Here is a 458,752-nt window from a genome sequence, read left to right on the forward strand (position 1 = left end):
GAAACTGAGCAGTCTCATAAGCCGCTTTTGAATTAATGCCAGCAGCCTTGAGCCCTGAGTTTGCTAACGCAAGAATCTCTGGATAGCTCAGATTCATGAGTGCTCACCGCGAATAAGGCTGCTCAAAAGCAGGGTTTTCAGGGCTTGACTAGATCTAGCTTTAGGGAACAAAATAACTGACATATCTGAATCATATAGATGATTTAGATATCTTGCAATACCCAATTCGTGGTGCAGTGCAGAAGGAGTCTTGAAGTACTGTGGAATGAATGGAGGAGACAGAAGTAATGAATAAGCATATAACTATTAAATAGCAGTTGAGTATATTTTTTTCACAGCGAAATAGCTAAGATATAAAGATCAAATTACCACTGGAGGTCACCGATGTTGAAGATTCAAAAATTGAAGATAAGCAGACGTTTAGTTTTACTTGCAGGAGCACTGACTCTTGCATTCCCTCAATTAGCAATAGCACAATCCTGGCCAACAAAGCCGATCAAATTAATTATTCCTTTTGCAGCTGGTGGCACTACGGATATTCTTGGCCGACTCTTAGCTCAGCAGTTAACAAAAGATTTAGGACAAAACGTCATTGTTGAAAATAAAGGTGGCGCTGGTGGCAATATTGCCGCTGAATTTGTAGCGCAAGCACCAGCAGATGGCTATACCATCATGCTCGCCTCCGGCAGTATGCTTACCGTGAATCCTAGTTTATATAAAAGATTGCCAGTAAATTACAGCAAAGATTTTGTGAATATTACTAATGTTGCTAGCGGCCCCATGTTGCTATCTGTCAGCAGCAAAATCCCTGTTAAGAACTTAAATGAATTTATTACCTATGCAAAAACTAAGGATCTGAATTTTGGCTCTGCAGGCATTGGAAGCCAAGTTCATATGGCTGCTGAAAACTTAACTTATTCCGCCAATATCCCAGCGACCCATGTGCCTTATAAGGGTGAATCTGCTGCTATCAATGATTTAGTATCGGGACAAATAGACTTTATGGTTGGCAATCTTACTGCAGCAACAGGTTTTGCAAAAGCCGGTCAAATTAAGCCAATTGCCGTAACTAGCGCTAAACGTGTCAAGCAACTTCCCGATGTTCCTACAGTTGCCGAAAGTGGCATACCTGGTTTTGAGAGTACTGGTTGGTTTGGTTTAGTGGCACCGGCCAACACACCTAAGGTCATTACGGACAAAATCTATGACGCCACTGTTAAGGCAGTGAAGTCTGAAGCTATGCAAAAGAGCTTGGATTTGAATGGCTTAACTGCAATAGCGAATACTCAGAAAGAATTTGATGCTCAGATCAAAGCTGAATCAGCTAACTGGGAAAAAGTAATTAAGGGTCGCAACATTAGCACCCAGTAAAAATTACTAGCGGAATATAAAAAGCGAGGATTAATCCTCGCTTTTTATTTGCCCTGGAAATATTTTACGTGATCTGTCTAAACAATAACATTGAACCCGCAAATACTAATATTGACCCATAGGCTATACGCATAGAAGTATTGCTTAGCTTAGTGTGAACATGGGAGCCCACCCAAATACCCAAGAAAGTTACTGGCATTAGGCAAACTGCAAGGCCGATTACCTCCCAACTTAAGATGAGTCCTGTTACCAGCATTAAGGTAAGACGCAAAAATGTCAGCATAAAAATAGCAAATGCCATGGTTGCGCGCAGCACCTTTGGATTAGTAATCCGCAAACCAAGATAGGAAACGTATAGTGGGCCTCCGGTAGCAAATAGTGCAGTAAATACACCCCCGAAAAAACCAGAAGGTATCGCCCACCACCTGCTAATCGGATCGAAAGTTTCTACATTTCTCATCACTAATACACGTATGCCATTGATGGCTGCAAATATCCCGAGAATTAGCAGTAAAGGTTCGCTTGGCGCCTTTACTAACAAGAAGATTCCCAAGATCATCCCGACTATGCTGAAAGGAAATAGCCATTTTAATTCTTGGATATTTGCATCGCCAGATGACTTTCTGCCGATATAAAGTGAGGCGCAGATATCAATGATGACCATCATTGGAACTACAACTTTAAGAGGGTACATTTGCACCAGCAAGGGGACAGCCACTATTGACGAGCCGAATCCAGAAACTCCAAAGATGAAGAATCCACAAAGAACTACTAGAGCTGCAAGCGCAAATGAAACCGGCTCAATCAATTCAAAGATATTAAGCCTCTACTAAAATAGTCTCGCCCGGTTTGACCATCGTAAATTGAACGGGTCTGTTTTCAATTTCTAAACCTCGAGATTGCAGATAGACTGCCGTGAAATAGGACTCTTCCAAAGATCCTGCATCAGGAAAATCCTCACGATAGTGTGCCCCTCTTGAGTTTTCACGAGAAAGAGCGGCCTCCGTGACAGACTTGCTCACCAAAATGAGATTATTTAGATTCATCCAATCCTGCCATGTAATGCTGTACTGCCTTTGGATATCACCCACTCCCATTTGGTCTAACTGCTGACCTAACTGATCTAACTTAGTACGAGCACGTAACAAACTTTCTCTTGTTCTAGAGATACCCACGTCATCCCACATACATTCTGCCAAGGCATCTCGAATCAATTCAATATCGCCTGCCGGCCTCTCTAATGGAGCCTCATGCGCCTTGATACTAGCGCGCACCACTTCCATATTGCACTCTTGTAAAGTTTGAGACATCACCCAATGTGCCATTTCCTCGCCAGCTATACCGCCATATACAGTGGAGTTAGCTACACCGTTACCACCTAGGCGATTTGCTCCGTGCACCCCGCCAGTATCTTCACCTGCAGCAAATAAGCCTGGTAACTCTGTGCTGCAGTCCGCCTTGAAGATTAATCCACCCATCATGTAATGCGCAGTGGGCACTACCTCTACTAGATCTCCTGCCAAATCAAAGCCGCTGTCTGCACATCGCTCAACCATACCTTTAAATTGCTTGCGCACATTATCAGGACCTAAGTGACTCATCTGAATATAGACACCGCCATTAGGAGTAGATCTACCTGCACGAATTTCAGAATTAATCGATCGCGAAACGATATCCCGAGTAGCACGCTCATTGCGCGGATCGTAGTTACCCATGAAGCGTTCTTTATTGCCGTTGAGCAAATATCCACCTGCGCCACGCAACCCTTCCTCAAGCACGGTTCCCGTCATCCTAGTGCCAGGTCCCGCCAGTAAGCCGGTAGGATGAAATTGCACCATCTCCATATCGCGCAAAGTAAGACCTGCACGAAGTGCCATAGCCAAGCCATCACAACTCTTATCACCCGATGGTGTGTGGTACTTGTACATAGTAGGTCCACCACCTGTGGCTAGCAGAACTGCCTTTGCTCGCACCAGGGTAAATTGACCAGTCGTCATATCGAGCATTAATACACCAGCGAGAGACTTTCCATCAGCACTATGAATTAACTCGACTGCCCTATGCTCCTCAAGTCGATGAATTCCTCTCGCCCATACCTGCTCAGCCAGTCGACTGATAATTTCAATTCCAGTTAAATCGCCCTTGTGAACTGTCCGGTCAAAAGTTTGACCCGCAAATGCTTTTTGATGAACTGTGCCATCTGGATTGCGATCAAAGAAACAGCCGAGCTCATTCTCAAGCTCACGAATACGTTCAACCGACTTATTTACCAATGTCCATGCCAACTCTTGGTCCGACAACCATTTACCACCTTCGATTGTGTCCATAAAATGACGTTCAACAGAGTCGCCCTCTGCTAGCGCCACGTTATAACCACCTTGCACCATACGAGTACAACCACATTTACCCAGCAATCCTTTTACGGCAATGGTGATATGTAGATTTGGGTTAGTTTGATGGGCGTGCAGAGCTGCAAAAAGCCCTGCGCCACCAGAACCTAGAATGAGAATGTCTGTCTCAAGAGTGGTGATATTCATGAGGCAATTCCTAAGCTCTTTAGTACGGCCTCTTTCTTGCGTGCAACGTCACTTTTTACTTCTTGATAAATACTACCGCCGTGACTATCCATCGCTACTAGCAAAGGTCCAAAATCTTTAATCTTGAAACGCCAGAGAGACTCTGGATTGAGATCATCCATATCCACATCTTCAATTTGCTCAATCCACGTTGTCTCTAGCGCTGCTGTGCCTCCGATAATTGCTAGATACACGCCACCAATTTCCTGAAAAGCTGCCGCAGATTCTTCTCGCATACCGCCCTTACCGACAATCATTCGTACGCCATTCTCGGTCATCAGTGGACGCGTAAAACGCTCCATGCGATCTGATGTGGTTGTACCAATACAGATTGCTTGATATCCAGCTGGGAATTCCTCACTCACTACTACCTTGCGCACATTAGGAGCCGTATGAATCACTGCATGACCATGGAGATCAAAGCGAGTTTTTCGACCCTTATCAAACATATGAATTTGCGTAGCATCCCGAATACCAAATAAGGTGTTTTGCAGAGTCACTGTGTCATTAATACGTAGTTTTCGAATATCTGATTCGCTAACAGGGGTTGGAAGCTTGTAATGGGCCATCTTGATCCCTAGAAACCGTAAGTCACGCCATCAGGCGTAAAGGTTGCTCGCGCTCTACGCGCTGAGTGGCACTGCATATTTACGGCTACTGGATTTAAGGTGATATGAGTATGGGCAAGCTCCACATGAACAGCAAACGCTGTGCCGTCACCACCCAGGCCTTGCGGGCCAATACCTAATTTGTTCACAGCAGCAGTTAATTCTTGCTCTAGCTTAGCACCTTCTTCATCACTGCACACACTACCCAATGCTCTTGTAGCAGCACACTTGGCCATCGCAACACATTGCTCAGAGGTGCCACCGATACCAACACCGACGATGGTTGGCGGACAAGTCTTGCCTCCCGCAGAAACAACACTATCAATAACAAAGGCTTTAACACCATTAATTCCATCAGCAGGAATGGCCATCTTCAAAAAAGAATTGTTTTCTGAACCGCTTCCTTTTGGGACCATCTCGATTTCAATCATCTCATCATCATCACAAAAATCGATGCTGATTGCCGGCATATCAATACCGCAGGATGTGTGATTATTCTTGCGCGTGATGGGATGCACTACTGAAGAACGTAATGGGTATTCAGTAGTTGCACGCTCGCAACCTTTACGAATCGCCGCCTTGAGTTCCATGCCATCTAGTTGCACATTACGGCCAATCTTGACTTTATAAATTGGTAAGCCAGTGTCTTGGCAAAGTAAATTATCCTCACGCTCTGCAACAGCAATGTTGGTGATCATAGTTTTGAGAACCACCTGTGCACGCGCATCTGATTCACCTTGATTTAAGCGCTCAATACCGGCTTTAACATCATCTGGAAGCACCTTTAAGGCGCGTATGTAGAGCTCCTTGCAAGCCTCTTCAACTGCTTTCATTTGCAACTGCATAAATTACCCAATCAATTTGCCAAATACAAAAATAAGAGGCCGCAAGCAATACCGAACAAAATAGCCACTTGGGTCCAAGCCTTACGAAGTCCGCGCCATGGACCAAACTCAATCATGATGAGTCGAATTCCGCCCACCAAATGGATCGCTAACAAAATAACCAAAACCCACTCACCGACTTTAAAGACCCAAAAGTCCGTTAAGCCCAGATAGCGCTCAAACCCACTGGCGCCACGCAAAGACTGAGAAAGCATCAAAAAATGTAAGGGGATGAAGCAAGCCAGTAGCAGGCCGGAAAAGCGATGGCATGCATATGCAAAGTAAGAGAGATGAGACTTTGCGCGTAAATCAAGCTTTGGCCTTGGGCTCATAACGCACCGCCGGAATAGACACCAACGACTGCGGTGGTCCCTAGAATGAGTATAAGAACTGCAAGCAGCGAAGATAGAGCTTTAGAAATAAACCCCTTGGAAAACGTTTCTTCAAGAATATTCGCCAATCCAATCGGCGCATGCACAAAGCAGGCCAAAACAAAAATCTCATAAAAAATAGCAAAAGCAATATTGCCTTGGGTGCGCCCCAGAATCTCTTCAGCAGTTAAGCCACCGCGTATTGCATAGAAAATAATGACGAGGTGGATGCTGACGCAAAGACCTAAAACCATAGCGCTGATTCTTTGGGCATACCAAAACTTTGCCTGCATCACGGCTTGACTCATAACTTGCCCCACTTACTTCCTCGTACAGCAGCTCTTGCTACTAACTTTTTCAACCCAGCAATACTGGCTGTAGGCTCAAGTTTCTTAGGACAACGCTCTGTACAGGATCCCTGCGTATGACATGCGTGGCAACCTTCATCACCAGCAACGGCACGTAGGCGATCTAATTGCTGTACATCACGCACATCATTCGTTAAGGTCCAAGCGCGATTTAGGGCAGCTGGGCCGAGATAGTTAGGGCGGCTCTGCACAACTTCACAAGAGGAGTAGCACACTCCACAACCGATACATTCGATACCGGCATTAGCTAATTGACGTTCAGGTGACTGCGGCTCTACTCTTGAAAAATCATCATGACGGGTTTTATCTCCCTTAAAAAAACCAACCGCACCCTTCCACTTATTAAAGAACTCTCGCATATCGGTAGCAAGGTCTTTAATGACTGGTAGATTATTCAGAGGGGCAATCTCTAGAGAATCCCCTTCAACAATTTGGGAAACGTGAGTTCGACAGGTCCAGCGAGCAACGCCGTTGACTGTCATGGCGCAAGAGCCACACATACCCACCCGACAAGCGAATCGGTAGCTAAGAGTTGGATCTAGCTTGCGCTGAATAAAGGTAACGACATCTAGTACCGTTTGATTTGGATTGCGAGGCACCAAATACTCAACAAACTCACCCTCTTGAGCACCGCGCCAAACTTTGACTTTGAGATCTGTATTAGACATGAGCTCATTATATCGATAGATAGTAAAAAATAAATCGAATATAATTTTCTTTGAGATAAATAAATAATTTATATTAAATTCCATGTCCAGCATAAAAGTACTCAAGAATTTTTTAGCCATTTCAAGGCATAAGAGCGTGGCAGCGGCTGCACGTGAAATAGGCCTCACGGCCGCTGCCGCTGGACAGCAATTGCAACAACTAGAAGCGGATATTGGTGTGGAGCTATTTGATAGAACAAAGCGCTCTATGACCCTCAATCATCATGGCAGATCCTTGGTTGAGCCCATTCAAGAAATCATTGCGCGCTACGAGGCCCTAGGATCGGACTTTAAATCTGAACTCAGCGGCACCATTGTTCTGGGCGCACTGGTCTCAACCTTAATGGGCGCCTTTGGAAATACCTTAAATGAGCTCAAGCAGAACTACCCAGAACTTGAAATTAAACTCATTGCAGGCCTATCTAGCAACTTTTTAGAGCAAGTCATTGAAGGCAGCTTAGATGCAGCAATAGTGACTGAGTCACCCTATGCCTTACCCCAAAATGTTCAATGGACGGAGCTATATACAGAGCCCATGATTGTGATCTATCCAGCAATCAAAAATAAGAAAGGATTTACACCAAAGGAGTTGGCGAATCAATTTCCGTTCATCCGTTTTGAGCGAAATACATGGACAGGCCATCTCGTAGATCAAACCATTCGGGCGAATAAGTTAAGCATTAAAGAAGGTATGGAGCTCAATTCTGTAGAGGCAATCATTGAGCTTGTAAGACAAGGGCTTGGATATTCCATTGTTCCCAAGCTAGCCAACGTTTCTTGGGAAAACGACCGCCAATTGAAGATATCTGCATTGCCTGGAAAAACAATTTATCGAAAAGTTGGTTTACTAGAAAAACGCAAACATTCTCGTGAAAATATCACCCAAGAGATTAAGAAATACTTCCTAGATGAAGTTATTGCAAAGAGAAAAACCACCCCATAGGGTGGTTTGAAAAATAAATCTATGGAGGTACTACCTAAGAATGAACAACAACTTCATCGTATTCCATTGAAATTCTCCCCCAATTCAGTTTTGCTTACTTAATGTGCGTAATGCCTCATATTGGTGCAATGGGCGTTGATGCCTAAGCGCCTGCTATTTACAAGGATACTTTGCCTCAAAGAATCGAATCAATGTCTTGGCTGCGCGCTCCTGATTGAATTGGGGATTATTTTGGTTCCAAGCCAAGAACTCCTGAAGAATAACTTCCCTGGTGCCAGCTTCCGATGAGAAACAAATACTCATCTTTTGTTTTGAATTGCGATTAGCAAGATAAGCCTGATAAACACCCTCTCCAAAACCAAAGCAAAAGTTCTGAGCATCCGCATCGTTGAGGTTTTTGCATAGCTCAACCAATGCAGTAGTGGAGGCATCATTTTTAGGCAGGTCGGACTGAGCAAAAGCATTTACCTGCGACAGCAAGACTGCACCAATGACAAGTGGGATTATCCGGAATAGTTTCATAGTGTCTTCTTTAGAGATTAACGCCTAAATCCACCCATACGACCACCGCCAAAACCGCCGCGACCACCGAATCGATCATCATTCATTCGATCAGCACGCGCTTGCTCTCGCATCGCATTTTCTTGGGCAGCCTCACGATAGGTATTTGGATTACTACGATCTTGCTGGTAATCATTTCTTGCCTCTTGATTTAGGCGATCAGCTTGAGCGCGCTCTTGTGGCGTAGCATTTTTCTGAAAGGCGCTATCTGCGCGCTGCCCCGCTGCTCTTGCCGCTTGTCGATCTTGCGGAGTCGCATTATTTTTCCAGTCATTGAGAAGTCGCTGTTGGTTCTGAATGCTACTCGGACCAATCAGCCCCCTATTCGTTCTTCCGGGAGAATTTGTATTATTCACATTAATCGTGCCATCAGACCAACTAGGCGTGGACCAAAATGCACCACCTACTGCCATCCCAAGACCAAATGACATCATTCCCCAGGCGGGGTTATAAGCAGGATATGGCGGGTAGTCTGGATAAGGCCACGCTCCATAAACAACCGTGGGGTTATAGCTCGGCACGTAGACCACTTGAGTATTGGCGGGACCAATTAATACGTTCGAGTTAGCATCAGTACTGACTGTAATTTGCTGATTTGACTTGAGAGTTCCAGCCTGCACGGCGCGTTTACGTAAAATCTGCACCGCCTTCATCGTATCTGCGGGTTGTAGCTTGTAGGCATTACCCAAATTTTGGGTCCACTGCAACTTACTACCCATCATATTGAATGCTTGCGGGAATGCGATCAGTGACTTCACACTATCGTTCCATGATTGTGCTTTGAGAGCATCTTGTAATGCAGCGCCATTTAGACTGGAATTGCTGTTACGCCAGTTATAGGCTTCAGCCACTTCCAGTGGATAAGTTGATGCCAATAGCATCAAAGACAGCAAGGAGTCTGGGTATAAAGCAATCGGAGAGAGTAAGGACTGCAATTGCTCTGATGAAATCAACTGTGGCGAACTGCTATAGCCCCCACTTTGAGTATAGGACTGTGGATAGTCGATATTTTGATAGGGATCACTATTATTTGAGCAAGCACTCAAGAGCGCTGTAAGCCCAATCAAATATCCTGCTTTATTCTGAATATTCATACACTCATTAATCCTCTTGTATTTCTAGAGTGTAATACCGAGCCAGAAATTAATGATTTTCTTTAGCGTGGTTAATGGAGTATTTCGGGATCTCAATGACTAGGTCCTGGCGCGCCACAATAGCCTGACAAGATAAGCGAGACTGAGGATTGAGTCCCCATGCACGGTCTAATAAATCTTCTTCATTCTCATCAGGCTCATTCAGACTCTGATAACCCTCTCTCACAATCACGTGACAAGTAGTACAAGCACAGACCATATCGCAGGCATGCTCAATCGGAATATGGTTTTCTAGCAAGGCTTCACAAACAGAAGTGCCTGGAGTCACTTCAAGCACCGCACCTTCAGGGCAATACTCGCTATGGGGTAGAACGACGATCTGAGTCATTTAGGTAATTTTCTTTTCTTAAATTTCTGCAACATTCTTACCGGCTAACGCCCTCTTAATACTGGCATTCATACGCTTTTGAGCAAACTCGTCGGTAGCCTTGGCAGCATGATCGACTGCTTTTCTGAGAATGGCACTATCAGTTTCTTCTGTAAGCAACTTTTGCAAGACGGCCATTTCTTGATCAACCTCAGCCTGCTCTTGAGAGTTCAATAATCCACGATCAGAATCCAAAGCAGTTTGTACGGCATCTAGTAATCGCTGGGCATTCACTTGCTCTTCACGCAAAGATCTTGAGAGGAGATCTATTTTGGCTGAGGCAAAACCATCTTGCAGCATGCGGGCAATCTCAGCATCAGTCAAACCATATGATGGCTTAATATCTATTGAGGCTTGCACACCTGAACCCTGCTCCGTGGCGCTTACGGAAAGTAATCCATCTGCATCCACTTGATAGGTCACCCGAATACGGGCAGCACCAGCAGCCATTGGCGGAATGCCACGCAATTCAAACTTGCCTAAAGAGCGACAGTCTTGTGCCAACTCTCTCTCACCCTGTACCACCTGAATTGCTAAAGCAGTTTGGCCATCCTTAAAGGTCGTGAAATCCTGAGCACGCGCTACCGGTATAGGTGTGTTCCGAGGAATAATTTTTTCTACCAAGCCACCCATGGTTTCAACGCCAAGAGATAGTGGAATGACATCTAAGAGGAGCCACTCATCATCCTTACTTTGATTGCCTGCAAGCAAGTCAGCTTGCATTGCGGCGCCTAAAGCAACAACCTGATCTGGATTGAGATTGTTTAAGGGCTTGGTGCCGAAGAGCTCGCCCACCGCACGTTGCACCTGAGGCATGCGAGTTGCTCCACCAACCATCACAACACCTTTGACTTCATCAGCCTTAAGGCCTGCATCGCGCAAAGCCTTCTTCACAGCAACTAAAGTCTTATTGATTAAGTTTTGGGTGATTTCAAAAAACTGCGCCTGGCTCACTCCCACATTAATCACAGTGCCATCAGCAAGGATTTCATGAACGCGTGCTAACGGGTTATGACTCAGTTGCTCTTTCGCATGTTTGCAAGAAAGCAAGAGCTTACGGTGATCTTGAATCGACAGTGGTGGAAGCTTAGCTTGCTCTATCACCCAACAATAGAGACGATGGTCAAAATCATCGCCACCCAAAGCAGAATCGCCGCCAGTAGAGAGCACTTCAAATACCCCTCTGCTCATACGCAGAGTGGAGATATCAAAAGTGCCACCACCTAAATCGTAAACCGCATAGATTCCTTCGGAAGCATTATCTAAACCATAGGCAATGGCAGCAGCAGTAGGCTCATTAAGTAGACGTAAAACTTCAATACCAGCCAACTTCGCAGCATCTTTAGTTGCTTGACGCTGAGCATCATCAAAATAAGCAGGCACAGTAATCACTGCACCAACGATGTCGTCATTAACTGAGTCTTCCGCCAACTGGCGCAAGCGTGCCAGAATTTCTGCTGAAACTTCAATGGGACTCTTATCACCCGCCACTGTTTTGATCTTTAACATCCCGGGCTCATCGACAAAGTCGTAAGGAGCGCTTTCAATATTCTCTACATCCACAATACCCCGGCCCATGAAACGTTTCACAGAAACGATCGTATTTTTGGGATCAGAGACAATACTTTCAGAGGCCTCGAAGCCCGCTTGGGTTCTACCATTTGGGAGATAACGCACCACCGAAGGGAGTAATTCGCGCCCCTCTGAATCAGGGAGAACCTGAGGCAAGGCATCCCGCACAATTGCGACCAAGGAGTTAGTGGTACCTAAATCAATACCTACCGCAATCCGACGCTGATGCGGAGCAAGTGATTTACCGGGTTCGGAGATTTGTAATAAGGCCATGGGGTCTAGAGTGTAAAGCTATACCAAAGCTGAGATAGCATCATCTAGCTCTAGCGCAAACTTATCAATAAAAAGCAGACCTCTAAGTAACTCAGCTGCGCGCTCATAGTTCTTAGCTCTATCAATAGCCTGTGTAATTTCTACCAAGATATCTCGCTTGGCTTGATCAACCTCTTCAGCCAGAGCTTCTAGAGCTCCGAGATCCTCATCTTGATCCTCAAGACTTTCACGCCATTCCATTTGCTTCATCAGAAAAGCAGCTGGCATGGCCGTATTAGTCTCTAGACGCGCATCCACTTTGTGGAGTTGGCAAAGATAGAGCCCACGCTGAATGGGATTTTTCAAAGTTTGAAATGCAGTATTTGCTAGGGTAGCCATTTGCATTGCCAGCCTTTGCTCGGTATCGCTACCGCGAGCATGGCGATCGGGATGCACTTCTTTTTGGATCGCCAAATAGGCTTGATCTAGTGCAGACAAATCGAGATTGAATTGCTGCTCTAAACCAAAGAAATTAAAGTAATTGTCAGACGCGGAAGGATTCACCACAACCACACTCATCTTTTACATTCGGGTTTTGGAACTTAAAGCCTTCGTTCAAACCTTCACGTACAAAGTCTAATTCGGTGCCATCTAAGTAGGCCAAGCTCTTGGGATCAATAAAGATGGTGATGCCATTAGATTCAAATTTCGCATCTTCAGGAGCAACCTCATCCACATACTCCAATTGATAGGCTAAGCCCGAGCAACCGGTCGTGCGAACACCCAAGCGTAAGCCGCAACCTTTTCCGCGCTTATCTAAATTGCGCTGAACATGTTTTGCTGCTTTGTCGGTTAAGGTAATTGCCATGATGAAGCCTCTTTATCTTTACAGGGCCGGATGCTTTTCTTTGTAATCAGCCACTGCTGCCTTGATAGCATCTTCAGCCAAGATAGAGCAGTGAATTTTTACTGGTGGCAAAGCCAACTCTTCAGCAATCAAGGAGTTCTTAATCTCCAAAGCTTGATCCAAAGTTTTCCCTTTTACCCACTCAGTAACTAATGAGGAGGATGCGATCGCAGAACCACAACCATAGGTCTTGAACTTGGCATCTTCAATCACGCCCTGATCGTTTACACGAATCTGTAGCTTCATCACGTCACCACACGCAGGTGCGCCGACCATGCCGGTACCTACTTGGTCATCGCCTTTTTCAAAAGAACCCACATTGCGGGGATTTTCATAATGATCAATTACTTTGTCGCTATATGCCATGGTGTTTTCTCGCTATCTCTTTTATCTTTAATCTTGCTTCAATACATTCAATGCTTATTCAATAATTCTTAGTGAGCTGCCCACTGGATGGTGCTGAGGTCAATACCATCCTTAAACATTTCCCATAAAGGTGAAAGTTCACGCAACTTCGCAATCTTCTCTTTAACCAATTTGATCGTGAAATCCACTTCTTCTTCAGTAGTAAAGCGTCCCAAAGTAAAACGAATTGAGCTATGCGCCAATTCATCATTGCGGCCAAGAGCACGCAAAACATAAGAAGGCTCTAAGGATGCCGAAGTACATGCAGAACCAGAAGAGATAGCTAGGTCTTTCAAGGCCATCAACATCGATTCACCCTCAACATAGTTAAAGCTGATGTTGAGGTTATGTGGAACACGATGGTCCATATCTCCGTTAACGTAAACCTCTTCAATATCTTTCAAACCATTGAGCAAGCGATCGCGCAAAGCACGAATACGAGCATTGCCTGAAGCCATCTCAAGACGTGCGATACGGAAAGCTTCGCCCAAACCAACAATTTGGTGCACAGCTAAAGTGCCAGAACGCATACCGCGCTCATGACCGCCACCATGAATCTGCGCCTCAATACGAATACGGGGCTTACGACGCACAAACAAAGCGCCGATACCTTTTGGGCCATAAGACTTATGAGCAGAAAAGCTCATTAAATCTACTTTAGTTTTCTCTAAATCAATTTCAACTTTGCCAGTAGCTTGCGCTGCATCCACATGAAAAATCACACCACGTGAGCGGCATAACTCGCCAATGCCTGGAATATCTTGGATCACGCCAATCTCATTATTGACGTACATCACTGACAACAAAATAGTGCCCGGCTTCATTGCCGCTTCTAGCTGAGCAAAATCAATCAAACCATTTGGAAGAACATCTAAGTATGTAACTTCAAAACCTTCGCGCTCAAGTTCGCGGCAAGTATCTAAAGTAGCCTTGTGCTCTGTCTTCACCGTAATGATGTGATTGCCACGATCTTTATAAAAGTGCGCCGCACCCTTAAGCGCTAAATTAATACTTTCAGTCGCGCCGCTAGTAAATACAATTTCCCTTGGGTCGGCATGCACCAACTGAGCTACTTCTGAACGCGCCCACTCAACCGCTTCCTCTGCAGCCCAACCGTAGGCATGGCTACGAGATGCGGCATTACCAAACTGCTCACGCAAGTAAGGCAACATCTTATCTACCACGCGCGGATCGATCGGAGTGGTAGCCGAATAGTCCATATAAACCGGAAAATGCTTAGGACTAAACATCGGGATTGACTGCTGGGGAATGTCTTGTGGTGCGTTCATTTTTTGCTTATCGATTTATGGGTAAAGAGATGAATCTCTTGGATTAACTTTGCCGAGCCAAATTAAAAACAGAATTCACAAGAGGACGCTTCGGGGCATCTTCTTTCTTTGCTGCGACTGCTGGTGCTAGCTTTTCTGCTTTAACACTGTCAGCCTTGATTTTCTTGGGACGCAAATCATGCAATACGATTCCACGTCCAGACTGCTGGTGCACCAAGTCTCGTAGTGACACGGAACTCAAGTACTCCACCATCTTCGCATTCAAATTCGACCAAAGATCATGGGTCATGCAATGACCTTGACTTTCCTCGTCGCTATGACAATTGCCCTTACCGCCACACTGCGTTGCATCCAGGGGCTCATCAACGGCCACAATGATGTCAGCCACACTAATTTCCTCAGATTTACGGGCCAGGGTGTAACCACCGCCAGGACCACGAGTACTTTCAACGATGTTGAAACGGCGTAACTTGCCAAATAGTTGCTCTAAATAAGAGAGAGAAATCTTCTGTCTTTGGCTAATTCCGGCCAAAGTTACAGGCCCGTGCGTCTCACGCAGGGCTAAATCGATCATTGCGGTTACTGCAAAACGGCCTTTAGTTGTAAGTCTCATATGTCACCTTGGTAATGGATTGTTATGGACAGCTAACAGTCGGGCGGGTAATACCCGACCATTCCACTCAACTTTACCATATACCCCACTAAATTGCTCAGGAATTAACCCCTCAATTTAGATGGCGTCTCGGGAACGTGCGCCAAATGCCATTTCCTTCACCTTAGTCAATCTATCGCGGGTGGAAGCGGCCTTCTCAAACTCCAAATTCTTGGCCTCAGAGTTCATTTGCTTCTCTAAACGCTTGATTTCGCTGGCTAAATCCTTCTCGCCCATATCCTCATAGCGCGCCCGCTCCTGCTCAACTTGCATCTCAGAGCGCTTCTCTTTGACGTCATAGACCCCATCAATAATGTCTTTAATGCGCTTTTTAACGCCACGGGGCTCAATCCCATTAGCCTTATTGAAAGCAATTTGTTTGGTGCGACGACGCTCGGTTTCGCCCATGGCTCGCTTCATGGAATCGGTAATGCGGTCAGCATACAAAATCGCCTTACCTTTGACGTTTCGTGCTGCCCTACCAATGGTTTGAATCAAACTGCGCTCAGAACGCAAGAAGCCCTCTTTATCTGCATCCAAGATTGCAACCAAGGAGACCTCTGGAATATCTAAGCCCTCACGTAATAAATTAATACCTACCAATACGTCAAAGACGCCTAAACGCAAGTCACGCAGAATTTCTACGCGCTCCACCGTATCGATATCGGAGTGCACGTAGCGCACTTTTACTCCGTTATCTGATAGGTAATCAGTAAGTTGTTCAGCCATGCGTTTTGTTAACACCGTTACTAAAACGCGTTCATGGACTTTGACTCGCTCATGAATCTGATTCAGTAAATCATCCACCTGAGTACTTGCTGGCAATACTTCAATTTCTGGATCAACCAATCCGGTGGGTCTAGCTACCTGCTCTACTACTTGGCCGGTATGCGTATTTTCATAATCAGCCGGTGTTGCAGAAACAAAGATGGTTTGACGCATCTTGGTTTCAAACTCAGTAAATTTGAGTGGACGGTTATCCATTGCTGAAGGCAAGCGGAATCCAAACTCCACTAAGGTATGTTTGCGAGACTTGTCGCCGTTGTACATTGCATTGAGCTGACCGATGAGGACATGACTCTCATCTAAAAACATGAGTGCATCATTGGGCAGGTAGTCGACCAAGGTAGGCGGCGCCTCACCAGGCATAGCGCCTGAGAGGTGGCGAGAATAGTTCTCAATGCCTTTGCAGAAGCCTAATTCGTTGAGCATCTCTAGGTCAAAGCGGGTACGCTGCTCTAAACGCTGCGCTTCAACCAGCTTGCCGTCTTTTACAAATTCATCTAAGCGAATGCGTAACTCTGCTTTGATGGTTTCAATTGCTTTGAGAACCGTATCACGCGGCGTGACGTAGTGCGAGCTTGGATAAACGGTAAAGCGTGGAATCTTCTGACGAATTTTTCCAGTGAGTGGATCAAAGAATTGCAAGCTCTCGATAACATCATCGAAGAGCTCAACGCGAACAGCTAATTCATTATGCTCAGCCGGAAAAATATCAATCGTGTCGCCCCGAACTCGGAAAACACCACGCTTAAAATCGGTTTCATTGCGATCGTATTGCATCGCAATTAAGCGCATCAAAATATCGCGCTGACTCATCTTGTCGCCAGGACGTAAAGTCATCACCATGCTGTGATAGTCACCTGGATTACCAATACCGTAAATTGCGGATACGGTTGCTACGATGATGACATCTCGTCGCTCCAATAAACTCTTAGTAGCAGACAGTCGCATTTGCTCGATATGTTCATTGATTGATGAATCCTTTTCAATAAACAAATCACGTGTCGGAACGTAGGCCTCCGGCTGGTAGTAATCGTAGTAACTAACAAAGTACTCCACCGCATTTTTAGGGAAAAATTCCCGAAACTCACTATAGAGCTGGGCAGCTAGGGTCTTGTTTGGGGCAAAAATGATGGCGGGACGACCTGTCCTAGCAATCACATTAGCCATAGTGAAGGTCTTACCCGAGCCAGTCACGCCCAACAGCGTCTGAAAGGTCAAACCATCCTCAATACCAGCCACCAAAGCGTCAATTGCAGCCGGCTGATCACCAGCGGGCGGAAATGGCTGATAGAGCTGAAATGGGGAATCTGGGAAGGAAACGAATTTAGCTGGGTCTAAATCGTGGCCTACCTCGCCCAAAGGATCGACTACAGGGGTTTTCTTGCTTTCGGCAACTGGGGAATTCGAGGAAGTTTTAGGCAACTTGGGGGGCATCTCAGCTATCATTTCAACTGTAAGTTTTAGTTCACAGCGAATTTTGTACAAACATTGATTTTGCCGTTTTTATTTAGAAATAGTTGAATCTAGCCTCAAAAACAGCCACTCAAAGCAAATTTAACTGAAATATTCCCTTATCCACCCTTTCTGACCATCAAATGAACCTTTTTACTTCAGTCCAGCTAGCCCCTAAAGACCCTATTTTTGGCCTCACAGAAGCCTATGTCGCCGATCAACGTGCAGACAAGGTCAACCTAGGTGTTGGCGTGTACTACACCGACGAAGGCAAGGTGCCTCTTTTGAAGGCAGTGATTCAGGCCGAAGAGGCGATTGTTGCAAAGCACTCACCGCGTAGCTACATTCCAATCGAAGGTCCAAATCCTTACAACAGCGCAGTTCAGAACTTATTATTCGGCGCTGACTCATCGCTCATCAAAGATGGTCGCGTGGTTACCGCCGAGTGCCTTGGTGGAACTGGCGCATTGCGAGTTGGCGCTGACTTCATTAAGCGCCTCAACTTAAATGCGCCATGCGCAATTAGTAATCCAACCTGGGAAAATCACCGCGGCATTTTTGAATCTGCTGGCTTTGAGGTAGTTGAGTACACCTACTTCGATGGCAAAACCCGCGGTGTAGATTTTGATGGCATGGTGAAGTCCTTAGAGTCTTTCCCAAAGTACACCACCGTATTGCTACACGCTTGCTGCCACAACCCAACTGGTGCTGACATTACCGAAGCGCAATGGCGTCAAGTGATCGATATCTGTAAAGCGAAAGACCTCATTCCATTTTTAGATATGGCCTACCAAGGCTTTGCTGATGGTATTGAGAAAGATGGCATTGCTGTGCGCTTGTTTGCGGATTCCGGCATGTCTTTCTTTGTATCGAGCTCCTTCTCCAAATCGTTCTCGCTTTATGGTGAACGCGTTGGCGCTTTGTCTATCGTGACGCAAAGCAAAGATGAGTCTACTCGTGTGCTCTCTCAATTGAAGCGCGTGATTCGTACAAATTATTCCAATCCTCCAACTCACGGTGCCGCAATTGCAGCCGCTGTTTTGAATTCACCAGAACTCAGACAGCTTTGGGAAGATGAATTAGCACAGATGCGTGATCGCATAAAAGCAATGCGTCATGGTCTCGTAGAAAAATTGGCTGCTGCTGGCGTGAAGCAAGACTTTGCTTTCATTGAAGCTCAGCGTGGAATGTTTTCTTACTCCGGATTAAGCGCTGAACAAGTAGATCGCCTACAAAAGGAAGATGGTATTTATGCCCTTTCCACGGGTCGTATTTGTGTAGCCGCCCTCAATACCAAAAATATTGACAAGGTAGCTCAAGCAATCGCCCGCGTATTGGCTTAAAAGCAAGTAATCAGCGGTTACACTGGATCATCAGGAGGCATCATGCTTTATCAGTTACACGAATTTCAAAAAGCCTTACTTCAACCAATGAGCTCATGGGCTCGCGCTGCATCTGAAGCATTTATCAATGCTTCCAATCCAGCGTCAAAGGTTCCGGGGTCTGAACGTCTAGCTGCAAGTTATGAACTGCTCCATCGTCTTGGTAAAGACTATAAAAAACCAGAATTTGGTATCCGCTCAGTACAGGCGCATGGTCGCGAAGTAGCGATTCATGAAAGAACGATTGTTGCCAAACCGTTTTGTAATTTAATTCGCTTTAAGCGTTTTTCTGATGATCTTGAAGCCATCAAAAAACTCAAGGGCGACCCAGTGGTCTTAGTAGTAGCTCCCCTGTCTGGTCACCACTCTACATTACTACGTGATACTGTACGCACCCTGTTGCAAGATCATAAGGTTTACATTACCGACTGGATTGATGCTCGCATTGTCCCTGCTGAAGACGGCAGCTTTAGTTTGGATGACTACGTTCACTACATTCAAGATTTCATTCGTGCTATTGGTGCAGATGATTTACACGTGATCTCGGTATGTCAACCAACCGTTCCTACTTTGGGTGCAATCTCATTAATGGCCTCTGCTGGTGAGAAAACGCCCGCTTCAATGATCATGATGGGCGGTCCAATTGATGCGCGCAAATCACCAACTGCGGTTAACAACTTGGCCGATCAAAAGTCCTATGACTGGTTTGAAAGTCATGTGATTTACAAGGTACCGCCAAGCTATCCAGGCGCTGGTCGTAAGGTCTATCCAGGTTTTTTACAGCACACTGGCTTTATTGCCATGAACCCACAAAACCACATGCAGTCACATTGGGATTTCTTCCAAAACTTGGTGCGTGGAGATGAACAAGATGCTGCATCCCATATTCGTTTTTATGATGAATACAATGCAGTGTTGGATATGGATGCTCAGTATTATCTAGATACCATTAAGACGGTTTTCCAAGACTATGCTTTACCGAACGGCACATGGGCGGTATCAGGCGATTTAGTTAAACCACAAGATATTAAGAAAACTGCACTTCTCACTGTTGAAGGCGAGTTGGACGATATCTCCGGTAGCGGACAGACTCGCGCTGCACATGCCTTGTGTGCAGGAATTCCGAAAGCCGATAAGGATCACTACGAAGTTGCTGGCGCTGGCCACTATGGTATTTTCTCTGGTCGCCGTTGGCGCGAGAGGGTGTATCCAAAGATTAAATCGTTTATTCGTGAACACCAAGGCGTACAAAAGAAAACTCGTGCTAGACCTCCGAAACTAGAAGGCTCAAAGTCTGCATAAATCAGCGGCGCGACTTTCGAGTCGCGCTTCTAGTTTTAGGGCTCACCAATTGCAATGAATATGAAGCAGACGAAAGAACTTGCAGATCGTCTCGAGGATATCCTTCCTCAAACCCAATGCACTAAATGCAGCTACCCAGATTGCCGAGCCTATGCACAAGCAATGGCAACTGGCGAGGCTTTGCCTAACCGCTGCCCTCCTGGCGGCGTAGAAGGCATTGTGCGGCTGAGCGCAATTCTGACACCCCTATTTCCTCAAGATGCGTTTGAACTACACCCCAGCATTAATCCTGAATGTGGCTTAGAGCGCCCTAGACCAGTTGCATTCATCGACCCTAAGACTTGTATTGGTTGCACGCTTTGTATTCAAGCTTGCCCTGTAGATGCGATTGTGGGTGCCTCTAAGCAAATGCATGTGGTCTTAAGTGATTGGTGCACTGGTTGTGATCTCTGTATTCCCCCTTGCCCTGTAGACTGCATCACCATGCAAGATGTCACTGACCAAAAGACTGGCTGGGATGCCTGGTCTCCAGAGTTAGCGGATGCGGCGCGCGCAAGATATGCAACTCGTAATGTCCGACTGGATCGCGAGCAACGCGACAATGATGAACGACTAGCAAAGAAAGCTGCCGCCAAACTAGTTGCAGTAAATGCAGAGAATCCCGATTCAGAAGAAGCCCGAAAAGAACAGGAAAGAAAGCGAGCCATCATCGCCGCAGCGATCGCGCGAGCTCAGCAACAAAAATGATGAATCTCGAAAAGCGCCAAGCTTTCTTTGAGCTACTTAGGGAAAACAATCCCCATCCAGAAACCGAATTGGAATATAGCTCTCCGTTTGAACTGCTCATTGCTGTATTGCTATCGGCGCAAGCAACTGATATTTCAGTAAATAAGGGTACGCGTCAGCTATTTAAGATTGCCAACACGCCCCAAGCCCTTCTGGATCTGGGTGAGCAAGGTGTGAAGCCTTTTATCCAACACATTGGCTTATTCAACTCCAAGGGCAAGCATATTCAAGAGACTTGTCGACTACTGCTTGAAAAGCATGGTGGTGAAGTCCCTCAAAATCGCGAAGAGCTAGAGTTGCTCCCAGGCGTTGGCAGAAAGACTGCGAACGTAATTCTCAATACTGCCTTTGGTCAACCCACTATGGCTGTAGATACCCATATCTTTAGAGTCTCAAACCGAACTGGTTTGGCACCCGGTAAAGATGTTCTGAAAGTTGAAGCGCAATTACTCAAGCGCATCCCAAAAGAGTTTTTAATGGATGCACATCATTGGCTTATTCTGCATGGCCGATATACCTGCAAAGCCCGTAATCCGGATTGTGAGCAATGTATTGTTGAGCCTCTCTGCAGCTTTAAACAGAAAACTGGTAAAGGAAAAGTTCGTGGCAATATTTAATCCGACCCGCGAAGAGGTTAGGCGCTTTTTTTGTGACGCCTGGAAGAAGAAAACTGGAGATCAAATTCTGACGCCAATGGAAACGCTTGCTAGCGATTGGATGGCTCAGCACCCGGAATATCATGCTCTCCTAGCTGATCCAGAGGGCGCAATTGCGCAAGATTACACGCCAGAGCGTGGCGAGACTAATCCTTTCTTGCACCTCTCCATGCACTTATCGATTAGCGAACAAACCTCGATCGATCAACCCCCAGGTATTAAGGAAGTTTCTGAAAAGTTAGCAAAGAAACAGGGCTCTACGCATGAAGCTCAGCACGCCATGATGGAATGTCTAGGACAGGTGATGTGGGAAGCGCAACGTGAGGGACAAGCACTCAGCCCCGAGAAATATCTAGAGGCGCTTCAGAAATTGATCTAGTAACTTCGCTTCACGAGCATTCTCTTGCTCAGAATCACGGTAGAGATAACCAAAAAAGCAAAGACCATATTCATTAAGGTGATGCGATCATCCAAGAAAAAACTCGATGCCAACAGCGTACAAAAAGGTTGAATCAATTGCACTTGACTGACCCTTGCAATGCCACCGACAGCAAGACCCTCATACCAAAAGAAAAAGCCCAAGTACATCGGAAATATACTGAGGTAGACAAAGCTTGTCCAAGCAACTACATCAGCACTCCAATACGATGAAGAAAATGTGAAGTAAGTTGCCACGATATTAATAGGCAATGAAACCACTAGCGCCCAAGAAATTACAACACGCGGGTTCATCTTTCGAGATAACTCCCCACCCTCTACATATCCTACACAAGCGCAAATGCCACCCAGTACCAGCAGGATATCTATATAGGTAAAACTTCCAGAATTTTTGAGGAGGGCATACATCATTACCAATGCAGCACCCAAGATGGATACGAGCCAAAAACCGATCGAGGGGCGCTCTTTGAAGCGGATGACTCCGATCACTGTCGTAGCTAAGGGCATCATCCCCAAAATAACGGCACCATGAGAGGATGAGCCCTCCTTCATGGCCAGTGTAGTAAAGATTGGAAAGCCAAAAACTACACCCAGCGCAATCACAGCAAACTTCACTAAGTCAGTTTTACTGGGGAGCGGTACTTGCTTATATGCAAGATAGCTTAAGGCAACTAAACCAGCTAAAGAAGCTCTACCAAAAGCAATGAAGTAAGGATTAAAGCTTTCAACGGTAATCTTACTTACCGGCAAGGTAAGACTAAAAACGAGAATGCCAATAAAGCCAATAAGCATTCCCTTGGTTTCTTTATTCACTGTCAACCTTGGGAGAGAAAAACACTACTGAACTATTTTAGGAAAGTGTAGCAATGGCGGCTTTGATTGCTGCAGGCAATTGACTTGCAAGCTGCTGACGTTCCGATAGCTTACTCAGAGATAGTTCTTGAACTCTTGTTGACCACGCAGATCCCGGAAAGAAAGCATCATCCTTATATCTGGGAATCACATGCCAATGTATGTGGGGAACCATATTGCCTAAGGCTGCAATATTGACCTTATCTGGACACATCATATGCCTTATCGCTTCCTCTACCGCAAAGACTAAGGACATCAGATGTTCGCGCTCACCACGGGTGAGATCAGTCATTTCAGTGACATGATGATTCCAGATGACCCTACAAAAGCCAGGCAGATCAGGATCATTTACCAAGATGATTCTGCAGTCATCCCCACGCCAAATTAATTGACCCTCTTCAGGTCTAAGCTCTTCTTTACAGAGTACGCAATTAGTCATGGGAAGAATGTAAACGAAAACGGCATCTAAGTCACCCTTATGAGGTAATTTAGATGCCACGACAGTAAGGGTAGATTCTTTTACTGTTCTATTACGAACTACTTAGGGATTACTTAGTGAAACTGCTCTTCCTCTGTAGAACCAGTCAACGCAGTGACTGAAGACTTGCCACCTTGAATTACTGTGGTGACATCGTCGAAGTAACCAGTACCTACTTCCTGCTGATGCGATACGAATGTGTAACCGCGATCACGAGCAGCGAATTCTGGCTCTTGTACTTTCTCGATGTAAGCAGTCATGCCGCGCTGCATATAGTCTTGAGCTAAGTCGAACATGTTGTACCACATGGAGTGAATGCCAGCCAAAGTGATGAACTGATACTTGTAACCCATTGCACCTAATTCGCGCTGGAACTTAGCAATCGTTGCATCATCCAAGTTCTTCTTCCAGTTGAAAGAAGGTGAGCAGTTGTATGCCAACATCTTGCCTGGGAACTTCGCACGAATTGCTTCAGCGAACTGACGAGCAAACTCGAGATCAGGAGTGCCTGTTTCGCACCACACCATATCAGCGTAAGCGGCATATGCCAAGCCACGAGAGATCGCTTGATCCAAGCCCTTACGTGTTTTGTAAAAGCCTTCTGGCGTCCGCTCACCAGTCAAGAATGGCTTGTCATTTGCATCGTAATCCGATGTCAACAAATCAGCAGCCTCAGCATCGGTACGAGCCAAGATAATGGTTGAAACACCCATTACGTCAGCAGCCAAACGCGCAGAAATCAATTTCTGTACTGACTCAGCTGTAGGTAACAATACTTTGCCACCCAAGTGACCGCACTTCTTAACAGAAGACAGTTGATCTTCGAAATGAACACCAGCAGCACCCTGCTTGATCAATGCCTTGCTTAATTCAAACGCATTCAATACACCACCAAAACCCGCTTCAGCATCAGCAACGATCGGAGCAAAATACTCGATATAGCCAGCATCGCCCTTATAGATACCTTTAGCAGTTTGGATCTCATCTGCACGTTGAAATGAGTTATTAATGCGCTCAACCATCTTTGGAACTGAGTCAACTGGATACAGAGATTGATCTGGATACATTGCTGCGTAAGAGTTACCGTCAGCAGCAACCTGCCAACCTGACAAGTAGATGGCTTGAACGCCAGCTTTAACTTGTTGCATTGCCTGTCCACCAGTCAAAGCACCTAAACAGTTCACGTAAGCTTCGTTATTCACCAATTCCCAGAGACGCTCTGCGCCATGTTTCGCTAGTGTGTGCTCAATCTTTAATGAGCCACGGAGACGAACAACGTCCTCAGCCGTGTAACCACGTGTAATACCCTTCCAACGTGGATTGGTATCCCAGTCTTTTTGTAATGCTGCGATTTCTGCTTTGCGATCTGCCATGTTTTTCTCCCTAAGTTAAACAAGTACATCCAATATTGAGACACTCAATACAGACTATGAAGTCTTATGTCTTATATAAGAGTTTAAGTATTTAGGAAAAGCATGCAAGAACTATTTCAGCATTAATTTAAATAAATTAGTTCAATAAATTCAATTACTTAAAATTATATTTTTATAATGTGAAATACAAATCCAATCGGCGAAATAATGCCTAGCTTGAAATGTTGCACTGCATTTTGCGTATGGGAATGACTTTTCACATTGTGAAAAGAAAGGGGTCTGTTAGCTAGCTTTAAGCGTACTGATGCTCGCCACCTTAAATCCAGTCAAAATAATCATGAGCTGGAGAAGAGCCACGCCAATAAATAAGAGCTTTGGCAAACCTACATCCAAGAAGATTCCAAAGATCAGCGGACTTAAGGCGGCGCCCAAATCAATGCCTGAATAAACAATGCCGTAGACCCTGCCCGATGAGCCAGAGGGAGTTGCAGAGCGAATCATCAAGTCACGAGATGGTGCCGCTATTCCTAAGCCAAGCCCAATCACAATGAAAGCGATGATGATTAATTCCACAGGCACTAAACCGGTAGCCATTAAAAGACCCATGACAATATTCACTGTGAAGCAGATCGTAATGATGCGCTCGGGTACTTTTAGTTTAGTGGCAAGATAGCCACCCAAAAGCATCCCTCCAGCCCCACCCATAGACATGAGTGTTAAATAGTAATTACCAGAACTCACAGCAATGTCATAGATCTTAAAAAGCGCGGTTGGGGCAAATGATTGCAAGCCTGTAGTAGCAGCCATGCTAAAGAAAAAGAAAATCCAACAAAGCCAAACAACCGGTAGCTTCAGAAAACCAAAGGTACTCATTGGCGCGCCATCAGGATTGCTTTGCGCATGGCTAGCTTGTGATTCTTCTCGCCTTGCATGGACGTCATCAATTAAGCGCGCTCTACCAAGCCAGAGGGTCAATAAGATCAGAGCTTCCAGCAATGCGGCAGATAGAAATGCAATCCGCCAATCAGAAATGCTTGCTACCGCCACCATAAAGGCTGGAGCAGCGGCCCAACCGATATAACCTGTTACCCCATGAATCGAGTAAGCGTAGGGCAAATTTGGTGGTGAAATTTTGTGATTAATCAGGGTGTAATCCACTGGATGGAAAACGCCATTGCCACATCCCGCAATTACTGCACCTAGAACCAACATGGCATAACCATTGCTTTGTGAGTAAATCAGTGCAGCCAATGCTAGCAATGCCACGCCAGCAAACAAGACAGGTCGAGATCCAATACGGTCTACTAAAAATCCAGATGCTGCCTGAACAATGCAAGAGACCACAAAGAAGATGGTCATGAGCAGGCCTAGTTCGGCGTAGTTAAAGCCGAACTCTGCTTTCAGCCATGGGAACATGGGTGGCAGAATTAAATGAAAGAAATGGGAGCTGCCGTGAGCCAGGCTAATAAGACCAACAACCCGGACATCACTGGCGCGCCTCATTTTGAGGGCATCAATCATGTACCGAGTTTACTGGTGCAGGCCTATTCCTGCCAATTTTTGATGAATTACTTACTAAAGCTGAAATCCCCGTTCTGATCAACGCCTACAGGAACCGTGTCCTTAGGGCCAAACTTACCTTCCAAGATCATCTTGGAAACTGGGTTCTCAATATATTGCTGAATCGCACGCTTAAGTGGCCTTGCTCCAAATACAGGATCAAAACCGACTTCTGCAATCTTACCGAGAGCGGCATCACTGACATCCATCTGCATATCAATCTTGGCTAAACGATCTGACAAGTTCTTGAGCAAGATCTTCGCAATATTAGCAATATTGCCTTTATCTAAACCATGAAAGACGACGATCTCGTCAATCCGGTTTAAGAACTCAGGACGGAAATGGCCTTTTAATTCTTCAAATACCGCCTCTTTAATTTCTAACTGCTTCTTACCAACCATCGACTGAATGAGATGTGAGCCAATATTGCTGGTCATCACAATTACAGTATTCTTAAAGTCTATGGTACGACCTTGACCATCCGTTAAGCGGCCATCATCCAATACTTGCAAGAGTACATTGAAGACATCCGGATGCGCTTTTTCAATCTCATCAAACAAGATGACGCTGTATGGATGGCGACGTACTTGTTCAGTTAAGTAACCACCTTCTTCGTAGCCTACATAGCCTGGAGGCGCACCGATTAAACGGGCAACACTATGCTTCTCCATAAACTCACTCATATCAATACGAATGAGGTGCTCTTCACTATCAAATAAGAAACCGGCCAGGGCTTTACAAAGCTCAGTCTTACCAACACCAGTAGGTCCTAAGAATAAGAATGAGCCATAAGGACGATTCTCTTCAGAAAGACCTGCACGGGAACGACGAATAGCATCAGACACCGCACGAATAGCCTCTTCTTGGCCAACTACACGTTGATGCAATAACTCCTCCATCTTGAGTAACTTATCGCGCTCACCCTGCATCATCTTTGATACCGGAATTCCTGTTGCACGAGAAACTACCTCAGCAATTTCTTCTGCACCGACTTGTGTACGTAAGAGCTTGTTCTTTACTACGCCATCTTTATCGCCCTTGGCTTCTGCAGCGGCAGCGGATTTGAGTTTGGCTTCAAGCTCGGGTAATTTGCCATATTGCAATTCTGCAACTTGCTCTAACTTGCCATCGCGTTGTAATCTGGCAATGTCAGCACGGACTTTTTCGATCTCCTCTTTGAGATGAGCGGCGCCTAGTACGGCACCCTTTTCTGCTTTCCAGATTTCCTCTAGATCAGCATACTCAGCACCTAGGCGCTTGATCTCATCTTCAATCAAGCCAAGACGTTTTTGCGAGGCCTCATCTTTTTCCTTCTTAACTGCTTCACGTTCAATCTTGAGCTGAATCAGACGACGCTCCAGCTTATCCATAACCTCTGGCTTGGAATCAATTTCCATGCGAATGCGTGAGCCGGCCTCATCAATCAGGTCAATAGCCTTATCTGGCAAGAAACGATCGGTAATGTAACGATGAGACAGCTCTGCCGCAGCCACGATAGCAGGATCAGTAATCTCAATACCATGGTGAAGCTCATAACGCTCCTGTAAACCGCGCAAGATGGCAATAGTGGCTTCTACGCTAGGCTCCTCCACCATTACTTTTTGGAAGCGGCGCTCAAGTGCGGCATCCTTCTCAATGTACTTGCGGTATTCATCTAGAGTGGTTGCGCCGATGCAATGCAATTCACCACGTGCCAGAGCGGGCTTGAGCATATTACCGGCGTCCATTGCGCCATCACCCTTACCTGCACCTACCATCGTATGTATCTCATCAATAAAGATGATGGTTTGACCTTCGTCCTTAGCAACATCACTTAGAACAGCCTTGAGACGCTCCTCGAATTCACCACGGTATTTAGCACCTGCTAGCAACAAAGCCATATCCAATACTAGGACACGCTTGTTCTTGAGGGTTTCGGGAACCTCACCATTAACGATGCGCTGAGCTAAACCCTCCACAATGGCCGTTTTACCAACACCTGGCTCACCAATAAGGACCGGATTGTTCTTACCGCGACGTTGCAGAATCTGAATGGTGCGACGAATCTCATCGTCACGACCAATCACAGGATCGAGCTTACCCATACGAGCCCGCTCAGTTAAATCAATGGTGTATTTCTTTAAGGCTTCACGCTGACCTTCGGCATCTGCACTATTCACTGAGTCTCCTCCGCGTACTAAATCAATAGCCGCTTCTAACGATTTACGATTTAAACCATTCTCACGAGCAATCTTGCCGAGCTCACCTTTGTCATCGGCCACCACCAATAAAAATAACTCACCAGCAATAAATTGATCATTACGCTTATTGGCTTCTTTTTCACATAAGTTCAGCCAGTTACTTAAATCACGTCCAAGCTGAACTTCCCCACCAGTGCCCTGCACTTCTGGGAGATTGGCAACGAGTTTCTCGGTTGCCTTCTCAAGGCCCAGCACATTAACGCCAGCACGTGTCAACAAACTCTTGGCACCACCATCTGAATCGCGCAGCATTGCTAGCAGCAAATGGGCTGGCTCGATATATTGATTGTCTTTTGCTAAAGCAAGACTTTGCGCCTCACTGAGCGCCTCCTGAAACTTCGTGGTTAATTTATCTATCCTCATTTTTACGTCCTATCTACTCTATCTATTTTTGTGTGTTTATATCTATAGAATATAGGGGCATTCTGCATAATTTCAAGTCTGTTAGACCTCTTTTTAAGCGAATTAATCCCTATTTTGACCTGGCTTGTTTACCTCTTGGAATGCTCTGATGGCAGCTATTACGCTGGCATTACAAACCGCCTAGAACATCGTTTAGCCGCTCATAATTCTGGGGAAGGTGCTCGTTATACGAGGGCTCGCAGACCAGTAACCCTTTTAGCAAGCCAAGAGCACCCAGATCGATCTGAGGCATCTAAAGCCGAGGCTAGATTGAAGAAACTACCTAGATCAGAAAAACTGGGATTTTTTAAAGCCTAGGCTTTTAGTGGATACTTACGCAGCATCTTTGATTGCTAGAGGAATCACCTGACTCTTGAAGCTTCCAGCCAGTGCTTTTTTCAAGATCTTGTAAATATCCAGATCAAACTCAGCCTCACCTGAATCGGCCAACTCATAGAGCTCTTCTTCGTTGATCGCCGTACCTAAATAACGCCAACGATCCACTACGTGCATGTGGCCCGCCTCTTTTACTGCCACCGGCCCAGGATATGGCCAGACTTGAACCTGAAATAACTCCAGAGCAGTTTTGAGTTGAAGATTATGCAAATCGATAGGAGAGCCCCCAATACAGGCGCCGCCACATTGCTTTACTTGATAACCAAAGCAAGCCTTGCCTTCAATCCGCTTCTCTAGACCAAGCAGCGCCTCACAGAGGCGGTATTTTTTTGCAATGGCTTTAAGGTAGGAATTGGCCTCCCGCTTGCTATAAAACAAGCCGAACAAGTTTTCTTGAATGCCGGGATCCAATTCACGATGACCCACTAGATTAGGGGTGAGCACACCACCCTCAGCAAGCTCTAATTTCCAGGCGCAGAGATCCTTTGAGCGGCGTAGTTTGATGTTCATACTGGGCATGCGCTCTTTAATGAGGCGCGACTCTAAAATCAATGCGCCTAACTCTCCGCTAGTCTCAATCCAATCGATATCTCTGACTTGCATCGAGAGCTTCATTTCCTTGCGCTGGGTGAGCGCCCCTTGAAAGTGACCCATCACCCTGCTACGCAGAGAAATGCTTTTACCGATATACAGCGGGATTTGATTCTCACCATAAAAAATGTAGCAGCCCGGCTTTTCTGGAATCGAGTCCACTAGCGCTTTATCAATATTGGGCGGTAAGCTCGGATTACCAATGAGTTGATTGACCGCCTTGAGAAGCGCTTCACGGCCGAGCTTTTCTTCACAAACGCGCCAAAACTGAAGCAACAAATCAGCGTCACCCAATGCACGGTGCCGCGCGCTAATTTTGAGGCGGTGGGCGCTAATGATGGTGTCGAGATTGTGCCTTGCCTGATCAGGAAATAGTAAACGGGAGAGCTTTACAGTACAAAGTACTTTGGGCTTGAAGTCGATGCCCACCCGCTTAAAAGACGCCTTTAAAAAGCCGTAATCAAAACGGGCGTTGTGAGCTATAAAAATCTTCCCCTCGAGCTCGCGAGCAATCTCTGTCGCCAAGCCCTCAAAGGCTGGCTGCTGCCTCACCATCTCAGGGCGAATACCCGTCAAACTTTGAATATTCTGCGGAATAAATGTCTGGGGATTAATGAGGCTTTCCCAAGTCTCCACTTGATCATGAATCAGCGATTTAATACCAACTTCTGTAATGCGATCGCGCTCGAAGTTTGAGCCCGTAGTCTCGATGTCAACAAATGCTAATGGGGGATATTCATAGCCACTTGATGACATGAGAGCTGAAGAATTACTTTTTACCTTGGTACTTGGCGATACTCGCTTTCAGGTCGCTGTACTCTTCGCAACCGAAGAGGCAAGCCTTATCGAGTCTTGCCAACATCGCCTCTGCTCCAGGCAAGTCTTTCTTCATCAAAAGCAACTCACCGTAGTACTCTAAAGCTGATCTATGACTTGGATCAATCTTCAATGCTGCCTGGTAATACTTTTCAGATGAAGCTAAATCTGGTGGTTGCTTTTTGCGCAAACTGTATCCCATCAGATTGTTCCAGTCTGCAGAGTTGACTTCGTTTGCCGACTGTAATTGCTTTAATGCCTGCTCATAATTATTGGATTTGATGCTGGCGCGGGCATCTGTTAGCCAAGCTGGATCAGATTTAGTTGGGGCGCTATCAGCAGCCAAGGAAACCATCCATGGTGCTGTTGCCAGCAAAAGAGATGCTAATAGTTTACTAGCGAAATTCCATTTCATTATCTGCATCATGAAGGTCTTTGTTGTTGTCCTGCTTTTTGTAAGTAGTCACCAAAACTAAAAATCGAATTGGGTCCCAGAGGTACGTCTTCCACCTTCTTAAATGGCGCTTTGATTACTCTTTGCACCTCACCTTTAGAGGGCTTTTCAATTCTAAATTCGGAGTAAACAAAAGCCTGACGCTCAGGAGCAGTTTTCGCTTCGCTAAATCGCGGTACGTAATCTTTAATAGCATCGGAGAGCTTCACATTGGCCATACAGCTGAGCATATAAGTCTCCAAAGATTGATAGAGCTCACTAGCGATATCGCAAGCCTCAACTTTGCGCTTTTTGATGTAGTTCATTGCTAGGACCACATCTTTAATAGTGACCTTACCGGGATCCTGCAACAAGGTGTAACCCCCATTGCGACCTTTTGTACCCTTCACGATTCCAGCTGCACGCAATGCGCTGAGTAATAACTCTATTCTGCTCACCGATAATTTTTGACGCTGCGCGAGTTCCAAGCCAGTGACTGGCTGAACACCATTTGAATGAGATGCAATATCAACCAGGGTATTGAGGGCGGCTTTTACTGCTGTATTAACGTTCATAATGGATTTAGCAAATATGTTGAATTAAGCAAAGTATCGAGTTGAATCCATATTTCTGCAGAGAGCCAAGTTTTAACCCTCTTGAACTCATGGTTGTAGTCAACCCAAGTAAGGCTTGAGCTCAGCAATCAGATTTTTAAACTGTTCTCGCCTGAGAAACTGGCCAACCTCAACCCTCTGACCGGTCTGCTCAACAAAAAATACCTTTTGATGCTCTTCTGGATGCGACAGCCTGACCCAACGGGTATTAAATTCAGTTACCGACTCTTTGTAGGCAATAAATTTCCTGACCAATAAGCGGGTACCGCTGATTTCTATCTCCTCATAATCCAAAGCATGTCGGCAGTAGATCAAAAAGCCCGCAGTGACTGCAGTTAACTCTATTGCAGTAAAGATCAGGATAATTTTTACGCCAGCCAACAAAAAGCCGGTTGCTACGGTTAAGGAAAGACAAACCAAGGCGATATAAAACTTGAGCAATTGACTCGGGGTCAATGCGCAATTGCGCCTCATCTTCCAGATTTTCATTCTTTAATGTCAGCCTCAGTCAGACTTGAAGTCTAGTGCTTGGCAGATTGAGCTTGTTTGGCCTTTTCCAGCTGATCAGCACTACGTTGCTGAAAATCAACCATGGTGTGGTAGCCCATTTGGTAGCAAGGGCAATGTTTACCCAAAATCCAGCGTGCGAGCTTAACCCGTAACTTTTGCATCATGTTTATTCTCCTGTGAGTACTCTATATTTTGGCTGAAATCCAGGATTACTGCTGAGCACGGTGCCATTTCGACCGCTCAGCAAACTAAACGTAAATCCTTTAAATTAAACGCATGACAACACCTTCTCTGACAGCCCGCTGGATTCCGCTTTTCCCTTTGGGGACTACCCTCTTTCCAGGCGGTGTAATTGCCCTCAAAATCTTTGAAGCGCGTTATTTAGATATGATGAAGCGATGCCTGCGCGAAGATACTCCTTTTGGGGTTATCAGCATTCTTGATAACAAACCAATTGAGTCAAATGCCGATGCAGTTGCCAACTTTTCAAATATTGGCACCTTAGCAAAATTAGAAGAATTTGATCCGATTCAGCCAGCGCTGTATATGACCAAGTCTTATGGAACGCAACGCTTTAAAGTGCTCAATATCAAGCAAGAAGCTGATGGCTTATGGATGGGCCAAGTTGAACTCATGGATGCTGACCCAGAAATGCCATTGGCAAAAGAGCATGAAAAGGTAGCCTCGCTGTTGAATGAGATTATTGCTGTTATCAAAAGGGAAGATTTAATGGGGGAAGATGCGTTCAAGATGCCGATGAACCCAGATGATTGTGGTTGGGTATCTAACCGATTGGCTGAGCTCTTGCCGCTCCCCCCAGCTCAGAAGAACCACTTGCTTGCTCAAAGCAATCCCAGAATCCGGCTCGATTTAATATCAGAGATCATTGAGGATGATGGCTTGCGTAATATCGTAATTCATTAGCAACATGATTGATGAACTCATTCGTCGGTCAATTCGAGAAATGGTGGGTGGTGGCGGTCCACCCGTAGCATTTCTGGAGCCCCCTGGTGATAGAGGTCTATTTGGCCCGGAGTCTGTAGCTTGGAAGGTGCATGCGGATTTTATTTCCATGATGATCGGCGGCATTAGCTCGCTGGTATTGCAAGCCCTCCATCCAAAGGCACTCGCTGGTGTATGGGATCACTCCAGCTTCAGGCAAGACCTTAAAGGTAGATTAGGAAGAACGGCATTCTTCATTGCCGCAACTACTTACGGCTCGCATGAGATGGCGGATAAAGCCATCAATCGTGTTAATCAAATTCATCAAAAGGTCACCGGGTTTGATGAATTCAATCAACCCTATAGAGCAGATGATCCAGAACTACTTGCGTGGGTTCACCTGACAGAAACTCGGAGTTTTATGTGCTCATATGAGCCATACCGAAGTGAAGCTTTAATTCCAAAGCAAAAAGATCAGTATTTCGCAGAAATGAAAATGCTCGGGGAGAGATTGGGGGCGATTGATCTACCCGACACCTATGCTGGTACAGAGCAAGCTATCAGGCAATATATCCCCCAACTTCACTACGGGGAGAGGGCTAAAAGTATTATTGGAATGCTCGATCACTTCCCTAGTTCGCTTAGCGCCAAACCTTTCGTAAGTCTGATCAGTCGGGCAGGCTTTCTCAATTTACCTGATTGGGCATATCCGATTATTCAGCGGCCCCAACCAAGTCGGCTAGAGCGACTGGCCGTGCAATCTTCTATTCGACTGATGGCAATTCCTGTGAGGGAAGCACTAAAAGATGGTGTAGCTGCTCACTCGCTCCGTAGAGTTTACGGATCAACTAAATAAGGGGATCCTAGGATTCAGGTTTAGGATTTGTAGACTCAGAATCAGAAGGCTGGCTTTTTGCAGACATAAGGGGCGGCGCGCTCATTTTCTCGCCATCCCACACTTGGCCACACCAGCATTCCCCTGCTTCATTAATAATGCAAACCCCTGAGCCGCAGCATCGTTTATCGGGCGCTTTCATAATCAACCTCTTAGTCCTGAACAATTCATAATGCAGTCTATTCTAGGGTTTTTATTGAAATAACGTGCAACCCTAGATTTATTAGCAAAAAATGCAAAGCCCCTTATTCGAACCCTCAGAATCATCCGACCCAATCTGCCTATTGGAGAGGGATGGTCGGGCTGAGTACTTCAGTCATTTTTATAAAATGCATGAATCTGATCATTTTTTTGAAAGCTTGCTGCATTCTCTTAACTGGCAAGCGGACCAAATCACTATGTTTGGCAAGTTAGTGACAACCGCGAGAAAAGTTGCTTGGGTGGGAGACCCCCAATGCCGTTATACCTACTCGGGCATCGAAAAAATTCCTCAGGACTGGACGGCGGAGTTACTTCAAATCAAGCATCAACTTGAAGATATGACCGGCTATAGCTATAACTCTTGCTTACTCAATCTCTATCACAATGGCGATGAAGGTATGGGTTGGCACAGTGATAATGAAAAAGAGTTGGATAGCACAACTCCGATCGCATCAATCAGCTTGGGTGCTCGCCGTAAATTTGCATTTCGTCATAAGCAGGATAAAACGACTGTGTCAGTATTTCTTGATCACGGTAGCCTTCTCATCATGCATGCCCCTGTTCAAGATCACTGGCATCATAGCCTTCTGAAAACCAAGACTGTGATGAGTCCACGTATCAATCTCACCTTTCGCAAAATACTTCCCAGAATATGAACGGCAGCAAAGCAATCAATCGGGTAGCGGTCATTGGCGCAGGAATGGCAGGCCTCGCTTGTGCAAAGGAATTACAGTCACACGGTATATCGGTAGACGTCTTTGAAAAGAGTCGTGGTCCAAGTGGACGCATGAGTACGCGTCGCGCTCAAGACTGGACTGCTGATCATGGTGCCCAGTACTTTACTGCCAGAGATCCTCGTTTTATCGAAGAAGTAGAAAGTTGGCTTCAGGCCGGTACCGCAGCTATTTGGGAACCGAAACTTAAGGTATACGAATCCAAGACATGGCGTGATAGTCACTCACAAGATATTCGCTATGTTGGTACCCCTCATATGAATTCAACAGGCAAGTATCTTGCTGAAGGACTCTCCATTCAATATGAGAGAACCATTTCTCAGTTGGAGCGTAGGGATGATCAGTGGCATTTACAGTGCAGTGAAGCCGATGAAATTACAGCACTATATGATTTTGTCGTATTGGCCATACCCGCACCTCAGGCAAGCACTCTGCTTAAGGGTCTTGATAGTAGAGCCGCAGATATCGCTGACACGGCACAGATGAAGGCCTGCTGGACCATGATGGCGCACCTTCCGAATCAGCTCAATAGAGATTTTGATGCAGCATTTGTTAATAAAGAAATCATTAGCTGGATTTGTCAAAACGGATCAAAGCCAATGCGTCAGGGAAGCACGTGGACTATCCATGGAAGCCCTGACTGGAGTCAAGAGCATGTTGAGTTAAGTAAAGAGGATGCTCAATACCAAATGGTGCAGTGCCTGACAGCACTAGGCTTTAATTGCGAGGGCGCCGATATCAGCATGCACCGCTGGCGCTATGCCAGTGGGAGCCTAGAAAATGGAATTGGATATTTATTGCTACCTACTATTGGCCTAGGGCTTTGTGGAGACTGGCTCAATGGTGGCAGAGTCGAGGGTGCCTGGCTCAGCGGCTTTAATCTAGCTTTAGCACTCAAGCAGATATAAAGCCAAACTAATTCCAGCGTGCCATTGCAGTATCGTCAGTCACGCGGGCATCCACCCATTTGCTACCTTGTGGTGTTTCTTCTTTTTTCCAAAATGGTGCTGCTGTCTTTAAGTAGTCCATGATGAATTCACAGGCAGCAAATGCTTCACCTCGGTGAGCGCTAGTGACTACTACCAAAACAATTTGATCTTCAGGAAGAAGCGGTCCCACTCGATGGATGACTAGTGTCTTATAAAGATCCCAGCGGCCTCTAGCTTGCATGATGATTTCTTCTAGGGATTTTTCTGTCATACCAGGGTAGTGCTCCAGAGTCATACCTTGAACTTGACTACCATCATTCATATCTCGGACAGTGCCCAAGAAAGTCACCACTGCACCCACTCGGGGATCATCCTTACGCAGGACCTTCACCTCAGTTGTTAGATCAAAGTCAGCTTCTTGAATGCGGATGAAATCATTCTGCATCTTAGCCGCCAGTAACCGGAGGAAAGAAAGCGACTTCGGCACCCTCCACCAAAGGCGTCGAGTCACTCATCATCTCTTGATTTAATGCGCAACGAATCACTTTGCCACTTGCTAACACTTCAGCCCAAGGATCTCCCCGTTGAACAAGGTAGCTTCTTAAGTCGGCAATAGTTTTTACTTCGGGTGGAGTATCAATACTCTCACCAGAAAGTCCGAGACCCTCTCTTAAGGAGGCAAAGAATCGTAATTCAAGTTTCATATCAGAATCGTAATACGACTAGGAAAGAAGTGCACTAAATGGAATGTACTTCACCATATCGCCAGACTTGACTGCTTGGCCAGGTAGACAATCTACTAAGCCATCCCCCCAAGAGGCGCTAGTCAGCACCCCAGAGCTTTGATTGGGGAACAGATCCAAACCGCCCTGCGCATTGATCTTGACCCTCAGAAACTCGTTACGACGATCGGCTTTGAGCCAATCAAAGTCGGCGCGCATGGGGTAAGACTGCGGTAAGCCTGCATCACGCCCCTGTAACTTGAGAATAAATGGGCGTACAAATAATAGAAAAGTCACAAAACTCGATACCGGATTACCAGGCAAACCGATAAACCAAGTTTCAGCTGCAGTTTTCGCTTCGACCGCATTACTTTTTGAACTATCTGATTTTCGGACAGCACCAAAAGCTAAAGGCTTGCCAGGCTTAATAGCAATCTGCCAGAGATCCAGCCTGCCTTCAGCGCTCACTGCAGGCTTAATGTGATCTTCTTCGCCAACGGAGACGCCACCAGACGTAATGATTAAGTCATGATCTTTGCTTGCCTTACGCAGAGTTTCTTTCGTGGCCTCAAGACTATCAGGAACAATTCCGAAATCAGTGGCATCGCAACCTAAGGATTTGATGCACGCTAATAGTGTGTCGCGATTGGAGTTATAGATACCGCCTGGTTTAAGTGGTTCACCTGGCAGGGAAAGTTCGTCACCAGTGAAAAATGCAGCAACCCTCACCTTACGTTTTACAGTTAAATGCGTTAAGCCGGCAGAGGCAGCAACTCCAAGTTCTTGCGGCCGCAGATAAGCGCCTGCAGTAAGAGCTGTTTTGCCTGCAGTCAGATCTTCGCCTCTGCGACGAATCCATTGGCCTGATGTTGGTGCGATATTGACCTGCACTTGGTGGCTTGCTCCTTCAGGAGTCGAGCAGTCTTCTTGCATGACAACGGCATCAGCACCAGGTGGCACAGGGGCACCAGTAAATATTCTGGCAGCAGTGCCAGGCTCGAGCTGAGTTCCCATAGAGCCCGCCGGAATACGTTGCGCAATTGTGAGTGTTTGGCCTGGTGTATGAGTATCCGCTGTTCGCACTGCGTAACCATCCATTGAGGTGTTATCGAGTGGAGGTACATCTACAAGGCTATTTACGCTTTCCGCTAGTACACGACCTAAAGCAGATTGCATCGCAAGTGTTTCAGTTTCGCTCACAGGCTTTGCGTGAGAAAGTAAGTGATCTAAAGCCTGCTGAGCAGTCAACATCGGAGGCTTAGTCATAGCAATGGATTTCTGAGTTAGTTGGTGTGGGTGGTAATGAAGTTTTTAACTTGATTGACATCGGCATCGATATTTTCAACGCGCTGCGGCTTTGACTTGATGTCCTTGAATGCTGGCGGACATTCTGCTGGACGACCCAAAGCTAATTCAATAGTTTCTTCAAACTTAATGGGTAAAGCAGTTTCCAAAACAATCATTGGAATGCCTGCCTGCAGATGTTCGCGCGCAACCTTCACGCCATCCGCTGTATGCGTATCAATCATCACGCCATACTGCGCATCAACATTACGAATCGTTTCTAGACGATTCTCATGGGTACTGCGGCCAGATTGAAATCCATACCGCGCAAGGTCTTTAAAGACAGCATCTTTGGAAATATCAAAGCCACCTGCCTCATCCACCTGCTTAAACATGCCGGCAGTTGCCTTGCCATCCTTACCCATGAAATCAAATACAAAGCGCTCAAAGTTACTCGCCTTAGAAATATCCATAGAGGGGCTAGAGGTATGCAAAGTTTCAGCAGACTTACGTGCACGGTAGACGCCAGTACGGAAAAACTCATCGAGAACATCATTCTCATTGGTAGCGGCAATTAAATGCGCAATTGGCAAACCCATCATGCGGGCAATGTGACCAGCACAGATATTGCCAAAGTTACCTGAAGGCACAGTGAATGACACTTTTTCATCACTCGATTTTGTGGCCAATAAATAACCCTGGAAGTAATACACCACCTGAGCAACTACACGACCCCAGTTAATGGAGTTGACCGTACCAATTTGGTGATTCGCTTTGAAACTATGGTCGTTACTCACTGCCTTAACAATATCTTGGCAATCGTCAAATACACCAGAAACTGCTAAGTTAAAGATATTTGGATCTTGCAGTGAATACATTTGGGCAGACTGGAATGAGCTCATCTTACCGCGTGGTGAAAGCATAAATACTTTGACACCCTCTTTGCCACGCATTGCGTATTCAGCAGCACTTCCAGTATCCCCAGATGTCGCGCCCAAAATATTAAGCTTCTGACCATTCTTCTTTAGGGCGTATTCAAAGAGATTGCCGAGTAACTGCATCGCCATATCTTTAAATGCCAATGTGGGTCCGTTAGACAGGCTGAGCAAACCAATACGTGTGCCCTGCTCTTCGCCCAACCAATGCAATGGCGTAATGTCTTTAGCATTGTCTTCAGGGCGGCCGTTACAGTAGACCTGCTCTGTATAGGTCTTACGCAATAGAGTACGCAGATCCACTTCAGGAATGTCGTCGCAATAAAGACTTAATACTTCATAAGCGAGATCGGCATAAGACATGCCACGCCAAGCATCTAACTGCGCTTTAGTGACTTGCGGATACACTGTCGGCAGATATAGGCCACCATCTGGCGCTAATCCGCCAAGCAGAATTTCTAAAAAGGATTGTTGTGGGCTATTGCCCCGGGTTGATTGGTAACGCATGTATTTGTATTAGGACAGATTTTCTAAACGGATCTTCACTACTTCACCAGCAACAGTTTTCAGATTCTGAATTTCCTGAATTGCTGCGAGCATGTGCTTTTCTTTAGTCTCATGGGTGAGAGCAACTAAGTCGGTTTGACTTTCACCTTCGTCGGCCTCTTTTTGCAAGAGGGCATCAATGGAGATGCTATGAGCCGCCAAGATCTTGGTAATGTCAGCTAATACACCGGCTTGATCGGCTACGCGCAAGCGCAAGTAGTAGCTAGTAGTAATTTCGCCCATGGGCAATACGGTGATATCACGCACTGCATCAGGCTGGAAGGCCAGATAAGGAACACGGCTCCCAGGACTTGCGCCTAACAAACGAGTGATATCCACTAAGTCGGCAATCACAGCAGAAGCGGTCGGCTCTGAGCCCGCACCCTTACCGTAGTAAAGCGTTGTGCCAACAGCATCACCAAATACCTGAACGGCATTCATAGCGCCTTCAACGTTTGCAATCAGACGCTTAGTTGGAATCAATGTTGGGTGTACGCGCAACTCAACACCAGTAGCTGTCTTCTTCGCAATACCAAGTAACTTGATGCGATAACCTAACTGCTCAGCGTACTTAATATCGATGGCATCTAACTTGGTAATACCCTCAACGTGCGCTTTCTCAAATTGCATTGGAATGCCAAATGCAATTGCACTCATGATGGTGGCCTTATGAGCGGCATCTACACCCTCGATATCAAATGTAGGATCTGCCTCTGCATAGCCCAAACGCTGAGCCTCTTTCAAGACGGTCGCAAAGTCTAAGCCTTTATCGCGCATCTCAGAAAGAATGAAATTGGTTGTACCGTTGATGATGCCGGCGATCCACTCAATACGATTCGCAGTTAAACCTTCACGAAGTGCTTTGATGATTGGAATACCACCAGCAACAGCCGCTTCAAACGCAACCATCACGCCCTTTTCGTGGGCGGCTTTAAAAATCTCGTTACCATGAACTGCGATCAAAGCCTTATTCGCCGTGACCACATGCTTACCAGCAGCAATGGCCTCAAGCACTAAATCTTTAGCAATGCCATAACCACCAATCAACTCAACAACGATATCGATTTCAGGATTGTTAATCACAGCACGCGCATCGCTCACCACTTGAGCACGATCTTTTACCAACTCTTTAGCGCGCTCTACATTGAGGTCGGCAACGGTGTTGATACGAATGCCACGACCAGCACGACGGGTAATTTCATCCTGGTTGCGTTCGAGAACAGTAAATACACCACCACCTACAGTGCCAATACCTAATAGACCTACTTGAATCGGTTTCATGATGCCTTTGTTGCTGTTGAATTAGTCGAATTAGTTACCTTGCGACTATGTTTTTGACGATAACGCTCTAGGAAACGTGCCAGACGGCCAATAGCCTCTTTCAGCACATCCTCATGAGGTAAGAACACTACGCGGAAGTGGTCTGACTTAACCCAATTAAAACCCGAGCCTTGTACCAGTAATACTTTTTCTTCCTTAAGAAAATCAGCTACAAATTGCTGGTCATCTTCAATTGGATACATCTCAGAATCAAGTTTTGGAAATAAATACAAAGCAGACTTTGGTTTCACGCAAGTCACACCCGGAATTTCGGTGATGAGCTTCCATGCGAGATCGCGCTGTTTAGCCAAGCGACCGCCTTCAGCAACTAAGTCATTAATGCTTTGATAGCCGCCCAAAGCTGTCTGAATAGCGTACTGCCCCGGCACGTTAGCGCATAGGCGCATTGAGGACAACATATTGAGACCCTCGATGTAATCTCGGATCATCTCTTTATCTCCAGAAACTACCATCCAGCCAGCGCGGTAGCCGCAAGAGCGATAGTTTTTGGATAAACCATTAAAAGTGATCGTAACTACATCCGTGGATAAGGATGCTAAAGAGACATGTTTCTCTTTGTCGTACAGCATCTTGTCGTAGATCTCGTCAGCAAACAGAATCAAACCATGTTCACGTGCGATTGAGCATAGCTCAGTCAATACTTCTTTTGAATAGATTGCACCAGTTGGATTGTTGGGGTTAATCACCACAATTGCCTTGGTACGCGGTGTAATTTTTTTGCGCAAATCTGCTAAGTCAGGAGCCCACTCTTTGGACTCATCACACAAGTAATGCACTGGGGTGCCGCCAGATAGACTCACCGCAGCCGTCCATAAAGGGTAATCTGGGGCTGGCACCAATACCTCATCACCGTTGTTGAGCAATGCATTCATTGCGAGAACGATTAATTCAGAAACCCCATTACCGGTATAGATGTCATCCAAAGTAACGCCTTGAATGCCTTTTTCCTGGCAATATTGCATGATCGCTTTACGAGCCGCGAAAATTCCCTTGGAATCAGAGTACGCTGAGGCATTACCCAAATTACGGATCATGTCCAACTGAATCTCTTCTGGAGGGTCAAAACCAAAAACACCCACATTACCGATGTTCAGTTTGATGATTTTGTGACCCTCTTCCTCCATGCGCTGCGCGAGTTCTAGCACGGGCCCACGAATGTCATAACAGACGTGATTGAGTTTTGCGGACTTTAGGATCGGTTTCACAATAAATTAAAGGGTAAGTTCTTGAAATCTAGGAAAAAACAGCTGGCTATAATCAACACAATTATGACAGAGAGTCCATGTGAAGCTTCAATCTGACCCCCACTCCGGAGCCAATACGATCACCGGTTACGGTGATGGCTACATCGAGATCAATAAGATCCCCTACAGTCATGCCGTTTTACTGAGTTCTGACGGTGAAATCTTGGAATGGGCCGTAAAGTCCTTTGAAGAGCTTAGTTCAGCAGATTTTGCTCAAATGGCTTCCCTGAAGCCTGAATTAATCATTATTGGCACCGGTAAACGCCAACGCTTCCCAAGGCCTGAGCTTTTAAAAACGCTCATTGAGGCTAAGCTGGGCTTTGAGGTCATGGATTCTCAGGCTGCTTGTCGCACCTACAACATTCTTGTCGGCGAAGGCCGTCAAGTCCTCCTCGCCCTTATTGTGGAAGCCGTCTAATGCAGTTTGGCCAAATTCGGCAGTCAAGCACCCTCAACCCAGTAACTATTTTGATTCTGGTTTTGATCTATGCCTTACTGTGGTTTGGCACCTTAAATTACCGTCACCTCATTCCGTCGGATGAAGGGCGTTATGCCGAGATTGCTCGTGAGATGCTTGTCACTGGAGATTGGGTTACTCCTCGCTATAACGGTTACAAGTATTTTGAAAAACCCCCTTTACAAATTTGGGCTACCGCTACAGCCTTTAATCTTTTTGGTATTGGTGATTGGCAAGCGCGCTTATGGACTGCGCTCACTGGATTTCTGACAATTGTGTTTATTGGATTTACTGGCGCTCGCATCTACAGCGCACGAGCAGGCTGGTTAGCTGCAATCGCCTTAGCCTCAAGCCCAATGTGGGTGATTGGTGGGCATATCAATTCACTTGATATGGGATTGTCAGCATTTTTAGTTGCTGCGCTTTGCAGTCTTTTGTTAGCGCAAACCTCTCGGAACTCGAGCGACACCAGAAACTGGATGCTAGCGTGCTGGGCCTTCATGGCATTAGCAACCCTATCCAAAGGTGTTATTGGGATCGCCATCCCTGGCATGGTGTTTATTGTTTATTCGATTACCGCTTGGGACTGGAAGATCTGGAAGCGACTTCACATCATTAAAGGCACGATTTTATTTTTAGCGATTACCGCACCTTGGTTTGTTCTGGTAGCCCAACGCAATCCAGAGTTTCTGGAGTTCTTTTTTATTCATGAACACCTGCAACGTTTTACACAAAAAGCCCATAGTAGGACGGGTCCGATTTATTACTTCATTCCACTACTGCTACTCGGCTTTCTGCCATGGATTGCGAAAACTCCTCAAGCCCTTGTTCAGGCTTGGCGGGAGCGTAATCGAGAATTTTCCAGCGGCTGGTTGCTCACCTGCTGGTTTGCCGTGATCATGGGATTCTTTAGTGTCTCTCAATCAAAATTGCCCGGCTACATCATCCCAGTCTTTCCAGCGCTGGCAATGCTTGTTGGTCATAGCCTAGATCGTAATCTGGGCCCTGGTAATGCACTGGGATTATCTTGGAGATTACAAGCACTCTTCTTTGCAATCTTAGGTGGCATTGGATTTTTCTTTTTAGGCGAAGTTGGTAAACAAGCAAGGCCGGATGAAATTGAGTCCTATGCACAATACATTTACTGGATAGTTGCTGCGTTGATTACCTTAATTGTATTTAGCCTCCTTACAGTCATGCAAAGTAAGCGCAATGGTTTGGGCAGCATTACCAGTTTTGCTTGCGGATTTTTTCTCTGCGCGATCATCGCCGGAACGGGTCATGAAACTCTGGGTCGCGCCGTATCAGGCATTGATTTAGTTGAGAGAGTCAAATCAAGTATTCCAGAGAAAGTGAATTTTTATTCCATCAGAATTCTAGATCACACAGTACCGTTTTATCTTGGTAGAACCATGATCATGGTGGAGTCCCCAGATGAGCTTGAGTTTGGCGTGAAGCAAGAGCCTGAGTTGTGGATCTCTACCTTTGCTGCTTTTATCGAACGCTGGAAAGAAGATCAAACCGCTTATGCCTTGATGGTTCCGGAACAGTATATTGAGCTGCAGAAACTGAATGTACCAATGCAAGAGGTGGGCAGAGATTCTCGGCGCGTTATTGTTAAACACCCGGATTCACAAAGCAACTCCACAAAATAAGTTTTTAAGGTTCGCCATGTCAACTACTGAAAACACTCTTCCCTTTATTCCTTTTACGCGCCCACACTTTAATCAAGAAACAATTGATGCGGTTACCGAGGTTTTGCGTTCCGGTTGGGTTACATCAGGTCCGAAGCTAGCTGAATTCGAGTCCACCTTAAGTGACTATTTCGGTGGTCGCCCTGTACGTTGCTTTGCCAACGGCACAGCCACCATGAAAATCGCTCTCCAAGTTGCTGGCATTGGGTCTGGGGATGAAGTCATCACTACTCCCGTTTCTTGGGTGGCCACTTCGAATGTGATTCTGAGTGTGGGTGCAACACCTGTATTTGTAGATATTGACCCCGTTACACGCAACATTGATTTAAACCAAATAGCTGCAGCCATTACACCAAAGACACGCGCCATCATGCCCGTCTATTTGGCTGGATTACCAGTCAATATGGATCAACTTTATGACTTGGCCAAGCAATACAAGTTGCGTGTAATTGAAGATGCGGCGCAAGCGTTTGGGTCGCAGTGGAGAGGTCAAAAGATTGGCGGCATTGGTGATCTCGTGAGCTTTAGTTTTCAGGCAAATAAAAACTTATCCACTGTTGAAGGCGGTTGTCTTATTCTGAACAATGCTGATGAAGCAAGACTTGCAGAGAAGTTTCGTCTTCAAGGTCTTACACGCCAAGGTATGGATGGCATGGATGTTGATGTACTTGGTGGCAAAGATAATTTGACTGATGTGAATGCAGTAATCGGTCTTCATCAACTAAAGCAGTTGCCAGCATTTCAAGTGCGCAGAACTGCCTTGGCCAGAATGTACTTTGATGCGATTCGAAGTGAAATAACGTCTGCTGGCTTAGACGCCCTTCATCTAGAACTGCCTGTGGAAAACTTCACCGACAGTAACTGGCATATGTTTCAAGTTCTACTCCCGCTGGAGCAATTGAATGTGGATCGCGCGCAGGTGATGTCTGAACTCAAGGATCTGGGCATTGGTACTGGTGTTCACTACCCTTTAATTACTGGATTTACGCTTTACCAAAAGCTAGGCTATCAAACCGAGGCTACTCCAGTAGCAAAGCGTATTGGTCGCTCTATTTTGACCCTCCCCCTTTTTCCAGGCATGGCTGATGAAGATATTGGCCGTATAGCCAAGGGTTTGACTGGAATCCTGAAGAAACATCGTAAAAACTAGGGCCGAGAGCGGAATCAGGCAAAATTGCACAATGACTGCAAATTTAGCTACCCAAGCCTGCAATCCCATACTCAGCGTTGTTATCCCCGTTTATAACGAGGAAGATGGCCTTCAAGCCCTGTTTGATCGTCTATATCCTGCGCTCGATGTCATGGCCAGTAAGCGCAACATTGCTTATGAAGTCATGTTTGTGAATGATGGCAGCAAAGATCGTTCGGCTGGCATTCTAGCTAAGCAAGTTGAATTACGTCCTGACGTTACGCGTGCGGTGTTATTTCATAGTAACTTTGGTCAGCATATGGCGATCATGGCTGGCTTTGAATACTCCCGCGGCGAATACATCATCACCCTTGATGCTGACTTGCAGAACCCTCCTGAAGAAATCGATGCCCTAGTAAATGAATTACTTCAAGGTCATGACTATGTTGGCACTATTCGTGCCGATCGTCGCGATAGCTTCTTCAGAAAATTTGCTTCACGCGCAATGAATCATTTACGCGAGAAAATCACTCGCATCACAATGACTGACCAAGGCTGCATGCTACGTGGCTATAGCCGTCGTATTGTTGATCTCGTTCGTCAGTGCGATGAGAGTAATACTTTTATTCCGGCACTGGCTTATACCTTTGCATCCAATCCAACTGAAATTACCGTCAAACATGAAGAGCGTTTTGCCGGTGAGTCCAAATACAGCCTCTATCAACTCATTCGCCTGAACTTTGATTTAGTGACCGGCTTTTCCGTAATGCCTTTGCAGATTTTCTCGATTCTGGGCATGTTGCTGGCAATGGCTGCGGGCAGTCTGTTTATTTACCTCCTTATTCGCCGCTTTGTACTCGGTGCCGAGGTTGAAGGGGTGTTCACCCTCTTTGCTCTTACCTTCTTCCTAATTGGCGTGATGCTCTTTGGTCTTGGTTTACTCGGTGAGTATATTGGCCGCATTTACCAACAAGTTCGCGAGCGTCCACGCTATGTTGTGCAAACTGTTTTAGAGAAAAAATAATTGCACGCAGTCGTCTTTGCTTATCATGATGTTGGCGTTAACTGCCTCAAGGCATTGCTAGATGCCGGTATTCAGATTGATTTAGTAGTTACCCATCAAGACGATCCCAATGAGAATGTCTGGTTTGGGAGCGTTGCAAAACTGTGTGAAGATCAAAAGATTCCTTACATCACACCAGACGCCAATCAGTTGATGGATCTCGTACCGCAGCTTCAAAAGCTAGCACCTGATTATCTTTTCTCCTTCTACTATCGCCACATGATTCCAGCAGAACTCTTGGCCTGCGCCAGGATTGGGGCCTTAAATATGCACGGCTCACTGCTACCAAAGTTCCGTGGACGGGCACCCGTTAATTGGGCCATTTTGCAGGGTGCAACAGAAACTGGTGCCACATTGCACATGATGGAAGTCAAACCGGATGCGGGTGACATTGTGGGACAGTCAACAGTCTCGATTGGGCCCAACGAGACTGCTACCGACGTCTTTGGCAAGGTCAGCCAGGCAGCTGTCACGGTGATTAACCTGGTCCTACCGGAACTTATTCAAGGTCACATCCCCAGAAAACCCAATAACCTAGCTCAAGGAAGCTATTTTGGGGGTCGCAAGCCTGCAGATGGGCAAATTCTGTGGCATCAAACGGCCCAACAAGTTCATAACCTCGTGAGAGCCGTTGCACCCCCTTATCCCGGTGCTTTTACAGACTGGCAAGGTCAACGCAGGATCGTGGCTCGCACCAGCCTAGAAGGTCCATTTCCGAAGCAGCTAGATCTTCAGGTTCCCGGTATCCAAGTGGTTGATAATCAGGTATTCGGCATTTGTGGGGACCAAAAGGCAGTTTCGATATTGGACTGGTTTCCAGCAAATAGCTAATAAATTACAAGCAGCACTCTTTAGATTAAAAACGAGGCAGTAAAGATGAAAAAAGTACTCATTCTTGGCGTAAATGGCTTTATTGGCCATCACCTTTCAAAGCGCATCCTGGAGACAACCGATTGGCATGTCTACGGCATGGATATGCAAAACGATCGTCTTGGTGATTTAGTAAGCCATCCTCGCATGCACTTTTTTGAAGGTGATATCACCATCAATAAAGAATGGGTTGAATATCACATCCGTAAATGCGACGTCATCCTGCCCTTAGTAGCCATTGCAACACCTGCAACTTATGTACAGCAACCATTGAAAGTATTTGAGCTCGACTTCGAAGCCAATTTACCAATCGTGCGCTCAGCAGTGAAATACAAAAAGCATTTGGTCTTCCCATCCACATCTGAAGTCTATGGTATGTGCGAAGACAGTGAGTTTGATCCCGCTAAATCCAATATGGTTTATGGCCCAATCAATAAGCCACGCTGGATTTATGCGTGCTCTAAGCAATTGATGGATCGTGTAATCTGGGGTTACGGTATGGAAGGTTTGCGTTTCACTCTCTTTCGCCCATTTAACTGGATTGGCCCTGGACTAGATAGTATTTACACACCCAAAGAGGGCTCTTCCCGTGTCGTTACTCAGTTCTTAGGTCATATCGTTCGCGGTGAACCCATCAACGTGGTTGATGGTGGTGCGCAAAAACGTGCCTTTACTTATGTTGATGATGGTATCGACGCCTTAATGCGCATCATCGATAACAAAGATGGTGTTGCTGATGGCAAAATCTACAACATCGGCAATCCAAAAAACAATCACTCTATCCGTGAACTCGCCAATCAGATGCTCGATATCGCTCGAAGTATTCCTGAGTACGCGAAGACGGCAAATGAAGTGAAGATAGTGGAAACCACCTCCGGTGCTTACTACGGCGAAGGCTATCAGGATGTTCAGAATCGCGTTCCCGCAATTGACAATACGATGACTGAATTGGGTTGGAAGCCGACGATCAATATGAGCGATGCGCTGAAGAATATTTTTGAAGCCTACCGCCATGACGTAGAAAATGCACGTCATTTAGTTGATAAAGAATAAGTAAAAGTATATTTAAGGCTTCATGGCTAAGATTGCACTCAAGGTAGATGTTGATACTCTGCGCGGGACCAAAGAAGGCGTCCCTAATCTAGCGCGGACGCTTGAACGCTTTGGCCTGAAAGCCACCTTCCTATTTAGCCTGGGCCCCGACCACACTGGCTGGGCCCTCAAGCGAGTCTTTAGGCCAGGCTTTCTAAAGAAAGTGAGTCGTACTTCTGTTGTTGAACACTACGGGGTTAAGACTTTGCTCTACGGCGTCCTTCTTCCTGGTCCCGATATTGGCAAACAAGCTGCGACTGAAATGCGTGCCATAGATGCAGCTGGTCATGAGACTGGTATCCACACTTGGGATCACGTTGCCTGGCAAGATGCCGTACGCAATCGCGATGCTCGATGGACTAAAGCGCAGATGCAAAAAAGCTGGGATCGCTTTGTAGAGATCTTTGGTCATCCACCCGTTACTTATGGCGCTGCTGGCTGGCAAATGAATGAAGCCGCTTTTGAGCAACTCGATCAATGGGGTATCAAATATTCTTCTGATGGCCGAGCTGAACCTAACTTGATGCCATACCGTTTTGAATTACCTTCCGGTAAAGCAAAGCACGTGCAGTATCCAACTACTCTACCAACTTTTGATGAGTTGATTGGAATAGATGATGCCGACGAATTTGGAGCCGTAAAAAAACTGCTTGAGATTACACAAAGTAATCCGAATGATCAGGTGTTCACTCTGCATGCAGAGCTTGAAGGTCAGAAGCTTCTACCCGCCTTTGAGCAACTACTGGCAGGCTGGCTAAATCAAGGACATGATCTAGTGACCATGGGTGAACTTCATCAATCTTGGGCAGCTACCAAGCAACTGGATAAAATAGCTGTGCAGCCAGTGAGCTGGGGAGAAATACCCAATAGAAGTGGTGAACTCATTTTGCAAACGGCATAAACAAGCTCAGAATACGTAATATATAAAGTTAAATATAAGAGAGTCCTATCATGACAGTAGAAATTGGCAAACCAATGCCCCAATGTGCAATCCCGGCAACATCAGGATTGACCTTCACACCAGACTCAGCCAGAGGCAAAAAACTGGTTGTCTACTTTTATCCAAAAGATATGACTCCAGGCTGCACTGCGGAGTCCGGTGAATTTCGAGACAACATTGAGGCCTTCACTAAAGCCAATACTTTGATCGTTGGTGTATCTCGGGACAGCCTCAAGTCTCACGATAACTTCCGAAGCAAACTGGAGCTACCATTCGAACTCGTTGCCGATACCGAAGAGATCCTATGTCAACTCTTTGGCGTTATGAAAATGAAGAATATGTATGGCAAACAAGTGCGTGGCGTCGAGCGCAGCACCTTCCTCTTTGACTCTTCGGGCATGCTAGTAAAACAGTGGCGTGGTCTTAAGGTTCCCGGACATGTGACAGAGGTATTACAAGCAGCCCAAGAGACTAAATAATTTTTAAATTAATTTAATCTGGGGCACTTGCAAAGCCCAAAATTTGGGGTAAAGTAGTTCTTATGCACCGTAAACGACGGGAAAGTCTCACAATCCGTTTGACTCATCAGCCTGAACACTTAAGCACAGGCTCGGCAAACAACCCCCGCAGTTTTACAGATCTTTTTACACCCAGTTTCGTTATAAACCGTCATTGCAATCCGCTTGACGGTTTTTTCTTTTAGGAGAGTCTACATGCCATTGCCCCCAATCCCAACTCAAATTGCTGGCCAAGTAAAAATTAGTAGCAAGGACACTCCAAATTTAAAAAAGCGTCCTGCGCCAGCAAAAACTGTTGTGATGGATAGTCATGCGTCAGATTGGGCAACAGATGTAGAGGAAGATCTTTCTGCTGCTGAAATAGCACTTGAGAAAATTAAAAGTGATCACAGTGAAGTAGCTGTCCGTAGTAAGCGCAGTGATAACAAGATAGTGAATATTCCAGAAAAACCAAAACGCATTGTTCGTACAGGTCCCCCGAGCCTATTTGTCCTAGACACCAACGTATTAATGCATGATCCAAGCTCTCTATTCCGCTTCTCTGAGCACGATCTCTTCTTACCAATGACTACTCTTGAGGAGTTGGACAACCACAAGAAAGGTATGACTGAGGTTGCTCGTAATGCCCGTTCAGTCAGTCGCTCCTTAGATCAATTGGTAGCTGGTACTAGTGGCACATTAGATGAGGGCATCCCCCTTAACAAACTTGGCAATCAAGATGTATCTGGTCGACTCTTTTTCCAGACAAAGTTGACCACTCAAGCACTACCAGAAGGTTTGCCCGAAGGTAAGGGTGACAACCTTATCTTGGCAGTGGTCAGCGAGCTTCAAAAGACACGTCAAGGCCAAGAAGTTGTTCTGGTATCCAAGGATATCAATATGCGCATTAAGGCGCGCGCGCTTGGTTTGCCTGCTGAAGATTACTTCAACGATCAGGTTTTAGAAGATCGCGACTTAATGTATTCCGGAGTTATGGCACTACCCACAGACTTTTGGCCAAAGCATGGAAAAGATATGGAGAGCTGGGCTGACGGCAAATCTGGAACAATGTTTTATCGTGTAACTGGCCCTTCAGTTCCAAGCATGTTGGTGAATCAGTTTGTCTATCAAGAAAATCCCGATGGATCCACCCCGTTCTATGCTCAAGTTAAAGAGATCAATGGCAAGACTGCCCTCCTCCAAACCTTGAGAGACTTCTCTCATCAGAAAAATAATGTATGGAGCGTAACAGCACGCAATCGCGAGCAGAACTTTGCCATGAATCTACTCATGAACCCGGATGTGGACTTCATCACATTGCTGGGGCAAGCCGGTACTGGTAAAACTTTGCTGGCATTAGCAGCCGGCCTTGAGCAAGTGTTAGATAGTAAGCGTTATAACGAGATCATCATCACTCGAGCCACTGTTCCTGTAGGTGAAGATATTGGCTTTTTGCCAGGCACCGAAGAGGAGAAGATGCAACCTTGGATGGGTGCGTTTGATGACAACCTTGAGGTGCTACAACGTAATGAAGAGGGCAGCGCTGGTGAATGGGGACGTGCCGCTACACAGGAACTGATTCGTTCGCGAATTAAGGTGAAGAGCATGAACTTCATGCGTGGCAGAACTTTTGTGAGTAAGTTTGTGATTATTGATGAAGCGCAGAATTTAACTCCAAAACAAATGAAAACCTTGGTTACTCGCGCGGGTCCTGGAACCAAGATTATTTGTTTAGGTAATATCGCTCAGATCGACACACCTTACTTAACCGAAGGCTCTTCAGGCCTAACTTATGTGGTGGATCGCTTCAAAGGCTGGCGTCATGGTGGACATGTGACCCTGGCTCGCGGTGAGCGTTCCCGTCTTGCGGATCATGCTGCTGACGCACTCTAAGCAAACTTTCTCATGCCGCACTCTGATAGGGTGCGGCATTTTTATTTGCACACTTCTCTTGCTGACAGGGTGTAGCAGCTTTGGCCCAAAGAATAGTGCGGCCAAGGTCAGTCAGTTCAAACAAGACACTAGCGTGGGTACCGAAGATATCTCGATCGCTGCAGTGGGCTTGGTTGGCGTACCTTATCGCTATGGCGGCAATAATCCCAACGCCGGGTTTGATTGCAGTGGATTAATTGCTTATGTCTACAAGAAGTCTGCAAATATCAAGCTACCAAGGACTATTCAGGAGATGAGCATTCGGGGCCAAAGTGTGGATAGTGGCCCACCTGCACCTGGTGACCTCGTTTTCTTCAACACTACTGGTGCAAAGTATTCGCATGCAGGCATCTATGTAGGTCAAGGTAGATTTGTCCATGCCCCAAGCGCCGGAGGAACTGTACGCTTGGAATACATCACTACACCCTACTGGGCGGCTAGATTTACTGAGGCTAGAAGATTGACGCCTTAATTATTAGCCTTTCGGCCGATAGCATTAACACTGTATTCCCAAAATACTGAATATTGTTTACATTTATAAGAAGAACAATTGGTTCTTTAGATTACTCATTTTTGGAGTGGCTCATATGAAGAAAATCATTATCGTTTTAAGTGTTGCATTTAGTTTTGCAATTCCGTCCGTTACTTTTGCAGATCAGGCAGCTTGCGAGGCAAAGGCAGTTAGCAAAGAAGGTAAGCCGCTCTATGGCGCTGCTAAAGACGCATCTATTAAGAAATGTATGGGTGATGCCAAACCCAATGATTGCGAAGCTAAAGCAGTCAGTAAGGATGGCAAGCCGCTTTATGGGGCTGCTAAAGCTGCATCTATTAAGAAGTGTGAAGGCGGAAACTGAATACCTGTCGCATCAAGTTAAAAAGCCTCGCATTGCGAGGCTTTTTTTATTCTGAGTTACTGTTTATATATCGCTACTTATTATTTTTATTTGAATTAGAACGGTTCGTACCCACCAGAGGAGTATCCAACTGATCCCATCGCCAAGTTATCAAACTTGGTATATGGACCCTGCCAGCTTAAACGCACAGTACCAATTGGTCCATTACGTTGCTTACCAATAATGATCTCCGCCATACCTTTATCTTGGGTTGTATCTGGGTGATACACCTCATCACGATAGATGAACATAATTAAGTCAGCGTCTTGTTCGATCGCACCCGACTCACGCAAGTCAGACATGATTGGGCGCTTGTTAGGTCGTTGCTCAAGGCCACGGTTTAACTGTGACAAGGCAACTACTGGGCACTGTAACTCTTTTGCAAGTGATTTAAGAGAGCGTGAGATTTCTGAAATCTCTGTCGCGCGGTTCTCAGAACCAGAGCCACTCATCAACTGCAAGTAATCAATTACAACAAGGCCAAGTGTTCCGCCAAAGTTACGAGCAATACGTCGTGCACGCGCACGTAACTCTAAACTGGAAAGAGCGCCAGTCTCATCAATCAAAATTTGGGTATTGCTCAAGCGGGCAATGGCATCCGTAACACGTGGCCACTCATCATCTTGAAGCTTACCGGTACGCATACGGCCTTGGTCAACGCGCCCCACTGAACCCAGTAAACGGGCAGCCAATTGCTCACCCGACATCTCCATTGAGAAAACAACGACTGGCAAGCCTTCGGCCAACGCGACATTCTCAGCGATATTGAGTGCAAATGCAGTGTTATGAGTCACCACGTATTCATTGGTGACGTAGGTTCTATCTGGATGGCTAACTGAGATGCATTGGGCCGCAGCAACTCTAGATGGCTCAATGCTCTTAAATGAAAGTCTGCGCTGTCGATCCCAGCTCGCTCTGAGCCTTTCTTTCTTTTCAGGCAAAGTAAATGCTTGAAATCCAGGGCCAAAACTCATATTCAAAACATAAGCTAAACGACCCTGCTTTTTTTCACCCTTGTAGGTGTAGCTAGACTGTTTTTCTGCGATTGAACAAAAGCCGCCCAATGATCTAGCCAAAGTGGCAACGTCTTCTGATAATTGCTTGCTTGCAGTACAAAAACGAATGGAGCCCCACTTCTCAATCCAACCATCAGTGTCCATCAAGCCCTGAAATAGGGCGAGACGGGCAGTCTTGTTGGCTTCAAGATAAGTAGCGGGGATGTATTTATCAAAACTTCTACAACCCAAAACACCGAGATCTTGTAAAGCAGAGCGGAAATAATTTGTTGGCACGGACTGACGTTGGCCATTAGCAGCAATTCTAGCTTTAGAAACCAATCTCCAGTCATATGCGTTGGCATGAACTAACTCCATCTCATAGCCAGCTAGAGCATTCATGCGTTCAATAAGCTCGGGAGACTTAGTCGAGAACATCACGCAACCGTGAGATAAAGCCAAAGTCCCATCACCGAGTAATGCGCCCAAAACCCATGGGTTAATTGGTAATATATTTGAATGACCAAAATCACCTGAAACAGGATCTATCCACAGACGATTCTTGTATCGAACACAAGAAAGCATTTCTATTAAACGCGCAGTATTAATGACTTTGGGCGCATCCCAATCGCGATACATGACGCGCCAAAGATGCTCATCGCAGCACTCAGCTTCACGACCATCTGAGAAAGTGACTCTATAAATCTGTTTAATGCCTTGCGGATAGATGCCAGTCACCATAGAGTGCTGACCATCCACAGAGGCTAGGCGATCGCCAAAACGTAAATCGCCCATCAACTTCCATCCATCAACTGTTTTTACTTTAGCATCCAGTGGTTGCGCTTTACCCATGGACGGTCTACCAGCAACTATCACCAAGTCGCCTTTTTGCAGACCACTAGTTTGCTTATCTAAATCAATAAATCCAGTTGCAATACCAGTGATGTCGCTACCACCTTGACGGTTATATAACTCATCAATGCGCGCAACAACGGTTTTCAGTAGTGGTTCGATCTCGAGGTAATCGGCTTTACGACTACCCTCTTCACCAATTTGTAGAATGCGTGACTCTGCTTCATCTAAGAGCGTTCTAACAGAACGACCCTCCGGAACAAATGCAGAGTTAACGATGTTGTCAGATACTTCAATTAGGCGACGCAGAATGCTGCGATCACGAACAATGTCGGCATAGCCTTTGATGTTCGCTGCACTAGGTGTGCTCTGCGCCAATGAATTGAGGTAATCAATACCAACTAAGTCACCACCCTGCTCAGACTTAACAGCCTCATGAACAGTAATGACGTCAGCAGGATGATTGTCGCCAACTAAACGCTGAATGACCTTATAGATCAGAGCATGTTCAGGACGATAGAAATCTTTATCAGTTAACACCCCACCCAGGCGATCCCAGGCTGTGTTGTCAATCAGTAGACCGCCGAGCAAAGATTGCTCGGCTTCTACAGAATGCGGCGGTACTTTTAAAGCCTGCAAGGCTGGATCCCCAGAACCCATCATGCCAGGATTTGACATAAGGGGGCGTGAGCGGGATTCAGCCATGAGGCTAGATTACAGATCTAAAACTTACGCTTGCTCACCAACTACACGGATAGTGATGTCAGCCACTACATCGGTATGAACAGCTACCGCTACAGGGTGATCACCAACCATCTTCAACGGGCCAGTAGGCATACGTACAGAAGCTTTTTCAATTACAAAGCCTTTGGCTTTCAAAGCATCAGCGATGTCATGATTGGTTACAGAACCAAACAAACGACCGTCAACACCCGCTTTTTGACCGATTTCAAGAACCAAGTCTTTGAGCTTTGCGCCAACCGCTTCAGCGGCAGCCAACTTCTCAGCTGCCAACTTCTCCAACTCAGCGCGACGTACTGCAAAGTCAGCGATGGCTGTTTCAGTTGCACGACGAGCTTTGCGTTGTGGGATTAGGAAATTACGAGCGTAACCGTCTTTAACACGAACGATGTCACCGAGGTTGCCCAGGTTAATTACTTTTTCTAAAAGAATGATTTGCATTGAGGGCTCCCAATTATTTCTTGTGTTGATCGGAGAATGGCAACAAAGCCAAGTAACGAGCACGCTTGATAGCAGTGTCTAACTGACGCTGATATTTAGCTTTTGTGCCTGTCAAACGTGCAGGAGTGATCTTGGCGTTCTCGCCAATGAAGTCCTTCAACGTGTCTACATCTTTGTAGTCGATCTGCTCTACGCCAGCAACAGTGAAACGGCAATAACGCTTACGCTTGAACAATGGGTTCTGAGCTGGTTTCTTTTTGAAATCGGGTTTCTTTCCAAACGCCATGATGATTTCCTCTTTAATTTTTCAATTGAATATGGGTGATATGGAAAACCAGTCTTTGATTACGTAGAGTCTTGGGTGCTAAGAATCCTTCAAACACTGCCTTGGCTCCTAAATCCATTTGCTCTAAGCCCTTTTGTATCGGACCAATTGCTATGGCTTCAACACTCATCTGAATTTTCCTAGCCACTCCTACCTCGTTTACTTCGCCGCTATGTTCTAGCTGGCAATGCATCACCGGTATTCCTGCTGGTGTAAATCGAATTGCGTCTTTAGATACCAAGAATGCAGTTAGGGTGAAATGATTCAACGCCGCTCCGTCACTCTGATACGTTTTCTAGTCTGTGTATTCCTCTTCAAATTTCTAACTTAAACCGCTGCTACAGGAGCGTCGGATTGAGCTGATTTGCGCGCTTCTTCACGTTGCACTTCTTTCATCATGATGGAAGGCTCTGTTTCAGCTTTCTTTGTCTTGATGATGAGGTGACGCAAAACAGCATCGTTAAATTTGAATGCGTGCTCGAGCTCGTCCAGAGTTTTCTGGTCGCACTCAATATTCATACAAACGTAATGGGCTTTAGCAAGTTTGTCGATCATGTAAGCCATCTGACGACGACCCCAATCTTCCATGCGGTGAATTTTGCCGCCAGCAGCAGCTAATGTCGCTTTATAGCGATCGATCATCGCAGGCACTTGCTCGCTTTGGTCCGGGTGGACGATAAAAACGATTTCATAATGACGCATCTAACACTCCTTAAGGATAAAGTCACCTGAGCGTCTTGCTAACTTCCGATGGTTTTAAAGTTAGCGTCAGTGTGACAAGGTAGTAACAAATTGTAGGTAAAACTAACTACTCATATTTACAGCTTTTAAGTACTTACTTAATTTCAGGTAAGTCCGCTATTCTAGCAAAAAAATCCTGCCAAGTCAGGGGTTTACCGGCTTTATTTGCCTGCTTTGCAGCATTTAACGCCAATTGAAGTGCAATTCTGGCTCTAGGCGCAGTCAGAGACCCTGAGGCACAGCATCCAGGCTTATCCAACTCAGGAATGTTTCGCAAAGTAGCCCCGGCACCTGTTCTCGTTGTCCTCGCCAATGCAATACCCTGAAGCATCGCCCGGTCCAAAGGCTCGATCCAGCCATCATGAAAGCCACCGTGCCCCGAACCAGCAAGAACAAAGCCTTGGACGGCACTACCAAGCCACTGCGCGATGGTTTCAGGACGAGCACCCGCATGACTTGTTAGGATCTCAACCCAAGGCCACTGTGCTTCCTCCGGAATAGGCAAATCTTCATTCCAAGCTGCCTGTACAGCTTTCACGCCAGATACCCAAGATGGGTTAACCAAACCTACCGAACTGGACGGGGCATTTTGTAATGGCGCATTCAAAGCCGTAGCATGGCGCTTAGCTAAGTCCATTGCCATACATCCACGCCCGTCCATCACTGCGTAAATACCACCAGGAAAGTTATCAATAGGCGTGGAAGCCCATCGCAAGGCGTCCAAAAGATTTGAGGGGCCATCGGCTCCAGGCGCATTACTCGGGAGCATGGCCCCAGTCAAAATGACCCTCTTAGACTGAGTCTGCGCTAACTTGCCACACGTTGCCTGCAAAAATAAGCCTACTTCTTCAATCGTATCAGTGCCGTGGGTAATCACAATTCCCTTTACAGCAGCATCTGATAGGGCCTCCTTTACAGCAAGTCCTAGACTAGTCAGGTGAGCCTCGGTCAGATTACGACTATTAATATTCGCTAACTGACGTGAAACTAGATTGACCCCCGCAGGGACCACCGAATGAATTTGAGCTACTAGAGCGTCAACCCCGACTAGACCGGCTTCATATTGAAGAGGGCTGTCTTTAGGGTTGGGGGCGAGACCTGCAATGGTGCCGCCCATACCTAAAATCAGGATATGGGGTGTATTTGCAGAAATATTAGATGTTGAGCTCATTCATCCATTATCCGCCCTTCAAATTGCTTGAATATTCAAAAAGTGCTGTATACAATCCCAGTATGGACATAAATACAGTCGATTTTCCAGAGGGGCTGACTGCCCTCCCCAAACTCACCTCACGTCAAAGTGAGATTTTGGAATTGATTACCAAGGCCATCGATGAAAGTGGCTCCCCCCCTACTCGCGCTGAAATTGCAACGCAACTCGGTTTTGCATCAGCCAACGCTGCTGAAGAGCACTTACGCGCCTTAGCAAAAAAAGGATATATCGAACTGACACCGGGAACATCTCGCGGCATTCGTATTCCACAACGATTTAATCAAACGCACAATCCTAATAAATATCGTCAGATGTCATTACCCTCTGGCGCTCTTCAGCAACTCACATTGCCACTCATTGGTCGTGTTGCCGCAGGTTCTCCAATCATGGCTGTTGAGCACATTGAAAAACAAGTGCCAATTGATCCAAGCTTGTTTAGCAAAGGTGCTGATTACTTACTGAAGGTAGTTGGTATGAGCATGCGCGATGCTGGCATTCTGGATGGCGACTATCTTGCAGTACGAAAAACTTCCGAGGTTCGTAACGGCGATATTGTGGTTGCGCGTTTAGATGATGAAGTCACAGTAAAACGTTGGAACCAAAAGAAAACTGCGGATGGCATGGTAATTGAATTGCAAGCTGAGAACCCAGACTTCAAAAATATTTTGGTAGATAGACGTCAACCGAACTTTGCGGTTGAAGGTCATGCTGTTGGCCTCATCAGGGCTGGCGGACTATAAGCTCCGCCCCGCTAAGCAAAAGGCCTCGTTTAGAGGCCTTTTTCTATTGCTAAGCGATATAAGTATTTTTATTTCTTAGTTGGCGCAACTACGTTTGCGTTCTTTGGTGATGCAGTGATAGTGATAATTGTCTTTGGACCAGTGAATGGACCTTCATTTAGCTCTACTGTTGAGGTGCGGTCACCCTTAGTGAAAACCAAAATACTGGTTTTTGATTTCACTGCACTCACGGTAGTCCAACCCGCTTTAGGGTATTCAGCTTGGAAGAATGCGTAAATATCCGTTGGGGTTTGCACACCAGATAAAACTACGCGCCCAACCCAGTTATCACCACGACCAATGATTAAAGAATCTGAACCGATGATTTTGGATGCCGCAGGCAATGGCATATCACCTAAGAGTTGTGTCTGAATTTCTTGAACTTCACTGGGCGTACCTGTTGGAGAATCACCAGAAGATGCACATCCACCCAGCAGAGTGGATAAGACTAAGCAAAGCGCACTAAGTTTTAGAGTTTGAAATGTCATTGTTTACCATGATAGCCCAAAGTGATTAACGCATAAGAGCTTACAACATTTGTAAGCTTCTTAGGCTACACGATTCATTCGTCAACTCAAATTCTGGAGGCGCGTGAGGGAATCGAACCCCCGTACGAAGCTTTGCAGGCTCCTGCCTAACCACTCGGCCAACGCGCCATATGCTTGAATCAAAAATGGGAAGCTTTTTTAGGGCTTCCCATCGAACTTGGAGCGGGAAAGGAGGTTCGAACTCCCGACCTATACCTTGGCAAGGTATCGCTCTACCAGCTGAGCTATTCCCGCATAACAGGGCAACAGTTTAGCAAACAATTTGAGGGAACGCATTATTCATGGAGAAGGCTGTCCACTAGCAGGGCTGATGTTTTCGCTAGACCCTTATCGGCAATGGGTTTGTGGATATTACTTAGCTTTCTCAACTATCTGAGGCAAAGCCTTTTTCATGTAATAAAACATGGACCAAAGCGTCAAAAAGGATGCAATCCAAATTAACCAAGTGCCAACTTGCGCGCAATTGAGCCAACCAAAAATGGTGTCGTTTAACAATAAAAATGGAATTGCTACAAGTTGAGCCGTAGTCTTTAGCTTGCCGACCATATGCACAGCAACGCTTTTGCCGGCACCTAAGAGCGCCATCCACTCTCTTAATGCGGAGATGGTAATTTCACGTCCAATGATGATGAGGGCAACCCAAACCTGTACGCGGTCCATGTTCAGGAGAACCAACAATGCAGCAGCAACAATCAACTTGTCTGCTACCGGGTCTAAGAATTGACCAAATGCTGACTCCTGTTTCATTTTGCGAGCTAAGAATCCATCTAACCAATCAGTCACAGCAGCAAAGATAAAAATCACTGTAGCTGTGAGATTTTTTTCAAAGGGAGTAAGCCAGTCATTAGGTAAATAGAACACTGCAACGACAAGCGGAATTGCGGCAACACGCAACCAGGTCAGGGCAATAGGTAAATTAAACGGCATTGTTCAAGCATAAACTAATGTGAGCTTGCTGGGCAATCAATGGAGTTGTCTATAAATTAGCTCTGCCAATGCAGTAGATATCCCCTCTACGCTGGAGAGCTCTTCGATAGTGGCATTAGAAACGCCACGCAAACCTCCAAAACGGGCTAGTAATTTTTGGCGACGTTTTGCTCCGATCCCCTCAATCTCTTCTAGCTGAGAGACTGTTCTGGCTTTTGCTCGTTTAGCACGCATGCCCGTAATGGCAAAGCGATGTGCCTCATCTCGGATTTGCGCAACTAATAACAAAGCTGCGCTATCAATACCGAGTTCAAGCGATTTACGTCCGTCCGCAAAAATAAGCGTCTCGAGACCTACCTTACGGCCTTCCCCTTTAGCAACACCAACAATCAACCCAATATCCATGCCAAATTCAGAAAGAACTTGTCTTGCCATCTCGACCTGACCTTTGCCACCGTCAATCAAAATCACTTGTGGCATCTTCTCAACCGGGAGCTCTTGGAAATTTGCATAACGGCGCTGTAGGACCTGACGCATTGCAGCGTAGTCATCACCCGGTGTAATGTCATTAATATTAAAACGACGATATTCACTAGACTGCATCGCATTTTTGGAATACACCACACAAGAAGCTTGTGTGGCCTCACCAGAAGTATGACTAATGTCAAAACACTCAATACGCAACTGCTCGAGACTTTCCAATTCCAAAGCCAAAACATCAGCTAGCGCTCGCGCTCTTGCTAGTTGTCCACCAGTCTCGACCAAACGCTTTGCAATTGCAATCTTGGCATTACCTTCAGCCATACCCAGCCAATGTCGTCTTTGGCCTTGTGGCTGATGCAGGAAAGTAATGCGCTTACCGGCTTGCGCATTGAGTAAGTCATGCAAGCCTTCTGGAGCTGATTGCTCGGAAATATCCTCTGCACTTTCTTCCGGCGCCGCAATATCATCAACCAACTTTCTTAAAGGATGATTCAGAATCAACACCGGTGGAATTAAATTGGTGGTCGCCTCGCCATCACCTGACTTCTCCTCTAGGTAATGCTGCGCAATAAAGGCTTCTAAAATTTCTGCGGGGGGTGGCAACTCTCCAGAACTTGAACGCAAGCCTTTAGGGAAATAGGCTCGATCACCTAAATGGCGTCCGCCCCGAATCATTGCTAAGTTGACGCAAACCACGCCTTCCATTTGAGCTACAGCTATGACGTCAACATCACCCTCACCATCAGCAACGGTATCCATCGACTGCTGCTGCAAGACGCTAGAAAGATCTGCAATACGATCTCTTAATACCGCAGCCATTTCAAATTCCATAGCATCGCTGTAGGCATGCATCTTTTTTTCAAGCTCAGAAAGCACGCGACTATGATCACCCTCCAAAAAACGGGTTGCTTGAGCTACGTCCTGACCATATTGATCTGCGCTCAGACGACCAACACAAGGTGCACTACAGCGATGAATTTGATGCAGCAAACAAGGACGGCTACGGTTTTTGAACACTGAGTCTTCGCAAGTCCTCAGACGAAAGACTTTTTGCAAAATCTGCACGCTATTACGTACTGCCCATGAATTCGGAAATGGTCCAAAGTAGTGATTGCGCTTATCTGTTTTTCCTCGATAAGAGGCTAGACGTGGAAACTGGTGTCCCGTCAACATCACATAGGGATAGGACTTATCATCTCGGAAGAGAATATTGAATGGAGGGGCTAACTCCTTAATTAAATTATTCTCTAAAATTAAAGCTTCTGTTTCTGAGCGTGTTACTGTAGTTTCGTAGCGGGCAATTTTTCCCACCATCAGCTCTATACGTGGTGAAAGCTGAGTTCGCTGGAAGTAACTAGATACCCGCTTTTTGAGGTTGCGCGCTTTTCCGACATACAGAATATGTCCCGCCTCATCAAAGAAGCGATACACCCCCGGCAATCCGGGTAGCCGTTTAACATCCTGCTGAAGGGTTTCAAAAAGCGAATTGCTCATGCGTTGGGATATTTTCTGTCAAATCGTAGATAACTATGGTGATGCCGGTGTTTGCTGGCGCCTAGCAAGAAGCTTAACAAGTCTTCATGGCCAAGACGTGCGCATTTTCTGTGATGATCTGCCAACCCTTAATTTACTCGCTTCTGGGGTTGACCCAAAAATCCAGCGTCGTATCGACATCCAACCCTGGGAAGCTAGTCATAACAATAGCCGCCATCCAGTTGAAGCCCCCGATATCGTGATAGAGGCATTTGGATGCGAGCTTCCCGATCGCTACCTTGCAGGCCTGCTGATTGCTTCAAAAAAACCCATCATCATCAATCTAGAGTACTTAACTGCAGAGCCTTGGATTGTGGACTTTCATCAGAAAGCATCCCCGCAGGCACATGGTATTCCGAAATATTTTTTCTTTCCTGGATTCCAGACTAATGCCGGTGGCATTTTGATAGATCCAATTCCCCAAGAGTCATCATTAACTGAGCAATTAGTTCCTGAGAGTCTCAGGGCAAGCTGGAAGCTCTTGCGACCTAATGCAAAACGCATCAGTGTTTTTTGCTACCCAGGTGTACCACTCCTGAAATGGTTAGAGGATCTAGCAACATTAGATGGGAACTTTGACATCGTCCTGACGCATGGTCAGCTTGAGCAATTGCAGTTCAGCTCTGGCCATCCTACCAAAGCGCTTATCCTACCCAACTCGATTCAGCTCATCTCAATTCCTTTTGTGTCTCAGGATGAATACGATTGGACGCTCTCTCAATGCGACTTCAATATTGTTCGAGGTGAGGATTCTTTTGTCAGAGCGCAATTAGCGGGCAAACCTTTCATCTGGCATATTTACCCACAAGAAGATCGCGCGCACGAAACCAAGTTGGCTGCATTTTTAGATCTCTATCTTGCAGAGGCATCACAAGAGCTTAAACACGCCGTCACTGCAGCAATGACTTGGGCAATGCCTAACAAGTGGCATCACTCCATTGATGACTGGAACACCCATTCCAAGGCCTGGCGAGCAGATTTATTAGAAAAACAAGCCGATGGTGGCCTAGCTGCCCGTCTAATGAGCTTTGTAGGCTGATCTTGGGCTAAAGATACCTGCGGGCGGTTACAATCTTGTTTTTGATAAAAACCGCAGAAAAACAACTCTGCACCCAGGAATAGCAAGATGAAAACAGCACAAGAACTCCGCGTTGGTAACGTAGTCATGATTGGCACAGATGCCATGGTCGTTTTAAAAGCAGAATACAGCCGCTCAGGCCGCAACTCCTCTGTTGTAAAAATGAAATTCAAGAACTTGTTAACTGGTGCGCCTAACGAAGGCGTATTCAAAGCAGATGACAAGTTTGATGTGGTGATTTTGGACAAGAAAGATTGCACCTACTCTTACTTCGCAGATCCAATGTATGTATTTATGGATACCGAGTACAACCAATATGAAGTAGAAGCCGAATTCATGGGTGATGCATTGCATTACCTAGAAGAAAGCATGCCTTGCGAAGTCGTGTTCTACGAAGGTAAAGCGCTCTCAGTAGCCATGCCAAACTCTTTGGTTCGTGAAATCATTTACACAGAGCCAGCGGTTAAAGGCGACACTAGTTCAGGCAAGGTCTTGAAGACTGCAAAATTAGCCACTGGCTATGAATTACAAGTACCACTGTTCTGCAATACTGGCGATAAGATCGAGATCGACACTCGTACCGGTGAATATCGTAGCCGCGCTAACTAATTAGATCGCTCGTTAAGGAAAAGCCCGGTACGCCGGGCTTTTTTATTGTCTAGGTAATGAGCTTCAGTTGCTGAAGCAAGCCTTTGGCATGTTGGTATTGCGCTTCGCCTTGTAATTCATCCCAGGCAGGAGCTGTGGCAGTCGGCATCAAGCGATTTAATCGAGTTGCGGATTCAGCTTGTTTTGTTTTGGAAACTTTTAGCTGACTCAGCAATTGATCTGCAAGATCAGGGCGATTACAAATCAACACCGCGTCGCATCCTGCCTCCAGCGCCATATCAGCACCCTTCACTACAGAGCCAGCAACACTGGCACCCTCCATAGAAAGGTCATCACTAAAGATCACACCTTGAAATCCTAATTCTTGACGCAAAATAGAATGCAACCAGACCTTAGAAAATCCCGCTGGGTTTTTATCTACTTGCGGGTAAATCACATGAGCCGGCATCACCGCAGTCAAACTCAAATCTAACCACTCGTAAGGCTTAGCATCGTCATTCAGAATTTTCTGCAATGGGCGCTCATCTACCGGAATGGCCACATGAGAATCCGCCTCTGCCCAGCCATGCCCTGGAAAATGCTTTCCGCAGTTGGCCATACCCGCAAGTCGTAAGCCTTCATTCAAACTCTTAGCCAATGCAAAGGTGATTTGTGGATCACGGCTAAATGCACGATCGCCGATTACACCGCTGCGACCGAAGTCCAAATCCAGAACAGGAGTAAAACTAAAGTCTACACCGCAAGCCCTTAACTCAGCAGCTAAGATGTAACCACAGGCAGTTGCTGCTGCCATGGCAATGGCGGCTGATTCAGCGCTATGTTTTGGTTTGTGCGTTGATTTATTTTTTAACCCCCAAAGTTCACCAAGCTTGCGCATGGCAGGCAAATGGGTGAAGCCATCCGTTCTGCAGCGCTGCACCCGTCCACCCTCATGATCAATCGAAATCAATACATCGGAACGGAGTTTTTGAATTTCTGAAGTGAGCTTTGTGAGCTGCTGGCGATTGGCAAAGTTTCTGCCAAACAAAATCACGCCACCGGTAAGGGGATGCAAGATGCGACGACGATCCTCAGTGCTTAACTCGAGACCGACAACATCTAAAGTAACTGGGCCTGGCTTCATGGTCGACTTATTCATGGATTCCTCGAAATTTTTTGGTTTTATATATTTTTGAGAGTTGTATTATTTTTGAACTACGATGACATGGGCTATTGCCATGTCTTGTTCATCACTAACAGTAACCTGGGCTTCCCAGTTTTTATCCTGCATAAATTGCGCCAGTGCGCCCAAATACGATGTCACTGGTTTACCGCTAGGCTCGTTTAGCGTTTGAAGGGAACGCCAAGTCATTGGCATTCTCATACCTAAACCAATCGCTTTGGAGAATGCTTCTTTTGCAGCAAAGCGCGTTGCCAAGAAAGCAATACCTCTCTTGTGATTTCTGGCTAAGCGATGTTTAAAAACCAACATCTCATCTGGACCCAGGATTTTTTCAGCAAGGCGGCCATTGGTGCGATCGTAAGCAGCTTGAAGTCGCTCGATTTGCAAAATGTCCGTACCTATGCCAATGATCATTTGATGTTTAATATTTAAGCGATTGCCCTGCCCTGAACCATCAGAGCTTTCATATCCGTAATTGCTTTTTGCCAACCCTTAAAGAGCGCTTCAGCAACAATGGCATGCCCGATATTGAGCTCGGATAGCTCAGTAATGGCGGCAACCGGTATCACGTTGCCCTCATGTAACCCATGACCTGCATTGACGCGCAAGCCAATGCTTTTCCCAAACTGGGCCGCTTTTCTGATGCGCTCGAGCTCTTGCTTCTGTTGATCACCAGCCAAATCTGCGTAACGACCAGTATGCAATTCAACTACTGTGGCACCCACATCTTTAGCAGCTTGAATTTGCCGCTCTTCGGGATCAATAAAAAGTGAAACCCGTATGCCAGCAGCTTTTAGTTGTGTAGTGGCAGCTTTGACTGCATCAAAATGACCTACGACATCTAAACCACCTTCAGTAGTAACCTCTTCACGCTTTTCAGGAACAAGGCAAACATCCTGCGGCTGAACCCGACAGGCGATGTTAATCATCTCAGGAGTAACGGCGCACTCTAGGTTCATACGCGTCTGAATCAAAGGGCGTAGCGCTATCAAATCTGCATCTTTAATATGACGACGATCCTCACGTAAATGTAAGGTAATTAAATCAGCGCCAGCTTCTTCAGCCAAGCGAGCGGCTTTTAATGGGTCAGGATAGATCGTGCCGCGCGCATTACGCAGGGTAGCGACGTGATCGATATTGATACCAAGCTCAAGGATATTGGGGTTGCTCATGCTTGTAGATTACTAGATTTTCTTGAGATCAATCAAAATCTGACGGGTAGTGAGCACTTGATCTTGAAGGTGAAGGCCCAATAAGAAGCGCATTAACTGCTTGCTCTCAGAAAGCGTTTCTTGATCAGAAAAGTCACCTGCTGCGATGGCTAGGAGGGATTTACCGCTCAAGACTGGCCAATGGCCTGGATCATCCACTTGTACAGGCCTGACACCACGCTCCGGCTGATAGACGTACTGTTCTTGTGAGACTGGAGCGCTGTGGGTTTCAACGCAGCAATCCAATGCTGCTGCATATCCGGTCTCTTGCAAGAGTGTTAACTCAAAGGGACGCAAAATTTCCTCTAAGCCCTTAGATTGAAACTCAAGATTAGATAAGGCAGAGATCGTATCAGTGTAATGGTCGTAGAGTTTTTCATAGTCGTCTTCACGAGCCAGAAACTTGACTAACAACTCATTGAGATAGAAGCCGCAGAGTAATGCATCACCCACTAAAGAGGGTGTTCCACCAACCCACTCTGACTTCGTTAAAGTACGCAACTCAGACTTGCCACTCCAAGAAACCAATAGGGGTTGAAAACGCTGTAAGACTGGACGCAATACCGAATGTGGCCGCTTAGCACCTTTAGCAATCAGTGCCATACGGCCATATTGCCGTGTAAAGACATCCAGAATTAAGCTAGTTTCCTTATAAGGAATGCTGTGCAATACAAAAGCAGGTTCGTCAGCAACACGAATGGAGGCCATGAATAATTACTCTAGTCCCTGCGCCCGTAATTCAGCACGATCATCTGCCCAACCACGCTTGACCTTAACCCAAGTTTCCAAAAAGACCTTGCCGTCAAAGAGTTTTTCCATATCAATACGAGCATCGGTGGAGATCTTCTTCAATCGCTCACCCTTGGCACCAATAATCATTGCCTTGTGGCTATCGCGATCAACCAAAATCGTTGCTGCAATACGGCGCATCTTGCCATCCATCTTGAACTGATCAATGACTACTGTGCTGGTGTAAGGCAACTCCTCACCAGTGAAGCGGAAAACCTTCTCCCGCAGAATCTCAGCAGCCAAGAAGCGCTCACTGCGATCAGTGATGGTATCGCCATCGTAAACTGCTGGCGCTTCAGGTAAATAGCCTTCAAGTACGTCTAATAATCTTTCAATATCCCCAGGACTCTTTGCACTCATCGGTACGATTTCAGCGAACTCACACTTCTGATCTTCATGACCGCCTAATACACACCAAGGCTGACTCATCTCTTTCATAAAATTCAGTAGAGCCTGATCACGCTCTGAGGGAGTCTGGAAGCGGCTATTAAATAGGTCTAATTTGTTTAACACCAAGACAACCGGTAAGTCATCTGGCAGTAACTTCAAAACCTTTTTGTCATCCTCGCCAAAGTAACCAGCCTCAACTACAAAGCAAGCGACATTCACATCTTGCAAAGCCGTAGTTACCGTGCGATTCAATGCCTTATTTAATGTATTGATTAAACGAGTCTGAAAGCCCGGTGTATCAATAAAAATGAATTGCGCTTCTTCGCGATTCTGAATACCTAAAATACGGTGACGCGTGGTTTGTGCCTTACGGGAGGTAATGCTGATCTTCTGACCGACCAAAGCATTTAAGAGGGTCGATTTGCCCATATTAGGACGGCCAACAATGGCGATAGTGCCGCATCTAAACACGATTAGCCCTTCAGCTTAAGATTTAACTGCTCTTCAGTCGCCACTTTTTTGGCTGCCTTCTTTTTGGCTGACCGAGTCTTTTTAGGTTTACCTAGCGCTTGTGGCAAGGCCTTCAGTGCTGAGATGAGTGCTAGCTTTGCTGCAGCTTGCTCTGCTGCACGTCGAGAGGCACCCTCACCCTTCACAACAACCTTGAGATTGGGTATCAAACATTCCACTTCAAACTGCTGATTGTGGGCTGCACCACTAGTGCCAGTAACGTTATAGGTAGGCAGTGGTAACTGATAGCTTTGCAAACATTCCTGCAATAAAGTCTTATCGTCCTTACCCAGGGTCTTAGGGTCAACGTTGGCCAAAATGATGGAATAGAGTTTACGCAAACAGGCCTTAGCAGCATCAAACCCACCATCTAAAAATATGGCGCCAGTCACCGCTTCAAGAGTATCAGCCAGAATAGACGGGCGACGGAAACCACCGCTCTTTAATTCTCCCTCGCCTAAGCGCAGATAGTCTGATAGCGATAGGGTTTGAGCAATTTCATAGAGCGCTTGTTGTTTTACTAAGTTAGCCCGTACGCGAGAAAGATCGCCCTCATCCAAATCTGAATAACGCTCATAAAGCATTTCTGCGACAACGCAATTGAGAATCGAATCACCTAAAAACTCCAGGCGCTCATTATTTTTCTTGCTGTGACTACGATGCGTTAAGGCTTGATTGAGCAGCTCTATTTTTTTAAACGTATAACCTAATTGCGCTTGCAGCGGAGCAGTTTCGATGACGGCGCGGGCGTTCATGATCTTATTCGAAGCCGCCAATACGACCGAGATTTCCGAGATTCAACCAAACAAAGAATGCTCTACCAACAATATTCTGATCTGGCACAAATCCCCAGTAACGAGAATCAGCACTGTTATCGCGGTTATCACCCATTGCAAAGTAATGTCCCGCAGGCACTTTGCAAGTGAGACCAGCATTGATGTATTGGCAGTTTTCAAATCCAGGAAAACGCTCTGCAGGGAACATACCGGCAGGGCGATCAGGATCATTCAAAATCTCATGCTTATTACCGCCTAAGTCTGCAGGGAAAGATTCTGCAAACCGCTTGGCGTAACGCATGTTTTCGGGATCTAGGTAATTCTCACCACCGCTGTATTGCAATGGCTGACCATTTACTGTTATGCGTTTATCTTGATAAGTAATGGTGTCGCCTGGTAAAGCCACGACACGCTTGATGTAGTCAATAGATTCATCTCGGGGATAGCGAAACACCGCAACATCACCACGCTTTGGAGATCCTAAATCGACGACCTTCTGATTAATCACTGGCAAACGAATACCGTAGGTGAATTTATTCACCAGAATAAAGTCGCCAATTTGCAAAGTCGGAATCATGGAGCCTGACGGGATTTTGAATGGCTCCACAATAAATGAGCGCAATACAAACACTGCACAAATTACTGGGAAGAACCCGGCCGTGTATTCCAACCATAATGGCATGCGATCGATACCGACCTTACGTCTTTTCGGAGCAAAGTAATAACGATCGGCAATCCAAGCTATACCAGAGACCACTACCAAGATAAAAAGGATGAGGGCAAAGTTCATTAGTCGTCCACCTGCAAAATGGCCAAGAAGGCTTCTTGTGGAATCTCCACATTACCCACCTGCTTCATGCGTTTCTTACCTTCTTTTTGCTTCTCTAATAATTTACGCTTACGCGAGATGTCACCGCCATAGCATTTGGCTAATACGTTCTTGCGTAAAGCCTTGACGTTTTCACGGGCAACGATGTTGCTACCAATTGCCGCCTGAATAGCCACATCAAACATTTGACGCGGAATAATGCCGCGCATCTTAGCAACCACTTCGCGACCACGATGCTGACTGTTACTGCGGTGGACGATTACCGATAGGGCATCCACTCGCTCACTGTTAATGAGGATGTCAACCTTAACCACATCAGCTGGGCGATATTCCTTGAACTCGTAGTCCATGGATGCATAGCCACGAGAGATGGATTTCATTTTGTCAAAGAAATCCAAAACAATCTCCGCCATCGGTAACTCATAAGTGAGTTTCACTTGACGACCGAGATAATTCATATCCATCTGAATACCGCGCTTACCAACGCATAGAGTAATAATCGCGCCCACATACTCTTGCGGCATGTACAGGTTGACTGTCACGATCGGCTCAAGAATCGTATTGATCTTGCTAGCCTCGGGCATCTTTGATGGATTATCAACCGACAAGATGCTTCCATCGGATTGCTCTACTTGATACACCACTGTTGGTGCAGTAGTAATGAGATTCATGCCGTATTGACGCTCTAAGCGCTCTTGCACGATCTCCATATGGAGCAAGCCCAAGAATCCGCAACGGAATCCAAAACCAAGAGCCTGCGATACCTCTGGCTCATACAAGAGCGAGGCGTCATTTAACTGCAACTTCTCTAAGGACTCGCGCAGTTGATCATATTCACTCGACTCTACTGGGTAAAGCCCAGCAAAAACCTGAGGCTTAACTTCTTTAAAGCCTGGAAGTGGTGCCGTTGCAGGAATGCGGCCTTGCTGCCCTGGGGTGTGCGTAACCGTATCACCTACCTTGGCAGCTTTTAACTCTTTAATGCCAGCAATCACAAAGCCCACCTGACCGGCAGACAATTCTGGGCGATCTACAGACTTTGGACTAAAGACACCAACATGCTCAACTAAATGACTCGAGCCGTTGGACATCAAGGTAATTTTTTCTTTTGGCTTGAGGGTACCGTTAACGACACGCACCAACATCACCACACCAACATAGTTATCAAACCAAGAATCGATAATCAAGGCTTGCAAAGGATCTGCTGCATTGCCTTTTGGCGGAGGTACGCGAGCAATCATTTCTTCAATGACATCCTGCACACCTAATCCCGTTTTAGCCGAACAGGTCACCGCTTCCGATGCATCGATACCAATGACATCTTCAATCTCTTGCTTAGCGCGCTCAGGATCTGCCTGTGGCAAATCAATCTTATTGAGCACTGGCACAACTTCTACACCCAACTCCAGCGCCATGTAGCAGTTAGCAACCGTTTGGGCTTCAACGCCTTGACTGGCATCCACCACTAGTAATGCACCCTCGCATGCTGACAAGGAGCGACTCACCTCATAGGAGAAGTCGACGTGCCCTGGGGTATCAATCAAATTGATGTTGTAAGTTTTACCATCTTTGGATTTATAAGACAGCGCCGCTGTTTGCGCTTTAATCGTGATCCCACGCTCACGCTCGATATCCATCGAGTCCAGAACTTGGGCTTCCATTTCACGATCAGACAGACCGCCACAGAGTTGAATAATGCGATCAGCCAGCGTTGATTTGCCGTGATCGATATGGGCGATGATAGAAAAATTGCGGATTAAATCCATAGCGTCTTGTGTAGTCTTCAAAAAACGCCTTGTCAGAACGCACCACGATGATGCGCTGCAAAAAGTCGTCTTAAAGCAATTGTAATGGGTGGCGCCAAATTAGCGCCAAACCCCCTTATTACACCCAAAAAACAGGGTTTTTGCTTATTTTGGCTTTACAGGAATAATTAGAGTGCTATCAGCCCGACGAACAAAAACCGGAACCGACTTGTTGGAGTCCAAACCCTTAACAAGACCCTCAAACTGCTTCACCCCAGTGACATCGGCATCAGCAATTCGGATAATGACATCTCCAGGACGCACTCCTGAGCGTGCTAAGGGGCCATCCCCTAAACCGGTAACCTCAACACCTCCGCGGATATTAAGCTCCTTTTTCTTACTATCTGAAGGCTCAGAAACCGCAACCCCAAGAGAATTGGCATTGGCACCAGATGAACCTGAGTTATCCGACTTCTTCACAGCAGCTTGACCTGCTTCGGTGTCCACTACAGAAACCATCAAATCCTTAGTAGAGCCTTTACGCCACACCTGTACGTTAGCGCTAGTTCCTGGCTTAGTTTCACCAACAGCTCTGGGTAGATCAGTGGATTTACCAATGTCACGGCCATTAAAGCTCAGAATCACATCCCCAGACTCAATACCACCTGCTGCCGCTGGGCCACCGGGCTCAACATTACGCACCAAGGCGCCACGAGGTCTACCTAGACCTAGGCTCTCTGCGATCTCTTTAGTCATCTCACCCAAAGCGACGCCAATACGGCCACGAGTCATTTTTCCATTGGTACGCAATTGCTCTGCAACACGCATCGCTTCATCAATTGGAATGGCAAAAGAGATACCCATATATCCGCCAGAGCGACTAAAGATTTGCGAGTTAATGCCAATCACTTGTCCAGCAGTGTTCAATAAAGGGCCGCCAGAGTTACCGGGATTCACGGCTACGTCAGTCTGAATGAATGGCAAGTAGTCACCAGTATCACGACTCTTAGCAGACACAATGCCAGCAGTCACAGTGTTCTCTAAACCAAACGGGGAGCCAATGGCCAATACCCACTCACCCACCCTTACTCGAGAAGAATCGCCTAATGGCAACTTAGGCAAATCACGTGCATCGATTTTGACAACCGCCATATCGGTTCGCTTATCCATACCCAATAACTTGGCTTTGTACTCACGCTTGTCCGTCAAGGTGACGTAGATAGTATTTGCACCCTCGACAACGTGGGCATTGGTCAAAATTAAGCCGTTGGATTCGATAATGAAGCCAGAGCCAACGCCGCGATCTGCCTCTTGAGGCTTGCCGGAATTAGGTTGCGCTTGCTTGGGTCCGCCAGGTAATCCCGGAATAGGCACGCCAAAGAAACGACGGAAGAACTCTGCCTGATCCTCAGGCATCCCGGGAATGCCGCCCTGAGCTTGCTGTTGCATGATTTTTTCAGTGGTTCGGATGTTCACCACAGCAGGGCTAGCTCGCTCAACCAAGTCGGCAAAGTCAGGAATAGAAACACGTGGGCTCTGGGCACAGGCCTGGGGAATAAACGCAATTTGCCCCAAGCTAAACATAGCCAAGAACGCAATAAGATACTTTTTCATAGTGCTATAGACCTACTTGGTAAAAACCAATAAATGAAATAAGAAAAGAAGGACCTACTAGAGATATTAGGTCAATTTGCCAAAAATCAAGGTACCGTTAGTACCCCCAAAGCCAAAGTTGTTTTTAATGGCATGGTCAATCTTCACATCGCGAGCAGTATTGGCGCAGTAGTCCAAATCACACTCTGGATCTTGATTGAAGATGTTGATTGTTGGTGGAGACTTCTGGTTGTGTAGCGCCAGAATAGTAAAGACAGACTCTAAGCCGCCAGCACCGCCCAAAAGATGGCCAGTCATCGACTTAGTAGAGTTAATCAAAGCCTTTTTGGCATGGTCACCAAGGGCAGCTTTAATCGCACCGGTTTCATTCTTATCACCTAAAGGTGTAGAAGTGCCGTGTGCATTGATATATTGAATTTGATCTGGATTTAAACCGGCATCGCGCATGGCATTGACCATACAGCGACGTGGGCCATCCATATTTGGGGCGGTCATGTGATACGCGTCACCACTCATACCAAAACCTAAAAGCTCACAGTAGATTTTTGCGCCACGCGCTTTAGCGTGCTCATACTCTTCTAACACCACAACACCAGCACCCTCACCCAATACGAAACCATCACGGTCTTTGTCCCATGGGCGTGAAGCGGTTGCAGGGTCATCGTTGCGGGTGGATAGCGCACGAGCTGAAGCAAAGCCGCCAACACCCAATGCAGAGATAGTAGATTCAGCTCCACCAGCAACCATCACATCAGCATCGCCATACTGAATTAAACGTGCCGCCAAGCCAATGCTGTGCAAGCCGGTAGTACAAGCTGTCACCGCAGCCACGTTTGGACCCTTAAGACCAAACAAGATACTGAGATGCCCAGAAATCATATTAATGATTGAGCCTGGAACAAAGAATGGGGAGATGCGACGAGGACCACGAGCTAGCAATTCAGCGCCAGTCTCTTCAATCATCGGCAAACCACCAATGCCTGAGCCGACCATGACGCCCACGCGCTCCGCGTTCTCTTCAGTTATCTGTAAACCGCTGTCGCGAATTGCTTGCGTACCAGCAGCGATCCCGTAATGGATAAAGGTATCCATGTGGCGCGCCTCTTTGGCAGAAACATATTCTTCGACATTGAAGTCTTTCACCTCGCCAGCAAAATGCACGCTCAGCGGAGTGTGGTCAAACTTGGTGATGGTGGCAATGCCTGATTTACCCGCGAGCAAATTAGACCAAGCTACATCAACCGAGTTACCAACTGGTGAAATCAGGCCTAAGCCGGTAACAACAACCCGGCGGCGGCCATTTGATGCTGACACAGTAATAGCTTTTAACTAGCTAGGGGAATTAACCCTGAGCTTTTGACTGAGCAAAATCGATAGCGAGCTGAACAGTAGTAATTTTTTCAGCTTCTTCATCCGGAATTTCAATCCCGAATTCATCTTCCAAAGCCATTACCAATTCAACAGTGTCAAGAGAGTCTGCGCCTAAGTCGTTCACAAAAGAAGATTCATTCTTGATCTCTGCTTCTGCGACGCCCAATTGCTCAGCGACGATCTTCTTAACGCGTTGTTCGATGTTATCCATTAATTCCCCCAAGGGTTGTAAAAAAACGATGAAAAGGATTTTATCAGCTTGGCAGGCTAAATTAGTAAATCCGCCAAAAAATGATCAATTCCTGCTTTGTTATTAGGCTAAATAGAGGCCGCCATTGACATGCAGCGTGTTTCCTGTGATGTATCCAGCCGCTGGAGAGGCTAAAAATGCCACTGCCTGGGCTATATCTTCTGGACTACCCAGACGCGCTAAAGGAATGTTCGCTTTTAGGGCATTTTGCTGCTCTTCACTCAAAGCACGGGTCATATCTGTGTCGATAAAGCCAGGCGCTACGCAATTCACAGTGATATTGCGACTGCCAATTTCGCGGGCCAAAGCTCGCGTCATGCCTGAAACACCGGATTTAGCAGCAGCGTAGTTAGCCTGCCCAGGGTTACCCATATGACCAACAATCGAAGTGATATTAATAATGCGGCCAGCGCGCGCTTTCATCATAGGGCGCATTACTGCCTGAGATAAACGGAAAACGGCACTTAGATTAGTGTCGATCACATCGGTCCACTCATCTGTTTTCATGCGCATTGCTAGGTTATCGCGAGTAATGCCAGCGTTATTCACCAAGATATTGATACCGCCAAAATCTTTGACGATCAAATCGATAATGGCCTCGCAAGCTTTTGGATCGGTCACATTCAAAACCTCGCCACGGCCACCGCTCGCTTGTAAACGGGTGTTGATTGCTTTGGCGCCGTCCTCAGAAGTTGCAGTGCCAATGACCTTGGCACCACATTTCACCAACTCATCCGCAATGGCTTGGCCAATACCGCGCGATGCGCCGGTCACTAATGCAATTTGTCCGCTTAAGTCGAGATTCATAGTTGTCTTCCGTTCTTTATTTCGTGTTTCTTCTACTGCTAGTTCGAATTTTTACTTTACGGCAGCCAAAGCTTCATTGAGACTGACCTCATCGAAAATAGGCAGTCCAACAACATTTTCATTGATTCGCTTTGTCAGCCCGGCCAATACCTTGCCAGGGCCGCATTCCACTACTTGAGTGATGCCTTGCTGGGCCATCGCATTAATAGTCTCTTGCCAACGCACTGGCTTGGCAGCTTGACGCACTAAGGCATCTTTAATGGCTGCTGGGTCATTCAGTACATTGACATCCACGTTATTAACTACAGAGATAGTCGGGACTTTAAATTCAATATCAGCCAAGTAGTCTTTGAGTTTTTCAGAAGCGGGTTGTAATAATGATGAATGAAATGGCGCTGACACTGGCAATGGCAGAGCGCGCTTTGCGCCAGCTGCTTTAAGCAATTCACAAGCTTTGGTCACCGCATCACTACCGCCAGCAATGACCACTTGCCCTGGTGCATTGAAGTTCACGGCTTCCACAACACCTCCAGAGGCTGTAGCAGCTTGGGCACAAACCGTCTTCACTATTGCATCATCTAAGCCTAAGATTGCGGCCATACCGCCAATGCCTACTGGCACTGCTGTCTGCATGGCCTCAGCACGAAAACGCACCAAGGGCACGGCGTCTTTAAAAGCGATTACGCCTGCAGCAACTAAAGCAGAGTATTCGCCCAGGCTATGGCCAGCCATCATCTTGGGAACGGCACCGCCAGAGGCTAACCAGGCACGGTAAAAAGCAATCGCTGCAGTCAGCATCACGGGCTGTGTATTGGTTGTCAAAGACAATGCTTCTGCGGGGCCTTCGGCAATCAGTTTGGCAACGTCCTCACCTAAGGCCTCTGAGGCTTCTTGCAAAGTCGCACGGACTTCAGGGCGATCAGCAATAGTGTTGAGCATCCCAACAGATTGGGAACCTTGGCCAGGAAATACAAATGCAAATGTCATAGGAATAATCGCTGAATAATCGTTGTGAATATATTTTTAGCTTTAGTACTTTGCTTTAGTACTTAATGACTGCTGCGCCCCAAGCAAAGCCACCGCCAACACCCTCTAGCAAAAGATGTTGGCCACGTTGAATTTGACCCGAGCGAACGCCAACATCCAAGGCGAGCGGTATAGATGCAGCGGAAGTATTGCCATGCTCATGAACAGTCACAATGACATTGTCCATCGACATACCCATCTTGCGAGCCGTACTCTCCATGATACGAATATTGGCTTGGTGTGGCACCAACCAATCGATTTGCTCTGGCTTGAGATTGGCTTTTTCTAAAGCCTCATGGGCAACTTGCTCAAGTACTTTGACAGCCAACTTAAACACTGCAGGTCCATCCATTGTTAAATACGCAGTTCCCTCAACGCCACCCTGCTTAGCGCGCCCTGGCACACAAAGGATATCGCGTTGACTACCGTCCGCATGTAAGGCCGTTGCCAAAATGCCTGGCTCGGTAGAAGCTTCTAATACAACTGCGCCAGCACCATCACCAAACAAAACCGAAGTCGTGCGATCTTGGAAATCCAAAATGCGGGAGAAAGTTTCTGCACCGAGAACTAATACTTTTTTGTATGTACCCGTTCGAATAAATGCATCTGCAATGGCAAGTGCATAAGTAAAGCCAGCACATACCGCCTGAACATCAAATGCCGCGCAATTAGTATGAGCGCCTAGTTTGTCTTGCACTACGCAAGCTGTGCTTGGGAAGCCACCCAAGTGATCTGGTGTGGAGGTAGCCAGAATGATCAAGTCAAGATCTTCAGAGGTGCAGCTTGCTGCCTCTAGTGCTGCTTGTGCTGCTTTGACTGCCAAGTCACTCGTGAGTTGATTTTCTGCGGCAAAGTGGCGAGCAGAAATTCCACTTCTAGTCACAATCCATTCATCGCTTGTTTCAAGACCAATCTTGGCTAAACGCTCAACGAGATCTTGATTGCTCAAACGCTGCTCTGGAAGATAACTTCCAGTTCCGGCTATCCGTGAATAGATGCTCATGATTATTTTGTCTCCGCCGCAAAAGCTTGAGCGATACGCTCCACCATGCGATTTTTTGCTGCTTCATGTGCGCGCTCGAGCGCAAAACCAAATGCAAAGCGATCTGCTGAACCGTGACTCTTAATTACGCAACCGCGTAAACCTAATAATACTGCCCCGTTATAGCGACGATGATCCACACGCTTGCGAACACGCAATAAAGGCACCATGGCACAGATGGCCATGAGCTTAGTCAGCCATGAACGATTGAATTCTTGTTTAATTAAGCCACTCATCATCTTTGCCAAGCCTTCGCTTGCCTTAAGAACAACGTTGCCAACAAAACCGTCGCACACCACGATATCGGTAGTACCCTTAAAAATATCATTACCTTCTACGTTGCCATAAAAGTTAAGGTTGGTTTGACGTAGTAGCTCGCTAGTCTGCTTCACTACCTCATTACCTTTAATCACTTCTTCACCAATATTTAAAAGACCGATGGAAGGATTTTGTATGCCATCGACCACTTGAACCATTACGTTAGCCATTTGAGCAAATTGCACCAAATGCATAGGCTCACAATCTGCATTAGCACCAAGATCCAACATGGTGGTGCCGCGCCCTTTTTCATTGGGAATCGCAGTAGCAATCGCAGGACGGTCAACGCCATCTAAGGTTTTGAGAATGTAGCGGGAGATGGCCATTAAAGCGCCAGTATTGCCAGAGGAAATGATTGCGTCAGCCAGGCCTTCTTTAACTTGCTCGATGGCAACTCGCATGGATGAATCTTTTTTACGACGCAACGCCACCTCAATGGGGTCATCCATCAAGACGACTTCACTAGCGGAAATAATTTGAATGCGCTCCATTGGCGCCTTTGGAAATTGACTCAAGGCTTGCTTGAGGATTTCCGGATTGCCAACCAAGGCAATCTTCACATCAGCATGTTTCTCTAGAAAATCACAACAAGCAGGGACGGTAACAACTGGCCCATGATCTCCGCCCATGGCATCGATAGCAAGTGTGACACTCATAAAATCAAGTATTGCTGCAAGTGGTTTTTTTCAAAGAAAAAAGCGGCTTTTATTGGAGCCGCTTCTATCTTTTAGACTAAGAAATTAGTCGTTTTTGGTTTTAACCACTTTACGACCACGGTAGTAACCGTTTGGTGAAATGTGGTGGCGTAAATGCGCCTCACCAGTTGTGGCTTCAACAGCCGTAGCAGGTGCGGTCAAAAAGTCGTGCGCACGGTGCATGCCACGTTTGGATGGGGATTTTTTATTCTGTTGGACGGCCATATTGAACTCCTAAGCAAGGCGACATTCTAGCATGTAAATTGAGCTAAATGCTTGATAAATTGATAAAGCGGATCTGAAAACCCGCTCTAAGCGGGTGGGACTAAATTAGTTTTTCTTCATATTTTTCAATATGTTAAAGGGATTTTGGGGCTTTTCAGAGGCATCTTGCGCTTCACCCGCCTCACCAAATGAGGAGGCATGCGGCTGGCATGCGCCCTCTGGATGCTTTGGAATTAAAGGCATGGACAGGAGGATCTCATCCTCAATTAGCCCTAGGAGGTCAAAGTGCTGAATTGCTACCAATGGCTCAAGCTGATCATCCTCCATTGGGAAGGCATCCGCCTCCTCCTCAGTGGCTACCAGAACAAACCGACTATCTTGAGTCAAATCTAGACCGAAATCCTGCAAACAGCCCTGACAAACCAGATGGATACGGCCTTTTACGGCCAATTCCAGAATTTGCTGGGGCTCAGAGCCTGGAGAATTCCCAAAATGGGTCTTTACCTCCCAATCAAATCCATCCCCTGGCTCAATGCTAGAAGCCTCTTCAGCCACCCTGGGCAGGGCTGAAATCTCCAGAAATCCAGCGCCTTGATAGGACTGAGGGGCGCAAAAATCAATCCGGCTCAGGGCCTTGGGATCATTGGATAACTCAACTTGAGGTAAAACTTGATTACGATTCATGACATCAGTCTAAATGAAGGCTTTAGCGAAAGTACAAGTAGTGATGAGTAATTCTGCAAAAAAACTAATTCTGGCATCCACCTCGGTCTATCGTCTCGAGCTCTTAGAGCGCCTGCGCATCCCTTTTGATGTGATCTCACCAAAGGTGGATGAAACTCCTCTCCCGGGTGAAAACACTCTGGCCTTAGCTTTGCGCTTAGCCAAAGCAAAAGCTGCTGCAGTTGCGAAAGATCACCCTGCGGCTTGGGTCATTGGTTCAGATCAAGTGGCCGACCTGTGTGGAGCTGCCATTGGTAAGCCTGGAAACTTTGAGCGCGCCATGGCACAACTGCAACTCATGCGAGGAGCTACTGTGACTTTTCAAACAGCGCTATGCCTCATGCATGGCAGTGAGGAAACAACCATCAATGTTCCTACGGAAGTTACCTTTCGCAAACTTGCTGATGATGTTCTAGAGGCATATCTCCATGCCGAAGAACCTTACGACTGCGCTGGAAGTGCCAAGTCTGAAGGCTTAGGAATTTCACTCCTGGAATCCATCAAGAGCGATGATCCCACCGCATTGATAGGTCTACCCTTAATTGCATTGAGCGGCCTCTTGCGTGAAGCTGGCTTTCTCATTCCAAACAAAACATCAATTAACTGAATGAAACAGAATTAAAAAATGAGTTCAACGCTAGGCACCCTCTTTTTGATTCCCAATACCCTGGGTGACGATGCACGTATAGAGCAATTACCTTGGGTTTTACCAAGCGAAACTATTAGCCAAACTGCCAAGCTCGTTCACTGGATTGTGGAGGATGCAAAAACTGCCCGTGCTTTTTTAAAAGCGGTCGACAGTGTTTCACCCTTAGCTTGCACTATTCAAGAAATGCAGATGAGCGAGTGGCGTGGTGTTGCACGCAATGCCAAGTATGGTGATGCTGTCAAACCCATGGATTTACTCAAGCCCCTCATTGCTGGAAAAGACATGGGTCTGATGTCAGAGGCTGGTGTTCCCGGAGTTGCAGACCCCGGTGCAGAGCTTGTACTGGCAGCGCATAAGCTGGGCGCCAAAGTGAAGCCCTTGGTTGGTCCAAGCTCTATTTTGCTGGGCCTGATGGCCAGCGGTTTAAATGGTCAACGCTTTGCATTTCAAGGATATGTTCCGCATGATGCGCAGGACCGTATCGCACGACTGAAACAACTGGAAGTGGAATCAAGGAAATTACAGCAGACGCAAATTTGGATTGAAACACCGTATCGCAATACTGCAATGCTGATGGCTTGTCTTAATACGCTATCTCCGCAATCGATGCTTTGTATTGGAATGGATCTCAGTCTGCCAAGTGAAACCATTACTACGCTCTCGATTACTGACTGGCGTAAGCGCTTTCCAAACGAAGCAGCCTGCGCCTCATTACAAAATAGGCCAGCAGTATTTCTATTGCTGGCCTAAGTGTTTTGTTTGTTACTGTATTGATCTATCGTTTTTTACTTTAGATCAGGTGTCTTGACTAAGGCCTTACCTGCTGCGGCACCCACTTCGGCACCGAAACGTTTAGCAACGCGTTCTGCGAAATTCTCTTTCATGGTGTAGTCCAGAATATCTGGCGCCTTAAAAGTATCACGCGCTACAGTTTCTACTGTTCCATAGCCATCAACTAAACCATTTTTGATGGCTTGCTCGCCATTCCAAACTCGGCCTGAAAACATATCTGAAGTTTCTTTTAAGCGATCGCCACGACCTGCTTTCACTACCGCAATAAATTGCTGGTGAATCTCATCAATCATGGTTTTAATCATTTCGACTTGCTGGGGATTTTCTTTGGAGAACGGATCCATCATGCCCTTATTAGACCCAGCGGTAATCATGCGACGAGTCACGCCTAGCTTATCCATCAGACCAGTAAAACCAAAGCCCTCCATGATCACACCAATAGAACCCACTAAGCTGGCCTTATCCACCAAAATTTGATCACCAGCAACCGCAACGTAATAGCCGCCTGAAGCGCAGATATCTTCCACTACGACATAAAACGGCTTGCTTGGATAGAGTTTGCGTAAGCGATGAATCTCATCATTGATCATGCCGGCCTGAACCGGAGAACCACCGGGACTATTGATGCGCAAGACCACGCCCGCACTATTTTCGTTTTCAAATGCGGCAGTCAGTGATGAATTGATATCCAAAGCATTGGCCATCGAGCTCGAGGAAATCTCTCCTTCTAGCGTAACTAAGGCCGTGTGCTTCTCCGTTCCCATGCCGCGCCCTGGCAGATGAAAATCAAATACCGCCAGTATTACGCCAACAAAGACAAGAAGAGTGAGGATACGAAATACCGCTTTCCAACGACGTGCCTTGCGAGTCTCTTTTAAATTCTCTAGTAGTAAATGCTCAAGCGCTTGGCGCTCCCAATTTTGATTCGCGTTCTCAGATTGATTTTGATCCATCTTTTTAATCCTTTTTAATCCTTTTTACTAACTAGTTTTTAACAGTGAGATTCTGACTGAGCCAAGTTGCCAACTGCGAGACATCGTCTACATGCGTTAGTGAGGGCGCTTCTTTTAAAGCGCTCGGAGGATGCGCGCCATACGTTACCGCTACTGCATCTACTCCTGCATTAGCTGCCATATCTAAATCATGGGTTGTGTCCCCAATCATCAGCATGCGGCGCATCGGTACTTGCATCACATCTGAAAGCTCTAAGAGCATTCCAGGGTGGGGTTTGGAGAAAGATTCATCTGCAGTACGAGTTTCATGGAACATCTGCTCTAGCTGATGATGTTTTAAAGATCGATCTAATCCAACGCGAGATTTACCAGTAGCAACACCTAAGAGATAACCATCCTCACGTAAGCTGTGTAGTAATTCACGAATACCCGGGAATAAATCGAGCTCGTGATCTTTAGCCAGGTAGTGATAACGAAAGCGCTCCGTTAACTTAGGGAAATGCGCCGGCTCAATCCAAGGCACCGCTCTTCTCAGTGAATCCTGAATACCTAAACCGATAACCGAGCTAGCCAAAGTATCGTCAGGCTCTTTAAAACCCAAATCACGGCAAGCTTGCTGAATACAGTCCACGATTGTCGGCGTGGAATCCATAATAGTTCCATCCCAATCCCAGACGATGAGGTCGTAGCGTCTATCGGGTTTTTGTTCTTCAGACATGAGTGGGCGCTTCAAAAGTTTTCATCATTGCTGCAAATTCAGAAGGTAATGGTGATTCGATACGCATTTTCTCGCCAGTACGGGGATGAGTAAAGCCTGCTAAGTGGGCATGCAAATACAGGCGTTTGGATTTCAGAACCTTGTCTTGATCTTCAAAGCCGTATTTATCGTCACCCAAAATCGAGTGCCCTAATTTTTGAAGGTGTACGCGGATTTGATGAGTACGCCCAGTTTTGAGCTGGGCCTCAGCTAGAGTGATCGCCACCTCCCCACGTTTCATCACTTTCGTGACCCGCAAAGCGGTATGACTTGGTAGACCATCTGGGTCAACACGAACGCGACGCTCGCCATTGGCTAATAGGTATTTGTGTAATGCAAACTTCAGTTGCATCGTGCCTGCGCCCTGATCAATTTCCCCATGGGCTAATAAGTAGTAGCGTTTGTCGGTTTGCCCTTCGCGAATCTGGCGATGCAGTTCTACCAAAGCGCTGCGCTTTTTAGCTAAGAGCAACACGCCTGATGTGTCTCGATCCAAACGGTGAACCAATTCTAAGAATTTGAGCTCAGGGCGGGTAATACGCAGGGTTTCAATGACGCCAAGCGCAATTCCTGAACCCCCATGAACTGCCAAACCTGCGGGTTTATTTACTATTAATAGAACCTCATCTTCAAACAAAATCGGCATTTTGTCGGAATACCCCTGCGCCCGAGACTTGGTTTGGGCGGTATTGACTGCTGCCATTTGGGCGGGTTCGGCAATACGAACAGGCGGGACTCTAACCACATCCCCCTCGATCAGACGCGTAGTTGGTTCAGCCCTTTTCTTATTTACCCGGACCTCGCCAGAGCGAATAATCCGATAAACGTGGCTTTTTGGGACCCCTTTTGCCCAACGCAGAAGGTAGTTATCCAGCCGCTGACCAGCCTCTTCCGGACCAATGGTCTGAAAATGAACGGCAGCTGGAGCACTGGTTTTGACCTGCAAGGGCTTGGAAATGGGTTCGGATTTCATGATTTATCTCTCTTGCCACCCCGACGAGGGTCGACAAGGGACTTAACAATACCCCATTGTCGTTCAACTTGTGCCGTATAATCAACGCTCTAGCCAATTTATTGGCCCGAGAATGACCTGGTTTAGGTTTGAATCGTGGAGCTTGGAGTCGCCCTTAATAGACTCCCGGGGTTGCCCCTCCCCCGTTGTAATGAGGCGCAGGGTTGGTGTGCCGTATGCCGCGACCCGCGATTAGAAGACAGTTTTCAGGCGCGCGCCTGCATTGATGACCTAAAGGAGGTCTCTGCGGCGATCGTCAAGTGTGGCACCGGTTTAACAACATTGAACCTGGTGTACCAGGCAGTAAATGCCTGGATTAGTTTGATCCACACTCCAAAGCCGCCAATGGGCTCTGCCCCAAGCGGTATCTAACTTGTCCCTAACGCAGCGCGCAGCGACGCACTCCCAATAGGAGAGTGTTATGAAACGCATGTTATTTAATGCAACTCAACAAGAAGAGTTGCGGGTTGCCATCGTCGATGGTCAAAAACTCATCGATATCGATATCGAAGCTGCCGGTCGTGAACAACGTAAAGGCAATATTTACAAAGGTGTTATTACTCGCATTGAGCCTTCGCTCGAAGCTTGCTTTGTAAATTACGGCGAAGAACGCCATGGCTTTTTGCCATTTAAAGAAGTGGCGCGCACCTACTTTAAAGAGGGTGTTGATGTCCGTAATGCCTCTATCAAAGATGCCTTACGTGAAGGCCAAGAAATTATTGTTCAGGTAGAAAAAGAAGAGCGTGGCCAAAAAGGCGCCGCCCTGACCTCTTTCGTTTCCTTAGCAGGTCGCTATTTAGTATTAATGCCAAACAACCCACGCGGAGGTGGTGTTTCTCGTCGTATTGAAGGCGAAGACCGTCAAGAACTCCGTGAGGCGATGTCTCAATTAGAAGTACCCGATGGCATGAGCATCATTGCTCGTACAGCCGGCATTGGCCGCGACGCTACTGAATTGCAATGGGATTTAAGCTATCTCATGCAGTTGTGGACAGCAATTGATGAAGCCGCTAAAGGCAATTCAGCGCCACTATTAATTTACCTCGAATCAAGCTTAGTGATTCGTGCGATTCGCGATTACTTCCAGCCCGATATTGGCGAGATTCTCATCGATACCGATGACATCTATGAACAAGCTGCGGCATTTATGTCGGTAGTGATGCCGGATAACTTGCCTAGAGTGAAGCGTTACCAGGACGATGTTCCATTGTTCTCTCGCTTCCAAATTGAGCATCAGATTGAAACTGCGTACTCACGTACCGTGCCATTGCCTTCAGGCGGCGCGATTGTGATTGACCATACTGAAGCCTTGGTTTCAGTAGACGTCAACTCCGCACGTGCAACTCGTGGCTCTGATATTGAAGAGACTGCAACCCGTACCAACTTAGAAGCTGCCGATGAAATCGCTCGTCAAGCACGTTTACGTGACTTGGGTGGTTTGATCGTGATCGACTTCATTGATATGGAATCAAGCAAGGCGCAGAAGGATGTGGAGAATCGCTTACGCGACGCTCTGCGTCATGACCGTGCTCGCGTTCAGATGGGCAAGATTTCCAAGTTTGGTTTAATGGAAATGTCCCGTCAGCGTTTACGCCCTGCTCTCTCTGAAGGTAGCCATGTAACCTGCCCACGTTGTAATGGTACAGGCCATATCCGCGACACTGAATCTTCTGCTTTGCAAGTCTTGCGCATCATCCAAGAAGAAGCAATGAAAGAAAATACTGCCGCTATTCATACGCAAGTTCCGGTCGAAGTGGCTGCGTTCTTGCTGAATGAGAAGCGCGCTGAAGTCATCAAGATCGAGTCACGCTTCAAAGTAAACGTCTTGATGGTTCCAAACAAGCATTTAGAAACACCACATTACAAGCTTGAACGTTTACGTCATGATGATCCACGTCTTGACGATCAAAAGGCCAGCTACGTGATGGCTGAAGAAGCTGCGCGTGAACTCGAAACGGATACTGCTGTCAGTCGCAAAGATGCAGACCTTAAAGTTCGCCCGGAAGCTGCTGTCAAAGGTATTACGCCAAATGCACCAGCGCCAGTAAGCCAACCGCGTCCTGCACGTACTGAAAAAGCAGCAGCAGAAACTGCTAGCACCGGTGGATTCTTCGGATTCATTAAGAACCTATTCTCTTCAACACCCAAACCAGAAGCACAGCCTGCTCCTAGCGCACCACGTGGTCGCAACCAAAACAATCGCAATGGCAATAATCGCAATCGCGGTCGTCGTGGCGAGCGTAACGATCGCGCTGAGCGTCCCGTTGAAGGTGCAGTAAGCGCTGAAGGTGCAAATGCACCACGCGAGGCAGGTTCAGGTAGAGGTCGTCAAGATGGTCGCAATCGCAATAACCGTAACCAGAACAATCCAAAACCAGAAAATCAAGCTGCGGTAACTCCAGCTACTGAAGCCGCTCCTGGAACCGATGCGTCTCCTAGTGCAGATGGGGAAGAGCGTCGTGGTCGTGGTCGTAACCGTCGTGGTCGTGGTCGTGGTCAACGTGGCGAGCGCACTGAGTCCACTGGTGATGCAGCAATTGCCTCTGTTGTTGCAGTAGCAACTTCATTCTCAGGCCCACCAGTAGGAATGGCGGGAGCATCTGCTTCAATGCCGATTCAGAATATTGCCCAAAGCTTTGGGAATACGATTGCATCTGCAAGCTCTAACGAAGTAAAAGAACGTGCACCACGCGCGCCAAGAGAGCCGAGAGAGCAACGTGCACCACGTCAAAGCAATCGCACTGATAACACTGCTGCAGCACCCGCCCCACAGGCGCTAGCTAAGCCAGCACCAGTAATTGAAGTGATCGCAAAGCCAATGCCTGAACTGCCTAAGGTTGCCTTCCAGGCACTTGAAGAGACTCCATTGCATAGCGTAGTTCAGTCTGCCGGAATGGTCTGGGTAGCAACAGATTCTGGCAAGCACCAAGAAGCACAATCGCAAATTAAAGCCGAACCAGAAATTTTGCCAACAGGTAGAGCTCCAAAAGCACCTGTTAGTTTGCAAAATGGTCCGATGGTTTTAGTTGAAACCGGCGGCCAAGAAAAAACGGTTTAATCTGATTTCTCCAGACTGCTATTTATCCCACAAAGATATTTGGCAGTTTGGCAGAAACACGGTTTCACAGCCATAATTACGCATGGTTGAAAAAGTAATCCCCATACGTTTAGATGAAGGTAAAGGCCTTACGCCGTCCATACCAGGACAGCTCCTGGCTGCAAGTACCTCAACCAAAGATACTCGCGGACGCCCGCTACGAGATTTACGCATCTCGGTCACTGATCGCTGTAATTTCCGCTGCACTTATTGCATGCCTAAGGAAATCTTCGACAAAGACTATCCCTATCTCTCTCATAATGAATTGCTCAGCTTTGAAGAGATCACTCGTTTAACAACTATCTTTGCATCACTGGGTGTAGAAAAAATTCGCCTTACTGGTGGTGAACCTTTGCTGCGCAAAAATCTCGAAGTACTAATTGAGATGTTAGCCAAGATTCGCACTGCAGCAGATCAACCACTTGATCTCACCTTAACTACTAATGGCAGTATTTTGCGCAAGAAGGCAGTTGCATTAAAAGCGGCAGGCTTGCATCGCCTCACTATTAGCCTTGATGGTTTGAATGATGACATCTTCAAAAAAATGAATGATGTCGACTTTCCAGTTACGGATGTACTCGATGGAATTGCTGCAGCTCAAGAAGTAGGCTTCACTAATCTCAAAGTGAATATGGTGGTCAAGAAGGGTACAAACGACCAAGAGATTATTGCTATGGCCAAGCACTTCAAAGGCAGCGGTGTGACACTGCGCTTTATTGAATTCATGGATGTAGGCAGCTCTAACGGCTGGGATATGTCTCAGGTGCTCCCATCGCAAGAAGTCGCCAATCGCATTCATGCCGTTTTTCCGATAGAACCAATTGAGGCTAATTACCCTGGTGAAGTGGCTCAGCGCTGGCGCTATGTTGATGGCTCCGGTGAAATTGGTTTTATTTCTAGCGTCACACAAACTTTTTGTCACGAATGCACGCGTGCTCGCATCTCTACGGATGGTCAGCTCTATCTCTGCTTATTCGCAAATGAAGGTTTTGATTTCAAAACGCTCTTGCGTTCTAGTAGAAGTGATTTAGAAATTGCTAACGCCATTATGTCTACGTGGTCGGGGCGCAATGATCATTACTCAGAAATTCGAGGATCAAATACAGCAGCAGTAAACACTCGAAAAGTAGAGATGTCTTACATCGGCGGCTAATGATTACCTCAGAACATATCACTGGACTCATTTTGGCAGGGGGCCGCGCCCAACGAATGGGTGGCATTGATAAGGGCTTAATTCCTTTTCATGGCAAGCCTCTCATTGAATCTGCTATCAGTCGACTCAAGCCTCAAGTCAGCACCATTCTGATTAATGCTAACCGTAGTATTACGAAGTATTCTCACTATGGCTATCCCGTTCTCATGGATGAAACTCCAGATTTTTCTGGTCCATTGGCCGGATTCTCAGTTGGACTGAAGCATTGCAAAACGCCTTATTTGCTGACATCGCCTTGCGACTCTCCTTTGTTGCCAACTGACCTTGCCCAAAAAATGGCAGCCGAACTTAAAGATAATGATTTGGAGCTCGTCTTCGCCTCCTCAAAAGAAGAGGGCGGCAAGATTTGGTCGCAACCAGTTTTCTGTTTAATGAAAAGTGATTTACAAGATTCCTTGGATGCCTTTTTAAGCAAAGGGGATTTGAAAATTGATCGCTGGTTTAAAGAGTTACGTTCTGGCACTGTAGTGTTTGAAAACCCGCAAGCATTTGCTAATGTGAACACACTAGAAGAATTAGCCGCCTTAGAAAAAGTATCGTCATGACCGATCCAATCAAGCACTCTCCAAACAGCCCTATTCTTTTGACTGCCTCACTCCATGTAGATGAAGCACGCAAGGCTATCTCAGACCTAGTCAATGAATTACTTTTAGAGTCTCGCAAGCTGAACAATGCGAGTGATATTGAGTTGGTCACTTTGGATCAAGCGATTAATCGCATTTTGGCGGAAGATTTGCTTTCCCCGATTGATGTCCCTGCTGCTGATAACTCTGCCATGGATGGCTTTGCCTTTAATGGCGATTGCTTAGGAAATAGTGAGGCGATAGTCAGCCTGAAGATTATTGGCACGGCCTTTGCTGGCAAACCTTATGGGGGTCTTGTTGACAAAGGTGAATGCCTCAAGATCACGACTGGCGCGCTCATGCCCAATGGCTGCGATACCGTCATTCCTCAAGAATTTACAGAATCTGCAAGTGAGTCAACCGTCAGTTTTAAACAAAATCAAGTGAAGCGTGGGGAAAATCGCCGCTTACGTGGCGAAGATTTACAAAGTGGTAAGGCCGCTATTATTTCTGGTCGCCTATTGAGACCGTCGGACCTTGGTCTAGCTGCATCCTTAGGCATTGCTAGTCTGAAGGTGCATCGCAAGCTCAAGGTAGCTATTCTTTCCTCTGGAGATGAGTTGCGTCCTCTTGGACAACCTCTTGATGTGGGTAGCATTTATGACAGCAACCGCTACAGCCTGACAGGTCTACTCAATCGACTTAATATAGAGATCATTGATTGTGGGATTGTCTGCGATGATCCCTCCTCACTTAAGGCTGCTTTTATAGCTGCCGCTTCAAAAGCAGATGTCCTGATTTCATCTGGCGGAGTCTCTGTTGGTGAAGCAGACTTTACTAAGCAAATCATGCAAGAGTTAGGCGATGTAGGCTTTTGGAAAATCGCTATGCGCCCAGGTCGCCCTATGGCCTTTGGGATGCTCAAGCCAGTGAATGGGTCAAGCCGCAAAACCCTCTTCTTTGGTCTGCCCGGCAATCCCGTTGCAGTGATGGTGACCTTCTATCAATTTGTTCGCTCGGCTTTGTTGCAACTGAATGGCGCAAGTCAGACTGAGCAGCTAATGACTCAAGCTATTGCCGAGGCACCGATCCGGAAAAAACCGGGTCGGACAGAATTTCAACGTGCCATTGTGGGCCGCGGCCCAGACGGAAAGCCAACAGTCAAACTAACCGGTAGCCAAGGTGCTGGAATTTTGCGCTCGATGAGTGAGGCAAATTGCTTTGTCATTCTGCCTCACAACCAAGGAAATGTAGCAGCTGGTGACTGGGTAGATGTGGCGCTTTTCGACGGACTGCTTTAAGATTGCACCTCATGAAACTCACCAAAAAAGAAATTGCCTTCGTAGACCCAATGCATACCGCCAAAACCCTGGTTTTGGTTTATCTCTGCTTCTCCGTACCAATCGTGTTGCTCGCCTTATTTGTAGCCTTTATTCGTGACGGAGCCATTCCTGGATTTACCGTCCTCTCTGCATTAATCCTCAACGCATTGCTGGGCTTTGCTTTGCTATGGATTGCCTGCAAGGTCTACAACTGGGTTGCAGGTAAATTTGGTGGAATTGAACTTGCTCTTCGCGAGCTCCCAGAAGAAATTGAAGCAGATTAAGTTTTTAGCTAGGCTTTAAATACTTCAGTATTAATTAAGCTTGGTGGTTTTTTTCCATCAAGCGCCGCTCGCAAATTCTCCACTGCGAGATCCACCATCGCTCTACGCGTTTTTTCTGTAGCACTAGCAATGTGCGGAGCCAACACAATATTGCTGCACTTGAGCAACTCTGGATGCACTTGAGGCTCGCCTTCAAAAACATCCAATCCTGCCGCAAAGATCTTGCCACTTTGTAATGCTTTTGCTAAAGCCGCATCATCCACAATACCGCCACGGGCAATATTAATCAGGGTTGCAGTAGGTTTCATCATCGCAATTTCTGGGGCGCCAATCGTATGATGATTTTGAGCTGTGTAAGGTAGCACCAACACTACATGGTCAGCGTTTCGCAATAATTCCTCTTTAGAAACATAGGTAGCACCGCAAGATTTTTCATCTTCAGGGGATAAGCGACTGCGATTGTGATAAATCACTTTCATACCAAAACCTAAAGCACGTTTTGCAATGCCTTGGCCAATACGGCCCATACCAATAATGCCAACTGTGCTGTGATACAAGTCCATACCCAATGGGTTGTTCACAATTGACCATTGATCCCACTTGCCCGCTCGTACCCAATGCTCGGATTCTGTAATGCGCCTGGCGGTTGCCATTAATAAAGCAAATCCAAAATCAGCCGTTGTATCCGTAAGAACGTCAGGGGTATTTGTGGCCATGACAGCTGCAGCAGTCATGGCCGGGACGTCAAAGTTGTTATAGCCAACAGAGATATTGGCTACCACCTTTAAATCTTTGGCTTGAGCTAAAGCGGAAGTGTCAATCCGCTCGCTTCCTGCCACTAGGGCACCCTGCACTTCCGAAAGCGCTTTTTGCAACTCTTCTGGGGTCAATATTTTGTCGGACTGGTTGGAGCGAACCTCATAGAACTCCTCTAATTTGGCTAGCGCCTCAGGAAAAATGGCCCTTGCGACCAAAATTTTGGGTTTTGAGATACTTTTGGAGGTGTTTGTTGGAGTGTTCATAACATGACTTTACCTCAAGTAAATTGAGGCTTTTGCCTGAAAAATAAGCTGATTCGGCTAAAATGAGCTTTTATAACTTGGCAGTCCATTCACCCGGACCCTTACCTAAAAACCATCATGACTTACGTTGTTACCGAAGCCTGTATCCGCTGCAAATACACTGATTGCGTTGATGTCTGCCCAGTCGATTGTTTTCGCGAAGGTCCTAACTTTTTAGTGATCGATCCAGATGAATGTATCGATTGCGCTGTCTGCGTACCAGAGTGCCCAGTCAATGCGATTTATGCTGAAGATGATGTGCCAGGAGATCAGCAGTCTTTCATCAAATTGAATGCAGATCTTTCTCCAGGATGGACATCTATCACCAAATCCAAAGCAGCCCTTCCAGACGCGGATGAGTGGAAAGAAGTTAAAAATAAAATAGATCAGCTGGTAAAGTAAATTGCACCCCCCCATTGAAACCGATGCAGTCATTATTGGCGCCGGTCCGGTGGGACTCTTCCAAGTCTTTGAGCTTGGTCTCCTAGAAATTAAAGCGCATGTGATTGACTCACTACCTGAAGTGGGAGGTCAATGTATCGAGCTCTATCCAGATAAACCGATCTATGACATTCCAGCAATTCCGGTTTGCACAGGTCGTGAGTTAGTTAGCAATCTTCTTAAACAAATTGAGCCATTCAAACCACAGTTTCATTTAAATCAAGAGGTCTCCACTCTTGAGAAACAGGCTGATGGCCGCTTTCTGATTCATACATCCCAAGATCAGCAATTTTTGAGTAAAGCTATTTTTGTTGCCGCTGGCGTTGGTGCATTTCAACCACGCACCCTCAATCTGGATGGTATCGAGGCTTTTGTCGATAAACAAGTTTTCTATCGCGTCAGAAATCCTGAGCAATTTAAAGGTAAGCGCATGGTGATTTGTGGTGGCGGAGATTCTGCACTAGATTGGGCATTGCATTTTGTAGATCAAGCGGCAAGCGTGACACTTATACATCGCCGAGATGAATTTAAAGCAGCACCTCAATCTGTTACCAAGATGCGCGCCCTTTGTGCTGCCGGTAAGATGCAACTCATCATTGGGCAAATTACAGGTCTTCAGTCTTCCAATGACAAGCTCACGGAAATTGCCGTCACCAATATCGATGGCGAAGTTCAAAGTATTGCCTTAGATGTGCTCTTATTGTTTTATGGCCTTTCTCCTAAATTAGGGCCAATAGCTGACTGGGGTCTAGACATCGATCGCAAGCAAATTACCGTAGATACCGCCTGCTTTCAGACTAGTACTCCGGGCATATATGCTGTGGGGGATATCAATATTTACCCAGGCAAGAAAAAACTGATCTTGTCAGGCTTTCATGAAGCAGCCATGGCGGCGTTTGCAGCAGCAGCTTACCTAGCCCCTGAAAAGCAGATTCAACTCCAGTACACCACCACCTCTCCAAAGCTTCATAAAGCGCTTGGTGTCAGCCCATCGACATTCGAGTAAGCTCTTAATATCACCGAATTATTTGACTAAATAAACCTATGCGTCAATATCACAATCTCATGAAGGAAGTCCTTGAAAAGGGCGTCCAAAAATCCGATAGAACCGGTACCGGCACGATCTCCATCTTTGGCCATCAGATGCGCTTTAATCTAGCTGAAGGCTTTCCGATGGTGACAACGAAGAAGTTGCATCTGAAGTCCATTATTCTGGAATTACTCTGGTTTCTCAAAGGCAGCACGGATAACAACTGGCTTAAAGAGCGTGGTGTTTCCATTTGGAATGAATGGGCAGCACCAAATGGTGACCTTGGCCCGATTTACGGCTATCAGTGGCGCTCATGGCCAGCACCGAATGGTGAGCATATTGACCAGATCGCTGAAGTTGTAGAAACCCTTAAAAAGAATCCAGACTCTCGTCGCATTATTGTTTCTGCTTGGAATGTGGCTGATATTCCTCGCATGGCTTTGGCGCCTTGCCACGCTTTCTTTCAGTTTTACGTTGCTGATGGCAAGCTATCTTGCCAACTCTATCAACGGAGTGCGGATATCTTCTTGGGTGTACCCTTTAATATTGCCAGTTATGCCCTACTGACCCACATGATGGCGCAGCAGTGCAATTTAGAAGTTGGTGACTTTGTGTGGACTGGCGGTGACTGTCATCTTTATAGCAATCATTTAGAACAAGTTGATCTTCAACTCTCGAGAGACTTCTTCCCGCTACCTAAGCTCAATATTTTGCGTAAGCCTGACTCTATCTTTGATTACGAATTCGAAGATTTTGAAATCGCCGGCTATGAATCCCATCCTGCCATTAAGGCCCCTGTAGCTGTTTAAGAAATTAGATCCTCATGACCGTAGCTAAAAACCCTGCCATCTCCATGATTGTTGCCCGCTCACGTAATTACGTGATTGGCAAAGATAATCAAATGCCTTGGAAGATTTCTGCTGATCTGCAGTTCTTCAAAAAGGTAACGATGGGTCACCCCGTCATCATGGGTCGCAAGACTTGGGAGTCCATTGGTCGCCCTCTTCCGGGACGTCGCAATATTGTGGTGAGTCGCAATGCTGATCTCAAGTTGGCTGGTGCGGAAGTGGTCAACTCCCTTGATGAAGCACTCTCAACCTTGAATGAATTCCCCCGGGTCTTTGTAATTGGTGGAGAGCAGCTCTTTACTCAAGCCTTCTCCAAAGCAGATCGCCTTTTCATTACTGAAATTGATATCGATGTGGACGGTGGGGATACTTTCTTTGAGGTACCCAATCAATCCGAATGGAAAGAAGTGGAACGCACTCCAGCCTCTGAGGGTGAAATTACATTTAATTTTATTACGCTTGAGCGCAAATAAAGATACTGCCTCTCCACCATTAAGCTTTATAAAGATTTTTTAAAAAGGAAGTACCTATGAAATTTTCATCAAAGTTAGTTTCCGCCCTATTGATGGCCCAATGCGCTTTTGTTTTTGCGAAAGGCGATGCGGACGCTATTTTTTATGGTGGTGACATAGTCACCATGAATAAATCACAAGCCACTGCAGAGGCTGTCGCAGTAAAGGATGGAAAAATCATTCAGGTTGGCTCTCTGACTAAGCTCAAGACTTTACAAGGGCAAGGTACGAAGCTGATTAACTTGAATGGTCAGACTTTAATGCCTGGTTTAGTTGAGCCACATGTACATATTATGGGAACGGCATTTTCAGAGGAGATTTTTCTCAATCTCTCCAATTTCACGATGCCCCATGACACCTTAGATAGCTTGGTAGCAAAGCTAACTGCCTATAGTAAAAACTTTAAAGATGGCGAATGGATTAATGCCTTTGGCGTTGACCCATCTAGAACAGAGCCATTTATGTCTGAGTTAACTGCAGACATCTTGGACAAGGTATCGACAACTAAGCCCATCTTTGTGATGAATCAAAGTATGCATATTGCTTACGTGAATCATAAGGCGCTAGAAATGGCAGGGTTAACTGATTCCAGCCCAGATCCCAAGGGCGGTAGGTTACTTAAAGATAGCAAGGGGCGCTTAACTGGTGTAGTTTATGAAGCGCCTGCTTTTTATCTGTTCCTTGATAAGATGCCGCCACCAACTCAAGAGATGGTTGAACAAGCTGTTGCTAAAGTTGGCCAAACACTAGTTAGTAAGGGCGTCACCACTTCAGCAGAAATCACAGTCGGCGGCTATCTTGGCGTTGATAAAGAATATGCCCTGTTCAATGCAATGACCCATAGCGGCAAGCTGCCAGTGCGAGTCAGGGGTTATATGTATTCAAATGCATACCCAACTACGAATAAGAGCTATAAACCAGGGCAAGGTGACGACACCTTTAAATTAATCGGCGTCAAAATTGTGGCAGATGGCTCCAACCAAGGTTTGACAGGTGCCATGAGTAGGCCGTATGACTACCCAGCTGGCACAAGCAATACAGGTACCCTCAACTTCACTGAGCAAGAACTGTACGATCTTGCAAAACCTAGATTTGATGAAGGCTGGCAAATCTCTGTTCACTCAAATGGCGATAGGTCAATTGAGCAGACGTTGAATGTTTTTGCGAAGTTAGTTACAAAACCAGCCGATGCTAAAACCAGATTAAGGATTGAGCACTTTACCGTCCCAACTGAAGCGCAGATTGATAAAGCAGCAAAGCTTGGGGTTGTTCCCGGCTTTACCATTGGGCATACCGACTATTGGGGTGAGGCATTTCATGACCACCTCTTGGGAGCCGAAAGAGCAGATCGAATTGACCCCAGTGCCAGCTTGATTAAAAGGGGTATGCGTTTTGCATACCATAGCGACTCCCCAGTCTCACCGATTCATCCACTCAAGTACGCCTCCGAAGGTGCTGCTCGCTTATGGCAAGTCTCACCCCAAAAGGTACTAAATCCTAGTCAGAAGATTTCCATCAACAATGCCCTAAAAGCCGTCACGATTGATGCCGCTTATCAGCTGAAAATGGATGACAAGATTGGATCGATTCAAGAGGGAAAATACGCTGACTTTGCTATCGTTAATCAGAATCCAATGAAAGTAGATGCCTACAAAATACGAGATATTGAAGTCAATGAAACCTGGGTTAATGGAAAACAGGTGTTTAAGAAGCAGTGAAGATTTTTACATCTCTCCTGATAAGAAAAGCCACCTTGGGGTGGCTTTCTTTATTTGGGGAATCCCGCTCCCAGAGCCCAGAATTTACAGCTTCTTAGCAAAACTGTATTGGGAGAACGCTTGCTCGGCAACATTGAACCACTGAGCTTCCATGTTTCTAAACACACGATAGTCTTCGAAGATTTTTTTGAATTGGGGATTCTTGGCGGACTCTTCTGCATAGGTTTCTTGGCTTGCCTTAAAACAGGCATCCATTACAGTGGTATTGAACTTACGCAATACAGCACCGCCTTGGACTAAGCGCTGTAGTGCTGGTGGATTTAAGGCATCGTACTTAGCGCACATATCCACATGTGCTTCAAAGCACGCCGCTTCCCATGCCGCTTGGTATGAGGGTGGCAGTGAATCCCACTGCTTCTTATTCACTAAGAATGAAAGTCCAGCCGCGCCCTCCCAAAATGCAGGGTAGTAATAGTTTTTAGCCACCTTAGCCAAACCTAACTTCTCATCATCATAGGGTCCAACAAATTCAGCGGCATCAATCGTACCTTTTTCTAGTGCTGAGTAAATTTCACCAGCAGGCAACTGTTGTGGCACCACACCTAACTTCGCAAGCACTTGTCCCGCAAAACCAGCGATACGGAATTTGAGTCCCTTGAGATCTTCTGGAGTTTTAATTTCCTTACGAAACCAACCGCCCATCTGGGTACCAGTTTGTCCACCCAAGAAATTAACAATGTTGTAGCTGGCGTAGAGCTCACGCATCAGCTTCATGCCATTGCCATGCAACATCCAAGCAGTTTGCTGGCGTGCTGTCATACCAAAAGGTGCTGCCGTATCGAAAATAAATGCGCTGTTCTTGCCTAGGTAGTAATAGCTAGCGGTATGGCCACACTCTACTGTACCGTTTTGAACAGCATCTAATACCTGTAGCGCTGGAACTACTTCACCAGCAGCAAATACTTTGACATTGAACTTACCATCTGTTGCTTTGCGCAAAGCGCTAGCAAATACTTCCGGGGTACCAAATAAAGTATCTAAAGATTTAGGAAAGCTAGATACCAAACGCCAATTGAGCGTTGGCAAACTCTGTGCCATCGATGGCGCCGCCAGTGCTGCTGCGCCTGCGCCGATAGTGGCTTTCTTTAAAAAGGAACGTCTTTGCATTGTCTTCTCCTCCAAAATAGTTTTTTCTTATTAATGTTCTCTATATTTTTATGATGTTGATTTACTTTACTTACCACCAATAGTCATTGACCCAATTAGGATGGAACCTGTTTCTTTGGTACCCCGAATCAGCGTGTCACTACCGATCATCTGAATATCCATCAACATATCTCGCAGGTTACTAGCAATCGTAATACCCTCAACCGGATATTGAATCTCGCCATTTTCTACCCAGTAACCAAAGGCACCACGAGAGTAATCACCAGTAACGTAGTTCACGCCCTGCCCCATAAGCTCGGTAACTAGTAGACCCGTACCCATCGCCTCTAACAGCGCTGGTAGTCCTCCCTTTGGCGTCTTGCGACTCTGCAATGTCAGATGATGTGAACCTCCCGCATTACCTGTGGTCTTCATTCCGAGTTTTCTGGCGGAATAAGTGGATAAGAAATAACCTTGCAAAATCCCTTTATCAACCACGGTTCTCGCCGAAGTCTTCACACCTTCTTCATCAAAAGGGACGCTTCCTGTCATTGCCTTGAGGTGAGGGTTTTCAAAAAGGCTGACATGCTTTGGTAATACTTGTTTACCTAAACTATCCAATAGAAAACTAGAACGACGATATAGAGCGCCGCCAGACACCGCTTGCACTAATCCGCCCAATAGGCCAGCAGCCAAGGGGGCTTCGAAAATGACTGGGCAACGGCGAGTACTGAGCGATCTTGCCTTCAGACGTGAAAGTGCACGCTCTGCTGCGTATTTACCAATGGCAGCCGGATCGGCCAACTCCCCCGGAATACGCGAGCTGGAATACCAATCATCACGCTGCATCAGTGACTTTTTACCGCCCTCATTTGCGATAGGTGCACAAGAAATATAGTGGCGTGAGAATGGGTAGCCACCCATAAACCCATGACTAGTTCCCATCATAAAGTGCGCATGATGCGCAGATACCGAAGCACCGTCGCTATTTTGAATTTGCTTACTGACAGCAAAGGCAGCGCCTTCTGCAGTACGCGCAATATCGATTGCTGTTGCTGAATCTAAATCCCACGGATGAAATAAATCTAGATCCAGTGGATGTTTTTCGAGCAGCTCTTTTTCAGCGGGACCAGCGCACAGATCTTCGGCTGTATGTTGGGCAATATGGTACGCAGCCTCGACGGTCGCCTTTAAAGAATCCCTGGAGAAATCACTAGTACTGGCATTGCCTCGACGATGGCCTAAAAAAACTGTTACGCCAACCTGCTTGTCTAAGCTTTGCTCAATCGTCTCGACCTCGCCTTTGCGAACGGTAACCGAGAGACCTTGGCCTTCAGAAACCTCGGCAACAGCATCCGAAGCGCCCCGTCTCTTGGCTTCTGTGAGCATGAAATCGATGATTTCTTGAAACTGATTTGATGAGTGTGTAAACATGCCCTAATAATAGCTAGAATAGAAACATGAAGCATACCGAAGCTTGGAAAAGATCCTCCCCTAACGAAATCAAAATTGGCTTAATTTCGATCTCCGATAGAGCGAGCAAGGGCATTTATACCGATGAGGGCATCCCTGCCCTCCAATTGTGGCTACAAACGGCCATCAGTACCCCCTGCGTCTTTCATGAACGCCTCATTGCGGATGAGCGGGAGGTGATTACCGAAACGATCGTGGAGCTTACCGATGATCTTGGTTGCGATTTAGTCCTCACTACAGGCGGTACAGGACCTTCTCGCAGAGATGTCACCCCTGAGGCCACAATTGATGCTGGAACCCGGGAAATGCCCGGATTTGGCGAGCAAATGCGCCAAATTAGCCTGCGCTTTGTACCGACTGCTATTTTGTCTCGTCAAACTGCCGTTCTTCGAGAAATTGAGGGGCACACTGCCCTAGTCATCAACCTGCCAGGTCAACCCAAATCCATCAAAGAAACCCTTGAAGGTTTAAAGGATGCCGAGGGTAAATCAGTTGCTCCGGGTATCTTTGCTGCAGTCCCCTACTGCATCGACCTGATCGGTGGCCCTTATATCGAGACCGATGAGACCATCGTGAAAGCTTTTAGGCCCAAGAGAGCAATCAAGAAATAAGTTGCCAATCATTTTGGGGAAAGCAAAAGGGTCTATCACTAGACCCTTCTTTCATCACTCATTATTGAATGCAAAATTACTCTGGCAAAGGCACGATAAACTTTTCCCGATAGTACTTAAGCTCTTCAATTGACTCCTCAATATCAGCCAAGGCGGTATGCGCCTGCTTTTTAGTGAAACCCTTCACCAATTCAGGATGCCAACGCTTGCAGAGCTCTTTGAGTGTTGAAACGTCAATATTTCGATAATGAAAGAAGGCCTCTAGTTTTGGCATGTACTTCGCCATAAAGCGTCTATCCTGACCAATCGTATTGCCACACATTGGCGCAATACCGGGCTTAATATATTTTTTCAAAAAGGCAATGCATTCAGCTTCAGCAGTAGCCTCATCCGTAGTTGATGCCTTGACCTTGTCAATTAGGCCAGAGCGGCCGTGAGTGCCCTTATTCCAGGCATCCATCGCATCCAATAAGGCATCCTCCTGGCGGATCACCCAAACAGGAGCAGTGGCAATGGTATTGAGATGCGCATCGGTCACGATCACAGCAATTTCCAAAATGCGCTCTTTTTCAGGATCTAGACCAGACATCTCCATATCCACCCAAATTAAGTGCTCATTGGCTGGCCCAGCCTTTAGCGGTGGTGTACTTGTTTTTTCACTCATATCTATAATCATCTCATGACATTCACAATTGTTTTTCTAATCGCCTTCATCGCCAGCTTTGGTTTACGCCACTGGTTATCCCAACGCCAAATTCGGCACGTCGCTATCAACCGCGATATGGTGCCTACTGAGTTTGCATCTCAGATCTCTTTGACCGAACATCAAAAGGCTGCCGACTATACGATTGCCAAATTGCGCCTAGGTATTTTGGAGAATGGCGTCAGTGCAATTATCTTGATCGGCTTCACGCTCTTAGGTGGATTGCAGATTTTAAATCTATCACTTCTGCAGCTATTAGGCGAAGGCATTGCTCAGCAAATGGCCCTGCTAATATCCATTGTCTTGATCTCCGGAATCCTGGATCTGCCCTTCTCTTGGTACAAACAGTTTTACTTAGAAGAGCGCTTTGGTTTTAATCGCATGAACGGCAAACTCTTTTTTAGCGATATGTTCAAGGGCTTGGGTGTTGGTGGCGCAATTGGCGTTCCACTTCTCTGGGTCATCCTCAGTCTGATGGCTCAAGCAGGTGACTTTTGGTGGCTGTGGGCATGGGGTGTACTCACTGTATTTAGTCTATTAATGCAGTGGATATTTCCGACCTTCATTGCTCCGATCTTTAATAAGTTTCAAGCGCTAGAAGAGGGGCCGCTAAAGACGCAAATCGAAGCCTTATTAAGCCGCTGTGATTTTGCCAGCCAAGGTCTGTTCGTCATGGATGGTAGCAAGCGCAGTGCGCACGGTAATGCATTTTTTGCGGGCATGGGCAAAGCGAAGCGTATTGTCTTTTTTGATACCTTGATTGAGAAGCTCAATCCCGGCGAAGTAGAGGCCGTTCTGGCTCATGAGCTTGGTCACTACAAGTGCAACCATATCCGCAAGCGTTTGCTAGTTTCCTTTGCTATCAGCTTTTTGACATTTGCACTCTTGGGATGGATTAGCACCCAGCCGTGGTTCTATGCCGATCTGGGTGTGATGCCCAACCTCAATGGCTATAACGGTGGCTTGGCTTTAGCACTCTTCATGCTCGTTGCACCAGTGTTTAGCTTCTTCCTGACGCCGCTGTCTAGCTTGGCATCACGTAAACATGAATATGAGGCAGATGGTTTTGCTGCAGATAAATCTTCTGCGAGTGATTTAATTTCTGCCTTAGTGAAGCTCTATCAAGATAATGCGTCAACCCTAACGCCAGATCCGATCTATACCGCTTTTTATAGTTCGCATCCACCAGCTCCATTACGCATTGCCAATCTCAAGCGCTTTAACTAAGCAGTTTGGAATTGTTTAGTTAATGGAACAATTTCATGCGCTACTGACTGCCTCTTATGGAAGGCATTATTTAGCGCAGCGTTTAGTGAAAGATGAGTACGGAAATGAATCTCCTACCGGTGAATTAATTCAAGTCAGCACTCCAGCAAAGCAGCATATTGGCGCCGTGGGTGATCGCATGTTGTTGGAAATGACATCGGTTGATCAAGCCCGAATTATTCGTATCGAACCACGAGAAAATTTACTCTACCGATCTGATGCTTTTAAAAGCAAACTCATTGCTTCCAATGTCGATCAAATATTGGTCGCACTAGCTACGCAACCAGCCTTCTCTCCCGATCTTTTGGGAAGAGCCGTTGTTGCCGCAGAGACCAATCAAATTGATTTGCATATCTTGCTGAACAAATGCGATCTCAAGGATAACTTGGAGCATGCTCGCAAGATTATTGCGCCTTATGCTCGTATGGGCTATCCCGTTACTGAGGTATCAGCCAAATTTGATCAAGCCTCTATCGAAGCATTGCGCCCTGCCATTTGTGGCAAAGTATCTGTGTTCGTGGGCCAATCTGGCATGGGCAAATCTAGCCTACTCAATGCCTGGGTTCCTAATGCAGCAGCGATTACTCAAGAGTATTCAGTTCGCCTAGACACTGGTAAACACACTACAACCGCTTGCCGCTACTTTGAGCTACCAGAGGCTTGGGGGCGTGATGCTAAAGGCAAATTGGGTGCTTTAATCGATTCCCCAGGCTTTCAGGAATTTGGCTTGGCGCACATGTCGGTTAGCGAGCTAGAGCATGCTTTTAGGGAGTTTCATGAGCTACTAGGCAAGTGTCGCTTTCACAACTGTGCGCACCAATCAGAGCCAGATTGTGCAATACGAGAAGCTGTCGACAAAAATGAAATAGCGCCAGAAAGATTGGCGCTATTTAGGCAGTTGCGTTCAGACTCAAAAACTGCCGATACGCAGATTCAGGGGATCAGCCAAGCCAAAGAGCGATGGTCAGCATTAGCAATAAAGCCATCCAAGCGATAACTAAACGCCACACTAAGCCTACGGCAGAACGCATGGTGCGCTCATTTGGCTCCAGACCCACTTCGTAAAAAACAGGCTCTCCAGCTTCAGCCATACGCAAAGCTTCATCGCTATCAGGCTCGCTCATAGGCTCGCCTAAGCGAACACCTAAGGCACCACTTCCGGATGCCAAGATCACAGCTGACAGAGAGTCAGACCATTTGCCAGTTAGGTGACGCCATGCATAGACAGCGCCTTCAAAGTTACCCACAATCGCAAAGCCCATTGCAGTGATGCGTGCAGGTACCCAATCTAATACGTAAAAGAAATGGCGCGCTGACTCACTCAAATTAAAGTCGCCTTTTTGTGACCAGCGCTGAGCAGCAGTATCCGCCAAGCGATACAACACTACGCCTGCAGGACCCATCGGCATTAAGAACCAGAACAGCACACCAAATACATGATGGTGCGAACCAATGATGGCACGCTCTAATGCAAGTGAAATCACTTCAGTTTCAGTGAGATTGGAAGCATCTAATTCAGGGCCATACCACTGCGCCAGTGCTAAACGAGCTGCAGGCAAATCATGGTTTGCAATGGCCTCATGAACTAGCGTGAAAGAGTGGCTAAATTGGCGAAAGCCAAAAAATAGATAGGCAATCAACACATTCCATAGGAATCCCAGAATTGGGAAGGTCACCATGAAGACTACATACAGCACGAAGACTAGGAATGTGGGCAGAATGAACGCCACCAAACAGGCCATGCGCGCACCTACAGGACTTGCACCTTGTTCAGTCTTGCCGCCGAATTCTCCAGCAACCCAATCAAGCCAGCGAGCGCTCATGCGCGCGATCCAATGATTTGACGTTACTGGGCGATATTGCTCAGCAATGAGTGCGAAGAGAATAGAAAAGAAAGTCATACTTTTAATAAATGATAAAGGTTACGCAACATTCCAGCAGTAGCACCCCAGATAAAACGATTTTCATAAGGCATTGAATAAAACCGACGACTACCCTGATCACTCTCCCAGACCCGCACTTGATGATTTGCAGGATCCATTAAAAAATGTAAAGGCACTTCAAAAACATCCGCCACTTCAAATACGTCTAATGCATATTCTGCCTGAGGTTTTACCAAGCCCACAACCGGCGTCACACTATATCCTGAAACCGTTAAATATTGAGGTAAATGACCAATGATCTCCACCCCCTGAGGATTCAAGCCGATTTCCTCTTCACTTTCTCGCAAAGCGGTGTGATTGGGATCGAAATCACTCGGATCCATCCGTCCACCTGGGAAGCTGATCTGACCGGCATGGTCATGTAGATGGTCGGTTCTTTGGGTGAGCAAGACAAACAGTCCATCACTCTTCAGGAGCAAGGGTATTAAGACAGCTGCTCGAGTCACTTTTCCAGCGGCCTGCCGCTTGGAAATAATATCCGCAGCGATGACGTGCCGATTCTCATCAGTAATCTCTGGCCGCCAAACAGGAGGATTCAGAAAGCGTTGCTTTAGGCTGGATGGGTCCAAATGATGAGCAGTCACTTTGGGCTGATCCGAACAAACCTCATGAATTGGAATCGCCTGCGCATCAAAATTCAATGGCGTAGCAATACTCAGTTTTGGCTCTTGGGGTTTGAAATTCTTTGGCATCTGCTTTTATTTTAGGGCAATAAAAAAGGCAGCCTAGGCCGCCTTCTTTTTGGATTAAAGCAAACCTTATTCCGCTGCTGTCTCAGCAACTGCCTTGACTTTGCGAGCAGGAAGCTTCTCTTTAATACGTGCAGACTTACCTGAACGATCACGCAAGTAGTACAACTTCGCGCGACGCACATCACCACGACGTTTCACTTCAATGCTAGCGATCAAGGGTGAGTAAGTTTGGAATGTACGCTCTACACCTTCGCCAGATGAAATCTTGCGAACGATAAAGCTAGAATTCAGTCCGCGATTGCGCTTAGCAATCACAACGCCTTCAAAGGCCTGGGTACGCTTACGTGTACCCTCAACTACGTTTACGCCAACAACTACTGTATCGCCAGGAGCGAAAGCAGGAAGTACTTTGTTAGCACTTAGGCGAGCAATTTCTTCTTGCTCAATTTTTTCGATCAAATTCATTATTAATCCTTAAACATCTTGTCAGCGTTTAATCCCGAGATTTTCATCAACGGACCAGACAGAGGATGCAGTTAAAACCATTTCACTAAATCAAAACACAAACACTTCATTCAAAACCATAATTACTTACAGCGTTCGAAGAAATTGCTCATCTTCTTTACTTAGCAACCCATTAGCTCTTGCCGATTTAATTAAATCAGGTCTGAGCCTTAGCGTCAGCTCTAGAGACTTTTGCCGACGCCAGTCCGCTATTTTAGCGTGATGTCCGCCTAAAAGCACGTCCGGAACGGATAAATTTTCATATATTTCAGGGCGGGTGTAGTGCGGATAGTCCAAAAGACCATTCATGAAGCTATCCTGAATGGCAGAATCCCCATCGCCTAAGGCGCCTGGAATGAGGCGAATAACTGCATCCATCATGGTCATGGCAGGCAATTCACCACCAGAAACCACGAAATCACCCATCGAAAGCTGTAAATCAACGTTTCGATCAATAAAACGCTGGTCAACAGCCTCATAACGACCGCAAATGAAGGTTAAATTACCGTAATTGAGGATATCTTTCGCTATCCTCTGAGAAAAGACCTCTCCTTGAGGGGCAAGGAGGCAAATTGGACCAGAAGCAACATTTTGAGACTGATGAGCCTCTTTAATAGCAAATAAAGTATCTTCCAAAGGTTTTGCCATCATGACCATGCCAGGGCCACCACCATATGCTCGATCATCCACAGTCTTACGGGGATCGGAGCAGTAATCCCGAGGATTCCAAAGATTGATATTGGCCAGACCTTGTTCGTAGGCACGTCCAGTAATACCCCACTGCGTTAAAGCAGAGAACATTTCAGGAAATAAGGTGACTACATCAAAGCGCATATTAGAGATTAATGACTTTTCTGATTACCAGTCGGGCTGCCAGTCTAGGGTAATCAGCCTATTAGGCAAGTCAACATTTTGCACTGCTTCTTTTACAAAAGGTACTAACTGTTTTACTGTTTTGGTTTGTGCATCGCCAAGAGAAATGATTCCATGAGCGCCGTTATCGTTAACTTCAATCACCTCACCCAGACCCTCTCCCTGCAGATTGATTGCCTTACAACCGATCAGGTCAACCCAGTAGTAACTATCACTATCCGTCTTGGGAAACACCTCACGCGCAACTAAGATGCGAGCACCTTTTAAGGCTTCGGCCTGATCGCGATCAGAAATACCATCCAAGGCAATTACTACCGTACCGCTATGCATCTTGGCCTGCTTCACCTTGAAAAGCTTTAATGAAGCCTGCTCATGAGAAACGGCAACACCAGCACTCCGACGAGGAATGAGAGATAACCAAAGTTCTTTGCTAGATAAGAGAGCTACCGGATCGGGAGAATGAGGGCGAACCTTAATCTGACCCTGTAAGCCTTGAGCGTCTTGAACTGCACCGAGCTCAATCAAATCATTTAGGGAAGGTGTATTCATATTGAAATCACCTCCACTCCCCAAATAACACTACTAGTAAATTCTGCTACCAAAGACTTTATCGAGAAGAGAAGGTCTTTGGATTTAAAGGCTTTAAACCGCAGGATTGTTTTTGATTAAACGAACTACAGTTGGAGAAATCTGCGCGCCAACACCAGTCCAATAGGTCAAACGATCTTGAGCAATACGCATTGCTTGCTCTGTCGCTGCTGCCTGTGGATTGAAGTAACCAATACGCTCGATAAAGTTCGAGTCGCGACGATTGCGCTTGTCTGTAGCCACGATGCTATAAAAAGGGCGCTTCTTTGAACCGCCGCGTGCCAGTCGAATGACGACCATACTTATTCCTTAAAATCTAAAATGAAAACAGGTTGATTACAACCCAATGAAATTACTACAAAATCTTGGGCTCCAACTAAAGCGCAAATTAACAAAACAAATGCACGGTATAGCGGAAAACCTCATATTCTAGACGAAAACCCCTACTTGATCCACCTATTTAAGTGAACGCCTCTTTGGCTTCAACAGTAGAATGGTACCCAGTGAAATATAAAATTATTATTAAAAACAATAGCTTACAGAAATTTTGTCATGAGAATAGCCACTTTTAGACCATTCAAAGGCCCTATAGAGCGCTTTTTTCTCATTCTTTCTTGCTGTGGTTTGGGTTTTTTGACGGCCTGCGCCAATGTGATTCCACCCTGCTCCGCCAAAACCAGCCCTCCGAGCAGTGAGTTTCGCAATACCAAATGGGAGCTTGTTCGATGGAATCTCGCACCGAACAGCAAAGGGGAGGTGCGTGCCCGACAAATTCCCCAAGGTGACAATAGCAACCCTATCCAAATCATTTTTGATGCCAATGGTGAGCGTGTGAGCGGATCAACTGGGTGCAATCGCTTTACTGCACGCATCACCGAAGATGCCAAAGGCTTTACGCTAGATCAAATCGCCAGTACAAAAATGGCCTGCGCACCCCAACGCATGGAATTAGAAAATGACTTCCTCTATGAATTAAATGATTACCGCACGATTGTGCGCAACGGCGATCAACTACTCATGATTGGCGCGGATCGAGAAGTCTTAAGTTTTATGCAAAAAAGCAATTCATCAAAATAAAAAATGGCTCACTATTGCATTAGCCCATCACTGAAAGTCTGAATGAAAAAATATAAACTCCTATTCTGCTCACTCGGATTATTTTTTCCCGGAACTGGCTTGAACTGTTTTTATTTACAAGGATTGAAATCCTTTTGGGGTTTGGCACAATTATTTTCTTTTATCGGCGGAATCGCTGGTTGGTTGATTCTCAAAGATACGCACTTTCATTCTGCACCGGGTTGGGTACTCATCACCTTCGGCTTCATTACCCTTGAAGCTAGTTGGTTAACCACCATCACTTATGGCTTACGCGCAGATGAAAAGTGGGATGCCCAATTTAATCCAGGCCTAGACCCTAGCAGAGCTACTCAGTCTGGTTGGCCAGTTGTACTGACGGTGATTTTTTCTTTGGTCCTTGGTGCCGGTGTAATGATGACCTTCTTAGCGATTGCATTCGAACAATTTTTCATCTCCCAACTTCAGGAAGCAAGAAAGCTATCCCAGTAATGCGGATAGCTTTTTCGGTAGATAACTTGTGATAGACAGCGTCAGTTATTTAAATCTTAAAACTGCTCCGCTGTCAGTGCATTAGTGGATTGACCGCTCTCTAAGATCGAAGTTGCCAGAGCTTGAGATTGTGGCAATAGATTTTCCGCAAAGAAGCGTGCCGTAGCAATCTTGGCGTCATAGAAATTTGGGTCTCCTGCACGCAACTCTTGTGCAGCCAGTAAAGCACGTGCCATTTGCCACGCGCCCAATACTAGGCCACATAAACGCAAGTAAGCAAAACTCCCCGCATACACTGCCTTGATGTCTGTTTTAGCATTCGCCACAATGTAAGCCACGGAAGCTTCAAACGCTTCTCGCGCTGGAGTTAACTGCTTCAATACCGCCTTTGCATCTGCGCTGCCGCTACTTGCTAAATCTTTTTCAGTTTGCTGGATTCTGCCTGAGAACAGCTTCGCAGTTGCGCCACCATCACGCACCGTCTTTCTACCAATCAAATCATTCGCCTGTATTGCCGTAGTGCCCTCATAGATCGTCAGAATGCGAGCATCCCGATAGTGTTGCGCTGCGCCCGTCTCCTCAATAAAGCCCATACCACCGTGCACTTGAACACCCAAACTCGCAACGTCGATCGACATCTCAGTTGAAAAGCCTTTGACAATCGGTACCAAGAATTCATATACGGCTTGATTCTGCTTACGCGCTGCTTCATCAGGCGAGGCATGCTGTGCATCGTAAGCAGCTGCCGCGTAATACGCTAGGGCTCTAGAGGCTTCAATGTAGCCGCGCATAGTCATCAACATCCGCTTCACATCAGGCTGATGAATAATGGTTACAGGGCCTGGAGAGCCCTCTAGATCACGACTCTGAACGCGGTCTTTGGCATATTGAACTGCTTTTTGATATGCACGCTCTGCAACTGCAATACCCTGCATACCCACCGCAAAGCGAGCTGCATTCATCATGACGAACATGTATTCCAGGCCACGATTTTCTTCGCCAACCAAGTAAGCGGTAGCGCCACCATGATCGCCAAACTGTAAGACTGCAGTTGGGCTGGCCTTAATGCCCAGCTTGTGCTCAATCGAGACGCAGTGCACATCATTACGCTCACCTAGCGAACCATCGGCGTTTACCAAAAACTTCGGTACTACAAATAAGGAAATGCCCTTCACACCTTCTGGCGCATCTGGTGTTCTAGCTAGTACAAGATGGACGATATTTTTCGCCATGTCGTGCTCACCATAGGTGATATAAATCTTGGTACCAAAAATTTTGTATGTGCCATCCGCTTCAGGAACTGCGCGAGAACGCACCATGGATAGGTCTGAGCCTGCTTGGGGCTCAGTAAGGCACATGGATCCAGTCCAGTCCCCGGAGATCATTTTAGGCACATAGCGCTCTTGTAACTCTGGACTCGCTGCAGTCAATAAAGCCTCAATCGCACCATCCGTCAGCATCGGGCATAAAGCAAAAGACAGGCTTGCCGAGTGGACCATCTCAAAACATGCCGTAGCAATCAGTTTTGGCAAACCTTGACCACCAAACTCTACGGGGTGCACAACACCTTGCCAGCCTGCTGCAGCAAATTGCTCAAAAGCTTCTTTAAAGCCAGGAGAAGTAGTGACGACACCAGCCTTTAGTGAGCTAGGTTTTTGGTCGCTCGGCCAATTGAGAGGTGCTACAACATCTTGATTAAATTTGGCAGACTCTTCCAAAATCACAGGGGCTAAATCTACATCAGCGCCAGCCTCAGCATAAGAAGGATAAGAAACAACTTCAGATAGCCCCGCTAATTCGTTCATCACAAATAGCATGTCTTTTACTGGGGCTACATACGGCATAGATGTTCCTATAGATCGGAGGTAAAGAAAGTTAAAGAGGTCTCTTAAATGCCTTAACCAAGTAAGTTAGTTAATTCTGGAACAGCAGTATTCAAATCGGCAACTAAACCATAATCAGCAACACTAAAGATTGGTGCCTCAGGATCTTTATTAATCGCGACGATCACCTTAGAGTCCTTCATGCCCGCTAAATGCTGGATAGCACCAGAGATGCCAACGGCAACATACAGTTGCGGGGCAACAATCTTGCCGGTCTGACCTACCTGGTAATCATTTGGAACATAACCTGCATCTACTGCAGCTCGTGATGCACCAAGCGCAGCACCGAGCTTGTCAGCTAAAGGCACAACAATCTCTTGATACTTTTCACCAGAACCCAAACCACGACCACCAGAAACAATAATCTTGGCAGCAGTGAGCTCAGGGCGATCAGATTTAGTCAGCTCACGACCCACAAAAGAAGATTGAACTTTACTGTCGGCTAACGCTGCTTTTTCAATGGCGGCAGAACCACCAGTGGCAGCGACCGGATCAAAGCCGGTTGTACGAACGGTAATCACTTTTACTGGATCAGCTGATTGCACAGTAGCAATCGCATTACCCGCATAGATAGGACGCTCAAAGGTATCCGGTGAGACAACCTTAGTGACATCAGATAATTGCGCTACATCTAGTTTGGCAGCAACGCGTGGCAAGACGTTCTTACCGTTGGCAGTTGCTGGTGCCAGGATGTGGCTGTAAGTACTTGCAATTGATAAAATTTGCGCACCCAAAGGCTCAGCTAATTGATCTACCAATGCAGGTGCGTCAATTTGAATCACCTTACGTACACCAGTAATTTTCGCTGCAGCGGCAGCAGCAGCATCCGTCTGATTACCAGCAACCAAAACATCTACCTCAGATGAGCAGTGCAGTGCAGCTGCTACGGCATTGAGCGTTGCAGCCTTTAAGGATTGATTATCGTGTTCAGCAATAACGAGTGCGGCCATTTAAATTACCTTCGCTTCATTTTTAAGTTTATCTACTAAAGCCGCTACATCAGCCACCATTACGCCGGCAGAGCGCTTTGGTGGCTCTTCTACTTTGAGGGTTTTGAGGCGTGGGGCAATATCAACACCTAACTCTTCCGGCTTCATGATTTCCAAGGTCTTCTTTTTGGCTTTCATGATGTTTGGCAAAGTCACATAGCGCGGCTCATTCAAACGCAAGTCAGTAGTGATGACTGCGGGCAAGGTAATCGCAATGGTTTCCAAGCCGCCATCCACCTCACGAGTCACGTTCGCTTTACCATCGGCAACTACCACTTTGGAAGCAAAAGTTGCTTGCGGAATATCCATTAAGCTGGCTAGCATCTGCCCCGTCTGATTACTATCGTCATCAATTGCCTGCTTACCCAAGATGATGATTTGAGCCTGCTCTTTCTCAGAGAGCGCTTTGAGAATTTTTGCCACAGCTAAGGGCTGTAATTCAGCATCGGTCTCTACCAAGATCGCGCGATCTGCGCCAATAGCTAAGGCAGTACGCAAAGTTTCTTGACACTGAGTGGAGCCAGCAGAAACCACAACTATCTCAGTAGCCACACCAGCCTCTTTTAATCGAACCGCCTCTTCTACTGCGATCTCATCAAAAGGATTCATACTCATTTTGACGTTTGCCAGATCGACACCGGAGTTATCTGATTTCACCCGAATTTTGACGTTGTAATCAACAACACGCTTTACTGCCACTAAGATTTTCATGCTTGATCTCTATTTTTGAGTAACTTCTCTATTTTATCCGCCCGGCCTGAGCTGGTGTTAGACATCAATGGCTGAAGCCGAGCCAGCCTGCTTGCGAAGTTCAAACTTCTGAATCTTGCCAGTAGAGGTCTTGGGCAACTCGCAGAACACGATGGCTTTTGGTACCTTAAAACCAGCTAAATGCTGCTTGCAATGGGCAATGATGTCAGCTGGCGTAACCTCCATTCCCGGCTTAATTTCTAGGAAGGCACAAGGAGTTTCCCCCCACTTGGGGTCTGGCTTCGCAACTACTGCAGCAGCCATGACAGCTGGGTGGCGATAAAGGACATCTTCAACCTCCACAGAGGAAATATTTTCGCCGCCAGAGATGATGATGTCTTTACTACGGTCCTTCATCTTCACATAGCCATCGGGGTTCATCACTGCTAAGTCACCAGAATGAAACCAGCCACCCTCAAAAGCCTCTTTACTTGCCTTCTCATTTTTAAGATACCCCTTCATGGCGATATTGCCCTTGAACATAATCTCGCCCATCGTCTCGCCATCGGCAGGGACTGGCATAAGAGTTTCAGGATCAAGAACAGCTATCGCCTGCTGCAGGTGGTAGCGGACACCTTGGCGAGCATTGAGGCGGGCCCTCTCACCAATATCAAGATCATTCCATTCATCTTGTTTGACGCATACCGCTGCTGGTCCGTAGGTCTCCGTTAACCCATAGACATGGGTTAAATCAAACCCCAGCTTTTCCATCCCTTCAATGATGGATGCAGGAGGTGCAGCGCCTGCGATTAAGCCTTTTACACCTACAGGTACCCCTTGCTTTAATTCGTCAGGGGCGTTAACTAATAGGTTGTGCACAATTGGAGCGGCGCAGTAATGGGTTACGCCATGATCTTTAATGGCGGCAAAAATATGCTGTGCATCCACGCGACGTAGACAAACATTAATACCAGCACGTGCTGCGACCGTCCACGGAAAGCACCAGCCATTGCAATGGAACATCGGGAGCGTCCAGAGATAGGTGGGGTGCTTGCTGATATCCCAATCCAAAATATTCGAGATGGCATTGATCGCTGCGCCGCGATGGTGATACACCACTCCCTTTGGATTGCCTGTAGTGCCTGAGGTGTAATTTAAACAAATGGCTTGCCACTCATCCGCAGGCACTTGCCAGTCGAATTGAGGATCGCCTTCAGACAGGAATTTTTCATAAGTGAGTTTGCCGAGCTTTTCACCAGGAACATCAAACTCTGTTTCCTCGACATCAATCACTAAAAACTCACGACCACTTTCTTTCCTGGCTATCTCAAGAGCTTTTTTCATCACCCCCGAAAACTCAGGATCTACGATGACGACTTTTGCTTCGCCATGATTGAGCATAAAAGCGATTGACTCAGGATCAAGGCGTGTATTTAAGGCATTTAATACTGCCCCAGACATCGGAATTCCAAAATGCGCCTCAACCATTGGTGGCGTATTGGGCAACATGACAGCTACCGTATCACCCAAGCCAATGCCCTGCTTTTGCAAGGCGCTAGCTAAGCGACGGCAACGATCATAAGTTTGAGCCCAAGTTTGACGAAGCTTGCCATGAATCACCGCCAAACGATCTGGGTAGACTTGAGCCGAACGCTCCAGAAACAATAACGGGGTAATTGGAGTGAAGTTTGCAGGATTACGCTCTAAGCCCTGCTCAAAAATATTAGCCATGCGCTCCTTAAATATTAATCTTCTTTGTTTCTAAATTTCTAGAATCTGACTTCAATTAAATATCAGCAAGTGCTTTGACGTGCGCCACCACGCTACGACCCAAAGCAGAAAGGTTATAACCACCCTCCAGACAGCTGACGATACGACCCTGAGCGTATTGGTTAGCAACGCCTTTCAACTGCTTAGTAATCCAAGCATAGTCATCTTCCACTAAACCCATCTGACCCAAGTCATCTTCACGATGAGCATCAAAACCCGCAGAAATGATGATCAGCTCAGGCTCAAAATCCCGTAGGCGTGGTAGCCATTGCTCCTCCACTATTGAGCGCACTACATCACCACGCGTAGATGCTGGAAGCGGTACATTCACCATATTACTTGCTCTATCTAAGCCGCTATATGGATAAAACGGATGCTGGAAGAAACTACACATGAGCACATTGGGATCATTAAAAAATGCCGCTTCGGTCCCATTACCATGATGAACATCAAAATCAATGATAGCCACCCGCTCGATACCGTATGCCTCCATCGCATATCGCGCTGCTACAGCAACGTTATCAAAAACACAAAATCCCATTGAGCGAGTTGGCTCTGCGTGATGCCCAGGGGGGCGAATCGCACAAAACACATTTTCAACTTCACCCTTCATGACCGCATCAACACCTGCAATGGCAGCACCAGCTGCACGTAGCGCAGCGCTCCAAGTATGGGGGTTCATGATGGTGTCACCATCGAGCATAAAGTAACCGCTCGCTGGTGAGCGCTCTTTAACAAAGGCAATATGATCTGGGCTATGAACTAACTCTAGTTGCTCTTCAGTTGCTAAGGGGGCATCTAGGTGCTGCAGAAAGCGATCGATGCCACTACGAATTAACTGATCATTGATTGCCTGAATCCGCTCCGGGCACTCAGGATGATGGCTACCCATCTCATGTTTTAGAAAATCTGGATGAGTTATGTATCCTGTTGTCATTACTAGAAATCCTCAATAGCAAAACTGTAGTTTTTTATAATCTAATTAAACCCACCAACTTTTCAAAAACCCATCCTCATATCTATGAATTTTCGCGTCTCTTATCTTGCCTCAACACTACTAGTAGCGCTGCTACTTGGCGCCTGTTCTAGTACCCGTGTTCAGCAAGTTAGCCCTACAGAGACTATCGTAAACCAGTCTGAAGATGTTGCGACAGAAGTCCGTTTTAGCCAAAGCCTCAACCAGCTCTTGACTCAAATTGCTCAAACCCAGGGAATCCCTCAATCAAGCCTTGAATCAGGCTTCTCAGATGCTAAAACGATTCCCTCTATTCGCAAATTGGTGTTACCCCCATCGGGCAGCTTTAAAAAGAATTGGGTGGCCTATCGCAAGCGCTTTATTGAGCCAGTTCGTCTGAAGGCTGGCAAGGCTTTTTGGGAGCAAAACCAAGCATTCCTCAGTAAAGTTGAACAAGAGTCTGGTGTCCCAGCTGAAGTCATTGTGTCCATTATTGGCATTGAAACCATTTATGGTCGTCAAACTGGAAATTTTCGAGTAAAGGATGTACTTTCTACGTTAGCCTTCAGCTATCCAGATACCCCCAATAAAGCAAGTAGAGAACAGTTCTTTAAAGATCAGCTTCAAGAACTCATACTCATGTGCTGGACCGAGGGTGGCGGCAGCATACCAGCAAACAATAGCAATCAAGGTTTGAGCCCGTCTCGCTTTAATAACTGTCTCAATCAAAATAGTTCCTATGCAGGAGCTATTGGCTTACCGCAATTTATGCCTGGCAGCATCCGTAACTTTGCTGTAGATGGTGATGGAGACGGTAGGATTGACCTTAAGCAAAACCCCAAAGATGCCATTGCCAGCGTTGCCAACTTTATGAGAAAGCATGGCTGGCAACCAGGGATGCCGATTTACTTCCCCGTAAAGGAAGCAGCGATCAGCGAAGCAATAGCACTAGCTGATGGTGAGCCTCAGCTCAAATACACTATTGAAGAACTCATTACCAAAGGAATTCTAAGTAAAGAGCAAGGTGATCTACAGCTGGGTGGCGTTGAGCCGCAAAGTAAAGCGCTCATTGTTGACCTTCCCTACCCCGATCAAGATGGTAATGATCAAGTGCGTTATGTAGTTGGCTTGAATAACTTTCTGACCATTGTGCAATACAACCGCAGTTACTTTTATGCACAAAGTGTTGCAGAATTTGCAGAGGCCCTAGGGTACAAGAATCAAAGCGTAGTGCCGGTCAGCAAGCCTAAAACAAAGACAAATGAATCCACTAAAGCCAAATCCAAGAAGACTACCAATAAGAAAAAGCAGAAGCAGACTTAATGCTGAAGCTTGAATGCCTTACGCCGGAAAGACACCAGTAGATAGATAGCGATCACCACGGTCGCAAACGATAAAGACAATCGTAGCGTTTTCTACTTGGCGAGCAATTCGCAAGGCAACTACTAAAGCTCCACCAGCCGAGATGCCACAGAAGATACCCTCTTCAGCCGCAAGTCGGCGAGCCATTTCTTCTGCATCTGCTTGGCTCACATACTCAATACGATCAACCTTATCACCCTGATAAATCTTAGGCAGATATTCTGGAGCCCATTTACGAATACCTGGAATCTGCGACCCTTCCTCTGGTTGCGCGCCAATAATCTGAATATTGGGGTTCATGGTTTTTAAATAAGTGGAAACTCCGGTAATGGTTCCAGTAGTACCCATTGATGAGACAAAGTGCGTCACTTGACCATCGGTATCGCGCCAGATTTCTGGGCCAGTGGTCTCGATATGAGCACGCGGGTTATCCGGATTTGCGAATTGATCCAATAATCTGCCACGACCTTCCTTCTGCAGCTGTGATGCATAGTCACGCGCAAATTCCATGCCACCAGAAGCTGCTGTCAGAATGAGTTCTGCTCCATAGGCAGCCATACTTTGACGACGTTCAATACTTTGATTTTCAGGCATCACCAAAACCATCTTGTAGCCCAACATTGCGGCAGTCATTGCCAAAGCAATACCAGTATTCCCGCTAGTAGCTTCAATCAGGGTGTCGCCAGGTTTAATTTCTCCACGCTCTTGTGCGCGCAGAATCATCGACAGCGCAGGTCGGTCTTTTACCGACCCCGCTGGATTATTGCCCTCTAACTTTCCTAAGATCAGATTATTTTTGGAATCATTTTCAGCGCCGGGGATACGTTGCAAACGAACCAGGGGCGTATTACCCACGGTCTGTGAAATAGTTAAGTAAGAAGGTGTGTTCATGAAACCATTTTAGCCATAAGCTAGGCTAGACGTAAAACGGTTTAATTTCGGCGACTTGGTTCCGAACGATCCGAATGATTGCGCGTACCACTTTGACCGCGTGAGCCACGTCTGCCAGTCTTCGAGCCCTCTTTATTGGTGCGGCCATGCGGTTCACGAAAAGAACTCGGCGCCTCAATAGTTAAGCCGTTATCTACCATCTTTTCCACAGATTTCATACCAATTCCACGAACCCGTTTTTGCAGGTCATTGGCATCCTGAAAGTGTCCACCATCTAAGCGCTCGGAAATAATTGTCTTCGCTTTAGAGGGGCCAATCCCTTTAATGCTCTCGAGCTCAGATTGAGTAGCAGTATTGACATTGATTGGTGACGCGGCAGCCAAACTTGAGGCAGCTATAAATACTGAAAATACTAAAGACTTTAATAATTGATTCATCTAATCTCCATCGGTTAATAAAAAATCCACTCACACAAAGTGCGAGTGGATCAATTACAACGAATGAAAATTACGAATGTTGACGAAATTATGCAGACGACATCTAAATCAGGAGAAACCTACTCAGCCAATAATACCTTTTAAACCGGTGTAAATAGATACCGCAGTAGTTCCAAGTGCCACAATAGTACCGCCGTATTCTTGTAACTTCTTCATGAGGCCATGAAGGCTTGTTGGTGAGATTCGCCCCTCCCCCAAGCCCGTAACAACCGCCTTAAGAAAGGGGTTGATCGCTGCTTTTCGTAAATGCCTTTGTTTAGTCGCATAGGCTACCCCACCGAGGAGCATCCCAGTTAGGAAGCTAAAGGCGATACTTGCGGAATACTCTAGAACTTCCCGCCATTCAAATGTATTTTGAGGCCAAATTGGAGACCCGTCCACTAAGGAAGTCATCCAGCTCATGCCAATAACAGAAGCAATAGCTAAAAAAACTACCCCCATAAACCAAGGAAATAATTTGCGAGTGGTACTTTTAAATAGGAAGTACCCGAAAGGTAAAGGCAGGATCATAGAGATCAGCCTTAGGTACAGTGGCTTAGTATCGTAAACGATCGAGATCAATCCATGTGCAGCCAATAAGAGCGCAAGAGGAATGCCGATGTATAGAATAATATCCAGCATAGATAAAGCAAGGCCTCTTGGCTCAACCTGCTTTTGAACTTGTTCATCTAACAATAATTGCAATTGTGCGATGCGATGCTCATAGGCATCTTGATTTGGAATCTCTTCAAGGCGCTTTTCGAGCTCTGCTACCTTGGCCATCATGGGCTTGAATAAATAGAGATCCCGCGTACAGATCTTGCAGACTGATGCCTCTTCAGCAACTTCAGAGAGACAGTATGGGCAATTCATCATTTAACGACTAAAGTGAAAATAGTATTTGTTTCTCGACCATCAGTATCTTTTGCTGTCACGCGGATTGTGTGAGAGCCTGAAGGTACATCCGCCTTTGAAAAATCAATACCAGATGCGCTAATAGAATTTTTTAATCTTGGTGTTAAATCCACAAAAGGGGATTTCATATAAACAACCTTGATTGAAGATGGATCAATCTTCCCTTCTCCGCGAGCTTCAAAGTTAACCTTGAAGTCAAGTGGGGAGCTGACTGGAGTGTCAGCTTCCGGGGAGACTAGCTTCACAGATGGGCCCCGTGAAATCCCACGGGTAGCTAATGCTCCAGATGCCGCTGGCAAAGCAGCTTCTTTGGCGCTAATTAAAGGTGCCGCACGGACCCATAAAGTTGCGGTCATGAGACTAGTTAAAAGTAAGATTTGAGTAAGCTTCATCATCATTCCAAAATAAGAAAAATAGTTAAAAGTGATTTGATAGATATTAAATCAATCGCCAACCACTACAAAAGGAGCCCAAAACAAGGGGTGTGCATAGGAGTATTTCATCGTATTACCTTCTTTCATGCCGCCTTGATCTACTTGATTTAGCATGGCCTGACGCAATAACTCAGCCTTGCTGGTACCTTGAGCTTTTTGCTGGCTTTTAAATAGATCAGTCATCATGGTTCTAGACGCCGCAGAATCAACTGGCCAGTTAGATACTAAGAGTGCTTTAGCACCAGCAAAAAAGAAGGCTCTACCCAAGCCTGAGACTGCTTCAGAACCAGCACCCTCTCCGGCAGCAGTGTTACATGCGGATAGCACTACCCAATCAGCATCGAGCTTTAAGGTGAGTACCTTATCCATAGTCAGAAGTCCGTCATCTTTATCACCTGTCACATCCGGGGAGGATAGTGCCAATGCGGGCTGAGTAAGACCATTGAGCTCTCCCGGAACTAAACCATGAGTAGCAAACATGACTACCTTGCGATCAGAGAGATCAGTAGACATGACTTGCTTCACAGAAGCTTGGCGATGCAAGAAGATATCGCCATCTCCAGCACCAATCGCCTTACCAATCTCTTCAAGCTCAAGACTGGTATCTGGTAAGCGAGGAAGCAAGGCCAGCTCCGCAGAACTTACACCAGAGGTCTTAGGCGCACTACGCAATGACAGTGGAATACCTCTAGTCGCAAGTTGAGTAGCCTTTACTTGTTTTTGCGCAGACTTTTCTTGTTCGCTACTAAAGTAAGGATCACCAAAACCAATAAAGTTTTTGCGATTTGGATTACCGGCTGGTAATGCACGTAAGGCTGTTAAAGCAGTAACAGAGGGGACCTGCGCAACGGCAATATCCCGCGTTAGCCAAGGAACAGTTTTATATCCACTAAATGGTGTGGCGCCACCTTTGGCAGGTTGAGATGTTGGCTTGGTAACTAACAAGGATAAGGGCAGTTGACCAAGCTCTGCATGCGGCACGGTCAACATCACTTTCTTACCAATAAATGCACTCTGCACTGGGGCAAGAACTTGTTGATAAAGTTGATTTGCTAAAGCCACATCGAATGGCGGAATCTCGTCGATCGTAGCAACGCCTGGATCTAAAGACTTACGTAGTTGCGCTACCTCTTTTGCAATTTGGGCACGACCAACAGCAAGCTGAAAAAACTGCACCGGTTTATCTTTGCTAATTGCCCAAACATAACCCACGCTATCTGTGAAATACCATGAGACCAAAACTTCATCAGGCTTTAACGCTTTTTGAGTTCGTTCTACAGAGGGTGGTTTTGGCTCAACTAGCTCAGCATAGTCCGGAAACTTTTTCTCAATCTCTTTTTTCAGATCCTCACGCTGGGATTTAAAGGTAGCGATGTCAGTACGAATCTTGGCTTGAGCAGCAGGGAGTTGTTGCGCAGTCGGGGCAGATAATAATCCAGTCAAAAGTTCCGTCAAAGTATTGATACGTTGTTGCAAATCTTGTTCACGGCGAGCTAAAGATGCTAGTTGCGGATCGGAAATAGTCGCGCGAGCTGCACTTGAAGTAAGGGCACGCTGTACACCGCTCCCACGAGCAAGATCAGCAATTTGGAAGGCTTCAGCAGCCGCCGCCCCTGATGAATCTGTCTTTGCTTGCTGGGCTAAAGAGGCTAAATACTCCTCTAAAACAAAGATCATCCTTTGGGTTTGCCGTATCGTTATGGTGGAATTTTCTGAATCATTTCGCGCCTGATCAATCAGAATCGGAATGGATTGCTTGAACTCAGATAGTGCTTGAGAACCTTGTCCTGACACTTGAAGCGCAGATGCATTAAATGCTCTGATTGCCGCAAGACGTGGCGAACTCATTTCCATTCGAGCGCCCGCCCTAGAAAGCATATCTGTAGTCATGGCCACAGCCTGGGATGCTTTACCTGTTTTAACTAAAGCAATAGCCCAATCGAGATCGCCGGATTGATAACTTGAGGCAAGCTCAGGATCGCTCTTAATACCATCCAACATTTCATTGAATATTTTATCTGCCTGTACATATTTACCATCCGCAGCCAATGATGTACCTAAGGCTTTTCTTGCTGCCGCAATTAATGGAGATGCAGAATAATTTGTTGATTGCATTGCAACCTTGAGGGCTGCCTGAGATAACATTACCGCCTCAGCCTGACGCCCTTGCTCGCTAATAATTTTTGACAAGGTTAATAATGCAAAACAAGTGCTTGCAGAATTCACCCCCTCGCGATTAATCGCCAGTACAACCGACTCTCTCGCCCAATATTCAGCATCAATTAAACGTCGCTGACCTAGAAAAGCATTTGCTAGTTGGTTATATAAACCAACTCTTTGCCCATAGGCATATCTGGGCGTACTTGAAATATCCTGCAATACTCTGACCTCATTATCCAAGGCATCTTTATTACTATCTTTGACGTTGTCAAGAATAGTTTTATTTAAGCTCAGAGCAGTTCTAAAGCTCCTCTCGGCTTCAATAAATTTACCTTCCGACATAAATACTCTGCCACGAGCCCGCTCGTAACCCAATTGCCAGTTAGTTTTATATATAAAGTTTGGATTTCTAGCTACGCTAATTAGATTAGAGTAGTCATTTTCAAGGGTGGCCAAGGCTTTATTAGCGCATTCAAAATCTCCCATTCGCAAACATATATTGACAATATTTTGCCCAGTACTAATCTTCCAACCGCCAAGATTATTAGGAATCATTGCTTTTGTTTCTTCAGCTATTTTTTTAGCGAGAACTAGGTGGCCCCTTAATGCCTCCTGCTGGGCATACTGCATTCTTTCATCTAACTGCATTGCAATGTCGAAGCTGGGGTGGTCAATTGCAGCTTTTTTAAAATTCTCTAAAGCTTCTTTGGAGTTTTCTAGTGTATTTTCAGCAACAGCACGCTGATAGTAGTAATTATTTAGGTCGCGAGGGTCATTTGTCGATGGCAGAGGTTTAGTAAGTACTTTTTTTGCCTTTTCTATTAGAGCCTGATCCTGTCGAGTCTGACTCAATATCTGCAAAATATCCTTCACATCTCTAGGCGGAGCCTTCACATTCTCAATATCTACTTCATCTTTATTGGGGACAGCAAATGAAAAATTAGACAGCACTGTTATGCTGCAGCATAACAATAGTGATTGAATTAGCGAGTGCTTACGCATAGAAAACTCCTAGTTTTTATAAGCAATATATTAGCCTAAAATATGGTCAGAGTCCCCAGGTAGAGACTCTCTTAAGCCTTCAGAGTTACCAACTCACAAGAGGGTTGGCGCTTGACTTAAAGGGGGTTCGCCAAAAAGCCTGAGTTGGCCTCAAGCCACTCAACATAGCGACTGACACCCTGCTCCACATTGAGGAAGGGTTCTGAATATCCTGCAGCACGCAGTTTGGTTAAATCCGCTTGCGTAAAGCACTGGTACTTACCTTTGAGTACATCTGGGAATGGGATGTACTCAATTGCCTTTTCTTTGACCAACTCTTCTAAGCTAGCAGGATTGGCGTTATCGATTTTGCGCATAGCATTAGCCACCGCATGAGCAACATCATTAAATGGTTGTGCACGACCACTACCGAGATTAAAGATCCCGCTGATTTCTGGATGATCCAAGAAATATAAATTCACTTTCACTACATCTTCTACTGATACAAAGTCACGACTTTGTTCACCAGCAGCATAACCACCATATTCACCAAAAAGCTTTACCTTGCCATTAGCTTTATATTGGTGATATTGGTGAAATGCCACTGAAGCCATACGACCTTTATGCGATTCACGTGGGCCGTATACATTGAAGTAACGGAAACCAACCACTTGTGCAGCATTGGCTTTTTCAGCAAAGCGCTTACGCATTACTTGATCAAATAGGAATTTGGAGTAGCCATAAATATTCAATGGGTTCTCATGCTCGCGACTCTCTATAAATACATCTGAGCCACCATAGGTTGCAGCTGAGGAGGCATAGAGTAATTGCACTTTTTTCTCTGAACAGATATCGAGCAAATCCATGGTGTAACGGAAATTATTTGCCATCATGAAGATGCCATCGGTTTCCATCGTATCGGAGCAAGCCCCTTCATGAAAGACTGCTCTCACTTTGCCAAAACGACCGCTTCTAAATGCCTGCAGAAACTCGTCTTTATCAAGATAATCAATGATGTCTAAATCCGCAAGATTGCGATACTTATCAGCGGGGCGTAAATCATCGACCGCAATAATATTTTTCTCGCCACGGGCATTGAGCGCCTGAACAATATTGGCGCCAATAAAGCCAGCCGCGCCGGTCACGATAATGGTCATTGCAATTCCTCAGAAGTAACGGTAGCTGTACCCAACTTACCAACCACAATACCACCAGCCCGATTGGCCAAAGCCATCGCTCTTTCAAGCGGCCAACCTGCTGCCATTGCCACTGCGAGAGTGCCAATGACCGTATCACCAGCGCCCGATACATCAAATACTTCACGCGCTTGCGCTTTAACGTGACTAACGCCTGCCTCAGTGAATAAGCTCATACCCTCTTCTGAGCGGGTCAGCAATAAGGCTTCAAGGTTCAATGACTTTCTAAGATCTTGCGCTCTCTTGGTTAAGTCTTCTTCGCTAGTCCACTTACCCACGACTTGGCGGAGCTCGCTACGGTTTGGAGTAAGTACTGTGGCGCCACGATATTTAGCGTAATCGTCCCCTTTAGGATCAACGAGAATCATTTTCTTCTGAGCGCGCGCCTGTTCAATCATCAAGGCTACCTGACCTAAGGCGCCTTTACCGTAGTCAGACAAAATCACCACATCAGCATCACCTACGAGCTTTTCATAGCGCTCTAACTTATGGGCAAGTGCTGACTCGCTAGGAGCCTCTTCAAAGTCCAAACGTATCAACTGCTGCTGTCTTGCGATAACTCGTAACTTCACAGTTGTGGGCACTTTGCCATCAACTTCTAATTGACTATCAACGCCACTGGATTTCAAGAGATCTGTAACGTGTCGTCCTGGCTCATCATCGCCAATTACACCCAAGATCGTTGTCTTAGCACCAAGAGCTGCAACGTTACGAGCCACGTTGGCAGCGCCACCTAAACGCTCATCAATCTTGCCTACTTGAACAACGGGTACTGGCGCCTCAGGGGAGATCCGATTCGTATCACCAAACCAATAGCGATCAAGCATGACGTCACCCACTACCAGCAAGCGGGCTTTAGAAAATTGTTCTCGGTTAGCTTTTTCCACGATGTAACTAATCTCTCTAATCTCTCTTATGGATTTCTACACTTACTATTAATTATGACGACCAATACCCTGGTACTCAATGCCTAATTCTTGCATAGCTTGTGGCTCATACAGATTACGGCCATCAAAGATGATAGGGTTCTTCAGTTTGGCTTTGAGAAGGTCAAAGTCAGGGCTACGGAAGGCTTTCCACTCAGTCACGATCACGAGAGCGTCAGCCCCTTGGGTAGCAAGCATCGGATCATCCACCAAAGTGACTTGTTTAAGACCTTCTGGATTACCTTTAAAGTCCACCTCAAGGCAATGCCGAGTTTCCGGCATCGCTACAGGATCATGGGCCACTATTTGGGCGCCGCGTTTAACTAACTCCTGGATGATGACTCGACTAGGGGCTTCGCGCATATCGTCGGTATTTGGTTTAAATGCTAAACCCCACATAGCAAACTTCTTACCCTTAAGGTCAGCACCAAATCGTTTTTCAATCTTCTCTACGAGAATGTACTTTTGAGCTTCGTTTACTGCTTCAACTGCATCTAGAATCTTTAGGTCGCGACCATACTCAATTGCAGTCTTTGATAGGGCAGAAACATCTTTTGGAAAGCAAGAGCCGCCATAGCCAGTACCGGAATACAAAAAGCCATAACCAATACGGGAGTCTGAGCCAATGCCTTGGCGAACTGCTTCAATATCGGCACCAACTAAGTCGGCCAGATTGGCTAACTCGTTCATAAAAGAAATACGAGTGGCCAACATCGCATTGGCTGCATATTTAGTGAGCTCAGCACTCTTCACATCCATGTAATAGGTGCGCTCATGGTGGCGATTAAATGGGGCATAGAGTTTGCGCATTTGCTCTTTAGCACGCAGACCTGCTGGGGTATTTTGCGTGCCGATCACAATGCGATCCGGGCGCATGAAGTCTTCTACCGCGGCGCCCTCTTTGAGGAATTCTGGATTAGAAACTACCGAGCAAAGCTCTGGTGAGAGCCCTCTTTTATTGAGCTCTTCGGTAATCGCTGCGGAAACTTTATCTGCCGTACCTACTGGCACAGTCGACTTATCGACGATCACTTTAGGGGTGGTCATGTGACGACCGATATTACGAGCTGCCGCTACGACATACTGAAGATCAGCGGAACCATCTTCATCTGGCGGAGTACCAACTGCAATAAATTGAATACCACCATGGGTAACCGAGGCGGCAATATCAGTCGAGAATTGCAGGCGGCCCGCAGCGCGATTGCGCTCAATCATCTCCTTTAAGCCTGGCTCGTAAATCGGCACGCCGCCAGAATTGAGAATCTCAATCTTCTTGGGATCTACGTCAACACAAAAAACGTTATTACCCTGCTCTGCTAAGCAAGCGCCGGTAACAAGACCAACATAACCGCTGCCAATAATAGTGACTTTCAAGATAGCTCCAAATAATTCAATATTTAATTAGTAATTGCCGCTTAGATTACATCGAAGGGCCGCTAGGAACAGCTCCCTCACTGCGTCTTGGAGAGTATGCCTCCCAATGATTACAGCCTGGGCACTGCCAGTAAAAACGTCTCGCACGGAAACCGCAGTTACCACAGGTATAGCGAGCCAAACTGGTCGTACGCTGCTTCAATAAACTCAATGTCGCTTGTAAATCAGAAACTCGCTCTGGAGTGCCATTACCCTCAGCTAACGCCAAACGGGTTTGTGCCAATTTTGAGAGGGCACTCAAACTTGGTGAATGCTGCATCACCTCAACTAGCATCACCTCAGTAGCTTGTGCCCCACGAATTTGGGTCATATGTTTTTGTACAATGTCGAGCAACTCACCAGAGGCTTGGGTTTGCAGCAACTCACAAAGCGCACTTAAACCTAAATCAACCTTATCAAGCGCTGTATGCGCAGCCATCCACCGATCTGCTAGCAAATGCATATAAGCAGGATGTGTCTTCGCAATTACAGCCCATACATCGATTGCCTGAGCTGGGCGATCCATAGCTATCAAATAATCGCCTTGCAAAATGAGTGCACGCGCATGATGCGGGACCGCTTGTAATGCCAATTGAACAGATTGCTCCACCTCTGGTAAATCTTTGCGACGCAATGCTTCTTGACCCAGCTCACAATGAAACTGTGCAATCTCGGTGTGATGTGATTTTCCTTGTAAGGCCTCGAGCTCACTAGCAGCAATGATGGCTTTTTTCCAGTCCCGCTCAATTTGATACATCTCGAGCAGACTCTCTTTTGCTGGGGCAGCAAACTTGCCTTCACCCACACGATTTAATGATGCTTCAGCGCGATCTAATAGACCAGCACGTAAAAAATCACGGCCTAATTCATAGGCGGCGTGGTCTCGATCGCGTGGCTTTAAGTCATCGCGATTAGCCAGATGCTGGTGCACTCGAATTGCACGCTCAGTTTCACCACGGCGACGGAATAAATTACCTAAAGCAAAGTGAAGATCGATTGTTTCTGGATCAAGTTGAGCGATCTTAACCAAGGTTTCAATTGCCTGATCAGGCTGCTCATTTAATAAGAGACTTAAGCCTTTAAAGGTTGAACGCTGCTGACGCATCCGCTCACGCTCATCCATGCGATTTTCAAGGCGCAAATCCCAGCGACTAGCCAACCAGCCAATCCCAAACATGACTGGTATTAATAGCAGCCAAGAGGTAGCAATCTGAATCATGCTGTGCAGAACTTAAATAAAAAAATGGTCCGAATGGACCACTGGATATGCGCTATGTGACTAGGCACCAGAACCCTCTTTAGGGCTCACCTGCTTCAGAGGCTTGTAATCAACACGCTCACGTAATTCTTTACCCGGCTTGAAATGGGGAACACGCTTTTCTGGGATCAATACCTTCTCACCAGATTTTGGGTTACGACCTGTGCGTGCAGGACGGTGATGCAAAACAAAACTGCCAACACCACGCAACTCAATCCGCTTGCCCTCGGCCAAAGCGTGAGTCATTGTGTCTAACAAAGTTTTTACTGCCAACTCTACGTCTCTTGGTAGTAGCTGGGGAAACTGCTCCGCCAAACTCTCCACGAGCTCGGAACGGGTAATTGCTTGTTGCTCTTGATCTGACATATCTATCAATAAAAAACCGCCGCTCTCCTAGTGGAAAGCGGCGATATTGATTTAGCCTTGATTGTCCATTTTTGCTTTTAACAAAGCGCCCAAATTGGTTGTGCCGGACTGCGCATCACCTTGGAGCTTGCTCATAGCATCTTGTTGGTCAGAGCTGTCTTTTGCTTTGATTGAAAGATTGATTACACGTGACTTGCGATCAATATTGATGATCATTGCAGTTACGCTATCGCCTTCTTTCAATACATTGCGTGCATCTTCAACGCGATCTGTTGAGATCTCAGAGGCACGTAAGTAAGCTTCAACTTCATCAGCCAAGTGAATAGTTGCACCTTTGGCATCAACAGCCTTCACAGTACCAGTTACAAGGCTACCCTTGTCGCTTACGGATGTGTAGTTGTTGAAAGGGTCACCAGACAACTGCTTGATACCGAGAGAGATACGCTCTTTCTCAACATCAATAGCCAATACAGTAGCTTCAACTTCATCGCCTTTTTTGTATCTCTTAACAGCTTCTTCGCCTGGTTCATTCCAAGAAATGTCTGAAAGGTGAACCAAACCGTCGATACCGCCAGGCAAGCCAATGAACACACCAAAGTCAGTAATAGACTTGATTGCGCCAGTCAACTTGTCGCCTTTTTGTTGGCCACGTGAGAACTCTTCCCATGGATTTGCTTTGCACTGCTTGATGCCCAAGCTAATACGACGCTTGTCTTCATCAATATCCAGAACCATGACTTCCACTTCGGTTCCTAATGCAGTAGCTTTGCTTGGAGCAACGTTCTTATTAGTCCAGTCCATTTCAGAAACGTGTACCAAACCTTCAATACCAGATTCGATTTCTACGAACGCGCCGTAGTCAGTCAGGTTGGTTACCTTACCGAATAAACGGGTATTTGGTGGGTAACGACGAGCGATACCAACCCATGGATCATCACCAAGTTGCTTCACGCCAAGTGAAACACGGTTCTTCTCTTGATCGAACTTCAAAATCTTTGCGGTCACTTCTTGACCAACAGTCAACATCTCGCTTGGGTGACGCACACGACGCCATGCCAAATCGGTAATGTGCAAGAGGCCATCGATACCACCGAGGTCCACGAACGCGCCGTAGTCAGTAATGTTTTTAACGATACCTTGAACAACGCTACCTTCTTTGAGGTTAGACATCAACTTCGCGCGCTCTTCACCTTGGCTAGCTTCAACAACTGCACGACGTGACAACACTACGTTGTTACGCTTGCGGTCAAGCTTGATAACCTTAAACTCCATCGTCTTACCTTCGTAAGGGCTGGTGTCTTTAATTGGGCGTGTATCAACGAGTGATCCAGGCAAGAATGCGCGGATACCGTTAACCATGACAGTCAAGCCGCCTTTAACCTTGCCGGTAACAGTACCGGTAACGATCTCAGCTTGCTCAAGTGCTTTTTCCAAATTCATCCATGATGCCAAGCGTTTTGCTTTGTCACGGGAAAGGATTGTGTCGCCATAGCCGTTTTCAAGAGCGTCAATAGCAACAGAAACGAAATCGCCAGGAGCTACTTCAATCTCGCCAGCGTCGTTATGGAATTCTTCAACAGGAATAAACGCTTCGGACTTCAATCCAGCGTTAACAACGACGAAGTTATGGTCGATGCGAAGTACTTCAGCCGAAATAACTTGGCCGGTCTTCATATTCGATCGGGTTAATGATTCTTCAAATAGTTCTGCAAATGATTCAGACATTTATATATTCACTTTGTGCCGCCAGAAGGCCTGACGGGTTAGGTTAAAAAAGCCCCAAGAAACACGCTAAATTAGATAATCGCGTTGTAGAGTTTCTTAAGACGCCAAAACAACTTCTACTTCTACTTCTACTTCTACTTCTACTTCTGTTAACTGCCCACCAAAAATTAAGCTGCTTTTGATTGATGCCAATCCAAAACCGTCTTAACTGCTTGATCTATCGATAATTCCGATGTTTCCAGCACTTCGGCGCCGTCTGCGACTAACAATGGGGCTGTACCTCGACTACTGTCTCTGGCGTCGCGCTCTTGTAAATCATGCAACAAGTCCTCTAGTTTAGCAGAAATTCCCTTAGCTATCAATTGCTTATACCGACGTTCTGCTCTAGCCTTGGCTGTCGCCGTGAGGAAAATCTTCAGAACAGCATCTGGAAAAATCACACTTGCCATGTCGCGACCATCAGCAACCAAGCCTGGAGCCACCCTAAAACTATGCTGAACACCCACTAAAGCCTGCCTAACCTCTGGATGTACTGCTATTGCGGATGCGCGCAAACCAATGCTTTCGGTACGAATAGCATCTGTCACATCTTCCGAATTGAGCAAAATTTGGCCATTTTTGAACGAAATCACTAGTTTTGTAGCCAAAATGCCCAGTTCTGGGCCATTTTGAGGATCAATGGACGCTTTTTGACTACCCAAGGCAACCAGACGATATAGCGCCCCACTATCCAGATAATGAAAGCCCAACTTTTCAGCCACTAAGGAGGCGACAGTCCCTTTGCCAGAGGCTGTAGGTCCATCAATGGCGATGACTGGCGGCAAATTCATTAAAAAGGGCTTTTAGGAGACGATCTTTGCAAATTCAGCAAAGTAAGTGGGGAAGGTTTTGGCAACGCAATTAGGGTCATTGATCTGGAGAGCATAGGGGCCAAAAGCAGCTAATGAGAAGCACATTGCCATGCGATGGTCATCATAAGTATCGATACCCTGAGCAGGAGACTTCCAGTCGGCGAATGATGTGGGGGCTTGCACCACGATGTAATCGGCGCCCTCCTCGACAATAGCGCCCACCTTCTTTAATTCCTTGGCCATGGCCGCAATACGATCAGTTTCCTTTACGCGCCAGCTCGCAATATTATTTAAGCGAGTGGGGCCTTCAGCAAATAAAGCCGCAACAGCCAAAGTCATCGCCGCATCCGGAATCTCCGTGCAATCGATCGTGATGCCATTGAGCTTGCCGTTAGCATTCTGAACGCCAGCAACTTCAATCCAATCTTCGCCCGACGAAATCTTCGCACCCATTAAAGCGAGCGCATCAGCAAAAGCCACATCACCCTGAATACTTTCACTTCCAACACCTAATACACGCACTGGTCCACCACCAATCGCGCCAAGCGCCAAGAAGTAAGAAGCAGAAGATGCATCACCCTCCACAGAAAGCGCTCCAGGGCTTTGATATACCGCATCAGAAGTCTTAGCAGGAATCACAAACGACTGCGCATCAGGGCAAGCTACTTTGACGCCAAAGCGCGCCATCAGCTTGAGCGTGATATCGATATAAGGACGAGAAATCAATTCGCCAATAACTTCAATCTTGACAGGCTCTTTTGCAACCAAAGGCAAGGCCATCAACAAGGCAGTCAGGAATTGACTAGAGACATCGCCGCGTACCTTCACCACATCTTGAATTGCAATATCCGCAGCAAGAATCTTGATTGGCGGATAGCCTTCTTGCAATTCGTAATCAATCTTTGCACCCACTTGGCGCAGACCATCTACCAAATCTCGAATGGGTCTTTCGTGCATACGGGGTACACCTGATAAACGATAGTTACCACCTTGCATTGCTAGGGCTGCTGTTAGCGGACGAATTGCCGTACCAGCATTACCCATAAAGAGATCTGCGTTTTGCACTGGGAACTTACCACCACAACCTTCAACCACGCAGACATTATCAGCTAGATCAATTATCGATAAACCCAGCTGGCGAAGCGCATTACGCATCACCTGGGTATCGTCAGCATCTAGTAGATTTTTGAGGGTTGTTGTGCCTGAAGATAGGGCGGCTAGTAACAAGGCGCGATTTGAAATACTTTTTGATCCAGGCAAGACAATTGAGCCTTGTGCTCGCTTGAATGGTCCAATTCTGATATTCGGCAAGCCACTCATCAAAGCTCATCCAAATCTTGGCGTGCTTTACTGGCCTTGTTGAATAACTTCTCCAAGCCTACGCCATCATTCTCAGCAATCAATTTACGCATGTGGTTCACGATGAGCAAATATTGATCAAGCTCTTTAAGAACTGCTGTGCGATTGCCCAAACAAATATCTCGCCACATCTCGGGACTCGAGGCAGCGATACGGGTGAAATCCTTGAAGCCTGCGCCCACATGACTGAGTTTTTGATCAGCATCTTCTGAGTTCACAACACTGGCCATTAATGCGTAAGACAAGAGGTGTGGCAAATGAGAGACTGCCGCATAAATCGCATCATGTTGGACACAGGAAATCTTTTTAACAACGGAGCCAGCTGACTGCCAAAAGCCTTCGATTAAATCTATATCTTGTGGGGAGTTTTCTTGTAGCGGACACAAGATGGTTTGCTTGCCCTCAAATAAATCCGCTTTCGCTGCACTGGCACCATGTTGCGCACCACCCGCAATCGGATGAGCCGGTACAAACTGACAGGCTTTTTTGCCCAAGACTTCTTTGGCAGCCAAAATCACGTCACCCTTAGTGCTGCCCGCATCGGTAATCATTGTTCTGGGCTCAAGATGAGGTTCGATGACTTCAAAGGCTGCGCGCATCTGCGCCACTGGCATGCACAATACAATCACGTCGGCTTGCTTAGCCGCCTTAGCTAGGTCAACTACAGAATCTATAGCGCCCATCTTAAGAGCTTGATCTAGATTCGGGGCACTACGGCCAACACCCAAGACCTGATTGACCACTCCCGCTTTTTTTAATGCTAGACCTAAGGAAGCACCAATCAAACCAACACCAACAATCGCGACGGTTCCGTAATTACTGGATGGATTAATGATGGCCATTGGCTTATGAAATTTTTCTAATTGGCCTTGAATTACTGCTGCGCCAAGATATCTTTAAGGGCATCAATAAAGGCTGCATTCTCTTCAGGTAAGCCGATAGAAATACGTAACCATTGTGGCAAACCATAGTTGCCAACTGGGCGAACAATAATGCCGCGCTTGAGTAGTTCTAAATTAATGCGAGCGCCTGCGCCATCATCCACACCCACTCTCACCAATACAAAGTTGCCAGCCGACGGAAGGTAAGTTAAGCCAAGCGCATCAAATGCTTGCGTCAGTTGAGCTAAACCAGCGCGATTTAATTCAAAGCCTTGCTGCAAGAAAGCAGAATCTTGGAACGCGGCGATCGCCGCAGCTTGTGCAAGACTATTCACATTAAATGGCTGACGAATGCGGTTGAGTAAATCAGTCAAAGCAGGCTGCGCTACGCCATAGCCAATCCGTAGACCTGCTAAGCCGTAAGCCTTTGAGAAGCTACGAGACAAAATCATATTAGGGAAACGCTTCACCCATGCAATAGCGTCATAGCGCTGCTCTGGGGTAAGGTACTCGTTGTAAGCCTCATCCAATACGACCACCACATGAGTAGGTACAGCCATTAAGAAATCTTCGATCTCTTTAGCAGTTAAGTAGCTGCCGGTCGGATTATTTGGGTTAGCCACAAACACTAACTTCGCTTTATCACCTGATGCTTTAACTGCTTGCAACATGGCAGGCAGGTCATGACCATACATTGCAGTTGCAGCCACTTCAATCGCCTTAGCGCCAACAGCTTGTGTCGCTAATGGATAAACCGCAAAGGCATGTTTAGAGAAAATCACCTCATCGCCAGCTTGAGCTACTGCGCGTGCAGCTAATTCCAAAATGTCGTTACTGCCATTGCCCAAGGTAATCCAATCCGCTGGAATACCTAAGCGCACTGATAAAACATTCTTTAATTCAAAGCCATTCGAATCTGGATAGCGACCTAAGTCACTCGCAGCCTTGAGCATTGCATCTTGCGCGGACTTTGGCATACCCAATGGGTTCTCATTGGATGCGAGCTTCACAATCTTATTTTCATCAAGGCCGTACTCACGTGCAACCTCACTGATAGGTCGCCCGCCAACATAGGGTGCTATCGCATGGATATGCTTTAAACCAATATTAGATTTTGATGTCATGCTGAATGAGGATATGAGCCAAGGTTTTTATAAAAAGCAGCTGTCGTTTTTAACTCTTCCAATGCTTTAGCTACTTTTGCATCTGCAGCATGTCCCGATACATCGATATAAAAGTGGTACTCCCAAGTGCCTTTGCGAGCGGGGCGAGACTCAAAGCGATTCATGGAAACACCATGTTTAGCTAAGGGTTCCAATAAACGATGCACAGCACCCGGCTGGTTATCCACCGATAGAACTAGAGAGGTTTGATCTTTACCGGTGGGCTGACATTCGTAAGTACCAACCACGACAAAACGTGTGCGGTTATGCGGATCATCTTGAATCTGTGCAGCGACCGCCTGCAATCCATACGCTTCTTGAGCAGGGTCACCAGCAATTGCCGCCAAATTAGGATCGTTGGCAGCCAGACGAGCAGCCTCTGCATTACTGCTAACTGCCTGACGATTTAAGTGGGGTGCATGCAAACTCAACCATTGCTGACATTGCGCCAACGCTTGGGCGTGAGCACAAACCGTAGTTACGCCATCTAAGCTACCGCTCTTCGTTAGAAGATGGTGGCGAATAGGCAGCACTACTTCACCACTAATCCGCATCGGAGAATCTAAAAGCAAATCCAAGGTTCTTGAAATTGCACCCTCACTGGAATTTTCTACAGGCACAACACCAAACTGCGCCGCGCCCTTCTCTACCGCTTTAAATACTTCATCCAAACTGTTACAAGGAAGACCCGCAATCGAGTGGCCAAAATAGGTTTGGGCTGCTTGCTCTGAAAATGTTCCTACGGGTCCAAGATAGGCAATTGTTTGACGAGCCTCTAAGGCACGGCAAGCAGACATTACCTCACGCCAAATTGCTGCAATACCATCAGACAACAACGGGCCCTTGCTGAGCTCTTGTAAGCGCGCAACGACTTGACGCTCACGCTCCGGCCTAAATACTGGTGATGAGAATCCGCCTTTAATGTGGCCAACCTCTTGGGCAGCTTTTGCACGCTGTGATAACAAATCTAAGATCTGTGCATCTAGTGCATCAATCTTGTCGCGGATGGGCGCCAGGCGCTGTTCTTCTGTACTCTGGTCTTTGGAGCTCATTAGGCACGCCTTTCAAAGTCACGCATAAATTCCACTAAGGCCTTGACGCCTTCCAATGGCATTGCGTTGTAAATACTCGCGCGCATACCGCCTGCCGCCTTATGGCCACGCAAGGCAACCAGGCCTGCTGCAGTGGATTGCTCCAGGAACTGGGCGTTTAAATTTTCATCCCTTAGGAAAAAGGTGACGTTCATTCTGGAGCGATATTCTTTGGTAACACGATTGTCATACAAAGTACTCTGATCCACAAAGTGATAAAGCAAGTCTGCTTTTTCTTGATTGCGTTTCTCAATCGCTTTGATACCGCCCTGCTTGAGTAACCACTTAAAACCGAGTCCCGCCATATAAATCGAGAAAGTGGGCGGCGTATTTAACATGGAGTCAGTTGCTGCTTGTTTAGACCAATCCCAAATCGATGGGGTAATTTTCATGCTGTGTCCCATCAAATCTTTGCGAACGATCACAATCGTTACGCCAGATGGGCCAATATTTTTTTGTGCGCCACCAAACCAAACGCCACACTTTGTAATGTCGATTTCTCTGGAAAGGATATTGCTAGAAATATCAGCAACCAAGAGCTTGCCATCGACATCAGGTACATCTGGAAACTCTACGCCACCAATGGTTTCGTTCGCACAGTAATGAACGTAAGCAGCATCATCTGATAGTTGCCAAGTAGATCTCGCAGGAATCGTATTGAATTTTTCAGCCGCAGAAGACGCTGCTAAATGAGCAACACCATACTTGTCTGCCTCTTTATACGACTTTTCCGACCAAACGCCAGTTACTAAAAAATCTGCCTTTGGGCCATTCTTGGCTAAAGGCATCAGGTTCATGGGTATGGCAGCATTCTGACCTAAGCCACCACCTTGAAGCATCAATATTTCATAGGAATCCGGAATGTCCATGAGAATACGTAAGTCTTGCAATACTTCCGCATACAAGGCCATAAACTCTTTGCCCCGATGACTCACTTCCATGACGCTTGCACCCAAGCCCTGCCAATTCAACATCTCTGCAGCAGCCTGCTTCAATACCTCTTCAGGCAAGGTGGCAGGCCCCGCAGCGAAATTGAAAATGCGGCGGTCAAACGTCATGATGAGTTAATTAACCTTAAATGAATGCCAATTAGGCATCACCAGCTTCATCAGGATTGGAATCAAGTGCTGGATCACCGTCTTCACCATCTTCAAGATCACTCTCATCATCAGAATCGCTTTCAGCAATCCGCTGCAAGCCAGACAAACGGGTACCTTCATCCACATTGATCAAAGTAACGCCTTGAGTTGCGCGCCCCATCTCACGAATCTCCGAAACACGAGTGCGCACCAAAATACCGCCAGTAGTAATCAACATAATTTGATCTTCTGGAGATACCAAAGCAGCGGCAACTACTTTTCCGTTTCGCTCAGTTGTTTGAATCGCAATCATGCCTTTGGTGCCACGACCATGACGGGTATATTCACCAATCGGAGTGCGTTTACCAAAACCATTTTCTGTTGCAGTTAATACACTGCTCGGAATTGCGAGACCATTTGGATCAACGACTGCTGCTTCAGCGCCTTCAGCAGCTTCGGCTGGGGCAACCAACATAGCAATTACTTGATGACCTTCACCCAAGTTCATACCGCGCACACCGCGTGCAGTACGACCCATTGGACGCACATCGTTCTCGTCAAAGCGTACTGCTTTGCCAGCGTCGGAGAACAGCATCACATCATGCTGACCATCCGTAATTGCTGCACCAACCAAGAAGTCGTTTTCATTTAAGTCGACAGCAATAATTCCAGCCTTACGTGGATTAGAGAAGTCAGACAAACGCGTCTTCTTCACTGTACCCAAGCTCGTCGCCATGAAGACATAATGATCATCTTGATATCCCTTGATCGGGAGAATCACAGTAATCTTTTCGCCCTCAATCAGAGGGAACATATTCACGATTGGCTTACCGCGTGAATTTCGGCTACCTTGTGGAACTTCCCACACTTTGAGCCAGTACATACGTCCACGATCAGAGAAGCACAGGATGATGTCATGCGTGTTGGCAACGAAGAGTGTCTCAATCCAATCTTCATTCTTGGTAGCTGCAGCTTGTTTGCCACGACCACCTCGTTTTTGCGCACGGTATTCACTCAATGGCTGGCTCTTCATGTAGCCCGTGTTCGAGAGCGTGACCACCATATCTTGCGGAGTGATCAGGTCTTCTGTAAACAACTCGGTTGCATTCATTTCAATAAATGAACGACGGCCAGAGTCACCACCAGCAATACCAAATTCTGCTTGCACTTCTTTCAATTCAGACTCAATGACTTGAGTGACACGCTCCGGCTTAGCAAGTAAGTCGAGCAAATCTGAAATCTCTGCCATGACATCTTTGTACTCATTGACGATCTTGTCTTGCTCAAGGCCAGTCAAGCGCTGCAAACGCATCTGCAAAATTTCTTGTGCTTGACTATCAGACAAACGATAGAGACCAGTAGTTTGCATGCCGTACTCTGGCAACAAACCTTCGGGACGGTAAGCATTGCGACCGCCTGGAGTATCCGTCTCGGCACGCGCCAACATCTCGCGCACCATGGAGGAGTCCCAAGCCTTACTCATCAATTCTTGCTTAGCAACTACAGGGTTTGCAGCAGCTTTAATAATGGCAATAAATTCATCAATGTTTGCTAACGCAACTGCTAAACCTTCTAAGACATGGCCACGCTCACGCGCTTTGCGTAATTCAAAAATCGTACGACGCGTCACTACTTCGCGACGATGTTGCAAGAAGTACTCCAGCATTTGCTTCAGATTCAACAGGCGTGGCTGGTTATCTACCAGGGCCACCATGTTCATACCGAAGTTGTCTTGCAGTTGAGTGCTCTTGTATAAATTATTAAGAACCACTTCAGGTACTTCACCGCGCTTAAGCTCGATGACTACGCGCATACCTGACTTATCAGACTCATCACGCAGATCAGAAATGCCTTCTACTTTTTTCTCATTGACTAACTCGGCAATCCGCTCGAGCAAGTTCTTTTTATTTACCTGGTAAGGCAATTCATCAACGATGATCGCCTGACGGGCACCCTTATCAAGGTCTTCAAAGTGGGTCTTTGCACGCATCACTACACGGCCACGGCCGGTGCGATACCCCTCACGAACCCCTTGAACACCATAAATAATGCCGGCGGTCGGAAAATCAGGAGCAGGAATGATCTCGATTAGCTCATCAATCGTGCATTCTGGGTTGTGCAAGACGTGTAAACAGGCAGTCACCACCTCATCCAAGTTGTGGGGAGGGATATTGGTCGCCATACCCACGGCAATACCTGAGCTGCCGTTAATCAGCAAATTAGGCACTTTTGCAGGAAGAATCAGGGGCTCTTTCTCGCTACCGTCGTAATTTGGCCCAAAATCCACGGTTTCCTTGTCTAAATCGGCCAATAACTCATGGGCGATCTTACGAAGGCGGATCTCGGTATAGCGCATTGCAGCAGCGTTATCACCGTCTACGGAGCCAAAGTTACCCTGCCCGTCAACCAGCATATAGCGCAGAGAGAAGTCCTGGGCCATGCGAACAATGGTGTCATACACCGCAGAATCGCCATGTGGATGGTATTTACCGATCACATCGCCAACTATACGGGCAGATTTTTTGTAAGCACGGTTCCAATCGTTGTTTAATTCATACATCGCGAATAAGACCCGGCGATGAACCGGTTTGAGGCCGTCACGTACGTCTGGCAGGGCTCTGCCGACAATGACGCTCATTGCGTAGTCCAAATAGGACCGCCGCATTTCGTCTTCTAGGGATATTGGTAGTGTTTCTTTAGCGGCTTGTTCCATTTAGAAATAATATCATTTTGATGACTGATAGCCCCTATGCTAATATTCTGTCAGTTTGTACGAAATTGAGATGTGTCGCTTTGCGGTTTTTGCTTCAAAGTAGGGCGAATTACATTTAAGTTTGACTTTAATTAAAAAAGAGATTTTTGAGGACTAAAAATGAACAAAACCCTAAAACTGGTATTTGCTGGCGTTATCACTGTTGCTGCGACTGCTACTTCCGCCCAAAACGTTGACAACTGGGTCAACTCAAGTGGCCTAGCCTGGAAAAACGGCGACGGCACATTATGCTGGCGTGATGCTAGCTGGACACCTGCGACTGCTGCACAGGGTTGCGATGGTTTCTTGGCTCCTAAGCCTGCCGCTGCTAAATCTGGTGTTAGCCAAAGCAAGATCACTTTGCAAGCTGACACACTCTATGACTTCGACAAAGCAACATTGAAGGCAGAAGGTCAAGCAACTTTAGACAAAATCGCTAAAGACTTAAGCAAGATCAAATTAGAAGTAATTATTGCTGTTGGTAACACTGATAGCGTTGGTACTGATGCTTACAACATGGCTCTCGGCCAGCGTCGTGCTCAGTCAGTTAAAGCTTACTTAGTAAGCAAAGGTGTTGACGGTAGCCGTATTTACACAGAATCAAAAGGCAAGAGCAATCCAGTTGCAAGCAATGCAACTGCTGAAGGCCGCGCCAAGAACCGCCGCACCGACATCGAAGTTGTTGGTACAGCTGCAGTTAAGTAATTCTTTTTACTTTTAAAAAAGCCCGGTTCTGCCGGGCTTTTTTTATTTCCGCTATATTCGTAATTCACCTATCTCAACGCGCTTAATGCGCCTTTACTCTTATGAACGTCGATCAATCTGAAATCGCTAAATTTAGCGCCCTAGCTCATCGCTGGTGGGATCCCCAGAGCGAATTCAAGCCCTTGCATGCAATTAACCCCTTGCGCCTCAATTGGATCAAGTCTTTTGTTGATCTCCAAGGCAAGAAAGTGTTAGATGTTGGTTGTGGCGGCGGAATTCTGGCAGAGTCGATTGCGCAGTCAGGTGCCGATACCAGCGGTATCGACCTATCTGAAAAGGCCCTGAAAGTCGCCGAGTTACATGCACTAGAAGTGGGTGCCACCCTCAAATACCGCTCAATTTCAGCTGAAGCACTAGCCGAGGAAGAGCCCGGACAGTATGACGTCGTAACCTGCATGGAGATGCTCGAGCATGTTCCGGACCCAGCCTCTGTGGTTCAAGCTTGTGCAAATCTCTGCAAGCCAGGAGGCACCCTCTTCTTTAGCACCCTGAATCGCAATCCCAAGTCTTACTTATTTGCCATTATTGGCGCTGAATACATCTTGCGACTACTCCCCAAGGGTACCCACGAATACGCCAAATTCATTAAACCCTCCGAATTAGTCGCATTTACCCGTCACGCCGGATTAGAAATGCTCGGCATGAAGGGGATGACATACAACCCCATCACGGAAGTCTATAAATTGGGGGAAGACGTGGACGTGAACTACATGATTGTTGTACGCAAATGAGTGGTGGGTTAGTAAGTCCTTACAATGGCATCTTTTTTGACCTAGATGGCACTCTTGCTGACACGGCTCCTGACCTTGTTGCAGCCGCTAACCAACTCCTCATCGCTCGCAATCTTCCACCCATGCAATATGAGGTATTACGTCCCCGCGCTTCAGCAGGGGCTCGTGGATTGATTAAAGGGGCATTTGGGATCGATACCGATCACCCTGATTTCATTCCACTTCGAGATGAATTCTTCTCAAACTATGAAAAAGCACTGTTGGTCAACAGTGTGATTTTTGATGGGGTTGATCACCTGCTAGATCGATTAGATGGTGCAAAGCTACCCTGGGGGATTGTTACGAATAAAAGCGAGCGTTTCACCAATCCCTTAACTGAATTAATGGGCTTGCGCCAAAGAGCAGTATCAACAGTTTCTGGTGACACCACCCCTCATTCAAAACCCCATCCTGAGCCCATCTTGCACGCAGCAAGACTTGCCAACGTTGACCCGACCAAATCAGTATATGTAGGTGATGACATCAGAGACATCGTAGCCGGTAAAGCAGCGGGCATGCAGACAATCGCAGCAGCCTATGGCTATTGTGGCTGTGAGGAGCCTCCAGAGGCTTGGGGAGCGGATTATCTTGTACACCACCCAAAAGAATTGCTAGCAATCATCTTCCCCACAGTAGGGAGATAAAAAGATAACAAGCAATTTAGGGGTAAGCGCCTTAAAATAGAGTTTCCAATGCATGAACTCCGGGGTCGACATGGTTTCGACGTGGATTACAAAGCATCAAGGGCATACCGAGGACCCGTTATCTCGTAAATCAATGGGAATGTAATAACTGCAAACGACGAACGTTTCGCACTAGCCGCTTAATTGCGGTTGCCCCTGAACTGATTCTCTCTTGGGTCAGCTAGCGCAAGCTAGATCAGGGTCATTTACAAGAGATAAGATCATTTCATGTCACGGGGAATGATTCGAAAACCAAGTGAATCGCCAGCGTGGAACATGTCAGTCTGTGACTAGCTAGCTAAATTAAATGATATGACTAAGTATGTAGAACTTGTTGTAGAGGATTTGCGGACGCGGGTTCGATTCCCGCCGACTCCACCATTTTGAAGTATGTAATAGTCAAACGCCACCCAACAGGGTGGCGTTTTTCTTTGCTTCCATTTTTTATCGCATTGATTGGCTCAACGTTTTGGCGTCTTACCCACCATCTTCACTGCTCTCAAGAAATCAAAGTCAACACCCTTGTCTGCTTGCGTAACTGTATCTAAGAATAGTTTGAGATAACCACGCTCTGCAGTGGGCTCTATTACTGGATTCTCTTTTGCACGCTTAGCTAACTCTTCATCCGAGACCAGCAGACTAATCTCACGATTCTTCACACTCAAGCGGATGCGGTCTCCATTATTTACAAATGCGAGTGGCCCACCTACTGCAGCCTCTGGAGTCACGTGCAACACGATGGTTCCGAACGCAGTACCACTCATGCGCCCATCAGAAATTCGCACAATATCTTTTACACCAGCACGTGCAAGCTTCATCGGAATCGGAATATACCCCGCTTCAGGCATACCAGGCGCGCCTTTAGGGCCAATATTCTTTAGCACCAAAATATCATCTGCTGTTACATCTAAGTCTGGACTATCAATACGATTAGCCAGGTCTTCACTGTTTTCAAAAACAACAGCGCGCCCCTCATGCTCCATGAGTTTTTCATTAGCTGCTGATTGTTTAATTATGGCGCCACCGGGTACTAAATTGCCATGCAAAACTGCAATGCTTCCACGTGGATAAATCGGGTTATCGAACTTGCGCACTACATCTTGCTTAAAGCTTGGTGGAGCTGCATCAATCTCTTCACCTAAGGTACGACCCGTTACTGTCATTGCGTCTAGTTTTAACAAAGGCTTAAGTTCACGTAGCAGCGTAGTCATACCGCCAGCATCATGGAAGTTTTCCATGTAGTGGTCACCAGAGGGCTTCAAATCCACCAACACTGGCGTCTCATCACCCATCTTATCGAGTGCATCCAAGTCAATCTCTAGACCCATGCGACCAGCGATAGCAGCTAGATGTACGATGCCATTAGTCGATCCGCCAATCGCCAATAAAACACGCATCGCGTTTTCAAAAGCATCTGCTGTTAATACCTTATCAATCGTTAAGCCGTCTTTTGCCATTTGCACAGCGCGGGTACCAGTTTCTTCTGCAATCCGAATACGATCGGCAGTGACTGCTGGCGGCGTTGCTCCGCCAGGCACAGTCATACCGAGGGCTTCAGAGATACATGCCATCGTACTAGCAGTACCCATGACTGAGCAGGTGCCTACACTAGCTACCAATTGGTCATTCACTTCATCTTTTTCAGCTTCATCAATTTCGCCAGCGCGGAATTTTCCCCAATAGCGTCGACAGTCAGTACATGCGCCTACACGCTCACTTCGATGGGAGCCTGTCAACATGGAACCAGTAATCAACTGAATTGCTGGAAGACCGGCAGAAGCAGCGCCCATCATTTGCGCGGGTACGGTTTTATCGCAACCACCAATCATCACTACCGCATCCATCGGCTGAGCACGCAACATCTCTTCCGTATCCATTGACATCAGGTTACGCAAATACATGCTGGTAGGAGCGGCAAAGCTTTCATGAATCGAGATTGTTGGAAAATCCATCGGCAAGCCACCAGCCAACATCACGCCACGTTTTACAGCCTCAATTAATTGCGGCATGTTGCCGTGACAGGGGTTATAAGCACTACCAGTATTGATAATGCCAATAACGGGGCGATCCAGAGCGCTGTTGGTATAGCCAGCACCCTTGATAAATGCTTTACGCAAAAACAAGGAGAAGCCTTTATCACCATAACTGGTTAAGCCCTTACGTAAACCACTCTCTGTGGGCTGTTTTTTTTCTTTATTTGTATTACTTGTCATAAATCATTCTTTAACTTAAAAAATAAATGGTTTTTTACTCAGCTTTGATATCGGCTTCTCTAATGACTTTTTCCCAACGCTTTACTTCAGCAGCTAGCAACTCGGCTGATTTCTTAGGCTTAGATGGCGCTGCAGCGTAAACACCCTGCTTTAGGAATGCTTCTTTTACTTCTGGATTGAGTAATAGCTTAGCGATAGCACTATTTAACTGATCAACAATAGGCATAGGGGTGCCGACTGGCGCTAAAACACCAAAGGTAGAGCTCACTTCCAACGTAGGCATACCAGATTCAGCGGTTGTAGGAACATCAGGCAACATTGAAATGCGTTTTGCCGTTGTTACCGCTAAGGGGCGCAATTGCCCAGCATTGATAAACGGTAATGCCGCAGGAACCGTTTCCACCATCATATTGACTTGCCCCGCTACCAAATCTGTCATAGCTGGACCACTACCCTTGTATGGCACGTGCGTGATTTTGATACCCGCTTCTTTTTGGAAAATTTCCGCACCCATTCTTTGCGGCGCACCCGCGCCAGAAGAGGCGTAATTTAATTTGTCTGGATTGGCTTTTGCGTAATCCACTAAACCTTTTAAAGTTCTTACGGGAACATTGGGGTTCACTACTACTACCAAAGGCACAGAACCGACAATCATGACTGGGGTGAAATCCTTCAGAAGGTCGTAACGTAACTTGCCCTTTTCAAGTGTAGCCATAGTGGAGTGCGAGGTGACTGCGCCCATCAATAAGGTGTAGCCATCTGGATTTGCCTTAGCTACCGCTTCTGCGCCAATATTGCCACCAGCTCCACCGCGATTCTCAACCAATACTTGCTGACCCAAAGATTCGCCTAAATTCTTCGCTAGAATTCGCCCAATCACATCGGTAGCCCCACCTGGAGGGTAGGGCACGATGAGTTTGATTGGCCTGTCCGGATAAGCGGCATGCACCAAACCAGAAAAACTCAGGATGAGGGTTGCCTGGGTTATAGAACGGCAAAGCTTACCCAATTTAAAAGTGATCATTCTTGTCTCCGTTAAACAGTTTTTAGTTATGCTCTCAATATACTAAACTTCGTCATTAAATCCATTTAAGCTTGCTGAACTCAATTCCACATCTTGCCAAGGACCGTTATGTCAAATATTCAACCTTTTCATTTAGCTTTTCCTGTAGACAACCTAGAAGCGGCTCGTACTTTTTACGGCAGCACCTTAGGTTGCGCGGAAGGTCGCAGCTCTGATGAATGGATTGATTTTGACTTCTTTGGACACCAATTGGTTGCCCACCTTGCACCTGAAGAATGCAGTCATGTAGCCTCAAATGAGGTTGACGGACATCAAGTTCCCGTAAAACACTTTGGAGTAGTGTTGACGATGCCAGATTGGCATGCGTTGGCGGATAAATTAAGCAGCACTGGTATGAAATTCATTATCGAGCCACAGATTCGCTTTAAAGGAAAAGTAGGCGAGCAAGCCACGATGTTCTTTCTCGATCCTGCTGGCAATGCCTTGGAGTTCAAGGCATTCGAGGACCCCAGTCAGCTATTCGCCAAGTAAAGTGAAGTATTCGTAATACTTACTTGATACCCAAGCGCCAAAGTGAAGTGGTTTCAGCTGCTCTTGCAAAATGAAGGGAGTCTGACTCATCAAACGCCTTAGAATGTTTTGGCTTGGTATCAATACGATCAAGAACAACTAATCCAGCATCTTCAATCCAAGAGAGCAGTTCTTCTCGAGTCCTGAGCTCAAGATGTTCGGCCAAATCAGACAGAATCAACCAGCCCTCGCCTTGGGGCAGTAAATGATCCTTTAATCCCCCCAAATATCCTTTTAGCATCTGACTATCAGGGTCGTATACCGCATGCTCAAGGGTAGAGCTAGGTCTTGCAGGCACCCATGGTGGGTTGCAGATAATTAATGAAGCCTTTCCTGCTGGAAATAAATTGGCTTTCACAATCTCTATTTGAGAACCTAAACCTAATAGTGCAATATTTTCTTTGGCGCACGTAAGCGCTCGATCATCTTGATCAGTGGCAACAATTTTTTGCACATCCCGCATTGCCAAAATAATCGCCAGCACGCCAGTACCAACGCCAATATCAAAAGCTGTAGATGCGCCATCAAGGGATTTGGGCAAAGGGACAGCACAAACTAACTCAATGTACTCGCCGCGAACAGGCGAGAAAACGCCGTAATGGGGATGAACAAATACTGGATCACCATTTTCATCAGCCAAAATAGGTAATCCACTCTTACGCCACTCATGAGCGCTAATCACGCCCAAAAGTTCACGCAAAGAAACTACATAAGAGTGCTCAACAGCACCATATGCCTCGACACATGCCTGGGAAATATCTGGCGCTCGGCGCAATGAAATCGAGTGATCCGAATTGCATTGAATTAACAACATCCCCAATATTCGGGCACGCTGAGATTGAATCAGGCGGTGTTGATTAAAAATATCTTTTGAGGTTTTCTTGGGGGCAGCATCAGCAGACTTATCCGCCCTCTTACTGGCACGCTTTGATTTTTTTGATGGTTTATCTATGCGCCGAACCAAGGCCTGCAATAGTTGTCGGGCATTTTGAAAATCCCCTTTCCAAAGAATAGCCGTGCCTTCACATGCCATTCGATAGGCGTCATCTGCTGTTAATGTGTCGTTAGCAATCGCCACTTTTTTATGTGCCGTAATGCCATTTTCAGAATGCCAAACTGCTGAACAGTTCTGACCATTCTCTTCCCAGTGAATGAAGCTATCCTGATTCATAAATTACTCAGGAGGATGCTCCTCGGGATTAACATTCAAAGCAATCAAAAACCGAGAGACCATGTTGTAAGCTGCCACTACAGTGACAAGCTCAACGGTATCAGTATTTCCCAAAGTAGCCTGCAAACGCTTCATCAGAGCGCTATCAACCTGGATATTGCGCGTCATCTGAAACGTGAGCTCTACTGCATCATTTTCAACGGCGGAGAATAAGGCGCTAGGAAAGCTTGGCTGGCCAATCAAACGTAGTGCTTGAACTTGCTCTTCAGTGCCACCTGCTTTAATGAACGGCGGGGCGTGATGAAAAAATTCATATTCGGCGCCATTAAGAACAGCCACCCCACACATTGCAAGCTCGCGCAGCTTTGGATCCAAGGAGAGATTATTACGAATCTCACCCACGAAATGATTCCAACCCTCGGCAATGGGGGTGCTATGTAAAAGCATGCGATCCAAATTAATAAACTGGCCACCACGTCTTTTGCGAATAGCTGCTACTAACTCAGCGGGTTCAGCTAAATCAATTGGTTGATAAGGAATTAAACGCTCACTCATATCAATTCCTTATTGCGCTTCTTTAATATTATTTTCAATCACGAACTTACCCCAGATCGCAATTTGCTTGCCGATAAAGTCACGCAAAGTTTCTGGGTTGCCAGCGACAATCTGAATCCCTTGAGACTTCAGCTTCTCAGATACAGCCGGTGTTTTTAATGCTTTAGTGACAGCATCATTCATGGCATTCACAATTGCTGGTGGGGTTTTGCCTGGGGCCAATACTGCCCACCATGCTGGCGCATTAAATCCAGGGAAACCACTTTCAGCAATCGTTGGCACATTGGGCAACTCAGGCGATCTTTTAGCAGTAGTGATTACCAAGGGGATGACACCGCCACTATCAACATGGGGCTTGACCAAGAATTCTGAGCCAACAGCTAGTGGAACCTGACCGCCCAGCACATCTTGCATCAATGGGCCTCCACCACGGTAAGGTATGTGATTCCAATCAAAGCCTGCTTGCTTAGCTAAACGTGCCATAGCTAAGTGACCCAAGCTACCAATGCCTATGGATCCATAGCTAAATGGTTTGCCAGCCTTAGACTGGTCTACCAACTGCTTAAAGCTGGTGATCCCAGAATTCTTGCTGGCGACCAATACCATCGGTGAAGTGCCAATTAAGGTTACAGGCGCTATATCTTTAATCGTGTCATACGGGAGCTTATCTTTGAGGATCGGATTTACACCGTGCGTGTCAAAGACCACAGCAAAGGTATAGCCATCAGGATCTGACCTTGTCATAGCGGCAGTTCCGATCACACCAGATGCTCCGCCAATATTTTCAACAATCACGTTTTGCTTTAATTCCGCCTGCAAAGCCGGAGCTAAGGTGCGAGCCACTTGATCCACAGAGCCACCCGGCGGGAAAACAGCAATCAGGCGAATCGGTTTTTGGGTAGGCCAAGCACCTACACCGGCCGTTTGAGCGCTAGCAAAAGAACCAGCAAACATCGCAAATAGACCAAATAAAAGCGCTTTTTTAGTTATTTTCAAGTAAATCGGCATGACATCATCTCCCTCGATTAAGACTGCAAGATTACCACCCATCCTTACGGCTTGTTTGATAATAGATGCCGGAGCAAGATGAGATTACCTATGAAACCAATTTTGAACATAGCTGCCTACTTATTTGTCAGTTTGGATAATTTAGCTGAGCTACGCACCAAGATCTTAGATGAGTGCAATTCTAGCGAGTTAAAGGGCACTATTCTCTTGACTGGCGAAGGTATCAATATGTTCCTAGCTGGTAGCGAATCCAAATTACGCAGCTTTATAAATTACTTGCGTCAGGATCCGCGCTTTGCACCCCTGCAAACTAAAGATAGCTGGTCTGAAACTCAGCCCTTTAAGAAGATGCTGGTCAAAATTAAGAATGAAATTATTCGAATGAATCATCCAGCGATTCGTCCGGAAGAGGGTCGCGCCAACTTCATCACACCAAAAAAATTACAAGAGTGGCTTGATCGTGGAACAGATGATTTAGGACGCCCGGTTGTCATGGTCGACACACGCAATGCTTTTGAAGTTGAGTATGGAACTTTTGACAATGCACTGCATTTCAATATCGAGAAATTTACAGAATTTCCCGAAGCCATTACTGCACATAAAGACGAGCTAGCTGATAAAACTTTGGTGAGCTTTTGTACCGGCGGAATTCGTTGTGAAAAATCCGGGCTCTACATGCGCGAAATTGGCATGCAACATAGTTATCAGCTTGAAGGCGGCATTCTCAAGTACTTTGAAGAAGTTGGCTCCGCACATTACACCGGCAGCTGTTTTGTATTTGATGAGCGGGAAGCGCTAGAACCCAATCTAGACACCATCCCACTTGAGCGCTCAATCCGAAAAAAACAAAGCGCGTAATTACTGAAGGTACTAGCTCGATTTACCCACTAAAGTCATATGCTCAACAAAAGGGGGTTTTACGAAGAATGGCCCAACAATAGCTCGCCAATCAGCAAAAGCATCTGACCCCCTAAAGTCGACTGTATGGTTCTCCAGGGTATCCCAATAAATCAACAATAAATAACGGGCAGGACTTTCGATACTGCGGTTCACCTTAAAGCCCTGAAAGCCTTTAGCTTTAGCTATCACCGTATTGACGCCACGCAAAATAGCCTCTTCAAATTCAGCACCCTTAGTTGGGTCAATTTCGATATCGCAGTGCTCCAAAATCATCGGGATTTCCTTTGTCAAAATTACTCAGTGATCGATAGTAAACTCAAGCAGAATAACAAATCAGCAAAGAGAGTCATGGCCAATTTACCTAATATTGTCATCCTAGGAGATTACGAGCGCGCTCTGCGTCGCTTCTCTCAATGGGACCGGATAGAGCAAAATTCAAACCTCATCATTCATCATGAGCCGTTACGGGATGAGGCCTTGTATGAGGCAGTCAAAGACGCTGATGTGATTGCCATCGTACGCGACCGATCCCCCTTCAATGAAACCATGATTGCGAGGTTGCCAAAGCTCGAATTATTGATGTTCACAGGAAAGCGAAATGGCACGTTAGATAGCGCCGCCCTCCTTGCTCGTCATATTCCGATTGCCTGCACGCCAGGAGGCCCTTCTAAAGAAACTACCACCGAGTTAACCTGGGCATTAATTTTAGGGGCTTCAAAACAATTGGTTCGCCAAAATCATTTAGTGATCTCTGGAGGCTGGCGTGATGAACTCTCGGTCCTACCCATGCTCTCAGGTGAGCGTTTGGGAGTGATTGGTCTTGGTGCTATCGGCAGTGCCGTCGCTCGTGTTGGTAAGGCATTCGGCATGGAGATTGTCACCTGGAGTCCCAATATGACGCAGGAACGTGCCGCAACCGAAGGTGCAACTTCCGTTAGCCTCGATGAACTACTAAGCACATCAAAAATAGTCACTCTGCACTTAGTGGCGGGCCCTGGAACTAAAGGCCTCATCAGTACCGATCAACTCGCATTAATGCGCCCTGATTCTATTCTGGTCAACACCTCGCGCTCTGCATTAATCAATATGTCTGATTTATGCATTGCTCTCAAAAAAGGTTGTCCCGGACAAGCTGCTGTGGACGTATTTGATATTGAACCATTGCCATCCAATGATCCCTTACGTAGCATCCCAAATTTACTAGCAACTCCCCACCTAGGCTTTATCGCGGAGCCTGTTTTTAAAATGTTCTCTCAAGGGATTACTGAAACTTTGGAAGCATGGTTAGATCAAAAGCCAGTACCCCATCCATACCAGCCTTAACGCTTTTGAAAACGCTCACTCCAAGAGAATTATTTATTAGTTTTAGCAAAATCGGCATGTCTGGTTTTGGTGGTGTACTACCCTGGGCACGTCGCACTCTGGTTGAGCAGGATAAAGTGTTGAGCTCGGAAGAATTTAGCGCTATTTTGGGCATCTGCCAAATTGTTCCAGGCCCCAACATTGTGAATCTTGCGGTTTGCATAGGTTCTCGCTTTGCTGGCGCCAGAGGCGCACTAGCGGCAGTTCTAGGCTTAACGCTGGGGCCGATCTGCATCGTGATGCTGTTAGCACTCCTCTATACACATTACAGCGACCTAGAGTCTGTCAAAGGAATACTGCGGGGTATCTCTGCTGTTGGGGTTGGCTTAATTGCTTCTACTGGCATCAAGATGTTGCGTGACGAGTTGCGCTTTCCACTAATGCTACTGGTGGTACTTGTCACCGTCATTGCAGCCAGCTACTACCAGCTAAGTCTTGGCTGGGTGGTCCTAATAGCATCTCCGCTAGCCTGGGTCTTGGCACAAAAAAAGGCTCGCAAACTATGAGTGTTTTATTGAGTCTATTTCTAAAACTCTCTGCCTTCTCGCTCATTGCCTTTGGCGGAGTAAATGCCTTACTCCCAAGCTTACTTAAGCTATCGGTTTACCAAGAGCAATGGATTGACCTGCAAACTTTTGCTGATTATTTCGCAATCGCTCAAGCAGCGCCGGGCCCTAACTTCATGACAGTCACGCTCATTGGCTGGCATGTCTATGGTGTGCTTGGAGCTTTGATTGCAACCTTCGCAATTGCCTGGCCGTCATCCATCTTGGTTTATCACTTACAGCGCCTCATACTAGGCATGAAGGATGTGCAAAAAAAGAAATCGATTCAGTATGCAGCTGCAGCACTCGCGATTGGATTAGTTCTCTCCTCCGCATGGCAGATTGCCTTACAGATCAATCATAGCTATGCTGCATATGTGCTGACGCTCGTCACTATCGGAGTCACTGTTTTGACTCGTTGGCATCCTCTATATTTAATTGCGCTAGGGGCTGCCCTAGGAATGATCGGAGTAATTTGAAAATGATAAGACTGCTAAAGACATTTATATTCAGCGTGGCATTACTCATGGTTTCTACGCCACAAGCGCAAACTAATTACCCCACTAAACCTATCACTATCGTTGTGCCTTACGGCGCAGGTGGGAGCGCAGACTCTCGCAGTAGGCAGCTGGCGCAAAAAATGAGCTTGATTCTGAAACAGCCTTTTGTCATTGACAACAAACCAGGTGCTGGCGGAAATATCGGCACTGAGTTTATTGCAAAAGCTGCGCCAGATGGCTACACCATTGGGATGGGAAACTTTGCACCAATGGCGGTAAACAAAACGCTTTTTGGCAATTTACGGTATGACCCAGAGACGGATCTGACCCCCATCATCCTAATAGAAAAGGGTCCACTAATTCTGGTGGTGAACCCAAATTCCCCGTACAAAACTATTCAAGATATTGTTGCAGCAGCTAAGGCAAAACCAGGGACTCTGACATTCTCCTCAGGAGGAATCGGTGGCAGTCATCAACTCTCAGCTGAGCTGTTTATGCAAAATGCCGGCATTCAAATGATTCATGTGCCCTATAAGAGTGGTTCTGCTGCTTTAACGGATTTGATGGCAGGTAACGTCGATATGATGTTTGATCAGATGTACTCTGCAGTTCCCAATATCAAAGCAGATAAACTGCGTCCTATTGCCATCACGAGTAAAAAGAGATCTCCACTATTTCCAAATGTACCCAGCTTTGCAGAGCTGAGCTACCCTAAGGTGGAAGTACTCAATTGGCAAGGATTTATTGCGCCTGCTGGCACACCTAAGCGCATTATCGACACATTAAATAAGGCCGCTAATGAGGCGCTGAAAGATCCACAGCTAAGAGAGTTAATGCTCTCCCAAGGAAATGAAATTGGCGGTGGTAGTCCCGCCGATTTTGCAGCCCTGATCAAATCAGAGGCTGCAAAATGGAGTGCTGTGGTTAGGGCCGGAAACATCAAGCCCGAGTAAGCTAGATACGCAAACTTACTTCAGTGCCTGGTAAGTCAGAATACCTAAAAAAGTTAAGCAGAGTGAGCCAGCTAAATGTAGGAGCGCAGTACCCAGTGCCCAGCTCACTTCGCCACGCTGCATAAAACCGACCACTTCAGCAGAAAAGCTAGAGAAGGTAGTAAGGCCACCTAAAAAACCGGTAATCACAAATAACTTCCACTCGGGGGAGAGACTTTGGTTGTTACCAAAAAAGGCCACGGCAATTCCGATGAAATAACCTCCAACCATATTAGAAATAAACGTTCCTAACGGAAGGGTCGAGGCAACACTGCCCGTTACGAGATTAAAACCCGCCCTCAGCAAAGCGCCAAGACCTGCGCCACAAAAAATTGCAAGAAAAGATAGCCACATATTCAGTATTTATTGGATTGAAAAAGTGAGCATGCTAATGGAGCTCATTTCTAATCCATCCACTAACACCTTCGAGGTTTCACCCGGCTCTTGCAATGCAAGCGCATATAAAGCTGGCCAATAGTGCTCAGGGGTCGGAATAGATAAATGCGCGGCATCGCCACACCGCTCCCAGTGAATTAAATTGTCGTGATGATTTGCGCGCATCTCCGAAACAAAAAAGTCATTGAACTCCCTAGCCCATGGATAAGGTGTCGCACCCTCCTCCCAATGAATCGTGTGCAGGTTATGCACAACATTTCCGCTAGCCAGAACGAGAATATTTTCATCACGCAGAGGGCGTAACTTTTTAGCAAGTGTGTAATGCTCACTCGCAGACATGGATCCATCTAGACTCAATTGAACCACTGGTACATCTGCATTTGGATAGAGGTATTTCAGAACAGACCATGCGCCATGATCAATGCCCCATTCGTTCTCCTCAAGCACTACTGGAACATCCAATAATTCTTTTATACGATCTGCCAGTGCGGGACTTCCGGGCGCTGGATATTGAATATCAAACAAGACTTGGGGAAATCCACCAAAATCATGAATAGTTTTAGGTTTGGGCATTGCAGTAACCCAGACTCCGCGGGTTACCCAATGGGCAGAGATGACTAAGATGGCATCTGGGCGCTTAAGTGATTTACCAAGATTGGCCCAAGAAGCGGTATAGCGATTGGGCTCAATGGCGTACATCGGACTGCCATGACCAGCAAATACTGCGGGTTGGCGCTGGCTAGTCATTACTGCAGATTAGCCAAATACGTAGCCAGTGTGTGCTGCAACTAATGCAAACAAAATAGCCAAGCTAGTGGCGGCTGCCAACATCACGATCAAAGTGATGATTTTCTTGTTGACTTCTTCTTTCGACTCTTTATGCCATTCGTTCATGCTAAATCCCCATTAAACACATTATTTGATAGTGTAATTATCCACTATCGGCCGCGGCCAGCCTTGCGCATCATGGCTTTTCCGCCACCAAATCCTGCCTGAGGCCTACCGCCTGGGCCCGATGGACCTTTTGGGGCTGGTGGACGGGCTGCGGGCTTAGCTACTACAGGCTTAGCGGGGGTTTTTGATTCAGGTTTTTTGTCGTCAGTCACTTTTAGCTCCTATGGATATCATATTGCCATGATTTCTGACTATTCTATCCAAGCTGTCGCCATTAATGCGATTCCTTTGATTTTCGCCATCACCATTCATGAGGCTGCCCATGGCTATGCAGCCCGTAAATTTGGTGACAACACCGCTTATATGCTCGGGAGAGTTACTCTCAACCCCATTAAACATATAGATCCGGTGGGTACTATCCTCATTCCCCTGCTATTGATTTTGAGCGGATCCCCATTTTTAGTAGGCTATGCCAAGCCAGTCCCAGTCAATTTTGGACGTCTGCGTAACCCCCGCATTGACTCTATTTGGGTAGCTCTGGCTGGACCTGGGTCGAATTTCATCCAAGCCCTCATTTGGGCCATTCTCCTAGTTCTTCTCTTTGGTTTTGATGTGAATGAGCGATTTCTCTTGGCAGTGGCTCAAGCGGGTATTACCTGGAACCTAGTCTTACTCGTGTTTAACCTCTTCCCCCTTCCGCCATTAGATGGTGGCCGCATTCTGGCGAGCTTATTGCCGGCTCGCCAATCCATCGCCTTCGGAAAACTAGAGCCCTATGGATTCTTTATCGTTCTGGCACTCGTTTTTACAGGGCTCATTGGTAGCTTTTGGATGGAGCCCTTGACGGCCTTTTTTAAGGGTGTTGTTTACTTTGTCACACTTCCCCTGCAAATGCTTTTCTGAAGTATTCTCAAAATTCGAACTCATCAGCGGTAACTCACTGATCTCACTGGAGCTTAACTATGAAACTGAAACATTTAATTTTGGCTGCTATCGCGCCCACACTAGTCGCCGGAACAGGCCTTGCTTACGCACAATTTAAAAAACCAGAAGACGCTATTAAATATCGTCAAAGTGCTTTTACTGTGATGGCTAATTCCTTTGGAAAAATTGCTGCCGTTGTTAAAGGCGAGGCGCCATTTAATAAAGATGAAGTAGCAAAGAATGCAGCTGTTGTTGCCATGATCTCAACTTTGCCATGGCAAGCATTTGGTCCTGGCACAGAAGGTGGCAATGCACTTCCAGGCGTATGGTCAGATAACGCTAAATTTAAAGCGGCTGGAGAAAAAATGCAGTTGGCTGTTGCCAGCCTGAATACCGCTGCACAGTCAGGTGATCAAGAAGCAATCAAAAAGGCTTTTGGTGCAGCAGGCGCTACCTGCAAAGGTTGCCATGATGACTTTAAGAAAAAGTAATCAGCTAGTAATGAAGTAACCTAGCGTTACCGCAATGAGGCTCAGTAGCAATAGTGCAAGGCCTCTTTGCAAACTTCCATCCTTGGAAGCCTGACCCAAGTCTGCAGAGAGATTAATTTCTGTTTCGCTTGGGTCAATTTCTTTATCGCCCACTAACATGGGCTTGATTAAATTCTCACCTTTAAATTTTTGGTAATACAGAATTGCGCATAAATGAAGTGAAATCACAATAATCAGAATGTTCTCATTAAAATAATGAATTGACGTAAACAGCTGAACCACGTCATTAGAAACATATTTTGCGAATGGCCCCTCAAATGCAATGTCATCATTTGCAAAAAGACCGGTTACCGCTTGAAGGCCAACTGAAAAAAGTAGGGCCAGAACAGACAAAGCACCCAAGGGGTTATGACCAAGCCCCGCTTCGGTCTTATCTCTTAGAAAATGTATTAAGCCCTTTGGACTCGGCACAAAATGCATGAAGCGCGCATGATAAGAGCCGACAAAGCCCCAGATGATTCTGAAAATAATTAAGCTGAGTACACAGTAACCAGAAAATGCATGCCAACTCATTGCATTACCGCCAATCTTGACGGTAACAAAACTCAGAATGATGCCGGCTACCAAAAGCCAGTGAAATAAGCGAATCGGCAAATCCCAAACACGGATGATTTTTTTCATATCTAAAGAATAAATCACTACCCCCTTTAGAATAAGAAAAATTCATGAAAACTAGCCAAGCCTTTAAAACTCTGCTGCTCTACCGTATAGGCGCAACCCTGAGCTATCAAATCATGATGGTCGCAGTAGGATGGCATATTTATGAGATTACCAATAGCGTCATTTCCCTTGGACTAATCGGTCTTGCGGAACTCATTCCTTACTTTGCATTAGCCCTTTATGCTGGACATGCAGTAGATCGCCATTCTCGGAAATGGATTGCTGCGATTGCCTGCACCTTGCATATTGCCGTCGCCTTGTTTCTAGTTGCAATAGCCCTCGACTGGTTGGCGCCGCCAGTTCTCTTAATTTATTCAGCGGTAGCGTTTTTAGGTTTTGCTCGCGCACTCTTGCGACCTTCATATCAGGCCATCTTCGGACAAATCATTCCCCGAGATCAAATGCCACGCTATACCGCTTATGCATCTTCTGCATTTCAGATTTGCGTAGTAACTGGACCGGGTCTGGGCGGGCTCATGATTGGATTCGCTGGATTGGAGTGGACTTATGCCCTTGCTGCATTGAGTGGAGCTGTCGGTCTATATGGGGTGAGCTTCATTCGCATCCAACATGAACACTCAGAAGGCATGAGTAAGGATTTCTTAAAAAGCTTTTTGGAAGGTTTTCATTACGTACGAAAACACGATTTAATTGTCAGTATCATGCTGCTCGATTTGTTTGCCGTATTGTTCGGCGGCGCAGTATCTATACTCCCCGCCTTTGTTAAAGAGGTTCTCAATGCCGGTCCTGAGACCCTGGGAATTCTGAGAGCAGCACCAGCAGCTGGGGCTGTGATTACTGGTCTTTACTTGGCACGTCGACCCCTGCTAGAAGATTGTGGAAGACATTTATTGCTATCAGTCGGCGGCTTTGGAGTCGCGATTATTGCCTTTGGGCTTTCAAACAATCTTTGGCTGTGCGCACTATTCTTATTTATTTCCGGCTGCTTTGACTCTATCTCAGTAGTGATCCGTGGCAGCATTATGCAATTGACTACCCCAGATCAGATGCGGGGTAGGATCAGTGCAATCAATGGAATATTTATTGGCTCCTCCAATGAATTGGGCGCACTTGAATCTGGAGTTGCAGCAAGTCTAATGGGGCTTGTTCCATCAATCGTATTTGGTGGAGCAGCGACCTTACTAGTTGTCCTGCTCACTTACAAGCTTGCGCCTCAACTCAGAAACCTGAATCTCAAAGACCTTACCTAAAACTGACTCAGCTAATCTTAGTTAAACTTAGTCAATCTTCGGCAAATCTTTTTGAATAATCTTTAAACCTTCGCGCAAGGCTTCCTGGTAGCGCTCTCGCTCCGCCTTCATGGTTTCTGCAGTCCAAGAATAAAAGCCCTCGCCGGTTTTCATACCCAGCTTGCCGCTGGCAATACGATCACTTAAGCATTTGGCAATATCTGGAGAATTATTCAGGGTCGGATAAATCGTGGCGCCGCCGGCACCATGCACGTCGAGTCCAGCATGGTCTCTTTGCATTGCAGGTCCTGCAGCGATGTATCGAAAGCCAAAGCCAAAACGTACGGCCTTATCAATATCTTCCAAGCTAGCAATCCCAGCATCAACCATTGCGAAGGCTTCGCGAGACAAGGCATGCTGCAGTCGATTTGCCAAGAAGCCTGGTAAATCTTTTTTCACGGTAACGGGAACCATGCCGCAAGCTGTCATCAGACGAGAAAGGCTTTCACCTACCATCGGCGAAGTCTTTGCACCATAGACCACTTCTACACAAGGCACTAGGTGTGCAGGCATGAAGAAATGTAAGCCAATCATCCGTGCCGCCGTTTTCAGTCCCGCTGAAATATCGCTGATCGGAAAGCTAGTGCTATTGCTCGCCAAGACCGCCTCTGGTTTTGCATATTGTTCTAGTTTGGCAAATAACTCTTGCTTGATGTCCAGGCGCTCAGGCACGCACTCGATCACTAAATCCACTTCCGACCAATCTATCTCTTCCAAGGAGCCAGCTGTCGAGAGTAAATGTAGGCGGCGCTCATAACCAAGATCGATCATGGTGTTGGCAAAGTAATCTGGCAAAAGTGCGCGGCGCTCGGTAGTCGGTTCCAGCACCTGAACTGCACAACCCCCGCGTGCACAAACAGCCGCTACATCGGCACCCATAGTGCCGCCACCAACGATGACGACCTTAGTTTCGGATGGGTTAAACAACATCTCAATTTCTCCTTCGGGGGCAAGATAAGGATCAAAAATCCTCTTACAATGCTTGCATTATTCCAATAAAAAAGTAAGTGAGACATGATCCCAGTCAATTCAGTACTGCAGGTCGGGCAATTTCCTGAGGTAATGCAAGCGGCTATTGACCGGCGCATTACCCCGGTTCGCTTTCCTGATCTCACCGCCAATCTGCCGCCAGGCTCTTATGAGAGTATTTTGATTCGCTCAAACACTCAGTTGCCCGCCCAATTGCTTGAGAAACTCCCTACGGTAAAGATGGTGGCCACTTGTGGCGTAGGTTATGACAATCTCCCCTTGGATTACCTCAAGGCGCATGGAATCAAGGCTAGTAATACCCCAGGTGTTTTAAATGACGCTGTTTGCGAACTCGCGATTGGCATGCTCTTTGGTTTATTGCGCCGCATTCCACAGGCGCACGAGTTCGTTAAAAGTGCTGCTTGGTCCAAGGGTTTATTTACCGTCACGACAACTCTTGCTGGTAAACGGGTCGGGATTGCAGGGATGGGTCGTATTGGCCAAGATCTGGCAAAACGCTTAGAGCCGTTCAAAGTTAATTTAGCCTATACCGGTCCGACGCAAAAAGATCTACCCTACGAGTACTTCCCCGACATTCAATCTTTGGCAAAAGCATCTGACGTCCTTTTTCTCGCTTGCCCCGCTACTCCAGAAACAGAAAAAATGATCAATGCGAAAGTCTTAGAAGCTCTCGGACCTCAGGGCTATCTTATTAATATTGCACGCGGTAGCGTAGTAGATGAGGCTGCACTTTTAGTTGCACTGCAGCAAAAATGGATTGCTGGGGCAGCGCTCGATGTGTTTGAAAATGAACCAAATCCAAACCCAAAGTTCTTAAATATCGATAATGTTCTATTAACTCCGCATATTGGAAGTGCGACCTCCGAAACGCGGCAATTGATGACAAATTTAGCAATAGATAACTTAGAAGCTTTCTATAATAAAAAACCACTTCTGACCGAAGTAAAAAATTAAAACGGAGCAAGTATGACAATTACCCTACACCCTTCAACATTACCTGCGGTGCTCTCGCCTGTATTAACTCCGTTTAAAGATGACGGCAGCCCTGATGCACAAAAATTGCTCAAGCAATGCCAATGGCTCGAATCTAATGGTGTTGGCCAAGCAATCTTTGGCACAAATTCAGAAGCCAACTCTATGTCTGCCCCACAAAAAATGGGTGTATTGACAGCATTGATCGAGGGCGGGTTAAATCCGGCTCACATGATGCCTGGCACTGGCGCCACTTCGATTGATGCCACTGTCACGATGACCCGTCATGCAGTTCAACACAAATGTGCCGGCGTATTGATGCTGCCGCCGTTCTATTACAAAGATGTCACTGATGATGGTCTTTTCGCTTTTTACTCAGAAGTCATTCAAAAAGTAGGCGATGCTGGTTTACAAATTTATATTTACAACATTCCACCAGTTACTAAGATTAATTTAAGCCTGTCTTTATTAGAGCGTCTCGCCAAAGCCTATCCGAAGACGATCGTTGGCATGAAAGATAGTTCCGGTGATTGGGCTTACACAGAATCCGTTATTAAACTGTTAGCACCCTCCGGTTTCCGCGTTTATGCTGGTAGCGAAGTCTTTCTCATGCGTACCTTGCACGCTGGTGGCGTAGGCTGTATCTCTGCCACAGCTAACGTAAACCCGGGGGCTATCTCTCATTTAGCAGCGCACTGGAAAGAATCTGATGCAGATCAACGGCAAACTGCTCTAGATCAAGTACGCTCTATATTTGCTCAATATCAAATGATTGCTGGTATGAAAACTGCGGTTGCACATTACAGTAAGGATTCGGAGTGGTTGCGCGTGCGTCCACCACTCATGCAACTGAGTGCCGACCAGCAAGCAAAGTTGTTGAGTGAGCTACAAAAGATTAATTTCAGCATGCCAGGCCTTTAATTTAATAGATGCAAAACAGGAGACAAAAATGAAGCTTATAAAAGTAATTGCCGTATCCATCACAATGTTGTTCGGTGCTGCACAAGCACAAAACATTTCCATCGCAACCGGCGGTACTGGTGGCGTTTATTACCCAATGGGTGGAGGCCTAGCCTCAGTGTTATCCAAGCATGTACCAGGAATGTCAGCCACTGCTGAAGTGACAGGTGGTTCAGTTGATAATTTAAAACTCGTTGGCACTGGTAAACCATACGTTGGCTTCTCAATGGCTGATGCCGCTAAAGATGCTAAAGATGGTGAGGATAAATTTAAGGGCAAGCCAGTAGATTTACGCAATTTACTGATTCTGTATCCAAACCTCATGCACGTTGCTACCGTGGAATCCACTGGCATTAAGACCATGAAAGACCTCAAAGGTAAGCGCATCAGCACAGGCTCACCAGGCAGTGCTACAGAAGTAATGGCTTTTCGCTTGTTAGAGGCTGCAGGGCTGGACAAAGACAAAGATGTCAAGCGTGAGCGTTTGAGCGTTGCAGAATCTGTCAACGCTGTAAAAGACCGCAAGATTGATGCCTTCTTTTGGGTAGGTGGCTTACCAACTGCCGCTGTGACCGATTTAGCAAATAGTCCTGGCATGAAAATTGTCATGGTAGACACTAATGCTGAAGTCCCTGCTATGAATAAAAAATATGGCAATCTTTATTTCCCATCCGAGATTACAAAACAAACTTATAGCGGCATGGAGAAAGATAACAAAGTAGCAGCGGTTGCTAATCTTTTGGTTGTGAACGCTACGATGTCTGATGCAGAGGCATACAAAATTGTTAAGGCTATTTTTGATAACCAACTTGAACTCGTCCGCTCACATGCTGAGTACAGAAATATCAAGTTAGAAAACCAAAAAGCAAATGCCTCACCGATTGCTTATCATCCAGGCGCACTAAAGTACTTTAAAGAAAAAGGTATCAAAGTAAACTAAGCCATATTGGGGTGAGTTAATCTCACCCCTTCTGCTTTAATGCCGTACATAAATATAAAAATAGACTGATATAGACATGAATCAAAATGTAATTGATAACGAAACCCAAGAAAAATTAGACGCCTTCATTAAACAAGAGGAGGGTGATTCTAATGACTACAAAGGTATGCTGGCCGTATTCATTACGCTGGTAGCAATAGGCATGTCTTTATTTCATCTATATGCAGCTTATTCGATCGTTCCAACGCATCAGCTCAGAGTCATTCACGTTGCCTTAGTCTTGTTTTTAGTGTTCTTAAGCTTTCCGATTGCCGCGCGTTTTAAAAATCAATTGAAGTTTTGGGATGTTCTATTTGCCATAGGCTCCATTGCCATCGCTTATTACATTCTGGCTGGCGGCGATGAGCTCATGGACAGAAATACTGACCCAAATTCTACTGACGTCATGTTTGGTATTGCTCTGATCCTGCTCATTCTAGAGAGCGTGAGAAGAACCAATGGCATGGTACTCGTCACCGTTACAGTGCTTTTCTTGCTATACGCCTTCTTTGGCAACTACCTGCCCGCCCCATGGACTCACAAAGGTTATGGCTTAGATCGGCTCGTAGGTTATATGTTCATGAGTCTAGAGGGCATCTATGGCACTGCAGTAGACGTTTCTGCAACCCTGATTATTCTTTTCACCATCTTTGGTGCCTTTCTACAATTTACTGGCGCGGGGAAATTCTTCATCGACTTCTCTTTTGCTGCAATGGGTGGCAAATCATCTGGTGTAGGTAGAACGATTGTCTTGTCCTCTTTCCTCATGGGCGGCCCATCAGGATCCGGTGTGGCAACTACTGTTACGGTCGGCTCTGTAGCTGCGCCCATGCTTGAAAAAGTGGGCTACGAAAAAAATGCCGCAGGTGGTCTTTTAGCTGCAGGCGGACTTGGTGCGATCATCTCACCACCAGTATTGGGAGCGGCTGCCTTTCTGATTGCCGACTTCCTCAAAATCTCCTACTTAGATGTGTTGCTCATGGCAACTATCCCCACAATTCTGTTCTACCTTGGCTTGTTTGTCATGGTTGAAATCGACGTACGTAAGTACGGCATGAAAAATATTCACTTTGCATCCGCAGAAAGCGCTTGGCAGTTAACTAAAAAATATTGGTTTCATTTTTTCTCTTTGATTTCTATCGTAGTTTTTATGATGTTTGGCTTCTCGCCAGTGATGTCAGTCTTTTGGGCTACCATTGTTTCTGCGCTATCTAGTATGTTGCGCGAAGATACCGCCATCATTCCATGGGCTTGGTTTAAAGGTAAAGAACCCATACTCTCTGGTCTTTACAACTCCAGTTTATCGAAGGCGCTCTCATCGGGCTCTACAGGCGTATTAGCGATTGCTGCAACCTGTGCGGGTGCAGGCCTCATCGTTGGTACCGTTACCCTCACTGGCCTGGGTCTCAAATTTAGCTCCATCGTGATTCAGTATGCGGGAGGCTCATTGCTGCTAACGGCTATCTTTACAGCATTGATTGTCTGGATCGTTGGTCTTGCGGTACCAGTAACCGCTTCTTATATTATTTGCGCTGTGATCGCTGCGCCGGCACTCATTAATTTAGGTGTGCCTGCATTTGCTGCACACATGTTCATCTTCTATTACGCAGTACTTTCAGAGGTATCACCCCCAACAGCTTTATCTCCATTTGCTGCGGCCGCAATTTGTAAAGGGAATCCTTATAAAACTACTTTACAAACCTGGAAATACGTTGCCCCAGCAATCTTGGTGCCATTCATGTTTGTCCTTGATAAGTCAGGCGTAAGTTTGCTCCTGATGGGATCTACCAGCGCTTTAGAGCAGGCCGACTGGACTCAGATTGCATGGATCTCATTTACTGCTGTAGTTGGCATCATTTGTTTAGCCGGCGGCTTGCAGGGTTGGTTTATTGAGAAAACCAAAGTATTTGAGCGTGTGATCATGGTGATCTCTGGGGTGGCTTTAGCTTACCCCTCTACGGAAGCTGATCTCATTGGTTTTATTGGATTTGCTTTGGTACTCATCACTCAACTCATTACTCACTACAAACTCAATCCCAAATCTACTTGAACATCTTGAATTAGTTCAAGATTATAAAAAATCCCGCCTCTTGAGCGGGATTTTTTATTACTGAGAATGTAAATACATTAAATGATCTTCGTCCAGGCAGCCTTACCAGCATACTTTTTGACAGCAGCTTCATCAAACTCAAATCCTAAGCCTGGCGTCTTATGCAAGATCAAATCACCGTTCTTGAAGGTGAGCTGCTTGTTAATCAATCTACGGAAGTTTAAGACCTGATCATCTAAGAAGAATTCTACAAAACGCGCATTTGGTGTTGCTGCCACTAAAGGAGCATGCAGATCATGCATCCAATGTGGGCAAACAATCACACCCTTTAAATCTGCATACGCAGAAATACGACGCCACTCCGTGATACCGCCACAGACTGCTGCATCTGACTGCAAAATAGCGACACCACCAGCTTCAATTAACTCCCTAAAACGCCAGCGTCCAGCCTCCATCTCACCAGTAGCAACGTTGATCTTGGTCTGACGAGCTAGGGCCGCATGCAGATCGATAGCATCTGGGGAAAATGGCTCTTCGATCCAATAGGGGTTGTAAGCCTCAAAGCGACGAACATACTCAAGGGCAGTCGGCAGATCGCGCCAGGCATTGTTAGCATCTAGTGTCAGCAAAACATCGTCGCCTACAGCCTTACGAGCAGCCTTAACCCTAGCCTCTTCTTCTCTTGGGGATAGTCGCCCTACTTTCATTTTGACGGCCTTAAAGCCCTGCTTTACGTAGGACTCCATTTCCTTACCCAACATGGCGGGTGTTTTACCATCAAGGTAGTAGCCACCGCTGGCATAAGCTGGAACGCGATCATCTACGACTGATCCCAAGTATTGGTGGAGAGGCAATTTAGCAGCACGGGCATTTAAGTCCCAAAGGGCAGTATCGAGGATTGAGATGCCGCGCATCACTGCACCGGCGCGCCCCTGCAAAATAGACTCGTTATACATATCCATCCACAGACCTTCACTGCGATGACTATTTTGACCAATCAGTTTTGGGGCTAGCAATTGCTCCACGGCAATCTTGGCAATATCTCCACCCGCACTACCGACATAGCAAAATCCAATACCCTCATTGCCATCCTTGCCTCGAACTTTAACCAGGCAATAGTGCCGCTCCGAAACCGTTCGAGTGGAAAAGGAGGTGACCTTATCTAGAGGCACCGCTACAGCAGCAACTGATACAGACTCAATAATCGGCATGACAATTCCTTTAACTAAAAATTTATTGTATCTACAACTTTTGCCACTTTCCTTGACCAACTTCAATAGAAAATTGCTGCACTACAACATAAAAAATAGTGGGCTTGGTAACAATATTGGATAATTGAGTAGTGAAAAAAATAGTCGGCCAATTACCTTACTTATTGATAAACGTCTTCAAGGTTGCCGGACTCTGTCTAGTAGTGCTTGCCTCAAGCGCACAAGCACAGCAAGCCAGTCAAACTACCAAGGCCAGCAAAACCCCTCAGATAAAACAGAAAGCGGTGAGTCCTAGCAATAAGCAGGCTGGTATTCAGTTGAAAGAAAATTCACTCAATCGCTCCACCAAAAGCATGGAATTAAATCCTGAGTTATTTAAACGGATTGAGGGCACACAAAGCAATGAAAGCGGTGTGAATCTAGACTATCGAGTCCAGCGTGGCTGTCTACGTCGTAGCTTTAACGAGGAGAATCTTCCGGCTAATCTGGGTTTAGAAAACCGAGAACTCAATGATTTCTTCAAATCTCAAACTAAGGGGTTCTTTGATCGAATGCGGGGTAATTGCATCCCTTATGCATTAGCTCTAGGTAGCCGCAACCGCTTCGAATCCTTGAGTGTCATGAATGGCCCGATACAGGATGCCAAGACTGAGATTTGGACTTTTACGCCATCAGCAGCGGGTAACTTCTTAATTCAGCAGGACTACCTCAGAGATGAATCCAAGCGCTTTACGGAAATCCAATTACCTCTGAGTGCTGTTTTGTATGATCCTAAAAAAGTGGGCGATAAATTACCCGTTGAATTAGTTTGGGAGTTGAACTCCATCATTAAGCAAATTTATCCCGAAGAAAATAATTCGCTTGAAAATACCAATAGCATTGTTCGTCTTATTGTGGACTTTGGCGATAAGGAACGTTGGGCTCAAATTTGGGCGGTAGAAATCATTGAACCATCCTCTAGTGAAGTATTTGCCAGCGCTTTTTGGGTCGAAAGAAATGATATCCCCGGGGGCTTTTATACCTCTAGCGGAGAATCGATTGAACGCACCTTCTGGACGAATCCCCTGAGCTATCGACGCATCTCCCGCGGAGTTGGTAGTGTAAGAGCATCAAGCAAAAGAGCTGCACCACCAAAGAACGGTAGCGCTGTTGTCGCCGCTCCCAAGCAGAGATATCGCACTCATATGGGAATTGATTATTCGGCGCCCACTGGGACGCCCATCTTTAGCGTAGCCACAGGCAAGGTAGTACATTTGGGCTATAGCGGTGCCTTTGGTAACCTCATCATTCTTGAGCATCCTGGAAACTATCGCACCTACTATGCTCACTTGAGCGGCTACAACACCGAACTAGAAGTGGGTAATGAAGTTCGGCGTGGCCTAGAGATTGGCTATGTCGGATCTACTGGACGCTCCACCGGCCCTCACCTCCATTTTGAACTGAGAAAAGATGGGGTCTATGTCGATCCCTATGCTGTAAAAACTCAGTTAGATTTGTGGAATATGCGTGATAGTGATAGTGGATTACTTACTCGAGAAATTCTCTTGCTGGGTACGCCGCTAATTAATTAGTAGGTGCAAATCAGCAATTGAAAAGGGGTCTGATGAGACCCCTTTATTTTTGATGCGCTAGGCACTAACCCAGTACTAATACCGGTATCTTAGAATGCACGATCACCTCATGTGTTTCACTACCCAATAAGACGCTCTTAATACCAGTACGCTTATGCGAGGCCATCACAATCACATCAGCTTTCGATTTCTTGGCGCCATCCAAAATACCCTCTGATAAATTGCTATTAGGAATATGAAGCGTATTTGCTTTTACGCCGGCACCCAACAAAAGAGCGGCCTTTTTCAAGACATCAGTAGCATAAGCTTCGCAGACCTTCTTGTGGTCCTTTTGAGAAATTCCATAGCCCATAGAGCTATCGGAATACACCATCGGAGGCATGGGATCCGAAACATAAACTAATGTCACAGCTGCTTTATCGGCCTTTGCAAGCTCAGCTACCTTTTTTAAAGACTTTTTGCTCACGTCTGAACCATCGACTGGTACTAATAAATGTTTGAACATATTGACTCCTGTTAAATTAACCCTATTAATCTCCATTCCATCATAATCTTTATTACTCAACTAAAAAAACAAGCAAAAGGACACTAAATTGCTCAAGTACTTTGCAGTGTATTTTTCGTTTCTCATCACACTGATCATCATTGATTTAATTTGGCTTCTGGGTATTGCCAGGAATCTCTATCGCGATGAAATGGGTTCGCTCATGGCTAGTGAGCCAAAATTGTGGGCAGGGCTAGCTTTTTATCTTTTATATGCGCTTGGGGCATCCATCTTCGTCATCTTCCCAGCAATTTCAAAACAGTCCTGGATTTACGCAGCGCAGTATGGCGCCCTATTTGGTTTGTTTTGTTATATGACTTACGACCTAACCAATCTTGCAGTGATTCGCGACTTTCCTATGCGCTTGGCATTTGTAGACATTGTCTGGGGATCTGCTGTTACCGCACTATCCGCGACCATCGCCTACTGGGTTGGCAATCGAATCGCTTAACAGTTTTTCGCACATGCGTTTTTTCCACCCCAAACTACTCGACTCCCTTAAGAGCTATAACGGTACTCTTTTCAGTAAAGATATATTGGCAGGCATTACGGTTGGGGTAGTCGCACTACCTTTAGCTATGGCATTTGCGATTGCCAGCGGACTCAAACCAGAAGCAGGTATTTTTACCGCCATCATTGCTGGTGGCTTAATTTCCATCTTGGGCGGCAGTCGCGTGCAAATTGGTGGGCCAGCTGGTGCATTCATCGTCATCGTTTACGGCATTGTTGAGAACTATGGAGTTGCTAATTTACTTTTGGCAACTGTGATGTCGGGGATATTTTTATTCCTGATGGGGCTCTTTCGACTGGGGACATTAATTCGCTTTATTCCAGTAGCGGTCATTATTGGTTTTACCAACGGTATCGCTGTACTGATTGGACTGTCTCAAGTAAAAGAATTTTTTGGTCTTCAAATTACCAAAATGCCTGCTGAGTTTTTTCAAGCAGTTCAAACTCTGTATGCTGCTGCCGATACTGTTAACCCTGTCGCTCTCATGCTATCGATCGGAACCCTCACCCTACTGATTACTTGGCGGATCTTTCAAAAACAGCTTGGTTATCTTGGCCACCTTCCGGGAACTGTCATCGCCATGGCTATCGCCACGATCGTGACGAGTGCATTTAATCTTCCAGTAGATACCATCGGCAGTCGTTTTGGCGGCATCCCCTCAGGTCTACCTAGCTTTGAATGGATTCCTATTAGCTGGAGTACCGCTCAATTTGTGATTGCACCTGCCATTACTCTCGCCCTGCTTGGGGCGATTGAGTCACTACTATGCGCCCGAATTGCTGATGGACTGATTCATGATCGTCATGAGTCTAATCAAGAGCTGATGGCTCAGGGTGTTGCCAATGTAGTTACCCCGTTCTTTGGTGGCATGCCAGCCACCGGAACCATTGCTAGAACGGTGACCAACATACAAAGCGGTGGAAGCACCCCAATTGCCGGGGTCGTTCACTCGGCAACCTTGCTGGTGATTATTCTGTTTGGAGCTCCGCTAGCGAAAAATATTCCTCTAGCTAGCCTAGCCGCGATCCTGATGTTTGTTGCTTGGAATATGGGTGAATGGAAAAAGTTTGCAGACCTCAAGCAATTTCGCCTACCTTATCGCTTAACTATGTTGAGTGTATTTTTTCTGACTATCGTGTTAGACCTCACTGTCGCAATACAGGTAGGCTTACTACTGGCATTTATTACTTTCATTTACCGTATCTCAAGTTTATCTCGCTATGAGCCAGTCAATCTCATTGATTTTCCAGAGCTCAAGCAGTATCAGGGAACTATTGCTGCATTCCGAATTTATGGCGCTATCTTTTTTGGCGCAGTCAAAATTCTGGAAAATATTGAAAACGAACTACCCTCAAAAGTGTTGATACTTGATCTTAAGAATGTGATTTATATCGACGTCTCTGGAATGGATGCTGTACTTGAACTGGAAGCAGTTTGTAAAAATCGTGATATTAAGCTCATGATTTGTGGACTAGCACATCAACCCTACGAGATGGCCACTCGAGCAGGTCTCTTGGAGCGCCTGCCTGTCGATTGCATTCACCCAGATCTACAGCAGGGCATTGCTCGAGCCATCAGTTAATCTCATTAGCTGATACAGAAACCGCCTTTGAGCAAAGCTTCTGGCAAATACCAGGCGCGATAAAAACCAAATAGTGCAGCCGATAACAAAAGGCCTGCAGCAATATATCTCACTACAGCATATTGACTCAGTTGCGCCATAGTTGCTGAAAACTTTGAAATCAGTAATAGATTGGGTAAGGTACCCAAACCAAATGCCAACATTAGCATTGCACCTGTTAAGACATCCCCCGATAAAAAGGCGAGCGGTAAAACACTGTAGACCAAACCACAAGGAACAAGACCCCACACCATTCCACTAAACCAGCGGGATGAAGGACCTGTGAAACTTCCTAAATATTGAGCCCAATAAGTAGCCATGCGTGCGCCTAGCCACTTCCCAAGCAATGGAGAAGTGCTAGATCTTGGGCGCAAAAGACGTAAGCCCATTAGCAATAAAAGGAGTGATGTCATGGCAAACAAGGGGCGCTGAATAGGCACTATATTTTGCTGCCAAAGAACTGCACCAGCCCAAGCAGCTAAGGCGCCGAGCAAAACATAGGTCATCAAACGCCCAGCGTGCATGATGAGCTGAAGATAAAACAGCTCAGACCTACTTTGCAATGGAGCATAAGTCACTCCACTAGAGTTACCTTGACGCTCAATTGCTGCAGCAATACCGCCACACATCAAAGCGCAGTGCCACCCACTGACTAGAGCACCCAAAAAGACTGCCAACACAAGACTGGCGGTTAGCATTGCAGGGAAATATTAAAATGGCACATTATCCGAGTAGAATAAACTGATCTGATAACTTGATCTAATATGAATTACACCAACTCAGATGTCCCTAGTGGCAAATGCTCAGTCTGTGTACTAGGCCAGTTTTGCTTGCCCGTGGGCATTAGCCCATCTGATATTGCCAAGATTGACACTCTCGTAAAAGAGCGGGTTCACTTACAAAAAGGTGAAAGCCTCTACCGCCACGGTGACCCACTTTCTGCGGTCTACAGCATTCGTTTTGGCACCCTTAAGACCGAGTATGGCTTAGAAGATGGACGCCAACAAGTCATCGGCTTCCATTTACCTGGTGAGATCTTGGGGCTTGATGGCATCGGAGACGGCAGCTATCAATCTGAGGCAATTGCTCTAGAAGAAAGCGAAGTTTGCATTATTCGCTACGAGGCATTTGAGGACTTAGCACGCCAAATTCCAGAGCTGCAAAAGCAATTTCACCGCATTCTGAGTCGTGAGCTCACTCAAGATCAACGTCACCTACTCTCACTCGGAAGTTTGCGTGCAGAGGAGCGTTTAGCAAGCTTCCTACTGAATCTTTCTCAGCGCCTAGCTGCACGAGGATATCTCAATAATGAATTTGATTTGCGTATGAGTCGAGTAGAAATTGGCAGCTATCTCGGTATTCAGATTGAAACTGTGAGTCGGATGCTCTCACGCTTTGCTGAATCAGGACTCATTCAAATTAAACAGCGTCATATTAAGCTGATTGACGTAGATGGACTATATCAATTGGCCGGCATCCCAAACCCTGAGCGCACAGTTCAGATCAGGCCCTGTGTTAGCTGAGGCCTATATTAAGCTTTTATCTGAGTTCTTAGCATCAGGATTAATCCCCGGAAGAATATAGGCTGTAAGCGCGCTCGAAAATGAGCAAAAAATCCAAATAATAAAAAATCCAATGGTGTAAATCCCCTCGTCAGAGATATTGGGGTGATGACCAAAAAATAACAACTCAGCAGGATGCACAATGCTAAAGAGTAGACCTTCAGCCAAGATGGAAACCAAAAATGAAGGCCACATGATCCAGATGAATAGGCGGTACTTCATTTGCGATCCTGTTCCACTTTAAGTTGCTCCACTTTAAGCCCACGCTTCACCACACCATCTCGCACTGGCTTATCTGAATAGAGATTTACCGCCAAATAAATAGTAATCACACAGCCAATAGCAGCAAGTGCTGGGCCACTGATGAGTAGCCAAGGCCAGAGCTGTTTAAACCAAGGCTTATTAGATTCATGTTCTGACATATTCATCCTCTCTCTATCTCTCGCTATATAGCTTAGCGGGGAATAATAAAACTCGATTTTTCATCACGAGTCCTGGTAATTAACTCGCTACCAGATACCTCCCTACCAATCACATCAAAGTGAATTGGGTAATTGCCAGGCTCATGCGCACCTACAGTAGTACTTACTTTTACAGGAATCAATAGATTACTGGCTGGACCTACTGCAATCTCTGTGACCAACTCTCCTTGAGAATTCAGTATTCTTAAATCAGATAAGCCGCTCGCTTTGAGCTGTACATTCATATTATTTTCTGATGCATTCATGATCTGAATGCGATAAATATTTTCGATACGCACGCCATCTACTTCGCGAGCCAATGCGCCTCGATCGCGCATCACATCAACTCTGAGAGGGTTACGAGTAACTAGTGAGATTAAGAAGGCGCTGGTAAGAACAGTAATAAAGGCAATGTAAATCAAAACCCGTGGACGTAGAATATGGCGTATGGCACTTTGGTTAGTTTCTTTTTCTTCAATAGCTCGCTCGGTTGTATAGCGAATCAAACCCTTTGGATAGTCCACCTTTTCCATTACTTGATCGCAAGCATCAATACAGGCGCCACATCCAATACACATATATTGCAGACCATCACGGATATCAATGCCGGTTGGGCAAACTTGCACACAAATACTGCAATCTACGCAATCGCCAAGACCGAGAGTTGCATGATCGGCTGACTTGTTACGACTCCCGCGTGGCTCGCCACGGACCTTATCGTAGGTAACCAAGAAAGTATCTTTATCGACCATCACACTTTGGAAGCGCGCATAAGGGCACATATATTTACAGACTTGCTCGCGCATGAAACCTGCATTGCCCCAGGTTGCAAAGCTATAGAAACACAACCAAAAGGTTTGCCACGGCCCTAAAGATAAATGCAAAAATGCAGCGCCGAGAGTTTCAATTGGGGTGAAATAGCCAATGAAAGTAAACCCAGTCCAAAATGCAATTAAGAGCCACAGGAAATGCTTCGTAATCTTGAGGCGCCATTTACGAATACCCCAAGGCCACTCCTCGCCATCTAAGCGAATCCGCGCAAAACGATCGCCCTCAACTTTACGCTCGATCCACATAAAAATTTCGGTATAGACCGTTTGGGGGCAAGCGTAGCCACAAAATAATCGACCCGCAATAGCGGTAAATAAAAAGAGGGCTAAAGCAGAGAGAATTAATAGGAGTGTGAGATAGATTACATCCTGCGGCCATAGTACAAGTCCGAAGATATAAAACTTACGCTGAATTAAATCAAAGAGTACCGCTTGACGATCATTCCAACTAATCCAAGGCAGGCCATAAAATAATAATTGCGTTGCAAATACTAAGATGAGGCGCCAACGAGCAAATAAGCCACTAACAGATCGTGGATAAATCTTTCGCCGGATCTCATAAAGAGATTCCTCAATGACATCTATAGGAATAGGCTTCCCTATGGGCGAATGATTTGACACTGATTACTTGGCTGCAGCCGTCTTATTATTAGACAAACCCCAAACATAAGCCGTCAACAGATGAATTTTTTCAGGGCTTAATACCTTATCTTGAGACGGCATCATAGCCATCCGGCCTTTAGTGAGGGTCTCCACAATAGTTGCCTCTGACCCACCATATAGCCAAGTCTTATCAGTTAGATTGGGTGCGCCCAAGGCAATGTTGCCTTTACCGTCTACACCATGACAAGCCACGCAATTCGATTTAAACAATTCTGCGCCACGAGCGACTTTTGCATCATCAGCAGGTAAGCCAGACAAACTGCGAACATAGTTAGCTAAATCTACAATCTGCGCAGTTTCGAGATGTCCATATGCAGGCATCACTCCATTGCGGCCATTAATGAGGGTGGTCTTGATATTTTCAGGAGATCCGCCATAGAGCCAGTCGCCATCAGTTAAATTTGGAAAGCCTTTTGCACCCCCCGCATCTGAACCATGGCACTGTGCACAGGAGTTTAAGAACAAACGTTGGCCCATTTCACGCGCCTTAGGATCTGCAGCAACTTCCTCAATGTCCATCTTCACATACTTAGCGTAGACGGGCTTTAACTCATCATTAGCTTCTGTCATTGAGCTCATCAGAGCGCCGTCAGTGGTATAGCCAGCCACCCCCGGAAATGAACCCAAACCTGGAAATAAAACTAAGTAGACCAAGGCAAAGATGCAAGATAACAAGAACATCCAAGCCCACCAGCGTGGCAATGGATTATTGAGTTCACGCAAATCGCCATCCCAAACATGACCCGTATCCGCTACTGCACCATCTGCCGTATGGATTACCTTGGCCTTACGTTGTGAAGCCAGAAGCCAGATACACCAAACAATACCGACTAATGACACTAGGGTGATGTAATTGCTCCAACCGCTATTAAAAAAGTCACTCATGATTTGTCCTTACTAAATTCATCCGGAAGATCAAATGGAAGTTCGGCTGATTCTTCATTGGCAGACTTTCTACCTGGAGACCAAGCCCACCAAACAATCCCTACAAAAAAGGCGAGTCCAATGACAGTCGAAAAAGCGGAGAGATAAGCTGTGATCTGTTCCATTTGATTTATTTCACAACAACTTCATCAACCATGATGTAGCGACGATTGACACCTAAACCCTGCAGATAGGCAATCAAGGCATCCTCTTCAGTCTTGCCTTCCAACTCCTTAGGTGCCTCAGCTATCATTTCATCAGTGTAAGGAACGCCCAAACGACGCATTGCCATCATATGAGACTGAATCGAGGAAGCGTTGGCAGCGCTCTTCTGCAGCCAAGGGTAGCCAGGCATATTAGATTCAGGCACTACATCACGCGGGTTACGCAAGTGGATACGATGCCAATCATCCGAGTAACGAGCGCCAACTCGAGCTAAATCAGGGCCGGTACGCTTACTACCCCATAGGAAAGGACGATCGAATACTGACTCGCCAGCCAAAGAGTACGGGCCGTAACGCTCAACCTCAGAACGCAAGGTGCGGATCTGCTGCGAGTGACAGCCAACGCAACCTTCGCGCTGGTAGATATCACGGCCAGCTAAACGCAGTGCGGTGTATGGCACTACACCGGGACTCGGCTCAGTTGTAGTGTGCTGAAAAAATAGAGGGACGATTTGGACTAAACCAGCAATTGAGACCACAATAATGGTAGCAACAATTAACCAGCCAACATTTTTTTCAAGCGTTCCGTGGGAAAAGAATTTATTTTCGCTAGACATTTTTCTTCCCCTTAGTGAGCAGCTGCAGATGTTTGCGGAATGGGGGCATTGACAAATGTTTTACCAATCACTGTCTTGTAAACGTTGTATGCCATCAAGAACATGCCGCTCAAGTAACAGAGGCCACCTAACAAACGAATCACATAAAAAGGATAGGTTGCTTTTACAGACTCAACAAAGCTATAAGTTAATGTACCGTCTAGTTCAAATGCCCTCCACATCAAGCCTTGCATTACTCCAGCGATCCACATTGCAGCAATGTAAAGCACCACACCGAACGTAGCGATCCAAAAATGCACCTCAATCAAGCGAGTGCTGTACATATCTTTCTGCCCAACTAAACGAGGAATGAGATAGTACAGAGAGCCAATCGTAATCATAGCAACCCACCCAAGAGCGCCTGAATGAACGTGGCCAATAGTCCAGTCGGTGTAATGCGACAAGCTATTTACAGTCTTAATAGACATCATTGAACCCTCAAACGTGGACATGCCGTAGAAAGACAATGCCACTACCAAGAATTTCAAGATGGGATCGGTGCGCAATTTAAACCAAGCGCCAGACAAAGTCATGATGCCGTTGATCATGCCGCCCCATGATGGAGCTAGCAAGATAATTGAGAACACAGTTCCAAGCGACTGAGTCCAGTCAGGTAAAGACGTATGTTGTAAATGATGGGGGCCTGCCCACATATAGGTGAAGTTCAAGGCCCAAAAGTGGACGATAGACAAGCGATATGAATAGATTGGACGTTCTGCTTGCTTCGGAATGAAGTAATACATCATCCCTAAGAAACTAGTGGTTAAGAAGAAGCCAACTGCATTATGGCCATACCACCACTGCACCATCGCATCTTGCACACCAGCATATGCGGAATAGGATTTCCACATGCTTGCTGGCATTTCTAAATTGTTAAAAATATGCAGAATGGCAATCGTCAGGATGTAAGCACCAAAGAACCAATTAGAAACATAAATATGCTTTGTTTTGCGTTTCATAATGGTGCCAAAAAACACAACAGCATAGGCAACCCAAACCACCGTGATGAGGATATCAATGGGCCACTCTAGTTCTGCGTATTCCTTGGAGCTTGATATACCCAGAGGCAAAGTAATTGCAGCTAATACAATCACCAACTGCCAACCCCAGAAAGTAAAAGCAGCTAGCTTGTCACAAAAAAGTCTTGCTTGGCATGTGCGCTGCACGATGTAATAGGATGTCGCAAATAAGGCTGATCCACCGAATGCAAAAATGACCGCATTGGTATGCAAGGGACGTAAGCGACCGTAACTTAACCAGGGAATATTAAAGGTAATGTCAGGCCAAATCAGCTGCGCCGCAAGAACCACTCCCACGAGCATACCCACAATTCCCCAAAGCACTGTAACAATGGCAAATTGGCTGACAACCTTGTAATTGAAGGTATCTTGATTGCTCCCCACGGTAAGTCCCATGGTTTCTCCTTTTTTGTGACCTAACAGCGACATAATCCAAATAGACTGATTCATTATCAAAGTAAGCTTCATGGGTCGTTTTGATCTATGTCAAAAAGGATGCGTGCATTTACACTTTTTGGAATTAGATTGACTTGCTTGGATTGCCTAACCACTTAAAAAAATAGAGTTATTTTTTATAGTCGTCATTCATATTTTTAGATTGAGGCGTGTCGTCATCCATCAAAATCGCTTCTCCTGGGCCCTCTAGATCATCAAATTGACCGGCTTTCACAGACCAAAAGAAAATCCAGGCCAAGAGCCCGATTAAAAGCAAGGAAATGGGGATTAATAGATAAAGGCTTTCCATACCGCTAGTCTAGGCCTTTCTGAGGCGCCAAGCGTTTAATGTAACCGCCAAAGAGGACAGAGACATGCCTATACCTGCAACCCAGGGATTGACCCACCCCATCATCGCAGCGGGAATAGCCAGCAGGTTATAGACCAGCGCCCAAATCAAGTTCTCCCTAATCACCCGCTGCGCTTTATCAGCTAGTAATAGCGATTTAGCCAAAGGAGCTAAAGAACTTGCGGTCAAAATTGCGTCTGCACCCGCAGTAGCTAGCGGCGCACCCGCCCCGACCGCAACAGAAACATCTGCCCTTGCCAATAAAGGAGCATCGTTAATACCATCGCCAATGGCCCAAACAAAACGACCCTGATTTTGTAGGCTTTCAATATATTGATACTTATCTTCTGGAGAGCATGCACCTTTGAACCGATCGATGCCCACATGGTGCGCCCACCACGCCACTGTTGCTGCGTCATCTCCAGATACTAGATGCACCATGATCTTGTGAGACTTTGCTGCTGATAAGAGTTTCTCCAGTCCCGCTCTTGGAGTATCTAAAAATAGAAAGCTCGCAATCAAGCCTTTGTTATCCGCTAGATGCACTTGTCCATACTGACCCTCTTGCGCAATCTTCTGAGCACCGACCCAAGCAGCACTTCCCAGTCGATAAACACCTGAGCTCAGGCCTTTGCCCAATTGATTGATAACTGCCTCAGGCAAGGTACTTAGCGAAAGATTATCGGCTTCTGCAGCACGCAACAGTGATAGTGCAAGAGGATGTTTTTGACCCATCTCCATGGACGCAGCAATTCTTAATACATCTGCTCGAGAAAATTCTGGGCGAGCAACTAAGACTTCTTTTAATTCTGGTTGACCCATAGTGAGAGTGCCTGTCTTATCCAGCACCAAGTCCGTCGCCTTGACCAAACCTTCTAGCACATGACCACGCACAATCAAGAGACCAAGTTTTGTTACAGTCCCCTGAGCTGCAGCCATCGCCGTTGGTACGGCAAGAGATAGGGCACAAGGACAGCTAGCAACCAGTACCGAGACCAAAACAGTCCAAGCCCTACTGGGGTCGACGTAATACCAAATTGCTGAAGATAAAAAAGCAACCATCAACAGAAAGCCTACAAAATATCCAGCCCACTTTTCTGCGAGACTCACCATGATAGGTTTGGCTTGCAATGCTTGATCTAGTAATGAGGCGATACCTGCAATACGAGTAGATTGACCTACAGCATCGATTCTCATCAATATCGGATTGAGAATATTGTGCGTACCTGCATATACTCGATCGCCCATCTTCTTATCAATCGGTTTAGATTCACCAGTCAGCAGCGACTCATCTAAAGCGCTCTCATACTCAATCAAAATACCATCAGCCGGAATGACATCCCCTGGAGGAACGCGCAGAACTTCACCGGGATTGCAGTTCACTACCGGCACAATTTCCACTTGCTCAGACTTGGGATAGTTCGGCACTCTCTCACACGTAGCTGGTAATTGCTTTGCCAGCGCCTCTGCTCCACCCTGCGCATCTTGTCGAGCTAATAACTCTACGTAGCGTGCCGCCAAAATAAAGGCAACAAACATGGTGATGGAATCAAAATAGCCCTGACCTGAGCCTGTCACAAGATTTACGGTGCCAACACTAAATGCTAGGGCTAGGGCTAGAGCAATCGGCACATCCATACCCAACATATGCGTTTGCTGAAATGAAGCAATGCTCCGCCAAGCTGCTCGGAAAATGGGGCCTGCTGAATACGTCATTACTGGAACCGTGAGAGCCCAACTAGTCCAGCCCAATAGCAGGTCATACTCCACCGTAATATCGCTGTCACCCACATACGTTGGCCAGGCATACATCATGACTTGCATCATGCCGAGCAATGCAACCCCTAGTCTAGTCAGTAATTGACGGCGTTCTTTTTTAGACTTTTCAATAGAGAGTGAGGGCTCAAAAGGCCACGCCTCGTAACCAATGCGCTCTATCTCAAAGAGTAAGCGAGCAAGGCTAGTTTTCTCAGGAGAAAACTCCACCTTAGCCTTTTGACTGACATAATTAATCTGCACATCTTTAACGCCAGGGATACGTCGAAGGTGTTGCTCACATAACCAAACACAAGCGGCACAGCGGATCTTCTCCAGTCGTAGCGTGGTCTCTAAGTCAGCTTCATCACCACTCGGCCGAGTGTATCTACTGAGCAAAGAAGGATCATCATAGGGAGTTAAGCTGGGAGGAATTTCACTTGAAGCAAGGTACGCTGCAGGCTTATCGCTTGACTGTGCACGGCGTGTATAGAATACCTCTAAGCCTTCGCCATGAATTGTTTGTGCAATTGCCATACAACCGGCACAACAGAATTTTCTATTAATACCACTAAGCTTAAGCTCGTAAGAGTCATTCGGAAGAATAAAGCTGCCACAGTGATAACAGCTATTGCTTGGCAAGCTAGAGTTCATAAATGAATCATGACCTGCTGGTGATTGACCCACTAACCCAGCCGTTACGACGCTCATACAGCACAAATAGAACACCCCAAACTACTACCGAAGCATAGGCCCAGACCCAGGATATTTGCGAGGCACGTGAACCAGTCAAATCCAGCACAAAACCAAAAATAGCTGGGCCCAACAACCCGCCTCCAAAGCCCATCAGGGAATGGAGTCCCATTGCAGCACCTTTAATATTGTCTTTAGCGCTAATGACTAAGCCCGCAGTTAAAGTAGAAGAATCGGCCATGATAAAAATCGCATGCCCTATTGCCAGTGCAACAATCAACCACCAAGATTGTCCTGTCGATAAAGCGAGTGCCACACCAAATGCCGCGCTAGACAGCATGACAAAGAAAATCCATTTTTGACGTCCTATTCTTAAGGCAATCTCGTTTCCGATAATGGATGCAGGAACACCAAAGAAATTAATCACACCTGCAAGCGTAGTTGCGCTTAATAGAAAGGGGTCGCCAGTCACAATTGCGCAGAAACCAAAAAAGGCTACGATCCAACTGCGGGAAGCAAATAACTCGATCGAGTGGACGGTATAACCAAAGATAAATCCTGAGGCTGTTTTGTCTTGCAAGACCAAGCGCCACTTATCAACTGGAAAAATATCGTGCAAGCGAATGCGTATTGGACCTTGCCACTTTTCATGGGTAAGTGCTGGTATAAATAGAAGCACAATCAACAACGCAGTGAATGGGCCTAAGGCAATGATTCCAAAAACATAGCGCCAGCCAAAGCTATTTAAAATCCAACCAGAACAAAGATAAGAGAAACCAGTGCCAATGCCAAAGAATGCGGTATAGAAGGCAATGTGACGGGTCAGCTCGCCGGTTTTAATGCGATCAGACAGAATTTTTAAGCCAGGCATATAGGTGCCCGCTAAACCAACTCCGTTGAGCGCCATAAATATCAAGGCAGTCCAGAAGTTATAGGCAAAGAGGCCCATGCCGAGTAATCCACAGGTCGCCGAAAGACCACCAACCAGATAGACTTTTTTTGCATCAATACGATCGGTGAGAGCTGTCGCCAATGGGACCATTAGCATGTAACCAAAGAAAAAAGCGCTAGCAATTAAGCCAGACTGCAAATTACTGAGATGCCATTCATCTTGCAATGTTGTTAACACCACTGCATAACAGGCAAAACCCAATAGCGCACAAGTTTGCGCCATCAGCATCAAGGGTGTGTAACCAGAGGGTTTCAAACGCATAAATTACTGCTGACTGCTATTTGGAGAATCCTGGAAGCCGTTTGAGCGAAACGTGAGTACCAAAGTATCCCTATAGCCGTACTGTCCCAAGGGCTGAATCGGAGTCGATTCATGAATCATTTTTTCATCATTCATCAGCAATAAAGACCAAGGCTCAGTGAGAGTAAATCGCAAACCAGTAGAACCGGTGGCACTAAAAATTCGGGTCTCGCCACCCTTGACATCGACTCGATTGATTAAAAAGACAGCTACAAAATCAACGCCGTCACGATGAGCCCCTTCAGGCGTTGGTCGCCCAATGCCATCTGTCGTATCAATCCGAAATTGGTGAGCCTCAATAAACCAAGTATTCACTTGCTTAACACCATCCAGAATATGAGTCAGTCCCAACAAAAGAGAGTGCCAAGCAGGGTTGCTAGTGAGCTCAGCTTGCGAAGGCTCAAACCAACGCTCGATACCGCCGTGTAGGGCGTTGTAATTAACTGACTGCCAGTGGGCACGATGCGGCACCTTAGCCAAAGATTGGCCCTTAATCTCAAAGCTTGAATGACGGCGAAAACGATACCGGCCACCATCCTTAAGATACGGGTCTCTAGGCAAGCCTTCCCAGAATTGAGTGAGATTGAGTAGTTGATCAAGATCCACATGTGCAATCTGCGCTACATCCTGAGCAGAGACAACTGCAAAGCCATCATCTTGTAAAGATTGAACCAACTCCCTAGCGGGCGTTAATGGGGGTAAAAGGCTGGAAAGAGTCATGGGTATATTTTAGGCGCATACCAATCAATTTAGGAATACAGGTTCAAACGGTTGCGAACATCCCCCACATGACCTTTTAAGTCATACAACTCTTTTGCATCCAACATGGATACTTTGATGTTACCCACCCTTCGCTCAATATTCTCCAAATCCTTCAGGTTCTTTTCTTTTAAATCTGGATTAGAGGCATGTCTTTCTATCACCTTAAGCTCCTCATATACCTGCGATAACTTGAGGCGCAAGAGTAAATTTTTAGCTGCGGGTATGTAAGTAAATAAGGGAATCAAAATTACTAGAAGTGGAATCACAATTTTTGCAAAGCGTCCAATCCACACCGCCGTCCAGAAAGGCAAATGGCGATGCAAGAAAGACGGTCCATCCTTTAAGTAGATTTCAGCATCAACATGCAAAGGAAAATCAAGACCAGTACCAGATGGAAACTCTCCCGGCTTTTGTAAATAGGAATAAGTTTTTAAAACATCGTAGGTGGCGCCAAGTAACAGTGTTACCAATGCAGGACTAATGTCACTCTTACCCACTAAGGTAGCAGTTGCAGCAAGCACCTGAATATCTTGACGCGGCAGATCATAGGCGATGCTAACGACACCACGTGGTACGGTTACCTTTGAGAGGAAAGGAAATAAGTGAACATAAGCTTCCGCCTGCTCAAAGTTCATTAAGCGAATGCCGGGAGTTTCATAAAATTTTTTGACTAAAGGAGCCTCCGCAGCACTTACCAAAAACACAGCATCTAACTCACCTTTTTTGAATTTCTCCAGCGCATCTAATGGCTTCAATTTTTCAGCACGTACATCGCTCAGACTTAATCCGCTTGCTGCAAGTAATTGAGAAGTCAGGGACAAGGTGCCGCTACCTTCATTTCCGATAGATACTCGTTTACCTTTTAACTGACTCAACAAACCCAATCGCCCCGATTCAGTTGGAAAGCTAGACTCTCTGTACCAAACCCATACCGGCTCATAAAACACACCGGCAATAGAAATAAAATCAGGGTACTTGGATAAGTCCGCTACGCCACCCTGCACCATTGCAAAATCTACGCCAGAGTACTGGTCACTTAGTAAGGCTAAGTTGTCACCCGTTCCGCCGGTCGTACGTAATTTCATAGATACGCCTTGCTCAGCAAGCTCACTTTGGAGCTTTTCACCAAACTGCTGATAAAGACCGGTTGGGAAACCCGTTGCCAGCTCAATCGATCTGGGCGGAGGCGGCACCAATACCCAGAGCGTGGCAAACAGCATGGCAACCAAAATCAAAAAGGCGATAGCCACTGCCACAGGGTTATAGATATTTTTGCGTATGAAGTTCATAAGAATTCTGCTTGTTTTTGCCATTATGCCCCGAGCTCAAGGATCTAGAGGGTAATGAATTGATTCGAATTATTTCGGGATAAGATGGGGGTTTTAAAGAACCATTAGGACAATAATGAATTCAGCTGCCAACAAAGTAGCTCTGGTCACAGGAGCTGGAACGGGTATCGGAAAAGCCGCAGCAAAAGCACTGTTGCAAGGTGGATTTAGAGTCGTTCTCACTGGTAGAAATCTGGAGAAGCTCAATTTAGCCATTCAGGATATTGGTGGGAGCAATCAAAACTGCCTCGCAGTGAGCTGCGATGTCGGCAAACCAGAGCAAGTAAAAAAACTGTTTTCAGAAATCCAACAACAGTTTGGACGCATCGACGTGCTCTTTAATAATGCTGGTATGGGAGCGCCCGCAATCCCTATGGAAGAGCTAAGCTACGAACAATGGATGAATGTTGTTAATGCCAATCTCTGTGGAGCTTTCCTATGCTCGCAAGAGGCTATCCGCATGATGAAAGCTCAGACTCCGCAAGGTGGCCGAATTATTAATAATGGCTCGATCTCTGCACATGCACCCCGCCCAATGTCTGCCCCATACACGGCTACTAAACATGCCATGACTGGATTAACCAAATCCATAGCATTAGATGGTCGTCCATTTAATATTACCTGCGGTCAAATCGATATAGGTAATGCTGGCACTGAAATGACTATCCCTATGGCTGCCGGTATTTTGCAGCCAGATGGCTCAAAAAAGGTTGAGCCACTCATGGATGTAGATCATGTTGGGCAAGCTGTCCTGCATATGGCTCAGCTACCTTTAGAGAGCAATATTCTATCGATGACCATCATGGCAAGCAACATGCCATTTGTTGGTCGAGGCTAATTAAGGCCTAATCTGTTCAATGATGAGGCGAGCATTAGTCGTACCTACCTTGATCGTTTGCGGCGTAGATATCAAGTCACCAGGTTCTGGCATTGCCATTCCCGTTTTTGAAATACGTACCTCAACCGAGACTTCTGGCATTTGAGAAATTAACGCATTGGGACTCATTGCCAAAGCATCATTCAAAACAAAGTTGATTGGGAATGCAGTAACCGGAGTTTTGAGAACGGCTACTGGCATACGCTCACCTGGTTTACGAGCGATCACCATCAAAACATCGCCTGCTTTAATTTTAGACTTCAGCTCTGGCGCAATTTCTACCTGGCCACTCACACCTTGATTGCTGATTACTGGTGCACTAGCTGGCGCAAGGCCACCCTTACTACGTGCCTCTGCAATAGAGGCGGCGATTGCACGTGCCTCATCTGTCTCTGGGGGTAATTGCTTTGCTAACTTCTCCCAAGACTGCACTGCAGCTTTATAGTTCTGTGCATTAAAATCGGCAGTTCCAGAAAGCCAAAGAGCCAACAAATTATTTGGATCCTGGGCTAATGCCTTATTAATGAGTTGCAGTGGCTTACCAGCAAAATTTCCATTTGCATTGGCTGCCAATACATCAGCATAGTCAGCTAATAATTGCGGGTCCGAATCAACAAAAGAACCTGCACGAGCATAGGCATTTGCAGCGTCGGTATTGCGACCTAAAATCCTGTAGGAGCGAGCTAGCATAGCCCAACCCTTGAGATTGTCAGGCTCTTTATCCATCTTAGCCGCAAACTCTTCAACCATCTTTTCAACTGACTCTTGAGTCATCGGCTTCTCAGTGCTCTGCTCGGCAATCTGAGCGGCATCACCAAGGTAGAAATAGAAACCCGCTGAAAGGATTGCTACAAAAAGACAAATCCCAATGATGGTTTTCTTAGGCGAGCCCAGCACCGCGAGATCATCCGCCTCATCCGTGTCCTGAAAAAGCCGCTGACGCATTTCTGCATGGGTCTGCTCATAGCTATGGCTATCTACAGTACCTGCCAAACGATCAGCCTCGAGCTTATCAAGCTCTTCCCGATAGATGGCCGCATTCATCTGACGACGCGAGGTCGCGGATTCTTTTGCAGGGAAAAACAGTGGGCGCAAGAGCAGCACCAAGACTAGGATCAATAAAAGAAGAGCGGATATTACAAAACTAGTCATATTATTTTTCTATTGAACTGGACTTGGCATCTTGCAGAAGTGCATCAATACGACGATTATCTGCCTCAGATAGCGTGGTACTGGGCACAGCCTGATTTCTGCGACGCAGGTACACCATCAAGCCAATAATTCCTGCAAGCAAAATTACAAAAGGGCCTATCCATAGGAGCCAGGTGATTGGCTTTATAGGCGGACGATATAAAACAAAGTCACCGTAACGCTCCACCATAAAATTCCGAATCTGCTCATCCGTCTTGCCCTCAGTAATGAGGATACGAATTTCTCGGCGCAAGTCATTTGCCAAATCAGAGCGTGAGCCGGCAAGGGATTCATTCTGACAAACCAAGCAGCGCATTTCTTCTGAAATCACAATCAGACGTTGCTCTATTACTGGGTCATCAGCCAAAGGTACCGCATCCTTAGCGGACGTACTAATAGAACACAGTAGGGTAAAAATGAGCAAGAGAGATTGAAGCGTTTTTCTCAACATTATTTGAGCTCATCTAACAAAGGAATGATCTTCTTACGAAGTAATTCCATCGTGATCGGTCCAATATGCTTAAACCGAATAACGCCTGTCTTGTCAATCACGTAGGTTTCTGGAACGCCATAGACACCATAGTCAATGCCCACTCGGCCTTTGGCATCAAAAGCTGACAATAGGTACGGGTCACCTTGACGAGCCAGCATGGCCATCGCGTCGTCACGCTTATCTTTGTAATCCAATCCAATAATTGGCGCTACCTGCAATTTACCTAACTCAACGAGAACGGGGTGCTCTTCACGGCAAGCGACACACCAAGAGGCCCAGACATTCAAAATCCAAGGCTTGCCTTTCATACTCTCTGGTGAAAAGGTTTTTTCAGGATCTGCCAGTTGAGGTAACTCAAAAGCAGGCGCCTGCTTCCCAATCAGCGGGGAAGGTATTTCTTGTGGATCACGATTTAAGCCTACTGCTAAAAATCCAACCAAAATGACAAACAAAACCAGTGGAATTAAAAACTTGGCTTTCATGCTACTGCCTTCTTCAACTTCATGCGATAGCGCTTATCGGACATCGCCAGCAAACCACCTAGAGCCATCAATACACAACCACCCCAAATCCAATCAACAAAAGGCTTGTAATAGACCCGGACTGCCCATGCTTTGTCATCCAACTCTTCACCCAAGGAAACATAGATATCTCTGGTAAGACTCGCGTCAATCGCCGCCTCAGTCATAGGCATTGTTGATGAAAAATAACTGCGCTTTTCTGGGTACATCGTTGCTTCCAACTTCCCATTGCGAGTTAATAAGAAAGTACCTTGCATTGCTTTGTAGTTTGGTCCAGGAACAGGGCTCACACCCTGAAGCTGAATGTCATAACCACCAACACTAACGCTTTCACCAGCGAGCATACGTACATCTTTTTCCTCTTGATAGGTGCCCACCATAGTGACGCCAATCGTAAAGACTGCTATCCCTAAATGCGCTACCTGCATGCCAATAAATGAACGTGTTGGCTTGCCTGCCTTTGCTTGGCGAATAATTTGCAGCACCCCAGAAGAGATCACCCAGAAGGCTAATAAGAAACCAAGGCTGCTGAGCCAAGTAAATTCACCCATAGCAAACGGAATTAAAGCTGCCGCAATCACTGCGACTAGAGCTGCAATCCATAAGCGCTTGATCACATCTAAGAGATTGGAGTTCTTCCAGCTTGTCCAAGGCCCAATCCCCATCAGCACTAACAATGGGATCATAATGGGAACGAAAACACTATTGAAATATGGAGGCCCTACTGAGATCTTTCCTAGATGCAAGGCATCGATCAGTAGAGGGTAGAGAGTGCCCAAGAGTACTGATGCAGCAGACACCACTAAGAAAACGTTACCAAGCAAGATAAAGGTTTCGCGTGACGTTAAGCTGAACTTACCGCCAAGAGTACTTTTGGGAGCGCGCCAAGCGTAAAGCGTCAAAGAAGAACCCACCACCAGTACCAAGAAAATCAAAATAAAGACACCCCGTGTAGGGTCAGTTGCAAATGCATGCACTGAAGTCAATACTCCAGATCGCACTAAGAAGGTTCCTAAAAGCGATAGTGAGAAAGCAGTAATTGCCAACAGCACAGTCCAACTCTTAAAGCCGCCCCGCTTCTCAGTAACCGCAAGCGAATGGAGCAAAGCGGTACCAACTAGCCAAGGGATGAATGATGCATTCTCTACGGGATCCCAGAACCACCAACCACCCCAACCGAGTTCGTAATAAGCCCACCAAGAACCCAGCGCAATACCTAAAGTAAGAAACACCCAAGCGGCCGTTGTCCACGGACGCGACCAGCGCGCCCAAGCAGCATCTAAACGGCCGGACAACAAAGATGCAATCGCAAATGCAAATGCTACTGAGAAGCCAACATATCCCATATACAACATTGGCGGATGAAACACCAAGCCTGGATCTTGCAGGAGTGGATTGAGAGATCGTCCATCCTGGGCGGCTGGTAGCAATCTCTCAAAAGGATTGGAGGTAGCGATCACGAACAATAGTAGGCCGGTAGTCACTAAACCCAATACCCCGATTACGCGCGCCACCATAAATTCATCTAATGCCTTCGAAAGCTGAGCCACTAAAAATGTCCAAGTGGAGAGCAAGAAAACCCAGAGTAGTAGAGAGCCTTCATGACCGCCCCATACCGCACCCAAGCGGTAGATGACCGGCATTTGTGAATTTGAATGCTCAGCTACATAAAGAACAGAAAAATCATTTGAGTAAAAGCTCCAGGCCAAAATCACAAATGCAATAGCTAGCAATAAGAAAACAGCGTGTGCGGCCGGCCTCGCTAACAAAATCCATTCTCTGCGACTTTGATGTGCGCCGACCAATGGAAGTGTCCCTTGAATGATGGCGATACAAAAGGCCAGTATGAGTGCGTAATGCCCAAATTCAGGAATCATTATTTATTTCCATTTTTTTGAGCCTGCTCCAAAGCATGCTTCGCCTCTGGAGGCATATAGTTTTCATCGTGCTTAGCCAACACTTCACTCGCAACAAATTGCCCATTTGGATCGAGACGCCCTTGAATCACTGCGCCCTTACCCTCTTTAAACAAGTCCGGAAGAATGCCCGTGTATGCCACCGGAATATCTTTCGCCATATCGGTAATCACAAAGTGCACCGTTAAACCATCTCGCTTAACCGATCCATCCTTGACCATGCCACCAATACGGAAGACTTGACCAGCCGGTGACTTACCAGCAGCTACCTCACTCGGCGTGACATACAGCGCAATATTACTGTTCAGGGCATTCAAAATTAATACAGCCGCAATACTAATGGCAATCAATGCGCCAACGATAATGGCAGCTCGCTTATGTCGTGGTTTCACTGACCACCCTTTTGATCAAACTGCTCAGCCATAACTTCACGTTGCAGTCTGCGTACGATTGCCTGATGGCGCGCGCGAACAGCCAGGGGCTCTAATAAGAACACCAAAGCACAGGCACCAAAGCTGCACCATACATATAGGGCATAACCACCCATGGCAAAGAATTCAGCCGAACTATTCCACATTAGCGCTTTACCTCATTTAATTGCCTAACCCAATCAGTATGAGCCTCACGCTCCAAAATGATGGCGCGCACACGCATTAACCCTACTGCAATTGAGTACATCCATAAGCATAAAGCCATCAGCAACATCCCCCAAAGCATAGTCTGGGCCATAGCTGGTGCCTTAGTGAGCGAAACAGAGGCGCCTTGGTGCAAGGTATTCCACCATTTCACTGAGAAATAAATAATCGGTACATTAACCACGCCTACCAGGGCCAAGATTGCACCCGCTTTATCGGCACGGCGGACATTATCAATAGAGGCTTGTAAAGCGATAAAACCGAGATACAAAAAGAGTAGGATTAATTCCGAAGTTAAGCGAGCGTCCCATACCCACCAAGCGCCCCACATGGGCTTACCCCAAAATGCACCAGTCCACAGAGATAATAAGGTCATCCAAGCACCGATCGGGGCTAAAGCCTGAGCCATCATGGCCGATAGACGAGTATTAAATATCAGACCCAGTCCAGCCCATATAGCCATCACTACATAGATGAACATCGACATCCAGGAGACGGGTACATGAACAAAAATAATGCGGTAGCCCTGACCCTGAACTGCATCTACTGGCGCCACAAAGAAGCTTACCCATAAGCCGGCAGCTCCAAAAATCACGGTGAGCGCCCAGAACCCAGGAATCATCTTTCCAGCCAAAGGATAAAAGGCGCTCGGACTCGAGAATTTGAACCAGTTTGTCACTTGACTAGAAGATAAATCATTTACGTTACTCATTCGATAGCAATCTTTACAGCGCTCGCACTAACCCAAGGTACAAATGCTAATGCCAAAATCAATAAAGCGCCCAGCAGTGAAAAATGCCCCGTGATATCCAGCCCTACACTGCTAGCATATACGGCACCTGCACCAAAAATTAGTACCGGAATATAGAGCGGCAAGATCAAGAGACTCATCAATACGCTACCACCCCTCACCCCAAGAGTGAGAGCCGCTCCAACCGAGCCTAGCAATGATAAAACAGGTGTTCCAAGCAATAAGGCTGCCGTTAGCACCTTTAAAGACTGGGCATCTAGGTCAAACTGAATGCCGATCACCGGAGCCAATAAAACCAAAGGCAACCCACACACCAGCCAATGGGCGACGATCTTGCCCAATACTAAGGCGGTAAATGAATTCGGGGACAAGACCAGTTGCTCTAAGGTGCCGTCTGCGTAATCAGCCGCAAACATCCGCTGTAAACCAAGCAAGGTTGAGAGTAAGGCTGCAACCCAAATCACACCAGGCGCAATCTTTCTCAACAAGGCAGTATCAGCACCAATTCCCAATGGAAATAAGCTCGTCACAATCACAAAGAAAAATAATGCAGTAAGAACCTCGCTCTTACGACGCATCACTAGCAACAGGTCGCGATGAACAATGGCGATAAAGGCGTTCATAGGTCTAGCACTCGCAGACCAGAAATAGCTAAGGACTGATGACTAGTCAGTACGATCAAACCATTACCCTGAAGATGCTCGACGATCAAATCTTGCAACTCCCCAATGGCATGGGTGTCTAGGGCATTAAAGGGTTCATCCAAAATCCAGACTTGCGCCCGTCGCGTTAGCATCCGCGCCATCAAAACACGTTTTTTCTGTCCGGCCGATAAACAATTGACAGGCAGGTCTTCGCGCCCTTTTAGGCCAAATCGCCATAAGCTAGCAAACGCATCTTGCTCGGGGAGCGTAATGCCATCAATCGCTGCATACATACGCAAATTCTCAATAGCACTGAGGTCCTCCTTAAGCGCATCTCGATGACCCAAAAATAATAGCTTGCTGTGATATTCCGATGCTTGTTTTTTGATGGGTTGACCATACCAAAGCACCTCTCCAGACTCGGGAGAAGCTAAGCCCGTGAGCAAGCGTAATAAGCTTGTTTTACCAACGCCATTCTCGCCACGAATATGGAGGCACTGCCCAGCAAATAACTGCAAATCAAGACCTGAAAAAAGAGCTCTATCACCGCGCACGCAAGTGATGTTCCGAGCCTCAAGGGCTGCGGCTCTAGATGCTGGAAAGGAGGAGTTGGTCGTTGTCATTGGAAGCAATGGCTTGAATCAAACCACCTCAGGCATTGTCCAAGACCCACTTGGGGCTGTCAAACAAGCTAAAAACGGTCTTTAAAGAAGAAAATTCATTTAATTCAATTACTTAGCTAATTATAAGCTCGATACCATTGATTACGGAAATACTAGAATGATCAGTCTTTTGAAGGCATTCGAGGGAGTGGTGCAACTGATACACCTTGCACCTGATATTGACTAATCAGATCAGCCACCAAGCCGGATCCGATGAATTCTTCTACACAAGCATCCAAAAACTCAATCGACTCTAGGTGGGACTTATGTGCAGCAATCGCCTGTTGTATTCCAGTAAATTGGCCATCCAGAATTCTGGATCCAGGAATATCTTGAGAGGCAGCAACTAGGCCAGTTCGTAAACCTGCCAAAGCATCTAATTTCTCACTAACGAATAATTCAATACTGGCTTTCACACTGTCAGCATGCACTAAGCTGGCATGTTTGAGATTACGCTGTAACCACAAGTCATAAGCACTTTTGTGAAAAGATGCAATCTTCACTCCTGGCTGATCTACCTGTGATAACTCAGTTATAGGAGAGTTGGCGGAAACCAGATAGCTAGCTTCTAGTTCGACATAAGCTGGTGTGAAAGTAATTTTTTGAGCACGAGCAGGATCAGAGCCTAACAACGAGATACCACATCTTCCACTGACGACAGCCTCAACTACCTCAGCCTGCGTATTGAAGCCTACGAGACTTAACTCCACGCCTAAACACTTTGCAATAGCTCGACAGATATCAGGTGAGATGCCAGTCGGCTCACCAGAAGATGATCGACCAGTCACCAACAAGAAATTACCTAAATACACTGCAGCAGACAGAACACCATTCGGTGCAAGCTGCTCTAATACTTTAGGCGAAATCGTATTCAAGTAAGCCTCCAAATTTTTATCAACTGTTTTACGACAAGTAGACATAAAAAATCCCCACTAAATCAGCGGGGATGTGGTGCAAACTATATTCGTCAGCAAACCAAAAATTAAGGTGCGATGACAATCGCGCCCGAAACTTTTCTACCTTCTGCAGCTTTATGAGCTTCAACAGCCTGCTCGAGCTTAAACCTAGCGCCGATCTGTACTTTCACGCGGCCTTGCGCAATCGCATCAAATACTGCGCGAGCATTTTCCTGAAGTAACTCAGGAGTAGCGTTGTGAGGAAATACAGAAGGTCTTGTTAAGAAAAGGCAACCCTTCTTATTGAGAATCTCTGGCTGAATCTCTGGGGCAGGTCCCGAGGCAGCACCAAATAAAGCCACCGTACCAAATGGTGCAGCACAATCGAGTGAGCCTAAGAAAGTAGTCTTAGCAACCGAGTCATAAACCACATTGGCTTTGCGACCGCCCGTTACCTTCATAAATTCTTCGACCCAATTTGGCTTTGAGTAATCCACTACAGCATCACAGCCCGCTTCTTTTGCTGCAGCAAATTTGGCCTCAGATCCTACAGTGCCAACTACAAACGCACCCAAAGATTTTGCCCATCCCGATAGGATTTGGCCAACACCACCAGCGGCAGCGTGAACTAAGACGACGTCACCAGACCTCACTTTGTAAGTTTTTTGCACCAAGTATTGGGCAGTCATTGCTTTGAAAAACACAGCGGCAGCAACTTCGTCGGATACATCATCTGGCACTGAAACTAGCTTATCTACTGCAACATTGCGCGCACTAGCATAAGCACCAATACCGGCATTCATGTACGCTACACGATCGCCCACCTTGAATCGAGTAACACCTTCACCCAGCGCCTCAACTACACCAACCGCTTCGTGACCTAAACCCGTTGGCAGTTCCAAAGGGTAAACACCAGAGCGCTGGTACACATCGATAAAGTTAAAACCAATCGCAGTTTGACGAAGTTGTACTTCACCTTTACCTGGATCTGGAAGCTCTTTATCGATTAACTGAATTACATCGGCGTTGCCGAGTTCTGAAAGACTAACAATTCGAGCAGTTGTCACAAGTCACCTTATTATTTTTATAAAAAAATTATCTTACTGCAAGCGCGGAAGAGACGACCTCGTCCTCCTCAACGATAGCCCAGGTGCTATCTCCAAGTTTTTTGACTGCCATCGAATAAGTCCAGGCATCGGGAATGCCGCAACTCCACTGATCAGGTCCATTTTGAATTAATACATTTGTGCCAATACGGCTATCAAAATAGAGATGGTAGGTTTTTCCATGTAAGGGATTAAAACTAAATTTGGCACTATGGACCATTTCTGTAGCATCCAAACGAGCCTGAAGAGAGCGCGCCTGCTTCATTAATACCTCAGCTTGCTCCATGATGCGATCGTATTCAAGCTTTGCGTTCTGGCGTGCGACATTAACTGCCTTGTCTTTTTCTTCCAAGACCTTAATCGGTGCAAATACAGGTGCACCCACTTCCATGGGATATTCAATGCCAGCGTGTCGCGCTGGATCAGTGTCTTCAATTCTCATAACTTTTTTAACCTGCTGATTTATATAGTGAAAGTGTGACACAAATTCACAAAATGCGTTTTTTGGAGCTATAAATAGGGCAAGCCTCTTACACGGAGCTCAAATCCCCTAGGAGGCCTTTGGCATGGAGAACGATTGCCTGCTGATCTGTATCGCTAATACGGGACAAGTTGGCAGTCATCAACCGAGTACGGGGGCTTGCCTCAAATTGGGTGCGATGCTTGATGAGGAAGTTCCAATAGAGGGTGGTCATTGGGCAGGCGCCTTCCCCAAATCGAATATCGGGCTTGTATTGGCAGGAGTCGCAATAATTACTCATTCTTTTAATGTAGGCGCCACTCGCAATATAAGGTTTGCTAGTAAAGCGGCCACCACTCGCAAATAAGGCCATACCCGCTGTATTGGGTAACTCCACCCATTCAATCGCATCAACATATACCGCCAAATACCAATCACAAACTTCTTTTGGCAAGATTTCTGCAAGCAATGCAAAGTTGCCAGTCACCATCAGACGTTGAATATGGTGGGCGTAACCGTACTCCAGCGTTTGGCCTATCGCCTGCTGCATACACTTCATCTTGGTGTTGCCAGACCAATACCAGGAGGGCAATGCATTCTGATGGTCATAAAAATTATCTAAGGCCATTTGGGGCATATCAAGGTAGTACATGCCTCGTACAAATTCTCGCCAACCTAGGATTTGACGAATAAATCCTTCAACCGTAGCAAGATCTAAATCGCCTTTCTTCCACGCCTTGAGGACAGCAGCAATCACCACTCTGGGATTGAGCAGCTTTAAGTTCATCGAGCTAGAGAGTAAAGAGTGCCAACCAAAAGGCGTATCCGTCCACATAGCATCTTCATGAAGACCAAAGGTCACTAAGCGGTGCTCCACAAATCCTTTGAGTGCCTGCAAAGCGTGTGCGCGTGTGACTGGCCACTGAAAGTGCTCCAGAGATCCTGGATGTTGGGGAAATTTTTCCTCAACCAGCGCAATGACTTCTTGAGTAATGTCATCTGGCTCAAATAACTCTGGCGGCGGAATTAAGCCTGGCCCTTTTTTTGGAAACGGCTTGCGATTGTCTCGATCAAAATTCCACTGACCTCCTTCAGGATTGCCCTCTTTATCGACCAAGATATTGTGAGTCTTACGCATCAGTCGGTAGAAATACTCCAAACGCAATTCTTTCTTGCCCGCAACCCAATTTTCAAACTCATGGCGTGAGCAATAGAAATGGGGATCCTCTTGCATTTCTAAATCGATGCTCAATTCGGATGCCACATTCTCTATTTCACACTTGAGTCGATACTCCCCCGGCTCAAGACATACCAAGTGTGTAAATTGTTTCTTGGGAATCAAATCTCGTAAGGTATCTCCAATCGACTGCGGAGACTGCTTAATATAGATGAGCGGCAAACCACGCTCTTCCAGTTGCTCGGCAAAATGCCGCATCGCCGATAAGAACAAAACGATTTTGGCCTTATGCGACCAAACATACTGAGCCTCATCGATAGACTCAATCATGACGACTTGCTCAGTCTTAGGATCCAGGTTTTTTAATATCGGGCTGTCGATATCCAGCTGGTCACCCAGAATGAGAACAAGCTTTTTCAATTCACATCTTTCAAAGAGGCAATTAATACCAGGAGAGGAGTCGGCGCTTAGCGCTTATAAAAACTGAGGGTTACTTCACCCAAATTAATACCGAATTTACTCATTTGAGCCTTATTAATCATGACCTTTGGACTTACTAGATACATCCAGTCGTCAAATTGCACATGGTAGATAGACTTATCTACAGGCAGAGCCAATGTATAAGACCAGTTCAAGGCATTACCAGCAGATTCACCAATGGCTTCACCAATGACGTCATCCGCAGTGCCAGTGTATTTTCCAGGAGCAGTTTCTACTAAAGTCCAGATACGCTTTTGCTTTGTACCATCGGAGTACTCAAAGCTCTCATCCAAAATGCCCGTCTTTTTACCATTCACCACTGACCATTTAGCAACCAATAACACGGTGAAACGTTTTTTAACCTCACCACTACGATCGGTGAAGATGCCATACGCATCAATCGTGCCATTAAAGTATTCACTTAGATCGAGCTTGGGTGTTTCTTTTGCGTATTGATTGACTGAAGGTGAGGAGCAACCGAATAGACCAAATGCAATCAAACATATAGCTAAATACTTTTTAACGAAATAGATCTTAGACATTAACAGGCTCCAGTGATTAGTGGGGGTGGGCAACCGTTGCCCAGTAATTCAGATCTCAGCTTGGGTACACTCGTTTTGGAATCAAGCCAAATCCCAAAAAATGCCTTTGAAAAATCTGCCCCCGGAAATTGAGCAATTTTCTTACCGTCATAAAAAAAAGTGGTGCCTTGTTTTGGGGAATAGACTCCAGTGAGGGTTTGTCCAGACTCTATATTGGGTAAAACAGTAGCAAGCTCTTTTCCCCAAATTGCGGACTGCGCCTCTGATACACCCATGTTCTTCATTTCATCAGCCGTACGGCTTGCGATAGCCGCTCCAGAAAATGATTTTTGATATTTGATATCTAAGGCAAATTCGGCAGAATCCTTGCCTGCAGGGCGATATAGAGTTGCGTCATAAACATGAAAACCCCAAAAGTTCAGACGGCCAGTACCCTGAGGCTGCACTTGATTAATTACGCCCTCAATGTGCGCCAAGCTCTTAGCTGACACAGGACCACTTAGCAGAACTAAGCACAGTAATAGGGCGGCACTGCTTTGTGAAATTATTTTCATCATCGTCCCTTTATTTATGTTTACGAGTTGTATTGACCAACCACAAGGCAGACGGTCCAAATAGACCAGAAATAGCATGTCTGTTCTTGGCAAAAAAACGATAGGCCCAGGTCAATATAGGGCGCAGGCTTGGTCGAGAAAACAACCAAGCTAACTTCGGTAAATTCGCTCTCGCATAGGCGGCTGAGAAAACATCCACACCATTAATCAGCTCACCATCGTCATACTGAGCGTACATCGAATCTAAGGCCTGTTGGCAAGATACGCCAACCTCATCAGCGCTGTAACGATTTGAGTTCACATCTACAAAGCTCAATAAACCAGCTTGATTGCGGTCAGACAAAAATAGAATCTCTGCCTGACATAGAGGACAAAGACCATCGTAGAACATAGTGAGTTTCTTCATTGTCTCTACTTCTGCTTGTATTGCATCGAGCAATAGGCGCGGGTTACCAGCTTACTTCTTAAGGCGACATGCTTGGTTGCCCTACCGGTTACCCGCTGACGCCATAGATTAAACGAGCCTCTCTTGAGCTCTTTACGCATCAGCGCAATCACTTGTGGCTCGGATAGCCCAAAATTTTGCTCAATCGCATCAAATGGCGTGCGATCTTCCCATGCCATCTCGATCACCCGTGAGAGATCGGCGGCGGAGAGTGCTTGAGTTATCTTGGTGCCCATCAAGCAAGTTTAAGACTTATTCAATAAACTAGCTGAGCCTGCTTTCACCCGATACTTGAGCCTCTTTATCTATGCCCCTAGTTCCAAAACCCTTTCGCGCTTTGATTATTGGATCCTCTGGGACTATTGGGTCAGCATTTATGGAGCTTCTAGAAGCTTCTCCTGATTGTGAGGTGGTTTGGGGCCTCAGTCGCAACTCGGCGCAGCCAATTAACTACCAAGATCTCGGCACGATTGAATCTGCTGCAGCTAGTCTTATTCAGGAAGGTCCTTTTCAGCTCATTATCAATACGATTGGTGTATTGCATTCTGAACACTGGATGCCTGAAAAGAAATTGGATGATCTCAACGCCGAACAGTTACAGGTATTGATGCAGACCAATGCCATTGGCCCTGGACTCACAATCAAGCATTTTTCCAAATTACTTGACCCAGCGGGATCCGTTATGGCAACCCTCTCCGCTAAAGTAGGCAGCATTGAGGACAATCGTTTGGGAGGCTGGTTTAGCTATCGCGCCTCTAAGGCGGCCCTGAATATGCTGATTAAAACAGCCTCAATTGAATTTGCCAGAACCAAACCCAATACGGCCTTAGTGGCTCTGCATCCAGGAACCGTAAACTCCCGTTTATCCAAGCCCTTTAAGGGCGAGCAGATAGGCAGACCTGCTTTAGATGCTGCAAGCGATATGCTGGCGGTTTTACTCTCACTTCAAAAAACTGATTCAGGAAGTTTTCTGAGCTACTCCGGAGAAAAGTTACCTTGGTAACCTAATCATGATGATCAAATTTTTATCCCCATTGCTGATTGCGCTCACCACCCTCATTGGAGCCCATAGCAGCGCTCTCGCCCAAACTGAGTTGGCTAACGCAATGCAAGATGGCCAGCACGTCTTACTCATGCGACATGCTGACGCGCCTGGGTACGGAGATCCAGCGGGCTATCAATTAACGCAGTGCTCCACCCAACGCAACCTGGGTGAAGCAGGCAAGCGCCAGGCTCAGCTGACTGGTGAATGGCTAGCCAAGCAGGGAATTACTAAAGCGCAGGTCTATAGCAGTCCTTGGTGTCGTTGCTTTGATACAGCAATCCTTCTAAATAAGGGTGCTGTTACCAAGGAAGCAGCGCTGGGTTCTTTTTTCGACGATATGAGTCAAGCCAAAAAGCAAACTGATGATTTAGCTAAGCTCATTCGCGATGAGCGGATTAAATATCCAAAAGCACCGATCATCATGGTGACTCACCATGTCAATATCCAATCCTTTACTGGCAAGGTTCTTAATTCAGGGGATATGATTTTGGTAAAAGTAAATTCATCTGGTCAAGCTTTGTCGCATAAGCTCTACCCTAGCCCGTAACTTTATGCATCAATCCATTAATCGTCCATAGATCACCACTTAAAGAGCATTCATGTCTACTGAACTACCCCTCAATGTTTTAGGTCAACCCCTGGTTGCATGCTCGTTTGATCCGCTCACTGGATTTTTTAGAGATGGTTGCTGCAAGACTAATGAACAAGATATTGGTAGTCACCTAGTCTGCGCGATTGTGAGCAATGACTTTCTACAATTTAGCCTCAAGCGCGGCAACGATCTCATTACCCCGCGTCCTGAGTATCAGTTCCCAGGACTGATTGCTGGAGATCAGTGGTGTCTTTGTTTGAACCGCTGGATAGAGGCCTTAGAAGCCAACTGTGCGCCTAGGATTAAGCTAGAGAGTACGCACATCAACGCTTTGGAGAAAGTCTCGCTAGAAGTACTAGAGCAATATGCAGCAGTAGAGCAGTTATAAGACCCTATTGAGGCGAGAGCCAAAGTTTGCGATAGATTTCTTTTGGATCGTGGTCTTGAGTTTGTTTGGCCACATTAAAAGGTCTACCACCCCTAGGATCCGTTCCGCGTCCAGCAATGTAAAGCCAATTGCCTTGATTGCTATAGACGTCATAGTCCATTAGCTGAGATTCAAACCACGCTGCACCTGCGCGCCAATCACCTTTCATATCGTATATCCAATAACTAGCCACGATCTGACGCATACGGTTCGATAGATAACCACTCTGATGCAACTCGTGCATACCTGCATCAACTAAAGCAGTGCCCGTAGTGCCTGTACGCCATTTTTCAAAGCTAGATGCATAAGAAAGTTTTACGGGTACGCCAGTTAAGCCGCTGGCGCGATACAACTTCTGACCATACTTGAAGTGAATAAAACGGAAGTAGTCACGCCAAAGCAACTCAAACCAAAGCCAATAAGTACCATCATTGGCGCCATAGCGATTTTCATACTCGTTGATTTGCGCTGCGATATCCCGCGCTGAAATACAACCTAAAGCCAACCATGCTGAAAACTTACTGGAGTAATCTCTACCAATAAGTTGATTGCGAGTCTCCTTATAACTATCAGGAAGACGTCGCTCTAGATATTGACTGAGGTGTGCTTGTGCAGCAGTAGCGCCTCCCAAAAAGAAAGGGTGAAGGTGAGACTCAGATTGAGGGCTACAGGACAATGTTGAGCTCCGAGGTAAGCCTGCCGGCAACATCGGAATCTGCTTAGGCGCATCGATGGGCTGAGCGAACTTGAGTTGCGCCCGCTCTACCTCACGACGAAATGCCGTAAATACATCGGGCATTTTTTCCAAGGCGAATAGAAAGTCTTGTGGATCCAACATACTTGATTGCCAGAACTCTTCAACATCAACACCCTGCTCCTGCAAAATTCGGACTTGCTCAATTTCTTCAGGCGCTTCGATTTGCTCACAATAGATTGCAATTGCAGCAGTATCTTTGACTAGCTGCAGCAATACTTCCGCTGACTTGCCGGATAGCTCCAACAGGTCTGACCCTTGAGCTTGAAGCTGAGACTTTAAATCATCTAAGGATGCCCTTAAAAAAGTCTGCCGATGCGGTCCTTGTCGCTCAAAGCCATAAACAGTCTCTTGCTCTTTAGAATCGTGCACATAAACTGGCACGAGCTGGTCAGCTTTTAAACATGCTTCTACGAAGGCAGAATTATCTGCCAAACGTAAATCATTTCGAAACCAATAGATGATGACTGTCACTGATTCTTTCCACTAGTGCTAGCTGCGGTACTTATAGTTGATTTTTTAGACCGGCAAGCATCAGAGCAGTACTTCACCTCATCCCAATTTTTAGCCCAAGACTTACGCCAAGTCATTTCTTTGCCGCAGACCATGCAAGTCTTAGTAGGCAAAAATGATTTGTTTCCTTTAAAACCCAATTTTTCAGCTCGAGCCATACTTACCTATTCAAAAACGAATAGACTATTCAATACATTCAAGAATCAAGAAAAGTCCAGATCGCATTGAAAGCCTTTTATACCGACCACTATGTTTTACCACTTCCACCAGGACACCGCTTTCCGATGGAAAAGTACAGCCAGCTACGTGATTTGGTAAGCCAGCTTGTAGGCTTAGAGCTAGTAGAGGCTCCCGCCGTCTCTGACACTCAAATTCTGTATGCGCATGATCCTAGTTATCTCATCAAAATCCTCTCGGGCAATTTGAGCCCTAAGGAGCAGCAAGAAATTGGCTTTCCTTGGAGCGAGCTCATGGTGGAGCGTTCACGTCGCTCTGCTGGCGCTACCCTTGCTGCTGCGAAGGTGGCGCTGAATGAGGGCTTAGCCGCCAATCTCGCTGGCGGTACGCATCACGCTTATCGTGATAAAGGAAGTGGCTTTTGCGTTTTTAATGATTCCGCCATTGCCGCCAGAGCACTCCAAAAGGAAATTAATCCACACTTGAAGGTTGCCATCATTGATCTGGACGTTCATCAGGGTAATGGCACTGCTGCTATTTTAGAAAATGACTCTTCCATATTCACCTTATCGATACATGGGGAAAACAATTTCCCTTTTACAAAAGAACGTAGCGATCTTGATGTTGGTTTACCAGACAAAACAGGAGATGCAGCCTATTTAGCGACGCTTCATCAAAGCCTAGAAATATTAGATACGCGCTTTAAGCCCCACTGCATTATTTTCTTAGCGGGAGCCGATCCCCACGAAGGAGATCGCTTAGGCAAGCTCAGCCTGACTCAAGAAGGAATGCGACAACGAGATAAAGCTGTTTTTCAGTATGGCTTAGATCGCCAGATTCCAATTGCTTTTAGTATGGCGGGCGGATATGGCAGAGAAATTCAGTCAACTGTAGATATTCATTTTCAGACCATCCAAACTGCACTTCAGTTTGAACAGCAATACGGTTGATTTACCCTGCATTGCGCTCACTATGATTTGTATTCGAACCGCCCTACTTTTATCAGCGCTAATTAGCACCACTCAGTGCTGATTCGATTTATAAGTAGTCCAGTACTTCTGCATCTCAATGAATAGAAATGAAGCAGACCAAGTAATTAAGATAAAACCGGTCAGCGCTTCCACTCCAGTCAAATAGCGAAGGTAGCCCTGCGCCACAATCTCACCGTAACCTAAAGTTGTAAAGGTAACAAATGAGAGGTAGGCACAATCCAATAAAATGCCATGGCCCGAAAGCTCACCAACGAGACCGCCCATGACAGGGAACTGCAAGGTAAAGAAGTAGCCTAAGGCAAACACCCAGATCTCCACTACATGCGCCATGAAAATAGCGCCAACCCCAACTAACACCCGAAAACGAGGTGCTATATGGGAGATTCTAGGTAGTAGTTTATCCAGCTGAAAAAGGGCTTCGTAATGCAATAGGATCGAAATCAGTGCCAGAGATCCATTAATGATGAAGGCAGTGATGAGTAGCATCATTAAATTATCCCCCATTGTCTGGGGGATAAATAATCAACCAGTAATGATCGTGTCGCTTTTTAAGGCATCTACTTTGGCAAAGTACTTTTTAATACACTAAAGAAGTGATAAGCCCTCAAAGAGAGCTTATCAAAATAACCAATGCTATTTAAGCAGCAATAGCTCTAGTCTTTTTAGATGCCCCCTTTTTAGTAGGTGCATATTGATCGTGAAATGAGTTAAATGTGCTTTCAATAGTTTTCTCGAAATTTACATAAACATCTTTTGATGCATTGTATGCCTGATCAAAGCTTTGCAAGCTAGCATCCAGCGTGAACTCAAACATGGAAATAACTGGTCCTGAACCAGCAGGAGCTGAACCAGTAATTTCTTTGGCCAATTTTTTGAGCTCAGATTTAGAATCATCAATCGATAATTCAATCATCTTGACCACTTCTTTATTGCTCTTGCTAATGACTTTAGCTACCTTACTCTGAATAGCCGATACCTCAGAGATCACTTCTTGAGCTTCATCAGTTTTGAAGATATCTAGAGCTTCTTTAGGATCTTTAATGGCAAGCATATGAGCTGCTTTGGTGTGAGCAGTTGCCACTACTTCTTTTGTTACATCAAAGTGGATCTCAGTCATTGCCATGGCATTTTCAATTGCCAATTGAGCTAGCTCATGTGCTGATTCAATCGCTTTTGCTTGGGTTGCGACCAATTTTTCAGTTTGATTCATGGTGATTCTCCTTAAGGTTTGGATTAATAAAAAATAAAAGCTAATGTTGCATTGCAGCATGCTAAATTGGATTTATGAAATTTTTATGACAGGAAAAAGCACCTACTTCATCGGAGCGCCAACCTCTACTGAATCTTTGCCAGAGGGTGATGCACTACTTTGTGAGGCAGCGCTGTTTTGATCCTCATTCGATTTGCTGGGGCGGGAAATCTTTTGTTTGGCCCAATCAGCACTAGTGGAAATATCTTTGCCCACACCTGCAACCGTGTTGCACGCTGTCAAGCTCATCAAACAGCTGATAGCCATTGCGCGCTTAATCATTTGCATAGCCTTCACGGCCCTCATCATGTCGAATAAAGGATTCTTCTATTAAATCTCTACGACTCCTTTGATGCAGATATTCAAAGATCAAGCGTTTGAGCTTTGGTCTGGTAATTGGCTCCTGTGTATTTTCCTGGAGCTCTAAATGATCAACTTCGAGCATTGCTTATTCTCCAATTTATGATTTTTGTGAATAAATTATCAAAAATTTATGAAACGCAAATAACCCCAGTTCCATTGGGGAAATTTTTTATTTTCAAGCTATACATATTGTCAAAAAAATAGATTTCAACCCTCTTGAAATTCAAAATTAGCGCCCATAAATAAAAAATACCTAGGCGCCTTCGGGGCCTGGGAAATTGTGAACTTGCTTAAATTTAAGGAGAAAACGATGTCTTATCCATTTGGTAGAAATGTATTACTTAGCTCTGTTGGTTTTGATCGCCTGATTAACGCCATGGAGGAAATGAGTTCTGGCGAGAACTTAAATAAGGCTCAAAGCTATCCTCCCTACAACATCATTAAAAACAATGAGCGTGACTATGCAATTGAAATTGCTGTAGCCGGCTTTAAAAATGATGAGATTGACATTACCGCTGAAGGTAACAAACTGACCGTTACCGGGAAAGTCAAAACGGAGCAGACCGGCGAATACCTACATAAGGGTATTGCCAACCGAGACTTTAGCCACGACTTTACTTTAGCTGAAACGGTAATTGTGCGCTCTGCTGATATCGAGCATGGCTTACTGATAGTTAAGTTAGAGAATGTCATTCCGGAAGAGAAACTGCCGCGTAAGATTTTGATTGGCGGCAATTCTAAGTTAGTGATTGAGGAAGTCAAAGAAGCTGCCTAATCCGGCATGGCTAGCCAGGTGAACCCAGGCTAGCCAATCAAGTAGATATTGCCATTATGTATATACGCATTCATCACGGAATCATTGCCAAAAAGCGCCCAGATGACCGAATTGAAGTGGAATTTACACCACTCGTTGCGAATGACTACTTCGCCCAAATTCTAGAATCTGGATATATTGAAATTACTAAAACCAATAGTGAGAAGGCTTTTTTATCTACTGAGAAATTCGCCCAACTAATTGAGGCTAATGAGCTTCTCGTCATTGAGAAATAATTTATGAATAATCAAAAAACCTACCTATTAGGTCTTGCGGCATTAGTTTTTCTAATGGGCTTTTTATTAACCCATTGGGATGGATCACATCCTGTAACAAGGGAGATAGCATGGGTTTTAAAGCAACTGCCTGATGTCAAAACAGTTGAGTATTTAGAAGCTTTAAAGGACGGCTCTAGATGAAGATATCTGAGGCCAAGGACGATCAACCATGCCACCTCCTAAAAAATGAGAAACTATCCGAAGGTGGTTTTGTTGATGCTTGGTGGCGCCAGGCGGAATCGGTCAGGGCCGAGGATGCTTAATTCTTTTGGGAATCAAGCCTTGGCATGAATCTCTTTTAAACTCATTGAGTCCAGCTTTTCTAACGGCATAGATGCCAAGAGCTCAATACGCTTTTTCAATCCAATCATGACATCTTTAAATGCCTTACGCTTTTCTTCATCGCTACCTTGAACTTGCGATGGATCAGGAAAGCCCCAGTGAGCTGTCGCTGGGTTACCGGGCCATACTGGACAGACTTCACCGGCGGCATTGTCACAAACAGTCACAATGAAATCCATCTTGGGAGCATCAGGCAGGCCATACTCATCCCATGACTTAGAGCGTAGCTTATTCTCGTCGTAGCCCATCTCTAAGGCTAACTCTCTAGCGAAAGGATTGACAGCTGTACCAGGGGTTGATCCCGCGGAATATCCAACAAATAATCCGCTTTGATGCGTGGATGCCAAAGCCTCCCCCAATACTGAGCGAGCAGAGTTGTGGGTACATAAAAAGAGAATGTTGTATTGTTTCATTTGGCTCAGATCCTACTTATCGTTGATTGATTTTTTGATTGTACGTAATCTATTTTGCCAATCTATGAAAGTTTTATTACAGCCAGTTACTCATTACACTCCACCTATGACCGACCTTCCTAATATCGACAAAGCGCTCTTTCAAAATCCTGATAATGAAAAGCTACAAGTTAGCGCTGTAAGACCCTCTTAAGGTAAGACTCCCGCTTTATTAAAAGTGAGCGGCGACTCTCAATCATTTAATGCTGTATATCAAATGAGAATCCTAGGTAGATGAATTGGGATGATCACGATCCTCAATCAATCGTCAGCGCCCAAAGCATTTTTATAATTTGATGATAACAATCGCATGAAACCTTCGGCTAATTACGGCCATGTGGTTGATATCATGGAAGCGCTGGTTAAGTTCACTTTATTCAATAGATCACAATCGCGCATATTAATTTTGGGGTTTTTGAATATTTGGCCTGCCCAGCACGATTCGAACGTGCGACCTACGCCTTAGAAGAATTCGTGGCTGCTGGAAAGTCAATATATTTATATGGCTTGAAATATAAAAATGATGCTGCGCGAGATCTTTACCATCCTATGAAACTAAGACCTTGTTAATGATTGACTGTTTTAACTAATAATAGATTTCAAACTTTAATTTAAATCTTCAAACTCAATCTCAGGTCCATCTTCCACCTGATAAGAGATAAGCATAGACTTTCGATATACATCTTGAACTTTGGACATGGCTTCTCTCAAACTCTCACCATGTATTCTGATCTTTGAGGTATGTGATCCACTTTCATCAAAATGACGAACTTTAATAGTCCAATACATTACTCAACCTACTGACTCACTTGAAGATAGAAACTGGTCTTCCGAAAGGCCAAGGTAATTGCCGATCTTCTTAGCAGCTTGTATTTTGATGTTCATTGTGTAAAAGGTGGAAAAACTTTCAGCTTCTTCAATCTCTCTTATGTGCCACTTTTTTAGGCAGACAGCTTTAGCAAGTTCTTCATAGCCTAAGCCCCTCTCCTCACGTGCTACCTTCAGCACTTCTTTGAGAATCACAATGACTACCTTTGTTTTAGGTGCTAGAAACATAGAGGCCGATTAAATAGTTGTCACAAACCGATGCTAGAGTAAGTAATTGACAGTTTTATTACTAATCATTAACTGAGAGCGGTAGTGACTATGTTTTTTAAAAAGGAGATAGAAGCGCCCCCAAATACACAATCAGAGATGATTCCCTCTAAAGACTCACCTCATAGCGAGGAGATTGGTGAAGCAATTCAAAGTGCGCCAACTTTGCCAGAAGAGCAAAATATAAGGCAGGCAGGAAATCTAGTTGTTGGCGAGGGGGTTCGCTTACGAGGTAGTTTCAACGTTCCCAATAAAACCACCGTAACCGGGTTAATTGAAGGTAGCCTTGCTACGACAGAACTATTAGTTGGGAAAGAAGGTAGAGTCCAAGGCGAAATCAATTGTCAATTAGCCGATATTGCTGGGAACGTTGAAAACGATCTTCAAGTTCATATCGCCCTTACAATTCGGGCAAGCGCAGTAATCACAGGCAATATTTTTTACCAAGAGATTACGATTGAAAAAGGTGCCAAAATTAGCGGCCAATTAGCCAGACTTTAATTGGGCTGAAATAACTTGGCTTAAAGTTACACAAAGAGTCAGCCAATAATCCTCATTTCTGCAATCGATAATTTACTCATTAACGCCTCACTTTGCATCTATCAGATTAAGAATGATTAACCTGTCTTTTAAAAGCTGAGCTAGCTCTAAAGCCAACTGATTTCATGGCTGGAATTTGCACCGAGAGCCCAGTGGAAGGGTTGCGCCCCACTCGAGCACTTCGACTCACTTGGAGAAACGAACCCAAACCTCCAATCTGAACTACTTCATTTGCGCTAACCGCCTCCACAATTCGATATACGATTGACTCTAATGCAAGCTTAGCAACAGTATCTGGGATATCTGCCCCGACTGCAATCAACTCTATTAGCTCTACTTTATTCATATGGCTTTTATTTCTTCGGCTTCAATATTTCCTAATTTCGTTAAGAAATTTAGCATGGCTATATGTCAATCAGTAACGCATTAGTCAATCAATTGTCATGAAGTAATTAAATATTCAAGCGGCCATTGCTCCGTATTACAAGTGAGTCTTGCTAGAAATTAATGAAAAAGATAAGCTTTAACAGCCATACAAATACTATCTTTATTAATTCAGGAGTCCCACACCACTCAACTGTCGTTTTTAACCATCATCTAAGCGCTTAAACGAGAGATTTTTTTCATCGTGATAGACATGTAATTTTTAGATGATCACACTTTCGCTTGCAAGGTGACTGAGAGTAAAAGTAATTTCATCAAAAAAAATGCAATGCCTATCCTCTTCAGTCTATAGGTCAAAAACCTGAATAGATCCTGGAGCAAGCGATGACAATTCATTATTATTTTAGTGAGTATGATGATTCATTTGATGAGTACACAGATTCAATTAAGCACGATCTTTTAAAAGAGCGACTTACATGGCAACACCGAATCCGAAAACAACTTCATTTGGAATATCAATTTTATGATGATGATTTCGAATCAAACTTCGATTAACGAACATTTCCGTCCAATAGGCTGGTGCACTCTTATTCAAATATTTCTCACCACCAATACTTGAACAAATGAGGCCCAACACACGCGATGGTAATTAGAGCAAATACAGCCTTAAACCACAGGTGCTAGCATTAATTTTTAGTCTTATTACTCAAACTCAAGCTCGAGATGCAGACAAAATTCTGCGTCAGCTAGCTCTGCACATTCCGCAGCATTCATCTGGTCTTCAAATGACAGTTGCGCAAAACGCTCTGCGGCTATGAAATTATTTTCCCTGTAGTTATCTAATGCTAATAACTGATTCCATGCCGCCTTTTGATAATACTCAGCAGACATTCTCCTGAGATTGATAATTTTGTCACTTAGACTTTGATTTAGCATTTTTTATCTCCTTCAATTTTTATTGAACTTGATTGTGATGCTCCACTTTTCTCATGACATCTCTGTGAATGCTTTAAAGTTTTTGTCACATTTGAAGCCCTTTTATCAAGCCCAAATATGACAATTTCACCTCTTAAAATTTAGCTCTCAATATTTCAGTTAACGATAGATTTGTCACATTTATTGATTGAGAATGCAATCTACTTATGGGAGATGAAGAGCAATTCTGCTCCTTTCCGGTCTCCTCAGTTTGCTCTAACAGCCCATAGGTAACCACTTCTAATTAATTTAGGGAGATCGCTAATGACTACCTTTACTACTGAAGATCGCGAGCTTGCTGAAAAAGAACCCATACCCTTTTATGGCTACTACCATTTAACCGATCCATCGCCAAAGGATATGAACCCACTTTTACATCCGGTATTAAAGAAAATACAACTGGAATACCGGGTAGATGACAGCAGCGAGGATTTGGAAGATTAGGTCTTAATGCTCTTTATGTTTCTTGCCCAATTTTTCAGGCTTACCGTTGCCATAAAGACACCACTCTTTAATTTCCTCAGTGAGGACTTCAAGTTCTTTCATCTTGAGCTTTCTAAAGTCTTCCAGCCCAATAGTTCCAGTCTGATTTAATTTCTCAACAGTCTCTAGCAATCTACTCATAGGAATGTCCCTTCTCATCTATATAAGGTGGGGCTTACATTCGATCCCGTAACTTTATATTGACAAAAAGACTGTCAAAATCAAATTGCTACATTTTTTCCTCCTTGTAGGGGCTTAGTTAGAAATATTACATTTTTTATAGAAATAATGGGGTTTTTAGTGTCAAAAGTACCTTGCTGTCATGCAACATACTTGCAAAGGTGATAATTTAACTAAGTATTAACCCTAATACATTTTAGATAAGGAGCCTTAAATGACACAATTATTGAGCCTCTTCAATCAAGTTTTTGGTGACCAATCCAAAAGCAAGGATTTAGAGCATTTCATCAATAGCCGCAACCCTAATAGCCACCAGCAATTAGAAGAACTCACTCGTGATTACCTGTATCACTTCACCACTTCAAGAGGACTTTAAATTATGAGAAATATTGAGCGAGTAATTCAAGATCTTTGGGCTGCATGGTTAGATGCTAGATCTGCGCAGGCAAAGTATTACAACAAGCATAGTCATATTGAGTAATGCCATGTTGATTACTGAGTTTCTATTGCGAAATCAGTATTCAAAATATGGATCTTGGTTAAAAGCCCAAGATCCACAAACTCTTCATGACTACTTTGGTCATTCAATGAGTAAGAAATCCATTGATAGCCTAGTTAAACAGTTTGCGAGTGATCCTAAAAATAATCATTTTTTAGTGGCTAAGATCGAAGGCAAATGGGCAGGCACCATTCATATTGCCTCGCGTGAGTCTGAAGTAGAGTTTGGTGTCATTGTGAGCCCTCAATATCGCAAGCAAGGTATTGCTAACACCATGATGGATGAAGCTATCACGTGGGCTCGCAATCGCCATTACCGCCACCTTTTCATGCACTGCATTAGCTGGAATCGCCCGATTAAACGTCTCTGTGAAAAGCATGGCTTAGTACCACGCAATATGATGGATGATTCAGAGGCCAATTTGATACTTCAGCCACCAACACCGGCAACTTTTTTTAAAGAGCAGATGAGTGTTGCTATGCGAAATTGGTTAGCATTAATCCGGCTACAAAGATTAAATTCGGCCTAAAAATTTACGGGACTTAATTTAGCAGCCTCATTTTGACTAATGATGCTTTATCTAAATGCTTCCAATCTTTAAATTCGAAGGAAAGCTCTATTAATGCGCAGGTCGACATAAAAATTGATTCACCGGCAATTAATAAAACGAAATCCTCTAATGCGGGGTTATGGCCTACAAGCATGACACTTTTGATTTTCTTATGCAATTTTCTTACTATCGCCAACAACGCAGTGGAATCTGCCTGATATAACTTTTTATCAACTTCTAAAAATCTTTGCTTATGATCAAGTTGATTCGATATGATTTGAGCAGTTGTGATGGCTCGAATTGCAGGACTTGTGAGAATAAGATCAAATCTAATTTCTTTTTTAATGAGTTTTGTGGCCAATTTTCTAGCATCATCAACACCTCTATTAGATAAGGCGCGATCCTCATCTGAAGACTGAAGAGTTGCACTTTCAGCTTTAGCATGTCGTAAGAGGTACAAAGATCTTGTATGCATCGTGACCCTCATTAGCAATTCAAACCACTCTACTGCTTAAATGTAATCCTGACTACTCCTTATAGAAAATCATAATGAAGCCAATTTCGCACAACTCCCACCCAAAGTATTTTTTTGCAGCATCACACGATCGGCCATCATTTCAAAGCGCTTGGTAGCACTATTTTCCATAAAGAATCTAATTAAAAAGAATGGGATAGATGTTTCCAGCTCAAATGTTGCGTGATGTGTAAAACGGGTACCATTTTTATCGGGCTCAATAGTCCAGCTACCTTTATAGGATTTTGCATCACCTTCTATCTGGATGAATTCCTGACGTTTATCCGAAACCTCCGAAAACTCCAAGATTGAGCGCAGGAGAATGGGATAAAACAACACTCTCTCTTCTGCAATCCTTTCAACCTGAACTTTATTACCAGCCCTAGAGAGTACTTTAGAGTCCCTAATACCGGGGATATTTTTAGCACCTTCGTAATCGGTTAAAAAAGCATAAGCTTGACACTCATTAACCGGTGCCACGTAAGTAGCTTGCACTTGAAAACCAGAACCGGATCTTCCTACAAATACCTTTAAATCAAAAGGCACTCCATCACTGGCAGCAAAGCAGGCAAGGGGTATTAGCAAAAGCTGCAAACATAAAATTCTTGCTAAAAAAATACCCATAACACCCTCAAATTTAGAATAAGCTCTTATTCTTATTTTAATTTATGACCGCTTGATGGCAATTTGACGATATTTTTTGATAAAAATAAAAGCAATCCGTCAATGCTTTTTCTTAGTTACTCATTGAATCACTAAAATTGAACACTATATATAATACTTTTTGCATTCTTGAATCAAATATTACGCGACTAAAAAATTATCGCTATCGATTAAAACTTTATGTATTGCCGTTGTGATGTGAGCAGCTTACTTGCCCAATAGTGAAATTGTCTGGGCTATTTGATTTTCTATTGGATCTACAGCTCGTTTACCTAAGCGAAAATATTGATACATGATCAATAGTGTTAATACAGTAACCGATCCACCAAAGCCTAAAATGATCAGTGGAAGGCTTACATCAAACCATAAGAGTGCCGAGTAAATTAACAACATCAACAAAACAGCAATATTTTCACAAAATCCTTGAGCAGCAATTGACTGGCCGGTAGACATTAATGCATAGCCTCTAGATTGCAATAAGGCATTCATGGGAACTACAAAGTAGCCAGATAAATAGCCTAAAAGCATGAGTAAGATATAGGCGGGCAGATGGTTTAGAGTAAATGCTATCGAAGATAGATTAAAAATCACGGTTGGAGGCAGAAGCCCATCATGATAGATCGCCATTCCACAAACTACGAATCCCATCATGGCACCATAGGGCAAAACCTTAGTAGAGCTTTTAAGTGACACAGTATATGCAGCATAAACTGCACCAGCGGCCACACCAATTGCTGAAACAGCTTGAAGTGCAGCACTCTCAGCGAGATTCATGTGCAAAGCATATTGAGCCCACTTGAGCATAATAAATTGCAGTGTCGCCCCCGCACCCCAAAATAAAGTGGTTACCATCAAAGACAGTTTTCCAAGATGGTCTCTAGATAACGTAGTCAAACAGACTGCAAACTCCTTTAAAAGGAATTGGTAATCTAGCTTTAGCTTATTAAATGTCAGTCCGACATTAAATATCGGTAAGTTTAAAAACGCTGCGAGTAAATATAAACAGGCAATAAAAGAGATGGCAATCTCGATAAGGCCATACGAACCTGTTTGTAAAAGTTCAGGAGTGAATTTGACCAGTGATTGATTCAGGGTGTCGCTAATGAGAAATCCACCCAGTAAAGTACCAAAAATAATGGCAGCAATAATTAAACCCTCCATCCAGCCGTTGGCAGCCACCAATTTATCCGAAGGAAGTAGCTCAACTAAAATTCCATATTTAGCGGGAGCGTAAAGAGCCGCACCAATTCCAACGATTCCATAACCCAATAATGGATGCAAGCCAAAAAAAATCAATATGCAACCACCTGTTTTAAGGATGTTAGAAACCAGCATGACCTGACCCTTAGGTCTTGAGTCTGCGAATGCACCAACGAAAGGCGCAAAAATCACATAAGGAATAACAAAGAAAATTTTCAGTGCTGGAGAAAACCAACTAGGCTCACTCATTTGAACCAACAAAGCAATGGATGCAATTAGTAGAGCGTTATCTGCTAGGGAAGATAGAAATTGTGAAGAAGCAACGACGTAGAAAACACGATTCATTGTTTAATGCAGGCTTCGCTTAAAGCAAGGGCATTCATCTTTTTTTCTTGTAGAGGATGACTGTGCAAGAGCTCGATGTAATTTTGAATTAAATTAGCTGTGACAGATTCCCAGGAAATATTCAAGGTAGTTTGTCGAGCATTTTTTCTTAAAGCATCTAACTCGGGGCCTTTCTTTAACAATTCCAAGCTTTGATTAACGAAGCTATTCGGTTGGTTGCAGTCAGCCAACATTCCGTTTACCCCACTCTGAATAACTTGACCAGCAGCTGCGTAGTCATATGCCAATACCGCTAAGCCACTAGCCATTGCCTCTAAGGTAACATTCCCGAATGTTTCACTTAAGCTTGAGAAAAGAAATATATCGCCACTAGCATAGTACTGAGCGAGACTTTCTCCAGACTGAATACCTGCAAAAATACTGTTGGGGCATGTAAGCTCTAAAAAACTTTTTTGTGGCCCATCGCCAACCCATACTATCTTCAGATTTGGCTTGACGGCTAGCATCGCCTTAAAAGCGCTCACAGTCACCAGTAAGTTTTTCTCTGATGCCAGTCTACCAACGTAGACAACAACCTCTTCATCACCCTTAACGCCCCAGCTTTCTCTTAATGCTTTCGATCGCTTGGAAGGATTAAATAAATCAGTATCAATCCCTCTGGCTAGCACTCTCAGCCTCTCAAAACCAGCATTGTGAAGCTGATTTTTAAGCCCTTGGGTCGGGACCATGGTGAAGTTTGTTCGGTTGTGAAAATACTTCATGTATTTTTGTATAGGGCTTTTTAACCAACTCAAACCGTAATGAGATGAATAAGCATCAAAGTTAGTTCGGAAATCTGAGCAGATAGGAATGCCTAGTTTTTTAGCAGCCTCTAGCGCTGACCAGCCAAGAGGACCCTCTGTCACGATATGAACTAGATCGGGGCGATTCACTGACCATTCCTGGAGGAACATCCCTCGCCTAGGTAGACCAATTTTTAAAGAGCTATAACCAGGGATAGGAATTCCTTGAGTCAATATTTCCTGAAAATGAGCCTGGGTTACGGGGCTATCACCCCTTCCTTGACGCGGTCTTATGAGCGTGATCTGGTGGCCTAGATCCCGTAAGCCTCGGATGAAGCGGGCTAATGTGCTTGCAACTCCATTCACCTCTGGAGGGTAGGTTTCTGTGACGATGGAGATATTTAAGGGCTCGACTAAAAGAGCATTATTTTCTAGATGATTATCTACGCAAGTCATTGACTGAGTATTCGTTAATTTCATAACAGTTTTATGACAGTCTCAGTCTTGACTGTCTTGTTACTGTCATATTTAAACTGTAAATATACGTAGGCGTCACTATTTTGTCATGATATTCATTCTAAGTATTGGAAACTAAATTGATTCATTTTCTAGAAACCTTAAAAAAGCAACGGTGGGATGATCATCGCTACTATCACCATAGCCGAATCAACCAGTCATTACACTTAGTTAGTGCAATCAGCTTTTTGACTGCTTATGTTTTACTTTTTATAGATCCTATTGCAGCATCATTGCTTGCATGGCTTGTTGCCATGACAACACGACAAAGTGGTCACTTCTTCTTCGAGCCAAAAGGTTACGATGAAGTAAATAAAGCAACGCACGAATATAAAGAACAAATTAAAGTGGGCTACAACCTCAACAGAAAGGTCGTTCTTCTCTCGATATGGGCCGTAATCCCACTGCTAGTCTGGGCTAACCCAATATGGTTGCAAAAATTTGTTGCTCTCAATACCTTCACAAATACCGACGGATTCATAAGACAGACAGGGTTGCTATGGCTTTGGCTTGGCGTTGGCGGGGTTTTGTTCCGCACATTCCACTTATTCTTTATTCATAATGTGGAAGCTGCCTTTGCCTGGATGACAAAAATCATGACTGATCCGTTTCATGATGCAAAGATTTATGCCACTTCCCCACTATATTTACTGAAGGGTCAATTAATCGACCCAATGGATCATGGCAGCTATGAGGAAGAACCGCTTCCTCAGTAAAATCTCCACTAGAGAAATGATTTAGGACTTTCTACCAAAAATCATTTCTTTAAGAATTTGTCGCTTGATGATTTTGTTTGTCAAGCCACCTTCATTCCACCACCAACCATCCTGTTTCATGGCTTGAGCGGCGCGAATGAATTTTTCTTGCACGATAGCCATATCCGCATCACTGTAATTCAAGCTAAAGATAAATCTTCCAGTCCCAATCCAACTGAGTGCCAAACCCTGCTCCTTTAGGTAGTACTGAAACATCCAGTTGTAACGAGATGGCTCTGTATAGCAAATAGTCCAAATACTAGACATATTCACTACCTTGACAGGCAAATTAAGTGTTAGAAGACTTTCGTTCAGATCGTTTGCGCGACGGTCCCAAACGACATCCAAGTCAGAGTAAATCTTTTTAACCGGATCAGTATCTAGACTCTCTAAGAAAACTTGCATAGCACCCATCACATAAGGATGAGAATTAAAGGTGCCTCTTGCAAAACAGATATCAGCGGGCTTGTTTGCTTTAAATCGCATCATCAGTTCTTTTTTGCCACAAACGACGCCGATTGGCAAACCACCGCCCAGAGTCTTTCCATAGGTCACCATATCAGCCTTAACCCCAAAGTACTCTTGCGCGCCACCTAGCGCCAAACGAAAGCCTACAAAAACCTCATCAAAAATTAAGACGATGCCTTTATCGCTGCATACCTGCCTGAGTTCCTTGAGCCACTTTGTATAGGCTTCACGATCAAAAAATGCATTACGTGAACTATCCAAAAGAGATGAATCGCCAGGAGCACCCTTATTAGGATGTAAGGCCTGAAGTGGGTTTACTAACACACAAGCAATATTCTTTTTATTACGAAGAACGCGCAGCGTATCCTGATCAACCTCTTTTAGCGTATAGGTTTCCCGCGGAGGAAGTGGGTTACCTATGCCTGGTTGAACATCCTCCCACCAGCCATGATAGGCTCCACAGAACCTGACAACATGACTCTTTTTAGTGTGATATCTAGCTAAACGAACCGCCTGCATAACTGCTTCTGTACCCGACATATGAAAAGAGATCTCATCATGTCCAGAAACTTCTTTTAAGCGCTTGACGTTATCTGCAACGATGGGGTGATAAAACCCTAGAACAGGGCCTAGGTCGGAAACTCGCTTTGCCCCCTCCTCTATTGCGTTCTTATAAAAATCGTACCCAAGAACGTTGACGCCATAGGAACCAGTCAAATCATAAAATATATTTCCATCTAAATCCGTCATTGAAACGCCAGAGGACGATTGCATGAAACTACCGGACTTTAGATGCTTGCTAACGAGATCGCTAAATTGAAAGGGGACGCGATATCTTCCTGTAAATTGAAGATCTGATATCACTTCAGCAGCCTGATTAGTCAACTCAACGGATTTTGTAAAACGCTCTTTGTAAGCTTTTGATAGACGCATAAAGCCCGCCTCTCTTAAAAGCGCGATTTCCTGAGGAGCCCCATCAACCTTAAAAAAGACGTCCTGATTAAATGAGTAATGAGGGATTAAACGAGCCACCCGCTTGGCCATTCTAGAGTGCCCAGCCAATGAAGGATGTTTTGCCATAGAAAGTTGCAGTCTTGTATAAACCTTCTTAATAATCCAAAGACCGAGGCCAGCACCGAATATACTTAGCGCAAGTTGGTTTTCCATCAATACCCCCATTAATATTCATTACTCTTTTACTTCATTTATTTGACACAAATATGTCAATCAAGAAAACCATACAAAATCTCTTATCCCAGGAAGATCTAAATTTTCTTTTAACCAATCGCATTCCTCGAAATACCCTGACTCGCTTTATTGGGTGGTTTAGTAAAATCGAAAACCCCTTGATCGCCTATGCCTCTATCAAAATTTGGCAATTCTTCTCTGCTTTGGATCTAACAGAAGCAAAAGACACCCACTTTAAAAGCATGCATTCCTGTTTTACGCGCGAGCTTAAGCCCGATGCGAGACCAATCCATCAGGACCCAGATATCCTCAATAGTCCCTGTGATGCATTAGTGGGTGCATTTGGCCAAGTAAAGGATGGGGAAGTTTTTCAAGCCAAGGGGTTTCCATACACCATCAAGGATTTAATACCTATCCCCTCTTTGGCTATGCAATACGAAGGCTGTGATTATGTAACTCTCAGACTCACTTCTAGCATGTATCACCGCTTCCATTCACCAAGCTCAATGCGCATGAAAAGAGTGACCTATATTTCTGGGGATACCTGGAATGTCAATCCTATTGCACTAAAAAGAGTCGAGCGACTATTTTGCAAAAATGAAAGGGCAGTTCTTGAATGCGAGCTCACCGATCAGAATGGGTTAGATACAGGGGCTACATTGACTATTGTTCCAGTTGCAGCAATTCTAGTTGCTAGCATTCGCCTGCACTGTCTTAATCTTCTTTTACATCTTAAATACCAAGGTCCTAATACTATTGAATGCGATGTTCAATTTAACCGAGGCGAAGAAATGGGATGGTTCCAACATGGCTCAACCATTATTGTCTTTGCACCAAGTAACTACCGATTACTTGAGAACCTTAAACTAGGGGACGCTATTCGTATGGGTGAGCCCCTATTTAGAAAGATTAACTAAGATCTTGACCGATACCGTTAATATTACCTGCAGGCTAAATTAAGAGCATCACGATTCTTATCCATTGCTTGAGCAATATTCTCAAAGCTCTTTTGCATATTATTTTTCATAAAATATTCAATCACCCCTTTAGGGACGGAAGAGTTGGGCTCTAAGAATGCTTGATAACGTACCTGGACTCCTTTATCGCCTGTTTTAAGACGCCAACTGCCTGAATAAGCCTTACTATCACCCTTCGTTTGAACAAAGTTCAAACCTTGATTTAGCTGTTCTGTGTACTCAAGAACAGAATGCATCCTTAAGGGAAAAAGGAGCACTCTTTCCTCAATCAATCTTTCTATGGTGACTTTATTGCCTTCTCTCTTTTTAACTTTAGATTCAATCAAACCGGGCGTCATCCTAACATCCTCATAGTCCGTTAGAAAAACATATGCCTCACACTGACTGACACTGGCAATATAACTTGCTTCAATAGAAAATCCAGCGCCTACTCTATCAATACTGACTTTTAAATCGTATGGGGAAGAGCTCTGATCTGCTCGAGAATGCTGATTGAAAAAAAGCGCTAGCAAGAGGAAGGAGATTTTAAAAACTGTACTACGGTAATGCATAGCATGGAATCTTCTTAATAGACTATTCAAATTATTTCTTCTTGCTTATGATCAATCATGATTTAAAAGATTAGGAATTAAGGCGGGTTAATTTGTTTTGTATAGAAGCTGGCAATGTTGCAAACCATGCCTTATCACTACCCACAGATGGCAAAATTTGTCCGTATTCAATCATCAGGGATGGTGCAAGTTCGTCAAGATATGCCCATATTTGATGACCGGTAAGCTTGGTGATTTTTTGAATCGCAATTTCGATCTCAACTAGCAATTGCTTTCTGATCTGCTCACTTCGTCCATTTCTAATCTGGCCACTCAGAAAAATATGGGGCTCATCGAGTAAGACGCCCCCGATAAAACAGTCATGAAGATCTAGCTCTTTAAAGATAACTTGAGCAAAGTAAGCCTCAGCACCTGTGACATTTGCATGAATCTTGGTAATTTCTTGCGCTAGGGTGAACTTTTGAAAGGTATTTAAGGATATACCCGCATGATAGATGCTGTATGTTGCCATCTAAGTCTCTTGAATAGATAAAGGTTAATACTAGTGGTGGTTTATTAAATATTTATTACAGGATAGGTACAAAGAGTATTTGACATGCTCAGCGTTACTTAAAGTCACGCTCAAAAGACAAAACCCCCACCATTTCTGATGAGGGTTTGCTTTACTGGTGGGCCCACCAGGACTTGAACCTGGGACCAAAGGATTATGAGAGCAGAAGCCCATGATAGAGCCATATAAATAGGGGGTCTGCGGGTGGTCAGTATCGGTGTGTAAGCAAATGTGTAAGCAAATTCACGAATCCATAAGAAGCTCTAGCTCACTCTTTGGTTTTCGAAACCAAAGGAATTTTGGAGCAACCATCTAACACTTCGTTGCTCCAAAGTACTTTTTGGTGAGTGAGCGTTACTTTAAGTAACGCTTACTTTTCTGGACGGCAGCTAACGACCCAAAGAGGACATTCACCAAGAAAACATAAAAATCTAATTTATTTAGATTTAAGAATTTGCCAATTCTCAATGATTTGATGAATCTGCTTTATTCCATCTGTCAGTGCTGCAGGCCCTGGTTGAAGAATATAAGAAGATTTAATTTCAAATAGCTGCTGATTTTTTACAGCAGAAATAGTAGACCATCCACTTCTTTGCGCAACCCGTTCGCTACGAAATTTTTTACCACACCACGATCCGATAATGATATCAGGATTCCTATCAATCACTAATCCCTCATCATGAATTATTCTGTTTTTAGCTAAAGACTGAGCTGCCAGTTCTGGAAAGCAGTCTTGACCGCCTGCAATTTCAATGAGCTGTGAAACCCATTTAATACCAGAAATACATGGGCTATCCCATTCCTCAAAATACACCTTTGGGCGAACCGTAAAACTTGATACCTTAGTCTGTATAGATTTAAGGTGCGCCTGAATTAATTCAATTTGTCTAACTGCCTCCTCAACCTGACCAACGAGAGAGCCAACTTGATAAAGCATCGAAAATATTTCCTCAACGCTTCGTTGGTTAAAGATTGTGACAGGAACACCATTACGAATCAATGAGGATGCTATATCTGCTTGTAAATCTGAAAACCCAAAAATATGATCGGGTTTAAGAGCCAGGATTTCATCGATTTTTGCACTTAAAAAAGCGCTAATTCGTGGCTTTTCTTTTCTTGCTTCTGGAGGTCTCACTGTGTAGCCAGATATCCCAACAATACGCTCTTGCTGACCTAGCATGTACAACCATTCCGTCGTTTCCTCAGTCAGGCAAACGATTCGACTCGGGAATTTTATATCCACAGAAGACATGTTATTCAAACTGGACTTTCAACATAAGCAATCCAATTTGATGGGTATACAAAAGTATGTCCTTCTCCATTTTCAAGCATGATGTCAATATTAGATTTTTCTAGTTCTGTAACTAATTCTGGAGTGTATGGAGTACCCGTTGGCAGAACCCCGTTTACTGTTTTTACATCAGTAGAAAGAGTGATTGATAGATTCATTCCCCTTCTATACTCCCATAATCTAGAAAGAAGTTCTTTGTAAGGGGTGCCAAAAAGAGGGGTGAATACTTCGTACTCAGACCAGGTATCGACTCGCCATTTACGTATATCTTCTAAGTGCAAGTCACCAAAAACTAGTCGTTCGATAGAACAACTCGTTCGATCTTGAACCATTACTAGAGCCTCTTCAATAGCTTTTTTATAGTCACTATTGGGATAAAGAGGAACTAAGCATAAAGGAATCTTTAAGAACTCGGATTGTTTTGCAATATTTTTAATATGGATGTCTTGAATTGATACTCGATTTGTAAGTGTGCCAAAACTCGTTAGCAATACAACGTTTCTTTTTTCTTCAAGTAAGTGCATTAAAGTTAAAAAGCTATCCTTGCCGCCAGACCAAAAGAGAACGTCCAACCCACCCTCTTTTGGAGTCCAATTCATGAGTATTGAATTAGCTATTTGTAGTTCGGTACGCTTGTGATTATTAACATTAATATGACCATATGGACAGTGACGGCAAGAGTTCCCACAGCATTTACCCTGCTTTAGAAGAGCATCACTTGTTAGCACTTGATATCCTGTAGCAGGGTCAATATAAGTACTTCGACCCTCATTGCATGCTGCTAAATGCAAATCACCTACATTAACCATAATTACCATCCCTACTATACAAATAAAAGGCCACCTAATGGTGGCCGTAGATCGTTAAAGATTACTATTTCATGGCATAACGAGCTCCAACAAAGACGTTAGAGCCTGGAGTGTTGTATCCATAGCTTAGCTGGTAGTCTTTGTTGAAGATATTATTCCAACGTCCAAATAAGGACCAATCTTTGGTAAGTTCATAATTACCATACAGGTTATAAATTGCATAGCCGCCCATGTAGCCGGTATTGTCGTAATTAGTACGATTAGCCTGGAAAGTGCCTTCAGCTCCTGCAGTCAATCTAGTGTTTTTGTACTCCGTGCCAATATTTCCAAATTGACGTGCTCGTTTGGCTAAAACATATCCAGTACTCTGATCAATTGGGTTCTGTTGATCAAAAGAGCCTCGAATACTCATGTTACCGAATCGAGTTGTGCCACCAACTGATAAACCAGTAATCTTTGCACTTGCTACATTACTCGCACAGCCGTAATTAGGGGCGGTATTTATTTGGGTTGAAGTGCAAGGAGGGGATGTGCTTGAGTACTGGATTAAGTTTGCAATTGAGTTGCTATAGGCAGCTAAACGAAGATCATATTGCCTAGTTTCGTAGTTAAGTCCAATTTCACTATTTTTACTTTTTTCTGGCTTAAGCGTTGGAACTCCATAGACTGGATAGTACATGTCATATAACGAGGGGGCCTTAAATCCTGTGCCGTAATTAATATTTGCCCTCAGCTGCTTTGTAAAGAAATAACCGTATGCAAGGTTACCAGTGGTCTGTGGACCATACCCCGTAATGCTGTCATTACGGATGCTGGCATTGCCCAGATGTGATCCACGCTTTAGTTGATAGGCGCCAGCAAAAGAGTTTGTTGTTTGACTGAGATTTAAAGCGCCATCAGTTGCAGTTGCAGTAGCAACTTTTCGCTCAGCAACAAGCTGGATTAAATCGGACCCTACGTTAATATCATTTTGCCATGTATAAATATTTTGTCGTGAATTACTAATGGCATTACTGGTTGGAGTAAGTGACTGTGATAAGTCATATGATTGTGAAGCTTGAAGAAGACTTTTCCAGTTCTGGGTAATTTGATTTTTTGAAAAAAGCGAATATGTGCTCACGTCATTGACTTGATTCCCAATTGGCTTGGAAGCTGAATAAACAGCATACTGGTTATTATTTCTTGCGGCAAATACTTGCAACCCAAATTCTTGCCCGCGTGCCCATTCCTGACTTATTTTTCCAGCCCCTCCACTACGTGTATATCCCATATTTGAGCTGGTGTTAAATGAATTTCTAGAGGCATTATTTTGTGCAACGCTATTAAATCCGGTAGAAACTTCTTGCGTTGCACTTACGGAGTATCGAATCTTTTGATCACCAGATGTACTGCCGTAGAGACTTACATCTGAGATCGAGGTGCCGTAAGAGCCATATCCAGTAGAAGCACCAACTTGCATTGGACCATCACCTGTTTTAGTAAAGATTTGTACAACACCACCAATGGCATCAGATCCATACAAGCTACTTTGCGGACCAAAAATGATTTCAATATGATCAATTATTGATAAAGGAATAGCTTGCCATGCAGGTGAGCCGGTTAGGGTCGACTGAGACCGAACTCCGTCAATTAATACCAAGGTTTGATTGGAGTTTGATCCCCTTAAAAAAACACTGGCAATTCCTCCGTTACCACCACTGCTGGATATTTCAACGCCACGCTGTCTTTGTAGCAGCTGCACTAGGCTCGACTGCGCCGCATCTGCAATTTCTTCTGGCCCAATATAAACGTAGTCTGCTAGAACATCATCGGCCTTAGTTGGCGTTCTTGTTGCGGTGACAATAATTGGATCCAACTGATTATTCAAATTTGATACCGAAACGGATGATGCTGCGTTTTGGGCAAATGCTACTGGCTGAGTAAAACTAAGCCCTATTGATGCAACTAAAAATACAAAAAATGCGCTGTTGTTTTTTTTGGATATGCTGCGAAACATACTGAATACCTCAATGTGGATTCCCTGACCAAAATCCCTGTTAGTCAGAATCAACGAAACCTGCAAAAAAGGTATGCAAAATGAACGCCATCGCAAGATAGCGATAGCATCATCGGCATGCAAAGTCCCTCGTTGCAAATTTCACCTGTTGAGGCCGGTATCCGGGCTGGAAAAACTAGGAATTTGGCCTTCCCGTGCAGTTAGACTGAACAGTGGCTATTTCAAATTCTTTGCCGACACTACAAATTCGGCTTTCTCTTACCGTTGCGGGGACAGCGCACGTTTGGGTAGTGCTTCCCGTTTAACTTCAATGTCAAAGACATCAAAGCACCATCAACTTGCTAAATGTAACATATTTAGGTGATGCTCACGAAGTTTCATCCAGTAGCGTGATTTTTAAGGGCACCTTATCTTGGGGTTTATAGACTTTAAGATAATTCTTAAGATCTCTTTTAGCCCCTTGAGCCTCAACTAAAGTGTTAAATCTGTAGGAATAATCCTGTAATTCTGGATAAATCAGCAATATAGGCAACCACTCATTTGAGCCAGTTTTCCCAAGAAGGACATACTGACCCAAATGCTCATGCCCTACACTCATTGGCTTAATTATTTAATTTTATTAAGGGCAACTACTCGACTTGCGATTGAAGTAACGACTAAGTGGGCCACCAATGCAACAAGTAAATAGCCAAGAGTAATTTCTAGAGCATACGGAAGGTACTGAACTATTCTGCTTGCAAATTCAGACAAGGATGACTGCCCAGCAACATTAATAAAGTAGTAACTTCCGCTTGAAATTAATTCGCAAACTATTGTTCCCAAGATTGAAGCCAATATGAAGTTTTTAAATGACGCGATGTCTAAAGAGGCATTTTTAGCAAGCCATCTACCTGCGAACCAAAGAGAGAGGTATGCAGGCAACAGAAAGGGATAAGCCATTCCGAGCTGTGTAAAAGCTAAGTAATCAATTAAAAAAGCTTGGGCTAAAAATAAAGCAATTACCGCAAAACTCGAACAATAAAAGCCTACTATAAAAAAGATAGCCCAAGATGCGTCCGGCAACTGGGAGAGGGATGCCATGTGGTGACCTCGGGTGAGCCACATAATTGCAGACAAGACAAAAATTAAAGCAATATTTTGATTTTTGGATAAACTCGACATGATTACTCTCCAATATTAGGGTGTCAGAGTTATTTTATATCCCATCGGCTTAATAGCCCCCTAAAAACACCTACCTGCACGAAATATATTAAAAATGATAATTCCAGCCATGGCCTCCTGGAGTGGCGGTAAAGATTCTTGCCTTGCTTTATGGCGTGCCCAACAGTCCGGAGTGTATGTGACGCACCTATTAACAGCCCTTGATGAAACGGGTCTAAAGACACGCTCACATGGAGTTACGAAGGATTTAATCATTTCTCAAGGCAAATCCCTTGGGTTAATAAACGAATTTATTTGTGCCTCCTGGCAAGACTATGAGGGTCAATTCATAGAAAAACTTACTGAGCTACATAAAATTGGTATCAAAAAGGCAATCTTTGGAGATATTGATTTAATTAGTCATCGGGAATGGGAGGAAAAAGTTTGTCTTGCAGCAAACCTCACACTAACGCTACCACTCTGGAACGAAGATCGCTTAAAGCTAGTCCATGAATTTTTAGAAGCAGGGTTTAAAGCAAGGGTAGTTTGTGTTGACGGAAGATTTCTGAATGAATCTCATGTAGGGGTTGAATTTAATCATCAATTCATCGAGAAATTACCTGACGGTGTTGATGCTTGTGGAGAGAATGGAGAATTTCATACATTTGTTTATGACGGTCCAAATTTTAAACAACCCGTCAGTTGGAAGAGTCTCGGAATAAAAACATATATATCTCCAGAGGAATTTGGCGCTCTAACATTTCATTTTGACTTGCTTGGATCACCCTGAAGCGAAGTTTCTTGTTAATCGTAAGCAGCTCTTAAGCACCCAAAGACCATAATCTATCGTCATTAGTATAGAAAATGTGCAGTAATCGCCTGCACACTTTCTAGAATGCCCAGCGTTACTTAAAGTAACGCTTAAATGACCAAACCAATCATTTTCTTCACAAGCCTATCTTTTTGTGACTTTTAGGTTGAGTTTAGGTTCTCTGGTTATGAGAGCAGACATCCAAATAAAACCACAGGGATTTCAAGAGCTTACGTCGCTTCATTATCGGTGTGTGAGTATTTGTGTAACTAGATTAACAAGATCACAATAAACACTGGCTCACTCTTTGGTTTTCAAAACCACAGGATTTTTGGAGCAACCATTTAGCACTTCGTTGCTCCAAAGTACTTTTTGGTGAGTGAGCGTTACTTTAAGTAACGCTATGATAAAGATAAGTTTTATTCAAATTTGATTGCCTCTGGCCTAGCTATAGGATTACCTGCCCCAGCCCACGCATCAAATCCACCGGCGATTGACTGAACATGCAAATAACCCATCTCATGTAAAACTTTAGAGGCTAATGCTGCTCTCCCACTATTTTTACAATACAGAACTATTTTTAAACTACGTGCACTCAATTCAGGATCATTGCTTAACTTAAACTCCAGCAACCCTCTTGAAATATGGACAGCTCCTGGGATATGGCCATTCATATATTCGTCAGCCTCCCTAACATCGAGCAATACATCAGAATTCTGAATAGCTAATTGAGCGTCTGCCAAGCTCACCTCATCAATAGTAGCTTTAGCCGCAGTGACTAGATCATGTGCTGTCTTCATTGATATCCTTTTAGTTTTAGATATTTTGCGTATATACGTTTATACGTTTATACGCATATATTATTAACATAAGCTCTCAAAAAAACCTGAGGAAGCTAGAGCAATTGATCTCAATTGCAATTTCTGCCGGTATTGATTCCTAGCAATGTGTAAGCTGGGCAGAATTTAAATAACCCTGTTGCTAGTGGCACCACGCCAATCCAACCCCAAACACCCACAGTTCCCGTTGCTGCTAGACCAAGCAATACCAGGCCAACGACTATACGTAAGATACGATCAATACCACCGACATTGCATTTCATATTAAGACCTCTTTTGGTTGTGTACTGCAATAATTTTGATAAAGCACATTGATTACCTCTAAAGCCACTCGATTAGAGAGAGCGTAGTAAATTTGCTTTCCCTCTCTTTTGGTCGTGACTAACTCTTTATTTCTCAATACAGTGAGTTACTGAGACAAAGTGGGCTGATGAATATCAAGACACTCCTCTAGCTCACTTACACACATTTCACCTTGACTAATCTGGCATAACAACATCATCCGATCTCTATTCGACAGCACTTTCGTCAAGCGGCAGGCATCTTCGGCTGATGAGTGCAGCATTTTCAGATTCAAGGTGGCCTCAAGGACTGACATAGTGGACACCCTTAATTCAGTGGCACACCAACCAATGGACGACCTTCCAAAGTCCACAGGTATAAAGATCCGTCATATAACTTGGTGGATTTATTACCCACTAACTCTGACATCACAAACCAACCGCCAGAGGCTAAGTGACCAGTATTGCAATAGGCAATGGTTGGACCCTTGCTACTTAAACCATTGGCTGCAAGCAATGCGTCATAAGTCTTCTTTTGCCAAAAATACAATGCACCATTGCTTGGCCTAGCCAATAACTCAGGAGCTAATTCTTTGGAGCCCGCAATATGGCCAAAGGTTAAGACATCAGGACGTTTTGCAAGTCCTAAGTATTGAGCAGGCTGACGAGCATCCAATAACTGTGGCTTGCCACTTTTTGATGCTGCAGCTACTTCATTAGAACTCGCGATTAGTTCCTTACGCTCTGCTTTTGCAACCCAATTTCCTGTGGCCTTTGGAGAATTGGCAATTGTAAATTCACGACCCTCACTTAACCATCCTGCAATACCGCCATCCAATACCGCTACTTGATCCTCGCCATACACCTTGAATGACCAATAAGTTCGCAATGCTTCATCTATATCAGACATATCTTGTCCAATAGGAACGAGGACGATTGGTTTATCGGAATTAATTCCCAGAGATTGAACCAACTTCTCAAAATCTGCTTTTTCAGGAATCAGATGCTTAATCTTCTTGCCATCCACTAAACGCTCCACACGTACTTTCTTAAAGTCTAGGAGCGTTGAATTAGCAATATGGCCACCAACCTCTACGAGGAATTTCTTACCAGTTTTTTTATCTGTATCAAACTCCGGGCTTCTGAGGTAACTCGCTAAATCTGTTCTAACTTCAATGACTTGAACCTCAGACATATTGTTTGCCAACCAGTCGGCGCTAACAACCGGACCAGGTAAGGTAATTGCCTGGGCTAAGCTTACTAAGCTTATTATAACGAAGGCTAAAAGCCATTGAATCTTTTTCATTTCCACTCCTCTAGGAATTGACAACTAACAAATGGTCTGAGATACGTTCCATCAGATCAATTTTGCATTCGGTTAATACATGATGTTCTTTTGAATTTAGGACAAGCTCTCGATTACCCTGCTGTGCTACTAGCCGTGCAATCTTTTGATCGCGCTCCGAAATCAATCCTTCAATCTCTTTAGCAAATAATTGGATCAAAGCGCCGATCCACTTAGTCACTAGAGCCATGCGACCTTTTGTGACCATTTCAAATCCCTGAATGGACTTCACCACCATTGTTGAATCTGCTATCTCCTCACCTGTCACCCACTGGTTCGTAGTAAACAGACGAGTTGGCAATCCCTTTTGGTTTAATGCAATCCCAATCAGATGATGAAAGCCTTTTGCATTACGCTTAATCACATGAAAATGACCGTGCTCCCCATTAGGCATTTCATCAGCAGAATGTGCGTGGTAATAAAACTCATAACCACTCACTTCATCTACCAAGTCATTAGCGGGGTAATGTTGCCATTCAACAAATACCTTGGCACCGCATATAGCAGCCTCACTTAAAGTACGCCCAGACTCCGCGTACTTCATTTGAATGCTTGCCAGCTCTTGAGCGGCCAACCAAAGATTAGATTGAATCAGCATTTTTAAAATTACTCTGCAGCTTTACGTTTTTTAGGGCCGCAAGGATTTGCAGGACCACATGGGTTAGCTGCTTTTTTCTTCGCAGGACCGCATGGGTTAGCCGCCTCTTTTTTTGGTCCGCAAGGATTTTTTTGCTCAGCACCTGCTGGTGTTGTCGGTGCGTCAGCAGAGTGTGCTAGCGGAGCTGCCGCTAAACCAGCCAAGGCAATTGCTAATGCTGCTACGGTAGTTTTTTTAGACATATATTTCCTTTTGAAAAATTAAACTTGAGAACTCACAGGGCCTTTGGATTTGCTTTCCATCCAAGACCCCAATACAAATACACCAACTGCTGCAATGACCATGCCAATATCGATCGATAAATCTGAGATATTGAAAGCCTCTGGTAAAGCGTCAGCTTTTGCGTATTCACCTAAAGTAGTTAAGAATTCAATATTGGGATAAATGCCCGCAAACAATACTGTGCCAAGCATTAAGCCAACCAAGAATATCGCCGCATCAATACGCCCAGACATCAAGCCCACTACTGATGTACCTGGGCAATATCCACCAATCGCAAATCCAGCACCGACTAAAGCCCCACCCAATGCTGCAGCACCCAAAAATGCTGGCGGTACAAATAAGCTACCCGCATCTACTAGTCCAACATTTTCTAGAATTAATAGACCTACTGCAGCAAACACAATGGCTGTGAACATCACTTTAAATACAGACCAGTCTGTTAAACGGAACTGCCCGGTTAATTTATTAGGGTTACCAAATCCAGCACGTTCTAATACAAACCCAAAGCCTGCACCCAAAAGAAGGCCCGATAGAATTTCACTCATCTTATTTCTCCTCTTTCAAGAATCGACTGGCTATTAAGCCTGCTGCAAAGAATGTCCCCAAAAAGGTGAATCCCGCCAAACTCAGTACCGCTGCCCCAGACAAACCAAGACCGCTAGTGCAGCCTGCAGCTACTCGTGCTCCAAAGCCCGCCAAGATGCCGCCAACTAAAGCAGTGATCGGGCGCTTAGAGCCACCCAGAAATTTCTTCCCATCTAGTTGAATATGAATTCTTTTAGCTAAAAATGCTGATAGCAAAGCGCCAATGGCGACACCAAACACTTGCCAAGTAATCCAAGCATTCAGTGGCTTACCCTCTTCCACCATTCCACCTAAGTAGTCATTTGCATTGATAGCTACTGGAGCAACATACATTCCGATCCAGGCGGTTAAGCGGGTTGTAAAACCCGTAGCTCCAAGACCATGACCCGTAACCACAAAAGTGGCCAGTAGAACCATACCCAGAAAAATTCCCGCCAACAAAGGATTCATATAAGGCGCTGGTTTATGTACCTTAACGTTTTCAACCATCTTAGTTAACCTCATTTAATAAATTAATAATATATTAATTTATATATTAATAAAGACGACATATAAAGTCAATGCTTAAATTGAAGTAAAGCCGATGTGACCCTAAAGTTTTTGATCTAGATCATAAAAAAGGAGTCTAAGCTCCTATTTATTAGTCATGAGCACGAAAAGTGCTGTTTATATTCGCACTTAATGGACTTCAAACTAAACGCATCCCCTTCGTCCCTGTTGTGCTCTTGGTCCTTAGTAACTAGTGATGTCAGCGCATGACTACTAAGCAGAGCATGAGGTGGGCATTAAAAAGAGGCCGAAGCCTCTTTTTAATCGTCAAACTATTTTCATTAGCCCAAGCTATCAGCCCAGATGTTATGCGCCCAGCCCCAAGCATATATACCTTCAAGTACTGTTGGCGCTGGAGATAATCCACCAGATCCTGGAACAGTTTTATAGGTTTTCTCGGCAGCGTTATATTGATGAACGCTAGCAACGTGCACTACTTCTCTGCTGTTGACAAAGCTATAGCAAGTATTGGTAAGAACAGGGGCAGGATTGACTTCCCAGCCACTAAGCTCGGCCACAATCGCAGCAGCAGCCACTTTGGCATGTTGATTGGCCATATGACCAGACTTAGGCATCAGTGGTGCAATCTGAATCGAGTCTCCTAGTACATGGATATCTTTTTGAGCGGTAGATTCAAAGTTAATGTAATTCACATTGACCCAACGACCATTGGAATTGGCTAAGCCAGTTTTGACAGCAATTTCACCAGCGGCCATCTGAGGTAGCAAATTGAGTACATCAGCTTTGACATCATCTTGCACTTCGAGTTTGACTATCTTATTTTTAGCATCAACACCAACAACATTGTGCTTAGGTAGATATTCAATCATGCCAGCGTATTGCTCAGCCCATACTTTTTTGAATAAACCCGCTTTAGATACTACGTCTTGATTAGCATCTAAAATCAAAACCTTACCCTTAGAGTTGTGTTGCTTGAGGTAGCTCGCAACCTGGCAGGCTCGTTCGTATGGCCCAGGAGGGCAGCGATAAGGCGCCTCTGGAATGCTAATAACGTAAGTGCCACCCTCGCGCATTGCAGCCACTTGCTTATGCAAAGCCACTGTTTCTGCGCCCGCTTTCCAAGCCTGCAGAGTTATGCCGTCCTTATTGGCCTGCGCCAGACCTTCAATAGTATTCATGTTCAAACTAATGCCGGGAGAGACCACTGCTTTGTCATAGCGCAATGTTTTTCCGGAGGCGAGTTTCACGGTCTTTTGAGTAGGATCAATACTGACTACGCTATCTTGAATAATCTTAATTCCATGACGCTTACTAAGAGTGTCATATGGCGAGGTAATTTCTGCCATAGTTCGTGAGCCGCCAATGACTAAGTTAGACATTGGACAGGAGATAAAGGAAGTATTTGGCTCAATCAGGGTAACCCTGGCAGTATTGTTGGAGAACATGCGTAAATATTTGGCAGCAGTAGCGCCGCCATATCCACCGCCAATGACTAATATTTCTGCTCTTTGCAAACTAGCTGCTCTGGTTTGACCAGAGAGACCTGCAAGTAGACCTACTGCTGCAGCGCTATGACCTATAAAATGTCGACGATCCATGACCCCTCCTTATTGTTTTTTGCCAAGCTGATTGGCAATGGTGATGAGTTGTTCGTCTGTGTAGCCTTTAGCAAGTTGCGGCATGATAGTGCCCTCTAAAGCTCCAGACTTATATGCCTTTAATTTCTCCAGCATTTGCGCGCTAGTGAGATTGTTAATTAGTGGCATGCCTCCATCAACCACCCCTTTACCATCCGTGCCATGACAGTTAGCGCAGGTAGCAGCAAGACCGCGTTTATAGAGTTGGTCGGCAGTTTGCGCGAAACTTAGCGCACTCCATTGACCGAGGCCAAGCAAAACACTCACCACAACTATTGGTTTTAAATACTTCACTTGCATTGGGATTGTCTCCATCTTACATAAAGCTGTTTTAAGGGGTAATACTTAATAACCTCATACTAATCAGGTACGCTCGAAATTGGTATTTCCACTTAGACTGATTTTTACTTTATTAGGGTATTCACTACAACGTTATTGAATTCATCAAGAATCTGCAGTCATTCAGTTGTAAATAAGGAACATGATTTAAATGCATATATACGCATTTATGCATACCCTAGTAATGTACCCGCAAGAATTAATAAACTTCATACTGAGAAACCCCTATTGCGGGTGACCTTACTGCCTTTAATATGCGTTTTAGCAAGTATTTGAAGTTCCCTATATTCAATCCTGGAGTAGAAATGAAAAATAGTCGTCGTCAATTTATGATTTTGTCTGCTGCTGGTGCCTGTACATTGGCATTGAATGGCAAGGTTCAAGCTCAAGCAATGGTTTCCGAATCTGACCCTCAAGCTGCCGCCTTGGGATACAAAGAAGATGCAACTAAGGTTGATAAGGCAAAATATCCTAAGTATGCCGCTGGTCAAGTATGCGATAACTGCGCCCTGTGGCAACCCAAAGGTTCTGCAACTGCGGGTGGCTGCTCCTTATTTGGCACAAAGCAAGTGGCGGCTAAGGGCTGGTGCTCCGCTTACGCTAAAAAGGCGTAATCTACCCTTTTCAGCAATATCAAGGCTGCTTCGGCAGCCCTTCTTTTTTGAGGGGCAGTTAAAGACCGCGCTCTGAAAAATTTCTTAGTGCACCCATATCGGGGACTTGGACTGTAAGTCTACTCACATTTGATATGAGGCCTTGCTCTGACATAGATGCTAAGGCTCTGCTAATGGTTTCAAACTTGACATCCATCATCAGCCCCATATCTTCGCGCTTGAATAATGGTGCAACAGCAGAATTACCGGATGGTTTTGCTAGCTTTAGAAAAAAACGAGCAAGCCTAACTTCGATCCTCCCGGTATTGATTTCGGCAAACCATGACTCTGCTTGAGATAAAGCTTCCCCCCATTTTTTAACTATTTGGCGATGAAGGCGTGGAGACTCCTCACCTAGAGTAGAAATAATGTTTTTAGGGATTCTGCAAAGACGAATGTTTGTAAGAGCAGTCGCAGAGTGAGAATATTGATCACCCAGTAATGCCTCCATCCCAAATAAATCACCGGGAGTCACCACGCGGACAATTCTAGTAGAACCGTCTGGATTGAGATGGAGTAGCTTTATATACCCCTCCCGAAGGGTAAATAGATGCAACGCTGAATCACTTTGGGAATAAATGATTGCATTTGATTCATACTTTAAATCATCGATTGGGGCATGTATTTTTGAAAAATCTTCCTCATTTAGCTCTGCAAATAAAGCAGAGCTCCGGATAGAGCATGTGCCACAGTCGCTCTGACCTTGCCACGCAATCTTGATGTCTAGAGGCTTCATCATGACTATATCTTCAAATAACTTTAAACGATTTTATGCATATATGTGTATATACGCATATATAAATATGCATATATTCGTATATACAAGTTTAATAAGAAACGGAGCAAGTAGACCTAGTAATAAGTGAGCGCACTAGCTTTACCCTTAAATATCCGATATGAAAAAAGCGTATACCCAAGAATAGTTGGGAGCACGATAATTGCACCCCAAAAAATTACCCACAGAGATTCAGTAGCTGCAGCCGCTTGCCAGAGGGTCATTTTTCCAATAATGACGTATGGGAAGATGCTATACGCGATACCAAAAAAAGCCAGCCAAAAAATCGCAACAACACAGGTAAATGGTAACCACTCCCGCTTGTTAGCACCCTGCTCTAAGGATTGGATAGAGCGATTGGTAAGCAGAAATAAAATGACGGTTGCGAGCGGTACCGGGGAGAGCCAAAGAATTTGCGGCCAAGCAAACCATTTATGCATGATTTCAGAGCTAAAGTATGGAGTTGCCGCAGAGACTAGTGCAATTCCAAATCCGGTAAGCCATAAGCTGGTTTTAGCCCATCGAAATGATTGCTGCTGAAGTTGCCCTTCTGTTTTTAAGATCAGCCATGTTGATCCAAGAAGTACATAACCTGCTGGCAAACAAATTCCAACAAGAAGCGAAAAGCCCCAACCCAAAATTCCTGAATCAAAACCCACAATCAAACGACCGATCATGATGCCCTGCGAGACTGAAGCAATCAAACTGCCGATATAAAACAATAAGTTCCAAAGTGGCTTTTGCTCAATATTGACCTTGACTCTAAAGTCAAATGACACACCTCGCAAAATTAATCCCATCAACATGGCTGCTACAGGTAAGTAGAGCTCAGTCAGTATCGGCCCATGAGCTAATGGAAACGCAACGAGTAATAGGCCAACACCTAAAACAATCCACGTTTCATTGGCATCCCAAAAAGGTCCAATCGATGCAATCATCATGTCCTTATCATGATCTGATGCACGATTGAGCAGCATTCCAATTCCTAAGTCATAACCGTCCAGAACCACATAAGACAGCATGGCAAACCCCATAGCGACAAAGAAAAATAGCGGGAGCCAGATGGATGCTTGGGTATAGTCAATTGAGGTCATAACTTAAGTCCTAAAAAGGCTCCACGAAGTTTCAGACTTTTTCTCTAATTGGAAATTGGGGTTTTCTTTATCGTCAGCCTGACGAGCTAAGTAGAAAACTACCCAAATGTAAGCAGCTAACAAACCCACATAAAGAGCCAAATAAGCAAATAGAGTAGAAAAGACCATGCCCGTTGGCAAAGTCGTTGCGGCCTGTGCAGTAGTTAGCACTCCAGTCACCAAATAAGGTTGTCGTCCAATTTCAGTTACATACCAACCGGCTAAGACGGCAACCCAGCCAGAGAAGGTCATCAGCACTAAACCTTTGGCTAACAACTTTGGTAAAGGTCGATTTTGACGCATCTGCCAACGTCCCAACCATGAAAATAAGAGCATCAAGATGCCGACTCCAACCATCACCCTAAAGGCAAAAAATACAGGGGCGACAGGCGGGATCTTATCTCCAAAATCATTCAATCCCTTAACTTCACCATCCCAGCTATGGGTTAAGTAAAAAGATGCCAGCTTAGGAATACTGATCTCGTAATCATTGGTACGTGTTTTTTGATTGGGAATGCCAAAGATCACTGCAGGCACACCAGTACCGCCATTCCAAATTCCTTCCATGGCAGCGAGCTTTGCAGGCTGATGATGAAGAGTATTTAGGCCATGCAGATCTCCAAGCATAATTTGAATTGGCGTTAACACCATGGCAGCAGTAAGCGCCAATTTCATTACCATCAAATTGGCTTCAGAACGGCTATTACGTAAGTAGCGGTAAGCAGAGATTCCAGCCAAGAAAAACGAGACAGTCAAAAATGAAGCTAACATCATATGGCTAAGGCGATAAGGCATCGATGGATTAAAGACGATAGCCAGCCAATCAACGGCATGCGCTCTGCCATCAATCATGGTGAAACCCTGTGGGGTTTGCATCCATGAATTTAAAGCAATAATCCAAAAAGCTGACAGGCTAGTGCCAAAAGCCACTAAAAAGGTAGCTAATGTATGCACTCGTTGCGAAACACGCTTTGCACCAAATAGCATGACGCCTAAGAAAGTTGCTTCAAGGAAAAAGGCTGTTAGGACTTCGTAGGCTAATAATGGACCGGCAATGTTGCCAACTGTCTCCATGTACCCAGGCCAGTTTGTTCCAAACTGAAAACTCATCGTGATACCACTCACGACACCCAAAGCAAATGTTAGAGCAAAGATTTTGATCCAGAACTGATATGCCTCTTTCCAGCAATCTAATCCAGTCCTATTGTGCTGAATCTTGAAGTAAAAGAGGAACCAGCCCAAGGCAATCGAAATAGTTGGAAATAGAATATGAAAAGAAATATTCGCTCCAAATTGGATTCTGCTCAAAATAAGTGTGTCCAACATCCCATTACCCCTCATTTTTAATGTATTTTTTTATTATCCTCCTTACCCCTAAGGATTGCTGAGCTGGCTTTATAGCTATGCCATTTGATTGATAGCTAAAGCAAAGTGGGTGCCAACCTTCAAAACAGATTAGTTTGAGTGAGGTTGAAATCAGGCACTTACTGGAGTTATTAAGACGCAAAAAACGAAATCTTAAAAAAACATTAAGCATTGATAGCCCCAGACTAAGTCTTGGAAAGCTTCTTAAAAGTATCGTATTTTTTAAGAATTAACTAATTAGTTAATTTTCCTCAAAACTATTTGAGCTGTCATTTTTCCTGCAAAAGTAACATCTAACTGCATCCCATCATTGCCCTCAAGGACCTGAACGCCTTCCTTTTGTTCGGGTAGCGTACTTTGTACAGCGAACATATCTTTAGGCCAATCCACTCTAAGTTGTGCTGACATTGGCAGGTAGCCGTCAAAATACCTTCTCATCAGTGGGCCTGCATTGAGTTGATAAGTTGAATCTGCGATCTTATCTAAGGCCCGGGATCTTAAATCAATGCACACGGTAGCGCCGCGCTCAACATCGGTCAAGGTCACTTGATTGCCCTTGATTTCAGCAGAAGCTATCTTGCTCATACTTTTTACTGCAATCGCTTGGACTCTTTCAGGATTAAAAACAATCACAATCTTACGAATGGGATCGAGCTGAATATGGCAAGTAGCAATATCAACAATGCCGTTCTCTAAGCTTAATGGGGTAATTTTTACCCTAGACTGAAATGAATAGGCGCCTGGATCTGGGCGCTCTTTTAAGAATTTAATTTCACCCTCTGAGGCAATATCAGAAAACTCTAGCGCGGCGACTGGCATGGCCATTAGACATAAGCTAAGCCATAGCCCAGTCCAGATTGAGGTGCGTAGAAAATTCATGGGAGTATCTTAAGAGAAATTAACGAATCTCGCTTAAAACAATATTGTCTATAAATAAAAAACCACCCGAAGGTGGTTTTGGTGTTTCTTGGTGGCCGGGGCGGAAGCGACCGGGGCCGAGGATGGCCGACTTATTTATATCGCTATTAGCCAGAAAATGTGTAGTGCCGCCTACACACTTTTTGAACCTCACAAGCGTTACTTAAAGTAACACTCAAATGACCAAACCCTACCTTTCATCTCAAAAGCTAGTTTTTTGTTATGTTTAGGTCGAGTTTAGGTTCTCAGGTTATGAGAGCAGACATCCAAAGAAAACTGCTAGGATTTCAACAGGTTACAGCGCCTGTTTATCGGTGTGTGAGCTTTTGTGTGACTAGATTAACAAGATCATAGCCAACACTAGTTCACTCTTTGGTTTTCAAAACCACATGATTTTTACAGCAACCATCTAGCACTTCGTTGCTCCAAAGTACTTTTTGAATGATTTGTAAGTGTTACTTAAAGTGACGCCTATTTTCTACTCCATCCTACAAAAGCAATACAAGAACTGCTGGGTTGTTCCTGCTGGAGTTTGGTGAAGTTCTGTTGAGCTATTAATGAGTTTGAAATTCTTACCAAACTGCCCGTGCAGGTTTTCAGAGTCATAGCGAACCACATCTAAGCCGCTACACTTTTCTGGACCCTCGGGTCCAAAGGTGGACATAATCACATAGCCACCATGCCTAACTGAGCGCATCACTTGCTCTACATATCTTGCTCGTTGTGATTCTTCAATTAGAAAATGAAAGACGGCTCTATCGTGCCAAATATCAAAATAGCCTTGAGGTAATTTTGCCTGTGTAATGTCAGCGCAATACCAGTGAACCTTATCAGCCTGCTTGCCAATACGATCCCTAGCTACATCAATTGCTTTTTGAGAAATATCTAAAACACTGATGTCCTCATAACCCTCAGACAAAAGGTCATCCACTAGTGTAGATTCGCCGCCACCAATATCAATAATGGCAGCGCCTTTATTGGTGCTGGCTTGATGGATAAGATTTAAAGAGGTTTCAAGGTGTGGCGCATACCAACTCACCGCATCTGGCGCCTTGTCGCCATAGACTTTTTCCCAGTGTTCTTTTTTGTTCATTTGCTAGTGCTTAGGTTGTTTGTTAACAGCCTTCTTGTAAGCATCCATGCCACCTTTAGCTTTCCACTCCTCATAGCCACCTTGAAGAATGCGCAAATTCTCATAGCCAGCAACACGCAAAGCAAAGCCTGCCTGTGCCGAGAGACTACCAGTATTACAGTAGATTAAGACAGGCTTGTTTTTAGGAATCTTATCCTTTTGTGCCAACACTTGGCGCCACTCAATGTTGACCGCTCCAGGAATATGACTCTTATCGAACTGAGCCTTATCTCTAGTATCAATCACCATCATCTTCTTGTATTCTTCTGCGGGTATCTGCTCAGGAAATATCGTAGCGCCGCCATAGTCCACAAACTCAAGATAACCCGCCATCTCATCAACAGCAATAGCTTTGTTATCAGCAAACGCTGGGCTTGCTATGAATGATGTGAGCGCAAGCGCAATGAATAGTTTTCTCATTTATTTCCCAGTCTTAATGGTTGATTTGAACTTATCGAATTCAGGTCTCACGCTATCGTTAAATAACTTACCTTGCTTCTTTTGTTTGGTAGTCCCTTCTAGCTCAAGAATGTCAGCAATGATTTGGTAGCTCACCATGCCATTGTGAGCACCGCCACTTGCCGCTATGTTTTGTCCGTTGTACCAAACTGAAGGAGCTGGCGTCAATGGCGGAACGGCTGTTTGAGGCAGAATCAAAATAGGTAGTCGATAGGCATTAGCTATCTCAGCGGCAATTTGAACATTGGTATTACATCTAGTCCCAGGTGGGTCTTGATTAATGAATACCAAGGCTTTTTGCCCATTAATCTCTAGCGGAACAGGGCTGTTAGCCAGAACGCTTAATGAGAACAAAGAGATAATGACACCCATGAGTTTTCTAAGCATTTACACCCTCACTTATATTCAATAAAATCATTGAATGATTATGCCCAAACAAACAACCACTTTCAAGCAAAAACTTTACGAACAGTTCGCCAAACTCGGGAAAGCCCTTGGTTCTGAAGTTCGCCTAGAGCTGATCGAACTCATTATTCAATGCCCCACAGCTGTTGAAGACCTTGCTAAGAAGGTTAAGCTGCCCATTGCCAATGTATCGCAACATCTACAAGTACTTAAACAAGTAGGCATTGTGAACACGATCAGACAAGGTAAATCCATTGTTTATGAGATAGCGGACTCAGATGTCATTGATTTGTTCTTAAAGCTACAAGGTGTTGGACAGCGCCACATTGAAGAAGTCGATAGCCTCGTCAATAAGTACCTCACCTCGCGAGACAGCTTAGAAGGTATGCCAGTCAATCAAGTACTTAAATTAGCTAAGCGTGGAGAAATCACGCTTTTAGATGTGCGGCCTAATGAAGAGTACGCTCACTCCCATCTTGAAGGGGCACTCAATATCACCCTTGAAGAATTAGAAGAGAGATTGGGAGACTTCCCCAAATCTAAAACGATTGTGGCTTACTGTAGGGGTACATACTGCGTACTATCCTACGAAGCCGTAAAGCGCCTCAGAAAAAAAGGATTCAAGGCAGTACGAGCAGAAGACGGCATACCTAATTGGCTCAATATGAATCTAAAACTAGCCAAACAAGACGAGTAGTGATTGTTCCGTCTTAATCGCCTCATTCAAACGCCACAGTCTGCTTTTAAGTCGGCAATTATTTTATCTTTGGCTTTACACGTTTGCTTTCTACTTTTATGGGCTCCATCAGCAGTAAAGCCGCTAAAAAAAATTAAAGATGATGTCGTTGTTATCAAGCTGAACGAGCCGCAAGAAAAGCAAGAGCCCGTCAACATTCAAAAGAATCAAACGCTCACAACGAAAGCTCCGGCAACACAAGCCGCCCCAAATGCCCCAACAGCAGAAGAGTGGGCTTTTGCCTCAACATACACATTAAAAAATAGTAAAGGCTACAGACACACTTGGGGCAAGCAAGTGCGTAGCATGATGGGAACAGCCGTTGAAGGTGTCGATCAAGGACAAGTGAGATTCAGAATCGAGATTGCTCCAAATGGCAGCATCATTAGAGTTGAAACGCTTTGGAAGACATCTGATAAAGCAGAGGTGCTGGCTCGCAAAGCAATTTATTCAATGCCACCGCCACCACCCACGCCAACTGGTAAACCACTCATCTTTGAAAAGACAATTTCATTTTCACCATTTGCTACTGATGACACGCCAATTTATAGCGATGACTGCTTGCCTGATCCACCATCATTTAATAATCTCTTTGCTTGGGATGGCAGATCGCCACAAGAGATTAAACAAAATAAGCCTGCCGAAAAACTCAGTCCTGAAGCATTAGCAGAGTGTCTCAAACAATTACCTCAAGATTCTATTGAAGGTGTTGCCGCTCATAATCAGAGACAACTGGATCAATGGGGGTCAAGCAATCTGAATCAAAGAAAGTAGTTCACATACATACGTCTATGCGCATATATTTGTAATGTCGTTTTAAACGACATTCCTATAACGAAGTAGGCACACACAATAAAGGCTTCTATGGCTTGGATCATCACCAAATATCTACTAACAGCAGGAATGGTTGTATTCATTTCTGAGGTTGCCAAACGCAGTGATAGGTTAGGCGGTTTTATTGCGGCATTGCCCTTAATGACTCTTTTAACTTTAGTGTGGCTGTATGTAGAAAATCAGCCGGAAGAGAAAATAGCAAATCACGCTTATTACACCTTTTGGTATGTGATCCCTACATTGCCGATGTTTCTGCTATTTCCCCATCTACTTCCAAAGCTAGGCTTCTGGATGACCATGGCCACGTGTGTAGTAGCGGCAGTTATCTGTTTTGGCTTATTTGCCTTAGTGATGAAAAGCGTTGGGATTGAGCTGCTGTAGAAAATGTGCAGTAATTGCCTACACACTTTTGAGCATACCCAGCGTTACTTAAAGTAACGCTCAAATGACCAAACCAATCATTTTCTTCACAAGCCTATCTTTTTGTGACGTTTAGGTCCTGTTTAGGTTCTCTGGTTATGAGAGCAGACAACTTTTGTGTCCGGCTCGTTGAGCTAAGAAAGCAACCGTTACTTTACGTAACGGTTGCAATTCACAAACGTTACCTCCTAGCCTAGTACCTTAGGCGTATATTTTGCTAGCTGCGACTCAAAGTCCCACTTGATGTAATCAGCATCTTTAAATGTACCGATCTGCACGCCAGAACTAGTAATTGCCCACCCAGCGCTGGACTTAGTAATTTCAAATTCATAGTCGCCATGCCGATCTGTATACCGAGCAAGGTAATGCTGAGGAGTATCAATGAGCACCTCAGGCGAAAGATGCTCAAACTGCAAAATAACGCTTTCATGATTTTTTAATGCATTAATTATTTGATTGACATCGTTTTTAAGTGCGGTTTCAAAAGCTAAGTTCATGATCATTTCCTTTTTTAGATTACAGTGGCTTCGTTAACAAGCTCAATCTGCTCTACAGCCCGACTGCCTTGATTGAGCTTTTCTCGCTCTTCATTTGCCTTGATTCGCATTTTCGCAACGCCTTCTCGAGCTGTATCCATATCTTTACAAAGATAGGCGCTTAATTTTTTAAGCGCATAGTTTTCAAGCTCGACTTCAGCTGGCAACTTACAGACGACGTTGTAGTGCCCATTACTAACAGTGCACACCACATACTCAAATTCGCAGTTGTCGTTATTAATGCCATCGAACTGATTGGGCGCCGCAAACTTAGCAAATGGAAAGTAGCCACGTGACTGCAAATAAGTGCGCGTAAGTTCTAAACGCTCATCCTCAAGCTGTTGCTTCTCGTCTACTTTCTCATCATCTACCCCAGCTAGACGCATTTTTTCCAAGCCGCCTGCCTCAATAATTGCTTGCGGTAATTCGGCCGCCTTAAAGTGGCACGCCATAGCAGTCTCGATTGCCCTGGTATAGACATGCGCCGTTTTACGATCAGCTCTAGTAATGTATTTGACAAGTAAGGCAACATCGCTGGTATTTTCTTGCACCTTAATGTTTGCCTCTTTAAGCCTATACCGTAGGTTAAAAAATAGATCCTCCTTATCTGGACTTGCTTCAAACTGCTGAGCCAATTCCATGATTTTTGACAATAGCTCATAGAGCTTTCGTCTACCAGTCACTATGTATTGGTCATTGAATAGATCATGCTCTATGGCCAACACTTCAGCCTGGCTTATTAATGATTTATTCACTACTAATTCATTTTTTTTCATTTTTTATTTCCTTATTTGATTTGCTTATGCAGCGCCAATAGCAGCGCTGCTTTTTTTACTATTAGTGATAGAGATAGGCATTTTGGCGTATCGGACTATCTGAGTTAATTTCTGAATGGCAGTTGTATTTGATGCCTAAGCGATCGCAAGCTTCGATTAATGCCTCGCCAATTTCCGAGTCATCGAACGAGAAACCCAGCTCCTCAAATACGATGCTGGATGCCTCTTGCATAATCCAGACATCGTCTTCCGTGAGCGCAATTTGATTGGCAATCTTAAATGCCGCCTGATGTACTTTATTCATGCAGTCCGAGCACATATTGGCATTTAGGCATTCCATGATTGGGTCAAATTCTGCCTCATCCTCACTAGATTCGTCCGTAAGTCCCAAAGCCATATTCATATGATCGACCAAACCATCCCGATCAATAAATTGCATGCCGTAGCGCTTGGCTGATTTTATGCGCGCCTTGGTCGCCTTCGAATCCTTTAAGCAGATACCATGCACGTCCATGGTGAGCTGATCAATTCGATCAAGTACCTTTAGATCTTTGCGGTTCAGCTTTACACCTTGACTGACTTTGTTAATGGCTCTTGTGTAAAGTTCTAAGTCCTCTTGGCTTAAACCTTCCTTAATAGTTTCATGAACATCTAGCAATCCAATTCCAGTGCTAGATAACATGATTTTGTCCGCACTGACCATCCCCAATTTCACTGTATTTCTCATCTTTAATTCTCCTCATTTATGGTCTAGACACTATGTTTCGATCCATGAAATAAGTGTAGAATTTATTAGCAACTATTTGATTTGACTGTTTATTGTCACCGTTAAGTGTTAATATATTTGAATGGCTACAGCACCTAAAAACACCACTATTCCGGGACGAACCACCAAAGATTGGTCGACTAAAGGCATCCAGGGTTATGTCATGCTGATGGTGGAATTTCTGCGGATCAGCCCAAGCTATGCCTTAGCACATGAGATTAGAACTAAGAAGATAGCCCCATCAAAACAAGCTCCACTCATTCTTAAGCTTTACCGAGATATGGATAAACCGCTCACCAAACAAGCGGAGCGCGATGTCATTAGTGACTTTGCGCGAGTGCTATCGACCTACGATGAATACGGCGACATATTTCAATGTTCATTTGAAGAGTGGTGGGCTAACCGAGGCTTAACTATGTATGGATCGCCCTACAACAAGCCGATCGTTAAGAAGATTGCCGGCATGAGTCAGGGGGAGTCTTACGAACCTCTCTTTGGAAGAGCATTGGAGCATTACTTTAATAAACAGCGAGCCGGTGAAGGCAATCCACCGGCTTTACTATTGGCAGTTCCTCTTGGGCAACCTAAAAGGCAATTACTCGCGTATATCTCTAAACTGATTGATGCTGAGGCAGTTCCTTTACCTAGTAAGTCCCAAAGGGCTATCAAACCTCTAGCAGCCAAACGTTTACGCTCAAAGCCACTCTTTATCATGTTGCGTATATTGATGGCTAGAGCCCAATATCCTGAAATTCCCTTATGGCGGATTGGGAAACATGCGGGCGTAAGCCAAAAATACGCCCAAACAGAAATCACCCTCAATAAAAAACGCTTACAGGATGCTGACGCTAAGATTCATTTGAGTATTTTGACAAGTCGGTATTTTCTTAAAGCCAAATGTGTTGCTGAGCAAGCAGCGCGAGGACAATTTCCAAGTTCATCTAAGTTGATACTGCCCATATTTGATCTTGATGCTATTTTCAAACGACTACAGGCAAGATATCCGCAGCTCAAAGCAAGCAAACCTACAAAATCAAAGTAGGCTAAATCAGCTCCACCGCATTACGCAGGATATCGGGACGAGTATCAATATAGCGCTGCGTAGTGCTCATCTGACTATGGCCTGCTAACTGCATCATCACCCTTACTGACACCCCCTTCTCACTGAGTCGTGTCAAAAAGCCACGGCGACCGCTATGGCTAGTAGCGCCATTGAGTCCTGCTTGACGATATAAGCCGTTAATCACATGCGTTAAGGTGTTTGGTGTGAATCCCAAAGCCCTTTGTGTGGGGAACAATGGACGATTCATGTCTTTTGGTGGATGCGCTGCGATATAGATGGCAAGCTCCTGTTGCATACGCTCTGATAACAGCACTACCCTACTTTTAGAGCCCTTGGTCTGATTTGCAGCTAAGTGAATCTCGCTTAACACCTGTTTATCCGCGTTTAAAACGTCGCTGTAGCGCACACTTGCTACTTCACCTATTCGCATACCCGCCCAGTGCGTTAACAGCAGTATTGCGCGATTACGCACTGCTGCTTTGGTGCTCGCTGCGTAGTCTAGTGCTCGCTGTAATTCTGCATCACTTAATGTTTTTGCTTGTGCCATGGTCTCTCCTTGTATTGCCATCTATGTACTTATATTTTGTAGTCAAAACTGCCATATTCCTACCGAAAATGGCCACTAATACACTCAGATTGATGGGTTTTTCAAGTGAAAATGACTGAAAAATAATCGCTTGATTTTCAAATGGTTACAAGCACTCAACACTTAACGTAACTAATGTGTTGAGTGGAAAAATCATGGAATTTGATGGCGATTCGTGGCAGATTTGCCACATGACTAGGTATAAATTCTGTCAAAATTGTCATCGTATATCCCAATCGAAATATTTCGTATTGCAGTAGTATTTCACAACCAATATGTGAAATTGACGGAAAAAAATCAAAATGCCACAACATCCAAGATACAGTAATAGTCCAGAAAAAAATTACGAAAATTTAGGTAACCTTTTATGGGAACTAGAGAAATTTGGCTTTATTCACGATGAAATAGATCAACCAATTAATCAATTAATGTCAAAGCTATATCCAGAAATTACAAATACGTATATTTTACGCAATAACGATCTACCACTTGACGCAAATGTTGCTGATTATGATGTGGAGGAGCTTGATGCTTACTTGCCGAGTGTGTATGAGATCTGGGAACTAATCGACGATGATCAAGAGGAGCAATTTGTACAGGACTATCAGAATGTAATTAGATCCTGTGTTTTTGGTGATGGTTACATGCTTTCTGATAACAAAGAATTTATTGATGAACTCATTAAATTGCGAGACCTTGACTACTACAGAATGAATATAAGAGTTGATTGTGATCCTCAGACACTAAATTTATTTGAAAACGATGAGCGAACTATTTGGTTTTCATGGGATATTTTTCCACTGAGAGTTGGAATTTATGAAATATCAACAGATCGCTACAACGAGTCATATCGTGTTAGTGGCTATGCTCATTGGGATGGAAAAAAATGGCATGACTCCAGTGTTTTGTTAGCTGACTGTATTAAGCAAAAAAGAACTAAGCAAACTTCAAGAGACTATGGATATACGTGGCGAGGTTTTACGGCCTCTATAACTACAAAAGAGATGCTGGAAAGAGAGCAAAAATATAAAAATAGACGTATGCGAATGTTGGATTCATTAAACTCTTCAGCATCTTTCGAGTTTGCAGAAGCTCTTTGAGAACCAAATCTTGAAATTTTCAATGTATGACTGAAGATTATTACTTTAAAAGCTAACTGCGTTAGCTTGCTCTTCGCTTGCGCTCATCGCATTTTTCTTCTTTTTTAATGTTTTTTAAAATTATGATTTGAAGTATTGAATTTCAAGATCTTTCACTAGGAAGCACAAGCCAAGCCCTGATAAAGGGCTCAACTCATGCAAGCCTCTTTCACTGAGGTTTTCAACTGATATACACACAACTTGCAAGAAGCAAGATAGGTAGGTATTGCTATCACCTATTACGTGCCGTCATACGCAGCTAATTTGCGGTCTATATCAGGAACCCTTGCAAATTAGCTTGTGGGTTTATTTCATTGGCTTTCCCACTCACTTTCAGCCTAGACGAATTAATCAATAATTCGACAATTTAGCCTAGATTCACGTATTACTACGCTACCAACAGATACAACATCGCAAACGGTACTGCCACACAGGGGCGTCGTTTAAAGCATCCAAAACAGGGTCTTGGGTAGTGCAATGAGGCCAGATAGTAAGTGATCTGAATTGCGTACCGTCACACATCAGAACGGGTTTCGCAGCACTATTACCTTCGGCGTGCCAACCTTTAAGCCTTACTGTTTTACTTGTTTCTATGAATTTATTTAGCTTGAACATAAAGATCGGTAAAAAAAGTAGTTATGTGTTCTAGGGCCTAAAAACGGTGTTTTTTCGGTTGTCCAAAGGGGTTTTCTGATCATATTGTTGTGTTGTCCAGGCATTTTTAACTCAACTGATGGAGAACACGATGGCAACACTAGATAGTCTTAATACCCTCAAATTGACCGATGCAAAACGGCCTAAAAACCAGCCCCCTTTAGTGCAGCGCAGAAACAAGCTGATTAGCAAGTTATGGGAGCAGCTGGAATTGGCTAAGGCAAAACATAGCGGTAAAGACTTTGTCGTAAAGCGCTACAAAAACGTTAAAGATCTAGAAGGCAATATCAAGAGCATCGAAAAGCCCAAGTGTATTAAACCCTGGTGGTTTACCAGCAGCACCGGAACACTGTGTATCAATGTGTTTTACGGCAGCAAGGTTTTAGAGCTAGCTAATGGCAAAACTGCTGTAGAGGCTACTAATTTAGAAAATGTCATTGAAGTACTTGAACTCTTAAAGCGTGAAGCGGAGATCGGTACGTTTGATGCGGCCATTGAAGCAGCCAGCTTGCAGCTGCGCAGTCGCTTTGAATTGAAAATCCCGAAAACGAGTCAAAAGAGCAAGGTTTTGACTAGATCTATTACGTAAACCCAATTCATAAATAAATGACTGTGAGGCGTAGCAAAAATGAATCTATCTAAAACCCAGCTTTTGAATCATTTGGAGCAATTTTATGGAACGCAGTACTACTACCCTCTGTGGCCTAAAGTCTTTCTAACGGATGGTGCACAGTTTCTGGCACAAGAAGCAGCCTGCTATTGGCTGATGGATGCCATAGCTAGCCATATCCTGCGCCTGCCTAAAGCAGAGGTATTTGTCAGCTGCAAGTTAACGGTGAATAACGATAAGGCTGAGCTTGTACTAGATGATGGCAATGGCAATGTTCTAGCCACGCAGAAGATCAACTACACGACCTTCCCGCTCGACTCAATCGCTCTATACGCCTGCTGGGATAGTGAACGCTGGATTGTGATGTTACCTACTGAGTATTGATAATTAAAAGCAAGTAGCTAAATATCAGTATGCGATTTTATGAATTCCAATCCTCTCCAGCTAAACCATTAACTCCAGCGCAGGCCCGCATTAGGGCGCTTAAAGATCAGGCCAAACGAGCGCAAGCAGCAGTTAAGGCTGAACGAGCTAGGCAAAAGATTCAAGCTGCTCAAACCACACTCAATCAATTAGAAAGTCGTTCAATGTCAAAAACCTTTAGAGCATTACATAAGCCCAATAACCCTTACTCTGCTTGGATAGGTATTGGAACCTATGGCTCATTTAATGATGCACTAGCAGCTGTAATAAGAAAGAAGAAACAAGGCTCAATTGCAGTGCAAATTGTGGATAGCGCCAAGATGGTGGTTTATTCTTCTTAAGCGCTAATACATATCTAAAACCATCATATTCGACACATAAGTTACAGGCGTTTAGACCTAAACCTAAATAAAAATAAGCTATTCAGAATCAAAGCAATGAATAAAATTATGAAAAATTACTTATATTTCCAACCATAACCACCGGCGATTTTTCTTCGGCCTTTGCAAACTGAAGTTATATGAGAGCCTGAGACTTTAATACCACGACTTCGTAATACATTTTCTGCGATTGAGATGCTTTGAAATTCTTCATTAGTATCGAGGCATATGACCACTTTAGGACCCCCTCTTTGCGACACTCTTAATGGTTTAACCTGGTTTGCATTAAATGTGTCATTTTTAAACCATCGAAGACCATTAGAAATCTGCCTATCAGTTTTTCCAGAAATTATCTGAGATAGGTTTGTATAACCAGCACGTCTTGCATCTGATAATGACTCGAATTCTACAACAACTTCAAGCGATTCTGGATCTACGCCGACCACTTTTATTGGGTTATTTGATTCATCTTTTAATCTACCAACATCTCTAGGAAAAAAGTTCGGAATTTCAAAAATTAATAATTCTTTTTCGTAGTCAACAGATGCAGCATCATTAATATATTTACGTACAAACTCAATAATCTCTTCAAGTCGATCGTGCCAATAGCACTCGGTATCTCCAGACCATCGCTCACCAGTTCGCATCCCTGCCATCAGTATCCGCAAGTCATGCTGTTTTTTAAAATGTCTGTGTATTTGATTTTCAAGAATGTATGCATCGACTTCAGAGAGTTGAGCAGAAAAATATATCTTCTTCAGATTCCACTTATAACGTTCGTTTAGTGTTCGAGTAGTGACACCTACTTTAATAGATTCGATTCCGAATACTTCAACAGACATTACGCCAATATAAGTTGCACGGCCCTTTGATCCAGACTCAACAAGTGCTCTAAGTCGATTTCCTGCATAACCAACTGACGCATTACCGCAACTAGGGCATTTGTGCTCAGATCTCTTTAGGTAACCTTTAGTCGTCAGATGCTCGCCATGAATATCACATTTAATTTTAATACGCGAAGATCTTGATTTTTCATCAAATTCAACTGAAATAATTGTTATATTTTCTGGTAAAAATTCTTTAAACTCTTCTTTCACCTCATCAAGACTCAAGCGATTAACATTAGCGACATTTTCTTTTGCGCAATATTTACAACCATATCCAGAATTGTTCATTAAAAAAGTTGGTTTATGACTTTCTATAGTTTGATGCGTTTTACAAAAGAAATCCATTTCTGAAGTCATGCCATGAAACACGGAGTACATTTCAAGTCTATTTGACAGATTTTTTTTAAAATAATTCTCAAACTTTTTATATTCGCGATCAAGAAAATAATTAGATGCTTGTTCAGTATCACAATTTTTACATCCACCACTTTTAAATCGAATATGGTTAAATGGTGTGACATAAAATTTATTTGCATGTTTAACGCAAGTTACTAAAATTTCGGGTTTCTTTTGCGTTTTAAAATTTTCAAATGAACAGGAGTAATCGAACGCTACTCCATGCATTTCGTAGGCGCGATTCATCCAGGCTTTGTATCCTGAGAGTCGAATCTTTTCTTGACCATCAGCGGAGATTTTTCGTTTTGATATTTGAATGCTCAACTTGACGACCTTTTAATTACATTCATTTTAAGAAAATATTTTAAATTAATAATGTTACATATTTAGGCGAAAGAATTATCAGCATATATGTAACAGGATGAACTTACAAATCGATGTATAAAAATATACAAAATCATGAGTTTCTTTGAACAGTCATATAAACATCCTGTTAAAGGATATTTCTTGATGGGGAATTAGAAAGAGATGCTAGCTTTATTTCTGTTGAATGTTTTGCTAATCTTTCCGATGATGGACTTTTAGCCTATTAGTAGGGCACATATGCATAAATGATCCTTTAAAACTCACAATAGGAAAATTGCTGTTTTAATTCATTTTTAAGGACTAATATTAAATTATGAGAGATGCCCTTCTACTTCTAGCTCTTTTACTTGCGTCCAATGTTCATGCCCAGAATTTTTACAATCAGAATGGGCAATCTATCGGAAGAATAGATGCTAACGGGAATATGTACAACGAATTAGGTCAATCCACAGGTCGTATTGATAGTAGTGGCAATGTGTATAACCAAATGGGGCAATCTTTGGGTCGGGTGGATAGTAGCGGCAACTCCTACAATCAGCTCGGTCAATCCACAGGTCGGATAGACAAAAGTGGTAACTTGTACAACAGCCAAGGACAGTCTACTGGCAGGATTGATGCAAGTGGCAATATGTACAACGCATTGGGTCAATCTACAGGCAGAATGGATCTGCCTCCACCAGGATTCACTCCATTTGCTCATCCTGCGGTTCGGTTCAATAAATAATGGTGCTTAAATCTTTCTTTTTGTGCTTCGTATTAATGCTCAATGGCATTGCCTTGGCTCAATCCCAAGATAGAGAGTGGAAAGACTTTAAGGTTCAACCTGAACCTAAGAAACCCCAAACAAGCCATGACCGCACAGCTATCCCTAGTAATCCATATCAATTTCAAAGCTATCAGAGCATTCGTAGTGAAGTAAATGGTCAAGTGAAGAATTGCGTCATCAACAATAATGGCTATGTAGTTCGCTGTAATTAAATGAGTAATTTGGCTGTTTTGAGGGTGTTTACATTTATTTAATATTTAGGTACTATTAATTACACATCAAGAGATGGCTTAGTCGCCACAGCAACCTGCTAACGCAGTAAGGTGCTAAAAAGATGAGGCTCTTAGCGAGCAATCAACAGCGACTAACCCGCCTATTGGTGGGTTTTTTATTGGGCGGATTTTTCCAAATTGCCATGCCCTGACATCTGTCGAAATGGCTAAAGAGGAGAGTGAAATGTATATGACTAATTCTTATAGTGAATCTCATCTAGGTAGGATCTGCATTAATGTCAAACTGCAATTACTAGCAAGTAATGTAATTGCCTCTAAAGCCCTTCAACTAGGAATTCAAGATGCCGAAGTAATTGAACTACTTGATAGATTTATTAATGAGTGGATAGAGCATTGCAACAAACACTCAATTGAATACAAGAACTTAACTGGCTGGATTCTTCTTGATACCATAAAGAGACGATTTTTAGATATTTGAATAACAAAGTTAATTAATGTTAAGGGAATTTTTTAGCCTGAAGGCTAACCTCCTTTTTTTGACGTTTTAAACAGCCTAAAGTACTTGTGCCTAACCGTTACTTTAAGTAACGGTTACATCTGACCTAAGCTGCCCGTAACTCCCTCTCAGCCCGCTTCTTACTTGGATAGTTATCAGCTGCCTTACTATCTGCCTCAATGAGCTTTCTAGTTGTAGCTCCGCGTAATTGCTCAATAGCCTGTATTACCTGTAAGTGGCTATAGTGCCGCTCAATCATTAAGACACTCGTACCCATCTGTTTAGCTAGCGTATGGATAGGGACCATATCGTGAGTAAGTGCTAACGTGGCATAGGTATGACGTAGGCTATAGAACACCCGCTTTTGATTTGTCTTGGGGTCTATTAATAAACCATGGTCTGCTAAGAAACCGTCAAACATGTGATTAAGTACATCACTTAAATCCCGTCCTTCTTTGGTTCTAAAGATGTAGTCATCGTTAGTGGGTTTAATGAGTTCAGCCAATGGATCTTTAATAGAACTAGCTACTCCATAGTTCCGCATAGCAATGCGCTCCAAGACTCTAATGCTAGGTAAACGCCCAATAATTTGTCTTTGCCCTGTTTTACCTTTTACCGTCATCTCACAACTACGGTTAAGACTATGCACTTCAATGACTTCACCCTCCTCATCCAATTGATCTGTGACTGTACTAATGGGATTCATCATGAAACGGATCTGCTTCCATTTCATATCAAGGAGCTCAATACCTGGCCTTGCTCCAGTGTCGACCAACATCTCCACATAGTCTCTAAGGATTTCACGGCGCTCGCGCACGTCCCGAGTTCTGCCTGACTCTATGTATGGGCCTAGCAGTTTTAGTAAGGCTCTCAATTCATGTAGCTCAAAAGCTGGACGACGCACACTTTCTTTAGTCTTACCATCCAACTTGGGACGATTACTCTCCGTTAAGTAACCCCGAACAATAGCTTCATCAAACACTCTATTAAATGCAGCGTTTTGGGTTTTACGATTGCTGTTAGATAGTGTCAAGCCATATCTAGCCTCACGATCGTCGTAGTACTGCTGTAGGGCATCGTAGTCAATATTGGTAATAAGACGCTGCCCAAGACTGGGGATGAAATGCTCATTGATGATGCGAATGTAGTCCTTGTAGATTGACTTACCTAACCCGCCTTTTAAGTCTCGCTCCATACGATCAATTGCCAACATGGCGATATCTTTAAAGCGTTTGGTTACTACTGGGATGCCAGAGCGCTTGCGTATTTCTGCCTCCACTAATAGCTCTTTAGCTTTATTAACCGCCAAATCAAGCTGGGTCTCTTTGGTAGTAGCCCGTATCCATTTGTTATCCACCTTATAGCGACATTGCCATACGGCACTATGCTCGCGTTGATAAAGGGTTAGGTTACGGTGTATGAGTTGATGTGTACTTTCTTTTTTAATTGCCATACATATACTTTAGCTTCAGAGCCCCAGCTAGAGCAACCAAGTTGGCTGAATTTTTCAGGTCAATTTAGCCAAAAGAAAGTGTGGCTAGTTGTGGTGATTATTGGCGGATTTTGGGGAAGAATGGAAGGATGAGCGTTACTTTAAGTAACGCTTAAGGAGTCCTATCATCAACAATTCTTAGTAGATGACTTGCTAACATTGCCATCTCTTGAGCTTCCAAAGGATCAGTTATCTGAACCGTCCTGTGGCTATGTGGATTTTTATATGAACCAATAGCGCCTGCAAACAAATCGGACAAAGCCTGTCTTTCAACAGCATTTTGAGTCATGTCGGAAAGAATACCTGCGTCGGCATTAAAAGCAGCACGCATTAACTTTGTACCAATATCCAAATCTGTAAAACCACCTGCGGCACGAACAGAAATTTCCACCTCCTTGAAAGCGGCAAAAACAGCATCATCTAAATCCCCTTGAGACAATCTCAGCATCACCTTATCCCTAATCCTAGGATGTAATAGCTCTCTCGGAAATGCTGCGGCAGCTTTGAAAGATTCAAAACTTTTTTGATCTGTAATGCTTTTTGCTTTCCGGCCTAAAACGCACCAACCATTTGATCCATTTATCCCTGGCGCTTGCAAGACAAGCATATTAATTGTTAGCCAAGCCCAAGCCTCTTGTATTGCGGCATCAATTTCATTATTACGATTTGAGGGATACCAATCATCTGCCAAATTCAGAGCTCTGCCAACGCTTGATGGCTGAAACATTCCATTGTGATTTTGGTGAGGTGGAACCAAACCTAACAAGATTCTTCCTAACTCATCTGGAGCCATCGAAAGTAGAGTATCTACATCTGGAATTAATTTTGCGAGCGTTGTCATAAGAGCATCTTACATAAAAGACAAAACCCCCACCATTGCTGATGAGGGTTTGCTTTTCTGGTGGGCCCACCAGGACTTGAACCTGGGACCAAAGGATTCCGGTTTGTGTAGCTTTCACTACTCCCTGGACTATGCCTTCATCATATCGATTGCTCGACTTAGATGGGTGCCGTCTAGTCTCTACACCTTCAACAGCACTTTCACGCTGAAGCTTGGCTCGGCGTTAGCTTGTGCAGCTTTTGACTGCATTTAGCTTTCTCCGAATTTGACACCATCCCTTATGCAGTTTCCACGCATAAGGCACAACTTTCGCTATGAGTCCTCTGCTCTAACCAACTGAGCTATGGGCCCTAAATCGTTACTTTTACTACACACCTTACTGCTAGTGTTTACCACTTCAAAACCACACTAAAACCGCATTTACTACACACCTCGGTTTTTGCTCCGGTGTGTAAGCGGTGTGTAAGCAATTTTGACCACCTAATTCACCACTAACCTCTTGAATCTATTGAGGTCTTTGTTACAAGACCCCTAGGGTTTCTTTCTTATGAGTCCTCTGCTCTAACCAACTGAGCTATAGGCCCGTTAGTCTTTGGATCAATCCTCTTCGAGGAAGGTCTTGAGTTTGTCGCTGCGGCTTGGATGACGCATCTTTCTTAAGGCCTTAGCTTCAATCTGACGAATACGCTCACGCGTCACATCAAACTGCTTACCAACTTCTTCGAGAGTATGGTCTGTACTCATCTCAACACCAAAGCGCATACGCAATACTTTTGCTTCGCGTGGTGTTAATGAATCTAGAACATCCTTCACTACATCGCGCATTGAGTCATGCAAAGCTGCTTCAGCTGGAGCTAAGGTATTACTGTCTTCAATGAAGTCACCCAAGTTTGAGTCCGCGTCGTCACCAATTGGTGTCTCCATGGAGATTGGCTCTTTAGCAATCTTCATGATCTTGCGAATCTTGTCCTCAGGGATTTCCATCTTGAGAGCCAAGGTTGCAGCATCTGGCTCATGACCAGTCTCTTGCAAGATTTGACGGCTAATACGGTTCATCTTATTAATCGTCTCAATCATATGAACTGGGATGCGGATCGTACGTGCTTGGTCAGCAATAGAACGGGTAATCGCCTGACGAATCCACCAAGTTGCATAAGTAGAGAACTTATAACCACGACGGTATTCAAACTTATCTACCGCCTTCATCAAACCGATATTACCTTCCTGAATCAAATCTAAGAACTGCAAACCGCGGTTGGTGTATTTCTTAGCAATCGAGATTACCAAACGTAAGTTGGCAACCGTCATCTCACGTTTCGCTTCACGCGCACGCTTCTCACCAGCAATCATCTGCTTGTTTACTTCTTTTAATTCTGGGAGTGGTAATACAACACGTGTCTGAATGTCGATCAACTTCTGCTGTAATTCCTGAATCGCTGGAACATTACGTTGCAGCAATGCGGTGTATGGCTTGTTTTCTTTGAGGAGCTTATTTACCCACTCTAGATTCATCGACATTTTCGGGAAGTCTTTTAATACTTCGCTACGATTTACGCCAACTTTATCTACCAATAAGCTCACAATGCCGCGCTCGAGCTTCCAAACTTGATCTACTTGTGAACGCATGGTGTCACATAATTTCTCAACACTCTTTGCAGTTAAGCGGAAACCAAGCAACTCGCCACGAATAGCTTCTTGTGCCTTGATATAAGCTGGGCAGTTATAGCCCTCTTTATCAAAAGCGCGACGCATCTTGTCAGACTGGGTGCGCACGATTGCAAACTTCTCTAGAGAGATCTGCTTCAATTCCTCTAATTGCTTAGCGTTAGCTGTAGCTGCGCCACCGCCGCCACCGCCGCCTTCATCCTCACCGCCTTCATCGTCACCCTCTTCAGCATCTGGGTCAATCTCTGGCTCTTCAGGTCCAAGCTTAATATCTTCGGCATTAGGATCAACCAATCCATCCACAAACTGATCAATTTCCATCTCACCACTAGCAATCTTGTCTACGTTAGCCAAGATCTCGCCAATAGTGACAGGGCAAGCAGCCAAAGCCATCACCATATCTTTAAGGCCTGCTTCAATCTTCTTCGCGATCACGATCTCGCCTTCGCGAGTCAGCAAATCGACAGTACCCATCTCGCGCATATACATACGCACTGGATCGGTTGTACGACCAAACTCTGAGTCGACGGTAGCTAAAGCGGCTTCAGCCTCTTCTTCAGCCTCTTCCTCGGAAGTGGTTGCTGAAGCATTTTCATTCAGGAGGAGCGTCTCAGCATCTGGAGCCTGCTCATACACAGTAATGTTGATGTCATTTAAGAGGCTGATCAATGTTTCTAAAGCATCAGCATCTGATAACTCATCAGACATCACGTCATTCATTTCACCATGAGTTAAGTAACCCTTGGACTTACCCATCTTGATCAATGTCTTCAGACGGGTGCGACGTAATTCTTGTTGCTCTTCAGAGCCTAACTGTTGTGCTGCGAATTCTTTTAAGAGTGCCTTTTCTTTTGCCTTACGCTCACGCGCTTTTTGACGATCAGTCAGAACTGGTTCAGCACCTTCCGCAGGAGCATCCGCTTTGGGTTTACGACCTTTCTTTACTTCTTCAGTCGCAACAATCTCAGTATCTGGCTGAACTGCTTTTGCTTTTTTGCCCTTGGCTTCTTTAGCTTCCGGAACTTCCTTAGTAGCTTTAGCTGCCTTAGCCGGCTTTAACTCAACCTTAGGAGCGGCGGCTTTACCTTTTTTAGGAGCCTCCACTTTTGCTGCTGGTTTAGCCGCAGTCTTTACTGCAGCTTTTACCGCTTTAGCAGGTGCCTTTACTGACTTAGCTGCTACTTTTGTTGGTGCCTTAGCTTTAGCTGCTGATTTAGCTGGCGCCTTAGCTTTTGCTGCTGGCTTGGCTGGCGCTTTTGCTGGTGCTTTAGCTTTGGCTATCGGCTTGGCAGGTGCCTTGGCTTTTACCGCTGGCTTGGCTGGCGCTTTGGCTTTTGCTACCGGCTTAGCTGGTTTAGCCGGAGTTTTTACTTTGGCCGCTGGTTTAGCAGGTGCCTTGGCTTTTGCCGCTGGCTTGGCTGGCGCTTTGGCTTTTGCTACCGGCTTAGCTGGTTTAGCTGCTGGTTTTTTCTTGGTATTAGGCATTTATTAGCACTTACTCACGTTACTGATGATTGTTCTCGACTGCTTAGGCGCAGCCACTTAGTCCACTTGCCCCAAATTTCTTCAAAATAAAGCGCAAGTGGCTGAATTAAATCGGTTTTTTCTGGGAATAGAGGATTATAGTCGATTGTGACTTTTTTACCCCCATCCTCACTCGAAATATGGGGGAATTTTCAGGTTTTCCTAGACTTAAATCAGAAAATTCTTAGGAGAATTTCAGTCTTTCGCCCAGTTTGCGGTATCGAGCCCGATCTTGCTCTGTAGCAGTACTTCCAGCAATCTTTTGGGCGATTTCTGTCATTTCTGTTTTCAGGTGGGTCAGCTCCAGCTTTTTGAAGGCCCCATCTAAATCGGCAATCGCCCCTTCGATCTCTAAATCAGAGCCCATAACCCGCTTTCTTAATAGTTCATAAAGCGGAGCCAATTCGCTGCGAGAAAGCTGTTCTTGGAATAAAGCAAATGCGCCGGCACCTACTGCTGGTGGCTTACCACTCTCTCCAGGAATCAATTCAACCTGATCACACTGAGTCAATAAATCCTTCATGAGCTCTAATGCTTTTTCTGAGCGCAGCTCGGAAGCCTGTAAAGCAAGCGCCCTCTTGTTAGCATCCAAAGCTTTTCCTAAATGCGGAAACTGAATCAAGACGCGCAACATCTGCTCAGCCAAATCGGTGGGGGCTTGCGGAGGCGGAATATTGAGTACGGGAGCTCTTTTAGCTGAACCCTTAGAAGCCTGCCAAGGCGCACCTTGGGTTCGGTTGCCACTGTTAGCTTGCACAAAGTTGGGTGCGCGTTGATTCGTTGTTGCATAAGAGCCTTGCTGCACTGGTGCAGGCACTATCGTCAATCCACAGAAAGACTCTAACTCTGCAGATGTTGAATTCGTGCGAATAGCAAGCTCACGCAAGATTTGCGTACGCAGAGCGATTGGCGGCATGGCTAGTAACATCGGTTTTGCTGCATGATGCGTTTGCGCTCTTCCTTCAGGCGTTGTCAACTCATGATCTTGACTTGCAATCTTAAAGAAGAAGCTGGAGATCGACATGGCTTCTTTGATGACTTTTTCAAAGGCAGGCGCGCCATAGGCACGGACATAACTATCTGGATCATGCTCTGTCGGCAAAAATAAGAAACGAATTTCTTTGTCATCGGACATTAATGGGAGGCACGCTTCTAACGCACGTTGCGCCGCACGCTGCCCAGCAGAGTCGCCATCAAAGGAAAACACAATGCGATCAGTTTGGCGCAACAACATGCGTACGTGGTTTGCGGTACAAGCTGTACCTAATGTGGCTACAGCATTTGGAAAGCCTAGTTGCGCAAGTGCCACAACATCCATATAGCCCTCGCATACCAGAACATATTCTTGAGAGCGGATAGCTTGTCTTGCCTCAAACAATCCGTATAGCGTATTACCTTTGGAGAACAGTGGTGTCTCTGGTGAATTTAAATACTTGGGCTCACCTTGATCCAAGATGCGTCCACCAAAACCAATGGTCTGACCCTTGGGATTACGAATCGGAAACATGATGCGATCACGAAAGCGATCGTAGCGTCTGGCAGTTTGGTTATTGTCAGTCTGCTCACTCTGAATGAGTAAACCACCTTCAAGCAAAGTCTTTGCCACTTCATCATTGGCATAAGTACCAAAGACTGCTTCAAGACCTTGCCAACCATCGGGCGCATAACCCAAGGCATAACGCTTAGCGATCTCACCGGTAAGGCCGCGCCCCTTCAAATATTCCACTGCACGAGGCGCTACTTTGAGCTGTTGGCGATACCAATCGGCAGCAGCACTCATCACCTCACTTAATGCCATAGTCTGCTGTTGGCGGGCAACATCATTTGCAGTGCGCTCTTCACGCGGCACATCTAATCCTGCGGAACGAGCTAAGTCCTCAATGGCATCGACATAACCAAGACCGGAATACTCCATTAGAAAACTAATGGCAGAGCCGTGCGCTCCACAACCAAAGCAGTGATAGAACTGCTTGGTAGGTGATACTGAAAATGAAGGGGATTTCTCAGAATGGAAGGGGCACAAACCTTGAAAGTTCGCGCCCGCTTTTTTTAACTTCACGTGCTGCCCAACCACATCCACGATGTCAACCCGATTTAATAAATCAGCGATGAAGGATTGGGGTATGAGAGCCATCAGTATGGGATGAGGCTTATCTTATTAACTTACTTAGCCAGCGCCGCTTTTACTAAACCAGAAACTTTGCCCATATCGGCTTTACCAGCCAATTGACCTTTGAGAACGCCAATCACTTTACCCATATCCTGCGGACCAGCAGCACCAGTCGATGCAACTGCTGCAGCCACAGCCGCCTCTACTTCAGCATCAGACAACTGTGCAGGTAAGTAATCTTGCAGAATGACCATCTCAGCTGCTTCGATCGCTACTAAATCATCGCGATTGGCTTTTTCAAATTGAGAGATGGAGTCTTTGCGCTGCTTAATCATCTTCTCGATGGTGGCGATGACACTGGCATCATCCATCACAATGCGATCATCCACTTCACGTTGCTTGATGGCGGCCAATAGAAGACGAATAGTTCCAAGGCGCGCTACTTCTTTTGCACGCATCGCGTTTTTCATATCTTCAGTAATTTGATCTTTTAGACTCATGGCATTTTTCCCGGTGTTTAATATCTCATAAATTGCTGGCAACTCAAAAGCAAAAACCCGCTGCGTTTCACCGTCAGCGGGTTTCAAAGCCTCTCGGTGAGGAGAGCTTTTAAATTCGATTAGTAAAGCTTTTTAGGCAACATCTGGCTGCGAATACGCTTGTAATGGCGTTTAGCAGCAGCAGCCTTTTTACGCTTACGTTCAGCCGTTGGCTTCTCGTAGAACTCGCGGGCACGCAAGTCTGTCAATAGGCCATTCTTTTCAATGGTGCGCTTGAAACGGCGCAATGCCACTTCAAAAGGTTCGTTCTCACGGAGGCGGACTGTAGTCATACTTGTTTAACTCGTATATGCTCGAAAAATATCGATAAATTAACTGAAATGCGATTCTAGCACGACCAAGCAAAAAAATGATTGTTTTAGGCATAGAAACTTCTTGCGATGAGACCGGGGTAGCCCTTTATGACACTAGCTCCTGGGAAAACCATGCCCCAGCCCATCAGGGCATCCTAGGACAGGCACTGCACTCCCAAATTGCCATGCATCGAGACTATGGCGGCGTTGTTCCAGAATTGGCCTCTAGAGACCACATCAGACGGGTTTTACCCCTTCTGGATGACACTTTGCATGAGGCTGGGCTTAAATTAAAGGATATTGATGCCATCGCCTATACCCAGGGCCCCGGATTAGCTGGCGCCCTGCTTGTGGGCAGTGCTTTTGCCAAATCCCTAGCCCAGGGGCTCAATTTACCCTCGATTGGGGTGCACCACCTTGAAGGACACCTGCTGTCACCGCTTTTAGGGGTTTCTGTACCGGAATTTCCTTTTATCGCCCTCCTAGTCTCCGGTGGACATACCCAGCTCATGCTGGTGAGCGGAGTCGGTAAGTACCAACTTCTGGGTGAAACCTTGGACGACGCTGCGGGTGAGGCATTTGATAAAACAGCCAAATTATTAGGCTTGGACTACCCAGGCGGTGCCGCCATCTCCAAATTGGCAGAAAAAGGGCAAACCGGAAGATTTGATCTGCCAAGACCAATGCTGCACTCAGGCGATTTGGACTTTTCTTTCTCTGGACTCAAAACGGCGGTTCTGAACCAGGTGAAAAAATTTGAGGCGCTAGGCATTACCGATTCCGATGAGATTGCCACTTTTCATGCTGATCTTGCACGCAGCTTTGTCGATGCCCTAGTTGCAGTACTAGTGAGTAAATCAGAGAAAGCACTAAAACAAACTGGCTGCAAACATCTAGTGCTAGCAGGTGGCGTGGGCGCCAATTTGCAATTACGCGCAGCTCTGAATGCCAGCGCCAAGAAGAATCGATTCGAAGTGCACTACCCACCAGTCGATCTATGTACTGATAACGGCGTGATGATTGCATTTGCTGGAGCACTGCGCATGTTGGCAGAAAATAATGGCTCTACAACTTCAGGCGCTTTTGATATCAAACCCCGCTGGGATTTGGCGAGCAATAATCTTACTTAGATTATTGCTGAGCTTATTACTTAGTCATACTAATTTTGGCGTAGGCACTGTGGTTATGAATCGACTCAAAGTTCTCAGCCTCAACCACTAAAGACAAAATACGCTGATCGCCTTTAAGCTGGCCCGCTACATCGCGCACTAAGTCTTCCACAAACTTCGGATTGTCATAAGCGCGCTCGGTAACCCACTTCTCATCAGGTCGCTTGAGTAAGCCCCACAACTCACTGGAGGCTTGGCTCTCAGCTGCTGCAACTAAATCTTCTACCGTCATCTTAGTTTGCGAATCCAGCTCTACTGACATGGTCACGTGCGAGCGTTGATTGTGAGCACCATACTCCGAAATCTCTTTAGAGCAAGGGCATAGACTCATCACTGGAACTAGAGCGCGCAGATTTAACTGAACATCAATTGCACCAGATGCATTTTGTTTTGCTTTTGCAGTCCAAGTCACTTCGTAGTCCATCAAGCTTTCAACACCGGATACAGGTGCGGCTTTTTTTACGAAGTGGGTGTAGGTAAATTGAATGCGGCCATCAGTGGCATTGAGCAGTGGCAACATCTCACGCACCATGACAACAACGGATGCGCTATCAATAGGCTCATTGTGTTTTTGCAAGAGCGCAATGAAGCGAGACATGTGAGTGCCCTTCACATGCGCAGGCAAAGCCACATCCATTTCAAAATGGCCAACCGCTGGCATCACACCCGTCTGAGTGCGAATATTCAATGGATGACGTAATCCCCGAATCCCCACTTGCTCAATTGGTAAAGCGCGCTCATCATGCGAAGACTGGATGTCTGGCATGGATTGCGGTTTGAGAAAGGCTGTGTTGATGTCGTTCATGGCTCTATTTTCAGGCAAAAATGACTTATTTGCCTACAGCCACAGGATTTGTTGCAGTTTTAACTGGAAAACGCAGGGAAATAGCCTTTGCAATCCCCGCAACGTCCAATCCACACTGACTCATCAAGAGTTTGTAATCGCCATGCTCCACGAATACATCAGGTAGACCTAATTGCAAAAGGGGTTTGTTTATCCCCATGGCAGAAAGCGCCTCTAAGCACGCACTGCCTGCACCACCCTGAATGGCACCATCTTCAATCGTCACAAAATAATCATGCTCTTGCGCCATAGATTTGAGAAGCTCAAGGTCCAATGGTTTAACAAAACGCATATTGGCAACTGAGGCATCTATTTGTTCAGCCACTTCAAGTGCTGGATAGAGCAGGGTTCCAAAAGCCAAGATTGCTATACGCTGACCGGCAGGCGCACTCGACTGACGACGTACTTCACCTTTACCTAATGGCACAGTACGTAATTCTTTGGAAGGAATCGTTCCAACACCAGCACCGCGTGGATAGCGCACTGCGCTAGGGTGCGGCTGATGATATGCAGTAGTCAATAAATCACGACACTCCGCTTCGTCTGCCGGTGTCAAGACCAACATATTCGGAATGCAACGTAAGAACGGAATGTCATACGCACCAGCATGGGTTGCGCCATCCGCGCCAACTAAGCCAGCACGATCCAATGCAAACAAAACCGGCAAATCCTGAATCGCGACATCATGAATCAGTTGATCGTAGGCGCGCTGCAAGAATGTTGAGTAAATAGCCACTACTGGCTTCATACCTTCACATGCCATACCAGCAGCGAAAGTCACTGCATGCTGCTCAGCAATACCAACATCGTAATAACGTTTAGGGAAATTCTTTTCAAACTCCACCAGACCCGAGCCTTCACGCATTGCTGGCGTAATACCAATCAATAGTGGATCGGCGTGCGCCATATCGCAAAGCCACTCACCGAACACTTGAGTAAAGGTTTTTGGCGAAGGGCTAGTGGACTTCTTGACACCCTCTTCTGGATTGAACTTGCTTGGCCCGTGATACAGCACTGGGTCTGCTTCAGCCAGCTCATAGCCTTGACCTTTGCGAGTGACTACATGTAAGAACTGGGGACCGCGCCCCTCGAGCGCTAAGCGGCGTACGTTTTGCAACATCGGAATGAGGGCATCTAAATCATGACCATCAATTGGGCCGAAGTAGTTAAAACCAAACTCTTCAAAAATAGTGGATGGAGAAACCATGCCCTTAGCATGATCCTCTAAGCGTTTAGCAAACTCACGCAAAGGCGGCGCAATGGATAGAACGCTATCGATACCCTTCTTGGTTGCAGAGTAAATATTGCCACTTAATAGTCTAGCGAGGTGTCGATTAAGTGCACCTACTGCTGGCGAGATCGACATGTCGTTGTCATTCAGGATGACTACTAACGGTAGATCTTCATACACGCCCGCATTATTCATGGCTTCAAATGCCATTCCACCCGTCATGGCGCTATCGCCAATCACGGCAACGGCAACTTGCTTTTCACCCTTAGTTTGGAAAGCACGAGCCATGCCCATCGCCGCAGAAATACTTGTTGAAGAGTGGCCGGTACCAAAGGCATCGTATTCACTTTCAGCGCGACGCGGAAAACCTGACAAGCCATCCAACTGACGCAAGCTACCCATTCGCTCACGACGACCAGTCAAAATTTTGTGTGGATAACTTTGGTGACCCACATCCCATACAATCCGATCCCGCGGCGTATCAAATACATAGTGCAAGGCAATGGATAACTCGACCGTACCCAAGTTAGAAGAAAGATGTCCGCCCGTCTTAGATACTGAATCCAACACAAACTGGCGCAACTCATCTGCAAGCGCAGGCAGTTGCTCACGAGAGAGTTTTTTGAGATCTGCAGGGGAATGAATGGAATTTAAAGTCATCAAATCTTTAGTAATCTTATTTACCTCTATTAACCACTAATAGAGCCAAATCTTTCAGGGCTTGGGCTTTAGCGCCAAAACTCTCTAAGCTGGCAATTGCCGTTTCTTGTAAATCGGTTGCCGCTTTCTTGGCATAGTCTAAACCCATCAAGGTCACATAGGTGGGCTTGTCGTTGGCTGCGTCTTTTCCTGCGGTTTTACCCAAAGTTTGACTATCTGCAGTGACATCCAAAACATCATCCACAATTTGAAAGGCCAGGCCTAAAGCTTCAGAGTAATTTTGGAGATGCTGCATTTGAATCGAATTGAGCTTGGCAGCAATGCCGCCCATCTGCACTGAACAAGAAAGCAAAGCGCCTGTTTTCATCGCATGCATTTGTTTTAAGCCTATGAGATCTAATTTTTTACCCACACTCTCCAAATCAATTGCCTGACCACCAGCCATACCGCGCGAACCAGACGCACTAGCCAACGCGCTGATCATTGCCAAGCGCGTGCTCCCATCGCACTGCGTATTTGCCAAAACCTCAAATGCACGAGTTTGTAATGCATCGCCAACCAATAAAGCAGTCGCCTCGTCATAAGCCTTATGCACAGTAGGACGTCCACGACGTAAATCATCATCATCCATACAAGGCAAATCATCGTGCACCAAGGAGTAGGCGTGAATACATTCGATTGCAAAGGCAGCAGAATCTAGGGCATTATTTTTCTCTTCGCCGGAATCATCACCTAGCTCACCAGCCGCATAAACCAATAAAGGACGAATACGCTTACCGCCACCTTGAGCGGCGTAACGCATGGCTGCGTGCAAACGTGCAGGATTAGCATTCGCAGCATCGAGCAAACTCTCGAGAACCAATTCAGTTCGCTGCCCGTGAGCACGAACCCAATCTTCAAATGAAAGTGCGTGGTTCATAAAGACCAAGTCTCAGAGGGGCTTAGGCCTCAAATACCCGAACTTGCTGCTCAACTTGAGCAAGCATAGCCTGGCAATGTTTTAGAAGTGCTGCACCACGCTGATAAGCCAAAAGCGTCTCTTCCAAAGAGAATTTGCCTGATTCCATATCCGAAATCAGCTTTTCCAGCTCCTTGACAGCCTGTTCATAACGCAAATTAGGGTCGATTTGCAGCTCAAGACCGGGCTTCTGATCTTCAGATTTCTTCGCTGGCATTGGCTTATTTCCTTCAAATTTCTTAGAGATGTAGCCCCCTATATTAAAGCGAGATGAGGGTCAGATGGGTATAATCGCTTCCTTCCTTTCCAATATCGATCCGTCGATGGTTGGATTGGTTATTCCGCTTAGCTTCGGCTGACGTTTTCGGGGGTGGGGAGAATGACTAATCTGGCTACCGCGCAGCAGCTTGCGCCGTCCAACTTACAACTGCCGGTTTCGGCCTATTTTGACGTTGATCTCTATCAGCGTGAAATTGAACTGCTTTTTAAGCAGGGCCCGGGCTATGTTGGTCACGAACTCATGGTTCCCGAGATGGGCTCCTACCAAACTTTGACATCCGAGAATGAAGGCCGCCTATTGGTTCGAAACCAAGCCGGCGTTGAACTCCTCTCTAATGTCTGCCGCCATCGCCAAGCACTCATGCTCAATGGCAAAGGCAAGGCAGACAATATTGTTTGCCCCCTGCACCGCTGGACCTACGATTTAAACGGTCAACTCATGGGCGCACCCCATTTTGAAGATAAGCCTTGCCTTAATCTCGGTAAATCACCTTTGCAGAATTGGCAAGGACTCTTATTTGAAGGTCCACGTGATGTGCGTACCGATCTTGCCAAGCTTGGCGTAGCTGATGATCTCAACTTTGAAGGCTACGTTTTAGATCATGTTGAGGTCCATGAATGCAATTACAACTGGAAGACTTTTATTGAGGTCTATCTTGAGGACTATCACGTAGTGCCCTTTCATCCAGGCTTAGGTAAGTTTGTTTCTTGCGAAGACTTGCGTTGGGAATTTGGTGACTGGCACAGCGTGCAGACGGTTGGTATTCACAAGAATTTAGAAAAGCCTGGCTCGCCCGTGTATCAAAAGTGGCATGAAGCAGTGTTACGCCATCATGGAGGTAAGACTCCGCGCCATGGCGCCATCTGGCTTACCTACTACCCTAATGTGATGGTCGAATGGTACCCCGGTGTTTTATGTGTTTCCACCTTACATCCAATGGGTCCTAATAAAACACGTAATGTGGTGGAGTTTTATTACCCTGAAGAAATCGCGCTCTTTGAACGCGAATTCGTAGAGGCAGAGCGTGCAGCCTATATGGAAACTTGTATTGAGGATGATGAAATTGCGGAGCGTATGGATGCTGGTCGCGCCGCTCTGTTAGCTCGTGGTCAAAATGAAGTGGGTCCATACCAAAGCCCCATGGAAGATGGCATGCAGCATTTTCATGAATGGTACCGTCGCGCCATGAACTATCAAGGCGCATAATTAAGCAACATCAATCTCATCCTCAATAGGAAACCATCATGACGCCTCTCATTACTGCAAACCAGTTAGAAGAAATCATTAATAGTGGTGAGAATGTTTTACTGTGCGATTGCCGCTTTGATTTAGTCGATCCGCTAGCTGGTCGTAATTCTTATTTAGAAGGCCATATTCCAGGCGCACTCTTTGTCGACCTAGACCACGATTTATCTGGTGAAAAGACGGGCAAGAATGGTCGTCACCCACTTCCCACCCCAGAAGCCTGGGCGCAAACCAAATCTCGCTTAGGCATTGACTCCAATACCCTAGTGATTGCCTACGATAATCAGGGCTCTGTATATGCCAGTCGCCTTTGGTGGATGCTCAAAGCTACTGGCCATGCCAATGTTCAAGTATTGGATGGCGGTCTAGATGCTTGGAATGGACCCATCGGCACCATGCCACGCGAAGCAAATCCAACAACAACGCCAGTACCCACAATGCCTTACGTTGGCTTAGTAACAGTAGAAGAGGTAGTTCACAATCTCAAAGCCAAAACGAATGTCATTATTGATGCTCGTGCAAATGATCGCTTCCATGGTCAAAATGAAACCTTAGATCCTATTGGTGGACATATCCCTAACGCAATTAATTACTGTTTTAGAGAAAATCTTTCCAGAAAAAGTTTTAAGGCTCCAGATCAACTTTTCAAAGACTTTGTAGATCTTCTGGGCTCAACCAAACCCTCTGAGGTGATTCATCAATGTGGCTCTGGAGTTACGGCCTGCCATAACTTACTAGCCATGGAACTAGCTGGCCTCAAGGGCTCACGTGTATACGCAGGTAGCTGGAGCGAATGGTGTGCCGACCCAAGCCGACCAGTAGCTCTTTAATGCAAGAGTGACAGCAGAATTACCAAGCCAACGCCACAAGCAATCAAAATCGTTTGACGTAAGGACTCCGCCCAATGTGGGCGCCGGTGCATTTGTGGAATCAGATCACTCACTGCAATGTAAATAAAACTACTTGATGCGATGACTAGTAAATACGGCATTGCCGCATGCGCCCTCTCCAAAAAGAAGTACGCCAAGACACCCCCGAGCACCGCAGCTAAGCCACAAATTAAGTTGTACATCAAAGCACGAGTGCGAGTAAATCCAGCATTCAACAGTACGATGAAATCACCAATTTCTTGTGGAATCTCGTGAGCAATGATGGCGATCGCCGTAAAGATGCCTACCTGGTAATCCGCCATAAAGGCAGCGGCAATCAAAACACCATCAACAAAATTATGTATGCCATCGCCGACCAAAATCATCCAACCACTGCGACCCGCCACTTCTGCATCATGACCATGGTGATGATCATGACCATCTCCTTCGTGATGATGGCTATGGCGCAATAAAGAAATTTTCTCAAGCAAGAAAAAGCCTAAGAGCCCTGCAAGCAAGGTAGCAAACAACAACTGAGGGTTCACACCCGGCATCGTGAATGCTTCAGGTAACGAATGCAGTAAGGCGGTGGCCAGCAAAATACCCACTGACACACTCACCATGCTGTGAACCATCTTTGATAACAAAGACAAAGAAAAACTTGCGGCAATCAGAACGCTAGTTGTTCCCGCTAGCGCTGTTACCAACAAGATACTTTGCAGTACTGACATGGAAATTAGGCAACCCCGTTTTGTTTAAACCAAGCAATACATTTTTCCCAACCATCTTTTGCAGGACCTTCGCGATAAGTAGCTCGGTAGTCTGCATGGAAAGCATGCGGTGCATCAGGATAGATCTCAAAACGAGAGGCTTTAGCTGCTGGATTTTTGGGGGCTGCTTTTGCAAGTGCTTCACGCATTTGCTCAACACTCTCTAGGGAGATGCCAGTATCAGCGCCGCCATACAAGCCAAGCACTGGTGCCTTGAGATCAGCAGCAATATCGACTGGGTGGCGCGGATTGCCTTCCGTTTTCTCGCCAATGACACGACCATACCAAGCTACGCCAGTCTTAACCTGAGGCAGTGTGGCCGATAACCAAGTAATGCGACCACCCCAGCAAAATCCAGTAACGCCAACTTTTTTCAAGTTGCCACCATTCTTACCGGCCCACACTAAGGCTGCTTGTAAGTCATTGAGAACTTGAGTATCTCCCGTTGGGGCAACGATATTTTTTTGAATCTCGGCAATGGTGCCATAAGTATTCGGATCGCCAGCACGAGTAAAGAATTCTGGGGCAATCGCCAGGTAACCCAATTTAGCAAAACGTCTAGTGACGTCTGCAATGTATTCGTGCACACCAAAGATTTCACTGGCAACAATCACAATCGGCAAATTACCTGTGGCTTTTTCTGGACGTGAAACATAGGCAGGCATCTGAAAACTGCCTACCGGAATCATTTGCTCGCCCGCCTTAATGCCGGCGAAATCCGTTTGGATCGCTGCGGCCATAACTGGCTCAGAAGCGGCTACAAAACCAATTCCCATAGTTGTTGCTGTGATAGCGGAGGCTTTCATAAAACCTCTTCTATCGCTAGACACCCTGCTTGAACCCTGATCTTTTTTCGTTGTCATCTCTTAGTCTCCTAATTTAGTGCGCTTCTTCCCAATTATCGCCAATCCCAATACCAACCACCAAAGGAACCTTTAGCTCAGCTACCTTACACATTAAATCAGGTAGTTTTGCTTGCAAAAGCTCCAGCTCATCTAGCGGCACATCAAATACCAGCTCATCGTGGACCTGTAGGAGCATGCGGGTCTTCAGCTGCTCTTGTTCTAACCAGTTTTCGACCGCAATCATGGCCAATTTGATCAGGTCGGCCGCAGTTCCTTGCATTGGCGCATTAATTGCAGCCCGCTCAGCTCCTTGGCGGCGCGGACCACTCCCCTTGATTTCTGGGAGCCATAGACGCCTACCAAAGACCGTCTCGACATAACCATTCTCTCTGGCCTCCAAGCGAGTGCGCTCCATATACTGAGCCACTCCCGGATAACGATCAAAGTACTTAGCAATGTAGTTTTGGGCTGCTGAGCGCTCAATACCCAGATTACCAGCTAGACCAAAGGCACTCATGCCATAAATTAAGCCAAAGTTAATGACCTTGGCATAGCGACGCTGCTCTGAATTAACGCTTTCTAATGGCACTCCAAAAATCTCAGCAGCGGTAGCTTGGTGAACGTCTTTACCAGCAGCGAATGCAGCTAATAGGTTTTCATCCTCAGCAATGTGCGCCATGATGCGCAATTCAATTTGAGAATAGTCGGCAGAAAGCAACTTACAACCTTCAGCCGGAATGAACGCTTCTCGAATGCGACGGCCCTCTTCCGTGCGCACAGGAATGTTCTGCAAGTTCGGATCGCTTGAAGCCAAACGCCCAGTCACCGCAGTCGCCTGAGAAAAACTCGTATGCACTCGTCCCGTTTTAGGATCTGCCATACGTGGGAGCTTCTCGATATAAGTCGACATCAATTTAGCGAGACTGCGGTAATCCAAGATACGCGCAGGTAAGGGATAGTCTTCTGCCAACTTTTGCAGCACTTCCTCATCAGTCGATGGCGCACCCGATGGTGTCTTTTTAATTACGGGGAGCTCTAACTGCCCAAATAAAATCTCTGCGATCTGCTTGGGGGATTGGATATTAAATGGTTGTCCAGCAAGCTTATGAATCTCACCCTCTAGGGCTAACAGACGTTTGCCAACTTCTTGACCTTGCTGAGATAGCAAAGCAGAGTCAATCCGAATCCCATTACGCTCCATGATGCCCAGGACCCGCATTGCTGGCATCTCGATATTTTCATAAATATAAAGAAGGCCAGGGCTTGCCTGAATTTGTGGCCACAATACATGGTGTAACCGTAGAGTAATGTCAGCATCTTCTGCTGCGTAGTCGGTGGCGATTTTCAGATCTACTTGATCAAAGCCAATCTGGTGGACACCCTTACCGCATACCTCTTCATACTTAATAGTCTTCATGCCGAGATGTCGCTCGGCTAAGTTATCCATGTTGTGAGGCATATGCGATTCGAGCACATAAGATTCCAACATGGTGTCAAAAGTAATGCCTTGCAAAGCAACGCCATAGTTCGCAAAGATATGGCTGTCGTACTTGAGGTTTTGCCCTAGCTTTAAATTAGTCGCGCTTTCTAGCCAAGGCTTCATGCGCGCCAAAACCAGTTCGCGACTGAGCTGAGCTTCTCCATTACGATGCGCTACCGGTATATAACAAGCCTCTCCAGGAGTGACGCAAAGCGAAATACCGACAAGCTCTGCAGCCAGCGCATCTAAGCTAGTGGTCTCGGTATCAACTGCCGTAAGAGCAGCAACTTCAATTTTTTTAATCCAACGGTCCAGCGCTATTTCATCAACTACACACTCATAGTGTTTTGCAATCGCTCCTTGCAGATCGGTTGTTTCTTGCGATAAGGCAGTTGTCGCTTCTGTAGCAGTGGGGCCAAATTTCTTGACTGCAGCTTTTACATTTTCTTCGGCAGTATTTTTGATGGGGCTACCAGCCAAATCAAAATCGCTGCCGGTCTCAGGAGCTGCACCACTTAACTGCCTCTCCACATCACGTAACCAAGTCTTAAATGCATAGCGCTCAAACAACTCACGCAAGAGCGGTGCATCTTCAGGTTTCGCATGCAGATCATCTAAGCCTGGAAGATGTGGCGATAAATCACAATCGGTTTTAACGGTAATGAGCTGTCGTGCTTGTGGAAGCCACTCCAAACTATTTCGTAAGTTTTCACCTACAACACCTTTTACTTGATCAGCATTCGCCATCAAATTATCTAAATCACCAAACTCAGCCAACCATTTGTTTGCTGTTTTAGGGCCGGCCTTAGGAACGCCCGGTACGTTATCAACCGTGTCGCCAATGATGGAGAGGTAATCTACGATGCGCTCTGGTGGTACGCCAAATTTTTCAATCACACCATTGATATCCAACTTCTCATTGGTCATCGTATTAATTAAGGTGACAGAAGCATTCACCAACTGGGCCAAATCTTTATCGCCAGTAGAAATAATCGTTTCCCAACCAGCTTGGGTGGCTTGACTAGCCAAGGTGGCAATCACATCATCGGCCTCAACCCCAGAAACCATTAATACCGGCCAGCCCAAGGCTTTCACCATGGCATGGATCGGCTCAATCTGCTTTACCAAATCCTCAGGCATGGGGGAGCGATGCGCTTTGTATTCGGGATACATTTCATCCCGGAAAGTCTTACCTTTGGCATCAAAAACACAGGCAATGTGGTCAGCCTTGAGTTCTGAGCGGGCTCGGCGCATCATATTCACCATTCCATAGATGGCTCCCGTTGGGTCACCTGCCCCATTTCTGAGGTCTGGCATGGCATGGAAGGCGCGATAGAGGTAGCTAGAGCCGTCTACCAACAAGAGTCTATGTTTAGTCATACCGCAATCGTACAATCTAGTTGCTAACTGCCTACAGATCAGGTTCAAATCCTCCTGAAAAGAGGCCTAAAAAGGTGAAAAATGATGCATGCACTAACTAACTTACTCCACTCTTCTTTGAGCCAAACCCTTGTTCTGACAAGCTTTTTAGTGGCTTTTGCCTCTTTTAGCCTCAATTCAGCACACGCTCAAAACAATTCGCAAGCGCTCAGCCCCTCTGAGTTGCAGCGCATTAATAATCAACCTTTAGCGCCTGCAGTGAGCGCATCTCAAGCAACCAGCGCGCCTGAAAGTCGTAAACCGAGCTTTCAACACAAAGAAGCTACTGGTACTGAAATTACCGAGTACAAAGATACCAATGCGCCCACCCAGGTGGATGTGAAGACTCGCTATACCAGCTACGAAATGGCACCTCCGGCAACAGTCATGCCTGGTGTACCAAAAGAAACTGACCTGATCAGCGTCCCGAGTATCCGAGTTCCTTTTTAATCTTTACTTATGGCCGTCTTCACCCCCATTGAACTAAGCGATATCTCTGCTTGGATATCAAGTGACTTTGATATCGGACAGGCTCTCGATATTCGTGGAATTCATGGTGGTATTGAGAACTCCAATTTCTTTCTCGACACTGAGAAAGATGGCAAGAAGCAAGAATATGTTCTGACTATTTTCGAAAGACTGTCTGCAGAGCAGCTTCCGTACTACCTGGAGCTGATGCGCCACTTGGCCAATAAAAGCATTCCAGTACCTAAGCCACTTGAAAACAAACAGGGGCAAATTTTATTTACACTTAAAGGTAAGCCTGCAGCAATTGTGAGCAAGCTTCCCGGCGTTTCTAGACTTGCACCTGAAGCTAAGCATTGCGCTCTGGTTGGGGAGTACTTAGCCAAAATGCATTTAGCCAGCAGCGACTTTAAGCATACTCAAGAGAATCTTCGCAGTCTTGCTTGGTGGCAAAAAACAGTCCCACAAGTGTTGGCACACTTAAGTGATGCACAAAAAGAATTGCTGACTAGCGAGCTCGCAACTCAAGAACAATTCTTTACCTCTGAGGTTTATGCATTGCTTCCTCAGGGAGCAAGCCATTGCGACCTCTTTAGAGATAACGTGCTATTTGATCCTCAAGGCGCAAGCGATGACTCTCAAGATCAACTAGGTGGTTTCTTCGACTTTTATTTCGCCGGAACAGACAAGTGGTTATTTGATTTAGCAGTTACTGCAAATGATTGGTGCCTTGCTGACAACAAACAAGACCTAGACCCTGCTCGCTTCAAGGCGCTGATGGATGCCTATCAGGCTGTTCGTCCACTAAGTAAAGAGGAGCAGGCAAGCTTGCCTCTGATGATGCGTGCTGCAGCACTGCGATTCTGGATCTCCCGCCTGTGGGATTTTTATTTGCCACGTGATGCGCAAATGCTCACCCCACATGACCCCCGTCACTTCGAAAATATTCTTTTAAGTCGCAAGGCAATATGAAACTGAACTCCGTCGCTCCAAAAGAGGGCTACACCTGGATACGTCAAGGCATTTGGCTTTTTAAACAAAATCCTTTGGGGTTTTTGATGCTGGTATTCATGTATATATTTGTAGCGCAACTTGCAGTGCTCGTACCTGTGATTGGTATCTTTGCCGTCTTATTGCTCACGCCTACTTTGTCGGTGGGCTTTATGACTGCCTGTCGCCTGGCAATTCAAAAAGAGCGTATTCGACCCTCGGTGTACGTGATTGCCCTGCAATCCACTACCTTGGTGCGCAAACGTATTCTCCAATTGGGATTGGTCTACGCCGCACTCATACTGGCTCTCAGCCTTATCTTAAGCATGTTGGTAGATTTTGAGCTACTCATTCCACTGATGACTAACGACAAGCCCATCACTTCAGAAGCCATTAATCAGATTTATCTAATTCTCTTTTTTGGCGGCCTTCTGTATGTGCCAGTTGCGATGTTGATGTGGTTTTCCCCAGTACTCGTTGCTTGGTCTGATATGTCCATAGCGCAAGCGCTCTTTTCCAGTGCTGTTGCTTGCTGGACTAATCGAGGTGCATTCTTTATCTATCTTGCGATTTGGGGTGCGATCTTAATCGCTATTCCTTTAACGATTGGCTCTATCTTTGATGCTCTCGACCTAGGCCAAGCTGCATCATTTATCATCGCGCCTATTTCTATGGCGGGGCTCACTGTAATGCATTGCTCTTTCTTTGCTACTTGGAAGGCATGCTTTGCCGAAAAAGAATCAGCTACTTTAATCGCTTAATCGATCGCAGCAAGCTTAGCAATACTGAGCTGCAGCCATTTCACGCCATGGCGCTTGAAATTCACCTGAGCGCGCGCATCAGCATCGTTACCCTCTAGGCCTGTAACGCGCCCTTCACCAAACTTGGTGTGGAATACATTTTGCCCAATCGTGAATGGGTAATTTCCTCGTGGTGGTGAGGCCATTCTAGTTACCGCAGTTGAGGCAGAGCCTACTCGGCCGATTTGCCTTGCAGGTCGCTCACGCTCATTACCACTGTCAAAGAAATCATTCGATCCAAACTCACGCTGACGTGTATAGCCATCTTGCCAAGTTGACCCTGAGCGGCCACCATTGCCATTGCTAGTTCCACCCCAACGGGCATCTTTGACTTTTGGAGTAAGCCACTTCAGCGAATCCGATGGCAACTCTTCTAAGAAGCGAGATGGCATGTTGTAGCGCACTTGACCGTGCAACATCCGTGACTGTGTGTGAGAGAGATAGAGGCGCTCTTTTGCGCGTGTAATCGCCACATACATTAAGCGACGCTCTTCTTCTAAACCATGCTGCTCATTAATACTGTTCTCATGCGGGAATAACCCCTCTTCTAAGCCAGTAATAAATACAGAGGTGAACTCCAAGCCTTTAGCAGAATGCACCGTCATCAGCTGCACGGCATCTTGGCCTGCCTGAGCTTGGTTATCACCAGCCTCAAGTGAAGCATGAGAGAGGAATGCAGCTAATGGAGAAACCTCTACTATGCCAGGGGCATTCTCACCAGGTAATGTGGCAGCAGTGGCATCCTGACCATAACCCTCTTCCGCAATAAATGCAGTTGCGGCGTTAATTAATTCTTGTAAGTTTTCTACGCGGTCCTGGCCTTCGCGCTCTGAAAGGTAGTGCTGAATCAAACCACTGTTTTGAATCACGAATTCCACTGTCTCAGGTAATGTGTTGTGACGAGTAGCTTCACGCATATGATCTACCAGGCGCACAAAGCCACCTAAGGAGGCGCCAGCTTTGCCATCCAATGTCGATGCCGCCAAATACAAAGAACTATTTTGTGCACGAGCTGCATCTTGCACAGCCTCAATCGATCTTGCGCCAATACCGCGTGTTGGGAAATTCACTACGCGCGAGAAGGAGGTGTCGTCATTCGGATTTTCTAGCAGACGTAAATACGCTAAGGCATGTTTAATCTCTGCGCGCTCGAAGAAGCGCAGTCCACCGTAAACTCGATATGGAATCGCCGCAGAAAATAAGGCGTGCTCAATAATGCGTGACTGAGCATTGCTTCTGTAGAGCAAGGCAATTTCAGTGCGCTTGATACCGCTACTCACTAGGGCTTTAATTTCATCTACAAGCCATGCAGCTTCAGCATGATCACTCGGCGCATCATAGATGCGAACGGGCTCGCCATGACCTGCATCAGTGCGCAAGTTTTTACCAAGACGATCCGTGTTGTTAGAGATGAGGTAATTGGCTGTATCTAAGATGTGGCCATGTGAGCGGTAGTTTTGCTCAAGCTTGACCATCATCGGGTGATATTGCTTTTCATACAAACGCATGTTCTCCACATCTGCGCCGCGGAATGCGTAAATACTTTGATCATCATCGCCTACCGCAAAAACTGCACTACTTCCCATGCCGCTAACATTGACACGACTAGCATCGTGACCAGAAAGTAATTTGAGCCAAGCGTATTGCAAGGCATTGGTATCTTGAAACTCATCAATCAAAATATGACGGAAGCGCTCTTGGTAATGTGTCCGAATGGCTTCGTTATGTTTGAGCAATTCATAACTACGTAATAAGAGTTCAGCAAAGTCGACTACACCTTCACGCTGGCACTGCTCATCGTAGGCTTCATAGAGTTGAGCCATCTTCGCCTGAAAGTCGTCCCCTACGGATAATTCTTTAGCGCGCTGACCACGCTCTTTGGCATGGGCAATGAAATATTGCAACTGCTTAGGGGGATATTTCTCATCATCGACCTTTAAGCCCTTCAAAAGACGCTTGATGACGGAAAGCTGATCCTGGGTATCCAAAATCTGAAAAGTAGACGGCAAACCTGCTTCTTTGTGATGCGCACGCAATAAACGGTTACAAAGACCATGAAAAGTACCGATCCACATGCCTCGAGTGTTAATAGGCAGCATGGCGCTTAAGCGCATCATCATCTCTTTAGCGGCCTTATTAGTAAAGGTCACTGCAAGGACGCCAATAGGTGAAACCTGGCCTGTTTGGATCAACCAAGCTATACGGGTCGTGAGAACGCGGGTTTTTCCACTGCCAGCGCCAGCCAAAATCAAGGCTGACTGGGCTTGGCCATTTTCATTTACCGGCGGGAGGGTCACTGCCTCGCGTTGTTCTGGATTAAGGTTTGCGAGTAGGTCTGAGTACATCTCCCCAATTATAATTTGCCTCTTATGCCAAATGCTTCGAATACCCCTAATTCATCAGCGGCCAGTTCCCTAGACGAACTAGCCAAATCCTACGAACCCGCCCCAATTGAAGCTTATTGGGGTCCGGAATGGGAACGCCGAGGCATTGCCGACGCCACCCTAGATGAGGGCAAGGGAGATTTCTCAATTCAGTTGCCGCCACCGAATGTGACCGGCACACTGCATATGGGTCACGCTTTTAATCAAACCATCATGGACGGCTTGGTGCGTCATGCCCGCATGTCCGGTAAAAATACCTTGTGGGTTCCGGGTACAGACCATGCTGGCATTGCTACACAAATTGTTGTTGAGCGCCAGCTTGATGCACAGAAGATCTCTCGCCATGATTTGGGTCGCGAGAAATTCTTAGAAAAAGTGTGGGAGTGGAAAGAAACTTCTGGCAACACGATTACCCGTCAGATTCGTCGCTTAGGCGCCTCAATTGATTGGGGTAAAGAATATTTCACGATGGACAGCAAGATGTCCAAAGCAGTTGTTGAGGTATTCGTTCGCCTGCATGAACAAGGATTAATTTATCGTGGTAAACGTTTGGTGAACTGGGATCCAGTACTCGGTACTGCGGTTTCAGATCTAGAGGTAGTGAGCGAGGAAGAAGATGGCTCCATGTGGCATATCCGCTATCCATTAGCAGATGGCTCCGGACACCTAACCGTTGCCACTACGCGCCCAGAGACTTTATTGGGTGACGTAGCCGTCATGGTCAATCCAGAAGACGAGCGCTATAAGCACCTAATTGGTAAATCAGTACAGTTACCGCTGTGCAATCGCGAGATTCCGATCATTGCCGATGACTATGTTGATTTAGCTTTTGGTACTGGTGTCGTCAAAGTGACACCTGCACATGACTTCAATGACTATGCTGTTGGACAACGCCATCAGTTGCCACTCATCAATATCTTGACTCTGGATGCCAAGATTAATGAGAATGCACCTGTGGTCTATCAAGGCCTTGAGCGCTTTGCCGCCCGTAAACAAATTGTTGCAGACTTAGATGCAGCTGGTTTATTAGAAAAAGTGCAGCCGCATAAATTGATGGTACCTCGTGGTGATCGCACCCAAACCATCATTGAGCCGATGCTCACTGACCAATGGTTTGTCGCAGTATCAAAACCAAGTCCTGATAACCAATATCAACCAGGCTCTTCTATTGCAGGCGCTGCGCTAGATGCAGTAAAAAATGGTGACATTAAGCTCGTTCCAGAAAACTGGATTAGCACCTACTCCCAGTGGCTGGAAAATATTCAGGACTGGTGCATCTCTCGACAACTCTGGTGGGGGCATCAAATCCCCGCTTGGTATGGCGATGACGGACAGATTTTTGTGGCACGCTCCGAAGCAGAGGCGAAAGCCAAGGCTGCTACTGCTGGCTACACAGGTCAACTCCATCGTGATCCCGATGTCTTAGATACTTGGTTTAGCTCTGCTTTGGTGCCCTTTAGTTCATTAGGTTGGCCAGAGGAAACGCCTGCTCTAAATCATTTCTTACCATCATCGGTCTTGGTTACTGGTTTTGACATCATTTTCTTCTGGGTAGCCAGAATGGTCATGATGACTTGTCACTTCACTGGCAAGGTGCCATTTCACACGGTGTACGTTCATGGCTTAGTTCGCGATGCTGAAGGCCAGAAGATGAGTAAGTCCAAAGGTAATACTTTGGATCCGATCGATTTAATTGATGGTATCAAGATTGAAGATCTAGTTGCTAAGCGCACTACTGGCTTGATGAATCCAAAGCAAGCTGAAAGCATTGGCAAAAAAACCAAGAAAGAGTTTCCGGAAGGAATTCCTGCATTTGGTACAGATGCCCTGCGCTTTACCTTCGCCTCACTTGCATCACTAGGTCGAAATATTAATTTTGATCAGAAGCGCTGTGAAGGCTATCGCAACTTCTGCAACAAACTCTGGAATGCCACTCGTTTTGTTCTCATGAATTGCCCTGGCAATGACCAAGAAAACGGCTTTGCTCCTTGTGACAGCCAGTGCGGTCCAGAGGGGCAGCTTGATTTCTCTCCAGCCGATCGTTGGATTGTTTCTTTATTACAAAGAACAGAGGCTGATGTTGCTAAAGGCTTTCAAAACTATCGCTTTGACAACATTGCTACCAGCATCTATCAGTTTGTTTGGGATGAGTATTGCGATTGGTATCTAGAGTTAGCCAAGGTACAACTCCAAACTGGAACGCCTGCGCAGCAACGCGCTACTCGCCGCACTCTCTTGCGTGTTTTAGAAACGATCTTGCGCATGGCGCATCCACTCATTCCATTCATTACCGAAACCCTCTGGCAAACCGTTGGGCCTAAGGTTGGTAAAGAGCTAGCTAAACAAGATAAGCAAACCATTGCACTGCAGCCATACCCAGTTGCTCAACTCGATAAGATTGATGAGCAAAGCGAATCTTGGGTTGCCCAGATTAAATCAATTGTGGACGCTTGCCGTAACCTACGTGGCGAGATGCAAGTCTCTCCTGCACTCAAGGTACCCCTCTGGATTAGTGGGCCACAAGATTTCTTGAGCAAAGCAAGTCCATACCTAACCGCTTTAGCCAAGCTATCTGAAGTCAAAATCTACGATGATGAGTCCGCTTTAGAAAAGGATGCTCCTGGCGCACCAATGGCTTTGGTTGGTAATCTGAAGTTGCTACTCAAAATTGAAGTGGACGTAGCGGCCGAGAGAATTCGTCTGGGCAAAGAAATAGAGCGCTTAGCTAATGAGATCACCAAAGCACGTAGCAAGCTTGGTAATGAAAGCTTTGTCGCTCGTGCTCCAGAAGAGGTGGTAGCTCAAGAAAAGCAACGTCTTACTGGCTTTGAGCAAAACCACGAGAAACTTGTTGCACAATTAGAACGACTGAAATAAAGCCTCAATAAAACTGATCGGAATTGCAATGCCATTAAGCACTAAAGCCGTTACTAAAGCCGTCTTCCCGGTTGCGGGTTTGGGCACTCGTTTCTTGCCAGCCACTAAGGCCAGCCCGAAAGAGATGCTCAATGTAGTGGATAAACCACTTATTCAGTATGCAGTTGAGGAAGCGATTGCTGCTGGTATCACCGAAATGATTTTCGTAACCGGCCGAAGTAAGCGCGCCATTGAAGATCACTTTGATAAAGCTTACGAGCTTGAGGCAGAACTTGAAGCAAAAAATAAACAAGCTCTTTTAGAGATTGTTCGCAGTGTTAAACCTAGCCATGTGGATTGTGTTTACGTACGCCAACCTGAAGCTTTGGGTTTGGGTCATGCAGTTTTATGCGCAGAAAAGCTCGTACGTGATGAGCCCTTTGCCATCATCCTTGCGGATGACTTGCTCGATGGCCAGCCGCCAGTACTAAAGCAAATGCTCAAAGTATTTGATGAGCAAAACGGCTCTGTCTTAGCAGTGGAAAAAATTGACCCCTCTAAAAGCAGCTCCTACGGCATTATTTCAGGAGCAGAAGTATCTAAAGGCATCTATCGCTTAAATGGCATTGTGGAAAAGCCACAGCCTCAGGATGCGCCATCCAACTTAGCGGTAGTAGGTCGCTATGTTCTTTCTTCAGATATCTTTAATCACATTCGCAATCTGAAACCTGGTGCTGGCGGCGAAATCCAACTCACTGATGCGATTGCCTCATTACTCAAAGAAGAGCCCGTATTTGCTTATGAATACGACGGTGTGCGCTATGACTGCGGTAGCAAGCTTGGCTACCTCAAGGCTTCAGTAGAATTTGCTTTACGGCATCCAGAAGTGAAAACTGAGTTTGCGGCTTACTTAAAGAATCGTTCTTTAGCCTAAGCATCACAGCAAATCTCCAGTGCAAGAAAAGCAAAAAGGCAGAAAATGATTTCTGCCTTTTTCTTTACGGTTATGAGCTCAGTGCGCCTTATCTTCTCTTGAGAAAGAAAACTAATACGTCACCCTCAGAACTGCTAGAGAGCAGTTCGTTGCCAGTCTGTTTTGCAAATGCAGGAAAGTCATGCGCAGCACCAGCATCCGTAGCCTTCACTTTCAGCACTTCGCCGGACTGCATGGTAGCTAGAGCTTTCTTGGTACGCAAAATTGGGAGCGGGCAATTCATGCCGATCGCATCCACCTCGAGATTAAATTCGATTGCATTACTCATTTGGAGGCAACCCAGTCTTTCACGCCAGCTAATGCCGCGCCCAATTTACTTGGGTCAGTACCGCCGGCCATCGCCATCTCTGGTTTACCGCCACCCTTACCGCCGACTTGCTGGGCAACGAAGTTTACTAAGTCCCCTGCTTTTACTTTAGCAATCGAATCCGCAGTCACGCCGGCAATCAGACTCACCTTATCGCCCTGCACAGAAGCCAAAACAATTGCAGCAGTCTTTAGCTTGCCCTTTAAGGCATCCATAGTCTCGCGTAAGACTTGAGCATCGGCACCATCTAAGCGAGCCGCCAATACTTTGAGGCCATTGACATCAACTGCTTGTGTTGCCAACTCATCACCTTGGCTAGCAGCGAGCTTGGAGTTCACCTTATCTAACTCACGCTCAGCCTGACGCAAACTGTCTTGCAGTTGAGTAACACGACTCACTAAATCACCAGGGTGAGTTTTGAGAACTGCGGCCGCTTCATTAATTTTGTCTTCTAAACCTTGTAAAAAGATCAGGGCATTTTTCCCAGTCAACGCCTCAATACGACGAATGCCAGCCGCTACACCACCTTCAGAAACAATCTTCAAGCTTCCGATATCACCAGTACGTCCAACGTGAGTTCCGCCGCACAGCTCTTTTGAGCTACCAATTTCTAGTACGCGCACTTCGTCTGCATACTTTTCACCGAAGAGCATTGTGGCACCGGTTTTTTGAGCATCGTCTAGAAGCATCACTTTTCCAGAAGTCGCAGTATTTGCCAAAATTTCAGCATTCACAATATCTTCTATCCGTCGAATTTCTTGCGCTGTAATAGGTGCGTTGTGAGTAAAGTCAAAGCGGGTTTTAGTGGCATCAACTAATGAGCCTTTTTGCTGCACATGATCACCCAATACTTCACGCAATGCTTTATGCAAAATATGGGTAGCACTATGGTTACGCATTGTTTCTGTTCTTTGCTGAGCATCTACCAAGGCGTTCAGCGTATCGCCTATCTTGAGCTCGCCCTCTTGCACTTCACCTTGATGGCCAAAAACATCCGCCTGAATCTTGAAGGTATCTTCAACTGCAAAGCGAACTACTTCATTGCGTAACTCACCCTTGTCTCCAACCTGCCCACCGGACTCAGCGTAAAAAGGCGTGTTGTCTAACACGATCACGGCTGCATCACCAGCCTTGATGGACTGCACTACAGAACCATCAACATAGAGTGCGGTGACTTTAGCGCCCTCATGCTTCAAAGTGTCGTAACCATGAAACCGGGTTGGCTTACCGGAGTACTCCAAGCCTTGCGCCACTTTGAACTTACCAGCCGCTCTTGCTTGGTCACGCTGCTTTTGCATTGCCAAGTCGAAACCTTCGGCATCGACTGTGACATCGCGCTCACGGCATACGTCAGCAGTCAGATCCAATGGGAAGCCAAAGGTATCGTGTAAGCGGAAGGCAGTTTCACCATCAATTGTCTTGGCGCCACCAGCAAGTGCACCTTCCAAAATTTCCATACCGTTAGCAATGGTCTGGAAGAAACGCTCTTCCTCCTGCTTGATTACCTCAACCACTTTATCTTTTGCTGCCTGCAACTCTGGATAAGCCTGACCCATCTCTTTTACGAGGGCGGGGACGAGTTGATAAAAGAACGGTTTGCGCGCGCCCAATTTATAGCCATGACGAATCGCGCGGCGCGTAATGCGACGCAAAACATAACCACGACCAGCATTACCCGGTATCACACCATCCACCACAATAAAACTACAAGCGCGAATGTGATCGGCAATGACTTTGAGAGATGGACTGGTCAGATCGCAATTTTCACCACCGGCTGCATCAACAGCTTCTTTAGCTGCTTTGAGCAAATTCACAAAGAGGTCAATCTCATAGTTCGAGTGCACGTGCTGCAACACTGCCGCAATACGCTCAAGACCCATACCAGTATCGACACTTGGCTTAGGCAGTGGATGCATATTGCCCGCTTCATCGCGATTGAACTGCATGAATACGTTATTCCAGATCTCAATATAGCGATCGCCGTCTTCATCAGGACTTCCAGGAGGGCCGCCAGCAATATGTGGACCATGGTCATAGAAGATTTCAGTACAGGGACCGCATGGACCTGTATCACCCATCATCCAGAAGTTATCTGAAGCGTAACGAGCACCTTTGTTATCGCCAATGCGAATAATGCGCTCAGCTGGAACACCGATTTGCTTATTCCAAATCTCATAAGCCTCATCGTCATCTGCGTACACAGTAACTAGTAACTTTTCTTGTGGCAGCTTAAAGACATCCGTCAATAGGCCCCAGGCAAATTGAATTGCATCTTTCTTAAAGTAATCCCCAAAAGAGAAATTACCCAGCATTTCAAAGAAGGTGTGGTGACGTGCTGTATAGCCGACGTTATCTAAGTCATTGTGCTTACCACCTGCACGGATACATTTTTGAGCTGTGGTCGCACGGCTATAAGGACGCTTATCAAAACCCAAAAAAACGTCTTTAAACTGATTCATCCCCGCATTCGTGAATAACAGGGTTGGGTCGTCTCCAGGCACTACAGGGCTAGATGGGACGATTTGATGGCCTTTTTGGGCAAAGTAATCCAGGTACGCCTGGCGAATTTGAGAGACTTTCATGCGAATAATTATCGCATTGGCACTAGTCGGGGGCAAAACCTGGGTAAATCACCTCAATCCTGCCTTACAATCCCGTTACATCAATAAATAGATCGACCTATAAGTCGATATGAGGAGCTCAACTTGAAAATTCGCAATCAACGGGATTTTGGTGCCGGAATCATGTACATGGTTATTGGCCTATTTTTCACCATAGTGGCTACTCAGTACCCCATGGGCACTGCAGCCAAAATGGGCCCAGGCTATTTCCCATTTTGCCTTGGCATATTGATGACCGTTTTAGGGCTAATAGTCCTCATCAAGTCTATGGGTGCTAAGGCTACGATTGAGTCTATTCCCAAATTCAATTGGAAGATCATTGCTCAAATTACAGGCTCGGTTGTGCTCTATGCCTTATTACTGCCACGCATGGGCTTCTTAGTTGCCATAGTGGTCTTGGTGCTGGTTTCAGCTAGCGCCAGCAAAGAATTTACTTGGAAAGGCTCCTTACTCAATGCGGGCTTCCTGGTGATCTTTACTTATTCAGTCTTTGTTGTGGGTCTCAAGCTTCAGTTCCCACTCCTTCCAGTATTCCTACAACAATAACGAACCGGGACTCTAAAAATGGATTTATTTGCTAATTTAGCGCTCGGTTTCGACACAGCGTTTACCTTACAAAATCTGATGTACTGCCTGATTGGCTGTATCTTGGGTACCTTAATTGGTGTTTTGCCAGGCCTAGGTCCAATCGCGACAATTGCGATGCTCTTGCCAGCCACCTATGCATTGCCTCCGATTGCCGCTTTGATTATGTTGGCCGGTATTTACTACGGCTCACAGTACGGCGGCTCTACCACTGCGATTTTGCTCAACATCCCAGGGGAAACGTCCTCGGTAGTGACGGCGATTGACGGTTATCAAATGGCCAGAAATGGTCGAGCAGGCGTAGCTCTCTTTACTGCCGGCATGGGTTCATTCTTCGCTGGTTGCGTAGCAACACTGGTTTTGGCTGCATTTGCTGCACCACTCTCCCAACTGGCATTTAAGTTCGGTCCCGCTGAGTACTTCTCCTTGATGGTTCTGGGACTGATTGGTGCGGTCGTACTAGCTTCAGGCTCTTTAATCAAGGCGATCGGTATGATCATCTTGGGTCTCTTGATGGGCTTGATCGGTACTGACGTGAACTCCGGCGTATCACGCTACGCTTTTGATATTCCTGAATTAAGTGACGGCATTGGATTCGTAGCCGTTGCAATGGGTGTCTTTGGTTTTGCGGAAATTATGGGTAACCTGGAAAAAACTGGTGATGACGAGGGCTTCCTCAACAAACTCACTAGCATGGTTCCCTCTAAGCAAGATATCAAGCGCATGATTCCCTCCATCTTGCGCGGCACAACGATCGGCTCCATTTTGGGTATCCTGCCAGGCGGCGGCGCTGCTTTAGCGGCCTTTGGCGCCTACTCAGTAGAAAAGAAATCCTCCAAGTACAGCCATGAGTTTGGAAAGGGTGCGATTGAGGGTGTAGCAGGTCCTGAAGCAGCAAATAATGCTGCCGCCCAAACCTCCTTCATTCCATTGCTTACCTTAGGTATCCCACCGAATGCCGTCATGGCCTTGATGGTTGGTGCGATGACGATTCACAACATTCAGCCTGGCCCACAAGTCATGACCAGTAACCCAGCCTTGTTCTGGGGCCTGATCGCTTCTATGTGGATTGGTAACGTGATGTTGATTCTCTTGAACTTGCCACTCATTGGTATTTGGGTCAAGCTCTTGAAGATTCCTTATCGCTTCCTCTACCCAGCAATTCTGGTGTTCTGCTGTATTGGTGTGTATACCGTCAACAACACTGTATTTGACGTTTACGTAACCGCAGCCTTTGGTTTAATTGGTTACCTCTTCTTTAAATTGGGTTGCGAACCACCTCCATTGCTCTTAGGTTTCGTGCTTGGGCCAATGATGGAGGAGAACTTCCGTCGCGCCCTCTTGTTATCACGCGGCGACTTCACAACCTTCGTGACCCGACCGCTCTCCTTAGGTTTGCTGATTGCAGCAGCGCTCCTAGTTGTGATCGTGGCCTTACCTGCAGTTAAGAAAACCCGTGAAGAGGCATTCGTAGAAGAGTAATTCTCGAGCGCTTCCCAGGAATGAGCCCGCAGCAGTTTGCGGGCTTTTTTCTTTATAGGCAGGGGTTTTCTCTACAATGGGCGCATGTCCCAAGATAGCAAACCATCTAAATCGCCTGCCGGCACTCTTGCTGAGCCCTCTAACTTTTTGCGCCAGATCATCGATCACGACCTGGCGAGTGGGGCTTACCAGAATCGCACTAATCGAGATGGTCAAGCTATCCCCTCCATCATTACGCGCTTTCCACCAGAACCCAATGGCTATCTTCATATTGGCCATGCAAAAAGTATTTGCTTGAACTTTGGCTTAGCTGCTGATTACAACAATCAAGCGGGCGGTGCGCGTTGCAATATGCGCTTGGATGACACCAATCCAGTCAAAGAAGATGTTGAGTACGCTGACAGTATTTTGGATACGGTTAAATGGCTTGGCTTTGATTGGGGAACACATCTGTATCACGCGAGTGATTACTTTGATCGGCTTTATGAGTTCGCAGAAATTCTGATTCAAAATGGCAAGGCCTATGTTGATAGTCAGAGCGCGGATGATATTCACACTAATCGTGGCAACTTTGGTCAGGCTGGAAAAAATAGTCCGTATCGCGATCGCACGCCCGATGAGAGCCTAGCTTTATTCCGCGAGATGCGTGATGGAAAATATAAAGATGGTGAACATGTACTGCGCTTGAAGATCGACATGGCGCACCCAAATATTGTGATGCGCGATCCCGTGGTCTATCGCATTCGTCATACGGATCACCATCGCACTGGCAGTAAGTGGTGCATCTATCCTTTGTATGATTTCACACACTGTATTTCTGATGCCCTAGAAAATGTTTCACACTCTATTTGCACTTTGGAGTTTGAAAATAATCGCCCGCTCTACGATTGGATTATTGCCTCATTAGCTGAGCTGGGAATTTTCAAAAGTCCTGTTCCACATCAATATGAATTCGCCCGCCTCAACTTAACTTACACCATCACTAGCAAGCGTAAGCTCTTTCAATTAGTTGAAGAAAAGCATGTTGATGGCTGGGATGATCCAAGGATGCCAACGATTGTAGGCATCCGTCGCAGAGGTTATACGCCAGAGAGTATTCGCTTGTTCTGTGAACGCATCGGCGTTTCTAAAGCAGATAGCTGGATTGATATGAGCACCCTAGACCAAGCTTTGCGGGATGATCTTGAAGCCAAGGCTCCACGGGCCACAGCGGTTCTCAAGCCACTCAAGCTTGTGATTGAAAACTTTGATGCATCCGCGAGCGAGCCTTGCTCAGCTCCGCGCCATCCACAGCATCCTGAGTGGGGTAATCGTGAGTTTCATTTCACCAAAGAATTGTGGATTGAAGAAGATGACTTTATGCAAGAGCCCGTCAAGGGGTTCTTCAGGCTCTACCCGCCAGCAGGCGATCAAGCTGGTGGACGTGTACGTTTGCGTCATGGCTTTGTGATTGAGTGCACCGGATTTGAAGTAGATGCTCATGGCAAGGTGATTCAAGTTAATGCAACACACTTCCCAGACAGTAAGAGTGGTACACCTGGGTCAAATAATTACAAGGTCAAGGGCAATATTCATTGGGTCAGCGCTGCGGAAGCTGTGCCTGCACAAGTTCGCCTCTATGACCACCTATTTAATGACCCACATCCAGACAGTGGGGATAAAAATTTCCTGGACGCAATCAATCCTCACTCGAAGCAAACGATTACTGTGTACTTAGAGCCGTGCATGAAGGACGCCAAAGCGGAAGATCGTTTTCAGTTTGAGCGCCATGGCTACTTTGTTGCGGATCAAAGCGAATCAAAACCAGGTCAACCGGTATTTAATCGTACGGTCGGCCTTAAGGATTCTTGGAAATAGTTTTCAGAAACTCTGCCACGCTAGGATAGCGTAGCGGGGTTTTCAATTCGACTAGCCTTGTATTCGTTACGCGCCGCGACTCCCGCATAAAAGACCACAGCATGGGGGATACGATTTTCTCCAACTGCTCAGCTGGCAATCTGGGTGGCCGCTCTAAGCCAAACGCATCAGCTACTTCATCAAAGTAATCACCCATCTTGGTTTCACCACCGTCACATGCATTAATGACGCGCTGTGGCTTGCCGTGATAAACGGCAGCGCAAACTAATCTTGCCAAGTCATCACTCTGTATGTGGTTTGAGTAAGCATCCTCAGCTGGATTTAAGGCGGGGGTGCCGGCCTGAATACGCTCAACCGGCAAGCGGTCAGCAGCATAAATACCTGGCACTCGCAGAATAGTGAGGGCGACTCCATGAGCTGGCGCCCAAAGACGTAGGCAGTTTTCTGCATCCACCCTTCTCTTAGCTCGCTCGCTTTGAGGTTTAACCGGCGTCACTTCGCTTACCTTAGCGCCTGCGTGATCACCATAAACGCCTGTTGTGCTCACATAAATCACGCGCCCAACAGTATCAGAACCTTGGGCTAAAATTCGGAGGAGGTTGCGAGTTCGGCAATCACGATGACCTGTATTTTGGGGTGGTGCCAAGTGGATCACGGTTTGCGCTAATCCACTTAAACGCCACAAGCTATCGGGCTTATCCAGATCCCCCAAAATCGGAATCGCGCCAACCGCTCTCAACTCCTGAAAACGTGTTTTCTGGGAAGTTAAGGCGTATACGCGATGACTTCGAGCGAGCTGCTTGGCAACACGCAGACCAATGTCACCGCAGCCAACGATCAGGATTCGAGATTTACCAAAAGATTGCATAGATCACATCGTAACGATTTATTGAAAGGAATGAGAGTGTCTTATCAAGTCACGCTCAAGGCGAGCGGCAAACAATTTACCGTCCAGGAGGATGAAACCCTTCTTGAAGCAGCCTTACAGCAGGGCATCACCCTTCCCTATGGCTGTAAAAACGGTGCCTGCGGTTCTTGCAAAGGCAAAATCCTGGAGGGCCAGGTAGAGCATGGCCAGCATAGTGCCGCCGCTTTAAGCCCAGCTGATGAGGCCACCGGTGGGACCTTATTTTGCTGCGCCCACCCCAAGTCAGACCTTCTCATTGAAGCTCGTGAAATTCAAGGCGCTGGTGATATTGCCATACGGAAAGTGCCTTGTCGCGTGAACACTATTACAAAACCTAGTGCAGACGTGGCCATTCTTCAATTGCAATTACCAGCTGCCGAGCGCTTTCAATTTTTAGCTGGCCAGTATTTAGAGTTCCTACTCAAAGATGGGCAGCGCCGCGCGTACTCTATTGCTAATGCACCCGATCAAGAAGGTCCCCTCGAGTTGCATATTCGCCACTTGCCAGGTGGACTCTTTACCGACCTTGTTTTTGGCGCAAAAGATCCCGCGTTAAAGGAAAAAGATATTCTGCGTTTTGAAGGTCCATTAGGCAGCTTCTTTTTAAGAGAAGACTCTAAGAAACCTATTATCTTTGTTGCAGCAGGTACCGGCTTTGCGCCGATTAAATCCATCATCGAGCAAATGCAGCTTAAAAAGATCCAGCGTCCGATTCATCTGTATTGGGGTGGACGGCGCCCGAGCGACCTCTACCTCAATGAGCTCTGCCAGTCATGGGCAAAAGATATCCCTGACTTCAAGTACATCCCCGTCATTTCAGACGCCCTGCCTGAGGATCAATGGCATGGACGCACCGGCTTTGTGCACCAAGCTGTAATTGCAGATAATCCTGATATGAGTACCTACCAGGTCTATGCCTGCGGTGCTCCCGTCATGGTCAATGCGGCCCGCCAGGACTTTTCATCTCACTGTCATTTGCCTGAGGAAGAATTCTTTGCAGATTCTTTTACCAGCGCTGCTGACCTCGCGACAAACTAGTCTGCTAAGCGCGATAATAGAAACCTCATTTGATTTCACTTTGCATACGATATGAATAAGCCAGCCCAATCCGTAGATGCCCACTCAGTGATGTTTATCACCCCGCGACCAGAGTTGACTATGGTTGAAGGCAAAGGCTCCTGGCTGACTGATAACCAGGGCAAGCGTTATTTGGATTTCTTGCAAGGCTGGGCAGTGAACTGTCTCGGTCATAGCAACCCCGGCATGATTGAAGCGCTCAACGCACAAGCTAAGAAACTCATTAATCCGAGTCCTGCGTTTTATAACGAGCCAATGATTCGCCTATCGAATCTTTTGACAGAAAACAGTTGCTTTAACAAAGTATTTTTCGCTAATAGCGGCGCTGAGGCTAATGAAGGCGCCATTAAGTTGGCGCGTAAATGGGGGCAACTGAATAAATCAGGTGCCTTTGAAATCATCACCTTTGACCACAGCTTTCATGGTCGTACATTGGCGACGATGAGCGCATCTGGTAAACCAGGTTGGGACACCATGTTTGCCCCACAAGTTCCTGGTTTTCTTAAAGCGGATTTAAATGATTTAGATTCCGTCAAAAAACTAGTAACTGATAAAACAGTTGCAGTCATGCTTGAGCCGGTACAAGGTGAAGGTGGCGTCATTCCCACCACTAAAGAGTTTATGCAAAGCCTGCGTAAATTCACCCAAGAAAATAATATTCTGTTGATCGTCGATGAAGTTCAAGCTGGCTGTGGTCGTACTGGCACTCTTTTTGCCTATCAGCACTATGGCATCGAACCAGACATCATGACCTTAGGCAAAGGTATTGGTGGTGGCGTGCCATTAGCTGCACTGATGGCAACTGATGCGGTTGCTTGTTTTGTTCCTGGCGATCAGGGTGGCACCTATAACGGCAATCCACTGATGGTCGCAGTAGGTGTCAGCGTGATCGAACAATTATTGGCTCCAGGCTTCCTAGAGTCTGTGCGCACCAAAGGGGAATTGCTGAGCAAAGAGCTCCTCGCCATCTCCGCAGAATTTAATTTAGATGGCGAGCGCGGTGAAGGACTATTACGCGCCCTGATGTTGAGTAGTGATATCGGCGCGAAGCTAGTTGAATTGGCTCGCGATAGAACTCCAGAAGGCTTATTAATTAATTCTCCAAGACCTAATCTGCTACGCTTTATGCCAGCACTTAACATTACTGATGATGAAATCCGTCAGATGTGCAATATTTTGAGAGAGTTGCTCAAGCAGATAAGATAAGCCAATAAAATACGCAGATGAAATGCAATAAAGGGGCTCTAGGCCCCTTTATCTTTTATTGCAGCAATTACCTCAACAAAGGTCTTACTTACTAGCCAACTAAATTCTTTGGCAGTGAGAATATGACATCCTCCACCACGCCCTCTAGATTACGAATGTGACGCGGTCCAAATTCTTGAATCTTTGCCACAATCGAAAGGGCTAGGCTTTCAGGGGCTGATGCACCTGCAGTGAGGCCTACGCGCTTCTTGCCAACAAACCATTCGGCTTGAAGCTGCTCAGGTGCATCGACCATGTAGGCCGGTACACCTAGTTTTTCAGCTAATTCACGCAAGCGATTCGAGTTCGAGCTTGCCTTACTTCCGACCACAATAACTACCTCAACTTGAGGGGCCATAAATTTCACAGCATCTTGGCGATTTTGAGTGGCATAGCAAATATCTTGCTTGCGAGGTTGCACGATATTGGGGAATTTTTGAATTAAGGCATCGACAATTTCTTTCGTCTCATCCACGGAGAGTGTCGTTTGCGTAACAAAAGCGATTTTTTCATGCTCAGTAAAAGGCAGCTTAGCAATATCTGCCACCTTCTCAATCAGATGAACACCTTCCTTAACCTGACCCATCGTACCTTCGACCTCCGGGTGCCCCGCATGGCCAATCATCAATACTGTAAAACCATCCTTGCACATCTTGATGACTTCAACATGTACCTTTGTGACCAAGGGGCAAGTTGCGTCATATACCTGCAAGCCGCGTGCCTCAGCATCTTGACGAACTTCTTGAGAAACACCGTGGGCGCTAAACACCACAATTCCGCCTTTAGGAACTTCATGCAACTCCTCAACAAACACAGCGCCCTTATCACGCAGCTCATTCACGACGTAAGCATTGTGAACAATCTCATGACGTACATAAATTGGAGCACCAAAGCGTGTGAGCGCTTCATTCACAATATTGATTGCACGATCAACGCCCGCACAAAAGCCGCGGGGTTGCGCCATCAAAATTTCAGCAGTGCTTTCTCCGCCTGCTTGTGTATTCGTTTGTTTATTCATGGGCTACAAAATCGCAACAATTTGAGCTTCGAAGGTAACAGGCCTTCCAGCAAGTGGGTGATTGAAATCAAACCAGGCGCCTTCTTCGTTAATCGATTGCAGCACACCTGCGTATTGAGCGCCACCAGGCGCATTAAATTCAATGACATCGCCAGGGTTAAATTGCGCATCATCATCGCGACCTTCTTTAAGCGCATTCAGGGAAACCCACTGAATTAATTCTTCTTTACGCTCACCAAAGCTTTCTTCTGGTGGCAATAAGGCACTTTTCTTATCACCCACACCCAATCCGATTAATACTTTTTCAAAACAAGGCGCAAATTGTCCAGAACCCATCAACACCGTCGCAGGGCGATCGATAAAAGTATTGATGTAGTCATCCCCGCTCGGCAAAGTCAGCCGATAGTTGAGGGTCAGGAAGGAGTTGGGCAAAACCGTAAGCTTAGTCATAAGGTAATTGTATCTAGGCCCGACCGTAGCGTGCACTTGCCGATTACGGATTGGCCAAAAATGGAGCAACCCCGCGAAAAACTGCGCGCCCTTGGCGCCGCAGCCCTGAGTGATGGTGAGTTACTCGCTATTTTTCTACGTGTTGGGGTTAAAGGCAAAACCGCCGTAGCCCTGGCCGAGGACCTTCTCCATCATTTTGGCAATTTACCGCGTCTAACGTCCTGTACCCCAGAAGAATTAACCCAGATTCATGGCATGGGCATTTCTAAGTGGTCACAAATCCAGGCGGCCTATGAGCTTGTAAAGCGTAGCCTTGAGGAAACCCTCTCCCAAGACTCTGTCCTTACCTCACCAGGCTACGTCCGAGAGTTCTTGCAGGCCAGATTTGGGCGCCTGCCACACGAGGTCTTCCTATGCCTATACCTTGACTCCCGCTTACGCCTGATTGAGTGCCAGGAGCTCTTTAGAGGCTCCCTAAGCCATACCGCCGTTTACCCGCGAGAAATCCTTAAGGAGGCTCTTGCCAGAAACGCTAGCGCTCTGATCGTGGCACACAACCACCCCAGCGGAAATCCAAAACCAAGTGTTGCCGATCAAGAATTAACCAAGACACTAGCTAAAGCCCTGCAGTTAATCGATATCCCCCTGCTTGATCACTGCATTGTGAGTGATGGTGGTTTTTTCTCATTTTCTGATGAAGGTCTTATGAAAAATGATCTTAAATAGAAGTGAACACTAACTTAATGGCATGTTTTGACTTATATTGGCAACTATTTTTCCTGATGCTTAAAACTAAAGCCAATTAGGGGTAGATCAAAGTAGCTGGAGACTGATACAATCTTCTTTTTTCGCAATTAATGGAGTTATGTCATGGCAAAAGTTTGCCAAGTCACTGGGAAGAAGCCGATGGTTGGCAACAATGTATCCCATGCAAACAATAAAACGAAGCGTCGCTTTTTGCCGAATTTGCAAAATCGCCGTTTCTGGGTTGAATCTGAAAACCGCTGGATTAGCTTGCGCTTAACCAATGCTGGTTTGCGCGTGATCGACAAAAACGGCATTGATGCTGTCTTGTCTGATCTCCGTGCACGTGGCGAAATTTAAGGAGCGCACAAATGGCTAAAGGCGGCAGAGAAAAAATCAAACTAGAGTCATCAGCTGGTACTGGTCACTTCTATACAACATCAAAAAACAAGCGTACAAAGCCTGAAAAAATGGAGATCATGAAATTCGATCCAACCATTCGCAAGCACGTTGCTTACAAAGAAACCAAGCTGAAGTAACTTATCGATTCGATATTTAATTTAGCTAATAAAAAACCCGCTACATCAGCGGGTTTTTTATTGTCTTCGATTTCGTTAAGCGTAGCGACGCAATCTCAAAGAGAAGTCACGCAGGCTCGATAAACCACTCTCTTCAGCATGCTGGCACCACACATGCAATTGAGTCAGGAGCTGATCACCTGTGGCGTTAGATCGGCCCCAGATTGCTTGTAAATCACGACGCATCTCAATCATCTTTCGTAGCTGTGCATTCGTTGCCATCAACTCTTCAAGCTTCATTTTTTCTTCTGTAGTTAAGCGAGACTCATCTTTGCCCAACCAAGTACGCGCATCTTTTAAGTGAGCTGCGAGTACGTGCATGTGTTGAACTTCGTTGCTAAAGAAGGCGCCCAAAGTCTTACTGTAGCGAGCCATGATTTCATAACGATTAGCAATGATGGCTTCGAGTGTGCTTTGATCCGCAGGACGTAAGTCACTCAGCACCGGCTTTGGAGAAGTCTTTTTTACTTTCGCCAAGCCAACAGCACTCATGATCTGAATATACATCCAGCCAATATCAAACTCGTACCACTTACTGGAGAGCTTAGCGCTGGTAGCGAAGGTGTGGTGGTTGTTATGTAACTCTTCGCCACCAATCAAAATACCCCAAGGCAAAATGTTTCTTGAGGCATCTTCGCAATCGTAATTACGGTAACCCCAGAAGTGGCCAATACCGTTAATAACTCCAGCAGCAGTAATAGGGATCCACAACATCTGTACTGCCCACACAGTTAAACCAATTGCACCGAACAAGAGTACGTCGATGATCAACATCAAGGCTACGCCTTGCCATGAATACTTTGCATAGAGGTTGTGCTCAAGCCAATCATCGGGTGTGCCATGACCAAACTTATCTAAAGTCTCTTGATTGCGTGATTCGTTTTTGTATAACTCAGCACCACGAGAAAGCACAGTATGAATACCCAAAACTTGCGGGCTATGCGGATCATCCACGGTTTCACACTTGGCGTGGTGCTTACGATGAATCGCCGCCCATTCTTTGGTCACCATACCAGTTGTTAGCCAGAGCCAAAACCGGAAAAAATGGGACACGATGGGATGCAATTCCAGAGCGCGGTGCGCTTGGCAACGATGCAGAAAAATGGTGACCGCAGCAATGGTGATATGGGTTGCAACTAAAGTAAAAACTAGGATTTGCCACCAAGCCCAATTTAAATAGCCATTGGAAAGCCAATTGAGGAATAAATCAAAACCAGAAACTGTGTTCAAAAGGGTATCCCCAGATAGGTCTAAAACCTTATTTTAGTTCTTTATCAGCTTTCTTGCTTTTGACTTTTACCGACTTTTCGTCATCTTTATCGACAGATGCCGCTAAAATAGCCGCTTTCTTCTGAAAAACAGCCCCAAAGAAGCCATCAGTCCCATGAATATGAGGCCATAACTGCCACCACGGGTTGTCAGGACTGCAACCCAAAGGCATTTTATCCTTTGGAAACAATGCTTTAAGAACCTCAGCAGCAGGAACAACCTCAAAATTAGGGTGCTTTACCAAGAAATCTTCTGCAATTTGCTGGTTTTCTTGCGGCAACAGGCTACAGGTGGCATAAACCAAGCGGCCACCCGGTTTTAGTAAACGGCTTGCGGAGGCCAAAATATTCATCTGCTTTTGATTCAGCTCCAAAACACCTTCTGGAGTCTGGCGCCATTTGAGGTCGGGGTTGCGTCGCAATGTACCCATGCCACTGCAAGGAGCATCTACTAGGACGCGATCAATCTTCCCAGCCAAGCGCTTGATCTTGGAGTCATTCTCACTATCAATCCAGACAGGATGCACATTAGAAAGGCCGCTACGGGCTTGTCTAGGTTTTAAATTAGCTAAGCGACGCTCTGACGTGTCCAGGGCATACAAACGGCCTGTGGAGCGCATGATTGCCCCAATTGCCAAAGTCTTACCTCCGGCGCCAGCACAAAAGTCCACCACCATCTCGCCACGCTTTGGTGCCAGTAAGTAAGCCAATAACTGACTACCTTCATCTTGAACCTCAAACATCCCCGTCTTAAAGCTCACAGTATTTTGCAAAGCGGGCTTACCCATGATGCGAACACCATCAGGCGCATACGGAGTTGGAATGGCTTGATAGCGACCACCAAGAGCGTTCATCTCTGCAAGCAATTGCTCGCGAGTGGTCTTCATGGTGTTCGCACGCAAATCCAAAAGAGCTGGATGCATGAGTGATTTAGCTAACGCTTCACGTGACTCTTCACCGGGATATTTTCCAAATGCATCCCAAAGCCATTCAGGTAAATTATTTCGAACCAGCGAATTGAGTGCTGATGGATCGACTGTTGCAAAACGCTGCAACCACTCATATTCGCCTGTTTTCAATACATGAGCTAAGTCGGCAATAGCACTCTCTGCACGGTTAGCAGAGCCTAGACCACCCTCGGAGAGAGCAGACAGCAAACCTAATAGGGCTAAGCGTCTAGCCTGTGAACCCTCGCCGCTAGAAGCAAATTGTGAGAACTCATTCTTGCGACGCAGGATGGCAAAAGCACTCTCAGCAATCAAGGCGCGGTCACGATTACCGAGCTGAGGCTCAGAGCGGAAATAGCGACTCACCACACGATCAGCTGGTTGCTCGAAATTAAGCAACTCTGGCAGCAGACGCTCTAAGTGAATTGCGTGTTGAGGCAAAGCCTTGGCATTAGAAAAGTTTTTTTGACCTTCTGGCGCGATGATATTGCCACTGGCGTTGCGACGCTCTGGGCGACGCATTGGATCTTTGGATTTGGCGGCATAACTTTTTTGTGGGCCTAAGCGTGACCCAGATCTTGATCCTGATTTGCTGCCTGCGCTAGCTGCGCGTGATGAACGTTCTTTACTCATAATTTTATTAATTGCGACTCCGGTGGTTTAACCTGAACTTGATTACCTTCTATTCGCAATCGTCCATCTAGGAACCATTTTACGGCCCGCGGATAAATCTGATGCTCAGCAGCCAAAACTCGCGCAGCCAAAGTATCCACATCGTCACCGGGAAGCACTGGAACGGAGGCTTGGCAGATGATAGGGCCCTCATCTACGCCCTCGGTAACAAAATGCACGCTAGCGCCATGTTCAGCTACCCTAGCCCCCAAAGCCCGCTCATGGGTATGCAATCCTGGGAAGGCTGGCAGTAATGCGGGGTGAATATTCATCAGGCGACCCTCAAAATGGCGAATAAAGCCCGGGGTCAGAATTCTCATAAAACCAGCCAGAACCACTAAATCAGCCCCTAATTCATCGATTTTCGCTATGAGAGCAGCATCAAAGGACTCACGCGTAGCGTGCTCCCGGTGCTCAATGGCAAAAGCTGGAATGTCCTGAGAGCGAGCAAAATCAAGGCCCTTGGCAGCAGAGTGGTTAGCAATGACGCCGGCAAAAGTAACCGGCCAATGCTCTTTTTGAGCTGTTTTGACGATAGCCTCGAAATTAGATCCGCGGCCTGAGATTAAGGTGACGATAGATGGCATGCCCACAATATAATTGATGGTTACCCCGAAAGCGACCCTGAAAGTGATTTAGTGAACGTATTCCGTGGCCCCACCCAGTTTTCTGCAGGACCGGCTTGTGCCTTAAGCATCGGTAATTTTGATGGCGTGCACAGGGGTCATCACGCCCTACTCAAGGAGCTGAAAGATGGCGCGCAAGAACGAGGTTTAGTTAGCTGCGTCATGACTTTCGAACCGCACCCTAAAGAATTCTTTTCCCCAGAACAAGCACCGCCACGAATCCTCAACTTGCGTGACAAGCTGGCTGCCTTTGCTGACATTGGCATTGATCGCGTAGTAGTGGAGCATTTCAATAGTGCATTTGCGCGCCTTACTCCCGAAGAATTTGTTTCTGAGATCATTGTCAAGCGACTCAATGCCAAATGGATTTTGATTGGCGATGATTTTTGCTACGGAGCTAAACGTGCGGGCAACTTTGCAAGCCTCAAATCAGCTGGCGAACAATTTGGGTTTGAAGTTTCTAGTATTCATACCGTTCAAGAAGGTGGCGAAAGAATTTCTAGCTCGGCACTACGTAATGCCTTGGCTATTGGGGACATGGATCAAGCCAGTAACTTACTAGGTCGTCCTTACGGTATCTCCGGTCATGTCATTCACGGGCAAAAGCTAGGTCGTACTTTAGGGTTCCCAACATTGAATCTCGCTGTTGCTAATCACCTGCATCACCGCAAGCCTGCCTGCTCTGGCATCTTTACTGCACAAGTCTTGGGGCTTGGAGATAAGCCACTGCCTGCTGTAGCCAGTCTCGGTGTGAGACCAACGGTAGAAGATGAAGGTCGCGTATTGCTTGAGACTCATATTTTTGATTACAACGCCGATGTCTACGGAAAAATTATTACCGTAGAGCTCTTAGAAAAAATTCGGGATGAGGCGAAGTACTCTGACCTCGATACACTTACCAAAGCGATTGCATCTGATGCAGCGCATGCCAGAAATTATTTCCAGAAAAAATCTTATGTCTGAAAAAGAAAACTCTTATCCCGTTAATCTTCTAGAAACATCGTTTCCGATGCGGGGAGATTTACCGAAACGTGAACCACAATGGGTTGCACAGTGGCAGAAAAATAAGCTTTACGAAAAGATTCGTGTGGCACATGCTCACCAGCCAAAATTTATTTTGCATGATGGTCCTCCCTATGCAAATGGCGACATTCATATTGGTCATGCGGTAAATAAGATTCTTAAAGATATGATCGTAAAGTCCCGCTGGTTAATGGGCTTTGACTCTGCATATGTTCCTGGCTGGGATTGCCACGGTATGCCGATTGAGATTCAGATTGAAAAAGAATTTGGTAAAAATTTACCGACTGCTGAAGTCCAATCAAAAGCACGTGCTTACGCTAAGGTACAAGTAGATAAGCAGAAGAAAGATTTTGAGCGTTTGGGCGTGCTGGGTGATTGGAACAACCCGTATCTCACTATGAACTTCCGTAATGAGGCCGATGAAATTCGTGCACTCGGCAAGATCTGGGAAAAAGGTTATGTTTTCCGCGGCCTAAAGCCAGTGAACTGGTGTTTCGATTGCGGCTCTGCACTGGCTGAAGCTGAAGTGGAATATCAAGATAAAACTGATCCAACAGTAGATGTGGGATTTGCTTTTGATGATGCGCAACGCCCGCAACTAGCAAAAGCATTTGGACTATCTGAGATCCCAGCTAAGCCTGGAATGATTGTGATTTGGACAACAACACCTTGGACCATTCCATCCAATCAAGCATTAAATGTTCATCCTGAACTGACTTATGCGCTTGTAGATACAGGCAACAAGTTACTCATCTTGGCAAAAGACCGCGTAGAAACTTGTCTAGAAGATTTTGGTCTTACAGGTAAAGTGATTGCTACTTGCCTGGGTAATCAATTGGCCAATATTTCTTTCTGGCATCCACTAGCTTCATTGCATGAAGGCTATAAACGCCTCTCACCAATCTACCCAGCTGAATACGTCACTTTAGATACTGGTACTGGCGTAGTACATTCTGCACCAGCCTATGGCGAAGAAGACTTTAAGTCCTGTAAAGCAAACAACTTGGCTGATAAAGATATCTTGAACCCAGTGATGGGCAATGGTGTCTATGCCTCTTGGCTCCCACTCTTTGCCAATGAATATATTTGGAAAGCTAATCCCAAGATTGTGGAGGCCATGCGCGAGGCAGGAAGCCTCTTGCGAGATAAGACCTATACCCACTCTTACATGCATTGCTGGCGTCATAAGTCGCCGATTATTTATCGTGCGACCTCACAGTGGTTTGCGAGCATGGATAAAAAACCATCTGATGGCAAAGCCAGTCTGCGCGAGGCGGCTTTAGTTGGGATTGAAAATACCGAGTTCTTCCCAGCGTGGGGTAAGCAACGCTTGAATAGCATGATTGCTAATCGTCCTGATTGGACTTTGTCTCGTCAACGCCAATGGGGCGTACCCATGGCTTTCTTTGTTCATAAGGAAAGTGGTGAGCCACACCCACGCACAGTGGAGTTGCTTGAAGAAGTCGCTTCGCGCGTTGAAAAAGAAGGTATTGAAGCTTGGCAAAAACTCGAGGTAGCTGAACTACTTGGTGATGAAGCGGCTCAATACGAAAAGAATCGCGATACCTTAGATGTATGGTTTGACTCTGGCACTACCCATTGGCACGTTATTCGTGGCTCACATCGTGCGGAACTTTATCGTCCTGAAGCTGAAAATGCAGATGGTCGTTTAGCTGACCTCTATTTAGAGGGTTCAGACCAACATCGTGGGTGGTTCCACTCTTCTTTACTTACTGGTGCCATGCTCGATGGCAAGCCACCCTACAAAGCACTACTGACGCACGGCTTCACAGTTGATGGCCAAGGCCGCAAGATGAGTAAGTCTGTGGGTAACGTGATTGCCCCTCAGCAAGTTGCCGATAAGTTGGGTGCGGAGATTATTCGTCTCTGGGTGGCATCTACCGACTACTCCGGCGAGATGACCATCTCCGATGAAATTCTGAAACGTGTGGTGGAAAGCTATCGCCGAATTCGCAATACATTGCGCTTCTTGTTAGCCAACTTGTCTGACTTTGATCCCAGCAAGCATACGATGCCCGCAAGCGAATGGCTAGAGATTGATCGTTACGCAGTTGCACTCGCCAATCAGTTGCAGCAAGATGTACAAGCGCATTACCAGGCTTATGAGTTCCAGCCCGCTGTAGCGCGCATGCTGACCTTCTGCTCAGAAGATTTGGGTGGCTTTTACTTAGATATCCTAAAAGACCGCCTCTACACGAGCGCTCCCGACTCGAAAGAACGTCGCGCAGCACAAAACGCGCTCTTCCATATCACCCGCAATCTACTCAAATGGCTAGCTCCTTTCCTCTCCTTTACCGCTGAGGAAGCCTGGTTGTCATTCCCGCATGGTGCAGATGAAATGGCCAAAGAGTCTATCTTCATGGAAGAGTTCGGCACTTTCCCAGAAATCGCTCACGCTACTGAGCTCCTCGCTAAATGGAATCGTGTTCGAGAAATTCGTTCCGAGATCACTAAAGCCATTGAGATTGAACGTGAAGCTGGTAATGTAGGCTCATCTTTGCAAGCGGAACTCACGATCAAAGTAGGCGATGTCGATTTTGCAATTTTGCATTCTCTTGAAGATGACTTACGCTTTGTTACCATTACTTCTAGTGCCAAACTAGAGCTCAGTAATGCAGGCCTTGAAGTACTCGTACGCGGTAGTCAATATAAGAAATGTGGTCGTTGCTGGCATCACACTCAAGATGTTGGCTCTAACACTGAGCATCCAGAGCTGTGCGGTCGTTGCATCAACAATCTTTTTGGAAATGGTGAATCTCGCCTTTTTGCATAAAGAACATAGTAAAAAGATCGCCACCCCATCATGAGTACAAATCCCTCCTTTCTCCGTTATCTAGCGATTGCAATCGTGACGCTCTTACTTGATCAGCTGAGTAAATGGTCTGCCTTAAGCAACTTGCAGTTAGGAGTACCTGAACCGGTTTTGCCATTTATGAACTGGTTGTTGCTATTTAACCCAGGCGCAGCCTTTTCATTTTTAGCGCAAAGCTCTGGATGGCAACGTTGGTTCTTTACAGTCCTGGGCTTAGCAGCGTCAGCCTACATTCTTTGGCTGTTGCGAAAGAACTTAGAGGACAAGATGCTCTGCTGGGCTCTTAGTCTCATTTTAGGCGGTGCATTAGGCAATGTCCTAGATCGCATCATGTATGGCGCTGTGGTGGACTTCATTGACCTGCATTACGCTAACTGGCATTGGCCAGCATTCAACATAGCGGATAGCGCGATTTGTATCGGCGCAGCCCTCATTATTTGGGGCGAGTTACGCAAGTCATTTGGCAAAAATCCCCAATCCCTTTAAGCTGGCGCCATGCAATCACTTTTAAATAAGAAAATCGTTCTCGGCATTTCTGGTGGCATTGCGGCTTATAAGTCTGCGGAACTAGCACGCCAGTTAATGCAAGAAGGTGCCAGCGTCCAAGTGGTGATGACAGAAGCTGCACAGCAATTTGTGACGCCTGTCACCATGCAAGCGCTTACTGGCAACCCCGTTTACACGAGCCAATGGGATAGCAGCATTGCTAACAACATGGCACATATTGAACTCTCTAGAGCTGCCGATGCAATTTTAATTGCGCCCGCAAGTGCGGATCTCATGGCTAAACTTTCCCTCGGATTGGCTGATGATTTGCTGAGTACTTTGTGTCTAGCAAGAGATTGCCCGCTCCTGTTAGCTCCAGCGATGAACAAACAAATGTGGGAGCATGCAGCTACACAAAGAAGCGCAGAACGGCTCATTGCAGATAAAGTCACCTTACTCGGCCCTGCAAGCGGATTCCAAGCCTGTGGTGAAGTCGGCTTTGGGCGCATGCTTGAGCCCGTAGAAATTACCGAGCAACTCATAGCATTCTTTCAGAAGAAATCACTCCTCGGAAAACGTGTACTGATTACAGCTGGGCCTACTTTTGAGGCGATTGATCCGGTGCGTGGCATCACCAATCGTAGTTCAGGTAAGATGGGCTTCGCCATTGCCCGTGCAGCTATTGAAGCTGGCGCAGAGGTGCACTTAGTAGCAGGCCCCTGCGATCTCACCACACCATTAGTGGCAACTGGAAAAATTACCCGCACTAATGTGGTTAGTGCCAAAGAAATGCATACAGCCACCATGCAATCTACTGACTGCGATATCTTCTTTGCAGTTGCTGCGGTCGCTGATTGGGGCGTTGCCAAGCCAGCTAAAGAAAAAATTAAGCGCCAGGGTAAGCAAGCTCCAAATTTAGAATTTGTGGCCAACCCAGATATTCTTGCTGATGTAGCAAAAACGGTTAAAACTAATGGCGGTAAGTTGCATCCTTACTGCGTTGGCTTTGCAGCAGAGTCTACTGATCTCCAAAAGCATGCCCAAGAAAAGCGTGAACGTAAAGGCATTCCGATGATCGTCGGTAATATTGGTCCAGATACCTTTGGCAATGATCTTAACCAACTACTCATCGTTGATGAAAGTGGTAGCAAGAAAATGGCTCAGGCCGAAAAGCTTCAGCTTGCACGTCAGCTGATTCAGTTAGTCGCCAAGAAAATTTAATCTCGCTTTAGGAAATTCTATGCAACAACTTCAAGTCAAAATTCTCGATGAACGTATGCGCGATCAATTGCCTGCATATGGAACCCCTGGAAGCGCTGGATTAGATCTGCGCGCCTGTATTGATCAAGCAATTGAAATTGCTCCTGGACAAACAGTCCTCGTTCCAACGGGTTTAGCGATTTATGTAGAAGATCCACGTTATGCCGCATTCATCTTGCCGCGCTCTGGTCTTGGACATAAGCATGGGATCGTTCTTGGCAATTTAGTGGGATTAATTGATTCGGATTACCAGGGTCAACTGATGGTGAGCACCTGGAATCGTGGCTCTACACCATTCAAATTAGAGCCCATGGAGCGCTTAGCGCAATTGGTAGTGATGCCAGTACAACAGGTAGAACTCAAAGTCGTTGAAGAGTTTACTGAGAGTAGTCGTGGGGCTGGTGGGTTTGGCAGTACAGGTCGTAGCTAATCTAGATACTTTAGTCTTATCCAATAAAAAACCACCCGTAGGTGGTTTTTTATTTGCCTTAAATCTCCTCGACCGGAGCTACATCAGCTTTTGGCCGCTTACCGGGGATTGCTGGAGCATCAAACTGAAGTTGAACCTTACCATCAGCGTCAATATCGACATCCACGTGACCACCCTGCGCCAACTTGCCAAATAGCAATTCGTCAGCAAGTGCTTTGCGTACCGTATCTTGAATGATTCGCTGCATTGGTCTTGCGCCCATGAGCGGGTCAAAACCATGTTTAGCCAAATGGGCACGCAATGCCGAACTAAATGTAGCATCCACCTTCTTCTCATGGAGTTGCTCTTCTAACTGCATCAAGAACTTATCTACCACACGCATGATGATGGTCTCATCAAGCGCCTTGAAGGAAACAATCGCATCTAAACGATTCCGGAATTCTGGCGTGAAGAACTTCTTGATATCCGCCATCTCATCACCAGACTCACGCGCATTAGTAAAGCCGATGGTGGACTTCTGCATTGCTTCTGCACCAGCATTCGTTGTCATGATGATGATGACATTACGGAAATCGGTCTTGCGACCGTTGTTGTCCGTGAGGGTGCCATGATCCATGACCTGCAAAAGGATGTTGAAAATATCTGGGTGTGCTTTTTCAACCTCATCGAGCAAGAGAACACAATGCGGCTTCTTGTTAACAGCCTCAGTTAGCAAGCCACCTTGATCAAAGCCCACGTATCCTGGTGGCGCACCGATTAAACGACTGACTGCATGACGCTCCATATACTCAGACATGTCAAAGCGGAGAAGCTCAATACCTAAGATGTAAGCAAGCTGCTTAGCAACTTCTGTCTTACCTACACCAGTTGGGCCTGAGAATAAGAATGAGCCAATTGGCCTATCGATTTTGCCAAGTCCAGCACGAGTCATCTTAATTGCACTCGCTAGAGCCTCGATGGCAGGATCTTGACCAAACACCACACTCTTAATATCTCGATCTAATGTTTGCAGCTTGCTACGATCATCCACCGTTACAGATTGTGGCGGTATGCGAGCGATTTTTGCGACGATCTCTTCAATCTCTGGGCGACCGATCGTTTTCTTCTGCTTAGATTTTGGCAGAATACGTTGCGCTGCACCCGCCTCATCAATCACATCAATTGCCTTATCTGGCAAATGACGGTCATTGATATAACGTGAAGATAATTCAGCGGCAGCTACTAAGGCTGCGGAAGCGTATTTAACTCCGTGATGCTCCTCAAAGCGCGACTTCAAACCACGCAAAATTTGCACAGTCTGATCGACAGTTGGCTCAACCACATCCACTTTCTGGAAGCGGCGTGATAAAGCAGCATCTTTTTCGAAAATGCCTCGGTACTCAGTAAAGGTCGTTGCACCGATACACTTGAGCTGACCATTTGATAGCGCAGGCTTTAGTAAATTGCTTGCATCCAATGTACCGCCCGATGCAGCACCCGCACCAATTAAGGTATGAATCTCATCGATAAATAAAACGCCGTGGGCGCTATCTTTTAAAGACTTAAGAACACTCTTCAAGCGCTGCTCAAAATCTCCGCGGTACTTAGTGCCCGCCAATAGCGCACCCATATCGAGTGAATAGACTGTGGCATCAGCCAAGATCTCAGGGACATCACCCTTCACAATTCTCCAAGCCAAGCCTTCAGCGATCGCAGTCTTACCCACGCCCGCCTCACCCACCAATAAGGGGTTATTTTTACGACGACGGCACAGTACCTGAATGACTCGCTCAACTTCACTATCGCGACCAATCAGCGGATCAATCTTGCCCTGCTTAGCCAGTACATTCAGGTTTTGGGTGTATTGCTCTAAAGGACTCTCTTTGCCGCCAGATGATGCATCCTCGGTCTCTTGGGTAGCTTCAGCAGGCTTCACACTCTCAGCTTGATCTTTGCGTACACCGTGGCTAATAAAGTTCACTACATCCAAACGAGTGACGCCTTGCTGTTGCAAGAAATACACTGCATGCGAATCTTTTTCACCAAAGATGGCTACGAGTACATTTGCCCCGGTAACTTCTTTCTTGCCATTTGAGGTAGATTGGACGTGCATGATAGCGCGTTGAATCACACGCTGAAAACCCAGAGTTGGTTGGGTATCAACCTCATCGCTACCTGGGACCACAGGCGTATTGTCGTTAATAAAATTTTTCAGCTGGGCACGAAGCTCAGCGATATTGACAGCGCAGGCCTTTAAAACCTCCACTGCGGTCGCGTTGTCTAGTAAGGCGGCAAGCAAATGCTCCACCGTAATAAATTCATGTCTTGAAGCTCGCGCATCAACAAACGCCATGTGCAAACTTACTTCTAATTCCTGGGCAATCATGCTTCCTCCATAGTGCACTGTAGTGGGTGACCCGCTTCGCGGGAGAGCTCGATAACTTGATGCACTTTTGTTGCTGCAACATCACGTGTAAATAAACCGCAAATGCCTTTACCAACTAAATGAACCTGCAACATGATCCGTGTAGCTGTTTCATGATCCTTATTAAAATACTCCTGAATGACCATCACCACAAATTCCATTGGCGTGTAATCGTCATTTAATAGTAAAACTTTATACATCGAAGGTGACTTTAATTTCTCAGCCTGCTTTTCGAGAAGAATAGTGTCTTCAATTTGGGGGTTGTTTGGATTGCCAACCGTTGGATTTTTCGTTGTACGACTCATATGAAACATTCTAAACACAGATACAAAAAATAGGATTTCGGAGCTTTGTTGCAAAAAAACCATTAAGAAAGGCCCTTAAACACTATATTGGGGCATTTTTCGATAAAAAAAGGGGGGATTAATAGTAACTATATTTACCCACCCCCTTGACACCCCACCGTAAAGGGCAAACAATCAAGGGGTAGGCTTTATTTAAAGTCCTATTTAGGCGTGTTGTAGAGCGAGACTGATTAAAAAGTATTCACCCTCATCACGGTTGTTTTAAGTTTATGTAATGGAGTTCGCATGGCGACCGGAATTGTTAAGTGGTTCAATGATGCAAAAGGTTTTGGCTTTATCAAACCTGATGATGGTGAAGAAGAGTTGTTTGCGCATTTCAGCGCAATCACAATGCCTGGGTTTAAAACACTCAAGGAAAACCAAAAGGTAACGTTTGATATTACCCAAGGTCCTAAGGGCAAACAAGCTACTAATATCCAAGCAGCTTAATCTGCTTTAGATCATTACTAAAACCCAGGACTTGTTCCTGGGTTTTTTTTCGCCTGTATTTTCTTGTCTTACTAGCCCTGCCTTAGAATTACTCTCACACACTCAGAACACTCCACTCAAAACACCATGCATTTACCCCACATGAAACAATTCATTTTTTCGCTTACGGCGATTGCTGGGTTCATTTCAGCGCCATCGTCTGCACAACAGAATGTCGGCCTGCCTACGGTTGAACTCAAAACTGGGATCTATCGTATTCAGGCAGAGTTGGCTGATACACCTAAAGCGCGTGAGGTTGGACTCATGAATCGCACCAGCATGCCCACCAACTCCGGCATGCTCTTTATCTTTGAGCAAAAAGCAGGGCATTGCTTCTGGATGAACAACACAAAGATTCCGCTATCGATTGCCTTCATTGCTGATGATGGCAAGATTGTGAATATCGAAGAGATGCAAGCGGAGACCACCAATAACCACTGCCCCAAGGCAGCGGTACGTTATGCGCTTGAGATGAATAAACAGTGGTTCTCCGAGAGAGTCATCTTGCCCGGCACGGTAATTCAAGGACTACCTAAAAAATAAAGGACTGGTAATAGTATCCATAACAAAAAACGCAGACCGAGGTCTGCGTTTTCTTTAGGGCGAAAAAGAAATCATCGCCTTGCTCACTGAATTACTTATTCAAAGTGACAAACATAGTGCACTGGAGACTCGGCGCGGATGATGAAATAACCGCCTTTTTCCACTTCCCAGCTTTGACCGGCTTTGAACTCCACCTCTGGGGCGCCGTTAATACTGACAAACGCATTACCGTCAACCACTTCCATGATTTCTTTAGTGCTTAGGTCAAAACGTAAAGTACTTGGCAATACCACGCCAACAGATTTACGAACACCATTTGGCAAAGTAACAGTGTGGGATATGCACTTGCCATCAAAAAATACATTGGCTTTTTTGCCTACAGAAACTTGATTAAATTGCATCTTTATTCTTTCTTATCTGAATTACTAGTTTATTGTTTATCTAAATTATTTAGCACGCTTACGTCTTGCAGTTTCAGCAATTCGCATACGCAGAGCATTGAGCTTAATAAATCCACCCGCATCAGCTTGGTTGTAAGCACCGCCATCATCATCAAAGGTGGCGATAGTCTGATCAAACAAAGTGTTCGCTGAATCGCGTGAGATCACAGAAACAGATCCCTTGTAGAGCTTCAGACGCACAACACCGTTCACCATTTGTTGCGTGTGATCGATCAATGTTTGTAAAGCCAAGCGTTCTGGCGCCCACCATAGACCGTTGTAGATCAGGCTTGCATATCGTGGCATCAGGTCATCTTTGAGGTGAGCTACTTCACGGTCTAGAGTAATACTCTCAATACCGCGGTGTGCTTTTAACAAGATAGTGCCGCCAGGGGTTTCATAGCAGCCACGGCTCTTCATGCCTACAAAGCGGTTCTCAACCAAATCAAGACGACCAATGCCATGCATGCCGCCGATGCGATTGAGTTCAGCCAATAACTCATGTGGCTTATAGGCTTTGCCATTAATTGCCACCGGATCACCGGAACGGAATTCAATTTCAATAATTTCTGGGGCATCTGGAGCTTTCTCAGGAGATACCGTCCAACGCCACATAGATTCTTCTGCTTCAGCATTCGGGTTTTCGAGATGACGACCTTCGTAACTGATGTGCAATAAGTTGGCGTCCATAGAATACGGTGAGCCGCCTTGCTTATGCTTCATCTCTACTGGGATGCCATGCTTTTCTGCATAGGCCATGAGTTTTTCACGAGAAAGTAAATCCCACTCGCGCCATGGTGCAATTACCTTAATTCCTGGCTCGAGTGCATAGTAGCCCAACTCAAAACGTACTTGGTCATTACCCTTACCAGTAGCGCCATGCGATACAGAGTCAGCACCAGTTGCACGAGCAATTTCAATTTGACGCTTCGCAATCAATGGACGTGCGATGGAAGTGCCCAGAAGGTACTCGCCCTCATAAATCGTATTAGCGCGGAACATGGGGAATACAAAGTCACGCACAAACTCTTCACGCAAGTCGTCGATAAAGATATTTTCTGGCTTGATGCCAAACTGTAATGCCTTGGCACGTGCTGGCTCCAACTCTTCACCCTGACCCAAATCAGCTGTGAAAGTAACGATCTCACATTGATAAGTATCTTGAAGCCATTTGAGAATCACACTAGTATCAAGACCGCCGGAATACGCTAAAACTACTTTTTTAATATCAGACATGATTTTTATTCAATCAAAAAATTAACTAATAAATAACAAAAATAAATTACTCAAACACTTAGTCTAAACGGCCGCAGAGTAAATACTCCATCAAGGCCTTTTGAACATGTAAACGATTTTCAGCCTCTTCCCAAACGATGCTTTGAGGACCATCAATCACCTCTGCTGAAACCTCTTCGCCACGATGTGCTGGTAAACAATGCATAAACAAAGCTTCTGGTTTTGCTAAGGCCATTAGCTCTGCATCGACAATCCAGTCTTTAAAAGCAGACATACGGGAAGTATTTTCATCCTCGTAGCCCATGCTAGTCCATACATCAGTAGTAACCAGGTCAGCACCCTTACAAGCATCTTTTGGATCAGCGCAAATCGTCAGATGCTTTAAAGCTTTCGCAGTCAATCTGGAGTCATCTAACTGATAACCGCTAGGGGCAGAAAAGCGAGTTTGAAAATCCAAACATTCCGCCGCCTGAATCCAGGTATAGGCCATATTGTTGGCATCACCTACCCAAGCAACCGTTTTACCCTGAATCGGGCCACGTGCCTCTACAAAAGTAAAGATATCGGCCAATACTTGGCAGGGATGGTACTCATTGGTAAGGCCATTGATCACGGGCACTCGAGAATTAGCAGCAAAGCGTTCAATAATCTCTTGGCCAAAAGTACGGATCATGATGATGTCCGTCATCCTAGAAATCACCTGCGCAGCGTCCTCTACAGGTTCACCACGGCCTAACTGGGTATCTCGGGTGTTCAGGTACACGGCATGGCCACCAAGCTGGTGTATGCCCGCCTCAAAAGAAAGGCGGGTACGAGTTGAATGCTTCTCAAAGATCATCGCTAGCGTGCGGTCGTGCAAGGGGTGCCAAGTCTCGTAACTTTTGAACTTCGTCTTGAGCCAAGCAGAGCGCTTGAGGAGATAGTCATATTCTTCACGCGTCAGGTCAGCAAACTGCAAGTAATGCTTAACCTGGCCGGGCACTTGGGGCTTTGCCAAAGATGTCATTGTTGAGCTTTCTACTAGAGTTTTAGCTTGCATTATTGTTTGGGGCATCGAACTGCACGAAAATAGTTCCTAAAGTTATCTTAGTGCCTTCGCAGACTGTTAAGCTAAGGTCTAAGTAACACCGATTCCTTACTACGATTTCTACGCCAACTTGAACCACAAAAAGCTTTTCATTCAAGGCATTACAACCTCTGGCAAACCTTTTCGACCTAGCGACTGGGCCGAACGTCTTTGCGGGGTAATGGCCACTTTTCGCCCACCAGGCGATGCTGGTGATCCCCGCTTTACTTACTCACCTTATGCCAGACCAGTGGTTATTGCAAAAGTAACCTGCGTTGTTATTGATACCAGACTAAGAGACCTCGATCCGAGAGCGCTCGACTTTGTCATCAACTTTGCCAAAGACAATTGCCTGCCAATCGAAGAAGCCTGCGAATTCGAACCGAAACCGCAATCCCAGCCCTAAAAACAAAAACCCGCTCTGATAAGGAGCGGGCTTAGACCTAAATTACTTTAGAGTCTGCCTAAATCTATAAGAGTCTTACGCTGCCATCGCCTTAATAGCTGCAGACAAACGTGACTTCTGACGTGATGCAGTATTTTTGTGAGCAATCTTTTTGTCGGCAATCTTGTCGATTGTGGACTGAGTTGCTGCGAATACTTTAGCAGCAGCATCCTTGTCGCCAGTTTCAATTGCTTTGCGAACTGCCTTGATGGAAGTGCGAAGCTTTGAACGCAAGCTAGAGTTGTGCTCATTCTGTTTTACTGCCTGCCGTGCGCGTTTACGCGCTTGTGCGGTATTGGCCATCTTTAAACCTTGCTATATAAAAATTACAAAATACGGTTAACTAAAATTCTGTGTGGGTTCGCCAAATTTGTAAGCTGACTCACCAAAACCCAAGATTTTACATTAAAGGACTAAAAAAGCCCAGCCGCTTGATAAATAGGGGAAAATTAGCCCATGAATCTGCTTTCAGCTGCCGCTAAGGTCAGCTCCCTCACCATGCTCTCCCGAATTACTGGACTACTTCGGGAGACCCTGATTGCCCGTAGTTTTGGCGCTTCTGAGTGGACTGACGCCTTTAATGTAGCCTTCAGACTGCCCAATTTGCTACGTAGACTCTTCGCTGAAGGGGCCTTTTCTCAGGCATTTGTGCCCATTTTGGGAGAAATCTCCAGTCAAGGGGATGTAAAACAGTCCCAAATCCTCGTAAATGCTGTTGCCACGCTCTTATTTTGGGCCTTAATGCTAACGGTAGTCCTTGGGGTTATCGGCGCTCCCCTGTTGATTCTGGTGATTGCTACGGGCTTTGAGGGCGGCCAAGCCTATGAGGCAAGCGTAGTCATGACCCGCATCATGTTCCCTTACATTGGTCTTATTTCGATGGTTTCCCTCTCTGCGGGGATCCTCAATACCTTTGGCCGTTTTGCCATTCCAGCATTTACTCCAGTTTTACTCAATTTAGCCCTAATCGGTAGTGCCATCTTTTTGGCACCCCATCTAGATCAGCCGATTTATGCCCTGAGTATCGGCGTACTCTTGGGCGGTGTATTACAGCTAGCCATTCAAGTTCCGGCCCTCGCTCAATTGGGCTTACTTCCAAGAGTGGGACTGCTCCCCGGGGCAATTACAGCGGCATTTAAAAATCCGGATGCCCGTCGTGTCATGAAATTAATGGGGCCTGCAGTGTTTGCAGTTTCAGTCGCCCAGATTTCTCTCATCATTAATACCAACATTGCATCTCGTTTACAAACCGGTAGCGTATCTTGGCTCTCTTATGCTGATCGCCTCATGGAATTTCCAACAGCCCTTTTGGGGGTAGCGTTGGGAACGGTCTTACTACCGAGCTTGAGCAAAGCAAACGCAAAAAATGATTTGGTGCATGCGGGTGAACTGTTAATTTGGGGGCTGCAACTCACCTTTATATTGGCAGCGCCATGTGCGATCGCTCTCTTTATTTTTGGGGAACCGCTAGCAGCAGTTTTGTATCACTACGGTAAATTCAGCGCTTTAGACGTACTAATGACGCAGCGTGCTCTGTCAGCTTATGGTGTTGGACTAATTGGCCTTATTTTGGTGAAGATCTTAGCTCCCGGCTTTTATTCCCGCCAAGATATTCGGACACCAGTAAAGATTGGTTTGCTGGTCTTGGTGGCAACCCAATTAGCTAATTTAGTGTTTGTTCCTTGGTTAGGTCATGCCGGCCTTGCGCTATCGGTTGGCGCTGGCGCCTGCTTAAATGCTGCACTACTGTGGGTAGGCCTGCATCGACGTGGCGCCCTACCTAGCGCTGCATGGTTAAAGTATTTGGGGCAGCTATTGCTTGCCTTAATTCCTTTTGCGCTCCTGATGTATTACGCTGCCACCGCACATGATTGGATAGCACTGCAATCTAGCCCCTGGATTCGAGTGGGCTTACTGGCTGCTTGGTTAGCCGCTGCAGCAGCAGTGTATTTCGCAGCTTTATGGCTCGTCGGAATTCGCTGGCAAAAATTCCTGCGTCATGCAAAATAGCCTTTATGCCTACACAACAACTCGACTATTTCACATCCCTCGTAGCCGAAGACGAGCACTTCCCTCTAACTGAGGCGGCGGTGGCAGTTGCACAACATGCCTACCCAGATCTCGATGTTCAGGGCGTACTTGATCAGATCGATCAGTGGGGCAACAAAATCAAGCAGCGTATTACTCCGGACACACCACCGATTCAGCGCCTGCAGTTGCTCAAGCATTTCTTTTATAACGAGTTAGGCTTTGGCCCAAACCAGAATGACTTCTACGCGCCTGAGAATTCTTATCTCCACCAGATCATTGAGAGTCGCTGCGGCATTCCCATCTCATTAGCTATCTTAATGATGGAGCTTGGACAGCAAATTGGTTTAAATATTCGCGGAGTATCTTTTCCCAATCACTTCATGATGCGTATTTCTTTGCAACAAGGCGAAATCATCATGGATCCGTTGAATGGCGAATCGCTTTCCAAAAATCAGTTACAAGAAATGCTCGACCCCTATCTCGATGCCAAAGGCTATCGCGGTGAGCTCAGTCTGCCACTGAATATTTTCTTGCGCGCCTCTAGCTCTCGAGAAATTCTCTCGCGCTTTATGAGAAATCTCAAAATGATTTATTCGGAAGATGAACGCTGGGAGCGTCTGCTAGGCATTCAAGAGCGTCTAGTAATTTTGTTGCCAGACTCAGCTGAAGAGGTTCGTGACCGTGGCTTGATCTTTGCACAACTAGAATATGTGCGACCTGCGATAGCCGATCTACATCACTACTTAGGCGAAATGCCTGGTGCAGAAGATGCTGCAGATATTCGTGAGCATATCGCCACGCTAGAGAGCCAAACTAAACTGCATTAGGCAGGGCGCACTCAATCTCAATAGTGCTTGCTTATTTCATTCTTATAATGGGGTATGCAAACTGAACCTCACATTCAGCCTACGCATTTACCTCATCAGCCACCCATACTTTGTATTGTTGGCCCCACGGGCGCAGGCAAAACCCATCTCGCGATGGCATTGGCTAAACATGCCAAATCCATAGGCCAGACTATTGAATTAATTAGCATGGACTCCGCACTGGTCTATCGCGGATTAGATATTGGTAGCGCTAAACCCACACATGCTGAGCAAGCTGCTGTTCAGCATCACCTCATCGATATCTTGGAACCCAATGAATCCTATTCAGCTGCGCGCTTTGCAAATGATGCCAAGCAGCTAAGCAAGGAAATTCGTGATCGGGGAAATATTCCCGTTGTAGTAGGTGGCACGATGTTGTACTGGCGAGCCTGGGCATATGGCCTCTCATTTCTACCGCCAGCAGACCCAGAAATCCGCGCCCGTCTCGATGAGCAAGGTAAAGCAATTGGCTGGCCTGCGATGCACGCTAAATTAGCTCAAGTTGACCCCATGACTGCCGCGCGTTTACAGCCCAACGATTCTCAACGAGTACAACGTGCTTTAGAAGTTTATGAAATTACAGGCAAGCCGATGTCGGAACTGTTAGCAGATTCACCAAGCGAAGATGGTAGAGAAGGGTCGGCTATTCCAGAATGGATTGATCTCATTTCATTAGAGCCAAGCGATCGCTCCCGCTTACATCAGAACTTAGAAAAACGGTTTGATGAAATGCTTACTGGAGGATTATTAGAAGAAGTTGCACTATTGAAAAAAAATCCAGATCTGCATGGTGATCTACCTGCCATTCGCTCGGTGGGCTATCGACAAGTTTGGGAGTATTTATCTGGTGAAGTAGATCAAGCTGAAATGCGATACAAGGCGCTGGCAGCTACTCGGCAGCTTGGCAAACGACAATTAACTTGGTTGCGTGCAATCTCTGGAAGAAAGACATTTGATCCGTTTAATCCAACTGAGTTAACAGCCGCCCTAGAGTATTGCAAGAAAAGCCTAAGTAAATAGGCTTTTCTTGGGTATTAAATAACGATCGTTTGTGGTGCGCCAGCTGGACGCTCTACAACCTCGCCAACCGTCCAGGCATGTAAACCTTCAGCCTTGAGCGATTGAATGGCAGCATCAGCTTGAGAAGCAGACACAATCACCACCATACCAATACCACAATTAAATACGCGAACCATTTCCGCATCGGCTACGCCACCCTTCATTTGCAACCAGCGGAACAGTTCTGGCATTTGCCAGCTATCGCGATGCAATACTGCTTGAGTATTTTCTGGCAGTACGCGCGGCACGTTATCCACTAGGCCTCCGCCAGTAATGTGGGCCATACCCTTCACATTAATTTCATTGATCAACTTTAGTAATGGCTTGACGTAAATTTGTGTCGGGGCCATTACGACATCACCCAAAGGTCGGCCGCCCAAATCATCAGTCGGCTTAGCTCCAGCACGCTCAATAATTTTACGAACTAGTGAGTAGCCATTGGAATGTGCGCCACTAGAAGCAATTGCTAAGACCACATCTCCTGGGGCAATCGTTGCACCAGTAATAATTTTAGATTTTTCAACTGCGCCAACAGCAAAGCCGGCTAGATCGTATTCACCTGGAGGATACATACCGGGCATCTCTGCAGTTTCACCACCGATCAATGCACAACCAGATAACTCGCATCCAGTCGCTATTCCGCCAACGACAGTGGCTGCAGTGTCGACAGTGAGCTTGCCGCAAGCGAAGTAATCCAAGAAAAAGAGGGGTTCAGCACCTTGCACCAAAATGTCATTCACGCTCATTGCCACCAAATCCTGGCCGATCGTATCGTGACGATTCCACTCAAAGGCCAATCTGAGCTTGGTACCAACCCCATCAGTACCGGATACTAAAACTGGCTCTTTATAGCGTTTTGGGACCTCAAACAGGGCGCCAAAGCCGCCAATCCCAGCTAGCACGCCTTCACGCATGGTTTTCTTGGCTAAAGGCTTAATACGATCCACCAAGTCATCACCAGCATCGATATCGACACCTGCGTCACGGTATGAAAGGCCTTTTGAGGAAGAATCGGTAGATGAGTTCATGGCAGAGATAGAAGATTAGTAAAAAACGCTACTTGGTCGGTAGAATCATTGAATTCTAGAGGATTCGAGGACGATGGCTGAAATTTTTACCCCTTTTCTGACTGCATTTATTCTGGCTTATGCCTTGCGCCCAGTTTGCTTGTGGCTTGAGAGGCATCGCCTACCCCGCGCAGCGGCCGCTGGGATTGCCATGATTTTTGGTCTAGTTGTCGTATTTTTAATACTGACTCTATTTATTACTCTCCTCAAAACCGAAATCCCCCTAATTAAGGCTCAATTTCCGACTTGGATCCAAAACACCCAATCCTGGCTTGGACCCAAGTTGAGTGAATTTCATATTGATGTGGATTGGGGCACCCTCAAAACCACTGCCACCCAAAAAATTACTACGCACCTCAACGATAATTCTGATGCGCTCATGTCCTCCACTTTGGAGACTGTACTGATGTCAGGCAGCTCGGTTATTGCGGGATTCGTAAATGCGGTACTGATCTTATTCGTCATGTTTTATTTGTTGATCGACTGGAATCATTTTTTCAAACTCGTTAGAACGATTGTTCCGGTCCGCGCACAAGATACAGTTCACCACCTCGCAATGCACGCTGATGGCTTACTCTCGCAATACCTCCGGGGCATGCTGATTGTGATTTCGATCATGTCCGTTTTCTACAGCGTAGGCTTAAGCATCATTGGGGTTCAAGGTGCGGTCGCCTTAGGCGTCTTTACTGCGCTGATGATTGTGATTCCCTACATTGGTATTGCCTTGGGCTTTACTCTAGCGGTCCTTGCGGCCCTTTTGCAGTTTGGGCCTGGTGGTGCAATTATTGGAGTCCTTGTGCTGTATGGACTAGGTCAATTTATTGAAGGCTTCTTTCTCACGCCACGCCTCGTGGGTGAACGAATTGGCTTGCATCCCGTTGCCGTGCTCTTTGCGCTGTTGTTATTTGGAAAGTTATTTGGTTTCTTTGGCATCCTACTCGCATTACCCATCAGCGCAGTTGGTTTAGTGCTTTTGCAATATGGTTGGACATGCTATACCCAAAGTCCTTGGTACCAAAAGTAAATTGCTGCAGCAATGAATAGTCCATCACTACCAAGACAGTTTGCACTCGACATCGGTCACACACCCAAACCCAGCTTAAGTAATTTTTTAGCCGGAGAAAATCTAGCGCTGCACTCTACCTTGTTGACTATAGCCAAATCCTGGGAAATGAATACCCCAAGATTAGCCAGTGAGAATCCTCTCAACGAACGCTGGATCTATTGGTGGGGGCCAGAAGGCTCTGGTCGCACCCACTTACTCGGTGCAATCGGCAATGCTGCTCAGCAATTAGACTTGAGGCACTTCCCCCTAACTCCCAATGAACCCATTTCTTGGGTGAGTCTGGAGGAAAGTCTGCCTGCTCTATGCACCAGTGCTGCACCCTCAGTCATTACCGTTGATGACGTAGATCGACTTGATGAACGCCTGGTAGCATCCTTATTTCGTATTCTGAATGCCATTCAGGGTAGTGAAGCAATACATATTTTCATGGCAGGTAATGCTGCCCCTGGTGCATTAAGACTGAGAGAAGACCTGCGCACCCGCCTGGGATGGGGCTTGGTCTTTCAAACCCACCTTTTGGGCGATGATCAGAAAATAGAAGCCTTACAACAAGCAGCGCAAGCGCGCGGCTTGGTTTTATCGTCAGATGTATTGCCTTGGTTGCTAAATCGCTTTTATCGAGATATGCCCAGCCTGATGGCATTGATTGATGCTTTAGATGCTTACTCACTAGAAACAAAACGCGCTGTCACCTTGCCCCTCGTTAGAGAGCTCTTGCAGCCTAAATAAATATTCATGACTCAATTAGCACTGTTCGATTTAGATCACACTCTTCTCCCCTGCGATAGCGATTATGAATGGGGTCAGTTCTTGGCGCGCATTGGTGTAGTCGATAGCAAATACTATGCGCAGCAAAATGAACGCTTTTATCAGGACTATAAAGATGGAAATCTGAATATTCAAGAGTTCCTACGCTTTGCATTAAAGCCACTCTCCGAACATTCCCGCGCACAGCTCAAAGAATGGCATGACGCCTTCATGCATGAGGTCATTACTGGCCAACTCCGTCAACAGGCGGTTGATCTCGTGAAGCGTCACCAAGATGCTGGCGATCTTTGCTGCGTTGTGACTGCAACCAATAGCTTTGTTACTCGCCCCATCGTAGAAAGTTTTGGCATTGAACATCTGGTAGCTACTGAACCTGCCACTGTGGGAGATCAGCCTTTCGCCGATTTCACAGGCGAAGTCAAAGGTATACCGAGTTTTAGGGAAGGCAAAATTCAACGCGTTCATGATTGGCTTGCTACCCAAAAGCTCACGTTTGATGAATTGCCACAAAGTTATTTTTATTCAGACTCAATGAATGATTTACCTCTCCTGGAAAAAGTGAGCAATCCAGTTGCCACCAATCCGGATGCTCGCCTACGTGATGAAGCCTTAAAACGTCACTGGCCCATACTTGAACTGTTTGCATGATTACCAAATTTATTAAACGTATTTTGCGTCGTGATCCCATGATCCGACATACTGCAGCCCATACCTCTGGCGCACCGAAACGAGTCCCTAAAAAAACTCACCGAATTGACCCAGACTTACTGTCCAAAAATGCTGTGAAGGTAACTCAGACATTGCAGCAGGCTGGCTATGATGCTTTTATTGTGGGCGGTGCTGTACGAGATTTAGCTTTAGGCATTGGCCCTAAGGACTTCGATGTGGCAACCAATGCCACACCTGAGCAGGTACAAAAACTATTTCGTAAAGCACGCCTCATTGGTCGTCGCTTTCAGATTGTGCATGTCACTTTTTTTGGCAAAGGCCAACCTGAAATTATTGAGGTATCTACCTTTAGGGCTCTGCTAGAGAACGCTGGCGAGCATATAGCAGAAAATGGCCGTATTTTGCGCGATAACGTCTGGGGTAGCCAGCATGAAGATGCTGCGCGTAGAGATTTCAGCATCAATGCGATGTACTACGACCCTGCTACTGAAACTGTACTCGACTATCACGGCGGTATGGCTGACATGCAGAAGAAAACCTTGCGCATGATTGGTGATCCGGCTAAGCGCTATCGTGAAGATCCGATTCGTATGCTGCGCGCCATTCGCTTTGCAGCCAAGACTGGCTTTACCTTAGACGCAGCAACGCGCGCACCTATCGCCAAATTAGGTAAATTGATTCACGATGTACCTTCTGCTCGCCTCTTTGATGAAATCCTCAAACTTCTCATGTCTGGATACTCATGGGCTGCGATTCAAGGCCTCAAGGATGCAGGACTTCATCATGGCCTACTACCTTTGCTGGATCATATCTTGGATCAGAGTGCAGACTCTCAAGAAGCAAATGATTTTGTTCGCATTGCGCTCGCCAATACCGATGAACGCATCCAATCGGGTAAAAGCGTTTCGGCCGGATTCTTGTTTGCGACTTTGCTGTGGCCAGATCTACTCAATAATTGGAAAAAGAATATTGCTAAAGGGATTTCCAACATTCCCGCACTACATGACGCCATGGATGAGACCATTGCCAGCCAAAGCAGCGGCATGGTAATTCAGCGACGTTTCGAGAGCGACATGCGAGAAATCTGGTCAATGCAGCCCCGATTTGAAAAGCGTGTTGGACGCTACCCTTATCGCCTGATTGAATCACCACGTTTTAGAGCGGGTTATGACTTTATGCTCCTGCGTTGTGCTACGGGTGAGAAAAATCCCGCTTTAGGAGAGTGGTGGAGCAGCTTCATCGCAAGCGACCCAGCAGAGCAAGAAGCCTTGATGGCCAGCGTCAAAAACGAGACTGGTAATAGCGCTGCCCCCACAAAAAGACGTCGCCGTAGAAAAGCCAAGGTGGCCGTGCCCAGTGAAAGCGCAGCAGACTAAGCAGACTTGAGAAAAATTCAGTAAAGTAGTTCTACTAGTTTTTTGTACCTCTCTCTTGTTTGGAATGGGCATGGCTCGAGCTTTTATTGGATTTGGTGGAAATATCGGTGACACGCGTCAGCTCATTACTGATGCGATTGTGTGTCTTGCCCAGCGCTGCGAACTCCAAATCGTAAGCAAAAGCTGTTTCTACCAAAGTGCGCCCTTTCAAGCTACCGGGGGCGACTACATTAATTCTGTGATTGAAATTGAAACGCAACTCAGTCCTTATGGCCTTTTGCACGTCTGCCAAGCAGTCGAACAAGAATTTGGCCGTGAGCGTCCTTACGAAAATGCACCTCGCACAATTGATTTGGACATCCTGGCATTTGAAGGCGTTTCTCAAACAGATACAGAACTCACAATCCCCCACCCCAGAATCATTGAGCGCTCATTTGTTTTACTTCCCTTACTAGAAATTGCCCCAGATTTCTTTTTACCCAACTGGGGCGAACTCAAGGCGTATTTACCCAACGTAGCCGATCAGCGCATTGAAAAACTCTCTTGCCGCAACTGTCATTGCGGTGAAAAACAGGTTTATAGCCAGTCAGCGCATTAATTCATTAAACTCACGCCATGGGTTACTTACAAGGCGAAAAGCCAATTACGATTTCTAAACTCCATGCCATGCATGCTGAAGGTGAAAAAATCACCATGCTGACGGCTTACGATTCAACCATGTCAGCCCTGTTAAATCGCAGCGGAGTAGAAACCATCCTGATTGGGGACTCATTAGGCAATGTGATTCAAGGTCACTCCAGTACAACATCCGTAACTGTTGAGCAAGTGGCGTATCACACTGAATGCGTCGCTCGAGCCAACACCCATGCATTCATCATTGCCGACCTACCTTTTGCCAGCTATGGTGACCCCGTCCAAGCCTTAGATTCAGCAGCAGAACTCATGCGCGCTGGTGCTGATATGGTCAAACTTGAAGGTGGCAATTGGCAAATCGACATCATTCAGTATTTAGTAGAACGTAGTGTTCCTGTTTGCGCCCATTTAGGACTATTACCCCAGTCCGTTCACATCCTGGGTGGTTATAAGGTTCAAGGCAAATCGAAAGATGCCGCAAGTATCATGCTTGAGCAGGCCATTGCTTGCGAGCAAGCTGGCGCACAAATGATCGTGCTTGAAGCCATTCCATCTTCATTAGGCAAGCTTATTACTGAATCGCTCTCCATCCCCACCATTGGAATCGGCGCAGGCGCGAATTGCTCAGGTCAAGTATTAGTACTACAAGATATGCTGGGCATTAGCCCCGGAAAGCCACCAAAGTTTGTTAAAAACTTTATGGATGGACATGCCTCAATTGAGGCAGCAATCAAAGCCTATGTTCGAGAAGTGAAATCCGGAAAGTTCCCCGGACCCGAACACGGCTTTGCTGGATAAGTCTAAGATAGTAGTTAACTAAAAAAACTCTTTACACCGTCAAACCAACCCTTTTGATGTGGATTGTGTTTGTCGCCACCTGACTTCAAGCTGTCATCAAATTTCTGCAGTAATTTTTTCTGCTCATCGGTCAGCTTTACCGGAGTCTCGACGGCAACGTGGACAAAGAGATCGCCAACGATAGTAGAGCGCAAACCTTTAATGCCCTTGTTACGCAAACGGAATGTTTTTCCAGTCTGTGTACCTTCAGGAATCGAAAACTCTACGCGTCCCGAGAGCGTTGGAACTTCGATATCCCCACCAATCGTTGCAGTTGCGAATGAGATCGGCATTTGGACATGCAGGTCACTGCCATCACGCTCAAATACTTTATGAGGTTTGACCCTCACCTCTACATAAAGATCGCCGGATGGTCCACCATTGACGCCGGGCTCACCATTGCCAACAGAGCGCACACGCATACCATCATCAATACCCGCAGGGATTTTGATTTCAAGTGTCTTTTGTTCTTTATGTTTACCGCTGCCATGGCAAGTCTTGCATGGCTTAGGAATGTACTCACCAGTGCCGCGGCACTTAGGGCAAGTTTGTTGCATGGAGAAGAAACCTTGCTGGACACGGACCTGGCCATGACCTGCGCAAGTAGTACATCTCTCGGCTTTACTACCAGGTTCAGCGCCAGTGCCATGACACGGCTTGCAATTACTCCAGCTTGGTACCCGAATTTGGGTTGTGTAACCCTCGGCAGCCTGCTCCAGAGTAATCTCCATGTTGTAACGTAAATCAGCACCTTTATATACCTGCGGTCCTGACTGACGCCCGCCACCTTGCCCAAAAATATCGCCAAAGATGTCGCCGAAAGCGTCAGCAAAACCACCGCCACCAAAGCCGCCGCCGCCAAAACCACCAGATTGATCAACGCCAGCATGACCATACTGATCATATGCGGCACGCTTATTCTGGTCCGTTAAAGTTTCGTACGCCTCTTTAACTTCTTTAAATTGCGCTTCTGCTGTTTTGCTATCGGGGTTACGGTCAGGGTGATGCTTCATCGCCATTTTTCGATAAGCTTTTTTTAGCTCCTCATCGCTAGCGCCTTTGGCAACTCCCAAGACTTCGTAATAATCGCGTTTACTTGTAGACACAAAATTCCTCTCAACAACCTGAATGACACAAGTCGGCACGTGGCCGACTTGTTATTTAAGTACCTCTAAACTACGTTAAATGGCTATCAATGAAGGGATTACTTTTTGTCATTCACTTCTTTGAAATCTGCATCAACTACGTCAGCATCTGGAGCGGCAGCTTGCGCGCCACCAGGAGCTGCGCCAGGAGCAGCACCAGCTTTAGCTTGCTCAGCAGCCATGGCTTTTTCACCCAGCTTCTGACTTGCCTTACCCAAAGCCTCAGTCTTGGCCTCAATCGCAGCTTTATCGCTACCCTTAATTGCCTCGTCCAATTCTTTCAAAGCAGCTTCAATTGCTTCCTTCTCAGAAGCCTCCAAAGCAGCACCATGCTCTTCCAAAGCTTTCTTAGTTGAGTGAGCCAAAGCATCAGCAGTGTTGCGTGCCGTTACTAATTCCAATGCTTTTTTATCTTCATCGGCATTCGCTTCAGCATCTTTTACCATGCGTAAAATTTCTTCTTCAGTCAGACCTGAGTTTGCCTTAATGGTGATCTTGTTCTCTTTGCCAGTTGTTTTATCTTTTGCAGTTACATGCAAAATACCGTTGGCATCAATATCAAAAGTCACTTCAATTTGTGGCATACCGCGTTGTGCTGGAGCAATACCTTCCAAATTAAACTCACCGAGCAATTTGTTAGCGGAAGCCATCTCACGCTCACCTTGGAAGCACTTAATAGTTACCGCAGGCTGGTTGTCTTCCGCTGTAGAGTAAACCTGTGAATGCTTAGTAGGAATAGTCGTGTTCTTCGGAATCATCTTGGTCATCACGCCGCCCAAGGTTTCGATACCCAGAGATAATGGAGTTACGTCCAAAAGCAATACGTCTTTACGATCACCAGACAATACCGATCCCTGAATGGCAGCACCAACTGCAACTGCCTCATCTGGGTTCACATCTTTGCGTGGCTCTTTACCGAAAATCTCTTTTACCTTGTCCTGAACAGCAGGCATACGAGTTTGACCACCAACCAAGATCACATCATCAATATCAGCAGGATTCACACCAGCGTCTTTAATTGCGGTCAAGCAAGGACCAGCCGTACGGTTGATCAACTCTTCTACCAAAGATTCCAACTTAGCGCGGGTTAACTTCAAGTTCAAATGCTTAGGGCCGCCAGCATCAGCAGTCACGTATGGCAAATTGATTTCAGTTTGTTGTGCGGATGACAATTCGATCTTGGCTTTCTCAGCTGCATCTTTTAAACGCTGCAATGCCAATACATCCTTACTCAAATCTACGCCTTGTTCTTTCTTGAATTCAGCAATGATCCAGTCAATGATGCGCTGGTCAAAATCTTCACCGCCCAAGAAAGTATCGCCGTTGGTAGAAAGCACCTCGAACTGCTTCTCACCATCTACGTTAGCAATCTCAATAATGGATACGTCGAATGTACCGCCGCCCAAGTCGTATACAGCAATCTTGCGATCAACCTTGTCTTGCTTATCCAAACCGAAGGCTAATGCTGCAGCAGTTGGCTCGTTAATAATGCGCTTGACATCTAGACCAGCGATACGACCCGCATCTTTAGTAGCTTGACGTTGGCTATCGTTGAAGTAAGCAGGAACAGTAATCACCGCCTCAGTTACTTCTTCACCGAGGTAATCTTCGGCAGTCTTTTTCATTTTGCGCAAAATTTCTGCTGACACTTGTTGTGGTGCCATTTTTTTGTCGCGCGCCTCAACCCAAGCATCACCGTTGTCCGCTTGAACAATTTTGTAAGGCATCAAACCGATGTCTTTTTGTACTTCCGCATCAGTAAATTTACGACCCATCAAACGCTTTACTGCGTAGATGGTGTTTTTAGGATTTGTTACTGATTGGCGCTTTGCAGGCGCACCAACCAATACTTCGCCGTCTTCAACATAAGCGATGATGGAAGGGGTTGTGCGACCGCCTTCTGCGTTCTCGACAACCTTAGGTGCATTGTTTTCAACAACAGAAACGCACGAGTTCGTGGTTCCTAAGTCAATTCCGATAATCTTTCCCATAATGGCTCCAAAAAATTAAGTTACGTGTAATTTCGTCAAACTGCGAATAATTCGATAAGGAATAAATGGGGTCGAAGAAGAGAAATTCAAGGGTTGAAAAACAAAAAAGGCAGATTTCTGCCCTTTTTATCTTTTTGACCCAGAAAACCCCATTTAGAGGCTTTTAATACCCTATTTGGGGGCGCTCACAGTGACCAAGGCTGGGCGCAGAATGCGATCAGCAATGGAATAACCCCTTTGGAGCACTGAAACCACCGTATTAGCCTCTTGGTCTGAAGGAACTGAAGCAATGGCCTGGTGGTGGTGAGGATCAAACTTATCACCTACAGCTGGGTTCAATTCCGTCATACGACCTTTTTCAAAGGCGGATAGCAGTTGTTTTAAAGTGATTTCTAGGCCCTCTTTAAAGGCTTTGGCATCTACGGTCTCCGCATTCAGAGCTGCGTAAAGGCTGTCTGTAACTGGCACGAGGTGCTCAGCGAAACTCTCAATCGCAAACTTATGCGCCTTTGAAACATCTTCGGCTGCACGGCGGCGAATGTTTTCACCCTCGGCCTTAGCGCGCAAGTAGTTATCCTGCATCTCGGTTAGCTTTTGATTTAACTCAGCAATTTCTTGTTCCGGTGTCTTTGCTTGCGCATCTGAAGAAGTTGCCTGTACACCAGCTTCAGCCTGAGAATCGGCAGCAGTATTTTCTTGCTCAGGAGATGGATTTTGATTTTCTTGGGTCATAGGAACAAATTCACTTTTCTATCAGGATGGTTACTTATCAACAATATGGGGCCAATTTAGGCAACTTCAAGTGCGCCAAGCTTTAAGCAATCTTCGCTTTAGCTAACTCAGCCAAACGGTCACGCTCCTGTAATACCGCATCGGACTCAACACCTAAACTCCAGCCAGATAGATGCTGCTGGGCAATCTCATACATTGCATCAATCCACTTTGGATTGCTATTTAAGCAAGGGATGTAGCGGTAGTCTTTGCCGCCATGCTCCAAGAAGATCTCACGCGCCTCCATGGCAATCTCCTCTAAAGTCTCTAAGCAATCCGCCGGAAATCCTGGGCAAAAAATATCGACTCGTTTACAACCTGCTTTACCCAACTCTTCAATCATCGGAGCTGTGTAAGGCTTGAGCCACTCCGCCTTACCAAAGCGAGATTGAAAAGTAACTAAGTACTGTCCAGGCACTAGACCCAATGACTCACCAAGTAGGCGGCCAGTTTTCAAGCACTCACAATGATAGGGGTCGCCCTTCATTAAATTGCGCTTGGGTAATCCATGAAAAGACATTACAAGGCGATCACCGGCAGCAAAATCTGGGCGGCCATCTTTATCCCATACACCGAGCACTTGATCACGTAATGCTGAAATATAGGCAGGGTTGTCGTGATAGTACTTAATCAAACGCAACTCGGGTTGATTACGCCAAGTTCCCAGCACGCGAAATACTTCATCAAAACTAGATGCCGTAGTGGTTGCTGAATATTGCGGATATAGTGGCAGCAACAAAAGACGCTCCATGCCTTGTGCCTGCAAGGCTTCTAGGGCTTGCTGAGTTGAAGGTTCGCCATAACGCATAGCTAGATCCACCAGCACTACTTCACCGTGGCTTGCGAATTTCTCGCCCAACTCTTTTGCTTGAAGGCGTGAGTAATGCATCAATGGAGAACCCAATTTTGGCAACCAAATGGAAGCGTATTTCTTTGCAGAAGCACCACTACGAATCGGCAAAATAATACCGTTCAAAATACACCACCAAATAATGCGGGGAATTTCTACAACGCGTGGATCAGATAGAAATTCTTTGAGGTAGGCTCTAACTGCCTTAGCTGTTGGAGCAGAAGGAGTACCCAAGTTGAGCAATAACACTGCTGTCTTAGAGGGGCGTAAGTGGGGGTTTTGATTCAAGGAAGATCCGTCTTTATTAAAGAGAGCTGAAAAATATAATGATGACTAAGAACTGATTGGTGCACTTAATGCACCCGATAACAACTTAGAGGTGATGTCGACAATCGGAATCACCCGATCATATGCCATACGAGTTGGTCCAATAACGCCAAGGGTGCCAACAATCTGACCATCTACGCTATAAGGTGCACTAATCACCGCCAAATCTTCATAAGGCAGCAAATCACTCTCGCCGCCAATAAAGATTTGAATGCCATCAGCATGACTAGATACGTCTAACAACTGCATCAGAACCGACTTTTGCTCTAGCATATCGAACATCTTGCGCAACTTATCCAAATTCGTACTGAGATCACCAACATTGAGTAAGCGCCGCTCACCTGATAGCAACATATCTCCTTGACCCATGCCGTAGTCACTAACACCACTATGCAATGCCAGAGCCATCAGCCCCGAGATATCGCTTCGTAAATTATCCAAATCAGAGGCAAGGTGCGCACGCACTTCTGCAAAACTCTTGCCGGCAAACTGAGTATTGATGTAATTTCCAGCCTCTATTAGCTGACTTGGAGTGTAGTCCTGAGAGGTGGGCAGGATGCGGTTTTGAACATCGCCTTCAGGTGTAACCATAATGAGCAGAATTTTGCCCTCTCCAAGCCTTAAGAATTCAATATGCTTAAAGACCTGAGCCCGCTTCGGCGTCATCACCACCCCGGCAAAATGGGTCAAATTAGACAGGATTTGCGCAGCAGAGTTCAGCACCCTTTGCGGTGAATCTGGCAAAAGCCCTTTTTCCATCTCACGGGTAGCAATTTCCTCTAAAGGGCGAACTGTCACCATCGTATCCACAAAGAGGCGATAGCCCCTTGGAGTTGGGATACGACCCGCTGAGGTATGTGGGCTGGTTACCAGGCCCATTTCCTCTAAATCCGCCATGACATTGCGAATCGTGGCCGCAGAAAGATCCAATCCCGAGAATCGAGATAGAGTGCGTGAGCCAATAGGCTGCCCCTCTTCGATATATCGCTCGATGAGGGTTTTCAGTAAGGCGCGGGAACGATCATCCATGGTGGAAGGGATCTTATGCGTATGGTTTAATCGTTATATGTTAAGCCCATCCCCAAATTCCAGCAAAAAGGCCTTTAGCCGGCTTGCGCTTGTTGGCAAATATCAGGCTGACGGCATGCAAGAGCGCCTTAAGGACCTAGCGGTACTACTTGGCCAGCAAGGCTGTGAGGTCTATATTGAAAGCTCTACTGCAAGCCACTTAAGCCTTACAGCCTACCCAATCAAAAAAGTAGAAGAGTTTGCGGGAGCCATTGATTTAGCAGTAGTTTTAGGTGGCGACGGGACAATGCTGGGGATTGGGCGCCAACTGGCCGGCAGTCATGTCCCCCTGGTTGGCATCAATATGGGCCGCTTAGGCTATATGACCGACATCCCCATCCAGAACGTTCAAACGGTTTTACCGCAAATTATTGCTGGTGACTACGAAGCCGATACCAGAACGCTCCTAGGTGCAGTAGTGATGCGTGATGGCAAAAAAATCAATCAAGCCCTCGCCCTGAACGATGTAGTAGTCAATCGCTCCGGAATCTCAGGAATGGTGGAGCTTGCAGTACGCGTCAACGGTTCATTTATGTATAACCAGCGATCAGATGGCTTAATTGTGTCCACCCCTACCGGCTCAACAGCTTATGCCCTTTCCGCTGGTGGACCAATCCTACATCCACGAGTTGCCGGAATTCTTTTGGCACCAATTGCACCGCACTCTTTATCTAATCGCCCCATCGTCTTACCTCAAGACATTGTGGTGAGTATCGAAGTGGTTGACGGTAGAGAAGTCATTGTGAACTTTGACATGCAATCACAAACTCATTTGCAATCAGGTGACATCATTGAAGTCAGTCAATCTGAAAAAACAATCACCCTACTTCACCCTCGCAGTCATAGTGACTACAAAACCTTGCGAGAGAAGTTACATTGGAATGAGTACCCATCGACATTCTGATGTCGAATTTTTTGGTACGCTAAAGCATGCTACAAACACTATCGCTTCGCGACTTTGTCATTGTTGACCAGCTAGAACTCGACTTTTCCTCTGGGTTTACAGTCCTGACCGGTGAAACAGGTGCTGGTAAATCCATCCTCTTGGATGCACTAGCTTTGGTGCTAGGCGAACGTGCAGATAGTAGCCAAATTCGTGAAGGCTGCAGTCGTGCAGAAATTAGTGCTCTCTTTCGGATTGACGCACAGCAAATTAAACACTTCAATCAATGGTTAGATGAGCAAGGTTTTCCACTGGAAGATGATGGGCAAAGTCTTTTACTGAAAAGAACTGTAGAGGCCAATGGCCGTAGCCGCGCTTTTATTAATGGTAGCGTAGCAACCTTAGCGCAACTGCGAGAAGCAGGCGATCAATTGGTAGATATTCATGGTCAACATGCACATCAACTTTTACTCAAAGGTGGTGCGCAGCGCGAACTACTAGATCGCCATGCTAATCATCTAGATTTAGTTACTGAGGTCTCCCAATTATTTAAAACTCTCAATGAATCGCGTCGCAGACTAGAGCAAGCTGAAAATGCTGGGCAAGATATTGAACGCGAGCGTGAGCGCTTGGAATGGCAATTGGAGGAACTCAATGAACTCTCTCCACAGGAAGGTGAATGGACCACCATTCAAAGTGAGCATGCACGACTAGCCAATGGTGCAAAAATTATGAGCGGCTGCCAAGAGGCAATTGATGCTCTGAGCGATGCGGATAACTCTGTCGAATCTACCCTCTCTAAGGCTAGCGCTAATATCAGCGCACTAGCAGAGCATGACTCCGGACTGAGCGATATCAGTCAAGCCTTAGAGTCAGCCCAAATTCAGATAGATGAAGCAGTGCATGGTCTCAATCGTTACTTACAAAAACTCGATTTAGATCCTGCACGCCTCAGCGAGGTGGAGGAGCGCATGCAAGCGCTTCATGGTGCAGCCAGAAAATACCGTACCGAAGCAGATGATTTACCAAAGCTTCTTTTAGATACTACCGAACGTTTAGAGGCATTAACGGCCTCGCAAAATATAGAAGCTTTACGTGAGAGGGTGAAACAAGAAGAGCTTGCCTATCTCAAACAAGCAAAGCAACTCTCACAAAAACGTAACAAGGCTGCGCTAGATTTGGGTAAACAAGTTACCACTGCGATGCAGGACCTATCGATGGCGGGTGGACAACTGGAGATTGCCTTACTACCTTTGGCCGAAGGTGGCACTCATGGTCTCGAGCAAATTGAGTTCTTGGTTGCTGGCCATGCTGGAAGCACACCGCGCTCTTTAGCAAAAGTAGCTTCCGGCGGTGAATTAGCGCGTATTAGCTTAGCCATCAGCGTCATTACTAGCAAGGCATCATTTACACCCACACTCATATTTGATGAAGTCGATGCCGGTATTGGTGGCGCCGTTGCAGAGACGGTTGGAAAGTTGTTGCGTCAACTCGGTGAGTCGCATCAAATTCTGTGTGTGACTCACTTGCCACAAGTGGCAGCGCAAGGTAATCACCACCTCAAAGTAAGCAAATCTCAAGCGGGTGATAAAACCCTCTCACAGGTCATGCCACTTGGAAGGTCCGAGCGAGTAGAGGAAGTTGCGCGCATGCTGGGTGGAGCAACGATTACCGACACTACACGCCGACACGCTCGCGAGCTATTAGAGCAAAACTAAGCTTGTTCAGTATCCGAAGGGGCCAGAAAGATTTCTTGCCATAAATTCAGCACCACTTCTCTTGCTTGAACCAGCTGAGGCTCAAGTGCCAAATCTACCCGTGTCTTTTCTGCGCCATCTAAACGCAAGCGATGTTGACGCGCCCGCAGTAAACGATAGGCATCCCCCACCTCTTGCGCTACTGAAGCTTGAATTAAGCCCGCCTCTCCAGCAATCCGAAGTAAGGCAATGTTTCCCAGATTACCAATCAGCTGTGGATAAGCACTTGAGAATGCCAAGACTAAAAATTGCACGATAAATTCAATATCCACCATACCGCCGGCATCATGTTTCAAATCAAAGTCGGGGCTGGGGTTTGGATGTCCAGCATGAACCTTGCGACGCATCTCTAAAATCTCGTGGCGCAGTTGTCCGACATCACGCTTCTGACTTAAAACGTCAAATCGCACACTATCAAAAAATTCTCCAACTACTCTTGATCCCGCCGAGGATCTAGCTCGTGTCAGAGCTTGATGCTCCCAAACCCATGCGGCGTTGTCACCCTCCCGCATCTGGTATTTCTTAAATGCATCGGCGTTTGTTACCAGAAATCCAGCGGAACCATTTGGGCGAAGTCGTGTGTCGATCTCAAAGAGACTCCCGGCCGACGTATAAGCGGTTAACCAGTTGATCATCCGCTTAGCGAGTAGCGCATAAATTTCTTGGGCAGCAAAATCAGTTTCTTCGGCTTGATATAAGAAAACCAAGTCCAAGTCGGAGGCATATCCCAACTCTTTACCACCCAACTTGCCATAAGAAATTACTGCGAATGGCGCAGTCGCATCAAGCGGTAATGCAAACTTCTGGGCAACGCTAGGCCATACCCGCTCAAAAGTGGTCTGCAATATCAAGTCTGCCAAAGCAGATAGATGATCACTTACCTTCTCAACCGAAAGCTCGTGATCCATGCCAATTCCTAAGTCTGCGAGCAAAGTGATAAAGGTTTCGGTGTGATGGGTAATGCGCAAAATATCCATCGCCTGCTCTGAGCCATCACCATCTGCCATCACGTCATCCAGACGCATATCCAGGGTCGCTTTTACTTCCTGCCAATACTGTTCAGGATCTTCAATCAGGGCTTTCTCAGTACGCGAGTTGAGCAAATAATCCAAGAGATGAGGATGCCGAGTTAAATATTGCGCACCCCATTGAGAGGTCTTGAGCAAAGCCAATACATTGAATAGTGCCTGAGGATATTCAGACAAGATGGAGAGATAGGCGCTGCGCCTTGCAACTGCTTCTAGCAAATCAAAAAAGCGAAGCAAGGCTTGATCTGCGCTAATCACAATAGGCTGATCCACTTGCAAGTTCTCCGCAGCCTTGCGAATGAGGTTGTTAAAAATAATTCTACTTTTTTCTGGTAACTGTCTTTGCTTAGAGCTATCAGCCCAAGCCAACCATCGGGTAGCAGACTCTGGGAATAGGGTGGCGTCAGGCTCCCAGCCTGCCGGAAGAGAGGTATTGTCTAAACGTGCAGCATCATCGAGTACAAAAGCTTTTTCAAAATACTGAGCTACTGCCGTTTGGTGTGTGTCGAGCTCAGATAAAAAACGAGCTTGTTCTTGAGTCTGATCAGGGCCGACCATACTAGCTGCCAAGCGAGCACGAGGGGCCTCATCCTCGGGCAAATAGTGTGTCTGCTGATCCTCCCAAACCTGAATCCGATGCTCTAAGCGACGTAAGTAAATGTAAGCCGCCTTTAAATCATCAATTTCTTTAGCAGGCAAAATACCTTGTTGCTTTATCAACTCCAATACCTCTAGAGTAGGTCGAATACGAAAGCGGGGATCGGTGCCACCCCGCATTAACTGAAACATTTGCGCTAAGAACTCAATCTCTCGGATGCCGCCACGACCCAATTTAATATCCCTAGATCGACCATGATGGTTAGAGGAGCGCTTCTCAGCCTCATGCTGTATTTGGGCATGCAACTCACGGATGGATGCAATCACACCATAATCTAAATGTCGGCGATATACGAAAGGGCGAATGAGTTGATCGAGCTCACGCTCGCAATGGGCAAAAGAGGGAGAGTGAGGTAGGGGTGAGATCAACCTACCCTTAATCCAAGCATAGCGCTCCCACTCTCTGCCTTGTACCAATAAATATTCTTCGAGCATATCGAGACTACAGACTAGGGGGCCAGAATCCCCATTGGGCCTTAAGCGCATATCTACCCGAAATACAAACCCATTGGCGTCATGCTCTGCCAATAATTTAATCAGGTGCTTACCCATTCGCGTAAACCACTCGTGATAGGACAGGCTCTTAGGTCCGCCCTGAGTATCACCTTCGTGCTCATACAAAAAGATCAGGTCGATATCAGAAGAAAGGTTGAGTTCTAGCCCACCCAACTTACCCATACCCACCACCATTAAAGGCATCTCTGAATCTGTGACCCGGCTCCAAGGCAAGCCAAAACGACGTTGCTGATCTGCTCGGATATAGGCAATCGAAAGGGCTACCGTCTCCTCAGCAAAATGACTCAGCGCATGCGTTACCTCACTGAGGTCAGCCATGCCATTGAGGTCTCGGAAGGCAATCCAAAGCATGAGGCGTTGCCTTGCCAGCCTCAGATCCGCCATAAACTGAGCCTCATCTTGCTCAGGGGCAGCTAAAGCATCTTGGCAAGGAGCCAATAAATCTTCGATTCCAACTACATCTACTTTTTGGGCGCCCTGAGAACGAAGCCAATCAACCCAATCAGGACGAGAATTGAGCCACCGCTGCGCATAGCTAGAGTGCTGCTTTAGAAATTCAATTTGGGCGGCAAAGTCAGTCATTTCTCCATCTTAATCTGACTCTAGACCTAAACCTGCAGAAGCTTGGCGATCACCTAATAGCTGACGGATAATAGAGACCATGCTTGTAAACATCATCCGGACTCGCCTGCAGAGCGTGCTTCAAAAGCGTCCTCCAGGTTCTGGTGGTCGCTGGCGTAAGCGTGCCCTCATTCTTGCAGGTATCACTGTGGCTTTTTTTGTATTAGGCCATCTCGGGGTGCGTTTTGTTCTATGGCCACAGATTGAAAAATCAAAATCCACCATAGAGCGCTTAATGAGTGCTCGTTTAGGCGCCAATGTCACGATGGATGATGTCCAGGTATCTTGGACTGGAATTCGACCAAGCTTTGCAATTCAAGGCTTGCGATTCAATAGCGTAGGCAATTCCACCCCGCCCTTGCTCATTGAAGATATCAGCGGGCAACTCAGCTGGCTTTCTTTCTATTATTTAGCGCCCTATTTTCACGAGATCACCATTGATCGGGCGCAGCTATACGCACAGCGAGATGCAAAAGGCATCGTTTCAATTGCCGGAATTCCAATTCAAGGCGACGCCAATAATTTTTCAACCGGAAACTGGTTACTCGCTCAAAATAATATCCGAGTTAACAATGCCAAAATTTACTGGGAAGACCAACAAAGTCGAAGGCTAAAAACCGCCATTGATATTCAAAGCTTCTACTTGATCAACGGCATTCGCAGTCATGAGGGTCAGCTCATCACTCAAACACCCTGGAGCCCAAGTCCAATCAAACTCGAAGCTGACTTTGTCCATCATCTTGGTGGCCAGGCAGGCAATTGGCGTGACTGGATCGGAACCATTTCATGGGATTTTACTGAGCTCAAGCTCGGTCAAATTTCTAAAGACCTGAGTCTTCCGATCTACGAGCTAGGTGGCAAGGTCAACTCCAAGGGCAGCCTGAAGCTGGATGGTAGCAATGCTAATGGTGGACAAATGTCCTTAACAGCAGATCAGCTCGTAGTGCAATTAAATAAGGATGAGGATCCCCTTGAGTTTGGCAGGCTGGAGACAGAGCTGATCCAAGATACAGATGGCGGCTTAAATTCCCTCACAACAAAAACCTTGGCATGGCGCAATATTGATAGTTCACAAACTGCACCACTTGAAAAATTAAGCCCAATTACTTTCCGCTGGCGTCCACCAAAAGATGGCGGCGAGATCAAAGAGTTCGGTTTCTCATCACCGAAAATACAATTGGAGGATATTGCACTCTTCGCTCTCAATCTTCCGCTACCTAAAAAGATTCATCAATGGATCAAGCTTTCTGAGGCAGATGGTGAGTTACAAAATGTAGATATGAATTGGTCCGAGAGCCAATCCGCCCTATCAGCCTTACCTATTCCGGGAAATTGGTTTTCTTCCAACAAGCTCGACTTCACTATCAGCGCAAAGCTCAATGAGATTAGCTTCACTGGAGTGAATAAATCGATGCCCTCAGTTACAAATTTATCTGGCAACTTAGTTAGTAATCATAAGCAAGGTAACTTCACACTAGACTCTAGAAATCTTGAGTTGGAGATGAGTGACTTTTTATCCGATTCCGAAATTCAACTGGACCGCGCAAAAGGCGAGATTAGCTGGTCCAAACAAAAAGGTGGCTGGCTAATTAATGCCAAGAAATTACAACTTAGTAACCCTGAAATCACTACCAATTTTGATCTCAGCTATCTGATCGGCGCCCCTAAACAACCCGATCAAATAACTCTAGATATGGAGTTTGTTAAGGCTAAGTTAGCTACAGCACATCGCTATTTGCCAGTTGGAATGGATAAGGATAGCCGTTTATACCTTAGCAAAGCCTTTGAATCCGGGGAAATTCAAAATGGCTCTTTGCATATTAAAGGGGACCCCAATCAGGCGCCTTACCCAGCTGGTACCGTGGGAGAGCTCAACTTAAACCTGCCATTCTCCAAGGCAAGCTTCAAGCCAGTACCTCTACTACCAAAAAGCCAAGGGGTTTGGTCAGCACTCAACAATGTCAGTGGCAGTATCACCATGAAGCAAGCAACTTTGAATATTGACGTCGATAAAGCAAGCTACAAAAAGGTGGCAATCACCAAGGTCAAAGCACAAATTCCGGATCTCAGCGCTAAAAATCTGGCATTACTCATCAATGGCTCAATTGAGGGTGATGGCTCTGAAATCCTCGAATACGTATTTGCATCACCTGTTGGCATTGCGCAAGCAAACTTAGCCAAGAATCTCTCCCTTAAAGGCCCAGTGAATATGGGTCTTGACTTGAAAATTCCGCTATCTGGAAGTGACGACGTCAACTTCGATGCAAAAATAAATCTCCCTGGAAATCAAGTGCAATGGGGGCAGATTCCCCCCATGGAAAACCTGATGGGCAAGGTGCGCATTACCGAAGTCAATCCTGAGTTTGATAGCGTCACCGCAAACTTTTTAGGCGGGGTCTTGAAGATTACTAGCGCGCCCTCTTCGCCAGGTAACACGAGCTTTAGTATCGGGGGCGATATCAATGCTAGCTTTATCAAAGATTACCTTTCAGGAAATTTAAGATCTCCAGCTCACCCGGCACTCCTTACCGCAATGAGTGGAACGGCCAAATACGAAGGTCTGATCAACTTTAACAAAGCGGGCAGCCAAACCAAGCTCAACTTTGACTTACGCAATTGGGCAAGCTCCGCCCCCTCTCCTGCCAAGAAATTAGCAGGAGCCCCTATGTTGGGTGAGCTCAGCCTAAAAATTTACCCAGCTAGCAAGAATAATTTAATGCGTGCAGATTGGTCTGGAAAATTAGGAGATCAATATTTTCTTCAGGGAAATCTCAATTCCGCCAATTTAGTAAAAAATGCAATAGGTATTGGGTCTCCAACACCGTTGCCACAGCAAGGCCTTTCACTCAACCTAACAAGCAATGAACTAGATCTTGATCAGTGGATAGAGTTTTTAGGGGCAGGAAAATCAAAGAGTAAAACGAATGAAGTCAATCCGCCGAATACTCCCCAGGAAGATATACAAATCTCTGCTCAAGTGAAGAAATTAATCGCCCTAGATCGTGAGTGGGCTGATGTCAGCATGCAGTCTCAGAAAAAAAATATCGCTTGGCAACTGCGTTTAAATTCATCCCAGATTACTGGTCAAATGCAATGGCAACCCAGCAACAATGATCACCCTAGTGGATTTATTTCTGGAAGACTTGCGCGCTTAAAAGTTCCGGATCAACGCACATCTGCAGACTTGCTATCCAAGGAAGGTGCTCCACAAAAAGCGACTCCTCTCAAGAGTCCGGTAGACCCGAATGCTATTCCTAGCCTAGATTTAACGATCGATGATTTGAGTTGGACAAAGGTGCAACTAGGCGCAGTAAAAATCAAGTCTAAAACCAGTCGTGACCTCATGAAACTTGAGTCAATGCAAATTAATAATCCTCAAGGCAATTCCACTATCAAAGGTCAGTGGCAGGCCAGCACCCAAAATAATCCTGAACTAAGCTCATTTACTGCGGACGTTAATATTAAAGATGCGGGGCAAATTATTGCTCATTGGAGTAATTCTAAGTCGGTAGAGGGTGGTGAAGGAAAGCTCACTGCCTCACTCTCATGGTCTGGGTCACCATTTTCTCCAGCCTATGATTCTCTTGCTGGCAACGTTAGCCTAGACCTTGCTAAAGGCCGCTTACTAGAAGTCAATACTGATGGGGCTAAGTTATTAGACGTTCTCAGTCTGCAAAGTCTCTTTAGATTTGCAACTTTTGATCTAAAAGGTAGTCTAGGAAACTTAGCAACTAAAGGTACGCCTTTCAATTCCATCGCTAGTAACTTTGAGATTGCCCAAGGAGTTGCGCAAACTAAACAATTCACCATGATTCTGGATCAAGCTCGGGTTGCCATGACGGGGCAAATCAATGTCGCTAAAGAAACTCAAGATCTCCGAATTACTATATTTCCTACGATTGATGCCACTGCAGGCTCCCTAGCAGCATTTGCAATCAACCCCATCATTGGCTTAGGAGCGGTGTTGGGGCAGTACCTCATTACCAATCAAATTAATCGCACTATGCAAACAGATTATTTAGTTCAGGGATCTTGGGAAAATCCGGAAGTGATCCCGCTTGATCAAAAAGGTCAACCACTCGATGCTAAAACTTTAGAGACGATTCGCACTAAGAATCTTTTGAAAGAGCAAACAAAACCGAACTCCCCTAATTCCGCTCCTGTAAATCCGCCTGCAAACCAAAACGCGCCCACCCAAATGCCAGGTTAAAAAGATGAACGCACCAAGAAATGCTTCTGAACTCAATATAGCCTCGATACAAATGGTGTCGACTCCCAGCCTCCATGAGAATCTTGAGACTGCAGCTCGCTTAATTAAAGCTGCTACAGATTGCGGAGTACAGATTGCCGTATTGCCGGAATATTTTTGCTTAATGGGATTGAAAGATACCGATAAGGTCAATGTAAGGGAAGCGGCAGGATCTGGTCCGATTCAAGAACGACTTGCCGCGATTGCACAAGAAAATAATATCTATCTAGTTGCCGGAACCATCCCTTTGGAGGCTAAAGAATCCAATAAGGTTCTCAATACCTCCTTAGTATTTGATCCTCTTGGTATCCAAATCGCTCGTTACGACAAAATTCATTTATTTGGCTTTCAAACTCCAACGGAGCGATACGAAGAATCTGAAACCATTTCAGCAGGAAGCCAGCCAGGCCAATTTGTAATTCAGCTTAATGAAGTGGAATGGTGTTTTGGCCTAAGCATTTGTTATGACCTACGTTTTCCAGAGCTGTACCGCGCCCTTGGTCAAGTGGACTGCCACATTATTCCAGCTGCGTTTACCCATACCACCGGTAAAGATCATTGGGAAATTCTTCTGCGCGCTCGCGCAATTGAAAACCAATGCTATGTTCTAGCCTCAGCTCAAGGAGGCATTCACTTGAATCAACGACGTACTTGGGGTGAGAGCATGCTAGTTGATCCATGGGGAGAGATATTGAGTAATCTTCCTGAGGGGGAGGGTTTTATTCAGGGCACACTCAGCAAAGATAAATTAAAAGAGGTACGCTCTAAGCTACCTGCACTAAAACACCGCAAGCTTTAATACAGAAAGTTCAGCAAAATCAAGATGAAAGCACCAGAAGCATTATTTCCAAGTAATTGGACTAAGCCCAAGAAACAGGCCGATCTTCTCAAGCTGGCTAAATCCATTCTCCTTGAGCCGACCGGCCTTTCTGAACAAGATTTGCATCACACCTTTGGCAATATGTTCACGCATCAGCTCGATGATGCCGACCTTTATTTCCAGCACACCCGTAGCGAGAGCTGGAGCTTAGAAGAAGGTATTGTGAAATCCGGCAGCTTTAGTATTGATCAGGGTGTTGGTGTGCGCGCAATCTATGGAGATAAGACCGCCTTTGCTTACTCTGATGAAATTAATTTAGAGGCGCTGAATAAAGCAGCCAAATCAACCCGAGTAATTGGCCCCCAAGGTGGTACACGTGCTGTTGCAAGCAAAATCTTTACGCCCGTTTCCAACGGACTCTACTCAGACTTAAATCCTTTAGATTCACTTGCGCCCCAAGAAAAAATTGCTTTACTCGAAGGTATTGAGCGTCGTGCAAAAGCGCGTGACCCACGGATCATTCAGGTGATGGCTAGCTTGGCTGGCGAATTTGATGTCGTACTCGTAGTTCGGGCTGATGGCCTACTGGCTGCTGACGTACGTCCATTAGTGCGGGTATCCGTCCATGTGATTGCGGAACAAAATGGTCGTCGCGAATCCGGATCCTCAGGCGGTGGCGCTCGTCATGATTACCACTACTTCAATGCAAAACTAATTAATCAATATGTTGATGAAGCTGTTGATGGCGCACTAATTAATTTAGATTCTCGCCCTGCCCCAGCGGGCCCAATGATAGTAGTGATGGGACCAGGATGGCCTGGAGTATTACTACACGAAGCAGTAGGTCATGGTCTTGAGGGTGACTTTAATCGCAAAGGCTCGTCAGCTTTTGCTGGCTGCATTGGCCAGCGAGTTGCTGCTAAAGGTGTCACTGTTGTTGATGACGGAACACTCTCCGGTCGTCGTGGCTCACTCAATATCGATGATGAAGGTACGCCCACCCAATGCACCACTTTGATCGAAGATGGCATTTTGAAGGGTTACATTCAGGATAGCCTGAATGCCAGACTCATGAACATGCCCTTGACAGGCAATGGACGGCGCGAGAGTTTTGCCTCCCTACCAATGCCACGCATGACCAATACTTATATGTTGGCCGGCAAGGATGATCCCCAAGAAATCGTGGCCAGTATTAAACGCGGCCTTTACGCCGTCAACTTTGGGGGCGGTCAAGTCGACATTACAAGCGGTAAATTCGTATTTTCAGCCTCAGAGGCCTATTGGGTAGAAAACGGCAAAATTCAATATCCAGTCAAAGGCGCGACCATCATTGGTAGCGGCCCAGAGTCCTTAAAACAGGTCTCCATGATCGGAAATGACCTGAAATTAGACGGCGGTATCGGGGTTTGCGGCAAAGAGGGTCAGAGCGTCCCCGTGGGCGTTGGGCAGCCAACTTTACGCATCGACAGCCTGACTGTCGGAGGAACGGCTTAATACGGCTTAAAATAGTCGGATGAGCCAACAAAATACGAATCCCGCAAACTGGTACGCTGCCGTTGACAAAACGTCAGATACGGATGATCAACGCATTCACAACATTACTGTTCTGCCGCCGCCAGAGCATTTGATTCGCTTCTTTCCGATTGCTGGAACACCTACAGAAGCACTCATCAGTAAGACACGTAAAAAGATTCGCGACATCATTCATGGAAAAGATGATCGCCTACTTGTCATCATCGGACCTTGCTCGATTCATGATCCCCGTGCGGCACTAGAGTACTGCCAAAGATTAATCACAGAGCGTGATCGTTTTGCAGGTGAACTTGAAATTGTGATGCGAGTCTATTTTGAAAAACCACGTACCACTGTTGGTTGGAAGGGTTTGATTAATGACCCGTACTTAGATGAGAGCTATCGCATTGAAGAAGGCTTACGCATGGCTCGCCAAGTGTTGATGGAAATTAATCGCCTAGGCATGCCTGCAGGTAGCGAATTTTTAGATGTAATTTCTCCACAATACATTGCAGATCTGATTTCTTGGGGCGCTATTGGTGCACGCACAACCGAGAGTCAAGTGCATCGTGAACTAGCTTCAGGCCTCTCGGCACCAATCGGATTTAAGAATGGTACTGATGGCAATATCAAGATTGCTACCGACGCCATTCAGGCAGCTAGTCGTCCACACCATTTCTTATCAGTTCACAAAAATGGTCAAGTATCTATTGTGGAAACTCAAGGCAATAAAGACTGTCACGTTATTTTACGTGGTGGTAAAGAGCCTAACTATGAAGCGCAATATGTGCAAGCAGCCTGCTCTGAGCTTGAAGCAGCCAAGCTTCCAGCCAGTTTGATGGTTGATTTATCGCACGCAAACTCTAGCAAAAAACATGAGCGTCAAATCGTGGTGGCAGAAAATATTGCTGAGCAAATTGAATCTGGCTCAAAGCAAATTTTTGGTGTCATGATTGAAAGTCATCTTAACGACGGCGCACAAAAATTCTCGCCTGGAAAAGATGATCCAAATAAATTGGAATATGGCAAGAGCATTACGGATGCTTGCATTAACTGGGAAGACTCAGTCAATGTGTTGCAACGCTTGGCTTTAGCTGTCAAGAACCGCAGAAAAGTAAAGAAATAAAGAGGCGAGAAGTTAAAGTGAAACTGCTTTATTAGCCCCAAAAGAGACTAATTTATTTAGTCTCTTTTTTTTCGTGCTTCCATAAAACGTCTTGACCACCCGCCGCACGATTGAGTACCCGCGCTAATACAAACAATAGATCTGATAAGCGATTAACGTATTGACGCGGGGCATCGTATAAAGGCTCCTCCCAACCCAAGCGCACAATCGATCTCTCCGCCCGTCTACAGACAGTGCGACAAACGTGGGCCTGAGAAGCTGCGCGAGTGCCGCCTGGAAGAATAAATTCAGTCAGGGGAGGTAAAGTGGCATTGAATTTTTCCAACCAAATATCCAACTGGGCTACCTGCTCTGGCTTGAGTAGGGTGTAATTCGGAATACAAAGCTCCCCACCTAAGTCGAATAAATCATGCTGTACTTGCAAAAATAGACTTTTGAACTCCTCAGCAAGGCTTTCGGGGATCGATTCAGTCATCAAAACCCCGATTTCAGAGTTCAATTCATCGACATCGCCCATGGCGCAAATGCGCAAATGATCCTTTTCCACTCGGCTACCATCGCCAAGCCCGGTCATGCCCGCATCACCAGTTCTGGTGGCTATTTTTGAAAGTCGATTTCCCATAAAACTAATTATAGGTAAATGGCTAAAATGATTCCTATGAATATGGTGACCCCACCCCCCGAACTCGCGGCTATTACCGCCCTGCAATCCAAATTGGTATCGGCCCTGCGCCCTATCCTCCCCGAACATGCCTTACTGTGGGAGCCTGAGGACACGATCCCTTATGAATGCGATGGCCTCGCAGCCTATCGACGCATGCCCCTGGCAGTAGCTCTGCCAGAAACTGAGGAGCAGGTTGTTCAGATTCTGAAGACTTGCTTTGCGATGCAAATACCCATTGTCCCCCGTGGGTCTGGTACTGGACTATCTGGTGGCGCTATGCCCATATCTCAGGGTTTAGTGCTTTCACTTGCCAAACTCAAAAAGATCATCAATATTGATCCGTTCACCAGAACTGCAGTTGTGCAACCGGGCGTTCGTAATTTAGCAATCTCCGAAGCAGTAGCCCATCTCGGACTGTATTACGCTCCAGACCCGTCCTCACAGATCGCCTGCTCTATTGGCGGAAATGTCAATGAAAACTCGGGCGGTGTGCACTGCCTCAAGTACGGCCTGACGCTTCACAACGTTTTGAAAGTGCGCGGCATCTTGATGAACGGTGAGATCGTAGAGTTCGGTAGCCTTGCACCCGACTCTCCGGGACTTGATTTATTGGCAATCGTGATGGGTAGCGAGGGCATGCTTGCCGTAGTCACTGAAGTCACAGTAAAGCTGGTTGCTAAACCCAAGTTGGCGCGAGTCATTATGGCTAGCTTTGACGATATTGAAAAAGGTGCCGATGCAGTAGCGGCCATCATTGCCGCCGGGATTATTCCAGCCGGCCTGGAGATGATGGATAAAGCGACCACTCGCGCAGTAGAAGAATTTGTTCATGCAGGATATGACCTTGAAGCCGAAACTATTCTGCTTTGCGAATCCGATGGCACGCCTGAAGAGGTTGCAGAAGAGATTGAGCGCATGACAAAAGTTCTCGAGCAAGCCGGTGCTAGCGGCATTCAGATATCTCAGAATGAAGCAGAGCGCCTGAAGTTTTGGAGCGGTCGTAAAAATGCTTTTCCAGCAGCAGGCCGCTTAGCAGCCGACTACTACTGTATGGACGGCACCATCCCGCGCAGAAATATTGGTACCCTACTCAGACGCATACAAGGCATGGAAAAGAAATATGGCCTTGCCTGCTTAAATGTATTTCATGCAGGTGATGGCAATATGCACCCCCTCATTTTATTTAACGGTGCCGATCAGGATGAGTGGCATCGCGCCGAAGAATTTGGTACTGAAATTTTAGAAGCTTGTGTCGAGCTTGATGGCACGATTACTGGTGAGCACGGTGTTGGTATTGAAAAAATTAACTCCATGTGTATTCAATTTGGTGAGGGTGAACGTGAATCATTTTGGGGTGTTAAATCAGCATTCGATCCAGAGCGACTATTAAATCCTGACAAGGCTATTCCTACTTTGAATCGTTGTGCTGAGTATGGTCGCATGCGGATTAGTGGTGGCAACTTACCGCATCCTGAGTTGGAGCGCTTTTAATGTTTACAGCTAGCAATACCAATTTTGATTTATTTCGTGAGCAAATTCTGGCTGCAGTTAAAAACAAAACTCCTTTATCCATTGAAGGCGGCGGCACAAAGTCTTGGTACGGGAATGCCAATTCTTACACCAAGTTAGATACCCGCACTTACTCTGGAATTCTGGAATACCAGCCTGAAGAGCTCGTGATCACTGCGTGCGCCGGTACACCACTAAAAGTAATTGAAGCTGCTTTAGCCGATAAGAATCAAATGTTGGCATTTGAGCCACCCCACTTTGGTGATGATGCAACTTTTGGTGGAACCATCGCTGCAGGCTTGGCAGGTCCAGGACGTATTAGCGCGGGCAATTTACGTGATTTTGTTCTAGGAGTTCGCATTCTTGATGGTAAAGGTCAAGACTTATCCTTTGGCGGCAAGGTGATGAAGAACGTTGCGGGATATGATGTTTCACGCTTATTACCTGGATCAATGGGAACCTTGTCGCTGTTACTAGAGGCTTCTGTAAAAGTATTACCGCGACCAGCTGCTACAACATCTCTTCGTTGCAACATTACCCAAGCACGCGCACTGCAACTCGTAAATGAATGGGCGGGGCAACCTTTACCGCTCTCGGCAAGCTGCTGGATCGGTAGCTCAACAGGTGGAGATGGTGAACTCACTATTCGCTTAGCCGGAGCTGCTGCTGCAGTCAAAGCGGCTATTCCGATCATGGGCGCAGCTGTTAATGCAAGCGAATTAGACACTCAAGTTGCTACGGAATTTTGGGCTGCTTTGCGCGAACAACAATTAGCTGTTTTTTCAATCCTGAACAGTGATGAGACTTTATATCGTCTCGCACTTCCAGCCGCCTGCGGACCACTTGCTTTTGAAAATGTAAACGGTGACATTGCTTTGGAATGGCATGGCCAGCAACGTTGGCTAAAGGCGCCAGGTGATGATGCTACTTTTGCATCCATCAAAGCCTTAGCTAGTAATCATGGCGGGCATGCAACTCGTTTTAAGCAAGGAAGTAATGTTGATCCGGGCAAGCAACGCTTTACCCTTTTGAGTGAGCAAGTGCACTCAACTGCTTTAGAGGCAGTACAAGCACGCCTCAGATCCGCCTTTGATCCTGCGGGCATATTTGCTACTTCACGTCTTCCCTAAGCATCTCTTTTAGCCCCTCTTTTAGCACCCTTATGCAAACTCAACTCGCCCCCCAATTTGCCAATACTCCAGAGGGTATTGAAGCCGCCAGAATTCTTGGTAAATGTGTGCACTGCGGCTTTTGCACAGCGACATGCCCCACCTATCAATTGCTTGGTGATGAGCTCGATGGTCCTAGAGGTCGCATCTACCTCATTAAGCAAATGGCGGAAGGCCAAGCCCCTACTGAAAAAACACGTCTGCATTTGGATCGCTGCCTGACTTGCCGCAATTGCGAAAGTACTTGTCCAAGCGGTGTGCAATATGGCAACTTGGTCGATATTGGTCGCAAGTGGGCAGAAGAAAATACTCCTGAGCGTCCTATTGGTCAGCGCCTCACCCGCTGGGCTCTGAAAGAGGGTTTAACCAGCCCTAAGTTATTCAAATCAGCGATGGCTATTGGCCGCTTAGTTAGACCACTCATGCCCACTGGAATACAGCGCAAGATTCCGGAAGCTAAAAATAAAGCGCTCAATACAAATACGGATCCCTATGCAAGGCCACAGACTAGCCACCCACGCAAGATGCTATTGCTTGAGGGTTGCGTTCAACCTGGCATGCTGCCAAATATCAACTCAGCAACTGCACGTGTTTTAGATGCACTCAAGATTCAATTAATTTCTGCACCTAACGCTACTTGCTGTGGCGCATTGCGTTACCACTTAAACGATCAAGCTGGCGGCTTAGAAAATGCCAAACAAAATATCGATGCCTGGTGGCCGCAAGTTGAACAAGGCATTGAAGCTATTGTGATGACTGCTTCTGGTTGTGGTGTGATGATCAAAGATTATGGCCATCTATTTTCAAGTGATCCCCAATATGCCGCTAAAGCCAAGACTATCTCCGACCTCACTAAAGATATTTCAGAAATCTTGCCAGCGCTTCAGGAAGAGCTTGTTGCTCTAGTGGGCGCCGATCCAAAGCCTGGTGTGGTGTATCACCCTCCCTGCACACTGCAACATGGTCAACAAATTCGCGGCAAGGTGGAGGGTCTTTTAGCTGGTATTGGCATTGGAGTGCGCTTATGCGCCGATAGCCATCTCTGCTGTGGCTCAGCGGGAACTTATTCGGTAACCCAGCCAGAACTCTCAGAACAGTTACGCCATAACAAACTCACTCACCTCAATGCTGCCTGCGAAGAGTCTGGCGCACAAGTGATTGTTTCCGGAAATATTGGCTGCATCACTCACCTCCAACAAGAGGACACCCCAGTACTGCATTGGATCGAGATTGTTGACCAACTTATTAATCAACAAAGCCGAAGCCAATCATGAGTCAGGTCACTACTAACCTCATGATGGTGAGGCAAAGACTGGAGTTGGCAGCCTTGGCAGCTAAACGTGAGCCCGAGGACATCCAACTACTCGCTGTCAGCAAAACCTTTCCCGCTATAGCGGTTGAGGAGGCCATGCATGTCGGGCAAACTGCCTTTGGTGAGAATTATGTTCAAGAGGGTGTTGGAAAAATTCAGCAGCTGTCTAAATTGCGCCCTTGGCTTGAGTGGCACTTTATTGGTCCACTACAAAGCAACAAGACACGCGATGTTGCAGAACACTTTGACTGGGTACATAGTATTGATCGCCTCAAAATTGCAGAACGCCTTTCCACTCAACGTGGAGAATTTTCTAACTTAGAACCGTTGCAAGTTTGTGTTCAGATTAACGTCAGCAAAGAGGACAGTAAAAGCGGTATTTCTCTCGAAGAGGTTGATGCTCTTTGCGATGCGATTTCCAAATTACCTAATTTAGTTCTTCGTGGAATCATGGCCATCCCCGCACCCAGCGATGATGTCAACCAACAACGTCAATCTTTTTCCGCTGTTCGAGAGTGCTTTGTTGGGATTAAGGCAAAGCATATGAGTGATGCTGGGTATGTTTTCTTTGATACGCTCTCCATGGGGATGTCTGATGATCTGGAGGCTGCAATCACTGAAGGTAGCACCATGGTACGTATAGGTAGCGCCATTTTTGGGAAGCGCGATAAGATCAAGATATGAGCACACAACAAATAAACCAAAACGCCCACATCACCTTCATTGGCGGCGGTAATATGGGCCGCGCTTTAATTAGCGGTTTACTAAGTAATGGTTTTGAGGCCGATCAACTTTCTGTAGTTGAGGCCAACGCTAGCACTGGCTTGCAATTGCATCAAGATTTTGGTGTGCAGATCATTGGTACTTTGGATCAAATTGCTTTTGACTTCTCCAAAAATAATGTCGTAGTGATGGCCATTAAGCCTCAGGACTTCAATGTAGTAGCCAAGTCTTTAAGTGCAAAACTCAAGCATGCGACCGCGCCAGGCCCACTCATTCTCAGCATAGCCGCCGGCATTCGTCTCAAAGACATGAGTCGTTGGCTTGATCATGAGCGTTGTGTACGTGCGATGCCCAATACTCCAGCATTAATCGGTAAGGGCATTACTGGGCTATTCGCTGATGCTGCGGTCAATGTATCTGATCGCGCCCTTGCGGAAACGATTTGCAATGCAGTAGGTCAAGCGGTTTGGGTGAATGAAGAAAAACTCATGGACGCTGTTACTGCTGTTTCTGGCAGCGGCCCTGCCTATGTTTTTGCTTTCTTAGAGGCCATGCAATCGAGTGGTGAGAAACTTGGGCTGGACTCGGCCACCGCTCGCAAACTTGCCTATGCCACTTTAGAGGGTGCTACACAGTTAGCCCATAACTCAGATGAGCATGCGGGCGTATTGCGTGAACGCGTCACTTCCAAGGGTGGCACTACTGCTGCTGCACTAGATATGCTCAAGCAACTCGATTGGCATGGTGCACTTGAGAAGGCAGTTGATGCAGCCAGTCAACGTGGCAAGGCAATGGGTGATGAATTAGGTAAGACCCAGTAGGATTCCCAAAAATAGGAATCCGCCCAACCAGTTGTTGTGACGAAATGCCTTGAAGCAATCCTCCCGCTTGCGACTAGTAACTAACTTCAGATGATATATAGCGCAAGCTACAGCAAAGCACCAACCCACCCAAAAGTAATTATTCAGATTGGCTAATTGAGCGACCCAAATCTGACTCAGAAATAGCAAGGCATAACTCAAGGCAATTGCTAAAACATCAAATCGACCAAAGGTAATGGCCGAGGTGCGCAAACCCAAACGTAAATCATCATCACGATCAACCATGGCATAAGCTGTATCGTAAGCAATCGCCCAGAAGATATTGCCAACAAACAAAACCCAAGCCTCCATTGGAATGAAATCCAATACGGCGGCATAGGCCATCGGAATACCAAAACCAAAGGCAATACCAAGAACTGCTTGCGGAATCGCAAAGAAACGCTTAGTGAAAGGATAAATAATCGCAACCGCTAAGGCAAAGAAAGAGAGCTTTTGAGTTAAAGCATTCAGGGGTTGAATAAGTAAGTAAGCTATCAATGCCAAAGTGGCTGCCACAGCCAGCGCCTCTTTTCCAGAAATCTTGCCACTCGTAATGGGGCGATCTCTAGTTCTTAAAACATGGCGATCAAAATCTTGATCCGCATAGTCATTCATAGCGCACCCGGCACTGCGCATTAAAAATGTTCCACAGATAAAAATAATGAGTAAATGCCAATCAGGAAAACCGCTACTTGCTAGCCAAAGTGCCCATAAAGTTGGCCACAATAACAGTAGCGTGCCGATTGGTTTATCCAGACGGATTAGGTAAGCGTAAGCAATAATACGATCGCGCATCAGATCAATAGTCTTTCTTTATTTGCAATCATAGTCATAGTGCAATTATCAAGCTTTTAGAAACTCAGTGCGAGAGCCAAGCCAACGCTCAAGATGTCTTTCAACTAAGTCGGCATGCTCAGCTAACAGACGCTCTGCTGCTATTTGAGCTAACTCAATCAGCCATGCATCACGTTGAAGGTCGACAAATCGCAACATCGCATCTCCAGATTGCTTGGCTCCCAATAATTCACCTGGGCCACGAAGCGATAAGTCGCGCTCTGCTATGACAAATCCGTCTGACGTTTCTCGTAAAGTTTGTAGGCGCTCTTTAGCGGCCATGGATAGTGGCTCTGCATACATCAAGATACAGACTGAATCTGCCGAACCGCGCCCAACACGCCCTCGTAACTGATGAATCTGCGCATAGCCAAACCGTTCTGCATGTTCAATCACCATGAGTGCTGCATTGGGCACATCCACACCAACTTCAATTACCGTTGTAGCCACCAAGAGCTGGATTTCATTGGCTTTGAAAGCTGCCATCACTGCGGCCTTCTCCTCACTCTTTAAGCGCCCATGTACTAGACCAACCTTAAATTTCGGAAGTGCCTGTGTGAGCTGCTCAAAACTTTCAACTGCGGTTTGCAATTGCAAGACTTCAGATTCTTCAATCAGAGGGCAAACCCAATAAGCTTGCAGTCCCTTTGCCAGCCAATCATGTAAACCGCCAATCACCTCATCTCTGCGTGCTGCTTTCACCACCTTTGTGGCAATAGGTTTTCGACCGGGAGGTAATTCATCAATGACAGAAACATCCAAGTCGGCATAATAGGTCATTGCCAGAGTCCGTGGAATCGGAGTAGCTGACATCATCAACTGGTGACAATAAAATAGCTCCGAGCCAACGCGTTGCTGAATCTCTAAACGCTGCCTTACACCAAATCGATGTTGCTCATCAATAACCGCTAAACCCAACTTCGCAAAACTCACCTTATCCTGAATGAGTGCATGCGTACCAATAATGAGTTGCGCCTCGCCACTCTCAATCATTTCTTGTGCGAGTCGTTTTTCCTTAGCTTTCAAGCTGCCAGAGAGCCATGCAATCTTCACCCCTAAAGACCCAAACCACTCCTGCATTTTGAGATAGTGTTGCTCTGCCAGAATCTCTGTCGGGGCCATGATGGCAGCTTGATAGCCATAATCCATGGCACGCGCAGCAGCCAATGCTGCAATCACTGTTTTGCCACTACCCACATCACCTTGTAATAAGCGATTCATTGGAAAGGTATTGGATAGATCACATCCAATCTCCGACCAGACACGAGCTTGGGCACTCGTTAACTCGAAGGGCAAGATTTTGATTAAGCCTTCTTCGATACTGACATTTTTTTTGTTTGCCTTACTTACTTGCCTCCCCTTCACAAAACTAGGGGCACGCCTTTCTCTCCGGATAGCATGCGCCCGCTTTAAGGAAATCTGCTGGGCTAATAATTCTTCAAACTGAACACGCCGCCAAGCGGGATGAGTTCGTTCTAAAAGCGATTGGGTATTGGCATCAGCAGGTGGCTGGTGCAAATAGGTAATTGCATCTTGCAGCGGTGGCCAATCATTTTTCGGCAGGATTTCCCCCATGAGTTTGGATGGTAAAAATTCTGCCAAACTTTCCTTAAGGCTGGCATCTTGGAGAGCCTTGAGCACCGCCTTACGAATAATGGTTTGCGAAATACCGGCGCTAGCTGGATAGACTGGAGTCAAGCTTGCCGGCAATGGCGCTTCGGGAATAACTGCACGAACAGTAGGGTGAACTATCTCCGCACCTTGATAGCCCTCTCGGATTTCGCCCCGCACCCGGATATGACTGCCGACTGCCATTTGTTTTTGCTGACTAGGATAGAAATTCAGGAAGCGAAGTTGCAGCGAAGCTGTATCGTCCTCAATCGTGACTAGTAGCTGTCTTCTGGGGCGAAACGTCACCTGATTACGAATCACGATACCCTGAGTCTGAATCGAATGAAATCTTTCGAGGCCTAAGGCCTCCTCGATGGTGAAGAGCTCAGTCTCATCTTCATAACGGGACGGCAGGTGCAAAGCAAGTGCCATAGGGCTGTTTAAACCCATCTTTTCGAGTGCAGTTGGTGGTCGCTTAGTCGTCATCGTTAAAATCCAATACCTGATGGTAATGCTATGCAACTTTCCGACTTCAATTACGACCTTCCGCCCGAACTGATTGCCCAGCACCCGCTAGCAAATAGAACGGATAGCCGCCTCTTAGAGCTCAATATAGAGGGTAGTAATGTCGCCCAATTAATTGATCGGCAGTTCCCGGACATTCTGAAGCTAATGAAAACTGGGGATTTACTCGTCTTTAATGACACCAAGGTGATTCCTGCTCGCCTACATGGCAAAAAGGAGACGGGCGGCAATGTAGAGCTCTTAATTGAGCGCATCAGCGGAGATAAACAAGCTTGGGTACAAATCAGGGCCTCTAAGGTTCCTAAGACCGGCAGCATTGTTCATATACACAATCAGGCTGGAGAAACCTTCCCCGTCGAAATGATTGGCCATGATGACCGATTCTATGAAGTGCGCTTCCCCGAGAATGTATTTGATTTGCTAGAGCGATTCGGTGAATTACCTCTACCACCCTACATCGAGCATCAACCAGATCAAGAGGATGCCAATCGCTATCAAACTGTTATCGCCAAGAATCCTGGTGCTGTAGCAGCCCCTACGGCAGGCTTGCACTTTGATCAAGCCATTCTTAAGCAACTGAGTGAGCTCGGCGTTCAACAGGCTACAGTCACTCTGCATGTAGGCGCAGGCACTTTTACACCGGTTCGCGAAGAAGATCTCAGTAAACACACGATGCATTACGAGTGGTTTTCAATTCCTGCAGAAACTCTTGCAGCAATTAAGACCACCCAACAGGCAGGCGGTAGAGTCATTGCAGTTGGCACGACCAGCCTACGCGCCCTAGAGAGTCAGGCTCAAACCCAGCAGGTTAGTGGCGAAACGAATTTATTTATTACACCTGGTTACACATTCAAAACCGTAGATTGCCTACTGACTAACTTTCATCTGCCAAAATCGACTCTACTGATGTTGGTGAGTGCCTTTGCTGGTGTAGACAATATCCGCAATGCCTATCAACATGCTATTCAGAATAAATATCGCTTTTTTAGCTACGGCGATGCGATGTTCTTAAGCCGCCCTAACTAAATAAGCTCATGACAAAACCTGTTCACTTTAATATCCTCGCGCGTGACTCTGCCAGCCCTGCACGCCTTGGCCAGCTTGACCTCCCTCACGGCAGTGTTCAAACACCTATCTTTATGCCAGTGGGGACTTATGGCACCGTGAAAGCGATGACCCCACGCGATCTGCATGAGGCTAAAGCCCAAATTATCTTGGGCAATACTTTTCATTTATGGCTACGACCTGGTTTAGATGTTGTGAAGAAGCATGGTGGCTTGCACCGCTTCATGGGCTGGGATAAGCCGATCCTGACTGATTCTGGCGGCTTTCAAGTCTTTAGCTTAGGAGCGCTGAGAAAAATTTCTGAGGAAGGAGTAACCTTTGCCTCCCCGATCAATGGCGATAAATTATTTATGTCGCCAGAAGTATCAATGGAAATTCAGGCGGTGCTCAATAGTGATATTGCGATGCAGTTTGATGAATGCACTCCTTACGAAATCAAAGGGCAGGCAACCTCAGAAAAAACTGCCCGTGCCTCATTAGAGATGTCGCTGCGCTGGGGTGATCGCTCCTTAAAACGCTTTCGCGAGCTCGAGACTGGCAACGGCCTTTTTGGCATCGTCCAAGGCGGCATGTTTGAAAACCTCCGCGAATTCTCCTTGGATGCCGTCAGTCAACAGGGATTTGATGGCATTGCCATTGGCGGCCTCTCCGTTGGTGAGCCAAAGCCCGAGTTTGAGCGCATTCTTAATTTCATAGCCCCTAAGCTACCAGAGCACATGCCCCATTACCTGATGGGGGTTGGAACACCTGAAGACTTGATGCTAGGCGTTAGTCTGGGCATTGATATGTTTGACTGCGTCATGCCGACCCGCAATGCTCGCAATGGCTGGCTCTTTACCCGCTTTGGTGACCTCAAGCTGCGTAATTCAGGGTACAAAGACGATGATCGCCCTGTCGATCCTACTTGTTCTTGCTATACCTGCAAAAACTTCACCAGATCCTACTTAAATCACCTCCAAAAGGCGAATGAGATCTTGGGGTCGCAGCTCAACACCATCCATAATCTTTCGTATTACCTACAACTGATGGAAGAGGTCCGAGAGTCTCTGGCTAAAGACCGTTTTAGCGCTTATCGCGAGGAATTTCATCGGAATCGCCAGCGCGGCGTAGAGCCCGGACAGGATTAATAGCCTTAGGAGCATAAATAAGCCCTGAAAGCCCCATACAGTTTAGAATTGCGGGTTTACGGCTTCGCTTTACAAGCCTAAAACTGAAGCAGTTCCCAAAGCAGTTTTCAACTGGTAATTAATGGAGGTTTTGTATGTGGATTAGTAACGCTTTTGCCCAGGCTCCAGCCGCGGGTGCAGATTCTGGTGGCTTGATGAGCTTTCTTCCTTTGCTTTTGATGTTTGCAGTGTTGTACTTCATCATGATTCGCCCACAAATGAAGCGTCAAAAAGAAACTAAAGCAATGTTGGAGTCTCTTTCTGTTGGCGACGAGGTAGTCACTGTTGGCGGCATCATCGGCAAAGTAACTGCATTAAAAGACCAAGTAGTGACTGTTGAAATTGCTACTGGCACTGAAGTGCAAATGCAAAAAGGTGCCATCACAACAGTATTGCCAAAAGGCTCACTGAAGTCTGCTTAATACGCTTGTTTAAAAGTAACTCAATATGAATCGCTACCCTCTCTGGAAATACATAGTCATCCTCTTTGCTTTATTGATTGGAGGGCTATATTCATTACCCAATTTCTTCGGAGAGGCTCCAGCGGTTCAAGTCTCGTCCGCCAAGCCAACCATCAAGGTTGATTTGGCGACACAGTCTCGAGTCGAAAAGATTCTGACTGATGACAACATTAGCAATACCGGCATCTTCTTTGAATCTACAGGCAATGTAGGCTCAATCAAAATTCGTTTTAACAATACTGACATCCAACTTCGTGCACGCGACTTGCTGCAACAGAAATTGAACATCGATCAAAATGAACCTAATTTCACAGTCGCATTAAACTTGCTCTCCAACACACCAAGCTGGTTAAGCGCACTCAATGCCTTACCAATGCCCCTTGGCCTTGACTTACGTGGTGGCGTGTACTTCTTGCTACAAGTGGACATGAAAGGCGCAGTTCAAAAGAAGATTACTTCTTTGGCAACAGATATTCGTAGTCAGCTGCGTGATAAATCGATTCGTCAACAAGGTATCGAGCGAGGCCAAGACTCCATCACTTTAACTTTCGGCAGCACTGAAGATGCCGAAAAAGCTCGCTCTGTTTTGATGACTAGCCAGCCTGATCTGACCTGGCAAGTTAAGCCTACCGGCTTATATCCAAAACTGGTTGGCGAATTTAAACCGACTGCCTTAAAAGAAATTCAAGACAACGCAGTAAAACAAAATATCGTCACGCTCAATAAGCGTGTTAATGAATTAGCCGTTAAAGAACCAGTGATTCAACAGCAAGGTGCAGAGCGAATTGTTGTGCAGCTTCCTGGTGTGCAAGATACTGCGCGCGCTAAGGACATCATTGGCCGCACCGCAACTCTAGAGTCTAGACTAGCTGACCCAATCGTTTCAACTATCGCCATTGGTGAGACCCCACCTCCAGGCATGGATGTATTCCGCTTCGGCGAGAACCGCCAAGGTGTATTCAAAAAATCGGTCATCTTTAGTGGTGATCGTATTACTGATGCCAGCGCTGGCTTCGATCAAAACCAACGCCCTGCAGTCAATATCTCTTTAGATGCTGCTGGTGGTCGCGTCATGCAAGAAGTGACCCGTGAAAATATCGGCAAACCGATGGGCATGATTTTGTTTGAAAAAGGTAAAGGTGAGGTTCTCACGATTGCCACGATTCAAGGTGAGTTTGGCTCTAAGTTTCAAATTACTGGCCAACCAACCACCGAGAGCGCAAATGACTTAGCACTTTTGTTGCGCGCAGGCTCATTAGCAGCACCAATGGAAATCATTGAAGAGCGCACGATTGGACCAAGTCTGGGTGCAGAGAACATTGAGAAGGGTTTCAAATCTCTGATCATTGGCTTTGGAGCAATCTCTATTTTCATGATTGCTTACTACCTCTTATTTGGCACTTTCTCAGTAATAGCCTTGGCAGTGAACTTGCTACTCTTAATTTCTGTATTGTCGATGCTACAAGCCACATTAACACTGCCAGGTATCGCTGCGATGGCATTGGCGCTTGGCATGGCAATTGACTCTAACGTGTTAATCAACGAACGTATTCGCGAGGAGCTACGTAATGGCGCTGCCCCACAAACTGCGATCGCCATTGGCTTTGATAAAGCTTGGGCAACGATCTTGGATTCAAACGTCACCACCTTAATCGCTGGTCTTGCATTGCTGGCATTTGGTTCTGGACCGATTAAAGGCTTTGCGGTAGTACATTGCCTTGGTATTTTGACTTCAATGTTTTCGGCAGTCTTTTTCTCGCGTGGCCTGGTTAACCTTTGGTACGGCAGAGGTAAAAAAGTTCAGAAACTCGCTATCGGCCAAGTTTGGCGCTCACAGGAGAAATAAGTCATGGAATTTTTCCGAATTAAAAAAGACATTCCTTTTATGCGCCATGCACTGGCGCTGAATGCAGTTTCTCTCATCACCTTCTTCGCAGCTGTTTTCTTCCTTTGGCAAAACGGTCTTCACTTATCAATTGAGTTCACTGGCGGCACAGTGATGGAAGTATCTTATCCGCAAACAGCCCCTCTAGATTCAATCAGATCCAAAGTAGAAAAACTGGGTTACTCCGATACCCAGATTCAGAATTTTGGTAGTTCGCGTGATGTAATGATTCGCCTGCCACTCCAAAAAGATGCGGAAGGAAAAATAATTTCCTCTGCAGATCAAAGTGCATCAGTCATGGAGGCGCTTGAGCCAGTTAGCTCAGGTGTAAAACTGCAACGTGTCGAGTTTGTTGGCCCACAGGTTGGACGTGAGCTGGCAATAGATGGATTGATGGCACTGCTATTTGTGATCATTGGTATTGTGGTCTACCTCTCCTTCCGCTTTGAGTGGAAATTTGCAGTCGCAGGCATCATCGCAAACTTACATGACATCGTGATTATTCTTGGCTTCTTTGCCTTCTTCCAGTGGGAGTTCTCACTCTCTGTTTTGGCTGCGGTATTGGCTGTATTAGGTTACTCAGTAAATGAGTCCGTGGTGATCTTTGACCGTATTCGCGAAAACTTTCGTAAGTATCGCAAGATGAGTACTTCCGAGATTATTGATAACGCCATTACCAGCACAATCAGCCGTACCGTGATTACTCACGGCAGTACCGAGATGATGGTTTTGGCAATGTTGATTTTTGGTGGCCCCACCCTCTTTTACTTTGCCTTAGCGCTTACTATTGGTATTTTGTTTGGTATTTACTCTTCAGTATTCGTGGCAGCAGCTCTAGCCATGTGGCTTGGCGTAACCCGCGAAGATTTAGTGAAGGGCGACAAAAAGCTGGATGATGTTACACGCAACGATGATCCCAACTTTGGGGCTCAGGTTTAATCTCTCAATCTGAGTTCGTTTGAATTCTCAAGGGCGGCCATAATCTTTTGGGTCGCACCTTGATGCTCGAGTGCATAAGACTTCGCAGCGCTCGACATCTTTGCCAGTTCAGCGGTATTCAATAGCAACTTTTTTAAAGCATCCATGAGGGCTACAGAATCACTCAAGCTGAAATCTCCCGCAATACGCTTTGCAGCACCCATCTCAATGGCATCTAAAGCGGCTTGTTGGAAGTTATAGGTATGCTCACCAAGTACTACCGGGCAACCGGCAGCACAAGCCTCAATGAGATTTTGACCACCAAATGGAAGCAGGCTGCCGCCCATGACCACTAAGTCAGCTGCGCTGTAATACATCGGCATCTCACCCATGGAGTCACCCAGAATTACATCTATACCAGCATCGTCCTTTGATATCTCAAGCCATTCGGTACGGCGTCGAAATATCAGACCAGCATCCTCAATTTGATTAGCCACTTCAGAGAAGCGCTCAGGATGACGTGGAACTAAACACAGTAATGGGGCAGTCTCAAAAGCGTTGCCCATTAAGAGATCTTTCCAAGCTTTCAGAATAATTACTTCTTCACCATCGCGAGTGCTAGCAGCGCAGACCATCAAGCGTTGTTTGCTATGAAGCTCTTGCTTCCAAGCTTTACCTTGCTGAACTAAGCTGGGATCAAGTGGCACATCAAACTTCAGGTTACCAACAATCTCAACCTGCTTAACGCCGAGACTACGATAGCGATCAGCATCTAATTGTGTTTGAGCCAAGATACCTGAAAATGCTTGAAATAAAGATCTTCCCGCATTACCAAATCGATTTACGCGGCGAGCACTTCGTTCAGATAGCCGTGCGTTTACTAAAAATAATGGCAGACCAATATCTGCGCAATAAAACACTATCGTTGGCCAAGCTTCGGTTTCCATAAACAAACCGAGCTTTGGCTTAAAGACGCGAATGAAATTAGCAGCAGACCAGCAGAGGTCATAGGGCAAATAGACTTGATGTAACTGACCGGCGGCAATTGCTTTCTCGAATAGAGCAGCGCCAGTGCGGCGACCATTGAGTGTCATGTGCGTCAACAGAATCGTCTCGCCACGAGCGAGATATGCCTCAATCAAAGGTTGAGCTGCCCTAGTCTCACCGACAGATACCGCATGAATCCATACAGATCCCTGAGTATTTTTCTGGCCATAAGCAAAACCTAAACGCTCAGAGAAGTGGTGTAAATATTCAGAGGAGTGGCGTGTGCGCCAAGCTAGGCGAATAAATGCAAAAGGCAGAAGCAGATGCCAAAGCAGTTGATAAACAGCAAACCAGATCTTGGGGCGAGCACCGTATTGCAAATCCTCCGGTGCGGACCCAAGGCTTGGAGTCAAGCTCACTTTTTCAGGCGTTCGGTCAATTCGACCGCCTTGCCTAAATAAGAAGATGGGGTCATCTCAAGCAATAAGGTTTTTGCATCATCCGGAATCTTCAGACCACGAATAAAGGTTTGTAAATCGGCCTGGTTGATACCTTTGCCACGAGTGAGCTCTTTGAGTTGCTCATACGGGTTCTCAATACCGTAACGACGCATTACAGTTTGCACTGGCTCTGCCAATACTTCCCAGCATGCATCTAAGTCAGCGGCAATTGCTGCATGGTTCACTTCTAGCTTACCTAAGCCACGTAAGGCGCTGTCATAAGCTAAAACGCTGTGGCCAAAGGCTGGGCCGAGGTTGCGTAAGACAGTTGAATCAGTGAGGTCGCGCTGCCAGCGAGAAATGGGTAACTTCTCTGCCAGGTGACGCAACAAGGCATTGGCTACGCCTAAGTTACCTTCAGAATTTTCAAAGTCAATTGGGTTCACCTTATGCGGCATAGTTGAAGAACCAATCTCACCCGCTTTAGTGCGTTGCTTAAAGTAACCAATTGAAATATACGCCCAGAAATCACGATCCATATCCAAGAGGATCGTATTGGCACGAGCAATTGCATCAAACAATTCAGCCATGCCATCGTGCGGCTCAATCTGAATCGTATAAGGGTTAAAGGTCAGGCCTAAGCGTTTTTCAACGACATTCTTAGAAAAGTTTTCCCAATCAAAATTGGGATAAGCGGATAAATGCGCATTGTAGTTACCTACTGCACCATTCATTTTTCCCAATAAAGGTACTGCTGCAATTGTTGCAATTGCACGCTCTAAACGTTTGGCAATATTAGCCAACTCTTTACCTAAGGTACTTGGAGAAGCGGGCTGGCCATGAGTACGTGATAACAAGGGTACCTTAGCATTCTCAATTGCTAAATCCGTTAATACTGAGAGGACTTTTCTGAGTTGTGGCAGAAGCACTTCATCACGCGCCCCGCGTAACATCAAGCCATGCGAAGTGTTATTAATATCTTCAGAGGTGCATGCGAAGTGTATAAATTCACTGGCCTTTAAAAGATCTGGGCGACCGGCTACTTTTTCTTTTAAGAAATACTCCACCGCTTTGACATCGTGATTGGTAACTGCCTCGATATCCTTGATGCGTTGCGCATCGGCATCAGAGAAGTTTTCCGGCAAAGATAATAAGAAGGTCTCATCTGCTGAACTAATTTTTGGTACGTCTGGCAGGCCCGCAGAGGCCAAAGCCAACAACCAATGAATCTCTACAAACACGCGCTGACGCATAAATGCAGCTTCGGATAACCAGGGCCTCAAGGCATCCAGCTTGCCGGCATAGCGACCATCTAAGGGGGATAGTGCATTAAGAGTAGAAATCGGCTGACTCACAAATATTGCCTTTACATTGATTATTTCAATAAAACCTGATTTTAATCGCTCTTAGAAGCAATTCAGTTTGATTGGCATCGCTATACTAAGCCTATGAAACTAATCGGATCCCTCACTAGCCCCTACGTACGCAAGGTACGCATTGTTTTCTTGGAAAAAAAGGTAGATTTAGACCTAGAACTTGAGAATGTCTGGGCAGCAGATACCAAAATAGCCCTCAACAACCCTTTGGGTAAGATTCCTTGCCTCCTTTTGGACGATGGTGAGGCGATTTATGACTCTCGCGTGATTGCGGAGTATGCCGATACCTTGAGCCCAGTTAGCAAGCTTATTCCAGCGGGTAGTCGTGAGAGGGCCACAGTCAAAACCTGGGAAGCCTTAGCAGATGGGGTGGAGGATGCAGGGATTCTGGCTCGACTAGAAGTCACTTTGCGTCCACCCGAGCAGCAGAGTGCCGCTTGGACTGAGCGTCAAATGGGCAAAATCAATAGCTCTCTTACCCAAATGTCCCTTAAATTAGGTGAAAGCGCTTGGTGCCACGGCAACCAGATGACTTTGGCTGATATTGCTGTTGGCTGTGCCTTGGGTTATCTGCTATTCCGCTTTCCCAATATTGCTTGGCAAGCGCAATACCCCAATTTAGATGCCTTCTATCAAAAGTTGATGCAAAGGCCTTCCTTCGCAGAAACAGCGCCTCCACCCGCTTAAATCAGGGCGCCAGCAGCCGCAAAGACTCAGGCAGAAATAATTCCGCCACCCAAGCAAATATCTCCGTCGTACAAAACGGCAGACTGACCCGGAGTGACTGCCCATTGAGCTTCCGGAAAGGCCAATTCAAAACTCAAAGGCCCTGTAATTCCAGCAGCAAACGTGCATCGTGAGTCTGCCTGACGATAGCGGGTTTTTGCAGAGTACTGTCCAGGCGTGGGTGCAACTCCAGCAACCCAGCTAGCGTCAATTGTGGAAAGCTGATTGGCCAATAGCCACGGGTGCTCATGGCCCTGAGCGACGTATAAGGTGTTATTGGCGACATCCTTGCGAGCGACATACCAAGCATCGCCATTGCCATCCTGGCTACCACCCAAACCAATACCCTTGCGCTGCCCTAGTGTGAAAAAGGCAAGGCCCATATGCTCTCCCACCGTTTTACCTTCAGGGGTTTTAATGGGTCCGGGGGTGCGCGGCAGATAACGGTTTAAGAATTCGCGGAAAGGGCGTTCCCCAATAAAGCAAATCCCTGTGGAGTCTTTTTTAGCGGCATTATGCAAGCCGATTTGCTCGGCAATCTTGCGCACTTCCGTCTTTGGAATCTCGCCCAAAGGAAAAAGCACATTGGCCAATTGACTCTGGGTTAAGCGGTGCAAAAAATAGCTTTGGTCTTTACTGGCATCCAAGGCCTTTAATAGCTGTACGCGACCATTCTCATGTCGAACCCGCGCATAGTGGCCTGTTGCAATGGCATCCGCGCCCAAACTAATGGCATGGTCTAAAAAAGCTTTGAACTTAATTTCTGCATTGCACAAAACATCTGGGTTGGGTGTCCTGCCGGCAGCGTATTCACGCAAAAACTCGGCAAAAACGCGTTCGCGGTACTCGGCAGCAAAGTTGACAGCTTCGACATCAATCCCAATGAGGTCAGCCACAGACACCACATCTAGCCAATCCTGACGTGCGGAGCAGTATTCATCGCTATCATCGTCTTCCCAGTTTTTCATGAAAAGTCCAATCACTTCATAGCCTTGCTGCTTGAGCATCCAGGCTGCAACAGACGAATCTACCCCTCCAGACATCCCAATCACGACTTTGGAGGGTTTTGAGGCGGGTATTGCAACAGAATCGAGGGAGATCATCAAAAAATGCGAGAATTCGTTATCAGCTAAAAAACCCATTGTAGAAGTCTTGCTCCAAATTTACGAGATTTGTGGCAAAACCAAATAAATGGCATTAAGGGTAAATAGATAGGTAGCTTCTCGCCTAACTAACTAAAATAGATTTTTTTGAAAAATTTGCTTTTGGAGAAATGCCATGCGCATAGGAGTACCGCTGGAAATCAGACTTGGGGAAACTCGAGTTGCCGCCACACCGGAAACCGTTAAGAAACTGATTGGCCAAGGCCACACAGTTGTTATTCAAAAAGATGCGGGCGTTACAGCCAGCCAGCCTGACTCCGCATATCAAGCTGTTGGTGCGACGATTGGTAGCGCTGCTGATGCATTTGGGGCAGAGATTGTTCTAAAGGTCCGCGCACCTGAAGCCGCAGAACTCAAACAAATTCAATCTGGTAGCGTGCTCATTGGCATGCTCGATCCATTTGATAACGACAATATCGCTGCGATGGCCGCCCAAGGCGTGACTGCATTCTCATTAGAGGCTGCCCCACGTACCACTCGTGCACAAAGTATGGACGTCTTGTCTTCGCAAGCCAATATCGCAGGTTATAAAGCAGTGATGGTTGCCGCTAATGAGTATCAGCGCTTTATGCCAATGCTCATGACTGCAGCAGGAACTGTTAAAGCGGCACGCGTACTGATCTTGGGTGCTGGTGTTGCCGGCCTCCAAGCCATAGCAACTGCAAAGCGTTTGGGTGCCGTGATCGAAGCATCTGACGTGCGCCCTGCCGCTAAAGAGCAAATTGAATCTCTAGGAGCAAAGTTTGTTGACGTTCCTTACGAAACAGATGAAGAGCGTGAAATTGCTAAAGGCGTTGGTGGTTATGCGCGCCCAATGCCAGAGGCTTGGATGAAACGTCAAGCAGCATTAGTTGCGGAACGTGCTCAACAAGCTGACATCGTTATTACAACTGCCTTAATTCCAGGTCGCAAGCCGCCAGTCTTATTGCATAGCGATACCGTTGCCAATATGAAACCCGGTTCGATTGTGATCGACTTAGCAGCTGGTCGTGGTGATAATGGATCAGGCAACTGTCCTTTGACAGAAGAGGGCAAGACTGTTGAGAAAAATGGTGTGAAGATTATTGGTTACAGTAATCTCGCCAGCATGGTGGCTGCGGATGCTTCTGCTTTGTACGCACGCAACTTGCTCGACTTCATGAAGCTAATCGTTGGCCAAGAAGCGAAGTTGGTTATCCCAACCGATGACGACATCGTTACTGCTTGCCTTATGTGCCGTGATGGCCTGGCTATCCGTAAAAACTAATACAGAATATTCAAAGGAAACATCATGGATCTCGCTGCTTTTCAAAGCATTCTCACAGTCCAAAACATCACCGTGTTTGTTTTAGCCATTTTTGTTGGCTATCAAGTAGTTTGGAATGTGACCCCTGCACTACACACTCCACTAATGGCGGTTACAAACGCGATCTCTGGAATTATTGTTGTCGGCGCACTGCTTCAAACTGAAGTTATTGGTGGCGACGAGATCACTCTCACCAGCATCATTGGTGCTGTAGCCGTCTTCTTGGCATCAATTAATATTTTTGGTGGCTTTATGGTCACCCGTCGCATGCTTGAAATGTTCAAGAAAAAAGCTCCTAAAGCTGATGCGACTGGAACCAAATAAAAACTAGAACAAGATCTATATAGAGACCACAATCATGTCAAACATAACCGCGATTTCCTACCTAATTTCATCGGTGCTCTTCATCCTCGCCTTGCGTGGATTGTCCTCACCAACCACATCACGTCAAGGTAATACCTTCGGCATGATCGGCATGCTGCTTGCCGTGATCACCACCTTCATGATTCCTGACTTTAAACCCGTCTTCTCATTGATTATTGGTGCGGTTGTTGCGGGTGCAATCATCGGAATACTTGCTGCTAAACGCGTGCAAATGACCAAGATGCCAGAGCTCGTAGCGCTAATGCACTCTTTTGTTGGTTTATCAGCTGTATTGATTGCGATTGCAGCAGTATTTAATCCAGCCCAAGACCATACTGGCGCGCAAAAGATTGAGCTCTTTATCGGTGCATTTATTGGCGCCATCACCTTTACCGCTTCCATCATCGCTTTTGGGAAATTGTCCGGCAAGGTCAGCGGCAAATCAGTGACCTTTGCTGGCCAGCACTTACTCAACCTTATTCTCGCAATTGCCATGGTTTCTGGTGGCGTTATGTATTTCATGACAGGTAGTCACGAAGCATTCTTAGTGATGTGTGCTATTGCCTTGGTGTTAGGAGTGACTTTGATCATCCCAATCGGTGGCGCAGATATGCCAGTGGTTGTATCGATGCTCAACAGTTACTCTGGTTGGGCGGCTGCAGGTATTGGTTTTACATTAAACAATCCTGTATTGATTATTGCCGGCGCTTGCGTAGGCTCTTCCGGCGCGATTCTGTCTTATATTATGTGCAAGGCAATGAACCGCTCTATCTTGGCAGTCTTGCTTGGTGGATTCGGTGCCGAAGCTTCTGCCGGTGGTGCTGATGATGGTGGTCCAAAGAACTACAAAACCGGTTCGCCAGAAGATGCTGCCTTCCTCATGGAGAATGCCGATACGGTTGTGATTGTTCCTGGTTACGGCTTGGCAGTTGCCCGCGCTCAGCACGCGCTAAAAGAACTAACAGAAAAACTGACTCATCATGGTGTGACCGTCAAGTACGCGATTCATCCAGTAGCGGGTCGTATGCCTGGTCATATGAATGTACTCTTGGCTGAAGCTGAAGTTCCATACGATCAAGTATTTGAGATGGAAGATATCAATAGTGACTTTGGTCAGGCGGACGTAGTGTTAGTGCTTGGTGCAAACGACGTGGTAAATCCTGCTGCTCGTACGCCAGGTAGCCCAATCTTTGGCATGCCGATTTTGGAGGCATTTAAAGCTAAAACAATTATTGTTAATAAGCGCTCTATGGCTGCAGGTTATGCTGGCCTAGATAATGAACTCTTTTACATGGACAAAACCATGATGGTCTTCGGTGATGCGAAGAAGGTTGTGGAAGATATGGTGAAGTCCGTAAGTTAAATAGAAAAAATCTTTTTCATAAAAGACCGCCTCCGGGCGGTTTTTTATTCCATTAAGATATACAAAGGCATCCCTAGGACGTTAAAAATTATATTAATAAGAGATAAAAAATGAATATCAAAAAACATTTGCTTTTAGTAATGGGTTTAATTTGGGTTACATCCGCCCAGGCTCAAAATACCTACCCTAATAGACCGATTCAGATGATCATGCCATTGCAGGCCGGAAGTGGAGTTGATATTTTGATGCGGCCGATTGCGCAAAAGATGAGTGAGAACTTAGGGCAGGCAATTACAATTGAAAATCTCCCTGGTGGTGCCGGCTTAATCGGAGCTACCAAGGTAGCTCAAGCCAATGCAGAGGGCTATGCTCTTGGTGCATTTAATGACAGTATCTTAACGATGCTACCTAATCTGCATAAAAAAATTGACTACGATCCCATTCAGAGTTTTGTCCCAGTTTCTGAAGTAGCTGCAATCACTTTCGTCATGGTAGCTAACCCATCCTTTCCAGGAAACACGGCTGCAGACTTAATTCGCATCGCTAAAGAAAATCCAGGGAAAATTGATTACGCTTCGGGTGGCAATGGCTCACCTCAACATATTGGTATGGAGATCTTTCGTCAGTACACGGGCGTACCATTGGTTCACATACCCTATCGTGGAGCAGCAGCGGCGGTAACTGACGTTATGGCGGGACAGGTGCCCGTGATGATTAGTGCCTTATCGGTTGTACTCCCGCATATTCGATCAGGGAAACTAAAGGTGTTAGGTGTCACCAGCAAAGTGCGTTCACCTTTATTGCCAAATGCACCAACAGTTAGCGAAAGCGTTAAGGGTTATGAGTTCTCTACCTGGGGGGCAATTGTTGCGCCCAAGGGTGCATCACCAGCAGTCGTTACCAAGCTCAATGATTCATTGGCTTTGGCATTAAAAGACCAGAAATTGCGGGACCAGTTAATTCAGCAAGGTTTTGAATTTGTACCTCTGGGACCAGATCACCTAAAAGAAATGATTGCCCAAGGCCTAGTGAAGATGAAAAAAGTTATTAAAGATGGTGGCATTCAGCCAGATTAATCTCTAACATACCAATAAAAAACGCCTGGTCTTTTGAACCAGGCGTTTTAGTTTGTACAGCTAGATAGCTGAGGAAATTAACAGCAATTACATCATGCCGCCCATACCACCCATACCACCCATACCACCCATATCAGGGATGCCACCACCAGCAGAATCATCCTTTGGGGCTTCGCAAATTGCGCAATCGGTAGTCAACAATAAGGCTGCAACAGATGCCGCATTAACTAATGCAGTTTTTGTTACCTTGGTTGGATCGATCACACCTTGAGCTACGAGGTCGCCGTATTCACCAGTTGCTGCGTTGTAACCGTTATTGCCCTTACTGGCCAATACTGCGTTCACAACTACGCTGGCTTCATCGCCTGCATTAGAAACGATGATACGAATTGGCTCTTCCATTGCACGCAATACGATGCTGATACCAGCGTCTTGGTCAGGGTTATCGCCCTTCAAGCCTTTGATGCCCTGCATCGCACGTAACAGAGCTACGCCACCGCCAGGAACAATACCTTCTTCTACCGCTGCACGAGTTGCATGCAATGCATCATCAACTCGGTCTTTCTTTTCTTTCATTTCTACTTCAGTAGCAGCACCAACACGAATCACTGCAACACCACCTGCCAATTTGGCAACGCGCTCTTGCAATTTCTCTTTGTCGTAGTCGCTAGTTGCTTCTTCGATCTGAACACGGATGTTCTTCACGCGCGCTTCGATTGCTTTAGCATCGCCAGCACCGTCAATGATGATGGTGTTTTCTTTACCAATTTCGATACGCTTAGCTTGACCTAAGTGCTCAAGAGTTGTTTTCTCGAGTGTCAGGCCGATTTCTTCAGCAATGACAGTACCGCCAGTTAAAATTGCGATGTCTTCCAACATGGCTTTACGACGATCGCCAAAGCCCGGAGCCTTGACAGCGCAAGTCTTGATGATGCCGCGAATGTTGTTCACGACTAGAGTTGCCAAGGCTTCGCCTTCAACATCTTCTGCAATGATTAACAATGGGCGACCAGATTTAGCTACTTGCTCGAGCACTGGGAGCAAATCACGGATGTTGCTAACTTTCTTGTCAAACAAGAGAACATATGGAGTTTCCAATACGGCAACTTGCTTTTCAGGTTGGTTAATGAAATACGGGGAGAGATAACCACGGTCAAATTGCATACCCTCAACTACCTCAAGCTCATCTTCCAATGACTTGCCATCTTCAACAGTGATAACGCCTTCTTTGCCAACTTTTTCCATTGCTTCAGCAATGCGCTGACCAATACTTTGGTCGCTATTAGCCGAGATAGAGCCAACTTGAGCGATTTCTTTAGTAGTCGTGCAAGGCTTGCTAATTTTCTTAAGCTCTTCGAGTGCCGCTGTAACCGCTTTGTCGATACCACGCTTCAAGTCCATTGGATTGTGGCCTGATACTACGTATTTCATGCCTTCGCGAACGATAGACTGAGCCAATACAGTAGCGGTAGTGGTGCCGTCACCAGCGATGTCATTGGTTTTAGAAGCAACTTCCTTCACCATCTGAGCACCCATGTTCTGGAGCTTGTCTTTGAGTTCGATTTCTTTTGCTACGGATACACCATCTTTAGTGATGATTGGGCCGCCAAATGAACGCTCGATCACCACATTGCGACCTTTTGGTCCCAAAGTTACTTTTACTGCGTTTGCGAGAATATTGACACCCTCTACCATTTTGGTACGGGCGTTATCTCCAAATACGACGTCTTTTGCTGCCATGATTGAATTCCTTTCTTAGGTACTAATTACTTCTGTACAACAGCCATGATGTCTTCTTCGCGCATGACGAGAAGTTCATCGCTGCCGACCTTAACTGTTTGACCTGCATATTTGCCAAATAACACGCGATCGCCAACCTTGACGTCTGGTGCATTCAACTTACCGCTGTCATCACGCTTGCCTGGGCCAACTGCCAATACTTCGCCTTGATCCGGCTTTTCAGCAGCAGCATCCGGAATGATGATTCCAGAGGCAGTTTTTGATTCTTGATCTAAACGTTTAATGATTACGCGATCATGTAAAGGACGCAGATTCATTCCTTCTCCTATGTTAGTAAGTGTTAACTAATTAAAAAACCAATATAAATCAATATGTTGCATTCTCTTAACACGCAGAAAACAAGCTTTTCAGCTGAATAAGCCTGTTTTAGCACTCGCGTGTAGGGAGTGCTGATTATATAGGTCTGTTTCTAGGGATTTCAAGGGCAAATTCACCTTAAATTTCAAATGAGGCTCCTGCTCTTTCTATAATGGAGGCAGGCAAGTAGGTAGATTCCTACACACAAATAAGCCTTAAGCCCTTACTCCTCTAATCTGTCCTGCCTAGACTGACTGTTCAATGATTGGAGATTGCTGATGAGCCCGAAATCCCGGCTGTACACGCTTGTAAAGGCTTGGAAGAACAAACCCTTCCAAGAAGTACGCGATGCCTGCGGCCAGCCTTGGCTTGGTCTTAGTGGCGAAGCGCTAGAAGAACACCAATCCTGGTCCCAGCGACAAGCGATTAGTAACGAACCCATCTTTAATAGCCAAGGAACCAAGCTGACGAGCTCTTTATTTAGACCATTATTGACCGCCACCGACTCGCAGCTCCTCAGATTATTCATGGAGGGCTTAGACACTATTACGTATTGGTACCGTAGCGGACGCTTCATTCCGGGCATCTTACCGATGCCAGCACAATGTCTTGCATCCAGTAGTTTTATAGATGCTTTAAGCGATCTGATTCTGAATTCACGACTCCCTGTTGGCTTAGTGAGTTTAGGCATGCATAAACTCAGCGATATCGATTCCATGGAATCGTGTATGGAAGGTTTATTGCGAATGCGTCGCCTTGGTGTCCTTATCCATCTGCTTCATTTTTCTGGCACCGGCCCACAAATCCGCTTGATTGAAGAAATTGAGCCCGATGGCATTCATATTGAGATGGGGCAATTTCGAGCCGATGGCTTACCAAAAGAAATGATTTCTCTTGGCCAGAAATTTCGTACCCAAATTTATGCCAGCAACATCACCCTGGTAAAGGATTTGGAAAATGTCATGGTAATGGGAGCACACCATAGCTATGGCGGACTCATGATGCCTCCAGTAAGCCGACATCAAATGCTACACATGAGCGATAGCCGCATCGCCAAGGCCATTTTTTCGCTGCACCCTCATAAAACCCAAAATGGAGACAAGTAATGAGAAAACGCGTGATGTTGGTAGATGACCATCCAGCTATGCTGATGGCATTAAAAAGTATGTTGCAAGATCAATTGCTTTTTGAGATCGCAGGACAGGCGCAGCATGGTGAAGAATGCCTACGCTCAATCAAAGAAGTCAATCCCAATATGGTCATCTTAGATTTGGACATGCCCAAGACGGATGGCTTTGATGTCATCCGCCGCATTGGCTTGATGCATCCAGAAGTTCGTATTTTGGTGCTATCTAGTCTAGATGAAGCAGTCTATGGCGGCAGAGTGCGGTCGTTAGGTGCGCATGGTTTTGTGAATAAGACTGCTGGGGCTGATGTCATTTTGGCTGCATGCGTTGCCATCTCCCAAGGCTATACCTTCTTTACGCATGGCAAGAACGGCAACACTTCCTTGAGCGATAACGACAAATTGGCATTGATATCGGATCGCGAGCTACAAGTCATAAAGTATCTGGGCAAAGGCAACACCAACCAGCAGATATCAGACCTATTGCACATTAGCAATAAGACAGTAGCAACCTACAAGACCAGAGTCTTTGACAAACTAGGTATTAATAATATTGCTGACTTGATCTTGTTCTGCCGCATGAACAACATCATCGAAAGCTAAATACTGTATGCATCGGTTCATATTGAAAAAAGTATTCATACTCTGCTGTGTCTATGCAGGTCTAGCGAATGCCGGACCCTTTAGCGTTGCTGAGCAATCATGGATCGATGCCCATCCAGTTGTGCGATTCAGTATTCACGAAAAATATGCCTCCTATCTCAGCCCATCTAGTCATCAGCAGGGTACGGCACCCTTTATGGCGCTGCTATCCAAAATTGAAGAGTGCACACGACAACAATATATTCCGGTATGGAGAAAATCAGACCCAGAAGGCTTAAAGCAACTCAAAAAAGGTGAAGTGGACTTCATCATTGATCCACCAAACATTGATGACCACGTATTGCAATTTGGATCTCTATCTGAAGCCATCTTTTGGGGTCATGATGCTATTGTCACTAAGTCCTCAAGCAAGCTGGACTCAAGCTCTGTGAAGATTGGCTACTTTGATCGAGGTCTTGAAAACGCGCCCGCCAGCATTAATAGTTTCAGTGATATTAAAGAGGCGCAGTCGCCCGCTAGCTTAATTCAATCTCTTATTAAAAGTGACATCGAGGCACTAGTCATGCCCATTCGCTTGGCCCGTCAACTAATACGAGAAACCCAAAATTCAGATCTCAAAATTGATGGTTTATATAGTCGTGATCCTTTTGCCTATCGCTGGCTCATCTCAGACCAGCACGCCCCACTTCACGACGTACTGAGCCACTTTTTAAATGACTTAGACCCTATTGCATCACGTCAGCTTTTTGTATTAGACGATGAGTACAAGCGAGGTTCAAACCTACTTCCTTGGCTGAGTGCCACACTTATTCTCATGATTGGTGGAGCGATGTTTTATCAACTCCAAAGAAAATATTTTGACCAAAAGAAAACCGCTCATGAATTACTTCACTCAAAAGAGCTGGCTGAAAAAGCGAATGCTGCAAAGTCAGCCTTTCTAGCAACTATGAGCCATGAGATTCGGACACCAATGAATGCCATCTTAGGGGTTCAAGAACTACTGCTTGGTAGCGCGCAATTTCCTAAGAAAGATAAGACGCTATTGAAGAGTGCGCAAGCTTCTGCCGAATCTCTTTTGGGCATGCTAAATCAAGTTTTAGATATTTCTAAGATTGAGGCTGGAAAACTCACCCTCAACTTGGGGCCTTGCAATCCACATCAATTAATTATGGATATTCATGCAGCATTTTCTACAGTAGCAAAAAAGCAGGATTTAATACTCCACACCACAATTGATCCCGGGATCGCTGAGGTACTCATGATTGATTCCTTACGCCTGCGACAAGTTCTACAGAATTTACTCAGCAATGCGATCAAGTTCACCGCTGAGGGTGAAGTGTACTTTTCTGTCAGTGTCCTCGCCGATGATCATGCTGGCCAACTACTCGAATTCCGGGTGATTGATACTGGGGTTGGAATGGGGAGCGATCAAATCAAATTGGCCCTGCAAGCTTTTGAACAATTACCAGCCACGCAAGAGTCTTGTCTATCAGAGCAAATGAGGGGGACGGGTCTTGGGCTCACCATCACCAATCATTTGGTGAATTCTATGAATAGCCATCTTTATTTTGAGAGCGCTCCGGGATTTGGAAGCAATGTCCATTTTTCTGTGGCTCTGCCGAGAACTAGCATTGCCGCACCCCAGGCCACTAGCTTTGATTCTTGCGCAGCGTCATCTAGGAACTTAATCTCTAAAAGAGCGGATCGAAAGAACTGTGAAATTCAGGCTTTGGTAGTTGAAGACCATCCGGCTAGTCGTCAAATTTTGTCACTACAGTTGCAGGCGCTTGGAATTAGTGCCTGCGTTTGCGAGAATGCCACTATTGCACTAGAGCTATTGAAAGACCATCATTTTGACTTAATGCTAACGGATCAATCCATGCCGGGCATGCAGGGTTCTGAATTGGCGAAACAGGTCCGATCCCTAGGTAATCGTGACTTAATCATTATCGCTGTCACTGCTGATATATACGCACTAGACTCACGCCATCAATTTTTATCCTCTGGCATGAACGGTGTCCTCATCAAGCCATTGAGCTTAGGCGCTCTTGAGAATGAACTCATGCGCTATTTTGAAACCAGCCAAAAAAAATTCCACATTGATGAGGAGTATTCATTCGATGCTTTTTCCAATCTTATCAAAGACGATCCCCTCCAAATCATTGTAATTTTGGAGGAAATTGAAAAGGTTCATCTAGAGACTTTGGGTCAATTACACTCTGATGGTATTACGAGCTCTATTGATGAGACGCAGTTTCAGAGTCTGATTCATAAAGTAAAAGGCGGGGCGCAACTACTGCAAGCTACTGGCTTCATCCATGCCTGCGAATCTCTTGAAATTGAAGGTTCACTCTTGGATCGTATTGAGCGTTTTACTATGCTACTCAAACAACAAAACCAAACCATCGAAAATTACAAGGAAAAATACCGGCGGTAATTTGAGGTAGTAATGGCGTATTAGTCGACAAGGTTTATTCTATGGGGCATGCGTACCCAAAATGCTTCGCCCTCTAATAAGACCCCGGTTAATCGTTTACTGGTCTGCGTCCTCACCTACTTATTATTCAGCCCACAGGCGCATTCTGCTGATCCAGCCTCCCAAGAGGCTGCCCTGAAGTACGTACCTAAAGCTGTTGCCGCCAGCCTTGAAAAAAGTCAGATCCCCAAAGAGGCAATCAGTATTTCAGTACTTGAAATTAAGCCGGGACAGGCGGGCAAAGTTACGGCAAAAACAGAAGTGGATTGGCGCTCTAAACAGGCAATGAACCCCGCATCAACGATGAAGCTAGTCACTACACTTACAGGCTTAGATATTTTGGGGCCTCAGTATCGCTGGCGTACCAATATTTATACCGATGGACTGATTCGTCAAGGAACTCTCAAAGGCAATCTCTATTTGCAAGGTACCGGTGATCCCAAGCTGATTCCTGAAGAATTCGCCAAAATGATGAAGGCCTTACAAAATCTGGGTATTCAAAAAATTGATGGCAATCTATTCTTTGATAGAAGTGCTTATGCTCCCAGCGTCATGGAACATAACACTATTGATGGAGAATCGCTTCGCGCCTATAACGTGCCGCCAGATCCCCTGCTATATGCTTTTAGAACTCTCTCGTTTCAGCTAGGAAAATCGCGCACTGCTGACTTTATCGATATCAGCTACACACCGCCACTATCTCAACTCAAAGTGATTAACCAAATGCAGTTAGTTAATCAGCCTTGCGATAACTGGAGAAGCAATCTTCGTTTTAACCTAGATCCTGAGGGCGACGGAGCCCCTACCAACCAACTTCTGACTGCCCAGTTCTCTGGTAGTTTTCCCAATGCCTGCAAAGGGGTAAACTACAACGTCGTTGCTTTGGATGCCAATACCTTTATTACTCAAGGTTTTGCTGCAGCCTGGGAGCTCGCTGGTGGTACTTGGGCTCAAGCACCTACCGGAAAGTCTGGTACTGTTCCTCTGGCATCACGACTACTACTGCAGTTTGAAGGCATTTCACTGGCAGATGATGTACAAGATATTAATAAGCACTCCAACAACGTGATGGCTAGGCAGCTTATGCTGACCTTGGCTTTGGAGAAAATGGGCAAACCAGCAACTACTGAAAATGGTGAACTTGTGATTCAGAGTTGGTTAAAAGGCTTGGGCCTTCAGTTTCCAGAGCTCGTCATTGAGAATGGCTCTGGCTTATCCCGTACTGAAGCAATTTCTGCTGAACATATGACGCAATTATTAGTTGCAGCTCGTAACTTATCCGTTGCGGATACGTTTTATAACAGCCTTCCGATTGCAGGGACGGATGGCACGATGAAAAATCGCCTGATTGCACATTTACGGAAATTTTTGCATTTGAAGAAAAAGCCTGAAGCTCGAATCAAAACAGGAGCGCTGGTGGATGTCAGGGCAATATCAGGCTATGTGATGAGTAAGTCCGGAAGGATGTATGCGGTGACCTCCTTCATAAACCATCCCAATGCTTTGAGAGGCTTAGAGGCGCATGATCAATTATTGGCGTGGCTACTAAATGATGGGCCAGATCCAAAACAGGCACGCTGAAGTCGGTCCCGAACCCCATCCCACTCCTCGCCTGCTGGGGGCTCAGGAAACAAAATCAAATCCCAACCCTGTTGATCTAGATCTCGCAGGGATCGGTACAGACGACTTGCAAAGGCAGCGCTATCACTGGGCACAAGCACTTCCTCAAAATGTACTGATGGATGTCCATCCTCACCTAATGAAGAATCTGAATCCCAAACCGCAACCGCTACCCGCGACTTAATATCTGGAAACTCACTCAGAGCATCTAAGACTCTACCTGGCGCATACATTCTTAATGGAGTTGTAGGGGCGTAATGGGCACGCAGACTGCCAGACACCCGCGGTATATCACCACCCTGCTTTGTTGAGCTGCTTTCACCAGGTAAATAAACTGGAATGCCTGTCTTAGCAAAAATTTCTCTGGGAGTAATGAGTCCTGGACGCAATAAAACTGGATGATCGCCAGAAGATAAATCAATGATGGTTGATTCAATGCCGACTTCGCAATCACCACCATCCAAAATCATGAGATCTAATATATCTTCAAACTCGCTACGGACATCAGCCGCACTGGTTGGTGATACCTTTCCAAAACGATTGGCCGAAGGAGCAACAACTCCACCTTTAAATTTACGGAGTAACTCCTGCGCAATCGGATGAGCAGGCGCACGAATCGCAACCGTATCCTGACCACCGGTGAGTTCATTTAAAACGCTTTTGTCTTTTTTAAAGACCAATGTCAATGGGCCAGGCCAAAAAGTATTAATCAACTTTAATGCATCTTCCGATAAATCCCTTACCCACGGCGCTAGTACTGGTACCCAATCCACTTGAGCCTGATCGAACTGATCAGGCGCCGCTAAGTGAACAATGAGTGGGTGATTAGAGGGTCTACCTTTGGCAGTAAAAATTTGTTTGATGGCATCAGGGTTCTTTGCATCTGCCCCTAAGCCATACACCGTCTCAGTCGGAAAGGCGACCAAGCCACCATCTCGCAAAGTTTGTACTGCTTCGTTAATAACTGCAGATAAATGCAGAGCGCTACTGTCACTGGACATTACTAGGGCTCGATCCCTAATTCAACTGCGACGGCTGCGCAATTTTGACGTGCCTGGTTAAGCGATTCACCTAAGCAATTGATATGACCCATCTTACGACCCATGCGTGGATCAGATTTACCGTATAGATGTAACTTGGCATCCGGATGGGAAAGTACCTTATCCCAAGCAGGCTCTCTTGTCTTATCTTCGCTGCCTTCGTACCAAAGATCTCCCAAGAGATTGAGCATCGAGACTGGTGCTAGCAAGCGGGTATCACCCAAAGGTAAGCGAGCCATACTCCTGACCTGTTGTTCAAACTGACTGCTCACACAGGCATCCATAGTGTAGTGGCCTGAGTTATGCGGACGTGGGGCAATTTCATTAGCAACGATATCGCCACTCTTAAGTACAAAAAACTCCACACACAACACTCCCACGTAATCAATCTTACGAATTAGTGCTTTAGCGGCTTCAATAATTTTTTTCTCTTGAGCAGGCTTTAGTGATGGGGCTGGCACAGTTGAGGTATGCAAGATACCGTCACGATGAATATTCTGAGAAACAGGATAGGCTACCACCGCATCATCATATCCACGCACTACCAAAGCAGATACTTCGAAATCCAAATCCATGCGCTTTTCCAGAACACAAGGTACCTTACTCAATTCAGCCCAAGCAGCAACTAGATTGGCAGAGTCATACACTGTAATTTGGCCTTTGCCGTCGTAACCCATGCGAGCAGTTTTCAGAATGCCGGGGAACAGATCTGCAGGCACATGCTCGATGTCTGCATCATGCTCAAGCACAAAATAAGGAGCAGGGCCAATATTGGTCTCCGCTCTCCAGGTGGCCAAGAATTTTTTTTCAGCCACGCGGTTCTGTACCAAAGATACACAGCTACTTCGTGGTGCCACAAAAACACCTAAAGATTCGAGTTCGTCTAAAGCTTGTGCAGGAACATTCTCAAATTCCGTACTAACGGATCTACACAATGCTGCCATTTCTTTTAAGGCAGCAGAGTCGGTGTAATCAGCTTGAATAAATTTTTCCGCAATGGAACCAGCCGGACTATCTGATCCAGGATCCAGAACGCAGACCTTGTAACCCATTGCTTGAGCGGCTTGTGTAAACATCCGCCCCAATTGACCACCACCTAAAATTCCCAAATACGAGCCCGGCAAGATGGGCTCCAAACGATCTACCATCTGATTAATATCCCGGCAGTTTCATAGAGCGCGCAGTTTCGGACTGCTTTGCACGAAAGTCTTCTAGCTGTTTTGCTAAAGCAGGATCATTGACCGCCAAATTAGCAATGACATGTAAGGCTGCATTTGCAGCCCCAGCCTCGCCAATCGCAAATGTCGCTACCGGAATACCTTTAGGCATTTGCACGATGGAGTAGAGAGAGTCTTCACCACGCAAGTATTTGCTAGCGACTGGAACGCCATAAATCGGAATAATGGTTTTTGATGCCAACATGCCCGGCAAATGCGCAGCGCCACCAGCGCCAGCAATAATCGCCTTAAGGCCATTTTTTGAGGCATTTTCTGCATAGGTAAACATATCATCTGGCATGCGATGGGCAGAAACTACTTTAGCCTCATGAGCAATGCCAAATTGATCAAGCATTTGAGCAGCATGCTGCATGGTGTCCCAATCTGAGTTGGATCCCATCACTATTCCGACTACTGGCTTTTTGCTCATTTCCCTCTCCAAGTGCCCTGATCTACATCGTTAATCTATCTAAGTCCTTATTATCCCAGCCTTTTAGGGCTCTATAGAAATTAGACCTTAGTTAAGCGAGCGAGGGCTTCGCGGTACTTTTGCGCTGTTTTATCAATCACATCTACCGGCAAAGCAGGCGCTGGAGCAGTTTTTGGCCAAGGCTTGCCATCAACCGTTGCTGTCTCCAGCCAGTCCCTCACAAATTGCTTGTCATAGGAGGGAGGATTTGCACCCACATGATAGGTTTCGGCAGGCCAAAAACGGGAAGAATCAGCAGTGAGGATTTCATCCATCAATACCAACTGACCGGCGTCATCCAGACCAAATTCAAACTTGGTATCTGCAATGATGATTCCGCGAGTCGCGGCAAATTCGGAGGCCTCCTTGTACAAACGAATACTGACCTCACGAATTTGATTGGCTAACTTTTCACCAATCATCTCGATCACTTTGTCAAAAGAGATATTTTCATCATGCTCACCCATTTCTGCTTTTGCAGCAGGAGTAAAAATAGGTTCAGGTAACTTTTGTGCATTTTCAAGACCGGCTGGCAATGCAATACCGCAGACCTTGCCAGTTTCTTGGTAGTCCTTCCAACCACTACCAGCTAGGTAGCCTCGCACCACTGCTTCGACCAAGATTGGCTTAAGGCGTTTAGCCACCACCGCACGACCTTTGACCTGATCAAGCTCATCGGCAGGCACCACGCTTTCAGGATCAATACCCGTCAAGTGATTCGGAATCACTTTAGCCAACTTCTCAAACCAAAAATTAGCCATTTGATTAAGCACAATTCCCTTTTCAGGAATCGGTTGACCCATCACTACGTCAAAGGCAGACAAGCGGTCTGTTGTGACCATGAGTAGCTTATCGTCACCCAGTGCGTATACATCACGCACCTTTCCTTTGGAGAGTAAAGGTAATGACTTAATAGAAGTAGCGTACAAAGCGGGCATATTTATTTCACTTCACGATCTGAGTTAATTTGCCACTCTTGTACAGCTCAGCCATTTTTTCCAGAGGAATTGGCTTAATTTTGGATGCTTGACCTGCACAACCAAAAGTATTGAAGCGCGCAATACAAACTTTCTTGGCCGCTTCACGTGCAGGCTTCAGATAGTCACGTGGATCAAACTTACTTGGATTCTCAAACAAATAACGACGGATAGCGCCCGTCATCGCCAAACGAATATCGGTATCAATATTGATCTTACGTACACCGTTCTTAATGCCCTCTTGAATTTCTTCAACAGGCACGCCGTAAGTTTCCTTCATATCGCCACCAAACTCACGAATCTCAGCAAGCAACTCTTGTGGAACACTGGATGAACCATGCATTACTAAATGTGTATTTGGAATACGGGTATGAATTTCTTTAATGCGCTCGATTGCCAAAATATCGCCCGTAGGCTTCTTAGTAAATTTATAGGCACCATGACTAGTACCAATCGCAATTGCTAAGGCATCACATTGGGTAGCTTTTACAAAGTCGGCCGCTTGCTCAACGTCTGTCAACAACTGCTCACGCGTCATCTTGCCATCAGCACCATGGCCATCCTCTTTATCGCCTTGCATAGTCTCTAGCGAACCAAGTACACCCAACTCTGCTTCAACAGTAACTCCAATAGAGTGGGAGAACTTCACTACTTCTCTAGAAACATCCACGTTGTATTCGTAGCTGGCAACAGTCTTACCATCAGCCTCTAAGGAGCCATCCATCATCACACTAGTAAAGCCACTCTTAATAGCAGCCATACATACTGCTGGACTTTGGCCGTGATCTTGGTGCATCACAATTGGGATATGGGGATAAGCCTCAACTGCAGCAGAAATCAGGTGGCGTAAGAATGATTCACCGGCATATTTACGAGCACCAGCAGAAGCTTGCATGATGACTGGGGAATCTGCTTCATGAGCAGCTTCCATGATCGCCGTTACCTGCTCTAAATTATTGACGTTAAATGCTGGCAAGCCATAGCCGTTTTCAGCAGCGTGATCCAAGAGTTGTCGTAAAGATACTAAAGCCATGATGGTTTCTTAATTAAAAAATGTTAGTGATAAATAGTTTGAATAAAAATCTTAAAAAATGAATTACTTCACCTGAATAATCTTGAGTGAATTCGTACCACCTGGCTCTCCCATGGGCTCACCAGAGGTTAGGACAACTACGTCACCCTTCTTCACAGCACCCATCTTTTTCAAGCAGTCTTCTACTTCCTGCAATGCGGTATCACGGTGCTTGGTGTAATCCAAGCCAATTGGGAAAACATTGCGGTAAGTGCTTAAGGCGCGCTGAGTAGTAATCTTAGAAGTCAAGGCAAAAATAGGTAAATGAATATTGTGACGACTCATCCAAACTGCAGTAGACCCGGAGTCTGTTAAAGCAGCAATCGCATTAGCATTGAGGTGATGCGCTGTAAACAATGCGCCCAAGGCAATCGTTTGATCAATGCGTGAGAAGGTTTGATCCATGAAATCCGTATCCAGTTTTACTCGATCTGACTTTTCGGCTTCAACACAAATCTCGGCCATGGCCTTGATAGTTTGTACCGGGTAGTTACCGGCAGCAGATTCTGCAGACAGCATGACTGCGTCTGTGCCATCTAACACTGCATTAGCTACGTCACTCACCTCAGCGCGGGTGGGTACTGGAGCATTAATCATGGACTCCATCATTTGAGTAGCAGTGATCGTAAATTTATCAGCCTCAAGTGCAAGTTTGATCATGCGCTTTTGTAAAGCAGGAACGGCTGCATTACCAACCTCAATGGCTAGATCACCGCGTGCAACCATGATGCCGTCACTCTCCGCGATGATGCTTTTGAGAGCTTCAGTTTCAATAGCTTCAGCACGCTCCACCTTAGCAATCGTGCGAACCTTACCAACGCCGTACTTTGCGCTAGCGGCATCTGCCAACTTACGGGCATAGGTCATGTCAGCACCATCTTTTGGAAAGCTGATCGCTAGAAAATCTACGCCCATCGCAATCGCGGCATCCAAATCAGCAATGTCTTTTTCAGTCAGTGCTGGTGCAGTCAAGCCACCTCCAGCACGGTTAATACCTTTATTATTTGAGAGTGGGCCACCTTGCTCTACCAGGGTAAAGATTTCTCCCCCTTTTACACTCTCGACCCGAAGAACAACCAAGCCATCATTCAATAACAGTCGATCACCTGGCTTCACATCTTGTGGCAACTCTTTGTAATCCAAGCCTACGCGCTCTTGGTTACCTAGTTCACAAGCAACATCCAAAATAAATTGCGCACCTTCTTTTAGGAGAATTTTGCTATCGACAAATTTACCAACCCGAATTTTTGGGCCTTGAAGATCAGCCATGATGCCAACCTCTTTGCCAACTTCTGCGGAAATGTTACGCACCAAATCGTGACGCGCTTTATGGTCTGCAACCGTGCCATGAGAAAAGTTCATTCTCACAACATCTACACCAGCACGAATCATCTCGCGCAATACTTCAGGCTTTTCTGATGCAGGTCCTAATGTGGCAATAATTTTAGTTGCTCTCAACATATTTAGTCTTTCGCTCTTTCGGCTAATACTGCAAAGGCTGGCAAGGTTTTACCTTCTAAGAATTCTAAGAAAGCGCCACCACCAGTAGAGATGTAATCCACTTGATTTTCAATACCGTACTTCGCAATCGCCGCCAAGGTATCACCACCACCAGCAATAGAAAATGCAGGTGAATGGGCAATCGCTGCTGCCAACATCTTAGTGCCACCGCCAAACTGATCAATCTCAAATACGCCCAATGGGCCATTCCATACAATCGTGCCAGCGTGAGCCAGCATCGTAGATAAACGTGCCGCAGTCTTGGGGCCAATATCCAAAATCATATCGTCATCAGCCACTTGATCAGCCGCGACACGATTTGCACGCGCTAATGGAGAAAGCTCGTTTGCGACAACAACATCTTCAGGGATAGGAACATGCGCACCACGCTTTTCCATAATGTCCATGATTTCTAGAGCTTCATTAACCAAATCTGGCTCTGCCAATGACTTACCGATTGGCAAACCTTTGGCCAACATAAAAGTATTTGCAATGCCGCCACCCACAATCAACTCATCCACCTTGTCAGCTAGAGCCTTGAGAATAGTGAGCTTTGAAGATACTTTAGATCCTGCCACAATCGCTACCAATGGGCGCTTCGGACTTGCTAGAGCACGACTTAAGGCATCTAACTCCGCTGCCATTAATGGACCCGCGCAAGCAATTGGCGCATATTTGGCTACGCCATTCGTAGTTGCTTCAGCACGGTGAGCAGTACCAAAGGCATCATTGACATAGACATCACACAAAGCGGCAATCTTCTTAGCCAACTCATCATTGTTTTTTTTCTCGCCTACATTAAGGCGGCAGTTCTCCAGCAATACTAACTCGCCTGGATTGAGTTCAAAATTACCTCCCACCCAATCGCTAATTAAGGGCACTTTACGATTCAAAAGTGTGGCAATTCGATCGGCTACCGGAGCCAAACTATCTTCGGGTTTAAATTCACCTTCAGTTGGACGTCCCAAGTGGGAGGTCACCATAACCGCTGCACCTGCATCCAAACACATTTGCACTGCCGGCATGGACGCTTTAATCCGAGTGTCTTCCGTGATATTGCCCATATCATCTTGAGGAACATTGAGGTCAGCACGGATCAAAACTCGCTTTCCCTTGAGAAGACCTGCAGCAGCTAGTTCACTAAGGCGCTTTACTTTAAAGAGGGTTTCCGGCATGAGAATAGGCAAATAGAGTGGTTTAAAGGGAATGCTCCATTCTAAATCGTCCGAGCTTCCTACCCCAAAGGAATTGGGCTGTCAGACTGCCCTGCCTGCTCTACAATAAAGGCTTAGGCGTTTTTTAGGTCTGGAGACACCCCAGCAGCCCAGAACCCTGTTTTACTTAATTGAATCACCCAATTTATTAAATATTTAAAAGGTAGAGAAAATGTCGATGTCCGACCGCGATGGCTTTATTTGGTCCGATGGGAAGCTAGTTCCCTGGCGTGAGGCCAATGTTCACGTGCTAACCCACAGTCTTCACTACGGAATGGGTGTATTCGAGGGTATTCGTGCCTACAATACCCCCCAAGGCACCGCTATTTTCCGCCTTCCAGAGCACGTTAAGCGTCTATTCAACGGAACCAAGATTTTCCAGATGAATATGCCTTGGACCCCTGAACAGATCAGCAAGGGCATTATTGAGGTCGTGAACAGCAATAAGCTGGAATCTTGCTATATCCGCCCAATTATCTTTATTGGCTCCCAAAAGCTAGGTATCTCTCCAAAGGGCAATAGCATTCATACGGCGATTGCCGCCTGGGAATGGGGTGCTTATTTGGGTGAAGACGGTCTTAACAAGGGTATTCGCGTTAAAACCTCCTCATTTACCCGCCACTTTGTGAACTCCTCGCTAGTTCGCGCTAAGGCCTCCGGTTACTACATCAACTCGATTTTGGCCAATCAAGAAGTAACGGCTAATGGCTACGATGAAGCCCTCCTGCTAGATACAGAGGGTTATGTATCTGAAGGTTCTGGCGAGAATATCTTTATCGTTAACAACGGCATTATTTACACCCCGGATCTGGCCTCTTGTTTAGACGGCATCACTCGTAACTCCATCATCCAAATCGCCAAAGATCTTGGCTATGAATTGCGTGAGAAGCGTATTACTCGTGATGAAGTGTATTCGGCAGATGAGGCTTTCTTTACCGGTACTGCTGCTGAAGTAACACCTATTCGTGAGTTAGATGATCGAACCATTGGCGATGGTAAGCGCGGTCCGATTACGGAGCAAGTCCAGAAGACCTACTTTGATGCGGTCTACGGCAGAAGTGATCAATACAAGTCTTGGTTAACCTACGTTAAGTAATTGGAAATCAGATCATGAGTGAAGCTCAAGTTGTAATGGTTGATGGCAATAAAGACTTGCCTTTACATTGCCCAACCAATAAAACCTCTAGCTGGAATTCGCATCCACGTGTATTTCTTGACGTCGCGAAAACGGGTGGCGCTAAGTGCCCTTACTGCGGCACTGAGTACAAACTCACCCCCGGTACCGAGCCCCACGGGCACTAAGCCTAGCAGCACCCTAAAGCGGGGTGCTGTGTCGGGATACCTCATATGAATCGTATTCTGATCATCGCCCCCAACTGGATTGGTGATGCCGTAATGTCACAGCCACTAATAGCGCATCTCAAAGCAATTTACCCGCAGTCACAGATTGATGTTTTAGCAAGTCCTTGGGTTGCACCGATTTATCGTGCTTGCTCAGAAGTTCATCAAGTCATTGAAGCGCGATTAGAACATAGGCAATTGCAATGGGGCTTACGTAAGCAGCTAGCAAAGCAACTTGAGTTAAACCAATACACCACCTGCTATGTTCTGCCCAATAGTTTGAAGTCTGCCCTTATTCCTTGGCTTGCCAATATTCCATTTCGAATTGGCTATCGTGGTGAAATGCGCTTTGGGCTGATAAATCTTACTTTAGATAATCCGAGCAAAGTGAATCGTCCGCCGATGGTAAATCACTACCTTGCACTTGCTAACTCACTAGAGCACTCACAAGAGATTGATACCAACAAACCTGTAGATCCTAAGCTCAATATCTCACCTGTAGCCAAAGAATCAATCAGCGCCAAATTACAAGCTGCAGTCATCAATGAAAATTTAATTTATGTACTTTGCCCAGGCGCTGAGTACGGCGCAACAAAACGCTGGCCTACCGATCACTTCGCCTCTCTTGCTCAGCAGTTAATTGCTAATCAACCAGATGCTCATATGATTCTTTTGGGCAGTAAGGGCGATTACGCTTTGGGTGAGCACATTAAGGCTGAAGTAAATAATGACTCGCGAATACACAACTGGTGTGGCAAAACTTCATTAGACGAAGCAATTGCACTCATTGGGGTAAGCAAGATGCTAGTCAGTAATGACTCAGGCTTAATGCATATTGGTGCCGCATTAAAAGTTTCGCAAGTTGCCATTTTTGGCTCAAGTGATCCACGTCACACTCCACCACTATCCGAAAAAGCTAAAGTGCTTTGGCTCAATCTACCTTGCAGCCCCTGCCATAAAAGAGAGTGTCCATTAGGTCACCTTAAATGCTTGAAAGATATTTTGCCCATCACCGTATTAGGCGCTATTCAAACATCCCATTAATTTTTAGCGCAAAACATCACCAGAAAGTAAGCCATGTCAAAACTAGCCAGACTTTTTCACAATGCCGATGAAGTAGTGGATGCTTGGCGTGAGGCCTTAAAAAATCGTGATGTTAAAGGGGCTTTGGCAATCTGGCTAGATGATGATTCGATTACTTGCGTCCTTCCAGAAGGCCAGCGCCTCAGTGGTCATGCAGAAATTCGGGATGGTCTGGAGCGTCTCTTAGCTAAGCAAGCTCTTTTTTTGGAGCCGATTGCCTGCATTAGTCATTCTGTTTTAGGGGCAGCGGTCTACGACACTACTGAGGCTGTCCACATCCGACCCGATCAGATTGAAGCAGCATTCTTTCTCAATATCACCTTGGTACTTCTACAAGATAGTCAAGGCTGGCGGATTGCACATCTTCATGCTAGCCACTCCACCGAGAATACGTTTGATGCGCCCTCAACTCCACATGGACTGCATTAAATAGTAATGTCATGTAGATTGACGCCTCATGGATGAGCAGGTTCTTCGGTCACTAATCAAGTGGCCAAATGTTCCGCACTGCTTTGGCTGGCTAGCTCTGGATCGTCGTGGTCAATGGCGCATGCGTGATGAATTTGTCCAGGCCAATCAACTTCCCGGGAACGTGATTCACCATACAACCCTCAATGAATTTATCTCTAGAAATTATGCGCATGACTCTTTGGGTAGATTTTTTTTCCAGAATGGTCCTCAACGAGTTTTTGTTACGCTAGATGCCACACCATTCATTGCTAGAATCTTTCCGAGCGAAAGTGGTTCACAACTATTAACCCAGTGCGGTACAGAGATAAAACCGCAGGGTGCCCTGAGTGATGAAAAAGGGAGTATCTACATTACTGGATTATTTCAACAATCACTCTCCGATCAAATCAATGGGGAGGTGTTTACTAAAGCAGAATCTCTATCCGTCGCGCTATTACACGATCATGATTTAGATCTATTCTCAGATCAGTCGAAATTGATGGAGGATGCCTGCAGCTTTAGAGGGTCTTGGCAATGGAAAGGCAATCAGCTGCCCATTGAACCCATTCACTCTTCTGAATTAGCGAATCGCTTTAATTTCATTAAAGCACCAAGTAATTAATTAGCTCGGCATGTTTTTGCCTAGCTCCTTCAATTCGTCTTGATATTCCTTTTGCATTTCCCGAAGGCGTGCATCAATACTAGAGGCCTGATAAAAATCTGCGCCGCTAGAGGATCTAGCAATCTTGAGTTGCTCAATGGCTGAAGGCCATGCACCTTCAAGCGCATACTTTTCTCCCAGGGCGTAATGGCGCATTGGCACATTTTTAGCCTGGTCATAAGCATTAGAAAGCATGCTCCACCAAACCACCTCATTGGGTTGTAATCTAGTACGCGCCTTTAACCAAGTAATGGCGTCATTGGTGCGCCCTAGTTTTAGATACGCATTCATCATCGCCGCTCCAGCAGCATAGGATTGCGGGAAAGCTTTTAATGTAGCTTGAGCGATTTGCAAAGCCTCATCACCTTTTCCCCTGGCCAATGCCAACTCGGAAGTAGTAATGTCTAAAGACAGACTTTGTCGCAGTATGGGTGATCCTGGCGCACTCACGCTATTTGCCAGGTTACGTGCTTGTTGTAGATAGCCTGTAGCCTGATCAAACTTACCTTGTTTTAGGGCGACAAGTGAAAGCCCATAAAAACCTTCCATTTGTTTGCCAGGGGCTGACTGTTTACTTAAGCTTTCAAAGATATTTTTTAAGTCATACATCTGACTAGAACTTCCAGATTGCTCCATACGGGCACGTGCTTTGATGAAATAAAACTCTACTGCTGTGGGCACATTTCTGTTGGCGATATTGCGAGCACGATCTTGCATATCCGCAATACGGTCCGTGGTTAATGGATGGGTGCGCACATAAGACGGCACTCCACTATCCATAATCCCTGTCGCCTTTTGTAGGCGTTGGAAAAAGCCTGGAGCACCATTAACGTCATAGCCACTCTCCGCCAGAATCTGAAAGCCAATACGATCAGCCTCGCGCTCGGCATCTCTTGAGTAGGAGAGTTGATTATTCACTGCTACCGCTTGACCTCCCTGCATCAAACCAGAAGCAGCGCCAGGATTACGTGATGCAGCTAAGGCACCTAACAATATGCCAGCGAGGGCAATCATGGTGTTGGTAGTTTGTTTATCCATCTGACGAGCCAAGTGGCGCTGTAAAACGTGACCGGTCTCATGACCCATAACAGAAGCTACTTCCGAATCTGTTTCAGCACTAACCAGCAATCCCGTATGAAAACCAATAAATCCACCGGGTAATGCAAATGCATTAATACTGCTATCTTTAACGGCGAATACCTCAAAGTTATAGGCGCCGCTACCCTGCTCATTAGCGCCGCCCAATTGCAGACGTTTTGCAGCCTGCAATAAGCGTCGCTCCATTTGATTTAAATAGTCATAGATGGGCAAATCATTTGAATAATCCGGATCCGGGCGAATCTGGCGCATGATCATTTCGCCATACTTTTTCTCATCCATACGACTCAAGCTATCGCCACCAGGATCCCCCATATCTGGGAGAACAAAACTGGGTTGGCTTGGAGGTGCATTGCGTGACGGCAGATTTGAGGAGCGAGCATCAGGTAACTGAACCGCTCTACCCAAATTTTGCAAGGCAGCAGACTCACCTTGCACTGATACATCACCCGCTACAGAGGAAGGCGCAGGTCCAGCTGCATAGACGAAACCAGCACTTGGCCAAGCTAGGCTCAGGATGAGCTGACTAGCCAAAATTCGCTTAAATAGCGATGATCTTTGTGATGTCTTTATGACTTGCATCCCTATATGGTAAAACTTATCCCATGAACAAACTAACTCATTTTGATGCAAGCGGCCAAGCCCATATGGTCAATGTTGGTGATAAGCCCAATACCCATCGGATTGCCGTTGCTACAGGCAAAATCACCATGCTCCCAGAGACTTTTAGCATGATTGAAGCAGGCAGCCATAAAAAAGGAGATGTTTTGGGCATCGCCCGCATAGCTGGCATTCAGGCATCTAAAAAGACTTCTGATTTGATCCCTCTTTGCCACCCCTTGGCACTAACCCACGTCAGCTTGGAGTTTGCCCTAAATAAAGATTCTAGTAGCATTACCTGCCAAGTCAGAGCTGAGACCACTGGTCCTACTGGTGTAGAAATGGAAGCTCTCACCGCGGTCCAAGTTGCCCTTCTCACAATATATGACATGGCCAAAGCAGTTGATAGAGGCATGGTGATGGGTGATGTCCACCTACTAGAGAAAAGTGGTGGCAAGTCTGGAGAGTGGAAAGCGTAGTTAATTAGCCACTTGATATAAATAATTAAGCCACCCTAGGGTGGCTTAATTTCCTATGTACTGTAATAACTATCTCACTTCGTAATGCGGCACTCTGAAGGAAGTAATTGAGATAGTAGATTGGTTTCACTTGAGCGGCAAGACCATCCACCAGCCCAAGTCGATCCCTCTGGCTTGGATAAATCAATTGCCTTAGGAACATTGGAATCTGGGTCATTTGTAGGAATGAGATGTAATGTATTTTTATTTTCTGGGGCAACGTTATTCTGAAAGTCGATGGCAATAGCACCAGATGGTGTGATTTCAATTAACTTCACACTGCGAGTTGGCACAAAAGTAAACGAGCCCTGTGTTGCATCATCCATTGGTACAGTACCTCTACTCGCAAAAGCTTCGGTCACAGCAAGCTTTGCACTTGAAGAGAGATTCATGCCCTCTACGATGCGGCTGCGAGCAATGTAATCTTGATATTGAGGAACGGCTACTGCCACCAGAATACCGATGATGGCAACTACCACCATCACCTCAATCAAGGTAAATCCGGACTCTTGTTGCTGATCTTGTGTAGACATATTCATTAGCTCCTGAGGGTTAAACTCCTCATCATCCAGTCTATACCCAACGCATTCAAGATGTCCAAATATAAGAAAAGCCGGCTTTCAAGGCCGGCTTTTCTGATTAACGCGAAAGAAAATAATTACGCTTTTTTGCCGCTCCGCTTCACAAGCTCACCAAGAGCCATGACGCCAATAGCACCAACAGCACCTGCGACCAAGCTATAGGCCTCAACTCCAGCGCCAAAATACTTGATCACGCCTGGATCGGAAAGCATCATACCGCCAGCAATCCAGCCTAGTAAGCCAGCACCAGCCGTAACGATGATTGGAAAACGATCGATTAGATACAAAACGATGCGGCTACCACCAATGATGAGCGGTACAGAAACTAATAAACCAAAAACGATATAGCCAAGCTGATGAGCTTGATCGTCAACTTGACCGGCAGCACCAGCAATTGCTATAACGTTATCAAGACTCATGACGATATCTGCAATGATGATGGTCTTGATGGCTGCAAATAACTTATCAGGCGCCTGAAGATCATGACCCTCTTCACCACCTGTATCGACCATCAACTTGTAACCAATCCACAGCAGTGCAATAGCGCCAACAAACTTCAAGAAAGGAATTTGCAGCAAAGTGACTGCGAAGGCAACCAGCACAATACGCAAAATAATTGCGCCTGCTGTTCCCCACAAGATCCCTTTACGACGCTGATTTGGGTGTAAATTTCTGCAAGCTAAAGCAATGACTACTGCGTTGTCACCGCCCAATAGAATATCGATCAAGATGATCTGCGCAACGACAGACCAATCTAGCATTGTTAAAAACTCCATGTCATCCTCTTATATTTTTATGTTTTAACCACAGGTACTACGAAAAAGGATGCGAATTAGCATCCTTTTCCTTGAACGCAATTACAACATGGCTTTAAGTAATGCTGCCATTTCTGATGGATTTCTTGTTACTTTAAAGCCACATTCTTCCATCACAGAAAGCTTTGCATCAGCCGTATCTGCACCACCAGAAATCAATGCGCCTGCATGGCCCATACGTTTTCCAGGGGGCGCTGTTACACCAGCGATAAAGCCAACAATCGGCTTCTTCATGTTGGCCTTACACCAGCGGGCTGCTTCAGCTTCATCTGGACCACCGATTTCGCCGATCATGATAACTGCATCTGTATCTGGATCTTCGTTGAACATGCGCATTACATCAATATGCTTTAAGCCATTGATTGGGTCGCCACCAATACCTACTGCAGTGGACTGGCCTAAACCGATCGATGTCAATTGACCAACTGCCTCATACGTCAACGTACCTGAACGGCTTACTACACCAATGCGGCCTTTCTTGTGAATATGGCCAGGCATGATACCGATCTTGATTTCATCTGGAGTAATGATGCCAGGACAATTCGGGCCAAGTAATAAAGTCTTCTTACCACCGGCAGCTTCTTTTGCATGCATCTTATTACGCACTTCTAGCATGTCTTTGACTGGGATGCCTTCAGTGATACAAATCACAAAATCAAGGTCAGCTTCAACAGCCTCCCAAATTGCTGCGGCTGCGCCAGGAGGCGGGACATAAATTACAGAAGTAGTGGCACCAGTTTGCTGGGCAGCCTCTTTTACTGTTCCATAAATTGGAATATTGAAAATAGACTCGCCTGCTTTTTTAGGATTAACGCCAGCAACAAAACAGTTTTTACCGTTTGCGTATTCCTGGCACTTCTCCGTATGGAATTGGCCAGTCTTACCAGTAATACCTTGGGTAATTACTTTAGTATTTTTATTTACCAAAATAGACATATTAATTTCCTTGATTATTTGTTTTTCGCAACAGCAGCAACTACCTTAGTAGCAGCCTCTGCCATTGAATCGGCGCTAATGATTGGTAAACCAGAGTCTGCAAGAATCTTCTTACCTAGCTCCTCATTAGTACCCTTCATGCGCACGACCAAAGGTACAGTCAAGTTCACAGCCTTACATGCCGTAACCACGCCATCAGCAATCACGTCGCAACGCATGATGCCACCGAAAATATTTACCAAAATTGCTTCAACGCTCTTGTTCTTGAGCATGATCTTGAAAGCTTCTGTTACTTTCTCTGCAGTTGCGCCACCACCAACGTCCAGGAAGTTTGCTGGCTCGCCGCCAAACAACTTGATGGTATCCATCGTAGCCATTGCTAAACCAGCACCATTCACCAAGCAACCAATGTTGCCGTCAAGTGAAATGTAGGCTAAGTCAAACTTAGAAGCTTCGATCTCAGCTGCATCTTCTTCGTCAATATCGCGATAAGCTACGATTTCTGGATGACGATACAAAGCATTTGGATCAAAATTAAATTTGGCATCAAGGGCCTTGATCTTGCCATTGCCTTCAAGAATCAATGGATTAATCTCCACTAATGAAGCATCTGTTTCCCAATAGGTTTTGTACAAGTTTTTAAACACGTCGCTTGCCATTGGAATAGAGGCATCTGGAACGCCAATGCCTTTCGCAATGATCTGGCAGTCTGCATCAGTCAAACCAATCAATGGATCAACAAACACTTTAATAATTTTTTCTGGATGAGATTCTGCAACCTCTTCAATATCCATGCCACCTTCACTTGAAGCCATGATGACATTCTTCTGTGTGCCGCGGTCAGTAACGATACTGAAGTAATACTCTTTTTTGATGTCAGCGCCATCTTCAATTAAGAGACGATTTACTTTTTGACCTTCTGGGCCTGTTTGATGGGTTTTCAACTGCATACCCAAAATTTCAGAAGCGTATTTTTTCACTTCGTCCATACTGCGAGCTAATTTGACACCGCCGCCTTTACCGCGACCACCTGCATGAATTTGCGCCTTAACAACCCATACTGGGCCGCCTAGCTTTTCGGCAGCTTTAATTGCCTCATCAACACTAAATGCTGGGATGCCGTTTGGAACAGGCACATTAAATTGGCGTAGTAGTTCTTTGCCTTGGTACTCGTGAATTTTCATTATTACTCCCGAAACGGTATCTTTTTTAGCAAGCAATGCGAATTAGTAAAACCGAATTAACCTTGTCTACCTATTTAAGCAAATGGTAGGGGTTTAGCCGACTTCGTAAGTCTATCATGCTGCAATGCGGCAACATGGTCTATCTGCTCCGTAATTGCCCTAGTCTGGACGCCCAGCCACCACCTTAGAGACTACGGATGAGCTAAAGCCCTTAGATGCCAGAAAACGATACTGGCGAGCACGTTCCTTTTGTTCGCTGGCTAGTGCACCAAACTTACGCAGCCACAATTCGTGAGCGCGCTGGTATTCAGTCTCTTTTAAGGTCTTTAAAAGCGCTACAGTCTTTGAGCTATCCACTCCTGCCTGTGTGAGCTCATCTTGTATTTTTCTAGTGCCAAAGCGCTCGCTACGACGTCTGACAAGAGCCTCTGCAAAGCGCTCATCAGAAAGCCATCCCCGCGCCTCGAAATCATCTAAGACGGCCTCAATCTGAGCAGTCAAGTAGACAGTTGTGGCAATCTCCTCAGAATCCTCCCCGACAGACTTAAGCTTCAACATTCTTGCTACTGACTCTTCAAGCTTTGCTGCAAGACCCTTGCGGCTGTACTCCCGCATAGATAAAAGGCGCAAAGCCCGAGCTTTGAGACTCGGGCTTTGTTTTTTCTTTTTTTGAACGGTGCTACCTAGTTCTGACATCGAAGAATTACGCTTCCTCTTCTTCGCTCAGAACGTCGCTAACTATCGCTGTGCCAGTCTTTACTCCCAATTTCGCACGAATCTTGGCCTCAATATCCTGGGCAATGGCTGGATTCTCTTTCAAGAACTCACGCACATTGTCTTTTCCCTGACCAATGCGATCACCGTTATAGGCATACCAAGAGCCTGATTTTTCAACGATATCAGCCTCAACACCCATATCGATAATTTCACCTTCTCGAGAAATTCCAGCGCCGTACATGATGTCAAAGATTGCCTCGCGGAATGGCGGAGATACCTTGTTCTTGACCACTTTCACGCGGGTCTCGTTACCAACAACTTCATCGCCCTTCTTGATGCTGCCGATACGACGAATATCTAAACGCATAGAGGCGTAGAACTTCAGTGCATTACCGCCAGTAGTAGTTTCAGGTGAACCAAACATCACGCCAATCTTCATACGGATTTGGTTAATGAAGATAACGGTTGTATTGGTACGCTTGATTGCACCAGTCAATTTACGCAAAGCTTGACTCATCAGACGAGCCTGGAGGCCAGGCAATGAATCACCCATATCGCCCTCGATCTCCGCCCTTGGAACTAAAGCCGCTACAGAGTCAATTACGATTAAATCGATAGAGCCTGAACGCACCAAAGCGTCTGCAATTTCTAATGCTTGCTCGCCAGTATCTGGCTGTGAGATCAACAGGTTGTTCACATCCACACCTAAACGCGAAGCGTACTGAACATCTAAAGCATGCTCCGCATCAATGAAGGCACAAGTTCCGCCAATCTTTTGCATTTCTGCAATCGCATGCAAAGTCAGCGTGGTCTTGCCTGAAGATTCTGGACCATAAATCTCGATCACTCGGCCACGTGCTAGGCCCCCAACTCCCAGGGCAATATCCAATCCCAAAGAGCCACTCGACACTACTTGAATATCTTGATGTATTTCTGCATCGCCCAATCTCATGATTGAGCCCTTACCAAATTGCTTCTCAATTTGCGCTAAGGCCGCAGTAAGCGCCTTTTGCTTGTCTCCACTCATACCGTCAAATTCGGATGAGGCTGATTTTCTTTTATCGTCTAAGGCCATATACGCTCCCTTTTCGCTATTTGTTGGGCTATTTTTTGAATTTTTTGAGTTTTTCGTTAACATTAAGTTACTGTATATATAAACAGTACTATTTGCAAGTCACTTTTTAAAAGAATTTACTGATCTTGCTCTAGGCTTGTTCCGATATGACGACGATGCCAGTAAAAAAACAACGGAATTGCAGCTCCCCAAACAATTGCTAGGTAAATAAGGCCACCCAATTGACCATGAACCCCCCAGGAGCCTGCACCCATACGAATTCCGGCCTCATAGGACAATGGACCGGCTATAGCTCCTAATGCCGCTCCCAATAGTGGCTTGCCACGCAACCAGGATAAAGAGCCATTAATGGTGCTAGCAACCAAGGCCCAGAGTGTCCACATCCAAAATGGAGATAAATAGGGGCTTGGCCAAGCATCCTGAAAGTTTAGATAGCCGAGGTTAGCTATAAGTGAGTCTGCGCTTACTCCAAATATTAGCGCCTTCAGTATTAGCTTTAGCTCCGCTATTGAATGTTCTGAACGCCAAATATGGATAGCTAAATACAAAAGGCAAGCTATGACTGGCCATAGGACCTGATTATTCGCTGCACCAATAATGCAAGCAAACCAACCAGCTTGGAAAAACACAAAATTCCAAAATTTAGCCATCGATCAAACCTAAGCAAAAATACCTAAGAAAAAGGCCACTGCCGATGGGCAATGGCCTCTTGATTTGGTGGCGATTCAGGGATTCGAACCCCGGACCTGTGGATTATGATTCCATCGCTCTAACCAACTGAGCTAAATCGCCGAAGGTGAGATTTTATCTTATTTGGCGCGAAGCTGAACTTTTTTTAGAACTTCCTTAAGAAAGATCCACAGGGCTGGTAGCCCTGGAATGATGATCATTGCTAAGGCAACTAAGGAAAAATTGCTTTTTACCCAGGCATTGTCACCAATAAAGAAACCAAGACTTGTCAAACTGCAGACCCACAGAATGCCGCCAGCGATATTATAAAAAGCGAACACGGGATAGCGCATGTGAGCAACCCCAGCCACAAATGGGGCAAAAGTTCGAATAAAGGGCATAAAACGCCCCAAAACAATCGTCACTGGACCATATTTTTCATAAAAGGCATGCGCCTTATCAAATGCATTGCGGTTAAACCAACGTGAGTTTTCCCAAGAAAAGACCCGGTTACCGACATAACGTCCAATTGAATAGTTCAGAGCGTCGCCAATGACCGCTGCAAAAGTTAACAAAGCCATCAGCATCCATAAATCTAAACCTCCCACAGCAGCTATAGCACCAGCTACAAATAATAGGGAGTCCCCAGGTAAAAAGGGCATCACGACAAAGCCTGTCTCTACAAAAATAATGGCAAAAAGCAGGGCGTATATCCAGACACCCCACTCATTAGCTACCAGAGCTAAATTTTTATCGAGGTGAAGAAATAGATCTAAGAGATAAGAGAAGTCCAAAGGGGGCCCGAGTGTTGAGAGTAATAAGCCCTAGTTTACCTATTGCAGCATCGGCAAATTAGCTACCGGTACTAGTAAGAAACATTAGATTACCGAATTTGGAAAGCGCTCAAGCTCTCTTCGCGGTTATAACGTACGAAAACTTCAATTTTTTTGGCTAAAAAGAGTTTCTTCAAAACCTCATCTTTGTTTTCAAAAGTAATCGCCGTTTGCTCTGGGAAACGCGAAAAGGGATCGCTCATTACCTCAATGGCTTGACCATCCACTTTAATCAGCCGAATAGTACGCTTATATAGGCGATCAGATTGAATAAAAATCAGGCGCTTGACATATTTATCTAAAACGAGCTTTTGCCCCTGATCGTTGGCCTTAAAGTAATAAACCAACTCATCTTTACCATTGGTAGTGACGTCACGCTCTTCATCCCACTTAGCAAATGCTGTATGGCTAGTAAGCGCCAAAAGAATTGCTACCATTAATAATCTATACAGAGGCATCATTTACTTTCTTAATTCATTTCATCTTATCAGCCAAAGCACTTATGCGACTTCTCTCCATAGCCTCCGGCAAAGTGATGCCACTGTTTGGATCTCATCACCCAAACTATTCAACGGTAGCCTCAGCTATCAATAAACAGTCCATCAGTAATCTTGATACCCCTACCCCCATTGAAATCACCCGACTAGGCGTTGCAGGAGATGAGCAAGCTGATCTGTCAGTGCATGGCGGTATTGAAAAAGCGATTTACGTCTATCCAATCGAACACTATGCTTTTTGGAACGAACTACTTTCCCGAGAAACTAAAAAATCCGTCAATCTCCCATTAGGTGCTCTGGGTGAAAACTTCACGATTGAAGGCTTACTAGAAACTGAGATATTTGTTGGGGATCAAATGCAAATTGGCACTCTTCAATTTACTGTAGTCAAACTACGCGAACCCTGCTTTAAGTTCAATGCCAAGATGAAATATAAAGGTGCAGCCAAAGCCATGTTGCAATCAGGTTTTAGTGGATGGTACCTTCGTGTAAATCAAACTGGTGCTCTAGCAGCGGGCGATGACATTACAGTCCAGCCAGGTCAAAGGCTGACTTCTATTGCAGATCAGAATCAGGCTCTCTTTAACCGGGGTAATCAAAAAGATCTTTGGGATTCATTGCTGTAATTTATTTTGGGCAATAAAAAAACCCGACCACATAGTGGTCGGGTTTAGTTTTTGAAACGGACTAATAAAACTTAGTCTTGAGCGTAGATATCTACGTCTTTAGTTTCTTTAATAAACAGTGTACCGATTACCAATGTCACCGTAGCGATGATGATTGGGTACCAGAGGCCGTAGTAAATATTACCGTTTTGCGCCACCAAGGCAAAGGCGATTGTTGGCATCAAGCCACCGAACCAACCGTTACCAATGTGGTATGGCAAGGACATAGAGGTGTAACGAATACGGGTTGGGAACATCTCAACCAACATCGCTGCAATTGGGCCATAAACCATGGTTACCAAGATCACCAAAATTACCAAAATACCAAGAATCGCAGCATGGTTAACGCCAGCAGGATCAGCCTTTGCAGGATAACCAGCAGCATTCAATGCCTCACGAATTGCTTTCTTGAACTCAGCATCTTTTGCTTTCGCATCAGCTGGAGCCAAGCCCTTAGCGGAGTAGCCTTGAATCTCTGTATCGCCAATCTTCACAACAGCAGTACCACCGGCTGGGCCAGCAATCGTTGTGTAGCTTGCAGAGTTAGAAGCCATCACCTGCTTTGCAATGTCGCAAGAACTTGTGAACTTCGCAGTACCTGTTGGGTTGAACTGGAAAGTACATTCGTTCAGATCAGCAGTAATACTTGCTGGGGCAGTTGCCATTGCCTTTTCTAACGCTGGGTTAGCAAAGTGGGTTAAGCCATTAAACAAGGAAACTGGTGTGTTCGGGATGTACAGAATGATGGCGAGCAACAAACCACCCATGATGATGATTTTACGGCCAATCTTGTCTGACAATGTACCGAAGATCACGAAGAATGGTGTGCCGATTACCAATGAAGCAGCAATCAACAAGTTCGCAGTCTTAGGATCTACCTTCAATACTTGAGTGAGGTAGAACAAAGCATAGAACTGACCTGTGTACCAAACCACCGCTTGACCTGCAACCAGACCAAACAATGCCAAGATCACAATCTTCAAGTTCTTCCATTGAGCAAATGACTCTGTCAAAGGTGCTTTAGAGAGTTTGCCCTCTTCCTTCATCTTCTTGAAAGCTGGAGATTCGTTCATCGATAAACGGATGTAAACAGAAACAGCCAACAACACGATTGAGAGAAGGAATGGAACACGCCAGCCCCAAACATCAAAGTCTGGACCTGTGAATTCACGTGTGAACAAAATCACTAGCAGGGACAAGAACAAACCTAATGTTGCTGTAGTTTGAATCCAAGCTGTGTATGCGCCACGCTTACCCTGAGGAGCATGTTCCGCCACATAAGTAGCAGCACCACCGTACTCACCACCCAAAGCCAAACCTTGAAGCATACGCAATGCGATCAAGATAACTGGGGCAGCAACACCGATAGTTGCATAGTTAGGCAAACAACCTACGATGAAGGTTGCACCACCCATCAATAGGATCGTTACCAAGAAGGTGTACTTACGACCAATCAAGTCACCTAAGCGACCGAATACTAAAGCGCCGAATGGGCGAACAATAAAGCCGGCAGCAAACGCAAGCAATGCGAAAATGAAGGCAGAACCTGCATCTAAGCCTGAGAAGAACTGCTTGGCCATAATTGCGGCCAATGAACCGTAAAGATAAAAGTCGTACCACTCAAAAACCGTACCTAAAGAGGAAGCAAAAATAACTTTGCGTTCTTCAGCGGTCATTGGGGCTGCTTTAGTTGATGTTGACATCAGTAGCTCCTAACTATTTTTATTAAATAAAAAAACAACTAGGCGATTATGCTTTGAAAAAAATCAAAGAAATCGACTACCTAGGGTAATTCCCCATCAAATCGGATCGGGGTTTTCCCCATAAATGTGGATTTGTTGCAACGCATTCGTTGCACTATCTTAAAAGGCACTTGCACCAAGATGTTGCAAACAGCCCAATTCAGGTGCAAACATATATGAGCGCCTGTTGCTATCCAGATTTAATAAGGTTTGCAGTCAATACCCGTCAATACACTAAAAAATAACTAATTAAGGAGCAATACAAATGAAAAGACGTGACTTTTTAAGTAAAACTGCATTGGGCGCAGCTGCTGGTGTACTGGCAGCTCCGGCTATTGCTCAATCTATGCCAGAAATTAAGTGGCGCTGCGCCTCTAGCTTTCCGAAAAGCTTAGATACGATTTACGGTGGTGGCGAATACATTTCCAAGCGTGTTGCTGCACTGACTGATGGTAAGTTTCAAATCCGTATTTTTGGTGCAGGTGAGATTGTTCCCGCATTTGGTACGGTAGATGCCGTTCAGCAGGGTACTGTTGAGTGCTCCCATACAGCTGGTTATTACTTCGTTGGCAAAAATAAAACCTTTGCGTTCGATACCACAGTGCCATTTGGCATGAACCAACGTCAGCAAAATGCCTGGATGTATTGGGGCGGAGGCTTAAAGCTCCAACGTGAATTCTTGCGTGATTACAACATTGTCTCTTTCCCAGCAGGAAATACTGGCACACAAATGGGTGGCTGGTTTAAGAAGCCTGTCAAAACAGTCGCTGACCTCAAGGGTCTAAAAATGCGTATTGCAGGCTTAGGTGGCGAAGTCATGTCACGTCTAGGCGCCATACCCCAACAAATTGCAGGGGGTGATATTTACCCTGCTTTGGAAAAAGGTGTTATCGATGCGGCGGAGTGGGTTGGTCCGTATGACGATGAGAAATTAGGCTTTTATAAAATTGCACCTTACTACTACTACCCAGGATGGTGGGAAGCTTGTTCGATGTATTCCATGTACGTCAACATCAAGGAGTGGGAAAAGTTACCTAAGCAATATCAAGAGGCGTTTACCTCCGCATGTGCTGAATGCAATATCGACATGATGGCTGAATACGATTATAAAAATCCGATCGCCTTGCAAAGCCTGATTAAGAATGGCGTAAAACTTCAATCCTACTCAACAGAAATCATGAAAGCAGCCTCTACTGCTGCGTTCGAGATGTACGAAGAAGAGGCCGCTAAAAATCCATCGTTCAAGAAAATTTATGAGCCATGGAAGAAGTTCCGTAACGACCAAATGCTGTGGAATAAGGTTGCTGAGCAGACACTCATGAGTTTCATGCTAAGTAACCCAGTCAAATAAGAACCTACCGATAAGTTGATATGCCAAAACAATTATTAATTTTTTCAAGTTTCGTAGATCGCCTGAATGACCGTTTTGGTGTATTGGCGAGTTGGTTGGTATTAATTGCCGTTCTGGTCAGTACTGCAAATGCACTGATCAGGTATGGCTTTAATGTCAGTTCGAATGGTTGGCTAGAAGCGCAGTGGTATTTGTTTGCTGGAATGGTGATGTTTGGTGCCGCCACTACGTTTCGACTCAATGAACACGTACGGGTAGATGTGCTTTATGCACTTTATCCAAATAAAGTTCGACTTTGGTTGGATTTTTGGGGCGGCATCATTTTCTTCCTACCGGTGACCATCATCATTGGCTACTACTCCTGGGAATTTTTCATCACATCTATTATTCAGAATGAAACTTCAAGCAATCCTGGCGGCTTAATTCGCTGGCCAGTCCGAGGCGCTATTACTCTAGGCTTCTTCTTGCTGACCCTTCAGGGTCTCTCTGAAATTATCAAACGATATGCAGCCATTATTGGCGTGCTCAAAATCGATCCTAAGTACGAAAGACCTTTGCAATGATTAGTCATGACCTGATGGCTCCCATTATGTTTGGGGGCTTGATTATATTTTTATTAATTGGATATCCAGCAGCCTTTTCACTTGGCGCAGTTGGACTATTCTTTTCTTTTATCGGCATTGAGATGGGCATGTTCCAGCCTACCTTTTTGCAAGCACTGCCAGATCGAGTTTTTGGAATTCTTTCAAATGATCTTTTGCTCTCGATTCCTTTCTTCACCTTCATGGGAGCCATTCTTGAAAAGTGTGGTCTAGCGGAAGACATGCTTGAGGGATTGGGGCAGTTGTTTGGACCAATAAGAGGTGGCTTAGCTTATGCGGTCATTATTGTTGGTGCGATTCTTGGAGCAATTACCGGAACCGTTGCAGCTTCCGTAATCGCCATGGGCTTAATCTCGCTACCTGTGATGCTGCGTTATGGATACAACCCGAGAGTAGCAACTGGTGTGATTGCAGCCTCAGGAACAATTACTCAACTTATTCCGCCTTCACTCGTTTTAATTGTGTTGGCTGATCAATTGGGCAAGTCTGTTGGTGATATGTATGCTGGTGCCATTGGGCCATCCATCATTCAGATCGTACTGTTCTGCTTGTTCATTTTCTTCTTATCGATTTTTAGACCTCAAGATGTACCAGCACTCCCACCTGAAGCTCGTCCAAAGATTGATTGGAAGCTATTCAAGAAAATTCTCTGGGGGATCATTCCCTCTATTGCACTGATCTTCTTGGTACTCGGAACAATCTTGATGGGTCTTGCCACCCCAACTGAAGGTGGTGCAATGGGTTCTGTGGGAGCATTAATTCTTGCTGCCATGAATAAACGACTCCAAAAAACTTTGGTCTGGGAAGCAATGACTTCTACCATGCGCATTAACGCCATGGTGATTTTCATTCTGATTGGATCCACTGTCTTTGGCTTAGCTTTCCGCGGAGTTGATGGTGATTTATGGATTGAGGAACTCCTATCAGGTCTGCCAGGCGGTCAAGTAGGCTTCCTCATTGCAGTGAACTTGTTTGTTTTCTTCTTAGCCTTCTTCTTAGACTATTTTGAAATTGCATTCATCATCATTCCGCTATTGGCACCCGTGGCAGAAAAGCTGGGCATTGATCTGATTTGGTTTGGCGTGCTGCTTGGCGCCAATATGCAGACCTCATTCATGCACCCTCCCTTTGGGTTTGCCCTGTTTTATTTAAGAGGGGTGGCAGATAAAACCGTCAAAAGCTCAGATATTTACTATGGAGCCTTACCGTGGGTTGGTCTACAACTGATTCTGGTAGCGATCATCATCTTCATTCCAGAAACGGTGACGTACTTTGTTGATAAACCTGCTGCCGTCTTTGATGCTAGCGGCCCTTCGGTTGATCCATTGGCCGGTGTAGAGCAAAATGAGGTTACGGTAGACTCCAGCTCTGACATTGAACGTCAGCTACGTGAGAATAAATAACAATACACATTGAGACAGCAGTCAAAGGGATTTAGTAATGCAACAAAAATGGGGAATTCGAGGGATGGCGGTAGCGCCACACTCACTGGCATCTGAATCAGCATTGGCAGTACTGCGTGAGGGTGGTAATGCATTAGAGGCAATGGTTGCAGCTGCAGCGACTATTGCTGTCGTCTACCCCCACATGAATTCCATTGGTGGTGACTCTTTCTGGGTGATTCACTCTCCCGGAAAAGCTATGGGCGGAATTGATGCCTGTGGCGCAGCAGCTGGTTTAGCGACTAAACAGTGGTACGCAGAGCGTGGCATCACCACTACCATTCCTTTTAGGGGTGCCATCGCAGCCAATACGGTTGCAGGCACTATCTCTGGTTGGGGCGCTGCTCAGAAACTATCGCAAAAAGGTTTAGGTGGAAGACTTCCACTCTCCCGCTTGTTAGTAGATGCTATTCACTATGCTGAAGCGGGTGTGCCAGTTACTCACAGTCAATCAAGCTTGACTGAAAAAAAGAGGGTGGAGTTAAGCCCTATTCCCGGATTTACAGAGACATTCTTAGTAGATGGTAAGGCCCCTGAAATAGGTAGTATTTTTAAACAAGATCGTCTTGCAAAAACCTTACGGCAAATCTCGCGCAAGGGAACAGAAGATTACTACCGTGGTGATTTAGCCAAATTACTTGCCAAGGAACTCACAGATATCGGCAGCCCTCTCAGGTTGTCGGATCTGCATCGCCATCAAGCCAAGCTCATTGACCCGCTTGAACTCAAACATAGCGTGGGCAATATCTACAACATGACACCGCCAACTCAAGGCGTCGTTTCTTTGATGATCATCGGCATCCTGGACCAACTTAATCTCAAGCGCTTTAAAGTCGACAGCGCCGAATATGTTCACCACTGTGTTGAGGCCACCAAGCAAGCCTTCATGGTCAGAGATAAATATGTGACTGATCCTGCTTATATGACAAAGCATGCTCAATCTTTCTTGTCCCCTGACTTTTTAAAGAAGCTGGCAAAAAATATTGATCCTGAAAAAGCATTACCTTGGGGTCAGGGTAAAGGGCCGGCCGATACGATTTGGATGGGGGTGATTGATGGCAATGGAAATGGTGTTTCCTTTATTCAAAGTATTTATCACGAGTTTGGCGCCGGCATCGTTCTACCCAAGTCTGGTGTGAACTGGCAGAACCGAGGTTGCAGCTTCTCGCTGGATCCAAAGACACTCAATCACCTTGAGCCCTATCGAAAACCATTCCATACATTGAACCCGGCCATGGCTTTGTTTAAGGATGGTCGGTCCATGGTGTACGGCACGATGGGTGGCGATGGCCAACCTCAAACTCAGTGTGCAGTCTTTACTCGCACAGCGACATATGGCCTAGACCCACAAGATGCGATTAGCCGTCCACGTTGGCTGCTTGGCAGGACCTGGGGACAAACCAGCGACAGTTTGAAATTAGAATCACGCTTCACTCCTTGGGTTGCCAAAGAGCTTCATGCTCTAGGACATGAGATTGAAATGCTCGATACCTTTGATGAAACCGTTGGCCATGCTGGCTGCATTATTCGGGATCCATCAGGCACGCTACATGGCGGCTGGGATCCCCGCAGTGATGGCGCAGTTAGCGCGTTTTAGTAATAAATAATTTCGGTACGCGCAGATCCCAGTAAATGGCAGCTGCCCGTAACCCAAAAATAGCTAGCATGCACATCACCGATCCCTCTAGTGTGTAGGTTGGGAAGAAATTCAGAATCAGGACATAGATACAGCAACCCAAGGTAACAGGGATTGCATACAGTTCATGTGACATCAATAAGGTTTTTCTGCCTGCCAAAATATCGCGTAGCAAGCCACCACCAATTGCAGTGACCACTCCCAGAATCACAGGAGCAACCGGCAACCCAAAGTCTAGGTTCCAGGCTTTATCTGCTCCCTGAATGCCAAACAAAGCTGCGCCAAGTCCATCGATATAGAGCATCCAGCGATAAATCTGCGGCTGCGTAAAAAAAGATTCCGCCACAAAAGTCACGACGCACGCGGCCAAGGCCACCCAGATATAAATTTGAGCAATTGACCAAAATGCAGGGACCTCCAAAATGATGTCACGCAGTGTTCCGCCACCAATGGCGGTAATCACACCTAGCACCATGACGCCAAAAAGATCGACACCCCGATCAGCAATAGCGAGTACACCAGTGACTGCAAAAGCAACCGTGGCAATGATGCCAATCCAGAAATTAATTTGATCCATAGTGACTAGTTTAAATCACCGACACCAGTCATTCAATGAAGTCCTGAATATACTGAGGGTAATGCCATCAAGGAATCTTTTATGAAAACTCAGTTGTATAGCTTTTGGCGAAGCTCAGCAGCCTTTCGGGTGCGCATTGTCCTGAACTTAAAAGGCATGGATTATGAAGTGATTCCAATACATCTGGTGAAGAATGGTGGCGGACAAAGCACTCCAGAATATGCAAGTAAAAATCCCAATCGCTTGGTGCCCCTCTATACCGATGGTTCTCACACCATTCACCAATCGCTCGCCATCATTGAATATTTAGAAGAGATTCAGCCGCATCCTCCGCTACTACCCCAAACGCCAATCGATCGAGCGTGGGTACGCTCAGTAGCCATGGATATCGCTATGGAAATTCACCCACTGAATAATGTAAGGGTGTTGCGCTATCTCATGAAAACTTTAGGCGTGAGTGCAGAAGCAAAAGATGCCTGGGGTCATCATTGGATAGTTTTGGGTTTAGAAAGTCTAGAAAAGCAATTGAGCGTTGATGCGAGAGTCGGTCGTTTTGCTTGTGGAGATCAACCTGGCTTGATTGATATTTGCTTAGTGCCGCAAATTTTTAATGCGCTCAGTACCAAGATCGATATGACGAGCTACCCAACACTCATGAAGATATTTCATCAATGTATGACGCTACCCGCATTTATTGATGCCTCTTGGGAAAAGCAAATTGATGCGGAGGGATTAAACCCCCTTACTCCACCAAAGGAATAGTGACAGCGTTAACAAAGATCCCACTGTGGTTAAGAGCACCACTCGTGAAATAATTCTGCCTTCTGCGTTGTAATACTGAGCCAACATGAACGGGCCCGTGCCTGTAGGAAGGGCTGCCAGAATCACAACGGCATTCACCCATAAGGTGGGTAAGTCCAAAATTGGTCCGGCTATGACCCAAGCAACTACAGGCTGAATAATCAGTTTTGCAAAAGTAATCCCCCACGCCTGTTGAGGTGCTGAATTTTCTTTTTGCATCAAAAACAAACCAATAGAGACTAAAGCACAAGGCGTTGCAGCCGCAGCCAAGAAAGAAATCACTTGCGCTAATGGGTCATACAAAACCAAGTCTGTAGAAGACCATAACAAACCTGCCACCGGAGCAATCAATAGTGGATTGGTACAAAGTGACTTCAGCACACTCCAAACAATCTCATGGGATTTTTTGTGGGACTGTATACCAACCTCAATGAGGACTGTTGCAATTGCAAACATTACAAACACAATAAAGGTTGCAATGATTGCTGGCGCCAGACCATCTTGACCGAGCGCCAAAACGCAGAGCGGAATACCCATGTATCCCGTATTCGAATACGACGCACTCAGCCCTGAAAAACTAGCGCTCGCTAAATCTCGATTACGTACCCAAGTGATTGCCAATACAAAAATAAATACCACCAAGCAACTCAGAAAAAAAGCGGTAATAAACCCTGGCTGCCAAAGCGTTTGCCAACTGCTACTTGAAGCAAAATTAAATAACTGAGCAGGTAGCGCAAGCCAAACGACAAAGCGATTTAACTCGATGGATGCACTCTCACCTAATTTGCCTGTACGTCCACAAACATAGCCAATCAGAATGAGGGCAAATACCGGAAAGACTACATTAAAAACATAGAACAATTTAGGTGGGCTTTTTTAGATCAGGCAATTTTCTTCAGAGTCAGCCGATATCGCTGCGCATTTTTTATGTAACGACCAGCAATATCTTCAATGCCAGCAATTTGCTCTGGAGTCAGCGTCTTCACTGCTTTGGCAGGTGAACCCAAAATCATCGAGCCGTCAGGAAATTCTTTACCCTCAGTGACCAATGCTCCGGCACCCACTAAACAGTTCTTACCAATTTTGGCACCATTCAAAATCACGGCGCCAATACCAATCAAACTGCCATCACCAATTTGACAGCCGTGAAGCATCACTTGATGTCCAACGGTAACGTGCTTACCAAGGATGAGGGGATAACCAGGGTCAGTATGCAAGATAGAGGCATCTTGCACATTACTGCCCTCGCCAATTTGTATCAGATCGTTATCGCCACGGATCACGACCTTGGGCCATACACTCGTATTTTGATGAAGTTCTACCCTACCGATGACTTCTGCACTCTCGGCAACCCAAGCTCCATCGTCTAAGCGGGGAGCATTTCCATCTAGTTCAAATATAGCCATGACTCATTATAGGTAATGGCTATATTTAAGACAGCCTACCAGTTGGACTCGCGATCAGGAGAAGAAGAAATCCGGTGAATACTTAAATCAGCACCTTCGTACTCGTCTTCTTGTGACATCCGGATACCTAAAATAGCTTTTAGCAAACCATAGACCACAAAACCACTGACGAGAGCAATAACAACCCCCAAGCCAGTTCCAATCAACTGCCCCAAGAAAGTCACTCCACCAAGACCTCCTAATGCTTTTGCCCCAAAAATACCTGCAGCTAAGCCACCCCATAAACCGCATAAGCCATGCAGCGGCCAGACGCCCAACACATCGTCGATTTTCCAGCGGTTTTGCACCAAGGTAAACATGTATACAAAGAGAGCGCCAGCAATTAAGCCAACTACCAAAGCGCCCATCGGGTGCATTAGATCTGAGCCAGCACAAACCGCTACCAAGCCAGCTAATGGCCCGTTATAGGTAAAGCCTGGATCATTACGACCAATTACCCATGCAGCTAAAGTGCCGCCAACCATCGCCATCAGAGAATTCATAGCCACTAAGCCACTGACTTTATCAATAGTCTGTGCACTCATGACGTTAAATCCAAACCAACCTACCGCCAGAATCCAAGCACCCAATGCCAAGAATGGAATGCTAGATGGTGGATGCGCAGCCACATTGCCATCCTTGGTGTAGCGACCACGACGGGCGCCCAAGAGAATGATGGCTGGCAATGCAATCCAACCACCCACTGCATGCACTACAACTGATCCAGCAAAATCATGAAACTCTTCACCAGTCAATGCCTTGATCCACGCCTGAATACCGTAATGCTGATTCCAAGTAATACCCTCGAAAAAGGGGTAAATGAAACCCACCAAAATAAAAGTAGCAATCAGTTGAGGATTGAACTTCGCACGCTCCGCAATACCGCCAGAGATAATGGCTGGAATAGCAGCGGCAAAAGTCAGCAAGAAAAAGAATTTGACGAGTTCATAGCCGTTTTTCTCGGCTAAGATTTCGGCACCAGAGAAAAAGTCAACGCCGTAAGCAATGCTGTACCCGATAAAGAAATAGGCAATGGTTGACACGGCAAAGTCCACCAAGATTTTGACTAAAGCATTTACTTGGTTTTTTTTGCGTACCGTGCCCAGCTCAAGAAATGCAAATCCTGCATGCATAGCCAAGACCATGATTGCGCCGAGCAAAATAAATAGGACATCACTGCCTGATTTCAAAGTTTCCACCGAATAACTCCCCATATTTTTTGCATCATTATGGGGAATATTCAGGTTGCATTTGAACATCTATGCACTTATTTAGTGCAATTTAATACCCTCTCCATGGTTTATGATTAAATTTACATACATCCAAGGGAGAACCCGTGAAAAAAGTTTTAATTCTATTGGCCGCTTTAGGCGCATTTTCTAGCTTAGCTCAGGCCCAAGAAAAAATTCAGGTGCTAAGCACCCAAGAACTCGTCAATGTTTGCAAAACACCCGCAAGCCCAGAATCTCGTAGTTTTTGCGTAGGCTATACAACGGCCATTTACGATACTTATTTGGCTACACGCCACCCACAGCGCGCCAAGCCATATATTTGCGTAAAGCAACCAGCGCCGTCTCGTGACGAAGTGATTGATGATTTTGTGAAATTTGGCCAATCCAATCAACAAACGGCTGACAAGCCAGCAGCAGGTGTTTTCTTGGGCTTTTTGGCATCACGCTTTCCTTGCGCCAAAAAATAAGCTAAGTCACCAAGTTATTGAGCCAGTTTAATCTATAGACAAAGGAACAGTTGATATGAAAAAAATTATCGCTATCACTACCGCAACCCTAGCAATCGCAGGTTGCTCCAACATGAGCAATACAGAACAACGTACTTTATCTGGCGCTAGTATCGGTGCAGCGGCCGGTGCAGTTGGTACAGCTATTTTCCACGGCAATCCAATCTGGGGTGCAGTCGGTGGCGCAGCAGTTGGTGCGGCTTCTGGTTACGTATACGATGCCTACAAAAAAGAGCAGGCTTCTGAATACAACTCTGGATATAACGCAGGCAAAAGCAATCAACCCGCTAAAGCTCCCCAGTAATACTTAGCCAGCTTTACAGGCTAGATTCAATTCTAGTTGCAGCAAAACAAAAAACCCGACTTGCATACAGCAGGCCGGGTTTTTCTTTAAGACTTCAGCAAGCTATGAAAGTAATAGCTGGTTAATACGCTTTACATACGCGGCCGGATCATTCAATTGGCCACCCTCTGCCAAGAGCGCTTGATCAAACAAAACCTGAGTCCATTGATCAAAGTGCTGATCATCTGACTTCAACTTCAGGAGCAAAGGATGCTCAGGATTAATCTCCAAAATTGGTTTGGTATCTGGCGCTTGCTGGCCTGCCGCTTTTAGCATTCGCAATAAATTTCCAGATAGCTCGTTCTCATCAGAGACCAAGCATGCTGGAGAATCAGTCAAGCGGAATGTCACGCGCACATCTTTCACCTTGTCTTCCAAGGCCGCCTTCATACGATCGAGCAAGTCCTTGAAATTCTTCTCAGTTTCTTCATGCTCTTTCTTTTCCTTCTCGTCACTTAAGTTGCCAAGATCTAGACCACCTTTTGCTACCGAGGTCATGTGCTTGCCATCAAACTCAGTGAAGAAAGAAAGCATCCATTCATCTACTCGATCGGAGAGCAATAGGACCTCAACACCTTTCTTACGGAAGATCTCTAAATGCGGACTATTTTTTGCGGCATTAAAGGTATCGCCAGTGACGTAATAAATCTTGTCTTGGCCCTCTTTCATCCGAGAAGCATATTCAGCCAAAGAAACGGTTTGATCTGCAGAGTCGGTTTGCGTACTTGCAAAACGCAAGAGCTTTAAGATGCGGTCTTGATTTGCTTGATCTTCACCAACACCCTCTTTAAGCACTTGTCCAAACTGAGTCCAGAAGGTGCGGTACTTTTCTTTCTTGGCCTCATCATCGCTATTGGCTAGATCCTCAAGCATGCTCAGCACACGCTTAGTGGAGCTTTCGCGAATGATTTTGACATCACGTGATTCCTGCAAAATTTCACGGGAGACATTCAAAGGAAGATCTGTGGAATCAATTACACCAGTAACAAAACGCAGATACATCGGCATTAATTGCTCGGCATCATCCATGATGAATACCCGCTTCACATACAACTTAATACCGCCACGCTTATTGCGATCCCACAAATCAAATGGTGCACGTGCAGGTACATACAGTAGTTGCGTAAATTCACTGCGGCCCTCCACTCGATTAAGGGAGTGGCATAAGGGATTTTCGTAATCATGAGACAAGTGCTTATAGAACTCGTCATACTGCTCTTGAGTAATCTCCGATTTGGAGCGTGCCCACAAAGCACTAGATTGATTAATACTCTCAAGCTCATCCTTAATGACTTGCTCTTTTTTATCTGCATCCCACTCTTCTTTATTCATCTGAATCGGCAAAGAGATGTGATCAGAGTACTTACGAATGATTGACTTGAGCTTATGTGTAGAAAGGAAATCATCCTCACCTTCACGTAAATGCATCGTGATCGAAGTCCCACGCTGTGGGCGATCAATACTTTCTACTGTAAATTCACCTGAACCATCAGACTCCCAACGAACACCATCCGTAGCTGGCAGGCCTGCTCGACGCGTCTCTACTGTAATACGATCAGCTACGATAAAGGCTGAATAAAAGCCCACGCCAAACTGGCCAATTAAAGCGGCATCTTTTTGTTGATCACCAGAGAGCTTGGAGAAAAATTCTTTCGTACCAGAGCGAGCAATAGTTCCCAAATTAGAAATCACTTCATCGCGACTCATGCCAATACCGTTATCTGAAATCGTGACAGTTCTAGTAGTCTTATCAAAACTAACCTTGATCCTCAGATCAGGATCGTCACCATACCAATCAGGATGCTCAATCCCCTCAAAGCGGAGCTTATCTGACGCATCAGATGCATTCGAGATCAACTCACGGAGAAAAATTTCCTTGTTGGAGTACAAGGAATGAATCATTAGTTGTAAAAGTTGCTTTACCTCGGCCTGAAAGCCTAAGGTTTCTTTGCTAGCTACTGTCATACGTATTTCCTCTTCCCTCATTAATCAATGAACATCATCTCAAGTAAATGGGGCTTATTTAATGCATTTCAAGATCCATACCAATAGAAATTTAGCTCTGTTGTGGCTTTGACTGTTTCTCCGCTATCGGCAATTCAGCTTTTTTCCAGGCACTAAAACCGCCCTCTAAATGACAAACACCTGGAACTCCCATTTTTTGAAGGGTTTCCGTTGCCAAGGCGGAGCGCCACGCAGATGCACAATAGAGCACCAAACGCTTGCCTTCTCCAAAAACCGGCTTGTAATAAGGGCTGTCCGGATCAACCCAAAATTCCAGCATGCCACGCGGCGCATGAATTGCATTTGGAATCATCCCGTCACGCTCTAGCTCTCTCACATCCCGAATATCTACAAATACTGTGTTTTGATCATCTAGAAATTGTTGCGCTTGCTCTAAGGGCACAGTCTCAATTTGAGCCATCGCATTGGCAATTAATTCTTGATAGCCTAATTTCAATTTCATCAAAATCTCCTAAATTGCTAATAGTTTTACTGAGTTAGTTTTGCACCTATCTTGACAGGCTTGCCCTGATAATATGTACCTATGAACTTTACCCCTACCGAGCTTGGCGCAAGCATCATTTTTGCGATCGCAGTACTGCATACATTTTGCACTTCGTATTTTGAAGCACTTGCTAAAAAATCTTCAAAGCACGCTGGCTTATGGCATCTCCTTGGTGAAGTAGAAATTGTCTTTGGTTTTTGGGCGGCTATTCTGATTATTTTTATGTGGCTCGCTAATGATCTCACCACAGCAAAAGAGTACGCTAACAAACGAAACTTCACCGAGCCCCTATTTGTTTTTGCCATTATGGTGGTCGCTGGTAGCAAACCAATTTTGCATTTTGCAACTCAGTTGCTACACAAACTCGGCAAGACCATTCAGCTCGTCTTGCGTACCAAGCAAGCTCCGACGCTATATTTTCTGACCCTGAGCATCACACCTTTACTGGGTTCGCTGATTACTGAACCTGCGGCAATGACACTGGCAGCATTCTTATTACGTGACCTAGTCTATCGTCATAAATGCTCGACCCCACTGTTATTCGGTACTTTGGGCGTGCTGTTTGTCAATATTTCGATCGGTGGCACGCTGACTAACTTCGCCGCACCACCAGTGCTCATGGTGGCATCTACTTGGGGCTGGAGTAGCGCTTTCATGTTTGCCAATTTTGGCCTTGAAGCAATGATCGCTATTTTTATCAACGCAACAATCGTAACGCTGCTGTTTCATAAGCAGTTAATTGAGCCTACAAGCAAAGTGGAACAGGTTCGCATGCCGCTCACCATTACAGCTATTCATCTACTCTTTTTGCTGGGTATCGTAGCTTTTGCACATGATCCAGTGATCTTTATGTGGCTATTACTTTTTTTCATTGGCTACACCACTGCTTATCCAAAACATCAAAACCCGCTCATCTTGCGCGAAGCTTTACTAGTAGGCTTCTTCTTGGGTGGATTGGTGGTCTTGGGCGGACTACAAGGCTGGTGGTTACAACCCATTCTGGAAACGATGAGCCCTACCGCAGTGTTTTATGGAAGTCTGGCGTTAACAGCAATTACCGATAATGCAGCGCTCACCTATTTAGGCTCATTAGTTGAGGGTACTTCCCCAGAATTTAAGTTAGCCCTAGTTGGCGGCGCAGTTGCAGGCGGTGGCCTAACCGTCATTGCTAATGCTCCCAACCCTGCTGGATTAGCTATTTTGCGTAGTTACTTCCCCAATGCAGCTGTTTCGGCAGGCTTATTATTTATAGCCGCCATTCCACCAACCATTGTTGCGATTCTGGCCTTACGTCTGCTCTAAGCGACTTATCCCGTAAAATCTCAGCTTCGCCCCCAGCTATAAACCTGAGATCGGCATATGAAAAAGCTCTATATCAAAACCTTTGGCTGTCAAATGAACGAGTATGACTCGGGCAAGATGGCCGACCTCCTACATGCCGATGAAGGCATGGTCATGACTGATACCCCTGAAGATGCAGATGTGGTTCTATTGAACACGTGCTCGATTCGTGAAAAAGCGGAAGACAAGGTATTTTCTGGCTTAGGGCGGCTGCGTGAGCTCAAGAAAACCAAACCCGATTTATTGATTGGTGTCGGCGGTTGCGTTGCCAGCCAAGAAGGCCAACAAATTATTAGCAGAGCTCCCTATGTAGATGTGGTCTTTGGTCCACAAACACTGCATCGCTTGTCTGATCTCATTACACAACGTCGCGAAACTGGTAGACCTCAAGTTGACATCTCTTTTCCAGAAATAGAAAAGTTTGATCATCTACCCGCCTCTCGTCAAACGCGCGGCTCGGCTTATGTCTCCATTATGGAAGGCTGCTCAAAATACTGCAGCTACTGCGTCGTTCCTTACACTCGCGGCGAAGAAGTATCGCGTCCCTTTGACGACGTATTGACAGAAGTAGCTGGGCTTGCAGCCCAAGGCGTAAAAGAAATTGTTTTACTCGGTCAAAACGTCAATGCTTATCTTGGTAAAATGGGTGACACGGAAGAGATTGCAGACCTTGCACTACTGATTGAATATATTGCAGAAATTCCGGGTGTTGAAAGAATTCGTTTTACTACTAGCCACCCAAAAGAATTTACCCAGCGCTTGATTGATGTCTATGCAAAAGTTCCCAAGCTGGTGAGCCACTTACATCTTCCAGTGCAACACGCATCCGACTCCGTTTTATCTGCAATGAAACGTGGTTACACCGCCCTAGAATATAAAAGTATTATTCGCAAGATGCGCGCTGTGAGGCCCGACCTGACCCTTTCTAGTGACTTTATTGTGGGCTTTCCTGGCGAGACGGATGAAGACTTTGCAAAACTACTCAAAATGGTTGAAGAGCTCAATTTTGATAATAGCTTTTGCTTTATCTTCAGCGCACGCCCAGGCACACCTGCGGCCAATCTCGGTGATGACACCCCTTACGAAGTCAAACTCAAGCGACTACAAACTTTACTTGCCCTAGTTGAGTCACAAGCAAATCAGATTAGTAACGATATGCTGGGTAATACTGAACGAGTTCTGGTTGAAGGCTTAGCAAAGGATGGAGTGAACCTGCAAGGTCGCGCTACCAATAATCGAGTAATTCACTTTACTGCGCCTGATGCAGATATCGAATCACTCATCGGTCAAATGGTAGACATCCGTATCACTGAAGTACTCAATTACACACTCCGAGGCGATCTCATCAGCGAGCTTACTTTTACTCACATCCATTAAGATGACAACTAAGCAATCATCACCCTCTAAATTAGAGATAGATATTCAATTTGCTAGCACTGCAATTAAGGAAAAAGTTTTGACGATTGCTTCTCAAGCAGCAATCAAAAAATGGGTAAAAGCTGCAATTGCACTGAATGGCCTAATCACCTTACGTTTTGTTAATGCAGCTGAAGGGAAAAAACTCAATTTTGCCTTTCGCAGTAAAGACTATGCGACTAATGTCCTCACTTTTCCATATGAGCTCAGCAACAAGACTTTGACTGCCGATATTATTTTTTGCCTCCCCGTGATTCAAAAAGAAGCCACAGAGCAAGATAAGGTCGTCAAAGCACACCTGGCTCATCTCATTATTCACGGCTGCTTGCATGCCCAAGGCCTTGACCATGAGAGTGCTACAGAAGCAAAGAAAATGGAAGCCAGGGAAATAGTCCTCCTCTCATCTTTGGGCTTTGCCAACCCCTACGCAGCCATTTAAGGCATCCAAATTGCCTCCTTCATTGAATTTACTTATTTCTGCGATATTCTTGACATATGCCTGACCCCAATAAATCCCTTTTAGAACGCTTGGCCGATTTTTTAACGCCACAGCCAACCAGCCCAGCTGAACGTCGTCAAGAACTGATTGACACTCTCAGAGAAGCTCAGACAGAGGGCTTAATTGATGCAGATGCACTCTCCATGATTGAGGGAGTATTCCAGGTAGGTCAATTATGTGCGCGCGATATTTTGATTCCCAGAGCGCAGATTGACTGGATTGACATTAGCCAGCCTTTATCGGAAATCATCAAAAGCGTGATTACTGCCGCTCATTCACGCTTCCCTGCATTTGAAGGTACTCGTGACAATGTGGTTGGCATACTGTTGGCAAAAGATTTATTGCGTCACTCCACTGAAAAAGATTTTCAGGTGCGTGATTGGCTCCGTCCTGCCGTATTTATTCCTGAATCGAAACGCTTAAGCGTGTTGCTACGCGACTTTAAAGATAACCGTAATCACTTAGCTATTGTCGTGGATGAATACAGCAGTGTTGCAGGCGTCATTACGATTGAAGATGTGCTTGAACAAATTGTTGGCGACATTGAAGATGAGCATGACATTGATGAAGAAGCAGATAACCTCATCTCCTTAGACAATGGTGATATTCGCGTAAAAGGTATTACCGAGCTCGAACAATTTAACGAGACTCTGGGTACGCAATTTGAAGTTGAAGATATTGAAACGGTTGCCGGTCTAGTCATTCAGCATCTTGGTCGAGTGCCAAAGATGGGTGAACTGATTGAAATTGACGGGGTTGAATTTGAGGTTCAGCGCGCCGATCCAAGACAGATTCATATTCTGCTTGCACGACAACTCCCCAAAAAGCCCGACTAAGGATTGCTTTGATTGATCGGCTACTGCCAAGGCTTAGCGGTTATATCGGCCATCTGAAGTTGTTTGTTCTTGGTGCAATACTGGCAAGTGTTGCGGAACTGCCCTTAGGTGGATGGATTCAGATTCTGATCCTCGGCATAATTTGGTGGCAAATTACAAAGTATCAAACTGCTTCTTTCGGGAGTATATTTTTCTTGGGGATGTCATTTGGCCTTGGCTACTTCGTACTAGGGCTTTGGTGGATCTTTATCAGTTTGCATGATATTGGCGGAATGAATGTCATGCTCTCCTGCACTGCAGTTTTCCTATTGGCCGGTCTACTAGCCATTTTCTTTGCTTGCGCCTCACTCACACTACATTTTTCAAAAGGGCTATTTTTCCCAAGTCTTCTACTGGCATCAAGCTGGGTGGCGACAGAATATTTGCGCGGCATACTCTTTACTGGCTTTCCCTGGATGGGTCTAGGAGAAACACAAGTTTATGGTCCTTTTGCACCAGTCGCCCCATTTCTAGGTGGACTGGGGTGCACTTTTTTTACAGTATTAGTATCTCGGCAGTTACTCTTTTTGAGGTCCCACTTCAAAGCTAGTTCAATTTCTGTGGTGTCTCTAATCGTACTAAGCCAACTATTGAGCTTCTGGTCCTTTACGAAGCCTACCGGCGAGCCTCTGACTGTAGAGCTCATTCAGGGAAACATTGCTCAAAGCTCAGTCTTCAAACCAGAGGGTATGCTGCAACAAATTGCGTTTTATAAATCTGCAATGCTAGATTCGCATGCAGACTTGGTAGTGTCTCCAGAAACAGCCTTGCCATGGCCTGAGACCAATTTACCTACAGGTACCTTAGAGGATCTGCAGGAATTTGCAATCAACAATAAGCGCTTCCTTTTATTTGGCATCTTGGGGCGGCACTTTAATCCCGTAGATGGAAGAGAATTCTCCAATAGAGCAATCGGCTTTAGTCCAAGTAATCCACCTTATCGTTACGATAAATCGCATCTGGTTCCTTTTGGAGAATTTATTCCCCCAGGATTTGGTTGGTTTGTAAATGCATTTAGCGTACCCCTAAGTGATTTTTCTCGAGGATCTCAAAACCAATCCTTGTTCTTAATTAACAGAGAGGGGCAGTCTCCACTCTATGCGGCAATCACTATTTGCTATGAAGATGTATTTGGTGATGAGCTAGCTACACGTTTACGTAATAGCAAAGAATCGGCCAACCTCTTTATCAATATGACAAACCTTGCTTGGTTCGGGGATTCTCAAGCACCAAAACAACAATTGCGACTTTCACAATTACGCTCCCTAGAAACGGGTCTTCCTGCATTACGAGCAACCAATACTGGAATCACGGCAGTACTTGGTCCAGATGGCAAAATTTTGGCAGAACTTCCCAAGTTCACCCAGGGCATCTTAAAGACCAGTATTCAGGCCTACTCCGGCACAACTCCTTACGTACTTTGGGGAAACGCGCCCATTTTGAGCCTTTCTGGTCTCTTACTCCTTCTGGGTCTGATTCGCCAAAAACGAATCTAAGTGCAATTTCCTAGTTCGCTAGCTTAGCCATGTAAAATCAAAGGCTTAGCCAGGTACATCATGCTTACTTTTCAGCAAATCATTCTCAAACTCCAAGATTACTGGGACCAACAAGGTTGTGCCCTATTGCAACCTATTGACCTTGAGGTGGGTGCCGGTACATCTCATACAGCCACTTTCTTGAGGGCAATTGGCCCTGAGCCATGGAAAGCAGCTTACGTCCAACCCTCTCGTAGACCTAAAGATGGTCGGTACGGAGAAAATCCGAACCGCTTGCAGCACTACTACCAGTACCAGGTAGTACTCAAGCCTGCGCCAGAAAATATTCTTGAGCTCTACTTAGGATCGCTTGCAGCCTTAGGTCTTGATCTTCAAAAGAACGATGTACGTTTTGTTGAAGATGACTGGGAAAATCCAACCTTGGGCGCATGGGGCTTGGGCTGGGAAGTTTGGCTTAACGGCATGGAAGTAACTCAATTCACCTATTTCCAGCAGGTTGGCGGTATTGACTGCAAACCTGTTTTAGGCGAAATCACCTACGGTATTGAGCGCTTGGCAATGTATATCCAAAATTGCTCCAACGTATATGACCTCGTTTGGGCAGACGGCATCTCTTATGGTGACGTGTATCACCAAAATGAAGTGGAGCAATCTTGCTACAACTTTGAACATTCCAACACCGACCTCTTGTTTGCAAACTTCACCAACTATGAAAGTGAAGCCAAGCGTTTGATGGAAGTGCCACTAGCCTTGCCGGCTTATGAAATGGTACTGAAAGCTGGACATACCTTTAACTTACTTGACGCCCGTGGCGCTATCTCGGTTACCGAGCGTGCAGCCTACATTGGACGCATCCGTAATCTCTCTCGTGCAGTAGCGCAGGCTTACTTCGAATCTCGTGAGAAATTAGGATTTCCGATGTGCCAACGTCAATCCAAAGCCTAAGCAGCTCAATCAAATTATGAGTACACCGAATTCCCTCTCCAAATCAGACAACCTTCTGATTGAGTTGTTTACTGAAGAGCTTCCACCAAAATCATTACGCCGCTTAGGCGATGCTTTTAGTGAGGGTGTTTATTCAACCCTAAAGGCCGCAGGACTCTTGAGCGACAACTCTCTTGCCACTGGCTTCGCTACACCGCGCCGCCTTGCCGTTCAAATTACCAATGTCTTGAGTCAAGCTCCAGACTATCCGGTACGTGAAAAATTACTACCAACTAGTATTGCTTTTGATGCTGATGGAAAGCCCACTGCACCACTGCAAAAAAAATTAGCCTCTTTGGGCTATGCAGATATCGACCTTTCTACCTTAGAAAAAGCGGGTGAAGGCAAGAATGAAGCACTGTATCTCAATGTCGTTGCCAAAGGGGCGGCATTAGAACAAACCGCTCAACAAGCACTTGAGCAAATATTAGGTAAATTACCCATCGCCAAAATGATGCATTACCAAGTGCTACAGAAAAATGGTGAACTGGCAGACGTTGAGTTTGCACGCCCAGCGCACCGCATCATTGCTCTACACGGTAAGCAAACATTGCATATCAGCGCACTTGGCATTGATGCAGAAAACCAAACCGAAGGCCACCGCTTTCTGGCTCCAGGCGTCATTACGATTACCTCTGCAGATCAGTATGAGTCTGACCTCACCGCCAAAGCAAAAGTGTTACCAAGCTTTGATAAACGCCGTGAATTTATCGAATCCGCATTATTAAAGGCTGCTGGCCCCGATTTAGTTTTGATGCCAGATAGTCTCTTAGATGAAGTAACTGCCTTAGTAGAGTGGCCGGCAATTTATGAGTGTCACTTTGATCAAGAGTTCTTAGAGGTTCCACAAGAATGCTTGATTCTGACAATGCAGACCAATCAAAAATACTTTGCTTTGACTGACAAGCAAGGTAAATTACGCAATCGTTTTCTGATTGTTTCCAACATCGAGACTGATAAACCAGAAGCAATTATTTCTGGCAATGAACGTGTAGTGCGCCCACGACTTTCTGATGCACGCTTCTTCTTTCAGCAAGATCAAAAGCGTCCACTGGCATCTCGCGTAGTTGATCTAGGAAAAGTGGTTTATCACAATCAGCTCGGCAACCAATTGGATCGCACCAAGCGTGTTCAAGGTATTGCTGTTGGCATTGCAAAAACTTTATCAGCCAATGAAGCGCTGGCTAGCCGTGCTGCTGAGATTGCTAAAACGGATTTATTAACTGATATGGTTGGTGAGTTCCCAGAACTCCAAGGCATCATGGGCCGTTACTACGCCACGCATGATGGTGAAAATCCTGAAGTAGCCTCTGCCTGTAGCGAGCATTACATGCCTCGCTTTGCTGGTGATGTATTGCCCCAAACGCAAACCGGCACTATCTTAGCGATTGCCGAAAAGCTAGAAACTCTTGTTGGCATTTGGGGCGTTGGCCTTGCACCAACTGGTGATAAAGACCCCTATGCCCTGCGTCGTCACGCTCTCGGAATCTGCCGGCTCTTGCTAGAGAAAAATCTCAGTCTGAGTCTGCCTGAATTGATTGAGCTAGCACGCAAACAGTTTCCGCAAAAAGATGTTCAAGAAAAAGCGAAGGCTGAAGATATTTACGCCTTCATCATTGATCGACTACGTGCTTACTTGCGCGATCAGGCTGTTGCTAGCAAGCCGTTCACTACCGAAGAAATTGATGCGGTATTGAGTCAATCACCTGCGCAACTGAATGACTTGATAGATCGCTTAACTGCATTGCGTGAATTTAATTCCTTAGCAGAAGCTGCTCAGTTAGCCGCTGCCAACAAGCGTATCAGCAATATCCTGAAAAAAAATGCCACTGCTATTCCAGGAACATGCTCAAGCAAGCTCTTACAAGTTCCCGCTGAAATAGCTCTATACGAAGCACTTGAGAAAATTACAACAACACTGACTACTACTTATGAGCAACGTCAGTTTGTGGATCTATTAAAAGCATTGGTGGCTTTAAGCACCCCAATCGATCAATTCTTTGCCGATGTGATGGTGATGGACCCAAATCTAGAGCTGCGTGATAACCGCCTAGCCCTCCTGCAACAACTTCACCAGAAAATGAATCTCATTGCCGACCTCGGCAAATTAGCATGAGCATCAGCTCCTCTAAACTGATCATTCTTGATCGCGATGGCGTGATTAATGAAGATCGTGATGATTATGTGAAGTCGAGTGATGAGTGGATTCCGCTACCAGGTAGCCTTGAAGCCATCGCACTACTGAATCAAGCGGGCTATCAAATCGCTGTGGCAACTAATCAATCTGGGTTAGCGCGAGGCTATTTCAATATCAATGATCTACATGCAATGCATGGCAAGATGGAGAAGCTGCTTAAACCCTTAGGCGGTCATATTGATAGTATTTTCTTTTGCCCGCATACCGATGCCAATGCATGCGATTGCCGCAAGCCTCTACCCGGGATGATGAAAGAGATAGCGCTGCGTTACAAGAAAAATCAGAGTGTCACGCCTTTATTGGGTGTACCGATTGTGGGCGACTCCTTGCGTGATTTGCAGGCAGGAGTTGCATTGGGTGCTAGTCCGCATTTAGTATTAACCGGCAAGGGTAGCAAAACCCTAGATAAAGGTGGCCTCCCAGAGGGAACACAGATTCATGCAGATTTGATGGCATTTGCTACCGCACTCTTACAAGATCAGGTTTAATGCCAATATGACTTTTATTCGCTCAGCCTTATTCACCCTATTTTTGCTGATATTCACGCCAATCTGGTCGGTACTTTGCATTCTCGTTTTTCCATTCCTCAATCCAGAGAATCGCTATCGCTTTATTGGGCTGTGGAATAAGGTCGTTATCTGGGTTTTGCAACCTCTCTGTGGAATTCGTTACGAAATTCGTGGGATGGAAAACATGATGGCGGTTTTAGATAAGCCTGTTGTTGTTCTTAGCAAGCATCAATCTGCGTACGAAACTATTTTCTATATCGCCCTACTTCCCAAGCAGGTTTGCTTTGTTTTCAAAAGGGAGTTGCTTTGGATTCCTTTCTTTGGCTGGGCCTTGGCTTTACTCAAGATGATTCATATCAATCGTAACAGCAAAGAAACTGCCGCCATCTCTGTTGTTGGTCAAGGGAAAAAACGCTTAAGTGAAGGTAAATGGATTTTGTTGTTTCCAGAGGGGACCAGAACGCCCACCGGATCTCATAAGCCCTACAGTAAAGGTGGTGCAAGGCTAGCGAGTGCTACTGAGGCTTTGGTTATTCCGATTGCCCACAATGCTGGTCGTTGCTGGCCTAAGAATAGTTTTCTAAAGCAAGCGGGCACAGTGATCTTCTCAATCGGTCCTGCCATTTCCTCTACTGGAAAAACAGGTGGGCAACTTCATCAAGAAGTAGAAAAATGGATTGAAGCTGAAATGCGAGTAATTGATCCTACCGCTTACGAGTAAAGCGATGTTTTTAGTGGGCTAAAGCTTTGGCCCACTCAATATAGCGCTCCACCGGAATATCCTGAGCACGCGCTTTTAATTCCGACTCTGATAAAGATAATCGATCAGCAAAGGCTGATAAGTTTGTACGCAACATTTTTCTTCTTTGAGAGAATGCTGCAGCTACTACTTTTTCTAAAGCATGCCACTGCGCATCACTTAAGCTGAAGTCTCTTCGCGGAATCATACGCACCACAGCAGAGTTAACCTTAGGCTGAGGATCAAATGCTTCAGGGGGAACCTCTAAGACTTGCTCCATATCGTAGCGCGCTTGCAGCATCACAGAAAGCCGACTGAATTCAGATCCGCCAGCCTTAGACACCATGCGCTCGACTACTTCAGCTTGCAGCATGAATACCTGCTCATCAATTGCGTGGGCAGCAGAAACAAGATGAAAGAGCAATGGAGAGGAGATGTTGTAAGGTAAGTTACCAACCACCTTACACAAACCACTATTGGCTGGACGTGCATTTGCCCATTCCAGGAAATCAAACTTAAGGGCATCTCCCTCAATCACATTCAGCCCCTGGAGATTCTCTTGATTCCAGTAAGCCACCAAATCTCGGTCAATCTCCAAAAGATCTAGGTGCTCTAAGTTACTCAATAAAGGCCTTGTTAATGCACCAAGGCCAGGGCCAATCTCAATCACATGCATATTGTCACTGGGATTAATTGCTGCAACTATGGAATAGATTACTCCGGAGTCCTGCAAAAAGTTCTGACCAAATCGTTTACGAGCTTGATGGGTCATCTTGATAAATTCTTTGCGTTCTTTACATTTACCGCTAATTGAAAGGCGAGTCGCAAAGCCTCTAACATGCTGCCTGGATCTGCGATACCTTTTCCAGCAATATCTAGCGCAGTACCATGATCTACTGAAGTGCGAATAATCGGTAAGCCTAGGGTGACATTTACGCCACCACCAAAACTGACAAACTTAAATGGCGCTAGACCTTGATCGTGATACATCGCAATAAACGCATCCACACTATCTAAAGCCTTAGCATCAAACATCGTATCCCCTGGATAAGGTCCACTTACTTGAATACCCAAATCTTTCGCAGCCTCGATAGCGGGAAGAATGACATCAATTTCTTCGCGCCCTAGATAACCAGATTCACCCGCATGTGGATTGAGCCCCGCTAGCCGAATGACAGGTTTAGCAATGCCAAATTTTGCCCGCAGATCCTGATCGACAATCTGAATGGTTTCCAGAACATACTGTTGGTTAAGCGCACCTGGAACCTCCCTCAAAGGCAGATGGGTTGTAACCAAGGCTATCCGAAGGTCACTACTTTTATGCAAGCCTAAGAGGCCAGCCGGTAGTGACGCGCACAACATCATGACAACATGATCTTGATGGCAAAGCTTTGCTAAGTATTCCGTATACCCGGTAAATAAATCTTCATTTGAAGTATTGCCTTGGTTGATCACACTCTTTTGTATTGGGGCAGTCACCATGGCATCAAAACGACCATCAAAACAGCCTTTAACCGCAGCATCTAGAATACTCAGAACATATTGTGCGTTGGCAGGATTCAATTGACCCGCAGTTGTTGGAGAAGCTAGTGCAATAGACTCCAACTTAAAACGATTTGATAGTTCTTCAGGGATCTCAGTGGCTGAAAATAAGCTGCAATCGCCAAGCAAAGTAATTGTGCTTGCAGGCTGTTCTTGCAAGAAGGCTAATGCAGCTGCAATAGAGACCTCTGGACCAACCCCTGCAGGCTCTCCAGAGCTAATAACGAGATTAACGGGGGCTGACTGCTGGATCATCTGCGTTAATGATCTTCACCGTAGCGGTGTCGCGTAACTCACGGAGCCAATCTTGATAAGCCTGATCAAACTTACGCTCACGAATGGCTGCGCGAGCGAATTGGCGCTGCTTCTCTAAAGTCAATTGCGCTTCACGACGCTCGAGCACCTGAATTAAATGCCAGCCAAATTCAGTCTTTACTGGATTACTAACTTCATCTATTTGTAAGCGATTCATTGCCTGATCAAATTCCGGAACCAAATCACCAGGACCCATCCAACCTAAATTGCCACCATTGGCAGCGGATCCATCTTCAGAATATTTTTTAGCTAAATCGCCAAAATCAGCAGTTTTTGCACGAACCTGATCACGGTAACCGGCAAGGCGTCTTTCAGCATCTTGGTCTGTCAAGCCCGCACGACTACGCAACAAAATATGGCGCGATAAAGTCTGCGTCACCATAATATTTTGCGGGGTGATGGCACCCTCTTGAGGGGTAGCTTGCTGCTGCTCAGGAGCGCCGGCAACTAGCGCTCGACGATCTAAAACCTTCAGAACGTGAAAGCCAGCAGGGCTCTTCACTACAGCATTCGCAACTTGCCCACTGCCTGTATTTCTGATGGCCTCGTAAAATAGTTGCGGCAAGCGATCTGGGGTACGGTAACCTAAATCTTGAAATTTAATTTTTGGATTATCTTTTGCAGCCATTGCGCCTAACTGCAAGAAATCTACATCACCACGCGCTTCACGTAACAGGAGTTCCGCTTTCTTCTTTGCTTCAGCTTGAGCACCAGCCCCAGCATTGGCATCTGCAGGAATAAAAATCTGCGCAACGTCGATCTCTTCTGGCTCACCTTTTACAGCTGGGGTCGAGCGTACGGACTTTCCTCCACCAGCCACCTCACGATTGCGATCAGAAATAAAGTTATCTACTTCCGCATCAGAAATCTTGACTTTGCCCTCGACCTCCCGCTCACGATAACGACTAATAGTCACATCATCCCGCAACATTTGGCGATAGCGGTCATAAGCACTACCAGTAGCGACAATTTTTACCTTTAACTCAGCAACTGTTAACTTATTCTTGGCAGCGATATCGCTAATGATCTTGTCTAACTCTTTATCACTAACCGCAAGACCCTCTTGCTCCGCATTTTGTAATTGAATTTTTTCAAGGATGAGGCGCTCAAGCACCGTCTTGCGCAACGCGGCTGCATCAGGAAGCTTACCTCCCTGCTTTTGCAAGGCCACGATCCGATCATCAATTTCTTTACGTGTCACGTAGCCCGTATTCACAACTGCCGCAACACCATCAATATTCCGAATTTTGCTATCAGCTGAAATCTTTGCACCATCTTGCGCAAACGCGAGCTGAGGCAGCAAAGCAAGGCCAGCCAAAATTGTGGCTGCAAGTGCTTGGTTAAATCGATTCCTACGTATCATTGATAGTTCTCATAAATTGAAGGTGGTATGGGCTTGGAAGTAGGCATATATCCGGGAACATTTAGCTTCATGATATCAACTGGATTACTACCAGCGCTACCAAAGCCCCTAAATTCTATTTGGAATAAAACCTGAGTGGTTGTGATTTGCGAAGTGTTGAGCACCTGTGAGTAAGCACCGCGTAAAGTCCAGCAGTCACGCATCCACTCCAAAGCCACCAGCGTATTGAGCGTTTTGGTCGTTAAAGCATCGTAACCCCATCGGCCCAAGACAGATACTGCACGCGTAATGGGCCATTGCCCTGAAACATTGTATTGATCAGTAGTGGTTGCTGAGGGGACAAAAGCTTGGTTATTCTGAACGGATGCTTGTGTTGGTGGAGTCCAAACATTTCGATAGCCAAAATTCAAGCTTCTTCCAGGTGTTGGTCGCCAACTACCACCTACCGTTGTTTGAACTAAGCGATTGAGTTGCGTGTTGTACTGCCCAAATACATCTGTACTGAAGTTGCCAAGCAGACGAACTGAAGCAGAGCCCAATGTATCCGAATAGGTTGTAGGATTAGCGATAGTGCCATTGAGACCCACTTTCTGCCCGGTAAAGGCTTGACGTTGTGCAAGGGTAACGTTGGCTCGTTCTGCGCCTGTATTAGCCTCAATCATGCGGCTGGTAATACCACCCGTTAATTTATTGTTATCTGCAATACGGTCATTACCAACGAAAGTATTTTCACCAAAAATTTGAGTTACACCAAAACCGGCATCCGCCGTATCAAATAAAGGGGTTTGAGCCTGACTCTCAAATGGCGTGTAAACATAAAAAGCTCTTGGCTCCATTGTGAGCAACATATCGCGCCCAAAAAAGCCTTTTAATTCAGCTGCATCTCTTTCAAATGCCAGCCCTGAATCCAAGCTAAATGTCGGAATAGTGAAGCCTTGAGCGGCTGGCGCACCTACAGGGTTGTATGGTGTTACGTTATAGGTATTTGACTGAAAACTCACTTTCGGAGTGACGTAATAACCAGGCGTAATCTGGGGCAGAGCCAAAGCTCCCTTAATCACCGTTCGATCAGCTTGGCTATAAGCGCCCGGAGCAGTTGCTGCCAAATTACCACCAATGTTATAGGCAAAACGCGTGAAATCGGTTGAAAAAGTCGTTGCAGGACCCGTGGGTAAAGTAATGTACTTTCCACTTGCATCAGCAACTGCTGGTGTTAAACGATTGTTATAGGCAGCTGTGACATTCGGCAAAATATTGTAAGGAGACTGAACAGTCACGGTGGGGTCAGGCTGTAAAGTCTGGAAAGTCATTGCTCTGGCTCCCACAGTCCAATTACTTAAGCTACCAGTCAAGTTCTTGGTAGTGCCAACTTCTTGTCGAAACTGGCTAGTAATCGCACCAGCCATACTTTGCGAAAAGTCAGTGGGGTATAAGTTATCCGAAACTCGGGCCACATTGGCATATCCAGTCCAAGCACCAGCAATGGGAATCCCACCCATGCCCAATAAATCACCGCTAAAGTTTTGCCTCTGTTGCCAGTCATAGCGCCAGCGATCCGTACCAGTCTTACGATCGTAAGGAAGATAGTCACCCATCAAGTTACCAGAGTACTGCTTGTCCAAAAACTGGTACTTAGCACCCAACTGTACTCCACGTTGACCCATAACCCGAGGTAGTAAAAGCAAGTCACGATTAGGTGCAATGTTGACGTAGTAAGGCTGCGTTACATCAATGCCGTTATTGGAGTTATAGCCAGCAACTGGCGCCAAAATTCCGGAACGGCGTTGATTGGATGTTGGCGCAGTGAAGTAAGGCGCGTAAGCAATGGGCACATCAAAGAATCGCATCACACCATTTGTGCCAACCATTTCTTTTTGCTCGTTATCAATCTCTAGCGTACTGGCCGTGAAATACCAATCTAAATTTTCTGGGGTGCAAGTTGTATAGGTGGCTTTATCAAAGACAAACACATCGGCAGTTTGGATTGTGAGTTTTGTTGCATTACCACTCGCTCGGTTATCTCGCAGCTCATATTTGGGAGCTTCCATTTCCCCTTCACGTGCATCAACTCTAAAGCGCGCTTTAGGTCCTTTGAATACTGCATTACCTTTTGAAAATTCAGTATTACCAGATAAATTAGCTACATCAGAATCAGGGTCGTACTTAATTTCGTCTGCTTTAATCACTGCGCCATTGCGACGAATTTGTGCACGGCCTTTCAAGCGCATTTCGCGATCAACGATTCCGTCAATCGAATCACTAGAGGTAAACGTTAAAGCTTGCCCATCATTAATTGGTTTACCAACTCGCAATTGATCATCTAACTTTAGGACGGTGACATCACCACGATCGGGAATTAAAACGGAGTTAGCAGAGCTCCCTAAAGACTGTGCGGAAGGAGGTAAAGGTGCTGGTGCCTGAGCGTGACTTACGAGTGCAAATTGCGACAATACAACCCCCATCATTAAACGCAGGGTAGCAGCTACAAAAAGAGGGGCGCAATGGCCAGCGCAAGGGCGATAATGACTCATAGATCCAGACCCGCCTTATTATACGAATCGACCATGACTGACTCTCGCTTAGACTCCCTCCGTAGCTGGCTAAAAGGCCTTGAACCTAGCTGGCAATTAGATCTCCCCACTTTGGCCCCCGCCTCGGCAGATGCCAGCTTTAGGCGGTATTTCCGGATTGCATCCAAAAACCCGGATTTTCCATCTTTGATCGTGATGGACGCCCCACCTCAACACGAGCCCTTGGACGCTTTTATTGAGGTCGATTTATTACTCGAAAATGCCAGCTTAAATGTCCCGAAAATTTTAGAAAAGAATGTGGCTGAGGGCTTTCTTTTACTCAACGATTTAGGCACTAAAACTTACCTTGGAGAACTCAATTTAGACAGTGCTGACTCTCTCTACAGAGATGCGACACACGCCTTGGTACAAATGCAATTAGCAAGTAAACCAGATGTGTTGCCAAACTACGATGAGGTATTACTAAAGCGTGAGCTAGATTTATTTCCGGAGTGGTATCTAGGAAAACATCTCAACATTGAATTAAGCAAACTTCAGAATTTACAGATTAAGCAAGCATTTGAACTGATCATTCAAAATAATCTTGCACAGGCAAAAGTTTATGCTCATCGCGACTACCATTCACGCAATCTGATGGTGACGGAAAAAAATAATCCTGGTGTAATTGATTTTCAAGATGCCGTTTATGGTCCCATCACTTACGACGCAGCTTCACTCTGGCGTGACGCTTATATTTCATGGCCTGAAGAACGTGTGATTGATTGGGTCATTAAATTTTGGGAGGAAGGTCGTCAAGTAGGTTTGCCTATGCCAAACGATTTTGGTCAGTTCTATCGTGATTTTGAATGGATGGGTTTACAACGACATCTAAAGATCTTGGGTATTTTTGCAAGGCTATTTCATCGCGACGGTAAAGATGGCTATCTCAAAGATATTCCATTAGTACTCGAGTATGCGATTGCCACTGCAAATCGCTATATTGAATTAAAGCCCTTGGCGCGCATTCTAGAATCAACGCGCACTACTTAGGATGAATAGTCACTCATCATGAATAAGCCCAATCTGATTCCATGTTTTTTATTGGCAGCAGGTCGAGGTGAGCGCATGCGCCCCTTGACAGATGAACTACCCAAACCACTCCTCACTATCAAAAATAAATCCTTACTAGCCTGGCATGTGGAGGCATTGAGTGCGGCAGGTATTCAAAATGTGGTGATTAATCATGCCTGGCTTGGTAAGAAGATTGAGGAAGCGCTAGGAAATGGCAGTCAATTTGGACTCAACATTACCTACTCCCCGGAAGCTAGCGCCCTAGAAACGGCAGGCGGTATTCGCAAAGCCCTACATTTACTGAATCCAAGCGATTATTTTCTAGTCATCAATGGGGATGTTTTTAGCCCTAATCTGCCAATTCAGCAGCTCTTAAACCAAGCTTCTAACTTACGAAGCATGTCAAGCACGCCTTTGGCACACCTTTTAATGGTTCCCAACCCAGCTCAACATCCTGAGGGTGACTTTTATATTAAGGACTCCCAGGTGGCCAATGAACCCTTAGATGGTGCTGAAAAACTCACCTTTTCTGGCATCGGACTCTACCACCGGGACCTTTTTAAGGACTTGGAATTAGATGTGCCCACTAAGCTAGCTCCAATTTTGAGGGAGGCCATGTCTAAAAATAGAGTGTCCGGTGAAAAATATACCGGACCGTGGCACGATGTAGGTACACCCCAACGATTACATGAACTCAATGCAGCAAATGAATAAATCCATCATTTACCAACAACGTCGAGTTGAACTCGCAAAACTGATCTGCGCTAAAACTGGTGGCGGCATTGCCATCATCACTACAGCGCCTGAGACAGCGCGTAATCGAGATAGTGAGTTCCCCTATCGTCACGACAGTGATTTTTTCTACCTCACTGGCTTTGAAGAGCCTGGCGCAACACTCGTACTTAAAATTGCTGGATCACTTTCACAACCCCAATTAGAAGCACATCTGTTTTGCAGACCTAAAGATGCAGAACGTGAAATTTGGGATGGTATTCGCTTGGGGCCAGATGTAGCTCCATCAGTTTTAGGTGTGGAGCATGCCTATAGCATTCATGAATTAGATACCAAACTCAGTGATTTGCTGGCTGATCAAAATGCGGTTTACATTCGCCTTTCCGAAAGTGCTGAAATCGATCGTCGCTTACGCCATTGGATGAAACAAGTACGAGCTCAGGCGCGTGCTGGCGTCAATCCTCCTTCAGAATTTCATGATGTAGAGAGTTTGATTCATGAGATGCGTCTTTTTAAAGATGTTTATGAGATTGACATCATGCGTCGTGCAGCTGCGATTTCTGCACGTGCTCATATTCGTGCCATGCAAGTCTGCAAACCCGGAATGCGTGAATATCATCTTGAAGCAGAACTACTTCACGAGTTCCGCTACAGCGGTGCGCAAAGCGTTGCATACAACAGTATTGTTGCGAGCGGCGCTAACTCCTGCATCCTGCATTACCGCGCTAGTGATACTGAACTACGTGGCGGAGATCTATGCCTCATTGATGCAGGTTGCGAGCTCGATAGCTACGCTTCAGATATCACTCGCACATTTCCGGTGAATGGAAAGTTCACAGGTCCACAACGCGCACTGTATGACATTACGCTTGCGTCGCAAGAAGCCGCTATCGCAATGACTAGGCCTGGCAATACATTCATGCAACCACATGAGGCAGCACTTAAGGTGCTTACTCAAGGCTTACTTGATGAGAAACTGCTTAAGCTTGCAGAATTAGGCTCTTTGGATAATGCAATTGAGACTGGAGCCTATCGTCGCTTTTATATGCACCGTACCTCCCATTGGCTGGGAATGGATGTGCATGACGTTGGCTCCTATCGTGAACCACTTGATACAGTAACAAGTGGTGCGGAAAAGCCATGGCGTGTTCTTAAACCAGGCATGGCACTCACTATCGAGCCTGGTGTATACATCCGCCCTGCTGATGATGTAGATGAGCGCTTTTGGAATATCGGCATCCGCATTGAGGATGACGCTGTAGTGAACGATTCTGGATGTGAATTGATTTCTCGTGGAGTACCAGTTAAAGCCGATGAAATCGAAGCGCTCATGAAAAATAATTAGAGCACTACCAATATAAGATAGATTGCCAAGCATGTCAGTTGAGAACTTCGATATCGTAATTCAGGGTGGTGGTCCAGTCGGCCTAGCCTGTGCAGCATGGTCCTTGCAAAAATTTCCTGACGCAAAGATTGCACTGCTAGATCGTAATCCTGCAGATGACACTGAATTAGCAGCTGCTGATAGCCGGGGGGTTGCCCTATCACACGGTAGCAAGCTGTTGTTAGATACCATCAATGCATGGCCTACTGAATGTGCTGATATTCATCGAGTACATGTCTCGCAAGCGGGCCGTTTCGGACGTGCTCTGATGACTCGCGAAGAACTTGGTCAAAAAGCCTTAGGCCACATCATTCGTTATCGCGATATTCACCTTACTCTCCGTAAAGCCTTAAGAGCTATTCAAAAAAATAGTCCGCATTTTATTTGGAAACATATCGACCCCAATGCTGATGTTGAAAACATTCAAGCCAAGTGTATTGTTCACGCTGAAGGTGGTTTATTTAAAACCCAAGACTGGGTGGAATCTGGCAGAGACTATGAGCAATCAGCTTTAGTTGGATTAGTGGAGGTTGAGAGTGCATCACCATTCGAAGCGTGGGAGCGCTTTACTTCTGAAGGACCTTTAGCCATTCTGCCAAGTCACTATGGCCCCAATATTCTGAATCTGATTTGGTGCGGAACTACAAGTTCATCACAAGCACGTCTCGCTTTGAGTGATACTGATTTTCTGAAAAGCTTGCAATCCGAGTTCGGTTCACGCGTTGGACAATTTCTTAAAATCCAAGATCGCCGACTTTACGAGTTAGGACTCAACTACCGCAAAGACATTACCCAAGCTAACGAGGTTTGGATTGGCAATGCCGCCCAAACCTTGCATCCGGTTGCGGGACAAGGTCTCAACCTCGGATTACGGGACGCGTATCTCTTAGCAGAAAAACTGAGCATTCTTTTCTCCAAGTCGGAGGATCAAAAAACTCCTCTAGCCATCGAAACTACCTTGCAGGAATATGCCCAAAGTCGCAAGCTCGATCGGTCTGCCACTATAGGCCTCACCGACTTCATGGCCAGGATCTTCACCTCTAATCTATTTCCCGTTGTGATTGGCCGTGGATTGGCTTTAACAGCCCTCCAGTGGCTTCCACCCATCAAAACCGCCTTAGCTCGCCAGATGATGTTTGGTAGGCGCTAAGAGGCTGAAATACCCTCCAAAATACAAGCATTCTTCATTTGATCTTAGGCATGGATTGTGCCTATTTTTTAGGCAAATGTAAGCTAAGTTGTGCTAAAGTGTCACCCTTTCCTCCAGCACTACAAGCCCTCCAAAACTTAGCCTGAAACACATGAAGATTGGCCCACACCTTCTTGCGAATAGATTATTTGTTGCCCCGATGGCCGGGGTAACGGATCGTCCATTTCGCCAGCTTTGCAAAAAGCTCGGCGCCGGTTATGCCGTATCTGAAATGATTGCATCTAACGCTTTGCTTTGGAAGAGCGAGAAAACCCAACGTCGCGCTAACCATCAAGGTGAATTTAAGCCTATTGCAGTCCAAATTGCTGGGGCCGATCCGAGGATGATGGCAGCTGCCGCCAAACTTAATGTCGATCACGGCGCCCAGATTATTGATATCAATATGGGCTGCCCAGCCAAAAAGGTGTGCAATGTTGCGGCCGGTTCTGCGCTATTGAGAGACGAGCCATTAGTGCAGCAAATTTTAGAAGCCGTGGTTCAGGCGGTAGGGGTGGGGCCTGATGCAGTGCCTGTGACCTTGAAGATTCGGACGGGCTGGGATCGCGAACATAAAAATGCAATCGATATTGCGCGTCTCGCTGAGCAATCCGGCATCTCTATGCTGACTGTTCACGGTCGTACGCGGGCTGACCTCTATCTCGGCGAAGCTGAGTATGAAACCATTACCGCAGTAAAGAATAGTGTTGCCATTCCCGTAGTTGCCAATGGCGACATCACTACTCCAGAAAAAGCAGAATTTGTTTTAAAAGAAACCGGGGCCGATGCCATCATGATTGGTCGTGCCGCTCAAGGGCGTCCTTGGATCTTTCGTGAAATTAATCACTTTCTAGAAACGGGCGGTAAATTACCAACACCAAAGATTAATGAGATTCAAGAGATCATGAATGCTCATCTCGTCGATCATTATGAGTTTTACGGTGAATACGTTGGTTTGCGCACGGCACGCAAGCACATCGGTTGGTACTGCAAGGGCTTACGTGACTCTCATGCTTTTCGCCAAAGAATGAATACTGCCGATGATTGCAAAACTCAATTGCAAATGGTGAATGATTTTTTTAATGAAATGAAATCCCATTCAGATCGTTTGTTATTTTTAGAAGCAGCCTAAATTTAGTTTTTTATTTAATTTATCTATGACTAATAAGCACCCCATCACCGAATGTATTGAGACACAGCTCCAAGGTTATCTGGACGACCTCAAAGGAACACCCCCCTCTGACCTATACCAAATGGTTCTCGCAGTGGTTGAAAAGCCAATGCTGGAATTAGTAATGCAGCATGCAAAGCAGAATCAATCCTTAGCTGCGCAGTACCTAGGCATCAACCGCAATACGCTGCACAAGAAATTAGTTGAACACCAGCTCCTGAAGTAAGTCAGACCCCATTTGCAAATTCTTGATTAATCAAACCTTTCGAAAAATATGATCCGCACAGCCTTACTCTCTGTTTCTGATAAAAATGGCATTGTGCCGTTCGCTAAAGCCCTCCATGAACAAGGCATCAAGCTGATCTCTACTGGTGGCACTGCAAAACTCTTAGCTCAAAATAATCTGCCCGTCGTAGAAGTATCTTCACTTACCCAGTTTCCAGAAATGCTCGATGGCCGCGTAAAGACCTTGCATCCGATGGTGCATGGTGGCCTATTAGCTCGCCGAGATTTTCCAGATCATATGGCTGCATTGAAAGAGCATGGTATCGGTACGATCGATATGCTCGTGATTAACCTCTATCCATTTAACGAAACAGTTGCCAAAGTAGATTGTTCATTTGAAGATGCAGTGGAGAACATTGATATTGGTGGCCCAGCGATGTTGCGTGCTGCTGCCAAGAACCACCAAGATGTCACTGTATTGATTTCTCCAGACGATTACGCACCCATTCTCGAAGAGATGAAAACGAATCAGAATGTAGTTTCTTATAAAACTAATTTAGGTCTGGCCAAAAAAGTATTTGCCCATACAGCCCAATACGATGGTGCAATTGCAAATTATTTATCTGCATTAGGCGATGACCTCGATCACAAAAAACGTTCCGCCTATCCAGAAACACTACACCTTGCCTTTGAAAAAGTACAAGAGATGCGTTACGGTGAGAACCCACACCAATCAGCTGCTTTCTATAAAGATATTGATCCAGTTGTTGGCTCGCTTGCTAATTACAAACAATTGCAAGGCAAGGAACTTTCTTATAACAATATCGCTGATGCAGACTCTGCTTGGGAATGCGTCAAGAGTTTTACTGGTAACGCTGGTGGTGCCGCAGCCTGCGTCATCATCAAACACGCTAACCCTTGTGGCGTGGCCGTTGCTGCCAACGCCCTTGAGGCCTATCAAAAGGCTTTCAAAACAGATCCAAGTTCAGCCTTTGGTGGAATCATCGCTTTTAACGTGCCCTGTGATGGCGCTGCAGCTGAAGCGATTTCTAAGCAGTTCGTAGAGGTGCTAATTGCTCCTAGCTTTAGTGATGAAGCAAAGGCCATCTTCGCTACGAAACAAAATGTGCGTCTCTTAGAGATTCCTCTGGGCAATGCATTTAATGCTTTTGACTTTAAACGTGTTGGTGGTGGCTTGCTAGTTCAGTCTCCTGATGCAAAGAACGTCCTTGAGAGCGAAATGCGGGTTGTCAGCAAACGTCTTCCAACTCCAAGTGAAATGCACGACATGATGTTTGCATGGCGTGTTGCGAAGTTCGTAAAGTCTAATGCGATTGTGTATTGTGCCAACGGCATGACGCTGGGTATTGGTGCTGGCCAAATGAGTCGTGTCGACTCTGCTCGTATGGCAAGTATTAAGGCAGAGAATGCTGGACTCAGCCTCAAAGGCTCTGCAGTAGCAAGTGATGCCTTTTTCCCATTTCGTGATGGCTTAGATGTCGTTGTAAATGGTGGCGCAAGTTGTGCCATTCAACCGGGTGGCAGTATGCGTGATGATGAAATCATTGCGGCAGCCAATGAACATGGTATTGCTATGATCTTTACCGGCACACGCCATTTCCGTCACTAATCACTTATGCGCTGGATAGGAATCGACCCAGGTCTACGAACAACTGGTTTTGGTGTCATTGATGTCAATGGCCAAAAGCTGAGCTATGTAGCCTCTGGGACAATTGAAAGTGGTGATCCAGACCAAGGCCTTCCTGTGAGATTAGGAATCTTGTATGCGGGCATTAAAGAAGTGTTGGAGACTTACCATCCAGAGCAAGCGGCTATTGAAGAGGTGTTTCTCAACGTCAATCCTCGCTCCACCCTCATGCTGGGGCAAGCTCGAGGTGCAGTAATTGCTGCCTTAGTATCTGATAAGCTCCCCGTTGCTGAATACAGCGCACTGAGAATAAAGCAATCCATCGTAGGAACCGGTAGAGCGACTAAGCCACAAGTTCAAGAAATGGTAAAACGTTTGCTGCGTCTGAGCCGCGCCCCAGGAACGGATGCTGCAGATGCTTTGGGGGTAGCGATTTGCGCTGCACATCATGCCCAAATCCCAAAAGCAATTACTAACGCTCTTGCACCCAAAAAGAGTAGCAAGAAATAACAATCTAAACAGGTTAAGATCTTGACATGATTGGTCGCATTCAAGGAATTCTCGTTTCAGTTCATCCACCCCGCCTCTTGGTGGATTGCCAAGGTGTTGGCTATGAGATCGATGTGCCCATGAGTACCCTGTACCAATTGCCAGAGACCAATCAAAAAATTACACTACTCACCCATTTCCAAGTCCGAGAAGATGCGCAGCAACTCTTTGGATTTGCCACTGAAACTGAGCGTGAAGCATTTAGACAACTGATTAAGATCAGCGGCGTTGGTTCGCGCACGGCACTTGCGGTACTTTCTGGCATGAGCGTCAATGAATTGGCACAAGCGATTGCTATGCAAGAGGCAGGGCGCCTAACTCAAGTACCTGGTATTGGCAAAAAGACTGCAGAGCGTCTTTGCCTTGAGCTGAAAGGGAAGTTAGCTCCAGATTTAGGAATTGTTGGCGGTAAGCCTCAAGTAGTTGAAGCAAGCAGCGAGGTATTACAAGCCTTATTGGCGCTGGGCTACTCAGAAAAAGAGGCTCATCTTGCCCTCAAACAAATCCCGCCAGATACCACCGTATCAGATGGTATCCGCATGGGTCTGAAATACCTCTCGAAGTCTTCATAACTAGTCACCTAAACACCACTACACTTGCAGTATGGCAATCCACACAGAAGACCTTAGCTCAATCCCCGAAGGTTTACCGGAAGCTAATGACCGCATCGTTAGTGGTGCAGCAGGCAATTCTGAAGCCTTTTTTGAAAGGGCTCTACGTCCCAAACAACTTGATGAGTATGTTGGCCAAACTAAGGCTCGCGCCCAATTAGAGATTTTCATTACAGCAACCAGAGCAAGACAAGAAGCGCTTGACCATGTTCTCCTTTTTGGCCCTCCTGGACTTGGCAAGACTACTCTAGCCCACATCATCGCCAGAGAGCTTGGAGTGAACTTACGCCAAACCAGTGGCCCGGTTCTGGATAGGCCTGGTGACCTTGCTGCATTACTCACCAATTTAGAAGCAAACGATGTGCTCTTTATTGATGAAATTCATCGCCTCTCTCCGGTAGTGGAAGAAATCCTATATCCGGCTCTTGAGGACTACAGCCTAGATATCATGATTGGCGAAGGTCCCGCAGCGCGTAGCGTCAAGATTGATCTCAAGCCGTTTACATTGATCGGGGCAACCACTCGTGCTGGCATGCTCACTAACCCGCTACGTGATCGCTTTGGCATTGTGGCAAGACTCGAGTTCTACACTACTGAAGAGCTCACCAAAATTATTACGCGTTCTGCCAGCTTACTTAAAGCCGATATTGACCCTGAAGGGTCAGTTGAGATTGCGAAGCGCGCTAGAGGCACTCCACGTATTGCTAATCGTCTATTGCGTCGTGTACGGGACTATGCCGAAGTCAAAGGCACTGGCACCATCACTAAAGAAATGGCCGATGCCGCATTGAAGATGCTTGACGTAGATCCAAGCGGCTTCGATGTCATGGACCGCAAATTACTTGAAGCTATCTTGCACAAATTTGATGGTGGCCCTGTAGGTATTGATAACTTAGCAGCTGCTATTGGCGAGGAGCGTGTCACTATTGAGGATGTATTGGAGCCTTACCTGATTCAGCAAGGTTACCTACAAAGGACCTCCAGAGGAAGAGTGGCAACACGTCAGGCTTATGAGCATTTTGGGCTCACACCACCAAGTAACTCGGCAATAGAGTCCTAAGACTTAACTTAGAGTTACCTTAGCAAACTTACGTTTTCCTACCTGTACAACATAGGTACCAGCCTCAAGCTTAAATTGCTTATCAGCAACTGTTACACCATCAATCTTCACACCGTTTTGCTCGATGTTACGCATAGCTTCTGATGTCGATGGTGCCAATCCAGCAGCCTTGAGTAGGTTGGCAATCCCTATCGGTGCACCCGAAATATTTACCTCAGGAATGTCATCTGGCACACCACCTTTGGCTCGGTGATTAAAGTCTTCAAGCGCTTTTTCTGCTGCGGCTTGTGAGTGAAAGCGTGCCACGATTTCTTGTGCGAGCAGCACTTTGCAATCTTTAGGATTTCTACCGGCAGCAACTTCTTGCTTCATTAAGTCAATCTCTGCCATAGGACGGAATGACAATAATGTGAAGTAATCCCACATCAATTCATCGGAAATACTCAAGAGCTTGCCAAACATCTCGCCAGCAGGCTCACTGATGCCAATGTAATTCCCTTTGGACTTACTCATCTTATCCGCGCCATCTAAACCGACGAGGAGTGGCATGGTCAAAATACATTGCGGTTCTTGTCCATACTCACGTTGGAGTTCACGTCCGACTAAGAGATTAAATTTCTGATCAGTACCACCAAGTTCTAGGTCGCTCTTCAAAGCGACAGAGTCATAGCCCTGCATCAATGGATACAAGAACTCATGCACCGAAATCGGTACGCCACTGCGGTAGCGCTTAGTAAAGTCATCACGCTCCAACATTTGGGCAACGGTATATCTGGCAGCCAACTGAATCATGCCGCGTGCGCCTAGTGGATCACACCACTCGCTGTTATAGCGGACTTCAGTTTTAGCGGGATCGAGCACCATGCTTGCTTGACGATAGTAAGTCTGAGCATTGACAGCAATTTCTTCAGCAGTCAGCGGTGGGCGTGTTGCGTTCCGTCCAGAAGGATCACCAATCATGCTCGTGAAATCGCCAATCAAGAAAATCACGGTATGACCTAAATCTTGGAGCTGGCGTAATTTATTCAGAACAACCGTATGGCCTAAATGAATATCTGGGGCAGTGGGGTCTAATCCCAACTTAATACGCAAAGGAATACCCGTTGCTTGGCTCTTAGCTAGCTTTTGAATCCAATCCGCCTCAACCAGTAACTCATCACAACCTCTTTTTGTTACTTCAAGGGCTGCAAAAACTTCGGGAGTCAGTGGGTATTTTTGTTCTGGTTTAGCCGTCATGCTGTATTGGTGAACTGATTCGGTTAAATTAGTATTTAGATTGCTAAAGCATAATTGTCGCATTCCTGAGAACAAAGCCCTGATACCGCATGAATAAGCCCCATCCACTCTATATTGGCCTGATGTCTGGCACCAGCCTAGATGGGATAGATGCCGTACTGGCAAAGATTGAGAAGGCTGGTGATACCAGCCTTCTGGGCTCCATAAGCCTTGCCTTTAGCCCTGAATTACGCAAAGCCCTTCTGGACTTACAGAGTCCCGGACCAAACGAGATTCACCGGGAAAATCAGGCGGCCAATGCCCTAGCGCTAGCTTATGCAGATGCAGTCAAGCAATTACTTACTCAAGCCAAGCTTTCTGCCTCAGATATTAGTGCGATCGGTGCTCATGGCCAGACAATTCGCCATCAAGCTAATCTTGCCCATCATCTGGCCTATACACACCAAACTCTCAACCCAGCGCTTCTTGCAGAGCTGACCGGAATTGATGTCATCGCAGACTTTAGAAGTCGCGACCTTGCTGCTGGTGGTCATGGTGCCCCCTTAGTGCCAGCCTTTCATGCACAGCAGTTTGCTGCAGATAAAAATATCGCCGTACTCAATCTTGGCGGCATTGCAAACCTGACACTATTATCCAAAGACACTGAAGTAAAAGGCTTTGATTGTGGTCCTGGCAATATGTTGATGGATGCCTGGATTGCGGAACAACAAGGCCATGCATTTGATGAAAATGGTACTTGGGCATCACAAGGCAAAGTCAATCAAGCACTACTTGCAAGAATGATGACTGATTCATTTTTTGCAAAAGCTCCGCCAAAAAGTACAGGCCGTGACGACTTTCATCTAGAGTGGCTCCAAAAGTATATTGGTGCAGAAAACATCAACTCAGAGGATGTGCAAGCTACGCTACTGCAACTGACTGTGGACTCGTCACTGCAAGCAGTGCTACGTTATGCACCGCAAACCCAGATTCTCATTGTCTGTGGTGGTGGTGCCCGCAATACTGCATTACTAGACGTATTTAAAGCCAGAGCTAAAGAGATATTTAAAAACTCACTCGATATCATGACCAGCGATATGTTTGGTATTGATCCACAACTAGTAGAGGGTCTTGCATTCGCATGGTTGGCATGGGCTCATAAAGAAAAACGGCCAGCAAATCTGCCAGCCGTTACGGGAGCGAAAGGTCCTAGGATTCTAGGCGCTTGCTATCCAGCTTAAGTTATTAAACCTATTCTTATGCGGAGAAAGAAGAACCACAACCGCAAGTTGTTTGCGCGTTAGGATTCTTAATCACAAACTGTGAGCCGTTGATATCTTCTTTGTAATCAATCTCAGCGCCAACTAAATATTGGAAGCTCATCGAATCAACCAGTAAAGTCACGCCATTCTTTTCAAATAGGGTGTCATCTTCGTTCACAGCGTCATCAAATGTGAATCCGTACTGAAATCCTGAACAACCGCCACCTTGAACAAACACGCGTAACTTCAATTCTGGATTACCTTCTTCAGCAATCAAGTCAGCCACTTTTGCAGCGGCGCTATCCGTGAACACCAATGGGGTTGGTGGCTCGGCTAAGTCTTGTGCCGGTTGCGTAATTTCTTGCGTAGCTAATTGGGTCATGATTTGCTCCTAATTCAAAAGGCGATAGTTTATTTTAGGCTTTTAATTCCAAGTGTGCTGAAGGGTCTTTCCAGTTGACTCCATTATGGTGAAACGGCAATCTGTGTCAATCCAGTGGTCTCAGGCAAGCCAAACATCAGGTTCATACACTGAACCCCTTGGCCTGAAGCACCCTTTACTAGGTTATCCTCAACCACCAAAATTACTAAAGTATCACCATCACTAGGGCGGTGAACGGCAATCCGCAAACCATTGCTACCCCTCACTGAGCGTGTTTCTGGATGGCTACCCGCCGGCATCACATCTACAAAAGGCTCACCTTTGTAGAAATCTTCGTAGAGCTTTTGGAAATCTACCTTCATTCCAGCCTCTGTCAAGCGCACATATAAGGTTGAATGAATACCCCTAATCATAGGCGTTAAGTGCGGCACAAATGTCAGACCAATCTGATCGTGACCGGCAATAGCCTTCAAGCCTTGAACAATTTCTGGAAGATGGCGGTGGCCTTTAACAGCATAAGCTTTGAAGTTATCAGCAGATTCTGACAATAAAGTCCCAATTTCTGCCTTGCGTCCAGCACCTGAAGTACCCGACTTAGAATCAGAAATAATATGCGTGCCATCAATGAGCTGTTTACCACCGGTAGACTTTGGTGAAAGCAGTGGAGCAAGTCCAAGCTGCACAGAGGTGGGGTAACAACCAGCTAAACCCACGACGCGGGCTTTCTTAATTGCCTCACGATTGATCTCAGCCAAACCATAAACCGCTTCAGCCAAAATTTCTGGGCAGCCATGTTCCATACCGTACCACTTGGAAAATTCTTTGACATCCTTCAAACGAAAGTCAGCAGCAAGATCCAAAATCTTCACATTGTTAGCAAGTAATTCTTTTGCTTGTGCCATTGCCACGCCATGTGGTGTTGCAAAGAACACAACATCACATTCATTTAATTTGGCTTCATCCGGTGTAGTGAACTTGAGATCAATCCGACCACGCAAAGAGGGGAACATTTCCGAGACTGGCATGCCAGCCTCTGTGCGTGAAGTAATTGCCTGAATTTGAACTTCGGGGTGCTGCGCCAGCAAGCGCAGTAGTTCCACTCCGGTATATCCAGTGCCACCTACGATGCCAACTTTAATCATGCCATTCTCCAAAATACTGACAGATGAATTTTATCTCTCTAATACCTAGATTGTAGAAACAAAAAGGGCCGCTTGCGCGACCCTTTCGATAAAACTGAAGCGACTGAAAGAATTAGCGCTTGCTGAACTGCTTACGACGACGCGCGCCATGCAGACCAACTTTTTTACGCTCAACTTCACGAGCATCGCGAGTTACCAAGCCTGCTTTAGACAGGGTCGGCTTCAAAGCGTTGTCGTAGTCGATCAATGCACGAGTAACACCATGACGAACTGCACCAGCTTGACCAGTTTCACCGCCACCGCTAACGTTTACTTTGATATCAAAGGTTGTTAGGTGAGCTGTGAGAGCCAAAGGCTGACGAGCGATCATGCGTGATGTTTCGCGAGCAAAGTAAGCATCGATAGGTTTACCGTTAACAGTAATCTCACCTTTGCCAGATTTAATGAATACACGTGCTACAGAGCTCTTGCGACGACCTGTCCCGTAGTTCCAATTTCCGTAATTAATAGCCATTTGGTTTCCTTAAATCTCTAACGCTTTTGGCTGTTGAGCCGCATGCGGATGACTGGCGTCGCCATAGACTTTTAATTTCTTAATCATGGCATAACCTAGTGGGCCTTTTGGCAACATACCCTTCACAGCCTTCTCTAAGGCACGACCTGGGAAACGATCTTGCATCTTGTCGAAGTTGGTCGAGCTAATACCACCTGGGTATCCGCTGTGACGGTAATAAATTTTGTTCAAGCCTTTTGTGCCTGTGACACGCAGCTTAGAAGAGTTGATGACAACAATAAAGTCGCCGGTATCAACGTGTGGGGTGTATTCAGGCTTGTGCTTGCCGCGTAGACGGAGTGCCACTTCACTGGCGACACGACCGAGGACTTTGTCCGTAGCGTCAATCACGAACCATTCATGCACTACCTCATGGGATTTTGCAGAAAAAGTTTTCATGATTTCTTAAATTGTTATAGTCAAAAAATTACTCCAATAAAATTACATCCACCTTGGCCCTGCTTATGTTTGCAAGCTCGCAGATTCTGTAATTCACTTGGTAAAACAATTACCGCTGACTGGTTCGGTAATTCAGTAAAGCCTTGAATTGTAACCCAAAAAAAAACCCAGGAACGAGTCCTGGGTTGGAATCCACCTATGTTTAAGTGGAGGAGACACTGGGAGGCACATCGATATCTTATATAAGACTGACAGCCAATATGGTTATTCTACACAAGAAATATGGTGCAACGCAAGAATATTGACCAAAATCAATTTTTTGATGCTTTTTAGCAAAAAACAGCTAACAACTTTAAGCTGTAATTATTGGTAAACTATTGATAATATTGATTAATTTTGTAAATTAGGGGTCGCTAACATGGAATGTCAAGTAAGTTGGTTGGGTAATGGCGGCATGGCGTTTTCGGCAAAAACCGGTAGTGGTCACCAGGTCACAATGGATGGGCCGCCCGAAGCTGGGGGCAAAAATAGCGCCTCAAGGCCTATGGAACTGATTTTGGCGGGAACTGGCGGCTGCGCCGCTTTTGATGTGGTTTTAATCCTACAAAAGGCTCGTCAGGAGATTAGCGCTTGCGACGTCCAGCTGAAAGCCGAGCGAGCAGAGACTGAGCCCAAAGTATTTACGAAAATTAACCTGCATTTCACGGTTAAAGGCAAAAACCTCGATTTGTCTAAGGTTGAGCGTGCAGTCAAACTTTCCCACGAAAAGTACTGCTCCGCGACAACTATGCTCGCCAAGATGGCAGAAATTACTTATTCGATCGACGTCCTGAATGACGAATAAGTCTTGAGAAAGTGCAGAGTCAATCGATAAGCCGGATTCTGTCGCCTAGATTTACATCTAGGGGCAATCATTCCTCTAGGCCGGCAGTTACCTGACGGCTCAAGCTCCCTACCCGCAGACTCAGCGGGACGCCTCATCGCCTGCTTACTTGGGATTGCTCCAGGTGGAGGTTACCGCGTTTCACCGTAACTAAATACGCTCGTCTCTGTGGCCCTATTCCTCACGTCACCGTGGATGGCCGTTAGCCATCACCCTTCCCTATGGAGTCCGGACTTTCCTCCCCCACAATAAAGTGGCGGCGATTGCCCAATTGACTCTGCGCCTGCAGTCTAACGCAGTCACAGAAATTTAGTCTAAAAATGAATAGCTAAAGTCTTAACTTACTTAAGCCAAGGTCCAAGCAATCATCTCACCAGCACGAAGCGGCACAATCGTGTCATCACCCAAAGGAAGCTCTGCAGGAATGTTTTGCGCCTGCTTCACCAAAGTTACCTTTTGAGTATTACGCGGCATTAGATAAAAATCTGGACCGAAGAAACTAGCGAAGCCTTCTAGTTTGTCTAGCTTGCCTACACTCTCAAATGCCTCAGCATATAAACCTAAGGCATTGAAAGCACTATAACAACCAGCGCAACCGCAAGCAGCTTCTTTAGCGCCCTTAGCATGGGGCGCACTATCTGTGCCTAAGAAAAATCTGGGGTTGCCACTCGTTGCGGCATCTAATAAAGCAACACGATGCTCTTCACGCTTCAGTACTGGCAAGCAGTAGTTGTGCGGACGAATACCACCAGAAAAAATCGCATTGCGATTCATTAATAAATGTTGCGGGGTAATCGTAGCAGCTATAGTATTTTTTCCAGCAGTTTGCGCATCACGAACATAGTGCGCAGCTTGTTTGGTAGTAATGTGCTCAAACACAATCTTCAGATCAGGAAAATCTTTACGCAAAGGTTCAAGCACTTGATCAATAAACACTGCTTCACGATCAAAGATATCAATATGCGCACTAGTCACTTCACCATGCACCAACAAGGGCATTCCGACAGCCTGCATTGCTTCAAGTGCAGAATAACAATGCTTAATATCACTCACACCTGCATCACTGTTAGTTGTCGCTCCTGCAGGATAAAGCTTAAATCCAGCAATGCCAGCATCCTTTGCTTTACGCACTTCATTCGCAGAAGTGTTATCCGTGAGATACAAAGTCATTAATGGGGTAAAAGTAGTTACACCCAAAGACTGAAGGTTAGCTTCTATGCGACCACGATACGCATTTGCCAAATCCACCGTAGTCACTGGAGGCTTTAAATTCGGCATGACGATGGCACGCGCAAATTGGCGCGCAGTATCCGCCAATACGTCTCGCATTACCTCACCATCACGAATATGTAAATGCCAGTCATCTGGTTGAATCAGTTGAATTTGTATTGGGCTATTGGACATAATTATTTACCAAGCAAGATGATTCGGAAATCGTTCACGTTTGTCAGTGTGGGGCCAGTTTCCACCAAAGCATCTAATTGCGCAAAAAAACCATAGCAATCGTGCTGATTTAAGAACTGTGAAGGGATTAAGTCTTGCTGATTGGCGGCCTGTCGGATCTCAGGAGTGAACCACGCACCAGCATTCTTTTCACTACCATCGATACCATCAGTATCTGCAGCTAAAGCAGCAATATTCGGAAGATCAATTGATGCCGCGAAGAATGAAAGCAGGTATTCACTACAGCGACCGCCACGGCCTTTAATTCCATTAGGAATGGTCACAGTGCACTCACCACCCGAGATAAGAGCCATTGGCTTATTCATCTTCAAGTGCTGACGCGCTAGAGAAGCTTGCGCCATTCCTACAACTTGAGCCTCACCCGTAATTGTGTCACCCAAAATCACTGGCTCATAACCCTGTGTGCGAACGTAGACTGCTGCAGCCTCAAGACTCTTATAGGCCGTGGCAATCACATGATTACTGATCACCGTATTTTGTATGTCCGCTTCTTTTAAAGTCTCCGGAACTTCACCAGCAATACCACGCTGTAAATGGGACAAAACTGACTCTGGAATAGAGTCAGAACTTAAGTGGTGTTTAGCCAAGATATCCAGAGCATCCTGGTAGGTTGAATAATCTGGAGCACAAGGGCCGCTGGCAATGTCTGCAGGAGAATCTCCCGTCACATCCGAAATCAGCAATGCTTCAACTCGAGCACCACGTGCAATAGCTAATCTTGCTAAATTACCGCCCTGAATCGCTGACAAATGTTTACGAACGACATTCATCTCTTCAATTGGCGCACCAGAACGCAATAGCGCTTCGGTAGTCTTGCGCATATCTTCAATAGTAATGCCAGCTTGGGGCAAAGTAAGCAAACTTGAACCGCCACCAGAGATTAAGGCAATCAAAATGTCACCGGCTTGCAATTCACCAACCAAGCGATAGATTTCTTTAGCGCCATCCATACCCGCTTGATCAGGTACAGGATGACCCGCTTCAATAATTTGGATATGACCAGTAGGAGAGCTGTGCCCATAGCGGGTCAACACCACTCCCTCAATAGTTGCATTAGGCCAACAACTCTTCGCGTACGACTCTAGGGCAGTTGCCATTGACGCACTGGCTTTACCTGCACCTACTACTAAACATCTTCCCTTGGGCTCCGAACCTTGAGGAAAGATCTTGCTGAGGTATTCCGGAACGATTTTGCTTGGGTCAGCAACCGCTAAAGCTGCGGCAAAGGCATTTTTGAGAATGTTTTCTTGCTGGCTCATGCAGATATTCTAATCAAGAACAATGCGCTCTTGCATTTGCCACATTTCATCATAACGGCCACCAGCAGCCAATAGCTCTGTATGTGTTCCCCGCTCGACTATCTGACCATGTTCCATTACCAAAATTTGATCCGCATGAATAATGGTGGAAAGCCTATGGGCAATAATCAAAGTTGTACGGTTTTTAGCTAAACCAAGCAACTCCTCCTGAAACGCCCGCTCCGTTTTAGAGTCCAGCGCCGATGTTGCTTCATCAAAAATTAACATTGCTGGCTTTTTGAGTAGGGTACGCGCAATCGCAACACGCTGTTTCTCACCACCGGATAATTTGAGACCACGCTCGCCTACTTGGGTATCGTAGCCCTCTGGTAGATGCTTGATGAAACGATCGATCTGTGCCGCCCTGGCAGCCTCGTGAACCTCTTCAATTGATGCATTGGGATTGCCATAAGCAATGTTGTAGCCAATGGTGTCATTAAACAAAACAGTGTCTTGAGGAACGATACCAATCGCTTTGCGTAAACTCGATTGAGTAACATCCACAATATTTTGATTATCAATGAGGATTTTGCCGGACTGGACATCGTAAAAACGAAATAGTAGGCGGGCTAAGGTACTCTTACCAGCACCGCTTTGACCCACAACTGCAGTAATGGTTCCCGCTGGTATGTTGAAACTAACATTCTTCAAAATCTCACGATTTGCCTCATAATGAAACGAGACATTTTCAAAACGAACATCTGGGCCACAGCCTTGATTGCTAACGTGCAAAGGCTGCGCATTGGGTACATCCGCAATTTCTTTCTCCGTATTGAGAAGCGAGAACATGCGATCCATATCTGTGAGTGCCTGCTTAATCTCACGATAGATCACGCCTAAGAAATTTAGCGGGATATACAACTGAATCATCAAGGTATTAACCAATACCAAATCACCCAAGGTCATAGATCCATCGATCACGCCCTGCGTTGCTCGCCACAAAATGAGGACTAATCCAACGGCAATAATTGCTTGCTGCCCAAGATTGAGTACGGCTAAAGATTTTTGGGACTTCACTGCAGCCGTTTGGTAACGGATCAGATTTTGATCGTAACGACTAGCCTCAAAGGCTTCATTACCAAAATACTTAACGGTCTCAAAATTCAATAATGAATCAATTGCCTTCTGATTCGCCTTGGAATCCATGTCATTCATAGTGCGGCGGAAATGTGTTCGCCATTCTGTCACCACTACCGTAAAGGCAATATAGAGCACCAATGCAACCAGGGTAATAATGGCAAACCACATATCGTATGCGTAAGCCAGGTAGCCAAGTACCAAACAGAACTCAATCAGGGTTGGTAGGATGCTATACAGGGAATAAGAAATCAGCGACTGAATACCGCGAGTACCACGCTCAATATCTCGACTGACTCCCCCGGTTTGACGAGCCAGATGAAAGCTAAGAGCCAAAGAATGTAAATGCTCGAAAACCTGCAAAGCCACTTTACGCACTGCATTTTGAGTAACGCGAGCAAAGAGGGATTCTCGTAGCTCGGTAAATAAAGAAGCAGACACCCGCAAGAGACCATAGGCTATGATCAATCCGGCTGGTACTACTAATAAAGCTTGAGGAGAGTTAGCTTTGATATTGAGCTCATCAATCAATTGCTTCATCAAAATCGGAATGCCAAGATTAGTCACCTTAGCAGCCACTAAGCATGTCAAAGCAATCGCAACCCTAAACTTATATTCCAATAGATAGGGGAGTAAATCGCAAATAACTTTCCAGTCGCTACCCTTTGCCGGCTTTGAGTCTGCTACTGAATGATGATGCCCTGATGAATGTCTCATCGCTCTATCTTAGTCAGTTACGCTCTGACGCGCAGAAAATAACTTGCGAATTGCTGCGCCATTACTGGGAGAGAAACATTTATTTGCCGCTTCAGAGTGAGGCAACCATTGATAGGCAATGTGCTCTCTTGGCGCCAATCTGACTGAAACTGCATTTGGGACTAGTAATGAGAACCAATGCTCAGCATTTTTGGTCACTCCAGGAGCGTAGCGATGACGCCATTGCGGATAAATCTCATACTCAATCTGATGATGCATATCCTGTAAGGAGGCTGCTGGAAGAGATTGGACATCAATGCTGGTCTCTTCAAGGACTTCGCGCGCGGCGGCGGCACTAAGATCCTCACCAAGGAAATCAATGCTACCAGTAACAGATTGCCAAAAATTGGCTTTATCGGCTCGCTCGATTAGCAAGACCTCCCCATTCGATTTGTAAATGACAACTAAAACCGAAATGGGGATTTTCAAGATGATCTAAATACTGTCTTACTTAAGCAGCAGGTGCAGCTTGACGCAAGCGGATATGAAGCTCTTTTAACTGACGCTCATCTACTGGGCTAGGAGCCTGAGTAAGCAAGCACTGTGCACGTTGTGTTTTCGGGAAGGCGATTACATCACGGATTGATTCAGCACCAGTCATCATCGTGACGATACGATCCAAACCAAATGCAATACCACCATGTGGAGGCGCGCCGTACTGCAAAGCATCCAACAAGAATCCAAACTTCGCCTGAGCCTCTTCGGCACCAATCTTCAGAGCACGGAATACCTGGCTTTGCACTGCTTCTTGATGGATGCGGACTGATCCACCACCAATCTCGCTACCGTTCAGAACCATGTCATAGGCCTTGGCTAAGCACTTTCCAGGACTTGATTCGAGATACTGCATGTGCTCATCTTTGGGGCTAGTAAATGGATGGTGACATGCAACCCAACGGGCATTGTCTTCATCATATTCAAACATTGGGAAATCCACCACCCATAATGGCTTCCAACCTTCGGTAGATAAGCCATGCTCTTTACCCCAAGCAGAGTGACCAATCTTCAGACGCAAACCACCAATAGCATCGTTCACTACTTTTTCTTTATCAGCACCGAAGAAAATAATGTCGCCATCTTTAGCACCAGTACGCTTCAAGATGCCTTCGATAGCTGCATCATGCAAGTTCTTAACGATTGGTGATTGCAAGCCATTGCGGCCCTCTGCAACTGAATTGACTTTAATCCAAGCCAAACCTTTGGCGCCATAGATCGCCACAAATTGAGTGTAGTCATCAATTTCACTACGACTAATCTCAGCACCGCCAGGTACGCACAAACCAACTACACGTCCACCCTCTTGATTTGCTGCACCAGAAAATACTTTGAAATCGACATCTTTCATTAAATCAGTCAATTCGGTAAATTCAAAATTCACACGCAGATCTGGCTTATCTGAACCAAAGCGCGCCATACCCTCAGAGTAAGGCATGGTCGGAAATGGATTAGGCAACTCCACGTTCATGGTGATTTTGAAAATATGACGAATCATATTTTCAAATAACTCACGGATTTCTAGCTCATCCAAGAAAGCAGTTTCACAGTCGATCTGAGTAAATTCAGGCTGACGATCAGCACGCAAATCTTCGTCACGGAAGCACTTAGTAATTTGGTAGTAACGATCAAAACCAGCCACCATCAACAACTGTTTAAATAGCTGAGGAGACTGTGGCAAAGCAAAGAACTGACCATCATGAACACGTGAAGGTACCAAGTAGTCACGCGCACCTTCAGGGGTGCTCTTCGTTAACATCGGTGTTTCGATATCGATAAAACCTGCAGCATCCAGGTAGCGGCGGCATTCCATGGCCACGTTGTAACGTAAACGCAAATTCTTTTGCATTTGCGGGCGACGCAAGTCCAAAACACGGTGAGTTAAGCGAGTAGTCTCAGATAAATTCTCGTCTTCTAATTGGAATGGAGGAGTAATGGACGCATTCAAAATCACCAGGCTACGACAAAGCACTTCAATCTTGCCGCTAACTAAATCATTGTTCTCAGTTCCGGCAGGACGTGCTCGTACCAAACCTTTGACCTGAATACAAAATTCATTACGAACTTGCTCAGCCAATACAAACATTTCAGGACGATCTGGGTCGCAAACAACTTGGACAAAACCTTGGTGATCACGAAGATCAATAAAAATCACACCACCGTGGTCACGGCGACGATTAACCCAACCAGAGAGAGTAATCTCTTGACCAATGAGTGATTCAGTTACCTGACCGCAGGTATGGCTTCGCATCGACATAACAATTTCCTATAAATCAAAGATGATGGTTTGACTTGGCAGCAGTCAAACCAGTTGAACTAGTGGGGGGAACGGATCCCATTGAAACAATATGTTTGAGCGCCTCTTCGACACTCATCGCTAATTCAATGGTGTGCGCACGTGGGACGATCATAAAAAATCCAGAGGTTGGATTTGGAGTGGTTGGCAGGAAAACATTAACGTAGTCCTCACCCAACTTAGCAGCGACTTCTTTTGCTGGCATACCAGTCTGAAATGCGATCGCCCAAGAATCTGCATGCGGATAGCGAATTAATAATGCCTTGCTAAATGCTTGGCCACTGCCAGAAAATAAAGTAGAAGATACTTGTTGAACACTAGAATAAATCGATCGCACAATCGGAATGCGATTCACCAAACGATCCCATACCTTCATCCACCACTGCCCCGCAAAATTGATTGCAAGTAATCCAGTAATCATGATGACTGAAACAACAATCAGAACGCCCACACCCGGTAATTCACGAAAATGTTGTAAATCACCGGAAAACTGATTAGGGAACACAGTAATAATGGCATGCATTACAGAACCAAAAACACCGTCGAGCAAGCCCAATCCCCATCCAATCACCCAAATAGTGATTGACATCGGTGCCCATACCAGAATGCCTGCGATAAAGTATTTTTTCATTTGCCCACGCTTCCACTTTGCCTAACCTGGCATTTTAGCGGTTTAAGCGGCAGCCGGCGACAGTCTAGTAAAGACCAAGGCCGATTATCAGAATCCCAGCCAAAAAGCCGCTTGCAAAGAGCAGGGCACCCACCAAAAGGCGATGAGTCCGTCTTTCCTGCATTAAAAGGCCTTTTAAGACCTCTAATTCAGCATTTTGATCTCTTTGCGGACCACGACCTTGCGCCAAGCTCTCCGCAATCAGTCGGGGCAAGGTTGGCAGTATCTTTGCCCAAGTAGGCGCTTCACTCTTAAGCCCTTCAACCAAACCACGCCAACCCAGCTGCTGACTGATCCATTTTTCCAGAATCGGCTTTGCAGTCTGCCAAAGATCGAGGTCAGGGTCTAATTCACGTGCCAAACCTTCTACATTTAACAAGGTCTTTGATAGCAAAGACAGTTGTGGCTGTACTTCGACCTTAAAACGACGAGATGTTTGGAACAAACGAACCAGAACGATGCCTAAAGAAATATCTTTTAAAGGTCGATCAAAGTAGGGCTCGCAAACGGAGCGTACCGCACCCTCCAACTCTTCCACACGGGTATCTGCAGGCACCCAACCAGATTCAACATGCAATTCTGCTACACGCCGGTAATCTCGGTTAAAGAAAGCTAAGAAGTTGAGTGCTAAGTAATTTTTATCGGTTTCACTTAATGCACCAACAATTCCGAAATCCAGGGAAATAAATCGCCCAAAACTATCTGGCTCTAGGCTGATCATGATATTTCCAGGGTGCATATCTGCATGGAAAAAACCATGTTCGAATACTTGAGTAAAAAATATCTCCACACCCTCTGCTGCTAATTTTTTGAAATCCACTCCAGCGGCACGTAATTCATCAAAACGACCGATAGATATACCGTTCATTTTTTCCATGACAATGACATTGGTGCGACACAAATCCCAATACATTTCTGGAATCATGAGTTTGTCTGAATCCACAAAATACCGTCTTAGCTGACTGGCATTAGCAGCCTCACGCATGAGATCGAGCTCATCATGCAGGTGTCTATCAAACTCAGCAACGTTTTCAGTCGGCTTTAAACGACGACCATCAGAGGATAATTTTTCTATAATTCTTGCCAGGTCATACATTAAAGCAATATCGCTATCAATGACCGGGAGGATGCCTGGACGAAGTACCTTGATCGCAACCTCTCGCCCATCCCACTCTGGATGCCTCTCAGTGGCACGTAAAGTTCCAAAATGTACCTGAGCAACAGAAGCACTAGCTACCGGCGTTGCATCAAAACTGATAAAGATTTCTTCAATCGGTAAACCAAGCGCCTTCTCAATTAAGAGTCGTGATTCTGCATTGGAAAATGGTGGTACTTGATCTTGTAACTTCGCTAATTCATTAGCAATATCTTCTGACAACAAATCACGTCGAGTAGAAAGCACTTGTCCAAACTTGACGAAGATCGGACCGAGCGCCTCTAAGGTCAAACGAATACGCTCACCTCTGGGTAGCGATTGCCCTGGTGATACCCAGCAAAGAATAGTTAAGAAGCCGCGAGTAATCCCAGGCTTCAGAATATCGCGTAGAAGCGGCAGTAAGCCGTAACGCCATGCAGTAAAGAAAATAAAATAGAGGCGGGCTAAACGACGCACAGCGAATTAACCTTTTCGCTCTAAAAGTTGGATACGCTTGTCTAAACGATCAACCGCATCACGTAATACACTTAATTCATTCTTACGAATTAAAAAATCTCGCTTATTCAAAAGTACTTTTCTTTCTTCACTGACATACTCAATTACATTGTCTAGTAGATCGGTAGCTGCAGATTTCCCGGCTGAAATCAATTTCTTACCTTGACGTACAGCAAAGTTTGCAGGCGCATCACCAATGAAGCGAGCCAAGTCCTCCTCATACTCCCACCGAATTTGTCCTGCTAAGCGACCCAATAACTGCGCCAAGTCAGCATCACCAGTAATCTTCACTGACTTCATTGCTTGTTCACGCAAGTTGCCTGGGCCGCCAGCTAAGGCACTCAATGCCTCAGGGGAAACCTCCAACTCTAATGACGGAGCATCCGCATGAGTCAAGGCCAGCAGGGAGCCCTCGGGCGCTATCTCAAAAAAGAACTGCCCAATGGGCAAACTGAGCAAAATGACTTTGCCAGCATGGCGTGCCAACTCCGCCATAGCCCATGGCTCAGCCTTGAGGACATGATTTATTCCTCGGCAAGCGGCAGACGCTGCAATATGGTGAGTGGTGGGGGATACGGTGTTCATCAGTGTAAAAAACCCGCACAAGTGCGGGCTTTCAGTGGAAAGTACTGCAAGCTTAAACTAACTGGGAGATACCCGCTAGTACCCAGCCTCCAGGACCGCTTACTGGCTTGCTGAGATTCCAAATTTCAGAGAAATTATTTGCTTGTGCACCTACTTGTTCGCGAATCATGCCCGTGAACTGAACGCTACAGTAGTACTTATTGTCAGCTGTCTCAATACCGAGTAACTGTGCATTGAGTGTCACTACATCAGTTTGATTCGCACTGTCAGCACGTCCGGCCAGATCTTGCTCAATCGTAGCAAACATCTCTGGAGTAGCGTACTCACGTAATGCAACTAAATCACCCTGATCCCACGCCTTTTGCAGACCTGAGAAAAACTGTTTAGCGTTATCCAAAAATGCGTACTCATCAAACCCTGGTGGAAGCGTTGATTGAAATGGTGCAGGCTCAGCAGCAACGCCACTGAATGCACTAGCAGCTGGTGTAAACGCAGGCTCTTGTCTTGGTGCCTGGTCTAGATTGCTACGCTGCATACCTTGCGAAGTCATTTGAGGACTTTTGTTAGCGCCAGATAAAGCAGGCATCATTTTTCTCATGATGAACATGATGGCAAAGCCTGCTAGCGCTGCAATCAGCAATCCGGTGATCAATGAAGATGCACCCTCACCTAAACCTAAATGAGATAAAAGGAAGCCAATACCAAGACCTGCGGCTAAGCCACCCAAGATGCCACCCATACCACCGAAGCGACTTGGTGCTGGTGCTTGAGGAGCAGCAGCTGGTGCTGCTGGCTGTGCTTGTTGAGTTGGCTTTTGTGCAGGACTAGCTTGTTTTTGCATTGGTGCACTTGGTGCCTTACCAACACTTTTACCGCCGCCTAAACGGGCAGCATTAGCATGACCAACAGTAGCAAATATTAAGCTCAGGCTTAACAGAACTGCTTTGAAAAAATGCTTATTCATATTTTGATCCCCTATAGAACTACTTTAATTCTTGACCGGCAAAAACTACAAAATCACTAGTATTTAATACCAATATGGAGCGCAACGATACCCCCAGTCATTCTATGGGTATCTACCTCGTCAAAACCCACTCCCAGCATGACGTCTTTAAGGGCCTCGGCATCCGGATGCATCCGAATAGATTCGGCCAAATAGCGATAGCTCTCAGAATCTTGGGCAATCTTTTCACCTAGCCAAGGCAACACCTTAAATGAGTAGGTGTCATAAATCGGCCCTAAAAAGGCATCCGGTTTGGAGAACTCCAGCACCAATACTCGACCACCGGGCTTAATTACTCTGAGCATCTCTGCCAAAGCAAGGTCTTTATGAGTCATGTTTCGCAAGCCAAACGCCACCGTCACCACGTCAAAGTGATTCGCTGGGAAAGGAATTTTCTCCGCATCGAACTGAACGCAGGGCAAAGCTAACCCCTGATCGAGCAGGCGATCACGGCCAACCCCCAACATAGAGGCATTGATGTCGCTTAACCATACTTGAGCTTCAGAGTGATGGCCCCAGTCTGCTGCACGTGCAAAGGCAGCAGCTAAGTCACCTGTACCACCGGCGATATCTAATACTTTTTGACCGGAGCGCACTTGAGCACGAGCAATCGTGACTTTTTTCCACAAGCGATGCAGCCCAAATGACATCAAATCATTCATGACGTCATATTTACTCGCTACAGAATGAAATACTTCGGCTACCTTACCTGCTTTTTCAGCTTCATCAACGCTTTGGTATCCAAAATGGGTCTTACTCATATTCTTCTTTACTTAACTGAAACGGCGGTTAATGGCTGCCACAAGATTTACCGCCAGCAACAATCATTGGCGCATCACGATCTAGGCCAGCAGCAGCTAGTTTATCCAAGTGCTCTTTCCAAAGCGCTTCTTGGTTCTCGCATAAAAATTGCAGATAGTCCCAAGAATACAAACCAGAATCATGTCCATCAGAAAAGGAAGGCTTAAGAGCGTAGTGACCTACTGGCTCAATATTTGCTATCAGCACTTCACGCTTACCTGTTTGCAAAGTCTCCTGCCCAGGACCATGACCTTGGACTTCAGCAGAAGGAGACACAACCCTTAGAAATTCAAAAGGTAGGCGAAAGGTATTGCCATTCTCATAAGAGAGCTCTAGCACTTTTGACTGCTGATGCACTACAACATTAGTTGGAATCATTAAACCAATACCCTCTCAATACCACCTTGATTTGCCTTTGCAACGTAATCTTGCATCCAATCAGGACCTAATAACTTTTGCGCCATTTCAACCACGATGTAGTCGGCAGTAGTATCACTATCCGCATCAAAGCGGGTGAGGCCTTGCAGACAAGATGGGCAGCTAGTGAGCACTTTGACCTCACCAGTGAAATCATCTTTGCGCAATTCGTCAGCAGCCTTCTCCATCTCAATTTGCTTACGGAAACGTACCTGAGTTGAAATATCAGGACGTGTCACCGCAAGAGTGCCAGACTCACCACAGCATCGATCATTTTTCTGAATCGCTTTGCCATCTTCTGACTGAATCAGCTCATTTACCGTCTTGAGGGGGTCTTGTAACTTCATTGGTGAGTGACATGGATCGTGATACATATACTTCACACCAGTCACATTCGAAAGCTTGACACCCTTCTCCAGCAAGTATTCATGAATATCAATAATGCGACAGCCGGGGAAAATCTGTTCGAACTGATAACCTGCCAACTGGTCATAACAAGTGCCACACGAAACCACAACCGTCTTGATATCTAAGTAATTTAGAGTATTGGCTACACGATGAAAGAGAACGCGATTATCCGTAATCATCTTTTCTGCTTTATCGAAGTCACCATTGCCACGCTGAGGATAACCACAGCAGAGGTAGCCCGGGGGCAATACTGTTTGTACGCCCACATTCCACAACATCGCTTGTGTAGCTAAACCGACCTGTGAGAACAGGCGCTCAGAACCACAACCCGGGAAATAGAACACTGCTTCAGTATCTGCGGACGTTGTTTTTGGATCCCGAATAATCGGCACATAATTTGCATCTTCAATATCCAAGAGTGCACGAGCGGTTTTCTTCGGCAGATTGCCAGGCATCTTCTTATTTACAAAGAAAATAACCTGCTCTTTAAGATTCGGCTTGCTTACTGTGGCAGGTGGGTGCGCAGTTTGTTTGCGGGCGAACTTACGGAACACATCATTGCCCAAACGCTGAAGCTTATAACCCCAACCAATCATGGTCTTGCGAAGCAAGTTAATAGTATCGGGATCGGTAGCATTTAAGAACATCATCGATGCCGCTGTTCCCGGATTAAAGCGTTGCTGCCCCATCTTGCGCAACAAGTTACGCATGTTCATCGAGACCTCACCAAAATCAATATTGACGGGGCAAGGTGTCAAACACTTATGGCATACAGTGCAATGTGCAGCTACGTCATCAAACATTTCCCAATGACGAATCGATACGCCACGACGCGTTTGCTCTTCGTACAAGAAGGCTTCGATTAACGAAGAGGTTGCCAAAATTTTGTCACGCGGGCTGTACAGTAAATTGGCACGCGGTACATGCGTAGAGCAGACTGGCTTGCACTTACCGCAACGCAAGCAATCTTTCACGCTATCAGCAATCGCACCAATATCACTTTGCTGCATGATGATGGATTCATGGCCCATCAAACCAAAGCTTGGGGTGTAGGCAACGCTGAGATCCGCATGCGGCATTAACTTACCCTTGTTAAAGCGACCTTCAGGATCTACACGCATTTTGTAGGCGCGGAAATCTTTCAACTCAGCTTCAGTCAGGTACTCAAGCTTAGTAATACCAATACCATGCTCACCAGAAATCACACCATCTAATGAGCGAGCCAATTTCATAATCCGATCGACAGCGCGATGAGCATCTTGCAGCATCTCGTAGTCATCCGAATTTACTGGTATGTTGGTATGTACATTACCATCGCCAGCGTGCATATGTAGCGCTATAAATACACGCTTACGTAAAATATTTTTGTGAATAGATTCCAGTTGATTGAGGATAGGCTCAAATGCAAGGCCACCAAAAATGATTCTGAGTTCAGAGCGCACTTCTGTCTTCCATGACGCGCGCAAGCTGAAATTTTGGAGATCCGGGAAATAGGTATCCATCTGCGTCAACCAATCTGACCAGCGCACTCGAACCTTATCAATTAGCTCAAGAGCTTGCTGCACGCGATCACCCAAAATTTCAGCGCTAGGGATTTCATAGCCCTCATCGTTCTTGCCAAGTGGCAGAGCACTCTTTCTCAGGAAATCTTTAAGGCCATCTAAAACTTGTAATTTATTTTTGAGTGAGAGCTCAATATTGATACGCTCGATACCGTTGGTGTACTCGCCCATGCGTGGCAATGGAATCACAACATCTTCATTAATCTTAAAAGCATTAGTGTGACGAGCAATCGCTGCAGTACGCGCACGATCTAACCAAAACTTTTTACGCGACTCAGCGCTAACCGCCACAAAACCTTCACCCACACGATTGTTGGCCATACGCACAACTTCGCTAGTTGCAGCCGCTACAGCCTCTTCATCGTCACCTGCAATATCACCAATCAATACCATCTTAGGCATTGCATTGCGCTTAGATTTGGTGGAATAACCAACTGCTCTCAAATACCGATCATCCAAGTGCTCTAGGCCAGCTAAGATTGGTCCACCATTCTTGCTCAAGCCATCGAGATATGCTTTGATTTCTACAATGCTTGGAATAGCTTCTTGCGCTTGACCGAAAAACTCTAAGCAAACAGTCCGCATGAATTTAGGCATGCGATGCAAAATCCAAGTAGCGCTCGTAATTAAGCCGTCACAACCTTCTTTTTGAACGCCAGGTAAGCCTGATAAAAACTTATCAGTCACATCCTTACCTAAGCCCTCTTTACGAAAGCGCTTACCTTCTACTTCTATAGTTTCTGTTTTGAGAACGCGTTTGCCTGGCTCTCTCGCACCATCAGACCAAGTCAGCTGAAACCGAACTTTTTCTGCTACGTGAATTTTTCCTAAATTGTGATCAAGGCGTTCAACATCAAGCCAATTACCTTCTGGATCCACCATGCGCCAGCTGGCTAGGTTATCTAATGCAGTACCCCATAAGACCGCCTTCTTGCCGCCAGCATTCATGGCAATGTTGCCGCCAATGCAACTGGCATCAGCAGAAGTAGGGTCGACCGCAAACACCAGTCCAGTTCGCTCCGCAGCATCTGCAACTCTGCGAGTAACTACACCAGCACCAGTAAAAATGGTTGAAACTTCATGGTCAACACCTGGCAAACGCTTTGATTTGACGGCATCAATCTGCTCAAGCTTTTCAGTGTTAATCACTGCCGACATGGCGTAGAGAGGAATGGCACCGCCGGTATAACCAGTGCCACCTCCACGCGGAATAATGGTTAAACCCAAGGCAATACACGCCTTCACCAGGCCAGGGATCTCAGACTCGTAATCAGGCTTAAGAACAACTAATGGAAACTCAACACGCCAATCAGTCGCATCGGTCACATGCGCTGCACGTGAGACACCATCAAAACAAATGTTATCTGCGGCAGTGATGCGGCCAAGTTCTTTTCGAGCACGCTTACGAATCTCCGTCACTTCTTTAAAGCCCTGCTCAAAACTCTCAACCGCGCGATGTGCAGCTTTCAATAAAACCTGAACTTGCTCAACCGATTCACCGCTAGATCTTTTCTTGACTTCACCAAGGCGATGCCATAATGCGTCAATTAATAGCTGACGGCGATTGGGACTATCTAGAAGGTCGTCTTGTAAGAAGGGGTTGCGTTGAACCACCCAGATATCGCCCAACACCTCGAACAACATACGAGCTGAGCGTCCAGTACGGCGAATCCCACGCAAATCATTTAGAACACGCCATGACTCCTCGCCCAGCAAGCGGATAACGATTTCACGATCGGAAAAGGAGGTGTAGTTATAAGGGATTTCGCGGAGGCGGGGTGAGCCCGCTTCGGCATCCAACAACTGGTTCAAAGCTAATGGGGCGTTCATAGCGTCATATTTGGTAAATATGCATTTTAATTGAGGGAAGTTGATATTGGCAGGAAACCAATAAAGATGTTGGCTTGAGGCGATAAACCCCTTCAAATCTAAGGGCTTAGAGCCCGTTCATGGTACGCTCATCGCATGGCAACGAACTATTTAAAGAAAATTTTATCGGCCCGAGTCTACGATGTAGCCAGGGAAACAGAGCTCCAAGTAGCCCCCGAACTCACAAAGCGCTTAGGTAATCAAGTATTGCTCAAAAGAGAAGATAACCAACCGGTTTTCTCATTCAAATTACGTGGCGCCTATAACAAAATGGCCCATTTAGCCCCAGAAGCCCTAAAAAGGGGGGTAATCGCGGCTTCAGCAGGCAATCATGCCCAAGGCGTCGCCCTAGCAGCAGCCAAAATGAAGTGCAAAGCAGTCATCGTGATGCCCCTCACCACCCCCAGCCTCAAAATCGATGCCGTGAAGGCACGCGGCGGCTCTTGGGTAGAAGTGATTTTGCATGGTGAATCCTATAGCGATGCCTTTAAATACTCTGAGCTTTTAGAGAAAAAACGGGGGCTTACCTTTGTTCACCCCTTTGATGACCCCGATGTGATTGCAGGACAAGGCACGATTGCTCTAGAGATCTTTCAGCAATACCAAGAGCCGATTGATGCTATTTTTGTGGCCATTGGTGGTGGTGGCTTAATTGCCGGCATTGGAGAATATGTCAAAGCAGTTAGCCCCAAGACCAAAGTGATTGGCGTACAGTCGGTTGATTCGGATGCGATGAGAAGGTCACTTGAAGCTAATAAACGCATCGAGATGAAAGATGTAGGTCTTTTCTCCGACGGTACGGCAGTGAAGTTAGTTGGCAAGGAAACGTTCCGTATTTGCAAACGCGTAGTTGATGACATCATCACCGTGGATACCGATGAAATCTGCGCTGCCATCAATGATGTCTTTACAGATACCCGCAGCATTCTAGAGCCCGCTGGCGCTTTAGCTATTGCCGGTATGAAAAAGTATGTAGACAAGCATCGCCTCAAGAAGAAAACATTGGTAGCGATTGCTTGTGGCGCGAATATGAATTTCAGTCGCCTGCGCTTTGTCGCAGAACGTGCCGACGTTGGTGAATTCCGCGAAGCTGTTTTTGCTGTGACCATTCCTGAGGAACGGGGCTCATTCAGGCGCTTCTGTGAATTACTCGGCAATCGCAATGTCACCGAATTTAACTATCGCATTGCTGATCAAAGTAAAGCTCATATTTTTGTAGGCATCGGAACCCAAAAGGCAAGTGATAGCAGCACAATCGCAAAGCATTTTCGTAAAGCAAAGTTTGCAACGATCGATCTGACTCATGATGAGCTTGCGAAATCTCATTTACGCCACATGGTCGGCGGCCACTCAGCTCTCGCCCAAGATGAATTACTGTACCGCTTTGAATTTCCAGAGCGACCAGGGGCTCTGATGAAATTCCTCACGAGTATGGCGCCGAACTGGAATATCAGTCTTTTCCATTACCGCAATCACGGTGCAGACTATGGACGTATCTTAGTAGGCATTCAGGTTCCTAAAAATGAACAGAAGAAGTTCCAAAACTTCTTAGCGTCACTTGGCTATCCACATTGGAATGAAACTGATAACCCGGCTTATCGCCTTTTTCTCAAATAAGAGTTAATCCATAAGATCGAATCTGCAATGTCATACACACTTACCGGAAAACTCGTTGTGGCGATTTCATCGCGCGCACTTTTTGATTTTGAGGAAGAGAATCGCATCTTTGAATCCACTGATGACAGCGCCTATATGAAGCTGCAATTAGAGCGCCTGTCTGAGGCCGCTCAAACAGGCGTTGCTTTTCCATTGGTAAAGAAGTTATTGGCCTTCAATGAAGAAGGTGAGCAACGTGTCGAGGTAGTGATTCTCTCTCGCAATGACCCGGTTAGCGGCTTGCGTGTGTTTCGTTCGGCTGAACACCATGGCCTTCATTTAGAGCGTGGTGTATTCACTAGGGGTCGTCCGCCCTATCACTACTTGCGCTCTTTACATGCTAATTTGTTTCTCTCGGCAAATGAAGATGATGTGCGTGCCACAATTGACGCAGGCTTTCCTGCTGCGCGCGTATACCCAGAATCGAGTAAGACTGCAGAGTCCCATCCGAATGAAATCCGCATCGCATTTGACGGAGATGCCGTTCTCTTTTCCGATGAAGCTGAACAAGTCTTTCAGAGCGAAGGTTTAGTAGCCTTTGTCGATCATGAAAGCAAAAAAGCTGCGATCCCTCTGCCGCCGGGCCCATTCAAACCTTTGCTAGAAGCACTCCATAGTTTGCAACGCACCACTAGCGAGAAAGGGATGCGCATTCGCACTGCCTTGGTAACGGCTCGCTCTGCACCTGCACATGAACGTGCTATTCGCACCTTAATGGCTTGGGGTGTTGATGTTGACGAAGCCATGTTCCTTGGTGGACTTTCCAAAAGTGAATTCCTCCGCGAGTTCGAGCCAGACTTTTTCTTTGATGATCAAACAGGTCACTGCCAATCTGCTGCTTCAGTAGCGCCGACTGGTCACGTGGTATCTGGTGTATCTAATAAACCTAAAAACTAATGTCCACACTTTCGCTTGGTCAAGCAACGCCCTATCCCGATCAATATGATCCGAGCTTGCTATTTCCGATTCCCCGCTCCGAGAATCGCCTCAAGCTCAACATCAAACCAAATCAAGCTCTACCTTTTGTAGGGGTAGATATTTGGAATGCTTTTGAGCTTAGTTGGCTCAATAAAAAAGGTAAACCTCAAATTGCCTTAGCAGAATTTCAAGTTCCAGCCGATTCGCCAAATATGATCGAGTCCAAGTCATTCAAGCTGTACCTCAATAGTTTCAATAGCGCTCGTTTTGAAGATGAAGCAGAAGTTCGCGAACGATTGATCACTGATTTATCAGCAGTAGCAGGCAGCAAGATCACTACTCGCATTCATTCACCTGAAGCAGTTGCCAAAAAAGGAATGCAGGAGATGAATGGCGTTCTGATGGATCGCCTTGATATCGAGATCGATCCAAGCTTATCTGCAGATCCCGCCTTGCTGCAGGTGAATGAATCTTTTGGGCCAATCGAGCAATGCCTGGTTTCCCATTTACTCAAATCCAATTGCCCGGTGACTGGTCAACCAGATTGGGCTAGTGTGCAAATTCGTTACCAAGGCCGTCCGATTTTGGAAGAAGGCTTACTGCGCTATCTCATCGGCTTTCGGCAATTGGGTGAGTTTCATGAGCATTGTGTCGAGACGATCTTTACGGATATCAAACGCCAGTGCAAACCAGAGAAACTCTCTGTCTACGCGCGCTACACACGACGTGGTGGGCTCGATATCAATCCCTTCCGCACTGATCATAATTCGCCTTGGCCGGAAAACATTCGCCATGCAAGGCAGTAACAAAAACAGCAGTTAAATAAAAAGCCCTTCTTGAAGGGCTTTTTATCTTAGGCAAAAAATGAACGTAATCCTTAAAACGGGATATCGTCATCCATTGCGCCAAGGGATGCCGCATTAGAAGATGCTGGCGCAGAATTCTCAACCGGCTTTGAGCGGCTGTAGCTTTCACCACCATCACCGCTGCCACCGACTGGCTTGCCACCCAACATTTGCATTGTTTCTGCAACGATCTCAGTGGAGTATTTTTCTTGGCCACTAGCATCAGTCCACTTACGTGTGCGTAAACGACCTTCTACATAAACCTGTGAACCTTTTTTGAGATATTGACCAGCGATCTCTGCAAGTTTTCCAAAGAATGCAACACGGTGCCATTCTGTGGTTTCTTTCATTTCGCCAGACTGCTTATCTTTGTAACGATCTGATGTCGCTACTGAAATATTAGTTACTGCGTCGCCGCTTGGCATATAACGCGTTTCTGGATCACGTCCTACGTTACCTACAATGATGACCTTATTTACTGAAGCCATGCTGTCTCCCGAAGAAAAATAATACGATTAATTAAATCTGAAATGTAGCTAAAAAATAAATGGAATCAGTAAAGCTACAACTATGCCTTTGCAGTTAAATCCTTTGAATCCACTACTTTTGCAGGTAATTCGCGCATCGACCAAGCAATTATAAGCCAGCATAAAAGCAATGCTGCACCCATGACAAAGACCGATAAATTACCATGGGCATCCATTAACCAACCGCCGATAGCGGCCCCTGTAAAGAGGCCTATCGACTGGGTAGTGTTGTAAACGCCCAGAGCAGTTCCCTTGGATTCTTTTGCATAACGAGTCACTAATGAGGGTTGTAGCGCCTCCAGGAGGTTAAAGCCCACAAAGTAAACTAGCAATGCCACTGCAATCAGCATCACGGATGCGGCTTGTGTGAAGATGATTTCAGCAATAATCAGAAGAACGATGGCTATTAATAAAACAAGTCGTATGCGTTGTTTTTTCTCACCGTAGATTAAGAGTGGAACCATAAACACAAAAGAGAGTAAGACGACTGAAAGATAGACTTGCCAGTGTGCACTCAGCGGAAATCCCGCTTGCTCTAATAGGCGCGGCACTACTAAAAACATAGCTACTTGGGTGGCGTTTAAAACAAACACGCCCACATTGAGGCGCATGAGCTCTGGGCGCAGAAATACCTGCTTCAGTGAATCTTGCTGTGCATAAACTTCAGGCTTGTTATTTGGCAATACAAAATAAGCTACTAACATCGCTATAGCGCCTAAGATTGCCAATACCAAAAACATCCCGCTTAAGCTAATCATGCGATAAAGCGGGGCAGCAACAACCAGCGAAACAGCAAACGATAATGAAATACTTACGCCGACCAAGGCCATGGCTTGACTGCGCACTTGCTCCCGAGTGAGGTCAGCAACCCAAGCAGAGACTGCTGCAGAAATTGCTCCAGCGCCCATAATGCCCCTCCCAATGGCGATCCAAAGCAAATCGTCCTTTGCTGCGCAAATCAATGCTCCAGCAACAAATAAGGAAAGACCCCATAAAACGACTTTTTTTCGACCGATTCGATCAGAAAGCCTACCCAAGGGAATATGGAAGCAGGCCTGAACAATATTGAAAATGCCCAGTGTTAAGCCTATTAGGAACGCCTGGTCGCCTCCAGGCAAGTCTTTGGCATGGATGCTAAAGACGGGCAAAAGCAGAAAAAGGCCTAGCATTCGGAGGCCAAAGATGCCTGCCAAGGCTAAAGTGGAGCGAAGTTCAGAAGGATTCATGGGAAAGAGCTATATTAACAAGTTACGCTAAAAAATCATGAATAACGAAATCAAGATCCGCGGTGCCCGCACCCACAACCTCAAAAACATCAATCTCGATATCCCTAGAGAGAAATTAGTCGTTTTGACTGGCCTATCTGGCTCAGGCAAAAGCTCATTGGCTTTTGACACTCTGTATGCCGAAGGTCAGCGTCGCTATGTAGAGTCCTTATCTGCTTATGCCCGCCAATTCTTACAGTTGATGGAAAAGCCCGATGTCGATACGATCGAAGGGCTATCCCCAGCGATCTCGATTGAGCAAAAAGCGACTAGCCATAATCCTCGTTCGACCGTGGGTACGGTCACAGAAATTCATGACTACTTGCGTTTGTTATTCGCACGCGCCGGAACCCCGCATTGCCCAGATCACGATCTTCCATTAGAAGCGCAAAGCGTCTCTCAGATGGTCGATACCGTTTTAGCTATGCCAGAAGACACCAAGCTCATGATCTTGGCTCCCGTGGTGAGCGAGCGCAAGGGTGAATTCGTCGACTTATTTCAAGATCTTCAAGCGCAAGGCTTTGTTCGCTTTCGAGTGCGCTCTGGTGGCGGAACAACCAACACAGCCAAGGCAGAGATCTTTGAAGTAGATCAATTGCCAGCATTAAAGAAGAATGATAAGCACTCAATTGAAGTAGTCGTAGATCGCATTAAAGTGCGTCCTGATATTCAGCAGCGTGTAGCAGAATCTTTTGAAACTGCTCTACGCCTTGCTGACGGCAAAGCCATGATCGTGAATATGGACACCGGCAAGGAGATGATTTTCTCAAGTAAGTTTGCTTGCCCAATTTGCTCCTATTCATTACAAGAGCTTGAGCCACGCCTCTTCTCTTTCAATAACCCGATGGGCGCATGCCCTTCTTGTGATGGCCTGGGCCATCAGTCTTTCTTTGATCCCAAGCGCATTGTTGCCCACCCAGACCTCTCGTTGGCCTCTGGCGCAATTAAAGGCTGGGATCGTCGTAATCAGTTTTATTTCAAGCTCTTACAAACACTTGCTAAACATGGCGGGTTTGATGTCGAGAAACCTTTTGAGACCCTCAGTAAAAAACAACAAGATCTCATTTTGTTGGGCTCTGGTGATATCACTATTCCTTTTGAATACATCAATGAACGTGGCAAAAATAGCGTTCGTCAACATGCCTTTGAAGGCATTGTTGCTAATTTTGAGCGCCGCTATCGCGAAACTGACTCGGCAACTGTTCGAGAAGAATTGTCACGCTATCAAAATGTACAAACCTGCCCATCATGTAGTGGCACTCGTTTGCGCAAAGAAGCGCGTTTTGTCAAAGTGGGTGATGGTAAGCAATCACGCGCAATTTATGAAATCAGCGCCCTGCCCTTGAAAGAGGCTAAAGAATATTTTGAATCTTTGGAACTGAAAGGTGCTAAACGAGAAATTGCTGACAAGATTGTGAAAGAAATTGGCTCACGTCTACGATTTCTAAACGATGTCGGTTTAGACTACCTTTCACTAGAACGCAGTGCCGACACCCTCTCGGGTGGTGAAGCGCAGCGCATTCGCTTGGCCTCTCAGATTGGCTCCGGCCTGACCGGCGTCATGTATGTATTGGATGAGCCCTCTATTGGATTGCATCAGCGTGATAACGATAGACTCATCGGCACCCTGAAGCATTTGCGTGACCTCGGCAATAGCGTGCTGGTAGTTGAGCATGACGAAGATATGATTCGCGCCTCTGACTATGTAATTGATATTGGCCCTGGTGCTGGTGTTCATGGCGGTGAAGTCGTAGCCGAAGGCACTCCCGCAGAAGTAGAGGCTAATCCTAAATCTCTCACGGGCGCCTACTTATCAGGCCGGGAGTGGATCGCCGTTCCTGAAAAACGTATTCCAGTAAATGACAAGTTCTTAGAAATTATTGGCGCACGTGGCAACAACTTGCAATCCGTTCATGCCAAGATTCCTGTCGGCCTATTAACCTGTGTCACTGGTGTATCTGGATCAGGTAAATCCACTCTCATCAACGACACGTTGCACCATGCGGTTGCGCAATACATCTATGGTTCAAATGCCGAACCAGCAGCGCATGATGCGATTAAAGGATTGGAGAACTTTGACAAGGTCATTAGCGTAGACCAATCCCCGATTGGTAGAACCCCACGCTCAAACCCTGCCACTTACACTGGATTATTCACGCCTATCAGAGAGCTCTTTTGTGGCGTACCTGCTGCACGCGAGCGTGGCTATGAAGCAGGACGTTTTTCTTTCAATGTCAAAGGCGGTCGTTGCGATGCCTGTGAAGGTGATGGCGTTATTAAAGTAGAAATGCATTTCTTACCAGATGTATATGTTCCCTGTGATGTCTGTCATGGCAAACGCTACAACCGTGAAACGTTAGACATTCGTTACAAAGGCAAAAATATTCATGAAGTGCTGTCGATGACTATCGAACAAGCACATGAATTCTTTGAAGCGGTTCCAATCGTCAAACGAAAACTGAAAACCTTGCTCGATGTTGGCTTAGGTTATGTGAAGTTAGGTCAAAGCGCCACTACCCTGTCTGGTGGTGAGGCACAACGTGTCAAACTCTCTTTAGAACTTTCCAAACGCGATACCGGTAGGACCCTCTACATCCTGGATGAGCCAACTACGGGCTTGCATTTCCATGACATTCAGTTGTTGCTAACTGTTCTTCAGACCTTGAAGAAACAAGGCAATACCATCGTGATCATTGAGCACAACTTAGACGTGATCAAAACTGCAGATTGGATTATTGACTTGGGACCTAAAGGTGGCGCTGGTGGCGGGCAGATTATTGCTACTGGTACGCCCGAGGAAGTTGCGAAGAATGAGGCCAGCTTTACCGGTCACTACCTAGCACCACTACTAGTTCGTAAAACAGCGCCTACCAAAAAGAAAAAGTAACTGTGATGAGTAAGTCGAATGAAATCATCCGAGCAATTTAGATTCGGCTAAATCAGTCGCTTCTGAATTGCCTGAGAGCACCAAAATATCATTGGCTTGTAAACGCAACTCTGGGGTAAGCTCCAATTTGAAATAGTCGGAGCCGCCCACTTTTCGCCTGACTGCCTGTACGCTCACACCTTCATTTTCAAGATGTAGCTCTTCAAGCGTCTGTCCGATACTGGCCGACTCTGGCAGCAAAGTAACCGAATGCAAGCGCCACGATTCCTTGGTGTCCACCTCATCATTAACGCCACGAAAGTAGCCACGCAACAGGCTATAACGAGCCTCACGTGCACCGGTAATGCGGCGCACCACCTTACGCATGGGCACCCCCATTATCAGTAAGACGTGGGACGCCATCATTAAGCTACCCTCAATCAACTCCGGTACCACCTCGGTCGCACCAGCTGCTTGTAACTTAGCTAAATCTGCATCATCTTTAGTGCGCACCAATACTGTCATACCAGGACGCAGGCGCTCGACTTGATGTAAGACTTTAAAACTAGCTGGTGTGTCCGCATAAGTAATCACCACTGCTTTTGCTCTTGACAAGCCGGCAGCTACTAAATAATTTTCTCGACTAGCATCGCCATAGACCACGTTATCTCCGGCAGCAGCAGCCTCCTTTACGCGATCAGGATCCATATCTAATGCAATGTAAGGAATTTTTTCTTGATCAAGCATGCGGGCTAAGCTTTGGCCTGAGCGACCAAAGCCACAAATGACCACATGGTTTTCTGTTCGAACACTTTTTGCCGCAACACGTGTCAGCGCCAGCGATTGCAATAACCATTCATTGCTAGAAAAACGCATCGCGATACGATCGCTATATTGAATTAAGAATGGTGCGCCAAACATCGACAGCAGCATTGCTGCTAATACGGCTTGACTCAAAGCGGGATCAATTAAATCCAAACCATCAATTTGATTTAACAGTACAAAACCGAATTCACCAGCCTGTGCCAAACATAAGCCCGTCCGTATGGAGATACCTGGACTTGAGCCAAAAGCACGTGACAGCAATGCAATCAAACCGAACTTGAAAATCAGAGGGCCAATCAATAAGAGCAAGACCAGCATCCACTGCTGATAGATCACTTCGAAATCAAGCAACATACCAACAGTAATAAAGAACAGGCCCAAGAGCACATCCCTAAATGGCTTAACGTCCTCCTCCACTTGGTGACGATAAGGCGTCTCGGCAATCAACATCCCGGCCAAGAAAGCACCGAGCGCTAGCGATAAGCCAAAGTGCTCAGTCAGCCCTGCCATACCTAAAACAATGAGCAAGAGGTTAAGCATGAATAACTCTTGGGAACCTAGCTTGGCAACTAAACCGAACCAGCGACTCATCAAGGTTTGGCCAATAACAAAAATAAGTACCAAAGCTACCGTGATCTTGATTGATGCTGCAGTCAGGGCTAAAAATAGGTCTCCAGGATTCTTGCCTAGCGAGGGCAACAGAATTAACAGGAAAACTACCGCCAAGTCCTGAAAGAGCAAAATACCGATGATGTTGCGTCCATGTTCGGTTTCAATTTCGGAGCGATCAGAGATGAGCTTAGTAACGATGGCTGTAGAGGACATCGCTAAAGCGCCCCCCAGTGCAATGGCCGCCTGCCAAGAAATTGGGTAAATCCAGTTCATCAAGAGGCTGGCCGGGACTGCCAGTAGCATAGTCAAAATAACTTGACTACCGCCTAAGCCAAATACGATGGTCCGCATGGCCCGAAGCTTATGCAGGTTAAATTCCAGACCGATGGAGAACATCAAGAAAACTACGCCAAATTCAGCTAAATACTTGACTGTGGCCGAATCGTTGGCCAAACCAAGGGCATGTGGCCCAATGAGGACACCAATGGCCAAATAGCCCAAAATAGGGGGTAGTCCAAAATAGCGGAAAATAACCACCCCGGCCACTGCGGAGGCCAGCAAGATGAGAGTTAACTGAAGGACTGACGGCATATACTCACCCCATGATAGCTAAGACTCGTGACCGAACCCTAAAGCTTGCACGCGATACCCTCACGATTGAGGCTGCTGCACTGCACACCATGTGCGATCGCCTTGAAGGTGCAAACGCCGATGCCCTCGTATTGGCAGTCGATCTGCTGCACTCCTGCAAAGGCCGCATTGTCGTCTCTGGAATTGGTAAATCAGGGCATATTGCTCGCAAGATTGCCGCCACATTTGCCTCTACAGGCTCCCCCGCTTTTTTTGTTCATCCCGCTGAAGCTAGTCATGGTGATCTAGGGATGGTGACTCGTGATGACGTCTTTGTTGCACTCTCCAATTCCGGCGAGACTGATGAATTGCTCACCATTGTGCCGATCGTCAAGCGTACTGGAGCAAAACTGATTGCACTGACTGGTGCACCAAATTCCTCTTTGGCAAAGTTAGCCGATGCCCATTTAGACACTAGTGTTGAAAAAGAGGCTTGCCCACTTAACCTTGCCCCAACCACCAGTACAACCGCAGCCCTCGCTATGGGCGATGCCCTAGCTGTTGCCCTTCTGGATGCTCGTGGATTTCAGGCAGAGGATTTCCAGCGCTCACACCCAGGTGGCCGCTTAGGTCGCAAACAGCTCATGCATGTCAGCGAAGTCATGCGAAGCTTTGATGAGACTCCTAAGATTGCAATCTCCGCTTCCCTGCAAGATGCTTTACTTGAAATGACTGCCAAACGTATGGGTATGGTTGTTACTCTAGATAAAGCAAACAAAGTTGCCGGTATCTTTACAGATGGTGACTTACGTCGCCTGCTTGAGAAAAGCACCAATTTAGATGGCCTCACTTTAGAAAAAGCGATTACTGCAGCACCGCGCACAATTCCACCCGAGTTATTAGCAGAGGAAGCTATCGAGATGATGGAAAAGCATCGCATCAATCATTTGGTAGTGACCGATCCTGCAGGCGCATTACTCGGAGCACTCAACCTCCATGATTTATTTGCCGCCAAAGTTATTTAAACCCGCCACTTTTTTTAATTACTAAACCACTCCCATGCCAACCGTCTTTCACGCTCACAACACCAATCCTCTGAGCCAATATCCGCAGGCCTGGGATCGTGCTGGGACGGTAAAACTTCTCGTCCTAGATGTCGATGGCGTCTTGACTAATGGCCAAGTTTTTATTGGCGAGAATGGCAAAGAATCCTTGAAGGCTTTTGATATTCAGGATGGTTTGGGAATCAAGTTGTTGGAAAAAATAGGTATTCCAACAGCCATCATTACAGGGCGTAGCTCCAAAATGGTTTTGGCACGTTGCGATGAGCTTGGCATCAAGCATGTACACATGGGTGTTGAAGATAAGGCTATAGCCTTAAAAAACATACTGCAATCTCTCGGACTACAGTCTAGTGATTGTGCAGTAATGGGTGATGACTGGCCTGATTTTCAAATGATGAAGTCTGCAGGCCTGAAGATATGCCCAGCGCAAGGACATGACGCTGTAAAAGAAAGCGTGCACTTTGTCACTACTCGATCCGGCGGTAGTGGCGCGGTACGTGAAGTTTGTGATCTGATCTTGAAGGCGCAAAACCGTTATGAGGAATTACTTTCCCAGGCGCGCGCTTAAGGTCAATTTGCAATGGAATTGAATACCCAAAAAATCAAACTGAGCATCTGGCGTACATCCTTACGTCTGATGCCTTTGATTCTGATGGGCACGCTCACTCTGGTCACATTTTGGTTAGTTAAGAAAAGTGCACCGGCAGAAAAATCGGCAATTGAGCGTGTGCGCCTTCATGAGCCTGACTATATTATTAGCAATGGTGCCTTATCTGCCCTTAATGAATCAGGTGATACTAAATATCGTGTGCTAGGTAAGAAAGTGATTCACTATGATGATGATGCTTCAATCGATATTGAGACACCGCGCATACGCCTGTTCCCGCCTGAAAAGTCACCGGTGACCGTTAAAGCAGACAAAGGTCATTTAGATGGTGACCTCACGATTTTGGATCTAATTGATAACGCCGAAATATTTCGACCGCAACAGGCTGCATCAGCAAGTGAACCCGCGAGACCGCGTATGCTTGCGCGCTCTTCATATTTCCAAGTGCTCATTAATGATGACATTATTAAAACTGATAAACCCATTACGCTTGAGCAAGGGGTTTCTGTGATGAAATCAACTGATGGCGGTGTATTTAATAATATCGAGCAAAGTATGGTTTTATCTGGGCAGGTAAAGGGGCGTATCGAGCGCGTTCAACCTGGAGCACAGCAATGAAGCTATTACATAAAATGTTAGTAGCGTTTGCGCTACTAGGAACTTGTCTTACTACTTATGCTGAAAAAGCAGATCAAGACAAACCCATCATCTTGGAAGCAGAAAAAGTTTCTGTGAACGATGTACAACAGGTTTATGAACTTGATGGTGAAGTACTCTTAATCAAAGGCAGTATTTTGATTACTGGGGCTAAGGGTAATATCAAAGTCGACCCCGAGGGTTATGAATACGTTGATGTTCAGGGTAATCCTGAATCTACTGCTAGCTTTAGACAAAGACGCGAAGGACCAGCCAATGAATTTATGCAAGGTCGGGGGAAAACCGTTACCTACAATGCAAAAACTGAGCTTCTCACATTGACCGGTGATGCTAACTTGAAGCGTCTTCACAATATG

The 458,752-nt window shown here is 45.9% G+C and carries 466 protein-coding genes, 3 tRNA genes, 2 other RNA genes, 3 pseudogenes and 2 riboswitches (2 of these 476 cut by a window edge); of the genes and pseudogenes, 195 read left to right on the forward strand and 279 right to left on the reverse strand.

What is annotated here, in order from left to right:
• A protein-coding gene (locus C2759_RS07185) for an Ldh family oxidoreductase (RefSeq protein WP_215354208.1) crosses the window boundary here: on the reverse strand, window positions 1-97 show its 5' end (the start). It extends 914 nt beyond the left edge of the window; 97 of the gene's 1,011 nt are visible here — the first part of the coding sequence; it begins with the start codon at window positions 95-97; its stop codon lies beyond the left edge, outside the window.
• A 287-nt stretch (window positions 98-384) separates the two neighbouring features.
• On the opposite strand from C2759_RS07185, the gene C2759_RS07190 reads away from it, so the two are divergent.
• Complete coding sequence (locus C2759_RS07190) at window positions 385-1,371, forward strand: tripartite tricarboxylate transporter substrate binding protein (RefSeq protein WP_215354210.1); 987 nt, start codon at window positions 385-387, stop codon at window positions 1,369-1,371.
• Window positions 1,372-1,435: 64 nt separating this feature from the next.
• On the opposite strand, the gene C2759_RS07195 is transcribed toward C2759_RS07190, so the two are convergent.
• Genes C2759_RS07195 through C2759_RS07225 form a run of 7 tightly spaced genes read right to left on the reverse strand, consistent with a single transcriptional unit; the run spans window position 1,436 to window position 6,846 of the window.
• Entirely contained in the window at window positions 1,436-2,179 is a 744-nt protein-coding gene (locus C2759_RS07195) for a sulfite exporter TauE/SafE family protein (RefSeq protein ID WP_215354211.1), read from the reverse strand.
• A 10-nt stretch (window positions 2,180-2,189) separates the two neighbouring features.
• Window positions 2,190-3,908: an L-aspartate oxidase gene (locus tag C2759_RS07200; RefSeq protein WP_215354213.1), complete on the reverse strand. Its 1,719-nt coding sequence runs from the start codon at window positions 3,906-3,908 to the stop codon at window positions 2,190-2,192.
• Entirely contained in the window at window positions 3,905-4,516 is a 612-nt protein-coding gene (locus C2759_RS07205) for a fumarate hydratase C-terminal domain-containing protein (RefSeq protein ID WP_215354215.1), read from the reverse strand. Before C2759_RS07205 ends, C2759_RS07200 begins: the two co-directional genes overlap by 4 nt.
• 8 nt (window positions 4,517-4,524) lie before the next feature.
• Window positions 4,525-5,388 carry a fumarate hydratase gene (locus tag C2759_RS07210; protein ID WP_371816899.1) on the reverse strand — a complete coding sequence of 288 codons (864 nt, stop codon included), beginning with the start codon at window positions 5,386-5,388 and terminating at the stop codon, window positions 4,525-4,527.
• A 23-nt stretch (window positions 5,389-5,411) separates the two neighbouring features.
• The gene (gene sdhC, locus C2759_RS07215; RefSeq protein WP_215354219.1) at window positions 5,412-5,771 is read right to left on the reverse strand and encodes a succinate dehydrogenase, cytochrome b556 subunit; all 360 of its coding nucleotides are present in this window, start codon (window positions 5,769-5,771) and stop codon (window positions 5,412-5,414) included.
• A complete protein-coding gene (locus tag C2759_RS07220) occupies window positions 5,768-6,118 on the reverse strand; it encodes a succinate dehydrogenase (RefSeq protein ID WP_215354221.1) in 351 nt (116 codons plus the stop codon). The genes sdhC and C2759_RS07220 overlap by 4 nt, the downstream gene beginning before the upstream one ends.
• Window positions 6,115-6,846, reverse strand: a complete 732-nt coding sequence (locus tag C2759_RS07225) for a succinate dehydrogenase/fumarate reductase iron-sulfur subunit (RefSeq protein ID WP_215354223.1) — start codon at window positions 6,844-6,846, stop codon at window positions 6,115-6,117. The genes C2759_RS07220 and C2759_RS07225 overlap by 4 nt, the downstream gene beginning before the upstream one ends.
• A gap of 82 nt (window positions 6,847-6,928) precedes the next feature.
• Here C2759_RS07225 and C2759_RS07230 point away from each other — a divergent pair, with 82 nt between their 5' ends.
• The gene (locus C2759_RS07230; protein ID WP_215354225.1) at window positions 6,929-7,828 is read left to right on the forward strand and encodes a LysR substrate-binding domain-containing protein; all 900 of its coding nucleotides are present in this window, start codon (window positions 6,929-6,931) and stop codon (window positions 7,826-7,828) included.
• A 153-nt stretch (window positions 7,829-7,981) separates the two neighbouring features.
• Here C2759_RS07230 and C2759_RS07235 read toward each other — a convergent pair whose 3' ends face one another.
• The 10 genes from C2759_RS07235 to uvrB all read right to left on the reverse strand — a co-directional run bounded on the left by C2759_RS07235 (window position 7,982) and on the right by uvrB (window position 17,219).
• The gene (locus tag C2759_RS07235; RefSeq protein ID WP_215354226.1) at window positions 7,982-8,350 is read right to left on the reverse strand and encodes a Rap1a/Tai family immunity protein; all 369 of its coding nucleotides are present in this window, start codon (window positions 8,348-8,350) and stop codon (window positions 7,982-7,984) included.
• A gap of 17 nt (window positions 8,351-8,367) precedes the next feature.
• Window positions 8,368-9,483 (reverse strand): DUF3300 domain-containing protein, encoded by a 1,116-nt coding sequence (locus C2759_RS07240; RefSeq protein WP_215354228.1) that lies wholly within the window; start codon window positions 9,481-9,483, stop codon window positions 8,368-8,370.
• Window positions 9,484-9,532: 49 nt separating this feature from the next.
• Entirely contained in the window at window positions 9,533-9,871 is a 339-nt protein-coding gene (fdx, locus tag C2759_RS07245) for an ISC system 2Fe-2S type ferredoxin (RefSeq protein ID WP_046330502.1), read from the reverse strand.
• Between the two features lie 18 nt (window positions 9,872-9,889).
• On the reverse strand, window positions 9,890-11,755 hold the full coding sequence (hscA, locus tag C2759_RS07250; RefSeq protein WP_215354230.1) for a Fe-S protein assembly chaperone HscA: 1,866 nt from the start codon (window positions 11,753-11,755) through the stop codon (window positions 9,890-9,892).
• An 18-nt stretch (window positions 11,756-11,773) separates the two neighbouring features.
• The gene (hscB, locus tag C2759_RS07255; protein WP_215354232.1) at window positions 11,774-12,313 is read right to left on the reverse strand and encodes a Fe-S protein assembly co-chaperone HscB; all 540 of its coding nucleotides are present in this window, start codon (window positions 12,311-12,313) and stop codon (window positions 11,774-11,776) included.
• Window positions 12,279-12,602 carry an iron-sulfur cluster assembly protein IscA gene (gene iscA, locus C2759_RS07260; RefSeq protein WP_215354234.1) on the reverse strand — a complete coding sequence of 108 codons (324 nt, stop codon included), beginning with the start codon at window positions 12,600-12,602 and terminating at the stop codon, window positions 12,279-12,281. The genes hscB and iscA overlap by 35 nt, the downstream gene beginning before the upstream one ends.
• A gap of 18 nt (window positions 12,603-12,620) precedes the next feature.
• Window positions 12,621-13,007 (reverse strand): Fe-S cluster assembly scaffold IscU, encoded by a 387-nt coding sequence (gene iscU, locus C2759_RS07265; protein ID WP_046330506.1) that lies wholly within the window; start codon window positions 13,005-13,007, stop codon window positions 12,621-12,623.
• Between the two features lie 68 nt (window positions 13,008-13,075).
• On the reverse strand, window positions 13,076-14,335 hold the full coding sequence (locus C2759_RS07270; RefSeq protein ID WP_046330507.1) for an IscS subfamily cysteine desulfurase: 1,260 nt from the start codon (window positions 14,333-14,335) through the stop codon (window positions 13,076-13,078).
• A gap of 43 nt (window positions 14,336-14,378) precedes the next feature.
• Window positions 14,379-14,948, reverse strand: a complete 570-nt coding sequence (locus C2759_RS07275; protein WP_215354236.1) for a Fe-S cluster assembly transcription factor — start codon at window positions 14,946-14,948, stop codon at window positions 14,379-14,381.
• Window positions 14,949-15,065: 117 nt separating this feature from the next.
• Window positions 15,066-17,219, reverse strand: a complete 2,154-nt coding sequence (gene uvrB / locus C2759_RS07280) for an excinuclease ABC subunit UvrB (RefSeq protein WP_251366938.1) — start codon at window positions 17,217-17,219, stop codon at window positions 15,066-15,068.
• Window positions 17,220-17,368: 149 nt separating this feature from the next.
• On the opposite strand from uvrB, the gene C2759_RS07285 reads away from it, so the two are divergent.
• From C2759_RS07285 to C2759_RS07305, 5 genes are read left to right on the forward strand one after another with little or no spacing between them, the layout of a single operon-like run.
• Window positions 17,369-18,568, forward strand: coding sequence for an amino acid aminotransferase (locus tag C2759_RS07285; RefSeq protein WP_215354238.1), 1,200 nt, complete (start codon window positions 17,369-17,371; stop codon window positions 18,566-18,568).
• A 42-nt stretch (window positions 18,569-18,610) separates the two neighbouring features.
• The gene (locus C2759_RS07290; RefSeq protein WP_215354239.1) at window positions 18,611-19,909 is read left to right on the forward strand and encodes a polyhydroxyalkanoate depolymerase; all 1,299 of its coding nucleotides are present in this window, start codon (window positions 18,611-18,613) and stop codon (window positions 19,907-19,909) included.
• Window positions 19,910-19,969: 60 nt separating this feature from the next.
• Window positions 19,970-20,656, forward strand: a complete 687-nt coding sequence (gene rsxB / locus C2759_RS07295; protein WP_215354241.1) for an electron transport complex subunit RsxB — start codon at window positions 19,970-19,972, stop codon at window positions 20,654-20,656.
• Entirely contained in the window at window positions 20,656-21,312 is a 657-nt protein-coding gene (nth, locus tag C2759_RS07300; protein WP_215356716.1) for an endonuclease III, read from the forward strand. The genes rsxB and nth overlap by 1 nt, the downstream gene beginning before the upstream one ends.
• Window positions 21,305-21,730, forward strand: a complete 426-nt coding sequence (locus C2759_RS07305) for a DUF1841 family protein (RefSeq protein WP_215356718.1) — start codon at window positions 21,305-21,307, stop codon at window positions 21,728-21,730. The genes nth and C2759_RS07305 overlap by 8 nt, the downstream gene beginning before the upstream one ends.
• Here C2759_RS07305 and C2759_RS07310 read toward each other — a convergent pair.
• The 5 genes from C2759_RS07310 to clpB form a co-directional block, all read right to left on the reverse strand.
• Window positions 21,727-22,602: a DMT family transporter gene (locus tag C2759_RS07310; RefSeq protein WP_215354242.1), complete on the reverse strand. Its 876-nt coding sequence runs from the start codon at window positions 22,600-22,602 to the stop codon at window positions 21,727-21,729. The two genes, C2759_RS07305 and C2759_RS07310, sit on opposite strands and share 4 nt — an antisense overlap.
• A 37-nt stretch (window positions 22,603-22,639) precedes the next feature.
• Complete coding sequence (locus tag C2759_RS07315) at window positions 22,640-23,080, reverse strand: HIT family protein (protein ID WP_215354244.1); 441 nt, start codon at window positions 23,078-23,080, stop codon at window positions 22,640-22,642.
• Window positions 23,081-23,193: 113 nt separating this feature from the next.
• On the reverse strand, window positions 23,194-24,492 hold the full coding sequence (gene aceA / locus C2759_RS07320) for an isocitrate lyase (RefSeq protein ID WP_215354246.1): 1,299 nt from the start codon (window positions 24,490-24,492) through the stop codon (window positions 23,194-23,196).
• A gap of 282 nt (window positions 24,493-24,774) precedes the next feature.
• Window positions 24,775-26,013 (reverse strand): MFS transporter, encoded by a 1,239-nt coding sequence (locus tag C2759_RS07325; protein WP_251366939.1) that lies wholly within the window; start codon window positions 26,011-26,013, stop codon window positions 24,775-24,777.
• A 47-nt stretch (window positions 26,014-26,060) separates the two neighbouring features.
• Complete coding sequence (gene clpB, locus C2759_RS07330; protein ID WP_215354248.1) at window positions 26,061-28,655, reverse strand: ATP-dependent chaperone ClpB; 2,595 nt, start codon at window positions 28,653-28,655, stop codon at window positions 26,061-26,063.
• A 114-nt stretch (window positions 28,656-28,769) separates the two neighbouring features.
• On the opposite strand from clpB, the gene C2759_RS07335 reads away from it, so the two are divergent.
• The gene (locus C2759_RS07335) at window positions 28,770-29,012 is read left to right on the forward strand and encodes a GIY-YIG nuclease family protein (RefSeq protein WP_082091914.1); all 243 of its coding nucleotides are present in this window, start codon (window positions 28,770-28,772) and stop codon (window positions 29,010-29,012) included.
• A 15-nt stretch (window positions 29,013-29,027) separates the two neighbouring features.
• On the opposite strand, the gene C2759_RS07340 is transcribed toward C2759_RS07335, so the two are convergent.
• The 5 genes from C2759_RS07340 to C2759_RS07360 form a co-directional block, all read right to left on the reverse strand.
• Window positions 29,028-30,437 carry a 3'-5' exonuclease family protein gene (locus C2759_RS07340; RefSeq protein WP_215354250.1) on the reverse strand — a complete coding sequence of 470 codons (1,410 nt, stop codon included), beginning with the start codon at window positions 30,435-30,437 and terminating at the stop codon, window positions 29,028-29,030.
• A gap of 13 nt (window positions 30,438-30,450) precedes the next feature.
• Window positions 30,451-30,912: a tetratricopeptide repeat protein gene (locus tag C2759_RS07345; RefSeq protein WP_215354252.1), complete on the reverse strand. Its 462-nt coding sequence runs from the start codon at window positions 30,910-30,912 to the stop codon at window positions 30,451-30,453.
• An 8-nt stretch (window positions 30,913-30,920) separates the two neighbouring features.
• Window positions 30,921-31,505, reverse strand: coding sequence for an Rrf2 family transcriptional regulator (locus C2759_RS07350; protein ID WP_215354254.1), 585 nt, complete (start codon window positions 31,503-31,505; stop codon window positions 30,921-30,923).
• A 99-nt stretch (window positions 31,506-31,604) separates the two neighbouring features.
• A complete protein-coding gene (locus C2759_RS07355; protein WP_215354255.1) occupies window positions 31,605-32,033 on the reverse strand; it encodes a DUF2244 domain-containing protein in 429 nt (142 codons plus the stop codon).
• Window positions 32,034-32,065: 32 nt separating this feature from the next.
• On the reverse strand, window positions 32,066-32,218 hold the full coding sequence (locus C2759_RS07360) for a hypothetical protein (RefSeq protein ID WP_156156288.1): 153 nt from the start codon (window positions 32,216-32,218) through the stop codon (window positions 32,066-32,068).
• A 112-nt stretch (window positions 32,219-32,330) separates the two neighbouring features.
• Between C2759_RS07360 and C2759_RS07365 the strand changes: the two genes are divergently transcribed.
• From C2759_RS07365 to C2759_RS07380, 4 genes are all read left to right on the forward strand, one after another.
• Window positions 32,331-32,978 carry an LON peptidase substrate-binding domain-containing protein gene (locus tag C2759_RS07365; RefSeq protein WP_215354257.1) on the forward strand — a complete coding sequence of 216 codons (648 nt, stop codon included), beginning with the start codon at window positions 32,331-32,333 and terminating at the stop codon, window positions 32,976-32,978.
• Between the two features lie 4 nt (window positions 32,979-32,982).
• Complete coding sequence (locus tag C2759_RS07370) at window positions 32,983-33,852, forward strand: oxygenase MpaB family protein (protein ID WP_215354259.1); 870 nt, start codon at window positions 32,983-32,985, stop codon at window positions 33,850-33,852.
• A gap of 272 nt (window positions 33,853-34,124) precedes the next feature.
• Window positions 34,125-34,748 (forward strand): alpha-ketoglutarate-dependent dioxygenase AlkB, encoded by a 624-nt coding sequence (locus C2759_RS07375; RefSeq protein WP_215354261.1) that lies wholly within the window; start codon window positions 34,125-34,127, stop codon window positions 34,746-34,748.
• A complete protein-coding gene (locus C2759_RS07380) occupies window positions 34,745-35,734 on the forward strand; it encodes an NAD(P)/FAD-dependent oxidoreductase (protein ID WP_215354262.1) in 990 nt (329 codons plus the stop codon). The genes C2759_RS07375 and C2759_RS07380 overlap by 4 nt, the downstream gene beginning before the upstream one ends.
• A 7-nt stretch (window positions 35,735-35,741) precedes the next feature.
• Here the strand turns inward: C2759_RS07380 and moaE are convergent, their stop codons facing one another.
• From moaE to C2759_RS07410, 6 genes are read right to left on the reverse strand one after another with little or no spacing between them, the layout of a single operon-like run.
• Complete coding sequence (gene moaE, locus C2759_RS07385; RefSeq protein WP_215354264.1) at window positions 35,742-36,200, reverse strand: molybdopterin synthase catalytic subunit MoaE; 459 nt, start codon at window positions 36,198-36,200, stop codon at window positions 35,742-35,744.
• 1 nt (window position 36,201) lies between these two features.
• Window positions 36,202-36,459: a molybdopterin converting factor subunit 1 gene (moaD, locus tag C2759_RS07390; protein ID WP_215354266.1), complete on the reverse strand. Its 258-nt coding sequence runs from the start codon at window positions 36,457-36,459 to the stop codon at window positions 36,202-36,204.
• 18 nt (window positions 36,460-36,477) lie between these two features.
• Window positions 36,478-37,728, reverse strand: coding sequence for a gephyrin-like molybdotransferase Glp (glp, locus tag C2759_RS07395; RefSeq protein WP_215356720.1), 1,251 nt, complete (start codon window positions 37,726-37,728; stop codon window positions 36,478-36,480).
• Window positions 37,729-37,760: 32 nt separating this feature from the next.
• Window positions 37,761-39,203: a threonine synthase gene (gene thrC / locus C2759_RS07400; RefSeq protein WP_215354268.1), complete on the reverse strand. Its 1,443-nt coding sequence runs from the start codon at window positions 39,201-39,203 to the stop codon at window positions 37,761-37,763.
• A gap of 9 nt (window positions 39,204-39,212) precedes the next feature.
• Window positions 39,213-40,523, reverse strand: coding sequence for a homoserine dehydrogenase (locus tag C2759_RS07405; RefSeq protein WP_215354270.1), 1,311 nt, complete (start codon window positions 40,521-40,523; stop codon window positions 39,213-39,215).
• Complete coding sequence (locus C2759_RS07410) at window positions 40,520-41,788, reverse strand: pyridoxal phosphate-dependent aminotransferase (RefSeq protein WP_215354271.1); 1,269 nt, start codon at window positions 41,786-41,788, stop codon at window positions 40,520-40,522. Before C2759_RS07410 ends, C2759_RS07405 begins: the two co-directional genes overlap by 4 nt.
• Before the next feature lie 79 nt (window positions 41,789-41,867).
• Here C2759_RS07410 and C2759_RS07415 point away from each other — a divergent pair, with 79 nt between their 5' ends.
• From C2759_RS07415 to C2759_RS07465, 11 genes are all read left to right on the forward strand, one after another.
• The gene (locus tag C2759_RS07415) at window positions 41,868-42,245 is read left to right on the forward strand and encodes an Mth938-like domain-containing protein (RefSeq protein WP_215304730.1); all 378 of its coding nucleotides are present in this window, start codon (window positions 41,868-41,870) and stop codon (window positions 42,243-42,245) included.
• Window positions 42,245-43,939, forward strand: coding sequence for a glycosyltransferase family 39 protein (locus C2759_RS07420; RefSeq protein WP_215354272.1), 1,695 nt, complete (start codon window positions 42,245-42,247; stop codon window positions 43,937-43,939). The genes C2759_RS07415 and C2759_RS07420 overlap by 1 nt, the downstream gene beginning before the upstream one ends.
• A gap of 16 nt (window positions 43,940-43,955) precedes the next feature.
• Window positions 43,956-45,128 (forward strand): DegT/DnrJ/EryC1/StrS aminotransferase family protein, encoded by a 1,173-nt coding sequence (locus C2759_RS07425; protein WP_215354273.1) that lies wholly within the window; start codon window positions 43,956-43,958, stop codon window positions 45,126-45,128.
• Between the two features lie 31 nt (window positions 45,129-45,159).
• A complete protein-coding gene (locus C2759_RS07430) occupies window positions 45,160-46,131 on the forward strand; it encodes a glycosyltransferase (protein ID WP_215354274.1) in 972 nt (323 codons plus the stop codon).
• Window positions 46,132-47,001, forward strand: a complete 870-nt coding sequence (locus C2759_RS07435; RefSeq protein ID WP_215354275.1) for a formyltransferase — start codon at window positions 46,132-46,134, stop codon at window positions 46,999-47,001.
• Between the two features lie 45 nt (window positions 47,002-47,046).
• Window positions 47,047-48,093 carry a bifunctional UDP-4-keto-pentose/UDP-xylose synthase gene (locus C2759_RS07440; RefSeq protein ID WP_215354276.1) on the forward strand — a complete coding sequence of 349 codons (1,047 nt, stop codon included), beginning with the start codon at window positions 47,047-47,049 and terminating at the stop codon, window positions 48,091-48,093.
• Between the two features lie 22 nt (window positions 48,094-48,115).
• A complete protein-coding gene (locus C2759_RS07445) occupies window positions 48,116-49,033 on the forward strand; it encodes a polysaccharide deacetylase family protein (protein ID WP_215354277.1) in 918 nt (305 codons plus the stop codon).
• A gap of 50 nt (window positions 49,034-49,083) precedes the next feature.
• A complete protein-coding gene (locus C2759_RS07450; RefSeq protein ID WP_215354278.1) occupies window positions 49,084-49,551 on the forward strand; it encodes a peroxiredoxin in 468 nt (155 codons plus the stop codon).
• A 234-nt stretch (window positions 49,552-49,785) separates the two neighbouring features.
• A complete protein-coding gene (locus C2759_RS07455; protein WP_215354279.1) occupies window positions 49,786-51,462 on the forward strand; it encodes a PhoH family protein in 1,677 nt (558 codons plus the stop codon).
• On the forward strand, window positions 51,443-51,973 hold the full coding sequence (locus C2759_RS07460; protein ID WP_215354281.1) for a C40 family peptidase: 531 nt from the start codon (window positions 51,443-51,445) through the stop codon (window positions 51,971-51,973). Before C2759_RS07455 ends, C2759_RS07460 begins: the two co-directional genes overlap by 20 nt.
• Window positions 51,974-52,088: 115 nt before the next feature.
• Complete coding sequence (locus C2759_RS07465) at window positions 52,089-52,355, forward strand: hypothetical protein (protein WP_215354283.1); 267 nt, start codon at window positions 52,089-52,091, stop codon at window positions 52,353-52,355.
• A 95-nt stretch (window positions 52,356-52,450) separates the two neighbouring features.
• On the opposite strand, the gene dnaB is transcribed toward C2759_RS07465, so the two are convergent.
• From dnaB to C2759_RS07495, 6 genes are all read right to left on the reverse strand, one after another.
• The gene (gene dnaB / locus C2759_RS07470; RefSeq protein ID WP_251366943.1) at window positions 52,451-54,946 is read right to left on the reverse strand and encodes a replicative DNA helicase; all 2,496 of its coding nucleotides are present in this window, start codon (window positions 54,944-54,946) and stop codon (window positions 52,451-52,453) included.
• A gap of 24 nt (window positions 54,947-54,970) precedes the next feature.
• Window positions 54,971-55,423, reverse strand: a complete 453-nt coding sequence (rplI, locus tag C2759_RS07475; RefSeq protein WP_015421571.1) for a 50S ribosomal protein L9 — start codon at window positions 55,421-55,423, stop codon at window positions 54,971-54,973.
• Between the two features lie 13 nt (window positions 55,424-55,436).
• Window positions 55,437-55,709 (reverse strand): 30S ribosomal protein S18, encoded by a 273-nt coding sequence (gene rpsR / locus C2759_RS07480; protein WP_011902267.1) that lies wholly within the window; start codon window positions 55,707-55,709, stop codon window positions 55,437-55,439.
• Between the two features lie 13 nt (window positions 55,710-55,722).
• Entirely contained in the window at window positions 55,723-56,016 is a 294-nt protein-coding gene (gene priB, locus C2759_RS07485) for a primosomal replication protein N (RefSeq protein ID WP_215354284.1), read from the reverse strand.
• Window positions 56,017-56,075: 59 nt separating this feature from the next.
• Window positions 56,076-56,450 (reverse strand): 30S ribosomal protein S6, encoded by a 375-nt coding sequence (rpsF, locus tag C2759_RS07490; RefSeq protein WP_046330543.1) that lies wholly within the window; start codon window positions 56,448-56,450, stop codon window positions 56,076-56,078.
• Between the two features lie 133 nt (window positions 56,451-56,583).
• A complete protein-coding gene (locus tag C2759_RS07495; protein ID WP_215354286.1) occupies window positions 56,584-57,660 on the reverse strand; it encodes an asparaginase in 1,077 nt (358 codons plus the stop codon).
• 62 nt (window positions 57,661-57,722) lie between these two features.
• Between C2759_RS07495 and lexA the strand changes: the two genes are divergently transcribed.
• Complete coding sequence (lexA, locus tag C2759_RS07500) at window positions 57,723-58,442, forward strand: transcriptional repressor LexA (protein WP_215354288.1); 720 nt, start codon at window positions 57,723-57,725, stop codon at window positions 58,440-58,442.
• 68 nt (window positions 58,443-58,510) lie between these two features.
• On the opposite strand, the gene C2759_RS07505 is transcribed toward lexA, so the two are convergent.
• The 5 genes from C2759_RS07505 to uvrC all read right to left on the reverse strand — a co-directional run bounded on the left by C2759_RS07505 (window position 58,511) and on the right by uvrC (window position 61,933).
• Window positions 58,511-58,969: a hypothetical protein gene (locus C2759_RS07505; protein WP_215354289.1), complete on the reverse strand. Its 459-nt coding sequence runs from the start codon at window positions 58,967-58,969 to the stop codon at window positions 58,511-58,513.
• A 94-nt stretch (window positions 58,970-59,063) separates the two neighbouring features.
• Window positions 59,064-59,137 (reverse strand) — tRNA-Cys (locus C2759_RS07510).
• 50 nt (window positions 59,138-59,187) lie between these two features.
• A tRNA-Gly gene (locus tag C2759_RS07515) sits at window positions 59,188-59,263 on the reverse strand.
• Between the two features lie 117 nt (window positions 59,264-59,380).
• A complete protein-coding gene (gene pgsA, locus C2759_RS07520) occupies window positions 59,381-59,956 on the reverse strand; it encodes a CDP-diacylglycerol--glycerol-3-phosphate 3-phosphatidyltransferase (RefSeq protein WP_215354290.1) in 576 nt (191 codons plus the stop codon).
• Window positions 59,957-59,992: 36 nt separating this feature from the next.
• Window positions 59,993-61,933 (reverse strand): excinuclease ABC subunit UvrC, encoded by a 1,941-nt coding sequence (gene uvrC, locus C2759_RS07525; RefSeq protein ID WP_215354295.1) that lies wholly within the window; start codon window positions 61,931-61,933, stop codon window positions 59,993-59,995.
• On the opposite strand from uvrC, the gene earP reads away from it, so the two are divergent.
• Together earP and efp are read left to right on the forward strand one after the other, a co-directional pair.
• Complete coding sequence (gene earP / locus C2759_RS07530) at window positions 61,932-63,011, forward strand: elongation factor P maturation arginine rhamnosyltransferase EarP (RefSeq protein ID WP_215354297.1); 1,080 nt, start codon at window positions 61,932-61,934, stop codon at window positions 63,009-63,011. The genes uvrC and earP overlap by 2 nt on opposite strands.
• Window positions 63,012-63,098: 87 nt before the next feature.
• Complete coding sequence (gene efp, locus C2759_RS07535) at window positions 63,099-63,659, forward strand: elongation factor P (protein WP_046330550.1); 561 nt, start codon at window positions 63,099-63,101, stop codon at window positions 63,657-63,659.
• Between the two features lie 49 nt (window positions 63,660-63,708).
• Here the strand turns inward: efp and nagZ are convergent, their stop codons facing one another.
• From nagZ to C2759_RS07620, 17 genes are all read right to left on the reverse strand, one after another.
• The gene (nagZ, locus tag C2759_RS07540) at window positions 63,709-64,797 is read right to left on the reverse strand and encodes a beta-N-acetylhexosaminidase (protein WP_215354299.1); all 1,089 of its coding nucleotides are present in this window, start codon (window positions 64,795-64,797) and stop codon (window positions 63,709-63,711) included.
• A 45-nt stretch (window positions 64,798-64,842) separates the two neighbouring features.
• Window positions 64,843-65,235, reverse strand: coding sequence for a holo-ACP synthase (gene acpS / locus C2759_RS07545; protein ID WP_215354301.1), 393 nt, complete (start codon window positions 65,233-65,235; stop codon window positions 64,843-64,845).
• Window positions 65,236-65,249: 14 nt separating this feature from the next.
• Window positions 65,250-65,993 (reverse strand): pyridoxine 5'-phosphate synthase, encoded by a 744-nt coding sequence (gene pdxJ / locus C2759_RS07550; protein ID WP_215354302.1) that lies wholly within the window; start codon window positions 65,991-65,993, stop codon window positions 65,250-65,252.
• 12 nt (window positions 65,994-66,005) lie between these two features.
• On the reverse strand, window positions 66,006-66,740 hold the full coding sequence (gene recO, locus C2759_RS07555) for a DNA repair protein RecO (RefSeq protein ID WP_215354304.1): 735 nt from the start codon (window positions 66,738-66,740) through the stop codon (window positions 66,006-66,008).
• 6 nt (window positions 66,741-66,746) lie between these two features.
• Complete coding sequence (era, locus tag C2759_RS07560; protein WP_251367058.1) at window positions 66,747-67,640, reverse strand: GTPase Era; 894 nt, start codon at window positions 67,638-67,640, stop codon at window positions 66,747-66,749.
• A 44-nt stretch (window positions 67,641-67,684) separates the two neighbouring features.
• A complete protein-coding gene (rnc, locus tag C2759_RS07565; protein WP_215354309.1) occupies window positions 67,685-68,476 on the reverse strand; it encodes a ribonuclease III in 792 nt (263 codons plus the stop codon).
• Between the two features lie 4 nt (window positions 68,477-68,480).
• A complete protein-coding gene (gene lepB, locus C2759_RS07570; protein WP_215354311.1) occupies window positions 68,481-69,287 on the reverse strand; it encodes a signal peptidase I in 807 nt (268 codons plus the stop codon).
• On the reverse strand, window positions 69,287-71,092 hold the full coding sequence (gene lepA / locus C2759_RS07575; RefSeq protein ID WP_215356724.1) for a translation elongation factor 4: 1,806 nt from the start codon (window positions 71,090-71,092) through the stop codon (window positions 69,287-69,289). The genes lepB and lepA overlap by 1 nt, the downstream gene beginning before the upstream one ends.
• A gap of 144 nt (window positions 71,093-71,236) precedes the next feature.
• Window positions 71,237-72,685, reverse strand: coding sequence for a DegQ family serine endoprotease (locus C2759_RS07580; protein WP_215354313.1), 1,449 nt, complete (start codon window positions 72,683-72,685; stop codon window positions 71,237-71,239).
• A 66-nt stretch (window positions 72,686-72,751) separates the two neighbouring features.
• Window positions 72,752-73,999 carry a beta-ketoacyl-ACP synthase II gene (gene fabF / locus C2759_RS07585; protein WP_215354314.1) on the reverse strand — a complete coding sequence of 416 codons (1,248 nt, stop codon included), beginning with the start codon at window positions 73,997-73,999 and terminating at the stop codon, window positions 72,752-72,754.
• Window positions 74,000-74,027: 28 nt separating this feature from the next.
• Window positions 74,028-74,267 carry an acyl carrier protein gene (acpP, locus tag C2759_RS07590; RefSeq protein WP_046330561.1) on the reverse strand — a complete coding sequence of 80 codons (240 nt, stop codon included), beginning with the start codon at window positions 74,265-74,267 and terminating at the stop codon, window positions 74,028-74,030.
• 102 nt (window positions 74,268-74,369) lie between these two features.
• Window positions 74,370-75,113: a 3-oxoacyl-ACP reductase FabG gene (gene fabG, locus C2759_RS07595; RefSeq protein ID WP_215354315.1), complete on the reverse strand. Its 744-nt coding sequence runs from the start codon at window positions 75,111-75,113 to the stop codon at window positions 74,370-74,372.
• A gap of 51 nt (window positions 75,114-75,164) precedes the next feature.
• Entirely contained in the window at window positions 75,165-76,100 is a 936-nt protein-coding gene (gene fabD / locus C2759_RS07600; RefSeq protein ID WP_215354316.1) for an ACP S-malonyltransferase, read from the reverse strand.
• 55 nt (window positions 76,101-76,155) lie between these two features.
• Window positions 76,156-77,142 carry a beta-ketoacyl-ACP synthase III gene (locus C2759_RS07605; RefSeq protein ID WP_215354317.1) on the reverse strand — a complete coding sequence of 329 codons (987 nt, stop codon included), beginning with the start codon at window positions 77,140-77,142 and terminating at the stop codon, window positions 76,156-76,158.
• A 2-nt stretch (window positions 77,143-77,144) separates the two neighbouring features.
• Complete coding sequence (gene plsX / locus C2759_RS07610; RefSeq protein WP_215354318.1) at window positions 77,145-78,155, reverse strand: phosphate acyltransferase PlsX; 1,011 nt, start codon at window positions 78,153-78,155, stop codon at window positions 77,145-77,147.
• An 84-nt stretch (window positions 78,156-78,239) separates the two neighbouring features.
• Complete coding sequence (gene rpmF / locus C2759_RS07615) at window positions 78,240-78,419, reverse strand: 50S ribosomal protein L32 (RefSeq protein WP_011902241.1); 180 nt, start codon at window positions 78,417-78,419, stop codon at window positions 78,240-78,242.
• Between the two features lie 105 nt (window positions 78,420-78,524).
• Window positions 78,525-79,103: a YceD family protein gene (locus tag C2759_RS07620; protein ID WP_215354319.1), complete on the reverse strand. Its 579-nt coding sequence runs from the start codon at window positions 79,101-79,103 to the stop codon at window positions 78,525-78,527.
• 13 nt (window positions 79,104-79,116) lie between these two features.
• On the opposite strand from C2759_RS07620, the gene C2759_RS07625 reads away from it, so the two are divergent.
• Window positions 79,117-79,749, forward strand: coding sequence for a Maf family nucleotide pyrophosphatase (locus C2759_RS07625; protein ID WP_371816900.1), 633 nt, complete (start codon window positions 79,117-79,119; stop codon window positions 79,747-79,749).
• 18 nt (window positions 79,750-79,767) lie between these two features.
• Window positions 79,768-80,541: an SAM-dependent methyltransferase gene (locus tag C2759_RS07630; RefSeq protein ID WP_215354320.1), complete on the forward strand. Its 774-nt coding sequence runs from the start codon at window positions 79,768-79,770 to the stop codon at window positions 80,539-80,541.
• Between the two features lie 35 nt (window positions 80,542-80,576).
• Here the strand turns inward: C2759_RS07630 and sppA are convergent, their stop codons facing one another.
• From sppA to C2759_RS07645, 3 genes are read right to left on the reverse strand one after another with little or no spacing between them, the layout of a single operon-like run.
• On the reverse strand, window positions 80,577-81,536 hold the full coding sequence (gene sppA, locus C2759_RS07635) for a signal peptide peptidase SppA (RefSeq protein WP_215354322.1): 960 nt from the start codon (window positions 81,534-81,536) through the stop codon (window positions 80,577-80,579).
• Window positions 81,537-81,567: 31 nt separating this feature from the next.
• Complete coding sequence (locus C2759_RS07640; protein WP_215354324.1) at window positions 81,568-82,254, reverse strand: HAD-IIIA family hydrolase; 687 nt, start codon at window positions 82,252-82,254, stop codon at window positions 81,568-81,570.
• Window positions 82,247-83,266, reverse strand: a complete 1,020-nt coding sequence (locus tag C2759_RS07645) for an RluA family pseudouridine synthase (RefSeq protein ID WP_215354325.1) — start codon at window positions 83,264-83,266, stop codon at window positions 82,247-82,249. The genes C2759_RS07640 and C2759_RS07645 overlap by 8 nt, the downstream gene beginning before the upstream one ends.
• Window positions 83,267-83,401: 135 nt before the next feature.
• Between C2759_RS07645 and C2759_RS07650 the strand changes: the two genes are divergently transcribed.
• The 6 genes from C2759_RS07650 (at window position 83,402) to C2759_RS07675 (ending at window position 89,784) form a co-directional block, all read left to right on the forward strand.
• Window positions 83,402-83,677, forward strand: coding sequence for a hypothetical protein (locus C2759_RS07650; RefSeq protein ID WP_215354326.1), 276 nt, complete (start codon window positions 83,402-83,404; stop codon window positions 83,675-83,677).
• A 49-nt stretch (window positions 83,678-83,726) separates the two neighbouring features.
• Entirely contained in the window at window positions 83,727-86,363 is a 2,637-nt protein-coding gene (locus C2759_RS07655) for an Rne/Rng family ribonuclease (RefSeq protein ID WP_215354327.1), read from the forward strand.
• A gap of 82 nt (window positions 86,364-86,445) precedes the next feature.
• A complete protein-coding gene (gene moaA / locus C2759_RS07660; RefSeq protein WP_215354328.1) occupies window positions 86,446-87,555 on the forward strand; it encodes a GTP 3',8-cyclase MoaA in 1,110 nt (369 codons plus the stop codon).
• Window positions 87,555-88,160, forward strand: coding sequence for a molybdenum cofactor guanylyltransferase MobA (mobA, locus tag C2759_RS07665; protein ID WP_215354329.1), 606 nt, complete (start codon window positions 87,555-87,557; stop codon window positions 88,158-88,160). The genes moaA and mobA overlap by 1 nt, the downstream gene beginning before the upstream one ends.
• Complete coding sequence (glp, locus tag C2759_RS07670; RefSeq protein WP_215354330.1) at window positions 88,157-89,479, forward strand: gephyrin-like molybdotransferase Glp; 1,323 nt, start codon at window positions 88,157-88,159, stop codon at window positions 89,477-89,479. Before mobA ends, glp (C2759_RS07670) begins: the two co-directional genes overlap by 4 nt.
• 11 nt (window positions 89,480-89,490) lie before the next feature.
• Complete coding sequence (locus tag C2759_RS07675; RefSeq protein ID WP_015421612.1) at window positions 89,491-89,784, forward strand: hypothetical protein; 294 nt, start codon at window positions 89,491-89,493, stop codon at window positions 89,782-89,784.
• Window positions 89,785-89,792: 8 nt separating this feature from the next.
• Here the strand turns inward: C2759_RS07675 and C2759_RS07680 are convergent, their stop codons facing one another.
• Entirely contained in the window at window positions 89,793-90,806 is a 1,014-nt protein-coding gene (locus tag C2759_RS07680; protein ID WP_215354331.1) for a D-glycerate dehydrogenase, read from the reverse strand.
• 117 nt (window positions 90,807-90,923) lie between these two features.
• On the opposite strand from C2759_RS07680, the gene fdxA reads away from it, so the two are divergent.
• From fdxA to C2759_RS07705, 5 genes are read left to right on the forward strand one after another with little or no spacing between them, the layout of a single operon-like run.
• Window positions 90,924-91,247, forward strand: coding sequence for a ferredoxin FdxA (gene fdxA, locus C2759_RS07685; RefSeq protein ID WP_046330580.1), 324 nt, complete (start codon window positions 90,924-90,926; stop codon window positions 91,245-91,247).
• Window position 91,248: 1 nt separating this feature from the next.
• Complete coding sequence (locus C2759_RS07690; RefSeq protein ID WP_215354332.1) at window positions 91,249-92,292, forward strand: NAD(P)/FAD-dependent oxidoreductase; 1,044 nt, start codon at window positions 91,249-91,251, stop codon at window positions 92,290-92,292.
• 38 nt (window positions 92,293-92,330) lie between these two features.
• Window positions 92,331-93,125, forward strand: a complete 795-nt coding sequence (locus tag C2759_RS07695) for a thymidylate synthase (protein WP_215354334.1) — start codon at window positions 92,331-92,333, stop codon at window positions 93,123-93,125.
• A 14-nt stretch (window positions 93,126-93,139) separates the two neighbouring features.
• A complete protein-coding gene (locus C2759_RS07700; RefSeq protein WP_215354336.1) occupies window positions 93,140-93,637 on the forward strand; it encodes a dihydrofolate reductase in 498 nt (165 codons plus the stop codon).
• Between the two features lie 56 nt (window positions 93,638-93,693).
• Complete coding sequence (locus C2759_RS07705) at window positions 93,694-95,394, forward strand: amidohydrolase (RefSeq protein WP_215354338.1); 1,701 nt, start codon at window positions 93,694-93,696, stop codon at window positions 95,392-95,394.
• Between the two features lie 84 nt (window positions 95,395-95,478).
• On the opposite strand, the gene C2759_RS07710 is transcribed toward C2759_RS07705, so the two are convergent.
• Both C2759_RS07710 and pmbA read right to left on the reverse strand, forming a co-directional pair.
• Window positions 95,479-96,561: a TRAP transporter substrate-binding protein gene (locus C2759_RS07710; protein WP_215354340.1), complete on the reverse strand. Its 1,083-nt coding sequence runs from the start codon at window positions 96,559-96,561 to the stop codon at window positions 95,479-95,481.
• 66 nt (window positions 96,562-96,627) lie between these two features.
• Window positions 96,628-97,974 (reverse strand): metalloprotease PmbA, encoded by a 1,347-nt coding sequence (gene pmbA / locus C2759_RS07715; RefSeq protein WP_215354342.1) that lies wholly within the window; start codon window positions 97,972-97,974, stop codon window positions 96,628-96,630.
• A 26-nt stretch (window positions 97,975-98,000) separates the two neighbouring features.
• On the opposite strand from pmbA, the gene mog reads away from it, so the two are divergent.
• On the forward strand, window positions 98,001-98,624 hold the full coding sequence (mog, locus tag C2759_RS07720) for a molybdopterin adenylyltransferase (RefSeq protein ID WP_215354344.1): 624 nt from the start codon (window positions 98,001-98,003) through the stop codon (window positions 98,622-98,624).
• Window positions 98,625-98,700: 76 nt separating this feature from the next.
• Here the strand turns inward: mog and orn are convergent, their stop codons facing one another.
• The gene (gene orn / locus C2759_RS07725) at window positions 98,701-99,288 is read right to left on the reverse strand and encodes an oligoribonuclease (RefSeq protein ID WP_215354346.1); all 588 of its coding nucleotides are present in this window, start codon (window positions 99,286-99,288) and stop codon (window positions 98,701-98,703) included.
• Between the two features lie 15 nt (window positions 99,289-99,303).
• Here orn and C2759_RS07730 point away from each other — a divergent pair, with 15 nt between their 5' ends.
• Window positions 99,304-100,554 (forward strand): M48 family metallopeptidase, encoded by a 1,251-nt coding sequence (locus tag C2759_RS07730; protein ID WP_215354348.1) that lies wholly within the window; start codon window positions 99,304-99,306, stop codon window positions 100,552-100,554.
• A gap of 22 nt (window positions 100,555-100,576) precedes the next feature.
• A complete protein-coding gene (gene rsgA / locus C2759_RS07735) occupies window positions 100,577-101,590 on the forward strand; it encodes a ribosome small subunit-dependent GTPase A (RefSeq protein ID WP_215354349.1) in 1,014 nt (337 codons plus the stop codon).
• Here rsgA and C2759_RS07740 read toward each other — a convergent pair.
• From C2759_RS07740 to rpsP, 6 genes are all read right to left on the reverse strand, one after another.
• On the reverse strand, window positions 101,535-102,494 hold the full coding sequence (locus tag C2759_RS07740; protein WP_215354351.1) for a CobD/CbiB family protein: 960 nt from the start codon (window positions 102,492-102,494) through the stop codon (window positions 101,535-101,537). The genes rsgA and C2759_RS07740 overlap by 56 nt on opposite strands.
• Complete coding sequence (locus tag C2759_RS07745) at window positions 102,491-103,228, reverse strand: CoA pyrophosphatase (RefSeq protein WP_215354352.1); 738 nt, start codon at window positions 103,226-103,228, stop codon at window positions 102,491-102,493. The genes C2759_RS07740 and C2759_RS07745 overlap by 4 nt, the downstream gene beginning before the upstream one ends.
• Window positions 103,229-103,294: 66 nt before the next feature.
• Entirely contained in the window at window positions 103,295-103,693 is a 399-nt protein-coding gene (rplS, locus tag C2759_RS07750; RefSeq protein ID WP_046330591.1) for a 50S ribosomal protein L19, read from the reverse strand.
• A 126-nt stretch (window positions 103,694-103,819) separates the two neighbouring features.
• Window positions 103,820-104,566, reverse strand: a complete 747-nt coding sequence (gene trmD, locus C2759_RS07755; protein ID WP_215354354.1) for a tRNA (guanosine(37)-N1)-methyltransferase TrmD — start codon at window positions 104,564-104,566, stop codon at window positions 103,820-103,822.
• A gap of 24 nt (window positions 104,567-104,590) precedes the next feature.
• A complete protein-coding gene (gene rimM / locus C2759_RS07760) occupies window positions 104,591-105,154 on the reverse strand; it encodes a ribosome maturation factor RimM (RefSeq protein WP_215354356.1) in 564 nt (187 codons plus the stop codon).
• Between the two features lie 93 nt (window positions 105,155-105,247).
• Window positions 105,248-105,493, reverse strand: a complete 246-nt coding sequence (rpsP, locus tag C2759_RS07765; RefSeq protein ID WP_011902362.1) for a 30S ribosomal protein S16 — start codon at window positions 105,491-105,493, stop codon at window positions 105,248-105,250.
• A gap of 252 nt (window positions 105,494-105,745) precedes the next feature.
• On the opposite strand from rpsP, the gene C2759_RS07770 reads away from it, so the two are divergent.
• Together C2759_RS07770 and C2759_RS07775 are read left to right on the forward strand one after the other, a co-directional pair.
• Window positions 105,746-106,270: an META domain-containing protein gene (locus C2759_RS07770; protein WP_251366944.1), complete on the forward strand. Its 525-nt coding sequence runs from the start codon at window positions 105,746-105,748 to the stop codon at window positions 106,268-106,270.
• Between the two features lie 42 nt (window positions 106,271-106,312).
• Entirely contained in the window at window positions 106,313-106,759 is a 447-nt protein-coding gene (locus tag C2759_RS07775) for a hypothetical protein (protein ID WP_215354358.1), read from the forward strand.
• 56 nt (window positions 106,760-106,815) lie between these two features.
• Here the strand turns inward: C2759_RS07775 and C2759_RS07780 are convergent, their stop codons facing one another.
• The 5 genes from C2759_RS07780 to C2759_RS07800 are packed head-to-tail and all read right to left on the reverse strand — an operon-like array spanning window position 106,816 to window position 113,028.
• Entirely contained in the window at window positions 106,816-108,603 is a 1,788-nt protein-coding gene (locus C2759_RS07780) for an acyl-CoA dehydrogenase (RefSeq protein ID WP_215354360.1), read from the reverse strand.
• A gap of 53 nt (window positions 108,604-108,656) precedes the next feature.
• The gene (locus tag C2759_RS07785; protein ID WP_215354362.1) at window positions 108,657-109,592 is read right to left on the reverse strand and encodes an electron transfer flavoprotein subunit alpha/FixB family protein; all 936 of its coding nucleotides are present in this window, start codon (window positions 109,590-109,592) and stop codon (window positions 108,657-108,659) included.
• Entirely contained in the window at window positions 109,593-110,342 is a 750-nt protein-coding gene (locus tag C2759_RS07790) for an electron transfer flavoprotein subunit beta/FixA family protein (protein ID WP_215354364.1), read from the reverse strand.
• A 57-nt stretch (window positions 110,343-110,399) separates the two neighbouring features.
• Window positions 110,400-112,052 (reverse strand): acyl-CoA synthetase, encoded by a 1,653-nt coding sequence (locus C2759_RS07795; RefSeq protein ID WP_215354366.1) that lies wholly within the window; start codon window positions 112,050-112,052, stop codon window positions 110,400-110,402.
• A gap of 55 nt (window positions 112,053-112,107) precedes the next feature.
• Window positions 112,108-113,028: a histone deacetylase family protein gene (locus C2759_RS07800; RefSeq protein WP_215354368.1), complete on the reverse strand. Its 921-nt coding sequence runs from the start codon at window positions 113,026-113,028 to the stop codon at window positions 112,108-112,110.
• Window positions 113,029-113,112: 84 nt separating this feature from the next.
• Here C2759_RS07800 and C2759_RS07805 point away from each other — a divergent pair, with 84 nt between their 5' ends.
• A complete protein-coding gene (locus C2759_RS07805; protein WP_215354370.1) occupies window positions 113,113-114,369 on the forward strand; it encodes a lytic transglycosylase domain-containing protein in 1,257 nt (418 codons plus the stop codon).
• An 18-nt stretch (window positions 114,370-114,387) separates the two neighbouring features.
• Here C2759_RS07805 and cysM read toward each other — a convergent pair whose 3' ends face one another.
• From cysM to gyrA, 18 genes and pseudogenes are all read right to left on the reverse strand, one after another.
• On the reverse strand, window positions 114,388-115,299 hold the full coding sequence (cysM, locus tag C2759_RS07810) for a cysteine synthase CysM (RefSeq protein ID WP_215354372.1): 912 nt from the start codon (window positions 115,297-115,299) through the stop codon (window positions 114,388-114,390).
• A 41-nt stretch (window positions 115,300-115,340) separates the two neighbouring features.
• Window positions 115,341-115,736, reverse strand: a complete 396-nt coding sequence (locus C2759_RS07815) for a helix-hairpin-helix domain-containing protein (protein ID WP_215354373.1) — start codon at window positions 115,734-115,736, stop codon at window positions 115,341-115,343.
• Between the two features lie 123 nt (window positions 115,737-115,859).
• On the reverse strand, window positions 115,860-116,651 hold the full coding sequence (locus C2759_RS07820) for a hypothetical protein (protein ID WP_215354376.1): 792 nt from the start codon (window positions 116,649-116,651) through the stop codon (window positions 115,860-115,862).
• Window positions 116,648-117,046 carry a hypothetical protein gene (locus C2759_RS07825; RefSeq protein WP_215354380.1) on the reverse strand — a complete coding sequence of 133 codons (399 nt, stop codon included), beginning with the start codon at window positions 117,044-117,046 and terminating at the stop codon, window positions 116,648-116,650. The genes C2759_RS07820 and C2759_RS07825 overlap by 4 nt, the downstream gene beginning before the upstream one ends.
• Before the next feature lie 87 nt (window positions 117,047-117,133).
• On the reverse strand, window positions 117,134-120,286 hold the full coding sequence (locus C2759_RS07830) for a CHAT domain-containing protein (protein WP_215354383.1): 3,153 nt from the start codon (window positions 120,284-120,286) through the stop codon (window positions 117,134-117,136).
• A gap of 116 nt (window positions 120,287-120,402) precedes the next feature.
• Window positions 120,403-121,422: an ADP-glyceromanno-heptose 6-epimerase gene (rfaD, locus tag C2759_RS07835; protein ID WP_215354386.1), complete on the reverse strand. Its 1,020-nt coding sequence runs from the start codon at window positions 121,420-121,422 to the stop codon at window positions 120,403-120,405.
• The gene (gene rfaE1, locus C2759_RS07840; protein ID WP_215354390.1) at window positions 121,419-122,348 is read right to left on the reverse strand and encodes a D-glycero-beta-D-manno-heptose-7-phosphate kinase; all 930 of its coding nucleotides are present in this window, start codon (window positions 122,346-122,348) and stop codon (window positions 121,419-121,421) included. Before rfaE1 ends, rfaD begins: the two co-directional genes overlap by 4 nt.
• Before the next feature lie 48 nt (window positions 122,349-122,396).
• The gene (locus C2759_RS07845; RefSeq protein ID WP_215354393.1) at window positions 122,397-123,761 is read right to left on the reverse strand and encodes a UDP-glucose/GDP-mannose dehydrogenase family protein; all 1,365 of its coding nucleotides are present in this window, start codon (window positions 123,759-123,761) and stop codon (window positions 122,397-122,399) included.
• 46 nt (window positions 123,762-123,807) lie between these two features.
• Window positions 123,808-125,019, reverse strand: a complete 1,212-nt coding sequence (gene lapB, locus C2759_RS07850) for a lipopolysaccharide assembly protein LapB (RefSeq protein ID WP_215354396.1) — start codon at window positions 125,017-125,019, stop codon at window positions 123,808-123,810.
• A gap of 108 nt (window positions 125,020-125,127) precedes the next feature.
• Window positions 125,128-125,424, reverse strand: a pseudogene (locus tag C2759_RS07855) (integration host factor subunit beta); the annotation flags it as partial.
• A gap of 51 nt (window positions 125,425-125,475) precedes the next feature.
• Window positions 125,476-127,149, reverse strand: a complete 1,674-nt coding sequence (gene rpsA, locus C2759_RS07860; RefSeq protein ID WP_215354398.1) for a 30S ribosomal protein S1 — start codon at window positions 127,147-127,149, stop codon at window positions 125,476-125,478.
• 167 nt (window positions 127,150-127,316) lie between these two features.
• Window positions 127,317-127,979 (reverse strand): (d)CMP kinase, encoded by a 663-nt coding sequence (gene cmk / locus C2759_RS07865; RefSeq protein ID WP_215354401.1) that lies wholly within the window; start codon window positions 127,977-127,979, stop codon window positions 127,317-127,319.
• 12 nt (window positions 127,980-127,991) lie between these two features.
• Window positions 127,992-129,311 carry a 3-phosphoshikimate 1-carboxyvinyltransferase gene (gene aroA / locus C2759_RS07870; RefSeq protein WP_215356728.1) on the reverse strand — a complete coding sequence of 440 codons (1,320 nt, stop codon included), beginning with the start codon at window positions 129,309-129,311 and terminating at the stop codon, window positions 127,992-127,994.
• 8 nt (window positions 129,312-129,319) lie between these two features.
• Entirely contained in the window at window positions 129,320-130,201 is an 882-nt protein-coding gene (locus tag C2759_RS07875; protein WP_215354404.1) for a prephenate dehydrogenase/arogenate dehydrogenase family protein, read from the reverse strand.
• A 32-nt stretch (window positions 130,202-130,233) separates the two neighbouring features.
• Entirely contained in the window at window positions 130,234-131,364 is a 1,131-nt protein-coding gene (gene hisC, locus C2759_RS07880; RefSeq protein ID WP_215354407.1) for a histidinol-phosphate transaminase, read from the reverse strand.
• Complete coding sequence (gene pheA, locus C2759_RS07885) at window positions 131,361-132,455, reverse strand: prephenate dehydratase (RefSeq protein ID WP_215354410.1); 1,095 nt, start codon at window positions 132,453-132,455, stop codon at window positions 131,361-131,363. Before pheA ends, hisC begins: the two co-directional genes overlap by 4 nt.
• Window positions 132,455-133,552: a 3-phosphoserine/phosphohydroxythreonine transaminase gene (gene serC, locus C2759_RS07890; RefSeq protein WP_215354413.1), complete on the reverse strand. Its 1,098-nt coding sequence runs from the start codon at window positions 133,550-133,552 to the stop codon at window positions 132,455-132,457. Before serC ends, pheA begins: the two co-directional genes overlap by 1 nt.
• A 31-nt stretch (window positions 133,553-133,583) precedes the next feature.
• Window positions 133,584-136,286: a DNA gyrase subunit A gene (gene gyrA, locus C2759_RS07895; protein ID WP_215354416.1), complete on the reverse strand. Its 2,703-nt coding sequence runs from the start codon at window positions 136,284-136,286 to the stop codon at window positions 133,584-133,586.
• Window positions 136,287-136,445: 159 nt separating this feature from the next.
• On the opposite strand from gyrA, the gene ompA reads away from it, so the two are divergent.
• The 4 genes from ompA (at window position 136,446) to ssrA (ending at window position 138,924) form a co-directional block, all read left to right on the forward strand.
• A complete protein-coding gene (gene ompA / locus C2759_RS07900) occupies window positions 136,446-137,030 on the forward strand; it encodes an outer membrane protein OmpA (RefSeq protein ID WP_215354418.1) in 585 nt (194 codons plus the stop codon).
• 101 nt (window positions 137,031-137,131) lie between these two features.
• Window positions 137,132-137,821 carry a bifunctional 2-polyprenyl-6-hydroxyphenol methylase/3-demethylubiquinol 3-O-methyltransferase UbiG gene (gene ubiG, locus C2759_RS07905; protein ID WP_215354420.1) on the forward strand — a complete coding sequence of 230 codons (690 nt, stop codon included), beginning with the start codon at window positions 137,132-137,134 and terminating at the stop codon, window positions 137,819-137,821.
• Window positions 137,818-138,504: an HAD family hydrolase gene (locus C2759_RS07910; RefSeq protein WP_215354422.1), complete on the forward strand. Its 687-nt coding sequence runs from the start codon at window positions 137,818-137,820 to the stop codon at window positions 138,502-138,504. Before ubiG ends, C2759_RS07910 begins: the two co-directional genes overlap by 4 nt.
• A gap of 61 nt (window positions 138,505-138,565) precedes the next feature.
• Window positions 138,566-138,924, forward strand: a transfer-messenger RNA (tmRNA) gene (gene ssrA, locus C2759_RS07915).
• 80 nt (window positions 138,925-139,004) lie between these two features.
• Here ssrA and C2759_RS07920 read toward each other — a convergent pair.
• Together C2759_RS07920 and C2759_RS07925 are read right to left on the reverse strand one after the other, a co-directional pair.
• Entirely contained in the window at window positions 139,005-140,756 is a 1,752-nt protein-coding gene (locus C2759_RS07920; RefSeq protein ID WP_215354424.1) for an IlvD/Edd family dehydratase, read from the reverse strand.
• A gap of 34 nt (window positions 140,757-140,790) precedes the next feature.
• The gene (locus C2759_RS07925) at window positions 140,791-141,780 is read right to left on the reverse strand and encodes a tripartite tricarboxylate transporter substrate binding protein (protein ID WP_215354427.1); all 990 of its coding nucleotides are present in this window, start codon (window positions 141,778-141,780) and stop codon (window positions 140,791-140,793) included.
• 108 nt (window positions 141,781-141,888) lie between these two features.
• Between C2759_RS07925 and C2759_RS07930 the strand changes: the two genes are divergently transcribed.
• The gene (locus C2759_RS07930) at window positions 141,889-142,311 is read left to right on the forward strand and encodes a VOC family protein (protein WP_215354430.1); all 423 of its coding nucleotides are present in this window, start codon (window positions 141,889-141,891) and stop codon (window positions 142,309-142,311) included.
• 19 nt (window positions 142,312-142,330) lie between these two features.
• On the opposite strand, the gene C2759_RS07935 is transcribed toward C2759_RS07930, so the two are convergent.
• Genes C2759_RS07935 through C2759_RS07945 form a run of 3 tightly spaced genes read right to left on the reverse strand, consistent with a single transcriptional unit; the run spans window position 142,331 to window position 145,126 of the window.
• Entirely contained in the window at window positions 142,331-143,521 is a 1,191-nt protein-coding gene (locus tag C2759_RS07935) for a class I SAM-dependent methyltransferase (RefSeq protein WP_215354433.1), read from the reverse strand.
• A gap of 3 nt (window positions 143,522-143,524) precedes the next feature.
• On the reverse strand, window positions 143,525-144,076 hold the full coding sequence (locus C2759_RS07940; RefSeq protein WP_215354436.1) for a carboxymuconolactone decarboxylase family protein: 552 nt from the start codon (window positions 144,074-144,076) through the stop codon (window positions 143,525-143,527).
• 9 nt (window positions 144,077-144,085) lie between these two features.
• A complete protein-coding gene (locus C2759_RS07945) occupies window positions 144,086-145,126 on the reverse strand; it encodes a tripartite tricarboxylate transporter substrate binding protein (protein WP_251366945.1) in 1,041 nt (346 codons plus the stop codon).
• A gap of 48 nt (window positions 145,127-145,174) precedes the next feature.
• On the opposite strand from C2759_RS07945, the gene C2759_RS07950 reads away from it, so the two are divergent.
• Window positions 145,175-145,942, forward strand: a complete 768-nt coding sequence (locus C2759_RS07950) for a sulfurtransferase (RefSeq protein ID WP_215354440.1) — start codon at window positions 145,175-145,177, stop codon at window positions 145,940-145,942.
• 12 nt (window positions 145,943-145,954) lie between these two features.
• On the opposite strand, the gene C2759_RS07955 is transcribed toward C2759_RS07950, so the two are convergent.
• Window positions 145,955-146,257, reverse strand: a complete 303-nt coding sequence (locus C2759_RS07955) for an antibiotic biosynthesis monooxygenase (RefSeq protein ID WP_046330625.1) — start codon at window positions 146,255-146,257, stop codon at window positions 145,955-145,957.
• 75 nt (window positions 146,258-146,332) lie between these two features.
• Between C2759_RS07955 and C2759_RS07960 the strand changes: the two genes are divergently transcribed.
• From C2759_RS07960 to C2759_RS07975, 4 genes are read left to right on the forward strand one after another with little or no spacing between them, the layout of a single operon-like run.
• A complete protein-coding gene (locus C2759_RS07960) occupies window positions 146,333-147,307 on the forward strand; it encodes a D-2-hydroxyacid dehydrogenase family protein (protein WP_215354444.1) in 975 nt (324 codons plus the stop codon).
• On the forward strand, window positions 147,265-147,852 hold the full coding sequence (locus tag C2759_RS07965; protein ID WP_251366946.1) for a chromate transporter: 588 nt from the start codon (window positions 147,265-147,267) through the stop codon (window positions 147,850-147,852). Before C2759_RS07960 ends, C2759_RS07965 begins: the two co-directional genes overlap by 43 nt.
• Window positions 147,849-148,370 (forward strand): chromate transporter, encoded by a 522-nt coding sequence (locus C2759_RS07970; protein WP_215354447.1) that lies wholly within the window; start codon window positions 147,849-147,851, stop codon window positions 148,368-148,370. The genes C2759_RS07965 and C2759_RS07970 overlap by 4 nt, the downstream gene beginning before the upstream one ends.
• Before the next feature lie 47 nt (window positions 148,371-148,417).
• On the forward strand, window positions 148,418-149,344 hold the full coding sequence (locus C2759_RS07975) for a tripartite tricarboxylate transporter substrate binding protein (RefSeq protein WP_251366947.1): 927 nt from the start codon (window positions 148,418-148,420) through the stop codon (window positions 149,342-149,344).
• Window positions 149,345-149,359: 15 nt separating this feature from the next.
• On the opposite strand, the gene crcB is transcribed toward C2759_RS07975, so the two are convergent.
• Genes crcB through C2759_RS07995 form a run of 4 tightly spaced genes read right to left on the reverse strand, consistent with a single transcriptional unit; the run spans window position 149,360 to window position 150,885 of the window.
• Window positions 149,360-149,737: a fluoride efflux transporter CrcB gene (gene crcB, locus C2759_RS07980; RefSeq protein WP_215354453.1), complete on the reverse strand. Its 378-nt coding sequence runs from the start codon at window positions 149,735-149,737 to the stop codon at window positions 149,360-149,362.
• Between the two features lie 9 nt (window positions 149,738-149,746).
• Entirely contained in the window at window positions 149,747-150,526 is a 780-nt protein-coding gene (gene ygiD, locus C2759_RS07985; protein ID WP_215354456.1) for a 4,5-DOPA dioxygenase extradiol, read from the reverse strand.
• A 9-nt stretch (window positions 150,527-150,535) separates the two neighbouring features.
• The gene (locus C2759_RS07990; protein WP_170217005.1) at window positions 150,536-150,673 is read right to left on the reverse strand and encodes a hypothetical protein; all 138 of its coding nucleotides are present in this window, start codon (window positions 150,671-150,673) and stop codon (window positions 150,536-150,538) included.
• 44 nt (window positions 150,674-150,717) lie between these two features.
• A complete protein-coding gene (locus C2759_RS07995; RefSeq protein ID WP_215354458.1) occupies window positions 150,718-150,885 on the reverse strand; it encodes a hypothetical protein in 168 nt (55 codons plus the stop codon).
• A gap of 28 nt (window positions 150,886-150,913) precedes the next feature.
• Between C2759_RS07995 and C2759_RS08000 the strand changes: the two genes are divergently transcribed.
• Window positions 150,914-151,576 (forward strand): site-2 protease family protein, encoded by a 663-nt coding sequence (locus tag C2759_RS08000; RefSeq protein WP_215354460.1) that lies wholly within the window; start codon window positions 150,914-150,916, stop codon window positions 151,574-151,576.
• A gap of 59 nt (window positions 151,577-151,635) precedes the next feature.
• Entirely contained in the window at window positions 151,636-152,088 is a 453-nt protein-coding gene (locus C2759_RS08005) for a cytochrome c (RefSeq protein ID WP_046330631.1), read from the forward strand.
• On the opposite strand, the gene C2759_RS08010 is transcribed toward C2759_RS08005, so the two are convergent.
• On the reverse strand, window positions 152,089-152,769 hold the full coding sequence (locus tag C2759_RS08010; RefSeq protein ID WP_215354461.1) for a cytochrome b/b6 domain-containing protein: 681 nt from the start codon (window positions 152,767-152,769) through the stop codon (window positions 152,089-152,091).
• Between the two features lie 44 nt (window positions 152,770-152,813).
• Here C2759_RS08010 and C2759_RS08015 point away from each other — a divergent pair, with 44 nt between their 5' ends.
• Window positions 152,814-154,019: an MFS transporter gene (locus C2759_RS08015; RefSeq protein WP_215354464.1), complete on the forward strand. Its 1,206-nt coding sequence runs from the start codon at window positions 152,814-152,816 to the stop codon at window positions 154,017-154,019.
• Between the two features lie 27 nt (window positions 154,020-154,046).
• Here the strand turns inward: C2759_RS08015 and C2759_RS08020 are convergent, their stop codons facing one another.
• Window positions 154,047-154,988 carry a 3-hydroxyacyl-CoA dehydrogenase family protein gene (locus C2759_RS08020; protein WP_215354467.1) on the reverse strand — a complete coding sequence of 314 codons (942 nt, stop codon included), beginning with the start codon at window positions 154,986-154,988 and terminating at the stop codon, window positions 154,047-154,049.
• Window positions 154,989-155,072: 84 nt separating this feature from the next.
• Between C2759_RS08020 and C2759_RS08025 the strand changes: the two genes are divergently transcribed.
• The 4 genes from C2759_RS08025 (at window position 155,073) to C2759_RS08040 (ending at window position 160,009) form a co-directional block, all read left to right on the forward strand.
• Window positions 155,073-156,002, forward strand: coding sequence for a 2-hydroxyacid dehydrogenase (locus tag C2759_RS08025; protein WP_215354469.1), 930 nt, complete (start codon window positions 155,073-155,075; stop codon window positions 156,000-156,002).
• A gap of 12 nt (window positions 156,003-156,014) precedes the next feature.
• Window positions 156,015-156,941 carry a dihydrodipicolinate synthase family protein gene (locus tag C2759_RS08030; protein ID WP_215354471.1) on the forward strand — a complete coding sequence of 309 codons (927 nt, stop codon included), beginning with the start codon at window positions 156,015-156,017 and terminating at the stop codon, window positions 156,939-156,941.
• Between the two features lie 28 nt (window positions 156,942-156,969).
• A complete protein-coding gene (locus C2759_RS08035; protein ID WP_215354473.1) occupies window positions 156,970-157,920 on the forward strand; it encodes a TAXI family TRAP transporter solute-binding subunit in 951 nt (316 codons plus the stop codon).
• Between the two features lie 76 nt (window positions 157,921-157,996).
• Window positions 157,997-160,009, forward strand: coding sequence for a TRAP transporter fused permease subunit (locus C2759_RS08040; RefSeq protein WP_215354476.1), 2,013 nt, complete (start codon window positions 157,997-157,999; stop codon window positions 160,007-160,009).
• A gap of 77 nt (window positions 160,010-160,086) precedes the next feature.
• Here the strand turns inward: C2759_RS08040 and C2759_RS08045 are convergent, their stop codons facing one another.
• Window positions 160,087-161,220 carry a mandelate racemase/muconate lactonizing enzyme family protein gene (locus tag C2759_RS08045; RefSeq protein WP_215354479.1) on the reverse strand — a complete coding sequence of 378 codons (1,134 nt, stop codon included), beginning with the start codon at window positions 161,218-161,220 and terminating at the stop codon, window positions 160,087-160,089.
• A 131-nt stretch (window positions 161,221-161,351) separates the two neighbouring features.
• On the opposite strand from C2759_RS08045, the gene C2759_RS08050 reads away from it, so the two are divergent.
• Window positions 161,352-162,791 carry a M23 family metallopeptidase gene (locus C2759_RS08050; RefSeq protein ID WP_251366948.1) on the forward strand — a complete coding sequence of 480 codons (1,440 nt, stop codon included), beginning with the start codon at window positions 161,352-161,354 and terminating at the stop codon, window positions 162,789-162,791.
• A 64-nt stretch (window positions 162,792-162,855) separates the two neighbouring features.
• Here the strand turns inward: C2759_RS08050 and C2759_RS08055 are convergent, their stop codons facing one another.
• Entirely contained in the window at window positions 162,856-163,296 is a 441-nt protein-coding gene (locus tag C2759_RS08055; RefSeq protein WP_215354481.1) for a universal stress protein, read from the reverse strand.
• A gap of 88 nt (window positions 163,297-163,384) precedes the next feature.
• On the opposite strand from C2759_RS08055, the gene C2759_RS08060 reads away from it, so the two are divergent.
• Window positions 163,385-163,786: a DUF2177 family protein gene (locus C2759_RS08060; RefSeq protein ID WP_215354484.1), complete on the forward strand. Its 402-nt coding sequence runs from the start codon at window positions 163,385-163,387 to the stop codon at window positions 163,784-163,786.
• Between the two features lie 13 nt (window positions 163,787-163,799).
• Window positions 163,800-165,428, forward strand: a complete 1,629-nt coding sequence (locus tag C2759_RS08065) for a SulP family inorganic anion transporter (RefSeq protein WP_215354486.1) — start codon at window positions 163,800-163,802, stop codon at window positions 165,426-165,428.
• A 5-nt stretch (window positions 165,429-165,433) separates the two neighbouring features.
• Here C2759_RS08065 and C2759_RS08070 read toward each other — a convergent pair whose 3' ends face one another.
• The gene (locus tag C2759_RS08070; RefSeq protein ID WP_215354488.1) at window positions 165,434-166,165 is read right to left on the reverse strand and encodes a sulfite exporter TauE/SafE family protein; all 732 of its coding nucleotides are present in this window, start codon (window positions 166,163-166,165) and stop codon (window positions 165,434-165,436) included.
• Between the two features lie 66 nt (window positions 166,166-166,231).
• Here C2759_RS08070 and C2759_RS08075 point away from each other — a divergent pair, with 66 nt between their 5' ends.
• Entirely contained in the window at window positions 166,232-166,990 is a 759-nt protein-coding gene (locus tag C2759_RS08075) for a helix-turn-helix domain-containing protein (RefSeq protein ID WP_215354491.1), read from the forward strand.
• Window positions 166,991-166,993: 3 nt separating this feature from the next.
• On the opposite strand, the gene C2759_RS08080 is transcribed toward C2759_RS08075, so the two are convergent.
• The 12 genes from C2759_RS08080 to C2759_RS08135 form a co-directional block, all read right to left on the reverse strand.
• Window positions 166,994-167,251, reverse strand: coding sequence for a hypothetical protein (locus C2759_RS08080; protein ID WP_215354492.1), 258 nt, complete (start codon window positions 167,249-167,251; stop codon window positions 166,994-166,996).
• The gene (locus C2759_RS08085; protein ID WP_082091918.1) at window positions 167,248-167,457 is read right to left on the reverse strand and encodes a FixH family protein; all 210 of its coding nucleotides are present in this window, start codon (window positions 167,455-167,457) and stop codon (window positions 167,248-167,250) included. Before C2759_RS08085 ends, C2759_RS08080 begins: the two co-directional genes overlap by 4 nt.
• Window positions 167,458-167,483: 26 nt before the next feature.
• The gene (gene ccoG / locus C2759_RS08090) at window positions 167,484-168,941 is read right to left on the reverse strand and encodes a cytochrome c oxidase accessory protein CcoG (RefSeq protein ID WP_215354495.1); all 1,458 of its coding nucleotides are present in this window, start codon (window positions 168,939-168,941) and stop codon (window positions 167,484-167,486) included.
• Window positions 168,942-168,944: 3 nt separating this feature from the next.
• The gene (gene ccoP, locus C2759_RS08095; RefSeq protein WP_215354498.1) at window positions 168,945-169,868 is read right to left on the reverse strand and encodes a cytochrome-c oxidase, cbb3-type subunit III; all 924 of its coding nucleotides are present in this window, start codon (window positions 169,866-169,868) and stop codon (window positions 168,945-168,947) included.
• On the reverse strand, window positions 169,865-170,032 hold the full coding sequence (locus C2759_RS08100) for a CcoQ/FixQ family Cbb3-type cytochrome c oxidase assembly chaperone (RefSeq protein ID WP_046330648.1): 168 nt from the start codon (window positions 170,030-170,032) through the stop codon (window positions 169,865-169,867). Before C2759_RS08100 ends, ccoP begins: the two co-directional genes overlap by 4 nt.
• A 5-nt stretch (window positions 170,033-170,037) precedes the next feature.
• Complete coding sequence (gene ccoO / locus C2759_RS08105) at window positions 170,038-170,688, reverse strand: cytochrome-c oxidase, cbb3-type subunit II (RefSeq protein ID WP_046330649.1); 651 nt, start codon at window positions 170,686-170,688, stop codon at window positions 170,038-170,040.
• A gap of 11 nt (window positions 170,689-170,699) precedes the next feature.
• A complete protein-coding gene (gene ccoN, locus C2759_RS08110; RefSeq protein ID WP_215354501.1) occupies window positions 170,700-172,142 on the reverse strand; it encodes a cytochrome-c oxidase, cbb3-type subunit I in 1,443 nt (480 codons plus the stop codon).
• A gap of 169 nt (window positions 172,143-172,311) precedes the next feature.
• Entirely contained in the window at window positions 172,312-172,491 is a 180-nt protein-coding gene (ccoS, locus tag C2759_RS08115; protein WP_215354504.1) for a cbb3-type cytochrome oxidase assembly protein CcoS, read from the reverse strand.
• 9 nt (window positions 172,492-172,500) lie between these two features.
• On the reverse strand, window positions 172,501-174,996 hold the full coding sequence (locus C2759_RS08120) for a heavy metal translocating P-type ATPase (protein ID WP_251366949.1): 2,496 nt from the start codon (window positions 174,994-174,996) through the stop codon (window positions 172,501-172,503).
• A complete protein-coding gene (locus C2759_RS08125) occupies window positions 174,947-176,191 on the reverse strand; it encodes an MFS transporter (RefSeq protein ID WP_215354507.1) in 1,245 nt (414 codons plus the stop codon). Before C2759_RS08125 ends, C2759_RS08120 begins: the two co-directional genes overlap by 50 nt.
• Window positions 176,192-176,194: 3 nt before the next feature.
• A complete protein-coding gene (locus C2759_RS08130) occupies window positions 176,195-176,950 on the reverse strand; it encodes a 2OG-Fe dioxygenase family protein (RefSeq protein ID WP_215354509.1) in 756 nt (251 codons plus the stop codon).
• 29 nt (window positions 176,951-176,979) lie between these two features.
• The gene (locus tag C2759_RS08135) at window positions 176,980-178,281 is read right to left on the reverse strand and encodes a TAXI family TRAP transporter solute-binding subunit (RefSeq protein WP_215354512.1); all 1,302 of its coding nucleotides are present in this window, start codon (window positions 178,279-178,281) and stop codon (window positions 176,980-176,982) included.
• Between the two features lie 115 nt (window positions 178,282-178,396).
• On the opposite strand from C2759_RS08135, the gene C2759_RS08140 reads away from it, so the two are divergent.
• Complete coding sequence (locus C2759_RS08140; protein ID WP_215354515.1) at window positions 178,397-179,158, forward strand: SDR family oxidoreductase; 762 nt, start codon at window positions 178,397-178,399, stop codon at window positions 179,156-179,158.
• Here the strand turns inward: C2759_RS08140 and ccmI are convergent, their stop codons facing one another.
• From ccmI to C2759_RS08225, 17 genes are all read right to left on the reverse strand, one after another.
• Window positions 179,159-180,349 (reverse strand): c-type cytochrome biogenesis protein CcmI, encoded by a 1,191-nt coding sequence (ccmI, locus tag C2759_RS08145; protein ID WP_215354517.1) that lies wholly within the window; start codon window positions 180,347-180,349, stop codon window positions 179,159-179,161.
• Window position 180,350: 1 nt separating this feature from the next.
• On the reverse strand, window positions 180,351-180,839 hold the full coding sequence (locus tag C2759_RS08150) for a cytochrome c-type biogenesis protein (protein ID WP_215354520.1): 489 nt from the start codon (window positions 180,837-180,839) through the stop codon (window positions 180,351-180,353).
• Entirely contained in the window at window positions 180,839-181,363 is a 525-nt protein-coding gene (locus C2759_RS08155; RefSeq protein WP_215354523.1) for a DsbE family thiol:disulfide interchange protein, read from the reverse strand. Before C2759_RS08155 ends, C2759_RS08150 begins: the two co-directional genes overlap by 1 nt.
• Window positions 181,360-183,279, reverse strand: a complete 1,920-nt coding sequence (locus C2759_RS08160) for a heme lyase CcmF/NrfE family subunit (protein WP_215354526.1) — start codon at window positions 183,277-183,279, stop codon at window positions 181,360-181,362. The genes C2759_RS08155 and C2759_RS08160 overlap by 4 nt, the downstream gene beginning before the upstream one ends.
• Window positions 183,279-183,710, reverse strand: a complete 432-nt coding sequence (gene ccmE, locus C2759_RS08165; protein ID WP_215354528.1) for a cytochrome c maturation protein CcmE — start codon at window positions 183,708-183,710, stop codon at window positions 183,279-183,281. The genes C2759_RS08160 and ccmE overlap by 1 nt, the downstream gene beginning before the upstream one ends.
• Window positions 183,707-183,895 carry a heme exporter protein CcmD gene (ccmD, locus tag C2759_RS08170; protein ID WP_215354530.1) on the reverse strand — a complete coding sequence of 63 codons (189 nt, stop codon included), beginning with the start codon at window positions 183,893-183,895 and terminating at the stop codon, window positions 183,707-183,709. Before ccmD ends, ccmE begins: the two co-directional genes overlap by 4 nt.
• Window positions 183,895-184,665 (reverse strand): heme ABC transporter permease CcmC, encoded by a 771-nt coding sequence (gene ccmC / locus C2759_RS08175; RefSeq protein ID WP_215354531.1) that lies wholly within the window; start codon window positions 184,663-184,665, stop codon window positions 183,895-183,897. The genes ccmD and ccmC overlap by 1 nt, the downstream gene beginning before the upstream one ends.
• Window positions 184,662-185,327 carry a heme exporter protein CcmB gene (gene ccmB / locus C2759_RS08180; RefSeq protein ID WP_215354532.1) on the reverse strand — a complete coding sequence of 222 codons (666 nt, stop codon included), beginning with the start codon at window positions 185,325-185,327 and terminating at the stop codon, window positions 184,662-184,664. The genes ccmC and ccmB overlap by 4 nt, the downstream gene beginning before the upstream one ends.
• Complete coding sequence (gene ccmA, locus C2759_RS08185) at window positions 185,324-185,971, reverse strand: cytochrome c biogenesis heme-transporting ATPase CcmA (RefSeq protein ID WP_215354534.1); 648 nt, start codon at window positions 185,969-185,971, stop codon at window positions 185,324-185,326. Before ccmA ends, ccmB begins: the two co-directional genes overlap by 4 nt.
• A 161-nt stretch (window positions 185,972-186,132) precedes the next feature.
• On the reverse strand, window positions 186,133-186,885 hold the full coding sequence (locus C2759_RS08190; protein ID WP_215354536.1) for a transporter substrate-binding domain-containing protein: 753 nt from the start codon (window positions 186,883-186,885) through the stop codon (window positions 186,133-186,135).
• Window positions 186,886-186,992: 107 nt separating this feature from the next.
• Window positions 186,993-187,973: a quinone oxidoreductase gene (locus C2759_RS08195; RefSeq protein WP_215354538.1), complete on the reverse strand. Its 981-nt coding sequence runs from the start codon at window positions 187,971-187,973 to the stop codon at window positions 186,993-186,995.
• 28 nt (window positions 187,974-188,001) lie between these two features.
• A complete protein-coding gene (locus C2759_RS08200) occupies window positions 188,002-188,454 on the reverse strand; it encodes a DUF2452 domain-containing protein (RefSeq protein WP_215354539.1) in 453 nt (150 codons plus the stop codon).
• Window positions 188,455-188,542: 88 nt separating this feature from the next.
• Window positions 188,543-190,069 (reverse strand): cryptochrome/photolyase family protein, encoded by a 1,527-nt coding sequence (locus C2759_RS08205; protein ID WP_215354541.1) that lies wholly within the window; start codon window positions 190,067-190,069, stop codon window positions 188,543-188,545.
• Between the two features lie 47 nt (window positions 190,070-190,116).
• Window positions 190,117-190,671, reverse strand: a complete 555-nt coding sequence (locus C2759_RS08210; RefSeq protein WP_215354544.1) for a DUF3833 domain-containing protein — start codon at window positions 190,669-190,671, stop codon at window positions 190,117-190,119.
• Window positions 190,671-191,228, reverse strand: coding sequence for a chalcone isomerase family protein (locus C2759_RS08215; protein WP_251366950.1), 558 nt, complete (start codon window positions 191,226-191,228; stop codon window positions 190,671-190,673). Before C2759_RS08215 ends, C2759_RS08210 begins: the two co-directional genes overlap by 1 nt.
• Before the next feature lie 7 nt (window positions 191,229-191,235).
• The gene (locus tag C2759_RS08220) at window positions 191,236-191,631 is read right to left on the reverse strand and encodes a thiol-disulfide oxidoreductase DCC family protein (protein ID WP_215354547.1); all 396 of its coding nucleotides are present in this window, start codon (window positions 191,629-191,631) and stop codon (window positions 191,236-191,238) included.
• Between the two features lie 5 nt (window positions 191,632-191,636).
• A complete protein-coding gene (locus tag C2759_RS08225) occupies window positions 191,637-191,906 on the reverse strand; it encodes a TIGR03643 family protein (RefSeq protein WP_215354549.1) in 270 nt (89 codons plus the stop codon).
• 71 nt (window positions 191,907-191,977) lie between these two features.
• Here C2759_RS08225 and C2759_RS08230 point away from each other — a divergent pair, with 71 nt between their 5' ends.
• Genes C2759_RS08230 through C2759_RS08240 form a run of 3 tightly spaced genes read left to right on the forward strand, consistent with a single transcriptional unit; the run spans window position 191,978 to window position 193,695 of the window.
• Window positions 191,978-192,673 (forward strand): SDR family NAD(P)-dependent oxidoreductase, encoded by a 696-nt coding sequence (locus tag C2759_RS08230; RefSeq protein WP_215354552.1) that lies wholly within the window; start codon window positions 191,978-191,980, stop codon window positions 192,671-192,673.
• Between the two features lie 7 nt (window positions 192,674-192,680).
• Window positions 192,681-193,262, forward strand: coding sequence for a histidine phosphatase family protein (locus C2759_RS08235; RefSeq protein ID WP_251366951.1), 582 nt, complete (start codon window positions 192,681-192,683; stop codon window positions 193,260-193,262).
• Window positions 193,263-193,314: 52 nt separating this feature from the next.
• Window positions 193,315-193,695, forward strand: a complete 381-nt coding sequence (locus C2759_RS08240; protein ID WP_215354555.1) for a DUF2237 family protein — start codon at window positions 193,315-193,317, stop codon at window positions 193,693-193,695.
• A gap of 4 nt (window positions 193,696-193,699) precedes the next feature.
• On the opposite strand, the gene C2759_RS08245 is transcribed toward C2759_RS08240, so the two are convergent.
• The gene (locus C2759_RS08245) at window positions 193,700-194,962 is read right to left on the reverse strand and encodes a DASH family cryptochrome (protein WP_215354557.1); all 1,263 of its coding nucleotides are present in this window, start codon (window positions 194,960-194,962) and stop codon (window positions 193,700-193,702) included.
• The gene (locus tag C2759_RS08250) at window positions 194,959-195,159 is read right to left on the reverse strand and encodes a DUF2256 domain-containing protein (RefSeq protein WP_215354559.1); all 201 of its coding nucleotides are present in this window, start codon (window positions 195,157-195,159) and stop codon (window positions 194,959-194,961) included. The genes C2759_RS08245 and C2759_RS08250 overlap by 4 nt, the downstream gene beginning before the upstream one ends.
• Window positions 195,160-195,219: 60 nt before the next feature.
• On the opposite strand from C2759_RS08250, the gene C2759_RS08255 reads away from it, so the two are divergent.
• Window positions 195,220-196,128 carry a histone deacetylase gene (locus C2759_RS08255; protein ID WP_215356740.1) on the forward strand — a complete coding sequence of 303 codons (909 nt, stop codon included), beginning with the start codon at window positions 195,220-195,222 and terminating at the stop codon, window positions 196,126-196,128.
• A gap of 72 nt (window positions 196,129-196,200) precedes the next feature.
• Here the strand turns inward: C2759_RS08255 and C2759_RS08260 are convergent, their stop codons facing one another.
• The 4 genes from C2759_RS08260 to C2759_RS08275 all read right to left on the reverse strand — a co-directional run bounded on the left by C2759_RS08260 (window position 196,201) and on the right by C2759_RS08275 (window position 197,864).
• Window positions 196,201-196,659: an ion channel gene (locus tag C2759_RS08260; protein WP_215354560.1), complete on the reverse strand. Its 459-nt coding sequence runs from the start codon at window positions 196,657-196,659 to the stop codon at window positions 196,201-196,203.
• A 148-nt stretch (window positions 196,660-196,807) separates the two neighbouring features.
• Window positions 196,808-197,380, reverse strand: coding sequence for a phasin family protein (locus C2759_RS08265; protein WP_215354562.1), 573 nt, complete (start codon window positions 197,378-197,380; stop codon window positions 196,808-196,810).
• Window positions 197,381-197,482: 102 nt separating this feature from the next.
• Window positions 197,483-197,701, reverse strand: coding sequence for a hypothetical protein (locus C2759_RS10585; protein ID WP_251366952.1), 219 nt, complete (start codon window positions 197,699-197,701; stop codon window positions 197,483-197,485).
• Complete coding sequence (locus C2759_RS08275) at window positions 197,694-197,864, reverse strand: hypothetical protein (RefSeq protein WP_215354564.1); 171 nt, start codon at window positions 197,862-197,864, stop codon at window positions 197,694-197,696. The genes C2759_RS10585 and C2759_RS08275 overlap by 8 nt, the downstream gene beginning before the upstream one ends.
• Window positions 197,865-198,092: 228 nt before the next feature.
• On the opposite strand from C2759_RS08275, the gene C2759_RS08280 reads away from it, so the two are divergent.
• The 4 genes from C2759_RS08280 to C2759_RS10620 are packed head-to-tail and all read left to right on the forward strand — an operon-like array spanning window position 198,093 to window position 199,137.
• A complete protein-coding gene (locus C2759_RS08280; protein WP_215354566.1) occupies window positions 198,093-198,557 on the forward strand; it encodes an Hsp20 family protein in 465 nt (154 codons plus the stop codon).
• 56 nt (window positions 198,558-198,613) lie between these two features.
• Window positions 198,614-198,832 (forward strand): hypothetical protein, encoded by a 219-nt coding sequence (locus C2759_RS08285; RefSeq protein ID WP_215354568.1) that lies wholly within the window; start codon window positions 198,614-198,616, stop codon window positions 198,830-198,832.
• Between the two features lie 3 nt (window positions 198,833-198,835).
• Complete coding sequence (locus C2759_RS08290; protein ID WP_215354570.1) at window positions 198,836-199,015, forward strand: hypothetical protein; 180 nt, start codon at window positions 198,836-198,838, stop codon at window positions 199,013-199,015.
• On the forward strand, window positions 199,012-199,137 hold the full coding sequence (locus C2759_RS10620; RefSeq protein ID WP_256441199.1) for a hypothetical protein: 126 nt from the start codon (window positions 199,012-199,014) through the stop codon (window positions 199,135-199,137). Before C2759_RS08290 ends, C2759_RS10620 begins: the two co-directional genes overlap by 4 nt.
• A gap of 12 nt (window positions 199,138-199,149) precedes the next feature.
• On the opposite strand, the gene C2759_RS08295 is transcribed toward C2759_RS10620, so the two are convergent.
• Entirely contained in the window at window positions 199,150-199,629 is a 480-nt protein-coding gene (locus C2759_RS08295; RefSeq protein ID WP_215354572.1) for an arsenate reductase ArsC, read from the reverse strand.
• 163 nt (window positions 199,630-199,792) lie between these two features.
• Here C2759_RS08295 and C2759_RS10590 point away from each other — a divergent pair.
• Window positions 199,793-200,071, forward strand: a pseudogene (locus C2759_RS10590) (NADPH-dependent FMN reductase); the annotation flags it as partial.
• A gap of 389 nt (window positions 200,072-200,460) precedes the next feature.
• Here the strand turns inward: C2759_RS10590 and C2759_RS08300 are convergent.
• Window positions 200,461-200,724 carry a RodZ family helix-turn-helix domain-containing protein gene (locus tag C2759_RS08300; protein ID WP_215354574.1) on the reverse strand — a complete coding sequence of 88 codons (264 nt, stop codon included), beginning with the start codon at window positions 200,722-200,724 and terminating at the stop codon, window positions 200,461-200,463.
• Window positions 200,725-200,814: 90 nt separating this feature from the next.
• On the opposite strand from C2759_RS08300, the gene C2759_RS08305 reads away from it, so the two are divergent.
• Window positions 200,815-201,264, forward strand: coding sequence for a polymer-forming cytoskeletal protein (locus C2759_RS08305; RefSeq protein ID WP_251367061.1), 450 nt, complete (start codon window positions 200,815-200,817; stop codon window positions 201,262-201,264).
• Window positions 201,265-201,370: 106 nt separating this feature from the next.
• On the opposite strand, the gene C2759_RS08310 is transcribed toward C2759_RS08305, so the two are convergent.
• Both C2759_RS08310 and C2759_RS08315 read right to left on the reverse strand, forming a co-directional pair.
• A complete protein-coding gene (locus C2759_RS08310) occupies window positions 201,371-201,649 on the reverse strand; it encodes an HU family DNA-binding protein (protein WP_215354577.1) in 279 nt (92 codons plus the stop codon).
• A 740-nt stretch (window positions 201,650-202,389) separates the two neighbouring features.
• Window positions 202,390-202,623: a hypothetical protein gene (locus tag C2759_RS08315; RefSeq protein ID WP_215354580.1), complete on the reverse strand. Its 234-nt coding sequence runs from the start codon at window positions 202,621-202,623 to the stop codon at window positions 202,390-202,392.
• A 303-nt stretch (window positions 202,624-202,926) separates the two neighbouring features.
• On the opposite strand from C2759_RS08315, the gene C2759_RS08320 reads away from it, so the two are divergent.
• Window positions 202,927-203,106, forward strand: coding sequence for a hypothetical protein (locus tag C2759_RS08320; protein ID WP_215354583.1), 180 nt, complete (start codon window positions 202,927-202,929; stop codon window positions 203,104-203,106).
• 3 nt (window positions 203,107-203,109) lie between these two features.
• Here the strand turns inward: C2759_RS08320 and C2759_RS08325 are convergent, their stop codons facing one another.
• Complete coding sequence (locus tag C2759_RS08325; RefSeq protein WP_215354586.1) at window positions 203,110-203,286, reverse strand: hypothetical protein; 177 nt, start codon at window positions 203,284-203,286, stop codon at window positions 203,110-203,112.
• Window positions 203,287-203,539: 253 nt separating this feature from the next.
• On the opposite strand from C2759_RS08325, the gene C2759_RS08330 reads away from it, so the two are divergent.
• Both C2759_RS08330 and C2759_RS08335 read left to right on the forward strand, forming a co-directional pair.
• Window positions 203,540-203,701 (forward strand): hypothetical protein, encoded by a 162-nt coding sequence (locus C2759_RS08330; protein ID WP_215354589.1) that lies wholly within the window; start codon window positions 203,540-203,542, stop codon window positions 203,699-203,701.
• Window positions 203,702-203,810: 109 nt separating this feature from the next.
• Window positions 203,811-204,353, forward strand: coding sequence for a GNAT family N-acetyltransferase (locus C2759_RS08335; protein WP_215354592.1), 543 nt, complete (start codon window positions 203,811-203,813; stop codon window positions 204,351-204,353).
• Between the two features lie 13 nt (window positions 204,354-204,366).
• Here C2759_RS08335 and sixA read toward each other — a convergent pair whose 3' ends face one another.
• The 4 genes from sixA to C2759_RS08355 all read right to left on the reverse strand — a co-directional run bounded on the left by sixA (window position 204,367) and on the right by C2759_RS08355 (window position 208,358).
• Window positions 204,367-204,849, reverse strand: coding sequence for a phosphohistidine phosphatase SixA (sixA, locus tag C2759_RS08340; protein WP_215354595.1), 483 nt, complete (start codon window positions 204,847-204,849; stop codon window positions 204,367-204,369).
• A 69-nt stretch (window positions 204,850-204,918) separates the two neighbouring features.
• Complete coding sequence (locus tag C2759_RS08345) at window positions 204,919-205,512, reverse strand: SRPBCC family protein (RefSeq protein WP_215354598.1); 594 nt, start codon at window positions 205,510-205,512, stop codon at window positions 204,919-204,921.
• A gap of 246 nt (window positions 205,513-205,758) precedes the next feature.
• Complete coding sequence (lplT, locus tag C2759_RS08350) at window positions 205,759-207,096, reverse strand: lysophospholipid transporter LplT (protein ID WP_215354600.1); 1,338 nt, start codon at window positions 207,094-207,096, stop codon at window positions 205,759-205,761.
• Complete coding sequence (locus C2759_RS08355; protein ID WP_215354603.1) at window positions 207,093-208,358, reverse strand: glycosyltransferase family 1 protein; 1,266 nt, start codon at window positions 208,356-208,358, stop codon at window positions 207,093-207,095. Before C2759_RS08355 ends, lplT begins: the two co-directional genes overlap by 4 nt.
• Window positions 208,359-208,474: 116 nt before the next feature.
• On the opposite strand from C2759_RS08355, the gene C2759_RS08360 reads away from it, so the two are divergent.
• Window positions 208,475-209,110: a hypothetical protein gene (locus C2759_RS08360; RefSeq protein WP_215354606.1), complete on the forward strand. Its 636-nt coding sequence runs from the start codon at window positions 208,475-208,477 to the stop codon at window positions 209,108-209,110.
• A 21-nt stretch (window positions 209,111-209,131) separates the two neighbouring features.
• Here C2759_RS08360 and C2759_RS08365 read toward each other — a convergent pair whose 3' ends face one another.
• Window positions 209,132-210,784 carry an aminotransferase class III-fold pyridoxal phosphate-dependent enzyme gene (locus tag C2759_RS08365; protein WP_251366953.1) on the reverse strand — a complete coding sequence of 551 codons (1,653 nt, stop codon included), beginning with the start codon at window positions 210,782-210,784 and terminating at the stop codon, window positions 209,132-209,134.
• A 53-nt stretch (window positions 210,785-210,837) separates the two neighbouring features.
• On the opposite strand from C2759_RS08365, the gene asd reads away from it, so the two are divergent.
• Window positions 210,838-211,722, forward strand: a complete 885-nt coding sequence (gene asd, locus C2759_RS08370; RefSeq protein ID WP_215354609.1) for an archaetidylserine decarboxylase — start codon at window positions 210,838-210,840, stop codon at window positions 211,720-211,722.
• Between the two features lie 23 nt (window positions 211,723-211,745).
• Here asd and C2759_RS08375 read toward each other — a convergent pair whose 3' ends face one another.
• The 6 genes from C2759_RS08375 to C2759_RS08400 form a co-directional block, all read right to left on the reverse strand.
• Complete coding sequence (locus C2759_RS08375; protein WP_215354612.1) at window positions 211,746-212,363, reverse strand: SRPBCC family protein; 618 nt, start codon at window positions 212,361-212,363, stop codon at window positions 211,746-211,748.
• Window positions 212,364-212,403: 40 nt separating this feature from the next.
• The gene (locus tag C2759_RS08380; RefSeq protein ID WP_215354616.1) at window positions 212,404-212,844 is read right to left on the reverse strand and encodes a tautomerase family protein; all 441 of its coding nucleotides are present in this window, start codon (window positions 212,842-212,844) and stop codon (window positions 212,404-212,406) included.
• 475 nt (window positions 212,845-213,319) lie between these two features.
• Complete coding sequence (locus tag C2759_RS08385; RefSeq protein ID WP_371816901.1) at window positions 213,320-214,063, reverse strand: ABC transporter substrate-binding protein; 744 nt, start codon at window positions 214,061-214,063, stop codon at window positions 213,320-213,322.
• 77 nt (window positions 214,064-214,140) lie between these two features.
• Window positions 214,141-214,983 (reverse strand): DUF5522 domain-containing protein, encoded by an 843-nt coding sequence (locus C2759_RS08390; protein WP_215354618.1) that lies wholly within the window; start codon window positions 214,981-214,983, stop codon window positions 214,141-214,143.
• Window positions 214,984-215,047: 64 nt separating this feature from the next.
• Entirely contained in the window at window positions 215,048-216,979 is a 1,932-nt protein-coding gene (locus C2759_RS08395; RefSeq protein WP_215354621.1) for a TonB-dependent receptor domain-containing protein, read from the reverse strand.
• 134 nt (window positions 216,980-217,113) lie between these two features.
• A riboswitch (cobalamin riboswitch) is annotated at window positions 217,114-217,319 on the reverse strand.
• A gap of 266 nt (window positions 217,320-217,585) precedes the next feature.
• A complete protein-coding gene (locus tag C2759_RS08400; RefSeq protein WP_215354623.1) occupies window positions 217,586-218,140 on the reverse strand; it encodes a hypothetical protein in 555 nt (184 codons plus the stop codon).
• A 94-nt stretch (window positions 218,141-218,234) separates the two neighbouring features.
• On the opposite strand from C2759_RS08400, the gene C2759_RS08405 reads away from it, so the two are divergent.
• The gene (locus tag C2759_RS08405) at window positions 218,235-218,909 is read left to right on the forward strand and encodes a diphthine--ammonia ligase (RefSeq protein WP_215354626.1); all 675 of its coding nucleotides are present in this window, start codon (window positions 218,235-218,237) and stop codon (window positions 218,907-218,909) included.
• A 440-nt stretch (window positions 218,910-219,349) separates the two neighbouring features.
• Here the strand turns inward: C2759_RS08405 and C2759_RS08410 are convergent, their stop codons facing one another.
• The 10 genes and pseudogenes from C2759_RS08410 to C2759_RS08455 all read right to left on the reverse strand — a co-directional run bounded on the left by C2759_RS08410 (window position 219,350) and on the right by C2759_RS08455 (window position 225,307).
• A complete protein-coding gene (locus tag C2759_RS08410) occupies window positions 219,350-219,730 on the reverse strand; it encodes a rhodanese-like domain-containing protein (protein ID WP_215354629.1) in 381 nt (126 codons plus the stop codon).
• A 110-nt stretch (window positions 219,731-219,840) separates the two neighbouring features.
• Entirely contained in the window at window positions 219,841-220,032 is a 192-nt protein-coding gene (locus tag C2759_RS08415) for a DUF2892 domain-containing protein (protein ID WP_215329769.1), read from the reverse strand.
• Window positions 220,029-220,367 (reverse strand): annotated as a pseudogene (locus C2759_RS08420) (ArsR/SmtB family transcription factor). Before C2759_RS08420 ends, C2759_RS08415 begins: the two are co-directional and overlap by 4 nt.
• Before the next feature lie 11 nt (window positions 220,368-220,378).
• On the reverse strand, window positions 220,379-221,356 hold the full coding sequence (locus tag C2759_RS08425; RefSeq protein WP_215354631.1) for a sulfurtransferase: 978 nt from the start codon (window positions 221,354-221,356) through the stop codon (window positions 220,379-220,381).
• Between the two features lie 10 nt (window positions 221,357-221,366).
• On the reverse strand, window positions 221,367-221,993 hold the full coding sequence (locus tag C2759_RS08430) for a hypothetical protein (RefSeq protein WP_215354634.1): 627 nt from the start codon (window positions 221,991-221,993) through the stop codon (window positions 221,367-221,369).
• Between the two features lie 8 nt (window positions 221,994-222,001).
• Window positions 222,002-222,235: a hypothetical protein gene (locus C2759_RS08435; protein WP_215354637.1), complete on the reverse strand. Its 234-nt coding sequence runs from the start codon at window positions 222,233-222,235 to the stop codon at window positions 222,002-222,004.
• A gap of 18 nt (window positions 222,236-222,253) precedes the next feature.
• Complete coding sequence (locus tag C2759_RS08440; protein ID WP_215354639.1) at window positions 222,254-222,820, reverse strand: YeeE/YedE thiosulfate transporter family protein; 567 nt, start codon at window positions 222,818-222,820, stop codon at window positions 222,254-222,256.
• Window position 222,821: 1 nt separating this feature from the next.
• Window positions 222,822-223,349 (reverse strand): YeeE/YedE thiosulfate transporter family protein, encoded by a 528-nt coding sequence (locus tag C2759_RS08445; protein ID WP_215354642.1) that lies wholly within the window; start codon window positions 223,347-223,349, stop codon window positions 222,822-222,824.
• 341 nt (window positions 223,350-223,690) lie between these two features.
• On the reverse strand, window positions 223,691-224,968 hold the full coding sequence (locus C2759_RS08450) for an NAD(P)/FAD-dependent oxidoreductase (RefSeq protein ID WP_215354644.1): 1,278 nt from the start codon (window positions 224,966-224,968) through the stop codon (window positions 223,691-223,693).
• Window positions 224,969-224,977: 9 nt separating this feature from the next.
• On the reverse strand, window positions 224,978-225,307 hold the full coding sequence (locus C2759_RS08455) for a c-type cytochrome (RefSeq protein ID WP_215326903.1): 330 nt from the start codon (window positions 225,305-225,307) through the stop codon (window positions 224,978-224,980).
• A gap of 344 nt (window positions 225,308-225,651) precedes the next feature.
• On the opposite strand from C2759_RS08455, the gene C2759_RS08460 reads away from it, so the two are divergent.
• Window positions 225,652-225,960, forward strand: coding sequence for a high-potential iron-sulfur protein (locus C2759_RS08460; protein ID WP_215354646.1), 309 nt, complete (start codon window positions 225,652-225,654; stop codon window positions 225,958-225,960).
• Window positions 225,961-226,018: 58 nt separating this feature from the next.
• On the opposite strand, the gene C2759_RS08465 is transcribed toward C2759_RS08460, so the two are convergent.
• From C2759_RS08465 to C2759_RS08495, 7 genes are all read right to left on the reverse strand, one after another.
• Complete coding sequence (locus C2759_RS08465) at window positions 226,019-226,738, reverse strand: Crp/Fnr family transcriptional regulator (RefSeq protein ID WP_251366954.1); 720 nt, start codon at window positions 226,736-226,738, stop codon at window positions 226,019-226,021.
• Window positions 226,739-226,851: 113 nt separating this feature from the next.
• Window positions 226,852-227,868 carry a cytochrome d ubiquinol oxidase subunit II gene (locus C2759_RS08470; protein ID WP_215354649.1) on the reverse strand — a complete coding sequence of 339 codons (1,017 nt, stop codon included), beginning with the start codon at window positions 227,866-227,868 and terminating at the stop codon, window positions 226,852-226,854.
• 3 nt (window positions 227,869-227,871) lie between these two features.
• Window positions 227,872-229,233, reverse strand: a complete 1,362-nt coding sequence (locus C2759_RS08475; RefSeq protein ID WP_251366955.1) for a cytochrome ubiquinol oxidase subunit I — start codon at window positions 229,231-229,233, stop codon at window positions 227,872-227,874.
• Between the two features lie 276 nt (window positions 229,234-229,509).
• Window positions 229,510-230,151, reverse strand: a complete 642-nt coding sequence (locus C2759_RS08480; protein WP_215354655.1) for a hypothetical protein — start codon at window positions 230,149-230,151, stop codon at window positions 229,510-229,512.
• Window positions 230,152-230,668: 517 nt separating this feature from the next.
• The gene (locus tag C2759_RS08485) at window positions 230,669-231,283 is read right to left on the reverse strand and encodes a class I SAM-dependent methyltransferase (RefSeq protein ID WP_215354657.1); all 615 of its coding nucleotides are present in this window, start codon (window positions 231,281-231,283) and stop codon (window positions 230,669-230,671) included.
• A 3-nt stretch (window positions 231,284-231,286) separates the two neighbouring features.
• Window positions 231,287-231,742: a rhodanese-like domain-containing protein gene (locus C2759_RS08490; protein ID WP_215354659.1), complete on the reverse strand. Its 456-nt coding sequence runs from the start codon at window positions 231,740-231,742 to the stop codon at window positions 231,287-231,289.
• On the reverse strand, window positions 231,743-232,168 hold the full coding sequence (locus C2759_RS08495; RefSeq protein ID WP_215354662.1) for a hypothetical protein: 426 nt from the start codon (window positions 232,166-232,168) through the stop codon (window positions 231,743-231,745).
• A 34-nt stretch (window positions 232,169-232,202) separates the two neighbouring features.
• Here C2759_RS08495 and C2759_RS08500 point away from each other — a divergent pair, with 34 nt between their 5' ends.
• From C2759_RS08500 to C2759_RS08510, 3 genes are all read left to right on the forward strand, one after another.
• Window positions 232,203-232,883 carry a metalloregulator ArsR/SmtB family transcription factor gene (locus C2759_RS08500; protein WP_215354665.1) on the forward strand — a complete coding sequence of 227 codons (681 nt, stop codon included), beginning with the start codon at window positions 232,203-232,205 and terminating at the stop codon, window positions 232,881-232,883.
• A gap of 3 nt (window positions 232,884-232,886) precedes the next feature.
• Window positions 232,887-233,696, forward strand: a complete 810-nt coding sequence (locus tag C2759_RS08505) for an energy transducer TonB (protein ID WP_215354667.1) — start codon at window positions 232,887-232,889, stop codon at window positions 233,694-233,696.
• A 90-nt stretch (window positions 233,697-233,786) separates the two neighbouring features.
• Window positions 233,787-234,137, forward strand: coding sequence for a DUF3147 family protein (locus C2759_RS08510; RefSeq protein ID WP_215354670.1), 351 nt, complete (start codon window positions 233,787-233,789; stop codon window positions 234,135-234,137).
• A 227-nt stretch (window positions 234,138-234,364) separates the two neighbouring features.
• Here C2759_RS08510 and C2759_RS08515 read toward each other — a convergent pair whose 3' ends face one another.
• From C2759_RS08515 to C2759_RS08525, 3 genes are all read right to left on the reverse strand, one after another.
• A complete protein-coding gene (locus tag C2759_RS08515; RefSeq protein WP_215354673.1) occupies window positions 234,365-234,673 on the reverse strand; it encodes a hypothetical protein in 309 nt (102 codons plus the stop codon).
• A gap of 14 nt (window positions 234,674-234,687) precedes the next feature.
• Window positions 234,688-235,488 (reverse strand): hypothetical protein, encoded by an 801-nt coding sequence (locus tag C2759_RS08520; protein WP_215354674.1) that lies wholly within the window; start codon window positions 235,486-235,488, stop codon window positions 234,688-234,690.
• Window positions 235,489-235,549: 61 nt separating this feature from the next.
• Entirely contained in the window at window positions 235,550-236,215 is a 666-nt protein-coding gene (locus C2759_RS08525; RefSeq protein ID WP_215354677.1) for a hypothetical protein, read from the reverse strand.
• 121 nt (window positions 236,216-236,336) lie between these two features.
• Between C2759_RS08525 and C2759_RS08530 the strand changes: the two genes are divergently transcribed.
• The gene (locus tag C2759_RS08530) at window positions 236,337-237,296 is read left to right on the forward strand and encodes a hypothetical protein (protein ID WP_215354680.1); all 960 of its coding nucleotides are present in this window, start codon (window positions 236,337-236,339) and stop codon (window positions 237,294-237,296) included.
• A gap of 1 nt (window position 237,297) precedes the next feature.
• Here C2759_RS08530 and C2759_RS08535 read toward each other — a convergent pair whose 3' ends face one another.
• Complete coding sequence (locus C2759_RS08535; protein ID WP_215354682.1) at window positions 237,298-237,864, reverse strand: site-specific integrase; 567 nt, start codon at window positions 237,862-237,864, stop codon at window positions 237,298-237,300.
• 341 nt (window positions 237,865-238,205) lie between these two features.
• Here C2759_RS08535 and C2759_RS08540 point away from each other — a divergent pair, with 341 nt between their 5' ends.
• The 4 genes from C2759_RS08540 to C2759_RS08555 all read left to right on the forward strand — a co-directional run bounded on the left by C2759_RS08540 (window position 238,206) and on the right by C2759_RS08555 (window position 241,070).
• Window positions 238,206-239,003: a hypothetical protein gene (locus C2759_RS08540; RefSeq protein WP_215354685.1), complete on the forward strand. Its 798-nt coding sequence runs from the start codon at window positions 238,206-238,208 to the stop codon at window positions 239,001-239,003.
• Between the two features lie 784 nt (window positions 239,004-239,787).
• Window positions 239,788-240,285 carry a DUF6641 family protein gene (locus C2759_RS08545; RefSeq protein WP_215354687.1) on the forward strand — a complete coding sequence of 166 codons (498 nt, stop codon included), beginning with the start codon at window positions 239,788-239,790 and terminating at the stop codon, window positions 240,283-240,285.
• 39 nt (window positions 240,286-240,324) lie between these two features.
• Window positions 240,325-240,690, forward strand: coding sequence for a DUF6876 family protein (locus C2759_RS08550; RefSeq protein ID WP_215354690.1), 366 nt, complete (start codon window positions 240,325-240,327; stop codon window positions 240,688-240,690).
• A 29-nt stretch (window positions 240,691-240,719) separates the two neighbouring features.
• Entirely contained in the window at window positions 240,720-241,070 is a 351-nt protein-coding gene (locus C2759_RS08555; protein WP_215354693.1) for a hypothetical protein, read from the forward strand.
• 116 nt (window positions 241,071-241,186) lie between these two features.
• On the opposite strand, the gene C2759_RS08560 is transcribed toward C2759_RS08555, so the two are convergent.
• Complete coding sequence (locus tag C2759_RS08560) at window positions 241,187-242,716, reverse strand: hypothetical protein (RefSeq protein WP_215354695.1); 1,530 nt, start codon at window positions 242,714-242,716, stop codon at window positions 241,187-241,189.
• 355 nt (window positions 242,717-243,071) lie between these two features.
• Between C2759_RS08560 and C2759_RS08565 the strand changes: the two genes are divergently transcribed.
• Window positions 243,072-243,482: a 5-fold beta-flower protein gene (locus tag C2759_RS08565; RefSeq protein ID WP_371816902.1), complete on the forward strand. Its 411-nt coding sequence runs from the start codon at window positions 243,072-243,074 to the stop codon at window positions 243,480-243,482.
• The gene (locus C2759_RS08570) at window positions 243,482-243,736 is read left to right on the forward strand and encodes a hypothetical protein (protein ID WP_215354700.1); all 255 of its coding nucleotides are present in this window, start codon (window positions 243,482-243,484) and stop codon (window positions 243,734-243,736) included. Before C2759_RS08565 ends, C2759_RS08570 begins: the two co-directional genes overlap by 1 nt.
• Before the next feature lie 58 nt (window positions 243,737-243,794).
• Window positions 243,795-243,892, forward strand: a riboswitch (SAM-I-IV-variant riboswitch).
• A 467-nt stretch (window positions 243,893-244,359) separates the two neighbouring features.
• On the opposite strand, the gene C2759_RS08575 is transcribed toward C2759_RS08570, so the two are convergent.
• The 6 genes from C2759_RS08575 to rpsU form a co-directional block, all read right to left on the reverse strand.
• Window positions 244,360-245,706 (reverse strand): hypothetical protein, encoded by a 1,347-nt coding sequence (locus C2759_RS08575; protein ID WP_215354702.1) that lies wholly within the window; start codon window positions 245,704-245,706, stop codon window positions 244,360-244,362.
• Between the two features lie 151 nt (window positions 245,707-245,857).
• Window positions 245,858-246,586, reverse strand: a complete 729-nt coding sequence (locus C2759_RS08580; protein ID WP_215354705.1) for a TIGR02391 family protein — start codon at window positions 246,584-246,586, stop codon at window positions 245,858-245,860.
• 597 nt (window positions 246,587-247,183) lie between these two features.
• Window positions 247,184-249,736, reverse strand: a complete 2,553-nt coding sequence (rpoD, locus tag C2759_RS08585; protein ID WP_215354708.1) for an RNA polymerase sigma factor RpoD — start codon at window positions 249,734-249,736, stop codon at window positions 247,184-247,186.
• A gap of 223 nt (window positions 249,737-249,959) precedes the next feature.
• A complete protein-coding gene (gene dnaG / locus C2759_RS08590) occupies window positions 249,960-251,909 on the reverse strand; it encodes a DNA primase (RefSeq protein WP_215354710.1) in 1,950 nt (649 codons plus the stop codon).
• A 29-nt stretch (window positions 251,910-251,938) separates the two neighbouring features.
• Window positions 251,939-252,385, reverse strand: a complete 447-nt coding sequence (locus C2759_RS08595) for a GatB/YqeY domain-containing protein (RefSeq protein WP_215356744.1) — start codon at window positions 252,383-252,385, stop codon at window positions 251,939-251,941.
• A 119-nt stretch (window positions 252,386-252,504) separates the two neighbouring features.
• The gene (gene rpsU, locus C2759_RS08600; protein WP_011903537.1) at window positions 252,505-252,717 is read right to left on the reverse strand and encodes a 30S ribosomal protein S21; all 213 of its coding nucleotides are present in this window, start codon (window positions 252,715-252,717) and stop codon (window positions 252,505-252,507) included.
• Between the two features lie 77 nt (window positions 252,718-252,794).
• Between rpsU and tsaD the strand changes: the two genes are divergently transcribed.
• Window positions 252,795-253,868: a tRNA (adenosine(37)-N6)-threonylcarbamoyltransferase complex transferase subunit TsaD gene (gene tsaD / locus C2759_RS08605; protein WP_215354712.1), complete on the forward strand. Its 1,074-nt coding sequence runs from the start codon at window positions 252,795-252,797 to the stop codon at window positions 253,866-253,868.
• A 16-nt stretch (window positions 253,869-253,884) separates the two neighbouring features.
• Here tsaD and folE2 read toward each other — a convergent pair whose 3' ends face one another.
• The 4 genes from folE2 to xseB are packed head-to-tail and all read right to left on the reverse strand — an operon-like array spanning window position 253,885 to window position 257,817.
• On the reverse strand, window positions 253,885-254,712 hold the full coding sequence (gene folE2, locus C2759_RS08610) for a GTP cyclohydrolase FolE2 (protein ID WP_215354715.1): 828 nt from the start codon (window positions 254,710-254,712) through the stop codon (window positions 253,885-253,887).
• A gap of 25 nt (window positions 254,713-254,737) precedes the next feature.
• A complete protein-coding gene (dxs, locus tag C2759_RS08615) occupies window positions 254,738-256,642 on the reverse strand; it encodes a 1-deoxy-D-xylulose-5-phosphate synthase (protein ID WP_215354717.1) in 1,905 nt (634 codons plus the stop codon).
• Window positions 256,643-256,658: 16 nt separating this feature from the next.
• Window positions 256,659-257,561: a polyprenyl synthetase family protein gene (locus C2759_RS08620; RefSeq protein ID WP_215354720.1), complete on the reverse strand. Its 903-nt coding sequence runs from the start codon at window positions 257,559-257,561 to the stop codon at window positions 256,659-256,661.
• 22 nt (window positions 257,562-257,583) lie between these two features.
• The gene (gene xseB, locus C2759_RS08625; RefSeq protein WP_046330712.1) at window positions 257,584-257,817 is read right to left on the reverse strand and encodes an exodeoxyribonuclease VII small subunit; all 234 of its coding nucleotides are present in this window, start codon (window positions 257,815-257,817) and stop codon (window positions 257,584-257,586) included.
• Between the two features lie 162 nt (window positions 257,818-257,979).
• Between xseB and C2759_RS08630 the strand changes: the two genes are divergently transcribed.
• Window positions 257,980-259,086, forward strand: a complete 1,107-nt coding sequence (locus tag C2759_RS08630; protein ID WP_215354723.1) for an aromatic ring-hydroxylating dioxygenase subunit alpha — start codon at window positions 257,980-257,982, stop codon at window positions 259,084-259,086.
• Window positions 259,087-259,124: 38 nt separating this feature from the next.
• Window positions 259,125-259,955 (forward strand): sulfurtransferase, encoded by an 831-nt coding sequence (locus tag C2759_RS08635; protein ID WP_215354725.1) that lies wholly within the window; start codon window positions 259,125-259,127, stop codon window positions 259,953-259,955.
• Here C2759_RS08635 and C2759_RS08640 read toward each other — a convergent pair.
• From C2759_RS08640 to polA, 3 genes are read right to left on the reverse strand one after another with little or no spacing between them, the layout of a single operon-like run.
• The gene (locus tag C2759_RS08640) at window positions 259,952-260,725 is read right to left on the reverse strand and encodes a ZIP family metal transporter (protein WP_215354728.1); all 774 of its coding nucleotides are present in this window, start codon (window positions 260,723-260,725) and stop codon (window positions 259,952-259,954) included. The genes C2759_RS08635 and C2759_RS08640 overlap by 4 nt on opposite strands.
• Before the next feature lie 5 nt (window positions 260,726-260,730).
• The gene (locus tag C2759_RS08645) at window positions 260,731-261,627 is read right to left on the reverse strand and encodes a dienelactone hydrolase family protein (RefSeq protein ID WP_215354731.1); all 897 of its coding nucleotides are present in this window, start codon (window positions 261,625-261,627) and stop codon (window positions 260,731-260,733) included.
• Between the two features lie 16 nt (window positions 261,628-261,643).
• Window positions 261,644-264,469: a DNA polymerase I gene (polA, locus tag C2759_RS08650; RefSeq protein WP_215354734.1), complete on the reverse strand. Its 2,826-nt coding sequence runs from the start codon at window positions 264,467-264,469 to the stop codon at window positions 261,644-261,646.
• Between the two features lie 81 nt (window positions 264,470-264,550).
• Between polA and C2759_RS08655 the strand changes: the two genes are divergently transcribed.
• From C2759_RS08655 to C2759_RS08665, 3 genes are read left to right on the forward strand one after another with little or no spacing between them, the layout of a single operon-like run.
• Complete coding sequence (locus C2759_RS08655; RefSeq protein ID WP_251366956.1) at window positions 264,551-264,958, forward strand: hypothetical protein; 408 nt, start codon at window positions 264,551-264,553, stop codon at window positions 264,956-264,958.
• Between the two features lie 9 nt (window positions 264,959-264,967).
• Window positions 264,968-265,945, forward strand: coding sequence for a homoserine kinase (locus C2759_RS08660; RefSeq protein WP_215354735.1), 978 nt, complete (start codon window positions 264,968-264,970; stop codon window positions 265,943-265,945).
• A complete protein-coding gene (locus C2759_RS08665) occupies window positions 265,942-266,724 on the forward strand; it encodes a BPSS1780 family membrane protein (protein ID WP_215354738.1) in 783 nt (260 codons plus the stop codon). Before C2759_RS08660 ends, C2759_RS08665 begins: the two co-directional genes overlap by 4 nt.
• Here the strand turns inward: C2759_RS08665 and C2759_RS08670 are convergent.
• Window positions 266,721-269,108 carry a UvrD-helicase domain-containing protein gene (locus tag C2759_RS08670; protein WP_215354741.1) on the reverse strand — a complete coding sequence of 796 codons (2,388 nt, stop codon included), beginning with the start codon at window positions 269,106-269,108 and terminating at the stop codon, window positions 266,721-266,723. The genes C2759_RS08665 and C2759_RS08670 overlap by 4 nt on opposite strands.
• Before the next feature lie 24 nt (window positions 269,109-269,132).
• Here C2759_RS08670 and C2759_RS08675 point away from each other — a divergent pair, with 24 nt between their 5' ends.
• Together C2759_RS08675 and galU are read left to right on the forward strand one after the other, a co-directional pair.
• Window positions 269,133-272,024: a valine--tRNA ligase gene (locus tag C2759_RS08675; RefSeq protein WP_215354745.1), complete on the forward strand. Its 2,892-nt coding sequence runs from the start codon at window positions 269,133-269,135 to the stop codon at window positions 272,022-272,024.
• A 28-nt stretch (window positions 272,025-272,052) separates the two neighbouring features.
• Window positions 272,053-272,937, forward strand: coding sequence for a UTP--glucose-1-phosphate uridylyltransferase GalU (gene galU / locus C2759_RS08680; protein ID WP_215354747.1), 885 nt, complete (start codon window positions 272,053-272,055; stop codon window positions 272,935-272,937).
• 88 nt (window positions 272,938-273,025) lie between these two features.
• On the opposite strand, the gene C2759_RS08685 is transcribed toward galU, so the two are convergent.
• Together C2759_RS08685 and alaS are read right to left on the reverse strand one after the other, a co-directional pair.
• Window positions 273,026-273,253 carry a sulfurtransferase TusA family protein gene (locus C2759_RS08685; protein WP_215356746.1) on the reverse strand — a complete coding sequence of 76 codons (228 nt, stop codon included), beginning with the start codon at window positions 273,251-273,253 and terminating at the stop codon, window positions 273,026-273,028.
• Window positions 273,254-273,261: 8 nt separating this feature from the next.
• Window positions 273,262-275,886, reverse strand: coding sequence for an alanine--tRNA ligase (alaS, locus tag C2759_RS08690; protein WP_215354749.1), 2,625 nt, complete (start codon window positions 275,884-275,886; stop codon window positions 273,262-273,264).
• Window positions 275,887-276,009: 123 nt separating this feature from the next.
• On the opposite strand from alaS, the gene C2759_RS08695 reads away from it, so the two are divergent.
• The 3 genes from C2759_RS08695 to C2759_RS08705 all read left to right on the forward strand — a co-directional run bounded on the left by C2759_RS08695 (window position 276,010) and on the right by C2759_RS08705 (window position 279,849).
• Window positions 276,010-276,471 (forward strand): tripartite tricarboxylate transporter TctB family protein, encoded by a 462-nt coding sequence (locus C2759_RS08695; protein ID WP_215354751.1) that lies wholly within the window; start codon window positions 276,010-276,012, stop codon window positions 276,469-276,471.
• A gap of 18 nt (window positions 276,472-276,489) precedes the next feature.
• Complete coding sequence (locus tag C2759_RS08700; RefSeq protein ID WP_046330724.1) at window positions 276,490-277,992, forward strand: tripartite tricarboxylate transporter permease; 1,503 nt, start codon at window positions 276,490-276,492, stop codon at window positions 277,990-277,992.
• A gap of 84 nt (window positions 277,993-278,076) precedes the next feature.
• Window positions 278,077-279,849, forward strand: a complete 1,773-nt coding sequence (locus C2759_RS08705; protein WP_215354753.1) for a glutamine--tRNA ligase/YqeY domain fusion protein — start codon at window positions 278,077-278,079, stop codon at window positions 279,847-279,849.
• On the opposite strand, the gene C2759_RS08710 is transcribed toward C2759_RS08705, so the two are convergent.
• Complete coding sequence (locus C2759_RS08710) at window positions 279,830-280,717, reverse strand: SDR family oxidoreductase (protein ID WP_215354755.1); 888 nt, start codon at window positions 280,715-280,717, stop codon at window positions 279,830-279,832. The genes C2759_RS08705 and C2759_RS08710 overlap by 20 nt on opposite strands.
• Before the next feature lie 36 nt (window positions 280,718-280,753).
• On the opposite strand from C2759_RS08710, the gene C2759_RS08715 reads away from it, so the two are divergent.
• Together C2759_RS08715 and C2759_RS08720 are read left to right on the forward strand one after the other, a co-directional pair.
• Window positions 280,754-281,794: a CDP-6-deoxy-delta-3,4-glucoseen reductase gene (locus tag C2759_RS08715; RefSeq protein WP_215354757.1), complete on the forward strand. Its 1,041-nt coding sequence runs from the start codon at window positions 280,754-280,756 to the stop codon at window positions 281,792-281,794.
• 51 nt (window positions 281,795-281,845) lie between these two features.
• Complete coding sequence (locus C2759_RS08720; protein WP_215354758.1) at window positions 281,846-283,039, forward strand: acetylornithine transaminase; 1,194 nt, start codon at window positions 281,846-281,848, stop codon at window positions 283,037-283,039.
• 91 nt (window positions 283,040-283,130) lie between these two features.
• On the opposite strand, the gene ispH is transcribed toward C2759_RS08720, so the two are convergent.
• Together ispH and C2759_RS08730 are read right to left on the reverse strand one after the other, a co-directional pair.
• Entirely contained in the window at window positions 283,131-284,096 is a 966-nt protein-coding gene (ispH, locus tag C2759_RS08725) for a 4-hydroxy-3-methylbut-2-enyl diphosphate reductase (protein ID WP_215354760.1), read from the reverse strand.
• A gap of 3 nt (window positions 284,097-284,099) precedes the next feature.
• A complete protein-coding gene (locus tag C2759_RS08730; RefSeq protein WP_046330730.1) occupies window positions 284,100-284,546 on the reverse strand; it encodes a peptidylprolyl isomerase in 447 nt (148 codons plus the stop codon).
• Window positions 284,547-284,582: 36 nt separating this feature from the next.
• On the opposite strand from C2759_RS08730, the gene radC reads away from it, so the two are divergent.
• The 3 genes from radC to rpmG all read left to right on the forward strand — a co-directional run bounded on the left by radC (window position 284,583) and on the right by rpmG (window position 285,829).
• Window positions 284,583-285,272: a DNA repair protein RadC gene (gene radC, locus C2759_RS08735; RefSeq protein ID WP_215356747.1), complete on the forward strand. Its 690-nt coding sequence runs from the start codon at window positions 284,583-284,585 to the stop codon at window positions 285,270-285,272.
• A 144-nt stretch (window positions 285,273-285,416) separates the two neighbouring features.
• Window positions 285,417-285,650, forward strand: a complete 234-nt coding sequence (gene rpmB, locus C2759_RS08740) for a 50S ribosomal protein L28 (RefSeq protein ID WP_011903570.1) — start codon at window positions 285,417-285,419, stop codon at window positions 285,648-285,650.
• 11 nt (window positions 285,651-285,661) lie between these two features.
• Window positions 285,662-285,829: a 50S ribosomal protein L33 gene (gene rpmG / locus C2759_RS08745; RefSeq protein ID WP_015421876.1), complete on the forward strand. Its 168-nt coding sequence runs from the start codon at window positions 285,662-285,664 to the stop codon at window positions 285,827-285,829.
• A 75-nt stretch (window positions 285,830-285,904) separates the two neighbouring features.
• Here rpmG and C2759_RS08750 read toward each other — a convergent pair whose 3' ends face one another.
• The 3 genes from C2759_RS08750 to purN are packed head-to-tail and all read right to left on the reverse strand — an operon-like array spanning window position 285,905 to window position 289,342.
• On the reverse strand, window positions 285,905-287,098 hold the full coding sequence (locus tag C2759_RS08750; protein WP_215354763.1) for a fatty acid desaturase: 1,194 nt from the start codon (window positions 287,096-287,098) through the stop codon (window positions 285,905-285,907).
• 28 nt (window positions 287,099-287,126) lie between these two features.
• On the reverse strand, window positions 287,127-288,716 hold the full coding sequence (locus C2759_RS08755; protein ID WP_215354765.1) for an RsmB/NOP family class I SAM-dependent RNA methyltransferase: 1,590 nt from the start codon (window positions 288,714-288,716) through the stop codon (window positions 287,127-287,129).
• Window positions 288,713-289,342 (reverse strand): phosphoribosylglycinamide formyltransferase, encoded by a 630-nt coding sequence (purN, locus tag C2759_RS08760; RefSeq protein ID WP_215354768.1) that lies wholly within the window; start codon window positions 289,340-289,342, stop codon window positions 288,713-288,715. Before purN ends, C2759_RS08755 begins: the two co-directional genes overlap by 4 nt.
• A 51-nt stretch (window positions 289,343-289,393) precedes the next feature.
• Here purN and C2759_RS08765 point away from each other — a divergent pair, with 51 nt between their 5' ends.
• Genes C2759_RS08765 through dut form a run of 5 tightly spaced genes read left to right on the forward strand, consistent with a single transcriptional unit; the run spans window position 289,394 to window position 295,413 of the window.
• Window positions 289,394-290,344 (forward strand): bifunctional riboflavin kinase/FAD synthetase, encoded by a 951-nt coding sequence (locus tag C2759_RS08765; protein ID WP_215354771.1) that lies wholly within the window; start codon window positions 289,394-289,396, stop codon window positions 290,342-290,344.
• The gene (ileS, locus tag C2759_RS08770) at window positions 290,337-293,198 is read left to right on the forward strand and encodes an isoleucine--tRNA ligase (RefSeq protein WP_215354773.1); all 2,862 of its coding nucleotides are present in this window, start codon (window positions 290,337-290,339) and stop codon (window positions 293,196-293,198) included. Before C2759_RS08765 ends, ileS begins: the two co-directional genes overlap by 8 nt.
• 30 nt (window positions 293,199-293,228) lie before the next feature.
• Window positions 293,229-293,723 carry a signal peptidase II gene (gene lspA, locus C2759_RS08775; protein WP_215354775.1) on the forward strand — a complete coding sequence of 165 codons (495 nt, stop codon included), beginning with the start codon at window positions 293,229-293,231 and terminating at the stop codon, window positions 293,721-293,723.
• A 9-nt stretch (window positions 293,724-293,732) separates the two neighbouring features.
• Entirely contained in the window at window positions 293,733-294,944 is a 1,212-nt protein-coding gene (coaBC, locus tag C2759_RS08780) for a bifunctional phosphopantothenoylcysteine decarboxylase/phosphopantothenate--cysteine ligase CoaBC (protein ID WP_215354777.1), read from the forward strand.
• Between the two features lie 19 nt (window positions 294,945-294,963).
• Window positions 294,964-295,413 carry a dUTP diphosphatase gene (gene dut / locus C2759_RS08785; protein ID WP_215354779.1) on the forward strand — a complete coding sequence of 150 codons (450 nt, stop codon included), beginning with the start codon at window positions 294,964-294,966 and terminating at the stop codon, window positions 295,411-295,413.
• 58 nt (window positions 295,414-295,471) lie between these two features.
• Here the strand turns inward: dut and clpA are convergent, their stop codons facing one another.
• Both clpA and clpS read right to left on the reverse strand, forming a co-directional pair.
• Window positions 295,472-297,778 (reverse strand): ATP-dependent Clp protease ATP-binding subunit ClpA, encoded by a 2,307-nt coding sequence (gene clpA, locus C2759_RS08790; protein ID WP_046330738.1) that lies wholly within the window; start codon window positions 297,776-297,778, stop codon window positions 295,472-295,474.
• Window positions 297,775-298,131, reverse strand: coding sequence for an ATP-dependent Clp protease adapter ClpS (gene clpS / locus C2759_RS08795; protein ID WP_215356748.1), 357 nt, complete (start codon window positions 298,129-298,131; stop codon window positions 297,775-297,777). Before clpS ends, clpA begins: the two co-directional genes overlap by 4 nt.
• Window positions 298,132-298,407: 276 nt before the next feature.
• Between clpS and C2759_RS08800 the strand changes: the two genes are divergently transcribed.
• Window positions 298,408-298,611: a cold-shock protein gene (locus C2759_RS08800; protein ID WP_011903586.1), complete on the forward strand. Its 204-nt coding sequence runs from the start codon at window positions 298,408-298,410 to the stop codon at window positions 298,609-298,611.
• A gap of 141 nt (window positions 298,612-298,752) precedes the next feature.
• Entirely contained in the window at window positions 298,753-299,193 is a 441-nt protein-coding gene (locus C2759_RS08805; protein WP_215354781.1) for a DUF192 domain-containing protein, read from the forward strand.
• A 95-nt stretch (window positions 299,194-299,288) separates the two neighbouring features.
• Here C2759_RS08805 and C2759_RS08810 read toward each other — a convergent pair whose 3' ends face one another.
• Genes C2759_RS08810 through argF form a run of 3 tightly spaced genes read right to left on the reverse strand, consistent with a single transcriptional unit; the run spans window position 299,289 to window position 301,875 of the window.
• Window positions 299,289-299,594: a pyrimidine/purine nucleoside phosphorylase gene (locus C2759_RS08810; protein WP_215354784.1), complete on the reverse strand. Its 306-nt coding sequence runs from the start codon at window positions 299,592-299,594 to the stop codon at window positions 299,289-299,291.
• 45 nt (window positions 299,595-299,639) lie between these two features.
• Window positions 299,640-300,869, reverse strand: a complete 1,230-nt coding sequence (locus tag C2759_RS08815) for an argininosuccinate synthase (RefSeq protein WP_215354786.1) — start codon at window positions 300,867-300,869, stop codon at window positions 299,640-299,642.
• A 58-nt stretch (window positions 300,870-300,927) separates the two neighbouring features.
• A complete protein-coding gene (gene argF / locus C2759_RS08820) occupies window positions 300,928-301,875 on the reverse strand; it encodes an ornithine carbamoyltransferase (protein WP_215354790.1) in 948 nt (315 codons plus the stop codon).
• A gap of 151 nt (window positions 301,876-302,026) precedes the next feature.
• Between argF and C2759_RS08825 the strand changes: the two genes are divergently transcribed.
• On the forward strand, window positions 302,027-302,341 hold the full coding sequence (locus C2759_RS08825) for a DUF3579 domain-containing protein (protein WP_046330743.1): 315 nt from the start codon (window positions 302,027-302,029) through the stop codon (window positions 302,339-302,341).
• A gap of 75 nt (window positions 302,342-302,416) precedes the next feature.
• Here the strand turns inward: C2759_RS08825 and rpsT are convergent, their stop codons facing one another.
• A complete protein-coding gene (gene rpsT, locus C2759_RS08830; protein ID WP_046330744.1) occupies window positions 302,417-302,683 on the reverse strand; it encodes a 30S ribosomal protein S20 in 267 nt (88 codons plus the stop codon).
• Window positions 302,684-302,836: 153 nt separating this feature from the next.
• Here rpsT and murJ point away from each other — a divergent pair, with 153 nt between their 5' ends.
• The 3 genes from murJ to miaA are packed head-to-tail and all read left to right on the forward strand — an operon-like array spanning window position 302,837 to window position 306,297.
• Window positions 302,837-304,390, forward strand: a complete 1,554-nt coding sequence (murJ, locus tag C2759_RS08835) for a murein biosynthesis integral membrane protein MurJ (protein WP_215354793.1) — start codon at window positions 302,837-302,839, stop codon at window positions 304,388-304,390.
• A 5-nt stretch (window positions 304,391-304,395) separates the two neighbouring features.
• Window positions 304,396-305,238: a SirB1 family protein gene (locus C2759_RS08840; RefSeq protein WP_215354795.1), complete on the forward strand. Its 843-nt coding sequence runs from the start codon at window positions 304,396-304,398 to the stop codon at window positions 305,236-305,238.
• A 54-nt stretch (window positions 305,239-305,292) separates the two neighbouring features.
• Window positions 305,293-306,297 (forward strand): tRNA (adenosine(37)-N6)-dimethylallyltransferase MiaA, encoded by a 1,005-nt coding sequence (gene miaA / locus C2759_RS08845; RefSeq protein WP_215354798.1) that lies wholly within the window; start codon window positions 305,293-305,295, stop codon window positions 306,295-306,297.
• A 14-nt stretch (window positions 306,298-306,311) separates the two neighbouring features.
• Here the strand turns inward: miaA and purM are convergent, their stop codons facing one another.
• Window positions 306,312-307,364 (reverse strand): phosphoribosylformylglycinamidine cyclo-ligase, encoded by a 1,053-nt coding sequence (gene purM, locus C2759_RS08850; protein ID WP_371816903.1) that lies wholly within the window; start codon window positions 307,362-307,364, stop codon window positions 306,312-306,314.
• A gap of 73 nt (window positions 307,365-307,437) precedes the next feature.
• On the opposite strand from purM, the gene C2759_RS08855 reads away from it, so the two are divergent.
• The 6 genes from C2759_RS08855 to panB all read left to right on the forward strand — a co-directional run bounded on the left by C2759_RS08855 (window position 307,438) and on the right by panB (window position 312,713).
• Entirely contained in the window at window positions 307,438-308,427 is a 990-nt protein-coding gene (locus C2759_RS08855; protein ID WP_215354799.1) for an AI-2E family transporter, read from the forward strand.
• 12 nt (window positions 308,428-308,439) lie between these two features.
• The gene (hda, locus tag C2759_RS08860) at window positions 308,440-309,198 is read left to right on the forward strand and encodes a DnaA regulatory inactivator Hda (protein WP_215354802.1); all 759 of its coding nucleotides are present in this window, start codon (window positions 308,440-308,442) and stop codon (window positions 309,196-309,198) included.
• Between the two features lie 6 nt (window positions 309,199-309,204).
• Window positions 309,205-309,885 (forward strand): HAD family phosphatase, encoded by a 681-nt coding sequence (locus C2759_RS08865; protein ID WP_215354804.1) that lies wholly within the window; start codon window positions 309,205-309,207, stop codon window positions 309,883-309,885.
• Window positions 309,882-311,282, forward strand: a complete 1,401-nt coding sequence (gene pcnB / locus C2759_RS08870) for a polynucleotide adenylyltransferase PcnB (RefSeq protein WP_215354807.1) — start codon at window positions 309,882-309,884, stop codon at window positions 311,280-311,282. The genes C2759_RS08865 and pcnB overlap by 4 nt, the downstream gene beginning before the upstream one ends.
• A gap of 70 nt (window positions 311,283-311,352) precedes the next feature.
• Window positions 311,353-311,880 (forward strand): 2-amino-4-hydroxy-6-hydroxymethyldihydropteridine diphosphokinase, encoded by a 528-nt coding sequence (folK, locus tag C2759_RS08875; protein WP_215354810.1) that lies wholly within the window; start codon window positions 311,353-311,355, stop codon window positions 311,878-311,880.
• A gap of 17 nt (window positions 311,881-311,897) precedes the next feature.
• Window positions 311,898-312,713, forward strand: coding sequence for a 3-methyl-2-oxobutanoate hydroxymethyltransferase (gene panB / locus C2759_RS08880; protein WP_215354812.1), 816 nt, complete (start codon window positions 311,898-311,900; stop codon window positions 312,711-312,713).
• 14 nt (window positions 312,714-312,727) lie between these two features.
• Here the strand turns inward: panB and dnaJ are convergent, their stop codons facing one another.
• The 5 genes from dnaJ to hrcA all read right to left on the reverse strand — a co-directional run bounded on the left by dnaJ (window position 312,728) and on the right by hrcA (window position 318,865).
• Complete coding sequence (dnaJ, locus tag C2759_RS08885) at window positions 312,728-313,858, reverse strand: molecular chaperone DnaJ (RefSeq protein WP_215354814.1); 1,131 nt, start codon at window positions 313,856-313,858, stop codon at window positions 312,728-312,730.
• 98 nt (window positions 313,859-313,956) lie between these two features.
• Window positions 313,957-315,888, reverse strand: coding sequence for a molecular chaperone DnaK (gene dnaK / locus C2759_RS08890; protein WP_215354815.1), 1,932 nt, complete (start codon window positions 315,886-315,888; stop codon window positions 313,957-313,959).
• A gap of 171 nt (window positions 315,889-316,059) precedes the next feature.
• Window positions 316,060-316,620 (reverse strand): nucleotide exchange factor GrpE, encoded by a 561-nt coding sequence (grpE, locus tag C2759_RS08895; protein ID WP_215354817.1) that lies wholly within the window; start codon window positions 316,618-316,620, stop codon window positions 316,060-316,062.
• A gap of 82 nt (window positions 316,621-316,702) precedes the next feature.
• On the reverse strand, window positions 316,703-317,797 hold the full coding sequence (gene hemH, locus C2759_RS08900) for a ferrochelatase (protein ID WP_215354818.1): 1,095 nt from the start codon (window positions 317,795-317,797) through the stop codon (window positions 316,703-316,705).
• 45 nt (window positions 317,798-317,842) lie between these two features.
• Window positions 317,843-318,865, reverse strand: a complete 1,023-nt coding sequence (gene hrcA, locus C2759_RS08905; RefSeq protein WP_215354820.1) for a heat-inducible transcriptional repressor HrcA — start codon at window positions 318,863-318,865, stop codon at window positions 317,843-317,845.
• A gap of 37 nt (window positions 318,866-318,902) precedes the next feature.
• Here hrcA and C2759_RS08910 point away from each other — a divergent pair, with 37 nt between their 5' ends.
• Both C2759_RS08910 and recN read left to right on the forward strand, forming a co-directional pair.
• Window positions 318,903-319,808 (forward strand): NAD kinase, encoded by a 906-nt coding sequence (locus C2759_RS08910; protein WP_215354821.1) that lies wholly within the window; start codon window positions 318,903-318,905, stop codon window positions 319,806-319,808.
• A 26-nt stretch (window positions 319,809-319,834) separates the two neighbouring features.
• Window positions 319,835-321,505, forward strand: a complete 1,671-nt coding sequence (recN, locus tag C2759_RS08915; protein WP_215354823.1) for a DNA repair protein RecN — start codon at window positions 319,835-319,837, stop codon at window positions 321,503-321,505.
• On the opposite strand, the gene glnE is transcribed toward recN, so the two are convergent.
• Window positions 321,502-324,327 carry a bifunctional [glutamate--ammonia ligase]-adenylyl-L-tyrosine phosphorylase/[glutamate--ammonia-ligase] adenylyltransferase gene (gene glnE, locus C2759_RS08920; protein ID WP_215354825.1) on the reverse strand — a complete coding sequence of 942 codons (2,826 nt, stop codon included), beginning with the start codon at window positions 324,325-324,327 and terminating at the stop codon, window positions 321,502-321,504. The genes recN and glnE overlap by 4 nt on opposite strands.
• Before the next feature lie 79 nt (window positions 324,328-324,406).
• Between glnE and C2759_RS08925 the strand changes: the two genes are divergently transcribed.
• The 4 genes from C2759_RS08925 to C2759_RS08940 are packed head-to-tail and all read left to right on the forward strand — an operon-like array spanning window position 324,407 to window position 332,073.
• Window positions 324,407-328,576: a YhdP family protein gene (locus C2759_RS08925; RefSeq protein WP_215354828.1), complete on the forward strand. Its 4,170-nt coding sequence runs from the start codon at window positions 324,407-324,409 to the stop codon at window positions 328,574-328,576.
• A gap of 4 nt (window positions 328,577-328,580) precedes the next feature.
• Window positions 328,581-329,414 carry a carbon-nitrogen hydrolase family protein gene (locus C2759_RS08930; RefSeq protein WP_215354830.1) on the forward strand — a complete coding sequence of 278 codons (834 nt, stop codon included), beginning with the start codon at window positions 328,581-328,583 and terminating at the stop codon, window positions 329,412-329,414.
• Window positions 329,415-329,438: 24 nt separating this feature from the next.
• Entirely contained in the window at window positions 329,439-330,929 is a 1,491-nt protein-coding gene (tldD, locus tag C2759_RS08935) for a metalloprotease TldD (RefSeq protein WP_251366957.1), read from the forward strand.
• A 19-nt stretch (window positions 330,930-330,948) separates the two neighbouring features.
• On the forward strand, window positions 330,949-332,073 hold the full coding sequence (locus C2759_RS08940) for a 3-deoxy-7-phosphoheptulonate synthase (RefSeq protein ID WP_215354833.1): 1,125 nt from the start codon (window positions 330,949-330,951) through the stop codon (window positions 332,071-332,073).
• A gap of 52 nt (window positions 332,074-332,125) precedes the next feature.
• On the opposite strand, the gene C2759_RS08945 is transcribed toward C2759_RS08940, so the two are convergent.
• Entirely contained in the window at window positions 332,126-332,695 is a 570-nt protein-coding gene (locus tag C2759_RS08945) for a cob(I)yrinic acid a,c-diamide adenosyltransferase (RefSeq protein WP_215354836.1), read from the reverse strand.
• 27 nt (window positions 332,696-332,722) lie between these two features.
• Between C2759_RS08945 and C2759_RS08950 the strand changes: the two genes are divergently transcribed.
• From C2759_RS08950 to proC, 5 genes are read left to right on the forward strand one after another with little or no spacing between them, the layout of a single operon-like run.
• Complete coding sequence (locus C2759_RS08950; RefSeq protein WP_215356751.1) at window positions 332,723-334,228, forward strand: FAD-linked oxidase C-terminal domain-containing protein; 1,506 nt, start codon at window positions 332,723-332,725, stop codon at window positions 334,226-334,228.
• Window positions 334,228-335,376, forward strand: coding sequence for a glycolate oxidase subunit GlcE (glcE, locus tag C2759_RS08955; RefSeq protein ID WP_215354839.1), 1,149 nt, complete (start codon window positions 334,228-334,230; stop codon window positions 335,374-335,376). The genes C2759_RS08950 and glcE overlap by 1 nt, the downstream gene beginning before the upstream one ends.
• A 32-nt stretch (window positions 335,377-335,408) precedes the next feature.
• Complete coding sequence (gene glcF / locus C2759_RS08960; RefSeq protein ID WP_215354841.1) at window positions 335,409-336,689, forward strand: glycolate oxidase subunit GlcF; 1,281 nt, start codon at window positions 335,409-335,411, stop codon at window positions 336,687-336,689.
• Complete coding sequence (locus C2759_RS08965) at window positions 336,686-337,411, forward strand: YggS family pyridoxal phosphate-dependent enzyme (protein WP_215354843.1); 726 nt, start codon at window positions 336,686-336,688, stop codon at window positions 337,409-337,411. Before glcF ends, C2759_RS08965 begins: the two co-directional genes overlap by 4 nt.
• Window positions 337,408-338,271: a pyrroline-5-carboxylate reductase gene (proC, locus tag C2759_RS08970; RefSeq protein ID WP_215354845.1), complete on the forward strand. Its 864-nt coding sequence runs from the start codon at window positions 337,408-337,410 to the stop codon at window positions 338,269-338,271. The genes C2759_RS08965 and proC overlap by 4 nt, the downstream gene beginning before the upstream one ends.
• Here the strand turns inward: proC and ubiA are convergent.
• Complete coding sequence (ubiA, locus tag C2759_RS08975; protein ID WP_215354847.1) at window positions 338,254-339,105, reverse strand: 4-hydroxybenzoate octaprenyltransferase; 852 nt, start codon at window positions 339,103-339,105, stop codon at window positions 338,254-338,256. The two genes, proC and ubiA, sit on opposite strands and share 18 nt — an antisense overlap.
• A gap of 48 nt (window positions 339,106-339,153) precedes the next feature.
• On the reverse strand, window positions 339,154-341,241 hold the full coding sequence (gene recG, locus C2759_RS08980) for an ATP-dependent DNA helicase RecG (RefSeq protein ID WP_215354849.1): 2,088 nt from the start codon (window positions 341,239-341,241) through the stop codon (window positions 339,154-339,156).
• Window positions 341,242-341,271: 30 nt separating this feature from the next.
• Between recG and queA the strand changes: the two genes are divergently transcribed.
• The 5 genes from queA to secF all read left to right on the forward strand — a co-directional run bounded on the left by queA (window position 341,272) and on the right by secF (window position 346,796).
• Window positions 341,272-342,306 (forward strand): tRNA preQ1(34) S-adenosylmethionine ribosyltransferase-isomerase QueA, encoded by a 1,035-nt coding sequence (gene queA, locus C2759_RS08985; protein ID WP_215354851.1) that lies wholly within the window; start codon window positions 341,272-341,274, stop codon window positions 342,304-342,306.
• Between the two features lie 8 nt (window positions 342,307-342,314).
• Window positions 342,315-343,472: a tRNA guanosine(34) transglycosylase Tgt gene (gene tgt, locus C2759_RS08990; RefSeq protein WP_215354854.1), complete on the forward strand. Its 1,158-nt coding sequence runs from the start codon at window positions 342,315-342,317 to the stop codon at window positions 343,470-343,472.
• A gap of 134 nt (window positions 343,473-343,606) precedes the next feature.
• Window positions 343,607-343,933 carry a preprotein translocase subunit YajC gene (gene yajC / locus C2759_RS08995; protein ID WP_215354857.1) on the forward strand — a complete coding sequence of 109 codons (327 nt, stop codon included), beginning with the start codon at window positions 343,607-343,609 and terminating at the stop codon, window positions 343,931-343,933.
• A 25-nt stretch (window positions 343,934-343,958) separates the two neighbouring features.
• Window positions 343,959-345,818: a protein translocase subunit SecD gene (gene secD, locus C2759_RS09000; RefSeq protein ID WP_215354860.1), complete on the forward strand. Its 1,860-nt coding sequence runs from the start codon at window positions 343,959-343,961 to the stop codon at window positions 345,816-345,818.
• A gap of 3 nt (window positions 345,819-345,821) precedes the next feature.
• Window positions 345,822-346,796: a protein translocase subunit SecF gene (gene secF / locus C2759_RS09005; protein WP_215354863.1), complete on the forward strand. Its 975-nt coding sequence runs from the start codon at window positions 345,822-345,824 to the stop codon at window positions 346,794-346,796.
• Here secF and C2759_RS09010 read toward each other — a convergent pair.
• The gene (locus tag C2759_RS09010) at window positions 346,793-348,175 is read right to left on the reverse strand and encodes a 3-deoxy-D-manno-octulosonic acid transferase (RefSeq protein ID WP_371816904.1); all 1,383 of its coding nucleotides are present in this window, start codon (window positions 348,173-348,175) and stop codon (window positions 346,793-346,795) included. The two genes, secF and C2759_RS09010, sit on opposite strands and share 4 nt — an antisense overlap.
• Window positions 348,176-348,177: 2 nt before the next feature.
• Window positions 348,178-349,557 (reverse strand): adenylosuccinate lyase, encoded by a 1,380-nt coding sequence (gene purB / locus C2759_RS09015; protein ID WP_215354866.1) that lies wholly within the window; start codon window positions 349,555-349,557, stop codon window positions 348,178-348,180.
• Window positions 349,558-349,650: 93 nt separating this feature from the next.
• Here purB and C2759_RS09020 point away from each other — a divergent pair, with 93 nt between their 5' ends.
• Complete coding sequence (locus tag C2759_RS09020) at window positions 349,651-350,265, forward strand: glutathione S-transferase N-terminal domain-containing protein (protein ID WP_215354868.1); 615 nt, start codon at window positions 349,651-349,653, stop codon at window positions 350,263-350,265.
• Window positions 350,266-350,291: 26 nt separating this feature from the next.
• Here the strand turns inward: C2759_RS09020 and mnmA are convergent, their stop codons facing one another.
• Window positions 350,292-351,407, reverse strand: coding sequence for a tRNA 2-thiouridine(34) synthase MnmA (gene mnmA / locus C2759_RS09025; protein WP_215356753.1), 1,116 nt, complete (start codon window positions 351,405-351,407; stop codon window positions 350,292-350,294).
• A gap of 175 nt (window positions 351,408-351,582) precedes the next feature.
• Between mnmA and C2759_RS09030 the strand changes: the two genes are divergently transcribed.
• The 4 genes from C2759_RS09030 (at window position 351,583) to C2759_RS09045 (ending at window position 355,554) form a co-directional block, all read left to right on the forward strand.
• A complete protein-coding gene (locus tag C2759_RS09030; protein ID WP_215354871.1) occupies window positions 351,583-352,713 on the forward strand; it encodes a Re/Si-specific NAD(P)(+) transhydrogenase subunit alpha in 1,131 nt (376 codons plus the stop codon).
• A 24-nt stretch (window positions 352,714-352,737) separates the two neighbouring features.
• Entirely contained in the window at window positions 352,738-353,076 is a 339-nt protein-coding gene (locus tag C2759_RS09035; RefSeq protein ID WP_046330779.1) for a proton-translocating transhydrogenase family protein, read from the forward strand.
• 34 nt (window positions 353,077-353,110) lie between these two features.
• Window positions 353,111-354,478, forward strand: coding sequence for an NAD(P)(+) transhydrogenase (Re/Si-specific) subunit beta (locus C2759_RS09040; protein WP_046330780.1), 1,368 nt, complete (start codon window positions 353,111-353,113; stop codon window positions 354,476-354,478).
• A gap of 110 nt (window positions 354,479-354,588) precedes the next feature.
• Window positions 354,589-355,554, forward strand: a complete 966-nt coding sequence (locus C2759_RS09045; RefSeq protein ID WP_215354873.1) for a tripartite tricarboxylate transporter substrate binding protein — start codon at window positions 354,589-354,591, stop codon at window positions 355,552-355,554.
• Window positions 355,555-355,641: 87 nt separating this feature from the next.
• On the opposite strand, the gene groL is transcribed toward C2759_RS09045, so the two are convergent.
• Both groL and C2759_RS09055 read right to left on the reverse strand, forming a co-directional pair.
• A complete protein-coding gene (gene groL / locus C2759_RS09050; RefSeq protein WP_215354876.1) occupies window positions 355,642-357,294 on the reverse strand; it encodes a chaperonin GroEL in 1,653 nt (550 codons plus the stop codon).
• Window positions 357,295-357,320: 26 nt separating this feature from the next.
• Complete coding sequence (locus C2759_RS09055) at window positions 357,321-357,611, reverse strand: co-chaperone GroES (protein WP_015421939.1); 291 nt, start codon at window positions 357,609-357,611, stop codon at window positions 357,321-357,323.
• A 318-nt stretch (window positions 357,612-357,929) separates the two neighbouring features.
• Here C2759_RS09055 and C2759_RS09060 point away from each other — a divergent pair, with 318 nt between their 5' ends.
• Genes C2759_RS09060 through dacB form a run of 4 tightly spaced genes read left to right on the forward strand, consistent with a single transcriptional unit; the run spans window position 357,930 to window position 363,437 of the window.
• A complete protein-coding gene (locus C2759_RS09060; protein WP_215354879.1) occupies window positions 357,930-358,757 on the forward strand; it encodes a diguanylate phosphodiesterase in 828 nt (275 codons plus the stop codon).
• The gene (locus tag C2759_RS09065) at window positions 358,757-359,380 is read left to right on the forward strand and encodes a response regulator transcription factor (RefSeq protein ID WP_215354882.1); all 624 of its coding nucleotides are present in this window, start codon (window positions 358,757-358,759) and stop codon (window positions 359,378-359,380) included. Before C2759_RS09060 ends, C2759_RS09065 begins: the two co-directional genes overlap by 1 nt.
• A 7-nt stretch (window positions 359,381-359,387) precedes the next feature.
• Window positions 359,388-361,817 carry a response regulator gene (locus tag C2759_RS09070; RefSeq protein WP_215354885.1) on the forward strand — a complete coding sequence of 810 codons (2,430 nt, stop codon included), beginning with the start codon at window positions 359,388-359,390 and terminating at the stop codon, window positions 361,815-361,817.
• A gap of 48 nt (window positions 361,818-361,865) precedes the next feature.
• Complete coding sequence (gene dacB, locus C2759_RS09075; RefSeq protein WP_215354888.1) at window positions 361,866-363,437, forward strand: D-alanyl-D-alanine carboxypeptidase/D-alanyl-D-alanine-endopeptidase; 1,572 nt, start codon at window positions 361,866-361,868, stop codon at window positions 363,435-363,437.
• Here the strand turns inward: dacB and C2759_RS09080 are convergent.
• From C2759_RS09080 to C2759_RS09110, 7 genes are all read right to left on the reverse strand, one after another.
• The gene (locus C2759_RS09080; RefSeq protein ID WP_215354891.1) at window positions 363,383-364,477 is read right to left on the reverse strand and encodes an L-threonylcarbamoyladenylate synthase; all 1,095 of its coding nucleotides are present in this window, start codon (window positions 364,475-364,477) and stop codon (window positions 363,383-363,385) included. The genes dacB and C2759_RS09080 overlap by 55 nt on opposite strands.
• A 2-nt stretch (window positions 364,478-364,479) precedes the next feature.
• Window positions 364,480-365,664 (reverse strand): 5-(carboxyamino)imidazole ribonucleotide synthase, encoded by a 1,185-nt coding sequence (locus C2759_RS09085; protein ID WP_215354894.1) that lies wholly within the window; start codon window positions 365,662-365,664, stop codon window positions 364,480-364,482.
• Window positions 365,665-365,668: 4 nt separating this feature from the next.
• Window positions 365,669-366,163 (reverse strand): 5-(carboxyamino)imidazole ribonucleotide mutase, encoded by a 495-nt coding sequence (gene purE / locus C2759_RS09090; protein ID WP_215354897.1) that lies wholly within the window; start codon window positions 366,161-366,163, stop codon window positions 365,669-365,671.
• A gap of 80 nt (window positions 366,164-366,243) precedes the next feature.
• Window positions 366,244-367,140, reverse strand: a complete 897-nt coding sequence (locus C2759_RS09095; protein ID WP_215354900.1) for a phosphoribosylaminoimidazolesuccinocarboxamide synthase — start codon at window positions 367,138-367,140, stop codon at window positions 366,244-366,246.
• A 7-nt stretch (window positions 367,141-367,147) separates the two neighbouring features.
• Window positions 367,148-368,212, reverse strand: coding sequence for a class II fructose-bisphosphate aldolase (gene fba / locus C2759_RS09100; RefSeq protein WP_215354903.1), 1,065 nt, complete (start codon window positions 368,210-368,212; stop codon window positions 367,148-367,150).
• A gap of 63 nt (window positions 368,213-368,275) precedes the next feature.
• On the reverse strand, window positions 368,276-369,712 hold the full coding sequence (pyk, locus tag C2759_RS09105; protein WP_215354905.1) for a pyruvate kinase: 1,437 nt from the start codon (window positions 369,710-369,712) through the stop codon (window positions 368,276-368,278).
• 2 nt (window positions 369,713-369,714) lie between these two features.
• Window positions 369,715-370,926 carry a phosphoglycerate kinase gene (locus C2759_RS09110; RefSeq protein WP_215354907.1) on the reverse strand — a complete coding sequence of 404 codons (1,212 nt, stop codon included), beginning with the start codon at window positions 370,924-370,926 and terminating at the stop codon, window positions 369,715-369,717.
• Window positions 370,927-371,137: 211 nt separating this feature from the next.
• Between C2759_RS09110 and C2759_RS09115 the strand changes: the two genes are divergently transcribed.
• Genes C2759_RS09115 through C2759_RS09135 form a run of 5 tightly spaced genes read left to right on the forward strand, consistent with a single transcriptional unit; the run spans window position 371,138 to window position 374,461 of the window.
• Window positions 371,138-372,061, forward strand: a complete 924-nt coding sequence (locus tag C2759_RS09115; RefSeq protein WP_215354909.1) for a branched-chain amino acid transaminase — start codon at window positions 371,138-371,140, stop codon at window positions 372,059-372,061.
• Window positions 372,062-372,075: 14 nt separating this feature from the next.
• Window positions 372,076-372,267 carry a zinc-finger domain-containing protein gene (locus C2759_RS09120; protein ID WP_215354911.1) on the forward strand — a complete coding sequence of 64 codons (192 nt, stop codon included), beginning with the start codon at window positions 372,076-372,078 and terminating at the stop codon, window positions 372,265-372,267.
• A gap of 45 nt (window positions 372,268-372,312) precedes the next feature.
• Window positions 372,313-373,350 carry a lipopolysaccharide heptosyltransferase II gene (waaF, locus tag C2759_RS09125; protein ID WP_215354913.1) on the forward strand — a complete coding sequence of 346 codons (1,038 nt, stop codon included), beginning with the start codon at window positions 372,313-372,315 and terminating at the stop codon, window positions 373,348-373,350.
• 33 nt (window positions 373,351-373,383) lie between these two features.
• A complete protein-coding gene (locus C2759_RS09130; protein ID WP_215354915.1) occupies window positions 373,384-373,818 on the forward strand; it encodes a nuclear transport factor 2 family protein in 435 nt (144 codons plus the stop codon).
• A 28-nt stretch (window positions 373,819-373,846) separates the two neighbouring features.
• Window positions 373,847-374,461 carry a DUF2946 family protein gene (locus C2759_RS09135; protein WP_215354917.1) on the forward strand — a complete coding sequence of 205 codons (615 nt, stop codon included), beginning with the start codon at window positions 373,847-373,849 and terminating at the stop codon, window positions 374,459-374,461.
• Here the strand turns inward: C2759_RS09135 and C2759_RS09140 are convergent, their stop codons facing one another.
• Window positions 374,462-376,180 carry a M48 family metalloprotease gene (locus C2759_RS09140; RefSeq protein ID WP_215354919.1) on the reverse strand — a complete coding sequence of 573 codons (1,719 nt, stop codon included), beginning with the start codon at window positions 376,178-376,180 and terminating at the stop codon, window positions 374,462-374,464.
• A gap of 23 nt (window positions 376,181-376,203) precedes the next feature.
• Here C2759_RS09140 and moaC point away from each other — a divergent pair, with 23 nt between their 5' ends.
• Window positions 376,204-376,677: a cyclic pyranopterin monophosphate synthase MoaC gene (moaC, locus tag C2759_RS09145; RefSeq protein ID WP_215354921.1), complete on the forward strand. Its 474-nt coding sequence runs from the start codon at window positions 376,204-376,206 to the stop codon at window positions 376,675-376,677.
• A gap of 74 nt (window positions 376,678-376,751) precedes the next feature.
• Here the strand turns inward: moaC and C2759_RS09150 are convergent, their stop codons facing one another.
• The 10 genes from C2759_RS09150 to C2759_RS09195 form a co-directional block, all read right to left on the reverse strand.
• Complete coding sequence (locus C2759_RS09150) at window positions 376,752-377,249, reverse strand: pilin (protein ID WP_305849428.1); 498 nt, start codon at window positions 377,247-377,249, stop codon at window positions 376,752-376,754.
• 125 nt (window positions 377,250-377,374) lie between these two features.
• Window positions 377,375-378,073 carry a TerC family protein gene (locus C2759_RS09155; protein ID WP_215354924.1) on the reverse strand — a complete coding sequence of 233 codons (699 nt, stop codon included), beginning with the start codon at window positions 378,071-378,073 and terminating at the stop codon, window positions 377,375-377,377.
• Between the two features lie 81 nt (window positions 378,074-378,154).
• Entirely contained in the window at window positions 378,155-379,048 is an 894-nt protein-coding gene (gene sucD, locus C2759_RS09160) for a succinate--CoA ligase subunit alpha (protein WP_215354926.1), read from the reverse strand.
• Between the two features lie 14 nt (window positions 379,049-379,062).
• Window positions 379,063-380,232 carry an ADP-forming succinate--CoA ligase subunit beta gene (sucC, locus tag C2759_RS09165; protein WP_215354929.1) on the reverse strand — a complete coding sequence of 390 codons (1,170 nt, stop codon included), beginning with the start codon at window positions 380,230-380,232 and terminating at the stop codon, window positions 379,063-379,065.
• Window positions 380,233-380,391: 159 nt separating this feature from the next.
• Window positions 380,392-380,928 carry a recombination regulator RecX gene (recX, locus tag C2759_RS09170; protein WP_215354931.1) on the reverse strand — a complete coding sequence of 179 codons (537 nt, stop codon included), beginning with the start codon at window positions 380,926-380,928 and terminating at the stop codon, window positions 380,392-380,394.
• A 7-nt stretch (window positions 380,929-380,935) separates the two neighbouring features.
• Entirely contained in the window at window positions 380,936-382,024 is a 1,089-nt protein-coding gene (gene recA, locus C2759_RS09175) for a recombinase RecA (protein WP_046330807.1), read from the reverse strand.
• A 116-nt stretch (window positions 382,025-382,140) separates the two neighbouring features.
• Window positions 382,141-382,674 (reverse strand): DUF2878 domain-containing protein, encoded by a 534-nt coding sequence (locus tag C2759_RS09180; RefSeq protein WP_215354932.1) that lies wholly within the window; start codon window positions 382,672-382,674, stop codon window positions 382,141-382,143.
• A gap of 65 nt (window positions 382,675-382,739) precedes the next feature.
• Window positions 382,740-382,816: transfer RNA gene (locus C2759_RS09185), tRNA-Met, on the reverse strand.
• Window positions 382,817-382,833: 17 nt separating this feature from the next.
• Entirely contained in the window at window positions 382,834-383,487 is a 654-nt protein-coding gene (locus C2759_RS09190) for a VTT domain-containing protein (RefSeq protein ID WP_215354934.1), read from the reverse strand.
• Between the two features lie 89 nt (window positions 383,488-383,576).
• Entirely contained in the window at window positions 383,577-383,963 is a 387-nt protein-coding gene (locus C2759_RS09195) for a hypothetical protein (protein WP_251366958.1), read from the reverse strand.
• A 65-nt stretch (window positions 383,964-384,028) separates the two neighbouring features.
• Between C2759_RS09195 and C2759_RS09200 the strand changes: the two genes are divergently transcribed.
• A complete protein-coding gene (locus tag C2759_RS09200; RefSeq protein ID WP_215354937.1) occupies window positions 384,029-384,649 on the forward strand; it encodes an MOSC domain-containing protein in 621 nt (206 codons plus the stop codon).
• 71 nt (window positions 384,650-384,720) lie between these two features.
• Here the strand turns inward: C2759_RS09200 and C2759_RS09205 are convergent, their stop codons facing one another.
• Entirely contained in the window at window positions 384,721-386,391 is a 1,671-nt protein-coding gene (locus C2759_RS09205; protein ID WP_215354939.1) for an MFS transporter, read from the reverse strand.
• Window positions 386,392-386,695: 304 nt separating this feature from the next.
• On the opposite strand from C2759_RS09205, the gene C2759_RS09210 reads away from it, so the two are divergent.
• Genes C2759_RS09210 through C2759_RS09225 form a run of 4 tightly spaced genes read left to right on the forward strand, consistent with a single transcriptional unit; the run spans window position 386,696 to window position 391,422 of the window.
• On the forward strand, window positions 386,696-387,781 hold the full coding sequence (locus C2759_RS09210; protein WP_215354941.1) for a TRAP transporter substrate-binding protein: 1,086 nt from the start codon (window positions 386,696-386,698) through the stop codon (window positions 387,779-387,781).
• A gap of 20 nt (window positions 387,782-387,801) precedes the next feature.
• Window positions 387,802-388,344, forward strand: a complete 543-nt coding sequence (locus C2759_RS09215) for a TRAP transporter small permease subunit (protein ID WP_215354943.1) — start codon at window positions 387,802-387,804, stop codon at window positions 388,342-388,344.
• Window positions 388,341-389,786 (forward strand): TRAP transporter large permease subunit, encoded by a 1,446-nt coding sequence (locus tag C2759_RS09220; RefSeq protein WP_215354944.1) that lies wholly within the window; start codon window positions 388,341-388,343, stop codon window positions 389,784-389,786. The genes C2759_RS09215 and C2759_RS09220 overlap by 4 nt, the downstream gene beginning before the upstream one ends.
• Window positions 389,787-389,823: 37 nt before the next feature.
• A complete protein-coding gene (locus C2759_RS09225) occupies window positions 389,824-391,422 on the forward strand; it encodes a gamma-glutamyltransferase family protein (RefSeq protein ID WP_215354946.1) in 1,599 nt (532 codons plus the stop codon).
• Here the strand turns inward: C2759_RS09225 and C2759_RS09230 are convergent.
• Window positions 391,409-392,038 carry a trimeric intracellular cation channel family protein gene (locus tag C2759_RS09230; protein WP_215354947.1) on the reverse strand — a complete coding sequence of 210 codons (630 nt, stop codon included), beginning with the start codon at window positions 392,036-392,038 and terminating at the stop codon, window positions 391,409-391,411. The two genes, C2759_RS09225 and C2759_RS09230, sit on opposite strands and share 14 nt — an antisense overlap.
• 81 nt (window positions 392,039-392,119) lie before the next feature.
• Here C2759_RS09230 and maiA point away from each other — a divergent pair, with 81 nt between their 5' ends.
• On the forward strand, window positions 392,120-392,800 hold the full coding sequence (gene maiA, locus C2759_RS09235; protein ID WP_215354948.1) for a maleylacetoacetate isomerase: 681 nt from the start codon (window positions 392,120-392,122) through the stop codon (window positions 392,798-392,800).
• Here maiA and C2759_RS09240 read toward each other — a convergent pair.
• From C2759_RS09240 to C2759_RS09250, 3 genes are read right to left on the reverse strand one after another with little or no spacing between them, the layout of a single operon-like run.
• The gene (locus C2759_RS09240; protein WP_215354949.1) at window positions 392,771-393,700 is read right to left on the reverse strand and encodes an AEC family transporter; all 930 of its coding nucleotides are present in this window, start codon (window positions 393,698-393,700) and stop codon (window positions 392,771-392,773) included. The genes maiA and C2759_RS09240 overlap by 30 nt on opposite strands.
• A 20-nt stretch (window positions 393,701-393,720) precedes the next feature.
• Window positions 393,721-394,245 carry a gamma carbonic anhydrase family protein gene (locus tag C2759_RS09245; protein ID WP_215354950.1) on the reverse strand — a complete coding sequence of 175 codons (525 nt, stop codon included), beginning with the start codon at window positions 394,243-394,245 and terminating at the stop codon, window positions 393,721-393,723.
• Window positions 394,246-394,280: 35 nt separating this feature from the next.
• Entirely contained in the window at window positions 394,281-395,498 is a 1,218-nt protein-coding gene (locus C2759_RS09250) for an ammonium transporter (RefSeq protein ID WP_371816922.1), read from the reverse strand.
• A 122-nt stretch (window positions 395,499-395,620) separates the two neighbouring features.
• On the opposite strand from C2759_RS09250, the gene C2759_RS09255 reads away from it, so the two are divergent.
• Complete coding sequence (locus tag C2759_RS09255) at window positions 395,621-395,983, forward strand: Rap1a/Tai family immunity protein (RefSeq protein WP_215354952.1); 363 nt, start codon at window positions 395,621-395,623, stop codon at window positions 395,981-395,983.
• A 55-nt stretch (window positions 395,984-396,038) separates the two neighbouring features.
• Entirely contained in the window at window positions 396,039-396,326 is a 288-nt protein-coding gene (locus C2759_RS09260; protein ID WP_046330828.1) for a membrane lipoprotein lipid attachment site-containing protein, read from the forward strand.
• A 102-nt stretch (window positions 396,327-396,428) separates the two neighbouring features.
• On the opposite strand, the gene htpG is transcribed toward C2759_RS09260, so the two are convergent.
• Both htpG and C2759_RS09270 read right to left on the reverse strand, forming a co-directional pair.
• Window positions 396,429-398,330: a molecular chaperone HtpG gene (gene htpG, locus C2759_RS09265; RefSeq protein WP_215354953.1), complete on the reverse strand. Its 1,902-nt coding sequence runs from the start codon at window positions 398,328-398,330 to the stop codon at window positions 396,429-396,431.
• Between the two features lie 91 nt (window positions 398,331-398,421).
• Complete coding sequence (locus C2759_RS09270; protein ID WP_215354954.1) at window positions 398,422-398,832, reverse strand: rhodanese-like domain-containing protein; 411 nt, start codon at window positions 398,830-398,832, stop codon at window positions 398,422-398,424.
• Between the two features lie 81 nt (window positions 398,833-398,913).
• On the opposite strand from C2759_RS09270, the gene C2759_RS09275 reads away from it, so the two are divergent.
• The 9 genes from C2759_RS09275 to C2759_RS09315 are packed head-to-tail and all read left to right on the forward strand — an operon-like array spanning window position 398,914 to window position 408,912.
• Window positions 398,914-400,176, forward strand: coding sequence for a putative Na+/H+ antiporter (locus C2759_RS09275; protein WP_215354955.1), 1,263 nt, complete (start codon window positions 398,914-398,916; stop codon window positions 400,174-400,176).
• 57 nt (window positions 400,177-400,233) lie between these two features.
• Entirely contained in the window at window positions 400,234-401,592 is a 1,359-nt protein-coding gene (gene miaB / locus C2759_RS09280) for a tRNA (N6-isopentenyl adenosine(37)-C2)-methylthiotransferase MiaB (protein WP_215354956.1), read from the forward strand.
• A 1-nt stretch (window position 401,593) separates the two neighbouring features.
• Complete coding sequence (ybeY, locus tag C2759_RS09285) at window positions 401,594-402,070, forward strand: rRNA maturation RNase YbeY (RefSeq protein ID WP_215354958.1); 477 nt, start codon at window positions 401,594-401,596, stop codon at window positions 402,068-402,070.
• Between the two features lie 56 nt (window positions 402,071-402,126).
• On the forward strand, window positions 402,127-402,966 hold the full coding sequence (locus C2759_RS09290) for an HlyC/CorC family transporter (protein ID WP_215354960.1): 840 nt from the start codon (window positions 402,127-402,129) through the stop codon (window positions 402,964-402,966).
• An 8-nt stretch (window positions 402,967-402,974) separates the two neighbouring features.
• The gene (lnt, locus tag C2759_RS09295; protein ID WP_251366959.1) at window positions 402,975-404,501 is read left to right on the forward strand and encodes an apolipoprotein N-acyltransferase; all 1,527 of its coding nucleotides are present in this window, start codon (window positions 402,975-402,977) and stop codon (window positions 404,499-404,501) included.
• Window positions 404,502-404,561: 60 nt separating this feature from the next.
• On the forward strand, window positions 404,562-405,446 hold the full coding sequence (glyQ, locus tag C2759_RS09300; RefSeq protein WP_015422011.1) for a glycine--tRNA ligase subunit alpha: 885 nt from the start codon (window positions 404,562-404,564) through the stop codon (window positions 405,444-405,446).
• A gap of 16 nt (window positions 405,447-405,462) precedes the next feature.
• Window positions 405,463-407,601, forward strand: coding sequence for a glycine--tRNA ligase subunit beta (gene glyS / locus C2759_RS09305; protein ID WP_215354962.1), 2,139 nt, complete (start codon window positions 405,463-405,465; stop codon window positions 407,599-407,601).
• The gene (gmhB, locus tag C2759_RS09310) at window positions 407,598-408,170 is read left to right on the forward strand and encodes a D-glycero-beta-D-manno-heptose 1,7-bisphosphate 7-phosphatase (protein WP_215354964.1); all 573 of its coding nucleotides are present in this window, start codon (window positions 407,598-407,600) and stop codon (window positions 408,168-408,170) included. The genes glyS and gmhB overlap by 4 nt, the downstream gene beginning before the upstream one ends.
• Before the next feature lie 7 nt (window positions 408,171-408,177).
• Window positions 408,178-408,912 (forward strand): 1-acyl-sn-glycerol-3-phosphate acyltransferase, encoded by a 735-nt coding sequence (locus C2759_RS09315; RefSeq protein ID WP_215354966.1) that lies wholly within the window; start codon window positions 408,178-408,180, stop codon window positions 408,910-408,912.
• A 10-nt stretch (window positions 408,913-408,922) separates the two neighbouring features.
• Here the strand turns inward: C2759_RS09315 and rsmA are convergent, their stop codons facing one another.
• The 4 genes from rsmA to C2759_RS09335 are packed head-to-tail and all read right to left on the reverse strand — an operon-like array spanning window position 408,923 to window position 414,681.
• A complete protein-coding gene (rsmA, locus tag C2759_RS09320) occupies window positions 408,923-409,702 on the reverse strand; it encodes a 16S rRNA (adenine(1518)-N(6)/adenine(1519)-N(6))-dimethyltransferase RsmA (RefSeq protein WP_215354968.1) in 780 nt (259 codons plus the stop codon).
• Window positions 409,699-410,727, reverse strand: coding sequence for a 4-hydroxythreonine-4-phosphate dehydrogenase PdxA (pdxA, locus tag C2759_RS09325; RefSeq protein ID WP_215354970.1), 1,029 nt, complete (start codon window positions 410,725-410,727; stop codon window positions 409,699-409,701). The genes rsmA and pdxA overlap by 4 nt, the downstream gene beginning before the upstream one ends.
• The gene (locus C2759_RS09330; protein WP_215354971.1) at window positions 410,702-412,150 is read right to left on the reverse strand and encodes a peptidylprolyl isomerase; all 1,449 of its coding nucleotides are present in this window, start codon (window positions 412,148-412,150) and stop codon (window positions 410,702-410,704) included. The genes pdxA and C2759_RS09330 overlap by 26 nt, the downstream gene beginning before the upstream one ends.
• Window positions 412,147-414,681, reverse strand: a complete 2,535-nt coding sequence (locus C2759_RS09335; protein WP_215354972.1) for an LPS-assembly protein LptD — start codon at window positions 414,679-414,681, stop codon at window positions 412,147-412,149. The genes C2759_RS09330 and C2759_RS09335 overlap by 4 nt, the downstream gene beginning before the upstream one ends.
• 33 nt (window positions 414,682-414,714) lie before the next feature.
• Here C2759_RS09335 and C2759_RS09340 point away from each other — a divergent pair, with 33 nt between their 5' ends.
• From C2759_RS09340 to ruvB, 10 genes are all read left to right on the forward strand, one after another.
• On the forward strand, window positions 414,715-415,710 hold the full coding sequence (locus tag C2759_RS09340; protein WP_215354973.1) for an aminoglycoside phosphotransferase family protein: 996 nt from the start codon (window positions 414,715-414,717) through the stop codon (window positions 415,708-415,710).
• An 18-nt stretch (window positions 415,711-415,728) separates the two neighbouring features.
• On the forward strand, window positions 415,729-416,445 hold the full coding sequence (gene murU, locus C2759_RS09345; RefSeq protein WP_215354974.1) for an N-acetylmuramate alpha-1-phosphate uridylyltransferase MurU: 717 nt from the start codon (window positions 415,729-415,731) through the stop codon (window positions 416,443-416,445).
• Window positions 416,429-417,808, forward strand: a complete 1,380-nt coding sequence (locus C2759_RS09350) for an aminopeptidase P N-terminal domain-containing protein (RefSeq protein WP_215356755.1) — start codon at window positions 416,429-416,431, stop codon at window positions 417,806-417,808. Before murU ends, C2759_RS09350 begins: the two co-directional genes overlap by 17 nt.
• 31 nt (window positions 417,809-417,839) lie before the next feature.
• Entirely contained in the window at window positions 417,840-418,997 is a 1,158-nt protein-coding gene (locus C2759_RS09355; RefSeq protein WP_215354975.1) for an FAD-dependent monooxygenase, read from the forward strand.
• 151 nt (window positions 418,998-419,148) lie between these two features.
• Window positions 419,149-420,165, forward strand: a complete 1,017-nt coding sequence (gene dusB / locus C2759_RS09360; protein WP_215354976.1) for a tRNA dihydrouridine synthase DusB — start codon at window positions 419,149-419,151, stop codon at window positions 420,163-420,165.
• A gap of 25 nt (window positions 420,166-420,190) precedes the next feature.
• Window positions 420,191-420,430: a helix-turn-helix domain-containing protein gene (locus C2759_RS09365; protein WP_046330848.1), complete on the forward strand. Its 240-nt coding sequence runs from the start codon at window positions 420,191-420,193 to the stop codon at window positions 420,428-420,430.
• Between the two features lie 48 nt (window positions 420,431-420,478).
• Window positions 420,479-422,059, forward strand: coding sequence for a bifunctional phosphoribosylaminoimidazolecarboxamide formyltransferase/IMP cyclohydrolase (purH, locus tag C2759_RS09370; protein ID WP_215354977.1), 1,581 nt, complete (start codon window positions 420,479-420,481; stop codon window positions 422,057-422,059).
• A gap of 6 nt (window positions 422,060-422,065) precedes the next feature.
• Window positions 422,066-422,587, forward strand: coding sequence for a crossover junction endodeoxyribonuclease RuvC (gene ruvC / locus C2759_RS09375; protein ID WP_215354979.1), 522 nt, complete (start codon window positions 422,066-422,068; stop codon window positions 422,585-422,587).
• Window positions 422,588-422,613: 26 nt separating this feature from the next.
• The gene (gene ruvA / locus C2759_RS09380) at window positions 422,614-423,198 is read left to right on the forward strand and encodes a Holliday junction branch migration protein RuvA (RefSeq protein WP_215354980.1); all 585 of its coding nucleotides are present in this window, start codon (window positions 422,614-422,616) and stop codon (window positions 423,196-423,198) included.
• A 31-nt stretch (window positions 423,199-423,229) separates the two neighbouring features.
• Window positions 423,230-424,297 carry a Holliday junction branch migration DNA helicase RuvB gene (gene ruvB / locus C2759_RS09385; protein WP_215354982.1) on the forward strand — a complete coding sequence of 356 codons (1,068 nt, stop codon included), beginning with the start codon at window positions 423,230-423,232 and terminating at the stop codon, window positions 424,295-424,297.
• 3 nt (window positions 424,298-424,300) lie between these two features.
• On the opposite strand, the gene tyrS is transcribed toward ruvB, so the two are convergent.
• The gene (tyrS, locus tag C2759_RS09390; protein WP_215354983.1) at window positions 424,301-425,533 is read right to left on the reverse strand and encodes a tyrosine--tRNA ligase; all 1,233 of its coding nucleotides are present in this window, start codon (window positions 425,531-425,533) and stop codon (window positions 424,301-424,303) included.
• Between the two features lie 89 nt (window positions 425,534-425,622).
• Between tyrS and C2759_RS09395 the strand changes: the two genes are divergently transcribed.
• Window positions 425,623-426,753: an anhydro-N-acetylmuramic acid kinase gene (locus C2759_RS09395; protein WP_215354984.1), complete on the forward strand. Its 1,131-nt coding sequence runs from the start codon at window positions 425,623-425,625 to the stop codon at window positions 426,751-426,753.
• Window positions 426,754-426,769: 16 nt separating this feature from the next.
• Here C2759_RS09395 and erpA read toward each other — a convergent pair whose 3' ends face one another.
• The 4 genes from erpA to rplM form a co-directional block, all read right to left on the reverse strand.
• Entirely contained in the window at window positions 426,770-427,156 is a 387-nt protein-coding gene (erpA, locus tag C2759_RS09400; protein ID WP_156156295.1) for an iron-sulfur cluster insertion protein ErpA, read from the reverse strand.
• An 83-nt stretch (window positions 427,157-427,239) separates the two neighbouring features.
• Window positions 427,240-428,298, reverse strand: a complete 1,059-nt coding sequence (gene argC / locus C2759_RS09405; protein ID WP_215354985.1) for an N-acetyl-gamma-glutamyl-phosphate reductase — start codon at window positions 428,296-428,298, stop codon at window positions 427,240-427,242.
• Window positions 428,299-428,410: 112 nt separating this feature from the next.
• Window positions 428,411-428,812, reverse strand: a complete 402-nt coding sequence (gene rpsI / locus C2759_RS09410) for a 30S ribosomal protein S9 (RefSeq protein ID WP_015422033.1) — start codon at window positions 428,810-428,812, stop codon at window positions 428,411-428,413.
• Between the two features lie 9 nt (window positions 428,813-428,821).
• The gene (gene rplM / locus C2759_RS09415) at window positions 428,822-429,250 is read right to left on the reverse strand and encodes a 50S ribosomal protein L13 (protein WP_015422034.1); all 429 of its coding nucleotides are present in this window, start codon (window positions 429,248-429,250) and stop codon (window positions 428,822-428,824) included.
• 418 nt (window positions 429,251-429,668) lie between these two features.
• Between rplM and C2759_RS09420 the strand changes: the two genes are divergently transcribed.
• Window positions 429,669-430,094, forward strand: coding sequence for an OsmC family protein (locus tag C2759_RS09420; RefSeq protein WP_215354986.1), 426 nt, complete (start codon window positions 429,669-429,671; stop codon window positions 430,092-430,094).
• Window positions 430,095-430,105: 11 nt separating this feature from the next.
• Here C2759_RS09420 and rnpB read toward each other — a convergent pair.
• The 13 genes from rnpB to C2759_RS09485 all read right to left on the reverse strand — a co-directional run bounded on the left by rnpB (window position 430,106) and on the right by C2759_RS09485 (window position 445,945).
• Window positions 430,106-430,412, reverse strand: an RNA gene (gene rnpB / locus C2759_RS09425) — RNase P RNA component class A.
• Window positions 430,413-430,478: 66 nt separating this feature from the next.
• Window positions 430,479-431,537 (reverse strand): dihydroorotase, encoded by a 1,059-nt coding sequence (pyrC, locus tag C2759_RS09430; protein ID WP_215354987.1) that lies wholly within the window; start codon window positions 431,535-431,537, stop codon window positions 430,479-430,481.
• 2 nt (window positions 431,538-431,539) lie between these two features.
• Entirely contained in the window at window positions 431,540-432,856 is a 1,317-nt protein-coding gene (locus tag C2759_RS09435) for a glycerate kinase (protein ID WP_215354988.1), read from the reverse strand.
• 9 nt (window positions 432,857-432,865) lie between these two features.
• Window positions 432,866-434,689: an ABC transporter ATP-binding protein/permease gene (locus C2759_RS09440; protein WP_215354989.1), complete on the reverse strand. Its 1,824-nt coding sequence runs from the start codon at window positions 434,687-434,689 to the stop codon at window positions 432,866-432,868.
• A 9-nt stretch (window positions 434,690-434,698) separates the two neighbouring features.
• The gene (gene nudB / locus C2759_RS09445) at window positions 434,699-435,157 is read right to left on the reverse strand and encodes a dihydroneopterin triphosphate diphosphatase (RefSeq protein WP_371816905.1); all 459 of its coding nucleotides are present in this window, start codon (window positions 435,155-435,157) and stop codon (window positions 434,699-434,701) included.
• A gap of 22 nt (window positions 435,158-435,179) precedes the next feature.
• Complete coding sequence (gene aspS / locus C2759_RS09450) at window positions 435,180-436,979, reverse strand: aspartate--tRNA ligase (RefSeq protein ID WP_215354991.1); 1,800 nt, start codon at window positions 436,977-436,979, stop codon at window positions 435,180-435,182.
• A gap of 16 nt (window positions 436,980-436,995) precedes the next feature.
• Entirely contained in the window at window positions 436,996-437,649 is a 654-nt protein-coding gene (locus C2759_RS09455; RefSeq protein ID WP_215354993.1) for a DUF502 domain-containing protein, read from the reverse strand.
• Window positions 437,650-437,713: 64 nt separating this feature from the next.
• Window positions 437,714-439,300 carry a ubiquinone biosynthesis regulatory protein kinase UbiB gene (ubiB, locus tag C2759_RS09460; protein ID WP_215354995.1) on the reverse strand — a complete coding sequence of 529 codons (1,587 nt, stop codon included), beginning with the start codon at window positions 439,298-439,300 and terminating at the stop codon, window positions 437,714-437,716.
• Between the two features lie 6 nt (window positions 439,301-439,306).
• On the reverse strand, window positions 439,307-439,924 hold the full coding sequence (locus tag C2759_RS09465; RefSeq protein ID WP_215354997.1) for an SCP2 domain-containing protein: 618 nt from the start codon (window positions 439,922-439,924) through the stop codon (window positions 439,307-439,309).
• Window positions 439,925-439,976: 52 nt separating this feature from the next.
• A complete protein-coding gene (locus tag C2759_RS09470) occupies window positions 439,977-440,888 on the reverse strand; it encodes a Tim44 domain-containing protein (protein WP_215354998.1) in 912 nt (303 codons plus the stop codon).
• A gap of 56 nt (window positions 440,889-440,944) precedes the next feature.
• Window positions 440,945-441,688, reverse strand: a complete 744-nt coding sequence (gene ubiE / locus C2759_RS09475; RefSeq protein ID WP_215355001.1) for a bifunctional demethylmenaquinone methyltransferase/2-methoxy-6-polyprenyl-1,4-benzoquinol methylase UbiE — start codon at window positions 441,686-441,688, stop codon at window positions 440,945-440,947.
• Between the two features lie 28 nt (window positions 441,689-441,716).
• Window positions 441,717-442,106, reverse strand: coding sequence for a gamma-butyrobetaine hydroxylase-like domain-containing protein (locus C2759_RS09480; protein WP_215355003.1), 390 nt, complete (start codon window positions 442,104-442,106; stop codon window positions 441,717-441,719).
• Entirely contained in the window at window positions 442,106-445,945 is a 3,840-nt protein-coding gene (locus C2759_RS09485; protein WP_215355005.1) for an FAD/FMN-binding oxidoreductase, read from the reverse strand. The genes C2759_RS09480 and C2759_RS09485 overlap by 1 nt, the downstream gene beginning before the upstream one ends.
• Before the next feature lie 135 nt (window positions 445,946-446,080).
• Between C2759_RS09485 and ilvA the strand changes: the two genes are divergently transcribed.
• From ilvA to queF, 3 genes are read left to right on the forward strand one after another with little or no spacing between them, the layout of a single operon-like run.
• Window positions 446,081-447,601, forward strand: coding sequence for a threonine ammonia-lyase, biosynthetic (gene ilvA, locus C2759_RS09490; protein WP_215355007.1), 1,521 nt, complete (start codon window positions 446,081-446,083; stop codon window positions 447,599-447,601).
• A gap of 27 nt (window positions 447,602-447,628) precedes the next feature.
• Window positions 447,629-448,537, forward strand: a complete 909-nt coding sequence (locus tag C2759_RS09495; RefSeq protein WP_215355009.1) for a 5'-nucleotidase — start codon at window positions 447,629-447,631, stop codon at window positions 448,535-448,537.
• Window positions 448,537-449,364 carry an NADPH-dependent 7-cyano-7-deazaguanine reductase QueF gene (gene queF / locus C2759_RS09500; protein WP_215355011.1) on the forward strand — a complete coding sequence of 276 codons (828 nt, stop codon included), beginning with the start codon at window positions 448,537-448,539 and terminating at the stop codon, window positions 449,362-449,364. The genes C2759_RS09495 and queF overlap by 1 nt, the downstream gene beginning before the upstream one ends.
• A gap of 71 nt (window positions 449,365-449,435) precedes the next feature.
• On the opposite strand, the gene ssb is transcribed toward queF, so the two are convergent.
• Both ssb and C2759_RS09510 read right to left on the reverse strand, forming a co-directional pair.
• Entirely contained in the window at window positions 449,436-449,891 is a 456-nt protein-coding gene (gene ssb / locus C2759_RS09505; RefSeq protein ID WP_046330869.1) for a single-stranded DNA-binding protein, read from the reverse strand.
• Window positions 449,892-449,971: 80 nt separating this feature from the next.
• Complete coding sequence (locus C2759_RS09510; protein WP_215355013.1) at window positions 449,972-451,156, reverse strand: MFS transporter; 1,185 nt, start codon at window positions 451,154-451,156, stop codon at window positions 449,972-449,974.
• 37 nt (window positions 451,157-451,193) lie between these two features.
• Between C2759_RS09510 and uvrA the strand changes: the two genes are divergently transcribed.
• Window positions 451,194-454,082, forward strand: coding sequence for an excinuclease ABC subunit UvrA (gene uvrA / locus C2759_RS09515; protein WP_215355015.1), 2,889 nt, complete (start codon window positions 451,194-451,196; stop codon window positions 454,080-454,082).
• Between the two features lie 24 nt (window positions 454,083-454,106).
• Here uvrA and C2759_RS09520 read toward each other — a convergent pair whose 3' ends face one another.
• A complete protein-coding gene (locus tag C2759_RS09520) occupies window positions 454,107-456,089 on the reverse strand; it encodes a monovalent cation:proton antiporter family protein (RefSeq protein ID WP_215355017.1) in 1,983 nt (660 codons plus the stop codon).
• An 11-nt stretch (window positions 456,090-456,100) separates the two neighbouring features.
• Here C2759_RS09520 and C2759_RS09525 point away from each other — a divergent pair, with 11 nt between their 5' ends.
• The 4 genes in view from C2759_RS09525 to lptA are tightly spaced (at most 34 nt apart) and all read left to right on the forward strand, a layout consistent with a single transcriptional unit that may run on beyond the window.
• Complete coding sequence (locus C2759_RS09525) at window positions 456,101-457,093, forward strand: SIS domain-containing protein (RefSeq protein WP_215355019.1); 993 nt, start codon at window positions 456,101-456,103, stop codon at window positions 457,091-457,093.
• A 34-nt stretch (window positions 457,094-457,127) separates the two neighbouring features.
• The gene (locus C2759_RS09530) at window positions 457,128-457,700 is read left to right on the forward strand and encodes an HAD family hydrolase (protein WP_215355021.1); all 573 of its coding nucleotides are present in this window, start codon (window positions 457,128-457,130) and stop codon (window positions 457,698-457,700) included.
• 12 nt (window positions 457,701-457,712) lie between these two features.
• Window positions 457,713-458,357 (forward strand): LPS export ABC transporter periplasmic protein LptC, encoded by a 645-nt coding sequence (gene lptC, locus C2759_RS09535; protein WP_215355023.1) that lies wholly within the window; start codon window positions 457,713-457,715, stop codon window positions 458,355-458,357.
• Window positions 458,354-458,752, forward strand: partial view of a lipopolysaccharide transport periplasmic protein LptA gene (gene lptA, locus C2759_RS09540; RefSeq protein WP_215355025.1) — the 5' portion only. 153 nt of this gene lie beyond the right edge of the window; only the first 399 of its 552 coding nucleotides appear in the window; it begins with the start codon at window positions 458,354-458,356; its stop codon lies beyond the right edge, outside the window. Before lptC ends, lptA begins: the two co-directional genes overlap by 4 nt.

Source organism: Polynucleobacter sp. MG-Unter2-18, from assembly GCF_018687675.1.
Classification (GTDB): Bacteria; Pseudomonadota; Gammaproteobacteria; order Burkholderiales; family Burkholderiaceae; genus Polynucleobacter.

What these genes read in the sequence shown, in the direction of transcription:
- asd (WP_215354609.1), top strand. Translation starts at nt 210,838, where the DNA reads ATGTCAATCAAGAAAACCATACAAAATCTCTTATCCCAGGAAGATCTA.
- C2759_RS08345 (WP_215354598.1), bottom strand. Translation starts at nt 205,512, where the DNA reads ATGGGTATTTTTTTAGCAAGAATTTTATGTTTGCAGCTTTTGCTAATA.
- ompA (WP_215354418.1), top strand. Translation starts at nt 136,446, where the DNA reads ATGAACAAAACCCTAAAACTGGTATTTGCTGGCGTTATCACTGTTGCT.
- C2759_RS07235 (WP_215354226.1), bottom strand. Translation starts at nt 8,350, where the DNA reads ATGAAACTATTCCGGATAATCCCACTTGTCATTGGTGCAGTCTTGCTG.
- C2759_RS09085 (WP_215354894.1), bottom strand. Translation starts at nt 365,664, where the DNA reads ATGGTAGATCGTTTGGAGCCCATCTTGCCGGGCTCGTATTTGGGAATT.
- dxs (WP_215354717.1), bottom strand. Translation starts at nt 256,642, where the DNA reads ATGACTTTAAATTCCATTCATTCCCCTGCAGATCTCAAAAAACTCTCT.
- C2759_RS08120 (WP_251366949.1), bottom strand. Translation starts at nt 174,996, where the DNA reads ATGAGCGTCGTAACGGCTGGGTTAGTGGGTCAATCACCAGCAGGTCAT.
- C2759_RS07350 (WP_215354254.1), bottom strand. Translation starts at nt 31,505, where the DNA reads ATGAACGTTAATACAGCAGTAAAAGCCGCCCTCAATACCCTGGTTGAT.
- recX (WP_215354931.1), bottom strand. Translation starts at nt 380,928, where the DNA reads ATGTCAGAACTAGGTAGCACCGTTCAAAAAAAGAAAAAACAAAGCCCG.
- C2759_RS09525 (WP_215355019.1), top strand. Translation starts at nt 456,101, where the DNA reads ATGATAGCTAAGACTCGTGACCGAACCCTAAAGCTTGCACGCGATACC.
- C2759_RS08025 (WP_215354469.1), top strand. Translation starts at nt 155,073, where the DNA reads ATGATCCCAGTCAATTCAGTACTGCAGGTCGGGCAATTTCCTGAGGTA.
- ybeY (WP_215354958.1), top strand. Translation starts at nt 401,594, where the DNA reads ATGACAACTAAGCAATCATCACCCTCTAAATTAGAGATAGATATTCAA.
- C2759_RS08290 (WP_215354570.1), top strand. Translation starts at nt 198,836, where the DNA reads ATGAATAATCAAAAAACCTACCTATTAGGTCTTGCGGCATTAGTTTTT.
- C2759_RS08020 (WP_215354467.1), bottom strand. Translation starts at nt 154,988, where the DNA reads ATGTTGTTTAACCCATCCGAAACTAAGGTCGTCATCGTTGGTGGCGGC.
- C2759_RS08040 (WP_215354476.1), top strand. Translation starts at nt 157,997, where the DNA reads ATGAATCAAAATGTAATTGATAACGAAACCCAAGAAAAATTAGACGCC.
- C2759_RS09055 (WP_015421939.1), bottom strand. Translation starts at nt 357,611, where the DNA reads ATGAATCTGCGTCCTTTACATGATCGCGTAATCATTAAACGTTTAGAT.
- C2759_RS07700 (WP_215354336.1), top strand. Translation starts at nt 93,140, where the DNA reads ATGACCGTAGCTAAAAACCCTGCCATCTCCATGATTGTTGCCCGCTCA.
- waaF (WP_215354913.1), top strand. Translation starts at nt 372,313, where the DNA reads ATGAATCGTATTCTGATCATCGCCCCCAACTGGATTGGTGATGCCGTA.
- C2759_RS09115 (WP_215354909.1), top strand. Translation starts at nt 371,138, where the DNA reads ATGTCGATGTCCGACCGCGATGGCTTTATTTGGTCCGATGGGAAGCTA.
- C2759_RS08810 (WP_215354784.1), bottom strand. Translation starts at nt 299,594, where the DNA reads ATGCAATTTAATCAAGTTTCTGTAGGCAAAAAAGCCAATGTATTTTTT.
- C2759_RS07620 (WP_215354319.1), bottom strand. Translation starts at nt 79,103, where the DNA reads ATGAATCGTAATCAAGTTTTACCTCAAGTTGAGTTATCCAATGATCCC.
- C2759_RS08865 (WP_215354804.1), top strand. Translation starts at nt 309,205, where the DNA reads ATGACTCAATTAGCACTGTTCGATTTAGATCACACTCTTCTCCCCTGC.
- miaB (WP_215354956.1), top strand. Translation starts at nt 400,234, where the DNA reads ATGAAAAAGCTCTATATCAAAACCTTTGGCTGTCAAATGAACGAGTAT.
- ccoN (WP_215354501.1), bottom strand. Translation starts at nt 172,142, where the DNA reads ATGGGACTTACCGTGGGGAGCAATCAAGATACCTTCAATTACAAGGTT.
- secF (WP_215354863.1), top strand. Translation starts at nt 345,822, where the DNA reads ATGGAATTTTTCCGAATTAAAAAAGACATTCCTTTTATGCGCCATGCA.
- C2759_RS08430 (WP_215354634.1), bottom strand. Translation starts at nt 221,993, where the DNA reads ATGCTGATTCAATCTAATCTTTGGTTGGCCGCTCAAGAGCTGGCAAGC.
- C2759_RS08665 (WP_215354738.1), top strand. Translation starts at nt 265,942, where the DNA reads ATGAAACTGAACTCCGTCGCTCCAAAAGAGGGCTACACCTGGATACGT.
- nth (WP_215356716.1), top strand. Translation starts at nt 20,656, where the DNA reads ATGAATCTCGAAAAGCGCCAAGCTTTCTTTGAGCTACTTAGGGAAAAC.
- C2759_RS09245 (WP_215354950.1), bottom strand. Translation starts at nt 394,245, where the DNA reads ATGGCTATATTTGAACTAGATGGAAATGCTCCCCGCTTAGACGATGGA.
- C2759_RS07440 (WP_215354276.1), top strand. Translation starts at nt 47,047, where the DNA reads ATGAAAAAAGTACTCATTCTTGGCGTAAATGGCTTTATTGGCCATCAC.
- C2759_RS09210 (WP_215354941.1), top strand. Translation starts at nt 386,696, where the DNA reads ATGAAAAGACGTGACTTTTTAAGTAAAACTGCATTGGGCGCAGCTGCT.
- queF (WP_215355011.1), top strand. Translation starts at nt 448,537, where the DNA reads ATGTCCACACTTTCGCTTGGTCAAGCAACGCCCTATCCCGATCAATAT.
- C2759_RS09520 (WP_215355017.1), bottom strand. Translation starts at nt 456,089, where the DNA reads ATGCCGTCAGTCCTTCAGTTAACTCTCATCTTGCTGGCCTCCGCAGTG.
- rsxB (WP_215354241.1), top strand. Translation starts at nt 19,970, where the DNA reads ATGAAGCAGACGAAAGAACTTGCAGATCGTCTCGAGGATATCCTTCCT.
- xseB (WP_046330712.1), bottom strand. Translation starts at nt 257,817, where the DNA reads ATGCCAGCGAAGAAATCTGAAGATCAGAAGCCCGGTCTTGAGCTGCAA.
- hscB (WP_215354232.1), bottom strand. Translation starts at nt 12,313, where the DNA reads ATGAGTGTGGTTGTGGTGAATCCTTCCGCGTCTGACAATTACTTTAAT.
- C2759_RS07745 (WP_215354352.1), bottom strand. Translation starts at nt 103,228, where the DNA reads ATGCCAAAGAATTTCAAACCCCAAGAGCCAAAACTGAGTATTGCTACG.
- lepB (WP_215354311.1), bottom strand. Translation starts at nt 69,287, where the DNA reads ATGAACTTTGCCCTCATCCTTTTTATCTTGGTAGTGGTCTCTGGTATA.
- C2759_RS09020 (WP_215354868.1), top strand. Translation starts at nt 349,651, where the DNA reads ATGAAACTAATCGGATCCCTCACTAGCCCCTACGTACGCAAGGTACGC.
- C2759_RS07655 (WP_215354327.1), top strand. Translation starts at nt 83,727, where the DNA reads ATGAAACGCATGTTATTTAATGCAACTCAACAAGAAGAGTTGCGGGTT.
- C2759_RS08355 (WP_215354603.1), bottom strand. Translation starts at nt 208,358, where the DNA reads ATGAAATTAACGAATACTCAGTCAATGACTTGCGTAGATAATCATCTA.
- ilvA (WP_215355007.1), top strand. Translation starts at nt 446,081, where the DNA reads ATGGCAACGAACTATTTAAAGAAAATTTTATCGGCCCGAGTCTACGAT.
- C2759_RS07580 (WP_215354313.1), bottom strand. Translation starts at nt 72,685, where the DNA reads ATGAAAAAGTATCTTATTGCGTTCTTGGCTATGTTTAGCTTGGGGCAA.
- C2759_RS08000 (WP_215354460.1), top strand. Translation starts at nt 150,914, where the DNA reads ATGATTTCTGACTATTCTATCCAAGCTGTCGCCATTAATGCGATTCCT.
- rimM (WP_215354356.1), bottom strand. Translation starts at nt 105,154, where the DNA reads ATGAATACACCTTCCCTAAATGATTTGATTGAGCTCGGTGCAGTTCAA.
- C2759_RS07965 (WP_251366946.1), top strand. Translation starts at nt 147,265, where the DNA reads ATGGTTAGATCAAAAGCCAGTACCCCATCCATACCAGCCTTAACGCTT.
- argC (WP_215354985.1), bottom strand. Translation starts at nt 428,298, where the DNA reads ATGATTAAAGTTGGCATCGTAGGTGGCACTGGATATACCGGAGTGGAA.
- ccoS (WP_215354504.1), bottom strand. Translation starts at nt 172,491, where the DNA reads ATGGAAAGCCTTTATCTATTAATCCCCATTTCCTTGCTTTTAATCGGG.
- C2759_RS07240 (WP_215354228.1), bottom strand. Translation starts at nt 9,483, where the DNA reads ATGAATATTCAGAATAAAGCAGGATATTTGATTGGGCTTACAGCGCTC.
- C2759_RS07430 (WP_215354274.1), top strand. Translation starts at nt 45,160, where the DNA reads ATGACTGCAAATTTAGCTACCCAAGCCTGCAATCCCATACTCAGCGTT.
- glp (WP_215354330.1), top strand. Translation starts at nt 88,157, where the DNA reads ATGACCGATCCAATCAAGCACTCTCCAAACAGCCCTATTCTTTTGACT.
- C2759_RS07210 (WP_371816899.1), bottom strand. Translation starts at nt 5,388, where the DNA reads ATGAAAGCAGTTGAAGAGGCTTGCAAGGAGCTCTACATACGCGCCTTA.
- C2759_RS08135 (WP_215354512.1), bottom strand. Translation starts at nt 178,281, where the DNA reads ATGAACTTCATACGCAAAAATATCTATAACCCTGTGGCAGTGGCTATC.
- C2759_RS09230 (WP_215354947.1), bottom strand. Translation starts at nt 392,038, where the DNA reads ATGGATCAAATTAATTTCTGGATTGGCATCATTGCCACGGTTGCTTTT.
- rpmF (WP_011902241.1), bottom strand. Translation starts at nt 78,419, where the DNA reads ATGGCCGTCCAACAGAATAAAAAATCCCCATCCAAACGTGGCATGCAC.
- clpA (WP_046330738.1), bottom strand. Translation starts at nt 297,778, where the DNA reads ATGATTGCCCAGGAATTAGAAGTAAGTTTGCACATGGCGTTTGTTGAT.
- C2759_RS09395 (WP_215354984.1), top strand. Translation starts at nt 425,623, where the DNA reads ATGAATAAGCCCCATCCACTCTATATTGGCCTGATGTCTGGCACCAGC.
- orn (WP_215354346.1), bottom strand. Translation starts at nt 99,288, where the DNA reads ATGAGTGAAAAAACAAGTACACCACCGCTAAAGGCTGGGCCAGCCAAT.
- pheA (WP_215354410.1), bottom strand. Translation starts at nt 132,455, where the DNA reads ATGAGCTCCAAAGACCAGAGTACAGAAGAACAGCGCCTGGCGCCCATC.
- thrC (WP_215354268.1), bottom strand. Translation starts at nt 39,203, where the DNA reads ATGCGTTACCAATCAACCCGGGGCAATAGCCCACAACAATCCTTTTTA.
- folE2 (WP_215354715.1), bottom strand. Translation starts at nt 254,712, where the DNA reads ATGAACGACATCAACACAGCCTTTCTCAAACCGCAATCCATGCCAGAC.
- C2759_RS09220 (WP_215354944.1), top strand. Translation starts at nt 388,341, where the DNA reads ATGATTAGTCATGACCTGATGGCTCCCATTATGTTTGGGGGCTTGATT.
- sucC (WP_215354929.1), bottom strand. Translation starts at nt 380,232, where the DNA reads ATGAAAATTCACGAGTACCAAGGCAAAGAACTACTACGCCAATTTAAT.
- panB (WP_215354812.1), top strand. Translation starts at nt 311,898, where the DNA reads ATGGGTTACTTACAAGGCGAAAAGCCAATTACGATTTCTAAACTCCAT.
- clpB (WP_215354248.1), bottom strand. Translation starts at nt 28,655, where the DNA reads ATGAGGATAGATAAATTAACCACGAAGTTTCAGGAGGCGCTCAGTGAG.
- tgt (WP_215354854.1), top strand. Translation starts at nt 342,315, where the DNA reads ATGACAAAACCTGTTCACTTTAATATCCTCGCGCGTGACTCTGCCAGC.
- C2759_RS08080 (WP_215354492.1), bottom strand. Translation starts at nt 167,251, where the DNA reads ATGAAGTACCGCCTATTCATCTGGATCATGTGGCCTTCATTTTTGGTT.
- rpmG (WP_015421876.1), top strand. Translation starts at nt 285,662, where the DNA reads ATGGCTAAAGGCGGCAGAGAAAAAATCAAACTAGAGTCATCAGCTGGT.
- C2759_RS07705 (WP_215354338.1), top strand. Translation starts at nt 93,694, where the DNA reads ATGAAATTTTCATCAAAGTTAGTTTCCGCCCTATTGATGGCCCAATGC.
- C2759_RS09270 (WP_215354954.1), bottom strand. Translation starts at nt 398,832, where the DNA reads ATGAAATTGAAATTAGGCTATCAAGAATTAATTGCCAATGCGATGGCT.
- rpoD (WP_215354708.1), bottom strand. Translation starts at nt 249,736, where the DNA reads ATGCCTAATACCAAGAAAAAACCAGCAGCTAAACCAGCTAAGCCGGTA.
- C2759_RS07465 (WP_215354283.1), top strand. Translation starts at nt 52,089, where the DNA reads ATGAAGAAAATCATTATCGTTTTAAGTGTTGCATTTAGTTTTGCAATT.
- tyrS (WP_215354983.1), bottom strand. Translation starts at nt 425,533, where the DNA reads ATGACGGCTAAACCAGAACAAAAATACCCACTGACTCCCGAAGTTTTT.
- C2759_RS08500 (WP_215354665.1), top strand. Translation starts at nt 232,203, where the DNA reads ATGATTATGCCCAAACAAACAACCACTTTCAAGCAAAAACTTTACGAA.
- hrcA (WP_215354820.1), bottom strand. Translation starts at nt 318,865, where the DNA reads ATGGATGATCGTTCCCGCGCCTTACTGAAAACCCTCATCGAGCGATAT.
- C2759_RS09350 (WP_215356755.1), top strand. Translation starts at nt 416,429, where the DNA reads ATGCAGCAAATGAATAAATCCATCATTTACCAACAACGTCGAGTTGAA.
- C2759_RS09080 (WP_215354891.1), bottom strand. Translation starts at nt 364,477, where the DNA reads ATGTCCAGTGACAGTAGCGCTCTGCATTTATCTGCAGTTATTAACGAA.
- purN (WP_215354768.1), bottom strand. Translation starts at nt 289,342, where the DNA reads ATGCCATCTATCGTCACCTTAATCTCAGGCCGCGGATCTAATTTCGAG.
- C2759_RS08545 (WP_215354687.1), top strand. Translation starts at nt 239,788, where the DNA reads ATGGCAACACTAGATAGTCTTAATACCCTCAAATTGACCGATGCAAAA.
- ruvA (WP_215354980.1), top strand. Translation starts at nt 422,614, where the DNA reads ATGATTGGTCGCATTCAAGGAATTCTCGTTTCAGTTCATCCACCCCGC.
- C2759_RS07270 (WP_046330507.1), bottom strand. Translation starts at nt 14,335, where the DNA reads ATGAACGCACCACAAGACATTCCCCAGCAGTCAATCCCGATGTTTAGT.
- mobA (WP_215354329.1), top strand. Translation starts at nt 87,555, where the DNA reads ATGATTACCTCAGAACATATCACTGGACTCATTTTGGCAGGGGGCCGC.
- cmk (WP_215354401.1), bottom strand. Translation starts at nt 127,979, where the DNA reads ATGAATTTGCCGCCAGTCATCGCCATTGATGGACCTACAGCCTCTGGC.
- alaS (WP_215354749.1), bottom strand. Translation starts at nt 275,886, where the DNA reads ATGAAAGTCTCTCAAATTCGCCAGGCGTACCTGGATTACTTTGCCCAA.
- recA (WP_046330807.1), bottom strand. Translation starts at nt 382,024, where the DNA reads ATGGCCTTAGACGATAAAAGAAAATCAGCCTCATCCGAATTTGACGGT.
- C2759_RS08285 (WP_215354568.1), top strand. Translation starts at nt 198,614, where the DNA reads ATGTATATACGCATTCATCACGGAATCATTGCCAAAAAGCGCCCAGAT.
- C2759_RS08405 (WP_215354626.1), top strand. Translation starts at nt 218,235, where the DNA reads ATGATAATTCCAGCCATGGCCTCCTGGAGTGGCGGTAAAGATTCTTGC.
- C2759_RS08220 (WP_215354547.1), bottom strand. Translation starts at nt 191,631, where the DNA reads ATGAAGAAACTCACTATGTTCTACGATGGTCTTTGTCCTCTATGTCAG.
- C2759_RS07190 (WP_215354210.1), top strand. Translation starts at nt 385, where the DNA reads ATGTTGAAGATTCAAAAATTGAAGATAAGCAGACGTTTAGTTTTACTT.
- dnaB (WP_251366943.1), bottom strand. Translation starts at nt 54,946, where the DNA reads ATGGCTGAATCCCGCTCACGCCCCCTTATGTCAAATCCTGGCATGATG.
- rpsA (WP_215354398.1), bottom strand. Translation starts at nt 127,149, where the DNA reads ATGTCTGAATCATTTGCAGAACTATTTGAAGAATCATTAACCCGATCG.
- C2759_RS08515 (WP_215354673.1), bottom strand. Translation starts at nt 234,673, where the DNA reads ATGAACTTAGCTTTTGAAACCGCACTTAAAAACGATGTCAATCAAATA.
- C2759_RS07205 (WP_215354215.1), bottom strand. Translation starts at nt 4,516, where the DNA reads ATGGCCCATTACAAGCTTCCAACCCCTGTTAGCGAATCAGATATTCGA.
- C2759_RS08160 (WP_215354526.1), bottom strand. Translation starts at nt 183,279, where the DNA reads ATGATTCCTGAATTTGGGCATTACGCACTCATACTGGCCTTTTGTATC.
- C2759_RS07770 (WP_251366944.1), top strand. Translation starts at nt 105,746, where the DNA reads ATGAGAATAGCCACTTTTAGACCATTCAAAGGCCCTATAGAGCGCTTT.
- C2759_RS07920 (WP_215354424.1), bottom strand. Translation starts at nt 140,756, where the DNA reads ATGACAAGTAATACAAATAAAGAAAAAAAACAGCCCACAGAGAGTGGT.
- C2759_RS09290 (WP_215354960.1), top strand. Translation starts at nt 402,127, where the DNA reads ATGCCTGACCCCAATAAATCCCTTTTAGAACGCTTGGCCGATTTTTTA.
- C2759_RS07695 (WP_215354334.1), top strand. Translation starts at nt 92,331, where the DNA reads ATGCGTCAATATCACAATCTCATGAAGGAAGTCCTTGAAAAGGGCGTC.
- C2759_RS08910 (WP_215354821.1), top strand. Translation starts at nt 318,903, where the DNA reads ATGTTAAGCCCATCCCCAAATTCCAGCAAAAAGGCCTTTAGCCGGCTT.
- acpP (WP_046330561.1), bottom strand. Translation starts at nt 74,267, where the DNA reads ATGGATAACATCGAACAACGCGTTAAGAAGATCGTCGCTGAGCAATTG.
- C2759_RS09260 (WP_046330828.1), top strand. Translation starts at nt 396,039, where the DNA reads ATGAAAAAAATTATCGCTATCACTACCGCAACCCTAGCAATCGCAGGT.
- C2759_RS09440 (WP_215354989.1), bottom strand. Translation starts at nt 434,689, where the DNA reads ATGAGACATTCATCAGGGCATCATCATTCAGTAGCAGACTCAAAGCCG.
- C2759_RS07680 (WP_215354331.1), bottom strand. Translation starts at nt 90,806, where the DNA reads ATGAACACTCCAACAAACACCTCCAAAAGTATCTCAAAACCCAAAATT.
- ispH (WP_215354760.1), bottom strand. Translation starts at nt 284,096, where the DNA reads ATGAATAAACAAACGAATACACAAGCAGGCGGAGAAAGCACTGCTGAA.
- C2759_RS07955 (WP_046330625.1), bottom strand. Translation starts at nt 146,257, where the DNA reads ATGATTTTGGAGCACTGCGATATCGAAATTGACCCAACTAAGGGTGCT.
- rpsT (WP_046330744.1), bottom strand. Translation starts at nt 302,683, where the DNA reads ATGGCCAATACCGCACAAGCGCGTAAACGCGCACGGCAGGCAGTAAAA.
- C2759_RS07315 (WP_215354244.1), bottom strand. Translation starts at nt 23,080, where the DNA reads ATGACTAATTGCGTACTCTGTAAAGAAGAGCTTAGACCTGAAGAGGGT.
- C2759_RS07405 (WP_215354270.1), bottom strand. Translation starts at nt 40,523, where the DNA reads ATGAAACCGATTCAAGTAGGTCTATTAGGTATTGGCACTGTAGGTGGT.
- queA (WP_215354851.1), top strand. Translation starts at nt 341,272, where the DNA reads ATGCAACTTTCCGACTTCAATTACGACCTTCCGCCCGAACTGATTGCC.
- C2759_RS08460 (WP_215354646.1), top strand. Translation starts at nt 225,652, where the DNA reads ATGAAAAATAGTCGTCGTCAATTTATGATTTTGTCTGCTGCTGGTGCC.
- glyS (WP_215354962.1), top strand. Translation starts at nt 405,463, where the DNA reads ATGAGTACACCGAATTCCCTCTCCAAATCAGACAACCTTCTGATTGAG.
- C2759_RS08565 (WP_371816902.1), top strand. Translation starts at nt 243,072, where the DNA reads ATGAGAGATGCCCTTCTACTTCTAGCTCTTTTACTTGCGTCCAATGTT.
- C2759_RS07605 (WP_215354317.1), bottom strand. Translation starts at nt 77,142, where the DNA reads ATGAGCATCTATTCACGGATAGCCGGAACTGGAAGTTATCTTCCAGAG.
- groL (WP_215354876.1), bottom strand. Translation starts at nt 357,294, where the DNA reads ATGGCAGCAAAAGACGTCGTATTTGGAGATAACGCCCGTACCAAAATG.
- C2759_RS07505 (WP_215354289.1), bottom strand. Translation starts at nt 58,969, where the DNA reads ATGACATTTCAAACTCTAAAACTTAGTGCGCTTTGCTTAGTCTTATCC.
- C2759_RS08335 (WP_215354592.1), top strand. Translation starts at nt 203,811, where the DNA reads ATGTTGATTACTGAGTTTCTATTGCGAAATCAGTATTCAAAATATGGA.
- C2759_RS08520 (WP_215354674.1), bottom strand. Translation starts at nt 235,488, where the DNA reads ATGAAAAAAAATGAATTAGTAGTGAATAAATCATTAATAAGCCAGGCT.
- ruvC (WP_215354979.1), top strand. Translation starts at nt 422,066, where the DNA reads ATGCGCTGGATAGGAATCGACCCAGGTCTACGAACAACTGGTTTTGGT.
- ccmI (WP_215354517.1), bottom strand. Translation starts at nt 180,349, where the DNA reads ATGACTAGTTTTGTAATATCCGCTCTTCTTTTATTGATCCTAGTCTTG.
- pgsA (WP_215354290.1), bottom strand. Translation starts at nt 59,956, where the DNA reads ATGCCGTTTAATTTACCTATTGCCCTGACCTGGTTGCGTGTTGCCGCA.
- purH (WP_215354977.1), top strand. Translation starts at nt 420,479, where the DNA reads ATGATCCGCACAGCCTTACTCTCTGTTTCTGATAAAAATGGCATTGTG.
- lplT (WP_215354600.1), bottom strand. Translation starts at nt 207,096, where the DNA reads ATGAATCGTGTTTTCTACGTCGTTGCTTCTTCACAATTTCTATCTTCC.
- uvrA (WP_215355015.1), top strand. Translation starts at nt 451,194, where the DNA reads ATGAATAACGAAATCAAGATCCGCGGTGCCCGCACCCACAACCTCAAA.
- C2759_RS09155 (WP_215354924.1), bottom strand. Translation starts at nt 378,073, where the DNA reads ATGGAGTTTTTAACAATGCTAGATTGGTCTGTCGTTGCGCAGATCATC.
- erpA (WP_156156295.1), bottom strand. Translation starts at nt 427,156, where the DNA reads ATGACCCAATTAGCTACGCAAGAAATTACGCAACCGGCACAAGACTTA.
- C2759_RS07990 (WP_170217005.1), bottom strand. Translation starts at nt 150,673, where the DNA reads ATGAACGAATGGCATAAAGAGTCGAAAGAAGAAGTCAACAAGAAAATC.
- C2759_RS07785 (WP_215354362.1), bottom strand. Translation starts at nt 109,592, where the DNA reads ATGGCCGCACTCGTTATTGCTGAACACGATAATCAATCCTTAAAGGCT.
- C2759_RS07275 (WP_215354236.1), bottom strand. Translation starts at nt 14,948, where the DNA reads ATGAGACTTACAACTAAAGGCCGTTTTGCAGTAACCGCAATGATCGAT.
- serC (WP_215354413.1), bottom strand. Translation starts at nt 133,552, where the DNA reads ATGACGTTTGACCGCCGCATTTTCAATTTCGCTGCGGGGCCTGCCACC.
- crcB (WP_215354453.1), bottom strand. Translation starts at nt 149,737, where the DNA reads ATGTGGCTATCTTTTCTTGCAATTTTTTGTGGCGCAGGTCTTGGCGCT.
- C2759_RS07930 (WP_215354430.1), top strand. Translation starts at nt 141,889, where the DNA reads ATGTCAAATATTCAACCTTTTCATTTAGCTTTTCCTGTAGACAACCTA.
- C2759_RS08450 (WP_215354644.1), bottom strand. Translation starts at nt 224,968, where the DNA reads ATGGATCGTCGACATTTTATAGGTCATAGCGCTGCAGCAGTAGGTCTA.
- ileS (WP_215354773.1), top strand. Translation starts at nt 290,337, where the DNA reads ATGTCTGAAAAAGAAAACTCTTATCCCGTTAATCTTCTAGAAACATCG.
- C2759_RS09340 (WP_215354973.1), top strand. Translation starts at nt 414,715, where the DNA reads ATGACTGACTCTCGCTTAGACTCCCTCCGTAGCTGGCTAAAAGGCCTT.
- C2759_RS09140 (WP_215354919.1), bottom strand. Translation starts at nt 376,180, where the DNA reads ATGCAAGTCATAAAGACATCACAAAGATCATCGCTATTTAAGCGAATT.
- mnmA (WP_215356753.1), bottom strand. Translation starts at nt 351,407, where the DNA reads ATGATCTCCCTCGATTCTGTTGCAATACCCGCCTCAAAACCCTCCAAA.
- C2759_RS07975 (WP_251366947.1), top strand. Translation starts at nt 148,418, where the DNA reads ATGGTTTCTACGCCACAAGCGCAAACTAATTACCCCACTAAACCTATC.
- earP (WP_215354297.1), top strand. Translation starts at nt 61,932, where the DNA reads ATGCGTTGGGATATTTTCTGTCAAATCGTAGATAACTATGGTGATGCC.
- C2759_RS08240 (WP_215354555.1), top strand. Translation starts at nt 193,315, where the DNA reads ATGTCTACTGAACTACCCCTCAATGTTTTAGGTCAACCCCTGGTTGCA.
- C2759_RS08940 (WP_215354833.1), top strand. Translation starts at nt 330,949, where the DNA reads ATGAGCCAACAAAATACGAATCCCGCAAACTGGTACGCTGCCGTTGAC.
- C2759_RS08485 (WP_215354657.1), bottom strand. Translation starts at nt 231,283, where the DNA reads ATGAACAAAAAAGAACACTGGGAAAAAGTCTATGGCGACAAGGCGCCA.
- C2759_RS07795 (WP_215354366.1), bottom strand. Translation starts at nt 112,052, where the DNA reads ATGGCTAATATTTTTGAGCAGGGCTTAGAGCGTAATCCTGCAAACTTC.
- C2759_RS08330 (WP_215354589.1), top strand. Translation starts at nt 203,540, where the DNA reads ATGACACAATTATTGAGCCTCTTCAATCAAGTTTTTGGTGACCAATCC.
- hisC (WP_215354407.1), bottom strand. Translation starts at nt 131,364, where the DNA reads ATGACATCAAAATCTAATATTGGTTTAAAGCATATCCATGCGATAGCA.
- C2759_RS09035 (WP_046330779.1), top strand. Translation starts at nt 352,738, where the DNA reads ATGGATCTCGCTGCTTTTCAAAGCATTCTCACAGTCCAAAACATCACC.
- rplM (WP_015422034.1), bottom strand. Translation starts at nt 429,250, where the DNA reads ATGAAAACTTTTTCTGCAAAATCCCATGAGGTAGTGCATGAATGGTTC.
- C2759_RS08265 (WP_215354562.1), bottom strand. Translation starts at nt 197,380, where the DNA reads ATGAATCAAACTGAAAAATTGGTCGCAACCCAAGCAAAAGCGATTGAA.
- C2759_RS08045 (WP_215354479.1), bottom strand. Translation starts at nt 161,220, where the DNA reads ATGCCGATTATTGAGTCTGTATCAGTTGCTGCTGTAGCGGTGCCTCTA.
- C2759_RS08305 (WP_251367061.1), top strand. Translation starts at nt 200,815, where the DNA reads ATGTTTTTTAAAAAGGAGATAGAAGCGCCCCCAAATACACAATCAGAG.
- C2759_RS08325 (WP_215354586.1), bottom strand. Translation starts at nt 203,286, where the DNA reads ATGAGTAGATTGCTAGAGACTGTTGAGAAATTAAATCAGACTGGAACT.
- C2759_RS09225 (WP_215354946.1), top strand. Translation starts at nt 389,824, where the DNA reads ATGCAACAAAAATGGGGAATTCGAGGGATGGCGGTAGCGCCACACTCA.
- C2759_RS08070 (WP_215354488.1), bottom strand. Translation starts at nt 166,165, where the DNA reads ATGCTAACCGCCAGTCTTGTGTTGGCAGTCTTTTTGGGTGCTCTAGTC.
- C2759_RS08710 (WP_215354755.1), bottom strand. Translation starts at nt 280,717, where the DNA reads ATGCAATCTTTTGGTAAATCTCGAATCCTGATCGTTGGCTGCGGTGAC.
- aceA (WP_215354246.1), bottom strand. Translation starts at nt 24,492, where the DNA reads ATGGCAGATCGCAAAGCAGAAATCGCAGCATTACAAAAAGACTGGGAT.
- C2759_RS08930 (WP_215354830.1), top strand. Translation starts at nt 328,581, where the DNA reads ATGAACGCACCAAGAAATGCTTCTGAACTCAATATAGCCTCGATACAA.
- C2759_RS09135 (WP_215354917.1), top strand. Translation starts at nt 373,847, where the DNA reads ATGGATGAGCAGGTTCTTCGGTCACTAATCAAGTGGCCAAATGTTCCG.
- C2759_RS08295 (WP_215354572.1), bottom strand. Translation starts at nt 199,629, where the DNA reads ATGAAACAATACAACATTCTCTTTTTATGTACCCACAACTCTGCTCGC.
- C2759_RS08005 (WP_046330631.1), top strand. Translation starts at nt 151,636, where the DNA reads ATGAAACTGAAACATTTAATTTTGGCTGCTATCGCGCCCACACTAGTC.
- C2759_RS08805 (WP_215354781.1), top strand. Translation starts at nt 298,753, where the DNA reads ATGAAACAATTCATTTTTTCGCTTACGGCGATTGCTGGGTTCATTTCA.
- C2759_RS09435 (WP_215354988.1), bottom strand. Translation starts at nt 432,856, where the DNA reads ATGAGCCAGCAAGAAAACATTCTCAAAAATGCCTTTGCCGCAGCTTTA.
- rpmB (WP_011903570.1), top strand. Translation starts at nt 285,417, where the DNA reads ATGGCAAAAGTTTGCCAAGTCACTGGGAAGAAGCCGATGGTTGGCAAC.
- C2759_RS09195 (WP_251366958.1), bottom strand. Translation starts at nt 383,963, where the DNA reads ATGGTAGCAATTCTTTTGGCGCTTACTAGCCATACAGCATTTGCTAAG.
- C2759_RS07820 (WP_215354376.1), bottom strand. Translation starts at nt 116,651, where the DNA reads ATGATGAATTGCCCATACTGTCTCTCTGAAGTTGCTGAAGAGGCATCA.
- C2759_RS08525 (WP_215354677.1), bottom strand. Translation starts at nt 236,215, where the DNA reads ATGAGAAATACAGTGAAATTGGGGATGGTCAGTGCGGACAAAATCATG.
- C2759_RS07220 (WP_215354221.1), bottom strand. Translation starts at nt 6,118, where the DNA reads ATGAGTCAAGCCGTGATGCAGGCAAAGTTTTGGTATGCCCAAAGAATC.
- C2759_RS08435 (WP_215354637.1), bottom strand. Translation starts at nt 222,235, where the DNA reads ATGTCTAAAAAAACTACCGTAGCAGCATTAGCAATTGCCTTGGCTGGT.
- C2759_RS08675 (WP_215354745.1), top strand. Translation starts at nt 269,133, where the DNA reads ATGCCAAATGCTTCGAATACCCCTAATTCATCAGCGGCCAGTTCCCTA.
- C2759_RS08510 (WP_215354670.1), top strand. Translation starts at nt 233,787, where the DNA reads ATGGCTTGGATCATCACCAAATATCTACTAACAGCAGGAATGGTTGTA.
- C2759_RS09095 (WP_215354900.1), bottom strand. Translation starts at nt 367,140, where the DNA reads ATGCCCGCTTTGTACGCTACTTCTATTAAGTCATTACCTTTACTCTCC.
- ccoO (WP_046330649.1), bottom strand. Translation starts at nt 170,688, where the DNA reads ATGTCTAGCGAAAATAAATTCTTTTCCCACGGAACGCTTGAAAAAAAT.
- ubiG (WP_215354420.1), top strand. Translation starts at nt 137,132, where the DNA reads ATGAACGTCGATCAATCTGAAATCGCTAAATTTAGCGCCCTAGCTCAT.
- grpE (WP_215354817.1), bottom strand. Translation starts at nt 316,620, where the DNA reads ATGACCCAAGAAAATCAAAATCCATCTCCTGAGCAAGAAAATACTGCT.
- C2759_RS08840 (WP_215354795.1), top strand. Translation starts at nt 304,396, where the DNA reads ATGCCTACACAACAACTCGACTATTTCACATCCCTCGTAGCCGAAGAC.
- C2759_RS08010 (WP_215354461.1), bottom strand. Translation starts at nt 152,769, where the DNA reads ATGAAAAAAATCATCCGTGTTTGGGATTTGCCGATTCGCTTATTTCAC.
- C2759_RS07630 (WP_215354320.1), top strand. Translation starts at nt 79,768, where the DNA reads ATGAGTTCAACGCTAGGCACCCTCTTTTTGATTCCCAATACCCTGGGT.
- C2759_RS09530 (WP_215355021.1), top strand. Translation starts at nt 457,128, where the DNA reads ATGCCAACCGTCTTTCACGCTCACAACACCAATCCTCTGAGCCAATAT.
- pyrC (WP_215354987.1), bottom strand. Translation starts at nt 431,537, where the DNA reads ATGTCCAATAGCCCAATACAAATTCAACTGATTCAACCAGATGACTGG.
- C2759_RS07325 (WP_251366939.1), bottom strand. Translation starts at nt 26,013, where the DNA reads ATGATTGATGCCCTCAAAATGAGGCGCGCCAGTGATGTCCGGGTTGTT.
- C2759_RS08670 (WP_215354741.1), bottom strand. Translation starts at nt 269,108, where the DNA reads ATGTACTCAGACCTACTCGCAAACCTTAATCCAGAACAACGCGAGGCA.
- C2759_RS08035 (WP_215354473.1), top strand. Translation starts at nt 156,970, where the DNA reads ATGAAGCTTATAAAAGTAATTGCCGTATCCATCACAATGTTGTTCGGT.
- plsX (WP_215354318.1), bottom strand. Translation starts at nt 78,155, where the DNA reads ATGAGTGTCACACTTGCTATCGATGCCATGGGCGGAGATCATGGGCCA.
- C2759_RS08380 (WP_215354616.1), bottom strand. Translation starts at nt 212,844, where the DNA reads ATGGCAACATACAGCATCTATCATGCGGGTATATCCTTAAATACCTTT.
- C2759_RS08310 (WP_215354577.1), bottom strand. Translation starts at nt 201,649, where the DNA reads ATGAATAAAGTAGAGCTAATAGAGTTGATTGCAGTCGGGGCAGATATC.
- ccmB (WP_215354532.1), bottom strand. Translation starts at nt 185,327, where the DNA reads ATGAACGCCTTTATCGCCATTGTTCATCGCGACCTGTTGCTAGTGATG.
- C2759_RS08390 (WP_215354618.1), bottom strand. Translation starts at nt 214,983, where the DNA reads ATGGTTAATGTAGGTGATTTGCATTTAGCAGCATGCAATGAGGGTCGA.
- C2759_RS09465 (WP_215354997.1), bottom strand. Translation starts at nt 439,924, where the DNA reads ATGAACACCGTATCCCCCACCACTCACCATATTGCAGCGTCTGCCGCT.
- C2759_RS07950 (WP_215354440.1), top strand. Translation starts at nt 145,175, where the DNA reads ATGAAACCAATTTTGAACATAGCTGCCTACTTATTTGTCAGTTTGGAT.
- C2759_RS08925 (WP_215354828.1), top strand. Translation starts at nt 324,407, where the DNA reads ATGCTTGTAAACATCATCCGGACTCGCCTGCAGAGCGTGCTTCAAAAG.
- C2759_RS08275 (WP_215354564.1), bottom strand. Translation starts at nt 197,864, where the DNA reads ATGCTCGAAGTTGATCATTTAGAGCTCCAGGAAAATACACAGGAGCCA.
- sixA (WP_215354595.1), bottom strand. Translation starts at nt 204,849, where the DNA reads ATGCATACAAGATCTTTGTACCTCTTACGACATGCTAAAGCTGAAAGT.
- C2759_RS08475 (WP_251366955.1), bottom strand. Translation starts at nt 229,233, where the DNA reads ATGTTGGACACACTTATTTTGAGCAGAATCCAATTTGGAGCGAATATT.
- lepA (WP_215356724.1), bottom strand. Translation starts at nt 71,092, where the DNA reads ATGGATTTAATCCGCAATTTTTCTATCATCGCCCATATCGATCACGGC.
- C2759_RS08595 (WP_215356744.1), bottom strand. Translation starts at nt 252,385, where the DNA reads ATGAGTCTAAAAGATCAAATTACTGAAGATATGAAAAACGCGATGCGT.
- C2759_RS08400 (WP_215354623.1), bottom strand. Translation starts at nt 218,140, where the DNA reads ATGTCGAGTTTATCCAAAAATCAAAATATTGCTTTAATTTTTGTCTTG.
- C2759_RS09045 (WP_215354873.1), top strand. Translation starts at nt 354,589, where the DNA reads ATGAATATCAAAAAACATTTGCTTTTAGTAATGGGTTTAATTTGGGTT.
- iscA (WP_215354234.1), bottom strand. Translation starts at nt 12,602, where the DNA reads ATGGCAATTACCTTAACCGACAAAGCAGCAAAACATGTTCAGCGCAAT.
- ygiD (WP_215354456.1), bottom strand. Translation starts at nt 150,526, where the DNA reads ATGACTAGCCAGCGCCAACCCGCAGTATTTGCTGGTCATGGCAGTCCG.
- C2759_RS09495 (WP_215355009.1), top strand. Translation starts at nt 447,629, where the DNA reads ATGTCATACACACTTACCGGAAAACTCGTTGTGGCGATTTCATCGCGC.
- ccmD (WP_215354530.1), bottom strand. Translation starts at nt 183,895, where the DNA reads ATGTGGAATAGTTCGGCTGAATTCTTTGCCATGGGTGGTTATGCCCTA.
- C2759_RS08250 (WP_215354559.1), bottom strand. Translation starts at nt 195,159, where the DNA reads ATGGCTCGAGCTGAAAAATTGGGTTTTAAAGGAAACAAATCATTTTTG.
- C2759_RS07425 (WP_215354273.1), top strand. Translation starts at nt 43,956, where the DNA reads ATGTCAACTACTGAAAACACTCTTCCCTTTATTCCTTTTACGCGCCCA.
- C2759_RS07355 (WP_215354255.1), bottom strand. Translation starts at nt 32,033, where the DNA reads ATGAAAATCTGGAAGATGAGGCGCAATTGCGCATTGACCCCGAGTCAA.
- C2759_RS07800 (WP_215354368.1), bottom strand. Translation starts at nt 113,028, where the DNA reads ATGACAACAGGATACATAACTCATCCAGATTTTCTAAAACATGAGATG.
- sdhC (WP_215354219.1), bottom strand. Translation starts at nt 5,771, where the DNA reads ATGAGCCCAAGGCCAAAGCTTGATTTACGCGCAAAGTCTCATCTCTCT.
- C2759_RS08755 (WP_215354765.1), bottom strand. Translation starts at nt 288,716, where the DNA reads ATGAGTAAAGAACGTTCATCACGCGCAGCTAGCGCAGGCAGCAAATCA.
- C2759_RS09070 (WP_215354885.1), top strand. Translation starts at nt 359,388, where the DNA reads ATGCATCGGTTCATATTGAAAAAAGTATTCATACTCTGCTGTGTCTAT.
- C2759_RS08415 (WP_215329769.1), bottom strand. Translation starts at nt 220,032, where the DNA reads ATGAAATGCAATGTCGGTGGTATTGATCGTATCTTACGTATAGTCGTT.
- C2759_RS07460 (WP_215354281.1), top strand. Translation starts at nt 51,443, where the DNA reads ATGCTGCTGACGCACTCTAAGCAAACTTTCTCATGCCGCACTCTGATA.
- tsaD (WP_215354712.1), top strand. Translation starts at nt 252,795, where the DNA reads ATGATTGTTTTAGGCATAGAAACTTCTTGCGATGAGACCGGGGTAGCC.
- glyQ (WP_015422011.1), top strand. Translation starts at nt 404,562, where the DNA reads ATGCTTACTTTTCAGCAAATCATTCTCAAACTCCAAGATTACTGGGAC.
- fdx (WP_046330502.1), bottom strand. Translation starts at nt 9,871, where the DNA reads ATGACTCAGATCGTCGTTCTACCCCATAGCGAGTATTGCCCTGAAGGT.
- ubiA (WP_215354847.1), bottom strand. Translation starts at nt 339,105, where the DNA reads ATGCGCGATCGTATTATTGCTTACGCTTACCTAATCCGTCTGGATAAA.
- C2759_RS09065 (WP_215354882.1), top strand. Translation starts at nt 358,757, where the DNA reads ATGAGAAAACGCGTGATGTTGGTAGATGACCATCCAGCTATGCTGATG.
- nagZ (WP_215354299.1), bottom strand. Translation starts at nt 64,797, where the DNA reads ATGAATAAGTCGACCATGAAGCCAGGCCCAGTTACTTTAGATGTTGTC.
- C2759_RS08640 (WP_215354728.1), bottom strand. Translation starts at nt 260,725, where the DNA reads ATGTCAGTACTGCAAAGTATCTTGTTGGTAACAGCGCTAGCGGGAACA.
- C2759_RS08535 (WP_215354682.1), bottom strand. Translation starts at nt 237,864, where the DNA reads ATGGCACAAGCAAAAACATTAAGTGATGCAGAATTACAGCGAGCACTA.
- dnaG (WP_215354710.1), bottom strand. Translation starts at nt 251,909, where the DNA reads ATGGCTCTCATACCCCAATCCTTCATCGCTGATTTATTAAATCGGGTT.
- C2759_RS09480 (WP_215355003.1), bottom strand. Translation starts at nt 442,106, where the DNA reads ATGATTCCAACTAATGTTGTAGTGCATCAGCAGTCAAAAGTGCTAGAG.
- C2759_RS08055 (WP_215354481.1), bottom strand. Translation starts at nt 163,296, where the DNA reads ATGTTCAAACATTTATTAGTACCAGTCGATGGTTCAGACGTGAGCAAA.
- ruvB (WP_215354982.1), top strand. Translation starts at nt 423,230, where the DNA reads ATGGCAATCCACACAGAAGACCTTAGCTCAATCCCCGAAGGTTTACCG.
- C2759_RS07455 (WP_215354279.1), top strand. Translation starts at nt 49,786, where the DNA reads ATGCCATTGCCCCCAATCCCAACTCAAATTGCTGGCCAAGTAAAAATT.
- uvrB (WP_251366938.1), bottom strand. Translation starts at nt 17,219, where the DNA reads ATGATAGCTGAGATGCCCCCCAAGTTGCCTAAAACTTCCTCGAATTCC.
- C2759_RS07875 (WP_215354404.1), bottom strand. Translation starts at nt 130,201, where the DNA reads ATGGCCATCATTAATCCATCCAGTAATTACGGAACCGTCGCGATTGTT.
- C2759_RS08660 (WP_215354735.1), top strand. Translation starts at nt 264,968, where the DNA reads ATGGCCGTCTTCACCCCCATTGAACTAAGCGATATCTCTGCTTGGATA.
- C2759_RS07285 (WP_215354238.1), top strand. Translation starts at nt 17,369, where the DNA reads ATGAACCTTTTTACTTCAGTCCAGCTAGCCCCTAAAGACCCTATTTTT.
- C2759_RS08065 (WP_215354486.1), top strand. Translation starts at nt 163,800, where the DNA reads ATGCGTTTTTTCCACCCCAAACTACTCGACTCCCTTAAGAGCTATAAC.
- glnE (WP_215354825.1), bottom strand. Translation starts at nt 324,327, where the DNA reads ATGACTGACTTTGCCGCCCAAATTGAATTTCTAAAGCAGCACTCTAGC.
- rplI (WP_015421571.1), bottom strand. Translation starts at nt 55,423, where the DNA reads ATGCAAATCATTCTTTTAGAAAAAGTAATTAACCTGGGCAACCTCGGT.
- C2759_RS09420 (WP_215354986.1), top strand. Translation starts at nt 429,669, where the DNA reads ATGGAATGTCAAGTAAGTTGGTTGGGTAATGGCGGCATGGCGTTTTCG.
- C2759_RS08030 (WP_215354471.1), top strand. Translation starts at nt 156,015, where the DNA reads ATGACAATTACCCTACACCCTTCAACATTACCTGCGGTGCTCTCGCCT.
- C2759_RS07495 (WP_215354286.1), bottom strand. Translation starts at nt 57,660, where the DNA reads ATGAGCTCAACATCTAATATTTCTGCAAATACACCCCATATCCTGATT.
- C2759_RS08530 (WP_215354680.1), top strand. Translation starts at nt 236,337, where the DNA reads ATGGCTACAGCACCTAAAAACACCACTATTCCGGGACGAACCACCAAA.
- C2759_RS09510 (WP_215355013.1), bottom strand. Translation starts at nt 451,156, where the DNA reads ATGAATCCTTCTGAACTTCGCTCCACTTTAGCCTTGGCAGGCATCTTT.
- rsgA (WP_215354349.1), top strand. Translation starts at nt 100,577, where the DNA reads ATGGAACAATTTCATGCGCTACTGACTGCCTCTTATGGAAGGCATTAT.
- ccmC (WP_215354531.1), bottom strand. Translation starts at nt 184,665, where the DNA reads ATGAGTAACGTAAATGATTTATCTTCTAGTCAAGTGACAAACTGGTTC.
- glcF (WP_215354841.1), top strand. Translation starts at nt 335,409, where the DNA reads ATGCAAACTCAACTCGCCCCCCAATTTGCCAATACTCCAGAGGGTATT.
- cysM (WP_215354372.1), bottom strand. Translation starts at nt 115,299, where the DNA reads ATGAACACACCTTCTTACTTAACTATTTCACAGACCGTGGGTAATACG.
- C2759_RS09455 (WP_215354993.1), bottom strand. Translation starts at nt 437,649, where the DNA reads ATGAAAAAATACTTTATCGCAGGCATTCTGGTATGGGCACCGATGTCA.
- C2759_RS07935 (WP_215354433.1), bottom strand. Translation starts at nt 143,521, where the DNA reads ATGAATCAGGATAGCTTCATTCACTGGGAAGAGAATGGTCAGAACTGT.
- moaE (WP_215354264.1), bottom strand. Translation starts at nt 36,200, where the DNA reads ATGCAGAATGATTTCATCCGCATTCAAGAAGCTGACTTTGATCTAACA.
- C2759_RS08385 (WP_371816901.1), bottom strand. Translation starts at nt 214,063, where the DNA reads ATGCTAGGTCAGCAAGAGCGTATTGTTGGGATATCTGGCTACACAGTG.
- rnc (WP_215354309.1), bottom strand. Translation starts at nt 68,476, where the DNA reads ATGAACGCCCGCGCCGTCATCGAAACTGCTCCGCTGCAAGCGCAATTA.
- C2759_RS09315 (WP_215354966.1), top strand. Translation starts at nt 408,178, where the DNA reads ATGACTTTTATTCGCTCAGCCTTATTCACCCTATTTTTGCTGATATTC.
- C2759_RS07640 (WP_215354324.1), bottom strand. Translation starts at nt 82,254, where the DNA reads ATGTCTGAAGAACAAAAACCCGATAGACGCTACGACCTCATCGTCTGG.
- gyrA (WP_215354416.1), bottom strand. Translation starts at nt 136,286, where the DNA reads ATGGAACAAGCCGCTAAAGAAACACTACCAATATCCCTAGAAGACGAA.
- C2759_RS08635 (WP_215354725.1), top strand. Translation starts at nt 259,125, where the DNA reads ATGACGCCTCTCATTACTGCAAACCAGTTAGAAGAAATCATTAATAGT.
- C2759_RS08815 (WP_215354786.1), bottom strand. Translation starts at nt 300,869, where the DNA reads ATGTCTGATATTAAAAAAGTAGTTTTAGCGTATTCCGGCGGTCTTGAT.
- ubiE (WP_215355001.1), bottom strand. Translation starts at nt 441,688, where the DNA reads ATGAGTAAGACCCATTTTGGATACCAAAGCGTTGATGAAGCTGAAAAA.
- C2759_RS08300 (WP_215354574.1), bottom strand. Translation starts at nt 200,724, where the DNA reads ATGTTTCTAGCACCTAAAACAAAGGTAGTCATTGTGATTCTCAAAGAA.
- C2759_RS08365 (WP_251366953.1), bottom strand. Translation starts at nt 210,784, where the DNA reads ATGGAAAACCAACTTGCGCTAAGTATATTCGGTGCTGGCCTCGGTCTT.
- C2759_RS08470 (WP_215354649.1), bottom strand. Translation starts at nt 227,868, where the DNA reads ATGACCTCAATTGACTATACCCAAGCATCCATCTGGCTCCCGCTATTT.
- gmhB (WP_215354964.1), top strand. Translation starts at nt 407,598, where the DNA reads ATGAGCATCAGCTCCTCTAAACTGATCATTCTTGATCGCGATGGCGTG.
- C2759_RS07815 (WP_215354373.1), bottom strand. Translation starts at nt 115,736, where the DNA reads ATGAATCAATTATTAAAGTCTTTAGTATTTTCAGTATTTATAGCTGCC.
- ccoP (WP_215354498.1), bottom strand. Translation starts at nt 169,868, where the DNA reads ATGAGTGACTTTTTTAATAGCGGTTGGAGCAATTACATCACCCTAGTG.
- recN (WP_215354823.1), top strand. Translation starts at nt 319,835, where the DNA reads ATGCTACAAACACTATCGCTTCGCGACTTTGTCATTGTTGACCAGCTA.
- C2759_RS08655 (WP_251366956.1), top strand. Translation starts at nt 264,551, where the DNA reads ATGATGCATGCACTAACTAACTTACTCCACTCTTCTTTGAGCCAAACC.
- C2759_RS08730 (WP_046330730.1), bottom strand. Translation starts at nt 284,546, where the DNA reads ATGACTAAGCTTACGGTTTTGCCCAACTCCTTCCTGACCCTCAACTAT.
- C2759_RS08085 (WP_082091918.1), bottom strand. Translation starts at nt 167,457, where the DNA reads ATGAATATGTCAGAACATGAATCTAATAAGCCTTGGTTTAAACAGCTC.
- C2759_RS08130 (WP_215354509.1), bottom strand. Translation starts at nt 176,950, where the DNA reads ATGACTCTTTCCAGCCTTTTACCCCCATTAACGCCCGCTAGGGAGTTG.
- C2759_RS07960 (WP_215354444.1), top strand. Translation starts at nt 146,333, where the DNA reads ATGGCCAATTTACCTAATATTGTCATCCTAGGAGATTACGAGCGCGCT.
- C2759_RS07370 (WP_215354259.1), top strand. Translation starts at nt 32,983, where the DNA reads ATGATTGATGAACTCATTCGTCGGTCAATTCGAGAAATGGTGGGTGGT.
- C2759_RS09030 (WP_215354871.1), top strand. Translation starts at nt 351,583, where the DNA reads ATGCGCATAGGAGTACCGCTGGAAATCAGACTTGGGGAAACTCGAGTT.
- rsmA (WP_215354968.1), bottom strand. Translation starts at nt 409,702, where the DNA reads ATGACCCATCAAGCTCGTAAACGATTTGGTCAGAACTTTTTGCAGGAC.
- C2759_RS07790 (WP_215354364.1), bottom strand. Translation starts at nt 110,342, where the DNA reads ATGAAAATCTTAGTGGCAGTAAAGCGTGTTGTTGATTACAACGTCAAA.
- lptC (WP_215355023.1), top strand. Translation starts at nt 457,713, where the DNA reads ATGGAATTGAATACCCAAAAAATCAAACTGAGCATCTGGCGTACATCC.
- C2759_RS08540 (WP_215354685.1), top strand. Translation starts at nt 238,206, where the DNA reads ATGCCACAACATCCAAGATACAGTAATAGTCCAGAAAAAAATTACGAA.
- C2759_RS09130 (WP_215354915.1), top strand. Translation starts at nt 373,384, where the DNA reads ATGTCAAAACTAGCCAGACTTTTTCACAATGCCGATGAAGTAGTGGAT.
- efp (WP_046330550.1), top strand. Translation starts at nt 63,099, where the DNA reads ATGAAAACAGCACAAGAACTCCGCGTTGGTAACGTAGTCATGATTGGC.
- C2759_RS07940 (WP_215354436.1), bottom strand. Translation starts at nt 144,076, where the DNA reads ATGAGTGAGCGTTTAATTCCTTATCAACCAATTGATTTAGCTGAACCC.
- sucD (WP_215354926.1), bottom strand. Translation starts at nt 379,048, where the DNA reads ATGTCTATTTTGGTAAATAAAAATACTAAAGTAATTACCCAAGGTATT.
- rpsU (WP_011903537.1), bottom strand. Translation starts at nt 252,717, where the DNA reads ATGACTACAGTCCGCCTCCGTGAGAACGAACCTTTTGAAGTGGCATTG.
- C2759_RS07290 (WP_215354239.1), top strand. Translation starts at nt 18,611, where the DNA reads ATGCTTTATCAGTTACACGAATTTCAAAAAGCCTTACTTCAACCAATG.
- hda (WP_215354802.1), top strand. Translation starts at nt 308,440, where the DNA reads ATGAATAGTCCATCACTACCAAGACAGTTTGCACTCGACATCGGTCAC.
- C2759_RS07730 (WP_215354348.1), top strand. Translation starts at nt 99,304, where the DNA reads ATGACATTCACAATTGTTTTTCTAATCGCCTTCATCGCCAGCTTTGGT.
- C2759_RS07945 (WP_251366945.1), bottom strand. Translation starts at nt 145,126, where the DNA reads ATGGGTGGTAATCTTGCAGTCTTAATCGAGGGAGATGATGTCATGCCG.
- ccmA (WP_215354534.1), bottom strand. Translation starts at nt 185,971, where the DNA reads ATGACAACGACCAACTCCTCCTTTCCAGCATCTAGAGCCGCAGCCCTT.
- C2759_RS07360 (WP_156156288.1), bottom strand. Translation starts at nt 32,218, where the DNA reads ATGATGCAAAAGTTACGGGTTAAGCTCGCACGCTGGATTTTGGGTAAA.
- C2759_RS08445 (WP_215354642.1), bottom strand. Translation starts at nt 223,349, where the DNA reads ATGGTTGAAAACGTTAAGGTACATAAACCAGCGCCTTATATGAATCCT.
- rfaD (WP_215354386.1), bottom strand. Translation starts at nt 121,422, where the DNA reads ATGACCATTATCGTGACCGGCGCGGCTGGCTTTATTGGCGCCAATATT.
- C2759_RS09110 (WP_215354907.1), bottom strand. Translation starts at nt 370,926, where the DNA reads ATGCCGGAAACCCTCTTTAAAGTAAAGCGCCTTAGTGAACTAGCTGCT.
- C2759_RS07230 (WP_215354225.1), top strand. Translation starts at nt 6,929, where the DNA reads ATGTCCAGCATAAAAGTACTCAAGAATTTTTTAGCCATTTCAAGGCAT.
- C2759_RS07340 (WP_215354250.1), bottom strand. Translation starts at nt 30,437, where the DNA reads ATGTCATCAAGTGGCTATGAATATCCCCCATTAGCATTTGTTGACATC.
- recG (WP_215354849.1), bottom strand. Translation starts at nt 341,241, where the DNA reads ATGACGACTAAGCGACCACCAACTGCACTCGAAAAGATGGGTTTAAAC.
- pdxA (WP_215354970.1), bottom strand. Translation starts at nt 410,727, where the DNA reads ATGATCCAGCAGTCAGCCCCCGTTAATCTCGTTATTAGCTCTGGAGAG.
- C2759_RS08555 (WP_215354693.1), top strand. Translation starts at nt 240,720, where the DNA reads ATGCGATTTTATGAATTCCAATCCTCTCCAGCTAAACCATTAACTCCA.
- C2759_RS09205 (WP_215354939.1), bottom strand. Translation starts at nt 386,391, where the DNA reads ATGTCAACATCAACTAAAGCAGCCCCAATGACCGCTGAAGAACGCAAA.
- mog (WP_215354344.1), top strand. Translation starts at nt 98,001, where the DNA reads ATGAAGCATACCGAAGCTTGGAAAAGATCCTCCCCTAACGAAATCAAA.
- argF (WP_215354790.1), bottom strand. Translation starts at nt 301,875, where the DNA reads ATGACATCTTTGGCAAAGCCCCAAGTGCCCGGCCAGGTTAAGCATTAC.
- sppA (WP_215354322.1), bottom strand. Translation starts at nt 81,536, where the DNA reads ATGGATCAAAATCAATCTGAGAACGCGAATCAAAATTGGGAGCGCCAA.
- C2759_RS08440 (WP_215354639.1), bottom strand. Translation starts at nt 222,820, where the DNA reads ATGAGTGAAATTCTATCGGGCCTTCTTTTGGGTGCAGGCTTTGGGTTT.
- C2759_RS08235 (WP_251366951.1), top strand. Translation starts at nt 192,681, where the DNA reads ATGATGATCAAATTTTTATCCCCATTGCTGATTGCGCTCACCACCCTC.
- C2759_RS09365 (WP_046330848.1), top strand. Translation starts at nt 420,191, where the DNA reads ATGACTAATAAGCACCCCATCACCGAATGTATTGAGACACAGCTCCAA.
- C2759_RS08965 (WP_215354843.1), top strand. Translation starts at nt 336,686, where the DNA reads ATGAGTCAGGTCACTACTAACCTCATGATGGTGAGGCAAAGACTGGAG.
- C2759_RS09060 (WP_215354879.1), top strand. Translation starts at nt 357,930, where the DNA reads ATGAGCCCGAAATCCCGGCTGTACACGCTTGTAAAGGCTTGGAAGAAC.
- C2759_RS07420 (WP_215354272.1), top strand. Translation starts at nt 42,245, where the DNA reads ATGCAGTTTGGCCAAATTCGGCAGTCAAGCACCCTCAACCCAGTAACT.
- C2759_RS08490 (WP_215354659.1), bottom strand. Translation starts at nt 231,742, where the DNA reads ATGAGAAAACTATTCATTGCGCTTGCGCTCACATCATTCATAGCAAGC.
- C2759_RS07710 (WP_215354340.1), bottom strand. Translation starts at nt 96,561, where the DNA reads ATGCAAAGACGTTCCTTTTTAAAGAAAGCCACTATCGGCGCAGGCGCA.
- C2759_RS07345 (WP_215354252.1), bottom strand. Translation starts at nt 30,912, where the DNA reads ATGAAATGGAATTTCGCTAGTAAACTATTAGCATCTCTTTTGCTGGCA.
- lexA (WP_215354288.1), top strand. Translation starts at nt 57,723, where the DNA reads ATGGACATAAATACAGTCGATTTTCCAGAGGGGCTGACTGCCCTCCCC.
- C2759_RS08125 (WP_215354507.1), bottom strand. Translation starts at nt 176,191, where the DNA reads ATGCGTTTGAAACCCTCTGGTTACACACCCTTGATGCTGATGGCGCAA.
- C2759_RS09180 (WP_215354932.1), bottom strand. Translation starts at nt 382,674, where the DNA reads ATGGCTAAATTTTGGAATTTTGTGTTTTTCCAAGCTGGTTGGTTTGCT.
- rpsP (WP_011902362.1), bottom strand. Translation starts at nt 105,493, where the DNA reads ATGGTCGTCATTCGACTGGCACGCGGCGGTTCAAAGAAGCGCCCTTTT.
- C2759_RS07805 (WP_215354370.1), top strand. Translation starts at nt 113,113, where the DNA reads ATGAATTTTCGCGTCTCTTATCTTGCCTCAACACTACTAGTAGCGCTG.
- moaD (WP_215354266.1), bottom strand. Translation starts at nt 36,459, where the DNA reads ATGAAACTTGAATTACGATTCTTTGCCTCCTTAAGAGAGGGTCTCGGA.
- C2759_RS08215 (WP_251366950.1), bottom strand. Translation starts at nt 191,228, where the DNA reads ATGATGAAAATAATTTCACAAAGCAGTGCCGCCCTATTACTGTGCTTA.
- C2759_RS07625 (WP_371816900.1), top strand. Translation starts at nt 79,117, where the DNA reads ATGAAGGCTTTAGCGAAAGTACAAGTAGTGATGAGTAATTCTGCAAAA.
- C2759_RS08575 (WP_215354702.1), bottom strand. Translation starts at nt 245,706, where the DNA reads ATGGCAATTAAAAAAGAAAGTACACATCAACTCATACACCGTAACCTA.
- C2759_RS09200 (WP_215354937.1), top strand. Translation starts at nt 384,029, where the DNA reads ATGCGACTTCTCTCCATAGCCTCCGGCAAAGTGATGCCACTGTTTGGA.
- htpG (WP_215354953.1), bottom strand. Translation starts at nt 398,330, where the DNA reads ATGACAGTAGCTAGCAAAGAAACCTTAGGCTTTCAGGCCGAGGTAAAG.
- pyk (WP_215354905.1), bottom strand. Translation starts at nt 369,712, where the DNA reads ATGTTGAGAGCAACTAAAATTATTGCCACATTAGGACCTGCATCAGAA.
- C2759_RS08015 (WP_215354464.1), top strand. Translation starts at nt 152,814, where the DNA reads ATGAAAACTAGCCAAGCCTTTAAAACTCTGCTGCTCTACCGTATAGGC.
- C2759_RS09150 (WP_305849428.1), bottom strand. Translation starts at nt 377,249, where the DNA reads ATGTCTACACAAGATCAGCAACAAGAGTCCGGATTTACCTTGATTGAG.
- C2759_RS08720 (WP_215354758.1), top strand. Translation starts at nt 281,846, where the DNA reads ATGAATAAGCCAGCCCAATCCGTAGATGCCCACTCAGTGATGTTTATC.
- C2759_RS08140 (WP_215354515.1), top strand. Translation starts at nt 178,397, where the DNA reads ATGAATTCAGCTGCCAACAAAGTAGCTCTGGTCACAGGAGCTGGAACG.
- C2759_RS07740 (WP_215354351.1), bottom strand. Translation starts at nt 102,494, where the DNA reads ATGACTTTCTTTTCTATTCTCTTCGCACTCATTGCTGAGCAATATCGC.
- pcnB (WP_215354807.1), top strand. Translation starts at nt 309,882, where the DNA reads ATGATTACCAAATTTATTAAACGTATTTTGCGTCGTGATCCCATGATC.
- C2759_RS08395 (WP_215354621.1), bottom strand. Translation starts at nt 216,979, where the DNA reads ATGTTTCGCAGCATATCCAAAAAAAACAACAGCGCATTTTTTGTATTT.
- fabG (WP_215354315.1), bottom strand. Translation starts at nt 75,113, where the DNA reads ATGAATCTCGACTTAAGCGGACAAATTGCATTAGTGACCGGCGCATCG.
- ssb (WP_046330869.1), bottom strand. Translation starts at nt 449,891, where the DNA reads ATGGCTTCAGTAAATAAGGTCATCATTGTAGGTAACGTAGGACGTGAT.
- C2759_RS09120 (WP_215354911.1), top strand. Translation starts at nt 372,076, where the DNA reads ATGAGTGAAGCTCAAGTTGTAATGGTTGATGGCAATAAAGACTTGCCT.
- C2759_RS10620 (WP_256441199.1), top strand. Translation starts at nt 199,012, where the DNA reads ATGAAGATATCTGAGGCCAAGGACGATCAACCATGCCACCTCCTAAAA.
- C2759_RS08230 (WP_215354552.1), top strand. Translation starts at nt 191,978, where the DNA reads ATGCCCCTAGTTCCAAAACCCTTTCGCGCTTTGATTATTGGATCCTCT.
- C2759_RS07825 (WP_215354380.1), bottom strand. Translation starts at nt 117,046, where the DNA reads ATGACCGCAACTTTATGGGTCCGTGCGGCACCTTTAATTAGCGCCAAA.
- dusB (WP_215354976.1), top strand. Translation starts at nt 419,149, where the DNA reads ATGAAGATTGGCCCACACCTTCTTGCGAATAGATTATTTGTTGCCCCG.
- C2759_RS09215 (WP_215354943.1), top strand. Translation starts at nt 387,802, where the DNA reads ATGCCAAAACAATTATTAATTTTTTCAAGTTTCGTAGATCGCCTGAAT.
- rplS (WP_046330591.1), bottom strand. Translation starts at nt 103,693, where the DNA reads ATGAATTTGATCGAAAAAATTGAGCAAGAAGAAATTGCTCGCCTAAGT.
- C2759_RS08225 (WP_215354549.1), bottom strand. Translation starts at nt 191,906, where the DNA reads ATGGGCACCAAGATAACTCAAGCACTCTCCGCCGCCGATCTCTCACGG.
- C2759_RS09040 (WP_046330780.1), top strand. Translation starts at nt 353,111, where the DNA reads ATGTCAAACATAACCGCGATTTCCTACCTAATTTCATCGGTGCTCTTC.
- C2759_RS09335 (WP_215354972.1), bottom strand. Translation starts at nt 414,681, where the DNA reads ATGAGTCATTATCGCCCTTGCGCTGGCCATTGCGCCCCTCTTTTTGTA.
- C2759_RS08620 (WP_215354720.1), bottom strand. Translation starts at nt 257,561, where the DNA reads ATGAACCACGCACTTTCATTTGAAGATTGGGTTCGTGCTCACGGGCAG.
- pmbA (WP_215354342.1), bottom strand. Translation starts at nt 97,974, where the DNA reads ATGTTTACACACTCATCAAATCAGTTTCAAGAAATCATCGATTTCATG.
- C2759_RS07970 (WP_215354447.1), top strand. Translation starts at nt 147,849, where the DNA reads ATGAGTGTTTTATTGAGTCTATTTCTAAAACTCTCTGCCTTCTCGCTC.
- fdxA (WP_046330580.1), top strand. Translation starts at nt 90,924, where the DNA reads ATGACTTACGTTGTTACCGAAGCCTGTATCCGCTGCAAATACACTGAT.
- C2759_RS08700 (WP_046330724.1), top strand. Translation starts at nt 276,490, where the DNA reads ATGGATTTATTTGCTAATTTAGCGCTCGGTTTCGACACAGCGTTTACC.
- fba (WP_215354903.1), bottom strand. Translation starts at nt 368,212, where the DNA reads ATGGCTTTAGTATCTTTACGACAACTCTTGGATCACGCTGCTGAAAAC.
- uvrC (WP_215354295.1), bottom strand. Translation starts at nt 61,933, where the DNA reads ATGAGCAATTCGCTTTTTGAAACCCTTCAGCAGGATGTTAAACGGCTA.
- rpsF (WP_046330543.1), bottom strand. Translation starts at nt 56,450, where the DNA reads ATGCGTCATTATGAAATCGTTTTTATCGTCCACCCGGACCAAAGCGAG.
- C2759_RS08580 (WP_215354705.1), bottom strand. Translation starts at nt 246,586, where the DNA reads ATGACAACGCTCGCAAAATTAATTCCAGATGTAGATACTCTACTTTCG.
- rpsI (WP_015422033.1), bottom strand. Translation starts at nt 428,812, where the DNA reads ATGGCTATTAATTACGGAAATTGGAACTACGGGACAGGTCGTCGCAAG.
- fabD (WP_215354316.1), bottom strand. Translation starts at nt 76,100, where the DNA reads ATGACATTTGCATTTGTATTTCCTGGCCAAGGTTCCCAATCTGTTGGG.
- dut (WP_215354779.1), top strand. Translation starts at nt 294,964, where the DNA reads ATGCAACAACTTCAAGTCAAAATTCTCGATGAACGTATGCGCGATCAA.
- purE (WP_215354897.1), bottom strand. Translation starts at nt 366,163, where the DNA reads ATGAGCAAAAAGCCAGTAGTCGGAATAGTGATGGGATCCAACTCAGAT.
- C2759_RS08210 (WP_215354544.1), bottom strand. Translation starts at nt 190,671, where the DNA reads ATGTCTAAGATCTATTTCGTTAAAAAGTATTTAGCTATATGTTTGATT.
- C2759_RS07645 (WP_215354325.1), bottom strand. Translation starts at nt 83,266, where the DNA reads ATGAAATCCGAACCCATTTCCAAGCCCTTGCAGGTCAAAACCAGTGCT.
- pdxJ (WP_215354302.1), bottom strand. Translation starts at nt 65,993, where the DNA reads ATGAGCAACCCCAATATCCTTGAGCTTGGTATCAATATCGATCACGTC.
- C2759_RS08320 (WP_215354583.1), top strand. Translation starts at nt 202,927, where the DNA reads ATGACTACCTTTACTACTGAAGATCGCGAGCTTGCTGAAAAAGAACCC.
- moaC (WP_215354921.1), top strand. Translation starts at nt 376,204, where the DNA reads ATGAACAAACTAACTCATTTTGATGCAAGCGGCCAAGCCCATATGGTC.
- C2759_RS08950 (WP_215356751.1), top strand. Translation starts at nt 332,723, where the DNA reads ATGATTCCTATGAATATGGTGACCCCACCCCCCGAACTCGCGGCTATT.
- C2759_RS09470 (WP_215354998.1), bottom strand. Translation starts at nt 440,888, where the DNA reads ATGAATAAGCATTTTTTCAAAGCAGTTCTGTTAAGCCTGAGCTTAATA.
- murJ (WP_215354793.1), top strand. Translation starts at nt 302,837, where the DNA reads ATGAATCTGCTTTCAGCTGCCGCTAAGGTCAGCTCCCTCACCATGCTC.
- C2759_RS07375 (WP_215354261.1), top strand. Translation starts at nt 34,125, where the DNA reads ATGCAAAGCCCCTTATTCGAACCCTCAGAATCATCCGACCCAATCTGC.
- C2759_RS08100 (WP_046330648.1), bottom strand. Translation starts at nt 170,032, where the DNA reads ATGGAACAGATCACAGCTTATCTCTCCGCTTTTTCGACTGTCATTGGA.
- C2759_RS09275 (WP_215354955.1), top strand. Translation starts at nt 398,914, where the DNA reads ATGAACTTTACCCCTACCGAGCTTGGCGCAAGCATCATTTTTGCGATC.
- C2759_RS07675 (WP_015421612.1), top strand. Translation starts at nt 89,491, where the DNA reads ATGAAACTCACCAAAAAAGAAATTGCCTTCGTAGACCCAATGCATACC.
- C2759_RS08480 (WP_215354655.1), bottom strand. Translation starts at nt 230,151, where the DNA reads ATGAATTTTCTACGCACCTCAATCTGGACTGGGCTATGGCTTAGCTTA.
- C2759_RS07450 (WP_215354278.1), top strand. Translation starts at nt 49,084, where the DNA reads ATGACAGTAGAAATTGGCAAACCAATGCCCCAATGTGCAATCCCGGCA.
- C2759_RS10585 (WP_251366952.1), bottom strand. Translation starts at nt 197,701, where the DNA reads ATGATTAAGCGCGCAATGGCTATCAGCTGTTTGATGAGCTTGACAGCG.
- C2759_RS08945 (WP_215354836.1), bottom strand. Translation starts at nt 332,695, where the DNA reads ATGGGAAATCGACTTTCAAAAATAGCCACCAGAACTGGTGATGCGGGC.
- C2759_RS07830 (WP_215354383.1), bottom strand. Translation starts at nt 120,286, where the DNA reads ATGCGTAAGCACTCGCTAATTCAATCACTATTGTTATGCTGCAGCATA.
- C2759_RS07225 (WP_215354223.1), bottom strand. Translation starts at nt 6,846, where the DNA reads ATGTCTAATACAGATCTCAAAGTCAAAGTTTGGCGCGGTGCTCAAGAG.
- C2759_RS08155 (WP_215354523.1), bottom strand. Translation starts at nt 181,363, where the DNA reads ATGAAAGCCAAGTTTTTAATTCCACTGGTTTTGTTTGTCATTTTGGTT.
- C2759_RS08630 (WP_215354723.1), top strand. Translation starts at nt 257,980, where the DNA reads ATGACTAATCTGGCTACCGCGCAGCAGCTTGCGCCGTCCAACTTACAA.
- C2759_RS08855 (WP_215354799.1), top strand. Translation starts at nt 307,438, where the DNA reads ATGGCTGAAATTTTTACCCCTTTTCTGACTGCATTTATTCTGGCTTAT.
- C2759_RS07365 (WP_215354257.1), top strand. Translation starts at nt 32,331, where the DNA reads ATGACAACACCTTCTCTGACAGCCCGCTGGATTCCGCTTTTCCCTTTG.
- C2759_RS09485 (WP_215355005.1), bottom strand. Translation starts at nt 445,945, where the DNA reads ATGAACGCCCCATTAGCTTTGAACCAGTTGTTGGATGCCGAAGCGGGC.
- C2759_RS07775 (WP_215354358.1), top strand. Translation starts at nt 106,313, where the DNA reads ATGAAAAAATATAAACTCCTATTCTGCTCACTCGGATTATTTTTTCCC.
- galU (WP_215354747.1), top strand. Translation starts at nt 272,053, where the DNA reads ATGCCATTAAGCACTAAAGCCGTTACTAAAGCCGTCTTCCCGGTTGCG.
- proC (WP_215354845.1), top strand. Translation starts at nt 337,408, where the DNA reads ATGAGCACACAACAAATAAACCAAAACGCCCACATCACCTTCATTGGC.
- tldD (WP_251366957.1), top strand. Translation starts at nt 329,439, where the DNA reads ATGAAAGCACCAGAAGCATTATTTCCAAGTAATTGGACTAAGCCCAAG.
- C2759_RS09355 (WP_215354975.1), top strand. Translation starts at nt 417,840, where the DNA reads ATGTCAGTTGAGAACTTCGATATCGTAATTCAGGGTGGTGGTCCAGTC.
- glcE (WP_215354839.1), top strand. Translation starts at nt 334,228, where the DNA reads ATGTTTACAGCTAGCAATACCAATTTTGATTTATTTCGTGAGCAAATT.
- C2759_RS07445 (WP_215354277.1), top strand. Translation starts at nt 48,116, where the DNA reads ATGGCTAAGATTGCACTCAAGGTAGATGTTGATACTCTGCGCGGGACC.
- C2759_RS08150 (WP_215354520.1), bottom strand. Translation starts at nt 180,839, where the DNA reads ATGTTGAGAAAAACGCTTCAATCTCTCTTGCTCATTTTTACCCTACTG.
- hscA (WP_215354230.1), bottom strand. Translation starts at nt 11,755, where the DNA reads ATGGCCTTATTACAAATCTCCGAACCCGGTAAATCACTTGCTCCGCAT.
- C2759_RS09250 (WP_371816922.1), bottom strand. Translation starts at nt 395,498, where the DNA reads ATGGGGAGTTATTCGGTGGAAACTTTGAAATCAGGCAGTGATGTCCTA.
- C2759_RS07910 (WP_215354422.1), top strand. Translation starts at nt 137,818, where the DNA reads ATGAGTGGTGGGTTAGTAAGTCCTTACAATGGCATCTTTTTTGACCTA.
- C2759_RS08800 (WP_011903586.1), top strand. Translation starts at nt 298,408, where the DNA reads ATGGCGACCGGAATTGTTAAGTGGTTCAATGATGCAAAAGGTTTTGGC.
- C2759_RS08455 (WP_215326903.1), bottom strand. Translation starts at nt 225,307, where the DNA reads ATGCAAGTGAAGTATTTAAAACCAATAGTTGTGGTGAGTGTTTTGCTT.
- purM (WP_371816903.1), bottom strand. Translation starts at nt 307,364, where the DNA reads ATGAACTCATCTACCGATTCTTCCTCAAAAGGCCTTTCATACCGTGAC.
- C2759_RS07780 (WP_215354360.1), bottom strand. Translation starts at nt 108,603, where the DNA reads ATGCCGTATGTAGCCCCAGTAAAAGACATGCTATTTGTGATGAACGAA.
- C2759_RS08315 (WP_215354580.1), bottom strand. Translation starts at nt 202,623, where the DNA reads ATGCTAAATCAAAGTCTAAGTGACAAAATTATCAATCTCAGGAGAATG.
- maiA (WP_215354948.1), top strand. Translation starts at nt 392,120, where the DNA reads ATGAAAACTCAGTTGTATAGCTTTTGGCGAAGCTCAGCAGCCTTTCGG.
- C2759_RS09330 (WP_215354971.1), bottom strand. Translation starts at nt 412,150, where the DNA reads ATGATACGTAGGAATCGATTTAACCAAGCACTTGCAGCCACAATTTTG.
- C2759_RS08410 (WP_215354629.1), bottom strand. Translation starts at nt 219,730, where the DNA reads ATGAAGACAGCACATGATCTAGTCACTGCGGCTAAAGCTACTATTGAT.
- C2759_RS08260 (WP_215354560.1), bottom strand. Translation starts at nt 196,659, where the DNA reads ATGATGCTACTCATCACTGCCTTCATCATTAATGGATCTCTGGCACTG.
- glp (WP_215356720.1), bottom strand. Translation starts at nt 37,728, where the DNA reads ATGTTGACTGCTCAGCAGGCTTTAGATCACTTACTTTCTCACGCAAAG.
- C2759_RS08570 (WP_215354700.1), top strand. Translation starts at nt 243,482, where the DNA reads ATGGTGCTTAAATCTTTCTTTTTGTGCTTCGTATTAATGCTCAATGGC.
- lapB (WP_215354396.1), bottom strand. Translation starts at nt 125,019, where the DNA reads ATGATTCAGATTGCTACCTCTTGGCTGCTATTAATACCAGTCATGTTT.
- era (WP_251367058.1), bottom strand. Translation starts at nt 67,640, where the DNA reads ATGGGCAAATCGACCCTCTTAAATGCTTTGGTCGGTCAGAAGATCAGC.
- coaBC (WP_215354777.1), top strand. Translation starts at nt 293,733, where the DNA reads ATGCAATCACTTTTAAATAAGAAAATCGTTCTCGGCATTTCTGGTGGC.
- C2759_RS08495 (WP_215354662.1), bottom strand. Translation starts at nt 232,168, where the DNA reads ATGCTTAGAAAACTCATGGGTGTCATTATCTCTTTGTTCTCATTAAGC.
- dnaK (WP_215354815.1), bottom strand. Translation starts at nt 315,888, where the DNA reads ATGGGAAAGATTATCGGAATTGACTTAGGAACCACGAACTCGTGCGTT.
- recO (WP_215354304.1), bottom strand. Translation starts at nt 66,740, where the DNA reads ATGGCCTCCATTCGTGTTGCTGACGAACCTGCTTTTGTATTGCACAGC.
- C2759_RS07925 (WP_215354427.1), bottom strand. Translation starts at nt 141,780, where the DNA reads ATGATCACTTTTAAATTGGGTAAGCTTTGCCGTTCTATAACCCAGGCA.
- trmD (WP_215354354.1), bottom strand. Translation starts at nt 104,566, where the DNA reads ATGCGCTTTGATGTAGTCACCTTATTTCCTGAAATGTTCTCTGCTTTA.
- C2759_RS08705 (WP_215354753.1), top strand. Translation starts at nt 278,077, where the DNA reads ATGTCCCAAGATAGCAAACCATCTAAATCGCCTGCCGGCACTCTTGCT.
- acpS (WP_215354301.1), bottom strand. Translation starts at nt 65,235, where the DNA reads ATGATCATTGGCATAGGTACGGACATTTTGCAAATCGAGCGACTTCAA.
- C2759_RS07380 (WP_215354262.1), top strand. Translation starts at nt 34,745, where the DNA reads ATGAACGGCAGCAAAGCAATCAATCGGGTAGCGGTCATTGGCGCAGGA.
- polA (WP_215354734.1), bottom strand. Translation starts at nt 264,469, where the DNA reads ATGACTAAACATAGACTCTTGTTGGTAGACGGCTCTAGCTACCTCTAT.
- C2759_RS08550 (WP_215354690.1), top strand. Translation starts at nt 240,325, where the DNA reads ATGAATCTATCTAAAACCCAGCTTTTGAATCATTTGGAGCAATTTTAT.
- iscU (WP_046330506.1), bottom strand. Translation starts at nt 13,007, where the DNA reads ATGGCATATAGCGACAAAGTAATTGATCATTATGAAAATCCCCGCAAT.
- C2759_RS08425 (WP_215354631.1), bottom strand. Translation starts at nt 221,356, where the DNA reads ATGAAAAAGATTCAATGGCTTTTAGCCTTCGTTATAATAAGCTTAGTA.
- C2759_RS07200 (WP_215354213.1), bottom strand. Translation starts at nt 3,908, where the DNA reads ATGAATATCACCACTCTTGAGACAGACATTCTCATTCTAGGTTCTGGT.
- lspA (WP_215354775.1), top strand. Translation starts at nt 293,229, where the DNA reads ATGAGTACAAATCCCTCCTTTCTCCGTTATCTAGCGATTGCAATCGTG.
- secD (WP_215354860.1), top strand. Translation starts at nt 343,959, where the DNA reads ATGAATCGCTACCCTCTCTGGAAATACATAGTCATCCTCTTTGCTTTA.
- C2759_RS08200 (WP_215354539.1), bottom strand. Translation starts at nt 188,454, where the DNA reads ATGAGAATTGAAGACACTGATCCAGCGCGACACGCTGGCATTGAATAT.
- moaA (WP_215354328.1), top strand. Translation starts at nt 86,446, where the DNA reads ATGGTTGAAAAAGTAATCCCCATACGTTTAGATGAAGGTAAAGGCCTT.
- C2759_RS08645 (WP_215354731.1), bottom strand. Translation starts at nt 261,627, where the DNA reads ATGACAACGAAAAAAGATCAGGGTTCAAGCAGGGTGTCTAGCGATAGA.
- yajC (WP_215354857.1), top strand. Translation starts at nt 343,607, where the DNA reads ATGTGGATTAGTAACGCTTTTGCCCAGGCTCCAGCCGCGGGTGCAGAT.
- clpS (WP_215356748.1), bottom strand. Translation starts at nt 298,131, where the DNA reads ATGTTTCATATGAGTCGTACAACGAAAAATCCAACGGTTGGCAATCCA.
- aspS (WP_215354991.1), bottom strand. Translation starts at nt 436,979, where the DNA reads ATGTCGATGCGAAGCCATACCTGCGGTCAGGTAACTGAATCACTCATT.
- murU (WP_215354974.1), top strand. Translation starts at nt 415,729, where the DNA reads ATGAATAAGCCCAATCTGATTCCATGTTTTTTATTGGCAGCAGGTCGA.
- C2759_RS08280 (WP_215354566.1), top strand. Translation starts at nt 198,093, where the DNA reads ATGTCTTATCCATTTGGTAGAAATGTATTACTTAGCTCTGTTGGTTTT.
- folK (WP_215354810.1), top strand. Translation starts at nt 311,353, where the DNA reads ATGGCTCGAGCTTTTATTGGATTTGGTGGAAATATCGGTGACACGCGT.
- miaA (WP_215354798.1), top strand. Translation starts at nt 305,293, where the DNA reads ATGCAAACTGAACCTCACATTCAGCCTACGCATTTACCTCATCAGCCA.
- C2759_RS08465 (WP_251366954.1), bottom strand. Translation starts at nt 226,738, where the DNA reads ATGATGAAGCCTCTAGACATCAAGATTGCGTGGCAAGGTCAGAGCGAC.
- dacB (WP_215354888.1), top strand. Translation starts at nt 361,866, where the DNA reads ATGCGTACCCAAAATGCTTCGCCCTCTAATAAGACCCCGGTTAATCGT.
- C2759_RS08075 (WP_215354491.1), top strand. Translation starts at nt 166,232, where the DNA reads ATGAATTACACCAACTCAGATGTCCCTAGTGGCAAATGCTCAGTCTGT.
- rpsR (WP_011902267.1), bottom strand. Translation starts at nt 55,709, where the DNA reads ATGGCGTTTGGAAAGAAACCCGATTTCAAAAAGAAACCAGCTCAGAAC.